The sequence below is a fragment of the Actinocatenispora thailandica genome, assembly GCF_016865425.1.
Taxonomy (GTDB): Bacteria; Actinomycetota; Actinomycetes; order Mycobacteriales; family Micromonosporaceae; genus Actinocatenispora; species Actinocatenispora thailandica.
Genome location: NZ_AP023355.1, coordinates 6,028,236 through 6,484,750, shown reverse-complemented (window position 1 = coordinate 6,484,750; position 456,515 = coordinate 6,028,236). Strand labels below are relative to the sequence as shown.

Here is a 456,515-nt window from a genome sequence, read left to right as displayed (position 1 = left end):
GCCAGCGACGTGCCATCGAGGGCGCATCGTACGCAGTACTGACGCTGCGCGACCTTCCTGCCACCCGACGCAGCCGACGTGCCGGCTGTCAAAGCTTGCGGCACGTCGGTCGCGTGCCGACGCGTTCTAACCTGACCCCGGGGATGGCTAACCGGGACGGGTGGGACAGATGCGTCATCGTTGGCGAATGGTGGTGGCGGCGCTGGGGCTGATGCTGCTGCCTGCGGGCTGTGGCAGTGCACCCGCGCGTGCGGGCGGGCCGGCCGCCGCCCGGCCGCGGGCGCATTCGCCCTCGCCGACCGCCAGCCCGTCACCGAGCGTGCAGGCGAAGCTGGTCGAGTCGACCACGCCACCGCGCGGCGGGGACGGCCCCAGCGGGTCGCTGCGGACTACCGGAACCTCCGCGGTCGCCCTCACCTTCGACGACGGACCCAGCCCGGTGTGGACGCCGAAGGTGCTGGCGTTGCTGAAGCACTACCACCTGCACGCGACGTTCTGCCTGATCGGCGAGCAGGTCAAGGAGTATCCGAAGCTGGTCGCGCGGATCGCCGCCGACGGCCACACGCTCTGCAACCACTCCTGGGACCACGACGAGTACATGTCCCAGCGGTCCACCAAGTACATCCGGTCCGAGCTGACCCGGACCACCGCGGCGATCCGGCACGCCGTACCCGGAGCTACGGTGCGTTACTACCGGCAGCCGGGCGGGAACTGGTCGAAGCGCATCGTCCGGATCTCCCGCACGCTCGGGATGGCACCGCTGGACTGGTCGGTGGACCCGTCCGACTGGCAGCGGCCACCGGCCCGGTCGATCATCGCGAACGTGAAATCGCACACCGGCCGTGGCTCCATCGTGCTGATGCACGACGGCGGTGGCGACCGGTCCCACACCTGCGCCGCGCTGCGCACCCTGCTGCCGTACCTTTCCCGCCGGTACGACCTGATTCGGCTCTAGGATCTGTCCCGGCGAGGCCCGGGCCCGCGCCTGCCGGGGATCGGATTTGGTCGGCGGGGCGGCGTCACGTATGCTTGCGTCGCTTCCAACGGCAGGCCGGCGGAGGTGCTGGGACCGGTTGCATGGTGCCAAGGTGGTTCTGCCATCATGGTTCAGCAACAGCCAAGCGCCCTCATCGTCTAGTGGCCCAGGACGCCGCCCTTTCAAGGCGGTAGCACGGGTTCGAATCCCGTTGGGGGCACGACCGGGTCTTCCGGACCAGGTCCCGTGGAGCAGTTGGAGTGCTCGCCGCCCTGTCAAGGCGGAGGTCGCGGGTTCAAGTCCCGTCGGGACCGCCGACCGGCCGGCGTGTGTTCGCAGAAATCGCGAGCACACGCCGGCTTCGTGTTTTCTGGGGCGCGGCACCCAGACCCGCGCGGCGGAGGGGTTTCGCTCGCCGGTACCCCTGGACCTCGCTCGCCGTTCGCCGGGCGTCCTCGTCCCCGACCTGCCGGGCCGCGCGCGGCCGGCGGCCCCGCGACCGGTGGCTGGGTCCGGCTGTCCGGCGTGGCGGGTATGGCGGTGGGAACCGGGTGTGAGAGGCGCGGGGTGGGCGGGTAGGATGTGGCGAGCACGCTGCGGTCAGGTAGCTCAGTTGGTACGAGCGTCCGCCTGAAAAGCGGAAGGTCGGCGGTTCGACCCCGCCCCTGACCACCACAGAGGACCAGGCATTTCGCCTGGTCCTTCTGTTTTTTCGGTGATCATCAAACTTCTCGCGACTGCCCGCGACTTCCCCTTGATCAGCTGCCCTTTGGGGCACGCGGGGGCACGCTCGTCAGCACCACCATCGGCGCGCCGGCCACCCAGTCCTCGACGGAGTACGGCTGTTCGGCGTACCAGGGCTGAAGGCGGAAGGCTTCGGCCGTGATCCGGCGACGCTTCGCCTGCTCGATCACTTCTGCGGCCGCGACTTCGACGTCACGATCGGGACTGCGGAGGTGCAGTACCGCCCGAGGACAGGCCCGCAGGTTCGCGAGCCAGTTGCGGGCGCCGGGTGTCCCGGTTATCACCGTCTCGCCGTCGACGGTCAGGTACCAGATCTCCACCCGGCGGCGCTGACCGCTTCGGCGGCCCACGGTGGTCAGGTCGCACGTGCCCGTTGGCGGAACCTCGCCTGCTCCCACGGCCGACAGACTACGTGACGAGAAGGATCGGACAGTGGTGTCACTGTCGAGAACGCCCTCACCGGCAACAGCCGGGCTCGCTGGCGCTGTCTACCGGAGGTATCGCCGGGCACTGGGCGTGGCGCCGTCATCGGGTACGTCAGTTGGGCGGGGTCGCGTCGAGGTGGGTGCGGAGCTTCTGTGCGTAGGGCCAGCGCTCCTCGGCCGATGCCATCCGCTCCTCGGGCGCCGAGCGGTACAGCTCGTCGCCGTGGTAGCGCGGGAACACGTGCCGGTGGAAGTGCCAGACGTCCTGGTTGCCGGCCGGTTCGTTGTGCTGCCGGGTCGAGATGCCGTCGCAGCCGTACGTGTGGCGCATCGCGATCGCGATCCGGCGAACCAGGTCGTGGATGGCGTGCCCGTACTCGTCGGGCAGGTCGTACAGGTTCTCGTGGTGCGCGGTCGGTATCACCAGCACGTGGCCGTGGTTGTTGGGCCACCACCGCGGTGAGATCAGCGCTGCCGCCTTGTCGGTGCGGCAGACGATGTCTCGTTGCGTGTTCCTCGGGTTGTCGACGCCGGCGAGCACGCCGCAGAACCGGCAGCGGTAGCCCTCGGGTGCGTGATTGAACACCGGTACTCCTCGTCGGTGGCCCGCTCCGATCGGTCCGCCCAGGCTAGGTGGCTCGGTTCGCGAGGATCAACCGCGGCTGTTCCGGCGGGTGGCCGGTTCAGGAGGCGACCAGGACCGCCTTGGCCCGGTCCAGAACGGTGCCCAGGACGCGGGCCGCGGCGGTGAGGTCCCCGGCCGGCAGGTCGCCCCACAGTTCCTGGGTGATCGGGCCGATCGCGGCCCGTACCGTCGCCCAGCGCGCCTGCCCCTCGTCGGTGACCTGGATCCGGCCGTCGCCGCCGTCGCGCAGGAAGCCCGCGGCGGTCAGCTCGGCGATGCGCTCGGCCACCGCCGCCGGCCTGTACTGGGTGGCACCGCCGACCCGGCGGACGAGTTCGGCCCGGTCGATGTCCCCGCCGCCAACGACCGCGAGGGTGAGAGTAACCCACTGGGGTTCGGTGATGCCGGTACCGGCGAGCTGCCGGTCCAGGATCGCGTTGAGCGCCTTCTCGGTCTGGCCGATGAGCGCGGTGCCGAAGGTGCGGTCGGTCGTCGTCATGACGGCTCCCTATCGTTCGCCGAACGAATGTTCGGGCGTCTAACGTTTACCTCTGCAGCGAACCTACATCGTTAGTACGACTAACGCAATCGTCGTGACCAGCGTCATGACCAGCAGATCCGCTGCCGAGTACAGGAACCGGACCCAGCACGGGCGGTGATCCGGCCGAGGCAGTGCCCGCGCCGTCACCCGTTCCGCCATCGAACGTGCGGGCCGAAGGCCCCGGGCGCCACCCCGGTTCGCGCCTCCGCCCGACCTCGCGGGGCGAGCCGCTACCGGCGCAGGAGCGGGGCGTGCGGGGTGACGCCGATCGTCGCGCCGGTGAAGTGCAGGGTCCACCAGCCGCCACGGTCGGGGAGGACCGCTGGCGGCGGCACTTCGTACGTCGCGCAGAGCGTCGACAGCAGAACGGGGATCAGGTCGCCGTGCGAGGTGGCCACCACGCGGCGGCCCGGGACGCGATGCGCGATGGTCAGCACCGCGCGGAGCCCCCGCCCCGCCGCCCAGGCGCCGGCTACCGGGCCGGAAACGGGGGCGAGGAAGCCGTCCTTCCAAGCTCGGGGCTCACCGAAGTCCTCCGTGTCACGCAACTCAGGCAGCCGTTCGATGGGCAGCCCGGTGGCGTCCGCCAGTGGCTGGACCGTCTGCAGGCACCGCAACATCGGACTCGAGAAGATCGCCGCGATGCCCGCCCCGATCCGAGACGCCAGTGCTACGGCCTGCTGGTGACCAGCCTCCGTCAGGGGGCGCTCGTCGTGGGCGCCAGGCCAGTCCGAAGGTTGTACCGAGGCGCAGTGTGGCACCAGGTCCAGGGTGAGGCCGTCCAGGGTCGGGATCACCCACGGAAGCGTATCCGCGCTGGGGGACGCTGGAGGCATGGATGTCGATGAGTTCTGGCAGCTGGTGCGGCGGGCGCGCGACGCGGCGGGATCGGCGGCGGACCGGGCCGTGGAGGCCGGCGTACCGGAATCGACCGCGGAGGCGCTGGTCGCCGAGCTGACGCGGCTCCCGCTGCCGGAGATCGTCGCCTTCGACCGGGTGCTCGGGCGGGTGTGCGAGCGGGCCGACACCTGGGATCTGTGCGCGGCCCGCTGGATCATCGAGTACGGGTTCCTGTCCGACGACGGCTTCGCCGAGTTCCGGGCCGGGCTCGTCGGGTTGGGCAGGGACGCGTTCGAGCGGGCGGTCGCCGACCCGGATTCGCTCGCCGCGCACCCCGCTGTACGGGGCGTGAGCGACGGCGCCGGCCGCGACCGGTGGATCGGGGACGAGCGGCTGCTGTTCGCGGCAGCCCGGGCGTACGAGCAGGTCACCGGCGATGCAGACGCCTTCTGGGCGGCGGTAGCGTCGGCCGGCGACGAGCCGCCGACCCGTACCGGCCGGCCGGCCGGCGAGCGGTGGGACCTTCGGGATCGGGCCGAGTGGCGTCGCCGCCCGCCGAACCTCGATGCGCTGTTCGCCTTCGGCCGCCACGATCAGGCATCGACGCGGCAACCACCTCGGTCCGGGCGGCACGATGCGGGGTGATGCGGTCTCGTTCCGGCCGCTGACCCGCGGCGACTTCGGGCGGTTCCGGCGCCGGCTGGCGACGCGGCACGTTCTCGGCGTCCTCTACGCCGAGCCCCGCGGCCGGATCCGGGTTGCATCTCGTACCTGGGTACGGGTTTACCGTCGAGGCATGGGGCAGACGAGGGACGAGGCGTCGCGGGTACCGGCGGCGTGCACCCTGCCGGCGGTGGACCGACCGCTGCGACTGGCGGCGTTCGACGAGGTGTTCGCCGAGTCCGGGCGGTCCGTCGAGCGGCCGACCGAGACGACGGTACGGATCGGGTTCGAGCCGGCGCCGGCCGCCGCGGCACGGGTCGCGGACCTGGCGATGCGGGAGGGTTCCTGCTGCACGTTCTTCGGTTTCACGCTGCGGATGTCGGACGGCGGGTTGACTTTGGACATCGAGGTGCCGGCCTCGCACAGCGCGGTGCTGACGGCGCTCGCCGCCCGCGCCGCGACGGCGATGGCGGGTGTGCGGTGATGACCGGCTCGCCGCGGTCCGGCCAGGTTCCCGCGGAGCACCAGGCGTTCGGGTCCGGCCAGGTCGCCGTCGAGCGGGAGCCGTTGCGGTCCGGCCAGATCGGCGTCGAGCGGGAGCCGTTGCGGTCCGGCCAGGTCGCCGCCGCGGCCGGCGTCAACCGGCAGACCCTGCGGTACTACGAGCGCCGCGGGCTGGTCGCCGAGCCGGCGCGCACGCCGGGAGGGCACCGGCAGTACCCGGCCGAGACCGTGCAGGTGCTGCGTACCATCAAGACCGCGCAGCGCCTGGGGTTCACCCTCGACGAGATCGCCGGCCTGCTCGCCACGGCCCGGCGGCACACCGGACCGCACCGGCTCGCCGTTGCGAAGCTGGCCGAGGTGGAGCGGCGCATCGCCGAGCTGACCGCGATCCGGGCCACCCTGCGAGAGGCAGTCGCCGCCGGCTGCGACGACCTCGCCACCTGCGCCGAGACGCCGCGTTGCCCCCTTCCACACGCCGGGCCTCGACGATCTGCCGACGCCGGCCGAGTCGGTATCGTTGGCGGGCATGGCGGTACCGCGGCTGAATGCGGAGCGACTGGTCGGACAGCTCAACGCCGAGAAGAGCATCGGACTCACCCTGCTCGGCCTGGCCGAGCAGGGTGAGTCCGGCGGCGCCGGGTACGTTCGCTGGCCGGACGGTCGGCCAGGAGTTCTTACGGTTGCGTCCGGAACGCCGGACCGGCTGCTGCAGACCGGGCGGATCCTCGACCTGATGCGATCCGTTGACATCCCGGTACCGCGATACCAACTCGTCACGGCTGTCGATGGGCACACCGTCGTCGTGCAGGAACGGCTCCCCGGTCAACCGGCGCGGCGCATCACCGGTGGCACCATCGAGGCGGTCGAGGACCTGACCCGGCGGTTCACGGGGTTGCTGGCCGAACATCCTGAGACGGCCAATCCAGACCTGCATCTCCGGATCGGTGGGCGGATCCTGTGCCGGCACGACAGCCTTGCTGGATACGACGATCGAAGCCGGCGGTTGCTCGCCCAGATCCGGGCGCTCGGCGAGATGCACGGTGACCGGATGACCGGCGACGATGTGGTGCACCTCGACCTCACGCCGGGAAACATCCTGGTCGACGCCTCGGGCGAGATCACCGGCGTCGTCGACTGGCACGGGTACAACGGGCTGGCACGTGGCGATCGACGGTTCGGGCTGGTCACCTTGCGGTTCGATCTTGCCTGGGGCATCGCGCTCGATCCGCAGTACCCGCGGGTCGATCCGGCCGCGATCCGAAGGCTCGACAGGGCGCTCGATGCCATCCCACCGTCCGCCCTGCACCGGTACTGGGCGCACATGGGCCTGCGCATGGTCGACTGGACGATCCGGCACCACGGGCCGGCGGACATCGACCACCAGCTGGCCTTCGCCGCCGCCCGATTGCCCTGACCGCGGGGACGGTTCCGGTGAGACGATGCTTGCCGGGCCGTACGGGGGTGTGGACGTGATGCGCGGGTTGTTGGGGAGCGGGCGGTTGCGGCTGGCGGCGGTGACCGAGGCCGACGCGATCCGGCTGTACGAGGCGTTGGCGGAGCCGGCGATGTCGGCCGGGTCGCGGAGCCCGTTCCGGTCGCTGGAGCGGACCGAGCGGTGGGTCGCGCACCGGATCGACGAGCAACGCACCGCCGGGCTCTGCTCGTACGTGCTGTGCGACCGGGAGACCGGAGATCTGGTCGGTACCTGCGGGGTTCGCCGCGGGCCGGCGGTGGCGGAGTCGGAGCTGGGCTACCGGATCGCCGGACGGTACCGGCGCCGTGGGCTGGCCACCGAGGCGGCGACGGCGGTCGTCGACGAGTGCCGTGCCGCGGGGTTGAGCCGGGTGTGGGCCACGATCCGGCCGGACAACGTCGGGTCCCGGCGGGTGGTGGAAGCGCTCGGGATGCGGCTCACCGTCACCGATCTGGACGACGCCGGCCCCCTCCACCGGTACGCGGTCGACCTCTGATGGATCGCACCGGCGCACCGGACGGGAAGGCCGTCGGCGACTACACGATCGAGGTGCCTGCCGTCGGCGACGCGGCGGCGGTCGCGCGGACGCACCTGCGGGCGTGGCACGAGACGTACGACGGGGTCGGCTCGGGGGTGGACGCCGGGTGGATCGCGGCGAATCTGGGGTATCTCGGTACCGAGGAGGGGACCGCCGGCTGGGCGGCCGAGATCGCGGCGGCGCGGCGGGAGCCCGACCGGGTGTTCTGCCGAATCGTCCGGCTGGACGCCCGCGTCGGCTCCCGGCCGGACTGCCGTGCCGGGAGCCGGCAGCACGACCTCGCCGGTGCTGGCTCGAACGCCGGGGTCGTTGGCTTCCTGTACGGGCATCGCACCGACGCCGTGACGCTCGGCCCGATGTACCTGCTCGCCGAGGCGCAAGGGACCGGAGTCGCGGACCGGCTGATGGCCGAGTTCCTGGGTTGGGCTGGCGCGGCGCCGATCCGGCTGTGGGTCAGCGCCTTCAACACCCGGGCGGTGCGCTTCTACGCCCGGTACGGCTTCGTCGCCACCGGCGAACGCGAACGCTGGCGGGACCGACTGCTCAACCTCCGGATGGTCCGCCCCAAGCCGTGACCGGCGGGCAGGAGTGTCGCCGGCTCCCGCCGCCCTCCCGGTCGTGCCCCGGACACCGACCGAGCACCGGTGTAGGGCTGCCCCCGCTGCCCCCGCTGCCCCCGCTGCCCCCGCTGCCCCGCTGCCCCCGCTGCGCGGCGACGCGGCGGCGGTCGCGCGGATGCGCCTGCGGGCGTGGCGCGCTGCGTGCCGACTGCCGGCGCGGCGTCAGGAGTGCGTTGGCCAGGTGGTGGCGTGCAGGTGGACGGGGAGGTCGTGCGAGGTCGCGGTGCGTTCGAAGGGGAGGCCGATCTTGGTGGCGACGCGCTGCGACGGGAGGTTGTCCGGGCGGATGATCGCCACCAGCCGGGTCGCGCCGAGGACGTCACGGGCGAAGTCGCGGCAGGCCGCCGCGGCCTCGGTGGCGAGGCCCCGGCCCTGCAGCGCGGTTCGCACGTGGTATCCGACCTCCAGTTCGGTGACGCCGTCGACCTGCTGCGGGGTGAGGCCGCAGTCCCCGACGAACTCGCCGGTCTCGCGCAGTTCGACCACCCACAGCCCGTACCCCTCGTCGCGGTAGAGCCGCTGGTTCCAGTCGATCCAGCCGCGCGCCTCGTCCCGGGTCTTGGGCCGCGGGTAGTACCGCATCACGGCCGGGTCGCCGAGCAGCGCGGCCAGGTCGTCGAGATCCTCGTCGGCCATCGGTCGGAACCCGAGCCGTTCGGTGGGTGGCGGGGTACGGGGTGCGCGGCTCACTGCTCTCCTCCCGGCGCCGGCGGGCTTCCCGGTGCGGCACGCCCGCAGGCCGGGCATGCCCCGGCAGCTTAGCCGCCGGCGGCCCGCTGCTCCTCCGCATTCCCGGCGGCTACCGTCGGTGCGGTGGAGGAGACGACGGAACGGTACCTGTCGGCGCTCGCCGCGGTGGCCGCGGCCACCCTGGGCGACGACCTGGTCGGCTGTTACCTGCACGGTTCGGCGGCACTGGGTGGGTTCGACGCCCGGCGCAGCGACGTCGACGTGCTCGTGGTCTCCGCCGGTACGACGGGTGCGGCGCAGCGGTCCGCGCTCGCCGCGGCGCTGGAGCAACTGCCGTGCCCGGCGGCCGGCCTGGACCCCGCTGCGGTGGCCGCGTTCGCCCGCCGGGTCGGGACGCACCTCGGCGCACGCTGATTCCGGGCGCTCGCGGCGTGCGGGGCATGAGCGGCACCGGGGCGCCGTCCGGCTCGTCACCGGGTACGGGCGGCACCGGGGCGCCGTCCGGCTCGTGGGTGGCGCTGCGACGCCGACCAGGTCGCCGCGTGGCCACCGGCGGCGGGCGCGGCCCGGTCACCGGGCCGAGGTCACTGCCAGGTTGCGGTGGCGGGATCGGTGCCGTGCGCGGCGGCGTTGGCGGCGATCGCGGCGCACAGCCAGCCGGCGAGGCCGGGCGCGAACCGCTCGTAGTACTCGACGTAGCCGGCGTCGGCGGCCATCATCCGGCCCAGGCACACGTGCATCGAGTGGGTGCAGTCGAAGTACGTCTCCATCATCGTGCGGTGCCGCTCGGCCAGCGCGTTCGCCTCGGCGGACCCGGCCGGGACACCGGCCCGGCAGGCGGCGGCCAGCTCGGCGGTCAGCGCCTCGATCGAACCCGCGACGGTCCGCCAGTCGTCGGCGGTCAGCGCGGCGGCCCGCTCGGTGTACTGCTGCCACTGCGCGGTGTCGCCCCAGCGCTGCTCCGCCTCGTCGACCCGGTCCGGCCGCCAGTCCGTACCGAAGATCTCGACCTGCTCCTCGGCGGTCAACCGGATGCCGCGCCGGGTGGCGTCGAGCATCCGGTCGACCGCGGCGATCATCTCCTCGATCCGGGAACGCCGGGACGCCAGCTCGGACCGCTGCCGGCGCAGCTGGTCGCGCGGGTCGGTACCGGGATCGTCGAGGATCGGGCCGATCTCGGCGAGCGGGAACCCGAGTTCGCGGTAGACCAGCACCCGGTGGATCCGGGCCACGTCGTCGGGCGAGTAGACCCGGTAGCCGCCGGGGGTCCGCCCGCTCGGCCGGACCAGCCCGATCGAGTCCCAGTGGTGCAGCGTCTTCACGCTGACGCCGACCAGCTTCGCGGCCGGCCCGACCGTGTACCCGCCCGCCTGTTCGTCGGAGCTCATCCGCCCAGTGTGGCGCGCCGCCCCGGCCCAGCCGGTGCCGATGGCCGGACCGCGGCCACGAACCGGACCGGCGAGCGGGCCGTGATGCACGGTCGTCACGGTTGCGGGATGTCGAAACCGCTGGCGCGCAGGTAGTCCGCCGTCGCGCTGGTCGGGTCGAGCGGGTGGGCGGCGGTGCACACCACCCGCTGCCGTTCCGGGGTGACGACGGTCAGTTCGACCGCGTTCCACGGCTTCTCGTCGGGGCCGCTGGTGCAGCCCGGCGCGAGCTGTTCGCAGCGGGCCCGGGTCGGCTCGATCTCGCCGAGCACGCAGGAGATGCCGAGGTGTGCCGCGGACGGCGTGGCGGCCGGCTCGCCCGGTACCAGCAGGACGTCCTGGAAGGCCCACCGGCGCAGGTGCACCACCCGGCCCGGTACGGCGAACAGCTCGACGAAGCCGAGCCCGCGTACCCAGAAGTCGGTCGAGGCGGCGAGGTCCGCGGTCGGGACGCTGAGATACGTTGCCATCCCGTAGATCTGGCGGCAGATCCCCGGCGGAACGGCGTCCTCGGCCGGCATCGGTACGGGGCTGAGGTAGTGCTGCTCGTCGGTGCGCTCGGACGCGTCGTTGTCGGTCATACCCCGATCGTCGAGCCTCCTGCGACGTCAGGGTCAAGCGCGGACCGCGGCAGCGGAAGCAACCCGGGGAACGCCCCGCGGCGATCGCTGCGGGGTGGAGCCGCAGGAGGTGGAGACGGCGGGGCACGGGACGCCGGCCGTCGAACGGTACGGGTGGGGACGAAACGCTCGGCTGGATCCCATGGCGGTGTCGATCCGGGTTAGCGTGCGGCATGGACAGCGTGACGGGGCCTTCGGCGATCGACCCGGCGGCGGTGACGGTCGTACCGGCGAACCGGGCGAGCCGGGCCGACCTGCGCGCGGTGTTCGGCACCGCGGACTATTCGGGCCGCTGCAACTGCCAGCGGTTCAAGGTGCGTGGCTGGGTGTGGACCGAGCTGACCGACCAGCAGCGGCGGGACCGGCTGTACGAGCAGACCCGGTGCGGCGAGCCGGATGCCGGGTCCACCAGCGGGCTGGTCGGCTACCTGGACGGCGAGCCGGTCGGCTGGGTGGCGGTGCAGCCGCGGACCGCCTATCCGAAGCTCGTCACCAGCCGCACCGTGTGGCGCGACCGCGCCGAGGACAAGCAGGACGACACCGTCTGGGCGGTGACCTGTTTCGTGGTACGCAAGGGATTCCGCAAGCGCGGCCTGACCTACCCGCTGGCTGCCGCGACCGTCGGGTACGCCCGTGACCAGGGCGCGCGGGCGGTGGAGGGCTACCCGATGCGCACCGAACCGGGCAGGGAGATCACCTGGGGCGAGCTGCACGTGGGCAGCGTCCAGGTGTTCGCCGAGGCCGGTTTCCGCGAGGTCAGCACGCCCAGCCTGCGCCGGGTCGTGATGCGCGTCGACTTCCCCTGACCGTCGCCCGCACGTCGTTCCGGCCCCTCGGCGGGCGCTGCCGGCCACCGCTGACGGTCCATTGTGGATGATCTGGTACCGGTACGTTCGGCCGAGGTCCGGAGGGTGGTTCGGTGTGCCGGACGATCCGGACGTGGTACGCCCGAACGGATGCCCCGGCGGTGTCGCCGCCGCTGCCCACGCCGTACGGTGAGGGCGCCTCCCGACCGGGAGGAGGTGCCGGGCATGTCCGGACGGCTCGCGCTGCGGCTGGTGTGCTGCCTGCTGCCTGCGCTGCTCCTGGCCGGCTGCATGATCGGGATTGACCGGGAGCCGCATCGGGGCGCCGCGTCCTCGCACTCGGCGAGCCCGACCACGGCCGCGCCGAAGTCGGACGGTACGACGCCGCCGCCCAGTCAGGCGCCGGTGGCGCCCAGCCCGTCCGTGGTGCCGGTACCGGTGCCGTCGACCGTTCCGGCCGCACCGGAGGATCCGGCGGCGGTCGTCTACGCGTACTTCGATGCGATCAACAACACGGACTACTGGTCCGCCTGGCAGCTGGGCGGCAAGAACCTGGACTCCTCGTACGACCACTTCGCGGCCGGGTTCGACACCACCGCGATGGACGTGGTGACCGTGCAGGGGGTGTCCGGGGACGTGGTATCGGTGTCGCTGTCGGCGTACCAGACCGACGGCTCGGTCAAGGAGTACGCCGGTACCTACACGGTGCGGGGTGGTGTGATCGTGGCGGCGGACGTCACCGAGCAGTAGCCGGAACGGGCCGGTGAACCCGAAAGTGGTATGGAGCACGGCGAAATTGCCGCGGGTAGGGGTGACAACGCGCTGCGTTTGGTGCCTACTGGGGATGAGCGTGGATTGCTCGACCCAAGGAGCCACGATGGCCAACACGATCCGCGACCTGGCCCACGAGGTGCGCACCAGCACCGACGGGGTGATGTCACTGGTCAATTCGCTCACCATGACCACCGAGCAGCTGGCGCCGCCCGCGGAGCCGCCTGCGGACCGGACGATCCGCGCCCTGTGGGCGCGCCGATTCTGGCACCCGACCCGCCGCTGAGCCGCGACGGCGGGACCACCAACAGCATTGCTCGCACTGCCACGCCGGCCGTGACTGCCCGCGGGTGGCCCGGTACCCACGCCGGGGCGTCCCCTTGCGGGCAGCGACCCGCCGACCGGCCGGCGTGGCCCGCCCGCCGGTGCCACAATTCCGTTGTGGCACCGGCGTTGGCGTCCGTGCCACCGGGGAGGAGCGATGCGCAGTACCCACCGGTGGCGGGACGACGAACCGGACGACGACGGCGAGCCGATGCCGCTGATCGAGCTGTCCGACGACCTCGACGACGAGGGCACCGTCGACCAGTTGACCGAGAACGACGCGGAGCCGCCGACCGGCCGCCGGTCGGCCTCGGTGTCGCTGCCCCGGCGTTACCTGGTCGCCGGTGCCGTCGGGCTGCTCGCCATCGGTTTCGCGGGCGGGATGGTGGTGCAGCGGGCGAGCGCGCCGGCGCCGGCCGACGAGACGGCGACGACGGCCAGTTCGACCCAGATCCCGGTCCGGGTGCCCGAGTTCGCGGTGCCGTCGCCGGACACCTCGACCTGCCGGTACGTCGACGGGTACGGCGCGGTCGGCATCACGACGGTGTGCACCGGCACGCTCTACTCGATCCACCCGATCGACCACGGCTGGCAGTTGACGCTGACCCTGGACAGCGGCGCGACCATCGGCGTCGAGGCCGACGACGGTACGACCGTGGACGGGTTCCCGTCGGTGGGCGCGATCAGCGTCGGGACGACCCTGGTGGTCAGCGGCCACGCCGGCAAGGACGGCACCCTGCACGCCACCGCCATCACCTTCGCGTAGCGAAGCATGGGCTCGGTGCGGGCCGCGGTCAGAAGTGTTCGCCGGCGGCGCGCTCCCAGGCGGCGTTGACCTCGGCCTCGGCGTGCAGCCGGCCCTGCCAGCCGCGGATCTCGGTGTCCTTGCCGGGCTCCAGCGCCTTGTACACGTCGAAGAAGTGGCCGATCTCGTCGCGCAGGTGGCGGGGCAGGTCGCCGATGTCCCGGATGTGGTCGAACCGGTGGTCGCCGGCCGGCACGCACATCACCTTGGCGTCCGGGCCGTGCTCGTCGCGCATCCAGAACACCGCGACCGGCCGGACCGCGATGACGCAGCCGGGGAAGGTCGGCTCGTCGAGCAGCAGCACCATCGCGTCGAGCGGATCGCCGTCCTCGCCGAGCGAGTCCGGCACGAACCCGTAGTCGGCCGGGTAGCGGGTCGCGGTGAACAGCGTGCGGTCGAGCCGGATGCGCTGGGTCTTGTGGTCCATCTCGTACTTGTTCCGCGACCCCGCGGGGATCTCCACCACCATGTCGAATTCCATGCGCCGACCTCCTCGCGCACCATCATCCCCGTCGCGGGGTGGCGCGGCCGGCGAATCTGCCGAGTGTGCCCGGGAACAGACCGGGAGCAGACATGGTTTGCCGATCCCTTTGCTCTGGTTACCTACCTGCACCACCGGGTGGTGCGCTCAGGTAGGCAGAGCAAAGGCTGCCGACCAGTTGTCCCGCCACCGTGGCTCGATGGCGGGACAGGTGCTGGTAGTCCGTGCGCCGGCGGCGCACGCCTGACAGGATGCCCGGTCCCCGCGACGGCGCCGCAACCGGGGCGCCGGTACCGATCAGGTCGAGGCGGGTGCCTTCTTGCGCAGCAGCGTCATGAACTCGCCGAACCAGGACGGGTGGTCCGGCCAGGCGCGGGCCGACACCATCTGCCCGTCGACCACCGCGGCGGCGTCCACGAACTCGGCGCCGGCCGCCTCGACGTCCGGCTTCAGCGCCGGGTAGGCGGCCGTCCGGCGGCCCTCCAGCACGCCGGACGCGGCCAGCCCCTGCGCGGCGTGGCACAGGTGCGCCACCGGCAGGTCGGCCTCGAAGAAGTGCCGCACGATGCGCTGGAAGTCCGGGTCGTTCCGGATGTACTCGGGTGCGCGACCGCCCGGCACCACCATCGCCACGTAGTCGTTCGGGTCGACGTCGGCGAACGCCACGTTCGCCGGCCAGGTGTAGCCGAGCTTCTCGGTGTACGTGTCGAAGCCGTCCACGAAGTCGTGCACCACGAACTGGAGCTTCTTCACCGCCGGAGCGGCGATGTCCACCTCGTACCCCTCCTCCTGGAGCCGCTGGTACGGGTACATCACCTCCAACGACTCGGCCGCGTCGCCGGTCAGGATGATCACCTTGGGCATCGTTGCCTCCCTTCCCACCCCACTATCGAGCCCGCACCTCGATCCTGCCGCCGGAACCCTCGGATCGGTAGGGCCCCGAGCCGACTGGCCGGGAAGCGGGACTGGCCGGGAAGCGACCCGGCTGCGCGGTCGGGCCGCACTCGGCGCCGGCGCCTCGTTGCCGGACGGGGGCTGCCGGGGCGGTCCGGCATGCTGGTCGGGGGCCGGTGCGGTGACCGGATCGGGTGGTGGCGGTGCCCGTTTGCCGGGTGTCGGCGATCCGGGGCGCCGGGTGGCGGTCGGCGGACGGGATGGCGGCTACGATCGGCAACCGTGTTCACGGTGATCGGCGAGGCCCTGGTGGATGTGGTGTGGCGGCCCGGGGCCGCCGAGCCGGTCGAGCACGTCGGCGGCTCGCCGGCGAACGTGGCGCTGGGCCTGGCCCGGCTCGGCGACCCGGTCGGGTTGATCACCCAGTACGGGCCGGACGAGCACGGCGCGCGGATCGCGGACCGGCTCGGCGCGGCGGGTGTCGCGCTGGACCGCAGCGATTCCGGCGCGGCCCGTACCGCGACCGCGACCGCCCGGTTGAGTGCCGACGGCGCCGCGTCGTACGAGTTCGACCTGAGCTGGGCGCCGAAGGACCTGACGCCGTATCCGGGTTCGGTGGCGGTGCACGCCGGGTCGCTCGCCACCCTGGCGCCGGGCGACGCGGTCCTGGCCGACATGCTGGCCGGGGTGCGCGGCGGGACCGTCGTCTCGTACGACCCGAACATCCGGCCGACGCTGCACGGCCCGGTCGAGTACGCCCGCGCCCAGGTCGCCCGGTTCGTGCCGCTGGCGCACCTGGTCAAGGCGTCCGCCGACGACCTGGCCTGGCTGTACCCGGGTGAGCCGGTCGAGGCGGTCGCGGCGCGCTGGCTTGCCGCCGGTTCGGACCTGGTCGTGGTGACGCTGGGCGCCGACGGTGGCTACCTGGCCACCGCCGGGTACCAGCTGCGGTGCGCGGCGCCGCCGGTCGACGTGGTGGACACCGTCGGTGCCGGCGACGCCTGCATGTCCGCGCTGCTGGACGGGCTGCTCCGGGCCGGCGCGCTGACCGTCGACACGCTGCCGGCGCTGCCCGCCGACGCCGCCCGGCAGGTGCTGCGCCGGGCGTTGACCGCCGCCGCGATCACCTGCGGCCGGCCGGGCGCCGACCCGCCCACCGCCGCCGAACTCGCCGCCCGCCTCGCCTGCTGAGTCCGCGGTCAGCGGCGGCCGCCCTCCAGGTGGATGGTCTCGCCGGTGAGAAAGTCGGCCTGCAACAGCCACAGCACCGCGTCGGTCACGTCGGCGACGGTGCCGGTACGGCCGACCAGGGTCCGCTGCGCGGCGGTGGCGAGGAAGCCCGGCTTCGCCTCGCCCTTGGCGTCCCAGGCGCCGGAGTCGACGATTCCCGGCGACAGCGCGTTGACCCGCACCGGCGCCAGTTCGACGGCCAGGTGCCGCGCGGCGAACGCGGCCGCCCCGTTCGTCACGCCCGTCACGACGCTGCCGGCGGCCGGGCGCCAGCCGACCTGGCCGGAGAACAGCAGCAGTGATCGCCGGATCGTGAAGTGCTTGGCGAGCAGCAGCGGCCCGAGCACCTTGGCGGTGAAGGCGTCGACCGTCTTGTCCCGGTCCAGTTCGCGGATCGGGACCGCGTGTGGCGACGCCGCCGTGTTGATCACGTGGTCGACCGCTCCGAGTTCCGCGGCGGCGGCGGCGATGGTCGCCTCGTCGCGCAGGTCGATGTGCAGCCCGCCGGGCCGGTGGGACGCGACGTGTACCCGCGCGCCCTCGGCGGTGGCGGCTGCCGCGATCGCCGTGCCCAGGTGTCGTGCGCCCAGCACGAGCACCGATTGACCGGCCAGTCCGTTACCCATGGTGCTTCTCCGCTCCGTCGGTGGTCCTCGCCGACGTACACTATGGAAAAGTAACCAGGTACTTCAACGTAACCGGAGGCGGAGGAGTCGCCGTGGGCTACAACGTCATGTCCGCCACCTGCCCGTCCCGGGTGGTGCTGCATCGCATCGGGGCGCGGTGGACGGTGTTCGTGGTGAACGCGCTGGAGGACGGCCCGCTGCGGTTCACCGCCCTGGTGGCGAGGATCCAGGGCGTCACCCCGAAGGTGCTGACCGAGACGCTGCGCACGATGCAGGAGGACGGGCTGCTCACCCGGGTCGACTACGCCGAGCAGCCGCCCCGCGTCGAGTACGGGCTCACCGACCTCGGCCGGTCCCTGCTGGTTCCGCTGCGGGCCGTCCGGGAGTGGGCGGAAGCCCACGTCCCGGACATCCTCGACGCCCGCGAGCGCGCCCGGAACCCGGTCAGCCGACCAGAGTCCGAACCGACGCGGTGAGCTCGGCCAGCGCGGTCCTGGCGTCGGCGAACAGCATGCCGGTGCCCGGCGCGGAGTACAGCTCGTTGTCGATCCCGGCGTACCCGTGGCCCATCGAGCGCTTGATCACGATGACGCTGCGGGCCGCGTCCACGTTCAGGATCGGCATCCCGGACACCGGGTTGCCGGGCCGGCGGGCGGCCGGGTTGGTCACGTCGTTCGCGCCGACCACCAGCGCCACGTCGGTCGCCGCGAACTCGTCGTTGACCTCGTCCATCTCCTTCAACATCGGGTACGGCACGTTCGCCTCGGCGAGCAGCACGTTCATGTGGCCGGGCATCCGGCCGGCGACCGGATGGATCGCGTAGCAGACGTCCACGCCACGCTCGATCAGCAGCTCCACCAGCCCGGACAGTTCGTGCTGCGCCTGCGCGGCGGCCAACCCGTAGCCGGGCACCACGATCACCTTCCGGGCGTACGCCAGCTGGATCGCGGCGTCCTCCGCGGTCACCGACCGTACCGAGGTGTCCGCGGCGCCGACCGCCGCCGGGCCGGTGTCACCGGTACCGAAGCCGCCGACCAGCACCGCCACCACCGAACGGTTCATCGCGTCGGCCATCAGCTTGGTCAGGATCGTGCCGGACGCACCGACCAGCGCACCGGCGATGATCAGTGCCACCGAGTGCAGCACGAACCCGGCCATCGCCACCGCGGTGCCGGTGAACGCGTTCAGCAGCGAGATCACCACCGGCATGTCGGCACCGCCGATCGGCAGCACCATCGCCACCCCGAACGCCGCGGCGGCCACGATCACCACGACCAGTACCGGCACGTTCGGGGTGACCAGCAACCAGACGGCGCCGGCGACCACGATCGCGACCAGCGCGGCGCTGACCACCCGCCGGCCCGGGAACAGCACCGGGTTGCCGGTCACCCAGCCCTGCAGCTTGCCGGCGGCGATCAGTGAACCGGTGAACGTGACGCCACCGATCACCACGTCCAGCAGCGCGCTGACCGTGATCTGCGCGCCCACCGCGGGCGACAGCCGGACGTACTCGGTGACCGCGACCAGCGCCGCCGCGCCGCCGCCCACCGCGTTGAACAGGCTGACCAGCTGCGGCATCCCGGTCATCGGTACCCGCCGGGCCAGCAACGCGCCGCCGGCCGCACCGACCGCCACCCCGGCGAGCAGGACCACCGGGCCGGTGAGCGTGTCGGTGTTGCGGGCCAGCCGTACCGCGGTGATCGCCAGCGCCACCGCCATCCCGGCGGCGGACAGCAGGTTGCCGCGGCGCGCGGTGGCCGGCGAGTTCATCAGGTGCAGGCCGAGCACGAACGCCACGGCGGCGGCCAGGTAGCCGAGCTGCGTCACCGCGTTCATCGACCCTCCCGGGTCCGGAACATCTCCAGCATCCGGTCGGTGACCAGGTAACCGCCGACCACGTTCGCGGTGGCGAAGGCCGCGGCGACGGCGACCAGCGCGTACTCCAGCGGGGTGCGGGCGGAGCCGGCGACGACGACCACGCCGAGCAGGATGATGCCGTGGATCGAGTTGGCGCCGGACATCAGCGGCGTGTGCAGGGTGGCCGGCACCTTGCTGATCACCTCGAACCCGACCAGCACCGCCAGCACGAACATCGTCACGTCGGTCAACAGGCCGGTCACGACATCGCCTCCTCGGGTCCGAGCGTGCCGACGCCGCGGTCCGGGCGCCGGGTGCCGCTGCGCGTCACGACGCGCCGGGTGCCGCTGCGCGTCACGACGCCGCCCCGGTGCGGTGGCCGGCGTGGGTGACCACGATGCCGGCCTGGATCTCGTCGGTCGGGTCGATGCGCAGCTCGCCGTCGGTGACCAGCACGGCCAGCACCGCACTGACGTTCCGGGCGTACGCGGTGGACGCGGCCGGCGCCATCTCCGAGGCGAGGTTGCCGGCGCCGATCACCGTGACGCCGTTGTCGGTACGGATCGTCGCGTCCGGGACGGAGTCCGCGACGTTCCCGCCGTACGGGCCGGCGGCTAGGTCGACGAGCACCGAGCCGGGCCGCATCGCCTTCACCGCCTCGGCGGTGACCAGCAGCGGCGGCCGGGCGCCGGGCACCTGCGCGGTCGTGATCACCACGTCGTGCCGGGCGACCTGCGCGGCGAGCCGCTCCTGCTGCACCCGCTGCTCGTCGTCGCTGAGCGCCCGCGCGTACCCGCCGGTGCCCTCGGCCGGGCCGACGTCGTCCAGGGTGACGAAGGTGCCGCCGACCGACTCGACCTGCTCCCGGGTGTCCGGCCGCACGTCGTAGGCCCGGACCTGGGCGCCGAGCCGGCGCGCGGTGCCGATCGCCTGCAACCCGGCGACACCCGCGCCGAGCACCAGCACCTCGGCCGGCCGTACCGTGCCGGCGGCGGTGACCAGCATCGGGAAGAACCGCGGGTACGCGGCGGCGGCCACCAGCGCCGCGCGGTAGCCGGCGACGTTCGCCTGCGAGGTCAGCGCGTCGGCGGCCTGCGCCCGGCTCAGCGTCCGGGGCAGCCGGTCCAGGCTGATCAGCGTGACCCCGGCGGCGGCGAGCCGGTCGACCAGCTCCGGGCAGCTGGCCGGCCGGTACAGCCCGATCAACGTCTGTCCACTATGGACTCGGTCGGCCAGGTCGTCGGGCGGTGGGCCGATGGACAGCAGCACGTCGGCCGTCCGGTACACGGTGTCGGGTTCGACCACCTGGGCGCCGACCTGGGTGTAGTCCGCGTCGGCGAACAGTGCCGCCGCGCCCGCACCGCTGGCCACCAGCACCTCGGCGGGCAGCCGCGCCAGCCGGGACACCACCTCCGGCACCATGGCCACCCGGCGCTCGCCGGCCGCCGTTTCCCGCACCACGCCGATGCGCACCCGCGCCTCCCGATCCGGGCCACGGGCGCGTTGCCGCCGGCGGGCCCTCGGTACCGCTCCGAGGCTGCCCGCGGGCTCGACGGGTCGCGTCGTCGCCGGCTCGGGCAACCTCCTGCCGTCTTTGCGTGACGCTTGTCACGCTAGCGCGTCGCGGGCCGTCCGCGCTACGGCCTCGATGAGGGCGCGCAGCTCGGCGCGCGGGGGGTCCGGGCGCACCGCGAGGTAGCTGGGCATCACCGGCTCCGGACCGGTCAGCGGCCGGAACACCACGCCCGGTGGGGCGATCCGGCCCGCCTGCGCCGCGTAGTACACCGTCCAGGACGGGGTGCCGAACCCGATCGCGGCCAGGGTGTCCTGGTCGGTGGTGAACTCCGGGCCCAGCGTCGGGGTGAAGCCGGCCTGGCGGCAGCAGTCCACGATCAGGTCGTACAGCGGGGCGTTGCGCTGCCGGCTCGCCAGCCGGAGCGGCAGCCCGGCCAGCGCGGCCATTTCGACCCGGGACCGCACCGCCAGATCGTGCCGGGCCGGCAGCGCCACCACCAGCGGGTCGCGCCAGGCGGCCAGCAGCTCCAGACCGGTGTCCGGATGCTCGCCGCGGACCAGTGTCGCGTCCAGCTCGCCGGACCGGACCCGCCGCAGCCTCTCCGCGGTCGGCGCGGTGACCAGGTCGAGCGTCGCCTCCGGGGCGAGTTCGTGGAACCGGCCCAGCAGCGCGTCCAGCCGGGCACCGAGCCCGGTGCTGGTGCCCAGCCGGACCGTACCGTCCTGCCGGCTGCGCAGGTCGTCGATCGCCGCCCGGGCCGCCTGGACGTCGGCGAGCACCCGCTCGGCGTACGGCAGCAGCCGGTGGCCGGCCTCGGTGAGCCGGACCGTTCGGGTACTCCGGTCGAACAGCTCGACGCCCAGCTCGCGTTCCAGCCGGCGCAGCTGCTGGCTGACCGCCGACTGCACGATGTGCAGCCGCTCGGCGGCGCGGCCGAAGTGCAGCTCCTCGGCCAGCGTCCGGAAGTAGCGCAGTTGCCGCAGTTCCACGAGCACCTCGATCGATCAGTTTTCGTGATCACTGTAGTCGCAGGTCAGCCGTTGATCGACGGCGTCGCCGGCGGTTGTCTGGGGTCATCGGGCGCGAAGCCACCGAGCACCAAGGCCCCGCAGCGCGAACGCCCGGCACGACGAGCACCCCGAGGAGTCGACGATGCCGTACCTGACCGTCCACGACACCCGCCTCTACTACGAGGACGCCGGAACCGGGAAGCCGGTCCTGTTCCTGCACGGCTGGGGTACCAGCGGCCGGGTGTGGGGTGCCCAGCTCCCCGAGTTCGCCGCCGAGCACCGGGTGGTGGTACCCGACTGGCGCGGCTGCGGCCGCTCCGACCACCCCGCCACCAGCAACGACGTCGACGGCGTCGTCACCGATCTGATCGCCCTGATCGGCGCGCTGGATCTGGACCGGCCGGTCGTCGTCGGCTCGTCGGTCGGCGGCGTGTTCGGCACCGAACTGGCGCTGCGCCGACCGGACCTGGTCGGCGGCGTCGTCGCCGTCGACAGCCCCGGGTACTGGCCGGCGCAGGGCATGGACCTGCCCGCGATCATGTCCGCCATCCGCGGCGACCGCGCCGGGTTCGCGACCGCCTGGGTCGCCAACTGGTACGCACCGGGCACCTCGCCGGCGCTCGTCGACTGGACGGTGCGGCAGATCCTCGACTCGTCCACGTTCGCCGACGACCAGTTCGCCCAGTTCCGCACGTACGACCCGCGGCCGTCGCTGCCCGGCCTGCGGGTACCGATCCACTACCTGCACGGCGAGCTGGACGCCGAGATCCCGGTCGCGGTCGCCGAGGACTGCGCCGCCCGTACCCCCGGGGCCACCGTCACGGTGATCCCCGGCTCCGGCCACCTGCCGCACCAGGAACGCCCGGCCGAGTTCAACGCCGCGCTGCGCGCCGTACTCGGCCGCCTGCGTACCACCGTCTGAGACCGACAGGAGAAGCACCATGCCGTTCGCCCCGACCACCATCGGCGGCCGACCCGCCCGCATCGGCTACGACGTCACCGGTACCGGGCCCGGCCTGGTCCTGGTGCACGGCACCGGCGCCGACCGGAGCCAGTGGCAGCCGCTGACCGAGCACCTCGCCGACCGGTTCACCATCGTGGCGCCGGACTACTCCGGCTCCGGCGACAGCACCGACCACGGCGGCCCGGTCACCCTCGCCGACCTGGCCGACGAGGTACTCGCCGCCGCCGAGCACGCCGGGCTGGCCGACTTCCACCTGGCCGGCCACTCGCTCGGCGCCGTCGTCGCCACCGAACTCGCCGCGACGCACCCGGACCGGGTCCGCTCGCTCGCGCTGCACGCCGGCTGGGTGCGCACCACCACCCGGATGGCGGTCGAGCTGCGGTACTGGCTGACGCTGCTGCGGCAGGACGCCGCGCAGGGCAGCACGCTGTTCTGCGAGCTGCTGCTGCTCACCGCGCTCGGTCCCCGGTTCTGGGGGTCGGTCACGGCCGAGGACCACGCGCTGCTGCTCGCCGAGTTCGCCGGCGGCCTGGCGCCCGGTACCGACCGGCAGACCGAGGTCGACCTGACCGTCGACCTCACCGACCGGCTGGCCGCGATCACCGCACCGACGCTGGTACTGGCCAGCGCGCACGACCGGATCATCCCGCCGGAACAGCAGCAGGCGCTGCTCGCCGGGATCGCGCACGCCCGGTACGCGGAGATAGACGCCGGGCACGGCGCCCCGGCCGAGGACCCGGCCGGCTTCGTCGCCAAGCTCGCCGGCTTCCTGCTGGACCAGCACCCCGTCCCCGTCGCCTGACCGGCGACGGTTCCCGTCGGCGGGTTCGACGCGGTTGCGCCGAACCCGCCGCGGTACGCGGTCAGCTCGAACCGCGCACCGCTCCGGTGGCGGACAGCGTGGTCCGGATGACCGTCGAACCGTGCTCCACGAACTCGGCGATCGGGCCGGCCAGGTCGGCCGGGATGACATCGGTGTGCCAGACGAACCGGGTCCTGCCGTCCGCCTCGGGTAGCGCCTGCATCCAGGCATGGTGATGGGACGGATGCAGGTTGCCGCCGACGACGGTGTACGCGACCCGGCGGCTCGTCGCGTCGAGGTCGACGAGTCGCTCGTGCACGATGGTCCCGTCGGCGAATGTGACGGTGCGGGTGTCGTCGTGCAACTGCGTGTCGACGACGAAGCCGGGCGCGAGCCGCCGATGCACCGCGCCGTAGTCGGCGAGGACGTCCCAGACGTCCTCGGGGCGGGCGTCGACGACGAACTCCTGGTGGATGGCTGCCATGTGTACTCCCTGATCAGGTGGCGGCGATGCAGAACGGGTGGCCCTCCGGGTCGGCGAGCACCGTCCACTGGTCGCCGCCGGGCTGGAACTCCGGCTTCGCGGCGCCGAGGGCGAGCAGTTCGGTGACCGCGGCGGCCACGTCGTCGACGGCGAAGTCCAGGTGCGCGTGCTTGCCGGCGTCCGGCCAGCCGGGCCCCCGGTAGCCGTCGACCCGCTGGAACGCGAGCTGCACCGGCCCGTCGCCCAGGTAGGCCGAATCGGCGTCGCTGTCGGTGATCCGCCATCCGGTCGCGTTCCGGTAGAACTCGGCCAACCCCTTCGGGTCGGCGCAGTCGAGGATGATGGCGGTGGGTGTTGCCTGGATTGGCATGGGTGACTCCCTCGGATGATCTCGTGCGTGTCCTCGTGACTCGCCGAGGACACGCCCCAGCATCCGGTCGACCGCCCGGCGCCGTCTTGAACATCCTTGCGGTGCACCGTTGTCGTACCCCCGGCGTACGGTTCGGCGGGTGCTGGCCACCGTGACCCTTGCCGCCCGCGCCGAGTTCGCCGTGACCGCGGTGACCTGCCGGGACGAGCAGGTGCTCTGGACGCGGCCGGCGGCCCGGGGCGACCACCGACTGGTGCTGGTGCGGCACGGCCGGTTCCGCCGGGCGACCGACGGCGCCGCCGCTGATCTCGACCGCACCGTCGGCTACCTGGGCACGCCGCACGAGGAGGAGCGGTTCGCCCATCCGGCCGGCGATGACGCGTGCACCTCGGTGTCGTTCGCGGCCGGGCTGTGGGACGGCCGCGCCGCCGCCCGGTCGGTGTACGTCGACGCCCGGATCGAGCTGGCGCATCGCCGGCTGCTGGCGGCGGCGCGCGGCGGCGATGTCGACTACGCGTTGGTCGAGGAGCTGCTGGGCCTCGTCGCGGCCGCCGCCGGGCACCCGGAGCCGCGGCCGGGCGTGCGAGACCAGGCGCTGGTGGCAGCGGCCCGCACGGCGGTCCTCGACGACGCGCCGGAGGCGGCGCGGCTGTGCTCGCTGTCCGCCCTGCTGGGGGTCTCGCCGTACCGGCTGAGCCGGGTGTTCTCGGTCCGAATGGGCGTGTCGCTGACCCGGTACCGGAACCGGGTTCGGGTCGGTCGGGCGCTGGACCGGCTCGGCGCGGGCGAGTCCGACCTGGCCGGCCTCGCCGCCCGGCTCGGCTTCGCCGACCAGGCGCACCTGACCAGGACGGTGCGGGCGCAGCTGGGGCACACCCCGACCGCGCTGCGCCGGCTGCTCACGCCGCAGACCGGAACGGACGAGCGCGGAGGGCCGGTGCCGCGTCCGACCGGAGCGGACGAGCGGGGTCAGGCGCGGGGCGCGGCGGGCGCCTCGACCGCGTCCGGGACCGGGGCCGGCGGCGTCGCGCGCCGGGTGCGGTAGAGGATGCCGCCGACCGCCGCGGCGGCGAGGGCGGCCACCCCGCCGCCGACGGTCAGGCCGATGCGCGCGCCGTACGTCTCGGTGATCCAGCCGATCAGCGGTCCGCCGATCGGGGTACCGCCGGTGAACACCAGCATGTACACGCCCATCACCCGGCCACGCATCTCCGGTGCCGCGGCAAGCTGCACGGTGGCGTTCGCGGTGGTGTTGAACGTCATCCCGACCAGCCCGATCACCAGCAGCAGCGGCCCGAAGACGAGGAACCACGGGGTGACCGCGGCGACGATCTCCAGCGCGCCGAATCCGACCGCGGCGAGGACCAGCAGCCGCAGCCGGGTGGTGGCGCGGCGCGCCGCGAGCAGCGCACCGACCAGCGAGCCGAGCGCCATCAACGTGTTGAACAGGCCGTAGGTGCCGGCGCCGTGATGGAACACGTTCTTCGCGAACGCGGACAGCACGATCGCCCAGTTGTACCCGAACGTGCCGACGAACCCGACCAGCACGATCGGCCAGATCAGCTCGCGGCGGCCGGCGATGTAGCGCAGCCCGTCCCGCAGCTGGCCCCTGGCGCGGGCGATGCGGGGCGCCGGGAACAGCTCGTGCGGTCGCATCAGGACCAGGCCGGTGAGCACTCCGCCGAAGCTGAGCGCGTTGAGCCCGAACGCCCAGCCGGCGCCGACCGCGTTGATCAGGATGCCGGCGACCGCCGGGCCGATCAGCCGGGCCGACTGGAAGATCGCCGAGTTGAGCGACACCGCGTTGCGCAGGTCCTTCTCGCCGACCATCTCGGTGACGAACGACTGCCGGGTCGGGTTGTCCACCACGGTGGCGAACCCGAGCAGCAGCGCGATCAGGTACACGTACCAGACGCGGACGGTGCCGGTGAGGGTGAGCACCGCGAGCGTCGCGGCGAGCAGACCCATCGCGGACTGGGTGCAGATCAGGGTGCGGCGCTTCGGGTAGCGGTCGGCGAGCACGCCGCCCCACAGCCCGAACAGCAGCATCGGCAGGAACTGCAGCGCGGTGGTGATGCCGACCGCGGTGGACGAGTTGGTCAGGCTCAGCACCAGCCAGTCCTGCGCGATGCGCTGCATCCAGGTGCCGGTGTTGGAGACGATCTGGCCGGTCGCGAACAGCCGGTAGTTGCGGACGCGCAGCGAACGGAACGTGCCACCGGCCCACGTGCCGAACCCCGCAACCACTCCTGCCGCACCCGCCCTTCCGCGCCAGCTGCCATTCTGGCGCAGAAGTCATTTACTTAGCTAACAAAACCAGTCTGGCTGTGGGCCAGCTCTCATGCCTGCGGTGGTGCGGTGGCCTCGACGACGATCTCGTACAGCCGCTCCAGCCGGACCGCCGACTCCGGGTCCGCCGGGGTGTAGGTGGTCACCAGCGTCTCGCTGCGCGGGCCGGACCAGAGGTTCGTGTACCGCAGCCGGATCAGGCCGACGTCGTCCGTCAGGTACTCCTTCGTCTGGTTCTCCGGCTCCCGCACGTCGTGCCGGTCCCACAGGTCGGCGAACTCCGGGGACTCCCGCCGAAGCGTGCGCAGCAACTGCTTCCAGGCCGGCTCGGCGACGTGCCGGGCCATCGCGGCCCGGAACTGCGCCACCACCATCGGTGCCTTCGACTCCCAGTCGACGATCCGGGTGCGGAACGTCGCATCGGTGAACAGCAGCAGCGTGGTGTTCCGCCGTTCCGGCGGGATCGCGGACAGCCCGCCGAGCATCCGGTCGTAGGTCCGGTTGTACGCCAGGATGTCGGTGCGGGCGTTCTTCACGCACGCCGGGAACGGCTCCAGCTGGGTGAGCATCAGCTGGATCTCCGGCGACACCGCGGCGCAGTCCTTCGTCACCTCCGGCGCCGGGACGTTCGCCAGCCGGAACAGATGCGACCGCTCGTGCGGGTCGAGCCGCAGGGTGCGTGCGACCGCCTCCAACACCTGCAGCGACGGTTGGATGTCGCGGCCCTGCTCCAACCACGTGTACCAGGTGACCCCGACGCCGGCCAGCTGCGCCACCTCCTCCCGGCGCAGCCCCGGGTGCGGCGGCGCCGGCCGGGCGGCAGCCCCACCTGGGCCGGGACCAGCCGCTCCCGCCGGGTACGCAGGAAGTCGGCCAGCTCGCGCCGACGCAGCGCCGCCTCGTCCCGCGTCCCGGAGGTGCCCAGCAGTTCGCTCATGCCCCTACGATGCCGCGGCCGTCAGCCCGTTACCAGGTAGTGCTGATACCCGGATAAACACACTCTGGTACCAGGTTGAGCGGCGACGGAGCGTGGTGCTCATGACCGATACCCTGCTCGCCACCCGGCCGACCCGCCAACGGCGCGCGACACCCGGCGGGCTGACCCCCGCCGGCCTGACCACCCTGCTGATCGGCGCCGCGCTGGCACCGATCGACTTCATGGTCGTCAACGTGGCACTGCCCACCATCGACCGCGACCTGCACGCCTCCACCGCCACGCTGGAACTGATCGTCGCCGGGTACGGCATCAGCTACGCGCTGCTGCTGGTGCTGGGCGGCCGGCTCGGCGACGCGTTCGGCCGCCGCCGGCTGTTCCTCACCGGCCTCGCCGCGTTCACCCTCACCTCGCTGGTCTGCGGCCTCGCCCCGAACGTGCAGACCCTGATCGCGGCGCGCATCGCGCAGGGCGCCGCCGGCGCCCTGATGCTGCCGCAGGTGCTCGCCACCATCCAGGCCACCACCACCGGCACCCGCCGGGCCCGGGCGATCGGCCGGTTCGGCGCCACCTCCGGGATCGCCAGCCTGATCGGCCAGGTCGGCGGCGGGCTGCTGCTCGCCGCGAACGTCGCGAACACCGGCTGGCGGCCGATCTTCCTGATCAACGTGCCGATCGGGCTCACCGCACTGCTGCTCGCGGTGCGTACCGTGCCGGCGACCCGGTCCGACCGGCCGGCCCGCGCCGACCTTGCCGGTACCGTGCTGCTGGCGGTCGGCGTCGCCGCACTGCTGGTACCGCTGACCGAGGGCCGCGCGCTCGGCTGGCCGGGCTGGCTGCTCGCCCTGTTCGCCGTGGCGCCGTTCGCGGCCGTCGCGTTCTTCCTGGTGGAACGGCGGATCGAGCGCTCCGGCCGGGTGCCGCTGCTGCCGCCCTCGCTGCTCCGGTTGGCGGGCGTCCGTGGCGGGCTGCTCGCCGCGGTCCCGTTCTTCGTCGGGTTCGGCGGCTTCATGTTCGTCTACGCCCTGGCCATGCAGCAGGGGCTCGGGCTCGGCCCGCTCGGCGCCGGACTCGCGATCAGCCCGCTCGCCGTCTCGTTCTTCGTCTTCTCCATGCTCAGCCCGCGGCTGATCGGCCGGTTCGGCCGGCGCTCGCTGCCGTTCGGGGTGGCCGTGCAGGGGCTCGGCATCGCGTTGATGATTCCGGTCGCCCTGTTCGGCTGGTCGCACCGTGCGCCGCTGTTGCTGATCGTGCCGCTGGTGATCGCCGGTGCCGGGCAGGCGGTCGGCGCGCTGACGATCTTCCGGGTCGTGCTCTCCGACGTACCCGCCGACCGGGCCGGCGCCGGCAGCGGCATCCTCACCACCACCCAGCAGACCGCCCTCGCCCTCGGTACCGCCCTGCTCGGCAGCCTGTACGCCACGGTCGCCGGTTCCGGTTCCGGTTCCGGTTCCGGGGCCGGGGCCGGTGGCGCTGCCGGCGATGGCGCGGCGCACGGGATGGCCGCCGTACTGGCCGTCCAGCTCGCCGCCTGCGTCCTCATCGCCGCCCTCGGGCGACGCCTCCCACAACCTCGCTGATGCGCCGCCCCGTGCACCGAGCGGGCAGTCGATGTGTGCCGCGCCGGGCCGCGCCGCGCTGTGCCGGGCCGGGCCGCGCCGCGCTGTGCCGGGCCGGGCCGCGCTGTGCCGGGCCGGGCCGCGCTGTGCCGGGCCGACGCCGCGCTGTGCCGGGCCGTGCCGGGCCGTGCGGGGGCGCCGCGCCAGGCGGGGCCGCGCCGGCCCGCGCCGGGCCGGCCCGGGTCAGCCGGCGTCGGCGGGGTGCCAGGCGCGGGCGGTGGTGAACACGGCGGTGGCGTCGTGCTTCGGCGCGAACACGCCGAGATCGATCCGGCCGGTGGTGATCTGGTCGTCGCGGACCGGGGCACCGAGCTTCCTGCCGTTCGCGTACACGGTGAAGTTGTCGTCGCGGGCCAGCACACCGATCCTGATCGAGCGACCGATCGCCGAACGGGACAGCGGCCAGGTGTGCAGCGCGGTCGTCTCCGACGGGTCCGTGTCGCTGATCGCGTGCAGCGCCACCGAGTCGGCGCAGATCGCGAGGAAGTAGCCGTGCACGTCGCCGGTGCGCAGCCAGATTCCGGCGCAGCCGGCCTGCACCCTGACCCTCGTGTCCAGCGCCACGTTCCGGTAGTGGGTCTGGCCACCGCCACAGCTGAACATGCCGGTGTCGGCGGTGCGGGTGCGGGTCGCGGTCAGCGTGCCGCCCTTCAACCGGCAGGAGCCGGCGGTGCCATCGTTGTCGTGCCAGCCGTTCTGCGCGTCCAGCGAGGGCACCGCCACCTGCCAGCCGGCCGGTACGAAGCCGGGCCGGCCGTCGCCCGCCGACGACCTGGTGCCATCGGCGGCGGTGGCCCGGCGGTAGCCGTACCAGGCGGCGAGGCCGCCGCCGGCCAGCAGCAGCACCAGAACCGCGGCCAGCACCGCCTGGCGGCTGCGGCCCCGCCTGCTCCGGTACGGCCGGCCGGCCCCGGCGGCGGTCGCCGACCGCCCGGTCGATCGCGGCGTGGCCGGCATCCGCCGGGTGGCCGTGGGTGCCGCGGCGCCGGCCCTCTCGCTGCTGGCCGAACCGCGGTGCGGCGCAGACGTGGCTGCCGAAACCGGGAGCTGCGGGGCCGGCGATCGCGGCACGGCCGGCTGCGGAGCGGGAACCGGCGACCGCGGTACCGGCGCCTGCGGCGTCGACCGCGGTACTGGCGCCTGCGGTGCCGACCGGGGCGCCGGCGCCTGCGGCGCGGACGCCTGCGGCGCGGCGGGGATCGGTTGCCCGGACGGAAGCCGCGCGCCGGCGGTGGGCGCGGCCGGCCACTGCCCGCCCGCCGCGCCGAAACCGGGCCCCGCGCCCGCGGCGGACCGGGCCCCGTTGGCCAGGGCGGGCAGGATCCGGGTCTCGGTGCCGCCACCGGCCTCCGGGGAACGCAGGCTGCCCTCGGCGACGACCAGCTCCGGCTGCTCGATCGCGGTGGATGCGATGCCGAGCCGACGGTGCAGCATCGAGGCCGCCAGCGGCAGCCGGCTGCCGCCACCGACCAGGAACACCCCGGCGATCTGCTTGGGGGTCAGCTTCGCGGCCCGGATCACGTCCGCGGTGGCGGTGATGGTCTGCTCCACCAGCGGCGACGCCAACCGTTCCAACTCGTCCCGGGTCAGGTGCGCGTCGACCTCCAGGACCGGGACGGCGAGCTGCGCCGACGACGACCGGGACAGCTGCTCCTTGCAGGCGCGGACATCCGTCCACAGCTGCTCGCGGGCCCGCCGGTCACCGGTGGCGCTCGGGGCGGTGAGCCGTTGCCAGCCGGCCGGGTCGGCCGCCCCGTACCGGGTGCCCAGCCAGCCGACGACCGCCTCGTCGATGTCCAGGCCGCCGATCTCCAGCCCGTCGACCACGGCGGCGTCGAAGCCGTGCGTACCGCTGAGCACGGCGCTGGCGTCGAAGGTGCCGGCGCCGAAGTCGTACACCACCACCGCGGAGCCGGTCGGGATCCGGTGCCCCAGCACCTCGGTGAAGTAGCTCGCCGCGGCGACCGGTTCGGCGACCAGCCGGGGCCGTGGCAGCCCCGCCCGGCGTGCGGCCTGGACCAGCGCGTCCCGCCGCGGGCCGGCCCAGGTCGCCGGGTGGGTGAGGGTCAGCTCGCGCACCGCGGTGCCGTTGACCCGGGTCGCCTCGACCGCGACCCGGCGCAGCACCGCGGCGGCCAACGCGATCGCGGTCACCTCGGTGCCGCCCAGCAGCACGGTGCCCTCGCCGATGTGCCGCTTCGGCGCCGGCTCGAACCGGGTCGGGTCGAGCCGTGCGGCGTGGATCGCGTCCCGGCCGGTCAGCAGCTGCCCGGACGGCTCCAGGTAGACCGCGGACGGCAGCAGCGGCGTGCCGTCGAACAGCAGCGGCCGCACCGAGCCGTCGGCCCGCCGCAACACGCCGACGGTGGAGGAAGTGCCGAAGTCGATACCCAGCGACGGACCGGAAGCCATGCACAGGAGTCTATGTACCGGGACAACTCCGGCCGACGGCGTCCCCTTGCCGCGGTCCGGCGCTGGCCGCGTGCGGCCGGGTCGACGCGGTCCGCGCGCCCGCGACCCGACACCGCCCCGCTCTGGCCCATGCCACAGACAACGTGCCGGCCACCGGGAGTTCCGGTGGCCGGCACAGGGTGGTACGGCGGGGCACGCCCGGGCGTGGCGACGTGCCTCGGGGATCCGGGCGGCACCGACGGCGCCGCCCGGTTCGGACGGTCAGCGCTTGCGCGGGGTGCGCTTCGCGGCCGACTTGGTGGCGGTCTTGCGGGCGGTGGTCTTCTTCGCCGCCGTGGTCTTCTTCGCCGCGCTGGCGGTGGTCTTCTTCGCCGCCGTGGTCTTCTTCGCGGTGGTCTTCTTCGCCGCGGCCTTGGCCGTGGTCTTGGCCGGCGCGGTCTTCTTCGCGGTGGTCTTCTTGGCCGCGGTGGTGGTCTTCTTGGCGGGCGCGGCCTTCGCGGTCTTGGTCGCCGCGGCGGCCTTCTTCGCGCCGGTCTTCTTCGCCGCGGCGATCTTCTTCTTGCCGGTCACCACGTCCTTGAAGCCCTGCCCGGCGCGGAACGCCGGCACCGAGGTCTTCTTCACCTTGACGGTCTCGCCGGTCCGCGGGTTGCGGGCGGTGCGCGCCGCGCGAGCCCGCTTCTCGAAGACACCGAAGCCGGCCAGCGAGATCTTGCCGCCCTTGGCGACGGTGCGCTGGATCTCGTCCAGCACGGCTTCCAGCGCCGTGGTGGCGGTCTTCTTGTCGCCGAGCCGGGCCGCCAGTGCCTCGATCAGCTCTGCCTTGTTCACAACAGTCTCCTCAAGTCTTCGCGCGGATGCGCTGTACTTTCGCGAGCAAGTATGCATGCCACTATCCCACTGACCAAACAGGACAGCGCGAATACCCGCCCGTTCCGCAGGAATCAGCCGTTCGGCGGGCGGCGCGCGCCCCGAAGGAGACCGCCGTGGAACGACAACTGGCACTGCTGCGCGGGGTCAATCTCGGTACCCGCAACCGAGTCGGCATGGCCGAGTTGCGTGCGATGTTGGCCGAGCTTGGCTATGCGCGAATCAGCACCCACCTGCAAAGCGGCAACGCGGTGTTTTCCGCGGCCACGCCCGCAGACCGTACCGCAGCGCTGATTCGGGCCGCGATCGAGTCCGAGTTCGGCCTCGACGTACCGGTGTTGGTGCGCACCGCCGCCCAGCTGCGCGCGGTGTTGGCGGCCGACCCGTTCGGCTCGATCGCCGCCGACGAGGCCCGCTATCTGGTGCAGTTCCTCGACGCCGAGCCGGATCCGGGCCGGCTCGCCGAGCTGGACGCGCAGCGGTACGAGCCGGAGCGGTTCCAGCTGCTGGGCCGCGAGCTGTACCTGTGGCTGCCCGGCGGGGTGCACAAGTCCCGGCTGGAACCGGCGTTGCGGCGCATCGTCGGCGTCGGTACCGCCCGGAACTGGCGGACGGTGCGCCGGTTGCTGGAGCTGATGGAAACCTGACCGCTGCATCGGCCGGGCTCAATTCGCGCCGGGGGTGGGCGCCGCACCGTATCGTGGGGCCATGCCCAGTCGACGGGAGATAGTGGACGTTGCGGGGCGGGACGTCCCGATCACCAACCCGGACAAGGTCTTCTTCCCCTCCTCCGGCCGCACCAAACTCGATCTGGTGCGCTACTACCTTTCCGTGTCCGAGGGCGTGCTGCGCGCGGTCGGTGGCCGGCCGATGGCGCTCAAGCGGTACGTCAACGGCGTCGACGGGGAGGCGTTCTACCAGAAGCGGGCGCCGCAGAACCGGCCGCCGTGGGTGGAGACCGTCGAGCTGAAGTTCCCGTCCGGCCGCAGCGCGCACGAGATCGTGCTGACCGACGCCGCCCAGCTCGCCTGGGTGGTCAACCTCGGCTGCGTCGACCTGCACCCGCATCCGGTGCGCGCCAGCGACCTCGGTCACCCCGACGAGTTACGGGTGGACCTCGACCCGGTGCCCGGTGTCGGCTGGCCGCAGATCCGCGAGGTGGCGCTGCTGATCCGCGCGGTGCTCGCCGACGTCGGCCTCACCGGCTGGCCCAAGACGTCCGGCTCGCGCGGATTCCATGTGTACTGCCGGATCGAACCGCGGTGGACCTTCACCGAGGTGCGCCGGGCGGCGGTGGCGCTGGCCCGCGAGGTGGAGCGGCGCGCCCCGGACCTTGCCACCAGCAAGTGGTGGAAGGAGGAGCGGCACGGCGTGTTCGTGGACTACAACCAGAACGCGAAGGACCGCACCACGGCAAGCGCCTGGTCGATCCGGCCCACCCCGGACGCCCGGGTCTCCACCCCGCTGCGCTGGGACGAGGTGCCCGACTGTGATCCGGCGGCGTTCACCATCGACACCGTGCCGGCCCGGTACGCGGAGTTCGGCGACCCGTGGCAGGGCATCGACGCGTCCGCCGGTTCGCTGACCGGGCTGCTGGAGCTGGCCGAGCGGGATGCCGAGGCGGGGCTGGGCGACGCGCCGTGGCCGCCGCACTTCGCCAAGCAGCGCGGCGAGCCGCGCCGGGTGCAGCCGTCCAAGCGCCGGCCCGGCCCGGACCAGCCGGGCGCGGGGGAGCCCGACGCGGATCAGCCGGACGGGCAGGCGGGTGACGCCGAGGTCGGTGCGGTGCCACCGCCGGCCCCCGGCAAGTCCAGCGGCCCGACCGGCCGGCGGCGCACCACCATGCCGCTGGTCGAGATCGCCCGGGCGCGCACCAAGGACGAGGCGATGGCCGCGCTGGAACGCTGGAAGCAGCGCCACCCGGAGGTCTGGCCGCACCTGGAGCCGGCCGACGTGCTGGTCGACTCGATGCGCGGTCGCAGCAGCACCTGGACCCGGATCCGGCTCAACCTGCAACACGTCCCGGCCGACGAGCGCCCCGAGCAGGAACCGCTGGACGCCGACTACGACCCGTTCGCCTGACCGGGTCCGGGCGGCACCACCGACCGGTCGACTGCGGATCGCCGCCCCCCGGCGAACGCCGGTCACAGCGGGCCGGCCAACGATGGGCCGTCGTCGACCGCTGGACGCCGGCTCGCGCCTGCCGCCGTCGACCCGCGGATGCCGGGTCGCCGTGGCGGACTGCCAGGTCGGATTGCCGCCAGCACCGGTGGCGGCGCGCTTTCTAGCGTTGCCGTATGACGCAGACCCTGACGGCCGAACGGGCGACCGTACGCACACCTGGGCTGGGCGCCGCGGGGCTCGGCGCGTCGACGCTGGCCGCCGCGGTGGCAACCGCCACGAGCTACGTCCTGCAACCCGAACTGTCCGACGTCGCGGCGGGCATCGGCACGTCGCTGTCGACCGTCGGCATGCTCGCCGGCGTACCGATTGCCGGCTACCTGGTGGGGCTGGTCCTGCTGGTCCCGCTGGCGGATCGCTGGCGTTCGAACCGGCTGATCGCGGGTCAGCTCGCGCTGCTCGGTGCCGGCCTGGCGGTGGCCGCCGCGGCGCCGAACCCGGTCCTGCTCGGGTTCGGGCTGCTCGTTGCGGGCGCCTGCGCGAGCACCGGCGCGCAGCTGAGCAGCCTGGCCGGCCGGTATTCCGGCGGCGCCCGCCGGGGCCGCACCGTCGGTACGGTCACCGCCGGCATCTCCGCCGGTATCGTGCTGGGCCGCATCCTCGGTGGGGTGCTGGCGGACCGGTTCGGCTGGCGCCTGATGCTGGCCGGCTTCGCCGCGGCCTGCGTCCTGCTCGGCCTCGCCGCCCTGCGCACCCTGCCGAACCGCCAGCTGTCCCCGACGCAGGGGTACCGCACGGTGCTGGTGGCGCTGCCCCGACTGGTCTGGGCCGATCGCTCGCTGCGGTTCGCCGCGCTGTCCGGCGCGCTGTGGTTCTTCGCGTTCAGCCTGGTGTGGGTGGGGCTGTCGCTCGCGCTGGCCCGGCCGCCGGTCTCGCTGCCGCCGGGCACCATCGGGCTCTACGCGCTGGCCGGGCTGCTCGGCATGGTCGTGACCCGCTTCGCCGGGCGGCTGGCGGACCGGTTCGGCTGGTCGCGGGTGGTGTGCTGCGGCCTGCTGGTCGCGGCCGGGTGCACGGCTCTGCTGGGCGCGAGCCTCGCCCATCCGGTGCCGCTGCTGCTGGCGCTGGCGCTGTTCGACGCTGGCCTGTTCGCCGCGCAGGTGGCGAACCAGTCCCGGGTGCTCGGCCTGGACCCGAGCCGGCCGGCGCAACTCAACAGCGCGTACATGACGGTGTACTTCGTCGGTGGTACCGCCGGCACCACGGTCGGCGGGCTGGTCCTCTCCGCGGCCGGCTGGCCAAGCGTGGCGGCCCTCGCCGCACTCGCCCTGGTACTCGCGCTGGCGCTGTTCCGCGCTGGTCTCCGCGGCCGCTGAGCGGACGCCGGCCCGTGGCCGGCCGTGGCCGGCGCTGGTCCGTGTCGGTGGCGGCGCGGGCGAGGGGACCGTCACGGCGCCGTGGGCCGGGGCTGGTCGCCGGCGGCCCCGGCCCACGGTGACCAGCCCCGGCCTACGGCGCGGCCGGTCGCCGGCGGCGTGCAGGGCGGTGCGCTCGGCGGAGAGAACCGGATGGGCGGTGCCGCCACGCCAGGGCGATCAGCCGGCGGCTCGGGACCGGCCGGCCACGCCGCCGGATAGTGTTCTGCCACACCGCCTGGCACGAGCGCTCGCGTTTGAGTTTGCCACCATGCGAAGGAGATCGGGTGTGCCGCTCTTTGTGTTGATGTTGATAATCGGCGGCCTCGCCTGCATCTTGATGTCTCTGGGGTTGGTCTACCTCACACTTTCCTATCGACAAAATAGGCGTGTGGGCAAGTTGATCGGCATTGCTCTCCTGATCCTATGTGACGCGACCGTGCTAGCGCTCTTGCTCTTCCTGTTTTATATCGTGGCGATCGCGCGTCCTATCTCGTGAAGCATCGAACGTTGATTAGCTTGAGCGGCCACGCCGCCCTCACTCCTGATCACTCTCTTGATAGTAGGCTTGCACGCGCGATGCCTTGGTGGCAGGATGGTCCATCGTGTCCGGATCAGTGATTGCGGGTAATGCGACGCGGCCAACGCTGCCGGTGTGGCGCGATCTGTCGACGGTCGCTCTGGCCTTCGCGATCGTGTTACTCGTGATGACTGCAGGATGCTCTTCTTGGTTCCGCTCGGCCAGGACAAGCGACGTCACAGGGTCCTGGTACGGGCGAGGCGCCACGCGATTGTTACTCGCGGAGGATGGAACTATGAAAGGCGTTCAACTTCCGCTGCAGCTACTGGACAGCGATACCTTCCGGCACCCTTGGACTGGTAAGGGAAGATGGTATTTTGACGGCCGGAACCAAATATCCTTCGATATTGGGACGTGGGCTGGCAACGACTGCGCTTTTGCGGATTTCGTGGATGGGAAGTGGACTATCAACTTCTCGATCGGGGACCCAGATGAAGGGAAGACCTTCACCTTTCGTCGCTCTTGATCCGTTTATGTTGGTTCGATCGGCCTGGCTCACCGGTGCGGCCGGCGGCGTTGCTCGCTCCACTATCGACGGGTTCGACCCATTCGAGCACATTGCGCCGACCGTATCGCCAAGAGGAGGGTGAATGGCCATTGATGACGCGATACGGCAGCTCAGGAAACGCCCTGAATGGTCGGTGTGCATCATTTCGGCCAGGTTCATGGTTCTTGGCATGCTGGTCTTCCTGATTGCCGTATTCGTGATCTCGTTCGGATGGCAGGACAAGCCGGTCGTCTATGTCGCGTTTGGCAGCGGATTCGTCATGGCGATCTCTGGGATTTCCTTCGGCGCGATCGTTGTTGGCGTGATCAACCCGTTCATGAACGCTGTCAATACGATCAGCAACTTCACGGACATGTCTGTTCAGGCGGATTTATTCTCGGCATTGCGAGAAGACATTCCGAGTCTGGGGAGATGGAAATCCTTCGATCCGGATGTTTCCCAACACTGAGGTCGCGCCGGCAGGCTACGGCTGTGTGTCTGTGTACACAGCAGGAGGCGTCGATCGTCGCAGCCGCTGGCGCACTGGTCGGATATTCCTCGACTGGCGGTTCGGGATTGGGCTGCGCCGACCATGTCAGCTTGGATGTCGGCAGGTTAGGACGGTTGGTCGCGGCCGAGGTCAGTGGCCCCGGGGCGAGTCGGGCCGGATCCGTCCGGGGATCGCGCGTTCGTTCTTGCTACAGCTTCGCGGACTTCACGGCCGCGGCGAACCGAATGGCGTTGCTTCGGCTCTTCCCAGCGTAGAGTGCGCCACGCGATACGAGCCCCAACCGGGGTCGGCCAGGGCTCGCATCAGATCTGTCTCGCTACAGGCTCGCGGACTTGACGGCCGCGGTGAACGCGGCGAACGATGCCGGGTCGACCACCAGCGCCGAGCCGTGCGGGTCCTTGCTGTCCCGGACGGCGACGATGCCCGCCAGGTTGGATGCCACTTCAACACAGTTGTTCGTGCCGTTGCTACGGGTGCTCTTGCACCAGCGGGCCTGGGCCAGGTCCATGGTCATCCCGCGCTCCTTTCATGTCTCGGAGAGGAGCTTGCGAATGAACCCTACCGAGTCGCCGACGCCGAACTGAGCGCGAAGACGATGTGGCCCTCGGCTGGAACAGCCGGGGGCCACATGGTCGCGTCTCGCTACAGGTTCGCGGACTTGACGGCCGCGGTGAACGCGGCGAACGATGCCGGGTCGACCACCAGCGCCGAGCCGTGCGGGTCCTTGCTGTCCCGGACGGCGACGATGCCCGCCAGGTTGGATGCCACTTCAACACAGTTGTTCGTGCCGTTGCTACGGGTGCTCTTGCACCAGCGGGCCTGGGCCAGGTCCATGGTCATCCCGCGCTCCTTTCATGTCTCGGAGAGGAGCTTGCGAATGAACCCTACCGAGTCGCCGACGCCGAACTGAGCGCGAAGACGATGTGGCCCTCGGCTGGAACAGCCGGGGGCCACATGGTCGCGTCTCGCTACAGGTTCGCGGACTTGACGGCCGCGGTGAACGCGGCGAACGATGCCGGGTCGACCACCAGCGCCGAGCCGTGCGGGTCCTTGCTGTCCCGGACGGCGACGATGCCCGCCAGGTTGGATGCCACTTCAACACAGTTGTTCGTGCCGTTGCTACGGGTGCTCTTGCACCAGCGGGCCTGGGCCAGGTCCATGGTCATCCCGCGCTCCTTTCATGTCTCGGAGAGGAGCTTGCGAATGAACCCTACCGAGTCGCCGACGCCGAACTGAGCGCGAAGACGATGTGGCCCTCGGCTGGAACAGCCGGGGGCCACATGGTCGCGTCTCGCTACAGGTTCGCGGACTTGACGGCCGCGGTGAACGCGGCGAACGACGCCGGTTCGACCACCAGCGCGGGGCCGTGCGGGTCCTTGCTGTCCCGGACGGCGACGATGCCCGGGACGTTGCCGGCAACCTCGACGCAGTTACCGGTGTTCCCGCTACGGGTGCTCTTGCGCCAGACAGCGCAGGTCAGGTCAGCCATCGTTGACCTCCTCAGCAGTTCGTTCCATGAAGCGGTCCGGACGTGGCCGCTTCCCAACAATGCTGATCGATGCCCGTTGGAAGCGGGGAGATGGCGGTTTTGCACCAGGCTTTCCGAGGTAGGGGTCCCGCTACACGACGCGAGCCCCGACCGGATTCGGCCGGGGCTCCCTGGTCGTTGCTCGCTACAGGTTCGCAGACTTGACGGCCGCGGCGAACGCGGCGAACGATGCCGGGTCGACCACCAGCGCCGGGCCGTGCGGCTCCTTGCTGTCCCGGACGGCGACGACGTTCGGCAGGTTGTCGGCCACTTCGACACAGTTGCCGCTGCCGCCGCTACGGGTGCTCTTGCGCCACAGGGCGCGGGTCAGGTCCACGGTCATCCCGCGCTCCTTTCATGTCTCGGAGAGGAGCTTGCGAATGAACCCTACCGAGTCGTCGGTGCCGAACTGAGCGCGAAGACGATGTGGCCCCCGGCTGGAACAGCCGGGGGCCACATGTTCGCGTCTCGCTACAGGTTCGCGGACTTGACGGCCGCGGCGAACGCGGCGAACGCGGCTGGCACGACCACCAGTGCCGGGCCGTGCGGGTCCTTGCTGTCCCGGACGGCGACGATGCCCGGGACGTTGCCAGCAACCTCGACGCAGTTACCGGAGTTACCGCTACGTGTGCTCTTGCGCCATCGGGCGCGGGAGAGGTCTGGTGAGGGCACCCCGCGCTCCTTTCTGTTAGTGAGCCGCTAGACGCTTCGCGATTCTACGCAGGAGTGCGTCGGACTCATCGGACGACAGAGCGTCGCCGCGAAGCTGCTCCCAGACCGCCTCGTAGGGCGCCACCTCGGCAGGGTTGTCGAAGTACTTCGCGCCGACCAGCAGGTCGACATACGCGATGCGGTCATCGATCGTGGGGAACGGCGTTGGCAGCGGCGGAAAGTCCATGACGACGAAACTGCCGTCCATACCGGCATGCGCACCGGCTGAGCTGGGCACCACCTGGATCTCGACGTTCGGGCGCTGGCCGACCTCCAACAGCCGCTCGATCTGCTCGATCATCACCTGCCGGCCGCCGACCTGCCGCCAGAGCAAGCCCTCGTCGAGCACGGCGCGAAACTGGACCGGGTCTTCGTCGTCGGTGATGCGTTGTTGCCGCTCGATCCGCAGTCGGGTGAACCGGTCGATCTCGGCGGAGGACTGCCGAGTCACGAGCGCCTGCACCATCGCTCGCGCGTACTCCTCCGTCTGCAGCAGGCCAGGAACGGCCAGACCATCGAACGCGCGGATGGTCGAGGCGTCCGATTCGAGCCCGAGGTACTGGCCGAACCAGTCCGGCAAGACGTCGTGGTACGGGTACCACCAACCGCGCTTGCGCGACTGCCGCGCAACTGCCTTCACCGCCTCGATGATCGGCTGCTCAACGTCGTACTGCATCAGCAGCGCCTGCACATCGTTCGGGTGCGGCCTGTTCTCCATGCCTTCGATGCGGGACAGCCAACTCGACTGGTGGTCGACGGCCGCCGCTGCCTCACCGACGCCCATCCCCTTCCGTTCGCGGTACATGCGCAGGGTGGATGCGACACGCCGCGTGGGCACCGTCGGACTTACCCGTCGTGTGGTCATGTGGAGCATCATCCGTCGAATCGGAACTATGGTCAACACGAACACGCCCAATCGGAATCTTGCGTGTTTGGCATGTTCGGGTCTACTGTCCTCCGTGTCGGACGTGACGCCATCGAGCCACAAGGTGACTGGGCGTGACGGATGACAGGGGCGCTGGCCGCTGCTGTCGGTTGGGACCTCGCAGTGTGCGGCGCCCGCAACGAGACCGGCCGGACCGCAAGCGAGCGCGTACTCCCCCGTAGCGCGGCGGTCCGGTCACAGACGGGCCGGTCGCCGCCGTACCCGGCGGCCGGCCCCACAGATGGTGGGGCGCGATGCCTGCCGGCAAGCCCGCATCGCGCCCCGCCCCATCGACCGATTGGAGAAAGCCGATGGAGCGGTACCAGGCTATCGTGCGCGCGCTCGGGCGAGTCGCCGCGCGGATCCGTACCTGGCGGGACGAGATCGCCGACCGCCCGATCGATCCGGACGGGTGGTGGCGGTGATGGACGCGGCAACCTACGCCGCGGCGATCTGCGCCGCGTTCCTGGTCGGCGTGCTGGCGCTCGGCGCGCTGGCCGTCTACCTGCTCGACCGGGCCACCAGCCGCCGGGGCCGGGCGACCAGCCGCAGGGGCCGGGAGAGCAGCCGCCGGGGCCGGGCGGTCGGGCGCCTCCGCGACCCGTACGCCGAGGCGCAGGCGCTCGCCGCGCGCCGGCGCGCCGGGCACGTCGGCCGCGCCCGGGTGCCGGTCGTCGCGGGCCGGGGCGGTTCGCCGTGGTCGTGATCCCGGGCGATCGGGCCCGCGCCACGGCGATCGGCTACCGGCCGCGGGTCGGTGACCTGGTCGGCCTGCCCGCCTACCTGTCCGACCGGCCGTACCGGGTGCTCGCCGTCTCCGACAGCCGCATCCCCGGCTGGGTGCACCTCGCCGGCTACCTCATCCACCCCGACCTGACCCAGTGGCACTGCGAGCAGGACGTCCCGACCAACCAGGTGCACAAGCTGCCCGACCCGGTCTGGCCCGACTGGTGACCCACCCTGGCCGATCAACGGATCCGGGCACGACATCGCGCACGAATCCGTTGATCGGCCCACCGGCCCCTCGGCCGACGTGGCCGGCGAGGGGCCCGCAGTCAGCGGCGGTGCGGGGTGAGGGTCTTCGACCAGACGGAGGCGCCGGTGTTGTTGTGCAGGTGCACGGTCAGCTCCCGGCTCGCCGCGTCGATCTGCACCCGGCCGAAGAACTGGTAGTCGGTGGCCGGCGACGCGTTCGCCGTCGGCGGGGACTGCACGAACACCTGGTTGCAGCCGAACGTCTGGTCGACCGGGCTGGCCGGGAACGCGCCGGCGTTGAGCGGCCCGGACACGAACTGCCAGAACGGGTTGAAGTCGGTGAACGCCGCCCGCGCCGGGTCGAAGTAGTGCGCCGCGGTGTAGTGCACGTCCGTGGTCAGCCACACCACGTTGCGGATGTCCTCGCGCTTGAGGAACGACAGCAGGTCCGCGATCTGCAGTTCCCGCCCGAGCGGCTTGCCGTCGTCGCCCTGGGACACCGCCTCGTAGTGCTGCTTGCCCTCCAGCGTGTCGGAGACGACGATGCCCAGCGGCATGTCGTTGGAGATGACCTTCCAGGTGGCCCTCGACCGGGCCAGCTCCCGCTTCAGCCACGCGGCCTGCTCGTAGCCGAGGATGCCGCCGTCGTTGTAGGTCTGCTTGTCGGCCGAGTTGGCGTCCCGGTACCAGCGCATGTCCAGCACGAACACGTCGAGCAGCGGCCCGTGGTGCAGCACCCGGTAGATCCGGTCCTCCCGGTCGTACCGCGGCGTGATCGGCGTGTACTCGTGCCACGCCTGCTGCGACCGGTACTTCAGCACGTCGACCCGCTTCTCGGTGTACGCGTCGTCGGTGAGGATCTCGCCCGGGTACCAGTTGTTGTGCGTCTCGTGGTCGTCCCACTGCTGGATCTGCGCGACCTGGGCGTAGAACCGCCGCAGCGGCTCGTCGGCCAGGTTGTACTTGTAGTTCCCGCGGTACTCGTCGAGCGTCTCGGCGACCTTCGACTTCTCCTCGGTGACCAGGTTGCGCCAGATCGACCCGTCCGGCAGCGTCACCCGCGCCTCGATCGGGTCGTCGGCGTAGATGTTGTCGCCGTTGCAGAGGTAGAAGTCCGGGTCCAGCGCGCGCATCGCGTCGAAGATCCGGTACCCGCCGCGCGACACGTCGATTCCCCAGCCCTGCCCGCCGAGGTCACCGGACCACAGGAACTGCACGTCCCGCGGCCGGTTCGGCACGGTACGGAACCGGCCGATCAGCGGCTCGGAGGCGAGCGTGTCGTCCCGGACGTCGACGGCGGTCACCCGGTAGTGGATGTCCCGGCCGGCGGGCAGCCCGTGCAGCACCGTCTTGCCGGTCAGGTCGCTGTCCGGGGTGAGCAGCGGCCCGCGCAGCCGGCGTACCCGGCGAAACCGCGGGTCGGCGGAGATCTCGACGACCATCCGGGACGGCCGGTCCGCGCGGGTCCAGACGGTGCCGGTGCCGTACTCGATATCGCCGACCTGGGTGCCGTGGGTCAGCGCCGGCCGGCCCGACCGCACCAGCGCGGGGGCGCCGAATCCCGGCCTGGCCAGCCCCGGCACCGCGAGCGTGCCGCCGGCCGCCAGCGCGCCGCCGAACAGCGCCCGCCGGCTGAGCTTCCTCGTACCGCTCCGGAGTTTCGTCATACCGCCGTCGTACCGGCCGAACCCGAACGCACGATGACCTGCCGGTGACAACGCCGAAACGGTGGCAGAATCCCCGTATGCCCGATCTGGTCATCCGCCCGTACCGGGCCGCCGACGCCGACGCGGTGCTCGCCCTGGCGCCACGGCTGACCGAGGGCGTCGCACCGTGGCGCGACCCGGCCGCGGTGCGCGAGGCGGTGCGCGGTTGGGTCGCCGACGCGATCGACGGTGCCGAACCGGTCTGGGTCGCGGTCCTCGCCGGGCGGGTGGTCGGGTTCGTGCATGCCGGCGAGCGCCGGCACTTCACCGGCGAGGCCGACGGGTACGTGGGAGAGCTGGTGGTCGCCGCGGACGCCGCGCGGTCCGGCATCGGGCGGGCGCTGATGGAGGCCGCGCACCGGTGGGCGGCCGGCCGCGGGCTGCGCCGGCTGACGCTGGAGACCGGCGCCGCCAACGCGACCGCCCGCGCCTTCTACCGTTCGCTCGGCTACCAGGAGGAGGACGTCCGGCTCAGCCGGCCGCTCGACTGACTGTGAGGCTTTTCTTCGCAGCCTGATGGTGCTGGGCTGCGGGTCGGCTCGCCGCCGCCTACACGGCCGCGGACCGGCCGCGCTGGGAGCTTTCCGACGGTGACGTGCTGATCGTGCACGGCGACGCCACCGAACTGCTGACCGCCTGACCGGCGGCACCCGGGTCGACCAGGTCCGGGCAACGGCGCGGGCCGATCGGGACCGGATCGCGGCGCGGGCCGACCAGGTCCGGGCTGCGGTGCGGCCCGGCCGGGTCCGGGTGGCGGTGCGGGCCGATCGGGACCGGACGGCGGTGTGGCCGGTGGAACAGCCGGCAGAGCGCGACGAGGGTCACGGCGAACACCGGCAGCCAGTACAACCGGTGCGCCACCCAGCCGGCGCTCGGCCGGTCGAGCAGGCCCGGCAGCCGCCCCAGCGGTACCGCGGCGAACGTCACCAGCAGCAGCGCGCTCTGGTGCCAGCAGTACACGGTCATCGCGGCCCGGTTGAGCCCGGCGATCGGCGCCCACGCCGCCGGCCGGCTCAGCAACCGGGCCAGCCACGGCCGTACCAGCAGGAACGCGCCGAGCTGGGCGGCGGCGAGCGCGAGGGCGAGCAGTGACGGCGGGTCCAGGTTCGACCAGTGGTCGCCGGGTACGCCGACCGCGCTGGCCGGGTAGCCGAGCCGCAGCAGCAGGGCGACGCCGGCGATGCCGCCGATGAGCAGCGCGCCGCCGGCCCGGCGGGGCAGCCGGCCCTGCGCGAGGGCGATGCCGAGCAGGTACGGCACCGACCAGGCGACCGGCGTCGCCACCGGCGCCAGCCAGGACGGCAGCCCGCCGCCGCGGGCGGCGTCGACGGTGGTGACGGCGAGCACCGCCGGCAGTACCGACCAGAGCCCGCAGCGTGACATCACGCGGCGCAGCAGCGGCGCGGCGGCGGCCAGGACCAGGTAGACGGCGAGGAACCACAGCGGGTGGCTGACCAGCGAGACGACCAGCCGCCGGGTTTCGGCCGGCGCCCCGACCAGGTCCAGCACCAGCAGCGCCGGCAGCCACACCGCCGCGAGCACCAGCACCGGTACCGCCAGCCGGACGACTCCCGGGCGCCTCAGCCGGCTTGCGGCGGTACGCCACGACGAGCGACCCGCTGGCACGCGGACCGCACCGTCGACCGGGGGTGGAGGTGGCCGGTGGAGCGCCGCGGGCGGGCGGCGGCGTAGCCGGCGGCGACGAAGAACAGCCCCAACGTCTCGAACAGCCAGCTCGCCGGCGCCAGCGCCGGCAGCGCCGACAGCGGGCTCGCGCCGTGCAGCGCGGCCGGCCGGTCCGGGTCGGCGACGATCGCGGAGACCAGCCAGTGCCCCAGCACCACGCCGGCGATCGCCACCGCCCGCAACGCATCGACGGTACGATCCCGCGCGCCCGGCGTCGCGGCGGCGACCTGCGCCGCCCAGACCCGGTACCGGGACGGCGCCCGGCCCGGGTCCGCACGGCGCCGCGTGGCGGTCATCGCAGCGACCCGCGGGTGGCGATGGCGGCGAGGTTCGCCAGCGACTCGGTACCGGGAGCGAAGTAGTGGTCGTGGTCGTCGACCCCGCCGGTGCCGAACACGCGCGCACCGAACGCTGGGTCGGTCGGAGCCCGACCGTGCCCGAGCCCGAACACCTGCTCCTTCGGTACCCACCGGATCCAGTCGCCGGGGCACCGGCCGGCCCAGACCCGCGCGGTGGTACCGAGGCGGGACACGTCGTCGACGCCCATGCCCGGGCTGCCGACCACGGCCAGGTCGGTGACCTGCGCCGGTAGCCGCCGCGCGGCCAGCCCGATCACGACCGATCCGTAGCTGTGCGCCAGCACCGCGACCGTCGCATGTGGACGGACGGCGCGCAGCCCGGCCACGAACCGGACCAGCGCGTCGGCGCCGGTGCGGGCCAGGTCCTCGCGTGCCTCGCTCAGCGACACCCCCTTCGGGGTGCGGTAGCCGAGCCAGGCGATCACCGCGAACCCGGAGCGTTGCGCCACGCCCTGCCGGTACAGCTGGCCGGCCTGGCGGGCCAGCGCTCGGTAGCCGCGGCCACCGGCGCCGGACCAGAAGTTCGCCGCGTCGTCCCCGGCTCCCGGTACCAGTACGGCGATCCGGTCGGCGTGTGCCAGGTCGCCGAACACCTCCGCGACCCGCCCGTCGCCGCGCGGATCGAACAGCAGGTACCGGCCGGTCCGGTCGGCGAAGCGTGGCCCGGCCGCGCGCATCGCGACCCGGTTCGCTGCGTACCGCAACGCGACCGGCGCCCCGTCCGAGCTGCCGACGACACCCGGGTACCGCCGCGCCAGCGCGCGTCGTGCCGCCGGCGACTCGGTGGCGTAGAACCGGTGTACCGCGGCGGGCTCGGCCGTCACCGGATCGGGCAGCGCACGCGGGTCGGCCCGCCACGCCGCGGTACCGATCGGGGCCGCCGGCCGGTTCGGCGCCGCTGGCGCCAGCACCGTCGCGGCCGTCGGCGACAGCGCGACCACGGCGGCCAGCACCCCGGTGCGGATCCGCTGGCGCTCGAACAGCACCCCCAGCCTGGCCACGCCGGTGACCGCGCGCGGCCCGCGCCGAACCATGAGCGCGCGCAGCCGCGTGGCGGCGGCCCGCAGGGCGGGCCGGGTCGGCATCGGGCGCATCACAGATCCCGCCGGCGCACCGCGAGGGCGGCGACGACGACGGCGGCGAGCGCCCAGATCCCGTACGTCAGGAAGCACCCGGCCGGGGTGGCCGGGAAGGGCGAGATGCCCGCCGGGCCGTGGATCTGGTGCAGCACCGACCAGGCGCCGTACGGCTGGGCGTGCAGGAGCGTCGCGGACAGGTGCCGCCGGCCGTCCAGCAGCGCCGGGAACAGCAGCAGCAGCGCGACCGCGGTCACCAGGCTGGCGGCGACGTGCCGGACCAGCGCGCCGAGCGCGAGCCCGGCCAGCCCGCACACCGGTGGCAGGAGCGCCACGGCCACCAGACCCTGCAGTACGCCGGGGTCGGCGAGCGTCACGTTGATCCCGCGGCCGGCCAGGATGCCCTGCGAGGCGGCGAACGAGCCGCCCGCGACCAGCACGCCGAACCCGAACAGCACCGCGGTGAGCACCGTCGCCTTCGCCAGCACCACCGAGCTGCGCGCCGGTACCGCGGCGAACGTGGTGCGGGCCAGCCCGCTCGCGTAGTCGCTGACGATCGCGAGCACCCCGATCGTGCCGGTGGCGAGGATCGTCACCATCGCCGCACCGGCCGTGAACGCGTCGTGCATCGCCCAGTACGGCACGAACTCGGCGCGGATCTGCGGGTTGTAGGTCGGCCAGTTGCGGTAGTCGGACAGCGCGGCGTAGGCGTTCATCCCGATCACCACGACGGCGCTGAACAGCACGCCCCACCGGGTCGACCGCAACGAGACGAACTTGAGCCATTCGGCCGCGATCAGGTCGGTGAACCGGGCGGCCGGTTCGGCGTCCAGGCGCGGTGCGGCGGTGGTCGTCATCGGTTCTCTCCTGCCAGGTAGTCGACCGCGTCCGCGGTCTGCGCCAGGAACGCCTCCTCCAGCGAGGCGTTGCGGGTGGTCAGCTGGCGCAACAGGATCCGGTGCTGGTAGGCCAGCTCGCCGACCCGCGCTGCGGTCAGGCCGGTGACGGTCAGCGTCCCGTCCGGTGCCGGTACCGCGCTGCCGCCGGCGACCTCGACCACCGCGGTCAGGGTGGCCGGATCCGGCGTGTCCACGGCGACCCGCAGCCCCTCGCCACGGGACGCGAACTCGGCCAGCGACTCGTCCGCGACCAGCCGGCCCCGGCCGATCACGATCAGATGGTCGGCGGTGTGCTCCATCTCCCGCATCAGGTGGCTGGAGACGAACACGGTGCGGCCCTCGGCCGCCAGCCGCCGGAACAGCCCGCGCACCCACAGCACGCCCTCCGGGTCCAGCCCGTTGAGCGGCTCGTCGAACAGCAGCACCGGCGGGTCGCCGAGCAGCGCCGCGGCGATACCGAGCCGCTGCCGCATCCCCAGCGAGTAGCCGCCGATCCGGCGCCGGGCGGCCGACTCCAGCCCCACCTCGGCCAGCACCTCGTCGATCCGGCGGCGCGGGATGCGGTTGCTCGCCGCCAGCGCGCGCAGGTGCGCGTACCCGCTCCGGCCGCCGTGCACGTCGGCCGCGTCGAGCAGCGCGCCGACGTGGCGCAGGCCGCGCGGCCGGTCGGCGAACGCCCGGCCGTCCACGGTGGCGGTACCGGAGGTCGGCCGGTGCAGGCCGAGCAGCAGCCGCAGCGTGGTCGATTTGCCGGCACCGTTGGGGCCGAGGAAACCGGTCACCTGCCCCGGCCGCACGGTGAACGTGAGCCGGTCCACCGCGGTGGCCTTCCCGTACCGTTTGGTCAGTTCGTTGACGTCGATCATGGGCACGACACTGCCGGTTCGGGCGGGTTGCGGGCATCGGCCCGCGGGCGCCACCCGGGGTGGCCCGCGGGCGTACGCCCGCGGATCGATGGCCGGGGCGGCGCCGGCCGCTAGGCTCGGCGCATGTCCAGCACCGCCACCCCACCCCGTCGACGACGGGTGACCGTCGCCGTCTGGTGCACCGCGGTCGGGTCGCCGTTCCTGCTCGCGGCCGTGCTGCTGCTGCGGCTGTCCGGCCCGGCCCGGTTCGTCCTGCCGGTGCTCGCGATGCTGCTGCCCTACCTGCTGCTGCGGCGCCGCCCGCTGGTCGGCCTCGGCTCGCTGCTGGCCGGGCTGCTGGTGCTGTGCACGGTGGTCACGCCGACACCGCCACGCGTCTCGCCGCTGCCCGGCCTGGTCTACCCGGTGCGCCCCGACCCCGGCGGGTACTCGCAGGGCAACCTGCTCGCGTTGCGGGAGCTGCACATCGCGGTGCTGACGCTGGCGATCGGCTACGTGGCGGCGAGCTGGCCGCGGCGGGTGTCCGTCCCGTTCGCGTCCGTGGCGCTGGCGATGCAGGTGCTCTGCCTGTACGCGTTCCGGGTCGCCAACGCCGACTACGGGAGCCTGGTCGTCGTGCTGCTCACCGTGGTGGCCTGGGTGATCGGGAACTCGGCCCGGCAGCGCCGGCAGTTCGCCGCGGCGCAACGCGAACAGCACACCGCCCAGGCGGTACAGGCGGAGCGGCTGCGGATCGCCCGCGAGCTGCACGACATGGTGGCGCACAACGTCGGCGTGATCGCGATCCAGGCCGGCGTCGGTGCCCGGGTGATCGACAGCCAGCCCGCCGAGGCCCGCAACTCGCTGACCGCGATCGAGGCCACCAGCCGGGACACCCTGGCCGGGCTGCGCCGGATGCTCGGCTCGCTGCGCCAGTCCGACCTGCAGGAGGGCGCCGCGCCGCTCGGGCCGGCACCGGGCCTCGCCGAGGTCGGTACCCTCGTCGACCGGGCCGAGCAGGCCGGCGTGCGGGTGGCCCTGGTCCGGACCGGCGACACCGACCTGCCGCCGGACGTCGACCTCGCCGCGTACCGGATCGTGCAGGAGGCGGTGACGAACGTCATCCGGCACGCCGGTACGGACCGGTGCCGGATCGAGCTTTCCGCAACGGACACGGAGGTACGCATCGTGGTCACCGACGACGGGACCGGCGGGCCGGTCGGCGCCGGGTACGGCATCGCCGGGATGCGGGAGCGGGTCGCGCTGCTGCACGGCGAGTTCGACGCCGGGCCACGCAGCGCCGGCGGGTTCCGGGTCGCCGCCACGATTCCGGTGCCGGCATGACGATCCGGGTGCTGCTGGCCGACGACCAGCCGCTGATCCGGTCCGGGCTGCGGGTGCTGATCGCCGACGCGCCCGACCTCACCGTGGTCGCGGAGGCCGGTACCGGCGTCGAGGCGGTGCGACTGGCCGCCGAGACCGCGCCGGACGTGGCGGTGATGGACATCCGGATGCCGGATCTGGACGGGATCGAGGCGACCCGCCGGATCACCGCCGCGGCCGATCCGCCGCGGGTGCTGATGCTGACCACGTTCGACGAGGACGAGTACGTCTACGGCGCGCTGCGCGCCGGGGCGAGCGGCTTCCTGGTCAAGGACATGGCGCTGGAGCAGATCCTGTCCGCGATCCGGGTGGTGGCCGCCGGCGACGCGCTGATCGCACCGAGCGTGACCCGGCGGCTGATCGCCGACTTCGTGGACCGGCCGGCCCCGACCCGGGCGGTACCGGCACTGGATGCGGTGACCGATCGGGAACGCGAGGTGCTGACGCTGGTCGGCCGCGGACTGTCCAACGCCGAGATCGCCGGCCAGCTCTACATCAGCGCCGCCACCGCCAAGGCGCACGTGGCCCGGCTGCTCACCAAGCTGGACGCGCGTGACCGGGTGCAGTTGGTGATCATCGCGCACCGCACCGGGCTGGTGTCCTGAATTGTCCACTGTGGACTGATTGGGGCTGGTGCCGTTCGCTGCGGCCCCGTCCGTCCCGGGTCCGATCGGCCGCGCCGGTCAGGTACGCCAGTGCTGGAAGATGTCCGGCAGCGCGGCGAGGCAGCGCTCCAGCTCCTGACCCATCCGTACCGGGTCGATGGCGGCGGCGTCGCACGAGCTGAGGGTGGCCACCCGCAGCGCGCCGTCGAACGTGGTGACCGCCAGCCGTGGCCGCGGGTCGTCGGTCAGGTCGACGCCCTCGCGCTCGGCGAGCAACCGGGCCAGCCGCTCGCCGCGGTCCACGGTCCGGCGCAGGTTCTCGGCCAGCAGTGCCGGGGTGCGGTTGACCAGATCGATGGTGGCGCCGAGGATCTGGCGGCGCTGCTCGGTCGCCTCCTCGTCACCGGCGAAGCCGCCGATCATCTCCCGGGCGGCGCGGCGCAGCGCCGTCATCGGCGGCTCGTCGGCCGGGCGCCGCCGTACCTCCTCGGTGAACCGGTCCTGCATCTCCGCCATCGGCGCGAGCGCCATCTCCTCCTTGCCGGCGAAGTACCGGAACAGGGTGCGCTGCGACACGTCGGCCGCGGCGGCGATCTCGTCCGTGGTGGTGCCGTCGAACCCCTGCTCGGCGAACAACCGCTGGGCGGCCGTGATCAGCGCCGCGCGCGTCTGCTGCTTCTTGCGCTCGCGCAGCCCCGCCGACTCCGTCATCGCACCCACCTCCTCCTCGATGGTCACCGGTCCTGGCCCCGCCGTCAGGGTCATGTGTCTCACATTGCCACTTGTCAGCGACTGACAATATGCTGTGTCGCGGGGGTTGAGTCGCGCGGGGGAGCGCGGCTCGGGCGTCGGCAGCGCGGCGCGGCACAGCCCGTTCAACGGGTGTCTTTGGGGGACAGCTCGCCGCGCGCCGACCGCCCACCATCAATCCATCTGCACGGGGGAGACCCAGCATGAGTACCACTGCGGCCGGTACGGCGATCTCGACCGCACGCAGCACCGGCCGCGGGGGCCCGTGGGCCACCCTCGTCGCCGTCGCCTTCGGCGTGATCATGGTGGCGCTGGACGGCACCATCGTCGCCATCGCCAACCCGGCCATCGGCAAGTCGCTGCACGCATCCCTGTCCGACCTGCAGTGGATCACGAACGGCTACCTGCTCGCGCTGGCCGTCTTCCTGGTCACCGCCGGCAAGCTCGGCGACCGGTTCGGGCACAAGAGCATGTTCCTGGTCGGCGTGGTCGGGTTCGCCGCCAGCTCCGGCATCATCGGGCTGTCGCACAGCATCGGCCTGATCATCGCGTTCCGGGTGCTGCAGGGCGTGTTCGGCGCGCTGCTGCAACCGGCGGCGCTCGGCCTGCTGCGCGAGGCGTTCCCGCGGGAGAAGCTGAACATCGCGATCGGCATCTGGGGTGCCGCGATCGGGCTGTCCACCGCGGCCGGGCCGATCGTCGGCGGTCTGCTCGTCGAGCACGTCAACTGGCAGTGGGTGTTCTTCGTGAACCTGCCGGTCGGCGCGCTGGCGCTGATCCTCGGCCTGGTCGTGCTGGGCCGCAACCACCGGGTCGACCGTGGCTCCCGGGCCGACATCCCGGGCATCGCGCTGCTGTCGGTGGCGATGTTCGCGCTGGTGTTCGGCGTGATCAAGGCGTCCGACTTCGGCTGGGGCAACTGGCGCACCATCGGCCTGTTCGTCGGTGCCGCGGTGTTCGCGGCGCTGTTCATCCTGCGCGAGCGCACCGCCAGGGACCCCCTGCTGCCGCTCGGACTGTTCCGCTCCCGCTCGCTGTCCGTCGGTACCGTGCTGATGGTCCTGATGGCGTTCGCGATGTTCGGTTCGCTGTTCTTCGTCACCTTCTACCTGCAGCTGGTGCACGGCCTGTCGCCGGTCCAGTCCGGCGTCCGGCTGCTGCCGATGACCGCCGGCATGGTGGTCGGCTCGCCCATCGCCGGGGCGCTGATCGGGCGGATCGGGCCACGCGGCCCGGTCGCCACCGGGATGGCCGCTGTCGCGATCGCCATGTTCGGGCTGTCCCGGCTGCCGATGGACGCCTCCGCCGGGCTCACCTCGCTGTGGTTCGTCATCCTCGGCCTCGGGCTGTCGGTCGTGATGGTCGGCGCCACCGAGGTGATCGTCGGCAACGCGCCGGTGCAGCTGTCCGGTGTCGCGTCCGGCGTCCAGCAGGCCGCCATGCAGGTCGGTGGCGCCCTCGGTACCGCCGTGCTCGGCGCGGTGATGACCGCCCGGGTCGGCAGCGTGCTCAACGGGCACTGGACCGACCAGCACCTGCCGGCGCTGACGCCGGCGCAGGTCGACGCGGCGAAGGGCGCGGTGGCCGGCGGGGTCGCGCCGGTGCCGCCGGGTACCAAGGCGGAGATCGCCATGTTGATCACCAAGGCCAGCAACCTGTCGTTCCTGGACGGGATGCACCTGGCGTTCACCGTGGCGGCCGTGGTCGCCGCGGTCGCGGTGGCGCTGTCGCTGCTGATCCGCCGGGGCAGCGAGTCTTCCGGCCCGGCCGTGCCGCACGTCTAGCGGGACCGGCCACCACGTTCGTCGCCGGCCGTTACCGCCGGCCGTTGCCGTCGCCGGTCCGCTCGACGTGGGCGATGCCCTCGGCGGCGAACTCGGCGTCACCGCGAAGCACGGGTGGCGGTCGCCCGGGCGGCGGCCAGGCCGAGGAGCAGACCGACGGCGCCGAGAACGGACGCCAGGGTCGCGCTCGCCGGTTGCATGCCCCACCTGCCGACGGCGTAGCCGGTGGCCACCGTGAGGATTGCGGCGGGCAGGTAGGCGCTGATGTTCAGTGCCGCGTTGGCCTCGGCCCGCCGGTCGGTCTCGACGTGCTGGGCGATCAGCCGCAGCCCGCCGAGCTGGCCGAGTCCCTGCCCGCTGCCCGCGAGAAGGGCGGCCGCGACGAACAGGACGGGGCTCCTGGTCGCGAGCGTCGCGAGCACGGCGACCATCGCCAGGACCGTGCTGGCGGCGCCGAGCCCGAACAGGCGCCGTACCTCCAGTCGACCGAGCACCAGCTGGGATCCGGTAGCGGCGAGGAACATCACGCACGCGGCGCCGCCGGCCAGCAGCGGCGACGTGTTCCCCACCGCCAGGACCAGCAGTGACGGCCCCAGCGACAGGACGAACGAGGTGGCCGTCAGCCCGGGTGCGAACACGGCCGCGCCGCGGAACAGGTGGACCCGGTTCGGGGCAGGTACGTGCGGAACGCGCGGCCACGGGAACCCCGGGGACCGCCGCCCGGTTGGGCGGTCCAGGGGCAGTCCCGCGTAACCGAGCAGGGCGACGACCAGCAGCACGATGTTGACGCTGAAGACCCACCCCACCGGCCGCGGAGTCGCCTGGTAGGCGACACCGCCGAGGAGCGGGCCGAGCCCGGCTCCGAAGACCATCGCGATGGAGGCGAGCATCGAGGTCAGCTGGCGGCGGTGCTCGCCACCCAGGTCGACCACCGCGGCCATGCCGGCCGACACCACGATGCCGACGGCGACGCCGACCAGCAGCCTGGCGACGATCAGTGCCGCGACGCCGTCGGCGGTGACGAACAGCATCGCCGAGACCAGCGCGACCCCGATCCCGGGCACGACGACCCGCTTCCGGCCGTACCGGTCGGCCGCGCGCCCGGCGACCAGCAGGGTCAGCGCCAGGCCCGCGATGTAGGCGGCGAACACCACCGTCAGGGTCCCCGCGGAGTATCCGAACTCGTGCTGCCAGTACACGTACAGCGGGGTCGGGGAGTTCGACAACGCGAACACCGCCGTCACCGCCCACGCCGCCCGGACCAGCTGCCAGGTCGTCCCGGCCCGCGTCGGGGCCTCGCTCACCACCGCCACGCCAGCCTCCTTGTACGAGAAAAGTCGTACTGCAACGTAGCAGTACGAGAATCTTCGTACAAGGCGCTAGGATGGGCTCGTGAGCGACGCTGCAACCGAGACCGAGCGGCCACCCCTCCTTCCGGAGCCGGCCGCCGCGGAACTGCGCCTGGAGACGGTGCTCGGTGCGCTGGCCGATCCGCTGCGCATGACCGTTGCGCGCAAACTTTTGCTGGAATCGGACGAGTTCGACCACCCCTGCGGCTGGTTCGGCTTCGACCGGCCGAAATCCAGCCTCACCCACCACTTCAAGGCGCTCCGCGAAGCCGGTCTGCTCCACCAACGGCAGTACGGGCTCGAACGGCGCAGCCGGCTTCGCACCGAGGACCTCAACCAGCGGTTCCCCGGTCTCCTCGACCTCATCGCCGCCACGGCCACCGACCAGGACTCGCCGCGTCCCGCCGGCACCGACCCGTCGGTTTAGTCCGACGGCGGGCCGGGACGGGCGGCGGGCGGGTCAGAGGCGGGTGGCGGTGTCGATGAGGGCGGCGATCGGGCGGGAACGGGTCTGCGGCGGCCAGGCGATGACCGTGGTGACCTCGGCGGCGTCCACCACCGGCACGGCGACCAGACCGTCGTGCAGGTGGGCGCCGACCGACTCGGGCAGCACCGCCGCCGTTCGGCCGAGCGCGACGAGCTGAAGCAGCTGGGTGTGGTCCCGGATCCGCGGCCCGGGGCCCTCCGGATAGCTGCCGTCGTCGGCCGGCCAGCGCGGCAGCGGCTGCTCGGGCAGCGCGGCGACCTCGGCCATCCGTACCTGCGCCCGGCCGGCCAGCGGATGCCCGGCCGGCAGCACCGCCACCTGCCCCTCGGTCCGCAGCACCTCGGTGTCCAGGCCGGCAATCCGGTCGAACGGGAGATGCAGCAGGCCGACGTCGGCGTGCCCGGTCCGCAGCAGCCGTTCCTGCTCGCCGGGGCCGCACAGCACCACGTCGACGTCGACCGCGCCCGGCTCGGCGGCGTACGCGTCGAGCAGCTTGGCGAGCAGTTCGCTGGCGGCGCCTGCCTTGGTGACGAGCACGATGCGGCCGGCGCCGGCCGGCGCGTGGGCGGCCCGGCGGGTGCGGCGATCGGCGGCGTCGACCGCGTCCAGCGCGGCCCGCCCCTCCCGCAGCAACGTGGCACCGGCCTCGGTGAGCGCGACCGCGCGGCTGGAGCGCTCCAGCAGGGTCGCGCCGAGCCGCCGTTCGAGCTGGCGGATCGCCCGGGACAGCGGCGGTTGCGCGATGCCGAGTCGCTGCGCCGCGCGGCCGAAGTGCAACTCCTCGGCGACCGCGACGAAGTACCGCAGCTCCCGCGTCTCCATGCCGCCACGGTATCCCGTGCCGACCGGGATCGATACCGGTGCGGTATCGCCGGGTACCCGATCGGTGTTGGAGCCGGGACCGGCAGCGACCGACGATCGAGCCATGAGCGAATCGACGATCGCGCTGGTGACCGGCGCGAACAAGGGCATCGGGTACGAGATCGCGGCCGGCCTCGGCGCCCTCGGCTGGCGGGTCGGGGTCGGCGGCCGGGACGACCGGCGCCGGGAGGAAGCCGTCGCGAAGCTGCGGGCCGCCGGCGCCGACGCGTTCGGCGTACCGCTGGACGTGACCGACGACGCCAGCGTGGCCGCCGCCGCCGACCTGATCGAGGCCCAGGCGGGCGGTCTCGACGTACTGGTCAACAATGCCGGCATCACCGGCGGGATGCCGCAGACCCCGACGACGGTGGCCGCCGAGACCATCCGGGCGGCGGTGGAGACCAACGTGATCGGCGTGCTGCGCGTCACCAACGCGATGCTGCCGATGCTGCGTCGCTCCGCGTCGCCGCGGATCGTGAACATGGGAAGCAGCGTCGGCTCGCTGACGCTGCAGACCACGCCGGGGGCGGAGGTCGGGCCGATCTCCGCCGCGTACGCGGCGTCGAAGACGTTCCTCAACGCGCTGACCGCGCAGTACGTCAAGGAACTGGCCGACACCGACATCCTGATCAACACCGGCTGCCCGGGGTTCTGCGCGACCGACCTGAACGGGTTCCGGGGCGTGCGGACGCCCGAGCAGGGGGCCCAGATCGCGATCCGGCTGGCCACGCTGCCGGACGACGGGCCGAACGGCGGCTTCTTCGACGACAACGGCGTCGTCCCCTGGTAACGGCCCGGCACGCACCTTCCGCCGGTGCGCGGCGGGTGCGGGCGGCCGGCCCGGTCACCGGCCGGCGCGCGGGCCGGCCCGCCGCGGCCGGGTTCAGGCGGGGGCGAGGGCCGGGCTGCCGGGCATCGGGTAGGGCGCGGTGCTTCGCGCCCTACGGAGGGCGGTCGACCACCAGGAGAGCTGGGTGAGCAGTTGGTCGGCGTAGCGCGCGGTGGCCGGGTCGTTCGGCCGGCCGTCCTGCCAGCTGGTGAAGTAGTTGGGGAACGACAGCCCGTCGTGGATGGTGACCGCGTGCAGTTCGGTCAGGACGTTCTCCAGGTGCAACACCGCGTGCCGGCCGCCGGCCGCGCCGCCGTAGCTGACGAACGCGACGGGCTTGGCCGTCCACTGGGTGAAGTGCCAGTCGATGAGCGCCTTCAACGATGCCGGATAGCTGTGGTTGTACTCCGGCGTGACGATGACGAACGCGTCGGCCGCGGCGAGCCGCGCACTGATCGGCCGGAGCCCGTCCGGCAACGGATAGTCGTCGCCCGCGACCTTCGGTGACACGGCGGGCAGCGTCAGCGGGAGATCGACGCCGGCCAGGTCGACGACGTCGACGTCGAACCCGCCGTGCTCCCGTGCCCGGTCGGCGATCCAGTCGCCGACGACCGGGCCGAACCGGCCCTCCCGGACGCTACCGATGATGACCGCAAGCGTGGTGTTCTCGTTCATGCCGTCGATGCTCGCCACCCGCCGGCGCCGCAACCAGGCCGGGATCAGGCTGGCCCTCGCAGGGCCACGCTGCGCCGGTCCCGGCTCGGTACGCTGCCGAGGGTGGGCACACCGTTGGGGGACTTCGTCCGGGCGAAGCGCGACAGCATCCGGCCGGCCGACCTCGGCCTGCCGGACCAGCCGCGTCGCCGGGCGCCCGGGTTGCGGCGCACGGAACTCGCCACCCGGGCCGGCGTCAGCGTCGAGTACCTCACCCGGATCGAGCAGGGTCGGGACCGGAACCCGTCGGTCGCGGTGCTCAACGCGATCGCGGACGGGTTGAGCCTGGACGCCGCCGAACGCGCCCACCTCCGTTACCTCGCCAAGATCACCGGTGGTGCCTGTGCCGCACACCAGCGCCCGGCGCCGCCGCCTCGCGAGGTACGGGCGACGGTGCTGGACACGTTGCGGCTGCTGGAGCCCGGTGTCGCGCTCGTCACCAACCGGCTCGGTGACGTACTCGCGCACACCAGCGGGTTCGCGCTGCTGATGGACGGCACCGGCCTGCTCGACCTGCCGGAACCGAACCTGACCCGGTACGTGTTCCTCGATCCCGCCGCGCGCACCGTGTTCGCCGACTGGGGGCAGGTGGCCGACGAGCAGGCGTTCGACCTGTGGCTCGGCCCGTCGGCCGGGACCGCCGAGTGGTTCCGGGCCGAGCTGGCGCCGCTGGCCGGTGCCGAGTTCACCCGTCGGGCCAACCGGCAGCTACCGCCACCGTCGACGCCGCTGCGGATCAACCACCCGTCCGGTACCGAGTTGCGCTGGCACCGCGAGGTTCTCGAACTGTCCAGTGCGGACGCGCAGCAGCTCGTCGTGCTGTTGCCGGCGGATGGCGAAACCGCGGCGGCGTTCGAACGCCTCCGTGCCGGCCGGCCCGGTCGGCTCCGCGCGCTCTGACCCCGGGTACGGCGGGACGCGGTCCGTGCAAGCATGGCGGGGCGAGGAGGTACCCATGTGGACGCAGCCGATGCCCGCCGGGTTGGCGGAGCAGGCCCGACGGTTCTACGCCGAGGGCGGTACCCCGGTGGTGCCGCGCCGGGCCGCGACCGTGGTGTTGTTGCGGGACGCGCCGGGTGGTCCGGAGGCCTTCCTGGTGCGGCGGCGCTCGACGATGCCCTTCGCCTCCGGGATGTACGCCTTCCCCGGCGGTGGCGTCGACCCCCGGGACGGCGTCGATCCGGGCAACGGTGCCGACCGGCGGGGGGACGCCGGCGCCGGGGACGGCACCGATCCGCGGGATGCTGCCGGTCCGCGGGATGGTGCCGGCCCGCGGGAAGGTGCCGGCCCGCGGGATGCTGCCGGCCCGCGGGATGCTGCCGGCCCGCGGGATGGTGCCGGCCCGCGGGGTGGCACCGCGGCGACCGGCTCGCCGTGGATCGGGCCGGACCCGCAGGCCTGGGCGCGCTTGCTCGGCCTGCCCGGCGAGGTGCGTACCGCCCGCGAGGTGGTGGCCGCGGCGGTGCGGGAGATGTTCGAGGAGACCGGCGTGCTGTTCGCCGGGGCGGACCGGCACTCGCTCGTCGGCGACGTCGACTCGGCGGACTGGGCCGCGGCCCGTCTGTCTCTTGTGGAGCGTCGGGTTTCGTTGTCCGAGTTGCTGTCCGGACGTCGGCTGTCGATGCGGGCCGACCTGTTGCATGCCTGGGCGCGGTGGATCACGCCGGAGTTCGAGCCGCGGCGCTACGACACGTTCTTCTTCCTGGCCGAGCTGCCCGCGGGGCAGACCGCGCGGGAGGTCGGCGGCGAGGCGGATCGGGTGGTGTGGGTGCGCCCGGCGGATGCGCTGGCCGGGCACGCGGCGGGTGAACTGGGGATGTTGCCGCCGACCGTGGCGGTGTTGCGGTCGTTGTCCGGGTTCGAGCGGGTGGCCGCGGCGCTGGCCGCGCCGGCGCCGTCGCTGGTGCCGGTGCAGCCGCGAGTGGAGTGGCACGGGGGCGGAGCCCGGCTGGTCCTGTGAGTTCTCGGATCGAGCCGAAATGATCTCTAAGTAGTCGTAGCCTCGCTCTGTGTAGCTCAGAATTCCACGGCATTCGGGGGAGATCGCCATGGACCGGACAATGACGCAGAACACGCATTCCACTCGCCAGTCGGCCGCCTCGCACGTGGTCGACCACGCGACGCGACCCGTTGGGGCGGAGCCGATCGCGGACCAGGAGCCGGCTCGGCGACGATCCGGACGGCGCCTGCTGCTGCTGGCCGGTACCGGCCTGTTCCTGGTCGGCGCGGCCTGGACGGTCGCGACCGTACGGACCGGCCTCGCGGCCACGTCGCGGCAGCGCAACCGCAGGAACCGCAGGCGGTTCCGCCGCCACTGAGCGGTACCCGACGGCCCGGCCCGGGCGCCCCGCACGGGGCTGCCGGACCGGGCCGTCGTCGTCTGTCCGCCGACTGCGCCATCGTCGCCGCTGCCCGGGAACGCCCGCCGCGCAACGCCGTACCGCGTTCACCAGGACGTGCGGCTCGGCCGGCGCGATCCGGTCGACAGCCGGATCAGCGAATCTGGTGGCGGATCCAGCGGGCGACGGTGTCGACCCGGGAGGTGGTCTCCGGGCCGGTGTGCGGGCAGTCCGGCCCGGTGCTCTCCACCGAGACCAGCCGCGGACCCGTTGCCGTCTCGGCGAAGTACGGCGCCCCCGAGTCGTACGGGCAGGCCGAGGTGTCGGCGGACGGCGCGGCACCGGAAACGTACACGTCGTGCTCGTCGAGGCCGGTGACGGTGAAGTCGCCCATCTGCAGGTGCGTCTCCGGGCTGCCGTCGGCGGTGGTGGCACCCCAGCCGACCAGCCGGAGCGGCTCGCCGGTGACCGGCGCGGTGCGGCTCAGCCGGAGCGGCCTGATGTCCCGCACCGGCGCGGACAGCTTGGCCAGTGCGATGTCGGTGTCCGGCGACTGCTCGACGTCCACGACGTCGAGCACGTGGCCGCCGTCGTCGGACAGGTCGGTGCGGCCGACCGTCGCGGTGGTCGACCCGTACTGCGGGGGCCGCCGACCGGATTGCGGTCCACGTCGTGGAAGCAGTGGCCGGCGGTGATCACCCAGCGCGGGGCGATCAGCGCGCCGGAGCAGGCGCTGTCGTACGTGCTGCCGTCCGGCTTCGGGATGTCGGTCATGGTGAACTTCACCGAGAACGGGTAGGCGCCGTCCGGTGCCGGGCTGCCGTGCGCGATCTCCGGGGTCACCGCGCCGCCGGCGGCGGCGTGCTGGGCGGCGGCGGGTGCGGCCCCGACCGCGAGCAACCCGATCAACCCGGCGGCCACGGCCGCGGCCCGGCGGGCGAGGGTGGTGGAACGCATCTGGCGAAGTCCTCTCCGAACCCGTTCGCGCGGGGCATGGCCGGCGGCACGGGTACTCATGCGGTGTGCTGCGCCCGGCTCCCGTCGGCCGGGCTGACGGTGTCGCGACGTGCCCGATGGTGCCCGACTCGCACCGAACCGAACACATCCAACAACCCGGACGAACATATCAAGCCGCTGCGAGTACGACGATCGCGGCAATCCACGCGGCACCGGCTGCGCCGCCTCGCTCACCGAGCGAGCCCACTGTCCACAGTGGAAGTGCCGAACTCGGGTCGGAACCGCGCACGGAACCGTCAGCGGCCCGCCGCTCGACGGTCGTACCTCGATGCGAGCGGTCGTACCTCGGTGCGAGTGCCTCGGTGCGAGTGTCTTGCCCGAGTGCCTCGGTGCGGGCGAGTGTCTCAGCGCGAGCGGTCGCGGCGCGTGGCGCGGCGCCAGATCAGCGCCATGCCGACGGCCAGCAGCAGCAGGCCGACGAACACGATGCCGACCTTGACGAGCTGGTCGAACAGCAGCTCCCGGACCACCTCGTCGCCCTTTGTTCCGGCGAGCAGGGGCACGTCACTCATCGAACGTTCTCCCTCGTCGGACCTACCTCGATGAGGAACCGCACGCGGCGTCTCCGATTCCCTCGCTCACCGAGCTTCCTCCTTGGGTGGAACCTCGGTGCGGCACTGCCCGCGGCGTTGTGGGTCGTTCGCTGGCGCTCGTTCATCGGCGGTCGCCGTCCCGGCCGCGGGTGTCGGCGAGGTAGCGGCCGGCTGCCCGCGCCGCGGCGCCGCCGAGTCCGACGCGCCGCCCGCGGGCGATGTCCCGCGCGGCGTCGGCCACCACCGGTGCCGCGTACCGCCGGGCGCGGTCGGCGTGTCGCCGCAGGGCGTCGCCGCGACCGCGGCGCCTGAGCGCGACCGCGACGGTGAACAGCGTCAGCGCGGCGAGCACCACCACTCCGACGATGATCCCGAACCGGATCAGCAGCAGGTCGAGCACTGTCTCCATCGTTGCCTCCAGCGTTCTATCACACCTGTGATAAATCCAAGGTAGCACAGGTGTGATAGAAACGAGTCGTGCCGAAGAAGGTGGACGCGGCGGCCCGCCGCCGCGACGTGGTGGACGCGCTGTTCCGGGTCGCCGAGCGGGACGGCCTGGCGCGCGTCTCGCTGCGTACGGTCGCCGACGAGGCCGGGCTCAACCTCGGCTCGTTGCGGCACTACTTCGCCAGCCAACAGGAGCTGATGCGGTTCGCGATGCAGGCGATGATCGATCAGGTCAGCGACCGGCTACAGGCGCACGTGGACCGGATCGGCTCGCTCGGTGAGCTGACCCGCCGCGGCCGGGTGGCGCCGGCCACCGAACTGCTCGCCGAGTTGCTGCCGCTGGACGACGAGCGGCGCGCCGAGTTCGCCGTCTTCCTCGACTTCACCGCGCACGCCCGCACCCATCCGGAACTCCGCGACCTCGCGGTACGGTCGGCGACCGGTTCGCGCACGCTGATCCGGCGGGTGGTCACCCGGCTGCTCGCCGACTCGGCGTGCACCGAGGAGATCGAGCTGGCGACCGAGCAGCTGGCGTCCCTGGTGGACGGCCTCGGCGTGAACGCCACCCTCTACCCGGAGGTGCTGACCGCGTCGCGGGCCCGCGAGGTGCTGCACGCGCACCTGGCCAGCCTGGCCTGCTGACCCACCTCGCGCCCCAGCCGATCCCGGGTGGACATCATCCCGAAGGGACGTCGACAAGCCTGGATCCGGCAAGGCGAAGGAGGCCGAGTGCGAACGCACTCGGCCCCGACGACGATGCCGGGCGACCCCTGGCCCCGGCGCGGCGACCCTTACCCGAACCGGCCGGTGATGTAGTCCTCGGTCCGCTTCTCGCCCGGGTTCTGGAAGATCTTCGTGGTGTCGTCGAACTCCACGAGCCGGCCCGGGTCGCCGGTCTTCTCGATCGAGAAGAACGCCGTCCGGTCCGAGACCCGCGCCGCCTGCTGCATGTTGTGCGTCACGATGACCACCGTGTAGCGGTCCTTCAGCTCGCCGATCAGGTCCTCGATCGCCAGCGTGGAGATCGGGTCCAGCGCCGAGCACGGCTCGTCCATCAGCAGCACCTGCGGCTCGACCGCGATCGCGCGGGCGATGCACAGCCGCTGCTGCTGGCCACCGGACAGCCCGCCACCCGGCCGCTTCAACCGGTCGGACACCTCGCTCCACAGGTGCGCGGCGCGCAGCGACGACTCGGCGGCATCGTCCAGTGTGGACTTCTTGCGCACCCCGTTGAGCCGCAGCCCGGCGACCACGTTGTCGTAGATGGACATCGTCGGGAACGGGTTGGGGCGCTGGAAGACCATGCCGATGGCACGGCGGACCGCGGTGACGTCGACCCGCGGGTGGTAGATGTCCTCCGCGTCGATCATCAGCTTGCCCTGCACCTTGGCGCCGGGCGTCACCTCGTGCATCCGGTTGATGGACCGCAGGAACGTCGACTTGCCGCAGCCGGACGGCCCGATCAGCGCGGTCACCGACTTCGGCTCGATCGTCATGGTGATCGAATCGATCGCCTTGAACGACCCGTAGTACGCGGTCACGTCGACCGCTTCGACGCGCTTTGCCATGTTCACAGTCACCTTCTACCGGCCGATGGTCGAGCGGCGGGCCAGCAGCTTCGCCGCGATGGTCAGGATCGCCACGATCGCGATCAGGGTCAGCGCCGCCGTCCAGGCCCGGCCCGGCGCGTACCGCGACGCGGCGCCGGCCTGCTCGTACACGAAGTACGACAGCGACTCCTGGTTGCCCGAGAACGGGTTGAAGTTGATCGCCGGCGTACCGCCGGCGACGAGCAGCACCGGGGCCGTCTCACCGGCGGCGCGGGCGATCGCGAGCATCACGCCGGTCACGATCCCGGGTGCGGCCGTCGGCAGCACCACCCGCATGATCGTCTTCCACTTCGGCACGCCCAGCGCGTACGAGCCCTCCCGCAGCGCCTGCGGCACCAGCCGCAGCATCTCCTCGGCGGAGCGCACGATCGTCGGCAGCATCAGCACGGTCAGGGCCAGCGCCGCGGCGAACCCGGAGTATCCGGGCCGGCCGTGGTTGAACACCGGCGTGACGATCAACACCCAGAACGCGAGGACGAACAGCCCGGCCACGATGGACGGGATGCCGGTCATCACGTCGACGAAGAACCGGATCGCGGCGGTGAGCCGCCCCCGGCCGTACTCGACGATGTAGACCGCGGCGGCCAGCCCGAGCGGGATCGCCAGCACGGTGGCGATGCCGACCTGCTCCAGGGTGCCGATGATCGCGTGGTAGGCACCGCCGCCGGAGTCCAGCGCGGTGATGTTGTTCATCGAGTGGTAGAAGAACTCGGCGTCGATCCGGCCGGTGCCCTTCGCCAGCAGCGTCGCGACCACCGACCCGAGCGGGATCAGCGCCAGGATGAACGCGCCGTACACGGCGATCGTCGCGACCCGGTCCCGGGCCCGCCGGCCACCCTCCACCGCCCACGCCACGACCAGGGTGGCGACGACGAACAGCAGCGCCGCCACCACCACGGTCAACACCCAGCCGCCGGCGCCGGTACCGAGGATGCCGGCCGCGGAGACACCCAACGCGGCGACGCCGAGCAGCGGCGGCAGCGCCTTCGGCAGCCGCCGGCTGCGCAGCGAACCTGCCGCCAGCGATCCGTTCTGCGACAAGGTGGTCATGACTGGCCCCCATGAACTCGCGGCGCCGGTAGATGATCGCGCGGGCCGCGACGTTGACGATCAGGGTGATCGCGAACAGCAGCAGGCCGGAGGCGATCAGCGCGCCGCGGCCGGTCGCGTTCGCCTCGCCGAAGCCGTTCGCGATGTTGGCGGCGATCGAGTTGCCGCCCACGTGGATCAGGTCGATCGACACGCCGAACGTCGCGCCGAGCGTCATCGCCAGCGCGATCGTCTCGCCGAGCGCGCGGCCCAGGCCGAGCATCACGGCCGCGACGATGCCGGGCCGGCCGTACGGCAGGACCGCGGTACGGATCATCTCCCACCGGGTCGCGCCGAGCGCCAGCGCCGCCTCCTCGTTCGCCTTCGGCGTCTGCACGAACACGTCCCGGCACAGCGCCGTGGTGATCGGCAGCACCATGATCGCCAGCACGATCGAGCCGAGCAGGATCGAGTTGCCGTACGGCCCGCCGCTGCCGAACAGCGGGATGAACCCGAGGTAGCGGTGCAGCCAGCCGGACAGGTCGGTGACCGGCCCGGACAGGTAGTCACGGCCCCACAACCCGAAGATGACGCTGGGCACCGCGGCCAGCAGGTCGATCACGAAGCCGAGCCCGGTGGCGATCCGCCGCGGTGCGTAGTGGGACAGGAACAGCGCGATCCCGAGCGCCACCGGAACCGCGATGATCAGCGCGATCGCGGCGCTCAGCACCGTACCGTAGGCGAGCGCGGCGATGCCGAACCGTGGATGCGCCACGTCGTTCGGCGACCACTTGGTGTACGTGAAGAAGTTGGCCTGGTTCGCCCTCAGCGCCGGGATCGCCTGCGTGATCAGGAATGCGGCGATCGCCACGATCACCACAAGTACCAGGATGCCGGCGCCGGTGGTGAACCACCGGAACAGCCTCTCCAGCCGCCGGCCGGCGCGGGGGAGGGCGGCGCCACCACCCAGTGTCGGTCCACCCCGGCTGGTGGGATCCGGCCCGACCTTCGTGGGCATCGGCGATTCGCTCATCTCGACCCGGTCCTCGTCTGCAAGAGGTCCTCATCCCTGAAAACGGACCGATGTGGTGCCGGTCGACGACCGGCACCACATCGAGGTCAGGCCAGTGCCTTGATGGCGCCCTGCACCTTGGCCTGCACCGACTTCGGCAGCGGCGCGTAGCCCTGCTGGGTCAGTGCGGCCTGGCCGTCATCGGACGAGATGTACGTGAGGAACGACTTGAGCAGGTCGAGCTTCGCCGAGTCGTTGCCCTTGCTGCACGCGATCTCGTACGTGACCAGCACGATCGGGTACGCCCCGTCGACCTTGGTGTTGTAGTCGATGTCCAGCTTCAGGTTGTTGCCCTGGCCGACGACCTTGGCGCCCTCGACCGTCTTGCCGGCCGCGTCCGCGGTCAGCTCGGTGTACTGCCCGGCGCCGTTGTAGATCTTCGCGATGTCCAGGCTGTTGGTCGTCGCGTACGACCACTCGTCGTAGGAGATGGTGCCCGCGGTCTGCTTCACCTTCGCCGACACGCCGTCGGAACCCTTGGCGCCCACCCCGCCCGGTGCCTTCCACTCCTTGGCGTGGTCGTACGTCCAGTCCGAGCCGGCGGTCTTCGACAGGTACTTCGTGAAGTTGTCCGAGGTGCCGGACGCCTCGGAGCGGTGCACCGCCTGGATCGGCGTCGAGGGCAGCTTCGCCTTCGGGTTGTCCGCCTTGATCGCCGGGTCGTTCCAGGTCTTGATCTTCCCGGAGAAGATCTTCGCCAGCGTGGCCGGCTTGAACTGCAGATCCTTGACGCCCTGGACGTTGTAGACCACGGCGATCGGGCCGGTCACCATCGGCAGGTCGAGCGCCTCACCGCCGGTGCAGCGCTTGTCCGCCGCCTTCTGCTCGGCACCGTCGGCGAGCGCCGAGTCGGAACCGGCGAAGTCCGCGGTGCTGTTGGTGAACGCCTGGATGCCGGCGCCCGAGCCCGTGCCGTCGTAGGTGATCTGCGCACCGGAGCACTTCGTCTGGTACGCCTTGATCCACTGGTCCATCGCGTTCTTCTGGGCCGTCGAGCCCTGCGAGGTCAGCGAACCCTTGGCGCAGTCGGTGCTCGGCGCCTTTGCGGTGCTCTTGCTGCCGCCGCCCGAGCCAGTGTTGTCCGAACCGCAGGCAGCCAACGCCAACGTGGCCGTGATGGCCAGCGCGGCGAGCGCGCCATGCCGCTGGAGCTTCACGCGAAGTTCCCTTCACTGTGCGTCTACGAGTCCCGGTCGCGGTGCAACCGGGGCCGCCGGAACTGGCGGTCTGGATCGGACGCTAGGAGCGTGAGGTTGCCGCGCTCCCGGAGCACGGTGAACGAGCCGTGAACAGCTCCCACCGCCACGGTGACATGACGCCGGAGTTGCGATGTACCCAACATGAACGCACCCGCCGCCCCACCCGTGGAGAGAGAGCTGTTCGCCCTCTCTCACACCCCTCTCTTCCACCCCACTCCTTTTCTCACCGGCGATCTGCGTTCATCTGTCGGGGATCGGGGCTGGCTTGGAAGCCTCCGGGGTTGGGGTGTGCAGGCCACCTCTGTTCGCCGCTGTACCCCCACATCCGGGGCGGCGCCGGTTCGGGGTTGGGGTGTGGAGGCCACCTCTGTTCGCGCTTTGACCCCGCGTGGGGGATGCGAGGAGAGGGCTTCGCCCCCTCCTCGCGCTCCTTCCCCGCCAAGGGGGAAACGCCCCCTTGGCGATCCCCCACCCAGCCCCCGGTGATGCTGCCCCTCGACGCCGAGCAACCGTCGAACAAGGACGGCTCCCGGCCCGGCCTTGCCCTCACGCCACCGCCCGCCACGCCAACCGCGCGCCGCGTCGAGCCGACCGCGGCGCCCAGGCCGCGCAGACCGACCACCAGCACCACACGAGCTTCCGACACGAGCCAGGCGGCGCCCGGCCCCGGGCACCGGCACCCCGGCCTTCCGAGGCGGGCCAGGCGGTGTCCCGACCCGGGCACCGGGCCCCGACCTTCCGAGGCGGGTCAGGCGGGGTCAGGATCTCGTCTCTGTTTGTCCGGCCGGGGGATCGCTAAGGGGGCGACGGCCCCCTTAGCGGGGGAGGGGTGTGGGGAGGGGGCGAAGTCCCCCTCCCACATTCCCCCACGCGGGGTCAAAGCGGCGCACAGAGGTGGCCTTCACACCCCGACCCGGAACGCACCCACCGGCACGGAAGCGGGCCGTACCCGGGCGGCCGGGCGTTACTGCCAGGCGGGGACGGCGCCGCCGGGATCGGCGATCCAGGCGCGGGTGCCGGTCAGCACGGCGGAGTGCACGGCCCGCGCCAACCGGGCACCCCACGGCGATCGAGGCCCGCCATAGGGCTCGGACCCCCCGTCCGTAGGGCAGTGCACGACGACGGCGTCCGAGGCGGTACCGGTGGCGCGGACGCCGGCCTCGTACAGCGCCTGGGTCTTCGCCTCCGTGGCGGTGACGACGGCGTTGACGAGCGCGGCGGGGGACAGCTTCACCGGCAGCGACACGACGACGTTGATGGTCCCCGGCCGGTAGGGCTCCGGCGGGCGGTACTCGACGGTCTGGTACTCGGCGAAGGCGACCGGCCGGGCGCCGGCCGGGACCTCCCGGCGGAAGTGGCCGTCCGGCGCGGCGGCCCAGGCCGGGCTGGACAGCCCGACCGTGCCGGTCGCGTGCACCCCGCCGTCGACGGCGACGTGGTGCCGGCTGACGTCGACGGCGGTGAGCAGCCCGGCGCCGGTGCCGGTGAGGCCGAGTCCGGTGCCGATCTCGGCGAGGTGCCGGTCCGGGTCGGTCCGGTCGTACCCCAGCGGTACGGTCGCGTTGACCAACCAGTCACGGACGGTGATTCCCCCGCCGAGCGGCCCGGACGAGATGCACAGCCGGGGCGCGTCGAACGTCCAGACGAGTAGCGGGATCGACCGGTTTCGTTCGGTGCGCGCGAGCAACCTGGGATCCATGGCGCCATCCTCACCTGCCGGCGCCGGCCGCGGGCTGCCGCCCCGCGTGCGCACTGAACTGGTGATACGGCAAGATCGGTGGTAGGCCGGGCCACGGGGCACAACTCCGCGCCCGGTTGACCAGGAAACTGACGGCTTATCGACGTTGTGCGTACATCTGCGGCGTTGGTACGCCTAGACTCAACCGCGCAGCGCCGGCTGCGGGGTGGAGGTGCGCGATGGATGATGTACTGGCACGGGCTGGCCTGTTCCAGGGTGTCGACCCTGAGGCAGCCGAAGCGCTCGCCAAGGACCTCGACATCATCGAGTTCCGCAAGGGCGACGTGGTCTTCACCGAGGGTGAGCCGGGCGACAGCCTGTACATCGTGCTCTCCGGCAAGGTGAAGCTCGGCCGCCGCGCCGCGGACGGGCGGCAGAACCTCATCGCGATCATGGGCCCGAGCGACATGGTCGGTGAGCTGTCCCTGTTCGACCCGGGGCCACGCACCGCGACCGGGACCGCGGTCACCGATCTGCGGCTGGCCCGGCTGCGCAAGGCCGCGATGCGGCCGTGGCTGACCAACCGGCCGGAGATCGCCGAGCAGTTGCTGCGGGTGCTGGCCCGCCGGCTGCGCCGCACCAACGACTCGCTGGCCGACCTGATCTTCACCGACGTGCCCGGCCGGGTGGCGAAGAACCTGCTGCAGATGGCCGGCCGGTTCGGCACCCGGGACGGCGGCGTCCTGCGGGTCACTCACGACCTGACCCAGGAGGAGCTGGCGCAGCTCGTCGGCGCCTCCCGGGAGACCGTCAACAAGGCGCTCGCCGACTTCGCCTCGCGCGGCTGGCTGCGGCTGGACGGCAAGAGCGTGATCATTCTCGACCCGGAGCGGCTGGCCCGGCGCGCCCGCTGACCGAACCTCATCATCGTCGCGACCCGGCCCGGGATCCCAGCTCAGGGACCCCGGGCCGGCGCGTGCGCTCACCCCGGCCGGATCGAGGCGGGTGCCTGGCGGGCACGTGAGCGGCACGGTCGGATCGAGGTGGGTGCCTGGCGGGCACGTGAGCGGCACGGCCGGATCGGGGCGGGTGCCTGGCGGGCACGTGAGCGGCACGGCCGGATCGACGCGTGGTGACCCGTGGCTGGCGCGGCGGGCCGACGTGGTCGTGGTGGGCAGGTGAGCGCGCGGTGGGTGCGCGGCGGGTGCGCGGCGGGACGGGGCAGCGGCGGTGCTCAGCCGACCGGTTCCGGCGGCGCGATCGCGGCACCGGCCAGCAACTGCTCGAACGCTGCCGCGCTCGGGCGCCGCTCCGGATCGGTGGACAGCGCCTGGCGGAGCACCGTGAGCAGCGCATCCGGTACGCCGGGTAGCCCGGGGACCGGCTGCTCGTACAGCTCCAGCAGCGCCGCGGTCGTCGGCACGCCGGGGCCGGGCAGCCGCGGCGGATGCCCGCCGAGCAGCGCGTACAGCGTGGCGGCCAGCGAATAGACGTCCCCGGACGGCAGCGCGACCGCATCGGCCACCGACTCGGGCGCCGCGTACGCCGGGGTGAGCGGGTCGAGCGCCTCCCTGCCGTCCCGCTGGTCCAGCAGGACGGCCAGACCGAAGTCGGCGAGCACCGGCGTGCCGAACCGGGTGTGCAGGATGTTGCCGGGCTTGACGTCCCGGTGCAGCACACCGGCCGCGTGCGCGGCGGCGAGGGCACTCGCGATCCGCACCCCGACGGCCCGGACCTGCGCCGGTGACAGCAGGCCCATGTCGTCGGTGTAGGAGCCGTTGCACAGCTCCATCACCAGGTAGGGGTGCCCGGCCGGGCTGACCGCGGCGTCGAACAGGTCGATCACGTGCGGGTGACCGGAGACCCGCCCGGTGGCGTTCGCCTCGTACCGGAACCGCCGCCGATCCCGCTCGGTGTCCAGCGTCCGGTTGTCGATCTTGACGGCGACCGGCCGGCCCACCGACGCCTGCAACGCCCGGTACACGGTGGCGGTGCTGCCCCGCGCGATCGGCACCAGCGCGGTGAGGCCCGGTCCGAGCACCGGCGGTGCGGCAGGAGTCGCGGGATGCATCGACGTCACGTCTCCTCCCCGACCGAACAAGTGCTTAGCCGCACGAGCCTACGGTCTCGACTGCCGGTTTGCCGACCCGCCGGGACGCATCTCGACAACGGGCCGCCGGTGCCGCGGGCCTCGCCCCCGGGCCGGCCGCGAGGCCAGCGGCGACCTCGCGTCGGGCCCAGGGTCTGCTTCGGAACCGTTCGCCCGAAACAGACCCTAGTCGTGTCCGAGGTCACCCGATGTCGTGAACCTGTCAGCCCGGCAGCTCGCCGAGCAACGCGTCGACCCGGGACCGGTCGGCAGTCTGCTCCGTCGCGTACGCCGCGTCGACGGCCAGCGCGGCCTCGCGCCGGGCGCAGTCGGTGTCGCCGGCCGCGGCCAGGCAGCGGGCCAACGCGGCATGCGCCAGGACCCCGCTGCGCACGTCCTCGGCCGGCGAGTCGAGCGCCGCCCGGGCCCGGTCGACCGCCTCGGCGGTGCGGCCGGCGCACAGCAGCGCCGTCGCGTGGATGGCCCCGGCCTGCCGCCGGGACAGCAGCAGCACCGGACGGTCCGGGTCGGCGTCGATCTCGTCCAGCAGCCGCAGCGCCGCCGGCAGGTCACCCTGCGCCCGCCGCGCCTCGGCCAGCAGCGCCATCGGGCCGACCCGCGCCGAGTCGACCACGTCGTACGGCTCGACCAGGTCGAGGGTGGCCCGCGCGTCCCGCTCCGCCGCGACCGGGTCGGACCGGTCCAGCTCGCAGAATCCCCGGATCGTCCGGGACATCCCGAGCAGCAGCGGGTGGCTGGTCTTCTCACCGAACCGTTCCGCCTCGGTCAGCAGCTCGACCGCCTGGTCGATCGCGCCCGCGCCGCGGGCCACCATCGCCCGCGCCACCAGCGCCAGGCCCCGACCCCAGTCGTCGCCCATCAGCTCGAAATCCTGGTACGCCCGCTGCGCGATCCGCTCCGCCTCGGCCAGCCGGCCCAGCTCCGCCGACGCGAACGCGGCGACGCTGCGCAACGTACCGACCGCCCAGGTGTCGCCGACCCGCTCGCCGAACGGCAGGAACGCGCGCGCCAGCTTGTCCGCCTCGGTCAGCCGGCCGGCCAGCATCCGCCCGAACGCCGTCGTACCGCGCACCCAGGTGCGGCCGGTGTCGTCGTCCAGCTCGGCGAACAGCTTCGCGGCCCGGCCCAGCGCCCCGTCCGCACCGGCGAAGTCGCCCCGGCTGGTCGTCACCCAGGCGAGGTACTGCAGCGCCCAGGCCTGGTTGCGCTTGTCCCCGGCCTCCTGCGAGACCTTGTACGCGTCGGAGATCTGCTCCTCCGCCTCGGCGAACCGGCCGGACAGGTAGTCGCTCATCGCCAGCTTGCACAGCGTGGTCGCCCGCTGCTGCGGCAGGTCGGCCGAGCCGGCCGCCTGCAACGCGGCCCGCCAGGACGCCCGCGCCTGCTCCCGGTTGCCCAGCGTGCGGTAGGCGTCGCCGGCGAGTAGCAGCGCGTCGATCCGCACCACGTCGCTGATCGCCCCCGCCGCGACCTGCTCCGCCTCCTCCCGCGCGTCGTTCGCGCGGCCCAGCTGAAGCAGCGCCTGCGCCCGCACCAGCCGGTCGGCGACCGGCAGGCTGCCCCCGCCGGTACCGCCCGCGACCCGGGCGGCGCGGCCGGCCAGCTCGACGGTACGGCCCGGTTCGCCGTCGTCGAGGGCGCGGCCGGCCATCCGGGACAGCGCCGCGGCGCCGAGCGGCGCCACCGACCGGGCGTCCGCGTCGTCGCGCAGCCCCACCTCGTCGGCCAGCAGTACCGCCTTCTCGGCGTGCTCGGCGACGAACGAGTCGTCACCCAGCGTCTCGCCGTCGGCCGGCGAGTAGGTGCCCTCCGAGTGCACCCGCTGCGCCGCCCAGCGGGCCAGCCGGGCGTGCCGGTCGGCGAGGTCCGCCTTGCCGATGCCGGCGTAGGCGGCCTCGCGCATCAGCGGCGTGGTGAAGGTGAACTCGTCCCGCCCGGTGCGGCGCAGCATGTTGCGGGCGACCAGGTCGTCCATCGCCTTGTCCTGGTCCGCGTCGGACAGCTCCGGTGACAGCGGCGACAGCGACGACACCGGTACCGTGTCGCCGACCACCGCCGCGTCCCGCAGCACGGTCCGGGCGGTCGGGGACAGCGCGTCGATGCGGGCGGCGAGCACCGCGGCCAGATCGCGGGACAGCAGCCGGCCGCCGAGCGAGCCGGCCGCGAGCGACCAGCCCACCCGGCCGTCCTCGCCCGGTTCGCCGTCGTCGACCAGCCGGCCCCGCTCCATCAGCAGTGTCACCAGCTCGGCCAGGTAGAACGGGTTGCCCTGCGCGGTGGCGAGCAGCCGGCCCTCGTCGGCGACCGACAGCGACCCGCCGGACAGGTACGCCCGCAGCAGCCGGCTCGCGTCCTCACCGCGCAGCGCCGGCAGCGGCGCCAGCTCGGCGTCCGGGATCCGGGACAGCAGCCCGGCGGTCCGGGTCAGCTCCGGCCGACCGAGCAGCAGCACCAGGACCGGCCCGGTCAGCCGGGAGATCATCGCGCCGAGCGCGGCCAGCGACTCGCTCGTCGCGTCGTGCACGTCGTCCACGATCAGGACCAGCGGCGACTCGGCGGCGAGCACGTTGAGCAGGTCGGCCACCGCGGCCGGGACCGCCTCGCCGGCGTCCCCGCCGGTACCGGCCGGGCGCTCCATCCGGTTCGGCAGGTCGCCGTGCCCGAGCAGCGCGAGCAGCAGGTCGATGGGCAGCCGCGGCGCGTCGCCGGGCTGCTTCGCCGCCAGCCGGTACAGCCGGGACTGCGCGGTGGAGCGGCTCGCGCCGCGCGGGCTGCCGTCCTCCCGGGACAGGCCGGCCGCCTGCCGGACCAGGTCGGCGAGCGGCGCGAGGCGGCGGCGCTCGCCGTACGCCTCGCAGCGCACCGACAGCACCCGGGCGCCGTGCTCGGCGGCCCGCCGCCCGGCCTCGGCCGCGAACCTGGACTTCCCGACGCCGGCCTCCGCGGTCATCACCAGGGTGCGCGGCTGGCCGCGGTCGATCACCTCGTTCAGCCGGCCGTCGAACCGGCCGGCCTCCGGCTCACGGCCGATGAACGGCGCCTCGTCGCCGAGGCCGGACCGGGTGCCCGGCGCGTCCCGCAGCCCGAGCAGCTCGTACGTCTCGACCGGCTCGCGCTTTCCCTTGAGCCGCAACGGCGGCAGCCGCCGCCACGCCGCCCGCTGCCGGGTCGCGTGGTAGGTCGTGGAGCCCGCGTACACGGTGCCGACCTGTGCGGCGTCCGCCAGCCGCGCGGCGGTGTTCACCGCGTCGCCGATCACCGTGTACTCGAGGTTGGCCTGCACCCCGGCGACCACCTGGCCGGTGTTGAGCCCGACCCGCAACCCGAGCGGCACGCCGCCGCCCTGCTCGGCGTCGAGCACCCGGCGCACCGCGCGCTGCATCGCCAGCGCGGCCCGGACCGCCCGGTCGGGGTCGTCCTCGTGCGCCACCGGCGCGCCGAACACCGCCATGATCCCGTCGCCGGTCAGCTTGTCGACATGACCGCCGAACGTGGTGACGGCGCCGGCGAACGCGGCGAGCACCCGGTCGGTCACCGAACTGACCCGCTCCGGATCGAGATCCTCCGACCACGCGGTGAAGTCGGACAGATCGCCGAACAGGATGGTCACCACGCGCCGCTCGGTCGCCGGCGCGGCCGCCACCGTCGGCAGCCGGCTCCCGCAGTGATGGCAGTAGCGAGCGCCGGGCACGGCGACGGTTCCACACACCGGGCAGGTCACGTGCGGTCCAACGGCTCGAAGGGTGGATTGTGTTCCCGCTCACGTGCCGGCTGGTGCGAAGCGGGACCGCCGGACCGCGGCCGGTCCGGCCACCCCACGCCCAGGTGCGCGAGCTGCGCGCGGACGGTCAGCTCGGCGGCCGGCCGTACGTCCGGCGCGATGTCCGGATAGACCCGCGCCAGCACCGCGTCGACGTCGCCCGCGCCGTCCGCGAGCGCCGCACGCACCTGGTCGAGCCGGGCCCGCCGGTGCGCCAGGTAGAAGCCCGCGGCCGCGGCGCAGTCGGCGAGCGCCGGCCCGTGCCCGGGCAGTACGGGCAGGCCGGCGCCGAGATCGCGGAGCCGCTCCAGGCTCGCCAGGTAAGCGCCGAGATCGCCGTCCGGCCACATCACCACGGTGGTGCCGGCGCCGAGCACGGTGTCACCGGTCAGGATCAACCGCTCGTCGCCGCAGCTCACCAGGTAGCAGGTCGATTCGGTGGTGTGGCCCGGCGTCGCGACGATCTCGACCGTCAGCCCGGCGGCCCGCAGGGTCTCGCCGTCCGCCGCGCCGGCCGAAGGTCGGTGCAGCCGGGTGGTCGGCGCCAGCTCGCGGAACCGGTCCAGCCCCTCGACGTGGTCCGGATGGTCGTGCGTGATCAGGGTCAGCTGCGGCTGCTGCGCGGCCAGTGCCGCCAGGTGGGCCTCGTCCGCCGGCCCGGGATCGACGACGACGCAGGTGTCGTGCCCCGGGGCCCGCAGCACCCAGGAATTGGTCCCGGTGAGCGTCATCGGGCCGGGATTCGGTGCCCGGAACAGCCGGACCCATCCGGGCAAGTCGGCCAGTGGGGTCGTCGCTGAACCGGTCAACCGAACCCCCGCCCGGGGGCCGGCGAGCTGATCGTCCGGCTCCGCGCTGCCCACGGCAGAGATCGTACGGCCTGCGAGCGCGATCACCCACCCTGCCGTCCGACATCCGTCATCGTCGGCCGAGAGTCGCCTTGCATTCTTTCCGAAATTCCGGAATGCACCGACGAATCCTCGCCGCCGGGGCGGCCGTCACGTTGATCATCGGCCGCCCGCGCGGGCGCCGGACGGGCTCACCACCGGTACCGGCCGGGTCACCATCCGGGCAGGTCAGGGCGCGATTCGGGCGATCACGTCGATCTCGACCGGGGCACCCTTCGGCAGCTCGGCCACCCCGACCGCGGCGCGGGCGTGCTGCCCGGCCGGCCCGAACACCGCGCCGAACAGTTCACTCGCCCCGTTCACGACCAGCGGCTGGTCGGTGAAGCCCGGCGCCGAGGCGACGTACCCGGTCACCTTGACGATCTGCCGGACCCGTTCCAGGTCGACCACCGACGCCAGCGCCGCGACGCAGTTCACCGCGCAGGTCCGGGCCAGCGCGGCGGCCGCGTCGGTGGACACCTCGGCGCCGACCTTGCCGGTGCCGGCCAGCTCGCCGGCGACCACCGGCAGCTGACCCGACACGTACACCAGGTCGCCGTCGACCAGCGCCGGTACGTACGCCGCCACCGGCGCGGCGACCTCCGGCACGGTGAGGCCCAGCTCGGCCAGCCGGTCCGCGACCGTGCCCATCAGGACTGCTCCACGGGCCGCTTGAGGTAGGCGACGAGGCTCTCCGGGTTCGGTCCCGGAATCACCGCGACGAGCTCCCAGCCGTCGGAGCCCCAGTTGTCCAGGATCTGCTTGGTGGCGTGCACCAACAGCGGCACCGTCTGGTATTCCCACTTCTGCATGCGGTCAGCTTAGGACGCCCTGGTCGGAGGCCCCGGCCGGCTCCACCGAATCGGCCGGCACCGCATCCCGGCGCAGCCGCGACCAGGCCAGCGGCGCCAGCTCGGCCACCCCGAACGCGACCTCCATCGCCAGGAACGGCCACAGCACCGGCGCGAACCCGTGCGCCAGCGCCGTCGCCTGCCACAGCGCGAACAGCGCCCGCGCCGCCCCGTCGTACCCGCCGTACCGGTGGCTCGGCCGGCGCAGCCGCAGCACCGCCCAGACCACGACGATCGACCCCAGCAGGTTCGCGTACAGCACCTGGGCCGGTTCGAGCGCGGGCAGCGTACCGAGCCCGAGCCGGTCACCCAGCCCGGACAGCGCGGCGTGCACCAGCGGATAGCTCCACGGCGTGCAGAAACCGGCGGTGACGACCAGGTCGTAGCCGGCACTCGCGCGCACCACGCGCAGGTACCTGCGTTCGGCCGGTCCGGTGACAGCGGGCATGGGGTACCTCCAACCAGTGGTGATGCCCGGCGCGCCGGGCCAGTTGGCCGGATGCGCCGGTGCGGGCGCATCCGGCGGCCGCAGGCGGACCGTAGGGGGCGGAGTACGGTCCAAGGTCAAGTCCGGCGGCAGGGGAGCGGCGTGCTGATCGGTGAGGTGGCCCGGCGGGTCGGGGTCAGCAAGGACACCGTCCGGCTCTACGAGCGGCTCGGGCTGGTGCGCGGCAGCCGGCTACCCAACGGGTACCGGGACTTCCCGGCCGAGGCGGTGACCTGGCTCGGTTACGTACGCACCGCGCAGGCGCTGGGGTTCACCCTGGCCGAGATTTCGCGGCACGCGGACACGCTGAGCCCGGCGCCTTCGGACGCACCGGCGGTGTCGGAGCTGGTCGCGGCGAAGCTCCGGCTGATCGACGCGCGGATCGCGGAGCTGGCCGCGCTGCGGGCCGAACTCGCCGGCCGGGTCGGTACCGACTGCCCGATGCGGCCGATACCTCGACCACCGGGCGGCTCGGCACGGTCGGGTGGACCGGCTTGCCCGACGGCTTAGGGTGACGGGCATGACCGCGCCGTACCCTGCCCCGACACCGCCGGCGCCGCCCGGACCGACCCGCACCAGGGCCGGCACGGTGACGGTGTTCGTCCTGATCGGTGTCGTGCTGATCTGCCTGGGCCTGGGTACCACGGGGTACCTGCTGGTCGTGAAGGTGGATCCGGGGGCCAAGCAGCCCACCGGGGCGGCGTCCGGGCTGCTCGACGCGATCTTCGTGCAGCAGGACGAGAAGGCCGCCGAGCGGTACGTGTGCGCCAAGCAGCGGGACGCCAAGTCGGTGCAGCAGCTGCTCGACCAGGCGGCCCAGTACCAGCAGGCCGGCAGCAAGGTGACCTGGAGCGACCTGACCCAGACCGCGCGGCACGGCGACCAGGCGACCGTGACGGCCGTCCTGCACCTGCGCCGGAACGTCGGCGGTCAGGACCGCACCGACCAGCAGAAGTGGCGGTTCGCGGTGACCGACGAGCGCGGCTGGCGGGTCTGCGACATCCGCACCGGTCGATGACCTGCCGCTCCCGGGTACGCTCGGGAGCGTGCCGCGACCAGCCGACAACGCCGGGCCGGCCGATCCGTCGGCCTGGCCCCGTGCCCGACTGCACGTCGTCACCGGCAAGGGCGGGACGGGCAAGACCACGGTCGCCGGGGCCCTCGCGCTGGCGCTCGCCGCCGACGGCCGCCGCACCCTGATCGTCGAGGTCGAGGGGCGCCAGGGCCTCGCCCAGCTGTTCGACACACCCCCGCTGCCCTACGCGGAGCGCCGCGTCGCGGTCGCGCCGGGCGGTGGCGAGGTGCGCGCGCTCGCGGTGGACGCCGAGGAGGCGCTGCTCGACTACCTCGACATGTTCTACCGGCTGGGCACCGCCGGCCGGGCGCTGAAGCGGCTCGGCGCCATCGACTTCGCCACCACCATCGCGCCGGGCCTGCGTGACGTGCTGCTCACCGGCAAGGTGAAGGAGGCGGTCACCCGCACCGAGCAGGGCCGCCGGGCGCGCGGCCGGACGTACGACGCGGTGGTGCTGGACGCCCCGCCCACCGGCCGGATCGCCCGGTTCCTCAACGTCACGGCGGAGACGGCGAAGCTCGCCAAGGTCGGCCCGATCAAGACGCAGAGCGAGGGCGTCGCGGCGATCCTGCGGTCCCCGCTGACCGCGGTGCACGTGGTCACCCTGCTGGAGGAGATGCCGGTCCAGGAGACCGCGGACGCCACCGCCGAGCTCGCCGAGCTGGGCATGTCGGTCGGCTCGGTCATCGTGAACGAGACCCGCCCGGCGCTGCTCGACGGCGCCAAGGTGACCCAGGCGGAGCTGCGCCGCGGGTTGACCACCGCGGGGCTGCCGGCGGACCGGGCCACGGTGGCCGGCCTGGCCGCCGAGGTCGCCGAGTACCGGTCGCGGCTCGATCTGGAGCGCCGGCTGCGCGACGAGCTGGCGAGGCTCGACCGGCTGATGCTGGAGCTGCCGCTGCTGCCCGACGGTATCGACGTCTCCGCGCTGTACTCGCTGGCCGAAACGCTGACCAAGCAGGGGGTGGTGGCGGCATGACCGCGGTCGACGACGTGCTGTCCGGCCGGCCGGCCGCCTCGCCCACCCTCGACGTGGACGCGATCATCGGCGACCCGTCGGTTCGGATCGTGGTGTGCTGCGGTTCCGGCGGGGTGGGCAAGACGACCACCGCCGCGGCGCTCGGGCTGCGCGCCGCCGAGCAGGGCCGCCGGACGGTCGTGTTGACGATCGACCCGGCCCGCCGGCTGGCGCAGTCGATGGGGCTGACCGAGCTGTCCAACACCCCGCGCGAGGTGGCCGGGGTCGACACCGGCAACGGCGGTGCGCTGTTCGCGATGATGCTGGACATGAAGCGCACCTTCGACGAGGTGGTGCTCGCGCACACCGACCCGGCGAAGGCGCAGGAGATCTTCGCGAACCCCTTCTACCAGGCCATGTCGTCGACCTTCGCCGGCACCCAGGAGTACATGGCGATGGAGAAGCTGGGGCAGCTGCGGGCCACCGACGAGTGGGACCTGATCGTGGTGGACACCCCGCCGTCCCGGTCCGCGCTGGACTTCCTGGACGCGCCGCAGCACCTGGCCAAGTTCCTGGACGGCCGGATGCTGCGGATGCTGCTGGTCCCGGCCCGAAACGGTGGCCGCTCCGTGCTGCGGCTGATGACCGCCTCGTTCTCGCTGGTCGGCCGGGCGTTCATGAAGGTGCTCGGCACCGAGCTGATCTCGGACGTGTCGACGTTCGTGTCCTCGCTCGACTCGACGTTCGGCGGGTTCCGCCAGCGCGCCGAGCGCACCTACCGGGTGCTGCAGCACCGTGAGACGGCGTTCCTGCTGGTCGCCGCGCCGGAGCCGGACGCGATCCGGGAGGCGACGTACTTCGCGGAGCGGTTGTCCGCCGACCGGATGCCGCTGTCCGGCCTGGTGCTGAACCGAGTGCACCAGGTGGCGGCGGCGCAGCTGTCCACCGACCGCAGCCTCGGCGCCGCCGAGTCGCTGACCGCCGCCGCCGAGTCGCCGCAGACCGCGGCCGCGCTGCGGATCCATGCCGGGCTGCGCCGCCGGGTGGCCCGGGAGCGGTCCGTCGCCGAACGCTTCGCGCTGGCGCATCCGCAGGTACCGCTGTCGGCGGTGCCGGCACAACCGGCGGACGTGCACGACCTGGACGGGCTGCGCGCGGTCGGCGCCGCCCTCGGCGACGCGCACTGACCCATCGCCGCGCCGGCCCCGCCTGCCCTGGGCACCGGGGCCCGCTGCCCTGGGCACCGGAAGGCGCCCGGCCGCGGCTGCCCGGGACACCGGAAACGCCCGGCCGCGGCTGCCCGGGACACCGGAAAGCGCCCGGCCGGTGTGGCCGGGCGCCTCCTGTTGGTCGTGTCGGATGCCGGGTGACAGCTCCGTGGCCCGTTCGTTTCCCCCCGTACGGGCCGATCATGTTCGCGTCCGGAACGACCTCCGGTTGTTCCCCCACCGATCCGATCCACGTCCGGGTCCCCCACCCGGTACGTCGATGCGGAGCGGTCGTGTCAGCCGGCCAATGCCGCGGTGACCGGCGTCCGCTGGTTCTTCAACGCCGTCTCGAAGACTGCCCGCCAGCTTCGGATCTGCGGGTGCCGACGCAGTAGCGCCCGGCGTTCCCGTTCCGTCATGCCGCCCCACACGCCGAACTCGATACGGTTGTCGAGCGCGTCTGCGAGACACTCGAACCGGACCGGGCACGACCGACAAACTCGCTTGGCGATGTTCTGTTCCGCTCCCTGTACGAACAGTGCGTCCGGGTCCCCATCCCGGCACGCGGCACTTGTTGCCCATTCGGCGTTCAGCCCCATAACCCAAGACCCCCCTCTTGGTCCCCCTGCCGAGCCACCGTCGTGGCCCGCTGGTGTGGGTTGGAGCTGCCCCCGTGCGCAGACTAGATACTGATCGCCCCAACCACAACAGCCTGTACGGGCTTCGTCGCTCTCAAGCGTGAGAGATCGGCCAACCCGTCGCCCCGTCATGATCCTCTGTAGTCGCTCGGTTACGCAACGTCGTCGGAGGATTTTTCTTCGCGAATCTCGGCTCGCCCGCGATGGTGACCTTCGCTACGCTCTCGGGCCGGCACGCAACCGTCCAACGCCGCACGCCGTCTGGTGTTACGGGGGTGCGTGCCGCGATGCCCGACATCGCAGCGGCCGCGCCCGCTGGGTCGATCGACCGGCGAACGGCCGGGTTCGGCCCTCCTGGGCGCTCAACCGACCGCGGTTGGGCCAGTAGACGTCACGTACCCTGGGACGGTGATCCGGATGCGCGAACACTCCCTGCTGTCCAACGCCGCGTCATTGCTGATCTGTGGTCTGCTTGCGGGCGTTGTGGTGGCCGCCGCGGCGTTTCCGGCGGTCGCCTTCGGCGGACTCACCGCCAAGGCCGGCTCCGACTCGTTCGAGAACCTGCCGAGCGATCTCAAGATCGCCCCGTCCCAGCAGATCTCGTACCTGTACGCGAAGGACGGCAAGACGCTCATCGCGCAGATGTACGACGAGAACCGCAAGGACGTGCCGCTCAGCCAGGTCTCCAAGAACATGCAGCGGGCCATCGTCGCGGCCGAGGACACCCGCTTCTACCACCACCACGGCGTCGACCTGAAGGGCGTGATGCGCGCCCTGGTCGCGAACGGGCAGAGCGGCCAGGTCCAGCAGGGTTCGTCCACGCTGACCATGCAGTACGTGCGGAACGTGCTCAAGAGCGACCCGAACCTGACGCCGGAGGAGCAGAAGGAGGCGCTCGCCGACACCCCGGCCCGCAAGCTCAAGGAGATGCGGTACGCGGTGGCGCTGGAGAAGAAGCTGACCAAGCAGCAGATCCTGGAGCGCTACCTCAACATCTCCTACTTCGGGCACGGCGCCTACGGGATCTACGCGGCCAGCAAGACCTACTTCTCCAAGCCGCCGAGCGAGCTGACGGTGCCCGAGGCGGCCATGATCGCCGGTCTGGTCCAGTCGCCCGACCAGTACGACCCGACCAAGGACATGAAGGACGCCACCGCGCGGCGCGACTACGTGCTCGGCGCGATGGCCAAGATGCACTACATCAGCACCGACACCGCCCGCAAGGACAAGAAGGAGCACATCAAGCTGCACGTCAGCCAGGAGGAGAACGGCTGCAGCAGTGTCCCGGACAACCACAACGACTGGGGCTTCTTCTGCGACTACCTGCAGAACTGGTGGTCGCACCAGAAGGCGTTCGGCGCCACCCCGGCCGAGCGGGTGAAGAACCTCAAGCAGGGCGGCTACAAGATCATCACGTCGCTGGACCCGAAGGTGCAGCAGACCGCGATGGAGCAGTCCACCAGCGTGTACTCCAAGGACAACCCGCTGGCCCTGCCGATCGCCGCGGTCCAGCCCGGGACCGGGCGGGTGCTCGCCCTCGCGGTGAACCGCAACTACAGCTACGCGAAGAACCCGCACGGCCAGAACGGCTACCCGAACACGGTGAACCCGCTGATCACCGGCACCGGTGACGCGGTGCACGACGGCGGCTACCAGACCGGCTCGACGTACAAGATGTTCACCATGCTCGCGGCGTTGGCCGACGGCAAGCCGCTGGACACCGGCTTCGACGCGCCGATCCAGTACAAGACGCACTACCCGGTGGGCCAGGGGCCAGCCGGCTGCCCGAACGGCAACGGCGGCTACGACTACTGCGTCAAGAACGACAGCGACAACAACTACTTCGCCGGCTACCGCAACATGTGGACCGGGTTCGCGCACTCGGTCAACACGTACTTCGTCTGGCTGGAGGAGCAGGTCGGGCCGCAGAAGGCGGTCGACATGGCGAAGAAGCTCGGGATCAAGTTCAAGGGTGACCCGAACCAGGGGTACACCCAGAACCACTCGGCGACCGACGCCTACCTGGCCAACCACGCCGACCAGTGGGGTGCGTTCACCCTCGGCGTCGCCAGCACCTACCCGCTGGAGCTGGCGAACGCGTACGCGACGGTCGCCGCGGACGGCAAGTACTGCGCCCCGCTGCCGGTCATGAAGATCATCAACAACGAGGGCAAGGAAGTCTCGGCCGGCAAGCCGAACTGCCACCAGGCGATCGACAAGGACGTGGCGCGGGCCGCCACCGACGCGACCCGGTGCACCGTCAACAACACGCCCTACTACGGCAGCTGCAACGGACCCGGCGGCAGCAACGGTACGGCGAACGCGGTGGCCGGCTGGCTCGGCGACCACCAGTTCGGCGGCAAGACCGGTAGCTCGGAGAACAACGCCACCGAGACGTTCGCCGGGATCACCACCCAAGTGGCCGCGGCCGGAACGGCGGTCGACCCCGCGAACCCGCACAACTACGTCGGCGGCGGCGTCTCCAACTCGGTCGACGAGGCGGTGACGAAGGTCATGCAGACGGCGCTGAAGGGCAAGAAGCCGATCGACTTCAAGAAGGAGTCGAAGAAGATCGCCTACGGCGACAAGGGCTACCTGCGCCAGCCGCCGCCGGAGAAGAAAAAGAAGAAGGACGACCCCAAGCACCCTGGCGGCGGCGCCAACCCCGGTGGCGGCACCGGGCACGGCCGCGGCGGTACCGGTGGCACCGGCGGGGCGCCTGGCCGTTCGGCGAGACCCCGCAGAGCACCACCACCTCCACCGGCCGCCGCAACTGACGGCTGGTCCCCGGGCCCCGGCCAGCCGGCCGGGGCCCGGGGACCGCGGTGCCTCCGATCAGCCGACCGGGGACCGCGGCGGTGCCTCCGATCAGCCGGCGGCGAGCTGCCGTTTCACCTCGGCGGCCACCCGCTTCCCGTCGGCCCGGCCGGCGACCTTCGGCTGGATCTGCTTCATCGCCTGCCCCATCTGGCGCGGCTCGGTGAAGCCTCCCGCGGCGAGCTCGGCGGCGACCAGCTCGGTCAGGTCGGCGTCGGACAGCTCCGCCGGCAGGTAGCGGGCCAGCACCTTCGCCTCGTCCCGCTCCCGCTGCGCCGACTCGGTCCGGCCGGCACCGTCGAACGCCTCCGCCGCCTCCCGGCGCTTCTTCGCCTCCTTGGTCAGCACCGCCAGCACCTCGTCGTCGGACAGCTCGGTCGCCGTCGTCCCGGACGTCTCGGCGGTGCGTACCGCGGTCAGCGCCATCCGCAGCGTGTCCCGGGTCAGCCCGTCCTTGGCCTTCATCGCCGCGGTCATGTCCGCGCGCAACCGTTCGTTCAGAGAACTCATCGGTCCATGATCCTCCCGCCCCCGGTACGGGCCGGTGCCGCATCGGAGGGGCCCGCCGCGCCGACCTCGGAGCTGTCGCCGGGCGCCAACGGTTCTCCCTGCCCAGACCTCTACAGTTGCGACATGCGGACCCGGACCAAGCTGCTCGCCGCCGGTGTGCTCACCGCGGGCGCGGCCACCCTCGCGTACGCCAGCCTGATCGAGCGCAACCGTTTCACGCTGCGCCGCTACGACGTGCCGGTGCTCGCGCCGGACGCCGAGCCGCTGCGGGTACTGCAGATCTCCGACCTGCACATGATGCCGGACCAGCGGCGCAAGCAGGACTGGACCGCCGGCCTCGCCGCGCTCGACCCCGACCTGGTCCTGCTCACCGGCGACAACATGGCCCACCCGGGCTCGCTGCCCGGCGTGCTGCGGGCGCTGCAGCCGCTGCTGACCACCGCACCGGGCGCGTTCGTCTTCGGCTCCAACGACTACCAGGGGCCGATCCTGAAGAACCCGTTCACCTATTTCAACCCGAATCGGGTGTACCGGCAGGGTGTGCACCTGCCCGTCGAGGACCTGCGCGACGTGCTCGCCGCGCACGGCTGGGTCGACCTGAACAACGCCCGCAGCGTACTCAAGGCCGGTGGCCGCACCGTCCAGCTCGTCGGCGTCGACGACCCGCACATCGAACGTGACGACTACGCCGCGGTCGCCGGCGACGCCGACCGGGTCGCCGACGTACATATCGGGCTGACCCACTCGCCGGAGCCGCGGGTGCTCGACCCGATGTCCGACGACGGCTTCGAACTCATCGTCGCCGGCCACACCCACGGCGGCCAGGTCCGGATGCCCGGCGTCGGCGCCCTCGTCACCAACTGCGGCCTGGACCGCCGGCGCGCCCGTGGCCTGCACCGGTACGGCGCCTCCTGGCTGCACGTGTCCGCCGGCCTGGGCACCAGCCCGTACGCCCCGGTGCGGTTCGCCTGCCCGCCGGAAGCGACACTGCTCACCCTGGTACCCCGGTCCTGACCGCCCTCGGTCCGCGGCGCGGAGCGGGTTCCGCCGAGGCCCGTCCGTTCATGGGACCCCCGCGTTCGCGCCGGGCCACGGCGGTCGGCTAGTATTGCCCCGCACCACCGGGGTGTGGCGCAGCTTGGCAGCGCGCTTCGTTCGGGACGAAGAGGCCGTGGGTTCAAATCCCGCCACCCCGACGCATGGTTGAGGCAGTTCAGCGGGCCTGACGGATCATCCGTCAGGCCCGCTCTGTGTGTCCGAGCGCCCGGTCACCACGACTCCGGCAGCAGGGGGGTCGACGGCGAAGTGGCCTCCTACTGCGTGACACCGGGCGGGTCGAGGACGATCATGCCAACGAGCCCGTGATGCCGTGCGGGGGTGGGTTCCGGTATCCGTTCCGAGCGAGGGGCGAGGTACCCCTGCCGCCCGGTCGAACGGCGGAAACGCCCCGGCCCGTACGGGGGCCGGGGCGTCCGGTGCTGCCCGCGTCAGCTCTGCTGCGGGAGCAGGGCGGTGAAGTGCTGCGCCACCTTGAGGATCTTGACGATGTCGATCGAGGCGAGCGTCCGGCCGAACTCGGCCAGTACGTGCAGGGCGGCCTCGGCCTCGGGGGCGCGCAGCTGGCTGGGCAGGGTGTGGAAGACCTTGGCGCCGTCGCTGCTGAGCGGGTCGATGACGTCGAGAAGATCGTTGAACTGCGGCAGGTTCGCGCTGGCCTGGTAGACGGTCAGCCCGGTGATCAGCAGGGCGAGTACTGCGGTGCCGGCGGCTCCGCCGCTGGTGAGCAGCTTCGCGATGGCGTCGGGTGACGGGCCCTGGCCGGTGGAGACCTCGCCCGCGATCTCGGTGACCGCCTCGGACAGCGGTCCGCTCTGCTCGACCAGCGTCGCGATTTCCTTGGTGTCCAGGGCCATGGCGACGTCCACCAGGTCGCCCAACGCCGCAGCCGCCTTGCGCGCCACGTCGGGCGCGATCGACGGATCGTTCTTGGTGATCATGTTGACCAGCAGGGTGGTGAGCTTCGCCTTCGGGATGTTGCTGCTGCCGGTCCCGAAGCCGGTGTTCGCGATCAGCTCGCGGAGCACCTGGTTGAGCTTGTCGGTCTCCGCTTCGAGCTGCGTCGCGTCGCTGCGGGAGTTGCCGACCTGCTGCACGCGTACGGAGGTTCCGGTGCCGTGCAGGTTCGCCGCTTCCCAGCGCATCACGGCGGCGCGGGCGTCAGCCGTGCGTGCCGTGCCCGGATGGGCGGCGGCGGGCGTACCGACCAGGGCGATAGCGCCCAGGCTCGCGGCGACCACGCCGGCCACGATCCTCGTTGCACCCTTCATTCGTGCCTCTCTCCTTCTGTCCGACGGCTCCCGGACGGGGAGCCGTACCCACACCTGCGAACCGCAGGTGAGCCTTGTCGTCCTCAGAGGCGGGTGACGGTGGCGCTGGCGCAGCGCACGCTGGCGGATCGCAGCGTCGCCAGGTCGGTGGAGGACCAGCTGCCGTCGTGGAAGGCCATCGGCGTGACCTGCAGCAGCACGTTGCCGCGGAGCACCTGGACGTAGAGGATCACGGTGCCGGACGAGCCGTCGCTCACGTCACTGCGGTACGAGCAGGCCCGGTCGCCGACGGTCGCGCTCCTCGTCGGCCCGCTCTTCTTCCCGCCACCGCCGCCGCAGAGGGCGTCGTACCGGCTGCGCGCCTGGCTCGCGCTGCCGAAGTACCGGGCGTCCGCGGTGACCGCTGCCAGCCCGGCCCGGTCGTAGGCGCCGAACGACCGGCTCGCCCGTACCTGGGTGACGCCGCCGTGGGCCGACGTGCTGCCGGCCGCGGGTTCGGTGGCGCTGCCGTACGCGTGCTCGAACGGCGACCAGTCGACCTTGTCGCGGATCTCGGCCGGCGGCCGGTGCGCGGGCGGCTCGCTCCGGTGCGTGCCGCGGTGGCTGGCCCGCGGTGAGGCGGAGGGCGGGCCGCTCCGGGCATCCGCGGTACGGGTCGGGGCCGGTGACGTGGTCGCCACGCTGCGGCTCGCGACCTGCCGGGCACCCTCGCTCCGGTCCGGCCGGGTCAGCACGACCGCGGTGACCGCGACGATCGCCACCAGCAGCAGCGCCCCGCCGCCGAGCACCCCGACCCGGCGGCGCCGGGTGGATCGGTCGCCGCTGCCGACCCTGGCCGGTTCGGCCGGGAGGTCGGCGCCCGGTGCGCCGGCGGGCTCGTACGGCGGGCGGGGGCGACCGGCGGAGTCGTCCGGCGGCTCGGGCCGGTCTGCGCGGCACGCTGCGTGGGGCCGGTCTGCGCGGCACGCTGCGTGGGTCCGATCGGCGCCGTCCGGCGGCTGAGTCCGGTCGGCGCCGTCCGGCGGCTGGGTCCGGTCGGGTCCGGCGCCGGCGGCACCGTCGCGGTACGGATGGTCGGGGGGCTGCGTCACGTCGACACCTTCAGCTCTCGGTCTGTGTCCTGGCACCGCCGGCCGGGCCGACCGGCGGGGTGCGGGCGGCCGGTGACCCGCCGGGTCACGTGTCCTGCTCGGTGACCTGGCCGCTGCGGTCCTCGGCCGTCTGGTGCGTCTCCTCCGGCGCCGCGCGGGTACCACCGGGGGCGCGGGGCGGGCCGTCGGCGCCCGGAACGAGGCCGGCGGGGAGCACGCCAGCAGCGCGCAGGAGCCGGCCAACGGGGATCTGCATGGCACCCACCACAGCCGTCCGGCATGGTGTCCGGCAACGGTTCGCGCCGTCCGGACGTGATCCGGACGGCGATCCGGACCCCGCCGGGGCCCTGTCCGGACGCGATCCGGCCAGCGCCGAACGCCTCCGGACGGATGATCTTGCCCGTTCTGGACTTGATGGGATACTCCTGGGCAATCCACATCGGTAAGGAGAGTCGCGCGATGGACGTCACCCCCGAGCGTCGTCCCGACCCGTCCGCGGCCACCACGGCCGCCGAGTTCCTGGCCGCGCTCCGCGGGCTCCGGGCCTGGGCCGGGCAGCCGTCGCTGCGGGCGATGACCGCACTGGCCGGCGTCGTCGAGGTGCCCAACCGGCCGCCGAACGACGTGCTGCCGGTGAGTACGTTGTCGGACAACCTCGCCGGGAAGCGGTTGCCGAACCTGTCCCGCGAGTCGTTCGTCGAGGCGTACGTGCGGGCCTGCCTGCGGGCGTCCGGCGCCGACGACGCGGCGACCGCGGCGGCGGTGGAGGAGTGGTGCGCCGCCCGCCGCGCCCTCGCGGCGCGGATCGCCGCGCCCGCGGTGCCCACCGCGGCGGCCGGATCCGACCTGGCCGCCGAGCCCGCCACGTCGAGCGCCACGAGTACGGACCGGTCCGACCTCGCCGGCCCGGCGCCCGAGGAAACGCCGGACGACCGGCCGACGGAGGCGGGATCGTACGCGGTGGGGCAAGGCGGCGCAGTGGGAGAGAGCAGCCCGGGTTCGGGCGCTGCGGGGGAAGTGGAGGGCGGCGGCTCGGGCGGCGTGGTGCGCGCGGGTGGCCCGGGTTCGGGCGCTGCGGGGGGAGTGGAGGGCGGCGGCTCGGGCGGCGTGGTGGGGTCCGGACGGCTCCGGCCGGTACGGCCGACCGAACGGCTGCCGCGGCAGGAGCGGTCGCGGGTCCGCCGGCTCGCGGTCGTCGGAATCGCCGCCGCGGTGGTCGCGGCCGGCGTCGCCGTCGCGCTGCCGATGTTGTCGGCACCGGAGCGCGGTGCGCCGGCTCCGCCACCTGCGGCGAAGCCACCGGTGTCGCGTTCTGCCGCGACGCCGTCGTCCCGGCATCCGACCGGCGCGGTGCCGAACCGGGGGGTCGGGAGACCGCCGTCGCCGTCCGGCACTGGCCGGGAGACCGCCTCACCGACGCGCCGGCCGACCGCGACGCGGCAGGCGTCCGCCTCGCCGTTCCCGTGGGAGTCCGGGTACCAGTGGTCGCCGAGCTGCCCGTGGTGTTCCGGCTATCCCAGCTCGTACCCGTCCGCCTACCCGACGGCGAACGCCGCCGCGGGGTCGTAGCGCCGCGACGGCCGGGCCGGGGACGTCAGCTGGCGCAGTCCTGGTTGTCCATCATGGAGATGGCGAGGACCGTGCCGCCGTCGAACGCGAACCGGTACTGCGCGGCCGGGTTCCCGGGCACCGGTGCGACCTTGGTGCCGTTGTGGGAGGGGGCCAGCTTCGGGTACGCGGCCTGCACCTGCGCCAGGGTCGACCCGGCGCCGATGTGCTGCGGGGTACGCACCGCGCGCGGCGCCGCGATCACCACCACCCCGCGGTCCGGCGAGACCATCGCGAACGCGTCCTGCACGGTGCCACCGGTCAGCGGGTACTCGGTGCACCGGTCGGCTTCCGGCGCGCGGGTGGCCGGGGTGGCCAGCATGCCGGTGGCGGTGGCCTGCCGGGTGGTCATCCCGAAGTGCAGCGGCCCCAGCCCGGTCGGCCCGAGCACCAGCCCCGCCGGCAGCGTGGCCTGCGACGATGCGCTCGGTGCGTGCGACGGGCCGCTGGAGGTGCTCGCAGGCGGGGCGCCGCTCGGCGTGCCCGCGTGGTGCGCGCTCGCGGTGCCGGGGCCGCAGGCCGTCATGGTCAGCAGTGGCACGACCAGCAGACCCACCAACGCATTTCGCCGCACCGTCACGCCTCCCGGCTTGCCGGGCGGGCGATCCCGCCAGGGACGATCACCCTATCGCGTACCGCCCGTCGAGTTCTGCCCGCGCGGCGGCACCCGGTCAGGCGGCCAGGCGGCGGGCGTACGTCAGGGCCGGCTTGCCGTTCAGCTCGGTCTCGCCGGTCGGAGTGAACGCGTTGCGGGTGAGGACGACGCGGGACGCGGCGTTGGCCACGGTGGCGCGGGCGCGCAGCCCGGACAGGCCGTACTCGGTGGCCGCGCGGACGCACACGTCGGCCACCGCGGCGGTGGCGAGGCCGCGGCCGGTGGCGTGCTCGGCCATCCGGTACCCCAGTTCGGCCTCGCCGTCGGCGATGTCGACCAGGTTGAACCGGCCGAGCACCGAGCCGTCGTCGTCGACGAGCAGATGGAAACGGCAGGTACCGGCGTCCTGTTCGGCAAGCCGTTCGGCGAGCAGGGCGTCGAAGTCGGTGAAGAAGGCGTCGCCGCGGTCCGGGATCGACGCGGCGAAGTACGCCCGGTTCTGGCGTTCGAACAGGAGCAGGGCCGCTGCGTGGTCGGCACGGAGCAGTTCCAGCGTGGGCATCTCGCGAAGGTATCGAACCTGCTCCGTCGCCGCGGCCGATTTATCTGCGAACAGAATGGTCGGCGGACGGTCGGTGGTGGCGGGTTCGGAGGTTGATGCTGTGACGGCGGTGCGGTGGGCGGCGGATGCGGTCGCGGACGGGGTGCTGGAGCGCGGGTTCGAGGTGGCGGGGGTGCCCGGGGTGGTGTGGCTGCCGGAACGGGCGGTGGCGCCGGTTCCGTTGGTACTGCTCGGGCACGGCGGCAGCGGGCACAAGCGGGCGCCGCGGCAGGTCCGGCTCGGCCGCTGGTTCGCCGGTACCGCGGGAGTCGCGGCGGCCGCGATCGACGGCCCGTATCACGGGGACCGGGCCGGCGGGCGGTTCGACGTGGCGCGGTACCAGGCGCGGATGGTGGCGGCCGGGATGGAGCGCGTCGTCGGCGGCATGGTCGCCGACTGGCAGGCGGCCCGGGAGGCGGTGACGGCGCTGGCCGCGGTCGATGCGGACCGGGTCGGTTACCTGGGGCTGTCGATGGGGACCCGGTTCGGACTGCCGTTCGTGGCCGCCGCCGGTGAGCTGGTGCGGTGCGCGGTACTCGGCAAGTTCGGGCTGCGCCACCCGGATCAGCTGCCGGCCGGGTTGGCCGCCGGTCCGCGGCTCGCCGCGGATGCGGCCCGGCTGCGGGTACCGGTGCTGTACCACGTGCAGTGGGACGACGAGCTGTTCGATCGCGCCGGGCAGTTCGAGCTGTTCGATCGGTTGGGATCGCCGGACAAGCAGCTGATCGCGTTCCCGGGCGGGCACGCGACGGCCAGCGAGGCGGCGATCGCCGCCTGGTGCGAGTTCCTGGTTCGGCACCTGCGCGAGCCGGCCTGACCGGCGGCCCAGCCCCACCGTCGGCCCACCCGGCCCGGCCTCATCGTCGGCCCAGCTGGCCTGATCGCCGGCCGGCCCGGCTGGGTCGGCACGGGCGCCGGGATCCGCGGGTCAGGTGGTGATGCGGTAGTTGTTGGTGGCGCGTTCGGTGAACCCGAGCCGGCGGTAGAGCCGGTTCGCGGCCTCCCGGGACGGTCGTGAGGTCAGGTCGACGGTACGGGCGCCGGCGGCGCGGGCCAGCGCCACCGCCTCGGTGACCAGCGCCGCGCCGACACCGTGCCCGCGGGCGGCGCCGTCCACCACCACGTCCTCGATCCAGGCCCGTATCCCGGTCGGGATCGGGAACGTGACGAGCGTCAGGGTGCCGAGGATCCGGCCGTCGACGCGCGCGACGAGCAGCTGGTTCGCCGGATGGTCGGCGAGCGCCTGCAGCGCGGCGGCGTCCGGCGGGGCGGCCGACCTGGACAGTTGCGGTAGCAGCCGGCGGAACGCCTCGGTGACCTCACCGGAGACGGTACCGACCACCTCGATCTCGACGCCCATGCCCGGCACTGTAGAGGCAGCGCGGTCCGGACTCACGGTCGCCGGGCGGCAACGACCCGGTTACACCCTTTGAGTGATCATGAATGTTCCGTCCGTGACCCGAGGATCGATCCGGCGTTGAACTCCGCAGAACTCCAAGCAAGTTGCAGCGAGGGAAAACCGTTGTGCGTTGCCGGTTTTCTGCCCGCCTGACCGAGCAGGGAGGAACGATGTTGGACCGGATCCGGCGCCGGCTGCTGTCCTGGCCGCACCGTGGCGGGAGCGCCGTGGCGTCGGTCGCCGACCCCTACGAGGGCGCCCAGCGGTTGGCCCAGCGACACCAAGCGATTCGCCGCACGCTGGCCGAGATCCGCGCGGAGCGGGTGCCAGGTCAGCGCTGATCGGTGCTGCGGGGCCGCCGGGGGCGTCGGACTTCGCAGCGGGTGAGCAGGCCGTCGGCGACGGTGGGGTCGCCGACGGTGTTCGAGGACGGCCGGCATCGATGCCGGCCGTTACTCGTGTTCGGACTCGTACGTCCAGGTTGGATAGTCCCATCAGGACGGTCGTACCGCTGCGCCGGGGACGCTGCCCGGCGCGCGGCGTCGAGGGGAACGAAAGCGCAGACATGCCGTGACACCGACCGGTGTCACGGCATGTCTGCGCGTGCTCCGCGGGGCCGCGCCGTACCCGCGGCTCACGGCTCGGCGTGCGACTGCCCGGCTGTGCCGGCGCAGCCGCACCGAGCCGTGGCGTCAGCGCCGGACCAGCAGGCCCGCCGCGTTCACCAACACCGTGCGCTCGGCGCGGTGTCGCCGGTTGTGATCGAGTTCCCAGCCGGTCAGGTAGAGCCAGCCGGCGCGGGCCGGCGACCGGCCCCGGCTGGCGTCCACACTGGACGGTTCGACCTTGACGACCTGCAACAGGATCGACTCGCGCGCGAACTGCGGTGACGCGCGTCCGGTCAGGTGAACGACCTCGCCAGCGGTCGGAACCTGACCGGTCGGAAGTGCCTCGTAACGGGGAAGTGACTGCGATAGCAGAGTGTGCGCGGCATTGGTCACCTCCGTCATCTTGCCGCCCGGGATGTGCGAGCGGGAGCCGGCCACCCCCCGAACGGGTGTGTCCGGTTTCACTGGCGCCGGGCAAGCGGACATCGGGTCCGCAACCGACGCAACGAGCGCGCCCGGCCATCGTGACGGCTACTCAACGTACACTTTAAAGCGACGGAGAGAGATCATCACGCCGGTCAACGACGTGCCCGGCGTTGCGGCTCGACAGGAAGGCTCGGCCCCGGCACGTGAGCATCGACGGCATCGACCAGGGACGGCTCGTCGACGCGCTGGCGACCACGGTGACCATCGCGCCGTCGGTACCGGACGCCTGCCAGGCGGCGGTGCGGGCACTGTCCGACCAACTGCCCGGCACCATCGCCGTGCTGCTCGACCTGCGCGGCCGGCTGCGCTGCTTCGGCGCCGCCGGCGCCTGGCAGGTCTTCGACGGGGTACCGTCCGACGCCGGCGTGATCGGCCGGGTCTTCCGCACCGGCAAGGCCGCCGAGGTCTGCGACGTGCGCGCCGACCCCGACTACATCCCCCTCGACCCGGACGTCCGTACCGAGGTGTGCACGCCGATCGTCGGCCCGCACGGCCCCGCCTTCGGCGTCGTCAACATCGAATCGGTCGACGGCCCGCCGCTCGATCAGGTACGCGCCGCGCTGGACCGGACCGCGCAGGTGCTCGGCGAGCGCATCGCCGGGCTCGGCGGGCTGCCGGCGGAGAGCGCCGGCCAGCGACTGCTGCGGCACGCCGTCGAACTGTCCGCCGCCGCCGACGAACCCGCCGTGCTGCAACGCTGCCTCGCCGCCGCGCAGGACATCGCCGGGCTGTCCTCGGCGGCCATCGCGGTCGGCGTCGGCAGCGACACCCGGGTACAGGCCGCCCGCGGACCGCTCGCCGGGCTGCTGGTCGTGGCCGACCGGCCGGCGCTCGCGCTGCTCGCCGCCCGCACCCGCCGGCACGGGTCCACCTACAGCCTCGGTGATCCGGAAAGCCTGGACGCACGCGGCTTCGAATCGCTCACCGAGGCCGGCATCCGGACCATGATCGCGGTACCGATCGGCGGCCGGCACGACGACGGCGGCGTCCTGATCGCGGTCGACCACCGGGTCGACGTGCCCGAGACCGGCACCGTGAGCCTGCTCGAACTGCTCGCCGCGCAGACCCTCGTCTGCCTGGAACGGGTCCGGCTGGTCGGCCAGCTGCGGCTGCGGGCCAGTTCCGATCCGCTCACCGGGCTGGGGCACCACGGCCGCTTCACCGAGCGGCTGGCCCGCGCCCAACCCGCCCGTACCGCCGTGCTCGCGGTCGACGTCGACCAGTTCAAGGCGGTCAACGACACCTACGGCCACCAGGAAGGCGACCGGCTGCTGGTCGAACTCGTCCGCGCGTTGCAGGCCACCCTCCGCGCCGAGGACGACCTGTACCGGATCGGCGGCGACGAGTTCGCCGCCGTCGTCGAGGTCGGCCACGAGACCGAGGCGCAGGCCGTCGCCGAGCGGCTCGTCTCCGCGGCGCGCCGGGTCGGCCGGACGATCAGCGTCGGGGTGGCGTTGCGGGAACCCGGCGAGACCGCCGAGAACACCCTGCGCCGGGCCGACGACGCGCTCTATGCCGTCAAGCGCAGCGGGCGGGACGGGGCGAAGCTGGCCGAGCCCGGGGCGGTGTCTCGGCCGCTGATGGTCCTTCCGCCGACGGTTACCGAGCCCTGACGTCCGGTCGTCGTGCCGGTACGGGGGTGCGCCTTCCTTCCGTGGGCCGGGGTTCGGGGTGCGGGGGTGAACGCCACCTCTGTGTGCGCTTTGACCCCGCGTGGGGGAGCGTGGGGAGGGGGACTTCGCCCCCTCCCCACACCCCTCCCCCGCTAAGGGGGCCTTCGCCCCTTAGCGATCCCCCGGCCGGACAAACAGAGACGAGATCCGGACCCCGCCTGACCCGCCTCGGAACCTCGGGGCCCGGTGCCCGTGGCCGGACCCCGCCTGACCCGCGTCGGAAGGTCGGGGCCCGGTGCCCGGGTCCGGACCCCGCCTGACCCGCGTCGGAAGGTCGGGGCCCGGTGCCCGGGTCCGGACCCCGCCTGGCTCGCTTCGGAAGGTCGGGGCCCGGTGCCCGGGTCCGGACGCCGCCTGGCTCGCTTCGGAAGGCCAGGGCGCCGGTGCCCGGGGCCGGGCGCCGCCTGGCTCGTGTCGGAAGCTCGTGTGGTGCTGGTGGTCGGTCTGCGCGGCCTGGGCGCCGCGGGCGGTTGGCGTGGCGGGCGGTGTCGTGGTGGGAAGGCCGGGCCGAGACCCGCCTCTTGTTCGACGGTTGCCCGGCGTCGAGGAGCAGCATCACCGGGGGCTGGGTGGGGGATCGCCAAGGGGGCTTTTCCCCCTTGGCGGGGAAGGAGCGCGAGGAGGGGGCGAAGCCCTCTCCTCGCATCCCCCCACGCGGGGTCCAGCGGCGAACAGAGGTGGCCTTCATGCCGCAACCCCGAAGCGGCGCCGCCCCGGATGTGGGGTACAGCGGCGAACAGAGGTGGCCTTCATGCCGCAACCCCGAAGCGGCGCCGCCCGCGGATGTCGAGTACAGCGGCGAGCAGAGGTGGCCTGCACACCGCAAACCCCGAAGCGGCGCCGCCCCGGATGTGGGGTCAGCGGCGGCCGGAGCTGATGCCGGCGGCGGTGATCCAGACGATGAGCAACGGCAGCGCGACGATCGCGGCCTGCGCGGGGAGCGGCAGCAGGAAGACGTAGCCCACGGCGCAGATCGCCATCGATCCGGCGACGGCCGCGCCGAGCCAGGCGACCCACCGGGGCAGGCCGCGTCCGGCGAGCGCGATCCCGATCGCGGCCATCGCGCCGAGCAGGGCCATTTTCACGCCGTCCACCCGGCTGATGGTGTCGAACAGGGTGCCGGCGGTGGCGGCGTCGCCGTGCGGGGCGTCCCAGAGGGTGAGGTGCAGGCCGAGCGCGCACATGACGAGGGAGAGCAGCGCGGCGACCAGGCCGGTACCGGCGAGGGCGCGGCCGGCGGTGGACCGGGCGCGGCGGGCGACGGCGACCGCGACGATCGCGATCCCGATGGCGGGCAGCCCCTCGGTCAGCAGGTACTGGGTGGTCTGCGCGGCGGTGTGGCCGGCGAGGTCGGCGATGACCTCGGCGCCGGTGGCGTGCGGGCTGGTGGAGACGGACGACACGGACAGCCCGATCACCCAGGAGAGCGCGAAGCCGATACCGGCGAGGGCGGGTGCGGTGCCGAGGGTGCGGTACCAGGTGCGGGTCGCGGGGAGGGCGGGGCTGGTCATGAGCACTCCTTAGCTAGCTTTGATAGCTGTAAAGCTAATAGCATTAGCCTAGGAATGCAAGTACCGGTCAGTGGATCAGGCGGGCGGCCACCCGGCGGGCCAGCGCCTCCGCGTCGTCGGGCTGGTCGGGCAGTGCGCCCGCGTTGTACAGCGAGGTGAACCCGTGCACGAGCGACCATCCCGCGAGTCCCGTGGTGCTGGCGTCCGCGTCGACGGTCGCCGCACCGGAGTAGAGCAGGTCGGAGGCTCGCTGCTGGGCCGCGACGAGATCGGGGTCGTCCGGCCGGTGCAGGTCGGGGCGGAACATCACCTGGAAGTGGGCGCGGTGCCGGGTGCCGAACCGCACGTAGGCGACGCCGCGCTCCAGGAAGTCCTCGCCGGCCTCGGTCAGCGCATCGGACAGCAGCCGGAAGCCGTCCGCGGCGAGCGCGGTGAGCAGGCCGGCCCGGTCGCCGAAGTGGTGCGCCGGTGCGGCGTGCGAGACGCCGGCCCGCCGGGCCAGGTCGCGAAGGCTCAGGGTGGCGAGGCCGCCGGCCTCGATCGTCTCGACGGCCGCGGCGAGGATCGCCTCCCGCAACTGCCCGTGGTGGTACGCCATGCCGCCCACTCTACCCGTGATCTAGCCATTGACAAGATTCGGTCGCCGAGGCAATCTAGGCAATGCCAAGATTCCCCAGGGAGGGCCCGATGACCGCCACCACCGAACGACCCCCGTCCCGCGCGTCCGGTACCGCCGCACGGAAAGCGCCGCCGCGGCTGCTCCGGCTGGTGCTCGGGAACATCACGCTGACCGCGCTGCTGGTCGGTGCGCTCGGTACCGCCGCGATCGGCCTGGCCGTGCCGGCACTCGACGGCTGGCGCACCCCGGTACGGGTGGGGCTCGCGTTGCTGTTCCTCGTCGCCGCGTCCGGTCGGCTCGGCCCGCCGAAGGCCCAGCTGGCGGCGATGGTGCCGCCGCGGCTGCCCCGGCCCGCCCTGCTGGTCGGGCTCACCGGCGCGCTGGAGGCGCTCGGCGCGGTCGGCCTGCTGGTACCGGTGACCGACCGGCTCGCCGCCGCCTGCCTCGGCCTGCTGCTGCTCGCGGTGTTCCCGGCCAACGTGTACGCCGCCCGGCACCGCGTCGGGCTGCACACCGCGCTGCTGCCCCGAACCCTCGAACAGCTGCTCTACCTGGCCTGCTGCGCCACCGTGGTGGCCACGCACTGAACTCTGGACTCAGTTTGTTTTTGCATCGAGTCTGATTTAAGCTCCCGGCATGACCGGGCTCCGGGAACGCAAGAAGGCGCAGACTCGCCACCGCATCACCGAGGTCGCGCTCCGGCTGTTCGCCGAGCGCGGCTTCGACGCCGTCACGATGACCGAGATCGCCAGCGCCGCCGACGTCTCCCGCGCCAGCCTGTTCGGCTACTTCCCGACCAAGGAGTCGCTGGTCGTGCAGGACGTCGGCGACGAGGACCTGGCCGGCGTCGTCGATGCCCGGCGCCCCGACGAGGACCCCGTCACCGCGCTCCGCGGCCACTACCGTGCGCTCGCGGCCGAGACGCCCACCGGCCCCGAGATCGCCGACCTGCTCACCCGCATCCGGGTGATCGTCGACAACCCGACGCTCGGCGCCGCGGCACACGCCCGGCGGCACCGGCAACAGGCGGCGCTCGCCGCCGCGCTGGCCCCGGCGTACGGGCAACGCGTCGCCGAGCTGGTCGCCGCCCAGCTCGCCGCGACCGCGCTGACGATCCAGCAGGCGTACTTCCGGCGCCTGGCCGGGAGCGTTCCGCCGGTCGACGCGGCCCGCGCCCTCGCCGCCGACGTCGAGCTCGCCTTCGACCTGCTGGCCCGCGGCATCCAGGGGCTCGACGAGACCGGCGCCGGGTCCACCGCCAGCGGGACCGCTGCCGGGACCACTTCGCCCGACGCGCTCGGCGAGACGCACGCCGAGACCACACCGCCCGACGCGCTCGGCGAGACCGGTGCCGGGGCCGCGTCACCCGGTGTCGCCCGGGGGTCGGTGCCCGCTGGCGGGACCGACACCGCGACGTCCGACGATCCCAGCAGAGACGAGTGATGCACGGTCGCGGGATCAACTACGACACCGGGTTCCTGCCCGGTTTGGCCAGCCGGCCCGGGTTCGACCCCGACACGGTGCGGCGCGACATGGGCACGATCGCCGCCGACCTGCACTGCGACACGGTACGCATCTCCGGCGGCGACCTGGATCGGCTCGACGTCGCGGCCGGGGCGGCGGCGAAGCGCGGCCTGCGAATCTGGTACTGCCCGTTCCCGGTCGACCTGCCGCCGGCCGGGATGACCGAGCTGTTCGTCAACGGTGCGGTCCGGGCCGAGCGGCTGCGCCGGCGCGGCGCCGACGTGGTCTACCTCACCGGCTGCGAGCTGAGCCTGTTCGGCGCCGGGTTCCTGCCCGGCGACACCTACCGGGACCGGCTGGCCGCGATCGCCACCGCGGACCTGGACTGGTGGCTGTCGCTGGGCCCGGTCGCGGAACGGGTGAACGAGTTCCTCGCGGCGACCGTCGCCCGGGTCCGGGCCGTCTTCGGCGGCGCGGTCAGCTACGCGTCCGGCGCGTGGGAGACGGTCGACTGGACGCCGTACGACCTCGTCGGAGTCGACGCCTACCGCACCGCGCACAACGCCGCGAGCTACCGCGAGCTGCTGCTGGAGCAGTTCGGGTATGGCAAGCCGGTGGCGGTCACCGAGTTCGGCACCTGCCCGTACCGGGGAGCCGCCGACCGTGGCGGCAACGCCTGGCAACCGCCCGACGGTGCGGTGCGCGACGAGCAGGAGCAGGTGCGGTACCTGACCGAACTGCTCGACGTGTTCGAGGCGGTGGGCGTGCACACCGCGCTCTGGTTCACCTTCGCCGACTTCCTGCGCACCGGCGACGCCGACCTCGGCTCGTACGGCGTGGTCGGCGTCGGCGCCGACGGGGCGCGGACCCGGCGGGCGGTGTTCACCGCGATGGCCGCCCGCTACCAGCGCTGACCAGCGCCGCGAACCGGCGCCGGATCGGCCCGGCAACCGGGCCGACTGCCCGGCGAACCGGCGCCGCGAACCGGCGCCGCGAACCGGCGCCGCGAACCGGCGCCGCGAACCGGCGCCGCGAACCGGCGCCGAGCTGGCCCCGCCAGTACCGAACCAGCGTCGACCCGGAACCTGCGTCAGTGGGGTTCGGCGGCGATCAGTTCGGCGATCTGCACGGTGTTGAGCGCGGCGCCCTTGCGCAGGTTGTCGCCGACCAGGAACAGGTCCAGCGCGCGCGGGTCGTCCAGCGCCCGGCGGACCCGGCCGGCCCAGGTCGGGTCGGTACCGACGGCGTCGGCCGGGGTCGGAAACTCTCCCTCGCCGGGGTCGTCGACCAGCACCACCCCGGGCGCCTGCTTGATGATCTCCTGCGCGTCCTCGGCGGTCACCTCGGCGCCGAACACGGCGTGCACGGACACCGAGTGCCCGGTCACCACCGGCACCCGGACGCAGGTGGCGGACACCTTCAGGTCGGGCAGGCCGAGGATCTTGCGGGACTCGTTGCGCAGCTTGAGCTCCTCCGACGACCAGCCGTGGTCGCGCAGCGAACCGGCCCACGGCACCACGTTGAGTGCCAGCGGCGCCGGGAACGGGCCGAGCTCGTCGCCGACGGTGCGCCGCACGTCGCCGGCCCGGGTCCCGACGGTGCGGTCCCCGGACACCTTCGTCACCTGGTCGTGCAGCGTGTCGATGCCGGACTGGCCGGCCCCGGACGCGGCCTGGTAGCTGGAGATGATCAGCTCGCGCAGCCCGTACTCCCGGTGCAGGGCACCGATCGCCACGATCATCGCCAGCGTGGTGCAGTTCGGGTTCGCGACGACGCCCTTGCCGCGGGCCCGGATCCGCTCCGGGTTGACCTCCGGCACGACCAGCGGCACGTCCGGATCCAGCCGGAACGCGGCGGAGTTGTCCACCACGGTCGCGCCGCGCTCGACGGCGACCGGCACCCACTCGGCGGCCACCTCGTCCGGGACGTCGAACAGCGCGACGTCGACGCCGTCGAACGCCGCCGGGGCGAGCTCTCGTACCGTCAGCTGCTCGCCGCGGACCGGCAGGGTGCGGCCGGCCGAGCGCGCGGAGGCGATCAGCCGGATCTCACCCCAGACGTCCCTGCGGGACGACAGCAGCTCGCACACCACCCGGCCCACCGCACCGGTGGCGCCGACGACGGCCAGGCACGGCGCCGGCGCGGCGGCTCTGGCCGGCTCGTTCGGGGCCACCGCGTCACCGACCGGTGCCGGCGTAGACCACCGCTTCCTCGTCGCCGCCGAGGTCGAACGCCTCGTGCAGCGCGCGGACCGCCTCGTCGAGGTCGGTGTCCCGGCACACCACGGAGACCCGGATCTCGGACGTGGAGATCATCTCGATGTTGACCCCGGCCTCGGACAGCGCCCGGAAGAACGTCGCCGCGACGCCCGGGTTCGATCGCATCCCGGCGCCGACCAGCGACACCTTGCCGATGTGGTCGTCGAACAGCAGGCCCTCGAAGCCGATCTCGTCGCGCGTCTTCTGCAGCGCGGTCATCGCGGCGGCGCCGTCGGTCTTCGGCAGCGTGAACGAGATGTCGGTGCGGCCGGTCGCCTTGGTCGACACGTTCTGCACGATCATGTCGATGTTGATCTCGGCGTCGGTGACGACCTGGAAGATCTTCGCCGCCCGGCCCGGCTCGTCCGGCACCGACAGGACGGTGATCTTGGCTTCGCTGCGGTCGTGCGCGACCCCTGAGATCAGTGCCTGTTCCACGGGAAGATCCTCCATCGAGCCGGCGACGATCGTGCCGGGCTTGGTCGAGTACGACGAGCGGACATGGATCGGCATGTTGAACCGGCGGGCGTACTCCACGGCGCGCAGGTGCAGCACCTTCGCGCCGGACGCGGCCAGTTCCAGCATCTCCTCGTACGTCACGGTATCGAGCTTGTGCGCGGTCGGCACGATGCGCGGGTCGGCGGTGAACACGCCGTCCACGTCGGTGTAGATCTCGCACTGGTCGGCGTGCATCGCGGCGGCCAGCGCCACCGCGGTGGTGTCCGAACCGCCCCGGCCGAGGGTGGTGATGTCCTTGGTGTCCTGCGCGATGCCCTGGAATCCGGCCAGGATCGCGACCGCGCCCTCGTCGATCGCGCTCTGCAGCCGGCCCGGCGTCACGTCGATGATCCGCGCCTTGCCGTGCGACGAGGTGGTGATCACGCCGGCCTGCGAGCCGGTGAAGGAGCGCGCCTCGTAGCCGAGGTTGTGGATCGCCATCGCCAGCAGCGCCATCGAGATGCGCTCACCGGAGGTGAGCAGCATGTCCATCTCCCGGCCGGGCGGCAGCGGGGACACCTGGTGGGCCAGGTCGAGCAGTTCGTCGGTGGTGTCGCCCATCGCGGAGACCACGACCGCCACGTCGTCGCCGGCTTTGCGGGCCGAGACGATGCGCTCGGCGACCCGCTTGATCCGCTCCGCGTCGGCGACCGATGAGCCGCCGTACTTCTGGACGACGAGTGTCACACCTACCCCTTCTGCGAGGGTGCCCGGATGGCCCTCAGGTCGATCTGGCGCTGCCAGGGTACCGGCCGGGCCGGTTCCGGCCACCCCACGTCCCAGCATGCGACGAATCGCTCACACGCGGTACGCCCAGGATGGTGTGGTATGCCGCGCGTGCCGGCCGAGGTCCCGGGGCGCGGCCCTGCGTGGCATCCCGGGGATCCGGGCCCGCGGCACCCACAATGATCGAGTGCGTACCCGGACCGCTGCCCTGACCTCCGCGTTGCTCGTCGCCGCAACACCGCTGCTGACCGGCTGTGGTGGCGGGGCGAAGGCACCGACGACCCCGACCGAGTCGCCGACGCCGGCCGCGCACGACGAGGGCAGCCCGGCCGACCGGCTCGCCGGCCTGGTCGCCGCGGCCGCGGACAAGCGGTACGTGGCGCGGTACGAGTACTCGCCCGGCGGCCGGAAGCCGACCTCGACGATCACCGTGACGCTGGCCACGGACGGCTCCTGGCGCTTCGACGTACCGAAGGGTGGCCTCGGCGGCGGCACCGACGTCGCGGTCGCCGGCAACGCCGCCGGGGTGTACCAGTGCGGGCTGGGCGACGCGAAGTCCTGCGCCAGGGTCGCCGGCAAGGGTGGCTCGGTGCCGGCGAAGTACGACCCGAAGATCGAGCGGCTGTGGCTGTCCTGGCTGGGCGTCCTGGGTGATCGCAGCGAGGCGCTGTCGATCGACACGGCGAAGAACCCGTCCGGGGTGCCGGGCTCCTGCTTCTCCGTCGAGCCGACCGCGGCGTCACTGTCCTCACCGGTCCCGTCCGGCACGTACTGCCTGGATCAGGACGGTGTGGTCACCGGTGCCCGGTTGAGCGTCGGTTCGCTGACCCTGGTCGGTGCGGCCACCGCGGCGCCGAAGTCGGTCAAGTTGCCCGGCCCGGTCGCGGCCGGCGGCGCGGTCCCGACGACCTCGCCGTCCCCGTCGCCGAGCGCCTCGGCGTCCGCCTCCGCCTCGGCGTCCCCGTCCACAGCCCGCTGATTCCGCTGATCCCCGCCCGCCGCCACCGCGACACCACCACTCGCCCCGGCCAGCCGCTGGTACCGTGCCGTTCCGCGTCGCGCCGGTAGCCCCACCGTCTCGCCGGTGGCCCCACCGTGCCGATCCGCTCCGTCTCGCCGGTCATACCGTGCGATCCCGCCGTCTCACCAGCGAACCCAGGCGCCGGCCCGCTGGACGCGGGCCGGCGCCGTTACGATGGGCCGCGGCAACGGGGCCGGCCGGCCCCTCACCAAGGCAGGGCCGAAGGAGTTTTCGTGAGCGTCGCACTCGTGACCGGCTCGGCCGGCCTGATCGGTTCGGAGTCGGTCCGGCACTTCGCCAGGCTGGGCCTGACCGTGGTCGGCATCGACAACGACATGCGCGGCTACTTCTTCGGCGCGGACGGCTCGACCGCCTGGCAGGTGGAGCAGCTCAAGTCCGAACTGGGCGCCTCCTACCAGCACCACAGCATCGACATCCGGGATCGGGACGCGGTCGCGGCGCTGTTCACGCGGTACGGCAAGGACATCTCGGTGGTGATCCACACCGCGGCGCAGCCGAGCCACGACTGGGCCGCGAAGGAGCCGTTCACCGACTTCGACGTGAACGCCGTCGGCACCCTGAACCTGCTGGAGAACACCCGGCTGCACGCGCCGGACGCGCCGTTCATCTTCACCTCCACCAACAAGGTGTACGGCGACACCCCGAACCGGCTGCCGCTGGTCGAGCAGGAGACGCGGTACGAGCTGGACCCCGCGCACACCTACTACGAGGGCATCCGCGAGGACATGTCCATCGACCACTCGCTGCACTCGATCTTCGGCGTCTCCAAGGTCGCCGCCGACGTGCTGGTGCAGGAGTACGGCCGCTACTTCGGGCTGAAGACCGCGGCGTTCCGCGGTGGCACGCTGACCGGCCCGGCGCACTCGGCCGCCGAACTGCACGGCTTCCTCGCATACCTGATGCGCTGCAACATGGAGCGCCGCGTCTACACCATCTACGGGTACAAGGGAAAGATGGTGCGGGACGCGATCCACAGCAACGACGTGGTGACCGCGTTCGAGGCGTTCTTCCGCGCGCCGCGGGTCGGCGAGGTGTACAACCTGGGCGGCGGCCGGCAGTCCAACTGCTCGCACCTGGAAGCCTTCCAGCTCGCCGAGGAGATCTCCGGCGTCGAGATGCGGCACGTGTACGACGAGCAGGCGCGCACCGGCGACCACCAGTGGTACGTCAGCGACATGGGCCGGTTCCGCGAGCACTACCCGGACTGGAAGCAGCAGTACGACGTGCCGGCGATCCTGCGCGAGATGTACGAGGCGAACGCCGAGCGCTGGACGCCGCAGGCGTGACCCGGCAGTACCGGTGAGGGGCGGCAGGTCGTGATCGATCGGGGCAAGGGCAACGTGCTCGGTGTCTGCGTGGACGCCGTCGACTACGAGGCCGCGACCGACAAGGTGCTCGCCGCGGCGCGCGAGCAGCGACCGCTGGCGCTGACCGCGCTGGCCGTGCACGGCGTGATGACCGGCGTGCAGGACCGGGCGCACGAGGCCCGGCTCAACTCGTTCGACGTGGTCACGCCGGACGGGCAGCCGGTGCGCTGGGCGCTGAACCTGCTGCACAAGGCGCAGCTGCCGGACCGCACGTACGGCCCGACGCTGACGCTGAAGGTGGTCGAGCGGTGCGCCGCCGAGGGGCTGCCGATCTACCTGTACGGGTCGACCCAGCCGGTGCTGGACAAGCTGTCCGCGGCGCTGACCGAGCAGTTCGGCGGGTTGAAGATCGCCGGCGCGGAGCCGTCGAAGTTCCGCTCCGCGCGGCCGGGCGAGCCGGCCGAGATCGCCCGCCGGATCAGCGACTCCGGCGCCCGGGTCGTCCTGGTCGGGCTGGGCTGCCCGCGCCAGGAGATCTTCGTGCACGCGATGCGGCCGCTGCTGTCGATGCCGCTGCTCGCGGTCGGTGCCGCGTTCGACTACCACGCGGGTGACCTGCGCAAGCCGCCGCCGTGGATGCAGCAGCGCGGGCTGGAATGGTTGTGGCGCCTCGGGCTGGAACCGAAGCGGCTCTGGCGCCGCTACCTGATCCTCAACCCCGCCTACCTGGCCCGGTTGGGCGCGCAGGCCAGCCACCTCTGGCGGGCCCGCCCCGCCGAACCCACCAGCGCCCCCGCCGACAGCTTCGCCGTCTGACCCGGCCCGGCCGGCTCAGCCGGACCACTGGGTTCGGGCCAGGTCGAGCAGCGCGGTGAGCGCCGGGGTGGGTGCGCGGCGCGCCAGGCGGACCGCCTGGGTGTGCAGCGCGGGCGCGTCGGTGCCGGGGTGCCAGGGGAGTACCACGAGGTCGCCGCGGCGCAGCTCGCCGGCCATCGCGACGGCGGGCAGCATCGCCACGCCGAGGCCCGCCACCGCGCACTGCTTGACCGCCTCCAGGCTGACGAACTCGGCCAGTACCGGTGGGGCGACGCCGGCCGCGCGCAGCTGCCGGTCGAACACCTCCCGGTGCGCGCAGCCCTCCTCGACCTGGATCAGCGGCTGGTCGGCGAGGTCGGCCGGGGACACCGAGGTCGCGCCGGCGAGCTTGTGGTCCGGGGCGGCGACGAGCCGCAGCGGCTCGACGGCGAGCGACTCGACGGCGAGCCCGGTGCCGGCGATCGGCTCCTCCAGCAGCAGCGCCGCGTCCAGCCGGGCCGCCGACAGGTCGGCGAGCAGCTCGGTCCGGGCGGCCGGGCGGAAGACCACCCGCAGCCGCGGGTGCCGGTCGGCGAGGGCCCGCAGCACGTGCGGCAGCCGGTACGCGCAGAGCGTCTCGGCGGCGCCGATCCGCAGCGTGCCGACGAGGTCGCCGTCGCCGGCGGAGAGGGCGTGCAGCTCGGCGCGGGCGTCGTCGGCGAGCCGGAGGATGCGGTCCGCGTACTCGACGAGGCGGCGGCCGGCGTCGGTGATCACGATCCGCCGGCCGAGCCGTTCGAACAGCGGTGCGCCGACCTCCCGTTCCAGCGACTTGATCTGCGCGGTGACGTTGGACTGCACGTACCCGAGGTCGGCGGCGGCGCGGGTGAAGCTGCCGGTGGTGGCCACGGCTCGGAACGTGCGCAGCAGGCGAAGCTCCATGCATCAACAGTAGCGATGGGTTGCATCAACAACATTCGTTTGACGTGATGGGTCCGTAGCCCTAGACAGGAACCGTGTCCGTTACCTGCGAGCCGGTCGCCGCGCCCACCCGGCACGGCTTCCCCGCCCTGCTGCTCGCCACCGTCGGTGCCTTCGCGAACTACGCCGTCCTGCTGCCGGTGGTCACCGGATGGGCCGCGCACGGCGGCGCCAGCCCGGCCGGCGCCGGCCTCACCACCAGCGTGTTCATGCTCACCACGGTGCTCACCCAGGCGCTGGTACCGCTGCTCGGCCGGCGCCTCGGATTCCGCGTCACGTTCGCCGCCGGGGTGGCGGTCATGGTGCCCCCGACCATCGGGTACGCACTGACCGACGCGCTGCCGCCGCTGATCGCGGTGTCCGCCCTGCGCGGCATCGGGTTCGGCCTGCTCAGCGTCTCCGGTAGCGCGCTCGTCGCCGAACTCGCGCCACCCCAGCGGCGCGGCCGGGCCGGCGGCGCGTACGGGCTGGCTGTCGCGCTGCCCAACGTGGCCCTGGTGCCGGTCGCGGTCGCCGGCGTCGACCTGGTCGGTTACCCGTGGCTGTTCGTCGCGATCACCCTCGCTCCGCTCGCCGCGGCGGCCGCGATCCTGGCCATTCGCCGCGCCCCGGCGCCGGCCCCGCCGGCCGACCTCGGCCGGCCGCCACTGTCCGCGATCGTCGGGCCGGTCGCGGTGATGCTGCCGATCGCCGTCGCGGCGACCGGCATCATCACGTTCGCACCGCTGGCGGTACCGGCCGCGTCCGCCGCGGTGCTCGCCGTCTTCGGCGCCGCCGCCCTCGCCGCCCGCTGGGGCGCCGGGCAGCTCGCCGACCGCGCCCCCGGCACCCGCGCGGTACGGGCGGTGCTGCCGGTCACGGTGCTGGTGGCCGCCGCTGGGCTGGCCCTCGTCGGCCTCGGCGGCCACCTCGGAACCGGTCTCGGCGTCGCCGTCGCGCTGCTCGGCGCGTTGCTGCTCGGCGTCGGGTTCGGCGCCGCCCAGAACCAGACCCTCGTCCTGCTCTTCGACCGGGCCGGCGCCGGCCGGCACGGCACCGCGAGCGCCGTCTGGAACATGTCCCTGGACGCCGGTACCGGCGTCGGTGGCGTCCTGCTCGGCACCCTCGCGACCCGCGCCGGCTTCCCGGTGGCCTTCGCCCTCACCGCCGCCGCCTCCTCGCCACCTGCCTCCCCCTCGCCCGGCACACCTCCCGCCCCTGACCCACCCAGCCTCCCGAAGCGGCCAGGCCCGTCACCCCCCGCTTCCGAAGCGAGCCAGGCGGCGTCGGGCCAGCATCACCGTGCCCCGAGGTTCCGATGCGAGCCAGGCGGCGTCCAAGCCGATCACCGGGCCCCGACGTTCCGAGGCGGCCAGGCGGCGTCAGGATCTCGTCTCCGCTTCCCCGGCGGGGGATGGTCAAGGGGGCGACTGCCCCCTTGGCGGGGAGGGGCGAAGCCCCGCCCCACGTTCCCCCACGCGGGGTCAGAGCAGCGGACAGAGGTGGCCTTCACCCCACCAGCCCGCGCACCGAAGTGACCGGAGCTGGCCCTGCACCTGGCACCCCGGCGCACAGAGCAGGACCCGACCCTTATTCACACCTCGAAGACCGCAGCGATGCCCTGACCGACCCCGATGCAGGCGGCCGCGACACCGAAGCCACCGCCCCGCCGCCGCACCTCGCGGCACACGTCGACCATGACCCGCGCCGCGGACGCGCCCAGCGGATGCCCCATCGCGATCGCGCCACCGTTCGGGTTGACCCGGTCGACCGGGATCCCCGGCATCTCGTGCAGGCAGCTGAGCACCATCGCGGCGAACGCCTCGTTCAGCTCCCAGGCCACGACGTCCGCAGTGGACAGCCCGGTACGGTCCAGCACGCGGCCGATCGCTGCGACCGGCGCGGTGGAGAACCGGTCCGGCTCGACCCCGACGACCGCGGTCGCCACCAGCCGGCCGAGCGGCTCGACGCCCAGCTCCGCAGCGAGCTCGGCGGTACCGACGATCGCGGCGAGCGCGCCGTCGTTGAGCGGCGAGGAGTTGCCGGCCGTGACCGGCCCGTCGGGGGTGAACGCCGGCTTCAACCGGGCCAGTTTCGCCGCCGAGGTGTCGTCCCGGATCGACTCGTCCCGCCGTACCCCCTCGACCGGCAGCACGTAGTCGTCGTGCCGGCCGCGCTGCCAGGCCGCGGCGGCCAGCTGGTGGCTGCGCAGCGCCCACTCGTCCTGCTGGGCCCGGCCGATGCCCAGCTCGACGGCGACCTGCTCGGCGCAGACGCCCAGCGAGGCGGTCCACCGGTCCGGGAAGGCCGGGTTGACCATCCGCCAGCCGAGCCGGCTCGGGTACAGCTGCATCGCCCGCGGCAGCGCCTCGTCCGGCGGGGGCAGCACGTACGGCGCGCGGCTCATGCTCTCCACCCCACCCGCGACGACCAGCCGGGCATCGCCGAGGGCGACCGCCCGGGCGGCCTGCACGATCGCCTCGCCACCGGAACCGCACAGCCGGTTGACCGTACTGCCGGGCACGGTCACCGGCAGTTCGGCGAGCAGGGCGGCCATCCGGGCCACGTTGCGGTTGTCCTCGCCGGCGCCGTTCGCGTCGCCGAGGATCACGTCGTCGATGGTCGCCGGGTCGAGGCCGTGGTGACGGCGGACGAGTTCGGCGATGGGCAGGGCGGCAAGGTCGTCGGTCCGGATCCCGGACAGGCCGCCGCGGTAGCGCCCGAACGGGGTGCGTACCGCGTCGATGAGGTAGGCATCCACGCCGGCGAATCTACCGGCACGCCGACCGCCCCGAAATGGTGCATGCAGCTGAGCAGAGCGGCTCTGCGCACCTCAGCGCACCAGTCGTGGTGCGTCCAGGTGCGCAGAGCAAAGGACCCCGCACACCTACCCGCTCCGTGCACCGCCCCGAACCGGCGGTCCGGCTGCGGTGAACCCCGGCTGGCCGGTGCTGGCAGAGTGGGTGGATGCGGAAGATCAGGTGGGGCATCCTCGCCACCGGTGGGATCGCGGCCACGTTCACCGAGGACCTGTCGACGATGCCGGACGCCGAGGTGGTGGCGGTCGGTTCGCGCAGCGCGGTGGCGGCCCGGCGGTTCGCCGACCGGTACGGCATCGCCCGGGCGTACGGCAGCTGGGCGGAGCTGGCCGCGGACGCCGAGGTGGACGTCGTGTACGTGGCGACCCCGCACAGTGCGCATCACGCCGCGGCGGCGGCCTGCCTGGACGCCGGCAAGGCGGTACTGGTGGAGAAGCCGGCGGCGCTGTCCGCGGCGCAGGGCGAGGACCTCGCGGCGCGCGCCCGGGCGGCCGGGGTGCTGTTCGTCGAGGCGATGTGGACCCGGGCCCTCCCGGCGGTACGGGAGCTGACCGCGCGGATCGCCGCCGGCGCCATCGGTGCCCCACGGGTGGTGTCCGCGGACTTCGGCCTCGCCGGGCCGTTCGCGCCGGCGCACCGGCTGCGCGACCCGGCGCTCGGCGGCGGCGCGCTGCTCGATCTCGGCGTCTACCCGGTGGCGTTCGCGCAGCTGGTGCTCGGCGAGCCGGCGACGGTGACGGCCACCGGCACCCGGACCGCGGAGGGTGTGGACGAGACGGTCGGGCTGCTGCTCGGCCACGCCTCCGGCGCGGTCGCCACGCTGTCCTGCTCGATCGCCGCAGACACCCCGCGGGTGGCGGCGGTGTCCGGCGACGAGGGCCGGATCGAGCTGGATCGCGGTTTCTTCGCCCCGCACGGCTTCCGGCTGTACCGGGGTGGGCGGGTCGAGCAGGTCACCGCGGCGCCGGCCGGGCGGGGGTACGTGCACGAGGCGGCCGAGGTGATGCGGTGCCTGCGTGCCGGCGAGACGGACAGCCCGCTGCTGCCGCTCGCCGACACCCTCGCCGTACTGCGCACCCTGGACGCCGCCCGTGCCCAGCTCGGCGTCCGCTACCCGGGTGAGTGACCGTCAGCCCAGGATCAGGTGCGCGAGGTAGTACACCACGAGCGCGAACAGGCCGGCCGCCGGCAGGGTGAGGACCCAGGCGACGACGATGTTGCCGGCCACCCCCAGCGCACCGCTGACAGCCGCTTCGTCGCGCCGACGCCCATGATCGCCGCCGTGATGGTGTGCGTGGTCGAGATCGGCACGCCGAAGCCGATCGAGGCGCCGAACAGCACCGCCGCGCCGCTCAGCTCGGCGGCGAAACCCTGCGGCGGATCGAGGTGGATGATCCGGCGACCGAGCGTGCGGATCACCCGCCAACCGCCGGAATAGGTGCCCGCGGCCATCACCCCGGCCGTCAACAGGTACACCCACCACGGGATGTGGTGGTCATGCTGGATGCCGCTGATGTTCAGCGCCAGCACCACGATGCCCATCGACTTGGCGGCGTCCTGCATGCCGTGGCCGAGCGCCATCAGGGCGGCCGACCCGGTCTGCGCGAACCGGAAACCGCGGTTCAGCCGGCCCGGCGCCGAGCGGCGGAACGTCCACATCACCGCGAGCATGACCAGGTAGCCGACCACCAGGCCGATCACCGGGGAGATGATCATCGGGACGATGACCTTGTCCAGGATGCCGGACCAGAGCACCTGACCGCTGAGCCCGAGGCTCAGCGCCGCCAGGGTGGCGCCGACCAGCCCGCCGATCAGCGAGTGCGACGACGACGCCGGCAGCCCGAAGTACCAGGTGATCAGGTTCCACACGACGGCGCCGACGAGGCCGGCGAACACCACGACCAGGCTCTTGGTACCGGGCGGCAGCGACACGATGCCCTCGCCGACGGTGCCGGCGACCTTGGCACCCAGGAAGGAGCCGACGAGGTTGCCGAGCGCCGCCATCAACAGTGCGACCCGGGGTGGCAGTGCGCGCGTCGACACCGAGGTGGCGATCGCGTTGGCGGCGTCGTGGAAACCGTTCGTGAAGGCGAACACCATCGTCATCACGATCACCACGATGGCGCCGATCAGCAGAGCGCTCACCGGGTCAGGACTCCTTGGCCGCGATCGTCTCGACCGTGTTGGCGACGTGCTCGAAAGCGTCGATCGCCTCTTCCAGGTCGTCCGCGACTTCCTTCATCTTCATCACGCTGAGCGGCTCGTACTCGCCGGAGAACAGCCGCACCAGCAGCATCCGGTACTGCCGGTCGCCCTCGTTCTCCAGCCGGTTGACCTCTATCCAGTACGGCTCGAGGCCCTTCATGCCCTTCAGCTTGGGCATCGCCTCGGCGGTGAGCCGGGCCAGCTGGTTGAGCGTCTCGATCTGCTCGGACATCTCCCGCGGCAGCGACGGGATGTCGGACAGCCCGTACAGGTAGACCAGGTTGCCGGCGGACTCCATCGCGTCCATCACGTCGTCCAGGCCGGATCCGAGCCGGTAGATGTCCTCCCGGTCGAACGGGGTGATGAACGTCGAGTTCACCTTGTTGTACAGCGCGTGGGTGACGTCGTCGTTGGCGTGTTCGACCTCCTGCAGCCCCTCCGAGATGGATTGGATCGTCTCGGCGCTGGCGCCGACGGTCAGGCCGGTCAGCAGCTCGGCGCCGCGGACCAGGTTCTGGGCCGCCTGGTTGAAGAAGTCGTAGAAGGCGTCCTCGGACGGACGGAGCTTGAATCGCACGGCAACCTCGTCGCGATCGCGGATGGTGTCACGGCGGATGCCGCGAGCCGGAGCGCCTGCCGCCGTCGAATGACGGCGCGACCCGGCGCCCGGCCGGTCCGATGCTAGGCATGCCTCGAGCTGGCAAAACACCCGACCACCCCTGGTCGAGACCGGTTCAGTCGGCGTTCACCTCCCGTTCATGTACGCCACGCTCGCCATGCACGATGCGCGCTGCCGAGGGCACGGTGAGTGCTCAGGGCTTCGCAATGGCATACTGCCGTACCCAAGCCGCGCAGTCTCGACATTCGGCCCACGCGAAGGGGCTTCCTCGCCGCGGCGTCAGGCCCGGAACACGGCGGCGCGACGCGGGTTGTGCGACCCGCGTCGCGCCTGGGCCGCCGCGAGGTCCGGCTGGATCGCGCGGCGGCCTTGGCAACTCAGTTCCGTGTCCGTCGGGGCTGGCCCAGCCCCGACGGCCCCTTCAGGATGACGTCGGAATCCGCACCGGGCGAACGGTTTTCCGCCGCGCTGGGCGACCCGACCGGGACGCCGCGCGATGCTCCTGGGACATCCTCGGGCCCGACCGGGACGCCGGGCGACGTGCCGGGGGCCTGCCGCGGCCGGGCCGCGCCGGTCTGTGATCCGCCCGGAGCGCCCCCGGCCGATTCCGGCCGGCCCGACGCGGGCCCGGCGTCGGCGCGGCGGCCCGCGACCAGCGTCAGTACCAGCACTCCGGCGACGGCGGCGAGCACGCCGGACACGACCAGGGTGCGGTTCAGTCCGACCGCGAACGCGCCGCGCAGCGCGTGCGCCACGGTGTCCCGGGCGGCGGCCGGTACGTGCGCCACGACCGCCTGGCCCTGTCCCGCCGCAAGCGCCGCCGCGGTACCGGCCGGGGCCCGCGCCGGCAGCCCCGCGGCCAGGCCACCGGCGAACACCGCACCCAGTACGGCGATGCCGAGCGCCTGGCCGAGCTGGCGGAACGTGTTCAGCGCGCCGCCGGCCATGCCGGCCCGGTGCGAAGGTACGGCGGCCATCACGGCACTCGACAGCGTCGGCAGCGCCAGGCCCATCCCGACGCCGGCCACCAGCAGCCCGGGGATCAGCCGGGTACCGGGCGCGTCGGCGGTCAGCCGGGCCTCCAGCAGGTCGCCGGCGGCGAGAACCAGCAGCCCGACACCGACGGGCAGCTTCGGCGACACGTCGTGCAGCAGCCGGCCACCGAGCGCGGACACCACGAACCCGGCCGCGGACAGTGCCATCCCGCCGACCAGGCCGGCCCGGACCGGCCCGTCGCCGAGCATCGACTGCAGCCACAGCGACGTGTACGGCAGGTAGCCGAACGCGCCGGCCTGCAGCAGCAGCGCCGCCACGAGCAGCGCGGTGACCGACCGGTTCCGGAACAGCGACAGGTCCAGCATCGGCTGCCGCCGCCGCGACTCGACGGCCAGGAACACCACCAGCGACACGGCCGCGAGCGCGAACGGGACCAGCGTGCCGGCCGAGGTCCAGCCGTTGGCGGCGCCCCGGATCAGCGCGTACGTCAGCGCGCCGCTCGCGATCGAGAAGCCGGCCATGCCGGGCAGATCCAGCCGGCCGGCGTGCGGGTTGCGCGACTCGGTGAGTACGCGCGCCGACAGGGCCACCGCGACCACGCACACCGGCACGTTGACCAGGAAGATCGACTGCCAGTTCAGGTACTCGGTGAGCAGCCCGCCGGCGATCGGCCCGGCCGCGGCGGACGCGCCGGACACCGCGCCCCACACGCCGAACGCGACCCCGCGATCCCGGCCCGAGTAGGTGGCCGTCAGCAGTGCCATCGAGGTGGCGAGCATCGCCGCGCCGCCGACGCCCTGGACCGCGCGGGCGGCGATCAGTACCGGCGCGTTCGGTGCGAGGGCGCTGGCCAGCGACGCGGCGGCGAACACCACCAGGCCGGCCAGGTAGGCGCGGCGCCGCCCGTACCGGTCGGCCAGCGAACCGGCCGTCAGCAGCACCGCCGCCAGTACCAGCGCGTACCCGTCGATGACCCACTGCAGTTCGCCGAACGAGGCGTGCAGGTGGGCACCCATCGTCGGCAGCGCGACGACCACGATCGTCACGTCGATCATCAGCATCAGGTTGCCCAGGCAGACCGCGAGCAACGGCCCCCATTTCCGCATGATCGTTCCTCCCGTTGCGGATTCGTCTCGCCGGCCAGCGTGCGGCGGTCGCGGCGCGATTCCCAATCACGCGGGTTTCCGTGGCGGAATCCGACGTCAGTTATGGTCGAACGATGGAATCCGTCGCGCTCGATCGGCTCGACCGGCGGCTCGTGCACGCGTTGAAGGTGGACGGCCGTGCCTCGTTCGCGCGGATCGGCGCCGTGCTCGGGGTGTCCGACCAGACCGTCGCCCGGCGGTACGCGCGGCTCCGGTCGTCCGGCGGGCTGCGCGTCGTCGGCGTCCCCGAGTGGTACGGGATGGAGCAGTGGTTCTTCCGGCTGCGCAGCACCCCGGACGCGGCGGCGCCGATCGCCGAGGCGCTCGCCCGCCGCACCGACACGTACTGGGTGCACCTGGTCTCCGGCGGCAGCGAGGTGCTGTGCTCCACCCGCCCGGACACCCGGGCCAGCCGGGACGCGCTGCTGCTCGGCAAGCTGCCGCGCACCCCGCGGATCACCGACTTCACCGCGTACCAGCTGCTCCGCGGCTACGAGCCGGACCCGGCGCTGTTCGTGCACCGGCTCGGCGGCGGTCTCGACCCCGACGAGGTGGACGCGCTGCGGCAGCCACCACCGGTCGACCCGCCGCACACGGCGCCGGACGCGGCCGACCGCGCGATCCTCGCGGTGCTCGGCCGCGACGGGCGGGCCGGCCACGCCGAACTCGCCGGCGCCGCCGGCTGCTCGGAGTCGACCGCCCGGCGCCGGCTCGACGCGCTGCGCGCGAGCGGCCAGGTCCGGTTCGACATCGACCTGGTCAACGACCTGATCGAGATCGACACCACCGCGATGATCTTCCTGTCGGTACTGCCCAACCAGCTGTTCGCGGCGGCCGACGAGCTGATCCGGCACCACCCGGTGAACTTCGCCGCCGCGGTGACCGGACCGACCAACCTGATCGCGAGCATCAGCTGCCCGGACGCCCGCGCGCTGTACGAGTACCTCGGCGGCCCGATCGGCCGGCTCCCCGGCGTCACCGGCTACGAAACCGCCCCGTCGGTACGGGTCCTCAAGCGGCACGGCCAGCTCGGCTGACCGCGAGGCCGGGCAACCGCCCGCAGCGTGGAGATCTCGATCACCGTGGCGACGTACCGGCGTCCACCCGGGTACCCAGATCGGCGGCGAGGTCGGCAAGTTCACGCAGGTGATCGCTGCCGAGATAGTCCACCCCGGCGGTGGCCAGCTCGCGCCAGAACCGGCGGCGCACCCCGGACCGCCAGGACGGGCCACCCCAGAACCGCAGCGCCCGCCCGTCCGCGTGCACCCGGTCGACCAGCCCGGCCAGCCGGCGTCGCTCCCGGGTCGGGAACCGACCGTTGCCCCGCCACCGGAACAGGTTCGTCCAGCGCTCGCTGACCAGCGGCACCAGCTGCGGCGGCAGCCGCTTGCCGGACACCTCGGCCAGCGTCCCGTCGCAGCCCAGCAGCCGGTCACGCTGGGCGGCGACGAACTCGTGCGGGGTCCCGGCGCCGGTCAGCACCACGCTGATCGGCCCCCGTGCACGGCGCCGTCCGCGTACCGGGTGAACAGGCCCGGATAGCGGGCCAGCTGCGCGGCCAGCAGCGTGCAGCACTCCTCCGGCCGGCGCTTCGCCTCCACCAGCAACTGCAGCCCGCCCGGTGCGCCCGGATACACGGCGCCGAGCCGGCCGACCCGCTCGGCCAGCGGGTCCAGGTACAGCCGGGTCAGGGTGCGCCCCGGCGACAGCTCCCGCCGGCCGTGCCCGACGAGCAGCTCGCCGCGCACCGGCCAGACGTCGGCCTCGATGCTCGCGTACCCGAAGTGCAGCGCGGCGAACAGCGGCAGCCGGTGCCGGTAGTCGTTGTGCGCGTGCCCGAACCGCAGGTACGGGTAGTCCGGCTCACCGGCCGTGACCCGCGCTGCGGCAGCCCGAAACATGGCTCCACGCTGGCACACCGGGCCGGTGTCCGGGGCCGGATCGGTACCCGTTCGTGGGCAGGGCGCAGAATCGGAGCATGGCTGACCAGGCTGCCGACGAGTTCCAGCGGCACCGGGACCATCTCACCGGGGTGGCATACCGCCTGCTCGGTGGCATCGCCGAGGCCGAGGACGCGGTTCAGGAGACGTGGCTGCGCTGGCGCGACGTGGACCAGGACGCGATCGAGCAACCGCGGGCCTGGCTGACCACCGTCACCGGCCGGATCTGCCTGGACGTGCTGCGCTCGGCGCGGGTGCGCCGCGAGTCGTACGTCGGGTCGTGGCTGCCCGAGCCGGTCGTGCGACCGCTGGCCGACACCGGCACGCTCGACCCGGGCGAGCACGCCGCCCGTACCGACGAGGTGAGCATCGCGCTGCTCGCCCTGCTGGAGCGGCTCACCCCGGAGCAGCGCGTCGCGTTCGTCCTGCACGACGTGTTCGACGTACCGTTCGACCAGATCGCCGACGCGCTCGGGATCCGCACCGAGGCGGCCCGCGCGCTCGCCTCCCGCGGCCGGCGCGCGGTGCGGGATTCCGGCGCGCCCCGGCACGACGCCGCGCTCGCCGAGCAGCGCCAGGTCGTCGCCGCCTTCCTGCGGGCGTGCCAGCAGGGTGACCTGGCCGGGCTGCTCGCCGTGCTGGCCCCGGACGTCACCCTGACCGGTGACGGTGGTGGCCTCGCCCCGTCGATCCGGGAGCCGGTCAGCGGCGCCGAGCGGGTCGGCCGCTTCCTGCTCAACCTCGGCCGGCGGGCCAACGACCCGGAGGTGGTGCTGCTGCCGGTGCTGGTCAACGGCGATCTCGGCCTGTACGGCGCGGGCGAGCTGGGCGGCAACCACACCGCGGTGGTGATGGCGTTCGGCATCGCGGACGGCCGCATCACCGCGGTCTTCAACCAGCTCAACCCGGAGAAACTGGGCCACCTCCCGCCGCTGGCGCCGAGCCGACGCGGCGACGGCTAGCCAGCCTGTTCGCGCAGCGTGAGCCGACCCGCCCGGGCCAGCCACGGGCGGTACTCGGTGGCGAACGGCTCGGCGCCGGCGCTGACGGCCTGGAACACCTCGTCGGCGGCCGCCTCGGCCGCGGCGACCACCTCGGCCGGGTAGCCGTACCGCAGCTGGTGCTCGGCGAACTCGTCCTCGTCCAGCCGTTCGATCCGGCCGTCGCGGCGGCGGACCACGTCGAGATCGAGGTCGACGGCGCGCAGCTCGTCGCCGTGCCAGCTGGGCACCGTGGTCATGTCGGAGTACATCTCGGTCGGGTGCGGCGCGGCGTTGAAGTTCGCCGTCCACCACTTGCCGCCCTCGGCGACCAGCAACACCTGCGCCACTTCCCAGGTCAGCGGCGGCTCCGAGCCGCGTTGCAGGGCGGTCCCGGCCGGCGCGCCCAGCCAGGTGCCGAACCGGTCGGCGCCGAGCCGAACGGCGTCGAAATGCCAGTGCAGCGACCCGTCGTACTTGAAATAGCGCACCCGCACCCAGTCATCGGCAACCATGCCGCGACGGTACCTCCGGGGCGCACGAGCCGGCCGCGGCCGGTGGACGAAGCCGGGGGCTGTGGACGACGCCGGGACGCCGGGACTCCGGTGGCCGACGCCGGGGGCTGTGGACGACGCCCGGGAGTTTGGTGTACATCGCCGGGGCTGTGGACGACGCCCGGGACTCCGGTGGACAACGCCGGGGGCTGTGGACGACGCGGGGGAGGCGCGGCCGGGTCGGGTAGCGTCGGGCGGCGTGACGAGCACCGTGCCGCAGACCCGGAGACCGTCCGCCCTCGACCTGCTGGGCGCGGCGGTCGCCGCGGTGCCCGGCGGGGCGAGCCGGCCCGGCCAGGTGCGGATGACCGAGGCCGTCGACGAGGCGATCCGCACCGGGGAACACCTGCTGGTCCAGGCCGGCACCGGCACCGGCAAGTCGCTCGCCTACCTGGTCGGCGCGCTGCGCGAGCGCGGCCCGGTGGTGGTGTCCACCGCCACCCTCGCGCTGCAGGCGCAGCTGATCGAGCACGACCTGCCACGCCTGGCCGAGGCGGTGACCCCGCTGCTCGGCCGGCCGCCCACGTTCGCGGTGTTGAAGGGCCGGCACCACTACGCCTGCCGGGCCCGGCTGGACGCCGGCGCCGAGGAGCCGGAGCCGGACCTGTTCGGCGAGTCCGGCGGCGGTTCGCAGTGGCTGGGTGCCGCCGGCCGGATCGGCAAGCAGGTGGTCCGGCTGCGCGAGTGGGCGTCGGACAGCGAGACCGGCGACCGGGACGAGCTGGACCCGGGCGTGGACGACATGGTCTGGCGCACGGTGTCGATGCCGGCCCGGGAATGCGTCGGCGCGCAACGCTGCCCGTTCGGCGACGAGTGCTTCGCGGAGGCGTCCCGGGTGCGCGCCCGGTCCGCCGACATCGTGGTCACCAACCACAGCCTGCTCGCCGTCGACATGATGTCCGGCCGGCACATCCTGCCCCCGCACGAGGTGCTGATCATCGACGAGGCGCACGAGCTCGCCGACCGGATGACCTCGGCGGCCCGGGCCGAGCTGTCCGCGGAGGCGATCGACCGGGCCACCCGGCGGGCCCGCACCCTGCTCGACGGCGGGGTGCTGGACCGGCTGACCGAGGCGTCCGACGCGCTGGCGCTGGCGCTGGCCGCGGCACCGCCGGGCCGGCTGGTGGAGTTGCCGGCCGCGGTGCGCGACGCGGTGAGCCTGGTGCAGGCCGCCGGCCGGGCCGCGGTGAACGCGTTCGGGGACGTGCGGGCCGACGACCCCGACCCGGTGCACAAGCAGCAGGCGAAGTCGACCGTGCAGACGATCGCCGAGGTGGCGGAGCGGCTGCTCGACTGCTCGCCGCAGGACGTGATCTGGGTCGAGGGCATCACCCAGGAGCATCCCGGGCTGCACGTGGCGCCGCTGTCGGTCGCCGGTCTGCTGCGCTCGTTGCTCTTCACCGACCGGACGGTGGTCGCCACCTCGGCCACCCTGGCACTCGGCGGTCGGTTCGACACCGTCGCGGCGGGCCTCGGGCTGCCGGCCGGCTACGGGCGGACGCCGGACACCGGTGACGTGCGGCCGGACCCACCGGCCGATGGTGCCGCCGCACCGTCACTGCGGCCGACCCGGTCCACCCAGCCGTTCCTGCTCGCCGGTGCGGACGAGGACGGCGACGAGGAGCCGCCGGCCTGGCGGGCGCTGGACGTCGGTTCCCCGTTCGACTACGCCAAGCAGGGCATTCTCTACGTCGCGGCGCGGCTGCCGCGGCCGACCCAGTCCGGGCTGTCCGACCCGGCGGCCGACGAGCTGGTCCGGCTGGTGCAGGCGCTCGGTGGCCGCACTCTCGGGCTGTTCTCGTCCCGCCGGGCCGCCGACCGGGCCGCCGAGGTGGTGCGCGCCGCCACCGGCGTCGAGGTCTACCTGCAGGGCGACGAGGCGTTGCCGATCCTGGTCCGCAAGTTCCGGCAGGAGCAGTCGAGCTGCCTGTTCGGGGTGATGTCGCTGTGGCAGGGGGTGGACGTGCCGGGCGACGCCTGCCAGCTGGTGGTGATCGACCGGTTGCCGTTCCCACGGCCGGACGAACCGCTGTCCGCCGCCCGCAGCGCCGCGGTCGACGCCGCCGGCGGGTCCGGCTTCGCCGCGGTCAGCGTCCCGGCCGCGGCGGTCCGGCTGGCCCAGGGGGTCGGCCGGCTGGTGCGCGCCGACACCGACCGGGGGGTGGTCGCAGTGCTCGACTCCCGCCTGCACACCGCCCGGTCGTACGGGACGTTCCTGCGCAACTCGCTGCCGCCCTTCTGGTACACCACGAGTCCGGATGTCGTGCTCGGTGCGCTGCAACGCCTCCGGGGCACCCCGGCAACCAGCTGACTCGGTGCCGGGGGCACCGGACCCGGTCGGGCCGGCCGACCGGTGCGGTCAGCCGGTGCCGTGCAGCAGGTCCTCGAACGCGGTGGCGGCGGCGAACGGGTCGGCCTCGGCGGCCGGTTCGCGGGCCGCGACCAGGGCGGCGAGTTCCCGGCCGGCTCGCCGGATCCGTTTCGCCAGGCCGGTTTCCGCGTCCGGCCCGCCCCATTCCTCGGTGGCCGCGTACACGCCGGTCGGCGCCACGACCGCGTGCAGGTAGCTGAACAGCGGGCGCAGCGCGTGGTCGAGCACCAGCGAGTGCCGGGCCGTCCCGCCGGTGGCGCCGATCAGCACCGGGCGGTCGGTGAGCGTGCCCTCGTCGAGTACGTCGAAGAACGACTTGAACAGCCCGCTGTACGAGGCGTTGAACGTCGGGGTCACCGCGATCAGCGCGTCCGCGCCGGCCACCGCGGACAGCACCGGGCGCAGCTTCGCGTTCGCGAAGCCGGTGACGAGGTTGTCCGCGATGTCGTGCGCGGCCTCGCGCAGTTCGACGGTCTCGACGTCGGCTTCGATGCCCAGCTCGGCCAGCCCGTGCACGGTCGCCTCGGTGAGCCGGTCGGCGAGCAGCCGGGTCGAGGACGGTGCCCCGAGCCCGGCGCTGATCGTCACTATGGTGCGCCGGCCGGCCGGTGTGGCCGCGGTCATCGCGTGCTCCCTCGCCTCGTCGTCTGGCTCATCGGTTCGTGTCGCCGATCGGCTGGCCGCTCGCGGCGAGCAGGCCGGCGTGCGTCGGCGCGTCCGGCACGTGCGCCGGCCGTACCGCGGCGAACTCCTTGCGCAGCACCGGCACCACCTCCTCGCCGAGCAGGTCGAGCTGCTCCAGGACGACCTTCTCCGGCAGCCCGGCGTGATCCATCAGGAACAGCTGCCGCTGGTAGTCACCCACGTAGTCGCGGAACCCGAGGGTACGGTCGATGACCTGCTGCGGGCTGCCCACGGTGAGCGGCGTCTCGGCGCTGAACTCCTCCAGCGACGGCCCGTGCCCGTACACCGGGGCGTTGTCGAAGTACGGCCGGAACTCGCGCACCGCGTCCTGTGAGTTCTTGCGCATGAACACCTGCCCGCCGAGCCCGACGATCGCCTGGTCCGCGGAGCCGTGCCCGTAGTGCTCGAACCGCTTGCGGTAGAACGCGACCATCTTCTGGGTGTGCTCGGCCGGCCAGAAGATGTGGTTCGCGAAGAACCCGTCACCGTAGTAGGCGGCCTGCTCGGCGATCTCCGGGCTGCGGATCGACCCGTGCCACACGAACGGCGGTACGCCGTCGAGCGGTCGCGGCGTGGCGGTGAAGCCGTGCAGCGGGGTGCGGTGCTTGCCCTCCCAGTCGACGACCTCCTCGGTCCACAGCCGGTGCAGCAGGTGGTAGTTCTCGATCGCGAGGTCGATGCCGTCCCGGATGTCCTTGCCGAACCACGGGTACACCGGGCCGGTGTTGCCGCGGCCCAGCGTCAGGTCGACCCGGCCGTCCGCGAGGTGTTGCAGCATCGCGTAGTCCTCGGCGATCTTCACCGGGTCGTTGGTGGTGATCAGCGTCGTCGCGGTGGACAGGATGAGCCGGCTGGTGCGGGCCGCCACGTAGCCGAGCATCGTCGTCGGGGACGACGGTACGAACGGCGGGTTGTGGTGTTCGCCGAACGCGGCGACGTCCAGACCGACCTCTTCGGCCTTCTGCGCGATCCGGACCATGCTCTTGATCCGTTCGCCCTCGGTGGGCGTGCGGCCGGTCGTCGGGTCCGGAGTCACGTCCCCCACGGTGAAGATCCCGAACTGCATTGCCCGCCACTCCTGTCAATAGTTGACTTCGCAAATACATCTGGGTCAACGACGGCGCGGCGCAGGTATTCCCGCGGGCCCGACGGCGTGCGATGCCTGGCGGCATGCACCGCCGAGGCATGCGCCGCCGGGGCACGTGATGTCGCGGTGGGTCGGATCACGCTTGCGTTCGCCCAAAAACTGTGTCTAAAGTAAACAGCATCCAACGGACACAATTAGGGAGTGACAGTGGTGGCGCAACTGAGCGACAGGACGGCACTGGTGACCGGTGGTTCGCGGGGCATCGGGCGGGCGATCGCCGAGCGGCTCGCCGCGGCCGGCGCGCTGGTCGCGGTGCACTACGGCAGCGACGACGCGGCGGCCAAGGACACCGTCGCCGCGATCGAGGCGGCCGGCGGGCAGGCCTTCGCGATCCGGGTCGAATTCGGTACCGACGGGGCGGTCGAGCGGCTCGCCGCCGCGCTGGCCGCCGGGTTGCGCGAGCGCACCGGCAGCGACCGGCTCGACATCCTGGTCAACAACGCGGCGATCAGCGAGTCGGACGGCGGTATCGAGACCGAGACGCCGGCCGGGTTCGACCGGCTGTTCACGGTGAACGTGCGGACGCCGTTCTTCCTGATCCAGCGGCTGCTGCCGACGATGGGCGCCGGTGGCCGGATCATCGACATCGGCTCCGCCGTCACCCGGATCGCGCTGCCGGGTGAACTCGCGTACGCGATGACCAAGGCGGCGATCGCCACCCTCGGACGCAACCTGGCCAACGAGGTCGGTGCCCGCGGCATCACCGTCAACACCGTCGAGCCGGGCCCGACCCGTACCGACCGGACCGCCTTCCTGTTCGACCGGCCGGAGGCGGCCGCGATGGTGTCCGCCGGGCAGGCGATCGAGCGGATCGGCCAGCCGGCCGACATCGCCGCCGTCGTGGCGTTCCTGGCCACCGACGACGCCGGCTGGATCACCGCGAACACCATCGACGCCACCGGCGGCAGCTACCTGGGGCCCAAGCGGCTACGGGGTTGAGCGGCCGTGCCGACCCGGTACGGACCCCCGGTGCGCCCGATGGCGCCGGCCGAACCTCGGCCGGCGCCGGGACACGCGGCGGCGCCGCGATCGAGAGGTGGCGCAGGTGCGGCTGGTGCCGGGGTCACGAGGCGGCGTCGAGGGCGCCCCGGGCGAGGGTACGGGCGTCGTCGACGAGATGCGTCAACGACGCCGGGGTGGGCCGGGCGACCGCGACCAGCTCGTCCAGCGCGGCCAGCCCGGCGCGGTCCAGCAGCGTCTTCTCGTTCGTGACCCACTCGCCGCGCGCGGCGAGGATCGCGTGCGCCGCCTGGCTCGCGGCGACCGCCACCAGCCCGGTGCACGCCGCGAGCCGGCCGTGCCGGGCGTGGTTGGCCCGGGCGTACTCGAACACCAGGTCGGCGTTGCCCCACCACACCGGCGGTGCGGACCGCCGCAGCGCCGGTGGGTAGTCCGGCCGGGGCAGGTCGCCGCGCAGCACCCGGGCGATGGCGAGTTCGCCGACCACCAGGTAGCTCGGGATGCCGGCGAGATGGAACAGCAGCGGTTCGATCCGGAACCGGCCGGCACGGGCCTCGGCCAGCTCGTGCTCGACCGCGTCGAGATCGCGGTAGTGCACGTCGACCGGCCGGCCGTCGATGTGCAGCCAGGCGCCGCCGTTGAACACGCCGCCGCCCCAGCCACCCAGCTCGGACACCTCGCCGGGCCAGCCGATCGCCCGCAGCGTCTCCGGGTCGAACCCGTCGCGGTAGTAGATCGCCAGATCCCAGTCGCTGTCGCTGCGGCAGGTGCCCTGCGCCCGGGACCCGCCGAGCGCCACCGCCGTGACGCCGGGCAGCCCGGCCAGCGCGTCGGCCACGTCGTCCAGGAACGTCGCGTCGTCCATCGGCTCCCCGCATCCGTATCGACGGTTACCGACAACGGTCTACCAGCACCGCCGCCCCGGCGCACCCGTTCGAGGCACCCGCACCCGCCTGATCGCGTTCGACCGTGCCCGCGGCGCGGGAACTGGCCGGGGCGTCGCGGGAACTGGCCGGGCGGCGCGGGACTGGCCGGGGGTGGCGCGGGAACTGGCCGGAGCGGCGCGGGAACTGGCCGGGGGCGGCGCGCGACGGTGCGGCGTCAGGTGACGAGATCGGCCGCCGGGTCGATGGCCCAGTGGTTGGTGCGCAGCGTCTGGCCGGCGTACTCCGTGTCGGTCGGCCCCAGCAGGCGGAACCCGACCGACCGGCAGACCCCGTTCGAGGCGGCGTTGCCGACGCCGGGGAACGCGTGCACCTCGCCCCACCGCCGCTCGTCGCGGGCGCGGGCCAGCAGCTGCCGCACCGCACGCTTCGCGTACCCCCGGCCCTGGTACTCGGGGAGCACCATCCAGCCGATCTCGCTGATCGGCGTGCCGGCCAGCTCGTGCGTCCAGATCACCACGTTGCCGGCGACCTGCGCCGGGTCGGCCGGGTCGGCTGGGCCGGCCGGGTCGGGCACGATCATCTGGATCCAGGCCAGGTCGGCCGCGGCCTCGGCGACGTCGCGGCGCACCTTGTCGGGCATCCGGTCGGCCGGCTGCGGCCCGCCCAGCTCGGCCATCATCACCGGATCGCACCGCATCCGAACATAGGCGTCGACGTCGTCCAGCCGCACATCCCGAAGTTCCATCCCTCCCGTCTACCACCCACCCCCGACGGTTCGGCCGCGGTGCCGCGGATGTCGCTCGGCTCGACGTCGAAGTGGTACTGGGCGCCGCCGCCTTCGGGTGCGTCGCGCACCATCGGGTCTCCTCAGGGTCAGTCGATGGGGGGCTGGTAGGCGAGCTGGACGAGCTGGGCGCCGTCCCGTCGGCGGACCAGCCAGCCGCGGCCCGGCGGGAGCGGCTCGGGGCGCCGGTTGCCGTACAGGATGCCCTCGTCGCGCGGGCCGGACAGCATCATCGCCGGCATGTTCAGCTCCCGCAGCGACTGCACGATCGGCTCGTACATGGCGCGGGACATGCCGCCGATGCGCCGGGTCAGGATCAGGTGCAGGCCGATGTCGCGGGACTGCGGGACGAGGTCGGCGAGCGCGGCGACCGGATTGCCGCTGCCGGTGACGACCAGGTCGTAGTCGTCGATCAGCAGGTACAGTTCCGGCCCACGCCACCAGGACCGGGTGCGCAGCTGCTCGGCGGTGACGTCCGGGCCGGGCAGCCGCTTGCGCATCGCGTCGGCGACCGAGGCGAGCGCGCTGCGCAGCGCGTCCGACGACGGCGCGTACTCCAACAGGTGCGACTCGGGCACCGCGCCGAGCAGGGTGCGCCGGTAGTCGCCGACGATGATCCGGGCCTGCTCCGGCCGGTACCGCCGGGTCAGCTGCCCGGCGAGCATCCGCAGGAACGCGGTCTTGCCCGACTCGGTGTCACCGACCAGCACCATGTGCGGCTCGGTGGCGAAGTCGAGCCGGACCGGCGCCAGGTCCTGCTCGGACAGCCCGATGGGGACGCCGGCCGGGTCGTCCGGTCGCGGCAGGTCGGCCGACTGGTACATCCGGGGCAGCAGCCGCACCGCCGGTGCCGGTGCGTGCTTCCACGCGCTGGCGACCGAGTCGACCAGGCCGGACACGCCGCCGGCCAGGTCCTCGGTGCTGCTGACGCCGTCGATGCGGGGCACCGCGACGAGGAACTGCTTGCCGTCCACGGCGAGGCCACGGCCGGGGGAACGTTCCGGTACCGAGGCGGCCAGCCGGCGGTCCACCTCGGACTCGGCCGGGTCGCCGAGCCGCAGCTCGTACCTGGTGCCGAGCAGGTCGCGCAGGTTGAGCCGGATCTCCGCCCAGCGGGCCGCGGTGATCACCACGTGGATGCCGTAGCCGAGGCCGCGGGCGGCGAGGTCGGTGATCCGTTCCTCCAGCTCGCCGAACTCCGACCGGACGGTGCCCCAGCCGTCGACCACCAGCAGCACGTCGCCGAATCGTTCGTCCGGCAGCGTGCCGGCGGCGAGGCGGCGGCGGAACGTCGGCATCCCGTCGATGCCCGCCTCGGCGAACCGCGCCTCCCGCTCCGCCAGCAGCCCGGTCAACTCCGCCACGGTACGGCGGAGCAGCTCCGGGTCGCGCCGGGTGGCGACCGAACCGACGTGTGGCAGGTCGCGCAGCGAGGAGAGCGCGCCGCCGCCGAGGTCCAGGCAGTACACCTGGACCTCGCGCGGGGTGTGGGTCAGTGCCAGGCCGCCGATCAGCGCGCGGGCCAGCGTGGACTTGCCGGACTGCGGGCCGCCGACCACGACGACGTGGCCGCCGGCGCCGTCGAGTTCGGCCCACAGCACGTCGCGGCGCTGCTCGTACGGCCGGTCCACGACGCCGAGCGGGATCCGCAGCTGGCCGCGCGGCGCCCAGTCGGTCGGGGTCAGGCCGAGCTGCGGATCGCTGGACAGCGGCGGCAGCAGCTCGGACAGCGCCGGCGGGTCGCCGAGCGGCGGCAGCCACACCTGGTGCGCCGGCCGGCCGTGCCCGCGCAGCCGGGACACCATCACGTCCAGCACCGTCGACTGGTCCTTGGGCGCCGGTAGCGGTGCCGGCTGCTCGGCCGGTGCCGGGGCCGGGGTCGGGCCGACCGGCAGCTCGGCCGGTGCGGTCAGGTCGATCCGGAACGCGGCGATGCTGCGCCCGGCCCGCTGCTGGGCCGCCTCGCCGGAACCCACCTGCCGGTACGGCCCGGACACGTAGGCGGCGCGGAACCGCAGCATCGTCGACGTGTCGGTCTTCAGGTAGCCGTGGCCGGGCGCGTTCGGCAGCTCGTGCGCGGCCGAGTTGCCGAGCACGATCCGGGACTCCATCGCGGAGAAGGTGCGCAACCCGATCCGGTACGACAGGTGGGTGTCCAGGCCGCGCAGCTTCCCCTCCTCCAGGCGTTGGGAGGCGAGGAGAAGGTGCACGCCGAGGGACCGGCCGAGCCGGCCGATCATCACGAACAGGTCGATGAAGTCGGGCTTGGCGGCCAGCAGCTCGCTGAACTCGTCACAGATGATCATCAAGGCGGGCAACGGTTCCAGCGGTTCGCCGGCCCGCCGGGCGCGCTCGTAGTCGCGCTGCGAGACGTAGTTGCCGGCCGCCCGCAGCACCTCCTGGCGGCGCACCAGCTCGCCGGACAACGCGTCCTTCATCCGGTCCACCAGCGGCAGCTCGTCGGACAGGTTGGTGATCACGGCGCTGGTGTGCGGCAACGCATCCAGCTTGGTGAACGTCGCACCACCCTTGAAGTCGACCAGGACGAAGTTGAGTTCCTCGGACGAGTGCGTCGCAGCCAGCCCGAGGACCAGGGTGCGCAGCAGTTCCGACTTGCCGGAGCCGGTGGCGCCGATGATCAGGCCGTGCGGCCCCATGCCGCCCTGCGCCGCCTCCTTGACGTCCAGCTCGACCGGCGCGCCGTCCGGGCCGACGCCGATCGGGATGCGCAGCCGTTCCCGTTCCGGCCTGGTCCGCCAGCTCAGCGTCGGGTCCAGCGCCGCGGCATCGCCCAACCCCAACAGATCCGAGAGCTCGAACGTGGTGGCGAGCGGCTCGTCCGACCCGCCGGACCCGCTCAACCGGTACGGGGCGAGCCCGCGGGCGAACGCCGCGGCCTGCGTGTCGGTGAGCAGATCCGGGGTACCGAGGGTCTCGTGTTGCAGGCCGGCCAGGTCGTCGTCGCTGGCCCGGTACGCGCTCTGCTCGCCCCGGAACAGCGTGACCGCCTGCGCCGACACGTCGAGTACCAGCAGCCAGCTGTCGGCGTCGCGGGGGATCTGGCCGGACAGGTCGAGCAGCGTGGCGCCCTGCACGCCCGCCCCGTACAGCTGGGCGTCGGCGCTGACCTCGCCGCCGTCCAGCACGACGAGCAGGTGCGGGCGTTCGGTGAGCGGCTCGGCGGACTTGGCGTGCCGCGGCCGGTTCGCCACCTCCTCGCCGAGGATGTTCTCCAGCTCGCGCAGCGAGCCGGCGACGAGCAGCTGGCCGCCGCCGGGCGTCTCGGCGTGCGGCAGCCACTTGACCCAGTCCCAGCGGGCCCGCCGGTCGGGGCTCGCGACCACGGCGACCCGGGCGTCCTCCGGGGCGTGGAACGCCGCGTACTGGCAGAGCATCGACCGGACCAGCGCGAGCACGGTGGGTTCGGCGCCGCGCAGGGCGATCCGGCTGAACGACCGGATCGCGATCGCGACCGGGACGTTGAGCGAGTTGGTGTGTGCGGTGGTGAACCGGCGCAGCGCGATCGCGCTGAGCGGTTCCAGGTCCTCCACCGGTTTGGTCTCCGGGGTGCCGAGGTGCACCGACATCCGTTGGGTGCCGACCGCGACCCGCAGCGCGCCGAAGTCGGCGTCGGTCTGCCGGCGTTCCCAGAGCCGGCCGCCGGCGACGATCGACCACAGCGCGTCGGGTGCCGGGTGGGTCCAGATCAGCGAGGCGCGTTGCTGCGCGGCGGCGCGCCGGGCCCGGCGCCGCATCTGCGCCAGGTAGCGCAGGTAGTCGCGGCGCTCGGCGTCCAGTTGCGCGGTCTTGTCCTGGCCCAGGCCGGACATCGAGCCGAAGAACATGCCGAGCATCGACACCCCGAACAGGCCACCGGCCACATAGGACAGTGTGCCGCCGCGACCGGTGTACAGCATGGCCATCGCGCCGGCGCCGGCGAGCATCGGCAGCAGCATCAACAACTGCCCGATGCCGCGTGGTAACTGTTCGGGTACTTCGGGTGGTGCCTCCAGGGTCAGTTCGCCGGAAGGGAGGGTCGGTCCGTGCCGTCGGGCCGGCCGGGACACCACGATCGTGCTCGTCACGCGCGATACCTTCCCACTTCTCCTACCGCCTGGTGTGCACCGGGATACCCAGCGTTGGCCATCGTAGGTACTCTGCACACCGCACGGAATGCCGTGGTGGTACGGGAAGGGACGGAAAGGTGACAGTAGCGACCGGGGCCGGGCTCACCCGGGTGACCGTGGTGGCGCCGAAGACGCGCGTCGATCTGTCCATCCCGGACGACCTGCCGCTCGCCGACCTGCTGCCCACCCTGCTGCGCTACGTCGGGGAGGACGTGGCGCGGGCCGGGGTGGTGCACGGCGGCTGGGCGCTCGCCCGGCTCGGTGGCAGCCCGCTCGCCACCGACCGCACCCCGGCCCAGCTCGCCATCAAGCACGGTGAGGAACTCCACTTCACCCCGCGCGAACAGCTCGCGCCCGAGGTCGTGTTCGACGACGTGGTGGACGCGATCGCGGCCGGCGTCGACGGGCACAGCCGGCGCTGGTCGCCCACCACCACCCGGCGCTTCGGGCTCGGCGTGCTCGCCGGTGCCATGCTGCTCGGCGCCGCCCTGCTGGCGCTGGCCGCACCGCCGATCCCGGGCGGTGTCGCCGGGCTCGCGGTGGCGGCGCTGCTGCTGGTGACCGCGACCGTGCTGGCCCGTGCCGTCGGCGACGCCCGGGCCGGGCTGCTCGCGGCGGCCCTCGCCGCCGGGTACGGGTTCGCCGGCGGCCTGCTGCTGCTTGCCCCGGCACCCGGTCGGTACGGCGCGGGTGCCGTGCTGCTCGGCGCGATGGTGACGCTGCTGTGCCTGGTGCTCGGGGCGATCGCGGTCGCCTACCAGGTGCCCGCGTTCGTCGGCGCCGCGCTCGCGGTCTTCGCGCTGTGCCTGGCCGCGTTCGCGGTGCTGGCGTTCGGGGTGCCCGCCGCGGCCACCGCGTCGGTCCTGGCGGCGGTCGTGCTCGGCGCGCTGCCGGTGCTGCCGATGTCGGCGTTCCGGCTGGCCCGGTTGCCGGTGCCGACGATCCCGGTCACCGTGGACGAGCTGAAGTCCGACGCGGTCGAGATCGCCGGTGCCGACGTGCTGGCGCGCACCGTCACCGCCGGGCACTACCTGACCGCGTTGCTCGCCGCGGCGTCGGCGGTGCTGGTCGGCTGTTTCCCGGTCCTGGTGGCCGGCGGCGGCTGGGCCGGCCCGGCGCTCGCGTTCGTGGCGAGCGTCGTGCTGCTCTGCCGGTGCCGGGTGTTTCCGGTGCTGACGCAGCGGTTGCCGCTGCTGTCGGCCGGGCTGCTCGGCCTGGCCGTGCTGCTCGCCGGGATGGTGCTGGTCGGCTCGTTCGGGCCGGTCGCGCTGTCCGCCGGAGTGCGGGTCGCCGTCGCGGTCGCCGCGCTGCTGGTCGTCGGTGCCGCCGGCGGCGGGTACGGGCTGGCCGCCGCCGGTCGCCGCGCCACCCCGGTCGGTGGCCGGGTGCTGGACATCGTCGAGGTGGTGCTCGGCCTCTCCGTGGTGCCGCTGGTGCTCGCGGTCTGCGGCCTCTACTCCGTCATCCGCGCCCTCAACGGCTGACCCCACCCCCGCTGCGGTTGATCGTGGCATTGTCCGGCTGGGCAAGCGCTTCCCGACGAGATGACACCGTGATCGACCGGGCCGACGGGTGGGGCGGGGCGTGGGTCAGCGGGGCGGGGCGCCGAGGGCCGGTTGGTGGCGGCGGGGTGGAGTGAGGATCTCGGCCTCCACCGCGGTCGGGGTCGGCCAGCAGAACCGGACGCTGCCGGGCTCGACGATCGCCACCATGTCGTCGTACATCCGGCTCAACAGGCCGAGCTGCTCGTCCGGCAGGCCGAACGCGGTACCGAGCAGGCGGGCATCGGCGGGCAGCAGCTTGCCGGTGAGGACCAGGTCGGCGCCGGACAGCAGCGCGGCCGATGGCCGGGTCGCGGTGGCGGCGACGGTCTGCCACGGCACCGGCGGCGGCGCGGCCGGGCCGGTCGGGTCGACCGCGACGAGCACCGGCGCGGCCGGATGCGCCGCCGGTACCGGCGCGCCCGCCGGCAGCACCCAGTGGTCTGCGCCCGTCGCCCAGCGGCCCAGCGACACCCAGTCCGGGGTACCCGCGGAGGCGCGCGCCCGGGCACCCACGGCGAGGCAACGCAGCAGTACCAGCCGGGTCGGCCAGATCGAGCCGATCAGCAGCACGCGTCGTGGCCGCTCACCGAACAGCGGTACCAGCACCGGCTGCCGGTCGGGGTCGCGGCCGAGCAGCAACCCGCCGGCCGGTACCGCCGGGGCGAGCCGGTCCAGCGCCGCCACCGGTGCGGCGTGCACCGCGGTACCCGGCGGTTCGGCGCCGGTGGGTGCCGTCGCGTACAGCGCGGTGTGCTGTTCCCCGTCCAGCCGGCGCAGCGTGACGCCGTGCAGCGCAGCCGCCTTGGCCAGCGCCTCGGTGGCCGGGCCGAACGCGTCCGGCGGCGCCGCGACGCGCAGGTATCCGCGCAGCGGCGGCGCATCGTGGCCGCTCGATCCGGTACCCGGGCCGAGTACCAGGGTCAGCGTCGTCCAGGCGGTGGGCCCGGTGGCGAGCAGCGCGTCCAGCCGGCCGGCCCGCGGCGGCCACCCGGTCACCTGGTACGACACCTGCCGGTAGCCGTCGACGTCGCAGCGGTCCCAGCCGGGCGCGATCCGCCGGCCGGGGGCGGGCACCGGCGCCAGCCCGACCGAGGTGGTCAGCGCGGCGAGCAGTTCGTCGGCGCGCAGCGTGCGGTGCCGGGCGCCGACGGCCGAGAGCACCCGCTCGGCGCGGCGCAGCGCGGCGGCGAGCGCCCGGGAGACCCCGGCGGTACCGCCGCCGCGGCTGTCCGCCGCGGTGACCGCGTCGGCGGTGTCCAGCCGCAGGCAGAGGTGGGTGGCCGCGTCGCCGGGCGGCACCCGGCCGGCCAGCTTCGCCGAACCGTCCTGATAGGACATCGCCGCCGGCGCCCAGGCGGTCAGCCGCGGGGTCGGCGCGGCCCGGTAGCGGTAGCTGACCGTCACCCGGGTGAGCCGCTCGTCCAGCAGCTCGGCCAGCGCGGACAGCGGCACCGCGGCGTCGCGTACCTCGATCACCGCGAACCAGCCGGTGCCGTCGTAGCCGAGACCGTAGGTGGCGTCGCGCTCGGTCACGTCGGTGGCGGACAACCGCGGTGCCAGCTCCCGCAACGCACCCCGGCGCGGGTCGAGCGTGCCGCGCGCGCCGCGCCGGGCCCGGCGGTACCGCAGCCGCAACGGAACCTGCTGGTACCACCAGCGTCCCCGCCAGCGCCCCAGCAACACCACCGTGACCAGCACCGCGAGCGTGACCACGACCGGCAGCAGCAGACCGCGGCCGATGACCAAGGCGACCGCGAACGCGGCGATCTCGACCGCGACGAGCTGCCCGACCGCCGGACCGGGCAGCCGTCGCCGGCCGGCCGGCAGCGCCCGTAGCGCAGGCAACTCGGTACCGGCCGGGCCGCTGCGACCGGCCAACCTGTCGTCCATGGTCGGTCGCGGTCCCGTGGCGGTGCCCCGGTTCGGGGTCTCGGTACCCCGCGGTGCCGCCGTCCTGCCGGTGCTCATGGAGCCGTGATCCTCCGCTGTGACTGACGGTTGGTGCACCATAGTCTGCCGGGCCGCGCCGGTCCGTTCGCCGGCCGGCACCGTCGATCGTGACCGCCCGCTTGCGCCCGGTTGCGGCGATCCGATACAACGCTCGTCGGTGCCTGTCGGCGTACGCCGGGGGCCACCGGAGGCTCCGCCCACCGCCGAGGTTCGGGCGGGCCTCATCGTATGTGCCGACGGGTTCGCGCACCGAGCGGGCACGCGGATCGAGTGGGAGGAGTGGCGATGCGGTCGCGTCGCGAGCAGATCCGGGCGTACCGGTTCGTCACCAGGCGGATCGTCTCGGCGCTGCTCGGCGGTGATCCGGAGGTCGCGGACCCGCCGCTGCGCCGCGCCGGTCTCACCACCTTCGCCAGCGTCATGGTCGGTGCCCTGGTGCTCGCCGGCTTCGGGGTGTACGGGCTGGTCCGCCCGGGTGGCAACACGTCCTGGCGCAGCGGTGACGTGCTGATCGTGGAGAAGGAGACCGGCACCCGGTTCGTCTACCGCGGTGGCCGGCTGCACCCGGTGCTCAACTACGCGTCCGCCCGGCTGGTGCTGAAGAACGCCGCGCCGACCACGACGACGGTGTCGGCGACCTCGCTGGCCGGGGTGGCCCGGGGCCGGCCGGTCGGCATCGCGGGCGCACCGGACGCCCTGCCGGCGGCCGATTCGCTGCACGCGCTGCCCTGGTCGGTCTGCTCCGCGAACGACACCGGTGACGTGACCACCGGTACGCCGCGGGTCACGGTGGCCGTGCACCGCAACTTCGGTGGTACCGATCTGGGTCGGCTCGGCGTGATCGTGCACGCGTCCGGCGAGAAGCCGGCCCTGTTGTGGCACGGCCAGCGGCTGCGCATCCCGAACCGGGAGTCGCTGGCCTCGCTGGGCTGGGGTACGGCGCCGCAGGTCGCGGTGGCTCCGGCGTTCCTGAACGCGATCCCGGCGGGACCCGACCTGGTGGCGCCGACGATCCCCGATCTCGGCAGGTCCGGGCCGACCGTCGGCGCGGGCCCGGCGAAGATCGGTACCGTGTACCGGCTGACCAGCGCCGCGAACAGCGAGCAGTTCTTCGTACTGCTCGACGACGGGCTGGCGCAGGTGTCGCAACCGGTCGAGGAACTGTTGCTGGGCAAGCAGGGTCTGCCCTCGCCGCAGCAGCTGAGCCCGGCGGACTACAAGAACGTCCCGTCGTCCAAGCGCGACCTGTCGGTACCCGGGTTGCCGGACCACCAGCCGGTGCTGGCGACCAGGGACAACGGCCAGGTGGCGGCGTTGTGCGTGTCGTGGCGTGGGCGTGGCGGCACCACCATCCAGCGGTACCGGAGCGCCCCGGACGCGCTGACCGGCACCGAGCAGGCCGCGGCCGGCGGCGTCGACGACACGGGCGCCCTCACCGCCGACGCGGTACTGGTCCCGGGCGGTGGCGGTGCGCTGGTGGCACCGGCCGCGGCCCGGGGCGTGTCGACCAGCACCACCTACGTCGTCACCGACCAGGGCATCCGGTACGCGGTGCCGGACGACGAGGCGCGCACCGCTCTCGGCTACGGCGACGTGACGCCGGTGTCGTTGCCGGAGAACCTGATCGACCTCGTCCCCGCCGGGCCGGTGCTGGACCAGAAGAAGGCGAGCCAGTACGTGTCGACGACGCCGACCTCGCCGTCCCCGTCGCCGAGCCGGAAGTAACGGCGGCAGTTCCCGTGACAGTTTGCGTCCTGGGCGCAGCGGAGTGTTGCATCGACCCGATAACGTATGCACCCGGTCGGGGCGTCACCTGTCGCCCGATTCACACCGCACCACCGTCTTCGGAGGATCGATGAGTCTTCATGTCGACACGACGTCGTTGCGGCAGAGCGTGCGCACCCTCGATGACCGGGTGTCCGATCTGGCCGACGCGATCGGTGGGCTGAGCGACCTCGGATCCCCGCCGCTCGGCACCTCCCCGCACGCCCAGGACGTGATCGCCTGGCACGCCCAGGCCAAGGAGCAGATGTTGGGTCGGTTGACCCAGCTGCAGAGCGCGCTGGTCGCGTTGCGGGACGGCAACGCCACCATCGCCGAGGCGTACGACGCGGTCGAGCGCGGCACGCACCACGACGTCGACCGGCACACGGTCTGAGGGGACGGCGATGGACCACGTGGGTGACCACAGCTACCAGCAGTACAGCCACGAGCAGTTGCGGGCCATGCTCGACTCCGCCCGGCCTAAGGACGTGGAGGACACCCATGTGGTGGCCTGGCACCGGGTGTCGCGCGCGCTGGCGGACCTGACCGCGGCGCTGGACGCGACGATCGGCCACGGCGACTGGTCCGGCCCGGCCGCGGACGAGTTCCACCGCCGGTTGTCCGCCACCAAGCGCTGCTCCAGCGACGCCGGTGACACCTCGGGCCGGCTGTCCCTCGGGTTGAACGCGGTGGCGCACCTGGTGGCGGACGCCCAGGCGCAGATGCCGGACGTGCCGACCAAGAACGTGCTGAACCCGAACGCGGTCGAGCCGGACGGCACGGTCGGCGCGAGCCAGGGCTACCTGAACCAGATCCCGGTGCGCAAGCAGGCATCGGACGCGGCGCAGGTGGTGATGGCCTCGCTGGGCAGCCAGATGCAGGTGACGACGGAGTCCACCTTCCCGGCGCAGGTGGCGCCGGCGCCGGCGGACCTGCCGGGCAGCGCCTCCACCAGCCAGGTGTCGCTGCGCCGGTCCACCGCCGGTGCCGGCCCGTCGGCGGTGCCGCCGACCGGACACGGCAACGGTGCCGGTTCGACCACCACCGCCGGGCAGGTGCCGACCGTGCAGATCACCGCGCCGCACCTGCACGGCACCGAGCTGGCCGGTTCCGGCGTCAGCCTGCCCGCCGGTGGTGCGGGCGGTGCCGGTCCGGCGGGCCTGGCACCGGGCGGTGTCGGTGCCGTGCCGGGTGCCGGTTCGGGCGCCCTGCCCACCACGCCGGGGGTGGCGGTCGGGTCCGGCCTCGCCGCCGCCAACGGTGCGCCCGGCAATCCGCGGCTGGCTCCCGGGGCCGCCGGGGAGGAGCCGCTGGCGGGCCGGGCCGGTAACCCGATGGTCGGCTCGTCGGCCGGTCGCCGCATCGACGATCCGGACGAGCACCACACCTGGCTGACCGAGGACGACATGGTCTGGCAGGCCCGGCAGGCGCCTCCCGGCCTGATCGAGTAACCGGGCGCCGTCGCGCAACCGGGCGCCGACACGCAACCGGGCGCCGAGACGCAACCGGGCCGTCGCGCAACCGCGCCGCATCGAGTGACCGCGCGGCGTCGCGCAACCGCCGGCCGAGGAACCGCGGGGCGGTCAGCTGGCGTCGCTGTCGACCGGGGTGTCGGCGGCACGCTGGGTGGGGCCGGTCGCCGGCGAGCCGGCGACCGAGATCCGGTTGCGGCCGGCGGCCTTCGCCGCGTACAGCGCGGTGTCGGCGACCCGCAGCAGCGAGTCGAGGGTGTCGGCGTGGTCCGGGTACACGGCGGCGCCGATGGAGACGCTCAGCCCGCGCACCGGCTCCGCGTCCGCCACCTCGATCCGGCTCGGCACCTGCAGCGTCGCGATCCGGCCGCGGAGCCGTTCGGCGACGGCGGCGGCCCGGTCCGCGTTGGTCTCCGGCAGCGCCAGTACGAACTCCTCGCCGCCGAAGCGGCCGGCGAGATCCTTGCCCCGGACCCCGGCGGCGAACGCGTCGCCGACGGCGCGCAGCACCTCGTCACCGACCAGGTGCCCGTACGCGTCGTTGATGCGCTTGAAGTGGTCGAGGTCGGCGACCAGGATCGCCAGACTGGTCCCGCGGGCGTGCGCGACGGCGAGTTCGGCGCTGGCGCGCTCGTGCCACCAGCCGGCGACCGACAGCCCGGTCTTGGTGTCGGTCCGGGCGTCGGCGGCGAGCTGGTCGACCAGCAGCACCCGTTGCAGCAGCACCACCCCGGGCAGCGCGAGCAGCATCGCCCACGGTTCGTACAGCGCGAGGATCGAGACCAGCCCGCCGAAGGTGAGGGCGGCCGCGTCGATCGACGCGGTGGTGCGGTCGCCGAACGCCTCGACTCGGCTGGTTCCGGGTGACAGCAGCAGGATCAGCGCGCCGCACAGCGCCACGTCGACGATCTCGTACGCCAGCGCCGCCGCGAGCACGCCGACCGTGCTGGACAGGCCGCCGATCGCGGGCACGTCCCGCAGCCCCGACTCGGTCAGGTGGTAGACGGTGCCGGCGGCGAGCACCGCGAGCAGCGTCATCGAGCAGCTGAACACCCAGGCGAACGGGCGGCACCGGCCGGCGCGGAACCGCCACCAGGCGTACATGGCGACCGCGGCGACGACCGCGACACCGGCCGGCAGCAGCAGCGCCGCCGCGAGCGACCAGGCGCTCTGCAGGTCCTTGTGCAGGGTGCCGGTGGATCGGCGGGCACGCTCCACCCGGCGGGCGCCCTCGATCGCGACCGCGGCGCAGATCAGCAGCGGGGCCAGCACGATCTGCGGCCGGTCGAGCCGGAACGCGATGGCGGCCACGCCGAGCACCAGAGCCACGGCGTCCACGGTGAGTGCCATCGCACGGGCGGGCGCCGGCGCGGACCAGATCGCCCAGCCGCGGATGCCGCGCTGCCGTACCTGCACCCGATTCGTCGCCGTCTGAACACACCCCTCCCGCCACCCGCGGGTGGCGATGCGCAGTTCGATGGTCCGGGCCCAGATCGTCGCACGCGAACGCCAGCGCGTCATGTCCCTTCCGGCGTGTGGCGTCCGATCGTTTGGCGTGCTCGTCGGCGGTATGGCCGCATCTCGCACGATGCAAGCTGTTGCCGGCCAGGTGCACGGTTCGCCACACCCGGGCATTGCGCGATCTCACCGTTGTTTGTCAGGCTTGACGAGGGGAGGCCGACGGGGCCGGGCACGCGGGGGAGTCCGGCCGATGCCCGGGTGGGCGTGGCGGGTCGGACACGACCGCCCGGACGGGGGCGAATACAGCCGGCGTGCGGGACCCCCGGGGGGTCCTAGAGTGGGATCGCGGTGACGGGTTGGGGAACTCGGCCCCGGCTGACTGTCGCTCCCCGACCGGTCGGCCTCCGATGACGGCTCGGGAGGTATGGCATGGGTGAAGGCCTGCAACGGCGCCCGGAGCTGGACGACGGTGTTCGGCCACTGGACGCCACGACCCGGCTGGAGCGGACGACGTTCCCGAGCGACATCGAGGCGTCGCCGGAGACCGACCGGCCGCCGGCCGGTACCGCGCTGCTGGTGACGGTGCGCGGCCCCGGCCTCGGGACCCGGTATCCGGTCGATGGCCCGATGGTGACGATCGGTCGGCATCCCGAGTCCGACATCCGGCTGGAGGACGTGACGGTGTCCCGGCGGCACGCCCAGGTGCGGGTCGCGGAGGGGACGTACACGGTTGCCGACCTCGGCAGCCTCAACGGCACGTACGTGAACCAGGAGCGGATCGAGTCGGTGGTGCTGGAGGACGGCGACGAGATCCAGATCGGCAAGTTCCGGCTGATGCTGCGCGTCGGCCGCTGACGGCGCATCGCGCAGCGGAAGGCCCCGCACCTGTCCAGGGCGGGGCCTTCCGCTGTGGCACGCTCAGCTGGCGAACGGGTTCGCCTCACCGCTGGTGTACTGCACGGTGTCGTAGTTGCCGTTGAAGTCGGAGTCGGTCGTCACCGTGTCGGTGGTGCCGTTGTAGTTGACATCCTTGGCGTCGTAGTCGTCGCTGCCGTCGAGGTTGCGGTCCAGCACGACCTCGTCGACCTTGCCGTCCTCGTTGTGGTCGTACACCCGCTCGTCGAAGTGGCCGTCCTGGTTGGTGTCCTGGCCGGCCTCGTCGACGGTGCCGTCCTTGTTGTTGTCGGACACCTCGGTGTTCTGCCAGCCGTCACCGTTGGTGTCGCCGGTGTGCTGCTCGAAGTAGCCGTCGTGGTTGTTGTCGTACTCGGCCGAGTCGATGGTGCCGTTGGAGTCGACATCATGGCCGACGAAGTCGGCTTGACCGTCGCCGTTCATGTCGGCGTACACGTAGTGCCCGCCGTGGCCGTCGGACTCGGTCCAGTGGTCGTCCCAGGTGCCGTTGCCGTCCACGTCGACCGAGGTGTCGTAGCCGTCGTCGCTCATGATCTCGTTCCCTCCCGAAGCATCCCCTGTGTTGCGCTCAGCTTATGGGCGGCGTGCGCGCCGACGTCTCCCCCATCCATGCCACGAACCTCCGGCCTTGCGGCGCCCGCTGGCCGGTTTGCGGCATATCTTCCGATCGGGTACTCATAGAAACCGGCCAGCCAGCGCCCATCGAACTGCTAGAACGGGACTCGACGATGAGGAAATGGTGGACGACGTGTGTGCCAGCCCGGTGACGCCGTGAGCGAACCGGAGCGAGGGGCGGCCGATCGGATCCTGGTCGTCGAGGACGAACGCGACATCCGCGAGCTGCTCGCCCGCAGCCTCGGTTTCTCCGGGTTCGAGGTCGCCACCGCCGATACCGGCGCCGAGGCGGTCCGGGCAGCGGGCCGGCTCCGACCGAACCTGATCGTGCTCGACGTGATGCTGCCCGACATGGACGGCTTCGACGTGCTCAAACAGCTCGGTACGGCGGGGCAGCGGCCGGCGGTGGTGTTCCTGACCGCGCGCGGCGAGACCGAGGACAAGCTGCGCGGCCTGGCCATGGGCGACGACTACCTGACCAAGCCGTTCAGCCTGGACGAGCTGGTCGCACGGATCCGGGCGGTGCTGCGCCGCGCGTCGCCGGACGCGCCGGCCACCTCGCGGCTGACCGTCGCCGACCTGGAGCTGGACGAGGACAGCCACGAGGTGTGGCGCGGCGGCACCGCGGTGCACCTGTCCGCGACCGAGTTCCGGCTGCTGCACTACCTGATGGTCAATGCCGGCCGGGTCGTCTCCAAGGCGCAGATCCGCAACCACGTCTGGCAGTACGACTACAGCGGCGAGACGAACGTCGTCGAGCTGTACGTGTCGTACGTGCGGCGCAAGGTGGACACCGTGCAGCCGAAACTGATCCACACCCTGCGCGGCATCGGGTACGTGCTCCGGGCCCCGCGCGGGTGACCGTGCCCGACCCGTCGGTACCCGCGGCGACGCCGTCGATCCTCGGCCGGCTGGACCGCCGGGTGCCGTTGTGGTTGCGGCTGGTGTGCGGCGTGCTGGTGCTGGTCGCGATCGCGCTCGGGGTCACCGGGTACGCCGGGACCACGCTGCTGCGCCGGCACCTCGTCGCGAAGACCGGTGACGAGTTGCGGCTCGCCGCGCCCCGCGCGGAGCGTGCCCTGATCGCCAACGGCCGCGGCGTGTCGCCGTCCGCGCACGGCGTGCCGTCCGCGTTCGGCGCGTACCTGATCGGGCCGGACGGGCGGGTGCTGGAACGCAGCGATCCGGCGCTGACCGGCGAGCGGCCCGAGCTGCCGGACCTGACCGGCTCCCGCCCGGTGCCGCTGCTGCGGCCGTTCTCGGCGCACGGCACCGGCCGTTCCCGGTGGCTGCTGCTGGTGCGCCCGGTCCGGCAGCCGGCGGGCGGTCACGTGGTGGTGGCGGAGAGCCTCGCCGAGGTGGACGCGACGGTCCGGCAGCTCGCGTTGATCAACCTGAGCGCCGGCCTGGCCGTACTCGCGGCGCTCGCGGTGGCCTGCTTCTGGCTGGTGCGGCTCAGCCTGCACCCGGTGCGCAGCATCCAGACCACGGCGCAGCGCATCGCCGCCGGTGAGCTGTCGGTTCGGGTGCCCGATCACGGCAACCGTACCGAGGTGGGCCGGCTGGCCGCCGCGGTGAACGGGATGCTGGCGCGGATCGCCACCGCGCTCGCCGACCGGGCCGCGTCCGAGGCAGCGGCCCGGCGGTCCGAGGCGCAGATGCGCCGGTTCGCCGCGGACGCCTCGCACGAGCTGCGCACCCCGATCACCACGATCCGCGGCTACGCCGAGCTGTACCGGCAGCAGCGCGGCACCATGCCGGCCGAGGAGGCGGACCGGATCGTCGGCCGGATCGAGGAGCAGGCCCGCCGGATGGGCGGGCTGGTCGACGACCTGCTGTTGCTCGCGCACCTGGACCAGCGGCGACCGCTGGCGGCCGACCCGGTCGACCTGACCAGCCTCGCCGCCGACATCGTGCTGGACACCGACACCCTCAACCCGGACCACCCGATCGAACTCGTCGCCCTGGGCTCCGGTGGTCGCGACGACGCCCGCGCCGAGGAGCCCGGACCGATCGAGGTGATCGGGGACGGCGAACGGCTCCGCCAGGTGGTCGCGAACCTGGTCGGGAACGCCGTCAAGCACACTCCGGCCGGTACCTCGATCCGGGTCGGGGTGGGCCGCGGCACCGGTGCCGCGGCGGGTACCGCGGTGCTGTCGGTGGCCGACGACGGGCCGGGGATGGCGCCGGAGCAGGCGGACCGCGCGTTCGAACGGTTCTTCCGGGCCGAACCGGCACGGGCCGCGTCCGGCGGCGGTGCCGGTCTCGGCCTCGCCATCGTCGGCGCGATCGTGGAGGCGCACCGCGGCACCGTCACGCTGGACACCGCACCGGGCCGGGGCGTCGAGATCCGCCTGACCCTCCCGGTCCGCCCGGCGAACCCGGCAACTCCCGGGCGTGGGCGGGGCTAGGCGCCGGGGGAGACGAGGCCCGACTCGTACGCGAAGACGATGGCCTGGGCGCGATCGCGCAGGTCGAGCTTGGCCAGGATCCGACCGACGTGCGTCTTGACCGTCTGCTCGGCGACGACCAGTGACTCGGCGATCTCGGTGTTCGACTGGCCGCGCGCGATCAACCGCAGCACGTCGGTCTCCCGCGGGGTCAGCGCGTTGAGTGCCGCCGGGGTCGGCCGGTCGCCGCGCGGCCGGGCCGCGAAGTCGGCGATCAACCGGCGCGTCACGGACGGGGCGAGCAGCGCGTCGCCGCCGGCGATCACCCGTACCGCTTGGATCAGGTCGGCCGCCGGCGCATCCTTGAGCAGGAAGCCGGACGCACCGGCCCGGAGCGCCTCGTACACGTAGTCGTCCAGGTCGAACGTGGTCAGCATCAGGATCCGCGGCACGTGGGCGCCCGGCGCGGCGCCGGACAGGATCCGGCGGGTCGCCTCCAGCCCGTCCAGCTCCGGCATCCGCACGTCCATCAGCACGACGTCCGGGTCGAGCTCGCGGACCTTGCGTACCGCCTCGGCGCCGTCGGCGGCGTCCCCGACGACGACCAGGTCGGGCTGGGCCGCGAGCAGCGCGCCGAAGCCCTGCCGCACCATCGCCTGATCGTCGACGATCATCACCTTCGTCGGCTGGTCCACGGGTCCTCCATCGGCTTCGTCCCCGGCGGGTCGGTCACGATCCTGCCCTGTCCGGATCGTCCGCCGCCGAGGTGCCCGGCCCCGCACCGTCCCCCGGTCCGGGGGCGTCGGGCGCGCTGACGTTCGGGGCGGCGTCGTCCGGATCGCACGGCAGTACCGCGGCGACCCGGAACCCGCCGTCCGGGGTCGGATTCGCGGACAGGGTGCCGCCCAGCATGGTGGCGCGCTCGCGCATGCCGAGCAGGCCGTGGCCCGGCTCGCCGGCCACCGGCGGGGCGTCCGGAGCGGCGTTGACCACCTCGATCGCCAGCGCGCCCGGCCGGTACTCCAGCCGCACCGTCACCGGTGCCCCGGGCGCGTGGCGCCGCGCGTTGGACAGCGCCTCCTGCACGATCCGGTACCCGGAGACGTCGACCGCGACCGGCACCGGACGCGGGGTCCCGCCGTTGCGCAGCTCGATCTCGGCGCCGGCCCGGCGTGCCTGGTGCAGCAGCGCGGGCAGTTCGGCCAGGCCGGGCTGCGGGGTCCGTTCGGCCGGTTGTTCGGCCCGCAGCACGCCGAGCATCCGGCGCATCTCACCCAGCGCCTGCCGGGCCGCGGTACCGATGGCGGCGAACTCGTCGTCCGCCGCGGTCGGCAGGCCGGGCAGCCGGTACGGGGCGGTCTCGGCCTGGACCGCGATCAGCGACATGTGGTGCGCGACCACGTCGTGCAGCTCGCGGGCGATCCGGGCCCGCTCGGTGAGGACCGCACTGCGCTGCTGTTCCGCCTCGGTTCGGCGGGTCTCCACGGCCAGCTGCCGGCGTGCCGAGAGCAGGCTCCCGATCGCGCCGACGGCGAGCAGCAGCAGGGTGCTCAGCACCGTGGCGGCGATCGCGTTGTCCGCGTTCACCGGGTAGAGCAGCAGCCAGACCAGCACCATCGTGACCGCCCAGACCCAGGCGAGGACGGCCCGGCTGTGCCGCAGGCCGACGGCGACGATCGCGGCGAGGTACAGGATGACCTGGAACGGTTGTACCGGCCAGTCGCGGCCGTGCCAGACCGGCAGCATCGCCAGGATGGTCAGTACGGTCAGCCGCCAGGCCATCAGCGGCCACCGCACCAGCAGCACGATCGGCAGCGCCAGCAGCAGCCCGCCGAGCGGCGCCAGCGGGGAGGTCGCGCCGAACTCCGCGCGCACCTGGTTGGTCGTGACCAGCGCGAACAGCACCGTGAGCACGGCGCCGACCAGCAACGGCCAGCCCCGCGGGCGGCGCTGGCCGGGTACCCGGTCGCCGCCGACGAGCATCGTGACGAGCCCGATCAGCGGTGTCGCGACCACCGCCGGCCACCGCCGGGCGATCCGCGCGGCGAGCCGGGCGGTGGGGCCTCCCGGTGCCCGGTCGGTGTGGCCGCCGGGTGCCGGGTCGGCGTCCCGGGGCGGCGGGTCAGGCATCGCCGCCGGCATCCGGCAGCGGCGCGGGGTTGCCGGGCGTGCCCGCCGCGGCCCCGGCCGTCTCGGGGTCGCCGGCCGTGATCCGGAAACGGCGGTGCCGCAGCGACGGCAGCCGGCGCCGTACCGCGGCGACCCGCTCGGCGTCGAGCGTGGTGACGGCGACCCCGGCGGCTTCGGCGACGCCGGCGACCGGTACGCCCATCGGGTCGACGATGACGCTGTTGCCGGCACCGGTGGGCGCGCACTGGTCGGCGGCGAGCAGGTAGGCGGTGTTCTCCACCGCGCGGGCCCGGGTCAGCAGCCGCCAGTGGTCCTCCTTCTGCGGGCCGGGCGCCCACTGCGCCGGCACCACCAGCGCCTCGGCGCCCGCGTCGGTCAGCCGCCGGGCGAGTTCCGGGAACCGCAGGTCGTAGCAGGTCATCGCGCCGAACCGGAGGCCGTCCAGGTCGAACGTGCACAGCTGGGTCGGCTCGCCGGGCGTCACCCAGTCGGACTCGGCGAAACCGAACGCGTCGAACAGGTGCACCTTGCGGTAGCGGGCGAGCGGTTCCCCGTCCGGCCCGAACGCGAGCAGCGTGTTCGCCACCCGGCGTTCGCCCGGCAGCGCCTCGTTCATCCCGTACAACACCCGGATCCGGTACCGGCGGGCCAGCTCGGCGACCTTCGTCGCGAACGGGCCGTCGATCGGCTCGGCCGAGTCGAGGATGCCGGTGTCGAGCGCGCGGGTCGCGTACATCGAGTACTCCGGGAACACGATCAGCCGCGCCCCGGACGCCGCGGCCCGCTCGGTCAGCGCGCCCAGCGCGGTGAGGTTCGCATCCTTGTCGGTACCGGCGGAGAACTGGCCGACCGCAACGCACACCATGCCTCGAACCCTAGTCGTTGTCCGGGCGGTGACCGGCCGTACCGCGTCGCCGCGGCCCGCCCGGCGTGGTGCGGGTGCCGCCGGTGCGGCGAGCGGCGCGCGGCGGTGCGGTGGCGCTGCAGGCCGACCCCGACCAGCCGGCCCCGGCGCTGCTCGTCGGTGTCCTGATCCGCACCTGCGCCGCGGCGGCCGGCACCGAGGTGCGCCTCGCACGGGTGGCCGACGACACGGCGACCCGAATGTTTCCGCTGGTCAGGCCGTCTTGACCGGGGCAGCAGCGGAGTTTCGCGGCGGCGGCCACGGCCGGCATGGCGGCCACCCTGCTGGCCACCGCCGCCGACACCCGGGCCGTCGATCTCGCGCTGGGCGAACCGACCCTGTCCTGGGACTACGGCTTCGACCCGGCTACCGAGACCGCTCTGATCCGGCGTTACTCCTGAGCAGCGATCAGGCCTTTCAGCTCCCCTTTGCTCTGCCTACCTCAGCGCACCAGCCCTGGTGCGCCGGCGTGCGCAGAGCCGGCTCTGCCTACCTCAGCGCACCAGGGGTGGTGCGTATTCGTGCGCAGAGCAAAGGGTCGCCGTAGGAGGGGGTCGGCCTCGGGGCTCAGGCCAGGCCGGTGGTGCGCAGGGTGATGTTGATCCGGCCGGCCGGCAGCGCCGGATCCGGTGAGCTGCCCGGCTCGATTCGCGGCACCCCGTGGTAGGCGAGCCGGGACGGCCCGCCGAACACGAACGCGTCGCCGGACGCCAGCGTCAGGTCGGTGTACGGCCGGGACCGGTTCTCGGGGTTGCCGAACCGGAACAGGCAGCTGTCGCCGAGGCTGAACGACACCACCGGCTCCCGGGCCCGCTCGTCCTTGTCCTGGTGCATGCCCATCCGGGCGTCCGGCCCGTAGAAGTTGATCAGCGCGGTGTCCGGCCGGTAGTCGAGGTCGGCCCGCCGGTACGCCGCGGCCAGCGCGGCGCGGCCCCATTCGGCGAGCCACCCGGGCAGCGGCGGCACCGGCTCGCCGTTCACGTCGTCGGCGGTCCGGCTGTACCGGTACGGCTGCCAGTGCCAGCCGAGGCACACGGTGCGGGCGGACATCCGGTGCCCGCCGGGCAGCAGCGTGTGCCGGGCCGGTACCGGCCCGCTCGCCCACCGCAGGCAGGCGTCGGCGAGCCGGCGCTGCCGGTCCGGCGGCAGCCAGCCGGGCAGGTGCACGGCGCCCGGCGCGACCTCGCGCCGGCCGATCCCGAACAGTGGCAGCGTCACCGGCCCATCCTCCCTCTGCTTCGGTCGCCGCCGGCCGGCCCGGCCGGCGGCGTTCCCGCAACCCGCAAATCCGCGGTGGTCCGGCCGCGGCCCCCAGGACCGCGGCACTCCCGCGGCTCGCAGGATCGCGGCGTTCCCGCGGCCTGCAGTACCGCGGGTCGCCGGGCGACCCGCCACGATCAGGTCGCGTCGTGGAAGACCAGCCCGAGGGTGTGCCGCCGGCCGGAGCGGACCGCGGACACCCCGTGCCGTACCGGCGCGGCCGACCAGCCGCGCGCCGACGCGACCGGCCGGTCCCGGGTGGTGAACACCAGCCCGTGACCCTGGCCGAGCAGCCTGGCGGTGCCCCGGGACTGGGCCCGGGGCCGCTGTTCGACCAGCAGGAACTCGCCGCCGGTGTGGTCCACCCCCGGATCGTTCAGGTTGATCACGACCTGCAGCGGGAACACCTTGTCGCCGTACAGGTCGCGGTGCAGCGCGTTCCAGTCTCCGGCGTCGTAGCGCAGCAGGATCGGGGTGGGGCGGCGCTGCCCGGCGTCGTGGCAGATCGCGAGCCACTCGTCCAGCGTGTCCGGCCACTCCGCGTCCCGCCCGAGCCGCCGGTACCAGTCTCGCGCGATCGGCAGCAGCCGCTCGTACAGTGCGTGCCGCAGCGCGTCGACCGGCTCCGGGAACGGCGCCGCGAAATAGCGGTAGCGGCCGGACCCGAACCGGTGCCGGGCCATGTCGATGGTGGCGCGGAAGTGCGCCGGCTCGTCGAACAGCGCGGCGAGCCGGCCGCACTCGGCCGGTGTGAGCAGTCGCGGCAGCGGCGCGCACCCGTACTCGTCGAGTTCGCCGGCCACCGCGTCCCAGTCGGCGGCGGCCACCCTCCGGGCGTACCGATCGGTGGTCATGATCTCTCCCGTGGTCGACGGCCCCTTCGGCGGCGCGGGCGGCTGTCGCGCCGCGCGCCGATGCGTCCAGCCTGCCGCCGGCTGCCGCGGCGGTGCTGGCGAGAAACGGACCTCGCGTGCCGGTTGGCACCGGGCCGGATGGTCTGCCGGCGCAGACGGCCGTCAGCCCCGTTTCCGGCGGCGCTTCCGGGGCGACCGGCGCTGCACCGGAACGTGGTTCGGCACCGGCAGCCGGACCCCGTACCGCAGGGACAGCAGCCGTTGCACGGCGAGGGTCGCGGTACCGGCGAGGAGCATCCCGGCGAGGTTCACGCCGAGTTGCACCGCGGACGCCCGCACCTCGCTCCAGTGCGCCAGCGGGATCGCCACCGCGATGTTGCCGGCCGCGGGCACCGTGGTGACCGAGATGAACACGCCGATCAGCGTCGACGACTTCGATGCGGTGATGGACAGGATCCCGGCGATGCCGGCGAGCACCGCGACGATGAACGACCACTTGTCCGGATGCACGATGAAGTCGGTGTTCGGCCGGTGCGACAGGTCGGCGGGGCTGATCCAGCCGAGCCACCGGCCGGCCGCCGCGCACCCGGTGGTGATCGCGATGGCGACCAGGAAACCGACCGCCAGGGTGCGGGTCGCCACCGCGATCCGGTGCGTGTTGCCGCGCACCAGGCCGAAGCAGATCGCGGCGACCGCACCGAACTCGGGGCCGAGCACCATCGCGCCGACGATCAGGATCGGCTGGTCGAGCACCGCGCCGATCGCCGCGATCTGGGTGGCGAGCGCCAGGAACGCGAGGAACGCCCAGCTCAGCCTGGCGTCGGCGGTGGTCCGGGCGTCGAGTTCGTCCCACAGGACCGCGTCGTCGTCGTACCCGGGTGCGGCCTGTTCGGCGACGGTCGCGCCGACCGAGATGGACACGTCGATGTTCTCCACCGCGATCGAACCGGACCGGTCCAGGCCGAGGTCACGGAGCCGGCTCAACATCGCGTCGGCGGCCTCCCGCGCCATGTCGAACTGGATCAGGTCGCCGGCCGGTTCCCGGCCGGCGCCGGGCAGAATGACCAGGTTCGTCACCGCGATGCTGGCTCCGCACAGATCGCTGATCTGCCCGGTCAGTCGCGGCGGTGCGATCACCCGGATGTGCAACATGTCGAGAATTCTGCCCGGTTCGTGCCCGCCGCGGTGCGAGGTGTCCCAGGTCACCCCCGCGGTGTGCATGAGCCGGCCGCCCGGCTGGTATTGAAAGGGAATGGGGCTGAGGCATCTGCCGGGACCGGTCGTGCAGGCACCGATGGCCGGCGGGGCGACCACGCCCGAGCTGGTCACCGCGGTCGGCAAGGCGGGCGGGTTGGGCATGCTCGCCGCCGGGTACCTGCCGGCCGCGCGGCTGGCCGAGCAGATCGCCGCGGTCCGCGACGTCGCGGTCCCGTTCGGGGTGAACGTGTTCGTTCCGACACCCGACACCGCCGACCCGGACGCGGTCGAGACGTACCGGCGGCGGCTGGCGCCCACCGCCGCGCGGCTCGGCGCCGAGCTGGGCGAACCGACCTGGGGCGACGACGAGTACGAGGCGAAGCTGGACCTGCTCGCCGCGATCGGTGTGCCGGTGGTGACGTTCACCTTCGGGCTGCCCACCGAGCAGGACGTGATCGCGTTGCGCCGGGCCGGGACGGAGGTCGGGGTCACCGTCACGACCCCGGCGGAGGCGGTCGCCGCCGACCGGGTCGGCGCGGATTTCGTCGTCGCGCAGGGCATCGAGGCCGGCGGGCATCGCGGTGGGTGGCTCGGCGGGGAGCAGTTCGGGCTGCTCGCCCTGATCCGGCTGATTCGCTCCACTGTGGACATCAAGGTGGTCGCGGCGGGTGGCATCGCCGACGCCGCCGGGGTTCGCGCGGTCCTTGCCGCCGGCGCGCTCGCCGGCTGCGCCGGTACCGCGTTCCTGCGCTGCCCGGAGGCCGGCACCCCGGCACCGTACCGGGACGCGCTGGTGGCGCCGGAGTTCGCCGAGACGCGGCTGACCCGCGCCTACACCGGCCGGTGGGCGCGCGGCCTGGTGAACCGCTTCGTCACCGAACAGCAGTCGTACGCGCCGACCGGGTACCCGCAGCTGCACCAGCTGACCCGGCCGCTGCGGGCCGCCGCGACCGCCATCGGTGACACCGATCTGATGGCGATGTGGGCCGGTCAGTCGCACGCTCTCGCGACCGACCAGCCGGCTGCCGAGGTGCTGCACACCCTGACCCCCTGACCGGTCGTCCACTGAGGACGGTTCCGCGGGTCAGGTGGAGGCGACCCGGCCCAGCCGGTTGCGGGCGGAGCCGCGGTGCCGCTCGTCGAGCTCGTCGGCGCGCAGCAGTTCGGGCAGCAGCGCCGGCTCCCGGGTCAACGCCCGGAACACCACCCCGGCGGTCACGCCGTGCGCCGGCCGGTCGGTGACCGCGACCTCGTCGCCGGCCCGGATCTCACCCGGCACCAGCACCCGCAGGTACGCGCCGGGGCGGGCCTGCTCGGTGAACGTCTTCATCCAGCCGTGCTCGTCGAGCCAGCCGGCGAAGGTGCGGCACGGGATGCGCATCGAACACACCTGCAGCACCGCGGTACCGATCCGCCAGCGCTCGCCGATCACCGCGTCGGTCACCGGGACGCCGCTGGTGGTCAGGTTGTCGCCGAAGGTGCCGTTCGCCAGCGGCCGGCCCAGCCGCCGCGACCACCAGTCCAGGTCCTCCCGGGCGTACGCGTACACCGCCTGCTCGTCGCCGCCGTGGAAGCGCAGGTCGCACACCGTGTCGCCGGCCAGGCCGCTGCCGCCCGCGCCGCGCGGCCCCGGCGCCCGTACCGGCACCGGGCCGGTCACCGGCCGCTTGTCGATCCCGGTCACCCCGACGTCGGAGTGCGCGGTCTCGCGCGCCCGCCCGACGTTCACCGACACCAGCACACCCATGCCGGCCAGCCTACGGGCCCCGGGAGCCGGTCAGGCGGCGCCCGCGGTGGGGTCGAGCACGCCGAAGAGGACCAGGGCGAGGACGACCAGGCCGGCGACGATGCGGTAGACGACGAAGACGGTGAACGTGTGCGTGACGACGTAGCGCATCAGCCAGGCGATCACCGCGTACCCGACGCCGAACGCCACCACCGTGGCGACCGCGGTCGGTGCGGCCGGCGCGGCGGTACCGTCGCCGATCTTGGTCAGTTCCAGCGCGCCGGAGGCCAGTACCGCCGGGATCGCCAGCAGGAACGAGTAGCGGGTGGCGGCCTCCCGGCGGAAGTCCATCAGCAGCCCGGCCGCGATCGTCCCGCCGGACCGGGAGACGCCGGGGATCAGCGCGAGCGACTGGGCCAGCCCGAAGGCGAGTGCGGTGCGCGGTCGCAGGTCGGCCAGCGACTTCTGGTTGGTGGCGGCGCGGTCGGCGAACGCCAGGATCAGGCCGAACCCGATGAGCATCGCCGCGGTCAGCCGCAGGTCCCGGAACACCGTCTCGATGGTGTCCTGGAACAGCAGGCCGAACACCGCGATCGGGATCGTGCCGAGGATGACGTACCAGCCGAGCCGCGCGTTGGGGTCCGACCGGTACTGCTTGCGAAACAGCGACACCGCCCAGGTCCCGACGATCCGGCCGATGTCGCGCCGGAAGTACAGCAGCACCGCGGACTCGGTACCCAGCTGGGTCACCGCGGTGAACGCGGCGCCGGGGTCGGGCCAGCCGGCCAGCGCCGCGACGATCCGGACGTGCGCGCTGGAGGAGACCGGGATGAACTCGGTCAGCCCCTGCACCAGGCCGAGCAGCACCGCCTCGAACCAGCCCACCCGGCAACCCTCCGTACCCGTCGTCGGTGGCCCGGTGATCCGCACCTCGATGCTGCCGATCGGTGGTCCGCGCCACGTTCCCGGTTCGCGCCGGCTCCCGGGCGGGGCCGGGCGCCGGGCCCGGCGGCAGCGAACCACGTCGACGTGGCCGATGGTTGAACGCCAGCGGGCTGCCCCGTGTCGGCCGGCCCGGCGGTCGGTTTCGCCGGCCGGTCAGCCGTAGACGGCCGCCAGCTCGCGGGCGGTGGCGGCGATCCGGTCCCGCAACGCGGCCGGGGCCAGCACCTCCACCTGCGCGCCGAGCCGGAGCAGCTCGCCCTCGGCGTGCGTCAGGCTCTCGATCGGGATGACGGCCCGCCGCCAGCCGGTCGCGTCGTCGGCGGTCCCGGCGGCCACGGCGTCGAGCACGGCCGGCACCGCGATCTCCCGCAGCCGGTCGACGCCGGCCGGGGAGATGCGGATCTCCGCCCGGCCCTGCCAGAGGCGTTCCTGGAGCTGATGGGTGTGCTGCCGCCAGTACCCGGCCAGGTCGAAGCCGGCCGGCGGCACGACGTGCTCGTCGAGCAGCCGCAGGTCGAGGATCTGGCTGATCCGGTACGTGCGTGGGGCGGCGCCGTCCGCCGCCGCCACCAGGTACCAGCGGCCGGCCTTGAGCACGATCCCGTACGGTTCGAGGCGCCGCTCGACCCGCGTCGGCTCCTGCCAGCGCCGGTACCGGACCTGGAGGGCCTGGCGCTGCCACACCGCCGCCGCCACCTCGGGCAGGTGCGGGACGCGCTCGGCGCGCTGGTACCAGCCGGGCGCGTCCAGGTGGAACCGCTCCCGGAGCCGCCGGGCCTGCTGGCGCAGGTCCGTGGGCAGCGCGGCCTCCAGTTTGAGTTCCGCCGCGGTGAGCAGCGAGCCGAGCCCCAGGTCGGCGGCCGGGCCGGGCAGCCCGGCCAGGAACAGTGCCTCGGCCTCGCCGGCGGTGAGGCCGGTCAGCCGGGTCCGGTAGCCGTCGACGAGCGCGTAGCCGCCGTCGTGGCCCGGTTCGCCGTAGATCGGGATGCCCGCCGCGAGCAGCGACTCGACGTCCCGGTAGACGGTGCGGGCGGAGACGTCGAGTTCGGCCGCCAGCTCGGCGGCGGTCATCCGGCCACGGTTCTGCAGCAGGAGCAGCAGGGAGACGAGACGGCTGGCGCGCACGCCGGGAAATCTACCCAGCTTCACTGACGGTTGTTGTCAGTGGACCCGTTCTAGCCTCCGGCCATGGACAACAGCAACGGCTTCGGCTTCTTCACCGGCACCTTCGACGTGGTCAACCGCTGGCGCACGGACTTCCTCGACCCCGGCGAGGGGGACGACCGGTGGGAGGAGTTCCCGGGCGTCACCCGCGCCGGCGTGCACTTCGACGGCGGCGCCAACTTCGACGAGATCGAGTTCCCGACCAAGGGCTTCGCCGGCCTGACCCTCCGGCTGTACGACCCCGCCGCCGACGCCTGGTCGCTCTACTGGGCGAGCAGGCGCACCGGCACGCTCGCCCCTCCGGTGGTCGGCCGGTTCGGCCCGGACGGTACCGGCGTCTTCCACGGCGACGACACCTACCAGGATCGTCCGGTGCGGTGCCGGTTCGTCTGGTCCGAGATCACCGCGACCACGGCACACTGGGCGCAGGCGTTCTCCGTCGACGACGGCCGGACCTGGCTGGACAACTGGCACATGTACTTCACCCGCCGCGCCGACTGAGGCCACCGGTCGGCGCACTGGGCCGCGACGCCGCCCGATCGCCGCGCCGACCGACGCCACCGGCCGGCGCACTGGCCGCTCGACGCCGCCCGAGCACCGCGACGCGCCGCGCCGCCGCCGGTCGGCGTATCGCGTCGCTCGACGCCGCCCGAGCAGCTTGCCGCGCCGCCCGGTCAGCTCGCCGCGTCGGCGATGGCGGTGGCCAGGTCGGCCGGGCGGCTCCACATCGGCCAGTGCCCGGTCGGCAGGTCGACCACGTCGAGATCGCGCAGGGTGGCGGTCTCGGCCATCATCGGGTTCCCTTCCCGGGCCAGCTTGAGCATCAGCTCGGACGGGTACGAGCAGGCGACGATCGTGGTCGGCACGTCGCGCCGGGCGTCGTTGCGCAGGTGCACCGGCTCACGCAGCACCGCGCCGGGCTCGGGTACCGCCCGCTCCCGGAAGGTGCGCAGGGTGCCCTCGTCCAGCCCGTCCAGGCTGGCCTGCAACTGGTCGAACGGCGGCAGCGGCAGCTCGGCGAGGTCCGCCGGTACGGACGGGTCGAAGCCGGCGCCGTCCGCGACCGGCCCGCTGTCGACGTAGATCACCCGCGCGACCGCGGCCGGATCCTGGTCCAGCAGTACCGAGGTCGGCAGGTTGGCGCCGCTGTGCGCGACGAGGGCGACCGGACCGTCGGCCTCGGCGATGACGCCGCGCAGGTACTCGGCCTGGTCGGGCACCGTCGCGGCGGCGCGCTGCGGGTCGTCGGGGTCGAGCCCGGGAAGCGTCACGGGGACGGCCCGGTGGCCGGCCGCACGCAGCGCGGCGGCAACCGCGTCCCAGGCCCAGGCGCCCAGCCAGAACCCCGGTACGAGAACGAACGTGGTGGAAGTCTGCATGCGGCCAGCATGGCGCCCCGGCTGGACCACCGCATGTCACTATTCCCGTCACTATTTCTGCGACACTGGTGCGATGAACCGGGTCGAACGACTGCACGCGCTCACCGAGTCGCTGCGCCGGGCCGGGCCCCGGGGCCGGACGGCGGCGCAACTCGCCGACGAGTTCGAGGTGACGGACCGGACGATCAAGCGGGACCTCGCCGCGCTGTCCGCGGCCGGCGTGCCGGTCTGGGGTCGCACCGGACCCGGCGGCGGGTACGGGCTGGCCGAGCGCGCCTCGCTGCCCCCGGTGAACTTCACCGCCGGGCAGGCGCTCGCGCTGACCGCGGCGGTGGCCGCGTCCACCCAGGCGCCGTTCGCGGACTCGGCGCGCGCCGCGACCCGCAAGGTGTTCGACGTGCTCGCCCCGGCCGACCGGGAGCGGGCTGCCGGGCTGTCCGAACGGATCTGGGTCGACGTCGGGCCGAGCGCGCCGCGCCGGGTGCTGTCCGTCCTGGAGCAGGCGCTGCTCGACCAGGTCACCCTCAACATCGGGTACACCGATGCCGGTGGTCGGCGCACCCGGCGCGAGGTGGAGCCGATGATCTTCGCGTTCACCCGCGGACGCTGGCTGCTGGTCGCCTGGTGCCGGCTGCGGGACGACGTCCGCTGGTTCGACCTGTCCCGGATCGGCCGCGCCACCGCGACCCGGCGCCGGTGCACCGGGCATCCGGTCAGCGCCATCGGTACCCCGCCGGAGCAGGCCCGCCCGGTCGGCGTCTGACCCGGTGCCGCCGGTGCGCGGTCAGCGCGGCGCCGGGACCGTGATCGAATCCGGTCCGGTGGTCGTGGCGGGAAGCGGCAGGGTGGCGGCGACGCGGAAGCCGCGGTCCGGCCGCGGCCCGGCGTCGAGCCGGCCGTCGAGCAGCGCGGCCCGCTCGCGCATCCCGATGATGCCGAACCCGTGCCCGGCGCCCGTCCGGAGCTCGTGCTCGCCGCCGCCCGTCCCGCTCGCGCCGCTCGTCCCGCTCGGACCGCTCTGCCCGCTCGGGCCGCTCGCGCCGCTCGGCCCGCTCGGCCCGCCCATCCCGCTCGGCCCGCTGCCGCTGACTGGCCGGCTCCCGCCTCCCGGGCCGCTGCTGCTACCTGGCCCGCTGCCGTTGCCGCGCCCGGCGTCGGATCCGGGTCCGCTGCCGGACCGGCCGGCGGCGCCGCGAGCGCGACCGTCGTCGACGATCTCGATGACCAGTTCGGCGGGCCGGTAGCCGACCTCGACGCGGCAGTGCCGGGCGGTCGAGTGCCGGATGACGTTGGTGAGCGACTCCTGCACGATCCGGTACCCGGCGAGGTCGACCTCGGCCGGCACCGGCCGTACCGTGCCGGTCCGGCGCACCGAGACCTCGATGCCGGCCTCGGCGGCGCTGGCGACGAGCCGATCCAGGTCCGCGAGCCCCGGCGTACCGGCCGGCTCCGGCCCGGTGGGATCGGCGCGGCGCAGCGCGACGAGGGTACGGCGCAGCCCGGACAGCGCCTCCCGGCTGCTGGTCTCGATGACCCGCAGCGCCTCCTGCGCGGCGTCCGGCTGGGTGTGGATGACCCGGTTGCCGACGCCGGCCTGGATGGCGATGATGCCGACGCTGTGCGCGACCATGTCGTGCAGTTCGCGGGCGAGGCGCAGCCGCTCCGCGGTCATCGCGCGCTCGGCGGTCTGCGCCCGGGACGCGCTGGCGAGCTGCCGGCTCTTCCGGATCGACTGTCCCACCAGCCAGCCGAACACCGCGACGTAGAGCACCGGCGCCTGGTACGCCCAGAGGCTCAGGTCCGCGGCGCGCACCAGCACCGGGACGTCGTACCCGGCGGGTACCAGCAGGCTGAGGCCCAGCGCGAGCAGCGCGGTACGCCGCGAGCGGGTCGACGAGACGTAGCACAACGCCAGGTACGCCGGGATCATCTCGGCGAAGCCCACCCGCATCGGGTCGGCCTGCATCGATCCCGGCATGGACAGCCGGCCGGCGATCACGCCGGCCGCGGCGACGGCGCCGGCCAGCAGCACCGTCAACCCGGCCAGCGGGTACCGGCGGAGCAGCGCGGCGGCCACCGCCACGGTGCCCGCCACGGCGGCCGGACCGACGTGCGCGTACCCGCCGCCGATGCCGAACGGCCGGGGCAGCGTGTTGACCGTGACCGCGGCCGTCAGCGCGGTGGCACCGACCCACATCAGGACGGGACCGAGGTGACGGTCGACCGCCGCGGGTAACCGGGGGAGGGCGGGCATGCGGTGACCCTAACCGGGTCGCCGGCCGGGATCGTCGGCCCGCAGACGTACGCCCCGGGGCCACCCACGGGCGCGCCGGCCTGCCCTGATCGACCGGGTCCGCCCGGTGATCGTGCAGGGGCTGCGATGGGTGTCGACACACGAGGCCTCGCCGGCGCCGGCCACGGTCACCCTGTCCCGGGCGATCCGGTCCGGCGATCGCGGCTGACCGGGATCAGGTCTCGTCGACGGGAAGGACGAAACTGCCCCGCCCGTGCACGGTCACGATCAGCCCCTCGTCGGCCAGCATCCGGTAGGACTTGCGGGTCGTCAGGCGGCTGACGCCGGTCTCCTGCTGGATCACCGTCTCGGAGGGTAGGCGGTCGCCCGGACCGTATTCTCCGGCGGAGATGGCGTCCCGGATCAGCTGGGCAACCTGGACGTAGACCGGGGTGTACGCACCCGGCTTGACCTTCGTCCAATCGACCATGATCACAACGTAGGACGAGGACTCCGAAGACCTCGGGCAGTCGCGGGACTTGCCTGTTGGTCCCGGGACTTTCCAGACCTTTCCAAGTTCGCTACCATGGACATGGTCGGAACAAGGCGACCCCGCGGCGCCGGGCAAGGGCGACCGCGGGGTCTGACCGCTCACGAAGGGAGCGGCTGTGGGACACGGTACGCATCCGGTCGTCCGGTATTCGACCCCGCACGCGGGGGATCAGGTCTTCATCAGCCCGGCGGCCGGGGTGCACGGCCACGGCAGCTTCTGGGCGATGGTCGTCACGGCGACGCCGGCGCTGGTCCAGGGCGCGATGTACCTGCGCGTCGTGCCGGTCGACGACATCGGCGGCGACCCGACGGTGCGGACCTTCTACGTGCGCCTCGCCGGCCTGCTGACCAGGTCCCTGTCGTGACCGCTTCGGCCGCGGTCGGCTGGGTGCTCTCGCTGTTCCTCGCGTTCGCGATCGGTGTGCTGGTCGGGCACGGGCCCCGCCGTCGGTGAGCGCGGAGTTGACGACTTCTACGCTTTACCCTACGGTAAACATTACCGAATGGTGAAACGTTGGGAGTGGTCATGCCGGAGATCGTGACGTCGATCGAGATCGCCGCCCCGCCGAGCCGGGTGTGGCGGTGGTTCGCGAGCCAACAGGCGCTGCGCCGCTGGCTGTCGCCCGAGCTGGAGATCGACCTCCAGCTCGCCGGTCGGTACCGGATGCCGGGCGCGGACGGCGAAACCTGGATCAGCGGCCAGGTCCTCGAACTCGTACCCGAAGGAAAGCTCATCCTGTCCTGGCTGGAGGAGGGCGCCGGCTGGGCGCACCCCGGCCGGCTGGTCATCGAGCTGGCCGCCGCCGCAGGTGGCACCCGGGTCACGCTCGCCCACGACGGCTTCGCCGGCATCGGCACACCGACCTGGCGCCGCACCGCCGATGCGTACCAGCGCGGGGTCGCCGAGCACCACGTACTGGACGACCTCGCCGCGGCCGTGGCGACCGGCGAGGTGCCCGCCGCCGTCACCGCCGATGCCTGACCGCGGTGATCCCACCGCCCACGCGCCGGCCGGTCGGCCGGCGGGCGACGGTGGCGACGAGGCGTTCCGGGCGCTCGCCGATCCGACCCGGCGGCGGATGCTCGACCTGCTCGCCGAGCGCGGCACGCTGTCCGTCGGTGAGCTCGCCGCCGAGTTCCCCGACCTGGTGTTCTCGGGCATCTCGAAACACCTGATGGCGCTGCGGGCGGCCGGCCTGGTCACCGCGACCAAGCAGGGCCGCAAGCAGCTGTACCGGATCGACGAGTCGGGCTTCACCGCCGCCCTCGGCCCCTGGGTGGCCCGTTACCAGGCCTACTGGTCCACCGCCCTCAGCGCCCTGCGCGACCTCGCCGAATCCCCCGAGGACCCGCCGAGTTGATCAAACGATCGGTACCCGTCGTCTAGCCGGCGGGCGTAGTCGCTCTGGAACTCGAAGGTGTGGGTGGACATCTGCGCCTCGAGGTAGCGGCGTGCCGCATCGGGCAGCGCCGCGAGCATGATTTCACTGTACGGATGGCAAGGTCGCGATCGATCGTGTCGAGCGCGGCAGGTGGTTGGCCTCGGCGGCATCGAGCCGGGCCTGGCGCCAGTCGGGCAGCTTGATGTGGAGCACCTCGCCAAGCAGCGTGGCGGCGAGCGATGGGTCTCGTGAACAGACGCGGCGCCGGCCCGGGATCGGGTCGGCGCCGCGTCCGGGACGAGCGGGTGCTACATGTTGATCATGTGGCCGGCGAGGCCGTGGACGGCTTCCTTGACCGCTTCGCCGAGGGTCGGGTGGGCGTGCACGTTGCGGGCCACCTCGTGCACGGTCAGGTCCCACTGCTGCGCCAGGGTCAGCTCCGGCAGCAACTCGGTGACGTCCGGGCCGATCAGGTGCGCGCCGAGGATCTCGCCGTACTTCGCATCGGAGAGGATCTTGACGAACCCGTTCGGGTCGGCGAGACCGTGCGCCTTGCCGTTCGCGGTGAACGGGAACTTCGCCACCTTCACGTCGTAGCCGGCGTCCCGCGCCTGCTCCTCGGTGTAACCGAAGCTCGCGATCTGCGGCTGGCAGTAGGTGGCGCGCGGGATCATCCGGAAGTCGACTTCCATCGTCTCCGCGTCGCCGATCGTCTCGGCCGCGATGATGCCCATCGCCTCGGCGGCGTGCGCCAGCATCAGCTTCGCGGTCACGTCACCGATCGCGTAGATCCCGGGGGTCGAGGTCCGGCAGCGGCCGTCGACGTCGATCGCGCCCCGGTCGGTGAGCTTGACGCCGGTGTTCTCCAGCCCGTACCCCTCGACGCGCGGCGCGAAGCCGATCGCCTGCAGCACCTTGTCTGCCGAAAGCACCTGCTGCTGGCCGTCCCGGGTCACCGTCACCTGCACCCCGGACCCGGTGTCCTCGATGCCGTCCACCCGGGTCGAGGTGAGCACGTCGATGCCGAGCCGCTTGTACCGCTTCGCCAGCTCGGCGGACACCTCGGCGTCCTCCAGCGGTACCAGCCGGTCCAGGAACTCGACGATGGTGACCTTGACGCCGTAGTTGCTCAGCACGTACGCGAACTCGACGCCGATCGCGCCGGCGCCGGCGATCACGATGCTCGACGGCAGCGCGTCCGAGAGGATCTGCTCCTCGTAGGTCACCACCCGCTCGGACAGCTCGGTGCCGGGCAGCAGCTTGGTGTTCGTGCCGGCGGCGATGATGCAGTTGTCGAACGTCAGCGTCTCCGAGCCGCCGTCGTTGAGCGCCACCGTCATGGTGTGCGCGTCGACGAAGGTCCCCTTGCCCTGGAACTCGGTGATCGAGTTCTTCTTCATCAGGAAGTGGACGCCCTTGACCCGGCCGTCCGCGACCTTGCGGCTGCGCTGGAACGCGGCGCCGTAGTCGAACGTCACCTGGCCGTCCACCTGGATCCCGAACGTCTTCTGCTCGGCGTTGAAGATGTGCGCCAGCTCCGCGTTGCGCAGCAGCGCCTTCGACGGGATGCAGCCGACGTTCAGGCAGACACCGCCCCAATACTTCGCCTCAACGACGGCGGTACGCAGGCCGAGCTGGGCGCTGCGCACGGCCGCGGTGTACCCGCCCGGGCCGGCGCCGAGGACCACGACATCAAAGTGTGTACTCACGAGCCGGATCATATTCCGCTACCTGGCGACCTGCCCGGCCACCGGTTTCGACGGTGACCCGGGGGCCAACGAGAGCGACCGCCGTCACAACCACGACGCCCCGCCCCTGTTGATCATGGCGTTGTCCGGTCGGCAAGCGCTTTCTGCTCTAGATGACACCATGATCGACAGGGCCGCGGAGCGAGGCGTCCAGCAGCTCGACGGTGTGCGCGGTGGGGAGCGGGGTACCGGCGCGGCGCAGGGCGGCGGTGATCTGGAGCAGGCAGCCCGGGTTGCCGGCGACCAGCAGATCGGCGCCGGTGGCCCGGATCCGTGCCGCCTTCCGGTCGCCGAGTTCCCGGGCCGGCTCCGGTTCGAGCAGGTTGTAGACCCCGGCGGAGCCGCAGCACAGCTCCGCCTCGGCCGGCTCCACCAGGGTCAGCTCCGGGATACCGCGCAGCAGCTGCCGCGGCGCCGACCTGATCTTCTGCGCATGCGCCAGGTGGCACGCGTCGTGGTACGCGACGGTGCGGCGCACCGGGTGCCGTTGCGCCACCGGCCCCAGCTCCACCAGCAGCTCGGTGACGTCCCGGGTACGGGCGGACAGCCGCTCGGCCCGCCCGGCGTACCGCGGGTCGTCGGCGAGCAGCTCGGCGTACTCCTTCATCGCCGAGCCGCAGCCGGCCGAGTCGGTCACCACGTAGTCCACCCCGGCCGCGTCGAACGCGTCGATGGTGGCGCGGGCGAACCGGGCCGCCTCGGCCCGCCGGCCGGTGTGCGCCGACAGCGCGCCGCAGCAGCCCTGCCGGCGCGGGACCAGCACCTCGCAGCCCTCCAGCGCGAGCACCCGGGCGGTCGCCGCCGACACCGAACCGAAGAACGCGGACTGCACGCAGCCGGTCAGCAGCCCGACGGTGGCCCGGCGCCGGCCCCGGGCGCGTACCCGGGGCGGCAGCCGCGGCGCCCGCCGGGCCGGCGGAGCCAGCTCCTCCATCGTGGCCAGCGCCGGCGGCAGGTGCCGCGCCAGCCGGTGACCGAGCCGGTCGGCCCCGGTGGCCCGGTACGCGGCGAGCGGGGCGCGCAGCAACCGCAGCCGCCGCGGGTACGGGAAGAGGCCGAAGACGAGAGCGCGCAGCAGCCGCTCGCCGCGGCTGCGCGGGTGCCGCCGCTCCACCTGGGCGCGCGTCGCGTTGAGCAGCTCGTCGTACCGGACGCCGGACGGGCAGGCGGTCACGCACGCCAGGCAGCCGAGGCAGGCGTCGATGTGGCCGGCCATCGCGTCGGTCAGCGGTTCCCCGTCCAGCCCCTGCTGGATCAGGTGGATCCGGCCGCGCGGCGAGTCCATCTCCTCGCCCCACAGCACGTAGGTCGGGCAGCTCGGCAGGCAGAACCCGCAGTGCACGCAGTCGTCGGCGAGCGACCGCGACGGCGGGTGGTCCTCGTCGAAGGCGCCCAGCACGTCCGGTTCGCCGGCCACGATCTCAGATCCCTCCGACGAAACGGCCCGGCGCGAGCCGGCCGGCCGGGTCGAACTCGTGCTTGACCGCCCGCATCAGCCCGATGCCCTCGACCGGGCCCCACAGATCGATCTCGGGCCGGACCTTCGGCGGCGCGGCCAGCACCGTGCAGTGGCCGCCGTGGCTCATCGCGACGGTACGGGCGGCGTTGACGATCTCGACCGCCCGGTCCGGATCGACGTCGCCGGGGACCGCCGCGTGCAGCACACCGGCGGCCGGCGAGCAGAAGATCCGGATGCCGGTACCGCGGGCCGCGTCGCGCATCGAGTACACCGGGCCGAACAGCTGCCCGACCGGGGTGACCACCTGCAGCGCGAGGTCGTCCGGGCCGAACGGGTAGCTGCCCCACCAGTCCGGCGGCTCGGCGTCGGCGCGGGCGTCGCCGCCGAGCACCTCGACCGCCTTCGCCGCGCGGGCCGCGACGCCGTCGGCGGGGCCCTCCAGCAGCAGGACCATCAGATCGGGATGGCCCGGCACCCGGGTCGCGGTGCGCCGCGCGCCGTCCGGCGCCGGGCACTCGACCTCCAGCGCGACCGGCGCCAACCGCTCCTGCTTGAGCCGCACCGACAGGTCGCGAACCTCGGCCGGGGTACGCACCGGCCGGCGCACGAACGCCCGCGCCGCCGGGATCGGGGTCAGCTTCACCGCGATCTCGGTCAGCACACCGAGCGTCCCGTACGACCCGGCGAGCAGCCGGCCCAGGTCGTAGCCGGCGACGTTCTTCACCACCTTGCCGCCGGAGTGCGCGACGACCCCGTCGGCCCGCACCACGGTCAGCCCGATCACCTGGTCGCGGGCGGTACCGTGGCGCAGCCGCAGCGGTCCGGCCGCGCCGGTGGCGACCACCCCGCCGAGCGTCGCGCCGGGCAGCATCTCGTCCAGCGGCAGCCGCTGCCCGGACCGGGCCAGCACCCGCTGCACCTCGGCGAGCGGGGTACCGGCGCGGATCACCGCGATCAGGTCGCCGGCCGCATGCTCCACCACCCCGGTCAGCTTGCCGGTGTCCAGGATCAGGTCCGCCGCGCTCGGCGGCCCGCCCCAGTGCAGCTTGGTACCACCGCCGCGGACCACCACGTGCAGCTGGTGTGCGGCGGCGGCGCGCAGCAGCCGGGACACCTCGTCGGTCGACGTCGGGTACGCGACGAAGCGCGGCTCGACGTCCGCCACCCGGTCGGTGGGTGTCGCCGCCCGTGCCTCGCACGCCGCGCGCAGGTCGTCCAGCGTCGTCATCAGAACGCCTCCGCGAGACCGGCAGCCTGCGCCGGATGCGGCGCCGCCCCGCGGCGGGGCACCTCGCCGCACAGCCGGGGGGTCGGGAACACCTTGCCCGGGTTGCAGCGCTGCGCCGGGTCGAACGCGCACCGCACCAGCTGCATGGTGTCCAGATCGTCGGCGGTGAACATCTTCGGCAGGTGCTTCGCCTTGTCCACGCCGACCCCGTGCTCGCCGGTGATCGAGCCGCCGTGGCCGATGCACAGGTCGAGGATCGCGCCGGACACCTCCTCGGCGGCGTCGCCCTGCCCCGGCACCGACTCGTCGTACAGCACCAGCGGGTGCAGGTTGCCGTCCCCGGCATGGAAGACGTTGGCCACCCGGATCCCGGTCCGCTCGGACAGCGCGGCGATGTCGGCCAGCACCTCCGGCAGCGCGGTACGCGGGATCACCCCGTCCTGCACGATGTAGTCCGGGCTGATCCGGCCGACCGCGGCGAACGCCGACTTGCGGCCCTTCCAGATCTCGCCCCGCTCGTACTCGTCGGCGGCGCGGCGCAGCTCGAACGCGCCGGACTGCTCGCACCGCGCGGTCACCGCGGCGAGTTCGGCGGCCACGTCGTCGGCCGGGCCGTCCAGTTCGACGATGAGCACCGCGCCGGCGCCGTCCGGGTACCGGCAGTCGACGGCCTGCTCGGCGGCCTCGATCGACAGTGCGTCCATCATCTCGATCGCGGCCGGGGTGATACCCGCGGCGATGATCGCGCTGACCGCCTCGCCGGCCGACGCCATGTCCTCGAACGCCGCGAGGACCGTTTCGACGCACTGCTGGGTCTGCACCAAGCGGACCACCACCTTCGTCGCGATGCCCAGGGTGCCCTCGGACCCGATGAACACCCCGAGCAGGTCGTAACCGGTGGATTGCCGGCATTTCCCGCCACCGAGCCACACGACGTCACCATCGGGGGTAACGATCTCCAAGCCGGTCACGTGGTGCGCGGTGAACCCATATTTCAGACAGTGCGCACCGCCCGAGTTCTCCGCGACGTTACCGCCGATGGAGCAGATCTGCTGGCTTGACGGGTCTGGTGCGTAGTGGTAGTGCGCGGGCGATACCTCCCGGCTGATCGCGAGGTTGATGACGCCGGGCTCGACGATGGCGCACTCCGCATCCAGATCGACCTCCAGGATGCGGCGCATCCGGCTGGTCACGATCAGCACACCGTCGGAGCGGGGCAGCGCCCCGCCGGACAGGCCGGTACCGGAGCCACGCGCCACGAACGGCAGGTCGGCGTCCCGGCACGCGCGGACCGTCTCGACGACCTGCTCGGTGGTCTCCGGCAGCACCACCAGCCCCGGGCTGACCGCGTAGCGGGCCAGCCCGTCGCACTCGTAGGTGCGCAGTTCGGCGGGGTCGGTCAGCACCGAGTGCGGGCCGAGCGAAGCGACGAGCCGTTCGGCCACTGCCGCCAGCCGGGCCGGCACTTCCATCCGCGCCTCCAGCGCTCGCCTTCGCCGCCGGTTACCGGCGGGTCGCTCCTGGTACGGCCAAACTACGGCGCCGGCCGAGCCGGGTCAACAAACCACAACGTAACGACCGGAGGCATGTCGTGACGCTACGTGGCCGGTGATTCAGGGGCCGTTGGGCTCCGGCCGGACGCCGTGCCCGGTACGCGCCACCGCCGCCACCGCCTGTGCGATCGAGGCGCCCCCGCCGACCAGTTCCAACGTCAGGCCCGCGGTGTCCGGCTCGTCCAGCAGGGCGGCCAGCACCCAGGCCACGTCGTCCCGGGTCACCTCACCGCGCTCGGCCTCGGGCGCCAGCCGCACCCGTCCGGTACCGGGGTCGTCGGTGAGCCGGCCCGGCCGCACGATGGTCAGCGCCAGGTCGGGCCGCTGCCGCAGCTCCTCCTCCGCCTCGCCCTTGGCCTGCTGGTAGGCGGCGAACACCGGGTCGGTGCCCGGCCGGGCCGGTGCGCCGGCACCCATCGAGGACACCAACAGGTAGCGCTGGACGCCGGCCAGCCGGGCCGCGTCGGCCAGCAGGATCGCGCCGTCCCGGTCCATCGTCCGCTTGCGCTCGATCCCGCTGCCCGGCCCGGCGCCGGCCGCGAACACCACCGCGTCGGCGTACTTGACCTGCTCGGCCACCTCCTCGGCCGTGGCCGACTCCAGATCCACCACGATCGGCTCGGCGCCCAGCTCGCGAAGCTCGTCGGCCTGATCCGGATTCCGGATCAGGCTCACCACGGCGTCGGAACGCGCCACCAGTTGGCGCGTCAGTCGGAGTGCGATCTTCCCGTGCCCGCCAGCCACAACCACCCGCATGCCCCCACCGTATTACTGTCCGCACCTTGCGTGGCATCGGCAAAACGAGTAATTAACGCAAATGCAAAGTGACGGTTTTCATGTCACCGAACCGGGCCGGTTCGACGCGCACTGCGTGCGGTGAGTCGCCGATGGCGGTACGCGGGTGACGACTGCGCACCGCGAGTCGGCGGCGGCGGTGCGTGCGGGTCTGCCCAAAGCGTACCGATCCGTGTTACACAACCAGGCATCTCGGCGAACCAACCACCAGGCACGTCGGCTGGTTCGCCGGGAACACCCCCCGAAAAGACGCACCGAGGAGGCGCGTTGTGACCGATCCGAACGGTGGCGGATTCAACTCCGGTGACGAGCCGGTGACCCATCGCCTGCCATTGCGCAACACCACCCAGACCGCGCCCCGGCCGGGCGGCGCCGAGCCGTGGCGCGCCGACGCGGCGGACGAGGACAACCCGTTCGCCGGTACCGCGCTCGGCGGGCTGCCGGACCGCGGCAGCCCGGCCAACCCGTTCGCCACCCCCGCCGCGGGCAGCCCGTCCGCGCTCGACCTGAACGACGACGAGCGGCGCAAGGCCCGGACCAGCTTCCCGATCACCATCGGCCTGATCTGCACCGTCGCCGGCGCCACCCTCGGCGTCACCGAGGTGCTGGCGCGAGTCGGTGCGGTCGTCGGCGCGTTCGGCATCCTGCTGTCGGTGATCGGCCTGTTCAGCGCGCGGCGGGCGCACGTCGGCGGCCGGCTGGTGGCCGTGCTGTCGATCGTGATCGGCCTGGCCGCCGTCGGCATCGCGGTGGTCGACCACTTCGGCACCTTCACCTGGCTCAACGCCGACCTGCCGAAGCACCTCGCGAACAAGATCGACGACTACGTCCCGTTCCTGTCCTGACTGTCCATAGTGGACATCTGCGGTGGCGCCGCGGCGGGCCCACCGGCTGCGGTGGGCCCGCCGGCGTCGCCGCCGTTTGGGGCGGCCCTCTAAGATCATTCGGGTGATTCGACGGCTACCCGCAGCTCTGGAGCCAGCGGATTCCCGGCAGGCCCGCCGGCCCGCTCGGCCGGGCGCGTGGCAGCGCGCCGTGGCCGTGGCGCAGCGCGCCGTGGCCGTGGTCATGACCTGCGGGGCGCTGCTCGGTTCGGCGCTGGTCGCGCCGGCCGCCGCCGGTGCCGCCCCACGGTGCTCGCACGGCCAGGGCGACACCCTCGACTACCGGCCCTGGGCGGTCAAGCGGGTCGCCGCCGACCAGGTCTGGCCGATCAGCCAGGGCAGCGGCGTGACGGTCGCGGTGCTCGACTCCGGCGTCAACGCGCAGCACCGGCAGCTCGCCGGCCGGGTCGAGGCCGGCACCGATCTGGTCCGCGGCAAGGGCACCGCCGACACCGACTGCAACGGCCACGGCTCGATGGTGGCCGGCATCATCGCCGCCAAGCGCGTCGACGGCTCCGGCTTCTACGGGGTGGCACCGCAGGCGACCATCCTGCCGATCCGGATCGCCGAGGACACCGAGAAGTTCCAGAACGGGTCGCCGCGCATCGCCGCCGCCATCCGGTACGCGGTCGACCACGGCGCGGGCGTCGTCAACATGTCGCTGACCACCGACGACACCCCGCAGCTGCGCTCCGCGGTGGCGTACGCGCACCAGCACCAGGTGGTGCTCGTCGCCGCGACCGGTAACGCCGGTAAGGACGAGCCCACCTACCCGGCCGCCTATCCGGACGTGATCGCCGTCGGCGGCGTCGACTCGTCCGGCGCCCACGACGGCGAGTCCGAGACCGGTGCTTGGGTCGACCTCGCCGCGCCGAGCAAGGACATCGTCGCGCCCGCCGGGACCGGCTCGGGTTACCTCCAAGAGAACGGTACGAGCTTCGCGGCGCCGGTGGTGGCCGGCACCGCGGCGCTGATCCGCGCGTACCGGCCGGAGCTGACCCCGGACCAGGTGCTGACCCGGCTGGAGGCGACCGCCGACCACCCGGCCGACGGGCGCGACGACAAGGTCGGCTACGGCGTCGTCAACCCGTACCGCGCGGTCACCGAGGTGCTTGGCGAACCGAACCCCACCCCCGACACCGCGGACGGGGCGCTGCCGGCCGCCGCCGGCAGCGCCGGCACCGACGACCCGGTGCGGACCGCAGCGCTGTGGGCGGCGGTCGGCCTGCTCGCCGTCGTACTGCTGCTGCTGGCCCTCGCCGTCGTCGTGCCGGCCGGCCGGCGCCGCGGCTGGCGGCCCGGACTGCGCGGCCGGCTGCCCGAGCCGCGGTCGGCCCGGCGCCGGCACCCCGAGTACGACCCGACCGCACCCCCGCCGATCGAACCGGAACCACCGGCCACCGCCGCGGCCCGGCTGCCCGGCGGCGACAGCGGTGCCGCCTTCACCGTCGACGTCCACCTCAACTGACCGCCGTGCCCATCGGGCCGCTCGTCGCGCCGCAGCCACCCGCCGGGCCGCTCGTCGCGCCGCAGCCGCCCGCCGGGCCGTTGCCGCCGCGGTCGCCGACCGGGGCTGCGCTCGCCGACCCCGGGCTGCCGTCGCCCGCCGGGCCGTCGCCCACCGGGCCACGGTCGGTCAGGGCGCCGCGGGTTCGTTCCGCAGGACCAGCACGGCGATGTCGTCGCGCGGCGGGTCGGCGGTGAACGACAGGACCGCGTCGGTGAGCTTGCCGGCGACGGTCGCCGCCGGCGCCCCGGCCAGGCCGCGCAGCTCGCGGCGCAGCCGCTGATGGCCGAACAGGGTGCTGCCACGGCGGCGCTCGGTCACCCCGTCGGTGAAGAACACCAGCGCATCGCCGGGCGCCAGCCGGAACTTCACCGGCGTGACCGTCACCTCCGGCAGCAACCCGACCGCGGTACCGCACTCGCCGACCTGCTCCGGGGCCGGTGCCCCGCCGCCGTCCGCGCCGGCACCGGGCCGGACCAGGAACGGCTTGTCGTGCCCGGACAGGCACAGCTCGATCTCCAGCGCGCCGTCCGCGGCGCGGGTCACCACCGCCATCGCGAGGGTGCAGTACCGGTAGCCGTCGTGCTGGTCGAGCAGCGTCTGGTTGAGCAGTTCGACGATCCGGCCGAGCGGCCGGCCGTCCCGGACCAGCACCCGGATCACGTCCCGGACCACCCCGGTCAGCGCCGCGGCCTGGGCGCCCTTGCCGCACACGTCGCCGATGCACATCAGCCACTGGTCGGCGCCGAGTTCCAGCACGTCGTAGAAGTCGCCGCCGACGTCGGTGCCGGTGCTCGCCGGCTCGTACTCGGCGGCGAACGTGACGCCGTCCGCCGTCGGCAGCGCCGACGGTAGCAGCGCCCGCTGGAACGCCTGCGAGACGTCGGCTCGTTCGGCGTGGATGCGGGCGTTCTCGATGGCCAGTGCGGCGCGGCGGGCGATGTCGGAGATGATCGTGACGTCGTCCGGCGCGTGCAGCCGGTCCGGCGGGCGGCCGACGGACAGCGTGCCGAGCACCCCGCCGCGGGCGATCAGCGGTACCGCGACGCCCTCCGCCGGCCGGGGCAGCGCGACGACACCGTCGCCGTGCGCCGCCTCGGCCAGCCGGTCGGAGATCTCCTCCTCGTCGTGGCCGGACAGCAGCCGGCGCAGCAGCGGCAGCGCGCCCTCGTCGGCGTGCGTGGACGCGGCGAGGCTCAGCTCGCCGTACTCGTCCAGCACGTGCAGCGCGCACCACTCGCCGAGCCGCGGTACGACCAGCTGCGGGACCAGCGCCAGGGTCAGCTCCACGTCGAGCGACTGGGCCAGCAGCTCGCTCGCCTCGGCCAGGTACGTCAGCCAACTGCGCCGGGCCCGGTCCATGTCGCGCAGCCGGTCGTTCTCGATCGCGATGGTCATCCGCTCGGCGGACAGCTGGGCGAGCGAGTGCCACGACTCGGTGAGCGCCGCGTCCGGGGCGGTGTGCAGTTCGATCCGGCCGGACAGCGGTCGCGGCAGCGGCAGCGCGACCGACTCGGCCGGGGCGGACCCGGCCGGTTCCGGCTCGGTTTCCGGGGCGGCGATGCCGTCCGGTGCCTCCACCACCGGCAACCCCGCGGTGCCCTGCCGGGCCACCATCCGCTGGCCGCGGCCGTCGGAGGCGTCCACGTACACCGCGCCACCGGCGGCGCCGATCACCTCGCAGAGCCGCAGCAGCAGCTCGGACAGCAGCTGCGGCAGGGTCAGCCGCTGTCGCAGGTCCTCCGGCACGTGCACCAGCCAGACCAGCGCGTCGGCCGGGCCGGTGGCGGCGGCCTCCGGTGATTCGGGGCGCGGCCGGGTGGGCTGGCCGTACCGGGTGCGGGCCGGTGGGCCGCCGCGCTCCAGCCGGAACCAGACGCCCTTGCCGGTCGGGTCGTGGGTGGTGCCCCAGGAGGTGGCGAACTGGTCGACCAGCAGCAGGCCGCGGCCGTGCTCGGCGGTCTCGTCCGGGGTGAGCAGGTTCGTCTCGATCGGCCCACCGCGGTAGTCGGTGACCGTGACGGTGACGCCCCGCTCGTCGGCGGCGATGTCCACGTCGAGGTCGGTACCGGCGTGCACGACGCCGTTGGTGGACAGCTCCGTGGTGAGCAGCAGGGCCTCGTCGAGCAGGTCGCTCTGGCCGGATTCGACGAGCACCTCGCGCACGGCGGCCCGGGCGGCCGCCGGTGACCGGTAGTCGGCGGGCAGCCGGAGCCGGCGATGCACCGCAGTGGTCACCCCACCCCCACTTCCCGGCCGGCGCCACCGGCGTCGGCGCCGCCGCTCCGGCGCCCACCCGGGCGCCGCACTTTCGGCACGACGTGCCGCCTGACGGGGCATCCGCCCTGCGCTGTCCGAATCCTCGCCGCGGTTGCGTCACACGATACCGAGCGCCGGCCGGCGCCGGTGACCGTCGGCGGCCGGCTCGTTGCGGTTGTGGCAGACTGCAAATTTCTGGGCGAAGAATGTACCTGTTTGCTGTTAGTGCCCCAAAGGTCGGCCGTCCCGTGCGGTTGACTGGGGGATGAAACCCTACCGCTGATCGTGTCGCTACGGCCTGTGCATGTGGGCACGTCCAGCCGTAGGGTTCGTACGACGTGGCCGACGTCCGCGAGGAGCAGTGAGCGAGCAATGACGACGGTGGACAGGACGGACTCACCGGCCGGCGGTCCGGTCGAGGGTACGGCCGCCGAGGCGGTCCTGGTGGAGTTGGCCGATGCGCTCAGCCGGTTCCGCCGGGGCGACTTCAACGTTCGGTTGACCCGCCGCGAAGGGCTGGCCGGTGACGTCGCCGACCGGTTCAACGAGGTGGTGGCCGTGCACCGGCGGTCGACCCGGGAGGTCCGCCGGATCTGCCGGGTGGTCGGTCGGGAGGGCCGGCTGGCCGAACGGCTCGACCAGGAGGCGCTGGAGGGCGGCTGGCAGGAGACCGCCGGCTCGATCAACGAGGTCATCGACGACCTGGTACGGCCGAACCGCGAGTTCGCCCGGGTGATCGAGGCGGTCGCCGCCGGCGACCTGTCGCAGCGGTCCGAGCTGACCATCGACGACCGGCCGTTGAAGGGGGAGTTCGCCCGCATCGGGCAGACCGTCAACGCGATGGTCGACCAGCTGTCGTCGTTCACCGCCGAGGTCACCCGGGTGGCCCGGGAGGTCGGTACCGAGGGGAAGCTGGGCGGCCAGGCCGACGTGCGCGGCGCGTCCGGCACCTGGCGGGACCTGACCGACTCGGTGAACCTGATGGCGTCGAACCTGACCAACCAGGTCCGGTCGATCTCCCAGGCGGCCACCGCGATCGCGCAGGGCGACCTGTCCCGCAAGATCACCGTCGGGGCGAAGGGCGAGGTCGCCGAGCTGGCCGACACGATCAACTCGCTCACCGACACGCTCCGGGTGTTCGCCGAAGAGGTGACCCGGGTGGCCCGGGAGGTCGGTACCGAGGGGAAGCTGGGCGGCCAGGCCGACGTGCGCGGCGCGTCCGGCACCTGGCGGGACCTGACCGACAACGTCAACTCGATGGCGGCCAACCTCACCGCGCAGGTCCGCAACATCGCGTCGGTGTCCACCGCCGTCGCCCGCGGCGACCTGTCGCAGAAGATCACCGTCAACGCGCAGGGCGAGATCCTGGAACTGAAGTCGACCGTGAACACGATGGTCGACCAGCTGTCGTCGTTCGCCGACGAAGTCACCCGGGTGGCGCGCGAGGTCGGTACCGAAGGGAAGCTGGGCGGCCAGGCCCGGGTGTCCGGCGTGTCCGGCACCTGGCGGGACCTGACCGACAACGTGAACTCGATGGCCGGCAACCTGACCTCGCAGGTGCGCAACATCGCGCAAGTGTCCACCGCGGTGGCCAAGGGTGACCTGTCGCAGAAGATCACCGTCGACGCGCAGGGCGAGATCCTCGAACTGAAGAACACCGTGAACACCATGGTCGACCAGCTGTCGTCGTTCGCCGACGAGGTGACCCGGGTGGCCCGGGAGGTCGGCACCGAGGGGAACCTGGGCGGCCAGGCCGACGTGCACGGCGTCTCGGGCACCTGGAAGGACCTGACCGACAACGTCAACTCGATGGCGTCGAACCTGACCTCGCAGGTGCGCAACATCGCGCAGGTGTCCACCGCGGTCGCCGAAGGTGACCTGTCGCAGAAGATCACGGTCGATGCGCAGGGCGAGATCCTGCAGCTGAAGAACACCGTGAACACCATGGTGGACCAGCTGTCGAGCTTCGCCGATGAGGTCACCCGGGTCGCGCGCGAGGTCGGCACCGAGGGCAAGCTCGGCGGCCAGGCCCGGGTGTCCGGCGTGTCCGGCACCTGGCGCCACTTGACCGACAACGTCAACTCGATGGCCGGCAACCTGACCTCGCAGGTGCGCAACATCGCCCAGGTGTCCACCGCCGTCGCCCGCGGTGACCTGTCGCAGAAGATCACCGTGGACGCGCAGGGCGAGATCCTGGAACTGAAGTCGACCGTGAACACGATGGTGGACCAGCTGTCGAGCTTCGCCGACGAGGTCACCCGGGTCGCCCGGGAGGTCGGTACCGAGGGGAACCTGGGCGGCCAGGCCCGGGTCGCCGGTGTCTCCGGCACCTGGCAGGACCTGACGAACAACGTCAACTCGATGGCGTCGAACCTGACCTCCCAGGTGCGCAACATCGCCTCGGTGACCACCGCGGTGGCCAAGGGCGACCTGTCGCAGAAGATCACGGTCGACGCGCAGGGCGAGATCCTGCAGCTGAAGAACACCGTGAACACCATGGTGGACCAGCTGTCGAGCTTCGCCGACGAGGTCACCCGGGTGGCCCGCGAGGTCGGTACCGAGGGCAAGCTCGGCGGTCAGGCGCACGTCAAGGGCGTGTCCGGTACCTGGCAGGACCTGACCGAGAACGTCAACCAGCTGGCGTCGACGCTGACCACGCAGCTGCGCGCGATCGCCGAGGTGTCCACCGCGGTGACCCGCGGCGACCTGACCCGGACCGTCGCGGTCGCCGCGATGGGCGAGGTCGCGGAGCTGAAGGACAACATCAACCAGATGATCGTCACGCTCCGGGACACCACCAAGAAGAACGCCGAGCAGGACTGGATGAACTCCAACCTGGCCCGGGTGTCCGCCCTGTTGCAGGGCCAGCGGGACATTGGTGAGGTCTGCCGGATGATCATGAACGAGGTGACCCCGCTGGTCAACGCGCAGGTCGGCGCGTTCTTCATGTACGACCGGGAAGAGGCCGGGGTGCCCCGGCTGCGGCTGGTCTCCTCGTACGGCTACGTCTCGCCCGGCACCGAGGTGGTGTTCGCGCCCGGTGAGGGGCTGGTCGGCCAGGCGGTGCTGTCCCGCCGCACCATCCGGATCACCGGTACCCCGGAGGGCTACCTCACGGTGCGCTCCGGGCTGGGCACCGCGCCGCCGTCCGACGTGGTGGTACTCCCGGTGATCTTCGAGGGCGAGCCGCTCGGCGTCATCGAGTTCGCCTCCTTCGGTACGTTCTCCGGGCTGCACCTGACGTTCCTCGACCGGCTGGTCACCACGATCGCGATCGCGTTGAACACGATCCTGGCGAACCGGCGCACCGAGGAGCTGCTGACCCAGTCGCAGCGGCTGGCCCGGGAGATGCAGGACCAGTCCAACGAGCTGCAGCGCACCAACCTCGAACTGGAGGAGAAGGCGACCGCGCTCGCCGAGCAGAAGCAGAACATCGAGGTCAAGAACCGCGAGATCGAGATGGCCCGGCTGGGCCTGGAGGAGAAGGCACAGCAGCTCGCGCGGGCCTCGCAGTACAAGTCGGAGTTTCTGGCGAACATGAGCCACGAGCTGCGCACCCCGCTGAACAGCCTGCTGCTGCTGGCCCGGATGCTCGCCGACAACCCCGAGCGCAACCTGTCGGACAAGCAGATCGACTTCGCCCGCACCATCCACAGCTCCGGCTCGGAGCTGCTGGTGCTGATCAACGACATCCTCGACCTGTCCAAGGTCGAGGCCGGCCGGATGGACGTGCAGCCGGCCGAGGTCCCCGTCGACGAGATCACCGGGTACGTGCGGCAGGCGTTCCAACCGCAGGTCAACGAGAAGAAGCTGAAGCTGTCGGTGTCGGTCGAGGAGGGGGTCCCGGACCGGCTGATCACCGACGCCCAGCGGCTGCAGCAGATCCTGCGCAACCTGTTCTCCAACGCGGTGAAGTTCACCGAGCCGGGCGGCCAGGTGTCGCTGCGGGTCGAGCCGACGCCCGCCGACACCCGGTTCGGGGTCGCCTCGCTCGACGACGCCGAGCAGACCGTGTCGTTCGCGGTGTCCGACACCGGGATCGGCATCCCGGAGGACAAGCTGCAGCTCATCTTCGACGCGTTCCAGCAGGCCGACGGCACCACCAGCCGCAAGTACGGCGGTACCGGGCTCGGCCTGTCGATCAGCCGGGAGGCGGCGAAGCTGCTCGGCGGCATGATCACGGTGCGCAGCGAACCGGGCCACGGCAGCACGTTCACCCTGACGATCCCGGCGGTACTGCCGGCCGAGACGGCCGCGGCGCTGTCGTCCCGGCCGTCCGAGCCGTGGAAGCCGGTGTCGGTGCAGGAGGCGGCGAAGGCGCTGGTACCGATCGTGGCACCGCCGCCGGAGCGACCCGCCGAGGTCGAGCGCGACGCCGCCGCCGGCACCGAGACCGAGCGGGGCGCGGCACCGGACCTGTCCGGCATCCGGGTGCTCATCGTCGACGACGACATCCGCAACGTGTACGCGCTGTCCAGCGCGCTGGAGATGCACGGCATGACGGTGCTGTACTCCGACAACGGCAGCGACGGGGTGCGCAAGCTGGCCGACGACGCGCCGGTCGACATCGTCCTGATGGACGCGATGATGCCGGAGATGGACGGGTACGAGACGACGCAGCTGATCCGGCAGAAGCCCGAGTTCGCCGACCTGCCGATCGTCTTCCTGACCGCGAAGGCGATGCCCGGTGACCGGGACAAGAGCCTGGAGGCCGGCGCGTCGGACTACATCGCGAAGCCGGTCGACCTGGACGAGCTGCTGGACCTGATGGCGTCCTGGCTGCCCAACCGGGGCAGCGGAGAATGACGCACCGGCCCGTTGGCTCCGCCGACGGGGAGGGCCCAGAATGGTGGCGGGGGAGACCGGCTCGGATCGGCCGTGCGATGGGGAAGGAAACGCATACATGACAGCACCGCGACGCGCCCGGGTACTGATGGTCGACGACCGGCGGGAGAACCTGGTCGCGCTGGAGGCGATCCTGCAGGGGATGCCGGTCGATCCGATCGCCGTGGGCAGCGGCGAGGAGGCGTTGAAACGCCTGCTCAGCGAGGACTTCGCGGTGATCCTGCTGGACGCGCAGATGCCCGGAATGGACGGCTTCGAGACCGCCGGGCACATCAAGCAGCGGGAGCGCACCCGGCACGTGCCGATCATCTTCCTCACCGCGGTCGACCGGGACGCGCACCTGGCGTTCCGCGGCTATGCCGCCGGTGCGGTCGACTACATCACCAAGCCGTTCGACCCGTGGGTGCTGCGGGCCAAGGTGTCGGTGTTCGTCGAGCTGTGGCTGAAGAACCAGCAGCTGGCCGAGCAGACCGCGACCGCGAAGGCGCGGGAGGCCGAGCAGCGGTCCCTGGTGTCCATCATGGACAGAGCGGCGGACGTGCTGCGCGGCACCGACGGCGCGGCGGTTTCCCAGGCGCTGTCGATCCTCGGCGAGGCCGACGAGGTCCTGGACCGCTGACCGGACCGCTGACACGCCCTAGGGGCGTGTCTTCTTGGCTCCGCCTGGGCGAGCCGGAGTCCCTTTGTTCGCTCGCAAGGCGCAGGTGCGGGTGCATACCGGTGTCGTATGCGCTCGTGCCGACAACGCCGCGAGCGGGCGAACGGGCCCGGCGCAGCCGGGTGGCTGGCCATGAAGACACGCCCTAGGGGTGCGGATCCGGGGGCGACCCGGATCCGCCCGGCCGCGCCGACCCGTAGCGTCGGGACGACTTCACAGAACACGGGAGGCGTCCGGTGCGGGTACGAAACGGGTTGGCCCTGGTCGCGTTGCTGCTCGCGGGCGGTGCGCTGACCGGCTGCAGCATGGATGTCGGCCTGTCCGGGAAGACCACCCACAGCGTCAGGTCGTTCGACCTGTCCGCGGACTCGCTGACGGTACTGGCCGACAACGACGTGACGGTGGTGCCGGGCAAGGCCGGCGCGGTGACGGTGGACCGCTGGCTGACCGGCAAGGCGGCGAACCGGGCCAGCTGGCAGCTGCACGGCGACGAGCTGCGGGTGACCGCACCGTGCGTCGGGGTGAACCTGAACTGCGGCGCCCGGTACCGGGTGACGGTGCCGGCGGATCTCGCGGTGTCGCTGTCCACCGACTACGGCGAGGTTTCGGCGGAGGGGCTGACCGGCGGGCTGAACGTGGCGGCCGAGCACGGCGACGTGCGGTTGTCCCGGATGTCCGGCCCGATCCGCGTCTCCACCGACTACGGCCAGGTGTCGGCCGACCAGTTGCGCTCGGACGACGTGATGGCCCGCAGCGACAATGGCGACATTTCACTCAAGTTTCGCACCGCGCCGACCCGGGCGACCGCCCGCTCGACGTACGGCGAGATCTCGCTGACGGTGCCGGACTCGTCGTATCACGTGGTGACCCAGACGAAGTACGGGGACGTGGTGTCGCAGCTGACCGACGAGCCGGACGCGAAGCGGGCGCTCACCGCCGAAACCGACAACGGCGACGTCGCCATCCACACCACCGGCTGAGCCGTCGAACCGCGGACCGGGTGGCCGAACGGCGCTACATCCCGGCGTCGGCCAACGTTCGCCCGGCCGCAGGTTAAGGTTCATCCGATGAGCGCTGGACGGGTACGGGTGCCGGTACGCACCCGAGAGACCGAATTCGCCGCAGGCACCTACGGGCCCTCCGCGGCGCTCGGCGCCCGGCTGATCTGCGCCGGCGTCGGCCTCGGCGTCGTGCTGCTGCTGCTCGGCCTGTTCGTCAAGACCGGCCCGATGACCACCGCCGGCACCGACACCGACTGGCTCGTCTCGTCGGCGCGCAACGGGCTGTTCACCCCGATCGCGAAGCTGTTCACGCTGGTCGCGACGCCGGAGCTGTGGGGGGTGCTCGGCCTGGTCATCCCGATCGTGCTGGTGCTGGCCCGGCGCCGGGGCCAGGCGTTGCGGGTGTTCGGCGTGCTGGTCGGCTCCGCCGGTGTCACCTTCGTGGCGAAGGCGCTGATCGACGAGCACCGGCCGACCAAGAAGCTGTGGCTGGAGCCGGCCAGCAGCGGCAGCTTCCCCAGCGGCCACTCCGCCGCGGCCTGGGCGATCGTGGTCACCGCCGTCATCCTGGTACCGCCGGCGGCGAAGCGCGGCGTGGCGATCGGCGGCGCGATCTTCGCCGTGCTCGTGATGGGCTCCCGGGTCTATCTGGGCGTGCACTACCCGGGCGACACCGTCGGCGGGGCGCTCGCGACCGCCGCCGTGGTCGTCTTCCTCGCCGGCCTGTCCCGAATGCCGCCGCTGCGCCGCTGGCTGCCCGCCCTGGACCGGTCCGGCCGGGACGACCGGCCGCCGTACCCGGCGCGCGTCGGCACCGGCCGCTGAACTGTTCCGCCCCGCCGGCACCACTAGCGGCGCCGTCACCGGCAGCGGCGTCGTCACCGGCTAGCTGCGTCGTCACCGGAATGCGGCGCCTTCACCGGCGGCGGCGCAGGCAGCGGCGCCGTCAGGCGATCCGGCAGGTGCTGCCGTCGAGGGCGAACCCGGTGCCCGGGCCATCCCGGTCGCCGACCGTCGCGGTGAAGCCGACCTGGGCACCCTGGTCGGTGAGATCGTCGTTCCAGCCTGCGGACCGCACCGAGACGGTCGTGCCGTCCTGGCTGAAGTGACCGTTCCACCCGGCGGTGACACGCTGGCCGGCCGGCAGCCGGAAGGTCAGCGTCCAGCCGTGCACCTGCCTGCGGCTGCGCACCAGCACGGTCGCGGTGTACCCGTTGCCCTGCCGGCTCTGGTACGACCAGGCGACGGTGCAGTCGCCGGCGACCGCGCCCTCGGGTGACGCCGACCGCCGCGTCGAGCCGGACGGCCGGGGCGAGGCCGCCGCACCGGTACTGGCACTCGCCCGCGCCGAGCGCGACGGGCTGGCGCTGGCGGAGCCGGTACCGCTGCGCGCGGACGGCGTGGCCGGGCCGGTACTGGCCGCCGGGACCGGGAGCGCGACGTCCGGCGACGTCCGGCCGCCGTGCTGGTCCTTCGGCCAGACGGCCACCGACGCGCCGACCGCGACCGCCAGGACCAGCACCACCGCCGCCGCCAGCGCCACCCGGCGACCCGCCGTGCCGAGCCCGCGGCGCGGCTCGTACCGGGCGCCCGCGGCGGGTGCCCGGTCCACGCCCGGCGGATCGTCCTCCCCTGCGGCGGCCCGACCGGCGGGCGCCACCGACGCGGCCCCGGCGTGCCCCTCGACGGTCGCGTCCGCGTCGACGACGTCGGTGGCGGGCCCGCCCGGCGCCATCCCAGGATCGAGGACACCGGCGGCACGGGGATCAGCGGTGGCCGCCAGTGCGACAACCTCGGCGGCACGCGGCTCGGCGGTGGCGGCCGGGGCGCGGAGGTCCGTGGCGCTTCCCTCGGCGACCGGGGCCAGCGCGTGCAACTCGGCGGCGAGGTGCGCGGCGGTCGGCCGGTCCTTGGCGCGCTTGGCCAGGCAGCGGCGCCGGAGCCGGTCCACCTCGGCCGGCAGGCCGGCGATCGGCGGCAACGCCGCGGGCGGCCCGTACCAGTGGGCCTGGGTGGCGTCGGTCGTGGTGTCGCCGCCGAACGGGGTCTCGCCGGTCAGCAACACGTGCAGCAGCACGCCCAGCGAGTACACGTCGGAGGACGGCTCGACGGGCAGCCCGGCCAGCCGCTCCGGCGACAGGTACGCGGGCGTGCCGAGGATGCTGTTCTCCCCGGGCGGGGCGTCCCGGTCGCCGATCGCCGCCGAGATGCCGAAGTCGACGACCTTCGCGCCGGCCTCGGCGAGCAGCACGTTCGCCGCGGTGACGTCGCGGTGCACGATGCCCCGCGCGTGCGCCGCGGCCAGCGCGTCGGCCACCTCGGCGGCCACCGTCACCGCCGCCGGCCAGGGCAGCGGGCCGTCGTCCAGCCGGGCCGCGAGGGACCGTCCCGGCACGTACTCCATCACCACGAACGGCAGCACCGTGCCGTCCGGGCCGGTCGCCTCGGCGCAGTCGAACACGTTGACGATGTGCGGGTGGGTCAGCCGGGCGACGGCGCGGGCCTCGGCCCGCACCCGCTCGGTGTCCGGCGTGGCGCCGGTCAGCAGCTTGATCGCGACCGGCCGCTCGAGCACCCGGTCGTACGCCTGCCACACCACGGACATGCCGCCGGCGCCGAGCCGTCGGCGCAACCGGTACCGGCCGTTGAGTACGGTGTCCGCCCGCACGCTCTGCACCTGCCAGAGTCTGCCGGAAGCGGCCCGGCTGACCGGTTCCCCGGCCCCCGAACCGGGAGTGTGCCGGGTCACACCGGAGCCTGGGCCGGCTCGCTCCATGACCGGCGCCGGCTCACTCCGCGGGCCAGCCGGCGCACTCCGCGGCCAGCGGGCTCACCTCGCGGGCCAGGCGGCGCACTCCGCGGCCAGCGGGCGCACGTCGCGGGCCAGGCGGCGCACTGGGCGGTCGGGGGGCTCACCTCGCGGGGCAGGGGGCGCACTGGGTGGTCGAGGGGCTCACTTCGCGACCCGGCCGGCGCACTCCGCGGTCGGGGCGGCTCACTCCGCGGTGGGGGCGGCGACGACGACGCACAGGTCGTCGTCCGGCGCCGAGCCCAACGTCGCGGTGACGTGGTCCACCAGCGCCGCCGGGTCGCCCAGGTCCACGTGCTCGCCGACGTGCAGCAGCGCCTCCAGGCCGCTCGCCAGCGTGCGGTCCCGCCGGACCACCAGGCCGTCGGTGTAGAGCAGCAGCCGCTCGCCGGGCGGCAGGTCGACGGCCGCCTGCTGGTACGCGATGTCCGGCGCGGCGCCGACCGGCAGGCCCAGCGGGCCGGTCAGCACGCTCGCCGAACCGTCCGGCGCGTACCGCAGCGGCGCCGCCTGGCCGGCCGCGGCCCACTGCATCCGGTGCTCGGCCGGCTGGTACCGGGCCACCACCAGGGTGGCCAGCTGGCCGGCGCCGAGTTCGCCGATCATCCGGTTCAGCGCCGAGAGCAGCTCGCCCGGGTCCATGCCGAGCACCGCGTACGCCCGTACCGCGTTGCGCAGCCGCGCCGCCGCCACCGTCGCCGCCAGCCCGGCACCGGCCACGTCGCCGACCACCAGGTAGGTCGAGGCGCCCGCCGGACCCGACCGCAGCGCGAACACGTCGTACCAGTCGCCGGCGACCCGGCCGGTCGCCTCGGACGACCGGCACAACCCGGTCACCGAGATCCCCGGCGTCGCGGTCAGCTCCGGATCGGTCGGCAGCAGCGCGTCCCGCATCGACTCCGCCGCCCGCGACTCGGCCCGCAGCCGCTGCTTCTGCGCGGCCAGCGCCTCCTGGGCGCGGCGCAGCTGCGACTCGACCGCCCGCTCCTCGGTGACGTCCTGCGCGGTACCGCGGATCGCCCACACCGCACCGTCGGAGTCGAACTCCGGCTCGCCGCTGAGCCGCAGCCGGCGGCCCGGCGCGTCCGCCAGCCGGTGCTCGACGGTGAACGCCCGGCCGGCCAGCAGCGCGCCGCGGATCGCCTCCTGCACCGCGTACCAGTCGTCGGCGTGCACGTACTCGCCGCTGTCCGACAGCGGCAACGCGCCCTGCTCCTCGGTACGGCCGAGCAGCCGGTACATCTCCGGCGACCAGCGCGCCGCGCCGGTGCGCAGGTCCCACCGGAACGAACCGAGCCGGCCGATCCGCTCCGCCTGCAACAGCTGGTCGTGCAGCGCCTCGGCGGTCGAGCGGCGCTGCCACAGGCACAGCACCCCGTCCCCGAGACGGGTCGCGTCGAACCGCGCCACCAGCGACCTCTCGGTACCGTCCGCGGCGGCGTCGATGGTCACGTCGCCGAGCCGGGCCGGCTCACCGTCCGCGAGCACCCGGGCGAACTCACCGAGCAGCAGCCGGCTGCCGGTGTCCGGCAGCACCGCGAGCAGCGTCCGGTCCGTCGCGTCCGGCCCGGCCAGCGCGGTCAGCTGCGCGGCCGCCGCGGCGTTCGCGTACTCGAAGCGGAAGTCGACGACCCGGCCCTCGTCGTCGCGCACCGGCCCGAGCAGCACCCCCGGCGTGGGTACCGCGTCCAGCACCGCCCGGGTCGGATCGGCCTCGGTGGCGGGCAGCTCGGCGGTCGTCAGCCGGCCCACCCGGCCACCGATCGGCGCCGCCAGCGCCACCAGGTAGCGGTGCGCCTGCGCGGTCAGCTCGGTCGGCTCCCGCCACCCGACCGCCAGCACCCCGACCACCTCGGTACCGGCGGACAGCGGTACGGCCAGCACCGAGCGCATCGTCGCGTCGCCGGTGTCGGCGACCCAGACGGTGTCGCTGTCGCTGAAGGCGGTACCGGCGGCGGCGGCGAGCGGCGCCGCGGCGTCGTCGCCGTACCCGCCGACCGGCTGCAACTGGTCGGCCGGGTCGCGCAGCAGGATCGACACCGCGGCCGGCGCCGGCCAGCCCACGGTGGCCTCCGCGACGGTCTCGGCGAGCTGCGGGTACTCCCGGGCGGTCGTGATGCGCGCGGACAGCAGCTGGTGCTGCGCCTGCAACGCCTCGACCTCCGGCTGCCGGGCCCGCGGCTGTTCCGGGACCGGACGGCCGGCGGCGCGGCGGCGGGCGTGCGCGAGGTACTGGTCGAGTTCGTCGTCCAGGAACGCGGCCGGCTGGTCGGTCTCCGGCGCCGGTGCGGTCGCGCCGACGAGCGCAGCGGCCACCTCGGCCAGTTTGATGTTGGTGCGCTGGGACAGCCGAACCAGATGGTCGAACGCCTCGTCCGGGCCCACCCCGAGCCGCTCCACCAGCATGCCCTTGGCCTGTTCGATGACCGCCCGGTTGCGCATCGCGCGGCGCATCCCGGCCAGCTCGTCGCGCAGCCGGGCGACGACCCCGGCGAGCGCCTCCTGCGGCTCGGCCGGGTCCGCACCGGCGTCGGGCGCCGCGCCCGCACCGGCCGACGCGCCCTCGCCGCTCCCCGCCTGGTTCTTCACGGTAGGCCGGCCTCCTGGGTACGACGGGTCGCGGTGGAGCGTACCGCCCGGCGGGCCCCGGCCGCGTTCCGCACCGTGCCGCGGTCGGGAACGCCGGGACCGTCCCGAGTCGCTATGGTGGGCCGGAATCCGTCAAAACGGGAGGACACTGTGCGCAGAACATCGGCATTCCGGGCGGGTGCCGTCGGCGCCCTGGCCGGCGCGCTGCTCGCCGCCGCCCTGCCCGGTGCGGTGTCGGCCGCCCCCGACCTGAAGTCCGCCAACTGGTACCCGGACGCGATGCACCTGGCGCAGGCGCAGCAGATCGGTACCGGTCGGGGCGTCACGGTCGCGGTCCTCGACAGCGGCGTCAACCAGATCCCGCAGCTGTCCGGCCGGGTGCTGCCCGGATTCGACCCGGGCGGCGGCGACGGCCGCCGGGACCGGGACGGCCACGGTACGAGCATGGCCGCGCTGATCGCCGGTTCCGGCGGGATGCCCGGTGTCGCGCCGCAGGCGAAGATCCTCCCGGTGTACGCGATCAAGGGCGAGCAGGCATCGCTGATGCCACCGAACACGATCACCCGGCTCGTGCACTACGCGATCGACCACGGGGCGCGGGTGGTCAACATGTCGTTCGGCGTCGACGATCAGGCCGATCCGTCCGACGCGCCGTGGAAGAAGAACCTCGTCGCGTACGCGACCCGGCACCGCGCGGTGCTCGTCGCCAGCACCGGCAACGACCCGAAGGCCCCGCTGGGTCGGCCCGCCGACGTGCCCGGCGTGGTCGCCGTCTCCGGCCTCGGCCGGAACGGCTCGACCTGGACCGGCTCCAGCACCGGCAACGGCACCGTCCTCGCCGCGCCCGCCGAGAAGATCACCTTCCCCACCGGCGTCCCCGGCAAGGAGTACGAGACGTCCAGCGGCACCAGCGGCGCGAGCGCCCTGGTCGCCGGCGTGCTCGCGCTGATCATGTCCAAGTACCCGGACATCTCCTCGGCCGACGCGGTCAACCGGCTCATCGCCACCGCGCAGGACCTCGGCGCGAAGGGCCGCGACCCGGTGTACGGGTTCGGTGCGGTCGACGCGGCCGCCGCACTGGCCCCGCAGGTACCGAAGGCGGACGGCAACCCGCTGGTCGCCGGCGGCGGCGCCACCACCTCCGCCAGCGGTTCGAAGGGCGCGGATTCCGGCCTGTCCACCGCGGTGCTGATCGCGGTGATCGTGGTCGCCGCGTTGTTGATCCTGGTGCTGATCGTGGTGATCGTGACGCTGCGCTCCCGCCGTCGCGGCGGTGGCGGGAACAACGGCGGTGGTGGCGGTGGCGGTGGCGGTCCGGGCGGCCCGCCCGGCGGGCCCGGCGGCGGCCCGGTCGGGTACGGCGAGCCGCAGCAGGCGCCGCCGCAGTGGCAGCGCACGCCCAACGAGCCGGTACCGGCGGGCCAGTGGGGCCCACCGCCGCCCGGCCGCTGACGACAGCATCGGGGCCCGGGAGCGCCGCTCCCGGGCCCCGATGTCGTCCGGTCGTTCCCTGGCACCGATGTCGTTTCTCGCTCGGCCCGGCCCGGTCACGCTCTCGGCGCTGCTCGGCCCGGTGCCGCTCCGGTCGGGCTCAGCGCCAGTCGTCGGCGTGCGGTCGGCCGCCGAGCAGGCCGGTGGCGGCCTCCTCGTCGCCGCCCCAGACCTCCTCGTCCTCGGTCAGCCAGGTGCTGTACTCCTCGCCTTCGCCCTCGCCGGAGCCGCGCCCGCCGGCTGCGCCGCGGGGCCGCACCGCGCCGCGGCCTCCGGTGGCCCCCGCCGTACCGCCGCCGGCGTTGGCGAACACCCCGCCGGGGACGCCGCCGCCCGATGCGCCACTCGGCGACGAGGCAGCGCCGGCGCCGGTGCCGCCACCCAGCCCGGCACCGAAACCGGCACCGGTGGGGCCGGCGCCCGCACCGGTCAGCACCGATCCGCCGGCACCGGGCCCGTTCACGTCGCCGATGTCCCGCGACGGGTCGTGCGTCGTCGACGGTGGCGTGTCGTGCGAGTGGTCGTCCAGCCGGTGGTACCTGTCGTCGACCTTGTGGTCCTTGTCGTGCTGCGTGTCGTCGTGCGTGCCGGGTGGGGCGGTGGTGCCGCTGCCCGGGTCGGCCGACCCCGGATGCTTGCTGCGGTCGTGCAGGTCGTGGCCCGGCAGATCCTTGTCCGGGTTGGTGACGTGCCACTGCCCGGCGGCCCCCTGGTAGGTGCCGGCCAGCTGCGCGATCAGCTGCACCATCCGGTTCTTGGCCGCCTTCTTCTGCTCCTCGTCCTTGTTGTGGCCCATGATTCCGCCGATGACGCCACCCGCGAGGGTGCCGACCGGCCCGGCCACCGAACCGATCGCGGCACCCTTCGCGGCGCCGCCCATCGCCTGACCGTTGTCGTCGGTGTCTTCCGGGTCCTCGTTGTGTTTCTTCGCCTCGCGGAGCTGACCGTTCGCGTCCTGCAGGGTGTCGTGGAACTCGCCGATGTCGGTGGCGAGGTCACCCGCGAACCGTGCGATCAGGCCCATCCGTCGGTGGAACTCGTCGCCGGAGCTGCTGGACCACTCCTTCGCGAGGTTCTTCAGCTCGCCGCTGAGGTTGGTGTTCATGTCGTGCACGCCGCTGACGATCTTCTTCCAGTCGGCGAGCAGGCCGTCCACCTGGTTCGGGTCGCCGGCCTTGAGCCCCTCGTACAGCGTCTCGTGGCTGAACTTCTCGTACTTGGCGACGAGGTCCTCGCAGTCCTTCGGCGGGTAGGTGCCCATCAGGCCTTCTCCTTCAGTGCGTGACCGACCGGGGCGAGCGTGCGCTCGATGTCCTTCGAGTTGGCGTCGTTGCGCGCCTCTGCGGTCCGGTACGTCGCGAGGATCGTCTTGGTGGCGTGTTGCGCCGCCTCGATCGCGCTCTTCAACCGCTGCACCCGGTCGTGGTAGTCCTTCGCCGTCGACGAGTAGAAGCTCGCCGCTTCGTTGCCGTCGCTGAAGGTGCCCAGCTTCGGGCTGGCGTGCCAGAGCCTGGCCTCGATGGTCTCGAGCATCGAGACAGCTGCGCTGTGATGGTTGGCCAACGCCGTCTGGAAGTCCTCCAGCGAGTGGACGTCGACAACGGTCTTGCCGTACTCGGTGGTCATCGAGAAGCCCCGTTTCACCCGGTCACTGCGAGTCGGCGGCAGGCCGAGCCCCGGCCCGACTGCCGTGTAGCCAGCGTAAAGGATGGGTACCAACCGAACCGAGATCATTGTGCCGGTCTGCGCGGGCCGTGCCGGGCGGTGAGGTTCGTCCGATGTCGGACAGTCGCCAGCCCCGGTGGCCGGTGCCCGCCGGACCGGTCAGTCCGTCTGCTTCTGCGGGCTCGCGGTCGGCGACGGTGCGTTGACGATGTTGAACCGGGTGGCCTGGTCCGGGTCGAGCGCCGGCCCGGTCGGCACCAGGTCGAGCAGTGCGACCGGCACCGGCACCGGCTTCCGGCCGCCGAAGCCGAGCAGCTCGCTCGCGTTCTTCTTCCCGGATGTGACCAGCGCGTACTTGAAACCCTCGTCGGTCACCAGAAAGACGGTGGTGCCGGCCGTGACACCGGGCTGCGGCTGCTCCCGGACCAGCGCACCGTGCCCACCGGGCAGCACGATGCGGTCCGCGACCGGGCCGGTGTCCGCCGGCCCGCTGGTGGTGTTGCCGGCATTCGGATCCGGCCGCAGCGCCTTCGGCGCCTGCTCGTACAGCCGGAGCGTGACCGACTCGGTCACGCTGCCCTTCTTCGCGCCCCGGTAGCCGGCGCACACCGCGGGCTGGCTCCCGGACAGCGACTCGATCTCCGGCACCTTGGCCGGGAAGTGCTTCGGCTCCAGGGTGGTGCGCGCGTTCAGGTCGCCGGCCACCGCGTTCGCCGGCACCTGCGTCGGCTGCGCGCCCGCCAGCAGCAGTTTCGCCGTCACCTCGTGGATCGAGACCAGCCCGTCGCGCATCAGCACGTAGTAGACGTCGCCGCTGCGGAACACGTCACCGACCTTGTGCTGAGTACCGTCGACGGTCTTGCCCGCCTCGCCCTTGCCCGGGATCCGCGGCACCGCGAGGTCGCGGCCCTGCGGCACCGCGGAGATCATCGCGGTACCGACCACCGACCGGTCGGCGCCGGTCAGACCGAGCGAGGTGAGGCTGGTGTCGTCCGGGATCTTGTATCGCTCGTCGTGCCAGAGCAGGTACATGGTGCCGTCGGTGCTGCCCTCGGTCACCAGCAATCCCTTGTCGCCCATGCCATGACCGCCGGGCAGCGCCCGGCCCACCATCAGCTCGGTGGCGAGGCTGGTGGTGGAGCTGGCGAACCGCGGCGAGCTGCACACGATCCACGGCAGGCCGACCAGCGCGTCCGCGGACGGCACCGAGTCCGGCGCGCCGACGATGCCGATGGCCGCGCCGCGCGGCACGTCCCGCAGCGAGTTCGCCGAGACCTGCTGTGGCGCGGTCGCACCGACGATCAGCCGGGCGGACGCGTAGTTGAGCACCGGATGCAGGGTGCCGCCCTGGTAGATGTAGCGCGCCCCGGACTCGCGCTCGATCACCAGCGTGTTGTCCTTCTTCCAGGCGCTCTTGCCGCCCGGCCGGAGGATGCCGTACACCCCGACGCCGGCGAAGACGATGGTCGCGATCATGAAGCTGGCGAAGGCGGCGAGGCCGAGTCGACGCATCGGCAGCACAGTGCTCTCCGGCTCGCCGGACAGCATCGCCGAGACGATCCTCCTGGTGACGAACCGATAGCCCTGCAACTGTTCGCGCCGCGTGGGCATGCACCCTCCCGTGCCGTCCGGTACGTCTTGACACGACCGGAGGCCGATCGTACGGGATGCGTGCACGCGCGAGAGTTGACGGTTTTGCGGCCTCCCTACGATAGATTCCCGCCGGTACCGTGTGCATGCGCGTCGAGCCGAATCGTGTTGGTCTGCGGCCAGCCGGGCAGTGCCGACCGAGGTGCCGGCCGCCGCACCGGGCGACCGGTGCGGCGACGACGGGTAGCCGGACCGGGGAAAGGATGCCAGCCATGGTGATGACGCAGGCACCACCGCCCGCCCGGGGCGCCGTCCGACTGGACGACGCGAACCTCGGCGAGGTGACGTTCGCGCCGCGCGGCGGCCGGCGTCGGTTCGGCGGCGTCCGGGTCGGCCAGTTCGTCCTGGTCGAGGTCGCGCTGGCCGCGTTGATCATCGCCGCCAACCTGCACTCCGCCTACTGGCTCGGCGGCACCGGCGTGCTCGCGCTGGTGCTGCTGTTCCTGGCGTTCGGCCGGGCCGGCGGGCACTGGTGGACCGAATGGCTGCTGCTGCGCCGCCGCTACCAGCGGCGCAAGGACGGCCGCGGCGCGAGTACCGACGACGCCCGGCTCGCCGCGCTGCGCCGGCTGGTGCCCGAGCTGTCCATCCGCACCGTCGAGGACCGCGGCAACCGGATCGGCATCGGCCAGGACGAAGCCGGATGGTTCGCGGTGGTCGCCGTCGCGCCACGCACCGGGCTGCGCGGCGACCCGACCGAGTCGCTGCCGCTGGAGGCGATGGCGCGGGTGCTCGACGAGGGTGGCCTGCGCGTCTCGGTGCTGCAGATCGTCGTGCACACCATCCCCGGCCCGGCGGCGATGCTGGACGACACCGCGCCGGCCGCCCGGTCGTACCGGCAGCTCGCCTCCGACGACATGGGCGTGGAACCGATCGACCAGCGATGCTGGGTCGCGGTCCGGCTCGACCCGACGACCGCGTCGCAGGCCGCCGCCACCCGCGGCGGCGGCGTGGACGGTGTGCACCGGGCGCTGTCCACCGCGATCGGCCGGCTCGGCAAGGCGATCAGCGGCGCCGGCCTGGAGTACGAGCTGCTCGACGCCGAGGGTGTCCGCGACGCGCTGGCCCAGTCCTGCGGGGTCACCGGATACGTCGACCCCGGTTCGGTCGGCCAGATCGGCGAGGAGTGGTCCAGCTGGCGGGCCGGCGGCTTGGCGCACGCCTGCTTCTGGGTGCGGGACTGGCCCCGGCTGCGCGACGTCGGCGGCGTGATCGGCCGGCTGGCCCGCACCCCCGCGGTGCTGACCAGCGTCGCGGTCACGATGTCACCCGGCGACGACGGCATCGACTTCCGCACCCTGGTCCGGGTCGGCGGCCAGCCCGAGCAGCTGAGCGGCAACTGCCGTGCGCTGCAGCACTTGGCGCGGGTGTCCCGGGCCAAGCTGTTCCGGCTCAACGGAGAGCAGGCGCCGTCGGTGTACGCGACCGCGCCGAGTGGAGGTGGCGCCCAGTGAGCGTCTACGGGTCCCCGCGCCGGCCGGACGAGCCGGAGCCGCCCCGCGGCCGGCACTCCCGCGACGACGACGAGAACGAGCCCGACCCGCAGCCGACCGGGTACGGCGCCCGGGGCGGCGGCTACCGGCGCCCGGTCGACGAGCCGGGCACCGGGCAGGCCGAGCCACCGCCCGCCGCTGGACCGCCGGCCCAGCCCACCACGTACGGCCGGGCCACCCCGCCGGGCGCGGACCGGCCGGGCGTGCCGCCGTCCGGGGAGCCGACCGGCCGGGCTCCCTCGGGTACGACGTACGGCTCGGCCCGGCCGCCGCGGGCACCGTCCCAGCCCGGCCACCCGCCGGAGCCCGGTCACCCGCCTCAGCCCGGCAATCCGTCCCGGCCCGGCCCCCCCGGCCCGCCCCGGGCGGTGACCGGCCCAGCGGCGACGCCACGGCACGAGCCTCCGCAAGGTGGGGCGGCGGCCGGCGCGCGACCGCAGCCGTCGGCCGCGGCCGCGCCGGCTGCCGCCGTACCGCCGGCTGCCGCCGTACCGCCGGCTGCCGCCGTACCGCCGGCTGCCGCCGTACCGCCGGCCCCGCCCGGTGCGCCGGGGCCCGGCGCCGCGACCCACCCGGTGCCGCCCTCGGCCGCCCAGTCCGGTCGGCCGGTTGAGCCTGGTCGGCCGGTTCAGCCCGGTCGGCCGGTTCAGCCTGGTCGGCCGGTCCAGCCCGGGCATCCGGTGTCCGGCCCGCCGGTCGGTGGGACTCCGGTGGCCGGATCTCCGGTCAGTGGGATCCCTGTCTCCGGGTCGCCGGTCAGCAGGATCCCGGTGTCCGGCCCGCCGGTCGGTGGGGCCCCGGTGTCCGGCCCGCCGGTCGGTGGGGCCTCGGTGTCCGGCCCGCCGGTCGGTGGCCCGCCGGTCAGTGGGATCCCGGTCTCCGGCGGCGCACTCGTACCGATGGGCGGCGATCCGGCCGCGCGGATCCGCCCGGTGCCGAACGGGCCGGCGGGGCCGCTCAACGCTGGCGGAGCGCCCAAGATGAGCCCGGTGTCGGGCCTGCCGATGTCCGGCGCGCCGGTGTCGGGTGCCTCGATGCCGGGCCTGGTCCGGCCGGGGCAGCAGCAGCCACCGCTCGGCTCCGGCACCGTGTACGGCGGGGTCGAGCCGGCGCAGCCGCAACGCCCGGCGGCCCGGCCGCGCCGGCTCCGCCCGTTCCAGCGGTTGCGCGCCGGGATGCACGGGGTGTCCCGCGGTGCGCTGCAACAGATCGAGGTCCCGGGGACCAGCAGCGGGCTGCTGCTCGGCCGGGACGGCAGCAAGGCGCCGGTGCTGGTGCGCATGTTCCGGGACGAGCCGACCCGGTTGTCGCTGATCGGCGGGTTGTGGGCGGCCCGGGTGACGGTGTTCCGGGCGCTCGCGATGGGCGCGCGGGTGGTCGTGTTCACGAACCAGCCGAGCGAGTGGCAGGGCTTCGGGCGCTGGGCGACCGGCCGGGACGACCGGGTCGCGGTGATGTCGGGCGAACGTCCGGTCACCGTGGGCGCGACGGCGACCTCACCCGCCCTGATGCTCTACGACGTGGGCCTGCACGGCGCCCAGCAACCGCCGGCGCTCGGCCCCTGGCAGACCCAGTTGACGGTGCTGCGGCAGCTCACCGCGTACGGCTTCCCGTCGGTGCAGGCGTCGAACATGATCTTCCTGCAGCGGCTGGCGTCGACCGAGGCGTTCGCGGCGGCGTCGGTGCTGCAGCTGACCTCGGAGACGGTGAACCTGCTCCAGGTGATGCGGGACGACATGATGGCGGTGCTCGGCGGCCAGGCCGACCGGTACCTGTGGCTCAACCCGACCGACGTGGAGAGCCAGCAGTTCGGCGCCGCCCGACGCTGACCGGGTTCGCATCGCGCCGGGCGGGCCGGAGCGATGCGAACCGCCGCGGGTCAGCCCTTGATGGAGCGGATGAACGCGTACGCCCCGCAGATCCACAGCACCAGCGGGATCACCGCGACGATCAGCAGCACCTCGACGATGTCGACGACCTTGGTCCACACCGGCATCACCCGGGCCTGCGGCAGGGTGAGACCGCAGATCAGGCTGATCACCGCGACGACGAGCACCCCGGGAACGACCGCGACCAACCGCAGTAGTGGCCCCGCGGCGGCGAACCCGGCCACCGCGGTCAGACCGAGCCCGAGCATCCCGGCGATCATCAGCGGCAACCGCTGCCAGCCGCCGGCGAACGAACGCGACCTCGCCAACAGCACCAGCGCCAGCACGGCCAGCAGGATCAGCCGCGGCCAGCCGGATCCGCCGAAGGCGACGGCGAACTCGGCGCCGAGCCCGAGCAGCGCGGTCGCACCGAGCAGGCCGGTCAGGTGCCGGTCGGCGGCGTCGCTCTGCGACAGCACCCGCTCCCCGTCCACCGTCTCCGTGTCGGTGCGCAGCTCCTCCGGCCCGGACGGGATGGTCGGCATCGGCAGCCGGCCGAGCCGGAACGACAGCGTCGGCAGCGCGGAGGTGAACACCAGCGCGAGCGCGCCGACGATGCCGCCCGAGCCGGCCGCGCTGATCCCGGCGACCAGGCTCAGCGCCGCCCCGACGACCAGGCCGAACGTGCAGATCGCGGCGGCCAGGAAGAGGTGCGCATAGTCGGCGACCGCCACCGCGGCGAGGACGGCGAACAGCACCGCCACACCGCCGCCGATCAGCAGGTGCGCGGCTCGCAGATCGCCGGCGCCGTGGTCGCCGGCGGCGACGAGCAGCCCGCCGACCGTCGCGTACGCGACGGCGAGCAGCGCCAGCATCGACCCGGTCTGGCTGTTGGCCATCGCCCGCGCCGAGATCGCCGCGGTCACCAGCAACGCGACCGCGATGCCGAGCCCGCCCAGCGCCGGTGGCAGCTGCGGCGGGCCGGCGGTGAGCAGCAGGCCGAGCCCGAGCACCAGCGCGCCGATCGCGGCGCCCAGGCCGAACCGGCGGGTGAACGACGGGCCCCACCGCCCGCCGCGTTCCTGGGTGGCGGTGGCGATCGCGTCGACGACGTCGTCGAACACCGCGTCCGGTGCCGACGTGCTGCGCGGGGTGAAGTAGAGCTGCTCGCCGTCGCGGATGCCGAGCTGCCCGGCGCTGCGGGTGCTGTCCAGCACCATGCCGCCAAGCCGGGCCAGCACCCAGCCGCCCTTGGTGGTGCCGTCGTCGGCGAGGTCTTCGCCGGCGTAGCGCAGCAGTGTCGGGAGCAGGTCGGCGAGCGGGACGTCTTCGGGCAGTGCCAGGTCGATCCGGGTCTTCGGCGCGACGATCGTGACCCGGCACAACCCGCTGCCGACGGCGTTGGCCACATTGGCTCCTTCGACTTCGAGGGACACCGCGAACCCGTCCATCATCGCGGACCGGTCAAGTGCGCCGAAACGACGAAGTTGTAGGGATCTTCCTAGGAGACCGGGCCAAGCAGGGGCACGGTGTGCGTCGCCGGGCAGGGTGGCGCCGATCCGACAAGATAGGCAGCGGCACACAAAGCACCTTGGGCGCAGCCTGCACCCGGCACCTTGGGCGCAGCCTGCACCCGGCACCTTGGGCGCAATCTGCACCCGGCACCGTGGGCGCGGCCTGCGCCCGGCACCGTGGGCGCGACCAGCGCCCGGCACCTCGGGCGCGCTCGGCCGCGCCCCCGACACGTACCTCCCCGGAGGCGGCATGACGACGGTGGTGTTCCGACGCCCGGCCCGACGGCCCGGCCCGCAGTTGCCGCGTGGTGAACTCCTGCTGGAGTCGCCGCCGGAGGTGCCGGAGCAGCTGCCCCGCAGCATCGGCCAGATCCTGATGATCCTGCCGATGCTGGCCGGCGCCGGCGCGATGGCCTTCATGTACGCGGGCCGCGGCGGCGGCATGATGACCTACCTGGCCGGGGGCATGTTCGGGGTGTCGATGCTGGGCATGGCGGTCGGCCAGATCGGTGGCGGCAGCGGCGACAAGAAGGCCGAGCTGAACGCCGAGCGGCGCGACTACATGCGCTACCTCGCGCAGGTACGCAAACGGGTGCGGCGGGCGGCGGAGGCGCAGCGTTCGGCGCTGACCTGGAAGCACCCGGAGCCGGACGCGTTGTGGTCGATCGCCGCGTCGCGGCGGATGTGGGAGCGGCGGGTCAACGACGACGACTTCGGTGAGGTCCGGGTCGCGGTGGGCCCGCAGAAACTCGCCGTCAAGATCGTCACGCCGGAGACGAAACCGGTCGAGGACCTGGAGCCGATGAGCGCGATCGCGCTGCGCCGCTTCGTCCGTACCTTCAACACGGTGCCGAACCTGCCGACCGCGGTGTCGTTCCGCGCGTTCAGCCGGATCGTGCTGCGCGGCGACCGGGAGGCGGACCTCGGTGCCGCCCGTTCCCTGCTCTGCCAGGCCGCGGTGCTGCACGCACCGGACGACCTGCGGATTGCCGTGGTGACCCCGACGGAGAACTTCGCCACCTGGGACTGGGTCAAGTGGCTGCCGCACAACCAGTACTCGCGGCGCAGCGACGCGGCCGGCGCGTCCCGGCTGGTGTTCGAGACGATGCGGGAGCTGGAGGAGCTGCTCGGCGACGAGATCGCCGCGCGCCCGCGGCACTCGCCGGACGCCAAACCGATCACGGAGGTGCCGCACCTGCTGGTGATTCTGGACGGCGGCGAGGTCGCGCCGGACTGCCAGCTGGCCGGCGCCGGCCTGATGGGTACCACGGTGCTCGACCTGAACGGCATCGTGCCGCGCGACGCCGGCCGCTGGCTGCTCTGCCTGGACCTGTGGCCGGACCGCGCCGAGGTTTATCGCGGCGATCGGAGCACCCCGATCGGCCGGCCGGATCACGTCAGCCGGGAGCAGGCCGAGGCGATCGGCCGGCAGCTGGCGCCGCACCGGATGTCCGCGCAGACCGGGCCGGAGGACGCGCTGGCCACCGCGTACGAGCTGACCGACCTGCTGGGCGTCGGTGACGCCGGCACCCTGGACCCGCACCGCACCTGGCGGCCGAACAAGCCGAACCGGGAGCGGCTGCGCATCCCGCTCGGCCGCGGCCCGGACGGCAACGTGGTCGAGCTGGACTTCAAGGAGGCCGCGCAGGAGGGCATGGGGCCACACGGGCTGATCATCGGCGCGACCGGTTCCGGCAAGTCCGAGCTGCTGCGCACGATCGTCTCGGCGCTGGCGATCAACCACTCCTCCGAGGAACTCAACCTGGTGCTGGTCGACTTCAAGGGTGGCGCGACGTTCGCCTCGCTGGACGTGCTGCCGCACACCAGCGCGGTGATCACCAACCTGGAGGACGAGATCGAGCTGGTCGACCGGATGAAGGACGCGCTGGCCGGCGAGATGGTGCGCCGCCAGGAGCTGCTCCGGGCGGCCGGCAACTACGTCTCGCAGTACGAGTACGAGAAGGCCCGGCGGGCCGGAGAGCCGCTGGAACCGTTGCCGGCGCTGCTGATCATCTGCGACGAGTTCTCCGAGCTGCTGGCCGCGAAGCCCGACTTCATCGAGCTGTTCGTGATGATCGGCCGGCTCGGCCGGTCGCTCGCGGTGCACCTGCTGCTCGCGTCCCAGCGGTTGGAGGAGGGCAAGCTGCGGGGCCTGGACACCCACCTGTCCTACCGGATCGGCCTGCGTACCTTCTCCGCGGTCGAGTCGCGCATCGTGCTGGGCGTGCCCGACGCGTACGAGCTGCCGAACGCGCCCGGGCACGGCTATCTCAAGGCCGACACGTCCACGATGCTGCGGTTCCGCGGCGCGTACGTCTCCGGCCCGTACCAGCAGGGCGCGGCGAAGGAACGCGCGAAGGCGTTGGTGTCCAACAAGGTGGTGCGCTACAGCGTCGACCACACCCCCGAGCTGGAGCTGCCGGAGGAGCCGGCGGCGCAACCGGAACCGGCGGAGCAGGGCGGCAAGCAGACCGCCACGCTGGAGGTGATCGCGGAGCGGCTGACCGGCCAGGGCAAGCCGGCGCACCAGGTCTGGCTGCCGCCGCTGGCCGCGCCGCCGCCGCTGTCCGAGCTGCTGCCGGAGCTGACGGTGGACCCGAACCGGGGCCTGTGCCCGGCGGGTTCGGCGCTGCTCGGCACGCTGACCACCCCGGTCGGTGTCGTCGACAAGCCGTACGAGCAGAAGCGTGACCTGTTCTGGGCCGAGCTGGGCGGCGCCGGCGGCAACGTGATCATCGTGGGCAGCCCGCAGTCCGGCAAGAGCACCATGCTGCGCTCGCTGATCGCGTCGATGTCGCTCACCCACACGCCGCGCGAGGTGCAGTTCTTCTGCCTGGACTTCGGTGGCGGTTCACTCACCGGGCTGCGCGACCTGCCGCACGTCGCCGGGGTGGCGACCCGGCGCGAGGCGGAGGCGGTCCGGCGGACCGTCGCCGAGGTGATCGGGCTGCTGGACGAGCGGGAGGGACGGTTCACCGAGCTGGGCGTCGAGTCGATCGCCACGTACCGGCGACGGCGGGCCGACGGCGAGTTCGCCGACGACCCGTTCGGCGACGTGTTCATGGTGGTGGACGGCTGGGGGACGCTGCGCGAGGACTTCGACGAGTACGAGCAGCGGCTGACCAGCCTGGCCCAGCGCGGCCTGGGGTTCGGAGTGCACCTGGTGATCACGGCGGCCCGCTGGGCCGAGGTCCGGATCAACATGCGCGACCTGCTGGGGACCAGGTTCGAGCTGAAGCTGGGCGACCCGGCCGAGTCGGAGATCGACCGCCGGGCGGCGGCGAACGTGCCGGCCCGCACGCCGGGGCGCGGCCTGTCCCCGCAGAAGCTGCACTTCCTGTCCGGGGTGCCGCGCATCGACGGGCAGGCCACCGACGAGAACCTCGGCGACGGCGTGGCCGACCTGGTCCGCCGGGTCGACGAGGGTTGGACCAGGGACCCGGCGCCGAAGGTGCGGTTGCTGCCCCGGGAGTTCGCGGCGGCGGAGTTCATCGAGCGCGCACCGCAGACACCGGCCGGCGTCGTCACGATCGGCTTGGACGAGAGCCGGCTGGCCCCGGTGGCGCTCAACTTCGCGACCGAGCCGCACTTCTACGCGCTCGGTGATTCCGAGTGCGGCAAGTCGTCGATGCTGCGGATGATCGCGAAGCAGATCGTCGCGAAGACGACACCGCAGCAGGCGCGCATCATCATGGCCGACTACCGGAGGTCGATGCTGGGCACGATCGAGGGCGACCACCTGCTCGGGTACGCCGCGTCCGGGCAGGCGTTCGGCGAGATGATGGGTTCGGTGGTGGGCGCGATGAAGGAGCGCCTGCCCGGCCCGAACGTCACGCCCGAGCAGCTGCGCGACCGTAGCTGGTGGAAGGGCCCCGATCTGTACGTCATCGTCGACGACTACGACCTGGTCGCGAGCCCGTCCGGCAACCCGCTGCAACCGATCGCCGAGTTCCTCCCGCAGGCCAGGGACATCGGCCTGCACGTGATCCTCACCCGGCGTTGCGGTGGCGCCGCCCGGGCCATGTACGACCAGGTGTTGCAGCGGTTGAAGGAACTCGACAGTCCGGCGCTGTTGATGTCCGGCAACCGCGAGGAGGGCGCCCTGTTCGGCAACCTGCGGCCGAGTCCGCAGCCGCCCGGCCGTGGCACGCTGATCCGGCGGCGGGAGGGCAACGAACTCATCCAGGTGGCCTTCGATCCGCCGGCCTGACCGGGCGCCCACCGGCGCCGACCCGGCGGTGCCGGTGGGTCGCGAGCGCGGCGCGGGGCGGCCGAGCCGGGGCTGATCCAGTGATTCAGGCCAGTTGCGGGAATCCGATAGAACTGTCACGGAAGACGAGACCCGCGGTGTTCTGTGCGGGCTGCGCATGATCTGGGTGGGGCTGCCCACCACTCGCCCCTCCCGGAGCATTGCGCACGTCCGATACCGTACTACCTACGTTGGGTAGGCCGCCTACGCCGGTTTTGTGGTCGGCGGTGTCGGTCGGGACACGGGGTCCTCCAATAGTTCGGGAGGTGGATCATGGGCAACGGGCCCATGCAGGTTGACCACGCGACGCTGCACACCGCAGCCAACGACGTCCGGTCGACCCGGGACGACATCCAGGGCGATCTGACCAAGCTCGAAACGCTCGTCCAGCAGGATCTGGCCAGCGCCTGGCAGGGTTCCGCGGCGGGCTCGTTCCAGCAGCTGATGCAGCGGTGGAGCGAGGACAGCAAGACGCTGCTCAAGGCGATGGACGACATCGCAGACCTGCTCGACAAGTCTGGCCGGCAGCACCAGCACAACGACGAGGAACAGCAGCAGATGCTGGACAAGATCCACTCGGCGCTGAACGGCTGACGGGGAAGGGCTGACGAACAATGTCGATGATCAAGGTCGATCCGCACGTCCTGCAGGAAGCGCACTCGCAGATGAAGTCCATCGCGCAGGGCATGGACCAGAAGCTGGACACGCTCCGCTCGGGTCTGCAGCGGATGGAGTGGGAAGGTAGCGACCGGCAGGCCTACCAGGAGCACCAGCAGAAGTGGGACAAGGCCGTCACCGACCTGAACCAGGTGCTCAACCAGATCGGCGGTGCGGTCGGCATCGCCAGCGAGAACTACGTCAACACCGAGATGAGCAACTCCAAGCTGTGGGGCTGACGCTCGTTCGGTGATGCGGTGACGATGTGGGCGGGCCTTCAGCTTTGCGGCGAAGGCCCGCCTTTCTTCGGGAGGTCGGCGCGTGACCTGCCGGTCCGCGGAAAGGTTTGATGATGGGCACGGACTACAGCTTCCACCCGGGTGCAGCCGAGAAGGCAGAGGTCGACACCGACCACCTGAAGAACGTGGTGCCGATCCTGGAGGACCTCAAGAAGTACGTGCAGGACCGGCTGACCCAGGAAATCCTCGACATCAAGGGCAAGGACTGCCTGGGCGCGGACCACACCGTCCCGTTCGGCAAGTTCCAGAACGCGGTGAAGTCCGCAGGGACGCACCAGCAGTACCTGAAGACGATCTACAACGACTACGGCAACGTCGCGAAGAATCTCGATGTCGCGATCAAGGCGACGAAGGAGATCATCAAGAAGTACGACGACGCCGAAGAGCTCAACGACGCCAACTCGAAGAACATCATGAAGGCGTTCGCCGATGCCGGCGGCTCGAACGGTTCGCCGAGCACGACGACGTCCACGGCGACCGGATCGGGGTACTGAGATGGGCAATCTCGCCGCCGATCCGGGCGACATGAGCTGGGACGACATCGTCACGGCGTCCTGCGTGAACGGCAGCCCGGCTACCTTGTCCGCGGCCTCCGACCGGTGGAAGGGCGTGTTCCGCAACGCCGACTCGGTCAAGGAGGAGCTGGACACCCTGATCAAGGATCTGAAGGACTGGAAGGGCAGCGCCGGCGACGCCTACCGGGACAACATCAAGAAGATCTCGGACCAGATCCACCAGATCGAGACCGACAACAAGTCCAAGGTCGTCAACCTGCTCGACAGCTGCTCCAGCCAGTTGCAGAGCCTGCAGGACCAGATGCCGATCCCGGCGGAGATGTACGACGACGTCAGCTGGATGCACCAGCAGGCGATCGACCGCAACGCCATCGCCACCAACGGACTCATCACGCTGGCCCTTCCCGGCGACTGGAAGGACAAGCTCTACGACAACTGGGTGAGCGGCGTCGCCGGCGACGTCCTCGGGTGGGTGAGCGACCAGTTCACCAAGTGGTTCACCGACACCGAGGACCAGGCCCGGGACATCCTCGCCGGTACGAACAACGAGTACGACAACGCGAACATCAAGGCGGGCAGCCCGTCGCCGAACAACACCCAGCTGAGCCTGAACAACGACGACCGGACCGACACCGGCACCGGCACCGGCCCGGGTGCCGGCAGCATGCCGGACACCGGCTCGGGCACGATGCCGGACACGAAGACGCCCGACACCCGGCATCCGAAGCCCGACCTGCCGAACACCGAACACAAGGTGCCCAGCCACGACTCGCTCGACGACCATCCCTACCCGAACACCGACCACGGCGGGCTCGGCTCGCACGGTGGCGGCGGCGGAGGCGCCGGTTCCGGGCTCGCCGGTGCCGGCGGCGGCGCCCCGACCGGCGCCGGCGTGGGTGGCGGCGGGCTCGGTGCCGGGACCGGCGCCGGTGGCAGCCCGGTGGGCAAGCCGGTGTCCCCGGACGGCTTCGTCGGCGCCGGCGGTGCCGGCGCGGGCCGGGGCGCACTCGGCCGCGGCGTGCTGGGCGGCGGCCACGGTGGACACGGCGGCGGTGCCGGCGACGGCCGGGACACCTGGCTGACCGAGGACGAGGACCCGTGGGGCGGCAACGACGACAGCGCGCCGTCGGTGCTGGGCGGTTGACGCGATGCGAGTCGATCGGAGGACGGGTGGCTGGGCTCGCCGGGCCCGGTGGGCGCTGACCGGCGCGACGGCCGCCGGGCTGGCCCTGCTCATGCCGGCCACGGCGAGCGCGACGCCGATCCGCCAGCAGCAGTGGTACGTGGATGCGCTGCAGATCCCCAAGGCGCAGAACATCACCCGGGGTGGCGGTGTGGTGGTGGCTGTCATCGACGGCAAGATCGACGGCAGCAACCCGGATCTGTCCGGCCAGCTCGTCTCGGGTACGGCCATCGGCGGGGGATCGACCTCCAGCACGCACGGCACCGGTGTCGCGGGTGTCATCGCCGCCCGCGGCGGCGGGCTGCACCACGTGGTGGGGGTGGCTCCGGGCGCGAAGATCATGCCGGTCGAGTTGCCGGACAAGTTCTCCGACAAGGAGATCGCGACGGGCATCCGTTACGCCGTCGACCATGGCGCTCAGGTGATCAACATTTCCTCCGGCGGCGTGTACGACACGCCGCCGTCCGACGAGGTCTCGGCCGTCGACTACGCGCTGTCCAAGAACGTGGTCGTGGTGGCGGCCGCCGGGAACACCGGCGAGGGCATGTCCGCCGTCGCGTCACCGGCCGCGATCCCGGGCGTCGTCGCGGTCTCGGGCGCCGACAAGGCATCGAACTTCTGGTCCGGATCGGTGTCCGGCAAGCAGGTCGTGATCGCCGCACCGGCCGTGGACATCGTGTCCACCGGGTCGACGGACGGGAACTCCGAGTACCAGTCCGCCGACGGGACGAGCATGGCGGCGCCGATCGTGGCCGGCACGGTGGCGCTGATCCGGGCCAAGTACCCGAAGCTCGACGCGGCCAACGTGATCAACCGGCTGGTCGAGACGGCGAAGGACCAGGGTGATCCGGGCCGGGACAACTACTTCGGCTACGGCACGGTGCGGCCGGTGGACGCGCTGACCAAGGACGTGCCCACGGTGACGAAGAACCCGCTCGGCGGCGGTACCGGCGGCGGCGCCAGCGCGGGTTCGACCGCGACCCATCCGGTGCGCACCGCGGGCGCGTTCCACGCGCACATCAGTACCCGGGGTTGGATCACGTTCGCGGTCGTCGGGTTGTTGGTGGTCGTTGGCATCATCGTGCTGATCGTGGTGCTCGCCGGCCGTCGGCGCCGTCGCGGCAACGGATCGGGGCGCGGCGGCGGTCCGCCCGTGGGCGCGGCGGGGCCCGGCGGATATCCGGGCCTGCCCGGGGCGTACGGGGCGGCGCAGCCGGGCGGATACCAGCAGCCGACCGTGCCGGGCGGGATGCCGCCAGCCGGGTCCAGCCCGACGCCGACCGGCATCGCCGGATCTCCGGCGCCGCCGCCCGGGGCGCCGGGGCCTCCATCGGGGTCGCCGCCCGGGGCGCCGCCGGTCGGTGGTTCGGTTCCGGGACCACCGGGGCCCGGTGGTCCCACACCGGCGCAGCCGTTGTGGCCGCAGCCGCCCGGAGCGCAGGCCGGCGGCCCGCCGCCGCGCCCGCCGGGTCGCTGACCGTCCCGGGCCCCGCCTGCCGTTACCGGCGCGGTGGGGCTCGGGCGCGCCAGCGCCCGGCCGCCGCCAGCCGTGCGAAGCTGAGACGCCAGGTCGGGCGATCCGGGGGTGCTGGTGACCGAGGTGTGGCCGCGGGTGGCGATGGTGTTCGGCCCGCGGTTCTGGGTGCCGCGGGCGGATCGGCTCCGCCGCCTCGCCCCGGCCGATCGGCGCCGGGTGTCGGACTACCTGGCGGCGGGTGCCGTGGTGCTCGACTCGTCGGTACGCGATGTCGACCAGCTGGACGCCGCCCGCGGCGCGGTGCTGCGGCCGGTGGTGCGCACCGACGGTACCTGGGTCTGGTCGGACCGGCTGACGTACTACGCGACCGAGCACGCGGTGGCGCCGGAGCCGGCTTTCCTGCGGTGGATCGCGCGCCCGCACGGCGATCCGACGGCAGATTCCGGGACGGTGGCGCGGGTCCGCGCGGCGCTGGCCGCGACGCCGCCCGATCCGGCGCCGGTCGGGGCCGGCCTGACGTACTCGCGGGCGGTGTTCCGTGGCCGGGTGTGCCGGTCGGCGAGCTGGGCGGCCGAACCGACGACCGCGTACACCAGGAATGCCACCGCGCTCGCGGACGGCTTCGACCCGACCGGCCTGCCCGGCGGCGAGTACGCCCGGCTGATCCCGCGCGCCGAGCTGGACGACCTGTACGGCCGGGTGACGTACGTGCTGGTGCGCGGGCACCGGATCGCGGTGGTCGGCCAGCGGGACGGGCGCTACCTCGTCCGGGCCGGGAACGACGCGTACCCGGGTGTGGTGGCGATGCGCATGGTCGACCGGGGCGACTGGACCGGCGAGGTGCCGGAGTCCGCGGTGACCGAGGTGATCGCCGAGCACCGGCACTACCCGGTCGGTCCGGGATGGCGTGATCGACCGTCCCCGCAACGGATCGAGCGCATCGCGATCGACTGATTCGAACGCCGCGTCACGCTTGCGCACTTCTGTCATGATCGGTGCGTCGATCGTCCGAGCTGCGTGCCGTGGCGGCTGCCGCGTGCTTCGCCCGCCGCCGCGGCTCGCGATCCGATGCCGGTCGGGAGCGGACGGGAGGGCCTCTGTCGTGGGGATGGAGCTGCCGTCCGAACTGAAGTGGCTGGAGTGGGTGGTCGGGTCCGACTGGCCCGAGGGCGACGAAGACGGCATGTGGCGAATGGCCGAGGCCTACAACACCGCCGCCGGCGAGCTCCGCGAGCTGATCGACCAGGGCGACAGCGCCTACTACCACGTGCTGGCCGGCATGCAGGGGCAGGCCGCGGACAACCTCGGGCAGTACTGGTCGAAGTACACCTCGGGCACCGGCGGCGAGGACGGCTACATCGAGAAGCTGGCGAAGCTGCTGGAGGGCCTCGGGCAGCACTGCGACAGCACCGGTACCGAGATCGAGTACGCGAAGTACCAGTTCATCGCGGCACTGATCATCCTCGCCATCCAGATCGCCATCATGCTGGCGAACGCGATCGAGACGTTCGGCGCCTCGACCGCCGGCATCCCGGTCGCCGAGGTCGCCACCCAGATCACCGTCCGCACGATCGCCCAGCAGGTGCTGAAGGCGATCGTCATGAACATCATCCAGAACGTCCTGACCGACGTCGCGATCCAGCTGGTGCAGATCGGTGAGGGGCACCGCACCTCGCTCGACTGGAGCAAGGTCCAGGGCGACGTCATCGACGGCGCGATCACCGGCGCCGCAGGCGGTCTGGCCGGCGTCGGGTTCGGGAAGGCCGCCGGTGGCTTCGCGCACACCCTCGGCGGCGAGGTGGTCAACGGCGCCCTCGGTGGTGTGGCCGGCGGGATCGCCGACGCCGCGGCGCACGGCCAGTCGCTCGACCCGGAAAGCCTGCTCAAGGCCGGTACCTCCGGCGCGGCCGGTGGCCTCGCCGGGCACCGCGGCGAGGAGGGCGGTGGGTCGGAGCACGAGCCGGGCGGCCCGCCCGGTGAGCGCGGCGGGCCGGAGAGCGGCGGTCGCGGCGGCGACGAGGTGCCGCCGCCACCCGGCTTCGGCGACGAACCCGGCGGTACCGGCGGCGGTGAGCCGGGCAGTACCGGCAGCGGCGACGAGCCCGGCGGTTCGGGTGGGGCGGAGTCCGGCGGCTATCGCGGTGGCGAGGCGGGCGGTTCGGGCGGGGGCGAGCCGAGTGGTTCCGGCGGGGGCGAGCCCGGCGGTCACCGCGGCGCCGAGCCGGGTGGTTCGGGTACCGGGGAAGCGCGCGGCGACCCGTCCGGTGGCTCGGAAGGGCCGGGTCGGGAGCCGTCGGGCGGGTCGGAGGAGCCGGCCCGGGAACCGTCCGATGGGTCGGAGGGGGCGCAGCGGACCGAGGAGCCCCGCTCGGGCACCTCGTCCGAGGAGGCGCCGACCCGGAACGAGCAGCCGGTGGAGCGCACCGACACCGCGCCGCACGACCCGATCCACAGCGCGCTGAACGGCTCCGCCGAGCCAGCCCGGACCGAGCCCACCGCGTACTCGGAGCCGACCCGGGCCGAGCCGGCCCACCCCGAGCCGGCCCACACCGAGCCGGCCCACACCGAGCCGGTTCACGCCGAGCCGGTTCACGCCGAGTCCGCGCAGCATGAACCGGCGCACGCCGAGGCGGCGTACCACGAGTCGTCCGGCTCCGGCTCGGGCCGCGAGTCGTCGCACGGCGACGCCGGCGGATCGGTCGACTCGGGCTCCGGTGTGGGGGCCGGCGGTGGCCCGACCGGCCTGGGCGGTGGCCACGGCGGCGGGTCGGGCGGCCCGAGCGGCGGTACGGCGCGGCCCGGCACCGGTGGTTCCGCGCTGGCGGACGCCGGCGGGGCTGGCGAACCGACCGTACTGGCACCGACGCCCACCCCCGCGCCGCAACAGGCACCGCGGGCGGCCGATCCGGCCGCCAGCACCGGTGCCGGCGGCGGACCGGTGGCCGGTGGCCTGCCGGGCGTCGGCCTCGGTGGGGTGGGCGGTTCCGGCGGCGGGCCGGGTGGCGCTCGGGGCGGTACGGGCGGCTCGGCGCCACGATCCGGCGGTGGCGGCGACGGGGGGCACGGGTACCGCGGTGGGCCGGCGGAGGCGGCGCGCGAGCCCGGCTCGTCCGGCCGCCCGGACGGTGCGCCGCTGCCGGGCGAGCCCGGCAGCGGTCGACCACCGGCGCCGCGGTCGGCCGGCTCGGGCGAGCAGAGCCACCCGGTCGAGCGGCGGCCCGGGGTGCCGGGCCAGCGCACCGCGGAGCCGGCGGCCCGCCCGGGACCGACGCCCACCGAACCGACTTCGCGGTCCGAGTCGGGTCCTGTTTCGGGGTCGCGACCCGAGCCGGGGCCTGCTTCGATCACGCGGCCCGAGTCGGGTTCTGTTGCGGGGTCGCGGCCCGAGGCGGGCCCCGCTTCGACGTCGCGGCCGGAGCTGGACGCGGGCCCGGCTTCGACCGCGCGACCGCCCGCCGCGGAACCGACCGCCCGGCCGGATGGTTCCGGCCCGGCGGGACCACGGCCCGAGTCCGCCGGACGGCCGGAGCAGGGCTCCGGGGCGCCGCCGGAGCCGGGCCCGGGGCTCGGGGCCACACGGCCCGGAGCGGAGCCACGGCCGGAACCGGTGCCGGAGCAGCGCACCGGCACCACCGATCCGGCCGGTACCACCGGGCCGCCGGCCGAGGATCGCCGCCCGGCGCGGCCCGGTGACGAGCCAGGCGGCGACCGCTCGACCCGCGAGGGCCCACACCACCAGCCCGGAAGCGAGGATCCCCAGCACCGGCCCGGAAGCGAGGATCCCCGGCACCGGCCCGGAAGCGAGGATCCCCGGACCCGGCCCGGAAGTGAGGATCCCCGGACCCGGCCTGGAAGCGAGGACCTCCGGCACCGGCCCGGCGACGAGAGTGTTCGGCCGGCGGGGCGCGCGCCCGGCGAGGAACCCGCCGGAGGGGAGCCGGACGAGTGGCGGCCCCGGTCCGCCGACCACGAGGCCGGCCCGCCCGGCGAAGACGAGCCGCCCGGTGCGGCGGACCAGCCACCGCCCGCCGAGGGCACCGACGAGCCCGCCGGGCCGGGCCCGAGCGACCGGGACCACCGCATCGAGCTGCCGGACGGCACCGAGTACGAAGGGAAGTACGGCGACGACAGCGCGCCGGATGTGCCGGCGCACCACGACCAACTCGACCAGATCCTGGAACGCCACGGGGTCCCCGGCGACACTCCACAGGAGCGCCGGCAGCGCTTCGACGAGGACCGGCGCCGGCACCCGAACACGTACGACCAGGCGACCAAGGACCGGATGGCCGCGATCCGCAACGAGGCGGCGATCCAGCAGGGCGACATCGTGCAGAAGGTGCTCAACCCCGGCGCCGCGGAGTCGATGCTCAACAACGGGGACTACCACGACTCGGTGCGCGGGTTCGGTGCGCGGCACGACGACGTCCGCGAGTTGAACACGCCGGAGCGCAACTACGACGGGTACGCGCTGACGTTCGACGGCACCACCTTCGGCCCGGAGCAGCACCACAACTTCGCGCTGCGGTTCCCGGCCGATGATCCGGAGCACTTCGTCCCGGCGTTCTCGGACGACATGCAGGGCACGCCGGGTGTCGACGATGACCGGACGACCGGGCCGGACGAGCTGGAGTACGGGCCGTTCATGGGCGCCGGCTACACCGACAGCGACGGGATCTACGACCCGCAGCACCGGAACAGCTCGATGGACGGGTACGCGGTGCCCGAGGTGAAGATCGGCGACCCGAACGCGCCCGGCGGCGCGATCCCGATCCCCGAGGGTGCCGAGATCTGGCAGCAGAACGCCGACGGCAGCGAGCGGATCGTCGCCCGGTTCGACGGCAGCGACTGGCAGGCCGACCGCCGCTTCGACGCATCGAGGGCCGGCGACTACGACGCGGATCCGTGGCACGACAGCGGGCCCGGACGCGGCCCGGACACCCCGACCGATCCCACTGCCGGCCCGGGTGACGACCTGCGCTCCCGCTCCGACGACGACCCCCCGAACTCGGAGGAACCGACCGGCGCCGACGACCGACCGGGCGCCGACGACGATCCCCTGAACTTCGAGGAACCGGCCGGCGCCGACGACCGACCGGGCGCCGACGACGAGCCCGGCGGCGGGGCCGTGGCGAGAGTGGGCCGGGCGGCGAGGACCGCGGCGACGACGGGTCGAATGCCGAGGACCGCGGTGCGGGCGAGCCGAGCGACGGGGACGGCGACGAGCGAGCGGATGCCGGGGAAAGTGGCGACGAGGGGGACGGTGCCGACCGGGACGACGTGGGCTGGCGGGGCGAGGGTCGTAGCCTGACCGAGGCGGAGAACGCCTACGCCGACGGCATCCTGGCCGACGCGCAGAGCAACGAGCCGGGCATCACCCGGGACCTGCGGGACACGGCGGCGTCCGTACCCGGTGGCCGGTTGGTCGGCGAGGAGCACTCGCGCAAGAGCGAGGAGTCGTTCAAGCGCAAGTTCGCCGACGAGATCGCGCAGAGTCCGGACAGCACGCTGCCCGAGATCGCGCACGGCATGAAGGACACCGTCCGCTACACCGTCGAGATGCCCGCCGAGTCGTACGGCGCGGGCGCGCAGCAGGTCTTCGACCACCTGGCGGAGCAGGGCTACGAGCCGTGGGTCGAGCCGAAGAACACCTGGGGCGGCGAGAAGTACAAGGGAATCAACAGCTTCTGGCACGACCCGCGCACCGGGCAGGTCTTCGAGGTGCAGGTGCACACCCCGGAGAGTTTCGCCGCGAAGATGGACACCCACGAGATCTACGAGCGGCAGCGCACCACCGGGGATCCGGCCGAGGCGGCCCGGCTGCAGGAGCAGCAGAACGAGATCTTCCGGCAGGTCCCGGTACCGGAGGGCGCGGCCGGCGTCGGCCTACCGCCCGGCGTCGAACCGGTCGGCGGCCGGCACGCGCCGCCGGAGCGCGACGAGCAGCGCGGCCAGGGGAGCCGGCAGGACGGCGACGACCAGCGCGACCAGCGCGATCAGGGAAGCGGGCAGGACGGCGACGAGCGGCGTCCCCGCCAGCGCGACGAGGACGGCCAGCGCGGCGGCGACGGCAGCGAGCGGCGCCACGGCGACGAGCTGCGCGACGAGGACGGCCAGCGCGGCGGCGATGGCAGCGAGCGGCGCCACGGCGACGAGCTGCCCGACGAGGACGGGCGTGACGAGGCCGCGGAGGCCGACGACGGGCCGGACGAGCTGCCGCAGCAGGTGTCCGACGACGAGGCGCACGCGGCGATGGCGGAGCACGCCCGCGAGACACCGGCCGGGTACGAGTTCACCGGCGACCCGGAGATGCGGCCGTACACCGACGCGGCGCGGCCGGAGGACGGCTACGTCAACCTCGACTCGCATGCCACCCGGGACGGCTACCTCAGGGTCGGCGACAAGCTGCTGACCCCGAGCAGTACGCCCGGGGCATCCAGCGGCTGGCCGACGAGGGCCGGATCACCCTGGGGGACAACAGGATCAAACTGTCCGCCTGCGACGCCGGGCACGGTGAACACCCGCCGGCGCGGCGCATCGCCGAGGCGCTCGGCCGCGAGGTCAAGGCACCGACCGAGAAGCTCTGGACCGACCGGCACGGCAACGAGGTCGTCGCCTCCTCCGACCCGAACAACGGCCGCCGCCCCACCATCCCGCCGGACGGTCGCTGGCGCTCGTTCGACTCCGACGGCCACGAGACCGGCAGCCAGCTGGCCAGTGACGAGCACCCGACCGGTACGCCGAGCGAACCGCGCGGTTCTGGCGGCGTGGTGGAGACGGATGCGCGGGCACGTTCGGCGCGCCCTCCGGCCGGTGACGGATGGCCAACGGAACGCTTCTCCGACAATGACCGGCAGAACCCGAATGCGCTGCCCCGGGCGAACAAGTACCTGAGCCAGAAGCTGCCGAAGGTCTCGGATCGTAAGGTCAGTTTCTACGACGCGGCCCGGCATCACGCCGCGGGCGGAACGGAGCGTCGCGGCGAGTACCGGCTGACACCCGAGCGGGTGCAGGAGGTTCTGGACTGGGCTGACCGCGATCCGGCAACCTTGTCGGCATGGCAGCGCCGGATGCTCGCCGACTACCAGACTCATCTGGCCGACACCGACGGCCGTTCGCTGCCGGGCGCGGATCAGCGGCCGGCGCTTGGCTCACCGCGGGAGCCCGGCTCGAACGAACCATCCGCTGAGCAGGGGGAGGACGACCAGTCGCGGCAGAGCCAGGGCAGGAACCTGGACGAGCAGGTGCAGCATCTGCGTGAGCAAGGCGCCGAGGCCGTTGGTCTCGACGAAACCAAGGTCAGGAGGATCAGCAACGGTCAGTACGCCGGCCAGCTCGTCACGGTCCGCGGCGACCTGGTGGACAGGATCGCGGCGGACGGGAAGCCGCAGCTGGCCGCCGAGATGCAGGACAAGGGTGTGTACGTCAATCTGCATGGCTTCCCTGACTTCACGCCGTACGCACGAGTGTTGGTCGAACTCCCGCCGGACCTTCCGGTTGGCGCGGACGGTGTTGCGCTGCGCGGTGACGCCCTGCGGGAGAAGGACATCGCCGCCTGCGACAATCTGCTGAAGGAGATGTACAAGAACGATCCGGAGCTGTTCGCCGCGCTACAGGATTCGCATACCTGGCACCACCTGGAAGGCGCCCGGCATCTCATCCTGATCCCTACCGAGGTGCACGAGGCCGTGCGGCACTATGGCGGAGTTGCCACTGCGAACAGCGCCGGTACCGGGACCGTTGCGTCACCCGCGGACAGTCGTGGTGAGCCGCCGGCGCCGGCTGGATCGGACGCCGAGTCGGAACCACCGACGCCACCCAGCTCCGTCGAATCGTTGACACGGACGCCGCGGCCCGGTGAGTGGTCGCCGAGCAAACTCAAGGACAATCACCAGCAGGGCGACGCGACATACACCGGTCCGATTCACGGCACGCCGATCGCGGTTCCGCCGGACTTCGTCCGGACGGCGGGGGACACCGATGGCATCTGAGGCACGTCGGTCCAGCTGTGCCGTGGTGACTACGATGAGCATTGACCTCGACCCGGGCACGTTGTGGGGAATCATGTCTCAGCCTCGTGAAGAATTCCCGGTGAGTTCGCTGGCTGGGCAGATGTTTCAGCCCACGAACCCAGAGCTGCGCGCGCTGTATCCGGATGGCGTGTACATCGACCTGCGTGGTTTTCCGGACTGGATTCCGTACGCGCGTGCCGTGGTGGAAATGCCGCCGCCGCCACCGGGCCTTGCCGTCGACGAGGTCAGGGTCACCGACGTGCTCGCGGCCAACGAATTGCTGCTGCTCGCCGCTGATCCGCTGGCCGAGCGGCGTGGCCCCGTCCCGCACACGCCGGAGGGTTGGGTTTGGGCGCACCTCGCGGGATCGCGCAGGCTCGCGCTGGTGCCCAGCTCGCTGCATGATTCGTTTCGACACGGTGGTGGGGTCGCCACCCTCGAGGTGAACCGGCATCGGACGGGGCTGGAACTGCCGACGGGTTCGGCCGACGAATACGTTCCGCTGGTACCGCTGCAAGAGGTGTCCGAAGCGGCCGTCCACAAGGTGGAGGAGCACCTGAACGTCCGCTTGCCCGGCTCGTATCGCGGGTTCGTCATGGCCACCAACGGTGGGTTCCCGAGGCATCCGGGCGTGCATCCGGAGCATGGTTTCATCGTCGACCAGCCGTTCTTCGGGATCGCTCGGAACAGCTGGTTCGAGGAGCTTTCGTTTGTCAACATGTGGGTCTCGGATCGTTTCACCCACGATTTCCTGGCGGTTGGGCCGGTCCAAGGCGGCATGATTGCCGTGAAGGTGCACGGCGATGATTCCGGATCGGTCTGGTACTGGGACGACGACGATCGGAACGATGCGGAGCGCTACGACGCCGAGTACATCTGCGGCCACTTGCTGCATCGCTGTGGAGACGACTTCGAGGACTTCTGGGCCTCGCTCCGATTGGTGCCAGAGCCTTTGCTGGGAGTGGTCCGGAGTGCGGTGGACAACGGCCACGCCCAGCTCGTCGACGATCCGGACGCGGGCGCGAGCCTTCCGCCGGCGGAACAGCCGTGACGGTGCTGATGGCGACGGGGGTGGCGGAACATGCCTGAGGTGACGTACTTCGCGCGGCTCGACGCCGGTGACACGGTGGAGCGGCCGCGGAGCCTGGTGCGGCGCACCGCGACCGAACCGCTGCCGACCGACGAGGTGTACCAGCGGGACGGGCGCTGGCATCCGACCGGCCTGCTGGCCGCCGACGACATCGGTGACCTCGACGAGCAACTGGTGCCGATCTCGGCGCAGCAGGCGCAGGCGGTGATCGACCGCTGGCAACGGTCCTGGCGGGCGGCGGACGAGCGGGGTGCCGCGGCGGCCCGGGGTGACACCGGGTTGCGGCTGGCGCAGGTGTTCGACCGGCCCGGACCAGACGGCCGGCCGGTCGCCGATCCCGCCCGCCCCGCGCTGTCCCGGGCCGAGCGTGGCGCGGTCGCCGCGTACCTCCGGCGGGCGCCGGTCGTGTTGCGGGCCAACGGATCCGACCCCGACCCGTTCGACGCCGAGCGGGGTGCTGCGGTGCCGCTGCACGTGCGTACCGACGGGGTGTGGGTGTGGTCGGAGGCGCTGGCCTACTTCGCCGCCGAGTACGGCATCGCGCCGGAGCCGGACCTGTTGGCGCACATCCGATCGGCGAACTACGCGGCACCGCGGGAGGTGGCCGGCGCCGTGCTGGACCGCGCGGCGGATCTGGTGCTGGGTCGCTGAGCTGGTGCCGCTCACCGGCGTCGCCGGCGGCCGGCGGTGCGGGCCGGCCCGGCTGCTTCGGCACCGCGGGACGGTGGCCCGGGCCGGTTAGATTTGCGGTAGGGCCGAGGAGGTTGGGTGGTCAGGTACGAACCGGTCGACGAGACCGAGTCCGCGATGCTCGCCGCGCTGCAACACGACGACCCGGCGAGCTACCTGCGGCTGCTCGCCGACCTCGACCTGGTCCTGCCGATGGCGCCCGGCTCGGTGGTGAACGGGCAGGTCGCGTTCGCCACCGTCGAGCTGGGTGAGCGGACCCACGTCGCGGCATACTCCTCGGCGCGGGCGATGGCCGCCGGGACCGGCGGCGGGTTCGAGTCGTACCGCAAGGTGCGGTTGGCCGCGCTGGCGGAGCAGTGGCCGAACGAGCGGTGGTGGCTCGCGGTCGACGCGGGGCTGCCGCTGGCGATGAACCTGGCGCCGCGGCTGGTGCGGCAGGTCGCCTCGGGTGACTTCACGGTGCCGGCCCGGCGGCCGACCCCGGCCGCGATGCAGAAGGTGGTGCCGCCGCCGATGCTGCCGGCCTACCTCGACGCGGGCTACGGCTTCGTGGCCGGGTACGTGCATCGCTGGCAGGACACCCGGTCGCTGCGCACGCCGGCCGACCTGGTGGCGAATCTGGGCCTGGCGTTTCCCGGTTCGCCGTTTCCGGCGGAGCCGGCCGAGCTGCACGTGATCCGGTGGCCGGGCTACTGCGCCGACCTCTACCGGGTGCCGTACGGGGGGACCGACGAGGCGACGGTGCACGCGATGCCGGACGGCTGGGTGATCGAGCATCCGCCGTTCCTGGGCAACGGGTATGTCGCGGACTCCCGGCTGGCCGTCCCGGAGTACAAGGTGGACAGTGTCCGGTTGCCGCACCATGCGGAGATGTGGCGGATCGCCGCCGACGGCGCGCAGTCGCTCGCCGCGGTGTACGACGCGGATCTCCGGACGTGGCACCGCAAGGCCGGCGGGGAGGGCTGACGTGCGGGACGGCTACTACGCGACGTTCGACGGCACCGACTTCGAGGCGTCGCCGGACGGCGCGGCCCTGCACCTCTACGCCGACGCCGTGCGCGACGGGTTCGACGAGGTGGCGCCCGGCCGGTTCCGGCGGGTGGTGGCGTTCGGTGCGGTGACCCGGTTCGGTTACCTGACCACCCGCTGCGTCTGGCGCGGCGAGCCGTTCAAGGTGCTCGGTGACCGCGGTGACTGGCTGCGGGTGGAGTACACGGGTGGCCGCGCACCGGTCGCCGAGGCTCTCGGGCTGGAGCGGTTCGACCGCGGCGTCTACCAGGCCTGGGCGCCGGCGGCGGAGGTCACCGAGCTGCGTGAGGAAAGGATCTGATGGTCTCGGCGTCCGTTGCAGAGCCCGGCGCGCCGGCGGTGGCGGCGCCGCGGGAGGAGAGGGTGTCCGGTGCGGGCTGACTGGCAGGCGCACATCGACTCGCTGATGGCGCAGTACCGCACGATGCGCGACAACCTCGGCGTGATGCAGCAACGGATGGCCGAGGTCGTCGGTACCGCCGAGTCCGAGGACGGGCTGATCCGGGCCAGCGTCACGTTCCGCGGTGAGCTGTCCGAGCTGCAGATCGACCCCAGGGTGCTCCGGTCGTACGACTCGGTCACGCTGGCGGAGACGATCCTCGCGGTGGCGCAGGCGGCCACCGGCGATCTGCGCGAGCAGCTGACGGAGACGGCGCGTCCGTTCATGCCGGAGGGCGGTGTCGGCTCGCTCGGCGGCATGGAGAAGCAGCTCGACCTGAAGAACCTGCTCCCGGAGGATCCGACCGATCTGGGTCGGCTCGGTCCACCACGCTGACGGAGGTCACCATGACGAGCGCTTTCTGGGTCGACCCGCCGCACCTGAAGAAGACGGCTCCGGAGTTCGAGGATGTCGGCAAGGCCGTCGCGGACATCAGGAAGCGGCTGCAGGGCAGGTTGGACGCCGAGGGCAAGTGCTGGGGTGGCGACGACTACGGCAAGGGCTTCGAGGAGAAGTACGACGATCCGAAGAAGCAGGCCGACGACTACTTCAAGAGCCTGGCCAAGGAGATCACCCAGATCGGTACCGGCCTGGCGGAGATGGCCGACACCTACGGCAAGGGTGACGAGGCCTCGAACAAGTTCTGATCCCGGCGGGCGCGTGCCGTCTGCCCGCCGATCCCCGGCCGGCGCCGATGGCCGGCGCCCCTGGATCGGCACCGATGGCCGGCGGGCCCGACCGACGCCGACTGTCGGCGGACGCCCCTGATCAGCGACGCGGTCCCCGGTCATCGGTGCCGGCCCCGGTCGGAGGTGCCGGCCCCGGTCGGAGGTGCCGGCCCCGGTCGGAGGTGCCGGCCCCGGTCAGCGGCGACCGCCGCCGGGGAGCGCCCGGCCGGAGCCGGGAACGGCCCGGCCGGAGCCGGGAACGGCCCGGCCGGAGCCGGGAACGGCCCGGCCGGAGCCGGGGAGGGACCGACCGCCGCCTGGAGCGGCCCGGCCGGGGATCGCGCGCGGCGGGCCGCCGAAGCCCGCCGGCGGGCCGCCGGAGTTGCCGCCCGGGCCGCTCGGCGGGTGTGCGCGGGAACTCGGTGCGGTGATCGAGAGGGCCTTCTCGTCGCTGGCGCTGCTTGCCCTGGCCGGCCGGGCTGGTTCCGGGTCGGACGCGAACGTGGCCCGGCCGGACCGCCAGGCCCGGCGCCGACCGCGCGGGACGACCCGGGAGCCGATCAGCACCAGCAAAGCGGCGACCAGCAGCACCGGCGTGAGGATGCCGGCGACGACCTCCACCGTACGCATCGGGTCGCGAAGATCCTGCGGGTTGTCGATGGCCTGCCTGCCGTGCCTGGCCGGCGCGGCGGCGGGCTTCGGCACCGCGGTGAGCGCCCGGTACGGGTTGACGACGCCGTAGCCGACCGTCTCGTTCCAGCCCTGCGGCGGGTGGTCGGCGGTCTCGATGATGCGCTTGCGCACCTGCTCGGCGGTGAGGGACGGGTCGTACGCCCGGAGCAGCGCCGCGGTGCCGGCCACGAACGGGGTGGCGAAGCTGGTGCCGCCGTCGGCGAACTCCTCGAAGCCCTTGCCGGCCGGCGCCGGCCCGTCGATCATCTTGCCGGGTGCCGCGACGTCCAGGAAGTTCGCCGTGTTGGAGCTGCCGACGTGCGCGCCCTTGTCGTCGATGCCGCCGACCGCGAGCACGTTCGGCAGCGCCGCGGGGTAGGACGCCGAGCCCTCGGCGGTGGTCCCGCCCTCGTTGCCGGCCGCCGCGACGAGCACCACGTCGTGCTCGATCGCGTACCTGACGGCCGACTTCATCGCCTCGGTGTCCTGGGTGGTCAGGGACAGGTTGATCACCTTGGCGCCGGCGTCGGTGGCGCGGTGGATCGCGTCCGCGATGTTGGTCGGCACCGAGTCGCTGCCGCTGTGCTGCTCGTCCCGCAGCACCCGGAACGGCAGGATCTCCGCGTCCGGCGCCACCCCGTAGAACGGGGCGCCGGTGCCGTCCCGGCCGGCGATGATGCCGGCGATGACCGTGCCGTGCCCGAACTGGTCGCAGGTGCCGTTGCCGTCGGCCAGGTAGTCGTGGCCGCCGGCGACCACGGCGTTCTTCAGCGACGCGGGCGTGGTGGACACGCCGGAGTCGATGACCGCGACCTTGACCCCCTGGCCGCGGCTGAGCGGCCAGGCCCGCTGCGGTTGGATGCGCTGGAGCGTCCACGGCGTGTCCGACAGCGGGTTGTCCAGGGTGTAGCGGGCGGGCACGTCGCAGGGCTGCTGCTTGGCCGGCGCGTCGCCGGCCGCGCCGGAACCGCCGGACCTGCCGCCGTGCTTCGATGGTGCGGCGGTGACCGCCGGGCCGGCGAGCACGGCCAGGGCGGTGGCGAGGGCGGCGGCGAGGCAACCCCGGACCAGTCGCGCGCCGGCCCGGTGGGGCGGCGGCACGCGGCGGGGCCCCGGCGGCACCGGGTGAACCGGGACGAAGCGGGAACCGTACCCCTTCAACACAAGAAGGAGCGTAGCCGGCGGGTGCACGCACCGGTACCGGGCGAAACGGGACGCAATCGACCGGCGCCGATCTTGGCGTCCTCTTGTAGGTTGGACCCCGCCGCGCACGACGTCGGACGAGGAGGTGTGTGGTGCGGGACGGGTACTACGCGCGATGGCGTGACCAGGAGTTCGACGCCAGTCCGGACGGTGACCGGGTTCGGCTGTACACCAAGGAGCCGACCGCCGGGTTCGAGCAGATCGGCGCCCAGCGGTACCTGCGGGTGGTGCCGCGCGGCGACGTCGCCGAACTCGGGTACCTGACCGTCCGGTGCCGCTGGCGGGACCAGCCGTTCCAGGTCATCGGGGAGCACGGCTCCTGGTACCGGGTGGAATACCTCGGCGAGCTGCCGCCGCCGGACGGGTTGAACCTGACCGAGTTCGATCGCGGCGTCCACCAGGCATGGGCCAAGCGTGACGAGGTCAGTGAGCTGAGTGAGGAACGCAGTTGACGCTGTCGGCCCGTTGAGCCGGGTCGGTACGTTGTCTGCTGGCCGATTCCGGGCAACGACGACCGGCCCCGGCCCCGGCGCACTCGGCGCAGGCAGGCAGCTCGACGACGGCAGGGAGGCGTGATGGCCGACGAATGGCAGCCGGCGAACGACGTCGAGCGGGCACTGCTCGATGCCATGCAGCGGGGGGAACAGGACCGCTACTTCGAGGTGCTCGGCGCCGCCGACCTGATCCTGCCGTTCGCCGCGGACGCCACCGGTGCCGCGCAGCCGGGCACCTGGGCGACCTGGGGGTACGAGGGCCGCACGTACATCCTCGCGTTCAGCTCCCAGCAGGCGCTGGCGTCGATCATGGGCCGGCCGACCGACCAGTTCCGTACCGGCCGGCTCGCCGAGGTCTGCGCCTGGTGGCCGGACGAGTCCTGGTGGCTCGCCGTCGACTTCGGGCTGCCGATCGCCGGCTACCTGCCCGGTACGTTCGTCAGCCAGCTCACCGGTGTCCAGCTCGGTGCGCAGCTCGCCGTCGGCGGCACCGCACCCGCCGACCCCACCGTCGCGTACCGGCCGGACGGTGCCGCCCAGCCGGACGGTGCCGGCCAGCCGGACGGTGCCGGCCAGCAACCGGCCGACCCGCTGCAGACCCAGCAGGCGCCGGCCCGACCGACCGACCCGGCGCAACCGGCGGACCCGGGGCAGACCGTGGCCGCTGCTCCCGCCGATGGCCAGGCCGGTGCGGCGCCGGGCGCCGACCAGGCAGCTACGGCGCCGGGTGGCGGCCAGGCAGCTACGGCGCCGGAGGGCGGCCAGGCGGGTGCGGCGCCGGGCGCCGACCCGTACCGGCCGGCCTCCGCGCCCCCGTACCCGCAGCCGGCCTCCGCCCAGCCGTACCAGCAGCCGGCCTCCGCGCCGCCGTACCAGCAGGGTGGGGCACAGCCGGCCGAGCACGGCCAGGAGCAGGCGTACCCGCCGGGCGACGCGGCAGCCCGGTACCAGCAGCAGGCCGGGGCGGCGCAGCACGCCGAGCCGGCGGCCGGTCAGTCCCGGCCGGCGGCCGCGGGAGACCAACCGGGCACCATGCCGGTGCTCTCGAACGGCGCCGCCGGCGCGGCCGGGTTCCAGCCGGCGAGCCCGCTGGAGCAGACCCTGTTGGACGCGTCCCGCACCGGGGACCGGAAGACGTTCATGGACGCGCTGCTCGGCGCGTACCTGCTGGTGCCGGTGCCGGAGGGGGCCAACCCGGGGCCGACCGCGGTCACCAAACCCGACTTCCCCTGGCCGAGCATCGAACGTAACGGCACGCCGCAGGTTCCGGTGTTCACCTCGCAGGAACGGATGCGCGAGCGGATCGGCGCCGCGCCGTACGCGGTGGTGCCGTTCGTGCTGCTCGTCGAGCACTGGCCGCACCGCGAGTGGTTCCTCGCGCTCAACCCGGACAGCCCGGTGAGCGCCACCGTCGACGGTGACCAGATCGCCGAACTCGCCGAGTGGGCCCGCCGCACCCACCTGGCCGAGCGCCTCGGCGTCCTGCCGCCCCAGCGGTCCGAGGGCCCGCCGCTGGTACCGGCGCAGCCGGTGCCGGTGTCGGGGCAACCTGCGTCGGAGGACCGTCCCGACGCGTCCCCGTGGTCGGCGCCCACCGGTCCGGACGCCACCGGGTACCCGCCGGCCGAACGGCAGGCCGGCCGGCACGAGGCCGCCGACGATGCGGCTGGCCCGCTGGCCGCCGGCGGGTCAGCCCCAGCGGCGCCGAGCGCGGCGGTGCCGAGCGCGGCGAGCGCATCGGAGGAGCCGGCCACGGTGCAGCCGGACGGGGCCGGGCCCGACGACCGGATCCCGCCGGGGGCGACGGCCGATGCCGCGCCGAGCGGCCCTGCGGACGGCGCCGCGACGGGACCCGGCGACCAGCCCGCGGACGCGGCCCCGGCTCCCGCCGGGCCGGAGGTGGCCGGCGCCGACGCCGGCCACGGTCATCACGCCGGTGCGAGCGATGCGGGGGTGGCCGGGACGGGTTCGTCCGCGACCGCCGCCGATTCGGGCGCGGCCGGAGCCGGGACCGGCGCCGCGCCGGCAGCCCCGGGCACGGTCGAGGTGCCGGCCGACCCTGGTCCGGGTGACGCGGACCCGGTCGGCGCCGGCCGGTTTGGCCCCGCGCCGAGTGATGCGGACCCAGACGGCGCTGGCCGGGTCGGCGCCGCGCCGGGTGACGTGGACCCGGTCGACGCTGGGCTGGTTCGTGCCGCGCCGAGTGATGCGGACCCGGTCGGCGCTGGCTCGGGTGGCACCGTGCCGGACGGCGCTGGCTCGGCCGATGGGGAGCGGGCCGGCGCCGGCTCGGACGGTGCAGCACCGGACGGGGCCGGTTCCGGCGGTGCAGCGTGGAACGGCGCTGGTGCCGGTGGCCCGCGGCCGGCCGAGGCCGGTTCCGATGGTGCGGAGCCGGACGGCGCCGGGTCGGATGGTGCCGCGCCGGTCGAGGCCGGTTCGGACGGTGCAGTGCCGGACGGTGCTCGCTTCGATGGCGCGCCGCCGGACGGTGCCGGTTCGGCCGGCAGCGCGCCCGGTGACGGCGAGCCGGGCGACGAGGGCGACACCGGCGCGGCCGGCGCCGGCGCCCAGGATGCGTCCGCCGCACCCGGGCCCGGTGCCGGCACCGCGGCCACCGCCGTGCCGGCTGCCCCCGCCCCGACCGATGCGTCCGCCGCACCCGGGCCCGGTGCCGGCACCGCGGTCACCGCCGTGCAGGCTGCTGCTGCCCCGACCGATGCGCCGGCCGGACCCGCCGAGAACGCGCCGGACGACGGCGAACCGGCGCCGGAGTGGCCGCCCGTACCGCCGGCGATCGAGGACGAGCCGGCACTCGCCGAGCCGGTAGCGGCACTGTCCTTCCCGGCGCTGCTGCAGAAGGTGCTGCCCGACGCGCAGGTGCCGTTCTACCTGGAGCGACACTTCGATCGGGTCGGCGGCTGGATCCATCCGGCCGCCGACGCCCCGGTACGCGCCGGGGACCTGCGGGTGGCCACCGGCCTGTCCGGCGAGGTCGTGCCCGAGCCGGTGCACGCGATCCGCTGGCACGTCGAGTCCGCGCAGGTGTTGCCGGTGCTGGCGGCGGTGCGGTCGGCCGCCGATCCGGAACTCGTGGAGTACCGGGTCCCGACGGCGCGGCTTCCGCACGGGGCCGAGTTGTACCGGATCGATCCGGACGGTGAGACGACGGTGCTCGCCGTCTTCAACGCCGACCACCATCGGTGGCATCCGCTGATCTGACCGGTTCGTATCGCTGGGCGCCGGGGTACGCCGGCGCCTGGCGCGCGGCTGCCTGGGGTTGGGGTGCGAAGGCCCGCCAACACCGAGCGAACCCGGCGCCGCGGGTGCGCCTGGGCGTGTGGAGGTGCCCGGCTAGTCCTTGATCCAGCGCAGGATCTCCGCGTTGACCAGGTCGGGGACCTCCTGCTGGATGAGGTGGCCGACACCGTCGAGCAGCCGCCACTCGTACCGGGCGGCGACGTACCGGCCGGAGCCCTGCGCGGTGCGCGGTAGCACGCCGGTGTCCTCGGCGCCGTGCAGGTGCAGGGTGGGGCTGGTGATCGGCTGCTGCATCAGCTTGACGAAGCGCCGGCCGCTCGGCCGCAGCGCGCCGCGGAACACCCAGCGGTACGCCTCCAGCGCGCAGAACGCGGCCTGCGGGATCTGGATCGCTTGCCGGCAGTGCGCGAGGTAGTCGGCGAACTCGGCGCTGGCCCGCCACGGGCCGGCCCAGTCGGTCATCAGTTGCGCGGCGATCGCGGCGTCGTCGCGGGTCAGCACGTGCTCGTACCGGGGCACCTGGAACTTCAGCAGGTGCCGGCTGGCGGACAGCTGGCCGCGCGGGTCGGCGAACAGCCCGGTGCGCAGCCGCAGCGGATGGGCGGCGGCGCACACGACCAGCCGCCGCACCCGCTGCGGGTGGAACGCGGCGGCCATCCAGGCGACGAGGCCGCCGAGGTCGTGGCCGACCAGCACCGCGTCGCGCTCGCCGAGCGCCCGGATCAGGCCGTCCACGTCGGCGGACATCGTGTACCCGTCGTAGCCGCGGGGCGGTTTGTCGCTCGCGCCGTACCCGCGCAGGTCGACGGCGACGGCGCGGTAGCCGGCGTCGGCGAGGGCGGTCAGCTGGTGCCGCCAGCCGTACCAGGTCTCCGGGAAGCCGTGCAGGAACAGGACGAGCGGCCCGGAACCGGACTCGGCGACGTGGAACCGGCTGCCGTTGGCGCCGACGAACCGGTGCGTCCACGGCCCGTCGACGAGCACGCAGCTCTCGTCCGGCGGGGGCGTCACGCGCGCCCCGCCGGCGCGGTACGCGAAGCACGGCCGGACCGTCCAGACATGGCCCCAGCGTAGGCGCCGGCACCCACCGGACGGTGCCAGCCCCGCCGCGGCGGCCGGTGGTCACCCATGGTGGGCGCGGACCCGGCGGCGGAGCAGGAAGGTGGCGAGCACCGCGGCGATGATCGAGCCGGCCAGTACGGCGGTCTTGAGCCGGTCGCCTTCCTCGCCGACGCCGAAGGCCAGCTCGGCGATGAGCAGGCTGACGGTGAAACCGCAGCCGGCGAGGACGCTCACCGCGGCCAGGTCACGCCAGTGCATGGTGGACGGCAGCCGGGCCAGCCGCAGCCCGATGGCGAGCAGCGCCCCGCCGAACACGCCGATCGCCTTGCCGACGACGAGACCGGCCACGATGGCCCAGGCGAGCCGGTCGGTGACCAGCGCCGGCAGGGCGCCGCCGGAGAGCGACACCCCGGCGGCGAAGAACGCGAAGATCGGCACGCAGACGCCGGCGCTGATCGGCTGCAGCCGGTGCTCGGCGTACTCCGCGGGGGCGTGCGCCTCGCCGGGGTCGCGGCGGACCCGGGTGGCGAGGCCGATCGCGACCCCGGCCAGCGTGGCGTGGATGCCGCTGGTGTGCAGCAGCACCCAGGCCAGCACACCGAGCGCCAGGTACACCGGCCAGCCGCGGAACCGCAGCCGTTGCAGCAGCAGGTACCCGCCGATGCTGGCGGCGGCGCCGATCAGCGGCAGGACCGCCAGGTGCGCGGTGAACAGCACCGCGATCAGCAGGATCGCGCCGAGGTCGTCGACCACGGCGAGGGTGAGCAGGAAGACCCGGACGGAGGCGGGGAGGGTCCGGGCGGTCACCGCGAGCACGGCCAGCGCGAAGGCGATGTCGGTGGCGACCGGTACCGCCCACGCCTGGTCGATGCCGGCGGTGCCGTGCCCGACGATCAGGGCGACCAGCGCCGGCACCACCATCCCGCCGATCGCGCCGAACACCGGCAGCATCGCGGTACGCGGGTTGCGTAGCTCACCCACGGCCAGCTCGCGTTTGAGCTCCAGCCCGGCGATCACGAAGAACAGCGTGAGCAGCCCGTCGGCGGCCCACTCGCCGGTGGTCAGCGACAGGTGCAGCGCCTCGGGGCCGAACCGGGCGTCCCGGACATGCTGGTACAGCCCGGCGGCGGGGCTGTTCGCGACGGCCAGCGCGGCGATGGCGGCGGCCAGCATCACGATGCCGCCGATCGTCTCGGTGCGCAGGTAGCCGGCGAGGGTGATCGCGGCGTCCGCGGTGCGGCGCTGCACCCGGCGGCGGCGTTGCCGGATCCGCCGGGCGCGCTCGATCAACCGGGAGACGGGTAGGCGCTCGGGCATCGGCTGGCTCCTGATCCGGGTAGCACGGTGAGGCGTGCCGACCAGGCTTCCCGGCGCTCCGCCGCCAACCCTACCTGCCCACCACCGGGCCCGACGTCAACCGCGCAGGTAGCGCCCGGTCCGCCGCGCGGGTGCGGGTCAGCTGCGCAGGTAGCTCAGCACCGCCATGACCCGGCGGTGGTCGGAGTCGGACGGGGCCAGCGCCAGCTTGCCGAAGATGTTCGAGATGTGCTTCTCCACCGCGCCCTCGGTGACCACCAGGGCGCGGGCGATGGCGGTGTTGGTCCGTCCCTCGGCCATCAGTTGCAGCACGTCGCGCTCGCGCGGGGTGAGGGTACGGATCGGGTCCTTGCGGGACACGAACAGCTGGGAGACCACCTCGGGGTCGAGCACGGTACCGCCGCCGGCGACGCGGACCAGCCCGTCGAGGAACTCGTCGACGTCCGCGACCCGGTCCTTCAGCAGGTAGCCCACCGCACCGACGCGGTCGGCGAGCAGGTCGTCGGCGTACGACACCTCGACGTACTGGGAGAGCACCAGGATCGGGGTGCCCGGCACGTTCTTGCGCGCCTCGATGGCGGCGCGGAGCCCCTCGTCGGTGTGGCTGGGTGGCATCCGCACGTCGACGATGGACACGTCGGGGCGGTGCTCGGTGATCGCCTCGACCAGTGCCGGGCCGTCGCCGACGGCCGCCACCACCTCGTGCCCGGCCTCGGTGACCAGCCGGACGATGCCCTCGCGCAGCAGCACCGAGTCGTCGGCGACTACGACGCGCATGGCAGCTCCGCGGTCAGTACGGTCGGGCCGCCGGCGGGGCTGTCCACGTGGAACCGGCCGTCGGCGGCGCGGACCCGGTCGGCCAGGCCGGACAGGCCGTGGCCCTTGGCGGTGTGCGCACCGCCCCTGCCGTTGTCGGAGATCGTCACGTACAACAGACTGCCATCCCCGGTCACCTTCACCTCGCACCACGTCGCGCCGCTGTGCTTCGCGACGTTCGTCAGCGCCTCGGCGACCAGGAAGTATGCGGTGTTCTCGGCGCTTTCCGGCAACCGCTCGTGGTCCGGCAGCGACACCGACAGCTCGGTGGGTACCGTGCAGCGCCCGGTCACCGCGGCCAGCGCGGCGGCGAGCCCGCGGTCGGCGAGGATCGGCGGCGCGATCCCCCGGGACAGCGCGCGCAGCTCGTCCAGCGTCTCCCGGGTCTGCTGGATCGCCTCGGCGAGCAGCGGCTCGGCATGCTCCGGATCGGTCCGCAGCCGCCGCTGTGCCAGGCTCAGGTCCATGGTCAGCCGGACCAGCCGCTGCTGCGGGCCGTCGTGGATGTCGCGCTCCAGCCGGCGCAGCGCGGACGCCTCGGCCGAGCGGGCCGCCTCCCGGCTCTCGGTCAGCTCCTCGACCCGCTCCTGCAGCGCGTCGACCCGGTGCCGGGTGAGCAGCCCGCTGGCCAGGCCGGCGTTCATCAGCGCCATCCCGCGCACCACGAACGGGGCGCTGATCAGGAACAGCAGCCCGATGCCGGTGTCCACCGCCACCACGTAGCCGTACTTGTGCGGCATGCCGAGCAGATCCGAGATGCCGTTCAGGTAGGGCAGCACCGGGTAGGCCCAGAGGAAGCTCAGCGTGTAGCCGACCGCGACCGCCCACCAGGTGATCGTCACCACGAACCCGGTCACTCCGGTGACGAACCGGGTGATACCGAACAGCAGGTCGCGCCAGCACTGCGGGTCGACCAGCGGGACCAGCTGCCGGCGCAGCCCGGTGTGCTTGGTGTGGTCCTTGCGGTACCGCGGGGCGGTGACCGGCGCGCGCAGCACGCTGGGCAGCCGCCGACGCTCCAGCCCGGCGAACGCCCGCGCCACGTGCATCCCGGCGAGCAGGACGAACGCCCCACCGACGGCGACGAACGTGCCCATGCCGGCGCAGAACAGGGTCAGCAGCACGACGAAGCTCGCCACCGACAGCGGGAAGTCCGCGAGGCAGTACCCGGTGTCGACGAAGAGCTGGGACACGGTGGAACGCCGGTGGTGCTCGGTGGCGACGGGCGCTGCGGTGCTCACGAACCTTCCCCCTTCGTCGGAACGTGCGTGCGACACCACGGTGCGCGGTGCCCGTGGTTAGCTCCCGGACGCTCCCTCATGGCTATGACGGTAGAGAGGCGGCGGCGGGATTCCCATCGGGTGGCCCGGCGAGCCGGCCCTGGGGCCAGCCCTACCGGCGTCGGACGTCGAGGTTGCCGAGCGTGCGCTACCGGCGTCGGGTGTCGAGGTTGCCGAGCGTGGCCCACGACACTCGGACCCGGCTGGGGCGGTTTGGTGGCGTGCGTCGCAAACCGGGCCGATCGCGGCGCCAAGATACGCCGACAAGTGTTCGTGTGGTGACGAACCGTCAAGATCGCGATTTGTGCGTGCGTTCACAAACGCATACGCTGGCGGCAACGGCGCGAGACCTACCACACCGTGACCGCGGTGCGTCAGCGGGTCCGCACGATCAGCTCGACATGCCCGTCACCGTCGGCGCCGCTGTATCACCGCGACTGATTCGGCCGAATGCCGTGTCGGTCGTACGCTGGGACCGCCGAGGATCGCAACCGAGAGTCAGATGAGTCAGCAGCGCACCGACAGTTCAGCGAGCCCCGTGTTCCCGGATCTGCCCGAGGCCACCGTGGCCCGCCTGCCCGAATACCTGCGCGCCCTGCACAGCCTCGCGCAGGAGGGGCACGACACGGTGTCCAGCGAGGGGCTGGCCACCGCCGCCGGGGTGAACTCGGCGAAGCTGCGCAAGGACCTCTCCCATCTCGGGTCGTACGGGACGCGCGGCGTCGGCTACGACGTCGCGCTGCTGATCACCCAGATCGAGGCCGTCCTCGGGCTGACCAAACACCGCAAGGTGGCCCTGGTCGGCATCGGTAACCTCGGTCACGCCCTCGCCGGGTACGGCGGGTTCGCCAGCCGGGGGTTCTCCATCGCGGCGCTGTTCGACGCCGAGCGGGCCCAGGTCGGCGAGCGGATCGGTGCCCTGGTGGTCCGGCACGTCGACGAGCTGGCCGAGGTGGTGGCCGCCGAGGACATCTCGATCGGCGTGATCGCCACCCCGGCGCGGGCCGCCCAACAGGTGGCCGACCAGTTGGTCCGTGCCGGCGTGACCAGCATCCTGAACTTCGCGCCCTGCGTGCTCAACGTGCCGAGCGGGGTGGACGTGCGGAAGGTGGACCTGGCCGTGGAGATGCAGATCCTGTCGTTCCACGAGCACCGGAAGGCGCTCACCGCGCTACCGGCGACGCCCGCTGCCGGGGAGGCGACCGGGTCGTGAACCTGCTCGTCGTCGGACTGTCGCACCGCACCGCACCGGTCGAACTGCTGGAGAAGCTGTCGGTACCGGGGGGCGAGCTGCCGGAGCTGCTGCGCCGGCTGCTGGCCCGGCCCTACGTCGCCGAGGCCGTCGTGCTGTCCACCTGCAACCGGGTGGAGGTGTACGCGGCGGTGTCCGCGTTCCACGGCGCGCTCGCCGACATCGGCGCCGAGCTGGCCGGCCGCGCCGGCTGCGACGTCGCCGCGCTCGCCAGCCACCTGTACGTGCACTACGACGACGAGGCGGTCCGGCACGCGTTCCGGGTCGCCGGCGGGCTGGACTCGATGGTGGTCGGTGAGGCGCAGGCGCTCGGCCAGCTGCGCGACGCGTACGCGGTGGCCCGGGACGTCGAGGCGCCCGGCCGGCTGCTGCACGAGCTGCTGCAGCAGGCGCTGCGGGTCGGCAAGCGGGTGCACTCCGAGACCGGCATCGACCGGGCCGGCCAGAACGTGCTGACCGCGGCGCTGTCGCTCGGCGTCGACCGGGCCGTCGGTGCCGGCGCCGAGCAGTGGCTCGCCGGCCGCCGCGCGCTGGTCGTCGGTGCCGGTGCGATGGGCGCGCTGTCGGCCGCCACCCTCGCCCGGTACGGCGTGGGCGAGCTGGTGGTCGCCAACCGCGGTGTGCGCCAGGCCCGCCGGCTCGCCGAGCGGTACGGCGGCCGGTCGGTCGGCCTGACCGACCTGGCCGACGAGCTCGCCGCGGCCGACCTGGTGGTGTCCGCGACCGCGTCCACCGGTCACGTTCTCGGCGTCGATCTGGTCGCCGGGGCGATCGGCCGCCGGGCCGGGGATCCGTTGCTGCTGCTGGACCTCGCGATACCGCGGGACGTCGAAGCCGGGGTGGCCGGGCTGCCCGGCGTGGTCGTGGTGGACATCGAACGGCTCGGTTCGTCGTTGGACAGCGCAGGCGACGAACAGACGGCGCCGGACGCCGCGGCGACCGGTGCCGCCACGTTCGCGGCGGAGGGCTCGGTGCCGGCCGCGGAACGCATCGTCGCCGACGAGTTGGACGCCTTCCTCGGCTTCCTGCGCAGCGCGAACGTGGCTCCCACGGTCGCCGCGCTGCGGGGCCGGGCGGACGACGTGGTCGCCGCCGAACTGCGCCGGCTGGCCCAGCGCCGGCCGGAGCTGACCGACGCGCAGCGCGCCGAAATGGCCCGCACCGTGCATCGGGTGGTACAACGCCTGTTGCACCAGCCGACGGTCCGGGTTCGGCAGCTGGCCGCGGAGCCCGGCGGGGACCGGTACGCCGAGGTCCTGCGCGAGCTGTTCGACCTGGACGTGGCGGACGGCGCGGCGGCCGAGGCGATCCGGGTGGCGCCCACCGAGAGCAGGCCGATCAGCGGCACCGAGGTTCGTGAGGACGGAGAGATCGGGTGACGGGCAGTTCAGCGGCCCGGCCGATACGGCTGGGTACCCGCGGCAGCGCGCTCGCCGTGGCGCAGTCCGGCCAGGTGGCGGAGGCGCTGCGGGCGGCGAGCGGTCGCCCGGTGGAGCTGGTCGAGGTGGTCACCACCGGCGACCGGTCCGCCGCGCCGGTGCAGCGGCTCGGCGTCGGGGTCTTCGTGTCCGCGCTGCGCGACGCGCTGGCCGGCGGGGAGATCGACGTCGCCGTCCACTCGTACAAGGACCTGCCGACGGAGCCGGCCCCCGGGCTGGTGATCGCCGCGGTGCCGGAGCGCGCCGACCCGCGCGACGTGCTGGTCGCCGCCGACGGTGTCGGCCTCGCGAAGCTGCCGGCCGGCGCCCGCGTCGGTACCGGTGCGCCGCGCCGGATGGCCCAGCTCAACGCCCTCGGCGCCGGGCTGACCTGCGTACCGATCCGCGGCAACGTGGACACCCGGATCCGCAAGGTGGAGTCCGGTGAGCTGGATGCCGTGGTGGTGGCCGCGGCCGGCCTGCAACGCCTCGGCCGACTCACCGAGGTGACCGAGTTTCTCGACCCCGACCTGGTACTGCCCGCGCCGGCGCAGGGTGCGCTGGCGGTGGAGTGCCGGGTCACCGACACCGAACTGGCCGCGACGGTGGGTGCGCTGGACGATCCGGACACCCGGGCCGCGGTGCTCGCCGAGCGCACCCTGCTCGCGACCCTGGAGGCGGGTTGCACCGCCCCGGTCGGTGGGTACGCCACGGTGACGGACGGGGTCCTTTCCCTGCGCGGTGCCGTGGTGGCGCTCGACGGAAGTGCGTCGATCCGCCGCCTCGGTACCGGAACGCCCGCCGACGCCGAGTCGGTCGGCCGGCGGCTTGCCGCCGAGCTGCTCGACGCTGGCGCTGATTCCCTGTTGGAGAGTGCACGATGACCCGCGCGCGTAAGTCCGTCGGCCGCATCACCGTGGTGGGCGCCGGTCCCGGTGACCCGGGCCTGCTCACCCGGCGTGCGGCGGAGGCGGTGGCCGCAGCCGACCACGTGGTGTACGACCGGTCGGTGCCCGAAGTCCTGCTGTCCGCCGTGCTGTCCGAGGGGGCGGAGCGCAGCCCCGCCGAGGGGGCGCCCGGCGACATCGCCAAGGTGCTGCTGTCCGCGGCCCGGTCCGGGCTGTCCGCGGTCCGGCTGGTGGCCGGCGACCCGTACGGGCACGACTCGGTGGTGAAGGAGATCCAGGCGGTGTCGCGCAGCGCGGTGCCGTTCGAGGTGGTGCCGGGGATCAGTCACGCCTCCGCGGTCGCCTCGTACGCGGGCATGCCGCCCGGCCCGGTGCGGACCGAGGTGGACGCGGACGACGTGGTCAACCTCGACTTCGACGCGGTGGCGGCGGCGCTCGGCGGGGCCGGCGACCAGTCCTCGCTCGCGCTGACCGTGGACGCCGGCAGCCTCGCGCAGGTACGCGACGGGCTGCTCGCCGCGGGCGTCGACGGCGGTGTTCCGGTGGCGGTGACCGGTGACGGCACCGGCGAGACGCAGTACACCACGTCGTCCACTGTGGACAGTTTTGTGGAGGCGGCGCTCGGCTTCGGCGGCCCGGTGGTGCTGACCCTGGGCGGCGGCGTACCGCAGCGCGACAAGCTCGGCTGGTGGGAGAACCGCCCGCTGTACGGCTGGAAGGTCCTGGTGCCGCGCACCAAGGAGCAGGCCGGCGCGATGTCCGCCCGGCTCCGGGTGTACGGCGCGATCCCGTCCGAGGTACCCACCATCGCCGTCGAACCGCCGCGTACCCCGGCGCAGATGGAGCGGGCGATCAAGGGCCTGGTCGACGGCCGGTACGCGTGGATCGTCTTCACCTCCACCAACGCGGTGCGCGCGGTGTGGGAGAAGTTCGCCGAGCACGGCCTGGACGCCCGGCACTTCGGCGGCGTCAAGATCGCCTGCATCGGCGACGCGACCGCCGAGGCGGTCCGCAGCTTCGGCATCCAGCCCGAGCTGGTGCCGGACGGCGAGCAGTCCTCCGACGGCCTGCTCGCCGAGTTCCCGCCGTTCGACGACGTGCTCGACCCGGTGGGCCGGGTGCTGCTGCCGCGCGCCGACATCGCCACCGAGACGCTCGCCGCCGGCCTGGTCGAGCGCGGCTGGGAGGTCGACGACGTCACCGCCTACCGCACGGTGCGGGCGGCGCCGCCGCCGGCCGACATCCGGGACGCGATCAAGTCCGGCGGGTTCGACGCGGTCCTGTTCACCTCGTCCTCCACGGTGCGCAACCTGGTCGGCATCGCCGGCAAGCCGCACGCCCGTACGGTCGTCGCCTGCATCGGGCCGAAGACCGCGGAGACCGCCGTCGAGTTCGGGCTGCGGGTCGACGTGCAGCCGGAGCACGCGTCGATCACCGACGAGGTCGAGGCGCTCGCCGAGTACGCGGTCGAGCTGAAGGAGAAGCTCGCCCAGATGCCGCCCAAGCAGCGCCGCGGCTCGAAGGTGCAGGGCCCGTCGGCGCTGCGGTTCCGCTGATCGTCGGCCCCCGGCCGGCGGTACCAGCACCGACCGACGGGTCGCCTTCCGACCTCTAGGAGAAGCTGATGTACCCGGACGTAAGGCCGCGCCGGTTGCGGACCACCCCGGCGATGCGCCGGTTGGTGGCCGAGACGGTGGTGCGGCCGGCCGACCTGATCCTGCCGCTGTTCGTCCGGGAGGGGATCGCCGAGCCGAAGCCGGTGGCGTCGATGCCCGGCGTGCTCCAGCACACCCGCGACTCGCTGCGCAAGACGGTCGTCGAGGCGGTCGAGGCCGGGGTCGGCGGCATCATGCTGTACGGCGTGCCGCTGACCCGGGACGAAGTGGGCTCCGCCGGGACCGACCCGAACGGCGTGCTCAACGTGGCGATCCGGGACGTGGCCGCCGAGGTCGGCGACGCCACCGTGGTGATGTCCGACCTGTGCCTGGACGAGTTCACCTCGCACGGGCACTGCGGGGTACTCGACGCCCAGGGCCGGGTGGACAACGACGCGACGCTCGCCCGGTACGCGGACATGGCGGTCTGCCAGGCCGAGGCCGGGGTGCACCTGGTCGGGACCAGCGGCATGATGGATGGCCAGGTCGGGGTGGCGCGCGAGGCGCTGGACGCGGCCGGGCACACCGACGTCGGCATCCTGGCCTACGCGGCGAAGTACGCGTCGGCGTTCTTCGGCCCGTTCCGGGAGGCGGTGGAGTCGGCCCTGCAGGGCGACCGCCGCGCCTACCAGCAGGACCCGGGCAACGGCCGGGAGGCGCTGCGCGAGGTCGCGCTGGACGTCGCCGAGGGCGCCGACCTGGTGATGGTCAAGCCGGCGCTGCCCTACCTGGACGTGGTGGCCGCGGTGCGCGCCGCCGTCGACGTACCCGTCGCCGCCTACCAGGTTTCCGGCGAGTACGCGATGGCCGAGGCGGCGTTCGCGAACGGCTGGCTCGACCGGGATCGCACCATCCTGGAGATGCTGACCTCGATCCGCCGGGCCGGGGCCCAGCAGATCCTCACGTACTGGGCGGTCGAGGCCGCCGGCCTGCTCCGCGCCGGGTACTGACCCTCCCGCCGCGTCGCGCCGGGCTCCGACGCTCGTGCCGGGTTCCGGCGCGTCGCGCTGGGCTCCGACGCTCGCGCTGGGCTCCGACGCGCGCGGGGACGCGGCGCGTTCCGGCGGGTCGGGCCGCGCCGGGCACCGTTCGCGGGCGCCCGGCTCGCCGTCGGGGCCGGCCGGTCGCGGCGGTCACCCGCAGCGGCGGATCAGCAGGCCCTCGGTGCGCGCGTAGAACTCGCGTACCCGGGCGTCACCGTCCACGTCGTCGAGCGGCACCACCCGCAGGTAGACGGCGCCCTTGATGAGCGCTGGCGTGGTCGACACGACCAGCGCCCACCAGGAGCCCTGGCCGTGGATTCCGGCGGCCGGGGAGATCCAGACCTGGTCGCCGGCGTGCGGGGTGCCGTAGTGGATCGCGGAGTGGCTCATGCTCGATCACCTTCCGGGCCGGGGGGCTGACATCTGGTTCGACGTCGACACCCCGGGTTCATGACGGAACTGTCACGAACCAGATGCACTCCGCAGGCGGTGCTCGCCGCCGGCGCCGCCCCGGGCCGGCGGGGCCGCTCGGGTCGTGCTGCGGCTGGGCCGCTCGGGTCGTGCTGTGGCGGGGCCGGTCAGTGCGCCGCGGCGACGAGCGTCTCGATCGTGGTCCGGCCGGTGGGGGTGGTGAAGTCGCGGACCATGTCGCTGGCCAGGCTGGGTACCGAGGTGATCCGGCCGCCGGCCGCCTCGATCTGCCGGTACGCGGCCTGCTCGGTGCGGTCCGACAGCCCGCCGCAGACGTCGGCGACGACCTGCACGTCGAAACCGGCGGCGAGCGCGTCCAGTGCGGTGTGCAGAACGACGATCTCGCTGGTCACTCCGCCGAGGACGAGGGTCCGGCGGTGCTGGTCGGTGATCGCCGCGCGGGTGGCCGGGTCGTCCCAGCAGGCCGGGCCGGTGCGGACGAGCGGAGCGCCGAAGCGGTCGAGTTCGGCGATGACGTCCGGGCCGGGCGCGGTGGACAGCGTGACCGGGAGGTCGAGCAGTTCGCAGATCGTCGCCAGGCTGCCGGCGGCCCGGCGCAGCGCGGTCGGTTCGTTCGTCCGGCCGAGCGGGACGATGTGTGTCTGCAGGTCGGCGAGCAGGACCTGCACGGTGGTCGGGTCGAGCATCTGTTGCCTCCGTGAATCGTTCACGATGTGAATGATTTCGCCACGCTAGCATGCAGGCCATGACCGACGTCAAGGCCGCGCCCCTGCTCGGTACCTCCGCGTTCCGGCTCGGTGTCGTCGGCGCCGTGGTGACCGAGCGATTCGCCGCCGAGATCGCCGCCCACGACCTCAAGCCGAAGCACGTCGGCGTGCTGGCCCTGCTCGGCTCCGCGCCGGCCACCTCGCAGCTCGACCTGGCCCGGGTGATGGGCGTCGCGCCGAGCCTGATCGTCCGGATCGCCGACCACCTCGAACGGCTCGGTGCGGTCGAGCGCGTCCGCGACCCCGTCGACCGTCGGCGGCAGGCGCTCCGGCTCACCGCGCACGGCAGCGCGCTGCTCGCCGAATGCACCCGGGCGTCCCGGGAGATGGAGGACGAACTGCTCGCCGGGCTGAGCGCGCCGGACCGCGCCGCCTTCCGTACCGCGCTCGCCCAGGTCGCCACCAACCTCGGCCTCCCCAGCTGACCCTCGCGGCCGGCCCGGCCGGTCCGCGCCACGGCCACGGGCGCAACCGCGCCCGGCCGGCGGGCTGGGCGGTACGCCGGCGTCAGCCTGCCAGGACCGCCAGCGCTGCCCGGCATCCTTGCCCGGTCGCGATGACCCCGCCCCGAACATCCGACCTGGCACCCGTTCCCCGGCCACCCCTCCCTTCCAACACCCTTTGCTCTGCACACCTGAGCGCACCAACAACGGTGCATTTGGGTGTCCAGAGCCGGCTCTGGACACCCAGGTGCACCGCTGGTGGTGCATCTGGGTATGCAGAGCAAAGGCCGCTCGGAAGGGGTGCACACCTCGGCGGACGTGGGCGAGATCGGCTCGCGGCCGATGCGGAACCTGTCGGTGCCGGGCCCGCGCGGGGAGGGCTGTCCACAGGTTGTCCACATGCATGGCCGCCGAGCCTGGCGTGCGGAACCATCGACGCATGAGTGAATCCGTCCCCGACACCGCCGTCGACGTGGTCAGCGCACCGCGACGGCGGCGCGTACTCGACGCGCTGAGACGCCGCCCATCCCGGCTCGAGGCGGGCAAGGTCGTACGGCGGGTACGGCGCATTCTCGGTGCCAGCCAACGCGATCTCGCTGCAGCTGGTGGGGACCAGCCACTCGCTGATCAGCCGGATCGAGACCGGTGCCAGCCAGCCGAGTCTCGACGTGCTCGACCGGATTCTCCGCGCAGCGGGGCTGCAGCTGACTGTGATCGACCCCTACGGACGGATGGTGCTGCCCATGCAGGACTGGGACGACACCCGCGACGGCGCGGGCCGCCGCTACCCGGCTCATCTCGACACGATCCTCGACCCGCTGCCGGGCGAATGGTGGGGCGACGTTTACGGGCTGGCGCGCCCACCGGAGACGTTCCACCGCGACCCGGAGCGACGAGCGGCGCAGCGGCGGCGGAGCCAGTGGGAGGTGCGGGTCGCGCAGCATCGGCGGGACCCGCCGCCGCCCGATCCGCTGCACGACCCGGACTGGCGACGCCGGTCGGCCTGGCGGCGCACCGCGTGACCAGCGACCGGTCAGGCGGTGCGGCGGGACTCGATGACGGCGGAGACCGGGGCCTCGTAGTCGTACCACCGGCGGTGCGGCCGGAAGCCGAGTTCGGCGTTGACCCGCAGCATCTGCTCGTCGCCCACCGGCTGCCAGGTCTGCACCGTCTCGACCTGCGGTTCGGCGGTGCGCAGCGCGAGCAGCAGCCGTGCCTTCATGGTCAGCCCGAGGCCGTAGCCGCGGTGCTCCGGGACCACGATCGTGTCGTACTGGTCGGCGCGGTCCGGGCGGTGCGCCGGCACGACGAGTTCGGTGAGCCCGGCGACCTCGCCGCTGGCGGTGTGGATGGCGACGGTGACGTAGGGCCGCAGTCCGCGGGCCCGCAGGGTACGCAGGCTGTCCCGGATCCGGCTGGCCTCGAAGCCGGCGTGCCATTCCACGTCGGCGACGGGGGTGTGCCGGAGGATCAGCTTGGCGTCCGCGTACGACGCGAGCAGCGTTTCGGGTGGCCCGTCCGGGAAGTGCTCGATGTGGTAACCCGCGCCGATCCGGTTCGACTTCGCCGCCACCTGCTCCCAGTCCACTGTGGACAGCGAGAGCAGGCTGCTCTCCTCGACCACGGTCGGCCGGAACCCGTGCGCGGCGTAGAAGTCGACGGTCGGGGTGCCCTCGACGATCTCGGTACTGATCAGGTCGCGGTCGTGTGCCGCGGCGTGCCGGGCCGCGGCGACGAGCAGCTCGCCGCCGACGCCGCGGCGGCGGTGGGCCGGTTCGGTGAACAGCTCGATGACGGCGGTGCCGGCCATGTCGTAGCCGAGCAGGTTCTCGCCGACGTAGCCGATCAGCTCGCCGTGGTCCTCGGCGATCCAGGCGGCGCGCCGTTCGATCGGCATCGCGGCGGACAGGTAGTCGCGTAGCCGGTCGCGCCGCCACGGCGGTTCGCCGGGCACGTCGGCCGCGATGGCCGCGTTGTAGACCCGCAGCCAGGCGTCGATCTCCGCGTCCGACGCGGTGGCTGGCTCCCACTCTCTGATCCGCACCACTCCTGCCTACCCGATGGGGGAGTCCGTGCGCGAGTGTGTGCGGCGGGTTATTTTCCGATCATCGAAGTCAATCATTCGGACATAGTACGCGAAATGCGTGTTTGGTGGTCGGATCACAGCCGGCCGGACTCGATGATCCGCTGCAGGAACTGCCGGGTACGCGGCTGCCGCGGGTCACCGAGCACCTCGGCCGGCGTGCCCTGCTCCAGGATCCGCCCCTCGGACAGGAAGCACACCCGATCGGCCACCTGCTTCGCGAACCCCATCTCGTGCGTGGCCAGCAGCATCGTCATCCCGTCCGACTTCAGATCGCGCACCATCGCGAGCACCTCGCCGACCAGTTCCGGGTCGAGCGCCGAGGTCACCTCGTCGAGCAGCAGCAACCGCGGCGAGTTGACCAGCGCCCGGACGATCGCCACCCGCTGCTGCTGCCCGCCGGACAACCGGTCCGGGTACTCCTTCGCCTTGTCCGCGAGCCCGACCCGGGACAGCCAGGTCAGCGCCCGCTCCTCGGCCCGCGCCCGGGCCACCCGGTGCACCCGCCGCGGCGCCAGCGTCACGTTGTCCAGCACGCTCAGGTGCGGGAACAGGTTGTACGACTGGAAGACCAGGCCGATCCGCTGGCGCACCCGGTCCGGATCGACCCGCGGGTCGGTGATGTGGTCGCCGTCCAGGTGGATGGTGCCGTCGTCCACCTCCTCCAGCAGGTTGACGCAGCGCAGCAGCGTCGACTTGCCCGATCCGGACGCGCCGATCAGCACCACCACCTCGTGCTCGGTGACGTCGAGGTCGAGCCCGGCCAGCACGTCGGCGGTCCCGAACCGCTTCCGTACGTTCACGCAGGAGAGCACCGCGTCGGTCATGCCGCACCGTCCGCGTTCTGCCGCCGCGCGGAGCGCAGCGTCACCCAGTCGGTCACCGCGATCAGCGGTATCGCCAGCAGCACGAACAGCGCCCCGGCCACGATGTACGGGGTGAAGTTGTAGTGCTCGGCGACGCCGATCTGGGCGGCCCGGATCGCGTCGATCGGCCCGGCCAGCGAGATCAGCCCGACGTCCTTCTGCATCGACACCACGTCGTTGAGCAGCGGCGGCATCACCCGCCGGACCGCCTGCGGCAGCACCACGAACCGCATCGTCTGCCGGTACGAGAGCCCGAGCGACCGGGCCGCCGCGCGCTGCGACGGGTGTACCGACTCGATGCCGGCCCGGAACACCTCCGCCATGTAGGCGCCGTAGGTGATCACCAGCGCCACGCCGCCCAGCACGACGACCGAGGGCGTACCGGCGAGGCGCAGCCCCGGCACGCCGAGCGTCAGCACGTACAGCACGATGATCAGCGGCGCGCCACGGAACGAGTAGGTGTAGCCGATCGCGAGCGCCCGGAACGGGAAGAACACCGGCCCGCGCAGGGTACGCAGCACCGCGATCGCGAGGCCCAGCAGCAGTGCCCCGATCGTGCAGCAGACCAGCAGCCGGATGTTGAGCCACAGGCCGACCAGGATGTCCGGCAGCGTCTGCCACGCCACCTTCGGGTCGAGGAACGACTCCCGCACCCGGTCGAAACCCGGCGCACCGGTGATCGCGACGACCAGGACCAGCCCGAGTGCCACCGTGGATCCGGCCGCGACCAGCACCGATCGGACGGTCTGCCGCCGCCGGTACGCGATCCGGCCCAGCTGGACCTCGCTCGGCGCCGGCGCGGCCGCGGTGGCCGTCACTGCAGCTCCGGCGCGCCCGCGGTGTCGGCCAGCCACTTCTGCTGCAGCGCGGCGAGCGTCCCGTCGGACTGCAACCCGTCGACCGCCTTCGACACGCACGCGGTCAGCGGGGAGCCCTTGTCCAGCACGATGCCGAACTGCTCGGCCTTGCCGGACAGTTTCGGCAGCTGGCCGACGATCGTGCTGCCCTTGATCTCCGAGGTGACCTCGAACGCGGTGGGCAGGTCGACGACCAGGCCGTCGATCTGGCCGTTCTGCAGCGCCTTCTTCGCGTCGTCGTTGTTGTTGAACACCTGCGGCTGGACGCTGGGCCGGACCGAGTCGGTGATCGCCTGGTAGCTGGTGGTCCCGACCTGTGCACCGAGCTTGGCGCGCTTCAGCGCCGCCACCGAGGTCGCCTTGGCGATCGTGGACGAGGACAGCGCGACGACCGTCTGCCGCACGTCGTAGTACGGCGAGGAGAAGTCGACCGCCTTGCGCCGTTCCGGCGAGATGGAGAACTCGTTCACGTCGATGTCGTACTGCTTGGGGCCCGGCGCGATCGCCGTGTTGAACGACACCACCGTCCACTTCACCTGGTCCTTGGCGTAACCGAGCTTGTCGGCCACCGCGTACGCGACGGCCGACTCGTAGCCCTTGCCGTTGGCCGGCTTGTTGTCGACGAACCACGGCGGGTACGCCGGGCTGTCGGTGGCGACGGTCAGCGTGCCCTTGGTCCGGGTGGCCAGCTTGCCGGGCGCGCAGGACGCCGCCTTGGCCGTGGACGTCGACGAACCGGCGTCCGAACTCTGCGGTGCGCAGCCGGCGCCGGCGGCGACCAGCGTGACGGCACCGGCGACGAGGAGGGCACGGCGCGAGCGTGAAGACATGCCGGAAGCATAAGTGAGCTGCATCGATGGCCGGTACCGCCGGTGCCCGGTACCGCCAGGTGGGCCGCGGCCCCGGGGGCGGCGGCTCAGCCCTGCTGGCTGGCCACTCCGTAGGCGTCGGCCGCCGCGTAGACGTCCGAGGCGTACTTGTCGAGGTTGTTGTAGGAGTGGATGGCCTGCCACCAACCGGACCCGGTGGCCAGGTCGTGACCGTCCGCACACAGGTAGCGGGCTGCGGACAGGGCCGCGTCGTTGATGTCCTGCGGGTCGGCGTCGCCGTCGCCGTCCGCGTCGGTGCCCCACTTGGTCCAGGTGCCCGGCAGGAACTGCATCGGCCCGACGGCCCGGTCGTACACCGTGTCGTGGTCGAGCAGGCCGTGGTCGGTGTCCCGGATCAGCTTGTCGCCGCGGGCGCCGTTCAACGGCGGGCCGTAGATCCCCGGCTCCGCCTTGCCGTCCGGCTGCAGCTGGGAGTTGCCGTGCGTACCGTGGTTCGATTCGATCTTGCCGATGCCGGCCAGCGTGGTCCAGCTCAGGTGGCAGCCCGGGGTGGTCTGCTGGGTGACCACCTGGGCGTACCCGTAGGCCTGCAGCGCGACCTGCGAGATGCCCAGCCGGGTCAGGTTGTGCGCCCAGGACGACACGGTGGCCGGCCCGGTGGACGGCGCGGCGCTGCCGGACGGCGAGGGCGAACCGCTGGGCTGCCCGAGCGGACCCCCGCCGGGCAGCCCGCCGGCGGGCGCCGGGCTGGTCGAGGTGGCGGGGCCGGCGACCTTCTTGGCCGGCCCGTCGTGCGCGGTCAGGGTGGGCACGACGTACCCGCCCACGGTGCCGACGGCGCCGACGACGGCGACGGCGGCCAGGCCGGTGAGGCCGAGTCGTACCGCCGGCCGGCGCCAGCCGGACCAGCGCAGGATGTGCAGCGAGGGGAGTGCAAGCCGTACCACGACGTCGAGTATGTCGGGTCCTTCCGGCACGCTCAACCGGTACAGTCGATTGTTTGCCTGAGAAGTCGGGTCAGAATGGACCGACCTCTGGTGGCCCGGAAGGATGTGCCCGCCATGCCTCGGTACGAGTACCGCTGTCGCGCCTGTACGCGCACGTTCGAGCTGGACCGCCCGATGGCCGCCTCGGCGGATCCGGCGGTGTGCCCGGAGGGGCACACCGACACGGTGAAACTGCTGTCCACGGTGGCTTTGGGCGGTGTCGGTGGGTCGGCGCCGGCAGCCGGCGGCTGCTGCGGCGGGGCCTGCGGTTGCGCCAACTGATCGGCCGCGCGGCCCGGCGCCGGCACGCCCGACGTGCCGGGCTCGACGGCCACACCCGTTGCGGGTGTGGCCGTTTTGTTGTCTTTGGGTGGTGAACGTCTCGGGGCTGGGCCACCGGCGTGGATCGCCGGTGGCCCGGGTTCGTCGCGTTCGGGACTGATCACCCGTTAGGGCACGATGCCCGAAATCGGCGATTGACGGGGTAGGGCGAATACATTAAGGTCCGAAAACTATAAGGAAAGTTTCCTAAAAGGTCGGCATCGAAGGTTCATCCCGTTGCGACAGATCCGCGCGGCTACCCCCGGCCGCGTGGCCCACTCCCCGAGGAGGATCTGTGCACAGACCGATCAGCAAGGTGCTCTGCGCCGTCTCGGTGGGCGTGCTCTTCGCCGGCGCCGCCGCGACCGCCGGAGCCGCCGCACCCGCAACGAGACAGGTGGCGCCGAGCGCCGCGCTGTCGACGAACTGGTACGCGGCGGCGCCGTACCTGATGCCGGCGGACAACAACCCGCCGGACCCGGCCGAGATCATGGACGCGACCGGGCAGAAGGCGTTCCAGCTCGCGTTCATCCTCTCCGACGGCGGCTGCAACCCGGCCTGGGACGGCAAGACGCCGATCGGCTCGGCGCCGGACATCACCGCGGCCATCGACACCATTCGCGGCAAGGGCGGCGACGTGTCCGTCTCGGTCGGCGGTTACAACGGCACCAAGCTCGGCCAGGCCTGCTCGGACGTGGCGTCGACCGCCGCCGCGTACCAGAAGGTCATCGACGCGTACGGCCTGCACGCGATCGACTTCGACCTGGAGGAGCCGGAGTACGAGAACACCGCCGCGATCGGGCGTGAACTCGGCGCCGCGAAGCAGCTCCAGGCGGACAACCCCGGGCTGTACGTGTCGGTCACCATGCCGGGCACCAGCGCCGGCACCGGCTGGTTCGGCACCCAACTGCTGGACCAGGCGAAGTCGATCGGCTTCATCCCGTCCAACTACTCCATCATGCCGTTCGACAACGGCTTCAGCGGCGGCGGCGCGAGCCAGACCGCGGCGCTGGAGGCGTTCCACGGGCTGCTGACGAGCCACCTCGGCTGGGACTCCGACTTCGCCTACCAGCACGAGGGCGTCTCCGGGATGAACGGCCGCACCGACGCGGCCGAGTACTTCCGGCAGGCCGACTTCCAGACCGTGCTGAACTACGCGCTGTCGCACAAGCTCGGGCGGTACACGTTCTGGTCGGCCAACCGGGACCGGGAATGCGACCCGCCGGAGAACCAGAAGCTGTCCGGTGAGTGCTCCAGCGTGACGCAGCAGAAGTGGGAGTTCACCACCTACACCACCGCGTTCGCCAACCAGACCACGGTCGTCGACCCGCCGACCACCCCGCCGGGCGGTGGCGGTACCGACCCGGGTACCTGCACCGCGGCGGCGTGGGACGCGAACACCGCGTACACCGGTGGGTCCGAGGTGACCTACGACGGCCACACCTGGAAGGCCAAGTGGTGGACGCAGAACGAGCAGCCCGGCGCGAGCGAGTGGGGGCCATGGGTCGACGAGGGCGCCTGCACCGCCGCGTCCGCGGCGAGCGGCAGCACGGCGTCCGCGGCGAGCGGCACGGCGACGCCGTCGCTGGCGTACCAGCAGGTGTCCCGCAAGGACGTGTCCCCGGCCGACGCGTGCCCGGACCCGTGGGACTCGACCGCCGTGTACGTCGGCGGCGACAAGGCCAGCTACGACGGGCACGCCTGGACCGCGAAGTGGTGGACGCAGGGTGAGACGCCCGGTGCCGCCGAGTGGGGACCCTGGCAGGACGACGGCGCCTGCGGCGGTGGCGGCGGCAGCACCGTACCGGCGGCGCCGACCGGGCTCTCCGCGATGGCCACCGGCGCCAGCACCGTGGCGCTGGCCTGGACCGCACCCTCCGGGACGGTGGACAGCTACAACGTCTACCAGGACGGGACGAAGGTCTCCTCGGCGAGCGGCACCAGCGCCACCGTGTCCGGCCTGACCGCGCAGACCACCTACCAGTTCCAGGTCACCGCGGTGAACACGGCCGGGGAGAGCCCGAAGACCGACGCGGTGTCGGTGAGCACCCCGGCAGCGGGCGGTGGTGGCGGCGACGGCGGGAAGTCCGGCTACATCAACGGATCCGGCGCCGGCGACAAGAACATCATCTACTTCGACCAGTGGTCGATCTACCAGAACGCGTACTACCTCAAGGACCTGGACCGGTACGCGGACGACATCGACGTGATCAACTACGACTTCGCGAACATCGACCCGAACAGCAAGACCTGCTTCGAGGCGACGAAGGCGTCGACCCCCGACCCGGGCGGCGAGACCGACCCGAACGCCGGCGACGGGGCCGGTGACGCGTTCGCGGACTACCAGAAGTCGTTCGGCGCGGACATCAGCGTCGACGGTACGGCCGACACGTACAACCAGCCGATCGTCGGCAACTTCAACCAGTTGAAGGAGCTGAAGGCGCGGCACCCCAACCTGAAGGTCGTCATGTCGATCGGCGGCTGGACCTACTCGAAGTACTTCTCCGACGCGGCGGCGACGAGCGCGTCCCGGCAGAAGTTCGTCAGCTCCTGCATCGACATGTTCATCAAGGGCAACATCCCGTCCGCCGGTGGCTACGGCGGTCCGGGCACGGCGGCCGGCATCTTCGACGGCTTCGACATCGACTGGGAGTACCCGGCGTCGGACGCCGGCCACGTCGGCAACCACTACAGCCCGGACGACACCGCGAACTACACCGCGCTGCTGGCCGAGTTCCGGTCCCAGCTGGACGCGCTTGGCGGCCAGCACTACCTGCTGACCGCGGCGCTGCCGGGCGGCCAGGACAAGATCGACAAGGTGCAGACCGACAAGATCGGTCAGTACCTGGACTACGGCAACGTGATGACCTACGACATGCACGGTGCCTGGGACGCCACCGGCCCGACCAACCTGCAGGACCCGCTGTTCCCGTCCGCGGACGACCCGTCGCCGCAGGTGCCGGGCGGTACCCAGCAGTACGACTCGGACACGGTGCTGAAGGCGTACACGGTCGGCGACCCGATGTACTCCATCCCCGGCGGGTTCCCGGCCGACAAGCTGACGATCGGGCTCCCGATGTACTACCGGGGCTGGACCGGCGTGCCGGCCGGCGGCAGCAACGGCGAGTACGGCACGGCGACCGGTCCGAGCGCGCCGCATCCGCTGTCCGGCAACGTACCCGGGGTCGCGTTGCAGAAGGAGATCTCCGGCACCGCGTACTACGACCCGGTGCGGATGGCCGGCTGGTACTACGACGGCAGCACGTTCTACGCCGGTAGCACGCCACAGTCCATCGTGGACCATGTCGCGTACGCGAAGTGCAACGGGCTCGGCGGCATGATGATCTTCTCGGCGTACGACGAGACGGCCACCAGCCAGCCGCTGCTGGAGAAGATCCTGTCCGAGTCCGCGAAGGGCAAGCCGGCCGACTGCTCGAAGTACGCCACCGACACCTGGGGCGTGTTCGGGCCGCCGTCGAGCGCCGCCACCACGAACTCGGTCCAGGCGTCGCCGGCGCCCGGCGACCGGACCGGTGCCGCGCCGTACGCGCCGCCGGCCGCGATCACCCCACGCAAGCACTGACGGCCGCGCGGCGTGCCGGTGACCGCCGGTGCGCCGCGCCGACCGACCCGCCGACGTCGGGCACCGGGACCCGGTGGTGCCCGACATCGCGGGCACCAGGACCCGGTGGCGCCCGACATCGCGGGCACCAGGACCCGGTGGTGCCCGACATCGCGGGCACCAGGACCCGGTGGTGCCGGGCCGGGCATGGCGGCCCGGCACCACCGACCCACGTTGCGCACGCTCCCCCCACGGCGTCCCGCCCTCGTCCCCCCTCCGGGGCGGGACGCCGCCGCACCGCCGGTGCGGACGAGAAGACCCGAGGCCACGATGAGACGAACCAGAATCCTCCCGACCGGGGGTGCGGCCGTCCGGCCCACCGCGGTCGCGCGCCGAGTTCTCGCCGTCGCGGCGGGCGCGGTGCTCGCCGCCGGCCTGCTCGGCGCCGCATCCCCGGCAGCCGCCGCACCCGCGGTCACCTGCACCGCGGACGCCTGGAGCAGCACCGCCGTCTACGTCGGCGGCGACCAGGTCAGCTACCAGAACCACGAGTGGACCGCGAAGTGGTGGACCCAGGGCGAGACGCCCGGAGCCGCCGAATGGGGCCCGTGGCAGGACGACGGCGCGTGCGACGGCGGCGGCAGCCCCACCGCGCCGGCCGCACCGACCGGCCTGTCCGCCGGTAGCGTCACCGATTCCACCGTGACGCTGTCCTGGACCGCGCCGGGCGGGGACGTCCAGGGCTACCACGTCTACCGGGACGGCACCTCGGTCGCCACCGTGACCGGCACCTCGGTGACGGTCACCGGCCTCGCCCCGAGCACCGCGTACGGCTTCACGGTCAGCGCGTACAACGCGGCCGGCGAGTCGCCGCGGTCGGCCGCGGTGTCGGTGACCACCACGTCCGGCGGGGGTACCCCACCGGCCGGCGAGCTGCCCGCGCACGTGCTCACCGGGTACTGGCAGGACTTCTACAACGGTGCCACGGCGTTGCGGCTGTCCGACGTACCGACCAGCTACGACCTGATCGCGGTGGCGTTCGCGAACGCCGACCCGAGCACGCCGGGTGCGGTCACCTTCTCCGTCGACTCGGGGCTGTCCGGCCAGCTGGGCGGCTACACCGACGAGGACTTCAAGGCGGACGTGGCGACCGTGCACGCCCGCGGCCAGAAGGTGATCCTGTCGGTCGGCGGGCAGAACGGCACGATCAGCGTCGCCGACTCCACCGCCGCGAACAACTTCGCCAGCAGCATCACCGCGCTGATGCAGCAGTACGGCTTCGACGGTGTGGACATCGACCTGGAGAACGGCGTCGACGCCACGTACATGTCGCAGGCACTGCACCGGATCGCGTCCGCCGGCGGCAGCGACACCATCATCACGATGGCACCGCAGACCATCGACATGCAGTCCACCGGGATGGCGTACTTCAAGCTCGCGCTCGCCGCGAAGGACGTGCTGACCATCGACAACATGCAGTACTACAACTCCGGCACCATGCTCGGCTGCGACGGCAAGGTGTACGGCCAGGGCACCGAGGACTTCCTCACCGCGCTGGCCTGCATCCAGTTGCAGGGCGGCCTGGCACCCGGCCAGGTCGGGCTCGGGCTGCCGGCGTCCGGCTCCGCCGCCGGCGGCGGCTATCTGCCACCGTCCACAGTGAACGATGCGCTGGACTGCCTGGCCACCGGCACCAACTGCGGCTCGTACGTGCCGGACACGCACTGGTCCGTGCGCGGCGCGATGACCTGGTCGATCAACTGGGACGCGAGCAACGGGTACGCGTTCGCGAACACCGTCGGCCCGCACCTGGACACGCTGCCATGACCCCCTCGGCGGTACGGCGGCGCATCGTCGGCGTGCTCGCGGCGACGCTGCTGGCGGTGGCCAGTTCGGTTGCGGGGCAACCGAACCAGGCATCGGCGCACGGTCGTACGGCCGCGACGACGGCGGGGCTGCCGGCGCATGCGCCGGTCGGCTACCTGCATGCCAGCTTCGCCAACGGCTCCGGGTACGTCCCGATCAGCCAGGTGTCCGGCTCCCGGGACGTGCTCGACCTCGCGTTCGGCGAGGCGAGTTCGCCGACGTCCGGGCAGATCTCGTTCACCACCACACGATGGGCGGCGCCGACTTCCACCTCGTGCGACGGTACGGGGCCACCCGGTCCGGTGCCCGCGAGCGGCCACGGCACTCGCCGCCGGCCCAGCCGGTGCCCGGACGAGCTTCCTGCGCGACGTCGGTGCGAAACGTTCCCTGTCACATAGGCTGGGGCGACGTTCGGGTGTGGCGCCGCCGCACCGGGGGCGCGAACCGAACGAGGAGCACGACATGCGATACCTGATGACCACCGGGCCGTCCGACACCGCGCCGGACGAGAAGCTGTTCGCCGAGATGGGCGAGTTCGTCCGGGAACTGACCGCGTCCGGCGTGCTGCTCGCCACCGGCGGCCTGGAGCCGGGCGGTACCCGGATCAGTTCGGACGGCGCCGAGATCACCGTCACCGACGGCCCGTTCACCGAGGCCAAGGAGGCGATCGCCAGCTTCGCGCTGGTCGAGGTGAGCTCCAAGGAGGAAGCGATCGAGCTGAGCCGCCGGTTCCGCCGGATCGTGGGCGACGGCGAGAGCACCCTCCGGCAGGTCTACTCGGCATGAGCCGGTACTTCCGGCGCCGTGCGGAGGACTCCGGTGGAGCTGGTCCCGGGCCGGGCGTGCCGGGTGGCGCGGCTCGATGAGGGACGTCGAGGCCACGCTCGACGCGGTGTGGAAGCTGGAGTCGGCGCGGATCATCGCCGCGCTGACCCGGCTGGTTCACGACGTCGGGCTGGCCGAGGAGCTGGCCCAGGACGCGCTCGTCGCCGCGCTGGAACAATGGCGCGCAGACGGCGTACCGGACAATCCGGCCGGCTGGCTGACCACGGTGGCGAAGCGGCGGGCCGTCGACCAGCTGCGCCGCTCGGCCCGCGCCGATCGGGCGACCGAGCGCGCCGGGCGCGAGCAGGCGCGCCGGTCGAGCGACGAGCCGCCGGACGACGTGCTGCGGCTGATGCTTCTGACCTGCCACCCGGTGCTGCCCCCGCCGTACCGGGTGGCGTTGACCTTGCGGCTGGTCGGCGGGCTGACCGCGGCCGAGATCGGGCGCGCGTTCCTGCTCGACGAGCGCACCGTGGTGCGCCGGGTCGCGGCGGCCCGGCAGGCCCTCGCCGAGGCGGGGGTGCGGTTCGAACTGCCGCCGGCGGGCGAGCTGGCCGACCGGATCGCCGCCGTCCTCGACGTGCTGTACCTGATCTTCAACGAGGGGTACACGGCCAGCGCCGGCGACGACCTGATCCGGCCCGGACTGTGCCTGGAGGCGCTGCGGCTGGCCCGGCTGCTCGCCGGGCTCGCACCCGGCACCGCCGAGGTGCACGGGCTGGTCGCGCTGCTGGAGATCCAGGCGTCCCGGTCCGCCACGCGCGCCGCCGCCGACGGCACCCCGGTACCGCTGGCCGAGCAGGACCGCGGTCGCTGGGACCCGCTGCTGATCCGCCGCGGGTTCACCGCCCTGCTGCGCGCCCGGGACACCGGCGAGCCGCCCGGGCGGTACGTGCTGCAGGCCGCGATCGCCGCCTGCCACGCCCGCGCCCGCCGCGCCGAGGAGACCGACTGGGCCGAGATCGCCGCGCTGTACGACGCGCTGATCCGGCTGCTGCCGACGCCGGTGGTGCGGCTCAACCGGGCGGTCGCCGTCGGCGCGGCGCGCGGCCCGGCCGCCGGCCTCGCCGCGGTCGACGAGCTGGCCGGCGACCCCGCGCTGCGCGACTACCACCTGCTGCCCGGGGTGCGGGCCGACCTGCTGGCCCGGGTCGGCCGCACCGGCGAGGCCCGCCGCGAGTACGACCGGGCGGCGGCGCTGGCCGGCACCGCCGCCGAACGGACCTTCCTGCGCCGCCGGGCCGCCGCACTGCCCGCCGCGCCGCCGTCCGCCCGCACCCTGGACGCCGCGGTACGCGAGTTCCTCGACCGGGACCGGCACCGGGCCGGCACGCTCCGCTCGTACCGGCAGACGCTGCGCCGGCTCTGCCTCGACCTCGGCCCGAGCATCCCGCTCGCCGACGTCACCGCGGACGCCGTCGCCCGGGTCTTCGACTCGGCCTGGGGCGGCGCCGCCTCCCGTACCTGGAACCGGCACCGCGCGGCGGTCCGGTCGTTCGGCGGCTGGGCCGGCCGCGCCGGACTCGACGCCGGGCTGGCACGGCGGGCCGAGCCGGCCGGCCGTACCGCGCCGATGCCGGCGGCCGAGCTCGCCGCGCTCTGCGCCCGGCCCGGCGTCGCGGTGCGGGAGCGGGCGCTGTGGCTGCTGCTTGCCGAGTCCGGCGCCGCGGTCAGCGCGGCGCTCGCCCTCGACGTGGCCGACCTGGACCTGCCGCGCCGCCGGGCGCGGGTCGGCACCGGCTGGCTGACCTGGGGTACCGGCACCGCCGAGGTGCTGCCGGAGCTGGTCGCCGGCCGGCGCTGCGGGCCGCTGTTCCGCAGCGACCGCCGGCCGGCACCGGCCCGCCGGACCGCCGCCGCCGACCTGTGCCCGGAGACCGGCCGGCGCCGGCTGTCCTACGAGCGCGCCGAGTACCTGTTCAAGCGCGCCAGCGGCGGCCGGACCCTGCGCCAGCTCCGTACCCGCGGGTGACGGGCGGGTGGCGGCCGGCGCCGGCAGCGGCGGCGCCGGCGGCCGTCACTGCTCGCCGAGCTTGACCTTGATCTGCTGCTGGTTGCCGTCCCGGTCGACGGTCACCTCGACGGTGTCGCCCGGCTGGTGCCCGGCGAGGATCGTGGTCAGCTGCCCGACATCGGTCACCTGGGTACCGTCGACCGCGGTGATCACGTCGCCGGCCCGGATGCCCGCCTTGTCCGCCGGCCCGTTCTTCGTCACCGACACCACCGCGGCACCCGCCGGCTGGTAGTCCTGGTTCAGCACCGGCCGGACCGTCACCCCGAGCGCGGCACGCCCCGACTTGCCGACCGAGCCGTTCTTGATGATCTGGTCGGCGATCCGGGTGACCGTGTTGCTGGACAGCGCGAACCCGATCCCGGGCGCCGCGCCGCCCTCCTGCTGATCGGTCGCGGCCAGCGTCGGTACCCCGACGACCTGCGAGTTCAGGTCGACCAGGGCGCCACCGCTGTTGCCCGGGTTGATCGCGGCGGAGGTCTGCACCATGTCGCTGATCGTGGTCGCCGGGGCGTCCTGGCTGCGCGGCTCCTGCACGGTACGGCCGACCGCGGAGACGATGCCGTTGGTCACCGAACCGGACAGCCCCAGCGGGCTGCCCATCGCCAGTACCTGCTGGCCGACCTTCAGCTTGCCGGAGTCGCCGAACTTGGCCGCCGGTACGTTCAGGTCGCCGGACACCCTGATCACCGCGATGTCGTTCGGCGGGTAGCTCGCCACCAGCGTCGCCGACAGCGGCTTCTGACTGGTCGCCGTGGTGACCTGGAAGCTCGTGGCGCTGCCGACGACGTGCGCGTTGGTCACGATGTCGCCCTTGTCGTCGTAGACGACACCCGAGCCGAGGCCCTGCGAGGTGTTGATCTGCACCACCGAGCGCAGCACGTTCGACACGACCTTCTCGTACGAGCTGCTCTGGCTGTCCGAGCCCGCCGCGGTCGTGCTGCTCGGGGTGCCGGAGCCGCCCTTCTTGCCGCCGTTGGTGCATCCGGCGAGGACCGCGGCGGTCAGCAGCACCGGTACGACCACGAGCACGGATCGTTTGCTGAACATGACATGTGGTTACCAGCCGGTGCGGCGGCCTGCGGCGCTTTCCGGGAAACCGCGCGCCGATATGACCGCCGCTGCGGCGAGTGCGCCGGCCCGGGTCGCCTACTCGGGGCGGCGCCACTCCGCCGCGTTCGCCGCCTCGGCCGCGATGGTGGTCCGCGACCCGTGCCCGGTGTGCACCGTCGTCGAACCCGGCAGCGTCAGCAGCCGGTCGGTGATCGACGCGACGATCGTGTCGTAGTCCGAGTACGACCGGCCGGTCGCGCCCGGCCCGCCCTCGAACAGCGTGTCGCCGGTGAACACGGCGCCCAGCGCCGGCGCGTGGAAGCAGCACGAGCCCGGCGAGTGCCCCGGCGTGTGCAGCACCCGCAGGTCGACGCCGGCCACCGTGAGCGTCTCGCCGTCCGCCAGTTCGGCGTGCGGGGCCCGGTCCGGGTGCACCAGATCCCACAGCACCCGGTCGTCGGGATGCAGCAGTACCGGCGCGTCGACCAGCTCGGACAGCGCCAGCGCGGCGTCCACATGATCGGAATGCGCGTGCGTGCAGGCGATCGCCACGACGTCCCGGCCGGCGGCCAGCTCGGCGATCGCCGCCGCATCGTGCGGCGCGTCGATCAGCAGGCACTCGCGTGCGTCACCCACCAGCCAGACGTTGTTCTGCACGTCCCAGCGGCCACCGTCCAGCTCGAACACGCCGGCGGTGACGATCTGCTCGATCCTCGTCGTCATCGCCGCGCTCACAGCACCACGACGCTGCGCAGCACCTCGCCGCGCTGCATCGCACCGAACGCCGCCTCCACGTCGTCGATGCCGATCGTCTCGGACACGAACGAATCCAGTGGCAGCCGGCCCTGCCGGTACAGCTCGATCAGCGTCGGGAAGTCCCGGCTCGGCAGGCAGTCGCCGTACCAGGAGGACTTGAGCGCGCCGCCGCGGCTGAACACGTCCAGCAGCGGCAGCTGCAGCGTCATCTCCGGGGTCGGCACCCCGACGAGCACCACCGTGCCGGCGAGATCACGGGCGTAGAACGCCTGCCGGTACGTCTCCGGCCGGCCCACCGCCTCGATCGCGACATCCACGCCGTTGCCGCCGGTCAGCGCCCTGATCTCGGCCACCGGGTCGGCGCTGCGCGAGTTCACCGTGTGGGTGGCGCCGAATCCGCGGGCCCAGTCGAGCTTGCGGTCGTCCACGTCCACCGCCACCACCGTGGTCGCGCCGGCCAGCGCCGCGCCCGCGATCGCCGCGTCCCCGACCCCGCCGCAGCCGAACACCGCGACCGAGTCGCCGCGGCCGACCTGGCCGGTGTTGATCGCCGCACCCAGCCCGGCCATCACCCCGCAGCCGAGCAGCCCGGCCACCGTCGCGGGCGTCTCCGCCGACACCTTCGTACACTGGCCGGCCGCGACCAGGGTCAGCTCGGCGAACGCGCCGATGCCGAGCGCGGCGGTCAGCGGCGTACCGTCCGCGCGGGTCATCCGCTGCGTCGCGTTGCGGGTGTCGAAACACAGCCACGGCCGGCCCCGCCGGCACGCCCGGCAGACGCCGCACACCGCCCGCCAGTTGAGGATGACGAAGTCGCCCGGCGCCACCTCGGTGACGTCCGGGCCGACCGCCTCGACCGTGCCGGCCGCCTCGTGCCCGAGCAGGTAGGGGAACTCGTCCCCGATCCCGCCGTCGCGATAGTGCAGGTCGGTGTGGCAGACCCCGCAGGCGGCCACCCGTACCAGGGCCTCGCCCGGGCCCGGGTCGGGCACCGTGATCGTCTCGACGCTGACCGGTGTGTCCCGGGCGGTGGCCAGGACTGCGCGTACCTCGTGCGGCATGACTGCGATCGTGGCCCGTCCGGCCGCTCCGCGCAACGACCCCCGCCGGTACTTGCGGGGGCGAACGGCACCGGTGCCGGGATGGCGCGCGGTGGCGCCGCGACTCCGGCAGGCTGTGCCGCAGCAGGCCGGTGGAGGAGGATGGCCGCCCGGGAACGGGTACGCAACCGGTGTTGGGGGCCCTCGTTGCGTACACCGAGCCGCCGTGAGATCAACTGTTGGGCAGGAGGTACCGCGCTTGCCGGTGAGCCGAGTGCCGGTGGCCGTGCCGGCGATCGTCGCGCCGCGGGCGCCGTACCTTCGTGGCGGATCCGACGACGGCGCCGGCCATCGGGCGGCCCCCGACCAGCACGGCCATTGCCGAGCAGCGGAGAAGACGATGAGGCACGACAGCCTGCCCAGCGGTCTGGTCACCTTCCTGTTCACCGACATCGAAGGCTCCACCAGACTCGCACACGCGTTGGGGCCCGGCTACCGGGCGGTACTCGGCGAGCATCGGCTGCTGCTGCGGCGGTGCCTCGGCGAGTTCGGCGGGGCCGAACTGCTCACCGAAGGCGACTCGTTCTTCGCCGCCTTCGCCGACGCCGCCGACGCGGTACGCGCCTGCATCCGGGCCCAGCGCGCCCTCGCCGCGCACCCGTGGCCGGCCCCGGACCTGCGCCCCCGGGTACGGATGGGGCTGCACACCGGGTACGCCGTCGCCGCGAACGGCGAGTACGCGAGCCTGGAGGTGCACCGGGCCGCCCGGGTCGCCGCGGCCGCCGCCGGCGACCAGGTGCTGTGCACCGCCGCGACCGCGGCGCGGGCCGGCGACGTAGCGCTGACCGACCTGGGCCTGCACCGGCTGCGCGGCTTCGACGACCGGACCAGGCTGTACCAGATCGTCGCGCCGGGGCTGGCCCGTGACTTCCCCCGCCCGAAGACCGTGGACGGCCGCTGCCACAACCTGCCGGAACCGTTGACCCGGTTCGTCGGCCGCGCCCGGGACCGAGCTGAGCTGGCCGGGCACCTCCGCCGGCACCGGCTCGTCACCATCTGGGGCCCTGGCGGCGTCGGCAAGACCCGGCTGGCCGTCGAGGTGGCCCGGGATCTGCTCCGGCCGGTACAGCCGGTGCCGCCGCGCGGGGACGCCGACCCGGCTGCGGACCGCCTCGCCGACGGTGCCTGGCTGGTCGACCTGGCCGAACTCGCGGACGGGACGCGGCGCGGCGGCGACCGGTCGGTCGCCGGGCTGCTGGCGGCGGCGCTGGGGTTGCGGCCGGGCCCGGGCCAGCGCGCCGTGGACGTGCTCGTCGAGCACCTCCAGCCGCGCCGGTGCCTGCTGCTGCTGGACACCTGCGAGGTGGCCCGCGGCGCGGTCCGCGCGCTGGTGACCCGGCTGATCGCCAGCTGCCCGACCCTGCGGGTACTGGCGACCGGCCGCACGCCGCTCGGGGTGCCCGGCGAGACGGTCTGGCACCTCGACCCGCTCGGCCGGGTCGAGGCGACCGAGCTGCTGGCCGACCGCCTGGGCGCCGCCCGGGACGGAGGTGACGGCCGGGCGGGCATCGCGGGGGACGGTCGGGCGGGCCCGCCCGGCGATGGGCGGTCCGGCGGCCTGGCCCGGCTGGCCGGGCGGCTGGCCGGGCTGCCCGCGGCGCTGGAACTCGCGGTGCCCCGGCTGCGGGCGCTGCCGGCCGCGGTGATCACCGACCTGCTGAGCGGCCCGGATGTCGATCCGGACGCCGTGTTGAACGCTCCGGGCCCGTTCGATCCGGACCGGCCGCGCGATCCCGGCCCGGACGGCGGGTCGAGCGCTCCGGCTCCGTTCGATCCGGACCGGTCGCGCGATCTCGACTCGAACGCTCCGGGCCCGTTCGATCCGGGCTGGCCGCGCGATCTCGGCCAGGCCGGCGCCGGGTGGTCGGTCGGGTTCGAACCGGCCGTCGGCGAGCGACCGGCCGGCCCGGGGGCGGCCCTGGCCGAGCGGGCGGCGGGTTCCCGGCCGGCGGTGCCGGAACGGGCGGGGGCACCCGACTGGCCGCTGGATGCCGGATGGTCGGCGGGCGGTGAGCCGCCGGCGCACCGGCAACCCGCCGAGCAGCACGGTGTGGCGCCGGCCCGGCAGGCCAGCCTGGACGCCAACCTCGCCTGGTCGTACCGGCTGCTGTCGCCGCCGGCGGCCCGGCTGCTGCGGTGGCTCGCGGCGTGGCCCGGCGCGGTGGACCTCGCCGCGGTGGAGTGGCTGACCGCAGACTGGCTGGATCGCAGCACGGCCTGCATCGCGATCGCCGACCTGGTGGACGCGGCGTTGGTCGAGGTGGACCTGGGCGCGACCAGCGCGACCTACCGGCTGCTCGACCCGGTGCGGTGGCCGGCCCGCCGGCTGGCGGTGGCGCACGGCGAAGCCGGCCGGGCCAGGGCGCGCTACCAGCTGTGGCAGCGTCAGGTTGCCTGGGTGCCGACGTTGCAGCCGCTCGGCGAGCCGGTCGCCGGCTGACCGTGGGCTCCACCCCGTCGCCGGCAGACCCGGTCGCCGGCTGAGTCAGGCTCGGCTGTCCCAGGTGGTGGCCGACGCGGGCTCCGCCCCCTCGCCGACGCGGGTTCCGCCCCGCTCGCAGGCCCGGGCTCCGCCCCTCGCCCGATGCGGGTTCCGCCCCGATCGCCGGTCCGGCGACCGCCGGATCGCCGGCCGCGGTCAGCTCCGCAGCAGGCTGGCCGGGTGGAGGGTGACCGGGAACGGATGCTCGACGGTGAGCCGCTCGTCCCCGGTGACCTCGCCGACCTGCTCGTACGCCCCGTCGGTCAGTTCCAGGACCCGGATCGACTCCTTGTCCGGATCCACGATCCAGTAGGCGGCGACGCCGGTGCGGGCGTAGGTCTCCCGCTTGACGGTCAGATCCTTGCGCCTCGTCGACGGCGACAGCACCTCGACGGCGAGTTGCAGCGGCCGTCGGACGTCGTGCTCCTCGCCGTGCTCGCGCTGCGCCACGAGCAGATCGGGTTGCGCCGAGGTGAACCGGTCGGGCTGGTAGTTCAGCGGCGCCACGAAGACCTGCAGGTCCGGCGGGCATCCCGCGTGCAGGAGAACGTGCAGCTCGCTCACCGCGCTCTGGTGCGCCGGCAGCGGCGCCGGGCTCACCACGAGCATCCCGTCGAACAGTTCGTACTGCAGGCCGTCGTCGGGCAGCCTGGCGAGGTCGTCGACGGTCCACGGGCCGGTCGTCGGCAGCACCAGGCCAGCTGCCTTGAGGTCGCCTTCGTCGCGCGGCACCGGCATGGCCATCATGATCCTCCGTTTCGGGTCGGTCGGCAGGTGGTCATGCGGCAATGATGACGGCTTGACCCGGCGACCACCTGGTTGTCCACAGCCCCGGCCGGGTTGTCCACAGGTACGGCGGGGCGGGTTGCGGCGCCGACCGATGTGAGGTAGCGGTCCGGATCCGGGGGTCTCCGACAGCGCGTAGAAGGACCTGCCACAATGGCGGAGTTGTGACCTCAGCTGATTCGACGGCCGGCGCCGGGTACCCGAGCGACGCCCCCGTTTCCCAGGACCTGTTCGATCGCGCCCGCACCGTGGTGCCGGGCGGGGTCAACTCACCCGTCCGCGCGTTCCAGGCGGTCGGCGGCACGCCCCGGTTCATGGTGCGCGGCAGCGGCCCGTACCTGTTCGACGCGGACGGTCGCCGCTACGTCGACCTGGTCTGTTCGTGGGGGCCGCTGATCCTCGGGCACGCGCACCCGGGCGTGATCGAGGCGGTGACCGCTGCCGCGACCGCCGGTACCAGCTTCGGCACCCCGACGCCCGGCGAGGTGACGCTGGCCGAGGAGATCGTCGCCCGGACCCCGGTCGAGCAGGTGCGGCTGGTCAACTCCGGTACCGAGGCGACGATGAGTGCGATCCGGCTGGCCCGGGGCGCGACCGGCCGGACCAAGGTGATCAAGTTCGCCGGCTGCTACCACGGGCACGTGGACGCGCTGCTCGCCGCGGCCGGTTCCGGCGTCGCCACGCTGGCCGAGGCGGCCGAGCGGGCCGGGTCCGCGGTGCCCGATTCGCCCGGGGTGACCGGGGCCGAGACCGCCGACACGATCGTGCTCCCGTACAACGACCTCGCGGCGGTCGAGGCCGCGTTCGCGGCGAACCCGGACACGGTCGCGGCGGTGATCACCGAGGCGGCGGCCGGCAACATGGGTGTCGTCGCGCCGCGCGACGGCTTCAACGGCAGGCTCGCCGAGCTGGCCCACCGGCACGGCGCGCTGCTGATCGTCGACGAGGTGATGACCGGGTTCCGGGCCGCCCGCGGTGGCTGGAGCGAGCTGGATCCCGCCGACGCCGACCTGTACACGTTCGGCAAGGTGATGGGCGGCGGGCTGCCGGCGGCGGCGTTCGGCGGCCGGCGCGACATCATGGCCCAGCTGGCCCCGAACGGCCCGGTCTACCAGGCCGGCACCCTGTCCGGTAACCCGCTGGCCTGCGCCGCCGGGCTGGCCACCCTGCGCGGCTGCACCCCCGAGCTGTACGCCCAGCTCGACGCCACCGCGCACACCATCGCCGAGCTGGCCGACAAGGCGCTGACCGAGGCGGGCGTGCCGCACCGGGTGTCGTTCGCCGGCACCATGTTCTCGGTGTTCTTCACCGACGCCGAGGTGCGCGACTTCGCCGGCGCGAAGCGCCAGCACACCGCCGCGTACGCGGCGTTCTTCCACGCGATGCTGAACCGCGGCGTCTACCTGCCGCCGAGCGCGTTCGAGGTGTGGTTCGTCTCGGGCGCGCACGACGCCGCCGCGGTGGAGCAGATCGCCGCCGCACTGCCGGACGCGGCCCGCGCCGCGGCGGCCGCCCTGGACACCCCGTGACCACCGGACCGGAGCCGACGATGCCGCTGACCACCACCGTGCACCTGCTGCGGCACGGCGAGGTGCACAACCCGGAGAAGATCCTCTACGGTCGGCTGCCCGGCTACCGGCTGTCCGAGCGCGGCGAGCGGATGGCCGAGGCCGCCGCCGCGGTGCTGGCCGGCCGGGACGTGACCTACCTGGTGGCGAGCCCGCTGGAGCGGGCGCAGCAGACCGCGGCACCGATCGCGGCGGCGCTGGAACTGTCGATCGACACCGACCCGCGGTTGATCGAGTCCGGCAACTGGTTCGAGGGCAAGCGGTTCGGGGTCGGCGACGGCGCGCTGAAGAACCCGTCGGTGTGGCCGAAGCTGCGCAACCCGTTCCGGCCGTCCTGGGGCGAACCGTACGTCGAGATCGCCCGCCGGATGACCGCTGCACTGCACGACGCGCGGGACCGGGCGGCCGGCCACGAGGCGGTGTGCGTCTCGCACCAGTCGCCGATCTGGCTGCTCCGCCGGTACGCGGAGGGCCGCAAGCTGTGGCACGACCCGCGGAAGCGGCAGTGCGGCCTGGCCAGCCTCACCTCCTTCCACTTCGAGGGTGACCGGCTGACCGGCATCTCCTACTCGGAGCCCGCCGCCGACCTGGTGGCGTCCTCGCCGGTCGCCGCCGAGCACGGGGCCTGAGCCATGCGGTCACTGCGTCGACGGAGCAGGCGGCTGGGCGTCGTGACGGCCGTACTGGCGGCCTGCGCGCTGCTCGCGGCCGGCTGCTCGACCGGCAGCGGTGCGGTGAACCAGCAGAACGGCGGGGACAACCGGTACGTCGCGGGCGACGGGAAGTCGCAGCAGTTCGCCCCGGGCGACCGGAAGCAGGCGCCGGCCGTTTCCGGCACCCTGCTGGGCAGCGGCAAGACGCTGTCGCTGGGTTCGCTGCGCGGTCACGTGGTCGTGATCAACTACTGGGCGTCCTGGTGCAACCCGTGCGCGGCCGAGGCACCCGACCTGGAGCAGGTGTACCGGGCGACGAAGGGGCAGGGTGTCCGTTTCGTCGGGGTCAACATCCGCGACCAGCACGACGCCGCGGCGGCGTTCGTGCAGGGCCGCGGGATGACCTACCCGACCTACTTCGACCCGGCGGGCAAGGTCGCGCTGGCCTTCCGGGTGGTGCCGCCGAACACGATCCCGGCCACCATCATCGTGGACGCCAAGGGCCGGATCGCCGCCGTACAGCGGGGCGCGATCCTCGCCGACAAGCTTCGGCCGATGGTCGAGAAGGTCGCACGGGGCGACTAGATGGGTGCCAGCTTCGCGCACGTCGCCGCGTCCGGGCCGCTGCTGCTGGCCCTGGCGGTGAGCCTGGTCGCCGGCCTGGTCAGCTTCCTGTCGCCGTGCGTGCTGCCGCTGGTCCCGGGCTACCTCTCCTACGTGACCGGCCTGGCCGGCGCGGACCTGGACGCGGCACTGGGTACCGACCCGCACGGCCGGGCGGTGTCCGCGGCCGACGGTGACGCGGCCCCGGCCGGTGGCGTCGCGGTGACCACCCGCACCCAGGCGCGCACCCGGGCTCGGGTGCGCGGCCGGATCCTGGCCGGCGGGCTGCTGTTCGTCGCCGGCTTCACCGTCGTGTTCGTGCTGTCCGGCGTGGTGGTGGCCAGCCTCGGCGGCGCGCTGCTGGAACACCGGGTCGCGGTGGAACGGGTGATCGGCGCGCTGGTGATCGTGCTCGGGCTGGCGTTTCTCGGCGTGATTCCGGGTATGCAGCGGGAGGCCCGGGTGCACCGGGTACCGGCGGCGGGCCTGGTCGGTGCGCCGGTGCTGGGCGCGGTGTTCGCGCTCGGCTGGACGCCGTGCGTCGGCCCGACGCTCGGCGCGGTGCTCAGCCTGGCCGCCGTGCAGGGTTCGGTGGGCCGCGGCGTGTTGCTGGCGGTGGCGTACTGCCTGGGGCTGGGCATCCCGTTCCTGGCGTTCGGGCTGGGGTTCCGTCGGTTGTTGCAGGTGTTCGGGGTGATCCGGCGGCACAGCGTCTGGGTGACCCGGATCGGCGGGGTGCTGCTGATCCTGGTCGGCGTGGCGTTGCTGACCGGCGCCTGGGACGCCTTCACGATCTGGCTGCAGGCCGAGGTCGGCGCCGGAAAGGTGAACGTGTAGATGGCCACGACCGAGGAGAAGAACCGCGCGCCGGAGCTGGCGGAGGCCGGCCGCGAGGACGAGAACGCGCTGTCCAGCCGGCCCGCGGCCGACTCGGCGCGGCGGGTCGCCGGCCACGGCGTGCTGGCCACCGCGCGGCGCTGGTGGCGCCAGCTGACCAGCATGCGTACCGCGCTGCTGCTGCTGTTCCTGCTCGCGGTGGCGGCGGCGCCCGGCTCGCTGCTGCCGCAGTACAGCCTGAACTCCGACAAGGTCGACACCTACTACACGCAGCATCCGACGCTGGCGCCGATCCTGGACAAGGCCGGGATGTTCGACGTGTTCTCGTCGCCCTGGTTCGCCGCGATCTACCTGCTGCTGTTCGTGTCGCTGGTCGGCTGCCTCACGCCGCGGATCCGGGTACACGTCCGGGCACTGCGGCGCACCCCGCCGGACGCGCCGCGGCAGCTGTCCCGGCTGCGGGTGCACCGGGAGTACCGCGCCGAGTCGGAGCCGGTGCAGGCGGCCCGGCAGGCGCAGAAGAAGCTGCGCGGCGCCCGGTTCCGCTCGGCGCTGCGCCGGCACGACGACGGCAGCGTGACGGTCAGCGCGGAGAAGGGCTTCCTGCGCGAGACCGGTAACCTGCTGTTCCACTTCTCGCTGGTGGCGGTGCTGGTCGGGGTCGCGTACGGCGCCGGTTACGGCTGGCACGGCGGCCGGCTGATCATGCAGGGCGCCGACAACGGCTTCTGCAACACCCTGCAGCAGTACGACGAGTACAGCCTCGGGTCCCGGATCAAGGGCGGCGACCTGCCGCCGTTCTGCCTGACGATGACCGACTTCCACGCCAGCTTCCTGCCCAACGGGCAGCCGCTGCACTACTCCGCCGACATGACCTACGACGTGCCGGGGCAGGGCGGCAGCCACAAGTACGACCTGTCGGTGAACCATCCGCTGCGGATCAACGGTGCCTCGGTCTACCTGGTCGGCAACGGCTACTCGCCGGTCATCCGCTACACCGACCGGTACGGCCGGACGCAGACGACGACCGCCCCGTTCATCCCGCAGGACGGCAACTTCACCAGCAACGGGGTGGCGCTGTTCCCGGACGCCAACGTCGACCCGAAGACCGGCAAGCGCAACGTCGACCTGCAGATGGCATTCCAGGGGGTCTTCTTCCCGACCACCGCGAAGCGGGGTGGCCAGGCGTCCACCTACCCGGGGCTGCGTGATCCGGGGCTGCTGCTGTTCGCCTACCGCGGCAACACCGGCACCGACGCCGGCATCCCGCACTCGGTGTACACCCTGGACCACAGCCAGATCGCCAACGGCCAGCTGAAGCAGATCGGCAAGAACCCGAAGCTGCTGCGGCCGGGGCAGAGCTGGACGCTGGACGACGGGACGAAGGTCGAGTTCGTCGGCGTGAAACGGTGGGCGACGCTGCAGATCCGGCGCGATCCGGCGTCCCGGATCATGCTGATCGCCGGCATCGCGATGCTCGCCGGCCTGCTCGGCTCGCTGACCATCCGGCGTCGCCGGGTGTGGTTCCGGTTCGCCCCGGACGGTGCCGGCAGCGCGGTCAGCGCCGGCGGGCTGGCCCGCAACGAGTACGCCGGCTTCTCCGACGAGTTCGACAGGCTGGTGGCCGCCGCCGGCGGGCCGCCCCGAACACCGCCGGACGCCGACGGCGCGACTCCGGAACAGGCCGGCGCCGAGGGCGGCGCGCGGGCACAGACAGGCGCCGAAGGCGGCGCGCGGGCACAGACAGGCGCCGAAGGCGGCGCGCGGGCACGAGGAAAGGACTGACGGTCGTGTACTCCTCGATCTCCGATGGCCTGATGGTGGCGGCGGTCCTCGGCTACATCGTGGCCATGGTCGGCTACGCCATCGAGTACGCCTTCGGCCGGCAGGGCGTGGTCGCCCGCATCGCCGCCCGCAAGCCGCGCCAGGCGACGAAGGTACTGGTCGCCACGGACGGCACCGAGATACCGGTGGTCGACGACGGCGAGGACGTCGAGTCGACGCACCGGCCGCCGGTGGACGCCGGGCGGGCCGCGACGATCGGCAGGATCGCGCTGGGCGTACAGACGGTCGCGGCCGCGACGCACGCCGCCTGCCTGGTGTTCCGTTCGCTCGCGGCGCACCGGGTGCCGTGGGGCAACATGTACGAGTACGTGCTCACCGCGTGCTTCATCGCGACGGTGGCCTGGCTGGTCGTGGCGTACAAGCGGCCGTCGGTGCGGCACCTGGGGCTGTTCGTGTCGCTGGTGGTGGCGATCCTGCTCTGCCTGGACGCCGCGAAGCTGTACGCCACTGCCGGGCCGCTGGTGCCGGCGCTCAACTCGTACTGGCTGGTCATCCACGTCAGCGCGATGACCGTGGCGTCCGGACTGTTCATGGTCGGATTCGTGACGATGTCGCTCTACCTGATCCAGGAGCGCCGGGAGCACGCGCTCGCCGTGGAGGCCGGGGCGCAGCGGATCGAGGGCGACGACTACGTGGAGCGGCCGCTGCGGTTCCCGCTGACGCTCGGCGAACGGCTGCCGTCCGCGGAGAGCATCGAACGGCTCGGCTTCCGGTTGCACGCGCTCGCGTTCCCGATCTGGACGTTCGCCATCATGTGCGGCGCGATCTGGGCCGAGCACGCCTGGGGTACCTACTGGAACTGGGACCCGAAGGAGACCTGGTCGTTCATCGCCTGGGTGGTGTACGCGGCGTTCCTGCACGCCCGCGCCACCCCGAGCCTGCGCGGCCGGTGGTCCGGCTGGATCGCGATCGTCGGCTGGGCGACCATGATGGTCAACCTGTTCGGGGTCAACTTCGTCGTCACCGGCCTGCACTCCTACGCCGGCGTCGGCTGACCCGGGACGACTCCGAAGGCCCGGCCCCGAGGGCCGGGCCTTCGTCGTCATCCGGGACCGGGCCCAGCAGTTGCGCCGGGTTGGATGGTGAGTCCGTCGACGCGAACCGTGCGCCAGGTCTCGCCCTCGTAGCCGGGTCGGCCATGCCGATCGGCGTCCCAGCCGAGGAGGCGGCAGCAGCCGGGTCGGTCCGGGTCGAGTTCGACGGCGATCACCCGCCAGTGCCGTACCGGTTGGTCGCCGGGGCGTAGCAGGGCCCGTTCGGTGATCCAGACCAGATCGCCGACGGCCGGCAGCCGGCCGGTCACCGCGGCCATGACGGGGCTCCGGTCGGCGCGCGGTGGCTGGCCAGCCGGAGCGCCTGTCGATACGGGTCGGCCTGACGTTCCGGCGGTGGCACGTTCGTGTGCGCCGGCCGGTACGGATCGGTCGGGCGCACCGCGGGCAGCGCGGCGATGCGTGCTCGCCGGCGGCGCAGCGCGCGGGACAGCGCCTCGACGGCGGTCACGACTGCGGCCGCGGCGGCGAGCAGCACGAGCAGTACGGCGAGGGTGGCCACGGCCGCGGCGGTCAGCGGGCTCATCGCCACCACCCGGCTGGGTCGTAGTCGTTGCGGCGCAACCGTTCCAGTGCGGTGCGGTATCGGTCGGCTACCGTTCGCAACGCGCAAACGGTACGGTGAACGAACTCCATCACGGTCTCTCCGATCGGCTCGATGGGGTCCGGGGCGTGGTGGATGCTTGGCGGCTCACCGCGCCCCGCCGGGCCGGTCCCTCTCCGGGTACGACGGAGAGGGACCGGCTACCGGCCGGACGTCGCGACGGGGGAGTCACCGGGTCCGGCCGGGTCGAGTGTCGTCACGCTTCGCAGTGGATGCTCCGGCGCAACGTCACGTCCGACGAGCGGACATTAGCGTGCCCGCTGGGCTTGTACAACGTTTTACGTTGTTCATTGTCAGGAATTCTTTGTGTCAGATTCTGTCGCATGTTGCGTAATCCAGAGTCGGTGTTGCATGGTGTGACTCCTGGGTTCCGTATGCGACACTTCATCCTTGCGGAGGTTGCGATGACGGATGTGGGCTCGGCGATTCCCCGGCGGCAGTTGGGCCGGCAGTTGCGTGCGCTGCGTGACGGCGCCGGAGTGACCGCCGACGAGTTGGCCGCCGAACTCGGCTGGCACCGGTCCAAGGTGTGGCGGATCGAGACCGGCCAGTCGCCGGTGGTCCGCTCCGACGTGCTGTCCCTGACCCAGGTGCTCAGGGCGTCCGACGAGATGCGCGAGGTGCTGCTCGCGCTGTCGGCGGAGTCGCGCAACAAAGGCTGGTGGCACAGCCGCGGCGACGTGATCCCCGACTGGTTCGAAATGTACGTCAGCTTCGAGCAGGCCGCCGATCGGATTCGGACCTACGCGTCCGACGCACTGCCCGGACTGCTGCAGACAGCCGACTATGCGCGGGCTGTCTACCGAGCCGCGTCAGATGATTCGGACGACGAAATCGAGCGTCGGGTACAGCTACGAATTGATCGGCAGTCGCTCCTGACGCGGGAGTCGCCGAGCGTTCCAAGATTCGATGTGATCATCAACGAGTCGTTGCTGCGGTCAGCATTTGGCGGCGCAGCGGTGATGCGTCGGCAGTTGGCGCAACTGATCCGGTGGACCGATCTGCCCAACGTGACGATCAGGGTGCTGCCATTCGCGGCAGGTGCGCACGCGGGTACCGAAGGTACTTTCGTCCTGTTGGGCTTCCCGGAGGCGTTCGCGGAGCCTGACCTCGTCTACGTCGAAGGCGCCACTGGTGCGCTGTACCTGGACAAGTCGAAGGAACTGGCGCGCTACGAGTTCATCATGCGCGATCTCAACACGCGCTCCCTCGACCCGGAGCGGTCGCGGGACTTCATCGAAGCGACGGCGAAGGAGTGGTAGCGGATGGAGCTGCGAGACGCCCGGTGGCGGAAGTCGAGCCGATCCGGCGGCAGCGGCGGTAACTGTGTCGAGGTGGCCGGGAACCTGCCCGGTGTGGTGGCGGTACGCGACAGCAAGGACCCGTCCGGCCCGGCGTTGCTGGTGACCCCGACGGCCTGGTCCGCTTTCACCAGCGCGCTCAAAACGGCCCGGTGACGAGAGCGGCCCCGGTCGATGACCGGGGCCGCTCTGCCGTCGTTCTCAGTCGAAGACCTCGTCCAGGGACGTCGCGTTGGCCGCTCGCACCAGCCAGCGGTTGAGCTGGTCTGAGTCCGTACACCCGTCGACGCGCCGCCGAAGATCGCCGGTGACCTGCCACTCCCGTGCGCCGAGGATCAGCAACAACGCCTTGGCCTCGCCTCTGGCCTCGCCCTGGGCTTCGCCTTCGGCGCGGAGGCGGCGCGCGTACTCGCTCTGGTACTCGAAGGTGTGCGTGGACATCAGTTCCTCCAGATACCGGCAGGCGCCGTCGTCGGGTAGATGGAGGGCATGAACGTGACGCTAGCGACGGGGTGTGATGAACGGGACGGCAAAGTGCGACAGCGGCCGAGCTGATCCGTATGGCTTCGATCACTCTTCGAGGTTGTCGGCTCCTCCGGCCTGCGCAGCGAGCGGGCCGGCGCCCCGGCTGGTCGGCCGGGGCGCCGGGTGCTGCGGTCGGGGTCAGCGGTGGACGCGCACCTGCACGGTGACGGTGCGGGTGGGTACCGTCCAGGTTGAACTGTCCACTTTGGACATGTCGATGGCGAGGTACTCGCCGGTGTCCTGAACGCCGGTGGGCAGCGACTTGACGCGCAACGCGTACGGCGGGGTGTCGTTGGTCAGGCCGTCCAGGCCGAAGTCGTTGTCGTTGCTGAGGGCCAGCGTTCGGCCACCGTTCGTGGTGGCGACGCCCTCGACCTTGTCGTGGCCGAAGAACTGCCCGTTCGGGCCGAGCGAGGTGGTCAGCGCGCCGACGTCGAGGCGCAGCGTGCTGGCCACCGAGGTGATGCCGTGGGCAGTGAGGATGGCGGCGGTCTCGGCGGTGCCGTGCCGGCCGGCCAGCTGCTCCAGCGACTGCCCGTCGACGGTGAGGCCGAGATCGGGGTCGTAGCGGGCACCCGGCACTGTCGCATGTGGACCGACATCGGTCGCCCCGGACAGGTCCACCTGGTACAGCTTCTTGTTCGCGCCCGGCTCGACCGCACCGTCCCGCTCGTCGACCAGGAAGCGGGTCGCCGACAGGGCGGTGATCTCGCTGACCGCGGTGTCGTTCTGGTCCGGATCGTGCAGCAGGTAGGGGTACTCGTGGCTGACGCCGGTGCGCAGGTCGTAGGTGACGATGCGGGTCAGCGCGACGTTCTTCACCTTCTCGGTGAGGTCGGGCACCTGCAACGGCGACTGCAGCACGCCGACCAGGGTGTGCCCGTCCGGCGTGATCGTCAGCCCCTCCATGCCCTTGTTGGGCTTGCGGTGCCTCAGCTCCGCCGGCAGGCTCCCGTCGTACGGGGAGAGCCGTTCGAGCTGCCGCCCCCGCGCGTCGAAGTGCGTGACGAACGGTCCGTACTCGTCGGAGACCCAGAACGTGCCGTCGGCCGCGGCGACGAGACCCTCCGGGTCGTACCCGTACGGCGAGGGAGCGAGCGGGTGACCGGCCAGGTCGGTGATGGTCTCGCCGGTGTCGGCCACGGTGTTCACCCGGCCGTTGTACGGGGTGCCGTCCGGGGCGCGCAGCGTGATCGTGCGCAGCCGTACCGCCTTGCCGCCACGCAGCTTGAACAGCCCGATGCTCGGCGCGAAGTCGGGCAGCGGCTCGACCTTGCTGTCGTCCGGCCCGTCCACGTTCGGCCCGCGGTCGGTCAGTCCGTAGAACTCGTCCCGGTGCCGCGGCGCCGGGGCGAGCGCCGACCCGTACGCCTCGCCGCTGATCGACACGCCGCCGACGGTGCCGAGCGGCGGGACCTGCTGCCGGTAGAGCGAGACCGCGTCGCTCGCGGTGTACGTGAAGCTGTCCGTCCCGGTGTACCCGGCCGCCGCGTGGTAGCGCAGCCGGCCGTCCGCGCCGATGTCCACGGTGCCGTGCGCCGGCTGGGTGTAGCGCACCGGCTGGCCGTGCGTCGCCACCCGCACCGCGTGCCCGGCCCGCACCTGGTACGCCGTCCGGCCGGCAGCGGGGCCGGCCCAGGCGCTGGTACCCACGCCGAGCACGGCCACCGCCGCGGCGACCCCGGCCATCGTCTTCCGCACGCGTCCTCCTTGGTTCGGGCCCGGCGGAGGGCTCCGCCGGCAACCGAGAAACATCCTGTGCCGGCACCGATGTACCGCGGATGACATCGGGGCGAAGCTCCGCCGAACACGCTCGCCGAAGCGACCACCCGGATATGGGTCGTCCCGCCGGGCCGTCCCGGCTACGGTGACCGGTCGTGGACGTGATCTTCCTGAACGGCGGGTCCAGCTCCGGCAAGTCGAGCATCGCCCGGGCGCTGCAGGCCGCGCTGAGTGAACCGTGGCTGACGTTCGGGGTGGACACGTTCGTCGCGGCGTTGCCGGCCACCGGGGGCGGCATCGAGTTCGACCCGTCCGGTGCGGTCGTGGTCGGCCCGGTGTTCCGCCGGCTGGAGGAGACCTGGATGGCCGGCCTGGCCGCGATGGCGAAGGCCGGCGCGCACCTGATCGTCGACGAGGTGCTGCTGTCCGGGGCGGTCGGGCAGCAGCGGTGGCGGTCGGCCCTGGCCGGCCTCGACGTGCTGTGGGTGGGCGTGCGCTGCGATCCGGTGGTCGCGGCGGCCCGGGAGGCCGCGCGCGGTGACCGGATCGCCGGGATGGCCGCGGACCAGGCCGTCCGGGTGCACGAGGGGATGGCCTACGACCTGGTCGTCGACGCCACGGCCACCGACCCGGACGCCTGCGCCCGCCAGATCGTCGCCGCCCTCCCGCCGGGTGCCGGCTAGCCGGCGGGAGGGCCCGGCCGAATGCCCGTACCCGGGCTGTGGCGAGTGTCCCGGGCCCGGCCGGTCGGGGACTTCGAGACAGCCCCTAGAAGTCGCGCGTCGTCTCCGGTGAGAGCCGCGGGTGCAGCCGTTGCAGGTGGATCCGGCGGGCGAGCCGGATCAGCGGGCGGATCAACATCTCGATGCTGCCGATCACGAACAGCCAGATCGCCAGGTTGTTGCGCGCCGGAAAGAAGAACAGCACGCTGCCGACGAGGAACCAGCCGCCGACGAGGATGTCGTTGAGGATGCTGACCACCTCGTACCGCTGCCGGATGATCAGCTCCTCGCGGCCGACGTGGAGCACCAGCGGCGATGTGTTGCCGTGGTGGTCCGCACTGTCGGTGGACACGGCCTTACCTGCCTCTCTGTCGGGTGTCGGATGCTGCTGCCGGAGCGACCGCGGGCCAGCCGACGGTGAGCTCGCCGCGGCGCCAGCGGTCCGGTTCCGGGTCGATCGGCCAGCCGGCGGCCCGGGTCGCCCGTACCGCCGTCGCGAACCGTTGCCGCGCCCCGAAGGCGGCGTACGGCGCGGCGTCCCGCCAGCATGCGTCCAGTGTGGACAGGAAGTCGTGGACCGGCTCGCCGGGCACGTTGCGGTGGATCAGCGCCTTCGGCAGCCGTTCCGCGAACATCGCCGGATGGTCCAAAGTAGACAGCCGGGCGGCGAGGGTGAGGGCGACCGGTCCGGCGGCGGTCAGCGTCACCCAGCAGGCGAGCCGGCCCAGTTCGTCGCAGGTACCGTCGATCGCGGCGCCGCCGGCCGCCAGCCCCTGCCGCAGTGCCGTCCAGGCCGCCGGCACCTCGGCCTCGTCGTACTGCCGGAGCACGTTCAACGCGCGCACCAGCACCGGTCGCAGCCCGGCCAGCTCGAACCCGCCGCGGCGGAACTCTACCCGCGGCGGATCGGCCGCCTCGGCGGCCACCGCGACCCGGGCCGGGTCGATCTCCAACCCGACCACCCGTACCGCCGGTGCCGCGGCGCGCAGCCGGGCGGCGAGTTCGAGGGTGGTCACCGGCGACGCCCCGTAGCCGAGGTCGACCACCAGCGGGTCGGCGGCGCCGCGCAGCAGCCGGCCGTACCGGTGCGCGAGGTACCGGTCGACCCGGCGCAGCCGGTTCGGGTTGGTGGTGCCCCGGGTGATCGCACCCAACGGCCGCGCCGGCACGTCAGCCGCCGTGCCGGCGGTTCGGGAGCCGTCCCGGCAGCATCTCAGCCGATCTTGCCCTTGACGACCTTGTGCTGGCCGGCCTGGGCGAGCGGGCGCACCACCAGCCGGTCGATGTTGACGTGCTGCGGCAGCTCGACCGACCAGCGGACGCATTCGGCGACGTCGTCGGCGGTCAGCGGCTCGGCGACCCCCTCGTACACCTTCGCGGCGCGGTCGGCGTCGCCGTGGAACCGGGTCAGCGAGAACTCCTCGGTCGCCACCATGCCCGGGGCGATCTCGACCACCCGGACCGGCCGGCCGGCGAGCTCCAGCCGCAGTGTCTCGGCCACCGCCTGCTCGGCGTGCTTCGCCGCGGTGTAGCCGGCGCCACCCTCGTACACCCCGTACGCGGCGGTCGAGGTGATCATGACGATGGTGCCGCGGTGGCTGGCCACCAGCTGCGGCAGCAGTGCCGCGGTGACCCGCTGGGTGCCGATCACGTTCACCCGCCACATGGTGTCCCAGTCGGCCAGGTCGGCGGACTCGACCGGCTCCAGCCCGTACGCCCCGCCCGCGTTGTTGACCAGCACCCGCAGCTCGCCGGGCAGGCCGGCGACCGTGTCGGCGAGCGAGGCCACCTGCTCGGCGTCGGTGATGTCGCAGGTCACCGCCGTACCGTCGAGGTCGGCGGCCAGCGCGCTGAGCCGGTCGGCGCGCCGGGCCGCCGCGACCACGTGGTAGCCGGCGGCGGCCAGTTGCCGGGCGCTCGCCGCACCGATCCCGCTGGAGGCACCGGTGACCACGGCCACCGGTCGTTTCGTGTCGGCCATGATCCCGATCCTGCCATGCGAGATCCGTCACTGACGGGCCCGGGTAGTTCGGTGATTGTCGTATCACCAGGCAAAGATGGGTACGGGGGATCGAAGGAGGACTGATGGTCTTGCGCGGCACCCCGAACGTGCATCTGTGCCCCGGGCCGGGCCGGCCGGACGCCGACCGCCCGCACCGGATCGCGCTGCTGTCCATGCACACCTCACCGCTGCACCAACCGGGCACCGGCGACTCCGGCGGGATGAACGTGTACATCGTGCAGGCGGCGAAGCGGCTCGCCGCCCGCGGCGTCGCGGTCGATATCTTCACCCGGGCCACCACGAGCAGCGAGCCGCCGGTCGCCCAGCTCGCCGACGGGGTGCGGGTGCGGCACGTGCCGGCCGGGCCGTACGAGGGGCTGACCAAGACCGACCTGCCGGCCCAGCTGTGCGCGTTCACCGCCGGCATCCTGCGCGCCGAGGCGGCCCGCCCGGCCGGTTGGTACGACCTGGTCCACTCGCACTACTGGCTGTCCGGCCAGGCCGGCTACCTGGTGGCGGACCGGTGGGGGGTGCCGATGGTGCACACCGCGCACACCCTTGGCCGGGTCAAGAACGCGCAGCTCGCCGACGGCGACCGGGCCGAGCCGGCGACCCGGATCATCGGCGAGGACCAGGTGGTCGCCGAGTCCGACCGGCTGGTCGCCAACACCGCCGCGGAGGCCGACGACCTGATCCGGCAGTACGGCGCGGAGCCGGGCCGGGTGTCGGTCGTGCTGCCCGGCGTCGACCTGGAGTGCTTCACGCCGGGCGACCGGTTCACCGCGGCCGGTCCGAACACCACCGCCGACCTGCGCCGGCGGCACGACCTGCCGACCGACGCGCTGATCGTGCTGTTCGTCGGGCGGATCCAGCCGCTGAAGGCGCCGGACGTGCTGCTGCGCGCGCTGGCCCGGCTGCGCGACCGGGAGGCGGCGCTGGGCCGGCCGGTCGTCGCCGTGGTCGCCGGTGGCGCCAGCGGCACCGCCACCGCACGACCCGACTACCTGCGCGGGCTCGCCGCCGAGCTGGGCGTCACCGACCGGGTCCGGTTCCTGCCGGCGCAGCCCGGTGCCCGGCTCGCCGAGCTGTACCGGTGCGCCGACCTGGTCTGCGTGCCGAGCCACAACGAGTCGTTCGGGCTGGTCGCGCTGGAGGCGCAGGCCTGCGGTACCCCGGTGGTGGCCGCCGCGGTCGGCGGGCTGACCACGGCGGTGCGGCACGACGAGACCGGCGTGCTGGTCGACGGGCACGACCCGCAGCGGTGGGCGACGGTGCTCGGTGAGCTGCTCGCCGCACCGGACCGCCGCGCCGCGCTGGCCGCCGCCGGCGTCGATCACGCCAGGCGGTTCTCCTGGGACCGCACCGCGGACGGCCTGCTCGACGTCTACACCGACGCGATCGGGGAGAACCGCCGCCGCACCAGGGCCTGCGCCTGACCGCCGGCCGCGCCGTGTTGTGATGGCGAGATGACGCATGCCGAGATCACCGAGCTGATCGAGCAGAGCCTGGCCGGTGCGGAGCTGGCCTGGGAGCGTACCGGCGAAGCCAGCTTCGCGGTGACGCTGCCGGGCACGCACAAGCTGAAGACCACCTGCAACCTGATCGTCGGCCAGCACACCCTGCGGGTCGAGGCGTTCGTGATGCGTCAGCCGGACGAGAACCGGGAGCAGCTCTGGGCGTACCTGCTGCGCCGCAACGCGCGGATGTACGCGGTGTCGTTCGCCATCGACACCGTCGGCGACGTGTACCTGATGGGCCGGGTGCCGCTGGCCGCGGTCACCGCCGAGGAGCTGGACCGGTTGCTCGGTTCGGTGCTGACCTACGCGGACGAGAGCTTCGACGAGATGCTGGAGATCGGCTTCGGCTCGGCGATCCGCCGGGAGTGGGCATGGCGGGTCAAGCGTGGTGAGTCGCTCGCCAACCTGCGCGCCTTCGCCCACTTCGCCGACCCCACCCGCGCCGACCCCCGCCCCCCGCAGCAAAGTTGATCATGGTGTTGTCCTGGCGGGCAAGCGCTTGCTGGCAGGACAACACCATGATCGACCTGCTGGTGTCAGTCCGGGAGCGGGTCGTGGTGGATCTGCGGGGGCGGGACCCGGAGGCGGGCCAGCACCCGGTCCAGGGCGTGCACCAGGCCGGGCGGGCCGGACAGGTACACCTCGTGCCGGTGCCACGGGCCGGACGAGGCGACCAGCTCCGGCAGCGCGCCGCGCGGGCCGGGGAAGTCCGGGTCGTCGGTCGCCACCGGCACCAGCGTCAGCGCCGGGTACCGGTCGGCCAGCTGCGCCAGGATCGGCAGGTTGTACAGCTCCTGGGTGTGCCGGGCGCCGAAGATCAGCTGCACCGGCCGACCCGGCTGGGTGGTCAGCACCTGCTCGACGATCGCCCGGCACGGCGCGAGCCCGGTACCGCCGGCCACCACCAGCAACGGGCGCTCGCCGGTCGTCTCGATCACCGCGGAACCCATCGGCGGGCCGAGCCGCAACGTCGACCCGACCCCCATGTCGTGCACCAGCGCGGTCGACACCGGGCCGAGATCGATCGCCCGGACGTGGAACTCCAGCACGCCGTCCGGGCGGGGCGCGGTGGCCATCGAGTACGGTCGCCAGGCGCGCGGGACCGCCGGCACCTCGATCGTCGTGTACTGCCCGGCGCGGTACCGGTAGGCCACGTCGGTGCGCACCTTCATCACCGCGATGTCCAGGTACGGCCGGTGGTGCGCGACGATCGTGCCCTGCCAGTACGGCGGGTCGGTGGACGCCGCCTCCGCCGACTGCATCACCGCCGCGGCGAAGTCGTAGGCCCGCAGCCAGGCCTGCTCGTACTCCGGCCGCCAGCCGGCGCCGGCGTGCTCGCGCAGGGCGCCCACCAGCGCCTGCCGCACCGCGTCGTAGTGCGCCGGCCGGATCCCGTACTTGCGGTGGTCGCGGCCGAGCTGCTCCAGCGACTCGACCAGCCGGGGCAGGTCGGACAGCGCCTCGGCCAGCCCGATCAGTGCGTTGAACAGCCGGTCACCGTCGGCGCGCAGCCCGGCCGGGAACAGCCCCCGCAGGTACGGCCGGCCGAGGAACAGCTGCGCGTAGAACGAGCGCACCACCTCGTCGGCGGACGAACCGATCGTCTCCAGGCTCGTCACCAGCAGTTCCTGGTCGGCTGCCCGCTCCGGGTACCGGGTCGGCCGGCGGACGGCGACCGGCGCGGCACGGCCGTCCTCGCGCAGGGACCGACGCAGCTGCATGGCGTGGTGCAGCGCGAGCAGCTGCTCGTAGTCGGAGCTCGCGTCGGTCATGACGTCCTTCGGTGGCAGTTGTCCGAATCCGGATAGTGTCAGGAAACCCGCCGTGATGTAAGGCCGGACGGTTCGTGACGGGTCTCCGGGGGCGGTTTCGCCGGTGACTACATTGCTCCACGTCGATGCCGTCCGCCAGTTCGGGTGGCTGCCGGTAGCTTTCCAGATCACGCTGGGACCCGGCTGGTTGGCCGGATGCGACATACTGCGATCCGTCCCGATCCGGCAACGGCGTGCGAAGGTGCCCATGTACTCGCAGACCAACCCCGTCCACCAGGAGCGCTGGTTACCGGTGGAGGCGCTGGAGCAGAACCCGCAACTGCTCGGCGACTACCCGCACCGGTACGTCTTCGTGGTGACGAACAGCGCGCACGAGATGACCGACCCGACCAGCCGCAGTCGAATGGTGGCGGCCCGGCTGTTCTGGGCGGTGGAGGCGCTGGAGGCGCAGGGCTGGGAGCCGGCCGCGTGGGACCTGGACGGCGCCACCGTCGGGGTGGTGATGCGCCGGGTCGGCGGCAGCGGCACCTCGTACCAGCTGGACGGCGCGAGCCAGTGGACCTGACCGGACGCCGAAACGGCCGGCGGAGCTGCCCGGCCGAACCGGCCCCGCGGACCTGACCGGCCGGTACCGCACGGTGTCCGGTGGCGGAGTCACCCAGTGGACCCTGCCGGGCCCCACTGCGGTCGCCCCGATCCGGCGCGCAAAGATGGGACACCGAGCGATCGGGAAGCGAGGAGGGGCGCATGAGCGTGGGCAGGCTGGTCCTGGTTCGGCACGGCGAGAGCGAGTGGAACGCGAAGAACCTGTTCTCCGGCTGGGTCGACGTCGACCTGAACGACAAGGGCCGGGCCGAGGCCACCCGGGCCGGCGAACTGCTGCGCGAGCACGGCATCGCCCCCGACCTGGCGCACACGTCGGTGCTGCGCCGTGCCATCCGTACCGCCGAGATCACGCTGCATGGCGTCGGCCGGCACTGGATCCCGGTCCGCCGGTCCTGGCGGCTCAACGAGCGGCACTACGGCGCGCTGCAGGGCAAGAACAAGAAGGAGACGCTCGCCGAGTTCGGCGAGGAGCAGTTCATGATCTGGCGCCGGTCGTACGACACGCCGCCGCCGCCGATCGCCGACGACGCCGAGTACTCGCAGGCCGGCGACCCGCGCTACGCGGCGCTGCCGCCGGAGCTGATGCCGCGCACCGAGTGCCTCAAGGACGTGCTGGAGCGCTTCCTGCCCTACTGGTACGACGCCATCGTGCCGGACCTGCGCACCGGCGCCACGGTGCTCGTCGCCGCGCACGGCAACTCGCTGCGCGCGCTGGTCAAGCACCTCGACCAGATCTCCGACGAGGACATCGCCGCGCTCAACATCCCCACCGGCATCCCGCTCGCGTACGAGCTGGACGACCAGCTGCGCAAGGTCAAGTCGGAGTACCTCGACCCGGAGGCCGCCGCCGCCGGCGCCGCCGCGGTCGCCAACCAGGGCCGCTGACCCGCTCCCGGCGCGGCCCGCACGGGCCGCGCCGGCCGCCGCGATGTCGGCCAACCGTGGAGGATGCACGCCGCCCGACGCTACCGACCCCCGCGCGAGTTACCCGATGTCGCCCTGGGCTGCGTGGCCCGACGGCCCGTGTTCCAATCGCACCCGAGCCCGAGTCGCACCCGCAACGCGAGCGCGTCCGCCCGCCACTGGCGTTCCGGCAAGGGCAGATCGGGTCCGTCGGGTAGCGGCGATCCTGGGGCGGGATCGGGCCGGCTCGCTGCTGACCCGGCTGGCGGGTGGCGCGATCGCCGACCGGTACTCGCGCCGGACCGTCCTGATCACCGCACCATTGGTGCAGGCGGTACTGATGGGCGTGGTCACGGTGCTGGCGAGATTCGGGCGATTCCTTGCCGAGCAGGATATCTGATTTTCAGATATCATCGACGCATGCGCACGATGACAGCCACCGAAGCGTCGCGCAGGTTCTCCGACCTGCTCGACGCGATCGAGCGTGGTGAGACGGTGACGATCACCCGGGGGCACCGGCCGATCGCCGAGATCTCCCCGGCGCACCGGCGCACCGGCGCCGACCTGCGCGCTGCCCTCGCCGCTACCGAGCCGCCGGACGAGCGATTCTGCGACGACATCGCCGAGGCGCTCGCCTTGGTCGACAACGAGGGAAACGACCCGTGGGCCGGACACTGATCCTCGACACGAACGTTCTCATCGGCTACGAACGGGGCACGATCGACCGCGCCGCGCTCGACGACGACGAACTCTCGGTCGCGGCGGTGACGATCGCGGAGTACCGAGTCGGCATCGAACTCGCGGACACCGCCGAGCGCGCCGCGGCCCGGGCCCGGGCGCTCGCCGCGATCACCTCCGCCGTCGAGGTGCTCGACTACACCGATGCAACGGCGGTGCAGCACGCCCGCCTCATCGCGCACGCACGTCGAACCGGACGCCCGCGAGGTGCGCACGATCTCATCATCGCCGCGCATGCCGCGGAAACCGGCCGGCCCGTCTTCAGCCGGGATGCGAAGGCTCGTTTCGGCGAGTTGCCCGGGGTGCTCGCCATCCCGGCCGAGTGAGTTCGCCGCCGCCTCACGTCGCTTCGAGGCTGTGGGGACCTTCGAGCGAGCTACGAGGTTGCCAACTGCCGCTCAGGCGAGGGTGCGGGTGAAGAAGTCGACGGCGGCCGTGGCGACCATGGCGCGGGCCGGGGCTCCGGCCTCGTTCTCGGCGAGGAAGGCGTAGTGCTCGACCGAGTCGCCGGCGCTCTGGTGCGTCGCGCCGGGGATGAGCGAGGCGTACCGGAGGGCGTACTCGGGCGCGGGGGTCTGGTCGTCGGCGCCGGCCGACCAGATCGACACCGGTTCCTCGATGTGCCGCAGGCTTTCCGTGTCCAGGGCCGGAGCCATCCCCGGGCAGATCAGGAACCCGGCCCGGGCCCGCGCGTCCCGGTAGTTGCGCCCACAGTGGTCGATCCACTGGTCCAGGTCGGCCTCGGTGAGCCGGGATTTCAGCTCCTCGACGATGTTCGGGTACTCCGGGTTCGGTGCCGAGGGGATCCGCTCGTGCACGACGTCGCTGTAGATGCCGCGGTCGATCCGGGCGCCGAGCAGCGCCGCCGCGGTGTACCCGCCGGCCGAGTACCCGGCGACGCCGACCGGGCCGGTCTCCTCCCGCGCGGCCACCTCGGACAGCGCGACGGTCAGGTCGAGCGGCCGGTCCCACCAGCACGCGAACGCCTCCGCGACGTACCCGGTCGGGTAGCTGTTGCCGTGGTGATCCACGCCGACGGCGAGGAACCCGGCCGCGGCCAGCGCCTCCGCCAGCCAGGACAGCGTCACGGCGGCGCCGCCGCTGCCGTGCGAGAGCAGCACCGTGCCGCGCGGTGTGCTGGCGGGGCGCCACAGGTAGGTACGCACCGGGCGCGGCGCGTCGTCCAGCCAGGCCGGGCGTACCGGGTCGGTGAGGTCGAGGACGTCGGGCGTGGTGGCCGGGGGGATCGCCATGTGGCGGATCATACGGCCTTCCCCGGACCCGGTTGCCGTCCGTCGCGGCCGGTCAGCGCCCCACGGCGGGGAGTTCACCGGCCGCCCGACCTCGGTTCGGTGCCGCGGTGCCGCGGCGGCCGGCCGCCGACCCCGCGCGCCGCCGCCCGCGCCCCGGATCACCGCGGCGAACCGGGCCGCCCGGCACGGCGTGCGCCCGGCACGGCGCGCTCCCGGGTAAGGCATGCTCCCGGGACGGCGTGCGCCCGGGTACGGCGTGCGTCCGGAGCGGGGTGGTCAGCCGGCGTGTTCGCCGGTGACGAGGTAGATGACCTGGGTGGCCGCGTTGACGGCGTGGTCGGCGTACCGCTCGTAGTAGCGGCCGAGCAGCGCCGCATCGACCGCCGCCTCGGCACCGTGCGCCCAGTCGGCGGCGAACATGATGCCGAACATCCGGCGGTGCAGCTCGTCGAGCTCGTCGTCGTCCCGGTCCAGCTGGGCGGCGAGTTCCGCGTCGTGGTCGGCGACGACGGCGCGCATCTTGTCGGCCATCCGTACCGCGGTGTCGGCCATCGAGGCGAACACGCCGGCGAGCTCGTCCACGACCGCCCGTTCCGGGTACCGGCGGAGTGCGGCGCGGGCCACGTGCCGGGCCAGGTTGCCCATTCGCTCCAGGTCGCTCGCCACCCGCGGCGCGGTGAGCAGGGTGCGCAGGTCCGCGGCCACCGGCGCCTGCAACGCGACCAGTTCGTAGGTGCGCTGCTCGACCTGGTCGCGCTCGGCGACCAGGTTCGGGTGGTCGGCGAGTACCGACTCGGCCGCCGCCCGGTCGGCGCCGAGCAGGCCGCTCGTCGCGCGGCGCATGGCGGTACCGACCTCCTCGGCCATCGCCGACAGCAGCTCGCCGACCAGCGCCAGCTGCACCTGATACTCGTCTCGCATCGTTCCCCCTGGCGAGGCTGCGGGCGGCCCTGGCGATCGGTTCGCGCGAGCGGGCGTCCTCGACGGCCTCTGACGGTGTGTGCGGCTCCGACGGTAGGCAGCCGCGGCGTACCGTCGGTGAACGCCGGTGAACGCCCGCTTCCTGGGGTGTGAACATTCCCCGAACCGCGCCGGGTTTGTGGCGAAATGTGCCTTCACCTCGACGTAACCCGGCCTACGATCGCCGCGTGGACTGGGCAGCACTCGGCGTCGGGGGCTCGCCGGGCTGCTGGTCGGCGGCCTCGGCATGATCGCGACCCTGCGTGGTCGTCGCGGTTGGCCGAGCGCCGCCGAACCGGGGCAGGCCCCGTCGAGGGAGCCGGCACCGCCGGAGCAGGAGGCCGCCACCGTGCCGGAACCAGTCGTTCGATCCGCGCGGGCCGCGTTGATCGAGGAGAGCGTCGCCGCACTGCGGGTCGGCCTGGTGGTCCTCGGCTGCGACGGCGAGGTCGTGCTGGCCAACCCGGCCGCGCGGCGACTCGGGCTGGTCCGGGCCGAAGCCGGCGGGCTGACCCCGCACTCGGTGCTGCATACCCTCGGCTGCCGGGTCACCCAGCCCGGCCAGCAGCGCGACGTCGACCTGGAGCTGAACCGCCGCGACCTGCCGGACGCCGCCGCCGACGGCCCGGACCGGCTCGGCGTCCGGGTGCACCTGGTCGGCCTGGCCGGTGGGTACGTGGCGATGGAGGCCGAGGACGTCACCGAGGCGCACCGCGTCGCCCGGGTGCGTCGCGACTTCGTCGCGAACGTCAGCCACGAGTTGAAGACCCCCGTCGGTGCGCTGCAACTGCTCGGCGAGGCGCTGGTGGACGCGCTCGACGACCCGGAGGCGTCGCGCCGGTTCGCCGAGCGCATCGCGCACGAGTCGTCCCGGCTCGGCCGGCTGGTCACCGAACTGCTGGAACTGTCCCGGCTGCAGGGCGCCGAGCCGCTGCCCGACCCGGTACCCGTCGCCGCCGACCGGCTGGTCGCCGAGGTCCTGGACCGGACCCGGACCACCGCCCAGGCCAAGCAGATCACCGTGGTCGCCGAGGGCGAGCACGGGCACACCGTGTACGGCAACGAGACGCAGCTCGCCACCGCGCTGGCGAACCTGGTCGAGAACGCCCTCGCGTACTCCTCCGAGCACACCACCGTCACGGTGCGCACCGACCACCGGGCCGACACCGTGCTGATGTCGGTGATCGACCAGGGGATCGGCATCGAACCGCGCGACCTGGACCGCATCTTCGAACGGTTCTACCGGGCCGACAAGGCGCGGTCCCGGGCCACCGGTGGCACCGGGCTGGGGCTCGCGATCGTCAAGCACATCGCCACCAACCACGGCGGCCGCGTCGACGTGACCAGCACCGTCGGAGTCGGCTCGACGTTCACACTGCGGCTACCCGGCCGCCCGCCGGCCGACATCGCGGTGGAGCACAACCCGGGTGAGATCGCCGAAGACATCGGACAAGCAGAGGTACAACCCGGGGCGCCCGCCCCGCGCCCGTAAGAAAGGACCGCCGTGACCCGCGTACTGGTCGTGGAAGACGAGGAGTCGTTCTCCGACGCCCTGTCGTACATGCTGCGCAAGGAGGGCTTCGAGGTCTCCGTCGCGGCCACCGGCACCGAGGCGCTCACCTCGTTCGAGCGCACCGGCGCCGACATCGTGCTGCTCGACCTGATGCTGCCGGAGATGTCCGGCAGCGAGGTGTGCCGGCAGATCCGGCAGCGCTCCAACGTGCCGATCATCATGGTCACCGCCCGCGATGCGGAGATCGACAAGGTGGTCGGGCTGGAGATCGGCGCCGACGACTACGTGACCAAGCCGTACTCGCCGCGCGAGCTCGTCGCCCGGATCCGCGCCGTGCTGCGGCGCCGGTCCGAACCCACCGAGGCCGAGTCGCCGACGCTCGCCGCCGGCCCGGTCCGGATGGACGTCGACCGGCACGTGGTCACCGTCGGCGGCGACGGGGTCTCCCTGCCGCTCAAGGAGTTCGAGCTGCTGGAGATGTTCCTGCGCAACGCCGGCCGGGTGCTCACCCGGGGCCAGCTGATCGACCGGATCTGGGGCGCCGACTACGTCGGCGACACCAAGACGCTGGACGTGCACGTGAAGCGGCTGCGCGGCAAGATCGAACCCGAGCCGTCCAGCCCGCGCTACATCGTCACCGTCCGCGGCCTCGGCTACAAGTTCGAGTCGTGAGGGTTGGTGGCGCTGCGGCGAACCGATTCGCCCGCTCGCGGTGCCGATCCCGGGCTTGAGTGCTGACGCACACGGCGCCCGGGCTCGGCTTGCGAGCGAACGAATCGGACTCGCCTCGCTCACGTCGTCACACATCACCGTCAGGGCAATGAGGTGGGGGGCCTCGCTTCGCTTCGGTCTGCGGGGACTGGGCGGGGCCGGGGTCAGCGGCGGCGGCGCTTGGGGGCGGCGGCGGTGGCGGGGTGCTCGGCGACGAGGCCGCGCTTCTCCCGGGCGGCGCACAGCTCGGCGAGCCGCCCGTACGCCTCCTTGCCGATCAGCTCGGTCAGCTCCGGCTCGTACGACCGGTAGACGGCCTCACCGCCGGTGTGCGCCTCCGGCGACGACGTGCACCACCAGTGCAGGTCGTGGCCGCCCTCGCCCCAGCCGCGCCGGTCGTACTCGCCGAGCGTGTCGACCAGCACCCGGGTGCCGTCCGGCCGGTCCTCCCATTCCTGCAGCCGGCGGATCGGCAGCTGCCAGCACACGTCCGGCTTGTACTCCAGCGGGTGCACGCCGTCGCGGAGCGCCTGGGCGTGCAGCGCGCAGCCGTACCCGCCGGAGAAGCCGGCCCGGTTGTGGAAGATGCAGGCGCCGTCGACGACACGGGTCTTGCGGCCGTCCGCCTCGCCGTCGGTGCTGTCCACCTCGGTCCAATTCTTGAACCCGGTGGTGTAGTGCTGCCAGGTCTCCGGGGTGAGTTTCTTGACCGCGGCGCGGACCCGCTTCTCGTCGTCGCCGTCGGTGAAGAACGCGCCGTGCGAGCAGCAGCCGTTCTCGGCCAGCCCGGCGATGATCCCGTGGCAGCCGGCGCCGAAGATGCACTGCCAGCGCGACAGCAGCCAGGTCAGGTCGGCGCGCACCACGTGCTCGTCGTCGGTCGGATCGGTGAACTCGATCCACTCGCGCGGAAAGTCGAGCGGCACCTCACGAGACCTCGGCTCGTCCGGGTCCTCGACCGTCACCTGCACCTGTACCCGCTTCGTCGCCACCCGACCAGCGTACGCAGTGGTCCGGGCGTCGGGCGACGTCCCCGGCAACGAATGCCGGCCGCCGGGTGCAAGGCGGTCGGCGAGCGGGACTCGGCCGTAACCGCGCGGTGCTGCCGCCCGAGCCCGGGGCACCGGGGCCGCGGGCGCGGCTCGTGATACTTCGCCCTGTTTCAACCCCGTTCGCACCCAGTACCGCGCGGCGGGCGCACGCCCTCGCCCGAACGGTCCGGGCGTCGAATGGCGCCGCGATGTGCCGGCCGCGCCGGGCGCCCCGGTGCCCGGCGAACCGCTAGGGTTCGGATTCGTGCGGCTCGGAGTGATCGACGTCGGGTCCAACACCGTGCATCTGCTGGTGCTGGACGCGCATCCGGGTGCCCACCCGTGGCCGGTGACCTCGATGAAGTGGACGCTGCGGCTGGCCGAGCAGATCGGCCCGGACGGCACGCTCACCAGGACCGGCGCGGACACCCTGGTCGCCGCGGTACGCGAAGCGCACGCCGAGGCCGACCGGATCGGCGCCGACGACCTGCTCGCGTTCGCCACCTCCGCGGTCCGGGACGCGACGAACTCGGCGGCGGTGCTCGACCGGGTCCGTACCGAGGCGGGGGTCGATCTGCAGGTGCTGTCCGGCGTGGACGAGGCGCGGCTGACGTTCTTCGCGGTGCGGCGCTGGTTCGGCTGGTCGGCCGGGACACTGCTGGTGCTGGACATCGGCGGTGGCTCGCTGGAGGTCGCCTGCGGCATCGACGAGTCGCCGGACGTCGCCCTGTCGGTTCCGCTCGGCGCCGGCCGGCTGACCCGCGAGTGGCTGTCCGCCGACCCGCCGTGCGCGGCCGAGCTGACCGCGTTGACCGATCACGTCGGCGGCCTGCTCGACGGCGTGGTCGCCGAACTCGGGTCGCTGCGGCCGGACCGCGCGGTCGCCACCTCCAAGACGTTTCGCAGCCTGGCCCGGCTGGCCGGCGCGGCGCCGTCGGCCGCGGGCATCCGGGTGCCGCGCAGCCTCACCCGGACCGGGCTGCACCAGGTCCTCGGCTTCGTCCGCCGGATCCCGTCGGCGGGGCTGGCCGAGCTGGACGGGGTGAGCGCGGCGCGGGCGCACCAGCTGCTGGCCGGCGGCGTGGTGGCCGAGCAGGCGCTCGGCCGGCTGGAACTGCCGTCGGTCGACCTGTGCCCGTGGGCGCTGCGGGAGGGCGTGATCCTGCGGCGGCTGGACTGGCTCCGCGGCACCTGACCCACGCCCGCGACGATTCCGCAGGTCAGCGGGGCGGCAGGCGCCGTGTCCGGGTGGTCTACGGAGGGTGATGATGCCGGCGGCTGCGTTGGCTATTAGGCTGTACCGGTGACATCCGACGCAAAGCACAGTCGGCACCCGGTCCCGGTTCTGCTGTCCACCTCGGCGGTGTATCCGGAGCCGACGGCGGTGGCCTTCGAGCTGGCTGTGAAACTCGGGTACGACGGCGTCGAGATCATGGTGTGGACCGACGCGGTGAGCCAGGACATCGGCGCGCTGCGCGGCCTGGCCGAGCACTACAACATCCCGATCGGCACCGTGCACGCGCCGTGCCTGCTGATGACCCAGCGGGTGTGGAGTCCGGACCCGTGGGAGCGGCTGCGCCGCGCCGCGGTGATGGCCGAGGAGCTCAACGCCGGCACCGTCGTGGTGCACCCGCCGTTCTTCTGGCAGCGGGAGTACGCCCGCACGTTCTCCGCCGGGCTGGACAAGTTGCGCGCCGCGCACCGCAGTGTCCGGTTCGCCGTGGAGAACATGTACTGGGTGAAGATGGCCGGCCGCCGCTTCGTGCCGTACTCGCCCGACTGGGACCCGACGGTGGTCGGCTACCACGACTACACGCTGGACATCTCGCACTGCGCGGCGGCCGGCGCCGACCCGCTGGCGCTCGCCGACCGGATGGGTTCCGCGCTGACCCATCTGCATCTCGGTGACGGCAACTCGCCGGGCCGGGATGCGCACCTGGTGCCCGGCCGCGGCACCATGCCGTGCGCCGACGTGCTGCGCAAGCTCGCCACCGACGGCCACGTGCAGTCGGTCGGCGTCGAGATCGCCACCCGCAAGATGGACCGGGCCGGCCGGGAGGCGGCGCTGGCCGAGACCCTCGCGTTCGCCCGGACCCATCTGACTCTTCCCTCCACTGCCGACGTCTAGAGGCTTCCCCCATGGCGGTTACCGGACGAGCCAGGCCGCGTCGCGACCTGGTGATGCAGGGCAGTCCAGCGTGGCCGGAGATCTCGGCCATGCTGTCCGACGGCGCGGTCTCGGTGGAGGTGTTACCGGTCGACCCGGCGGCGGGCGAGCGGTGCCTGCGCCAGATCGGTGCCACCGCGGACAGCTGGCTCGGCGCGATGGCGATGCACACCGGCGGCGTGCTGGTGGACAACGGCTGGCTCCGGGTGTACGGCGGGGGTTGCCCGCAGCGTCGGCTGCCCGACCTGGCGGCCGTCAACCCCGACCCGGAGGCTGCGGGTCACCTGCTCGTCGGTGCCGACGTGCTGGGCGGTCGGTACGTGATCCGGGGTCGCCACCCGGACACCGATGAGTCCACTGTGGACAATGTCGTGCTGCCCGGCGAGCCCGGCGAGATCTGTTACCTGGGGCCGGACACGCTGCGCTGGGAACCGCTGTCCTGGGCCTACCGCGACTGGCTGTCGCTGTTGGTCGGCGGCGCCATCGTCGACTTCTACCACGACCTGCGCTGGCCCGGCTGGGAGGCGGAGGTGTCCGCGGTGCCGCCGGACCGGCTGCTGTCGCTCTACCCGCCGGTGTACACGAAGGAGGGGCGGGCGCAGATCGCCGGCTCCGAACGCGAGGCCGTCGGCACCGACGAGCTGTACGGCCTGCTCGACGAGCTGACCGCGGAGCGCGCCAAGCGCGCCTGACCGCCCGCACGGCCCGCGCGGGTCCGTGTCGATCATGGCGTTGTCTGCTGCGGCAAGCGCTTACCCACCAGATAACGCCATGATCAACGAGGCCCGGCCGGGGCGGGGCGGGGCGGGATCAGACGGCGGCGGCGCGCTTGCGGGCGCGGTGGGCGGCGACGTGCGAGCGGGTGGCGCAGCGCTCCGAGCAGAACCGGCGGCAGTTGTTCGACGAGGTGTCCAGGTAGACGTTGCCGCAGTGCTCGTCGGCGCACACGCCGAACCGGTCGCTGCCGTGCTCGCACAGCCACACCGACAGCCCCCAGACCGCGCCGGCGATGTGTTCGGCGCTGGCGGTGGAGCCGCGGCCGGTGACGTGCACGTGCCAGGACTTGCCGTCGTGGCCGGAGATGTGCGGCTGCACCGGATAGGCGACCAGCAGCGCGTTCAGCTCGTCGACGGCGTCGCTGTCGCGACCGCTGGCGCCGAGCTCGAACACCCGCCGCAGCCGCCTGCCGGCGCGTCGCACGGTGGCCAGATCGCGCTCCCCGGCCTCCTGCGCGGCCCGGGTGTCCGGGCCGAAGACGACCGCCGGGTCGATCGGGTCGTCGGCCGGGAGGTTCGCCAGTGTGACCGCCGTCTGCGCGTACGCGTCGAAGTCCACGGACCTACGGTAGACAAAATCGTGGTCGGTAACCAACCGGCGGGGCACCGTGCGGTCACAACTCATGCCTGTTCGTGATGATCGCATCGGGTAACGGGTGAAACGGGCACCGGTCACCGTCGCTCGCGCCGGTGGTCCGGTGAGCGGGCAGCAGGATCGGACAAAAGCACGGCAACACCGGCCATGTCCCTGCCCGGGGCCGGATCCTAGCCTCGATCCCGAACAACGTCCCTGGACAACCGGGTGATCCGGGCCCGCGGCGGTCGCTTCCCGTGGCGCCACGCCGGATCGCTCGGCAGCGTCCGCATGCATGCGTACCGGAGCGGAGGTGTCGGCGATGTCAGGGCCCGCGGCAACGTCTCGCGCGCCGAGCGGCGCCTCGTCACCCCCGGGTACCGCCGCCCGCCGGGATCCCGCGGTACCGGCCGGGCCGGCGCGACCGACCCGCCGGGGCGCCGGCGCCCGCCGGCTGCGCGAAGCGGCGACCGCGTACGCGTTCCTCGGGCCGAGCCTGTTCGGGGTGCTGGCGTTCCTGCTGGCGCCGGTGGTGATCGTGGCGGTCGTCAGCCTGTTCAAGTGGAGCATGCTGGCGCCGCCGGAGTTCGTCGGGCTGGCGAACTACCGGCGGATGGCGGGCGACGGCACGGTCTGGCACTCGGTCGCGGTGACCGCACTGTACGTGCTGATCGCGATCCCGGCCCAGACGATCCTGGCGCTGCTGCTCGCGATCCTGCTGAACACCAGGCTGCGCGGGATCCGCTTCCTGCGGGCGTTCTTCGTGATCCCCTGGATGGCCACGCCGGTGGTGATGGGTGAGGTCTGGAAGTGGATCTTCTCCACCCAGAACGGGGCGCTGGACGGCTTCCTCGGCCTGTTCGGCGTCGACCCGGTCGCCTGGCTCGCCTCGCCGGCCCTGGCGCTGCCCGCGGTGGCGGCGGTCGGGGTGTGGGGCGGCACAGGTTACACGATGCTGTTCTTCCTGGCCGGGTTGCAGGGCATCCCGGAGCACCTGTACGAGGCGTCCCGGCTGGACGGCGCCGGCCGGGTGCAGCAGTTCTTCGCGATCACCCTGCCGCTGCTGCGCCCGACCATGTTCTTCGTCCTGGTCACCAGCATCATCGGGTCGTTCCAGGTGTTCGACACGGTGTTCGCGATGACCAAGGGCGGGCCGGACGACGCGACCACGGTGCTCAACTTCAAGATCTACGCCACCGCGTTCCAGAACTTCGACGACGGGTACGCGTCGGCCCTGGCGATGCTGCTGTTCGGCCTGTTGCTGCTGCTCACGCTCGCCCAGGTGCTCTACTTCCGCAAGCGCACCACGTACGACTACAGCTAGGGGATCGACGATGAAGCGCGGCGCAAAGCTTGCCGTGTACGCGGTGCTGGTGGTCGGCGCGTTCGTGTCGGTCTTCCCGTACCTGATGGTGGTGTTCACGTCGCTGAAGACGGCGCCGCAGCTGAACTCGACGGCGCCGTGGCTGCCGGCGGTGCCGGGCACCCTGGCGAACTTCGTCTCGCTGTTCGACGGCTCGATCGCGAACGTGTCGTTCCTGGCCTACCTGTGGCACACCGTGCTGCTGACCGTCGTACTCACGATCGGGCAGCTGGTGTTCACCACCTTCGCCGCGTACGCGTTCGCCCGGATGCGGTTCCCCGGACGGCAACTGCTGTTCTGGGCGTACGTGGCGACGCTGATGGTGCCGAACGTGGTCACGATGATCCCGCTGTACCTGATCATGCGGCAGATCGGCTGGGTGGACACCTGGCTGGGGCTGGTCGCGCCGTACCTGCTCGGCTCGCCGTACGGCATCTTCCTGATGCGGCAGTTCTTCCAGACGCTGCCGGCCGACCTGGAGGACGCGGCGCGCATCGACGGCGCCGGCACCATGTCGATCCTGCTGCGGGTAATCCTGCCGCTGAGCAAGCCGATCCTCGGCACCCTGACGATCCTGACCATCGTCTTCTCCTGGCACAACTTCCTGTGGCCGCTGATCATCAGCTCGTCCGACTCGACCCGGGTGGTGACCGTGGGGATCGCCTCCCTGCAGGGGAACCTCGGCGCCGACTACAACCTGATGATGGCCGGCAGCTTCGTCGCGCTGGTGCCGCTGATCGTGGTTTTCCTGCTGTTCCAACGTTCCATCGTGCGTTCGGTCGCGCTCACCGGCCTGAAGTGACCGCGCACCACCAACTTCCGTCAGAGGCGCCGACACCCTTCGGGTCGGGCCTCCTGGTACGACCCGAGGAGACTGCACCATGCACGGATGGCAGAGGCGCTCGGTGCTCACCGCGATGACCGGCGGCGCCGCCGCACTCGGACTCGCCGCCTGCGGCGGCACCAGCGGCGGCGGCCAGGGCAGCGGCAAAGGCACGGTCGTGTTCCGGATCTGGGACGAGACCCAGCAGCCGGGCTACGAGAAGTCCGCGGCGGCGTTCCACAAGAAGAACCCCGACATCACCGTCAAGGTCGAGCAGCTGCCCTACCCGCAGTACTGGTCGAAGCTGACCACCGAGGTCGCCGCCGGCAAGGGGCCGGACATCTTCTGGAACACCGTCTCCTACTTCCCGGAGCTGGTGACCCAGGGTGTGCTGGTCGACCTGACCGACCTGGTCAAGCGGGACTCGGTGGACACGTCCGCCTTCTACCCGCAGGTCGTCGAGTCGTACAAGTACCGGTCGAAGCTGTACGGGATGCCGGCGGACTTCGGCGTCACCGGGATGGTGTACAACGCCGACCTGTTCAAGGCGGCCGGACTGCCGCACCCGGGTCAGCTGACGTGGGCGCCGGACGGTTCGGGCACGCTGCTCGCGCTGGCCCGGAAGCTGACCGTGGACCGGCACGGCAAGCACCCGGACGAGGCCGGGTTCGACCCGAAGCACGTCGAGCAGTGGGGTTTCTGCGCCGAGAACCACAACCAGACGCAGTACCTGAACTGGATCCCGCAGAACGGCGGGACCTTCATGGACAAGCCGTTCGGCAAGTTCACCTTCGACGAGTCCAAGGCGGTCCAGGCGCTGCAGTGGCAGTCGGACCTGATCAACAAGTGGCACGTCGCGTTCCCGCCGTCGGCCGGCGCCGCGCTGGACCTGTTCAACCGCGGGCAGGTCGCGATGTACCCGTGTGTCAACGCGATCCTGCCGTTCATCGTGCCGAAGGTGAAGTTCACCGTCGGGGTCACCAACCTGCCGTCCGGGCCGAAGGGCGCGGCCAACAACGTCAACGGACTGTCGTTCGCGATGGCCAAGACCGGCAAGAACCAGAAGGCGGCCTGGGAGGTCGTGAAGTGGTTCGCGTCGGCGGAGTCCCAGCACATCATGGGATCGGGCGGCTACGTGTGGCCGGCGCTGAAGTCCGAGGGCCAGTCCTACCTCGACTACTGGAAGGGCAAGGGGCAGGACTTCGCTCCGTTCCAGCAGGCCGCGACCGGGCCCACCACGCTGCTGCCGGAAACGCCGGTGTGGAACGCCTGCGAGACCACCATCGACAACACGTTCCAGCCGATGTTCCAGGGCAGCAAGCCGGTCCCGCCGACCGCCCGCAGCCTCGTCAGCAAGCTCAACCAGCAGATCGCCACCAAGTAAAGGTAGTCGCGCATGCCGACCGACCCGGTGACCCTCACCACCGCGCCGCCGCCCGCGGATTCGCTTGACGTACAAGGAATCCGACTGCACCTCGAAGCCGACTCCGGCAAGCCGGAGGGGAAGGTCGTCCCGGCCGCGCCGGACGTGCTGGAGATACACGTGACCGCGCCGCCGGGCGCCGGGACGCTGGACATCGACTGGGACGTACCGGTGGGCGACGCCACGGTGTACTGGCAGCCCGACTACGCGCAGCGCCGGCACCTGCCGGCCGAGTGGGCGTCGCGGCGTTCGGTGAGCCTGCTGCGGTCCGCGCCGGTCGGCGCGCTGGTCGACGCGGCGGACCGCAACGTGGCCTGCTGGTCGCTGTCCGAGACCTCGCACCGGATCCAGGTACGGCGCGAGGGGATCCGGGAGGAGTCGGCCCGGTTCCGGTGCACGGTACGGATCTCCCTGTCCGGGGACGAGGAGCCGGTGGTGCTGCGCATCGACCGCCGCCGGCTGCCGTACTGGACGGCGCTGGCCGACGTGGCGGCCTGGTGGGACGGTCTGCTGCCGGAACCGCCGATGCCGGCCCCGCCCGCCGGTCGCGCACCGACCTACTGCACCTGGTACTCGATGCATCAGGAACTGACCGCGGACCGGATCGAGCGGGCCGCCGCGGACGCCGGTGCGCTCGGGTTCGGTGCGGTGATCGTGGACGACGGCTGGCAGACCGACGACACCTCCCGCGGCTACTGGTACTGCGGTGACTGGGAGGTGGCCGCCGGCAAGATGGGCGACCTGGCCGGGCACGTGGCGCGGGTGCGGGCGGCCGGGTTGAGCTACCTGCTGTGGCTGGCGCCGCCGCTGCTCGGCCGGCGCAGCCCGGCCCGGGCCCGGTTCGCCGACCGCACCCTGGGCTCGCTGTCCGCCCAGGACGCCGACATCCTCGACCCGCGCTACCCGGAGGTACGGGCGCACCTGACGGACGTGTGCGCCCGGCTGCTGGACAGTACCGACGTGGACGGCTTCAAGCTCGACTTCCTGGACGCCTGGCTGGTCGCCGACCCGCCGCCGGCCGGTACCGGCACCGACGTACCGGACGTGGAGAGCGCGGTGGCCCGCTGGCTCACCGAGCTGCGCGCCGAGCTGACCCGGCGCCGGTCGACGGTGCTGCTGGAGTTCCGGCAGAACTACACCGGGCCGGCGATGCAGCGGTTCGGCAACCTGTTCCGGGCCGCGGACTGCCCGATGGACATCGTCGACAACCGGACCCGGACACTCGACGTCCGGCTGCTGCTGCCCGGACGTACCGTGCACTCGGACCCGATCCTGTGGAATCCGGCGGGATCGGCCACGTACGCGGCGGAGCAGTTGCTGTGCGCGCTGTTCAGCGTGCCGCAGGTGTCGGTGCAGCTGACCGAGCTGCCGGCCGAGCACCGGCGGATGCTGACGCACTGGCTGGGCTTCCACACCGAGCACTCGGACACCCTGGTCGGCGGGGCGATCGAACCGTCCCGGCCGGACCTGGCGTACCCGGTGGTGCGAGCCCGGGGCGACGGCGAGACGATCGCCGCCGCGTACGCGGAGCTGCCGGTCACCGTTGACGACACCGACGGTCCGGCGGTGATACTGGTCAACGCCACCGGGTCGGACGGCCTGGTGGCCGACATCGCCACGGCGAGTGGTGTCCGGGTGACCGCGGTGCGGGACCACTGCGGCGATCCGGTACCGGTGCCCGCGGCGACGTTGTCGCCCGGCCTGGCGCGGATCGCGGTGCCCCGGGCGGGGTGGGTGCAGCTCGCGGTCGGCTGACCAGCGGTGGCGTCGGCGCCGAGCGGGCTGGCGCCGCGGCCGACGGCCGCGGATGCCGTGCGGTGATGGCGTGTCCGCGGCGTGCGGCGGTGGCGGGAGGGAGCGGCGGTGTACACGGAGGTTCCGGCGCCGGATCTGCTGTGCGCCGGCCGGTTCGACGAGACCCCCGGTTTCACCGTGTACCGGGAGAACGGCGCCCGCAACTGGATGGTGAGCCTCACCGTCGCCAACCGCGCCGACTACTGGGCCGACGGCCGGCACCTGACGATCGAGCCGGGTGACCTGGTGGTGATCGCACCCGGCGCGGTGCAGCACTACCGGGCCGCACCGGACGGCCCGCCGTGGGGCTACTGGTGGGCGCACTTCCAGCCGCGTACCGCGTGGTTCTCCTGGCTGCGGCTGCCGGAGCTGGCACCGGGGTTCAGCCTCACCAGACTGGGCACCGGCGACCGGCTGAGCGAGGCGGTCGCCGCGTTCGAGCGGGTGCACCGCAACGCGACGCAGGCCACGGTGCACGCGCCGGAGGGCCGGGTGGTGGAGACGCCGCGCAGTCGGACCGGCATCTTCGCCACCGAGCTGGCGCTCAACGCGATCGAGGAGATCCTGCTGCTCGCCGCGGTGGTGCACGAACAGCGCCGGACGCAGCTGCTGGATCCGCGCATCCAGCAGGTGCTGGACCGGATCGTGGCCGACCCGGCGCGGCCGGTCACGGTGGCGGAGCTGGCCCGGGACGTGTCGCTGTCCGCCTCCCGGCTGTCCCACCTGTTCCGCCGCGAGGTCGGCGACTCGATCGTGAACGTGGTGCTCGCGGTGCGGTTGCGCAAGGCCGCCTCGTTGCTGGAGTTCTCCGACCGGGCGGTCGGTCGGATCGCCGCCGACGCCGGCTTCTGCTCGCCCTACTACTTCAGCCGCCAGTTCCACGCCCGGTACGGCCTGTCGCCGACCGCGTATCGCAGCCGGGTGCGCAGCCACCAGCCGATGTGACCCGGCGCGGCAGTATCGGGCAAAACCGTAGCGCGACACGGTATGGGGCTGGCTGCGGCGCGCTCGTAGGGTCGTGGCGTGTGCCGCCCCGGCACACCACCCCCGACCCGGCCCCTCGATGTCCATAGTGGACTCTCATGCGGATCGCGGGTGCCCCGGGACGACGGGAGAGCCATGCACACCCCGATCAGTCGCCGTACCGTTCTCGCCGCGAGCGGTGGCCTCGCCGCCGGTGTCGCGGTCGGCCCCACCGCACTGTCCACGGCCGCCGCCGCGGATCCCGCCAGTACCAACGGGTACATCGATGTCCAGCTGGTGAACATCACCGATCTGCACGGGTACCTGCAGCCGCCGGCCGACAACGACGGCGGCATCATCACCGGCGCCGGCGGCGTCAAGCTGCAGGTCGGTGGCGTCGGATACCTTGCCACCCACCTGAAGCGGATCCGGGAGGGCCACGCCAACTCGATCCTCTGCTCGTCCGGGGACAACTTCTCCGGCTGGCCCTACTACGTCGACTCGCAGAACAACGAACCCACCATCGAGGTGCTCAACGCGCTGGGTCTGCGCTTCTCCTCGGTCGGCAACCACGAGCTGGACAAGGGCACCGACTTCCTGTTCCAGCACATGCAGGACGGCCACCGCTACCCGTACGACGAGCCGTTCGTCGACTTCGTCGACTCCACCGGCCGGCGCTTCCACGGCGCCGACTGGAAGTACTACACCGGGAACGTGGTGTACCGGGACGGCAACCGGCTCATCGCCCCGGCGTACAACATCGAGTACGTGGACGCCGGGCACGGTCGGCGGATCCCGGTCGGGTTCATCCACCTGACCGTCGAGGGCTGCGTGGAGGGCCCCGGCTTCAACTGCTCGTACCAGCCGACGCTCGCCACCACCGACCTGATCGCGGCGGCGAACCGGTCCGCCGCCGCGTTGCAGCGACGGGGCGTCAGAGCGCTGGTCGTGGTGATGCACCAGGGCGGCTACGCCGGCCCCGACTTCAATTCCGGTACCAATCCGACCGGGCCGGCGTTCGACCTGGCCGCGGTCGCCGACCCGGACATCGCCGCGATCGTCACCGGGCACTGGCACTGCCGGTTCAACATGATGGTGCCCGGACCCGACGGCGTGCCGCGACCGGTGACCGAGGCCGGCTGCTACGGCCAGGTCATCACCGAGGTGGGCCTCAAGCTCGACCCGACGACCGGCCGGTTCGTGCGGGAGCTGACCACCGCGACCAACCACGCGGTCACCCGCGACGTGCCGGCCGACCCGCAGGTGCAGGACATCGCCGACTACTGGTCGGCCGCCTCGGACCGGCTGGCCGCGACCCGGATCGCCCGGCAGACCGGCGATCTGGTGCGCACCCCGAACGACGACGGGGAGAGCACGTTCGGCAACTTCGTCGCCGACTTCATCGTGTGGGATGCGAGGCAGGACGGCCCGCGCGCCACCGCCGAGTTCGGCTTCCTGCCGGTCCTGCCGCCGAAGGGACGCAGCGCGCTGGCCGGGGATCTCCGGTACGCCAAGGGAACCGGTGCGGGCGACGACGACGGCGTGATCTGCTACGGCGAGGCGTGGAAGTCGTACGGGTTCGACTCCCCGATCGTGACGGTGACGATGACCGGCGACGCGTTCCACCGCGGCCTGGAACAGCAGTGGCAGACCCAGGCCGACGGTACCGTGCAGTACGCCCCGGTCGCGGTGTCGCAGCAGGTCCGCTACGTCTACGACGTGACGAAGCCGGTCGGGCAGCGGGTCGATCCGGCGACCGTGACGATCGACGGGCAGCCGCTGGACCTCGGCCGCAGCTACCGGGTGGCGACCAACGCGTACACGGTGCTGGCCTACGACGGCTATCCGGCGTTCACCGAGTACACCGACGCGGTGCGGCACAGCCTCGACCACGAGGGCTTCATCCGTTACCTGCGGCTGCGCACGGTGGTCACGCCGCCGGCACTCGGCCGGGCCCGGTCCGCCACCACCCAGCACGCCCCGTCCTACACCCCGCCGCCGCAGCCGGGCCCGCACGCGCGCCCCGAACCCCCGGCGTCCGCACCCCCCACTGAACCCCGCCTCGCCGCCCGCCCCGGTTACCGAGGAGTTGATCATGGTGTCGTCTGGACGGAATGCGCTTGCCCCACCGGACAACACCATGATCAACCGGGGATGGCGAGGGTCGGCAGGCCGATACCGGCGGCATGGAGCAGCCAGTCGTGGCCGCCCAGGCCGGTCGGGTCGGTCACCTCGGCGGCGTGCGTGGCCGCGGCCAGCGCCCGCAGATACCCGGCCGGGTCGGCCGCCGCGTCCGCGAGCGGCGGCCGCTCCCCGGTGACACCCAGCGCGCGCAACGCCTCCCGTTGCCGTACCAGCGCGTCGCCCGGCACGAGCAACGAGTCCCAGGCCACGTGGGCGGTCAGGTCGGTCGAACCGTCCGGTACCGGCGGGACCTGCCGCCCGTGCCGGTAGCCGGTGAGCGTGCCCGGGTACGGGCGGGCGCCGGCGCGGTGCCCGTAGTCGACGGCGACCGCGACGCCGCGGACCAGCCGGGCGGTGGCGTCGGCCCAGGCGTCGTCGCGCGGATGGCCGATCTCGGCGCGCGCGCCCGGCTCGGTCAACGGCCAGTACCGGTCGAGCCAGCCGGCGTCGCGCCCGGTCACCGCCGGGCCGAGCGTCTCCGCGCCGGTCGACGGGTCGACCAGCACCAGCCGCGGCACCCCGTCCGCGTCGACCTCGGCCACGTCCACCGGCACGTTGTCCAGCCACTCGGTGGCCAGCAGCAGCCCGGTCACCCGGTCCGGCAGCTCTGTCCGCCATTCGACGGTCGACGGCAGCAGCCGGGGACGCCCGGCGAGTTCGACCCCGGTGTAGCGAACCCTGCCGGCCAGCTGCGCCGGAGTCCCGGCCGCCAGCGCGGTCAGCAGCTCGCCGCCGCCGGCGCCGAGATCCACCACGTCCAGCGGGTCCGGCCGGCCCAGCGCGGCATCCAGCCGTACCAGCAGGGTCCCGATCGCCCGGGCCATCGGTACCGTCTGCGCGCTGGTCCGGAAGTGCCCCGCCGGCCCGGCGCCCGCGGTGAAGAACCCGCCGTCGCCGTACAGCGCCGCGCGCATCGCCGTCCGCCACCGCACCCGGTCGTTCGTCTCCGCCATCCCGCCATCCTGCCGCCCGCGCCGCCCCGGGTGCTTCGTTCCGCGCCGTGCCGTCCCGGGTGCCGCGCGCCGTGCCGTCCCGGGCGCCGCGCGCCGCGCCGCCCCGGGTGCCGCGTTCGGCGCCGGGCCGTGCCGCGCGCTGGGCCGTTGCCGCCGGGGCGGCGACTCGGCCGGGGTCGTGGCGGGACGGTCGCGGTACCGGCACGTACCGTGGCAGTGGTGTTGGGGTGGATCAGGCGGGCATTTCGGCTGCCGCTGCGGTCGGTGGCGTTCGACGCGTTCGCCGCCGCGATCGTGGCCGCGCTCGCCGCGGTGGCCCTGCTCACCCACCACTGGTGGAGCGGGCTGATCGGCCTGGGTATGGCGGTCACGCTGCTGCCGCGCCGTCGCTGGTCGGTCCCGGTGTTCGCGGTGACCTGCGTGTTCGGGCTGCTCCAACTGATCGTCGCGGGCCGGCTCCAGGCGTACGACCTCGCCGTGCTGCTCGCGATGTACTCGGTGGTGAAGTACGCCGACCGGATGGGGTGGGCCTGGCTCGCCGCGGCGACGGTCGTGGTGGGCTGCGCGGTCTACGGGCTGACCGGCCAGGACGGCCCACCGGAGGCCTGGTACCGGCGCGGCGGGATGCTGCTGATCTTGGCGATTCCGGTCTGGCTCAGTGGCCTGGTGATGCGCACCCGCCGGCTCTACGTGCACAGCCTGGAGGAACGCGCCCGCACCGCCGAGCAGGAGCGCGACCAGCGGGCCCGGTTGGCCGTCGCCGACGAGCGCAGCCGCATCGCCCGCGAACTGCACGACGTGGTGGCGCACAGCCTCGCCGTGATGATCGCCCAGGCCGACGGCGCCTCGTACGCGCTCGCCGGCGACCCGGCCACCGCCCGGGACGCGGTGCGTACCGTCGCCGACACCGGTCGCGGTGCCCTCGCCGAGATGCGCCGGCTGGTCGCGGTGCTGCGCGAGCACGGCGTGGGGGATCCGGCCGCCGACCGCCGGACCGAACGGCTCGCCGACCTGTCCGGGCTGCTCGACGGGTTCCAGCGGGCCGGGCTGCGGGTCGCGGTGACCACCTCGGGGCAGCCCCGGCCGTTGCCGCACGGCATCGAACTCGCCGGGTACCGGATCGTCCAGGAGGCGCTGACGAACGTGCTCAAGCACGCCGGGGCGGGCACCGACACCGGCGTGGAGATCTCGTACCGGACGGAGTCGGTCACCGTCACCGTGGTCGACGGTGGCTCGCTCGACTCGGCGGTACCGGGCCCGGTACCCGGTGGCCACGGCCTGCTCGGTATGCGGGAACGCGTCGGGGTCTACGGCGGCACGTTCTCCGCCGGTCCGCGTCGCGGTGCACCCGGCTGGCGGGTCGCCGCCACCCTCCCCGTCCCGCCCGACGTCCCGGCGCCGGCCGGCACCGAGGACGCCGGTACCGAGGACGCCGATGCCGATGCCGATGCCGACGACGCCGGTACCGCGGCCGGCGGGGCGGACCGGCACGGTACGGTCGGCGCACGACCGGCGGCGGAAGGGCACGGGCACCGATGACGATCCGGGTGGTGTTGGTCGACGACCAGGAACTGGTCCGGGCCGGGTTCCGGATGGTGCTCGGCGCCCAGTCGGACATCGAGGTCGTCGGCGAGGCCGGCGACGGTGCGGCGGCGCTGGAGCTGCTCGACCGGGTCGCCGCCGACGTCGTGGTGATGGATCTGCGGATGCCGCTGCTGGACGGCGTCGAGACCACCCGCCGGCTGCTCGCCGACCCGCGTCGGGACCGTCCGCGGGTGCTCGCCCTCACCACGTTCGACACCGACGAGGACGCGTTCGCCGCGCTGCACGCCGGGGCGAGCGGGTTCCTGCTGAAGAACGTGCCGCCGGAGGACCTGCTCAGCGCGATCCGGGTGGTCGCCGCCGGCGACTCGGTGGTCGCGCCCCGGGTCACCCGCCGGCTGCTGGACCGGTTCGCCGGCGAGCTGACCACACCGCCGCGGCCCGACGCCCGGCTCGGCACCCTGACCGAGCGGGAACGCGAGGTGCTGCTGCTCGTCGCCGAGGGGCTCTCCAACGCCGAGATCGCCGAACGGTTGGTGGTCGCCGAGGCGACCGTCAAGACGCACGTCGGCCGCATCCTCACCAAGCTCGACCTGCGCGACCGCGTCCAGGCCGTCGTCCTCGCCTACGAAAGCGGCCTGGTCCGCCCCGGCACCTGAGCTGGCAGACCCTAGCGTCCGGACGCGAGCACCGCGTCGAGCAGGGCAGCGGGGCCGGAGCGGAACACGTCGACCGCCGGCAGGCCGGTCTCCTCGGACGCCTCGGCGAGCGCGTCGGCCGCCGCGGACTCGGACAGGTGGCCGGTGGCCAGCGCGATGGCGACCACCCGGGCGGCGGGGCCACCACCCCACCTCGTCGCCGCCTCGTTCATCGCCACCACCTCCGGCAGTGGCGGGATCGGCAGCGGCAGGTGGCCCAGTTCGCGGGCGCCCGCCCAGTGGCAGAGGACCAGCGCGTCCGGCGCGGCGCCGTGCAGCAGGCCGAGGCTGACCCCGGAGTACCAGGGGTGGTTGAGTGCGGCCTGCCCCTCGACGAAGACGAGGTCGTGCTCGTCGGTCGCCGCGCACACGTGCTGGTGCAGCAGGGTCGGCAGGAAGTCGGCCACCACGTGATCGGCGGGTACGCCGTCGCCGGCGATCAGGATGCCGGTCTGCCCGGTCGCGACGAACCGCGACGACAGGCCGCGGCGGGCCGCCTCGCGGTCGAGTTCGACCATCGTCGTCATCTTGCCCGCGTTGCAGTCGGACCCGACGGCGAGCACGGTACGGCTGCCCGGCCGGTGGGTGCGCCCGCCGGTACCGACCTGGACGTCCTGCTGCGGCGGTCGGCGCAGGTCCCAGATCCGCCGGCCGGCCCGGTCGGCGGCGGCGGCCAGCTCCGGATCGTCGCCGAGCTGGTGGTGCAGCCCGCAGACCACGTCGAGCTTCGCCTCGAACGCGGCGAGGATCCGGCCGCGCAGGCCGGCCGGGAGCGTCGACTGCATCGGTGAGATGCCCACCACGAAGGTGTCCGGCCGGTACCGCAGGGCCGCGTCCAGGCCGTCGACGACCGGGACCGGTGGCACCCGTGGATCGGCGGTGCGGTCCCGGGCGGTCCGCCCGCTGTGCGCACTGTCGATGACCGCCACCACGTCGTCGGACCGGTACCGCAGCACGCCGAGCGCGAGCTTGGGGCCCGTGCCGTCGAAGACGCCCTCGGCGTCGATCACCATCCGCATCGGTCGCCCCTTCCGGCACCAGCCTGCGCCGCCCGACACCCTATGGGGTGTCCTCGGCGCCAGCCACCCGCCCGGCCTGTCCGTACCCCTGGGCCGGGCCGGGTCTTCGCGCCGTGCCCCTTGGGTCGGGCCTTCGCGCCGTCCCCCTGGGCCAGGCTGGGTCTTCGTGCCGCGTCACCGGGCCGCCGGGCCGGGTCTTCGTGCCGCGCCACCGGGCGGCCGGGCCCGGCGGCGGAACGGCGCAGAACGCCCAGCATCGTGGAAACTCACCCACGGGTTCGGTTCTCGGGCCCGTGAACGATGCCACAAGCGGTGTCGGGCCCGTACCGGGGCGGGCAATACTTGCCCTGACCGGTACCCGTAGGAGGACTGGATCTTCGATGAACGTGGCACTACCAACCGGCCGAGGCCGGCGATGAGCCCGGGCGGCCCGAGCCCGCAGGACCGGCCGGGGCGGCTCGCGGTCGGCGTGATCGGCGCCGGGCGGGTCGGCTCGGTGCTGGCGGCGGCGCTGCTGCGGGCCGGCCATTCGGTGTCCGGCGCCACGGCGGTGTCCGCGGAGTCGGTGGCGCGGGTCGAGCGGCTGCTCCCCGGCACCCCGATCCTGCCGGCCGACGAGGTGGCGGCGTCCGCCGACCTGCTGCTGCTGGGGGTGCCGGACGACGCGCTGCGGGGGCTGGTCGACGGGCTGGCGGTGACCGACGCGTTCCGCACCGGCCAGCTGGTCGTGCACCCGAGCGGGGCGTACGGGATCGACGTGCTGGAGCCGGTGCTGGCGCACGGCGGGCTGCCGATGGCGCTGCACCCGGCGATGACCTTCACCGGGCGGCCGGAGGACCTGGACCGGCTGGCCGGCGTCTCGTTCGGGGTGACCGCGCCGGAGCCGTTGCGGCCGGCGGCGGAGGTCCTCGTGCTGGAGATGGGCGGCGAGCCGCAGTGGGTGGCCGAGGAGCACCGCCCGCTGTACCACGCGGCGCTGACGCACGGCGCGAACCACCTGGTGACCCTGGTGAACGAGGCGGTCGACCTGCTGCGGCAGGCCGGCGTGGTGCACCCAGAGCGGATGATCGCGCCGCTGCTGTCCGCCGCGCTGGACAACACGCTGCGGTTGGGCGACGCCGCGCTGACCGGTCCCGTCTCCCGCGGCGACGCCGGTACGGTGCGGCGGCACGTCGCCGCGGTCGGCGCGTCGGCACCGGATTCGGTGGCTGCCTACCTGGCCCTGGCCCGGCGCACGGCGGACCGGGCCATCGCGGCCGGCCGGCTGCGGCCGACCGACGCGGAGGCGTTGCTCGGCGTGCTGGCCGAGCGTGCCGATCGGGCCGGCTCATGATCGTGGCACGGGACAAGGACACCCTGCACAAGGTGCGCGACGGGCTGTCCGGCGTGGTCGGCGTGGTGATGACGATGGGCGCGCTGCACGACGGGCACCGGGCGCTGATCGAGGCGGCCCGCGCGCGGTGCGACGCGGTGCTGGTGACGATCTTCGTCAACCCGCTGCAGTTCGGCCCGAACGAGGACCTGGACCGCTACCCGCGGCCGCTGGACGACGACCTCGCGCTGTGCGAGCGGGCCGGCGTGGACGCGGTCTTCGCGCCGACCGAGGCGGAGATGTACCCGAGCTGGCCGCCGGCGGTGCGGGTGGATCCCGGCTCGCTCGGGCGCGAGCTGGAGGGCGCGAGCCGGCCAGGGTTCTTCGACGGGGTGCTGACCGTCGTGCTCAAGCTGCTGCACCTGACCGTGCCGCACGCGGTGTTCTTCGGCGAGAAGGACTACCAGCAGCTGGCGCTGGTTCGCCGGATGGTGCGCGACCTGGACGTGCGTACCGACGGGGTGCCGGTGCGGGTCGTCGGGGTGCCGACGATCCGGGAGCCGAACGGGTTGGCCCGCTCCAGCCGCAACTCGTACCTGTCCGGCCCCGACCGGGCCGCCGCGCTCGCGCTGTCCGCGGCGCTGCGGGCCGGCGCCGAGGCCGCGATCGACGGGCCGGAGCCGGCCCTGGCCGCGGCTCGGGCGGTGCTCGCCGCCGCGCCGGTCGAGGTGGACTACCTGGCGTTGACCGACCCCGACCTGGGGCCGGCACCCGAGGCCGGGCCGGGGCGGCTGCTCGTCGCTGCCCGGGTCGGTGGCACTCGGCTCATCGACAACCTGCACGTCGAACTACGGCCCGGTCACAAGCCGGCCGCGGCGCAGGAGTAGGGGAGACCATGTTCCGAACGATGCTCAAGTCGAAGATCCACCGGGCCACGGTGACGCAGGCGGACCTGCACTACGTGGGCTCGGTGACGATCGACGCCGACCTGATGGCCGCGGCGGACCTGCTCGAGGGCGAGCAGGTGTCCATTGTGGACATCACGAACGGCGCCCGGCTGGAGACGTACGTGATTCCCGGTGCGGCCGGGTCCGGCGTGATCGGCATCAACGGCGCGGCGGCGCACCTGGTGCACCCGGACGATCTGGTCATCATCATGGCCTACGCGGCGATGGACGAGACGCAGTCCCGGGAGTACGAGCCGCACATCGTGCACGTGGACCGGGACAACCGGATCATCGAGCTGGGCAGCGACCCGGCCGCCGCGCCGGCCGGCATCGTCGGCGATCCGATGCCCGGCAACCTGGCCACCGCGTCCACCGCGGACGTCCGGTGACCGCCCCGGCCGCAGCGCTGCGGCAGCTTGCGGTGCCGCACCGGCTCGCGGCGAGCGACCCGGGCTGGACCGACGAGACCGACGTCTGCGTGATCGGTTCCGGCGTCGCCGGCCTGACCGCGGCGCTGCACGCCCGGCAGGCCGGCCTGCGGGTCACCGTGGTGACCAAGGAACGCATCGACGACGGTTCGACGAGGTGGGCGCAGGGCGGCATCGCCGCCGTGCTGGACCCGCACGACACGCCGGCCGCGCACGCCGAGGACACCCACATCGCCGGTGTCGGGCTGTGCGATCCGGCGGCGGTCGACGTTCTGGTGACCGAGGGGCCGGCGCGGGTCCGCGAGCTGATCCGGTTCGGTGCCGAGTTCGACCGCAACGACGACGGGTCGCTGGCCCTGACCCGGGAGGGCGGCCACCACGCGAACCGGATCGTGCACGCCGGCGGTGACGCCAGCGGCGCCGAGGTGCAGCGCGCGCTGCACGCCGCGGTACGCCGGGATCCGTGGATCAAGATGGTGGAGCACGCGCTGGTGCTCGACCTGCTGACCGATCGGACCGGCCGGGCCGCCGGGGTGACCCTGCACGTGCTGGACGAGGGCAGTCCGGACGGCGTCGGCGCGATCCTGGCCCGCGCCGTGGTGCTCGCCACCGGCGGCATGGGCCAGGTGTTCGCGGCCACCACGAACCCGGTGGTGTCCACCGGGGACGGGGTGGGTCTGGCGCTGCGCGCCGGTGCCGCGGTCACCGACCTGGAGTTCCTGCAGTTCCACCCGACCGCGCTGTACCTCGGGGGCCGGGATGCGCTGGCGCAGCAGCCGCTGGTGTCCGAGGCGCTGCGCGGTGAGGGCGGGCACCTGGTCGACGCGGCCGGCAACCGTTTCATGGTGGGCCGGCACGAGCTGGCGGAGCTGGCGCCGCGGGACGTGGTGGCGAAGAACATCGTCCGCACCATGCTGGCGCAGAACGTCGAGCACGTGTTCCTGGACGCCCGGCATCTGGGCCGGGAGATGCTGGAGCGTCGGTTCCCGACGATCACCGCGCGCTGCCGGCAGGCCGGCATCGACCCGGTGACCGACCCGATCCCGGTGGCACCGGCGGCGCACTACGCGCCGGGTGGGGTGCGCACCGACCTGTCCGGCCGCACCAGCGTGCCCGGCCTGTACGCGTGCGGCGAGGTGGCGTGCACCGGCGTGCACGGCGCGAACCGGCTCGCGTCCAACTCGCTGCTGGAGGCGCTGGTGTTCTCCGCCCGGATCTGCGCGGACCTGACCCGCGACCTGCCACCGCAGGCGGATCCGGTGCCGGGCGAGGGTGCCGCGTGGGCGGTCGACCCGTCGGTACGGGAACGGTTGCAGAAGACGATGTCCCGGGGTGCCGGCGTGCTGCGCAGCGGCGAGTCGCTGGCCGCGACGGCGGCCGAGCTGGCCGAGCTGGCCGAGTCCCGGGCGCCGGCGTCGGCGCCGGCCTGGGAGGCGACGAACCTGGTGACCGTCGCCGGCACGTTGCTGGCCGCCGCGTCCAGCCGCCGGGAGACCCGCGGCTGCCACTGGCGGGAGGACTTCGCCGACGCGGACCCGGCATGGTTGGGCCACCTGGTCGCCACCATCGGTCCGGGCGGCCGGATCGCCCAGACCTTCGAGGAGTCGCGGTGACCACCGTCGTACTGGGACAGTCCATCGTGGACTACGTCGCCGCGGCCGGGCTGGATCCCGATCTGGTGTCGGACACGGTGCGGCGCGCGCTGGCCGAGGATCTCGGGCCGGACGGGCTGGATGTGACCAGCGTGGCGACGATCCCGGCCGAGCAGCTGGACGTCGCCGACGTGGTGGCCCGGGCGGACGGGGTGGTGGCCGGGCTGCCGGTCGCCGCCGCAGTGTTCGACCTGGCCTCGGCCGGCGCGACGAGCTTCCAGGCGAAGGTGGCGGAGGGCGCGGCGGTGCGCCGCGGCGACGTGCTGGCCGAGGTGGTGGGCCCGGCTCGGGCGCTGCTGACCGCCGAACGTACCGCGCTCAACCTGCTGTGCCGGGCGAGCGGGGTGGCCACCCACACCCGGCGCTGGGCGGACGCGCTGGCCGGTACCGGCGCGACCGTGCTGGACACCCGCAAGACCACACCCGGCCTGCGGTTCCTGGAGAAGTACGCGGTGCGGGCCGGTGGCGGCACGAACAAGCGGATGGGCCTGTACGACGTCGCGATGATCAAGGACAACCACGTGGTCGCGGCCGGCGGCATCACCGCCGCGTACCGGCGGGTGCGGGAGCGGTTCCCGGACGTGCCGGTGCAGGTCGAGGTGACCACGGTCGACGAGGCACTGGAGGCGGTCGAGGCCGGCGCCGGCTTCCTGCTGTGCGACAACATGTCCACCGACCTGCTGCGCGAGGTGGTGGCCGCGGTCGACGGCCGGGCCGAGCTGGAGGCGACCGGCGGACTGACCCTGGACGTGGCGGCGGACTACGGCGCGACCGGCGTCGACTACCTGTCGGTGGGCGCGCTGACGCACTCCTCGCCGATCCTGGACATCGCCCTGGATCTGCGCCCCCGTACGGCCGACGCCGGGGTCCGCTGATGCTGCTCGCCATCGATGTCGGGAACACCAACACCGTGCTCGCCACGTTCGACGGGGAGGTGCTGACCCGGTCGTGGCGGATCAAGACCGACAGCCGCAACACCGCGGACGAGCTGGCGCTGACCATCCGGGGCCTGCTGGACGGGGCGAAGATCACCGGCATCGCGGCCTGCTCGACGGTGCCGGCGGTGCTGCACGAGCTGCGGCTGATGTTCGCGGGCTACTACCCCCAGGTGCCGGTGGTGGTGGTCGAGCCCGGCGTGCGGACCGGCGTGCAGCTGACCTACAACAACCCGCGCGAGGTCGGTACCGACCGGGTGATGAACACGCTCGCCGCGCACACCCTGTACGGCGGTCCGACGGTGGTGGTCGACTTCGGCACCTCGACCAGCTTCGACGTGGTGAGCGCGCGCGGCGAGTTCCTCGGTGGGGCGCTGGCGCCGGGCGTGGAGATCTCCGCGGACGCGCTCGCCGCGCGGGCCGCGCAGCTGGTCAAGGTGGAGCTGACCCGGCCGCCGCGGGCGGTCGGCAAGAACACCGTCGAGGCGCTGCAGTCCGGCATCCTGTACGGCTTCGCCGGGCAGGTGGACGGCATCGTCGGCCGGATCGCGGCCGAGGTGGGTGAGTTGCGCGCGGTGGTGGCGACCGGCGGGCTGGCGCCGCTGATCGTCGGCGAGTGCCGCACCGTCACCCACCACGAGCCGCACCTGACCCTCATCGGCCTGCGCCTGGTGCACGCCAAGAACGCCTGACCCCGCGCGGCGACCGGGACCGCGGCGGCGGCGACCGGGACCGGGGCGGCGGCGACCGGGACCGGGGCGGCGACGGGGGCCGCGGCGCGATGTCCCCTCCCGTACCCATCGACGTCCATGCATTGATTTCGGCGGTTTGTCGTCCTTACCATCATCCGGACGTGTTCCACCAGTTGCGGACCTTCCGCCCGCCCGGCGGGTCCCCACTCTGAAGGAGTCTGGATGGACGACACCACCCCTCGCCCGCGCCGCCTGGCGCTCGTACTGGCCGCCGCCGGCGCACTCGTCGCCGGCGTGCTGGCCGCCACCCCGGCCACGGCCGCAGCCGCGCAGCCGGCCACCGGTACCACCACCATCGGAGCCCGCGCGTTCGGCTGCGCCACCGCGCAACCAGGCCGGATGTCCTGCCTCGGCAGGTTCGCGCCGCGCCGGGTACGCACCCGCGGCGGCCGGCCGGTCGCGCCGGCGACCACCGGCAGCCCCAGCACCGTCGGGCTCACCCCGGCACAGCTGGTCGACGCGTACGGCCTGGGCGGCGCCGACGCCGCCGGCCGCACCGTGGCCATCGTCGACGCGTACGACGCGCCCACCGCCGAGGCGGACCTCGCCAGCTACCGCTCCGCGTACGGGCTGCCGGCCTGCACGACCGCGAACGGCTGCTTCCGCAAGGTGAACCAGAGCGGCGCGGCGAGCCCGCTGCCGGCCGGCGACTACGGCTGGGCCGAGGAGATCTCGCTGGACCTGGACATGGTCTCCGCGGTCTGCCCGTCCTGCCACATCCTGCTGGTGGAGGCGAACTCGGCGGACACCGACTCGCTCGGCGCCGCCGAGGACACCGCGGCCACCGCGAGCGGCGTCGTCGCCGTCTCGAACAGCTGGGGTGGCACCGAGGACGCCACCGAACTCGACGCGGACGGCCACTTCCGGCACCCCGGGGTGGCGATCACCGCCAGCTCCGGCGACTCCGGGTACGGCGTCTCCTGGCCGGCCGCCTCGCCCTACGTGACGGCCGTCGGCGGTACCAGCCTGAGCACCGCCAGCAACGCCCGGGGCTGGAGCGAGACCGCCTGGTCCGGCGCCGGTTCCGGTTGCTCGACGCAGGAGGCGAAGCCGTCCTGGCAGCACGACAGCGGCTGCGCGAAGCGCAGCGTCGCCGACGTGTCCGCGGTCGCCGACCCGAACACCGGTGTCGCCGTGTACGACACGTACAACAGCTGCGGCACCAGCTCGTGGTGCGACCTGCTGCTGTCGCTGGGGCTGGCGCAGGGCGCGGACGGTTGGGTGCAGGTCGGCGGTACCAGCGCCTCGTCGCCGATCATCGCGTCGGTGTTCGCGCTGGCCGGGAACACCGGCTCGATCGACCAGTCGTACCCGTACGCGCACGCGTCGGCGCTGAACGACGTGACCAGCGGCAGCAACGGCAGTTGCGGTGGCAGCTACCTGTGCACCGCGGGCGCCGGGTACGACGGCCCGACCGGTCTCGGCACCCCGAACGGCACCGGCGCCTTCTGACCGGTACCGCCTCCGCGGGGCGCGCCAGCCACCGGCGCGCCCCGCCCGGCCCGATCGCCGTGGTGCCCGCGGCCGACGGGCGCCGTTCCGCCTGTTGCCGGGCCGGGCTCGGTCCGACTGCCGGCGCCTGCCGCCGGTGCGGCCGGACCCCGCCCGATCGCCGGGCGCCCGCGGCCGACGTGCGGGCTGCCGTTCCCGCGAACCCGAGGTGCCCGTCGCGTGTGTCAGGCTCGGGCGGCGCGGTAGGCGGCGGCGTCGGCCCGGTACCGCTGGTGTTCGGCGCGGTGGTCCGGGATCTGGTCGGCGGCACCGGCGAAGCGCGCCAGGCCCTCGCCCGCGGCCACGGCGAGCGGCGCGGACCGCGCCCACATCCGCCGTTCGTAGCCGGCGAGTGCGGTCTCGGCAGGCCGGGTGGCGATCGCGGTGGCCAACTCGGCCGCGTCGAGCAGGGCGAGGTTCGCGCCCCAGCCGCCGAGCGGCGGCATCACGTGTGCGGCATCGCCGACCAGCGTGACGCCGGGCCGGTGTGGCCAGGTCAGCCCCGCTGGCAGGGCGTGGATCGGTCGGTGCAGGTATCCGGCGTCGGTGTCGGTCAGCAGCGGTCGGAAGCGGGCGTCCCACCCGTCGTACGCGTCGAGCAGGTACCGCCGGACCGCCGCCTCGTCGTCCGCGGCGATCCCGGCGCGCCGCGGCCAGTCCGCCTCGATCCGCATGCTGAGGTAGCAGCGGATCTGCCCGCCGCTGTTGCGTTGCGCGACGATGGCCCGCCCGGCGCCGTCGTGGGCGAACAGGTGACCGGCGCCGACCAGCGCCGCGATCGCCGGATGCCGGGCCGTCACGTCGTCGAACCGCACCTCGACGAACGACACCCCGCTGTACGCCGGGGTCGCCCCGGTGACCAGCGGCCGGACCCGGGACCAGGCGCCGTCGGCGCCGACCACGAGATCGGCGTCCGCGTGGCCGCCGTCGGTGAACCGCAGCCGGTACCCGTCGCCCGCCGGATCGACCCGGGCCAGCCGGTGTCCGAAGTGGACGGTGTCGGCGGGCAGGCTGTCGGCGAGCAGCCGGCGCAGCTGGCCGCGGTCGATCTCCGGCGCGGCGTCGTCGTCGGCGTCCGGCACGAACGCGGCGAGTTCGGTGCCGTGCTGGTCGACCCGCCGCTTCGCCTGGTCCTCGTACCGGGCGAGCGCGGTGAACGCGTCCAGCAGGCCCGCGTCGGCGAGCGCGATCTGGCCGGTGTCGGCGTGCATGTCGAGGCTGCCGCCGGCGTCCCGGGAGGACAGCGACGGGTCCGCGTCGTACACGGTGGCGGGGATGCCGTACCGGTACAGCATGCGGGCGCACATCAGGCCGGCCGGCCCGGCGCCGACGATCGCGAGGCGGGGTCCGGCGGTCCTGCGGGGTCCGGCAGTGTTGCGGGGTTCGGTGGTGTTGCGGGGTTCGGTGCTCATGGCGGCCCTCCTTCGGTGGCGACGATTGACTTGCCGCTCGGTAAGTAGGACGCTAGCTGAACGGTCGCTCGGTAAGCAACTATGCTGGACCCGGTGCGAGGAGGGTCATGACCGGACGCGACCGGCGCAGCGGCGCCGACACCCGCGCGCGGATCCAGCGCGTCGCGCGGCAACTGTTCACCGAGAAGGGGTACGAGGCGACCTCGACCCGTGACCTGACCGAGGCGCTGGGCCTGACCAGGTCGTCGCTCTACTACCACTTCCGGAACAAGGAGGAGATCCTCGCCAGCCTGGTCGAGGAGCGCCGCCGCGACCTCGACGAGCTGATCGCCTGGGTCCGCGAACAGCCGCCCGGCCCCGACCTGGCGCGCCGGACGGCGCTGCGCTGGCTCGCCGGTACCACCCCCGAGCACCTGGCGACGATGCGGCTCGCGCACGCCAACCAGCCGGTGATGCGGCGGATCACCGGGCACGGTACCGACGTGGTGGGCGGCTTCGATGAGCTGATCGACCTGCTCGCCGGCGAGCACGCCGACCCGCAGGGCCGGATCCTGCTGCGGATGACGTTCGACACGGTCCGGGCGGCGCTGCTCGCCGCCCCGGCCGGCGTCGACCCGGCCGATGTGCTCGCCGCCGCCCGCCGCGCCAGCCTCGCCCTCGGCGCCGCCGTCGCCGACCCGCCGCCGGACGCCGACCAGAGCCGTTGATCATGGCGTTGTCCGGGCGGGGAAGCGCTTACCGATCGGATGACGCCATGATCAACATGGCGGAGCGGGGCAGCGAAGTCGGCCGCGGGGCCGAGGCTCAGCGGCGGGCGGCGCGGAAGGCGGAGGTCAGGTACGGCATCGGGAACCGGTCCCGACCGCGCAGGTCGGGATGCGTCGCGCACAGCTGCCGGACCTCGCGTTCCAGCCGGTCGCGCTCGGCCGGCGCCGCGGTCAGGTAGTGCGAGCGGGAGCTGATCAGCGCGACCAGCAGGTCCGGTGAGGACGGCACCTCGTGCCGGAAGTCGGCCCGCTGCACCGGCCCGAACAGCTCGTCCGGCAGCTCCGGCGGGATCACGTCCTCGCCGCCGACGATCCCGGACAGTTGCGCCACCCAGTCGACGCCGGTGTCCCGGTGGTTCCAGATCGGCGCGAACACCCCGCCCGGCACCAGTACCCGGGCGATCTCCGGGTGCGCCACCGCCGGGTCGAACCAGTGGTACGACTGCGCCGCGACCACGGCGTCGACGCTCGCGTCCGGCACCGGTACCGACTCGGCGGAGCCGGCCGGCGTCGCCGCCCCGGGCACCCGCGACGCGAGTCTGGCGCGCATCCCCGGATCCGGCTCGACCGCGATCACCTGGTGTCCGGCGGCGACCAGTTGGCGGGTGAAGATGCCCGTACCGGCGCCGAGATCGACCACCCGTCGCGGCGCCGGGCCGACCATCCAGCCGATCGCCGCGGCCGGGTACGTCGGGCGCACCTCGTCGTACAGGTCGGCGGCGGGGCCGAAGGACAACCGGTGGCTGTCCCGGATCTCGGGTTCCATGGCGGCAACGCTACCGGCGTGGTGCACCACCATCGAGCCGCTGCCGGAGGCCCTCGCGGGTTCTTCACCAGGTCTGCACGCCGGCCGCTTGCCGGCGTGGCCGGGACGACTCGTTACGCTGAGCGTTGCGTGTCACCGACCCACCGAACAGAGAGTTGCCGTGAGTACCGACGAGCCGCGCAGCGCAGACGAGCAGGACGAGCTTCCCGAGCAGATGCGGGTCCGTCGGGAGAAGCGGGCCAAGATGCTCTCCGACGGGGTCGAGCCGTATCTGCTGGGTTTTCCCCGCACCGCGACCCTCGCCGAGGTGCGCGACAAGTACGGCGATCTGCCGCCGGACACCACGACCGGGGACAAGGTGGCGGTGGCCGGCCGGGTGATCTTCATCCGCAACACCGGCAAGCTGTGCTTCGCCACCCTCCGCGCCGGTGACGGGACGGAACTGCAGGCGATGCTGTCCGCCGCCGAGGTGGGCAAGGAGTCGCTGGACGAGTGGAAGCGGCTGGTGGATCTGGGCGACCACGTCGGCGTCGAGGGCGAGGTGATCACCAGCCGGCGCGGCGAGCTGTCCGTTTTCGCGAGTCGCTGGCAGATCACCTCGAAGGCGTTGCGGCCGTTGCCGGTCGCGCACAAGCCGATGTCGGAGGAGGCGCGGGTCCGGCAGCGCTACGTCGACCTGATCATGCGCCCGCAGGCCCGGGAGACGGTGCGCACCCGGGCGAACGTGGTCCGCAGCCTGCGCGAAACGCTGCACGAGCGCGGTTTCGTCGAGGTCGAGACGCCGATGCTGCAGCCGTTGCACGGTGGAGCGACCGCGCGACCGTTTGTCACCCATTCGAATGCGCTCGATATCGATCTGTATCTACGGATCGCGCCGGAGCTCTATCTCAAGCGCGCGGCGGTCGGCGGAATCGAGAAGGTCTTCGAGATCAACCGCAACTTCCGGAACGAAGGCGTGGACTCCTCGCACTCGCCGGAGTTCGCCATGCTGGAGTTCTATGAGGCTTATGGGAACTATGACACGGTGGCCGATCTGACCCAGGAGCTGGTGGTGCGCGCCGCGCTTGCGGTGCACGGCACCACGATGGTCACCCATCACGACGGCACCGAGTTCGACCTCGGTGGGGAATGGCGTCGGGTCAGCATGTACGGGGCGCTGTCCGACGCGCTGGGTGAAGAGGTGACGCCGGCCACCGGGCACGCCCAGCTGGTGACGTACGCACAGGCGCACGAAATTGCCGTGGATCCGGCCTGGGGGCCGGGAAGCTCGCCGAGGAGCTGTTCGACGAGTTGGTCGCCGATCGTCTCGTCGAACCGACCTTCGTCCGCGACTATCCGGTCGAGACCTCGCCGTTGGTGCGTCCGCACCGCGACCTCCCGGGCGTGGTGGAGAAGTGGGATCTCTACGTGCAGGGATTCGAGCTCGGGACCGGTTACTCGGAGCTGGTCGACCCGGTCGTGCAGCGGGAACGGCTGACCGCGCAGTCACTGCTCGCGGCCGGCGGCGACCCCGAGGCGATGCAGCTGGACGAGGACTTCCTGCGCGCTCTCGAATACGGTATGCCGCCGACCGGTGGGGTCGGAATGGGGATTGACCGGCTGCTGATGGCGCTCACCGGTCTCGGCATCCGAGAAACCATCCTGTTCCCACTCGTCCGCCCGGAGTAGCGGGCCGGCTACCGTGCCGGACGGCGAACCGGTCATTGCGTGCGGCACGGGGTAAAGCAGCATGGTCGGCGTCCGGGTAATCTCTTCGGTTTTTGCCCGATGACGTATTCGTCGGGTCGATGAGTTATTGTTTTCTCCGAGCTCGGCAATCAACCACCAGAAGGGATCGCGCTGTGGCGCAGAAGGTACAGGTCCTCCTCGTCGACGACCTGGACGGCGGGGAAGCCGCGGAGACCGTGAAGTTCGGCCTGGACGGCATGAACTACGAGATCGACCTTTCCGATTCCAACGCCCAGGGCCTGCGTGACGCGCTCGCGACGTACGTCGGGAAGGCTCGCAAGCTCGGCCGTGGTGGGGTGGCTCGCAGCGGCGCCGCGCCGCGAAATCGTGGCACCTCCTCGGCGGCCAGCGACCGCGAGCAGAATCGCGCCATCCGCGAGTGGGCAAAGCGTAAAGGCTTGGATATCTCCGATCGCGGACGCATTTCCGCCGACATCGTGGAGCGTTACCATGCGGAGGCCGGTCGCTGAGTCGACCGCACCGCAGCCCGACCGCGGCCCGGACACCGATCGGTGTCCGGGCCGCGTGGCTGTCCGGGCGAGGTGGTGTTCGGGCCGGGCCGCGTGGCTGTCCGGGCCGCGTGGCTGTTCGGGCGAGGTGGTGTTCGGGCCGCGTCGCCGCTCCCGGCGGGTGGCGGTGCCCGGCGCAATGATCACTCGACGTTCTGAGACGAGTTCGAACGGTGACCTTGACCACCGTGGCCGGTCCGCCCGGCCGGTGGCCCGGCCGGCCGCGACCGGGTGAACGGGTCGCGCCGGGCAGGTTCCCGGCGCCGTCGGCGGCGCGCCGATTTCGCTCTTGGCGTACAGCCGCGTCGGGCCGGAACAGCCCGGCCCTGCGCCTGGTTGACTCAAAGGTCCTGTACACCGGCACAGTCACGACCGACCGGCCGTGTCCCGTGGTTGGTTTGGCGGGGGGTTGGGCGCCCGCCGCCGTCAGGAGAAGGTCAGCCGCCAGCGATAGAGTGATGACACGGACACCACCAGGTGCTCGTGGCTTGGCCGGAGCCCGTCCCGCGGGCTCGCCGGCAAGGCTCACAACCGGGTGACCGAGGACCGCAACCGGGACACGAGCACGTGAGGAGCACGAAGGAATGTTCGAGAGGTTCACCGACCGCGCCCGTCGCGTTGTCGTCCTGGCCCAAGAAGAGGCCCGGATGCTCAACCACAACTACATCGGTACCGAGCACATCCTGCTCGGGCTCATCCACGAGGGTGAGGGCGTTGCGGCCAAGGCGCTGGAGAGCCTCGGCATCTCCCTCGAAGGCGTCCGCCAGCAGGTCGAGGAGATCATCGGCCAGGGCCAGCAGGCGCCGAGCGGGCACATCCCGTTCACCCCGCGCGCCAAGAAGGTGCTGGAGCTGTCGCTGCGGGAGGCGCTGCAGCTCGGCCACAACTACATCGGCACCGAGCACATCCTGCTCGGCCTGATCCGCGAGGGCGAGGGTGTCGCGGCCCAGGTGCTGGTCAAGCTCGGCGCCGACCTCAACCGGGTGCGGCAGCAGGTCATCCAGCTGCTGTCCGGCTACCAGGGCGGCAAGGAGACCGCCGGTGCCGGCGCCACCGGTGAGGCCACCCCGTCCACCTCGCTGGTGCTCGACCAGTTCGGCCGCAACCTGACCCAGGCCGCCCGGGAGGCGAAGCTCGACCCGGTCATCGGCCGGGAGAAGGAAATCGAGCGGATCATGCAGGTCCTCTCCCGCCGCACCAAGAACAACCCGGTGCTGATCGGCGAGCCCGGCGTCGGCAAGACCGCCGTGGTCGAGGGGCTGGCCCAGAAGGTCGTCAAGGGCGAGGTGCCCGAGACCCTGAAGGACAAGCAGCTCTACACGCTCGACCTGGGCGCCCTGGTGGCCGGCTCGCGCTACCGCGGTGACTTCGAGGAGCGGCTGCGCAAGGTCCTGAAGGAGATCCGTTCCCGCGGCGACATCATCCTGTTCATCGACGAGATCCACACCCTGGTGGGTGCGGGCGCCGCCGAGGGTGCGATCGACGCCGCCAGCATCCTCAAGCCGATGCTGGCCCGCGGTGAGCTGCAGACCATCGGTGCGACCACGCTCGACGAATACCGGAAGTACCTGGAGAAGGACGCGGCGCTGGAGCGCCGGTTCCAGCCGATCCAGGTGGACGAGCCGTCGCTGGCGCACACCATCGAGATGCTCAAGGGGCTGCGCGACAAGTACGAGGCGCACCACCGCATCTCGATCACCGACAAGGCGCTGGTGGCCGCCGCGACCCTCGCCGACCGGTACATCTCGGACCGCTACCTGCCGGACAAGGCGATCGACCTGATCGACGAGGCCGGCGCCCGGATGCGGATCCGCCGGATGACCGCGCCGCCGGACCTGCGCGAGTTCGACGAGAAGATCGCCCAGGTCCGCAAGGACAAGGAATCCGCGATCGACGCGCAGGACTTCGAGCGGGCCGCGCAGCTGCGCGACTCGGAGAAGCAGCTGCTGAACCAGAAGTCGCAGCGCGAGAAGGAGTGGAAGTCCGGCGACCTGGACGTGGTCAGCGAGGTCGACGACGAGCAGATCGCCGACGTGCTGGCCAACTGGACGGGCATCCCGGTCTACAAGCTCACCGAGGAGGAGACCTCCCGGCTGCTGCGGATGGAGGACGAGCTGCACAAGCGGGTCGTCGGCCAGGAGGACGCGGTCAAGTCGGTCTCGCAGGCGATCCGGCGCACCCGGTCCGGCCTGAAGGACCCGAAGCGGCCGTCCGGTTCGTTCATCTTCGCCGGCCCGTCCGGCGTCGGGAAGAGCGAGCTGTCCAAGGCGCTGGCCGAGTTCCTGTTCGGCTCGGAAGACTCGATCATCCAGCTGGACATGAGCGAGTTCCACGACCGGTACACGGTGTCCCGGCTGGTCGGCGCGCCTCCCGGCTACGTCGGGTACGACGAGGGCGGCCAGCTGACCGAGAAGGTGCGGCGCAAGCCGTTCTCGGTGGTGCTGTTCGACGAGATCGAGAAGGCACACCCGGACGTGTTCAACACGCTGCTGCAGATCCTGGAGGACGGTCGGCTGACCGACGGCCAGGGCCGCATCGTGGACTTCAAGAACACGGTGATCATCCTGACCACCAACCTGGGCACCAGGGACGTGGCCAAGGCGGTCTCGCTGGGCTTCTCGCAGTCCAACGACTCGGACAGCAACTACGAGCGGATGAAGCTGAAGGTCCAGGACGAGCTGAAGAAGCACTTCCGGCCGGAGTTCCTGAACCGGATCGACGACACCGTCGTGTTCCACCAGCTGTCCGAGGAGAACATCCTGGAGATCGTGGACATCATGATCGCCCGGATCGAGACCCAGCTGCGCAACAAGGACATGGGCATGGAGCTCACCGACGGGGCCAAGCGGTTCCTGGCGAAGAAGGGCTTCGACCCGGTCCTCGGTGCCCGGCCGCTGCGCCGCACGATCCAGCGGGAGATCGAGGACGCGCTGTCCGAGCGCATCCTGTTCAACGAGATCACGCCCGGCCAGATCGTGCTGGTGGACGTCGAGGGTGACCCGGCCGACATCGACAAGTCGCACCTGGTCTTCCGCGGCACCACCAAGCCGGTCGAGGTGCCGGACGCGGTGCCCGCCGACCTGAGCGCCGGCGAGGCCACCGAGTAACGAGCAACGCCCTGCGGGCCCCGAACCAGCCGGTTCGGGGCCCGCAGCGTTTCCGGAGCCCTCCAGCGCGGCCAGTGCCGGCCGGTCAGGTCGGGAGGGCGTAGCGGTCGCCGGCGAGGCGGTGCACCAGCCCGTCGTCGAGCAGCCCGGCCAGCGCCCGGTCGCGCTGGGTGCCGTCCTGCCACACCGCGTCGAGCGCGGCGCGGGGCACCGGCGCGGTCGCCTCCCGCAGCACGGCCATCAACAGCCCGCGCACCTGCCGGTCGGTACCGGCGAACTTCTGCACCTTGCGGGCCGGGCCGGTCGCCGCCGGCCGCCCGGCGCGCTGCCAGCCGCACTCGGCATACACCGGGCAGTCCGCGCAGCGCGGCGCGCGGGCGGTGCAGATCAGCGCGCCGAGTTCCATGAACGCGATCGAGGCGCGGGCCGCGTCGGCCGCGTCGGCCGGCAGCAGCTCCTCGACCGCGGCGAGGTCGGCCACCGTACGGGGCGGGCCGGCGTCGCCGAGCGCGGTCACCGCGCGGGCGACGAACCGCCGCACGTTGGTGTCCACCACCGGATGCCGGTCCCCGTAGGCGAAGACGGCGACGGCTCGGGCCGTGTACGAGCCGATCCCGGGCAGCGCGAGCAGCGCGTCGACCTCTCGCGGCACCTCGCCGGCGTGCCGGTCGACGAGCGCCTTCGCGCACTCGTGCAGCCGCAGCGCGCGGCGCGGGTAGCCGAGCCGGCCCCAGGCGCGGATCACCTCGGCCGCCGGTTCGACGGCCAGGTCCTGCGGGGTGGGCCAGCGGGCCAGCCACTCCCGCCACACCGGCAGCACCCGGTGCACCGGCGTCTGCTGCAGCATGATCTCGCTGACCAGCACCGCCCAGGCGGACACGCCCGGGGCCCGCCAGGGCAGCTCCCGGGCGTGTTCGGCGTACCAGTCGCTGACGAGCGCGGCCAACCGCCGCTCCGGTACCGAGCTGTCCATCGCCGTCCGATCCTGCCACACCGCCTCGACACCCCCGTACCGCCGGGACGGCAGAGCCGCGCCGTCTCGGCCTCGGTGCACCGGGACGTCGAGGCGAAGCCCTAATCGCGGTAGTTCTTGCCGATCGGGGTGCCGGGGATCGGCTGGGCGATCAGCGCGACCGGGATGAACAGGCAGATCTGGCCGATCACCAGGGTCAGCGTCCACAGCGCCCGCTCGTCGTAGTGCGCGGCGGCCCGCGCGTACAGCTCGTCGTCCACCCGGCGGCCCGCCGGGTTCGGCACCAGTACCGCCTCCACCAGCTCCAGCGCGACTCGCTCGGCGTCGGTGAAGTACGGTGCGTCGCGCCACGACGAGACGGCGGTGATGCGCTCCTCCGCCTCGCCCGCCCTGCGCAACTGCTCGGTCTGCCGGACCGTGTGGTACGTGCTGCCGACGAGCTGGCCGGCCCGCAGCTGCACCAGACCGATGGTGGCCCGCGGGACGGCGCCGTTGCGGGTGATCTTCGCCAGCGCGTTCGACACGGTGCCCAGCTCCGGGAAGTACCGGCCCGGGTTGGGCAGCCGGGAGGTGACGTCGTCGGGTTCGGTGCTCGTGGTCATCTCTGGTGATCCTCTCCGTCCGGGCCGGCGCCGGTGGTCCCGGCGCCCCGATGCTTCGACGAAACAGCCCGCGCGAATGTGAGCCGCCGGACATCGTGGTGGTGCCGCGTCGCCGGTGCGGCATCGTTCGTCACGACCGGGCACGTCGCCTCGCCCGCCGGCGGGCGGCTCGGTCCGCGGGGAGGGACGGTGGGCCGATGGACACCGAGCCGGTGAGCGGGCGGTACGACCCGGGCCCGGCGGCGGTGCTCGGCGAGCGCCGCGCGCTGACGAGCCTCGCGTACCGGTTGCTCGGTTCGCTCGCCGACGCCGAGGACGTGGTGCAGGAGGCGTACCTGCGCTGGTACCGGCTGTCCGGCCGGGAGCGGGAGCAGATCGCGTCGCCGGGCGGGTGGCTGACCACCGTCGCCAGCCGGATCTGCCTCGACCTGCTCGGTTCGGCCCGCGCCCGGCGGGAGCGGTACGTCGGTGAGTGGATCCCGGAGCCGGTGCCCGGGGACGGCACGCCGCCCGGCGGCCCGCTGCCGAACCCGCCGCCGGACCCGGCCGACCGGGTCACCCTGGACGAGTCCGTCACGATGGCGTTCCTGGTCGTGCTGGACTCGATGACGCCGGCCGAGCGGGTCGCGCTGATCCTGCACGACGTCTACGGGTACCGGTTCACCGACGTGGCGGTGATCGTCGGCCGCACCGCGGCGGCGTGCCGCCAGTTGGCCACCTCCGCCCGCCGCCGGATCCGGGCCGCGCAGCCGGCGGCGAAGCCGGACGACGCGCTCCGTCAGCGGGTGGTCCGCGACTTTCGCCGGGCCTGGGAGGCGCAGGACATCGACGCGCTGCTCGGCCTGCTCGACCCCGATGCCACCGTGGTCGTGGACGGCGGCGGCCTGGTCAGCGCCGCCCGGCAGCCGATCCACGGCGGCCGGCAGATCGTCCGGTACCTGATGGGTTTCGTGGGCCGGGGCCAGCCGCCGGCGCTGCAGGAACGTACCGTCAACGGCCAGCCCGGGCTGGTCGCCCGGCGCGGCGACGACCTCGTCGTGGTGGCTGCGGTCGAGGTCGTCGGCGACCGGATCGCCCGCATATGGGCGGTTCGTAACCCGGAGAAGTTGCGCACCGGCTGGGCCTGAGGGGCGTCCTGGACGCTTCGCCCGGCTCCGGGACGCGGTCGGGGAAACCGGATGCCCCCCGCAGCCGACCCGAACCGGGTCGATCCGGCGCCCGCTCGCCGCGCCTGGGGCCGACCTGACCCGCCACGTTCGCCGTGCCTGGCGCCGAACGTGGCGTGTCACGTTCCGGGCCCGCGTACCGTCTGATGGTCATGACACGGGTATTGGTGACGGGCGGTACCGGCGTGCTCGGCCGGGCGCTGGTCGAACGGCTCAAGGACCGCGCCGAGGTACGGGTGCTCAGCCGGCGGGAAGGGCTGCCGACGGGTTCGGTCCGCGGCGATCTGGAAACGGGCATCGGACTGGCGCAGGCGCTGGACGGCGTGGACGCCATCGCGCACTGCGCGACCAGCGCCGACTACCGGCACCCCGAGCGGGATGTCGCGCAGACCCGGCGGCTGCTCGACGAGCGCGGTGACCGGCCGCTGACCTACATCTCGATCGTCGGCGTGGACCGGATCCCGTTCGGTTACTACCGGGCCAAGCTCAACTCGGAGCTGGCGATCGCGCAGTCCGGCGCGCCGTGGACGGTGCTGCGCACCACCCAGTTCCACGACCTGGTCCTGCGCTTCCTGCGACCACTCACCCGCCCGCCGGTGGCGGTGGTACCCAAGCTGACGGTGCAGCCGGTCGACGTCGGTGAGGTCGCCGGCCGGATGGCCGACCTGGTGCTCGGCGAGCCGGCCGGCCGGGTGCCCGACATGGGCGGCCCGGAGGTGACGTCGCTGCCCGAACTGATGCGTACCTACCTGTCGGTCACCGGCCTGCAACGACGGATGCTCCAGGTGCCGGTACGGCTGCCGGGGCGCGTCATGGCAGCCTTCCGGGACGGCGCGCACCTGGCGCCGGACCACCCGGACGGTCGCGTCACCTTCGCCGAGTACCTGGAGAGCCGGCGCCAAGCCGACGGCACGGTCACCAACCCGTACTGACCGGTCCGCGCTCGCACACCAGGTGCGGCGGTGGTGATCGGCGGCCGTCGATCCGGCGCGCCTACCGGCATTCGCGGACGTCGTCGCTAACGTGTTCGACCATGCGGATGACGGTTGGCCCGCTCCCACCCGCCGTCTACTGGCGACGGCGGGTCATCGTGCTGGCCGGCGTGGCGCTGGTGGTCGTGCTCGCGGTGTGGGCGTGCAGCCCCGCGGCGCCGGAGCCCGGCTCGCACCAGGCGGCCGGCACCAAGCAGCATTCGGCCAGCCGCGGGTCCGGGTCCGGCTCGTCGACCGGGCCGACGACCGGCTCCCCGTCGCCCACCGGCAGCCCGTCGGCGAGCCCCACCCCGACCGCCGGCAGCGGCGACGGTGCGCCGGTGGACTCCGCCGCGGTGCCGCCCCCGGCCGACGCCGGCGAGCCGGCCGCGCGCTGCGGCGACGATGCGCTGACCGTGTCGGTCGGGGTGGATCCCCGGCGGATGCCGGCCGGCTCGACGCCGGCGCTCTACCTGACCATCGGCAACGGTTCGACCAAGCCCTGCACCCGGGATATCGGCGCCGACCAGCAGGAGCTGTACGTCAAGCACGGCGACACCACGGTCTGGTCGTCGGACTACTGCGACCCCAACCACGGCTCCGACGTCCGCCGGTTCGACCCGGGCGTGCACGTCACGTACCGGCTGGTGTGGGACGGCCGCACGGCGAGCAAGGGCTGCAAGACGGCCCGGCACGCGCTGTCCCGCGGCTCCTACTCGCTGGACGGCCGGGTCGGCACCAAACACGCCAAGCCCTACCCGCTGACCGTCACCTGACCGGTCACTCGGCCCAGTCGAGCTGCGGTTCCGGCACCCTGGCGCCCCGCCGGCCAAGCCGCGACCTGGGCCACCCGGGGCAACCGCGGCGGCCGGCCGGTCGGTCGCCGCCGAACCGGAGGCTCGCGCCGATCCGTACGCCCTCGATCATCGCCACTCCCGGAAGTCGGCGCCAACGCCCCGACGGCAGCTACGCGGGCCGACGGGGTGGGTCAGACGTAGCGCTCCAGGATGGAGGCCTCGGCGAGGCGGGACAGGCCCTCCCGGACGGTGCGGGCCCGGCTGTCGCCGACGCCGTCCACCGCCTGCAGGTCCTCGACCGTGGCGCCGAGCAGCCGCTGCAGCCCGCCGAAGTGCCCGACCAGCCGGTCGACCACCGCGGACGGCAACCGCGGCACCTTCGCCAGCAGCCGGAAGCCGAGCGGGCTGATCGCCGCCTCCAGCGCCTCGGTGGTCGCCGGGTAGCTGAGCGCCTTCGCGACCGCGGTCAGGTCGAGCAGTTCGGTCGCGGACAGCTCGTCGAGCTGCGCCAGCACCTCGTGCACCTGCGGCGGGATGCGCCCGGGCGGGAAGTAGTCGCGGATGACCAGGGCGCGGTCCTCGTCCACCCCGGCCATCAGCTCGTCGAGTTGCAGCGCGAGCAGCCGGCCGTCGGTGCCGAGCTCGATCACGTACCCCTCGATCTCGTCGGCGATCCGGCGCACCATCTCCAGCCGCTGCACCACGGCCATCGCGTCCCGCACCGTGACCAGGTCCTCGATCTCCAGCGCGGACAGCGTGCCGGACACCTCGTCCAGCCGCGCCTTGTACCGCTCCAGGGTGGCGAGCGCCTGGTTGGCCCGGGACAGGATCGCCGCCGAGTCGTCCAGGACGTGCCGCTGGCCGGTCACGTACAGGCTGATGATGTGCATCGACTGGCTCACCGAGATGACCGGGTACCCGGTCTGCCGGGCCACCCGCTCGGCGGTGCGGTGCCGGGTGCCGGACTCCTCGGTCGGTATCGACGGGTCCGGCATCAGATGCACCGCGGCCTGCACGATGCGGGAGCAGTCGTTGGTGAGGATCACCGCACCGTCCATCTTGCACAGCTCGCGCAGCCGGGTCGCGGAGAACTCGACGTCCAGCGGGAAGCCACCGGTGCACAGCACGTCGACGGCCCGGTCGTACCCGAGCACGATCAGCGCACCGGTGTTGCCGCGCAGGATCCGCTCCAGGCCTTCCCGCAGCGCGGTGCCCGGCGCCATCAGCGCGAGCGTCGCGCGCAGCGGATCATCCCGGTCGATTGGCACCTCGCCGCTCCTTCGATCTCCGCCGGAGAACCGGGGCAGCCCGCCCCGAGCGCGGACCACCCCGCCCGGCACAGTGTAGGGAATGCGGGCCTTGCCAACAGCGCCCCAACAACCAGTCGATCACGCTTCGTGTCCGAAGCGATGTGCGCGCCCCCGGCCGGGCGGCGGCCCGGGACCCCAGCGGCGCCGTTCACGGACAAAACCGGGCGTTTTCAGTCGCGCGATCCCCGAGCGGCGTCGGCCACCGCCCGTAGCGCCGCACCCAGGTCCGGCACCTCGGTGACCGACAGCCCGGCCGGTGCGTCGACCCCGGTGGCGGCCGGGCCGCAGCCGACCGGGACCAGCGCCCGGGTGAAGCCGAGCCGCGCCGCCTCGGACAGTCGGCGCGGCACCGCGGACACCGGCCGCACCTCGCCGGCCAGGCCCACCTCGCCGATGGCCACCAGGTCGGCCGGCAGCGGGAAGTCGCGGGACGCCGACGCCACCGCGAGACTCACCGCCAGGTCGGCCGACGGCTCGTTCACCCGCACCCCGCCGACCGTCGCGGCGAACACCTCCCGGTCGTGCAGCCGCACCTTGCAGCGCCGTTCCAGCACCGCCAGCGCCATCGCCACCCGGGCCGAGTCGAGCCCGGACACCGCGCGCCGCGGCGACGGCAGCACCGACGGCGCCACCAACGCCTGCACCTCGGTCAGCAGCGGTCGGCGGCCCTCCACGGTCACCGTCACGCAGGTGCCGGGCACCGGGTCGGCATGCCGGGACAGGAAGAGGCCGGACGGGTCGGCAAGGCCACGGATGCCGCCGTCGTGCATCTCGAAGCAGCCCACCTCGTCCGCCGCGCCGAACCGGTTCTTCACCGCGCGCACCAGCCGCAACGTCGAGTGCCGATCGCCCTCGAAGTGCAGCACCACGTCGACCAGGTGTTCCAGCACCCGGGGGCCGGCGATCGCACCGTCCTTCGTGACGTGACCGACCAGCACGGTGGCGATGCCGCGCTCCTTGGCGACCGCGACCAGCGCCGCGGTGACGGCCCGGACCTGGGTGACGCCGCCGGCCGAACCGTCCACCTCGGGCGAGGCGATCGTCTGCACCGAGTCGAGGATGAGCAGGCCGGGCTTGACCGTGTCGATGTGCCCGAGCACGTTGGCCAGGTCGGTCTCGGTGGCGAGGAACAGGCTGTCGTGCACGGCTCCGGTGCGCTCCGCCCGCAGCCGCACCTGCGCCGCCGACTCCTCGCCGCTGACCACCAGCGACGGGCTGGCCGCGACCGGCCGCGGGGCGCTGGCACACCAGCGGTAGGCCACCTCCAGCAGCAGCGTCGACTTGCCCACGCCGGGCTCGCCGGCGAGCAGCACCACCGAACCGGGCACCAGCCCGCCGCCGAGCACCCGGTCGAGCTCGCCGACACCGGTCGGCCGGTGCGCCGCCTCCTCCAGGTCGACCGCGCCGATCGGACTGGCCGGCACGGACGGCGCGCGCGCGGCCAGCGCCGGCGCCGCCGCCGGTGCGGCCGCGGCCGGCGCGGCCTCGACGATCGAACCCCAGCTGCCGCAGTCCGGACAGCGACCCACCCATTTCGGCACCGCGAACCCGCACGCGTCGCAGTGGTAGGCGGGGCGGACGGTGCGCACTGCCGGGCCGCGCGAGGCGGAACCCTGCCGAGTGCCGGAGCTTCGGGAAGTCACGGCCGAAACGCTATGCCCCGGGTACGACAGTGCCGCGACGCCGCGCCCGGATCGGCGCGATGCCGCGGCACCGTGTTGCGGGTCCCGGCTGCGACCTCAGCCCTCCTTGGGGTGCTCGACGCCCGCCGGCGAGCGCGTGGTGACCTGCTGCGGCGGCGCCATCGGCACGTCGACCTGGACGTCGCCAGCCTTCTCGAAGTGGAACACCAGCCGCACCGTCTGGCCCGGCCGCAGGTCCCGGCGCACCTTGTACAGCTCGAGGTATTTGCCCTGGTCCGGCAGCAGGGTCAGCAGGTCCTGGGTGGCCACGGTGAGGTGGAACCGGTCCGAGCCGGGCGGCTGGTCGTTCGGCGTCGGGGAGGCGCTGCCGGACGGCGAGGCGCTGCCCGACGGGGAGGCGCTGCCGGACGGGGAGGCGCTGCCGGACGGCGACGCGGCGGCCGACGCGGTGTTGTCGACATAGACGACGGACTCGGCCGCGTCGGTGCTCACCGAGGTCAGCGCGTCGTCGGCGGCGCCGGAGTTGGCGATCCGCACCACCAGCGGCGCGTCCTGCCCGCGGTGTACGTCGCGTCGCCGCCACCGGGGAACAGCACCGTCAGGTCGCGCAGGGCGATGGTGCCGGAGTCGGACTGGGCGTTCGCGCCCTGCACGGCGGGCTGGATCTTGGCGGTCTCCGAGATCTGGCCGGCACCGCAGCCGGCCAGCACCGCGGCGGCACCCACGCCGGCAACCAGCGCGAGCGCGCCACGTCGGGTGAACCGACGCAGCCGAGGCGATCGAGACGACACAACACTGCGGCTCACGGTGCGGATCCTCCTTGCAGCAATGCCCAGGTAGGCCACCGGACAGCCTAATCCCGGCCGTGTCGGTGCGTGCGGAGAGGTACCGATCGGCTCCCCCGGGCCCGCCCGTTCGGCGGCGCAGCCGATCGCCGGGCTCTCAGCCGGCGGCAGCGCCAGCGAGCACCAGCAGCGCGACGTCGACCAGGGCGACCACCAGGACCACCCGGAAGCTGGCGCGGGAGCCCGGTCGGCGGCCGGCCACGGCGCCGACCACCAGCGCCGCGAGCGCCACCGCGAACCCGGCCGGCCCGTACCAGCCCGGTACCCCGTAGGCGAGCAGGCCGGAGGCGACGAGCAGCAGCGCCGCGCCGACCCACCAGGAGGTACGGGCGCCGAGCCGGTGCGGCAGCCCCGCGATCCCGGCGGCCCGGTCGGCGTCCAGGTCGGGCAGCGTGTTGAAGAAGTGCGCCCCGCCGCCGAGGGCGGCACCCGCCGCGCACAACCACCACGGCACCGGTACGCCGGCGCCGAGCAGTACGAACGCCGGCAGCAGGCCGAACGAGGCGAGGTAGGGGAGTACCGAGGCGGGGGTCGCCTTCAGCGGCCGGTCGTACAGCCAGGCGCTGCCGACCGCGACGAGGTGCGCGCCGCCTGCCAGCCAACCGGACAGCAACGACAGCGGTACCGTCGCGGCCGCGGCGGCGAGCGCCGCCCGGCGCAGCGTCGCCGGCGTGACCAGCCCGGCCACCACCGGCTTGTCCCGCCGGCCGGCGGCGAGGTCGCGCGCCGCGTCCAGCCAGTCGTTGGCCCAGCCGACGGACAACTGGCCGGTGCACACCGCGGCCGCCACCGACAGGGTGCCGGCGGCGCCGCGGCCGACGGCGACCGACAGCACCGTGGCCACCACGGTGACCGCCGCCACCGGCTCCGGGTGGCAGCCGCGGACCAGCCCCATCGCCGCACGTCGCACGCCCACCGGCGCACCGCCGTCCGCCGCCCGCGCACCGGCCCGGCCCCTGGACACCATGTCGCCAGTCTGCCGCCCGCATCGCGATCCGGCGTTGACGCCGCCAGGGTGGACCGGCGCACCGTCGGGGATGCGACGCTGCCCGGTCCGCGATGAACCTCCCGGTCATCCGGTTCGTGTGACAGGGTCGAGGGGTGATCGCGATGGTGCACACCGTCGATTCGGCGCCCGGCCGGCACCGGGGCCGGAACGAGCTGTCCCAGTACGAGCGGCTGCGCGACGAGTGGTGGCGTCCGGGCAGCGTGTTCACCCCGCTACGGTGGCTGGCCGAGGCGCGGGCCCGGCTGGTCCCGCCGGCCGGCCGGCCCGGCGCGGTGCTCGTCGACCTGGGCTGCGGCGGCGGGTTGCTCGCGCCGTGGCTGGCCGGGCGCGGGTACCGGCACGTCGGCGTGGACCCGGTGAGCATCTCGCTCGCGCTGGCCCGCGAGCACGGGGTGACCCCGCTGCGCGGCGATGCCTACCGGGTGCCGCTCGCGTCCGGCTGCGCCGACGTGGTGGTGGCCGGTGAGCTGCTGGAACACGTCGCCGACCCGGCCCGGGTGATCGCCGAGGCGGCCCGGCTGCTGCGGCCCGGCGGGCTGCTGGTGGGCGACACGATCAACGCGACGGCGCTGGCCCGGCTGCTGCTGGTCACGCTCGGCGAACGGGTGCCGGCGGTGGCGCCGCGCCCGGACGGGCCGGGCGATCGGTCCCGGTTCCGGCCGGTGATGGCGGCCGGCATCCACGACCCGGACCTGTTCGTACCGCCCGCGTTGCTGCGCACCGCGGCCCGCGCGCACGGCATGGACCTGCAGGTACGTGGCCTGCGGCCGGGCCTGCCGGGGCTGCTGCGGTTCCTGACCACCGGGCGCGGGCCGGTGCCGATGCTTGCCGGCGGTTCGCCGGCGCTGCTCTACCAGTTCCGCGCGACGCGACGTGCCGCCCCGGCGCGTGGGACGCGACGTGCCGACCCGCCGCGCGGGACGCGACGTGCCGACCCGCCGCGCGGGCCGTCGTGACCCGGCCGTGGCGCGCGAGGCGGCCCGGCCGGCCGTTCGGGGGAGGCCGTGGGCTGAGTCGTTTCGTGCCGGGCCGCGTGCCGAGCCGTTTGGTGGGAAGCAGGGTGACGAGCCGTTTCGCGAGCGCGGTTCCGCCGCGCGGCGGAACCGGCAGGATCCAGGGAGGCGACGTTGACCAGCACGCGTGAGGTGACCGAGGAGCAGCCGCTCACCCCGGAGCGGGCGGTGGCGGCGGCCGCCGCGCTGGTACCGGACCTCGCGGCGCGGGCCGCGGAGTACGACGTGGACGGGGCGCTGCCGGCCGCGGACCTCGCCGCGCTGCGCGACGCCGGGCTGCTCGGCCTGATGGTGCCGCCGCGGCTGGGCGGTGCCGGAGCCGGGTTCGCCGACTACGCCCGGGTGGCGATGGAACTGGGCCGCGGCAACGGTGCCACCGCGCTGATCTACAACATGCACGCCTCGGTCACCGGGGCGCTGGCCCAGACGCCGGACGAGCTGGCCCGCGCGCTCGGCGCGACCGACGCGTACTTCGCCGCCCGGGACAGGATCCTCACCGCCGCGGTGCGCGACGGCGCTCGGTACGCGGTGGCGATGAGCGAACCGGGCGCCGGTTCCCGGCTGTCCGAGCTGGTCAGCAGCTACCGGGCGGACGGCGACGGGTTCCTGGTGGAGGGCCACAAATGCTTCGTGTCCGGCGCCGAGGGGGCCGCCGGCTACCTGGTCGCGGCGCGCTCGGCGGCCGAGCCGGACAAGGTCTCCCAGTTCCTGGTACCGGCCGGGGACGGTGTCCGGATCGCGCCGAACTGGGACGTGCTCGGCATGCGCGCCACCGCCAGCCACGACCTGCACCTGTCGGCACGGGTACCGGCCGATGCCCTGCTCGGCGGCGTCGAGGGGCTGGCGCTGCTGGTCGCCGCGGTGATGCCGCAGTGGCTGGTGGCCAGCTACGCCGCGGTGTACGTGGGGGTCGCGCAGGCCGCCGTGGACGCCGCGGTGGCCTATGTGGGGGGCCGGAAGCTGGCCACGCTGCCCGCGGTGCGGGCCCGGATCGGCCGCGCCGAGGCGAGCGTGGCCGCGACCCGCCTCGCGGTGCTGGAGGCGGCCCGCCGGGTCGACGACGATCCGGGTTCCCCGGAGACCAACCGCTGGGTGTGGCGGGCCAAGCTGCTCGCCGGGGACACGGCGGCCCGGGTGGCGAGCGACCTGCTGGAGGCGGCCGGGGCCGGCGCCTCCCGGCGGGGTCAGCCGCTGGAACGGCTGTACCGGGACGCCCGCTGCGGCGCGCTGCAACCGGCGACCAGCGACGTGTGCGCCGACTGGCTCGGCGTCGCCGCCCTCGGCGGCGACCCGAACGCCGCGGGGACGGCCCCTCGATGGTGACCACCCCCGGCGCGCCGCCGGTGCCGAGCCTGCCCGCGGTGGCACCACTGCCCACACCGGCGGCGACCACGCGGGCCGGCGGCGACGGCCCGGCGGTGACGCCGGTACTGGCGGGGTTGGCCGCGGCGTTCCCGCCGGCGGTGGACCAGTCGACGCTGTGGACGGACTTCTTCGCCACGCACTACCGGGACGTGCGCAGCGCCGGCCGGATCTTCGCGCACGCCGGCGTGCGGCAGCGGCACCCGGCGATCAACCCGCTGGTCGAGGACATCTCGACGGCCGGCACCGGGGACCGGATGCGCCGGTACCTGACCGAGGCGCTGCCGCTGGGCCGGTCCGCGGTGACCGCTGCGCTCGCCGACGCCGGCCTGTCGGTACGCGATCCGGGCCTGCTCGTGGTGGCCTCCTGCACCGGCTACGTGACGCCCGGGGTGGACATCCGGCTGGCCGCCGAACTCGGGCTGCGCGACGACGTGCAGCGGCTGCTGATCGGCCACATGGGCTGCTACGCGGCGTTGCCGGGGCTGGCCGCGGTCGCCGACTTCGTCACCGTGCACCGGCGGCCCGCCGTACTGCTGTGCGTCGAGCTGACTTCGCTGCACCTGCAGCCGGCCAGCCGGGACCTGTCCCAGGTGGTGGCGCACTCGTTGTTCTCCGACGCGGCGGTGGCGGCGGTGCTGCGGCCGGCGGAGGCGGCGCACCCGGTGCCGGGGCTGGCGGTGGTGGACGTGGCGGCGACCACCGACGTGTCCACCGCCGAGCAGATGACCTGGGACGTCACCGACCACGGGTTCCGGATGGGGCTGTCCGCCCAGGTGCCGGACACGCTGGCCGGCCAGCTGCCGGGCACGGTGGCGGCGCTGCTGCGCCGGCACGGCCTGGCCGTCGCCGACGTCGCGCACTGGGCGGTGCATCCGGGCGGCCCGCGCATCCTGGACGTGGTGCAGGAGCGCCTCGGGCTGTCGGACGCGGCGCTGGAGCCGTCCCGCGCGACGCTGCGCAGGCACGGCAACTGCTCGTCCGGCACCGTGCTCGCGGTGCTGCAGGATCTGCCGGTACGCCCCGGTGAGCGCACCGTGGCGCTCGCGTTCGGTCCCGGCCTGACCCTCTACGCGGTGCTGTTGCGCGCGGTGTGACGGCGCCGCTCAGCCGGCGAGGGCGGGTACCCGTTCGGCGAAGTCGGTCGGATCGACGGTGGTGGCGACGGTGGCGGTCAGCGCGCCGTGCTGGTCGACCAGCAGCGCGGTCGCGGTCTTGTCGGCGAGCTTCGTCCTGTGCTGTCCGGCGGCGACCGCCTCGGCGAGCTGACCCCCGCTGTCTCGGACCGCGGTGACCCGGCTGCCGGCCGGCAGGGCCGGCAGCGTGGGCGGGGTGGTGGCGCCGACCACGAGCACCCGGACGTGGCTGCCGGCCGCCTGGGCGGTCCCGCTGATCAGGCTGCCGCAGGCGCAGTGCCGCAGCACCAGGACCACGGCGGGGTGCACTCCGCGCAGCGACACGGACCGGCCGGACGCGGCGGCGAGGGTCAGATCGGGCAGCGGTGCGCCGGTCTGCACCGCGGTGGCCTTGCTGCTGGGGGTGGTGCCACCGCGCCGCCCCTGCGGGAACAGGGCGGCGAACAGGCTGGTGGTGGCGACCAGCACGGCCATCGTGAGCAGCACCAGGGGCAGCATCAGGTGCTGCATCCGGCGCCCGGGGCGCAGCCCGTGGCGGTGCAGCAGCGCTTCGCGGCGCAGCTCGCGCCGCACCTTCGTCGCCTCGCGGTCGAGTTCGGCGGCGTCGTCGGGAATGACGATGCGTCCCCACTCGGGCGGGAAGCCGGGCAGTCCGTCGGGGTCGGGCGACCTGCGGCCGCCGTCGTCGTCACCAAGTTGACCGCTCACCGCTGCCTCCTCGGCTGCTTGGTTCCACTCTCTCTCACGTTCCCGGAGAGCACCAGGGATGGCACCGGACGAGATCGGATCCGGGCTGTACCCACGTGCGTTTCAGGACGAAGCGGACAGCTGACTTTTCGTGCCCATTAGATCACCAGTAGTCGCGATCGGCTCGCGTGTGCCGGGTGAATCGGCGTTTGTCAAGTCGAGTAGGCCTCCTCACACGCCGCTGACCAGCGGTTATGGCGGCATCCGGAGTCCCGGTCCGGGGCAACGGCGTGTTACCCTTAACACAGCGAAAGGGGTTTCGAACCTATGGCTTTCAGTGTCGGCGAGACCGTTGTTTACCCCCACCACGGGGCCGCACTCATCGAGGCAATCGAGACCCGGACCATCCGGGGCGAGGAAAAGCAGTACCTCGTGCTCAAGGTTGCGCAGGGCGATCTGACGGTGCGGGTTCCAGCTGAAAACGCCGAGATCGTCGGTGTCCGGGAAGTGGTTGGCGAAGAGGGCCTGAACAAGGTCTTCGATGTGCTGCGCGCTCCGCACACCGAGGAGCCGACCAACTGGTCGCGGCGGTACAAGGCAAATCTGGAGAAGCTGGCGTCCGGCAACCCGCTCAAGGTTGCCGAGGTCGTGCGGGACCTGTGGCGTCGGGAACGGGAGCGTGGGCTGTCGGCTGGCGAGAAGCGCATGCTCGCCAAGGCCCGCGACATCCTGGTCGGCGAGGTGGCCCTCGCCGAGAAGAGCACCAAGGACGAGGCGGAATCGCTGCTCGATCGCGTTCTGTCCGAGGCCTGAGCAAGTCACAACGCAACATCGCATGAACGAGGACCGCGACGTGACCGCGTCGACAGCAAGACGCGGCGACGTCGCGGTCCTCGTGCCTGCTGCGGGCCGGGGTGAGCGGCTCGGCCCCGGGCTGCCGAAGGCGCTGCGCGAGCTGGCCGGTTCGCCGTTGCTGGTGCACGCGGTGCGCCGGCTGGCGCAGGCCCGTTGCGTCGGTCACGTCGTGGTCGCGGTGCCGGCCGGCGCGGTCGAGTCGGTGTCCGCGCTGCTCACGCCCGTCCTTGCGGGGTCCGGGGTGGGCTTGGATCTGGTCGTCGGTGGCGCCGAGCGGCAGCAGTCGGTGGCGGCGGCGCTGGCCGCCGTGCCGGGTGGTTACCCGATCATCCTGGTGCACGACGCGGCGCGGGCGTTCGCGCCGCCGGAGCTGGTCGACCGGGTGGCCGCCGCGGTGCGCGCCGGCAGCGACGCGGTGATCCCGGTGCTGCCGGTGGTCGACACCATCAAGCGGGTCGACCGGGACGGCGCGGTGACCGGTACGGTCGACCGCACGGTGCTGCGCGCGGTGCAGACCCCGCAGGGCTTCCGGCGGCCGGTGCTCGCCGCGGCGCACGCCGCCGACGCGGACGGCGGCGCGACCGACGACGCCGGGCTGGTGGAGCGGATGGGCGGCCGGGTGACCACGGTGCCCGGCGCCGAGGCCGCGCTCAAGATCACCAGGCCTTTCGACCTCGAGGTCGCGGCTCTCCTGATCGACCTGTAGCCGCCGCTGCGGCGGTCTGGTCCGGTTCGGCCGCTGGTGCGGCGCCCGCCGCGCCGTTCGTTAGGCTCGCGGCGTGATCATCCCGCTGGTCGGCGTCGGCACCGACATCCACGCGTACCAGGCGGACCGCGACTGCTGGGTGGCCGGCCTGCACTGGCCGGGGCAGCCCGGGTTGGCCGGCCACTCGGACGGCGACGTGGCCGCGCACGCCGCCTGTGACGCGCTGCTGTCCGCGGCCGGCCTGGGCGACCTGGGCGCCAACTTCGGCACCGCGGAGCCGGAGTGGGCGGGCGCGGCCGGTACCGCGCTGCTCGCCGAGACGGCCCGCCGGGTCGGCGCCGCCGGGTACGCGGTGGGCAACGTCGCGGTGCAGCTGATCGGCCGGTCCCCGAAGATCGGGCCGCGCCGAGCCGAGGCGCAGGACGCGTTGTCGGCGGCGCTGGGCGGCGCCCCGGTCCGGGTGTCCGCGACCACCAGCGACGGGCTGGGGTTCGCCGGGCGGGGCGAGGGGCTCGCCGCGATCGCCACCGCCCTGGTGTATCGGCCGTGACGGGTGAGTGGCGGTCGGCGGGGGCGTCGGGTCGTTAGGCTCGGGGCGTGACGGGGGAGCCGGACGAGACGGGGCGGGACACCGCCGCCGAGGTGCGCACGTTCATCCAGCGCGCCGACCTGCTCGACGACCTGGGCCACTTCGCGGAGGCGGCCGAGGAGCTGCGTGATGCGCTGCGGCTGGCGCCGGACAACCCGGAGGCGTTGGCCACCCTGGGCATGGTGGAGCTGCGCGCCGGTCGCGCCGAGCAGGCGCTCCCGCCGGCCCGCGCCGCGCTCGCCGCCGACCCGGAGCATCTGCTCGGCCAGGTCGTCTGCGGGTATGCGCTGGTCGCGCTGGAGCGCAAGCAGGATGCGATCGACGCCGCGGAGCGCCTGGTCGAGGTCGATCCGGAGTCCTGGCTGCGGCAGCTGCACTTCGCGGCGATCGTGCGCCGGGTGCGCAACGGGCAGGCGACCCTGGACGCGGCCTGGCAGGCGGTGCGGCTGGCGCCGGACGAGCCGGAGACGCATCTGGTGCTGTCCGCGGTGGCGGCCGATCTGGGGCTGGTCGACCTGGCCCGGCGCGCGCACACCGAGGCGATCAGGTTGGACCCGCGGGCGGCGGACGACGAGCAGCCGTCGGTCCTGCGGCTGCGCCCGTCCCGGAGCGGGGGAAGCCGGCGCCGGACGAGCGGACCGAGCCGGTCGGTCCGGCGGCGCACGGGGTGCGGAGCGGGATGTCCCGGTTCCTCGCCGTCGGCGCGCTGTACGCGTGGGGCGGGCCGCTGGTGGTGGCGCTGACCACGCTGGCGGGCGGCGGTGCGGCCCGGGTGGTGGCCGCCGCGGTCGGGCTGCTCGGGGTGCTGCTGTTCGGGGTGTTCCGGGTGCATCCACCGGCCGGTCCGCAGCCGGCGTTGCGGGCGCTGCCGTCGCTGGATCGTTGGCTCGCGCTGGGTGCCTGCTGCGTGTTGGCGTGCCCGCCGATGATGCTGGTGTTCGCGCTGGTGACCTCGCCGTGGCCGCTGGGCGTGCTGATCCTGCTGGGCGCGTTCGCGTTCGCCGCGCTGGTGCTGCGCGCCGACGACCTGCACCGCGCCGGTCGGGGCCGCTGAGCCGCCACCGGCCGCGGGCCGGCCGGCGCCGGTGGCTCGCCGGTGCCGCACACCGTCGGTGCCCGGCGGGCGAGGTGCCGTGCCGCACCCCGGTGCCGGTGGCTCGCGGCCACCGGCACCGGGCCCGGTCAGGCCTTGCGGTTCCAGGTCCAGGCGTAGCCGGTGTCCTCGACGGACAGCCCGGGGTCGCACAGGTCGAGCGGGCGGAACGTGTCGACCATGACGGCGAGCTCGTCGAAGAACTCGACGCCGAGCGCGCGCTCGACGGCGCCCGGCTGGGGGCCGTGGGTGAAGCCGGACGGGTGCAGCGAGATCGAGCCCTGCTCGATGCCGGAGCCGCGCCGGGCCTCGTAGTTCCCGCCGGTGTAGAACATCAGCTCGTCGGAGTCGACGTTGTGATGGTTGTACGGGATCGGGATGGCGAGCTCGTGGTAGTCGACCTTGCGCGGCACGAACGAGCAGAGCACGAAGTTCGGCCCCTCGAAGGTCTGGTGCACCGGCGGCGGCTGGTGCACCCGCCCGGTGATCGGCTCGAAGTCGAAGATCGAGAAGGCCCACGGGTACAGGCAGCCGTCCCAGCCGACCGCGTCGAACGGGTGGTGCGCGTACACGAACTTCGTCCAGCCGCCGCGCTGCTGCACGATGACCTCGACCTCGGTCTCGTCCACCAGCAGCGGCTCGCTCGGGCCGCGCACGTCGCGCTCGCAGTACGGCGAGTGCTCCAGGAACTGTCCGCGGACCGAGAGGTACTTCTTCGGCGGGCCGATGTGGCCGGTGGACTCGACGGACAGCATCCGCAGCGGCTCGTCGCCGGTGGGCAGCACCCGGTAGATGACCGACATCGGGATGATCACGTAGTCGCCGAGGTGCACGTCGAGCGCGCCGAACTGGGTCTCGATCGTCGCGGTGCCGGCCTCGACGTAGAGGCACTCGTCGCCGATGGCGTTGCGGTACAGCGGGCTCGGCGCGTCGGCGGTGACGTACGAGACGCGGACGTCGTCGTTGGCGACCAGGTGCTGCCGGCCGGTGATGGCGTCCGCGCCGGTCGTGTCGAGCTTGTGGGTCTGCAGGTGCCGCGGCTTGAGCGGGTGGTTCGGGGTGCGGGTGACGCGGGGCGCGTCGTACGCGTCGGCCGCGAGGATGGCGGTCGGCGGGTAGCGGTGGTAGAGCAGGGAGGAGTCGCTGGAGAACCCCTCCTGGCCCATCAGCTCCTCCTTGTAGAGGGAGCCGTCGGGCTGCCGGAACTGGGTGTGGCGCTTCGGTGGGATCTCGCCCACCCGCCGGTAGTACGGCATCGGCCCTCCCGGGTACGGGCGCCGTCGGCGGTTCGCGTCGACCAGCGCCAAGCGTTCGTCCGATAATCGGACACTATTGTCCTATACACGTAGCGTCGACTACGGTCAGCGGTATGTCAACCGAGTCGCCGATCCCGGCGCTGTTTCGTGCGCTCGTCGACGACGCCGCCCTCTTCCCGCCGGGCAATGCGCCCATGTCGGTCGCGGTGGCCGAACACCGACACCACCGCTCGGCACCGTACACCGATCTGGTCGGGCCGCTGCTGCTTCCCGCCGCCCGGTGGAGCGAACTGGTCGACTGCCTGGACGCCGCGCCGGGCGGCATCGAGACGCCGGACGCGCAACGGCTCGGCCACCGTCCGGTGCGGCTGGACATCGGTCTGATCGGACCGATCGACCAGCTCGACGCGGTCGTTCCGGCAGCGCGCGCCGAACCCCGGGTGGCGCTGCGGCAGCTCGAATGCCCGGTCGGCGCCGAACCGGACCCGGTCGGCGCGGTCCGGGACGTCGCCGCCCGGCTCGACGCGGCGGTGGACCGGACGGTGCGCCGGTTCGTCGAGCTGCCCCGCGGGCCACGGCTGCTCGACGCGGTCGACGCGATCGCCACCGCTCGCGGGGACGGCGCCGCCGGGGCGAAGCTGCGTACCGGTGGGCTCACCGCCGACGCGTTCCCGACCGAGCCGGAACTGGCCCGCTTCGTCGACCGGTGCCGCGGGCACGGCCAGCCGTTCAAGCTCACCGCTGGGCTGCACCATGCGGTCCGGCACACCGCCGCGTCGACCGGGTTCGAGCACCACGGTTACCTCAACGTGCTCGCCGCGGTGTGCCTGGACTGGTTGCCCGACCCGCCGTTCGCCGGCACCGAGCAGGCGCTGGCCTGCCGCGAGGCCGGCCCGCTGGCCGAGGTGGCGCGGGCGATGCTGGCCCGCCCCGGCGAGGCCGGCCGGTCCCGGGCCTGGTTCGCGTCGTACGGGTCGTGCAGCGTCGCCGAGCCGCTGACCGATCTGGTGGAGCTCGGCCTGCTCGACCGCACCCTGCTGTCCCACCTGCCCGCGCCCAGAAAGGCCGACGCGTGACCAGCTGGATCGAGGTACCGGAGAGTTCGCCGTTCCCGGCGACCAACCTGCCGTACGGGATCGTCAGCAGGGGAGGCGGTCGGCGACACGTCGCGGTGGCGGTCGGCGACCAGGTGCTGTCGCTCGCCGCGACGGCGAACACCGGGCTGCTGGACGACGCGCTGCGCGACGAGTTCGGCGTGGTGGACCGCGCCGTGTTCGACGCGCCGAGCCTCAACCCGTTCCTGGCCAAGGGGTTCGACGTCTGGCACGCGGTGCGGGCCCGGCTGCTGGAGCTGGTCACCGACGCCGGGTACCAGCCGGCGCTGCGGTCCGCGCTGGTACCGCGGGACGAGGTCGCCGTGCACCTGCCGGTCGAGGTGGCCGACTACGTCGACTTCTACTGCTTCGAGGAGCACGCCGGCAACGTGGGCCGGCTGTTCCGGCCCAACCAGCCGCCGCTGCTGCCGAACTGGCACCGGCTGCCGGTCGGCTACCACGGGCGGGCCGGCACCGTCGTGGTCTCCGGCACCGACGTGGTCCGCCCGTCCGGGCAGCGGCTGGTCGACGGCGAGCCGGTGTACGGGCCGAGCATCCGGCTCGACATCGAGGCCGAGGTCGGCTTCGTGGTCGGCACCCCGAGCCCGCAGGGCAGCTCGGTGTCCACCGTGGACTTCGAGCGGACGGTGTTCGGCGCGGTGTTGGTCAACGACTGGTCCGCGCGCGACATCCAGGCGTTCGAGTACGTGCCGCTCGGACCGTTCCTGGGCAAGTCGTTCGCCACCAGCATCTCGCCCTGGGTGGTACCGCTGGAGGCGCTCGCCGCCGCGCGGGTGCCGGCCCCGGCGCAGGATCCGGTGCCGGCCGACTACCTGCTGCCCGCCGGCAGCGGCTACGACCTATCGCTCGCGGTCGACTGGAACGGCACCGTCGTGTCCCGCCCGCCGTTCGCCGGGATGTACTGGACCGCCGCGCAGCAGCTCGCGCACCTCACCGTCAACGGCGCCAGCCTGCGCACCGGCGACCTCTACGCCTCCGGGACGGTGTCCGGTCCGCGGCCGGCCGGCAGCGGCTGCTTCCTGGAGTTGACCTGGGGCGGCGCCGAGCCGGTGATGCTGGACGACGGGTCGCAGCGGGTGTTCCTGAACGATGGCGACACCGTCACGATCACCGCCACCGCACCGGGCGCCGACGGTACGACGATCGGGTTCGGCGAGGTCACCGGCACCGTCCTGCCAGCGCGCGACTGAGACCCGCGCGCCGCGATCCGGCCGCCACCACCCACCTGTTCGCTGTCCTTTGCTCTGCGCACACCAGCGCACCACCGGTGGTGCATATGCGTGCGCAGAGCAAAGGAGGCTGCGAAGGGGTGGTGGGGTCGGGGCGTCGCCGCGCGGTCATCGAACTCTGCGCGTCGCTCCGATCACACGAAGTATCGTGCGGCTCGGGGTGGTCGGATGGGGAGGCACCGCGCCGCGGAACCGGACGAGCCGGTCGCCGTCGAGGTCCCGGGCGTGGGCTCCCGCTGGGTGGTCCTCGCGCTGCTGTCGGCGTCGCTGCTGATCATCGCGATGGACGCGACGATCCTCAACGTCGCACTGCCGGCGCTGGTCGAGGACCTGCACGCGAACTCGGTCGAGCAGCTCTGGATCGTCGACGGGTACGCGCTGGCGCTGTCCGGGCTGCTCGTCACCGCCGGCGCGATGGGCGACCGCACGGGGCGGCGGCGGGTGCTGCTGATCGGGTACGGCATCTTCGGTGTCGCCTCGCTCGGCGCGGTGATGTCGACCAACCCGGCCGAGCTGATCGCGAGCCGGGTCGGGCTCGGTGTCGGCGGCGCCGCGATCATGCCGGCGACGCTGTCGATGCTGCGCCAGGTGTTCACCGAGGCGCGCGAGCGCACGTTCGCTTTCGGTGTCTGGTCGGCGGTGTTCGGCGCCGGGATGGCGCTCGGTCCGCTGCTCGGCGGCTGGCTGCTGGAGCACTTCAGCTGGCACGCCGTCTTCCTGATCAACGTGCCGATCGCGATGGCGGCGATGGTGCTGGGCCGCTGGCTGCTGCCGGACTACCACCGGCCGGTACCGTCCCGGTGGGACTGGGCCGGCGTGGTGCTGTCGATCCTGGCCATCGTCGGCATCGCCAACGCGATCAAGCTCGCCGGCAAGAACGGGCTGCGCGACCCGGTCGTCTGGGTCTCGCTGATCGTCGCCGTGGTCTGCGGGTACGCGTTCGTCCGCAACTCGCTGCGCCGCCGGCATCCGCTGCTGGACGTGCGGCTGTTCGCCCGGCGCGGCTTCACCGGCGCCGTGGCGGCCATCGCGCTCGCGATGTTCGGCCTGGTCGGACTGCTGTTCCTGACCAGCCAGTGGTTCCAGTACGCGGACGGCGACACCCCGCTGGAGGCCGGGGTGCGGCTGCTGCCGCTGCCGCTCGCGCTGATCGTCGGCACGCTCGGCGCGCCGGCACTGATCACCCGCTTCGCCCCGCGGTACGTGCTGGCGCTCGCGCTGCTGCTCGTTGCGGTGGGGATGGCGGTGCCGTGGTTCGCTGCCGGTACCGGCGAGCCGTCGTACCCGCCGGTCGGTGCGTTCCTGGCGCTGACCGGTCTCGGCGCCGGCGCGTCGTCGACGATCGCCTCGGTACTGCTGATGGCGTCGTCGCCGGCCGACCAGGCCGGCAGCGCGGCCGCGGTCGACGAGGTCAGCTACGAGCTGGGCGGCGCGTTCGGGGTCGCCGCGCTCGGCAGCCTGGCGGTCCGGCTCTATCGCGCGCACCTGCCGGCGCTGCCGGCCGAGCACGCCGGCCCGGCCGCCGAGTCGGTCGGTACCGCGGCGCAGGTCTCCACCGACCTGGGCCACCCGCCCGGCACCGGGGGGCCGCTGGCCGGCGCCTTCACCGCGTTCGGCCACGCGTTCGTCGACACGGCGCTGGTCTCCGCGGTGATCCTGCTGCTCGCGGCGCTGGTCAGCCTGGCACTGATCCCGTCCGACCTGCGTCCGGCCGGCGGCGGCCACTGAGCCCGGACCGCTCGTCGGCCGGACCGGCCCGTTCGGCCGGGCGGCGGAGGATCGATCGGCGCCGATCGGACGGGGCGAGAAGTTTCGCGGCCCGGGGATGCGCTGTTAACCGATTTATTCGTACTATCCGGACATGAAACTACATGCCCTGACACTCCGCCGAGCGCTGGTGACCACCGTCGCCGGGCTCGCCGGGGTCTTCGCCCTCGGTACCGGGGTCGCGCAGGCCCAACCGGCCGGCCCGGTACCAGTCAGCTCCGCGCCGACCAGCTCCGCGCCGAGGTCCGCGCCCACCAGCCACGTCGCGGCGGCCTCCGTCGTCGCGCCGGCCGACATCTCCGACTGCTCGCTGAGCGGCCTGCCCACCCAGGCCACCGACACGGTCGACCTGATCCACTCGGGCGGACCGTTCCCGTACCCGGACAACGACGGGGTGGTGTTCGACAACCGGGAGGGCATCCTGCCCGCCGAGTCGTCCGGCTACTACCACGAGTACACCGTCATCACGCCCGGCTCGTCGAACCGCGGCACCCGGCGGATCGTCACCGGCGGGTCGCCGCTGACCGACCCGGCGCACTACTACTACACCGGCGACCACTACGCCTCGTTCTGCGAGATCACCGACGCGAACGGCGGCGGCGGTGGCGGCGTACCGGCGTGCACCGACCTGCCGTCGCAGGTGCCGGACACCATCGACCTGGTCGAGGCCGGCGGCCCGTTCCCGTACGAGCAGGACGGCACCGTGTACCAGAACCGCGAGGGTGTGCTGCCCGTCGAGTCGGCCGACTACTACCACCTGTACGTGGTGCCCACGCCCGGCGACTCCACCGCCGGTGACCGGCGGCTGATCAGCGGCTCCGGCGGCGAGTACTACTACACCCCGGACGACTACGGCAGCTTCTGCCAGGTCCAGTCCTGACCGGTCCGCACCGAACGGCTGCCGGCCGGGCCGGCCGCAGCCGGTCACGCGGCGCTCCTACTGGCGTCGCGACCCCGACGAGCGCGGGCGGGCACCACCGGTGCCCGCCCGCTTCGTGCCGCCGTCAGTTCAGGTCGCGCTGCCGGCGTACCGGGCCGAGGGCCAGTACCAGCGGGGCGGCGAAGGTGACCGCGCAGGTCAGGGCGAGCGCGCCGCGGTTGCCGACGGCGCTGGCGACGAGCCCGGCGACCAGTGCGCCGAGCGGGATCGCGCCCCAGGAGACGAACCGTACCGTCGCCATCACCCGGGACAGCAGTTCCGGCGGTGTCACCGTCTGCCGGTGGGTACGGGTCAGCACGCTCAGCACCACCACGCCGGCGGCGAACCCCGCGTTGCCGGCGGCGAACACGAGCAGCCCCCAGCCGCTCCGGGCCAGCGGCATCAGCAGCGCCAGCACGGCGCCGACGGTACCGGCGAGCAGCAGCGCCCGGGCCGAGCCGAGCCGGCGCGCGAGCCGCGGTGTCAGCGCCGCGCCCAGCAGGCTGCCCACCCCCTCGGTCGCCATCAGCACGCCGACCAGACCCGGCGCCGCGCCGAGGGTACGGAGCAGGAAGACCGGGACGAGAGTGAGCAGCGCGCCGCAGACGAAGTTCACCAGCGTCGCGGCGGCGACGCAGGAGCGCATCAGCCGGTGCCCGGCCACGTACCGCAGGCCGTCGGCGATCATCCGCAGCGGCGCGCCGGCCGGCGCGTCCCCGGTACGGCGGGGGCGCGGCAGGCCGGCCAGCAGCACCGCGGAGATCAGGTAGCTGAGCACGTCGAACAGCAGGCTGGCCACCGCGCCGACCACCTGGACGAGCACCCCGCCGAGCGACGGGCCGGACAGCTGGGTCGCCGCGTGGGTACCGGAGGTGAGGCTGTTGCGGCCGGTCAGTTGGTCGGCCGGCACGATCGCGGGCAGCAGCGTCGAGTTGCCGACGAAGAAGACGACGCTGGCCAGCCCGACCACGAGCGCGACGACCACCAGTTGCGGCAGGTGCAGGATGCCGAGTGCGGCGGCGGCCGGGATCGACAGCAGCGCGACGGCGCGCAGCAGGTCCATCGCCACCTGGGTACCGCGCAGCGGCAGCCGGGCGACGAGTACCCCGGCGGGCAGGCCGATCAGCAGCCAGGACACGTACGACGCGGCGGCGATGAGGCTGACCTGGAACGTCGAGGCGTGCAGGGTGGCCACCGCGAGCAGCGGCAGTGCGACCGCGGTGACGGCGTCGCCGACGTTGCTGATCGTGGAGGCGGTCCAGTACCGCCAGAACGCGCCGGTCGCGGCCCGCCGGTCGAGTGTCGTCACACGTCCCCCTGAGCAGATCTGTTCTGGAACGGACCGGCTGCCGAGCGGACCGGTTCCCGGCCGGTGTTCCCGGGCGGTCGGTTCCCGGGCGGTCGGGTTCTCGGCAAGTCAGTTCCCAATGGGAACTGACTATAATGGCGGGGGCGGGGCGGCGAAAGCAGGGGAGAGATGCGATACACGGACCTGGCCGACGCCGACTGCGCCATCGCGCAGGCGCTCGCCGTGGTCGGCGACTGGTGGACGCTGCTGGTGGTGCGCGACGTGGCCGGCGGGCTGCACCGCTTCGACGCGCTGCAGGCCGAACTCGGTGTCAGTCGCAAGGTGCTGGCGCAGCGGCTCGCCAGCCTGGTCGAGCACCGGGTGCTCGACCGCCGCCGCTATCAGGACCACCCGCCGCGGTACGAGTACCACCTCAGCGACGCCGGCCGCGGCCTGCTGCCGGTGCTGATCGCGTTGCAGGACTGGGGATCGCGGTACGTCAGCGGGGACGGCACGCTGACCGCCACCGGCGTCGAGGGCTCCGCCGAGGTCCGCGCCGCGCACGCCCTGGTCGGTACCCGGATCCCGCCGGTACTGCTCGGGCACGGCGACGGCACCGTCGATCCGGTCGCGGACACCCCGCGTACGGTGCTGTTCTGCTTCCCCGGGGCGTACCGGCCGGGCGTGCAGGGCTACCCGCCCGGCTGGGGCGACATCCCCGGCGCGCCCGGCTGCACCCTGGAATCACGTACCTACCAGGCGCGGGCGGCCGACTTCGCCGAACGGGGCGCGAGCGTCCGCGGGATCAGCACCCAGCGGCCGGACCAGCTCGACGCGTTCGCCGAGCACGAGGGGATCCGGTTCCCCCTGCTGTCCGACGCCGAACTGACGCTGACCGCCGCACTCCGGCTGCCCACCTTTCGGGCCGCCGGCGTCGACCGGCTCAAGCGGCTGACCCTGGTGGTGGACGCCGACCGGGTGGTGCGCGCGGTGGACTACCCGATCACCGACCCGGCCGGCTCGGTCGACGACGCCCTCCGCCTCGTCACCAACGCCGCCTGACCCGTCCCAGCCTGTTGATCATGGTGTTGTCTTCCCGGTAACCGCTTGCTCGCCGAGACAACACCATGATCAACAGAGGCTGGCCGGGTCAGCGGGTGGAGTCGCGGGCGGCGGCGAGGAACGCGTCGTTCTCCTCCGCGGTACCGATCGTGACGCGGACACCCTCCGGGAACGGGCGGACGATCACGCCGTGGCTCTCGCACTGCTTGCCGAACCCGACCGGGTCCGCCACCGGCAGCCAGAAGAAGTTCGCCTGCGACGCCGGCACGTCCGGGACCAGCGCGCGCAGCTGCGGCAGCAGCCGATCCCGCTCGGCCAGTACCAGATCGACCCGGCGGCGCATCTCGTCGGCGGCGTGCAGCGCCGCGATCGCGGCCGCCTGCGCGAGCAGGTTCGTCGCGAACGGGGTGAGCACGGTGCGCAGCGTGTTCGCCACCTCCGGCGAGGCGACCAGCCAGCCGCAGCGCAGCCCGGCCAGCCCCCACGCCTTGGACATCGTCCGCAGCACCACCACGTTCGGCCGGTCGGCGTACTCGACCAACCCGTCCGGCACCTCCTCGTCGGTGATGAACTCGCGGTACGCCTCGTCCAGCACCACCAGCACGTCGTCCGGCACCGCGTCCAGGAACCGGGTCAGCTCGGCCCGGTGCAGCGCCGTCCCGGTCGGGTTGTTCGGGTTGCACACCAGCACCAGCCGGGTCGCCGGGGTGATCGCCGCGAGCATCGCGTCCAGATCGTGCCCGTGGCCCGGCTTGTTCGGTACCCGGACCGAGCGGGCGCCGGCGCCGAGCGCGACCAGCGGGTACGCCTCGAACGAGCGCCACGAGTAGACGATCTCGTCGCCCGGCTGGCAGGTCGACTTGCACAGCAGGTCCAGCAGCCCGACCGAGCCGCAGCCGGTGACGATCCGGTCCGGCGTCACCTCGTACCGCTCCGCCAGCGCGTCGCGCAGCTCCAGCACCGCGGCGTCCGGGTACCGGTTGACCTCCGCCATCGCGGAGGTGATCGCCTCCGGGACGCCGGGCAGCGGGCCGTACGGCACCTCGTTGGAGGCGAGCTTGATCGCCGCCGGGATGCCCAGCTCGCGGGCGAGGTCGGCCGGACTGCGCCCCGGCACGTACGGCGGGAGCGCGGCCAGGTCCGGCCGGGTCAGGGGACGACGATCGCTCTCAGTCATGAGACGTCCTTCCGTCGTCGACCGGCCGGTCCGCGGGCGGCGGCAGGTCGGTCGGGCGGGCCGACACCACGATGGTGCGGGCCGACTTGTCGTGGATGCACTGCGCGAGCGGCTTGTCCCAGGTGCACCAGAGCACGTCGATGAGCTGCACCGGCGCGCAGCACGGGAAGAACAGGTTCGGGATCGCCATCACGGCCCAGCGGCGGAACGACGAGCCGAAGTCGGCCGGCGCCCCGTCCAACCGGACCACCTTGATGCCCACCAGCCGCTTGCCGAACGTCTGCCCGTTGCGCGCGGTACCGATCACCTCGTAGGCGAACCAGAGCACCAGCGAGATCGCGATCATCGCGTAGAGCAGGGTGGTCAGCTGCGGATCGTTCGGCACCTCGGTCTGCGGGTTGACCATCGCCTCCCGCACGTACGGCATCAGGGCCGCGACGTACTTGTAGCCGAGCCACGCGTTCGCCACGATGCTGAGCGCCCCGACGATGGCGACGTCGATCAGCCGGGCACCGAGCCGGCGCTCCAGCGACGCGGACACGAAACCCGCCGGCATCGTCGGTTTCGGCAACGTGGGCAGCACCGTACCGGGACGCAGCAGCTCCGGCGGCACCTGCTGATCGGGCCGCGCCGCACCGTGGCCGGGCACCTCGGCACCGGTCCAACCCGGATGTACCTGCGGGATCTGCGGGACGGGCGGCGGTGGGGGCGGCGGCTCCGGCGGGGTGGCGGGGGTGTGGCATCGACCGGCAGCGGCTCGCCGAGCCACTGCTCGCCATCCCAGTAACGCTGCGTCTCCGGCGCCGCCGGGTCCTTGTACCACCCGGACGCGATCGATTTGCTCATGCCCGTTCTCCGCCGCGTTCCGAACGGGCACGCGGCACGACGGCGCGACACCTGGGATTCGCTCGCTGCTCGCTCATGAACCTTCCTCGACACCACCGCGCCGACCCGGGCTCCCGAGGGGCCGGTGCCGGTGGGCGCGACCACGCACGCACGGTGGAGGGCCCGGCGAAAGCTGACAGAGCAAGGTTACGGGTAGCGGCAACCGCGATGCCCGCCCCCGCCCCCGGGGCCGACCGGCGCGGGCCGCGACGTCGTTGGCGCGACCCGCGCCGGAAGTACGGGGCGCGAGGCTAGAGGTTGCCGCGGCGTTCCTGCTCGCGCTCGATCGCCTCGAACAGCGCCTTGAAGTTGCCCTTGCCGAACCCCATCGAGCCGTGCCGCTCGATCAGCTCGAAGAACACCGTCGGCCGGTCCTGCAGCGGTGCGGTGAAGATCTGCAGCAGGTAGCCGTCCTCGTCCCGGTCGACCAGGATGCCCCGGTCCTGCAGCTCGGAGATCGGCACCCGGACGGTGCCGATCCGGGCGCGCAGCTCGGGGTCCTCGTAGTACGAGTCGGGTGTCTTCAGGAACTCCACGCCGGCGGCGCGCATCGCGTCGTAGCTGGCGAGGATGTCGTTGGTGGCGATCGCGATGTGCTGCGCACCCGCCCCGCCGTAGAACTCGAGATACTCGTCGATCTGCGACTTGCGCTTGGACACCGCCGGCTCGTTGAGCGGGAACTTCACCTTCCGGGTGCCGGAGGCGACCACCTTGCTCATCAGCGCCGAGTACTCGGTGGCGATGTCGTCGCCGACGAACTCCTGCATGTTGGTGAAGCCCATGACCTTCTTGTACCAGTCGACCCAGTAGTCCATCTTGCCCAGTTCGACGTTCCCGACGACGTGGTCGATGGCCTGGAAGAACCGCTTCGGCTGGAGGCCGGCGTCGATCAGCTGCTGCCGGTTCACCATCGGCTCACGCGCGACGAACCCGGGCAGGAACGGGCCGTCGTAGCGCGACCGGTCGATCAGCGTGTGCCGGGTCTCGCCGTAGGTGGCGATCGCCGCGACGCGCACCGTGCCGTGCTCGTCGCCGACGTCGTGCGGCTCCTCGATCCCGACCGCGCCCTGCGCCACCGCGTGCGCGTAGTTCCGGTCCACGTCCGGTACTTCCAGCGCCAGGTCGACGATGCCGTCGCCGTGCTTGGCCCAGGACTCGCCGACGGCGGTACCGGCGTGCACCTCACCGGTGATCACGAACCGCGCCGAACCGGACGTCAACACGTACTCGGCCAGGTCCCGCTGGCCCTGCTCCGGGCCGCGGTAGGCGACCACGGTCATGCCCATCGCGGAGGAGTAGTAGTGCGCCGCCTGCTTGGCGTTGCCGACGTAGAACCGGACGTGGTCGAGCCCCTTGACCGGGAACGGGTCCGCGCTGATGTCGTGCTCGACGGCCCCGATCAGGGTGGCCTCGTCGATGTTGTCGGCCGGACGGTCCATGGCGGTGGTCATGGTGCGCCTCCCAGGCTGTCGTACCGGTTGGATGCGGGCAGCATCGTGCAGCCGGCCACCATTGGGCAATAGTGCGAGAGAATGCTGGTCAGGTTGCTCCACAAGCCGGTCACGGGCGGTGAGACAGTGCGCAATGTGTACAGCGAATCCGGGCATTCACTGGACAGCCTGGATGTCCGGTTGCTCTCCCTGCTGACCGCCGAACCGCGGATCGGCGTGCTGGAGTGCTCCCGCCGGCTCGGCGTCGCCCGCGGCACCGTGCAGGCCCGCCTCGATCGGCTGACCAGCCGTGGGGTGATCCGTGGGTACGGGCCGAGCATCGACCCGGTGGCGCTCGGCTATCCGGTGACCGGTTTCCTGACGCTGGAGATCCGGCAGGACCGGGGGCACCGGGAGGTGGCCCGGCACCTCGGCACGATCCCGGAGGTGCTGGAGGCGCACACGATCACCGGCGCCGGCGACATGATGTGCCGGGTGGTGGCGCGTTCCAACGCCGACCTGCAGCGCGTCATCGACCTGATCCTCGGCTACGACGGGGTGGTCCGCTGCTCCACGATCATCGCCCTGGACGAGCAGATCGCCTACCGCGTCCTCCCGCTGGTCACCGAAGCCGGGACCATCAATCGGTGAATGTGCGAAGCCCGTCGGCGATCGCGGCGAGATCAAGCTGCGATTGAGCCGCGGCAAGGGTCAGCTTCACCATGGCATCGATGTCAACCGGCTTGCTCAACGGATGACCATTGATGTCGAGGAACACGATCGCGGAGTTGAGCGCGGTGCGCTTGTTCCCGTCCACGAAGGCATGGTTGGCGGCCAGTGAATGCAGCAGCGCGGCGGCCTTCACGTGTAGGTCGGGATAGGCATCCTGCCCGAACATGCTCGCTTGCGGCCGGGCCACTGCCGAGGCGAGCAGGCCGAGGTCACGTGGCGCGATTCGCTCGCCGGCGATCGTGCTCGCGATGGCGACAATGTCCTCGATGTCGAGATATTCGACCGATTCGGTCACAGCTCGGCCAGCCGCTTGTTCACCTCGGCCAGCGCGTCGACCGTACGTTTCGTCGCCGTCTGCACCCTGCGCTCGTGCAGAGAATGAATCGTCGCCTTGTGCACCAGGGCCTTCATGCTGACGCCCTCTGCTTCGGCGACTCGGCGCAGCTCGTCCATCTCATCATCGTCGAAAGCCACGTTGAGTGCTGCCATGCCGCGATGGTACCTGATCCAGTACCAGAATCGGTACTGACTCACTCCGGGGTGAGGTCGGTGGGGTTGCGGGGGGCGAACTCGGGGCGCCGGGGCGCGTAGTCGCCGTGGAACAGCGGTGACGAGATCAGGAAGTCGGCGGTGGCGACGTTCGTCGCGACCGGGATGTTCCACACCGTGGCCAGCCGGAGCAGCGCCTTGACGTCCGGGTCGTGCGGCTGGGCCTCCAGCGGGTCCCAGAAGAAGACCAGCATGTCGATCTCGCCCTCGGCGATCTTGGCGCCGATCTGCTGGTCGCCGCCGACCGGCCCGGACAGGTACTGGGTGACCGGCAGCCCCAACTCGTACTGCAGCATCGAACCGGTGGTGCCGGTGGCGTAGAGCCGGTGGCCGCGCAGGGTGGTCCGGTTGAAGTCGGCCCAGCGCAACAGTTCGACCTTCTTGTTGTCGTGCGCGACCATCGCGATGGTCCGTACCGTCCGCGGCTGCTGCGGCATGATGTCGCGTTCCCCTTGCTGCATCGGGTTTTGCGGGCTCTCCCAGTGTCCTCGCCGACGGTGTCGGGCGGGTGACGTCGGACGTGCCCGCGCGGTAACCGGCACACCGTGGCGTCAACCAAGGTTGACACGGGCCCGATGTCAACGTAGGTTGACGGCATGGCTACTGGAGTGCAGCTGGCCGAGGCGGCCGGCAGCAAGGATCCGGCGATCGGCCTCCGGGCGGTGCGGGCGTTGCGCGAGCTCGCCGAGCGGCTGGAGGCGTTGCAGGTGACCGCGGCGCGCGACCAGGGCTGGTCCTGGGAGGCCATCGCGGTGCTGCTCGGGGTCAGCCGGCAGGCCGTCCACAAGAAACATGCCAAAGGGCGAAAGGATCGCTGACGATGTTCGATCGGTTCACCAAGGGTGCCCGCGCGGCCGTGGTCATGGCCCAGGAAGAGGCCCGGGCGCTGCGGCACGACCACGTCGGTACCGAGCACGTGCTGCTCGGCATTCTCGCCATCGACCGGGGGCCGGGCGCGGCGGCGCTCGCCTCGCTCGGGGTCGGGTTCGAGCCGGCCCGGGCGTACGTGGCGGGGCTGGGGCACCAGCACGACGACGCGCTGGACGCCGACGCGCTCGCCACCGTCGGCATCGACCTGGCCGAGGTGAAGCGCGCCGCCGAGGAGTCGTTCGGGCCGGGCGCGCTGGACCGGTCACCGAAGCCGTTCCAGGCCGGGCACATCCCGTTCGACCCGGCCGCGAAGAAATCGCTGGAGCTGGCCGTGCGGGAGGTGGTGCACCGGCAGGACACCGAGATCAACGACGGGCACATCCTGCTCGGGGTCGTCGGCGCCGAGCCGAACCCGGCGACCGCGACACTTCGGGCGCTCGGCGTCGAGCCGGACGCGGTACGCGAGGCGGTCGAGCGGGAACTGCCGCACCAGGCCGCGTGATCCTGCCGACGCTGCGGTGGGTGCCGGAACCGGGGCCCACCGCGCGGTACCGTCGCCGGGTGGAACAACTCGACCGGGGCAACGCCGCCCGCGGCTGGGTGGCGGACGCGGTGCGCAAGGTCGCCGCGGACGCCAACCGCAGCGCCGACACCCATCTGCTCGCCTTCCCGCTGCCGTTCGACTGGGGCATCGACCTCTACCTGAAGGACGAGTCGGTGCACCCGACCGGCTCGCTCAAGCACCGGCTGGCCCGGTCGCTGTTCCTCTACGGGCTGTGCAACGGCTGGATCACCGAGGGCACCACGATCGTCGAGGCGTCGTCCGGCTCCACCGCCGTCAGCGAGGCGTACTTCGCGCGCATGCTCGGGTTGCCGTTCGTCGCGGTGATCCCGGCGTCCACCAGCCCGGAGAAGATCGAGCTGATCGAGTTCGCCGGCGGCCGGTGCCACCTGGTCGACGACGCGTCCCGGGTGTACGCCGAGGCGCGCACCCTGGCCGGCAAGCTCGGCGGGCACTTCATGGACCAGTTCACCTACGCCGAGCGCGCCACCGACTGGCGCGGCAACAACAACATCGCCGAGTCGATCTTCGAGCAGCTGGCGCTGGAACGGCACCCGATCCCGGAGTGGATCGTGGTCGGCGCCGGTACCGGCGGCACGTCCGCGACCATCGGCCGGTTCCTGCGGTACCGGCAGCATCCGACCCGGCTCGCCGTCGTCGACGTGGAGAACTCGGCGTTCTACCAGGGCTGGGTCGACGACGACGCGGAGCACACGGTGAACGCCGGATCCCGGATCGAGGGCATCGGCCGGCCGCGGGTCGAACCCTCGTTCCTGCCCGGCGTGGTGGACCGGATGATGCGGGTACCGGACGCGGCGTCGATCGCCGCGATGCGGGCCGCGGCGACGCTGCTCGGGCGGCGCGTCGGCGGCTCCACCGGTACCAACCTGTGCGGGGCGTTCGCGCTGATCGCGGAGCTGCGCGCGGCCGGCCGGACCGGCAGCGTGGTGACGCTGCTGTGCGACTCCGGCGACCGCTACGCCTGCACGTACTACGACGACGACTGGCTCGCCGCGCAGCACCTGGACCCGGCGCCGTACCTGGCCACCGTGGAGCGGTTCCTCGCCACCGGCCACTGGCGCGAACCCTGACCCGCCGCGCCCGGGACGCTGTCGATCATGGCGTTGTCCGAGAAGACATCGATGTCCAAGCCGGACAACACCATGATCAACGGCGCGGGGGAGGTCAGCCGACGCGGTCGGCGAGGCCGGGATAGTGCCGGACCAGCCCGTCCGGGTCGACGGTGAGTTCGGCCGCGAACGACCCCGACTGGTAGCGCACCTTGTCGTCGCCGACCGCCCGATAGGTCTGCTCGCTCGGCAGCACCGTCAGCTCCGGTAGCAACACCCAGGCGGCGGTGATCGTGTGCGGCACGCTGTCCGGCTCGTGCAGCAGCCCGCGCCGGCGCAGCGGCAGCATCGCCGTCAGCGGCGAGAACTGCAGGTCGACGTCGGTGGCCGGGGTCAACTCCTCGGGCAGCTCGGCACCGGGCAGCGCCGCACCGGGGCGCCCCGCCCGGGCGAGCAGCTGGTCGAGCCGACCCGCCTCGTTCGCGGTGACCCGCCACCGGCCCGCGGCCCGCTCCAGCCGCACCCGGCGCCGCCAGCCGGCACCCTCCGCCTCGACCTCGAACATCCGGGTCGCCCACGTCTCATCGGTGAGCAGCTGGTACTGGCACACGTACGGCACCGGGTCGGCGCTGACGACGGTGCCGCGAGCGCGCAGGCCCTGGCTGTCGTCGTACAGCACGTGCTCGGTGCCGGTGGTGTCCAGCCGACGCCACAGCGCCGACCTGCCCAGCGTCGCCATCTCCGCCTCCCGGGTCCGCGATCCACCGCCGTCGGAGCGGCCGGTCGGCTCCCGCCTCCCGGTCGTCGCGGCGGACCCGACCAGCCTGCCACGCCGACGGCCGGATCAGCGGGACCGACGGTGCTTTCCGCCCGCACCGCTCAGGACAGGAACACCCACAGCCCCACCCCGATCAGTACCAGGAACACCACGCCGACCAGCAGTACCAGCAGGGTGCGCCGGGTCGACGTCTGCTGCCGCAGGTCGCCGGTGGCGTCCGGCGGCGCGTTTCGCGGCCCGAGGATGCTGCCGGCCAGCGACCCGGTCGTCTCCAGCGGGTTCAGCGCCGGATAGCCGGCCGGCGCGGATGCCCCACTGCCCGGCCCGGGTCGGCCTCCGCCCGGCGCGCCCGGCGTGGGCGTACCGCCGGGGCCGGCTCCCGCGGCGTTCGGGCCCGGCTGGCCCGGCGCGGTGGATGACCAGCCGGTGCCGTCGGCGGCGCTCCGGGCCGGGCCGGCGGCACCGTCCTGGGCCCACGGCGGTGCGCCGGCCGGGTTCGGCCGGGCGGCGGCCCGGTCCGCGTCGGTCCACGGCCGGGGCGGCGGATCCGTCGCGTACCGTGGCTCGCCCGCGTCGCCGGATCGGGCTCCGGCGTCGCCACCCGGACCGGCATCGTGCCGGGCCGGATCGGCGTCGGGTCGGGCCGGGGCGGTCCTGTTCGGACCGGCGTCGGGTCGGGTGTGCGCGTCGCCACCCGGCCCGGCGGTCCTGTTCGGGTCGGCGTCGCCGGGGTGGCCCCGGGCCTCGTCGTTCGCTCCAGCGCCGTGCCGCCGGGGGAGTCCGGCTCCGCCGGGCGTCGAGCCCGGCGCACCGCCCGGCTGGTACCGAGCGGCACCGGCGGGGTTGTCCTGCTGCTGCTCGTGCCGGCCCGGGGCGGCGGACCGGTACTCGTTCCGGTCCGGTGCCTGCGGGCGGTCCGCATCGGCCGCGGTGCGGTCGTGCTCGGCGGCGAGCTGGGCAGCGAAGCGTTGCGCGGGTGGCAGGGAGCCGGGCGGAGCCTCGGCCCCGTCACCCAGGAACGCGGGATTCTGCTGTCCGTGGTGGATGCCCGGGCCCCCTGGACCGCCCCCACCGGTACCGCCGCCCTCGCCGCCGTCCCGCCGGGCCTGCTCGCCGCCGGCCCGGTCCGAACCGCTCTGCCACCACGAACCGGCGTCCGGCGCGGCGCCGTTCGGCTCCGGCGGGGCCGGGAACGGCGGCGCGGAGTTCGGATAGCGCGGATCCGCCGGCGCCCCGTACGTGCCGGGCTGGCCACCGGCCGGCTGCTGGCCGGGCGCGCCGTACTGCTGCTGCGGCGCGCCGTACTGCCCGGGCGGGTACGCCTGGTCCTGCGCCGGCTCGCCGTACTGCGACCCACCGTACTGCTGACCGCCCGGCTGCTGCCCCGACCCGTACTGGCCGTCCGGTGAACCGGCCGGCTGCCGGTACGCCTGGCTCGGCGGCGCACCCGCCTGGCTCGCCGACCGGTACGGGCCGTCGCCCTGCGGCCCGCCGTACGGACTGTCGCCCTGCGGCCCGCCGTACTGCCCGTTGCTCTGCGGTGCGCCGAACGGGCCGTCGCTTCGTGGTGCGCCGTACTGCCCGTTGCCCTGCGGTGCGCCGAACGGGCCGTCGCCCTGCGGCGTGGCCGCCGCGCCGTACGTGCCCGGGCCGGCGTCCGGCGGCGCGGCGCGGTAGGACCCCGCGTCCTGCCCGCCGTACGCGTCGGGCTGCTGGGCCCGGTAGGGGTCGCTGGTGTCGCGCTGCGGCAGCCCGCCGGGCTGGCCGGCGCCGTGCGCTTCGCCCGACGGCGGCCACCCGGGCCGGCCGGGCTCGGCGTTGCCGGCCGCGGCCGGGTCGCCCGGCGCACCGTGCTCCCACCAGGCGTTCGCCCCGCGCGCGGCGTCGGCCTCGGCGTTCGCCGGGGCCGGATCCGGGGACGGCGCCGCGGCCGGCGGCTGCGCCGGGTGCACGGGCTGCGCCGGGCTCGGCTCGCCGCCGGTGCCCTGGTCCAGCAGCGAGGCGAGTTCCTCGGCACTGATCCGGTTCGCGGCGGGCACCGTCGCCCGGCCACGCGCCGCAACCACCGGCGGCACGTCGTCGCCCGGCCACGGCGCCGCGGCCGGTGGCCACGCGGCCGGCGGCCCGTCGTCCGCTGGCCGTGGCGCGTCATCGCCGCGCGAGTGCCGGGCCGGGTCGCCACCCCTGCCGTACTCGACCGGTTCGGGCCGGGCCTGATCGTGCCCGACCGGCGCGGCCGGCCCGGCATCCTGCTCCTGCCGTGACTGCGCATGACCAGGCTGCTCGGAGCGGGCCTGCCCGTATCCGGACGGTGCCGAGCGGTCCGCGTCGTACCCGGACGGTGCCGGGCGGTCCGCGTCGTACCCGGACGGTGCCGGCTGGGCGTACCCGGCCGCCGGCTCAGGCTGCGCGTGGCTGGGGCCCGCCGAGTGATCGGCCTGCTGGGGCCGGGCAGACTCGGGGCGGACCGGCTCGTGGCCGGGTTGCGTGGCCCCGCCGGCCGGCGGCGCCGACTGGTCGACCGGTTCCTGCCAGGCGTCGGCGAACGCCGCCCACGGCGACCCGCCGTCCACCGCCCCCGACGGCTGCGCCGCGACGTCCGCCGGCGCGTACCGATCGACCGGATCCTGGCCGGGCACCGCGAAGCCGCCCGGCGCCGCACCGTGTCCGGCACCGGCCGAGTCGTCCTGCGCGGCGTGCGCTCCCGAGCCACCGTCGGCCGGCGCGTAACGATCGACGGGCGCCTGGTCGGGTACCGCGAAGCCACCGGCACCGTCCGCGGGCGTGTACCGGTCGGCTGGCGGCTGCTCGGAGCTGCCGGAACCGCCGTCCGGCGCGTAGCGGTCGACCGGCGCCTGGTCGGGCACCGCGAAGCCGCTGTCCGCCGGTGCGTAGCGGTCGACGGGTGCCTGGTCGGGCACCGCGAAGCCACCGGCACCGTCCGCGGGTGCGTAGCGGTCCACCGGTTCCTGGTTTGGTACCGCGAAGCCGGCCTGCTCGGCCGGGGCGTAGCGGTCCGCGGGTGCCTGGTCGGGCACCGCGAAGCCGCCGTCCGCGGGTGCGTAGCGATCCACGGGCTGCTGGTCGGGCACCGCGAAGCCGCCGGCGCCGGCGTCGCCCGGCTGCGCGTGCTGCCCGCCGTCCGGCTGCTCCAGCGGGGCGGGGTCGGACCAGGGTGCCGGCCGGTCGGTGCCCGACGGCGAATCGCCCGCCGGTTCGCCGTCGCCCGCCGGTGCGGCCGTCGCCCACGGGTCCGGCGGCAGCTCGTCCGAGTCGTAGCCGCCCAGGTCGGCGGGGGCATCCGTGCTGTCGGCCGGCGCCGGGTTCGGGGGCTCCTCCGGGCCGGGCGCGGCACCGCCGGCCCAGACCGGCCCGTCCACCGGCGGCGGAGGTGGCTGGTACGGCTCGGGTAGTGCCGCGGCCTCGTCCACCTGCGGCTCGCCCCAGCCGGGCGGCGGTTCCGGCGGTTCGGCCGGCGAGACCGGGTCGTCGGCCTGGTCGGGCCTGTCCCGCAGTCCGGCGTCGGGCGAAGTCGGCTCCGGCCGGCCGCCCCAGCCGGGTGCGCCCGACGCCTCGGCGGCCGGCGGCTCGCCCCACGGATTCCCGCCCCCGGCGGGCCGGCCGTCGGGTTGCGCCGGCTCGCCCCAGGCGTCGGGCCGGTTGTCGGGTTGCACGGGTTCGCCCCAGGCGTCGGGTCGGCCGTCGGGTTGCGCGGGTTCGCCCCAGGCGTCGGGTCGGCCGTCGGGTTGCGCGGGCTCGCCCCAGGCGTCGGGCTGGCCGTGCTGTGCGGGGGCCGCCCCGTGCTGTGCCGGCGGCTCGCCCCAGGCGTTCGCCGGTGCGGCCGGCGGCGCGCCCCACGGGGTGGACTCCGGCGGCACGCTCTCGTGGCCGGCCGACCGCTGCGGTCCGTCCCACCCGCCGCCGGCGGGCTGGGCGGGCGACTCCCACGGGTTGCCGCCGGCAGCGCCCGCCGGCGGGGCGCCCCAGGGGCCGGCTTGGCCTGCCGGAGAGCCCGGCTGGTCGGCGGGCGGCCAGGACGGCGGTTGCGCCGAGCCGCCGGGCGCCCGGTACTGGCCGGCAGCCGGTGGCTGGTCGACCGGCGTGCCGCAGCGCGGGCAGATGCCCACGGCTGGTGGCACGCGCTCACCGCACGTCGAACACGTCCGGTCTTCCATCGAGCCCTCCCAAGGCTTCCGGCAAACGCTCCGTTCACGGTGCCATATCGCCGCGATCAGGCCCACGCTGCGCATGGGCCATCGAAGGGAACGTCACGCTGCCCGGTCAGGATCGACCCGGCCACGTGAGCCTACGAGGCATCGGCGGCGTTCATTTGACAGGGATCACTTGGTTTGCCCACATCATGAGACCCACTGGAGTCGACGCCACGGACCGTACCGGCGGGGTACCGGCATGCAGTGTCCAGCTCGTTCGACAGTGGCTGATTCAGCAGGTCGGCGACGGGCTCGCCGACCCCGACGGGCTGGCCGACGCCGACGGGCTCGGGCTCGGCGACGCGGAGTCGGACGGCGACGGGCTCGCCGAGCAACTCGGCGACGAACCGGACGGCGAGGTGGACGGTGACGTGCTCGGCGAGGTCGACGGGCCGCCCGGGGTGGTCCCGCCGGAAGCGGACGGCGACGGGCTCGGCGAGGTGCCGGACGGCGACGGGCTCGGTGAGGTGCCGGACGGTGACGGGCTGGGCGACGTCGGCGGCGTGGGCTTCGTCGGCTTCTTCCTCACCGCCGGCACCACCCGGGTGGCGCCGTAGAACCCGCCCAGCGACAGCGGCACCACCTGCACCGGGATACCGAACGTCGGCGCCTGCACGACCTTGCCGTGCCCGACGTACATCGCGACGTGGTAGATCGAGGTGGAGACCCCGGGCGTGGTGCCGTAGAAGATGAGGTCGCCGGGCAGCAGCTTGGACAGCGGCACCGGTGAGCCGGCGGTCGCGCGGTACTGCTGGTCGGCGATGCGCGGCAGTGCCACCCCGGCATGCTGGTACGAGTCGAGCACCAGGCCGGAGCAGTCGTACGCGTTCGGCCCCTCGGCACCCCACACGTACGGCTTGCCGAGCTGGCGCAGCGCGAACTTCACCGCGGCGAGCGCCTTCGGGTTCGCCTGCATGCCGTCGACCGCGCCACCGACCGTGCCGAGGTACTGCCGGGTGGCCTGCTGTTGCTGTTGCTGCAGGGCCGACACCGAGGTCTTGTTCTGGTCCTGCAGCTTCTTCAGGTCGGACTGGGCCTGCTTGAGCTGCTTGCGCAGCGAGGCGTAGTGGTCTTGCGCCGTGCGCTGGTCCTTCAGCGCCTTCTGGTAGGCGGAGTCCGCCGCCGCGTACAGCTTCTTGGCCTGCTGGTAGGAGGCGCCGGCCGAGCTGCCCTGCACGGTGCCGGGCTCGGCGAGCCACGGCGCGAGCTTCGCGAGCTGGCGGTACTCCCGGGCGGACGGGTCCAGCCGGCGCGGGATCTTCGCCGCGCTGCGGTACGCCTTGCCGCCGTTGTCGCCGGCCCGGTTCTGGAAGTAGTGCATCTCCTGCTTGGCCAGGTCGAGGTTGCGCTTCGCGGCGTCCACGTTCGACTTGGTGGTGTCGATCTGGTCCTGCGCCTGCTTGGCCTGCTCGGCGAGCGTCTGCACCTTGACGGTCTGGGTGGCGATCCGGCTGCTCAACGGCCCGGTCGGATCGGTACCGGCGGCGGGCAGGTCGGTGCTGCCGGGCGTACTGCCGGTGCTCGGTGGAACCACCGGGCCGCCGGTCTGCGGGCTGGCGCCGGCGTCCGGCGGTGCGGCCGGTGCGCCGCTGCCCTGGCCGTCGACGGCGGAGGCGCCGGTCGCGTTCGGTGCGGCGGTGGCGGGGGCGCCGCCGGCCGAGGCCGCGGCGCCGCCGGCGACGAGGATGACCGCGGCCAGGCCGGCGGCCGCCAACCACGGTCGACGTCGCATCCTGCGGTCTGTCCGCCGTGCCGCTTTCCGCATCTCACCATCCCGCATCACCGTCGCCGGGCCCGATCGCCGCGGCCAAGTTGCGCGCCGCGACCGCCGTCGCCGGCATTGGCCGCAGACCCTGATGAACCTCGCCAAGGCGGTCACCACGGTACGGCACACGCCGCGAACCTTCTACCGATCGCCGGTCACAAAAGCCTGGGAACAGGGGCGGTGCCGGACCCGGCGAAGCCGGGCTCGTAGGCTCGACGGGACGAGTCGCAGACGGTGCCGGCGCAGGTCGGTGGCGGGGAGAGGAGTTGCGCCATGGCGGCACCAGAACTGTCGGTACGCGCCGACATCGAGGCCAGGCTGGCCGCCGGTTCCCGGCTGACCGCCGACGACGCCGTCGCCCTGTTCGGCAGCGACGACCTGGCCTGGCTCGGCGGCCTCGCGCACGCCCGCCGGGTCGCCGCCGCCGGCGCGGTCACCAGCTACCTGCCGGTCGCCGACCCGGCCGCCACGCCGCAGGTGCTGACCTGGCAGTACACCCCGGGCCAGCCGGCCGCCGACCGGGTCACCGAACTGCTCGCGCTGCGCGACCAGCCGACCCGGGTGTTCGCGCCGGTACGCGCGGCGGCCGGGCCGGACGGCCACGAGGTGTCACCGGCGGAGATGCTCAAGCTGTTCGCGGTGTGCCGGCTGCTGTTCGACGAGGCCGTCACCATCGGCTGCGACCTGGCCAGCCACCCGGAGTCGACCGCGCAGCTGCTGCTCGACTTCGGCGTCGCCGACCTGCTGGTACCGGCCGACGGGTTCGACCCGCAGCACGTCGCCGAGCTGATCTGGGACGCCGGCGGCACCCCGGTGCACCGGGACGCCGACTTCGGCACGGTCCGTGACTACGGCCCGGCCACCCCCGCCGCGGACCGCCGCGCCGAACCCCAGTCCGTCTTCACCTGATCCACGCCCCGCACACCCCGCCGCCCCGCCCTCCCGAAACGGCCAGGCAGCGTCCGGATCCGATCCCCGACGCTCCGAGGCGGGCCCGGCGGCATCCCGCCCGCCCACAATCCCCGTCGTCCGAAGCGGGCCCGGCGGCGTCAGGATCTCGCCACCGCTTCCCCGGCGGGGGATCGTCAAGGGGGCGACTGCCCCCTTGACGGGGAGGGGTGTGGGGAGGGGCGAAGCCCCTCCCCACGTTCCCCCACGCGGGGTGAAGACGGCGGACAGAGGTGGGCTTTACACCGCCGGCACGAACACCATCCAGGCGAAGCGCGCCGCACCGCCCCCCCGATCGGCAAACGCCGATCAGTGGTGCAGGTTGGCGAACTCCTGGCGAACGATGCCCCCGAGGATCGCGCACCAGGTGGTGGTGTCGGCGAGCCCGTTCGGGGGCAGGCCGTGCAGCCGCTGCATCTGGCGTACCGCCTGGCGGGTGGCGCCGTCGTAGTTGCCGTCGACGGTCACGTCGTAGCCCTTGTGCGCGAGGATGCTCTGCGCCGCCTTCACCGCGTCGCCGCTGGCGTGCGGCAGCAGCCGCGGCGCGAGCGCCTCCCAGGTCGGCTGCGTGACGGTGCCGTCGCTGGCCACCTCGAAACCGTGCTTGGCCTGGAAGTCCTGCACCGCGGCCTTGGTGGCGGCGTCGAACGCGGCGTTCGGCGTCACGGTGTCGTACCCGTTCGCGACCAGCAGGTACTGCAGGGTGGTGACGGTGGAGCCGGCGGACGAGGTGAAGATGTCCGGCCAGGTGCGGGCCGGTACGTCGGCCAGCCGCTCGCCGCACGCCGCCGCCACCTCGCGGCGCAGCGTCGGGAACTCGCGGTAGAACGCGATGCCGGGGCAGTCGGTGTTGTTCCAGTCCCAGTGGCCGAAGATGTTCCAGGCGTGGATCCCGTACTGCTGGCAGATGGTGGTGCAGAGCCGGACCAGCGCGGTGAACTGCGGCACCGTCGGGGTCTCGGTGACGTAGGTGCCCTCGTTCTCGATGCCGATCGACTGGGTGTTCTCGCCGATGCAGTGCGCGCCCTGCACCTGCTGGGTGCCCAGTTCCAGGGACGGCAGCGACTCGTGCCGGCCCTCCAGGACGTACCCGCCGCGGCTGACCGTGAAGTGCTGGCCGGTGTCGGCCCAGCCGTTGTGGTCCATGTGCAGGTCCTGGCAGTCGCGCGCCAGTTGCTTGGCGTGCTCCTCGGAGTAGTCGGTGACGTTCGGGAACGCCATGTGGTGCACCACGATCTTGCGGGTGGTGCCGTACCGGATGGTCAGGTCGCTGTCCGGGACGAACCGGGCGTTCCAGCCGGCGCAGTCGATGATCCACGGGATCTTCGTGGCGGGTGCGGCGGCGTCCGCCGCGGTGGCGCCGGAGTCGGCGAGCGCCGCGTCGGCGCCGGCGAGCAGCCCGAGGCCGGCGGCGCCGGCGACGGCTGCGCCGCCGACACCGGTACGGACGACGGTGCGGCGGCTGATCCCGTGCTGGGGTGGGGTCATGGGGGTCCCTTCCGGCTATGGCAGAGATATGCGGGAAGTGGTGCCGACATCGGAGGATATTGACAAACGCGGTGCCGGTGACCCCCACCTGCACACCGAGCCCCGAATCGTGATCTGTGGACGCCGAGTCCCCGTTGCCGGTTGTTCGTAATGTGCGGCTATGGCCGGTTGGGCGCTGGCTCGGCGTCCCTGCCCGACCGCCGCACCGGCGGTCACCGTCGCGCTGGTTGGGCGGCGTGCCAGGCGGTCTGCTGGGCGCCGGCGCGGCGCCACAGCGCGGCCAGCTCGTCCGGCGGCAGCGCGGGGAGGCCGAACTCGTCGACCAGCACCGCCGCGAACTCGTCGATCTCGGTCAGCTCGCGGGTCTCCCGGCCGGCCAGCGCGGAGCGGGTCAGCGACCGGGCCCGCAGGCTCAGCGAGTGGTCGGCCCGCGGCTGCTGCACGAGCAGCGTCCGCAGGTACGGCGAGGCCGGGTCGGTGGCGAGCGCGGTGCAGCGCGGCGCGAACTCGGCCAGCTCCAGCGCGTCGGTACGGAACTCGAAGCCCGGCGCGGCCCCGGCCTGGTGGTGCACCAGGTGCCAGACCCCGGCCAGGTCACGGCGCAGCTGGAACTCGAACGGCGGCTGCCGGTGGCTGCCGATCGCGAGCGGCAGCGGCGCCAGGAACCCGTCACCGAACCCGACGTCGGCGAGCATCGGCCCGCGCTCGGTGCCGACCAGCAGCGCGAGGTGGTTGCCCCAGGCGGACTCGCCGTCCCGGAGCCGGTTGACCGCGGCGGACACGAACCGCACCGGGAACCCCAGCTCGGTCAGCAGCAGGCCGAACGCTCCGTTCAGCTCGAAACAGAAACCGCCGCGGCGCTCGCCGACGATCCGCCGGTAGAGCGCGTCGCGGGTCAGCGCCGGCACCCGGCCCAGCTGGATGCCGAGGTTCTCGTACGGCACGGTGGCGAGGTGCGCGCGGTGCAGCGCGGCGAGAGTGCCGGAATCGGGCCGCACCGGGCCGGCGTGCCCGATCCGCGCCAGGTACTCGGTCGCTTCGATCACGCCGCGATGATGCCCGAGCGGTACGACACCCCGGCGGCGGGCGGCGGTGCCGGGCGCCCCGCGTACTCTCGGTGAACGAGGTGTCGGTGAGGGCAGGGGTGCGATGGAGCGCGCGAGGTTTCCGCGCCGTGATCCGGACGGCCGGGTGGCGCGGTTCGGCGACCTGATCGCCGCCGCGGTGGTCTGGCTGGTGGTGGCGTTCCTGGCGCTGACCGTGATCGACGTGCTCAGCTCGCTGGTCGGGGTGGGCGAGGTGGGTTCGTCCCGCGGCTGGTTGATCGCGATCCTCGCGCTCTGGCTCTACGTCGAGGACTTCCGGGCCTGGCGCGGGGTGCGCTCGCGGCTCGGCATCATGCTGATCGCGCTGCTGCTCGCGGTGCTCGTCGGTGGCGCCGCCGGGTACGGGCTGGCCTACCTGGCGTCCGGGCTGCCGGCGCTGGTGACCGGCTCGGTCGGCGCCGCGGTCGGCGTGCTGGTGTACGCGCCGGTCTGGTTCTACGGGATCCGCTTCGTTGAGTGAGGCGAGTGAGGAGACACGACGGTGAGCCCTGCGGTGAAGTACACGCTCGGGCGGATCGGGTTGTTCGTCGTCATCGGTGCCGCGGTGTATCCGTTCGGGCTCAACCTGTTCGTCACGCTGATGATCGCCCTGGTGGTGTCGATGCCGCTGTCCTACTTCGTGCTGCGCAGGTGGCGGGAGCAGATGGCCGAGCGGATCGACGGCTCGGTGCGGCGGCGCAAGGAGGAGAAGCAGCGGCTGCGGGCCGCGCTCTCCGGTGAGGACGACAACGCCAAGTAGCGATCGGCCCGCCGGTCGCCGCGTGGGGGAACGCGACGCCGGCGGGTCGAGGGGCGCCCGGACGAGCGCCCGGGACGCCGGGGCCGCTCGCGGCGTCCCGGCCCGGACGCCGCGAGCCGCCCCGGCTGCCGATCAGCCCCAGTTGGGGTTGCGGCGGTCGGTGACCTGCGGCCAGGGCAGGTGCGACGCCTTGTACAGGTAGGCGACGCCGCCGGAGCCGCTGCCGGTCCCGCCGCTGGTCAGGTGGCGCTTGGTGCGCAGCCAGATGGTCTCGAACTGGTGCCGCTCGTACACGTGCCGCACCTTGCTGTCGTCGGCCGACGCCGGGTCGTTGACGATCACGTCGCCGTCGGCGGTGAAGCCGACGATCACCAGCAGGTGGCCGGAGGTGTTGTAGCCGGCGCCGTCCAGCTCGCTGGCGTAGAACGACACCGAGCAGACCACCGGGATGCCGTGCGCGACGAGCCGTTCCGCCTCGTTCAGCGAGCGGATCTGGGTGACGATGCAGTCCAGCCCGCCGTAGGTGGCGGCGTACGCGGCGTTGAACGGCCAGTTGCCGCAGCCCTCGTACTGGTAGTCGTAGGTGTACCGGGCCGAGTAGTCGACCTGCGGGTCGGCGTAGCTCGGGTCCACCCACGCCAGCTGCCGCGCGGTCGGGTGCTTGCCCCAGCGGTACAGGACCATGGTGGTCGAGGTCGGGCTGCACCAGGCCTCGCCGCCGTTGTCGTACTCCGGGTACTGGCCGGCGTGGATGTCCTGGGAGAACGTCGGGACGTCGATCTCGACGTGGCCGCGCAGCCCGTACGTGGAGACCGGCACGTCGAACCGCGCCGGGATGGTGGAGGCGAACGCGCCCAGCCGGTACACCAGCGGGGTCGCGTGGCTGCCCTTCGGCCGGTACAGGGTGAGTCGCAGCTGGTAGTCGGTGAGCAGCACGCCGTTCGCGGCGTCGTCGGAGTCGACCGCGAACGTGTCGGTGTACACCCCGGACCACTCGTCGCCCTGCCCGTCCAGGGAGGTGCGGCGGATGTCGGCGTCGCTGTCGCCGGCCGTCCAGCGGCCCATCACGTACCACGGCGTCTTGTTGCCCGTGGTGTAGCTGCCCTGCATCTCGACCTGGATCCAGGTGCCTTCGGGGGTGTCGGCGTTCCACGACGAGACCAGCTCGGTGGCGCCGAAGTCGAGCTTGTACACCGGCGAGGTCCACGTCGCGTACTCGTACTCGCGGGTGGTGCTGGTGTGCGGGTCGGTGTAGCTGGTGGTACCGACGGGACGGGCGATCACGACGCCGGGCTTGCGGCCGGGCCACACCACGGTGCCGTCGTTGTGGCCGCGCCACCAGTCGGCGAGCTTGGTGTACCCGTGGTAGTTGATCGGGACGTCGTCGGTCGCGGGTTTGCCGCGGCCCGGCGCGGCGAGGGCGCTACCGGGCACCGCCAGTGCCCCGGTGACCGCGGCCGCGCCACCGAGGAGGGTGCGTCGGCTGACCGAGAGGGAACGTGTCATTGCAGCTCCATATGCGCAAAGGTTCCACGACGCCCGTCACTATTCTCCAGGTCGAGAACTTTCGCCAGAGCTTCGGTTGGATGGAAGATTTCTCGTTACCGGCAAAGCGGTACGGACCAGTGCCGCACCGGGAACAGCCCAGCCTGACCGGCCCGTAGCGGCAGGAAACCGGTCGAATCACCGTTTACCACCCGCCGGCGGGCGGGTGGTCAACGCCACCTATGGGCTGCGCTTGCGCCGGGTCGCCCGATACGGTGACGCGATGCGCGGGGCACGCCGATCGGCACGATCCGAAGAGACACCGCAGATCCGCCGCACCCTGCGCGACTTCGGCTGGACGCCACCCGGCGAGGCCGGCGCGCCGCGGCCGGGCAGCCCGTCGCCCGGTCCCGGCCGGCACCGCACCCGCCGGCACCGCGGCCGCCGCATCGCGGTACTGGTCGCGGTCACGCTCGCGATCGCCGTGCCGGCCGCCGGCGGGTACGGCTGGCACTGGGTGCACCAGCACCCGGACGGTGTCGTCGGTACCGCGCTGGGGGTGAACGACGGCCGGGGTGCGCCGGACCGCGCCAGCCGTGGCGGTGCCCGTACCACCCCGTCCGGGTCGCCGAGCGGGTCCCGGTCCGCCTCGGCCTCCGCGTCGGCCAGCCCGTCGAAGCGCGCCTCGGCGTCCGCGACGCCGAGGCACTCCGGTGGCGGCTCGGCGTCGCACTCGACCGGCTCCGGTTCGTCCGCCGAGTCGACCGGCACCAGCCTCGCCAGCCGGTACGAGCAGCAGGTGTTGACGGAGATCAACGCGGCCCGGTCGTCGGCCGGCTGCGGCGCCCTGCGGTACGACGCGCGGCTGGCGAAGGCCGCCCGCGGGCACAGCGCGGACATGGCCGCGCACAACTACTTCGACCACACCGCGCCGAACGGCAGCACCCCGTGGGACCGGGCCAAGGCCGCCGGCTACGACCAGCCATCGGCGGAGAACATCGCCGCCGGCCAGCGCACCCCGCACGATGCGGTGCAGGCGTGGCTGCACAGCTCCGGGCACCGCGCCAACATCATGAACTGCGACTCGCACGCCACCGGCATCGGCTTCGCCCGCGGCGGGTCCTACGGCTACTACTGGACCGAGCTGTTCGGCTACGTGTGATCGGCTGCCGGCCGCCGGGACGGATCCGGCGTCCGGTACCGCACCCGTCCGGTCCACCTGGCGGCAGGTTGCCGGCGCGGTCGCGGAACCCGTTCACGCGTTCCGCCGTCGACCCGAAACCCGCTCAACTACAGTCGAATCGGCAAGTCGAACGTACTGCGACAGGTGGTCTCTTGTTGTTCGCCGGTGGTGCCGGAACCGTGGAGAGATCTGCAGGGCACAGCTTTTCGTAGCGATCTCTCGAGCTGCCATGCCCCGGCGAGATTCGTCACGGGGAGAGCGAAGTGGCCAAGCAGTTCAACGGCGTGATCAACGTCGACATCCGCGATTCCGAGCCGGACTGGGAGCCGTACGGGCAGCCGACCGCACCGGAGGGCGCGCCCAACGTCCTCTACATCGTCCTCGACGACATGGGGTTCTCGGCCGCCCAGCCGTGGGGCGGGCTGATCGACACGCCCAACATCAACCGGCTGGCCGAGTCCGGGCTGACCTACACCAACTGGCACACCACCGCGCTGTGCTCGCCGACCCGGTCCAGCCTGCTCACCGGGCGCAACCACACCACGAACGGGATGGCCTGCATTGCCGAGGCCACCACCGGATTCCCCAACGGCAACGGGCACATCCCGTTCGAGTGCGCGACGATCGCCGAGGTGCTCGGCGAGCGCGGCTGGAACACGTACATGCTGGGCAAGTGGCACCTGTGCGCGTCCGACGAGATGAACATGGCGTCCACCAAGCGGAACTGGCCGATCGGCCGCGGATTCGAGCGCTACTACGGCTTCCTCGGTGGCGAAACCAACCAGTGGTACCCGGATCTGGTGTACGACAACCACCCGGTCGAGCAGCCCGCGACGCCGCAGGAGGGCTACCACCTCACCACCGATCTCACCGACAAGGCGATCGAGTTCGTCAAGGACGCCAAGGTGATCGCGCCGGACAAGCCGTTCTTCATGTACTTCTGTCCCGGCGCCACGCACGCCCCGCACCACGCGCCGGCCGAGTGGATCGAGAAGTACGCCGGCAAGTTCGACATGGGCTACGAGCGGTACCGGGAGCTGGTTTTCGAGCGGCAGAAGCAGCTCGGCGTGCTGCCGGACAACGCCGAACTGACGCCGATCAACCCGTACGTCGAGGAGACGAGCGCGGACGGCAAGAAGTGGCCGGACCTGGACGTGGTGCGGCCCTGGGATTCGCTGTCGGCCGACGAACAGCGGCTGTTCTGCCGGATGGCGGAGGTGTACGCGGGTTTCCTGTCGCACACCGATCACGAGATCGGCCGGCTGCTGGACTTCCTGGAGTCCTCCGGCGAGCTGGACAACACCCTCGTGGTGTTCGTGTCCGACAACGGCGCCAGCGCCGAGGGCGGGCCGAACGGGTCGGTCAACGAGAACAAGTTCTTCAACTCGATCCCGGACGACATGGCGGAGAACCTCCGCTACCTCGACCGGATCGGCTCGCCGGCGACGTACAACCACTACCCGTCGGGCTGGGCGTGGGCGTTCAACACGCCGTTCAAGCTGTGGAAGCGCTACAACTTCGAGGGCGGCGTCGCGGACCCGCTGATCATCTCCTGGCGGCGCGGCATCTCCGCGCACGGCGAGCTGCGCCACCAGTACTGCCATGCCACCGACATCGTCTCCACGGTGTACGACTGCCTGGGCATCGAACTGCCCGCGGAGGTCAAGGGGTTCCAGCAGATCCCGCTGGAGGGCGTCAGCCTGCGCGCCACGTTCGAGGACGCGAACGCGCCGACCCCCAAGCAGACCGCGTTCTACTCGATGCTCGGCTCCCGGGCGATCTGGCACCGCGGCTGGAAGGCGGTCTCGGTGCACCCGACGATCGCCGGGTGGAGCAACTTCGAGCACGACCGCTGGGAGCTGTACGACACCAGCCAGGACCCGACCGAGATGCACGACCTGGCGGCCGAGCACCCGGCCAAGCTGCACGAGATGATCAACATCTGGTTCAACGAGGCCGGCAAGTACCAGGGCCTGCCGCTGGACGACCGTACCGCGGTGGAGGTGCTGGCCGACCCGACCCGGCCGCAGATCTCGCCGCCCCGGGACCGGTACGTCTACTACCCGGACGCCGCCGAGGTGCCCGAATCCGCCGCGGTCAACATCCGCAACCGCAGCTACCAGATCGCGGTGTCTCTCGACGTCGACTCGCCCGACGCCAACGGGGTGCTGTTCTCGCAGGGCGCCCGGTTCGGCGGGCACAGCCTCTACGTCAGGGACCGCCGGCTGAAGTACGTGTACAACTTCGTCGGCAGCAACCTGCAGGTCGTCGAGGCGGACACCGACCTGCCGACCGGCGAGGTGGTCGCGGCGGCGGTGTTCGAACGCGAGGGGGACGCGATGCCGGCCACCGGCACGCTGACGCTCTACCTCAACGACCGGAAGGTCGGCGAGGGCCGGATCACCACCCAGCCCGGCAACTTCTCGCTGGTCGGCGAGGGGCTCAACGTCGGCCGGGACCCGGCCGAGCCGGTGACCGACGACTACCCGGGCGTCTCGCCGTACGAGTTCGTCGGCGGCACCATCCACCAGGCGATCGTCGACGTGTCCGGCGAGCCGTTCGTCGACCTGGAGAAGGAAGCGGTCGCGATGGCCAGCCGCGAATGACGCCACGGTCGCGGTGGGTGCGCCGGGCACCCACCGCGAGCCGCGGGTGCCCGGATCTCGCGCGGCGTGGGGACAGGGTGCGCGGGGTTCGCGCACGGTAGGGACCGGAGCGCCGGGCCGTCAGCGGCGGCCGTGGGCGGCGCCCAGCACGAACGCGAGCACCAGGGTGAACAGCCAGCCGAGCGCGAGCGGCACGGTCACGGCATCCGCCGCACCAGCAGGCCGGACAGCCGCGCGTAGAACACGGTGACCGCCGGGTCGGCGTCGAGCTGATCGACCGGTACGACGCGCAGGTAGACCGCGCCGTCGACCAGCGCCGGCATCCGGGACACCACCATCGCCCACCAGCAGCCGTGCCCGTGCACGCCGGCGGCCGGCGAGATGAACACCTGGTCGCCGGCCCGGATGTCGTCCGCGGAGAGCACGTATGTCGCGGTTGGCCTGGACTTCGCCACAGCCGGTACCTCCACTACCGGTCGTGCTCCCGGGCGTCTTGCCCGACTCCCGGAGAGCCGCCTGATGCTGTGCTGGCTACGCTACGTCATTCGGTCTATCCTGTCTAGCCAGTCTTAGGTATCTAAGGCGTCGTAGACGGTATAGACGTCTTGACCTGCTCATACGCTGGCGGCGTGGAGATCACGGTCGATATCAAGGACCCGACTCCGGTCTACCGGCAGATCGCGGATCAGCTGGAGATGCTCATCCGCTCGGGCCATCTCAAACCGGGGGAGAAGCTGCCCAGCGAGTCGACGCTCGTGCAGCAGACCGGGGCCGCACGGATGACCGTGCGGCATGCCCTGGAAACGTTGCGGGACAAGGGGCTGATCGTGACCGCTCCCGCCCGGGGCTCCTGGGTCAAGGAGTAGTGGCGCCGGTCCCGAGCCCAATGACGACACCGAGTCCCGGCGGCAAGGGATACGGCGTTCCGGCGGGGGTGGGCCAGGGTGCGTATCCCCGTCGCGGCGGCGCATCGTCCCGTGGGCGGCAACTTGGGTCGGGTTGTCCGCCCGTCGCCGGAACCACCGAAGCTGGACGAGCCATGCTGTTTGCGAAGCGTGTCAGTGTTCAGCAAATAGGTGCTCTCCGTCCGCGGCGGAACTGCGTTATTATCTGAACATGACTGACAGGGCATCGCTGCCCACGGATCGTGAGCTGGTCACGACGGCTACCCGGGCGCTGCAGGAGCGGTTGCCGTCGACCTGGGCATTGTCTCTCGGCGAGGCGCCGCAGCCGTGGGCCCCGGATGCCGACTCGGTGCTGTCGCTCCGCTCGCCCGACGGCGCTGAGGTAGCCGTGATCGTCGAGGTCAAGAGTGTCGTCGAGCCGCGGGATGTTGCCGCAATGCAGGACCGGCTCGTCAGGCTGCTCTCCCGGCACCCGGGAAGCATCGGCTTGGTCGTGTCGCGGTACCTGTCGACCTCCGCTCGCGCGCGCCTTGCCGAGGCGGGCCTGTCCTATGCGGACGCCTCCGGGAACATGCTGGTGCGCGCCGACGAGCCGGGCCTGTTCCTCTCGGACCGTGGCGCGGACCGGGATCCGTGGCGCGGCCCGGGGCGTCCTCGACAAACCTTGGCCGGAGAGCCCGCGGCCAAGGTGGTCCGAGCGTTGGCCGATCTCGCCGGGCCATGGAAGATTCGTGAGCTGGTGCGTGCCGCTGCCGTGTCGACCGGCTCGGCGTACCGGGTGCTCGCGTTCCTGGAGTCCGAAGATCTGGTTCGACGTGACGGTGCAGGGCTCATCAGCGTTCCGGACTGGCGGGCGCTGTTACGACGTTGGAGCGAGGACTACCGGTTTCTGGGCACGAATGCCGTCCTGCGTTGCATCGCGCCGCGTGGCCTGCCCGCGTTTCTCGATCAGATCCGGGGTGCCGGAGTGGACAACTACGCGTTGACCGGTTCCGTGGCCGCCGCGGCGTGGCAGCCGTACGCGCCGGTCCGTTCCGTCATGGTGTATGCCGGTGACCCCGAGCAAGCGGCGGACGCATGGGGCGCGCGCGCGACGGACGCCGGGACCAACGTACTGATCGCCCGGCCGGCCTATCCGGTCGTTCTCGATCGCACGACCGAAGCGCTTGACGGGCTCGTCGTGGCCGCGCCAACCCAGGTTGCCGTGGATCTGATGACGGGACCGGGGCGGGCGCCTTCCGAAGCTGCCGAACTTTTGGATTGGATGGAACGTCATGAGGACGCCTGGCGATGAGCAGGCCGACCTGCTGGTGCGTGCGCGAGCCGCACTGCTCGATTCGCTCGAAGCACTCGCCGAGCAACGAGCAGCCGTCATCGTCATTGGCGCCCAGGCCGTCTACCTGAGAACGGGCGGCATCGACGTGGCTCTGGCGGAGGCAACCAAGGACAGCGATGTCGCGCTCGACCCGCGTCTTCTCGTCGACGTGCCCAGGGTGGAAGCGGCGATGCAGGACGCGGGGTTCGCTCCCGATGTGAACGGGCAGCCGGGCGCCTGGGTGAATCCGGACGGTATTCCTGTCGATCTCATGGTCCCGGAACAACTCGCTGGAGCTGGCGGACGACGTGGCGCGCGGATTCCGCCACATGGCAGTCGAGCAACACGGCGCGCCCGAGGCATCGAGGCAGTGCTGGTCGATCATGACCCGCTGGTCGTGCGTTCTCTCGATTCCGTCGACCAGCGTGCCGTAACCGTGAACGTCGCCGGCGCAGCGGCGCTGCTCGTCGCGAAACTGCACAAGATCGCGGAGCGTGTCGGCAGTCCCACCAGGCTCAACGACAAGGATGCGCACGACTCCTACCGGTTGCTCCGAGCCAGCGATACATCAACTCTCCGGACGTCCTTCGAGTGCCTGCTCGAACACGAGCTGTGCGGGGATGTCACCCGGCAAGCCCTGGAGTATCTCGATTCCCTGTTCGCGGCGGGCCCGGATGCCCTCGGGTGCACAATGGCCGGCCGCGCCGAGGAAGGGGTCGGGGAGCCGGAGCAGGTTGCCGTCGCGGTGTCCCTGCTGGCCGGCGACCTGCTGGCGAGCCTGCGCTGACGGCGGCATCCGACTGTGCCCGCTGGTCAGCGGTCGGTGAAGGCGCCGTGCCGGGCGGCGAGCGCGGCGGTGCGGGCGGCCTGGTCGGGCAGTGCCGGGTCCGGCGGTAGCCGCAGCAGCACCAGGTGGTGGTAGACCGGCGCGGTCGAGGCGACCAGCAGCGGTCGGGCCCGGGTACCGGCGGGCAGCTCACCGTGGCCGATCGCGCGGTCCACGATGACCTCGCAGCGCGCGTACCGGTCGGCCCAGAGGCGTCGCTGGGCCGCGTCGGCCTGCGCGGACCGGAACGACGCGGCGATCAGCGCCGCCATCACCGGTGGTTCGGCGGTCATCGCCGCCTGGATCTCGTGGTTCAGCGCCGCCAGGTCGCCGGCCAGCGAGCCGGTGTCCGGCGGCTGCCAGCCGTCGTCGCCGGCCGCGTCGAGGACGTCGGCGAGCAGCCCACCGACGTCGCCCCAGCGCCGGTAGACGGTGGCCCGGTGCACGCCGGACCGGGCCGCGACCGCGTCGACGGTGAGCCCGTCGTAGCCGTGCTCGCCCAGCTCGGCGCGGACGGCGTCGAGCACCTGGGCCCGCACCCGGGCGGTCCGGCCACCGGGGCGCCGGCGGGGTGCACCGCCGCCCCGGCCGGGCGGCACGTCCGCCGGGTGTGGCGAACGGCCTGGGTCGGGCACATCCGCCGGGTGCCGCGAACCGTCCGAGCGCGGTGCAGGGGCGAGGGACGTCACGGTGTTTCCGATTGCTCGGCGGGCGCGGTCATGGCAGCATCTTAACGCGCCAGTTGTCGCAATACTGGCCTGTCCGGTGACGGTCGTCGACGGGCAGGCTCCATCCGTCGTCGAAGGGACCGACCGTGCCGATGGCCCCGCCCGACCCGACCGTGCTGCACCCGATGCCCGAAGCGCCGCGGGTGGTGCTGCTGAAACCGCTGGTCACGTCGCCGCTGATCGAGGTCGGCGAGTTCAGCTACTACGACGATCCGGACGACCCGACCGCGTTCCAGACCCGCAACGTGCTCTACCACTACGGGCCGGAACGGCTGGTGATCGGGAAGTTCTGCGCGCTCGGCGAGGGGGTGCGGTTCGTCATGAACGGCGCCAACCACCGGATGGACGGCCCGTCCACCTTCCCGTTCCCGATCATGGGCGGCGCCTGGCGCGAGCACTTCGACCTGATCACCGGGCTGCCCGGCCGCGGCGACACCGTGATCGGCAACGACGTGTGGCTCGGGTACCAGGCGATGGTCATGCCGGGCGTGCGCATCGGGCACGGCGCGATCGTCGCATCCGGTTCGGTCGTCGTCGCCGACGTGCCCGACTACGGCATCGTCGGCGGCAACCCGGCCCGGCTGATCCGGAGGCGGTACGACGACGCCGACATCGCCCGACTGCTCGAGATCGCCTGGTGGGACTGGCCACTGGAACACCTGACCCGGCAGCTGGCCACGATCATGTCCGGCACCGTCGACGACCTGGTCCGCGCCGCACCCGGACCTCGCTGACCGGCGCACCGCAGCATCCGCCGGCCGGCACCGATGCGCCGCGCGGTACCGAGAAACGGAAGACACATGCCCACTGCACCATCCGAACCGTTCGTCGACTGGCTGCGCGAGCACGCCACGCCGCTCGGCCACCTCGACCCCGCCGCGCCGCTGGACGACCTGGCGCCGCTGAAAGCCGCCATCGGTACCGCCCGGGTCGTCGCGATCGGGGAGAACGCGCACTTCATCCGGGAGTTCGCGACGCTGCGCGAGCGCCTCCTGCGGTACCTGGTCGAGGAATGCGGCTTCACCGCGCTGGCCTTCGAGTACGGGTTCAGCGAGGGGTTCGGGCTCGACGCCTGGGCGCGCGGCGACGGCGCGGACGGCGACCTCGACGACCTGCTGGCCGGCACCGTCCCGATCGGGGTGGACGGGCCGCTGCGCTGGCTCCGCCGGTACAACCGGGACGCGGCGCGGCCGGTGCGGTTCGCCGGGCTCGACGTGCCGTCGGCCGGCGGGTCGCTGCTGCCCGCGCTGGAACCGGTCGCCGACTACCTGCGCCGGGTGGATCCGGAGATCGCCCCGACGCTGGCGGAAGCGGTGCGGATCGCCGGCTCGTTCGCCGGTGGATCGGCCGCGGACGCGGCGCCGCGCTGGGCCCGGCTGCCCGCTGCGGAGCAGAACGCGCTCACCGCGATCCTGTCCCGGCTGCTGGTCCGGATGCGCGCGATGGAACCGCGGTACGTCTCGCGCAGCGACCGGGACGACTACCACGTCGCGGTACGGCGGCTGGAGGGTGCGCGGGCCGGCGACTACGGCTTCCGCGCGATGGCGGAGCTGTTCGCCGGTACCGGGCTGACCGCGGACACCTCGGCGCGTGACGCGTACCTGGCGGGCTCGGTGCGCTGGCACCTGGACCGTCTCGGGCCGGACGCCAGGATCGTGCTCGCCGCGCACAACGCGCACATCCAGACCGAGCCGATCGCCTTCGACGGCCGGCTCACCGGCCTGCCGATGGGGCACTACCTGCGCCGCGAGCTCGGCGACGGGTACTACAGCCTCGGCCTGACCGGCAGCGCCGGGCACACCGCCGAGATGGTCCGGGACGAGAGCGTGCCGTTCGGCTTCACCATCGAGGAGACCGCGCTGGACGACCCCGAGCCGGGCAGCATCGAGGCGGCGTTCACCGGCGCCGGACTCGGACGCAGCCTCGCCGACCTCCGCGGCGGACCGCCGGACGCGCCTGCCCCCGATCGGATCCGGTTGCAGGGCGGCTACCTGCACACCCCGGTGACCCGGGCGTTCGACGGCATGCTGCACGTCCCGACCACCACGGTGACCCCGCACTGACCGCGCGGGCCGGCCCGGATCGGTCCGGCACGACACCCGGTTCGACGGCCGCCCGACCGGCGGCTCAAGCGACCGCGGGCAGTTGGTGCGCCAGCCAACCGGTGAGGCTGCGCACGTAGGTGGCGGTCAGGTGCGCGTCGTTGCGGTAGACGATGACGTTGCCGATCACCGCCGGGCAGGTACCGTCCCGGCACAGCATCGGCGCCACGTCGATCGACCGCACGCCCGGTACCTCGTCGGCGGCCTCCCCGTTGACCGGCTGGAAGTCGAGCGCCTTGCTCTCCGGGAAGGCGCAGTCGGTCAGGTCCCGCATCGACTTCGACACGCAGGACGGGATGTCGGTCGGTGGGCGCGGGTTGTCCTGCATCACGGCGATCTTCGCGCCGGTGCCGCGCAGCCGGTCCAGCGTCTTGACGTACCCGTCGCGCAGCGCGTCGGCGCTGGCGTCACCGGTGAGCCGGTCGCCGCCCTCGATCACCGACTCGGTGGCCAGGTTGCCGGTCACCACCAGCGCCGGATGCTCGTCGGCGATCCGCTTCAACGCCGCGTCCCGGAAGTCGTCGCACTCGCTGTACTCCCGCTTGAACTGGTAGTTGTACGTGCGGACCTGCGCCGGGGTGCACGCCGCCTTGCCCAGCGCCACCAGCCGCCAGCCGCGGTCCTTCGCGATCGTGTCCATCGCCGCGAAGTACTGCAGGGCATGGGAATCGCCGTACAGCACCACGGTGGTGTCGCCGTTCGGGTCGCCGTACACGCAGTCGCCCGGGGTGCGGGTCTCCTTCTGCCGCACCAGGCAGTGGTCGTCCTGTGCCTGCCCGTCGTCCTGCACCGCCTTCGCCGGTACCGGCGCGAGGGCGCGGGCGGTGCGCTGCATGCCGTCGCCGTCCTTCAGCGCCTTCGCCCCGATCGCCTGCCGCGGCGAGGCCTGCGGCACCGTCGGTACCGCCACCAGCGCACCGACCCCGACCAGCACCGAGACCGCGGTGCAGGCGAGGCCCAGCGGCAGCGCGCGGCGCGGCCGGGCGAGCGCCCTGGCGTGCCGGAGCCGGTCCTCCACCAGATGGTGGCTGATCGCGGCGGGGATGCCGGACAGCAGCACCACGATCGCGAGCTGGGACGCCGGCAGGTCGCCCAACCAGGCGGTGACCAGCGCGATCGCCGGCCAGTGCCAGAGGTACCAGGAGTACGAGATGCGGCCCACGTAGCGCACCGGCGGCAGCGACAGCAGCCGGCCGGGGGCGGTGTCGACCACGGCGGTGCCGGCCGCGATGACCGCGACGGTGCCGAGTACCGGCAGCAGTGCGGTGGCGCCGGGGAACGGCGTGTCGTCGCGGTAGCCGACGATGGAGATCGCGATCGCGACCAGCCCGAGCGCGGCGGCCGGCGTCGCGAACCGCCGCAGCCGGCCGAACGCGGCGGCCGGGACCAGGGCGAGCAGCCCGCCGGCGGCGAGTTCCCAGCCGCGGGTCAGCGTGGAGAAGTACGCGGCGCCGGCGGCATCGGCGACCTCGACCACCGCGTAGCCGAACGAGGCGGCGGCGAGCACCCCGAGCGCCACCGCCAGGCGGGGCCGCAGGGCGACGTGCCGGTACCGGCACCACAGCACGACGGCGATCACCACGATCGGCCAGACCAGGTAGAACTGCTCCTCGACGGCGAGCGACCAGAAGTGCTGCACCGGGCTGGCATCGGCGCCGAGCGCCGAGTAGTCGACCGACTGGCCGGCCAGCCGCCAGTTGATGACGTACAGCCCGGCGGCGATCACGTCGGCGAACACCGACTTGCCGCCGACCGGCGACAGCACCCACCAGGACGCCACCACGACCGCGACCAGCACCGGAACGGTCAGCGGCAGCAGCCGCTTGGCCCGGCGGGCGTAGAACGCCGCCGCCGACACGGTGCCGCGCCGTTCCGCCTCCCGTACCAGCATGCCGGTGATCAGGAAGCCGGAGATGACGAAGAACACGTCGACACCGACGTACCCGCCGCCCAGCCAGGCGATGCCCGCGTGGTACCCGAGCACGGCCAGCACGGCGACCGCGCGCAGTCCCTCGACGTCCGGCCGGAACCGGTGCGGTGGCGGCGAATCCGTCCGCGTCGAGGGTTCGGTGCGGGGCGCCACCGCGGCGGATCGATCGGCACTGGTCGATGTCTGCTGGACGTCCATGCCTCTCCGGTATCAACGCTGGATGTGTGCCGGCTGGGTGCTGGCTGGCAAGCGGACCCGGGTGCCCAACGCCATTCGGTCTGGCGGGCGAATCGTGATCCCGATCGCACGCCGGGTGCGCCCGGCGCCGGTCACCGACAGGCCACCTGTGCGCCACCCTTTGCTCTGGACACTTCCATGCACCACCTGTGGTGCGCTCAGGTGTCCAGAGCAAAGGTGGTGCGCTCAGGTGCGCAGAGCAAAGGAACGTCGACGGGGTGGGGCGGGTGGGGCGCAGTAGGCGGCATGTGTCGGGGCATACCCGCGCCGCGGTGTTCGCATGCATCTGGCCCGGCGGCACCGACCAGATCGGCCGGTTGCGGACAGAAACGGTTCGGCGGTGGCGCACCGGATCCGTCGGCGACCGGTTCGCGGCCGGCCCAGCGGTGCAAACCGAACGGGTCCCGCCGCGCGTGGCGGACGAGACCCGTCGCTGGGGCGGGCCGTGCCTCAGCGGCCGACGGCGTAGCCCTGGGCGCCGCGCGGGTTGGCGGCCGCCCGCAGGAAGCCGGTACCGGGCCAGTCGGCGTCCCGGGCGACCGCGGACAGCCGGCCGAGCGACCACGGCGGCTGCGTCTCGACCTGGTGCCCGCGGCGGCGCAGCTCGGCGATCGTCGCGGCGTCCATCCGGTCCTCGACCAGCAACACGTTGGCGCGGCTGCCCCGCGGGTAGAACGACGACGGGAAGTGCATCGAGTGGAACATCGGCGCGTCGATCGCCTCCTGCAGGTTCAGTCCACTGTGGACGAGCGAGAGGAAGAAGTTGACGCTCCACTGGTCCTGCTGGTCGCCGCCCGGGGTGCCGAACGCCAGCCACGGCCGGCCGTCGCGCGTCGCGAACGACGGCGTCAGCGTGGTGCGCGGCCGGGCGCCGGGCCGCAGGCTGCCCGGCAGGCCGTCCTGCAACCAGAACATCTGCCCGCGGGTGCCGAGGCAGAAACCGAGCGACGGGATCGTCGGGGAGGACTGCAACCAGCCGCCGCTGGGCGTCGCCGACACCATGTTGCCCCACCGGTCCACCACGTCCAGGTGGCAGGTGTCGCCGTTGACCCGGCCGTTCGCTCCGGTCCGCGCCTCGCCCGGCTCCGCGGAGTCGGGGGCGGGCATCGAGACCGTCGGCTCGCCCACGCCGCCCACCACGCCGGCGGCGGCGGTCGCCGTGATCGGCCCCGGGTACTCCGGCAGCCGCGGGGTGCGGCCGGCCGGGCTGCCGGGCCGCAGCTCGGCGTTGGCCGCCGCGCCGATCAAGCCGCGCCGCGCCTCGTTGTACTCCTTGCTCAGCAGCGCGGTCAGCGGCACGTCGGCGTACCGCGGGTCGCCGTACCAGGCCTCCCGGTCGGCGAAGGCGAGCTTGGCCGACTCGGTGACCGTGTGCACGAACTCGGCCGGTGCGGCGGCGTCCAGGTCGAACCCGGACAGCAGCGCCAGCTGCTGCAGGAACACCGGCCCCTGACCCCAGCTGTCCGTCTTGTACACCGTGTGATCGCGGTAGTCCAGGTGCACCGGCTCCTCGACGGTCGCCCGCCAGCCGGCCAGGTCGTCGCCGGTGAGCAGCCCGGTGTGCTCGGCGCCGGAGGTGTCCCGCCAGCCGCGGCCGGCGCAGAACTCGGCGATCGCCTCGGCCACGAACCCGGAGTACCAGGCCGATCGGGCCGCCTCGATCTCGCTCTCCCGGCTGGAACCCCGGCCGGCCCCGCCGTGCGCCTCGGCCTCGGCGACCACCCGCCGGAACGTGGCGGCCAGCACCGGGTTGGCGAACCGGCCACCGGTGACCGGTACCGCGCCGGCGGGCAGCCAGGTGACCGCCGAGGTCGGCCAGTCGGCCCGGAACATGTCCGCGACCGTACCGATCGTGTTCGCGATCCGCTCCAGCACCGGGATGCCGTGCTCGGCGTACCAGATCGCCGGCTCCAGCACGTCCCGCAGCCGCCAGGTGCCCCAGCGCTCCAGCATCAGCAGCCAGCCACCGAACGCGCCGGGCACCGTCGCCGGCAGCAGCCCGGTGCCGGGCATCAGGTCGACGCCCAGCCCGCGGACCGCGGCGACGGTGGCCGCCGCGGGCGCCACGCCCTGCCCGCACACCACCGACACCCGCTGCTCGGCCTCCGGCCACACCAGCGCCGGCACCTCGCCGCCCGGGCCGTTCAGGTGCGGCTCGACGACCTGCAGCAGGAAGCCGGCGGTGACCGCCGCGTCGAACGCGTTGCCGCCGCGCTCCAGCACGCTCATCCCGGCGGCCGACGCCAACCAGTGCGTACTGGCCACCATGCCGTGATCGCCGGACAACTCGGGCCGGGTGGTGAACATGGGCATCCCTTCTACTGCGCGAGGCTCGGTACCGAGTCCTCGGTCACCAGGTGGCAGGCAACCGGATGGTCGGGGGAGCGGACCGGCGTCAGGCTCGGTACCACCGTGGCACACCGGTCGATCGCGACCGGGCAGCGGGTGTGGAACCGGCAGCCGGACGGCGGCGCCAGCGGCGACGGTACGTCGCCGGACAGCACCACCCGGCGCCGATCGCGCTGCGCCGCCGGATCCGGTACCGGCGCCGCCGACAGCAGCGCCCTCGTGTACGGGTGCTGCGGGTCGGTGAAGATCTGCTCGCGCGGGCCGGACTCGACCACGCTGCCCAGGTACATCACCGCGATGCGGTCGGCGAGGAACTCGACCACCGACAGGTCGTGCGTGATGAACAGGCACGAGAAGCCCATGTCCCGTTGCAGGTCGGTGAGCAGGTTGAGCACCGACGCCTGCACCGAGACGTCCAGTGCGCTGACCGGTTCGTCGGCCACCACCAGCTTCGGCCCGCACACCAGCGCGCGGGCCAGGCCGACCCGCTGCCGCTGGCCGCCGGACAGCTCGTGCGGGTACCGGTGCCGCATCTGGGCGCGCAACCCGACCCGTTCCAGCATCTCGCAGACCTTGTCGGTGGCGGCACGACCGGACGCGATCCGGTGCTGCCGCAGCGGTTCCGCGACGATCTGGCCGATGGAGAACCGCGGGTTGAGCGACGAGTACGGGTCCTGGAAGACGATGTGCACGTCCCGCCGCAGCGGCCGCATGCCCCGGCGGGACAGGTGGGTCACGTCGGTACCGTCGAACACGATCCGGCCCGAGGTGGGCTCGGTCAGCCGCAGGATGCACTTGCCGATCGTCGACTTGCCGGAGCCGGACTCGCCGACCAGCCCCAGCACCTCGCCGGCGCCGATCGACAGCGAGACACCGTCCACCGCGTGCACCACCCGGCCGCGCCCGGACGGGTAGTGCTTGACCAGGTCGGTGATGGTGAGCAGATCAGGCATCGACAGCCTCCACAGTGGACACGCCGGGATGGAAGCAGGCCGCGAAGTGGCCGTCGCCCTGCGGGTCGAGGGCCGGCCGGGCCGCGGTGCAGTCGTCGGCGGCGATCGGGCAGCGCGGCGCGAACGGGCACTCGTCCGGATCGGCGTACGGCGCGGGCACCATGCCGGGGATCTCCCGCAGCCGGCGCCGGTCCGTACCGTCCCGCTGCGCAGCGCTGGGCAGCGCGCCGAGCAGCCCGCGGGTGTAGGGGTGCAGCGGCCGGGCGAACAGCTCGGTCACCGTCGCCTGCTCGACGATCCGGCCCGCGTACATCACCGCGACCCGGTCGGCGATGTCCGCCACCACCCCGAGATCGTGCGTGATCAGGACGATCGCGGTACCGAGCCGGTCCCGCAGCGAACGGAACACGTCCAGCACGCCGGCCTGGATCGTCACGTCCAGCGCCGTGGTCGGCTCGTCCGCGATCAGGATCCGCGGTTCGCAGGCGACCGCGATCGCGATCATCACCCGCTGCCGCATCCCGCCGGACAGCTGGTGTGGGTACTCCCGCAGCCGGCCCGCCGGGTCCGGGATGCCCACCAGGTCCAGCAGCTCGACCGCACGGGCCCGCGCGGCGCGCCGGGACAGCTTCTGGTGCCGGTGCAGCACCTCGGTGATCTGGAAGCCGACGGTGAACGACGGGTTCAGCGACGTCATCGGCTCCTGGAACACCACCGAGACGTCCGACCCGCGCAGCGCGCGCAGCTCGCGGCCGTCGAGCCGCAGCAGGTCCCGCCCGTCGAGCCGGACCTCGCCGGACACCCGCGCGGTCGGCGGCAGCAGCCGCGGTACCGACATCGCGGTCACCGACTTGCCCGAGCCGGACTCGCCGCACAGGGCCAGGATCTCGCCCGGCGCCAGGGTCAGCGAGACACCCTTGACCGCCTGCACCAGGCCGTCCTCGGTACCGAACGAGACGTGCAGGTCCGCCACCGACAGCAGCGCGGTGTCGGCCGCACCGCGCGCGCGGTTCACTCGCTCGCTCATCGACGTTCCTCCTTGACCGCAGTGCCGACGCGGCACGCTCGTCCGGTGCTCGTCATCGGGCGCTCCTGGGGTCGATCACGTCGCGCAGGCCGTCGCCGAGCAGGTTGAACCCGAGCGTGGTCACCGCGATCATCACGCCGGGCCACACCGCGAGCCACGGCGCCTGGGAGAGGAACTGCTGGGCGGTGGTCAGCATGACGCCCCAGGACGGGGTCGGCGGCTGTACCCCGAGCCCCAGGAAGGACAGCGTCGCCTCGCCGATGATCGCCGCCGGGATCGCCACCGTCGCCTGCACGATCAGCGCGTTCGCCGCGTTCGGCAGCACGTACCGGAACAGGATCGTGGCGTCGTTGGCGCCGTCGGCGATCGCACCGGCGACGAAGTCCTGCTCGCGCACCGACAGCACCTCGCCGCGGGTGATCCGGACGATCGCCGGGATCTGCGCGACGCCCAGCGCGAACACCACGTTGCGCAGCGACGGGCCGAGGATCGCCGCCAGCCCGACCGCGAACACCAGGAACGGGAAGGAGAGTACGACGTCCACGGTGCGCATCACGACCGAGTCGAGGTAGCGCCGGTAGAACCCGGCGACCAGGCCGACCGGGATGCCGATCACCATCGCCAGCGCCGTCGACAGCACCCCCGCCTGCAGCGAGACCCGGGCACCGGACGCGATCCGGGCCAGCTGGTCGCGGCCGAGGTCGTCGGTGCCGAGCAGGTGCGCGCCGGACGGCGCACCCAGCACGTCGTCGAAGTGCACCGCGGTCGGGTCACCGAACAACGCCGGCCCCAGCAGCGCCAGCAGCAGGAACAGTACGACCAGGACCAGTCCGGTGAGGGACATCGGCTTGCGGTAGAACCGGCGCCACATCCGCCGCCAGCGGTCCGACCGGCCGGTGGCCGCGACGGCCGTGGGCGCCGGGGTGGTGAGCACGTCAGCCATGGGTCGCTCCCGTGGGGGTGTCTGATGGATCTTGGCCGAGCGAGCCCGGCGCAGCCGGCTGAAGATCCATCAGATGCCCCCTAGCCGGATCCGCGGATTCAGTGCGGCGTAGGCGACGTCGACGAGCAGGTTGACCACGATGTACCCGACGACGGTCACCAGCACGACCGCCTCGATCACCGGGTAGTTGCGGGTCAGTACCGCGTCGACGGTCAGCTTGCCGAAGCCGGGGATGACGAAGATCTGCTCGGTCACCACCGCGCCGGAGATCAGCGCGCCCAGTTGCAGGCCCAGTACGGTGACGACGGTGGTGAGGCTGTTGCGCAGCGCGTGCACGCCGACCACCCGCGGGGCGGACAGCCCCTTGGACCGCGCGGTACGCACGTAGTCGGCGGACAGCGCGCCGAGCATCGCCGAGCGGGTCTGGCGCATCAGTACCGCGGCGAAGCCGGTGCCGAGTACCAGCGCCGGCAGGATCATCCGTTCCAGGTTCTGCCCCGGGTCCTCGGTGAACGGGACGTACCCCGACGCCGGCAGCCAGCGCAGCTTCACCGCGAACAGCAGGATCGCCAGCAGCCCCAGCCAGAAGTGCGGCACCGACAGCCCGAGCAGCCCGAAGCCGGTCGCGGTGTAGTCGGCGAACTTGCCGCGCCGGGCCGCCGCGATCGTGCCGAACAGCACGCCGACGACGATCGCGACGAGCATCGCGAGTACCGCGAGTTCCAGCGTCACCGGGATCCGGTTCGCCAGGATCTGGCTCACCGGCAGCTTGTCCTGGGTGGAGGTGCCGAGGTCGCCGGTGACCAGGTGCTTCAGATAGTCCAGGTACTGCACCGGCAGCGGCTTGTCCAGCCCGTACTCCGCCCGGATCGACGCGATCACCTGCGGTGTCGGGTTCTCCCCGGCCAGCACCACGGCCGGGTCACCGGGCAGCGCGCGGACGCCGAGGAACACCACGACGCTCGCGATCAGTACCACGATCACGGCCGCGCCGAGGCGGCGCAGCAGATACCAACCCATCGTCCTGCCACCTACTTCGCAAAGCCCGCGGTGGCGAACCGCGGGATGCCGTCGGAGTAGTACCGGATGCCTGCCACGTTCGCCGCGGTACCGAGGAAGTACCGCTCGTGGTACAGGTAGATGATTCCGTTGAGTTCGTGCTCGCGCGCGATCACCTTGCTGTACAACGCGCGTCGTTGCGCGGTGTCGGTGGTCGCGGCGGCGTGCACGCCGTTGTCGATCACCGGGTCGTGCAGGCCGCTGTAGTTGTTCGAGCCGCCCGAGGTGACCAGGTCGTTGATGTCGCCGTCCGGGTCCACCCGGCCCGACCAGCCGACCTGGATGGTGTCGAACTTGCCGGCCCGGGCCTGGTTGAGCGTGGTGACGAACTCGCCCGGTACCACCTTGACCGCGAAGCCGGCCTCCTTGGCCATCGCCTGGATGACCTGGCCGAGCCGCTCCGAGACCGGGTCGGCGGTCAGCGACAGCGTCACCGGTACCGGCGTCTCGACCCCGGCCTTCTTGACCAGCCGGCGTGCCTTGGCCAGGTCCCGCTTCGGGCAGGTGGCCTTCGGGTCGCGGTACGGGGAGTTCTTCGGCAGCGGTGAGCAGTCCGGGTCGTACAGGCCGTTGAAGACCACCCGGTTGATCACGTCCCGGTCCAGTGACAGCGCGAACGCCTCGCGCAGCTCGGGATGTTGGGCGAGCGGGGTGTCGACCTTGCCGGGCTTCTTGTCGGTGCCGTGCACGTTGGCGGTGTTGATCGTGATGCCCTGGTAGCTGATGCCGCCGCCGGGCAGGATCTTCAGGCTCTTGTCCGCCGACAGGGTGCCGACGTCGGAGGTCGCGAGCCGCTCCGCCACCTGGATGTCACCGGACTGCAGGTTCGCCGACCGGACGTTCGCGTCGGTGACGATCTTGTAGACCAGCCGGTCCAGCTTCACCTTGGCCTTGTCGTAGTAGTACGGCGACCTCTTCAGCACGATCTGGCTGCCGGAGGTGCGGCTGACGAACGAGAACGGGCCGACGCACTGCGGGTGCGCGCCGAAGTTCTTGCCGTACTTGCGCAGCGCGGCCGGCGACATGATCATCCCGGCCCGGTCGGCGAGCTGCGCGGCGAGCGGGGCGAACGGGCGGCTCAGGTGCAGCCGTACCGTGTGGTCGTCGACCACCTCGACCGAGGTCACCGCGCCCAGCTCGCTCTTGCGCGACGACGTCGGCAGGGTGAGGTCCCGGACCAGGGTGGTGCGCACCGCCTGCGCGTCCATCGTGGTGCCGTCGTTGAACTTCAGCCCCTGCCGCACCGCGATCGTCGCGGTGCGGCCGTGGTCGGAGAGCTTGGGCAGCGCCGCGGCGAGCTGCGGGACGATCTTCAGGTTCTCGTCGACGTCGTACAGCTTCTCGCACATGTTGGCGAACACCTCGCGGGCCACGAAGGTGTTCGCGGTGGTGGGGTCGAGCGCGTCGGGATCCTGGGACAGCCCGACGGTGAGTGTGCCGCCGTCTCGTACCGGTCGGGCGTCGAACGGTGCCGACCCGGTGAGCTGCTTGCCGACGCTGGTCTCGGTGCCCGAGCAGGCCGCTGCCGTCAACAGCAGCGGGACGACCGCCAGCGCGGCCACCAGCCGACGGGTACGCATGGGGGACTCCTCGAACCTTGGGGGTGTGCTGCGCCACTCGGGTCGCCGCCAACGGCTTCTGTATACAGGATCCAAGTACCGGCACCAGGATCTTCCTACTATGTGAACATCGCCGTGACACCAGGGCACTTCAGCATCACCCACAGCAACACCTGGCCTCGTTGATCATGGTGTTGTCTCGGCGAGAGCGCATGCGCCAGCGGACAACGCCATGATCAACAAAGCCGGAGGGAGCGCCGGGGGAGCGCGGGGTGGGGTGGGTCAGGGGGTGGGGTCGGTGTGCGTGGCCGCGTGCGCGAGATAGGAGCGGCGCGCGGCGGCCACGTGCGCGATCGCCAGCGCCTGCGCGGACTCCTCGTCGCCGGCCACGATCGCCGCGTAGATCCGCTCGTGCTCGGTCAGCGACTCGCCCGCCCGGGTGTACGCGGTCTGCAGGAACACCCACTGCGCCCGCCGCAACAGCGGCCCCACCAGCTGGTGCAGGTGCTCGTTGCCGGAGGCGGCGGCCACCTCGGTGTGGAACCGCGTGTTCAGATCCGCGACCGCCCCGACCTGGTCGGCGTCCCGCTGCTCGTCCAGCACGCTGCGCAGCCGGGCGAGCGCCGCGCCGTCCCGCCGCCGGGCGGCGAGCCGGGCGGCCAGCCCCTCCAGCGCCATCCGGATGTCGAACAGTTCCTCCGCGTGCGCCGGCCGGGGCCGCGCGACCGCCGCGCCGCGCCGCGGCGCGACCTCGACCAGGCCCTCGGTGGCGAGCACCCGGATCGCCTCCCGGACCGGGTTGCGGGACACGCCGAGATCCTCCGCCAGCCGGTCCTCGACCAGCCGCTCGCCGGGCGGCAGCAGCCCGGTCAGGATCCGCTGCCGGATCTCGTCGGTGACCAGATCGCGCAGCGGGACATGGGACGAACCCAGCGTGTGCTCGGACATGATCTGCATACGGTATGCAATCCGCGCCAGCATTGCTCGCGCGGCCCGCCATCTGGACACCCGGCCGGCCGGCACCGGCAGCGGCCCCGCCGCCGCTGTGGCGGGAAGCACGGTGCGGCGATGCGGCCCGCCCGCGGGCGTAGCGCGGGGAAGCACGGTACCGGGAATGCGCTACGGTCTTGGCGGACCGTGTCGAAGCGAAGCCGGTGTGAACCCGGCGCTGTCCCGCAACTGTGATGACCGGCCCCGATCCGGGGGCGGTACGAGCCAGGTCGCCTCCGGCACGGATCGCGTACTGCGCTTGCGAGGAACGGGCGCCCCGCAGACAGCATCCCCTGTCGGCGACAGCCGTTCTTCGACCGACAGGAGGACACCATGAGAACGTCACTGCGCCGGCTCGCCCCGGCGCTCGTCGCGCTGACCGCCGCGGCCGTCGCGCTGGCCGGCTGCGGTTCGTCCGGTTCCGCCGGTACCGACGCCGGGGCCAGCGCGTCCGCCGGCACCGGCTCGTTCCCGGCCACGGTCAAGGGCTCGGCCGGCAGCGTCACCGTCGACCGCCGGCCCACGCACATCGTCTCGCTGTCGCCGACGACGACCGAAATGTTGCACTACATCGGAGCCGACGGCCAGGTCAAGGCGGTCGACGACCAGTCGAACTACCCGGCGAGCGCGCCGCGCACCAAGCTGTCCGGCTTCAAGCCGAACGTGGAGGCCATCGCCGGGTACGACCCGGACCTGGTGGTCCTGTCGTACGACACCGGCGGCGTGGTCAAGGGCCTGCGGAAACTCAAGATCCCGGTGTACGTGGCGAGCGCGGCGACCACCATCGACGACAGCTACCGGGAGATCACCGACCTCGGCACGCTGACCGGGCACGCCGACGGCGCGAAGCGCACCGTCCAGAAGATGAAGTCCGGCATCGCCAAGGCGGAGCAGGGGCTGCCGAAGCGCACCGCCAAGCTCAGCTACTACTACGAGCTGGACCCGCAGCTGCACACCGCGACCAGCAAGACGTTCGTCGGATCGCTGTTGCGCCAGCTCGGCCTGACCAACATCGCCGACAAGGCGGACAAGGGCGGCACCGGCTACCCGCAGCTGTCCAAGGAGTACCTGGTCGAGGCGAACCCCGACCTGGTCTTCCTGGCCGACACGAAGTGCTGCGCGGCGTCGGCCGCGACGGTCGGCAAGCGGCCCGGCTGGAACACCCTCACCGCGGTCAAGGACAAGCACGTGTACGGGCTGAACGACGACATCGCGTCCCGCTGGGGCCCGCGCGTCGTCCAGCTGGTGCAGGCCGCCGCCAACGCCGTCCAGGCGGTACCGGCGACGTGACCAGCCGGCTGCGGCTGCGTTGGGTGCTCGCCGGGCTCGTCGCGGTGGCGGTGGCGCTCGTCGCCGGCCTCGCGTTCGGGCCGGTGTCGCTGTCGCCGGTCGACGTGGTCACCGACCTGGTGCACCACCTGACCGGCGGCGCGGTACCGACCGGGCTGTCCGCCCGCGACGACGCCATCCTGACCCAGCTGCGGCTGCCCAGGGTCGTACTCGGGCTGCTGGTCGGCGCCATGCTGGCGCTGTCCGGCGGCTGCTACCAGGGGGTGTTCCGCAACCCGCTGGCCGACCCGTACCTGCTCGGGGTGGCGGCCGGGGCCGGTCTCGGCGCCACCACGGTCATCGTGCTGCGGCCCGGCTCCTCGGTGACCGCGCCGCTGCTGGTCCCGCTCGCCGCGTTCGTCGGCGCGCTCGCCGCGGTCGCGGGTACCTACCTGCTCGGCGCGGCCGGCTCCCGGTTCCGCTCGACGGTGACGCTGATCCTCGCCGGGGTGGCGATCGCCGCGTTCTGCACCGCCATCCAGACCTACCTGCTGCAGGCGCACAGCGACACCATCCAGGAGGTGTACTCCTGGCTGCTCGGGCAGCTCACCACCTCCGGCTGGCACGAGGTGCTGATGCTGCTGCCGTACGTGGCGGTCACCTCGGTGGTGGTGCTCGCCCAGCGCCGGGCCCTGGACGTGCTCAGCGTCGGCGACGAGGAGGCGGCCAGCCTCGGCCTGCACCCGCAGCGGATCCGGGTGGTGCTCATCCTCGCCGCCACCCTCGGTACCGCCGCGGCGGTCGCGGTGTCCGGCCTGATCGGGTTCGTCGGCATCATCGTGCCGCACGCGGTGCGGCTGCTCGCCGGTTCCAGCTACCGGATCATCCTGCCGCTGTCGCTGCTGTTCGGCGCCGCGTTCCTGGCGCTCGCCGACCTGCTCGCGCGTACCGTGCAGGCCCCGGCGGAGATCCCGATCGGCGTGGTGACCGCGTTCTTCGGCGCGCCGTTCTTCGTCGTGGTGCTGCGGACCACGAAGCGGGTCGCGCCGTGACCGGGCGTGCGCGGGCGACCGGCCGGGACCGTGCGGTGTCGCCTGCTGTCCGGGCGGGCCGCAGCGAGGGCCGGGCATGAGCATCGACGAGGCGATGGTGTCCGCCCGGGGCGTCGGCGTCCGGATCGGCGCCGCGGCGTTGCTGTCCGATGTGGACATCGACGTGGCGCCCGGTGAGTGGCTGACCGTCATCGGGCCCAACGGAGCCGGGAAGTCCACCCTGCTGCGGGTGCTGGCCGGGCTGCTGCCGGCGGCCGGCGAGGTGCGGATCGGCGGCACCCCGGTGACCGCGCTGCGCCGCCGGGACCGGGCCCGGCAGATCGCCCTGGTGGCGCAGGACCCGGTGGTACCCGCCGGCATGTCGGTGTTCGACTACGCGCTGCTCGGCCGCACCCCGTACATTCCGCCGCTGGGTGTCGAGAGCGCCGCAGACCTGGCCGCGGTGCGCGACGTGCTGGCCCGGCTGGACCTCACCGCGCTCACCGACCGGGAACTGTCCACCCTGTCCGGCGGGGAGCGCCAGCGGGTCTTCCTGGCCCGCGCGCTCGCCCAGGGCGCCCGGCTGCTGCTGCTCGACGAACCGACCAGCGCGCTGGACATCGGCCACCAGCAGGACGTGCTGGAACTCGTCGACGAACTGCGGACCAGCGGGCCGGCGGACGAGCCGCTCACCGTCGTCGCGACCATGCACGACCTGTCCGTCGCCGGCGAGTACGCCGACCGCATCCTGCTGCTGGCCGACGGCCGCCGGGTCGCGCTCGGTACGCCCGACGAGGTGCTCACCGAGGAGTTGCTCGCCACCCACTACCGGGCCCGGGTCCGGGTCGTGGCCGGCGATCACGGCCCGCTGGTGGTTCCGGTACGCCGCCGGTGATACGGGGGCGCCGTCCGGGCCGCCGGCACCCGCCGCTGCCGGCGGGGCTGAGCTGCGGGTACGTGCGCGGCATCACGGCGGGCGGGGAAAACCGGGCGCTGGCACGAAACGTGGATTCGCGCAGGCCGCCGCCGTCCCACCCTGGGGGCATACCGGATGAACGATGAGCGAGGTGCACGATGACCGCCACGATGACCAACGCCACGAACCGGGCCCGTACCGCGCGACTCGCGCCAGCGGTGCCGCGACAGCGTGGCGGCGGCCGCATCGAGCCCAACCCGTTCATGTCCCGCCGGCGCATCGAGTTCTCCGCCGGCGGTTTCCTCTGGCGCTGAGCCACCCGCGCCGGTGGGTTCCGGCCGGCGCTGAGGCCACCCGCGCCGGTGGTGTCCGGCCGGCACTGAAGCCGGCGACGCCGGCCGCGTCACGTTTCCGCCGACCGTCTCGTCCGAGGAGGGAAGCCTTCTTCGACGAGGTGACGAGGGGGAACGATGTCAACTCAGGTGGCCATTGTCGGCGCCGGGTATTCCGGGCTCGCCGCCGCGAGCCGGCTGGCCCGCCGCACCCACGGCCGGGACGTGCGGATCCAGCTGATCAACGCCGGCCCCGACTTCGTGGAGCGGATCCGGCTGCACCAGGTGGCCGCCGGCACCGGTGCCGCGTCCCGCCCGCTCGCCGAACTGCTGTCCGGTACCGACGTATCCCTTCGGGTCGGCACCGTCGAGGCGATCGACCTGGCCGCCGGCACGCTGCGGCTCTCCGACGGCGGCCCGGTCGGCTACGACACCCTGCTGTACGCGGTGGGCAGCCACACCCGCACCGACGCGGTGCCGGGCGTCGCCGAGCACGCGTACCGGCTGGACGGGCCGGTCGCCGGCCGGCTCGCGGCGGCGCTGCGGGCGGCGGTCGGCCGCGCCGGCACCGTGGTGGTGTGCGGCGGCGGCCTCACCGGGATCGAGGCGGCGACCGAGATCGCCGAGGCGTACCCGCGGCTGGCGGTGACGCTGGCGACCCGCGGGCGGATCGCGGAGACGGTCTCGGCGCGGACCCGCCGGCACCTTGCCGCCGCGCTGCGCCGGCTCGGCGTGACGGTGCGGGAGAACACGACGGTCGCCGCGGTCGAGCCGGGTGCCGTGACGCTGGCCGGCGGCGGCACGCTGCCCGCGGACGTGGCGGTCTGGTGCGGGTCGTTCGTCGCGCCGTCGCTCGCCGCCGACGCCGGGCTGCGCACCGACGAGATGGGCCGGATCCCGGTCGAGGCGACGATGCGGGTGCCGGGCCACCCCGAGGTGTACGCGATCGGCGATGCCGCGGCGATCGAGATGCCGTGGGGGGTGCCCCGGATGTCCTGCCAGGCCGGCCTGCCGACCGGGTTGTACGCGGCCGACGCGGTCGCCGCGCGCCTCGCCGGCCGGGACCCGAAGCCGTACCGGTACCGGTTCATGGACCTGTGCATCAGCCTCGGCCGCCGGGACGGCGTGGTGCAGGTGGTGCGGGCGGACGACCGGGCCACCGGGCTGCTCGTTGCCGGTCGGGCCGGCGCGGCCGGCAAGGACCTGGTCTGCCGCGCCGCCGCCTGGGCGGCCGGCAGCGGCGCGCTGTCCACCGGGATGCTCTACCCCCTGGCACGGTCGCCGCGGCCGGAGCCGGTCGCCGCCGCGACCGGGTCGCCGGCCGCGCTGCCGAACTGATCCCGCTGGTGCCGGGCCGCCGTGGGCCGCGGCCCGGCACCAGCGTCCCGGCCGCCTCGCTCCGGCCCACGGTCAGCCGACCAGTTCCGCGGGCAGGTCGGTCGAGTAGAGCACCACCAGGCGGGACACCGCGCGGGTGAGCACCACGTACAGCCGGTGCAGGCCGCGCGGCTCGGCGGCGACGATGTCGGCCGGCTCCAGCACGATGACGTGGTCGTACTCCAGGCCCTTGGCGAGGGTGGCGGGCACCAGCACCACCCGCTCCGCGGCCGCCAGATCGTCCACCGTGGAATGCGGGATCGCGGCGGCGGCCAGTGCGACGCCACATGCCTCGATCGCCGCGTCCGGCGCGATGACCCCGATCGAGCCCTCCTCGGCCAGCGCGGACCGTACCGCGTCGGGCAGCTCTTCATCCACTGTGGACATCCGGCGCAGCCGGAGCGACCCGTCCGCGCGCAGCGAGGTCGCCGCCGGTACCGCCACGTCGAGCGCCGGCACCAGCCGGTTGGCGAGGTCCAGTACCGCGCCGGGCACCCGGAACCCGGTGGTCAGCGCCGCCACCGCGGCGTCCGGCTTGCCCAGGTGGGCAAGGGAGTCCGGCCAGCGGCGGGCCGCCCACGGCGTGGTGCCCTGGGCCAGGTCACCGAGCACGGTGATGGAGCCGTGCTCGCTGCGCCGCGCCACCGCCCGGCACTGCATCGGCGACAGGTCCTGCGCCTCGTCCACCACCACGTGCCCGTAGCTGCCGACCCGGTCGATCAGCCCGGCCGCCTCGTCGATCAGCACGTTGTCCGCCGCGGTCAGCTTCGCCGCCTTCGGCGCCCGGTCCAGCCGGGCGTTGCGCAGCGGTCGCGGCCAGGCGATCGAGTCCTGCTCGGCGTCGGTCAGGATGCCGTCCGCCGCGCCCGCGAGCAGCTCCCGGTCGCCGAGCAGCGCCACGACCAGCCCGGTCGGGTCGACCGCCGGCCAGCACGTGTCCAGGAACTCGCGGACCGGCCCGGACCGGCCGACCTTGCGCACCCAGGCGTCGCCGGGCGACTCGCCGCGCGCCTCGGCCTGCCGGCGCAGCCCGCTCGCCACCCGGGCGCGCACCCGCTCCCGGCCCGTCGCGTACGGCAGGCCCTCCCGGCGGGCGTCGTCGACGATGCGGCGCAGCGCCTCCGCGGACAGCCGCCAGCGGGCCGAACCGTCCGACACCACCAGCGACTCGGCCGGTTTCACCAGGCGCCCGTACAGGGCGCGGCGCAGCACCCGCGCCATCCGCACGTCGTGCTTGACCGCGGCGGCTGCCGGCGGATCGACCGCCCGCACCGGTGCGTGCGCGACCAGCGCGTCCACCGTGTACTGGTCGACGCCGACCTCGCCGAGCGCCGGCAGCACCGCGGCGATGTAGCCGAGGAACGCCGCGTTCGGCCCGACCACCAGCACTCCGGACCGGCGCAGCTGCTCGCGGTGGTGGTACAGCAGGAACGCGGCACGGTGCAGGCCGACGGCGGTCTTCCCGGTACCCGGGGCGCCCTGCACGCACAGCGAGGTGGCCAGCTCGGCCCGGACCAGGTCGTCCTGCTCGGGCTGGATGGTCGACACGATGTCGCGCATCGGCCCGACACGCGGCCGCTCGATCTCGCTGGTCAGGATGCGGCTCGCGGTGCCGAGCTCCTCGCCCGCGGTCAGGTGCTCGTCCTCGAAGCCGGTCAGCGCGCCGGCCGCGAAGCCATACCGCCGGCGGCGCGCCACGCCCATCGGCTGCCGCGCGCTGGCCTGGTAGTACGCCCGGGAGACCGGGGCCCGCCAGTCGATCACCAGCGGCTCGCCGGAGTCGTCCACCACGTGCCGGCGGCCGATGTGGAAGCGCGTCCCGGCGTTGTCGGCGTGCTCGGTGTCGTCGGCGTGATCCAGCCGGCCGAAGAACAGCGGGGTGTCCGGATCGTCCGCGAGTTCGGCGATCCGCTGGGCCAGCGCCCGGCCCAGCGACTCGGCGGCGAACGGGTCACCGCCGACGCCGTCGCCGGTGCGGTAGAGCCCCTCGGCACGCTCGCGCATCCGGCGCAGCGCGGCCCGGGAGGAGGTCAGGTGGTGCCGCTCGGCGGCGAGTTCCGCGTCGAGGGCAGGGTCGGTCTTCTGCACGGTCATGTCGCCCCATCTGACGTCACGTCGACGATCGTCCGGTCGGCGGCGGCGCACTGCTCGCCGCGATCCCTGGCGAAGGCAACCGAGCCGGGTGTCGGCTCGTCCTCCGCCGCCCGGCGCTCCGAGGCGTGTCCTGGGTCGGCTGTCGCCGCCCGGCGCGGGCGCCGCTGCTGTTCGCGGCGCGGTCGGTGCCGTTCAACGGGGCGCGCCACCACGGCGCGCGAGTCCGAAAGCTTATCGCGCCGGCGCCCGCCCGTCACCTGCCTATTCGGCGGGCGCCGGCGCGCCCCTGTCTTTCCCGCCTCCTTTGCTCTGCGCACTCAGCTGCACCAGTTCCGGTGCATCTGGGTGTCCAGAGCCGGCTCTGCGCACCTGCGGGCACCACCCGGCGGTGCATCACGGTGCGCAGAGCAAAGGTGGCACGGTGCGGGGTCGAGTCGCCGGCGGTACGCGGCCCGTACCGGCTCGGTCCGTTCGACGCGCAATGATGGGACGGTGAGCGGTGACAGCGGCGGCGACGATCCCACCAATACCGGGGCAGGACCCGACAAACCGAACCTGACCGATCCGCGGGCGATCCGGGCCCTGGCGCACCCGGCGCGGTTGGCGATCCTGGACTATCTCGGCGATCGTGAGTCGGCGACCGCGACCGAGTGCGCCGACATCGTCGGCCTGTCACCCAGCGCGACCAGCTACCACCTGCGCGAACTCGCCAAGTACGGCCTGGTCCAGGAGGCGCCGGGCACCGACCGCCGGGAGCGCCGGTGGCGTTCCTCGGGCGGCTGGCGGGTCGGCGACGACGCCGGCACCGACCCGGCCGCGCGCGCCGCGACGCAGCTGCTCGCCCCGCTGGTGCTGGCCCGCGGGGACGAACAGGCCCGGAGGTTCTTCGCCGCCACCCCGCACGCCGACCCGGAATGGTGGGACGCGGCGAACTTCAGCGAGTCGCGGATGCGGCTGACCTTGGACGAGCTTCGCGAGCTGACCGCCGCGTGCGTGGAGCTGGTCGAGTCGTTCGCCAAGCGGTACCCGCGCAAGGCGCGCGCCGGCCGGCCCGACGCCCGCGACGTGCTGCTGGAGATCCGCGCGTTCCCCGTGCCGGGACCGGACGAGCAGCCTACGGATACCTGATCCGCACCGCGTCGAGCGGCTCGCCCGGCGGGACGAACCACGGCGCGCCCTCGCGCAGCGCGGTGTCGATCCGCAGCTGGGTGAACGGGTGGATCGCCGGCAGCGCGTCCGGGTCGAACCACCGCACGTCGAGCGTCTCGTCCTCGTCGCGGCGGGCGGTACCGCCGATCGCCCGGCACCGGAACCAGACGTTGAGGTACTCGCACCGGTCGCCGTTCGGATACTGGACCGGGTGCATCGCCACCCCGGCCAGCCGCTCGATCTCGGCGAGCACCCCGGTCTCCTCCTCGACCTCGCGCAGCGCCGCGGCGGCCGGCTGCTCGCCCGGGTCGATCCCGCCGGCCGGCAGCGCCCAGCTGCCGGTGTCGCTGCGCTGTTCCAGCAGGATCCGGCCGGCGTCGTCGTGCACCACCGCCGCCGCGCTCGGCACCAGCAGCAGGTCGTGACCGACCACCGCCCGCAACCCGCCCAGGTATTCGGATATCGCCATCCGGGCATCCTATGGGCCCACCGGAGCGCGGCGGGTGCGGTCAGTAGGTGACGGTGATGCGGCGGGCGGGGCCGTCGACCCGGGCCTGGCCGCCGATCGGGATCACCTGCTGCGGATCGGTGTGGCCCAGATCGACGTCGAACACGATCATGGTGTCCGGTGCGTACTCGCCGAACGCACGCAGCACCGCCTCCCGCTGGTCGGCCCGGTACCGGACCCGCCCCTCGGCGTCCAGCGGCTGCTCGAACGACCACGCCTTCGGCCGCGCCATCAGCAGCGCCGGGAACTGCTGGAGCAGCCCGCGCTCGCCCATGCTGCGCAGGATCCGGTAGACCTCGGTGGCGGCCGGCATCTCCTCGGAGGTCTCCAGGAACAGCACGCTGCCGGCGTAGCTGTCGGCCGGCTCGATCTCCCGGCCGGCCATCAGCAGCCAGGACAGGATCTCCAGGCTGCCGCCCCAGACCGGGCCCTCGACCACCCGGTCGCCCTGGTGCCAGTACCAGCCGGTGGCCGGGTCGGTGGCGGGCTCGGAGTCGAACGTACGCGGGTCCTCCCACCGCGAGTTGACCTCGGTGAAGGTGCTCGTCTCGGTCAGCTCGTACGCGCCGGTGTCGAACAGCGCGGCCCGCAGGCTGGCGGCGGTGATCGGGTGCATGGCGCCCGGCCGGCCGAGTTCGACCATCACCGAGCCGCCGTGGTAGCTGACCATGCCGAGGTTGCGCAGCGTCAGCAGCAGGTTGGTGTTGTCGCTGTAGCCGAAGAACGGCTTCGGGTTGGCCGCGAGCAGTGCCCGGTCCAGGTGTCGCAGGACGGTGAGCTGGTCGTCGCCGCCGATGCTGGCGAACACCGCGGCGATCTGCGGGTCGGCGAACGCGGCGTGCAGGTCCGCGGCCCGCTCCTGCGGGGTGGAGCCCATCTTCCGGCTCGCCGGGTACTCGACGACCCGCAGGCCGAAGTCGTCCTGGAGCCGCCGCAGCCCCAGCTCGTACGGGGCGGGGAAGAGTCCGGGCAACCCGGACGACGGGGAGAGCACCGCGACGGCGTCGCCGGGTCGGGGCTTCGGGGGAGTGCTGCGCTGAGCCATGTCGGGACAGTATCTGGCGCCCGCGCCGGTACCGGAATCCGGGAGGAGCTTGCGCCCGAAGTTGTGAAGGATTATTTTCGAAATATGTCCTTCACGAGTTCGGAGCGCCGCGAGCTGACGATCGTCGCCGGCTGCACCGCCGTCACCTTCGCCGGCGACTTCATGGCCGACACCTCCCTGGTGCTGACCCTGCAACAGCACGGCGCCGCCGGGTACGCCGTCGCCGCGCTGCTGATCGCCGGCGTCGCCCCGGCCGTCCTGCTGGCGCCGCTCGCCGGGCGGCTGGTGGACCGGTTCCGCACCCGTACCCTGCTGGTCACGGTCGGCGCGATCCAGGCGCTCCTGTGCGTCGGCCTCGCGTACGCGCGGCAGCCGGCGCTGATCATCCCGCTGATGGCGCTGGTCGCGAGCGGCCTCGCGATCACCGGTCCGGCGCTCGGCGCGATCGTCCCGCGGGCCGTCGACCGGGACCGCCTCCCGCAGGCCCAGGCCGCCGTGCAGACCGTCCGCGGGCTCGGCATCCTCGCCGGCCCGGCCCTCGCCGGCATCCTCGTCGGCCGGTTCGGCCAGACCGTGCCGCTGCTCGTCGACGCCGTCAGCTTCCTCGCGGTGATCGCCGCCGGCCTGCTGCTGCGCACCGCGCACGGCGGCGGGCCGCTGCGCCGGGACGCGAGTACCGGCCGGGTCCGCGGCGGGCTGTCGCTGGTGCGCGCCGACCGGCTGCTGACCATCGCGCTGGTCCTCATCGCCGTCGGTATCACCGCCGTGACCTGCGACAACGTCGGGGAGGTCTACCTGGTCCGGGAGACCCTGCACGGCAGCTCCAGCGCGTACGGGTTGCTCAGCGCGCTGTGGTCCGCCGCCGCGATCGCCGGCGGCTGGCTGCTCGGCAGGCGCGCTCCCGACGACCGCGGCGTGGTGCGGCTGCTGCTGGTGCTGCTCGGGGTGTTCGGGCTGGTCATGCTCGGTCTCGCGACCGCGCCCACGGTGTCCTGGCTGATCCCGGTCTACCTCGTCGGCGGGCTCGCCAACGGCGGCCTCAACCTGGCCATCGGCGTACTGCTCGGGCGCCGGGTCCGGCCCGACGAGCGCGGCCGGGTCGGTGCCACCTTCAACGCCTTCATCAACAGCGGCACCCTGATCGGCTACGCGGTCGGCGGCGGCCTGCTCTCGGTGGTCAGCCCCCGCGTGCTGTTCACCGGCAGCGGGCTGCTCGCCCTCACCGTGATCGCCGCCCTCGCGGTACCGGTGCTGCGCGGCCTGCGCCGCGCCCCGGCGACGATCACCGCCGACGACCCGGTACCGGCCGCTGCCGCCTCGTGACCGGGGCCCGGGCGCAGCCGCCCGGTCGACCCGCCCCGTGGCCGGGACCCGAGGTGCGACCGCGCCGTCGACCCGTCCGGCGAACGGGGCGCGGAGTGCGGCCGGCCGGCCGGGTCCGGCGACGCTGCCCCACGGGTCGCCCCGGGGGGATCCTTGCAAGGACCGGCGGTGAAGCGGGTGACGTCTCGGCCACCCTGGGCCGGGAGACGGTGGTCACGAGGCTAGGGTTCGGGCCGTGAGCGTGTTGCGGCGGCCCCGGGTGGGGCACATCGAGTTCCTCAACTGCCTGCCCATCTACTGGGGGCTGATGCGCTCCGGCACGCTGGCCGACGTCGACCTGACGAAGGCGCCGCCGGACGTGCTGAACGACAAGCTGGTCGCCGGCGAGCTGGACGTCGCGCCGATCAGCCTGGTCGAGTTCCTCCGGCACGCCGACGAACTGCTGGTGCTGAAGGACATCGCGGTGACCAGCGACGGACCGGTGCTGTCGGTCAACCTCGTACACAAGCGCCCGCTCGCGGAGCTTTCCGGGTGCCGGGTCGCGCTCGGCTCGACCAGCCGCACCGGCGTGCTGCTCGCCCAACTGCTGCTGGCCGAGCGGTACGGGGTGCGTCCCGAGTACGTGCGCGGCGAGCCGGACCTCGACGTACTGCTGGCGGACGCGGACGCCGCCGTGGTGATCGGCGACGTGGCGCTGCGCGCGATGTACGAGGGCGACCACGACGGGCTGACCGTCACCGACCTCGGCTCGGCCTGGAAGGACTGGACCGGCCTGCCGATGGTGTTCGCGGTGTGGGCGGCCCGGCGTGACTACGCCACCGCGAACCCGGGCCTGGTCAAGGACGTGCACCAGGCGTTCCTGCGGTCCACCGCGCTGGCCCGCACCGAACTGGACGCGGTCGTCGAGTCGGCGGTCCGCTGGGAGCCGTTCGACAAGGCGATCCTGGCCCGCTACTACCAGGCGCTGGAGTTCGACCTGAGCGACCGGAAGGTGGCCGGGCTGCGCGAGTTCGCCCGCCGCGCCGCCGCCGCCGGCGCCGTGCCGGCCCTGCCCGCAGGTGGCCCCACCTTCTTCGCCGACGCCTGACCCGCTCGGTGCGGTGACCCAGCGCACGCCCGGTCGGTCCGGGTTCGCTGCCGTTCACGTATTTCGCGCATCCACCTTTCGGACGACTCCCAGCCGTCTGTCGGCTCCGATAGAGTGCTCGGGCCCTTCAAACCGGAAGGTTTCCTAAGGATCTCCCCGGGAAGGCCGTCGTCCCCATCGGCGTGCGGAAGGGGCCTTCCCGTGCGGACCTCCCCAACTCGCGCGAAGGACCTGCATGCACCTGCCTCGCTTGTTACGCCGCGGTCTCGCCGTCGTCGGCGCCGTCCTCGTCGCCGGCGCCCTCGCCACCCCGGCCGCCGCCGACGACGACCCCCCGCAGGTCGGCGTCGACCTGGACGAAATCTCGATCGCACAGAATGTCGGCCCCGACTCGGCCGGCAAGGTCACCGCCCTGTCGATTCGCAACACCGGTGACGAGGCCGCGCACGACGTCGTCGTCACGATCGACACCACCGAGACCGCCAAGCTGCTGCAGATCGAGGTGGCCAAGCCGGCTTCCGGCTGCGCCACCGAGCAGGGCGTCATCACCTGCAAGTTGGACGACGTGCCGGCGGACACCTGGTCGTACGACCTGATGTCGGTTCGGCTCCGGGTCCAGCCCGGGGTGAAGGTCGGCACCGTGGTCACCCCGTCGATCTCGATCAGTTCGTCCAACCTTGGCTCGGACGTCAGCTACGGCAGCGTCAAGGTCGTGGGTTCGGCACCGGACCTGATGGCGATCAAGCCCGCACCGGTCGACGCGAAGGCCGGCGAGCAGATCCGCACCTCGGTGGCGTTCACCAACCAGGGCGACGAGGCGGCCGACGGGGTCAGCGTCAACTTCTACAACATGTCCCCGGGATACCTGGAGATCGTCAAGAAGATCCAGGGCTGCAAGTACGCGCCGCTGCCCCAGAACTATGCGATGAGCTGCGTGTTCGACGGGCAGTTCGAACCAGGCCGGACCTACGTGATGACCGTCGGCGGGAAGGCCGGCCTGCCGGTGGACGTCGCGGCGGCCACCCCGGGTCCACTCTCGTACAACCTGTGGTTCAAGGTCTCACCCGGCAAGTCGGGCGAGAACAGCGACGCCACGCGCCGGGCGGGCGCCGGCGAGGGCAGCCTGCATGCGTCGTTCGTTGCGACCTCACCGCGCCAGCCGCGGGTGAAGGACGCCGACTCCGGTGACAACCAGACCATGATGCCGGTTCGGGTCGGCGAGAACCCGGCGGACCTCGCCGCCGTCGGCGGCAAGACCAGCGGCCACGTCGGCCAGTCGGTGAAGCTCCGGGTCGGCGTCAAGAACGACGGGCCCGCGGACACCGGCCATCTCGACGGCGGCGACCCGGGCCACGCGTACGTCACGCTCCCGTCCGGCACCGTCGCCACCTCGGTCCCGGACGGCGACTACGCCTGGTGCGCCAACTCCGACACGGACTGGCACCGGACCCCGGGCCGGCGCAGCTACTACTGCAGCTGGCGCAACATCCTGAAGCCGGGCAAGACGCAGTACCTGACGTTCACGGTGAAGATCGAGAAGTCGGCGGTCGGGTCGGACGGGACGCTGGTCACCGCGGCGGGCAACATTCCGGACCGGAACCCGAAGAACGACCACGGGGCGATCACGGTGACGGTGCTGAGCGGCAGCGCGACGCCGTCGCCCAGCGCGAGCGGGTCCACCGGTACCGGCGGGCAGGGTGGCAGTGCCGGCGGGTCGCTGCCGGTGACCGGTGCCCGGCTCGGGCTGTACGGCGGGGTCGGGCTGGGCGTGCTGCTGGCCGGTCTCGGCCTGGTGGTGGCAGCCCGGCGGCGCCGGGTGCGCGACTGACCAAACCGCTCGACCAGATCGGGTTCCGGCCTGCTCGAACCGGATGTCGGGCGGTCTGCTCGAACTCGACGGCCGGACAGTGGGCTCGAACCGGACCGTCGGGCGGTTCGCTCGAACCGGACGTCGGGCAGTCCGCTCGAACCGGACCGTCGGGCGGTTCGCTCGAACGGGACCGTCGGGCGGTGTGCTCGAACCGCATCGTCGGGCGGTCCGGTCGGTACCGCGCCGACCAGCGGGTTCACGGTGGCCGCGACGCACGCGTCGCGGCCACCGGCGTGTCCGGCGCCGGTGTCCGGCCGGATTGTCCGGCATCGCGTGTTACAGATTATTGCCGTGGTGACGCAGTGCTGTAACACTGGGGGCATGGAGCGGCAGGAGGTGCCCGGCGCGTCCGGGCTGTTGTCCGAAGTGGCGGCGGCCGAGGCGGAGCTGCGCGCCGCCGCCGACCGGGACCGCGGCGCGGTCGCCGGCGGCGAACCGGGCCGCGCCGGGACCGTGGCCGGCGACGAGCGGGCGGCCGGCGACGAGCTGGCGGCGTACTTCGAGGCGGTGATCGGCGCGGACCAGAAGATCGAGCCGCGCGACTGGATGCCCGAGGCGTACCGGAAGGGGCTGGTGCGGCAGATCGCGCAGCACGCCCACTCGGAGATCATCGGGATGCAGCCGGAGGGCAACTGGCTGAGCCGGGCGCCGTCGCTGTCCCGCAAGGCGATCCTGCTCGCCAAGGTGCAGGACGAGGCGGGCCACGGCCTCTACCTGTACGCGGCGGCCGAGACGCTCGGGACCTCCCGGGCGGAGCTGTTCGACAAGCTGCTCGCCGGCCGGCAGAAGTACAGCTCGATCTTCAACTACCCGACGCTGACCTGGGCGGATGTCGGTGCGATCGGCTGGCTGGTGGACGGTGCGGCGATCGTCAACCAGGTGCCGCTGTGCCGCTGCTCGTACGGGCCGTACGCGCGGGCGATGATCCGGATCTGCAAGGAGGAGTCGTTCCACCAGCGGCAGGGGTTCGACCTGCTGTACACGCTGGCCCGGGGCACCGACGAGCAGCGCGCGATGGCGCAGGACGCGATCGACCGCTGGTGGTACCCGTCGCTCGCGATGTTCGGGCCGCCGGACGCCGACTCGACGCACTCCGCGCAGTCGATGGCCTGGAAGATCAAGCGGTTCAGCAACGACGAGCTGCGGCAGAAGTTCGTCGACATGACCGCCCAGCAGGCCGGCGTGCTCGGCCTGCGGCTGCCGGACGAGGCGCTGCGCTACGACGAGCAGACCGGGCACTGGCGGTACACCCAGCCCGACTTCGCCGAGCTGACGCGGGTCATCGCGGGCGACGGGCCGTGCAACCGGCAGCGGATCGAGCACCGGCGCCGGGCGCACGACGACGGCACCTGGGTACGGGAGTCGGCCGCCGCGTACGCGGCGAAGCAGCGCGCGAGGAAGGTCGCGGCATGACCGTCGAGAACACGCAGCCTGGAACGAACGGCCAGGGTTGGCCGCTGTGGGAGGTGTTCGTCCGGCCGCGGCGCGGGCTGGCGCACTCGCACGTCGGTAGCCTGCACGCGCCGGACGCGGAGCTGGCGGTGCGCAACGCGCGCGACCTGTACACCCGACGGCAGGAGGGGGTGTCGATCTGGGTGGTGCCGGCGGCGGCGATCACCGCGTCCAGCCCGGACGAGAAGGACGCGTTCTTCGAGCCGGCCGCCGACAAGGTCTACCGGCATCCGACGTTCTACCCGGTACCGGAGGGGGTCGAGCACCTGTGAGATCCGACTACGTGCTGGCGCTGGCCGACGACGGCCTGATCGCCGCGCAACGGCTCGCCGAGTGGACGTCCCGCGCTCCGGAGCTGGAGGAGGACGTCGCGCTGGCCAACATCGCCCTGGACACCCTGGGGCAGGCGCGGTTGCTGCTGAGCTATGCGGGCGAGCTGGAGGGTGCCGGCCGGGACGAGGACGACCTCGCCTTCCTCCGCGACGAGCAGGACTTCCGCAACTGCCAGCTGGTCGAGCTGGACAACGGCGACTTCGCGGTGACCATCGCCAAGCTGCTGTGCTTCGCCGCCTACCAGCACGAGCTGTACTCCGCACTGCGCCGCAGCAGCGACGAGCGGCTCGCCGCGATCGCCGCCAAGGCGGTCACCGAGACCGAGTACCACGTGGATCACGCCCGGCTGTGGACGCTGCGGCTCGGGGACGGTACCCCCGAGGCGCACCAGCGGATGGCGGCCGCGCTCGACCGGGTCTGGCCGTACTCGCACGAGCTGTTCCAGGCCGACTGGATCGATGCGGCGCTGCTGGCCGAGGGCGTCGCGGTCGATCCGGCCACCCTGCGCGAGCCCTGGCTGTCCACGGTGGACAAGGTGCTGACCGAGGCGACGCTGGCGGTACCGGACGACGACTGGGCGCCGACCGGCGGCCGGCACGGCGTGCACACCGAGGCGATGGGCTACCTGCTCGCCGAGATGCAGTACCTGCACCGGGCCCACCCGGGTGCGACATGGTGACCGAGGCTGCGGCCCGCGCCGCGGTCGCCGCCGTCGCCGACCCCGAGCTGCCGGTGGTGACGATCGACGACCTGGGCATCCTCCGTACCGTGTCGGTGGTGGACGGCCGGGTGCTGGTCGCGATCACGCCGACGTACTCGGGGTGCCCGGCGATGGACGTGATCCGCGCCGACATCCGGTCCCGGCTGGCCGAGATCGGCGTGTCCGACGTGGCGGTCGAGACCCAGCTGTCGCCGCCCTGGACGACCGAGCAGATCAGCGCGGCCGGCCGGGCGAAGCTCGACGCCGCCGGCATCGCCCCACCCGGACCGCGCGGCGACGGCACGGTCCCGCTACGGCTGTCGGTGCGCTGCCCGAACTGCGCGTCGCCGGACACCGAGGAGCTGTCCCGCTACTCGTCGACCGCCTGTACCGCGCTGTGGCGGTGCCGAGCCTGCGGCGAGCCGTTCGACCGGATCAAGGAGCACTGATGGCGGTCACGCTGCGCCGGCCGACGCGCCGCCGCCCGGAGTTCCACAAGCTGGCCGTCGCCCGGCTGGAGCGGCTGACCGACGACGCCTACCTGCTCGGGTTCGCGGTACCGCCGGAGCTGCGCGACACGTTCGCGTTCCGGCCGGGCCAGCACCTGACGGTGCGGCACCTCGTGGCCGGCACCGACGCGCGCCGCTCGTACTCGATCTGTTCCACGCCGGCGCTGCTTGCCGCCGACGGCGAGCTGCAGGTGGGGGTGAAGTTGATCCCGGACGGGGTCTTCTCCCGGTACGTGGCCGAGGAACTCGCCGTCGGCGACCGGGTCGAGGTGCTGCCCCCGCTGGGCCACTTCACCACCGAGCTGACCCCGAACCGGTCCCGGCACTACGCCGCGATCGTCGCCGGCAGCGGGATCACGCCGGTACTGTCGCTGGTCGCCACCGCGCTGGCGGTCGAGCCGGCGAGCCGGTTCACCGTGCTGTACGGCAACCGGTTCGTGCGCTCGGTGATGTTCGTCGACGAGCTGGCCGACCTGAAGGACCGGTACCCGGACCGGCTGCACCTGGTGCACGTGCTGTCCCGGGAGCCGGGTGGCTCGGAGTTGCTGTCCGGCCGGCTGGACACCGACCGGATCGGCCGGCTGCTGGCCACCCTGCTCGATCCGTCCACAGTGGACGAATGGTTCCTGTGCGGCCCGTACGGGATGGTCGTCGGCGCGCAGCAACTGCTCGCGGACTCCGGGATCGACGACCGGGCGGTGCACAGCGAGCTGTTCCACGTCAGCGCCGAGCCGCCCGCCGCACCGTCGGACACCCCGGTACCGGCGGGGGAGGCGCAGGTGACCATCACGCTGGACGGCCGGGCCAGCACGTTCGGGATGGCCTACCACGAGCGGATCCTGGACCGGGCGCTCGACGTGCGCGGTGAGCTGCCGTACTCGTGCCGCGGTGGGGTCTGCTCCACCTGCCGGGCGAAGGTGACCAGCGGCGAGGTCCGGATGGCCCGCAACTTCGCCCTGGAACCCGACGAGCTGGCCGCCGGCTACGTGCTGACCTGCCAGTCGAGCCCGGTCAGCGAGCACGTCGAGGTCGACTACGACGGCTGATCGCTCGCGGCCGTGACGGCGGCCCGGCAGGTGCCCGCGCAGCCTCGCCGGGCGAAACCGGAGCTGCGCGAACACGATCCGGGGCAGCGGTGCGGACGTCGCCGGCCGGCGGCCCGGTTCGCCCTCAGCGCGGCTCCGACTCGTCCGACTGGTACCGGTCGCCGACCCGAGCCCGTTGCAGGCCCCGGTGATAGGACGACAACGTGCCGCGAACCGCCTCGGCCGACCGCTGCCGGCTGGCCGGTGCCGGTCGCCCGGTCACGCTGCCGGGCACCAGCTGCGCCTGCGGGTCGCGCCGCGGTAGGCCGCCGGACGTGCGCCGGTCGCCGAGCTGCGGGGCCGTCGCGGCCAGCCGCCACCCGTCGTCGGCGGGCGACTGCCAGCGCCCGGTCGCCGCCGCCCGTGGCTGCCGCTCGGGCCCGCCACGCGGCATTTCGGGTACCTCGGGGGCCTGCTCGTGCCTGGGCGCCGGCGACGCGGTCTGGAACCATGCCGACTCGGCCGGCCGCAACTGCGGCAGCTCCGAGGTCTGGTCGACCGCCTCGGCGGTGCCCGCCCAGCGGTCGGCACCCACCGGCGCCGGCTCCCGCACCGGTGCCTCGGCGACCGCGGCGCGCGGTGGCAGCCCGATGGACGGCCGCGCCGGCACCGGCTGCGCCGCCCGCGCGGCCCGCGGCGGCTCGACCGGTTGGCGTGCCGCCGCCGGGTCCGTGAACGTCCGGTGCCCCGGCGACTCCAGGATCTCCTGCGGGATGACCACCTCGGCCAGCGTGCCGCGTTGCGCCGGGGAGCGCAGCTCGACGGTGGCACCGATGTGCTTGGCCAGCCGGCCCACCACGGCGAGGCCCATGTTCCGGGACAGCGACGCGTCCACGGACGGCGGGTCGGCCAGCCGCCGGTTGAGCTCGCGCAGCCGGTCGGCGCGGATGCCGGTGCCGTAGTCGGTGATCGTGACGTAGGCCCGGTTGCCGATCCAACACGCCTCCGCCGTCACGACGGTGTCCGGCGGCGAGAACGACGTCGCGTTGTCCAGCAGCTCCGCGATCAGATGGACCAGGTCGTTCACCGCGCTGCCGACGACGTCCACACCCATGTCCACGACGCCCAGCTCGACCCGGGTGTACTGCTCCACCTGGGACTGCGCGGCGCGCAGCACGTCACCCAGCGCCGCCGGCTCCCGGCGCGCCCGGCTCACGTCCACCCCGACCAGTACCAGCAGGTTCTCGTCGTTGCGGCGCATCTGGGTGGCCAGGTGGTCGAGATGGAACAGCTGGCCGAGCCGGTCCGGGTTCTGCTCGCCCTGTTCCATCTGGTCGATGCGCCGGATCAGCCGGTCGACCATCAGCTGGGACCGGCGCGCCAGGTTGACGAACATCGTCGACACGCTGTTGCGGAGCGTGGCCTGCTCGGCGGCGATCCGGACCGTCTCCCGGTGCACCACGTTGAACGCCTCGGACACCTGGCCGATCTCGTCCTGGCTGGGCCGCGCCACCGCGTCCTCCACGCCGGCGGCGATGTCGTCCGCGGTGAGCGCGCCGAGGGTGCCCGGGTCCCGGAGCCGGCTCACGGTGGCCGGCAGCTCCTGGTACGCCACGGACAGCGCACCGGCCCGCAGCCGGTGCAGCGACCGGGCCATGGAGCGGGCGGTCAGCAGCGCGATCGCGATCGCCACCAGCACCATCAGCGACACCGCCGCGGACTCGGCGATGAGCTGGCGGAGCAGATCGTTCTCCTGTCGCTGGACGAGGGCGCGGAACTGCGCCCGGAGCCGGCTGTCCACCAGGCCACTGAGCGCGACCCGGGTGCCCATCGTCTCCGTCCACTGCGCGGCACCGGCCTTGTCCGGGAACGTGACGGCGTCGCCGGCGCTGGCCCGGCTCAGATCACCCTCGTACCGCTGGGCGGCGATGATGTCGCTCTGGGCCTGGGCGTTGGTCATCGTGCGCCGGTCGCCCGGCAGCGGGGTACCGGCGTTCGCTCCGACACCCCGGCCGGCGATCGTCCGTTCCATGGCGGTGACGTGGTCGGCGTCGACGGCGTCCCGGAACGCGCGCAGCGCCTCGGCCTGGCCTTCCAGGTTGGCCTGGAACGACTCGTGCTGGGCGGAGGTCACGTCGGCGCCGCCGGCCAGCATGACGATGCCGACCTCCTGCTCCTGCGAGGTCATCTCGGTGTGCGAGGCCATCGCGCTCGCGCCGCGGGCCAGGTTGGCCGCCTCGTCGGACCCGGCGACGTTGGCCAGCGTCTGCCGGTAGGCGAGCAGGTCCGCGATCAGGCTGCGGTAGCTGAACACCGCGGTGGACAGCGGGATGATGTCGCGCTTCTCGATCGACCGGCGCAGCGGGTCGAGCTCGTCGAGCTGGGTGTCGATGCGCCCCAGCAGGTCCGTCAGGCTGCTCTCCGAGCTGTCCAGGTCGGCGCGCGCCGCCCGGTACGCCCGGACCTGCTTGTCGGCCCGGGCGATCTGCGCCCGGTACGCCCGGGCGGCGGGGCCCTGCTTCTGCTTCGGCGTCGTGAGCAGGGTCGCGGCGAGCGTTCGTTCGGTCTGCAGGTCGGTCGTCAGCGCGCTGGCGCGGTCGGCGAGCCGGGCGTGCTGGATCGCCTGCCGGGCCTGCAGCACGTCCTGGCCGGTGCCGACCAGCTGGACGGCGGCGACCCCGATCAGCGCGGTGATCGGCACGATCAGGATCAGCCCGAGCTTGGTACGGATCCGGGCGTCACGCAGCCGGGCCACCGGGCCCCGCCGTCGCCCCGAGGTGGTCGGCCGCTCTGCGGTGCCTGATCGCTCTGCGGTGCCGGGTCGTTCCGGGGTGCCGGGTCGCTCCGGGGTGCCGGACCGTTCCGTGGTGCTCTGCCGCTCGCTCAACCGGCCACCCCTCCGAGACGGGCATACAACGCAGTCATCGATGAATACGGTTATGCATTACCAACAGCGCAAGGAGTTATGAACCGCTGGATTGCATCATGAATGTCCGCCGGAGGAAAGACCGTTGTCGATGTCTTCAGGTGTTGTCCGGTGCATCGTTACGAATCCGGCAGGTACATCGCGTCGATCTCGGCCCGGTAGCGGGAGGCGACCGTCTCGCGGCGGATCTTCAGCGAGGCGGTGAGCTCGCCGCCGGCGACGGTCAGCTCGCCGTCCAGGATGCGGAACGCGCGGATCGACTCGGCGCGCGACACCGCCTGGTTGGCTGCCGTCACCGCCGCCTGGATCTCGGCCCGCAGCAGCGGATCCCGATCGAGCGGCCCACCGGGGTGACCGCGCTCGCGCAGCGCCACCCGGTCCAGCGTGACCAGGCAGGACACGAACGGCCGGCGGTCGCCGACCACCACCGCCTGGCTGATCAGCGGGTGCGCCCGCAGCCGGCTCTCCAGCGTCGTCACGTCGACGTTCTTGCCGCCGGCGGTGATGACCAGGTCCTTCTTGCGCCCGGTGATCGACAGGAAGCCGTCGTCGTCCAGCGCCCCGATGTCACCGGTGTGCAACCAGCCGTCCACCAGCGCGCCGGCGGTCGCCGCCGGATTGCGGTGGTAGCCGCCGAACACGCAGTCGCCGCGCACCAGGACCTCACCGTCGGCGGCGATGCGTACCGAAACTGCGGGCAGCGGCTGGCCCACCGTACCCAGCCGGGTCGCGTCCGGTCCGTTGATGGTGGCCGGGCCGGCCACCTCGGTCAACCCGTACCCCTCGTAGACGGCGATCCCGGCGGACCGGTAGAACTGGCCGATCCGCTCGTCGTGCGGGGCGCCGCCGACCACGATCGCGCCGCACCGGCCGCCGAGTACCGCCCGGGCATCGCCGTTCGGCGCCGCGTCCCGCAGCTTCTCCATGAACCGGGGGACCAGCGGCAGCACCGTCGGCCGGGCCGCGGCCAGGCCGGCCGCCAGCTCCGCGGTACGGGAGAGGTGGGTGATGCGGACCCGGCGCAGCACCGAAGCGCACTGCATCGTCCGGGTGAAGATGTGCGCGAGCGGCAGGAACAGCACGATCGCACCGCCCGGCGCGAACACCGGGTCGAGCCGGTGCAGGAACCCGTCCAGGTTCGACAGGAAGTTGTCGTGGCTGATCGTCACGCCCTTGGCCGGCCCGGTCGTCCCGCTGGTGTAGATGATGGTCGCGACCGACTCCGGTGGCACCTTCCGGCGCTGCCCGAACACCTCGTCGTCGACCTCCGGGGCCCGCGCGGCGAGCGCCGCCAGTGCACCGTCGTCCAGCCGCAGCAGCTGCGGCGGGGGGCCGTCGATCGTGCCGGCCGCCGTCTCGACGACGCCGGCCTCGGCGGCTCCGCCGACGAGGCACCAACCGGCGCCGGAGTCCCGCAGGATCCAGCCGACCTGCTCGACGCTCGCGGTGTCGTACATCGGCACGCTGACGGCGCCGATCGACCAGAGCGCGTAGTCGCAGACGGTCCACTCGTAGCAGGTCGCGGACAGCAGGGCGACCCGGTCGCCGGTGCGGACTCCCACCGCGATCAGGCCCTTGGCCACGGCGGTCACCAGCGCGGCGAACTCGGCCGCGCGGATCGGGGCGGCGCCCACCGACGGGACGAAGGCGACCGCGTCGGGATGCTCCGCGGCGTTCCGGAACACCGGGTCGGCCATGCTGGACAGCCCGCTCGCGGTCGGCACCGGTGGGCTGCGGTACCCGTCGCGCATCAGGACCCGCCCTGCCGCCGCCCGGCCGGTACCACCGGCCCGGGACGCCGCCCCACCGTGGTGTGCATCAGCCAGGCGGAGAGTACGAACCCGGGATCGTCGAGCAGCCGGTGCAGCTCCGCGATCTGCTCGTCGGTCATCCCGCCGGCGCGCAGCACCGGCTCGATCTGGTACGCCAACGCCTGGTACAGGCCGCATCCGGCGCTGCCGCCGGCCCAGGACCGGCCGAACACCACGGTCCGGTCCGGCAGCAGCCCGGCGGCGCGCATCGCGGAGTAGGTGTACCTGGTCCAGCCGAGGTCCGCGCCGTTGCGCCAGCCGAGGTCCCGGATGAGGTCGTTGAACAGCTCGAACGTCTTCGCCGCCGCGGGGTCGGGAGCGGCCAGGATGGGGTCGCGTTCCCGGCAGTCGCAGTCCGACACGACGATCAGGCCACCCGGGCGCAGCGCGGAGACCAGCCGGGCGAGTACCTCCTGCCGGTTCGGCAGGTGGACGAACACCATCCGGGCGTGGATCAGGTCGTACTCGCCGGCCGGTACCGGATCGCTGCCGATGTCGTGGGTGAGCACCGTCAGGTTGTCCCGCTCGGTGAGGTACTGCGGCTTCACGTCGGTGGCGGTGACGTGCCCCTGCGGCCCGACCCGGTCGGCGAGCCAGCCGGCGATGGAGCCGGCCCCGGCCCCGATGTCCAGGCACCGCCAGCCGCGGCCCACCCCGTACTCGGTGAGGACGGACGTGGTGTGCCCGTCGAACGCCTCGCTGAGCTGATCGAGCTGTCTCGCGCCGGCCGCGCCGGCGTTGTCGAAGCTGTATCCGGTGGGCATCTGGGCGGCTCCAGTCCGAACGTTCCCTTCGGGAAGTGGATACGCTTGCATGCCACCTAGCGCGCTATGCGATCGATGCGCTCGGGGCCGTGATTTGCAATGTTTGACCAGCGGTACCCGGTCCGCAACCCTCGCCGGCGGCCGTTACCGCGCCGAGATCTCGCCGCCTCCGGGGCCGCCGGCCGCGCTGTCCAGGTCCCGGATCAGGCAGGTCAGCCGGGCGGTGCAGACCGTCCGGCCGGCGTCGTCGGTGAGCACGATCCGGTACGTGGCAAGGGTGTCGCCGCGATGCAGCGGGGTGGCGGTCCCGGTGATGGTGCCGGCCACGGCGGGCCGGTGGTGGGTGGCGTTGATCTCGACGCCGACGGCGCGCCGTCGCGGCCCGGCATGCAGCGCCGCGGCCATGGTGCCGAGCGTCTCGGCCAGCACGCAGGACACGCCGCCGTGCAGCATCCCGTACGACTGGGTGTTGCCGGCGACGGGCATCGTGCCGACCACCCGGTCGGCGCTGGCCTGCCGGATCTCGACCCCGGTCCGATCGACCGCCGGACCGAGCGGGCCGACTCCGGCGATGGCGTTCTGATCGAACGGTTCCACGGGCTGCTCTCCTCCGAAACTGTCCGACCGTGATCGCGCGGATGCGTGACGTAGTTTCGCTGGGGGTCTTTCGGTGACGACCCGGCGTAGGCAAAATAGGCGCTCGCCAGGAACCGTGCAAAAGCATCGTCTGGGATCCCTGACGTGACAGCGGTTCGTATTTCGCAACCGGCACGAGGACGTACGGAAGGCGAACAGCATGACAACAAACGACAACCCGACGGTGGTCCTGGTGCACGGCGCCTGGCACAGCCCATGGTGCTGGACCCCGGTGATCGCCGAACTCGACCAGTACGGCATCCACAGCGTCACGGTCGACCTGCCGAGCTGCCGCACCGTCGACGGTGCGCCGGCCGGTGACATGCACGCCGACGCCGCCGAGATCCGGCGCACCCTGGACCGGTACCAGGACGTGGTGCTGGTGGCCCACTCGTACGGGGGAATTCCGGCGACCGAGGGAGCGGCCGGCCATCCGGCCGTGCGGCACCTGGTCTACGTCGCCGCCTACAACGCCGACGAGGGCGAGGCGCTGGGCGGCTACGCCGTGCCGAACCCGGGTCCGGACGTGCTCAACCCGCCGCTCGACCTGACGATGGGCGAGAACGGGATGATGGGCGTCAAGACCGAGCGGGCGGCGACGCTGTTCTACAACGGCATGCCGCCGGAGGCCGCCGAGGCGGCGGTGGCGCAGCTGCGGCCGATGTCCGCCGCCGTGCTGGAGCAGTCGCCGACCGCGATCGCCTGGCGCGACATCCCGTCGACCTACGTGTTGACCGGTCAGGACAACGCGACGCCGACCGTGGTGCAGCGGGAGCTGTGCAAGCGGGCGGGTTCGGTGGTCGAGCTGGCCGACTCCTGCCACTCCCCGATGCTCGCCGCACCGAAGCGGGTCGCCGACATCATCGGCTCGGTCGTCGCCGGCCGCTGACGATCCACAGTGGATAGACGGGGTCGGCCGGGACGGGCCGGCCCCGGGCAACGTCGTGCCTGTCGGAAGGAATCGTCTTGGGCGTCAGGAGAGTGCTGGCCGGGCTCGCGGCACCAGGTGTGCTGCTGCTCCTGGCGGCCGGGTGTACCAGCGACGGCGGCAAGGGCGTGTCGTCCGCCCCGATCAAGATCGGCTTCATCGCGGACATGTCCGGGATCCAGAAGGGCATCGGCCGGTCCATGCGGGACGGGCTCGACCTCTATCTCAAGCTGCACAACGGCCGGCTCGGTGGGCGGCGGGTCCGGGTCGTGCAGCGCGACGCCGGCGACGACCCGACCAGTACGAAGGCGACGAAGGCGGAGAAGAGCCTGCTGGACCAGCGGGATCTGCTCGCCATCACCGGAATCAGCGACGTGCGTACCGTCCTCGCGATGCAGGCGCCGGTCACCAAGCGGAAGCTCCCGCTGGTCAGCACGCTGGCCTGCACCGACCAGGTGCCCGACCTGACCTACCTCTGGTGTGCCTCGAACCTCACCTCCGATCCGCCGGAGGCGCTCGGCGCCTACGTCGCCAAGAACGCCGGCGGCAAGGTCTACGTGCTGGGCACCGATCTCGGGCCCGCCAAGGGAGACACCACCCAGACCTTCGTCCGCACCTTCAAGGCGGCCGGCGGGAAGCTGGCCAACCCCAACGGGCAGCCCACCTACGCGCCGTACAGCAACAAGACCAGCTACCGGTCGTACCTGACCGAGGCGCAGCAGAACGGCGCCAAGGCCATCTACGTCTGGGCGACCGGGCTGCAGGCGGTCCAGTTCGTCAAGGACTACCAGCAGCTCGGGCTGAAGTCACAGGGCATCCGGGTGTACGCCTCGGGGCCGCTGACCTGCTGCGACCTGCTCCAGGTCGAAGGCCCGGCGGCGCTGGGAATCTACAGCTCGCTGGACTACACGCCGACCCTGGACAACGACGCGAACCGGGAGTTCGTCGTCGCCTACCAGCACGCGTACGGCACCGCGCCGAACGAGCCCGCGGCGTACGGCTACAGCGCGGCGTCCATCCTCGACCAGGCGATCTCGTCGCTGACCGCGGACGGCCGGAAGCTGACCGGGCAGGCGGTGAACACCGCCATCGCCAACCTCGGCATCCAGAACGACCCCCGGGGCAGCTGGCAGTTCAGCAAGAAACACGCCCCGGTACAGAAGTTCTACCTGCGTCAGGTGCGGATGGACGGCTCCGTACTGTCCAACGTTCTCGTCAACGAGCTACCCACGATCGGGGAGTGACGTCGTGACGTCCGGGCCGGGCAACCATCGCGACAGCAGGCTGGTCCGCGCGCTCGATCCGCTCGACGCCGACGAGACGTACCGCAGGCTGCCCGAGATGAACGCCGCCGCGGACCTCGACGCGCTGGTCGTCGCGTTGCGCCGGCTGGCCGGCAACGCGGCGGCGGTGCCCGACGGCACCCCGTACGAGTGTCGCGCGGCCATGCGGGATCTCGGCCTGCTGCTCGGGTCGGTCAAGCGGCACGGCGTCGAGCCGGTGACGGCGGTACCGGAGGTCGAGCCGGTGCTGCTGCGGCTGGCCGCGCGCGGCGACGTGGTGCCCCGGGACACCGTGCACCACTACAGCGTCTGGAACCCGTACGGCGAGCGGCAACGAAGCTACACCGGATCGTCGCAGGAGGCCGCGCTCATCGACTCGGTCCGGCTCAGCCTGCCGCGGTTGTCCCAGGCGGTCGAGCTGGCCGGCCCGCTGACCGGGGCCGCGCTGACCGACCCGGAGTTCCTGACCGCGATGGGCAGCTTCCGCGCCCTGCTGGCCTCCCTGGACGAGGCGATCGAGCTGGTGATCGGCCGGGTGAACCCGGCGTTCTTCGCCAACGAGCTGCGGCCGTACTTCGACGAGGTGCTCGTCGACGGCCGGTTGTGGCGCGGCGGGGCCGGCGCCGGGCTGCCGGTACCGCTGCTCGACCTGATGCTGTGGGCCGCCGACCACGACCAGACCGATCAGGACTCCGTCGACTACGCCGAGTTCTGGGCCGAGGGGGTCCCGTACGCCCTGCCGGAGTGGCGGCGCCGCTACGCCGAACTGGCCGGGGTGCCGTCGCTCGTCGCGCGGGTCACCGCCGCGCTGGACGAGGCGGGCGACGGCCCGCTGGACGAGCGGCTGCGGGCCGCCGCGACCGCGGTGGAGCAGTCGCTGCGCGCCCTGCTGTCGTTTCGCGCCAAGCATCTCGGCGTCGCGCGCAAGTCCTACCAGGAGGATGTCCGGCTGTTCCCGGTGGGCAGCAGCGGCGGCAGCGTCGAACTGCTGTCCAGCATCGTCCGGCTCACCCGGGACAACGCGCGGTTGATCCGGCCGCGGCCGGCGGCGCCCACCGCGAACGCCGAGCCGGAGCCGTTGTCTCGTGCCTGACGTGGTCGTGGTCGGCGCCGGCTGCGCCGGTGCGCCGACGGCGATGCTGCTGGCGCGCGCCGGGTACCGGGTCACGCTGGTCGACCGGGCCCGGTTCCCGCGCGACACGCTCTCCACGCACTACCTCCAGCAGCCGGCGGTCGCGCTGCTGCGCGACTGGGGACTGCTGGATGCCGTGCACGGCACCGGATGCCCGCACATCGCGCGCCTGCGGTACCGCGCGGGCGGCGTCTCCATCGACGGTCCGTTGTGGACGTTCGACGGCATCGGATACGCGCTCGGGCCCCGCCGGTACCTGCTCGATCAGCTGCTGGTGGAGGCCGCGGTGGCCGCCGGGGTGGACTTCCGCCCCGGCCGGCGAGTCACCGACCTGATCGTCGAGGACGACCGGGTCGCGGGGGTACTGCTGCGGGCCGGCACCGGGGCGCCGGAGCGGCTCCGCGCGCCGCTGGTGGTGGGCGCCGACGGGATGCGGTCGGTGGTGGCGGCCCGGGCCGGTGCCGCCGTCCGGGTCACCGACCCGCCGCGTACCTGCGTCTACTACAGCTACTGGCCCGGTGTCTCGGACCGGTTCGAGATCCACGAGGCACCCGGCCGGTGGATCGGTGTGGTGCCGACCAACGACGGCCTGACCCTCGTCGCGGCTTACTTCCCGCAGTCCGAGTACCCAGGCGTGCGGCGCGACGCGGGCGCCGCCTACCTGGCCGCGGTTCGCGACACGGCACCGGACGTGCAGGCCCGGATGATGGCGGTGCAGCGCGCCGAACGGCTCTACGGCACCGGCGCCCAGCTCAACTTCTTCCGGCAGCCGGTGGGTGCCGGTTGGGCCCTGGTCGGCGATGCCGGCCACCACAAGGATTCGCTGACCGCACGCGGCATCACCGACGCGTTCCACCAGGCCCGGCTGCTCGCCGACAGCATCGGCACCGGCCTGGACCTGGGCAGCCCGGACCGGCTCCGGCCGGCGCTGCGGCGCTTCGCGGACCGGCGCGACGAGCTGCTGCGCGACGAGTACCAGCACACCCTGACGCTCGCCCGGTTGGAGCTGCCGCCGCGCCGGCTGGCGTCGCTGCGAGCCGTGTCCGAGGATCCGGTCCGGGCCGGCGGGTTCTTCCGGTCGCTGTGCGGCCACCCGTTCCAGGACCGGATGCGACCGCCGTGACGCCGCGCCGCGCCGGTCAGCCGGCGCGGCGTCGCCGTCGCTTCTCGGCGTAGGCGAGCGCGGACTCCCGAACCCAGGCGCCCTCGTCGTGGGTGCGGCGGCGGCGCTCCATCCGTTGCCGGTTGCACGGGCCGTACCCCTTGAGCACGGTGCTCAACTCGTCGAAGTCGGGCAGCGTGAAGTCCCAGTGGCCGCGCTCGTCGTTCCAGCGCAGCGCCTGGTCCGGGAGCGTCAGGCCGAGCGAACCGACCTGCTCGGCGATCGTGTCGACGAACTTCTGCCGCACCTCGTCGTTGGTCAGCCGCTTGATCTTCCACGCCATCGAGCGCGACGTGTTGCGGGACGCCCGGTCCGGCAGGCCGAACAGCGCGAGCGCCCGGTACCACCAGCGATCGACGGCCTGCTGCGCCATCCGGTGCTGCGCCGGGGTGCCGCCGGCCAGCGTGTGCAGGATCGAGTAGCCCTGCCGCTGGTGGAACGACTCCTCCTTGCAGATCCGGACCATCGCCCGCGCGTACGGCCCGTACGAGCAGCGGCACAGCGGCACCTGGTTGGCGATCGCCGCGCCGTCCAGCAGCCAGCCGATCGCGCCGATGTCCGCCCAGCTGGCGGCCGGGAAGTTGAACACGACGCTGTAGTGCTGCCGGCCGTCGTGCAACTGGTCGAGCAGCTCGTCGCGGGTGACGCCGAGCGTCTCGGCCGCCGCGTACAGGTACATCGCGTGGCCGGCCTCGTCCTGCACCTTGGCCAGCAGCGCCGTCTTGCGCCGCAGGCTCGGCGCCCGGGACAGCCAGTTCGACTCCGGTTGCATGCCCATCAGCTCGGAGTGCGCGTGCTGGCCGATCTGGCGGACCATCATCGACCGGTACGCCTCGGGCATCCAGTCCCGCGGCTCGATCTTCGCATCGGCCGCGACCATGTCCTCGAAGTACCGCTGCAGCGCGGCCTCGTCGGGGCCGGGGTCGTCGATCAGCCGAAGCTGTTCACCGCCCGCCTCCTGGCGTCCGTGTCGCATGACATCTCTCCCCGGGCGGCAATGCGGGAACAACGTGGTCGACGTGATGTTTCTAGCCGAACCACCCATCCGTGTCAACGAACGGACAGACGCGGTCAGCCGGCTCACCGCCCGGCGCTCGGGACCCGGACGGCCGCCCGCGCCCCAGGCCGCCATGGTCCGTGCGGCCGACCACGGTACGGGTGGCCCCGGTCCGACCTCCGTTACTTCCGATCACGACGCTTGAGCCGGGCGATCAAACCGATCAGCACTCCCGAACCGGCCGCGCTGCCGGCGGCGCCGAGCGCTCCGCCACCCCACTGGTCGGCCACGGCGGCGAACCCGAACAGCGCGGCGAAGGCAAGCGCCAGTACCAGCAGCAACACCAGCGGTCGAAGCTGTCCGCGCCGATCGGGTTCCTGGTCGGGGGCTGGTGCCGCCGGCTCGGCTGGTTGTGGGATCTCCCGCGGGTCGCGGGCCGGCAGCGGCACCAGCAGTTGCGCGGGTACGGCGGCGAGCGAGTCGAGTGCCGCGGCGTCGAGATCGAACAGGGTCGGTTCGACGGCGATCTCGAATCCGTCGTCGCCGACCAGGACCCGGCCGCCGTCCGGCCACACCACGACCGCGGCGCAGGACGCGTACTCGACCGTACGGGCGCGGCCGGATGCGCCGCACGCCGTGACTCCGGTGGGCCCGACCACGAGTTCGGTACCGGTGCCGGAACGGCTGGCGTACCGGGTACCGACGACGCAGTGCGTCGACCCGCTGGGCACCGGTGCGAAGCCGGCCCAGTCCGCCTGCCGGCGCACCGGCAGGGACAGCAGCGCCGAGCCGGCGAATTCGCGGGCGACCCCGGCGAGATCCTCGATCGTGGTGCCCAGCACCCCCTCGGCCGTGCCGGAGGTCTGTCCGAGCAGCAGGTCGAGAGCCCGGGCGGGCAACGACTCGGCGGCCCAGTTCGGGTGCGACACCTGCCGCCGTGCGTCGTCCAACGCCGCGGTGACGTCGCCGGCCGGAACGCGACCGCGCCGCAGCGCGGCCATGACGTCGAGGAACTGGCCGACCGCGGCGTCCTGTCGGTCCGGCACCGTGTCCGCGGCCACCGTCACGGTGCTGTACCCGTCGCCGCGCGGCTCGGCGGCGACTTCCACCGCATACGAGTAACCGCCGTTCTCGCGCAGTTCCCGGTACAGCAATCGCTCCAGTGCCCGGCGAAAGACCGGCACCGCGGGGCTCCGGGGCACGACCGCGGTGCACAGGATGCGATCGTGGTCCTCGTGGAAGTACGCCGGCGTCTCGACGAGCAGGTCGACGGCGGGCGGTGCCGGCATCCGACGCCCGTCCGGCAGGGCGAGCCGCAGCTTGTCCGGTACCGCGTCACCCATCAGCCAGAGCACCGCGTTCTGCCTGGTGAACCACTGGGCCGCCCACTCCCGCAGCGCGTCGGCGTCGACGGTGTGCAGCCCGAGTTCCTGGTACGCGGGGAGTCCGTGGCGCTGCGCGCCGTACCGTTCGCGCAGCATCGGCCCCACGGTGAGGCCGCCCCGGCTGCGTCGCTCCGCCCGCAACAACTGCCGCTCGGTGTCCAGCCGGTCCACCGGCAGGTCGGACAGCGTGCCGCAGAGGGTGTCGAAGAACGTGACCACCTCGTCCTCGCTGCCGGTGACCGCGAACTGGGTGTCGAGCATGGAGGTGAACCCGTTGGAGCGGCGATCGGCGAGGTCTGTCCCGTGCAGCGCGAGATGCTCGACCAGATGGGTGATGCCGCTTTGCGTCAGGGTCTCGTCGGCGTAACCGACTCGGAACATCAGCCCGGCCCGGCAGACCCCGTCCGGTGCGGGAGCCCGCAGTACGGGTACGCCGTCGATCTCGACCTCGGTGTCGTCGCGTGTCACTGGCCCGCTCCCGTCACGCGCGCGCGGTGTCGGGCCGCCTGCCGTGCGGCATCGCCCAGGTATGCCCAGGGCAGTTCGCTGATGGCGCCGCCGCAGGCGGCGAAGTGCCGCGCGGCGGCCGCCCGGTCGTCGACGAGGCTGAAGTACATCGCGAACGTGCTGTGCGCGGTCAACCCATAGAAGCCGGTGTCCGCGCCCCGATACCAGACCGAGTGTTCCGCCGCCTGGACGACCTCGTCGTGCACCGACTGCTGCCGGAGGTGTGCGCCGCCCGCGTCACCGAGTTCCAGCCACCGTTCCAGATGGCCGATGGCGACGAGGAAGCCGTTGGGGCTGCCCGGCGGCGAGGCGAGCCAGCACTGCCGGGCGAACTCGTGCACCTCGTCGAAGGTACCCGTCCACTTGGGACACAGCTGTTGCAGGAACTGCTGCTGCGCCGGCAGGTTGTGCGGCTGCGCGGCGACCGACCGATCGTAGCGACGGCGGCACTCGTTCGCACCGAGTTCCAGGCCTCGGGCGGTGATCAGGCGCAGTACCCAGGCAGTGGCGTCGTCGGGATCGGCAGCGGTGCGGTCGATGAGGATCTGCTCGGCGCGGCGCAGGTGGTCGTGGAGTCCGTGGAACTGCTCGGTGGACACCTCGCGCGCGCGTCGGCCGGAGCGGATCTGCCAGCCGGCCTCGATCAGTGTCGCGGCGTAGAGCGCCGCAGCGGTCGGATCGTCCGGCCGTCGCGCGTGCTGTTCCGCGGCGACGGGGAGCGCTCCGTCGAGCCCGGCCGCGTACCGCAGCACGAAGGTTCGGCCGGTCGGGTCGGGTTCCGCGTCGATGAAGGCGATCGCGGCACCGCCGTTGCTGTCGGCGATGGCTCGCCGCAGCGTACGGAGTTTCGGATAGGCGACGGCGGCGTCGGTCGAAGGGAGGGGATCAGGCACGGGCGGGAGCGTAGCGGCACTCGGGGACATGGATGTGCCTCGATGCGAAGTTGAAACCACGGGCGGCGGTGAGCCCGTGCGATAGCGAGGGATCCGTCCGGCTTGTTGCGATGTGGCGGCCGTCCCGGAATCCCAGGCTGAGCGCGGTGCCCCGTACGAGCGGGCCTGCCACGGCCGGCATGCGTCCACGGTGTGTTTCGAACAGTGCACTGTGGACAGAGTCGTCGCCGGGTCACCGCGATCGGCGCGGTTGGCCGGGGCGCGTCAGCGGCGGGCGATGGTGACGATCTCGCGGCTGCTCGGGGTGACCCGGCCGTGCTCCCAGTCGCCGTACTGTGCCTCGATGGTGAAACCGGCGGTGACCAGGAATCCGTTGAGCGCCGGTACGTCGAGGAACCGGAGCCGGGACCGGTCGACCCGCAGCACGGTGCCGTCCGGGTCGGCGGTCGTCCCGGTGAACGTGACCACGTCGGCGTCGACCGACTCGACGTCGTGCCAGGTCCGCAGCGTCCGGCCGGTCGGGTCGACCACGTCCGCGGCGTTCGCCGGGATCCAGTCGAGCCAGGCCCGCGCCTGCGGATGCCGGGTCTCGAAGGCGAACCGGCCGCCCGGTGCGAGCGACGCGTGGATCGCGGCCAGCGAGCGACGCAGCTCCTCGTCGGTGACCAGCACCTGGAAGGCGTGTCCGGTCATCACGGCGAGTTCGAACCCACCGCCGGTACGGGTGTCGGCCTCGGCGGCGGTGGCCTCGAACCACTCGACGTCGGTACGGCGGCGGGCCCGGTCCAGTGCGGCGCGGTCGGGGTCTATGCCGACGAGCCGCCCGGTGTGCCCGTGGTCGCGGGCGTAGCCGAGCATCGTGCCGGTGCCGCAGCCGACGTCGAGTACCGAGCCGGCCGCCAGCACTAGCCGGTGGTGGAACGCGTCGCTGGGGTAGGTCTCGGGGTTCCAGGGGTTCAGCACGTCGTAGAGGGCGGCGGCGGCCGCGTCGGAGTACACGCGGTGCAGTGTCGGCCGCCGGTCCGGATTCGGCAACCGCTTTCCGACGGAAACCGGGGATTGACATGTTTTGTCCGATGCGTCTTACTGGGTGACACCGTTGTCACCACAAGCCTCGAAGGGTGATCGACATGAGACGGATCCCCCGCCTGCTGCTCGGTGTCGGCGTCGCCGCCACCACGTTCGCCGCCGCGCTCACGTCCACCGCGGCCGCCGCGCAGTCGACCGCGGCGGCTGCACAGTCCGCCGCCCCCACCGTGCGGTCCGCCGCCTCCGCCGGGCACCAGGAGTCGGCGCGGTTCAGCGCGGCCCAGCAGCGGGCCGCACGGGCTTTCTGGACGCCGGCCCGGCTCGCCGCGGCCGTCGACCTCGACGCCCTGCCCACCTCCGGCCGCCCTGCCGGTACCGGCGCCCGGCCGGGGACGGCGAGCGCTCCACCGGAGGCGACCACCGCCCCGACCGCGGTACCGCCGGCACTGCCGGCCAGCGGCGCGCCCGCCACCGGTGGGGTACGCCCGCAGACCACGTCGCCGCAGCGCTGGACCGGCGGCGGGCTGATCTCCAGTACCGCCGGGAAGGTGTTCTTCTCCAACTCGTCCGGCACCTACGCGTGCTCCGGCGACGCGGTCAACAGCGGCAACAAGTCGATCGTGGCGACCGCGGGACACTGCGTCGTCGACGCGAACACCGGCGAGGTCTACCAGAACTGGGTGTTCATCCCCGGCTACGACCACGGTAACCGTCCACATGGGACTTTCACGGCCAGCTCGCTGCACTGGATGTCGCAGCGGATCGGCGATCCCGACCCGACCTGGGACGCCGCGTTCGCCACGATGAGTCCGTTGAACGGAACCAAGCTGGTGGACGCGGTCGGCGGCGAGGGCATCGGCTTCGACCAGACCCCCGGCCAGTACGTCTACTCGTTCGGCTACGGCGGCTCCGACGCCGAGGGCAACGGCGAGCAGCTGAACTGGTGCGCCGGTACCGAGTTCTTCGAGAGCGGCCACCCCGGCGGCGGCATCTGGGGCATCGACTGCGTGCAGACCGGCGGCTCGTCCGGCGGCCCGTTCCTGCAGAACTTCGACACCTCGACCGGCATCGGTACCCAGATCGGCAACATCAGCGTCAGCAGCGGCAGCAACGAGTGGCACCCGTACTACGGGTCCGAGGCGCACGACGCCTACAACGCGGCCGACGCGGCCTGACCGACGCGGCCGACCGCGGCCTGACCGACGCGGCCGACCGCGGCGCGCCGGCGCCGCAGTGCCGCCGGTCCCGATGGGTGGGGCCGGCGGCAGTGCCGTGGGATGCGAACCTGGCGGGTTGCCGCCAGCCAATGACAATTAAGAATCTTTACTGTTAATCTCACGGCCTGTCCACTCTGTACCGGTTGGAGAAGCCATGAGAGCTCGACGTTCGGCGATCGTCGTGGTGCTCGGCGCGGCCCTGGTGCTTGCCGCGGCGTTGCTGGTGGGATCGGCCGGCGGGCCGGCCATGGCCGGCACCCCGCAGGTGGCCTGCCCGGCGGCCTGGTCGGAGGGCACCGCCTACGCGGTGGGTGACCAGGTCGGCTACCACGGCCGCCGGTATCAGGCACTGGTCGCGCACACCGCGCCGGCCGGCGCCGGGTGGAACCCCGCCGCAACCCCCTCGCTGTGGACCGACCTCGGTCCCTGCGACGCCACCACCAGCCCCTCGCCGACCGGCACCGCGTCCCCGTCGCCGACCGGGACCGCGTCCCCCACCGCGTCGCCGACGCCGACGTCACCCACCCCGACGCCCACCACCGGTACCGAGAGCTGCCCGGTCAAGTCGCGGCCGGCCGGCCGGGTGCTCCAGGGGTACTGGGAGAACTGGGACGGTGCGGCGAACGGGGTGCACCCGCCGCTGGGCTGGATCCCGATCACCGACGAGCGGATCGGCGCGCACGGCTACAACGTCATCGACGCGGCGTTCCCGGTCATCCGCTCCGACGGCACGGTGCTGTGGCAGGACGGGATGGACTCCACCGTCAAGGTGCCCACCCCGGCGGAGATGTGCGCGGCGAAGGCGTCCGGCGCCACGATCCTGATGTCGATCGGCGGCGCGGCGGCCGGCATCGACCTCGGCTCCGCGCAGGTGGCGGACCGGTTCGTCGAGACGATCGTGCCGATCCTCAAGGAGTACAACTTCGACGGCGTCGACATCGACATCGAGACCGGCCTGACCGGCAGCGGCGACATCGGCACGCTGTCGGACTCGCAGGCCAACCTGGAACGCATCATCGACGGGATCCTGGCGCGGATGCCGGCCAACTTCGGGCTCACCATGGCGCCGGAGACCGCGTACGTCACCGGCGGCAGCGTCACCTACGGCTCGATCTGGGGCGCCTACCTGCCGATCATCAAGAAGTACCTGGACAGCGGCCGGCTGTGGTGGCTCAACATGCAGTACTACAACGGCAGCATGTACGGCTGCTCCGGCGACTCCTACCAGGCCGGTACGGTCGAAGGGTTCACCCAGCAGACCGACTGCCTGAACGCCGGGCTGACCGTGCAGGGCACCACGATCCGCGTCCCGTACGACAAGCAGGTGCCGGGGCTGCCCGCGCAGCCGGGCGCCGGCGGCGGGTACCTGTCACCGGCGCTGGTCTCCGCGGCGTGGCAGGCGGACAGCTCGCTGAAGGGCCTGATGACCTGGTCGATCAACTGGGACGGCTCGAAGGGCTGGACGTTCGGCGACAACGTCGCGGCCCTCGAAGGCCGCTGACCCGGCGACAGCGTCGCGGCCCGCGAAGGCCGCTGACCCGGCGACAGCATCGCGGCCCGCGAAGGCCGCTGACCCGGCGACAGTGTCGCGGCGCCGGCCGTTGCCCCGGCCCGGTGACAACGTCGCGGCGCGCGAGGGCCGCTGACCCGGCCCGGGGCGGGTCGCTCGACGGGTCCGGACCGGGCGGGGCCGGCACGCCGGGCGGCCGACCCGCACCCGCCGGCCGTGGCGAGTGTGGTGAGCTGGGCACATGGCGAAGGTGGAAACGCTCGGACTGGTGCTGCACCCCACCCGGGACGTGACGTCGGCGGTGTCCGCGGTGCTCGACTGGTCGGCCGCGCACGACGTCGCGGTACGGATCGGTGCCGCGGACGCCGCCCGCGCGCCGGACGCCCATCCGGTGCCGGACGACGAGCTGGCGACGAGCGACGCGGTCCTCAGCATCGGCGGCGACGGGACGATGCTGGGTGCACTGCGGCTGGTCGCGGAGGATCCACGGCCGGTACTCGGGGTCAACATGGGCCGGCTCGGCTTCCTCGTCGAGATCGAACCGGCCGAACTCGTCACCGCGTTGGACCGGCTCGCCACCGGCGACGTGACGCTGGAGCGGCACAGCTGCCTGCGGATCACGTCCGGCGGCGACGGCCGCGTCGCGTTCAACGACCTGGCGCTGTCCCGCCGCCCGGGCGACGGCACCGTCAACGCGATCCTCACCATCGACGGCCAGCAGTACGGGTACTTCCGGGCCGACGCGGTGATCATGGCCACCGCGACCGGCTCCACCGCGCACAGCTACTCGGCCGGCGGGCCGCTGCTGTCGCCGGTGACCGACGCCATGGTCATCACGCCGGTCGCACCCATGTCCGGGATCAGCCGCCCGCTGGTCCTCGGCGCCGGCGAGCGCGTCGAGTTCTCCCTGCTGTCCGACGCCGGACGGCCGGCGATCGAGGCGGACGGCCTGCTGCTGGGCGATCTCGAACCGGGCCGGACGGTACGGGCCGAGCTGCGCCGCGACGCCGGTCTGGTGGTGCGGCTGGACGTGCGCCGGCACCGGCAGCGCAGCCAGGCGAAGCTGAGCCTGCTCGACCTGCCGCTGCTGCCCGACCAGCTGCGCGAACTGCTGCCCCCGCAGGTCCGCGACCAGCTGGCCCGGCGGGAGTCGCCGTGACCGATCCCGTCGCCGTCCGCCGGGCCTGGCGAGCGTGATCCGTGCCCCGGTGCGGCGGTGCCGGGTGCGGCGACGCGTACCCTCGGGGTCGTGACTGAGCACCGGGAGATCGACGAGATTCTGCAGCGTGCGGCGGACGGCGGGCGGATCACGCCCGAGGAGGCGCTGCTGCTCTACACCGACGCGCCGTTCCACGCGCTGGGCTCGGCGGCCGACGCGGTGCGGCGCCGGCGCTACCCGGACGGCATCGTCACGTACATCATCGAGCGCAACATCAACTACACGAACGTCTGCCTCACCGCGTGCAAGTTCTGCGCGTTCTACCGGGCGCCGAAGCACGCCGAGGGTTGGGTGCGCAGCCTCGACGACATCCTGGCCCGCTGCGCGGAGACGGTGGAGCTGGGCGGCACCCAGATCATGTTCCAGGGCGGCCACCACCCGGACTTCGGCGTGGAGTACTACGAGGAGCACTTCGCCGCGATCAAGAAGCACTACCCGCAGCTGGTGATCCACTCGCTCGGGGCCAGCGAGATCGTGCACATGGCGAAGATCTCCGGGGTGTCCACCGAGGAGGCGCTGCGGCGCATCCACGCCGCCGGGCTCGACTCGCTCGCCGGTGCCGGGGCGGAGATCCTGCCGGCCCGGCCGCGTACCGCGATCGCGCCGCTCAAGGAGTCCGGCGAGCGGTGGCTGGAGGTGATGGAGCAGGCGCACCGGCAGGGCATCGAGTCGACCGTGACGATGCTGATGGGCACCGGCGAGACGAACGCCGAGCGGATCGAACACCTCCGGATGATCCGTGAGGTACAGGACCGAACCGGTGGTTTCCGGTCGTTCATCCCATACACGTACCAGCCGGAGAACAACCATCTGAAGGGCCGCACCCAGGCGACGAACGTCGAGTACCTGCGGCTGCTCGCGGTGGCCCGGCTGTTCCTGGACAACGTCCCGCACCTGCAGTCGTCCTGGCTGACCACCGGCAAGGACGTCGGCCAGCTGTCCCTGCACATGGGTGTCGACGACCTCGGCTCGATCATGCTGGAGGAGAACGTGATCTCCTCGGCCGGCGCCCGGCACCGTTCCAACCTGCTGCAACTGGTGTGGATGATCCGCGACGCGGATCGCGTCCCGGCCCAGCGCGACACGCTGTACCGGCACCTGCGGGTGCACCACACCCCGGCGGACGACCCGACCGACGAGCGGGTGCACTCGCACGTCTCGTCGATCGCGCTGGACCCCGGCGGCCGCACCAGCCTCGACCTCGCCGACGCCACCTGACCCACCGCCCACCGGGTCGTCCACAGCCGTTGTCCACAGGTTGGGCCACGTCCTTCCCAGATCCGTGCCCTACGGCTAGGTTTCGTCCTGCCCGTGCTGTCTGTCCACGGAAGGGTGAGACGTCATGGCCGGTCGGTGGCGGCGCCGCGGAGTCGCGGCGGGGCTCGTGGTGGCACTGCTCGCGGTCGCGCCGACCGTGGCGCACGCGTCCGAGGCGCACGACCGGCAGCCGGCGCACGACGCCGCGCTCTACCTGGTCGACGCGCCCGGCCACGGCGGCGCGCAGGAGTTCGACACCGACGCCGGCCAGCTGACCTCGGTCAGCGTCTTCCTGGTCAGCCACGCCTCGGTGGGCACCGTCGACGTCTCGGTGCGCACCGCGGTGGACGACCCGGACAGTGCGGTGGGCAGCGGCCACGTCGACCTCGCGGCGCTCGGCGGGACGGGCAGCGGCTGGGTCCGGGTGCCGCTGTCGGCCACCGTGCCGGCCGGGCAGACCGACTACCTGACCCTCTCGGTGTCCGGTGCCGACGACACCGTGGTCTGGCAGGGCACCCGATCCGCGGCCGGCGGTGCGCTGCCGAGCTGGAACTACGACCGGGCGTACTGGGGCGGCTGGCACCGGGAGACCGGCCGGCACCTGGCCTTCGGCGTGAACGACGGGATCGACTGCGCCGCCGACAACACCTGCTACCGGCACCTGCCGCCGAGCGAGCTGTCGGTGACCACCGCCGGCCTGCTCGGCAACGCCGACCACGTCGTCGCCCTCAGCCCGCTGGAGGCGGCCGGCGCGTCGTACCTGCCGGGCAGTTCGGTGCTGCGGCTGCCGGACGGGCGGCTGCGCTACCTGCCGTCCGGCGCCACGACACCGGTGACGGTGCCGGCGAACGATCCCGGTGCCGCCGCGGCGGTCCGGGAGAGCCGAGCCTGGCTCGCCGCTGGTACGGTGCCGGGCCGCACCGCGCGGCAACGGGAGATGTCCGCCCGCGCGCTGCTCGACATGCGGCTGCTGACCCAGCGCAACGGCGCCGTCGCCGCCGCGTGGTACGGCGCCTGGACCTACTCCTGGCCGCGCGACTCCAGCTTCGTCGCCGCGGCACTGATGCGCACCGGCCATCTCGCCGAGGCGTACCGGATCCTGGCGTTCGACGCGTCCACCCAGCGGGCCGACGGCACCTGGGAGGCGCGTACCACGCTGGACGGGGCGGGGCCGCCGGACGGCCGGCACTGGCAACTGGACGCCAACGGTTGGGTGCCGTGGGCGGTCTGGCAGTGGCTGCGCGCCAGCGGCGACGCGGCCCACACGAAGGTGCTCTACCCGACCGTGCGCAGGGCCGCCGACTACGCGGCGGCCAGCCTGGACGCGTCCGGCCTGCCCCCGGCGAGCCCCGACTACTGGGAGGTCGATACCGACGCGCCCAACCTCGGCACCGCGGCGCCGCTGCTCGCCGGGCTGCGCGCGGCGACCGACCTGGCCCGCCGGTTCGGCCGGGCCGACGACGCCCGCCGCTGGCAGCACGCCGCCAACCGGCTCGCGGCCGGTATCGCGGACACCTTCGGCCGCAACGGCTACCAGCGCACCGTCACCGATGGCAGCGGCGTCGACTCGGCGATCGCGTTCCTCGCGCCACCGTTCTCGATCGCACCGGCCGGCCTGCGCCCCGCCCTGCAGCACACGTTCGACGTGCTGCGCCGCCCGAACGGCGGGGTCGTCCCGGGCGAGTCCTGGACGCACCCCACCACCTGGACGCCGGAGACGATGTTCTTCGCGCTGGCCTGGGCGAGCACCGGGGAACGCGGCAGGGCCACCGAGCTGGTCGGCTGGCTCGCCGACCACCGGACCACGCTCGGCGCGTTCCCCGAGCAACTCACTCCGGAGGGCTATCCGGCCTCGGTCGCCCCGCTGGCCTGGACCGACTCCCTCGCCGTGCTCACGCTGTCCCAGCTGGACGGCCACCGGATGCCGGTGCCGCCACACCGCTGACGGGATCCGGGGGCGCCCGGCCAGCGCTCCTGCCGGGCGCCTCGGGCGGTCGGATACGTTGTGGTCATGATGACCGGGATGGCGTCACGCCGCGCACGGATCGGTGACCCGGTGCCGTTCTGAGTGCCGGTCGGGCCGGCGCCGGCCCGCCGTTCGATCCGGGAGCCCACGCCGCCGCGCGGGCTCCACCTCCGTCGTGTGGATAGCAGGTTCACCTCGACCACGACAGGAGATCTCGTGCCTTTCAAGACCTTGCAGATTCCCACCGAGGACGGCCAGGCCGACGCGTTCGCCGCCCTCCCGGACCGTCCCGGGCCGCACCCCGGGGTGCTGATGTACCCGGACGGTTTCGGCATCCGGCCGGTGCTGCACGAGCTGGCCGCCGAACTGGCCGGCCACGGCTACTACGTGCTCGTCCCCAACTTCCTCTACCGGCACGGCCCGACCCCGGTGATCGAGATTCCCGAACACCTCGGTACCGACGACCGGGATCGGGTCGTGGCGCGGCTACTGCCGCTGCTCGCGACGCACAGCGCCGAACGCTCGCACCGGGACGCCGCCGGCTACCTCGCCTTCCTCACCGCCCAACCCGAGGTCAGCGCTGGCCCGGTCGCGGTGACCGGCTACTGCATCGGCGGCCTGCTGGCGGTGCGTACCGCGGCGGCGCACCCGGACCGGGTCGCCGCCGTGGCCGCCTTCCACGGCCCGGTGGGCGCCGACGGCCCGGACCTCTTCACCGGGCTCACGGCCCCGGTTCTCCTCGGCCACGCCGAGAGCGACCTGACACCCGAGAGCCTCGGCGAGCTGAACCAGGCGCTGGACGCCGCGGGGGTCAGCCACACCTCCGAGATCTACCCCGGCACGGTGCACGGCTTCACCATGTCCGACACCGATGCATTCAGCGCGGCCGGGCTGCGCCGCCACTGGGACCGGCTGCTGCCGTTCCTGGAGCGGGCGCTGGCGAGGACCTGAGCTTCGGCGCCGAAGCGCCCCAGCCCAGGGCCGCCGGGTGCCGGCCGCGAGCCGCCGGGTGCCACCCCGAGCCGCCCGGTGCCGGCCGCGGCGCATCCCTCGCTACGGGCGGGCACCCGGCGGCGCGGCGGCGACCGTCGGGAGGCCCGGCCGGCGGGCGCCGGCTCGGCGGGACAGCAGGCTGGACAGCAGCTCCAGGCCACGGTTGACCCCGAGCCCGACGATGATCGCGACCCCCGCGACGGTCAGCTCACCGCCCGGCTCGCTGACCCCCTGCAGCGCGAACGTGGTCACGATCCCGGCGAGGATCAGGGAGGCGAGCACGGTGCCGGTGAGCCCGGCCCGCCGACCGAACACGCTGGCGCCGCCGAGCAGCGCCGCGGCCATCGCGATCGTCAGTACCGTGATGCCGTCGTTGAGGGACATCGCCCGGTACTGGTAGGCCTGGAGGGCGCCGGCAAGCCCGCACAACAGCCCGGAGAGCGTCAACCCGGCGAGCGCGCCGAACGCGCCGGGTGCGTTCCACGCGCTCGGGTCCCCGGGGTGGCGGACCGCGCTCAGGGTGCGGCGTACCGGAGGCACCAGCCACAGCCCGGCCCCGCCCAGCGAGACGACCGCGAACAGCACGAACCACAGGACGCCGCTGGGGGCGCCGGTGCCGCCGTCGAGAGCCACGGCCCGGGCGCCGGTCGCGAGGAACGCGATCCCGACCAGGAGAACCATGCCGCCGGCCGTCACCGCCCAGCCCGGCACCGACAGCAGGCCGGTGATGCCGCCGAGGACGAGTCCGATGACGGTGACCACCAGCACCGCCGCGGCACCGGCGGTCAGCTCGCCCCAGTGCTGCGCGGCGACCAGATGGATGGTGAGCAGCCCGGCGACGGTCGTCATCGCACCGGCCGCCAGGTTGGGCGTTCCGGTACGGAACGACACCGCCACGGCGCTCGCCACCAGACCGATCGAGGCGGTGTTGCGCAGCAACTGTTCGGCCACCGGCCCGCCGGGCGCGGCCACGACGGTGACGATCACGCTGAGCACCGCGAGGACGAGCAGCACCGCCTCCCACGCCAGGTGGGGCAGGAGCGGGTCGTCGCCCCGCAGCAGGCCGAGCGCCGGCCGCGCGCCACCGGGCGTGACGACCGCCGGCCCGGCGGGGCCGCCGTTCGCCGGCCGCGCGTCACCGGGTGCCCCGGCTACTGCCGCTCCCGGCGGCCCGGCGGGGTCCGCCGGGTACGGTGCGGCGCCTGGCGGCGGTGGCCCGACAATCCCGGGGCCGGTGGACGCGGTGGTGCCGGGCACGGGGTCGTGCGGCGGCTCCGGTGACTCCTGCTGGCTCATGGCGGCCGACCTCTCCGAAAAGGACGGACCGCAGCATAACCGCCCGATGCCCGCCGCAGACGCCTGCACGGGCCTGGCCACGCCAGGCCACCCCGGTCCTGGTCACGCCACGCCACCCCGGGCCTGGTCACGCCGCGCCACCCCGGGGCGGGGCGGTGGTTGGGGACCTTGTCGGGGCGGGCGGGGTGGTCTGCAAGAGTGGTGACCGTGATCGAGTCTCCCGCGGGCCGGGCTGGCCTGGACAAACAGCCGCACGAGGTGGCGGCGATGTTCGACGGCGTCGCCGACCGGTACGACCTGACCAACACCGTGCTGACCTTCGGCATGGATCGGTGGTGGCGGCAGGCGACCCGGCGGGCGTTGCGGCTCGGGCCGGGGGACAGATGCCTCGATCTCGCCGCGGGTACCGGGGTGTCGACCGAGGAGCTGGCCCGGTCCGGCGCGACGGTGGTGGCGGCGGACTTCTCCCAGGGCATGCTGCGCACCGGCCGGCAGCGGGGCCGGTCGGTACCGATGGTGGCCGGTGACGCGATGGCGTTGCCGTTCGCCGACCACAGCTTCGACGCGGTGACCATCTCGTACGGGCTGCGCAACGTCGCGGACGTCGACGCGGCGCTGGCCGAGATGGCGCGGGTGACCCGGCCGGGTGGCCGACTGGTGGTGGCGGAGTTCAGCCACCCGACGTTCGCTCCGTTCCGGATGGTGTACGAGGAGTACCTGATGGCGGCGTTGCCCCGGGTCGCCCGGCGGGTCTCGTCCAACCCGGATGCGTACGTCTATCTCGCCGAGTCGATCCAGGAATGGCCGGAGCAGGCCGAGCTGGCCCGCCGGATCGGTACCGCGGGTTGGGGGCAGGTCGCGTGGCGCAACCTTTTCGACGGGATCGTGGCGTTGCATCGTGCGGTGCGCCGCTGAGGTCCGTACCCGTGTGCGGGGCGGCGTCCCGGTGATGACATGGTGAGGGGGAGCCGCAGGTCGCATCGACGGGGATGCCCGGTCTGCGGTTCGTGGGAGAGGGCGGCCACCAGCCGCTCGGGATGGAAGTTAGGTCGGCCTAACCAGCCATGCTCCCGCTGCCCGTCCTACACTCGGCATCGGTGCTCGTGAAAGTCTTCACAAGCGACCCGATCGCCCCCATCGATCGTTCGTCTGAGAGGTCATCGTGACCGACGCCGGCAGTGCCCGGGACGAGGCGGCACCGGCCGTGACCGCGGCCGACGCGGCACCCGCCGCAACCGCGACCGACGCGGCACCCGCCGCAGCCGCGACCGGCATCGACCCCGAGCCGCTCGGCTCCGTCGAGGAGTCCGGTGGCTCCGCCGACGTGATCGTCGTCGGCGCCGGCCCGGGTGGCTCGGCCGCCGCGTACTACCTGGCGCAGCACGGTCTCGACGTGCTCCAGCTGGAGAAGAGCGAGTTCCCGCGGGAGAAGGTCTGCGGCGACGGGATGACGCCGCGCTCGGTCAAGCAGCTGGTCAAGATGGGCGTCGACATCGACGCGCCGGGCTGGGTGCGCAACCGGGGGCTGCGGGTGATCGGCGGCGGCATCAAGCTGCAGCTCGACTGGCCGGACCTGGCCAGCTACCCCGAGTTCGGGCTGACCCGGACCCGGCTGGACTTCGACGAGATCCTCTCCGCCCGCGCCGTCGGCGCCGGCGTGCGGCTGCGCACCTCGACCACGGTCACCGGCCCGATCACCAACACCGCCGGCCGGGTCGTCGGCGTCACAGCGACGGTCGGCAGGGACAAGCGGCCGGTCGAGTTCCGCGCCCCGCTGGTGATCGCGGCGGACGGCGTGTCCGGCCGGTTCGCGCTGTCGCTGGGCATCGCGAAACGCGACGACCGACCGATCGGGGTCGCGGTGCGGCGCTACTACGACAGCCCGTCCCGCACCAACGACGACTACCTGGAGTCCTGGCTGGAGCTGCGGGACGGCCGGGACGCGAACCGGGACACCCTGCTGCCCGGGTACGGGTGGATCTTCGGTCTCGGTGACGGCCGGGTCAACGTCGGTCTCGGCGTGCTCAACTCCTCGGCCAGCTTCGGCCAGGCGAACTACCGCACCATGCTGACCGACTGGCTCGCCGGCACCCCGGACGAGTGGCAGCTCAACGACGAGCAGTACGCGACGGGGCCGGTGCGCGGCGCGGCGCTGCCGATGGGGTTCAACCGGGTGCCGCACTACACCCGCGGCGTCATGCTGATCGGCGACACCGCCGGGATGGTCAACCCGTTCAACGGCGAGGGCATCGCGTACGCGATGGAGTCCGGCGAACTGGCCGCCGAGGTCGCCGCGCAGGCGCTGTCGGCGCGGTCCGGTCCGGCCCGGGAACGGATGCTGCGGTGGTACCCGCGCGAGCTGTCCCACCGGTACGGCGGCTACTACCGGCTGGGCGGCTGGTTCGTGAAGCTGATCGGCAACCCGGACGTGATGAAGCTCTGCACCCGGCACGGCATGCCGCACCCGATGCTGATGCGGTTCGTGCTCAAACTGCTGGCAAATCTCACCGACCCCCGTGGGGGTGACGCGATGGACCGGATCATCAACACGCTGACCCGCGTCGCGCCCGCCGTGTAGCGGGCCGGCTGGCGAGCCGGCGCCACCCCCGCTAGCAGCGCGGACGCCGACCCGCAATAGGGTGAATCGGTTTTGGCAATAGGCGGCAGACGTGCGCGCCATCGGGTGCGCCGGGAACTGGAGACAAGGCGATGTCGATCGCGCCGTACGTGCCGATTGCGGGGCTGTTCGTCCTCGGCGGCCTGTTCGCGCTCTTCTCCTGCACGATCGCGCCGTTCGTCGGCCCGAAGCGGTACAACCGGGCGAAGATGGAGGCCTACGAGTGCGGGATCGAGCCGGCTCCCGCGCCGAGCGGCCGGTTCCCGGTCAAGTACTACCTCACGGCGATGCTGTTCATCGTCTTCGACATCGAGATCATCTTCCTGTACCCGTGGGCCGTGTCGTACGACATGCTCGGCTTCTTCGGCTTCGTGGAGATGGTGCTGTTCATCGTCACGGTGTTCATCGCGTACGCCTACGTGTGGCGTCGCGGTGGGCTGGACTGGGACTAAGGGGAGGCGTGACGACATGGGCCTAGAGGAAAACCTGCCCGGCATCCTGCTGGTCTCGGTCGAGAAGCTGGTGAACGTCGTTCGCCGGTCGTCGATGTGGCCGGCACAGTTCGGCCTGGCCTGCTGCGCGATCGAGATGATGACCACCGGCGCGGCCCGCTACGACACCGGCCGCTGGGGCATGGAGGTCTTCCGCGCCTCGCCGCGGCAGGCCGACCTGATGATCGTCGCCGGCCGGGTGAGCCAGAAGATGGCCCCGGTGCTGCGCCGCATCTACGACCAGATGGCCGACCCGAAGTGGGTGCTGTCGATGGGCGTCTGCGCCAGCTCCGGCGGCATGTTCAACAACTACGCGATCGTGCAGGGCGTCGACCACGTCGTCCCGGTGGACATGTACCTGCCGGGCTGCCCGCCGCGGCCGGAGATGCTGCTCGACGCGATCCTCAAGCTGCACGAGAAGATCATGCACGAGCCGCTGGGCGAGAAGCGCCGGCTGGAGCTGGCCGAGAAGGCGCTGACCGAGCCGGCCCCGGCGGTACGGCCGGGCACCATGCCGTCGAGCTACCGCTACAACAAGGCGAAGCGTCGGCAGTGGACGGCCGCCGCGGCCGAGGGTCGGCAGGAGCAGCTGCGGATCGAGAACTGGATGCACGAGAACGACGACAAGGCGCCGGTGGCGCGCGACCGGTGGAAGGGATAGTCGTGGCCGACGAGAAACTTCCGCATCCCGCGGAGGACAGGCCGTCCGCCGACGCGAAGCCCGCCGGCGAGCGAATGCCGCAGAGCAAGGACGTGTCCGAGGGGCCGGCCAACGAGAAGGTCTACCCGGGGCACGCGGCGGCCGGCGAGCCGGACCCGCTGCCGGTCAAGCACCCGACCGACAGCATCGACGCGTTGCAGGCCACCGACGACCTGGACGAGATGGTCTCCGGCGGCGGCGCGCCGACCAGCAACCCGGTGCAGCAGGGCATGTTCGGCGTGATCGGCTCCGGTGACACCTCCGGGATGGGCGGGCTGGTGCGTCGCCGTCCGACCGTGGCGCCCGCCGAACGGCCGTACGGGTCGTACTTCGACGAGACGGTCGATGCGCTGGCCGCGGCGTTCCCGCAGTTCGACGAGGCCATCGAGATGGTCAGTGTCGATCGCGACGAGCTGACCATCCACATCCGGCCGCGGTTCATCGCGCAGGTCTGCCAGACGATGCGGGACGACCCGGCGCTGCGGTACGAGTTCTGCTCCGACGTCTCCGGCACCGACTACCTGGGCGAGGCGCGGCGGCTGCACGTCACGTACCACCTGCTCTCGATGACCTTCCGGCGCCGGGTGCGGCTGGAGGTCGCGGTGAGCGTCGAGGACCCGCACGTGCCGTCGGTGACCAAGGTCTACCCGACCGCCGACTGGCAGGAGCGGGAGACCTACGACATGTACGGGGTCGTCTTCGACGGCCACCCCAACCTGACCCGGATCCTCATGCCGGACGACTGGGAGGGGTACCCGCAGCGCAAGGACTACCCGCTGGGCGGGGTTCCGGTGGAGTACAAGGGCGCCGAGATCCCACCGCCGGACGAGCGGAGGCAGTACAAGTGACCGAGCATTCAACGTCGAGCCGGGCTTCGGCCAAGGACCCGTTCGCGGCGACCGCCCGGGACACCACCGAGGGCAAGGTCTACACCGTCACCGGTGGCGACTGGGACACCATCGTCGGCTCCGACGACCCGCTGCACCACGAGAAGCTGGTCATCAACATGGGCCCGCAGCACCCGTCGACGCACGGCGTGCTGCGGCTGGTGCTGGAGATGGAGGGGGAGACGGTCACCGACGTGCGTCCGGTGATCGGCTACCTGCACACCGGCATCGAGAAGAACATGGAGTACCGCACCTGGACGCAGGGCTCCACGTTCGTCACCCGCGCCGACTACCTGTCGCCGATCGCCAACGAGACGGTGTACTGCCTGGCGGTGGAGAAGCTGCTCGGCATCGACGTCACCGAACGGGCCCGGCTGATCCGGGTGCTGATGCTGGAGCTGAACCGGATCGCCTCGCACCTGGTCTGGTTCGCCACCACCGGCATGGAACTCGGCGCCACCACGATGATGATCATCGGGTTCCGTGAGCGCGAGATGATCCTGGAGATCTTCGAGCTGATCACCGGCCTGCGGATGAACATGGCGTACGTGCGGCCCGGCGGTGTCGCGCAGGACGTCACCCAGGACGCGCTCGACGCGATCAACGAGTTCCTCAAGGTGATGCCGCAGCGGCTCAAGCAGTACGAGAACCTGATGAACGGCCAGCCGGTGCTGCACGCCCGGACCAAGGGCGTGGCCTACCTGGACGTGTCGGGGTGCCTCGCGCTCGGCGTCACCGGCCCGGTACTGCGCTCCGCCGGCCTGCCGTGGGACCTGCGCAAGACCATGCCCTACCTGGGCTACGACGAGTTCGACTTCGAGGTGCCGACCGAGACCACCTGCGACGTGTACGGCCGCTGGATGGTCCGGTTCCACGAGTGCCAGGAGTCGCTGAAGATCGTCCGGCAGGTGCTGGACCGGCTGGAGCCGGGCCCGGTGATGGTCGAGGACAAGAAGATCGCGTGGCCGGCACAGCTCGCGATCGGTACCGACGGGATGGGCAACTCGCTGTCCCACGTCGCGAACATCATGGGCCAGTCGATGGAGGCCCTGATTCACCACTTCAAGCTGGTGACCGAGGGTTTCCGGGTACCGGCCGGCCAGGTGTACACGTCGATCGAGTCGCCGCGCGGCGAGATCGGCTGCCACGCCGTGTCCGACGGCGGCACCCGGCCCTACCGCGTACACGTGCGCGAACCCAGCTTCGTGAACCTGCAGGCGCTGCCCGCGATCTCCGAGGGCGGCCTGCTCGCCGACGTGGTCGCCGGTGGCGCATCACTGGACCCGGTCATGGGTGGGGTTGATCGCTGATGTCGTACGAAGAGCTGGACACCGAACAGAACCGGGAGCGCGCGGCCGAGATCAGGGCGCGCTTCCCGGAGGGGCGGGAGCGGTCCGCGCTGCTGCCGCTGCTGCACCTGGTGCAGTCGGTGGAAGGCAAGGTCACGCCGGACGGCATCCGGTTCTGCGCCGAGCAGCTCGGCATCACCCGGGCCCAGGTCGGCGCGGTGGCCACCTTCTACACCATGTACAAGCGTGGTCGGACCGGCAACCACCTGGTCAGCGTCTGTACCAACACGCTGTGCGGGATGATGGGCGGCGACAAGACCTACCAGGCCCTGTCGAAGCACCTCGGGGTCGGCCACGAGGAGACCACCGAGGACGGCACGATCACGCTGGAGCACGCCGAGTGCCTGGCGGCCTGCGACTACGCGCCGGTGCTGACCGTCGACTACGAGTTCTACAACAACGTCGACGAGGCCAAGGGCATGGAGATCGTGCAGCGGCTGCAGGCCGGCGAGGTGCCGCACCCGGACCGCGGGGCGGAGCCGGCCGGGCTGTCCGGCATCGGCGAGCAGCTCGCCGGGTACGGCGACGGCCGGCCCGGCGCGGTCGCCGACAACGCGACCGGCGAGCCGACGTTGCGGGGCATCCGGCTGGCCGCCGACCACAACATCTCGGTGCCGGGCTTCGACCCGAACACGCCGATCCCGTCCAAGGAGGGCAGGTAAGGATGAGCGCTCCCTCTGCTGAGGTGCTGCAGAAGCTCACCCCGGTGCTCACCAAGCGCTGGCTGTCGCCGGACGCGTGGCGGATCAACACGTACGAGAAGCTCGACGGCTACCAGGGCCTGAAGAAGGCGCTGAAGTCGCACCCGGACGACCTGATCCAGCTGGTGAAGGACTCGGGCCTGCGCGGCCGCGGCGGCGCCGGCTTCCCGACCGGGCTGAAGTGGTCGTTCATCCCGCAGAACGACGGCAAGCCGCACTACCTGGTGGTCAACGCCGACGAGGGCGAGCCGGGTACCTGCAAGGACCTGCCGATGATGATGAACGATCCGCACGCGCTGATCGAGGGCATCGTCATCACCTGCTACGCGATCCGCGCGGAGCGGGCCTACATCTACATCCGCGGTGAGGCGGTGCACGCCGCGCGGCGGCTGCGGCACGCGGTCGCCGAGGCGTACGCCCGGGGCTACCTGGGCCGCAACATCCTCGGTACCGGTCTCAACGTGGAGCTGGTCGTGCACAGCGGCGCCGGCGCGTACATCTGCGGCGAGGAGACGGCGCTGCTGGACTCGCTGGAGGGCTTCCGCGGCCAGCCGCGACTGAAGCCGCCGTTCCCGGCGACGCACGGGCTCTACTCCTCGCCGACCGTGGTGAACAACGTCGGCACCATCGCCTCGGTGCCGTACATCGTGCTCGGCGGCGTCGACTGGTGGCGCACGATGGGTACCGAGAAGTCGTCCGGCCCGATGATCTACTCGCTGTCCGGACGGATCGTGAACCCCGGCCAGTACGAGTGCACGATGGGCATCACGCTGCGCGAGCTGCTGGGGCTGTGCGGCGGCATGCAGCCCGGCCACGAGTTGAAGTTCTGGACGCCGGGCGGTTCGTCGACGCCGCTGTTCACCGCCGAGCACCTGGACGTCCCGCTGGACTTCGACTCGGTGGCCGCGCAGGGCTCGATGCTCGGCACCACGGCGACGCAGATCTTCTCCGACCAGGACTGCCCGGTCTACGCCACCTACCGGTGGATCGAGTTCTACGCGCACGAGTCGTGCGGCAAGTGCACCCCGTGCCGCGAGGGCAACTACTGGATGGTGCGCATCCTGCGCCGCATCCTGTCCGGCGAGGGCAGCTACGACGACCTCGACACCCTGCTGGACGCGTGCGACAACCTGCTCGGCCGGTCGTTCTGCGCGCTGGGCGACGGCGCCACCTCCCCGGTGACCTCGTCGATCAAGTACTTCAAGCAGGACTACCTGGACTACATCGAGGGGCGTAAGAAGCCGCTGCTCGACGCTCGCGAACTCGTGGGAGCGCACTGACATGACCGTCACGCAGCAGAAGGACGGCGAGATCGTCGAGACGGTCACGCTCACCATCGACGGCATCGAGACCACCGTGCCCAAGGGCACCCTGGTCATCCGCGCCGCCGAGCAGCTGGGCATCGCGATCCCGCGGTTCTGCGACCACCCCCTGCTCGAACCGGCCGGCGCCTGCCGACAGTGCCTGGTCGAGGTGGAGGGCCAGCGCAAGCCGATGACCTCCTGCACCACCACCTGCACCGACGGCATGGTGGTGAAGACGCAGTTGACCTCTCCGGTGGCCAAGAAGGGCCAGGAGGGGATCATGGAGTTCCTGCTGATCAACCACCCGCTGGACTGCCCGATCTGCGACAAGGGCGGCGAGTGCCCGCTGCAGAACCAGGCGATGGCGAACGGTCGGCCGGACTCGCGGTTCGTGGAGGAGAAGCGGAAGTACCCGACGCCGCTCGCGATCTCCACCCAGGTACTGCTCGATCGGGAACGCTGCGTGCTCTGCCAGCGCTGCACCCGGTTCTCCGAGGAGATCGCCGGCGACGCGTTCATCGACCTGATGGAGCGCGGTGCCGCCGAGCAGATCGGCGTCTTCTCCGACACGCCCTACCTGGACGGCGACCACGCGGCGACGAACACCTCCGGCGACCCGTTCAACTCGTACTACTCCGGCAACACCATCCAGATCTGCCCGGTCGGCGCGCTCACCGGCTCGGACTACCGGTTCCACTCGCGTCCGTTCGACCTGGTGAGTACGCCGTCGATCAACGAGCACGACGCCGGCGGCGACGCGATCCGGGTCGACCACCGGCGCGGCAGCGTGATGCGCCGGCTGTCCGGCGAGGACAGCGCGGTCAACGAGGAGTGGATCAGCGACAAGACCCGGTTCGCCTTCCGGTACGCCAACGGCGCGGACCGGCTCGTCTACCCGCGGGTCCGCGACGAGGACGGGACGCTGCGGGAGACCAGCTGGTCGGAGGCGCTGCGGGTGGCGGCCGAGGGGCTCGCCGCCGCCCGGGACAACGGCGGGGTCGGGGTGCTCACCGGCGGCCGGGTCACCGTCGAGGACGCCTACGCGTACGCGAAGTTCGCCCGGGTGGCGCTCGCCACCAACGACGTGGACTTCCGGGTGCGGCCGCACTCGGCCGAGGAGACCGCGTTCCTGGCCGACTACGCGGCCGGGGTCAGCCCGAACAACGGTGGCGTGACGTTCACCGACGTCGAGCGGGCGCCCGCGGTGCTGCTGGTCGGCCTGGAGGCCGAGGAGGAGGCGCCATCGCTGTTCCTGCGGCTGCGCAAGGGACACCGCAAGCACGGCCTGCGGCTGTTCTCGGCCCAGCCGTTCGCGAGCCCCGGTGTGACGAAGGCGGGTGGCACCCTGCTGCCGGTGGTCCCCGGTGCCGAGGCGGAGCTGCTGACCGCGCTGGCCGGCGACGCGATCGGTTCGTCGCCCGAGGCCGAGCAGGCCCGGTCCGCGGTGCGTACCGACGGGGCGATCATCCTGGTCGGCGAGCGGCTGGCGGCGGTGCCCGGCGGGCTGTCCGCGGCGGCGCTGCTGGCCGACACCACCGGCGCCCGGCTGGCCTGGGTGCCGCGCCGGGCCGGTGACCGCGGCGCGGTGGACGCCGGCTGCCTGCCGACCCTGCTGCCGGGCGCGCGTCCGGTGTCGGACCTGACCGGCCGGGTCGAGCTCGCCTCGTACTGGGGTGTCGACTCGCTGCCGTCCGCGCCCGGCCGGGACACCGCGGAGATGCTGGTCGCGGCGGCCAGCGGGCAGCTGGCCGGGCTGCTCGTCGGCGGTGTGGACCCGGGTGACCTGCCCGATCCGGCCGCCGCCGAGCAGGCGATGGACGCGGTCGGTTTCCTGGTCTCGCTGGAACTGCGGGACGGCTGGGTGCCGCAGCACGCCGACGTGGTGCTGCCGGTCGCGCCGGTCGTCGAGAAGGCCGGTTCCTTCCTGAACTGGGAGGGCCGGCTGCGGATCTTCGACACGGTGCTGTCCACCGGCGCGATGACCGATGCGCGGGTGCTGAACTCGATCGCCGACGAGATGGGCATCGCCCTCGGCACCGGCGACCCGCGCCGGATCCGCGCCGAGCTGGCCGGCCTGCCGGCGCACGAGGTGCGGCCGACGCCGCCGAGCCACCCGGCCGCCGAACTGCCGACGCCGGATGCCGGGCAGGCCGTGCTGGCCAGCTGGCACCACCTGCTCGACCTGGGCAGCCTGCAGGACAACGCGGAGTTCCTGGCCGGTACGGCCCGGCCCGCGGTGGTGCGGCTGTCCGCCGCGACCGCGGCGGAGATCGGCGCCGAGGACGGCGCGCAGGTCACCGTCTCGACCGAGCGCGGCGCGATCACGCTGCCGCTGCGGATCAGCGTGATGCCGGACCGGGTGGTCTGGCTGCCGACGAACTCGGCGGGCAGCACCGTCCGCCGCACCCTCGGTACCGACGCCGGCGCGCTGGTGTCGATCCGTACCGACGGCGCGGCGCCGGGGGCCGGCGCAGGGCGCAGTACCGGCGACGGCGCGGGGCACCGGGCCCGGCACGCGCAGTCCACAGAGGAGGACCAGTGAACACCTCCGGCCTCGTACGGCTGGCCGAGGCGGGGCAGCCCGCTGGGTTCGGGCACGACGTCTGGTGGATCGTCCTGATCAAGGTCGTCGCCGCGTTCGTGCTGCTGTTGCTGCTGACCCTGTTCGCGGTCGTGTTCGAGCGCAAGGTGATCGGCGCGTTCCAGGTGCGTCCCGGGCCGAACCGGAAGGCGCGCGGCTTCGGCTGGCTGCAGTCGCTGTTCGACGGCCTGAAGCTGGCGTTCAAGGAAGAGATCATCCCGGCGCTGGCCGACAAGCCGGTCTACTTCATCGCGCCGGTCATCTCCGGTGCGGTCGCGTTCATCTCGTTCGCGGTGATCCCGATCGGTGCGCGGGTCAGCCTGTTCGGGCACCAGACGATGCTGCAGGTCGGCGACGTGCCGGTGGCGGTGCTGGTGGTGCTCGCCGCCTCGTCGATGGCGGTGTACGGCACGGTGCTCGCCGGCTGGGCCTCCGGCACCAGCTGGCCGCTGCTCGGCGGGATGCGCGCCGCGGCGCAGATGATCTCGTACGAGGTCGCGATGGGGCTGTCGATGGTCGCGGTGTTCATGACCGCGCACTCGATGTCGACCTCGCAGATCGTCAACGGCCAGATCAAGACCTGGTACTTCATCCCGCTGCTGCCGAGCTTCATCATCTACTTCATCTCGGCACTCGGGGAGAGCAACAGGACCCCGTTCGACCTGCCGGAGGGCGAGTCCGAGCTGACCGGCGGCTACCTCACCGAGTACTCGTCGTTCAAGTTCGCGATGTTCTACCTGGCGGAGTACATCGCGATGGTCACGATCTCCGCGCTGTGCGTGACGCTGTTCTTCGGCGGCTGGCGCGCACCGTGGCCGATCTCGCTGTGGGACGGCGCCAACTCCGGCTGGATCACCATCGTCTGGTTCCTGGCCAAGACGATCATCTTCATGGGCGTGCTGGTGTGGATCCGGGCGACGCTGCCCCGGGTGCGCTACGACCAGCTGATGGCGCTGGGCTGGAAGGTCCTGATGCCGGTCAACCTGGTGTGGATCCTGATCCTCGCCGGGCTGCGGCTGACCGCCCGCAACTACGACCAGACCAAGTGGCTGGTGCTCGCCGGGATCGTGGTCACGTTGCTGCTGCTGGTGCTGCTCTGGCCGGAGAAGGAGAAGGACGACCGGACCCAGGCCAAACGCAAGGTCGACACCGGCGCCGGTGGCTATCCGACGCCACCGGTCGACCTGGTGGTGCCGCCCAACCCGCACCTCAAGCGCATCGAGGCGCAGCGCGAGGCGGCCACCGTCGGCGCCCGCGGCGGTACCACGGAGTCGCCCGGCGAGGGCGACCCGGCCGGCGGTACTGGCACGTCCGGCAGCACCGGTTCAGCCGCCTCCGGCGGCAAGGAGGAATGAGTCGTGTTCGAACCCATCAAGGGTTTCGGGGTCTCCCTCGCGAACATGTTCAAGCCGCATGTGACCGAGAAGTACCCGGAGAAGATGCGGCCGACGGCACCCCGCTACCACGGCCGGCACATCCTGAACCGGCACCCGGACGGGCTGGAGAAGTGCGTCGGCTGCGAGCTGTGCGCGTGGGCCTGCCCGGCCGACGCGATCTACGTCGAGGGTGCCGACAACACCGACGAGGAGCGCTTCTCGCCCGGTGAGCGGTACGCCGGCACGTACCAGATCAACTACCTGCGCTGCATCTTCTGCGGCCTGTGCATCGAGGCGTGCCCGACCCGTTCGCTGACCATGAGCAACGAGTACGAGCTGGCCAACGACAGCCGGCAGGACCTGATCTTCACCAAGGAGCAGCTGCTCGCGCCGCTGCTGCCGGGCATGGAGCAGCCGCCGCACCCGCTGCGGCTGGGCGACGACGAGCAGGACTACTACGTCGGCGCGATGCAGAACCCGGGCGCCTCGGCCGGTGCGGAGTACTCGCCGCAGCAGGAGAGCGCCCGGCGGAGCGCCGCGACCGAGCAGACCGGTGGCAAGGGAGGTGCGGCATGAGCGAGTCTCAGCGAGCGAATCATGGGTATCGCGTGGCCTCGTGCCTCATGCGGGTTCCGACGAAGGAGGAAGCCGCATGAGTGCGCAGCTGCTCGCGCACCCGCTGGCCGGCCACCTGCTCGCGGTCGCCAGCCCCGGCGCCATGGGTACCGGCGAGAAGGTGGCGTTCTGGGTTCTCGGGATCATCGCGCTGGGCTGCGCGATCGGCATGGTCGCCGCCCGCAACGCGATGCACTCGGCGCTGTTCCTCGTGGTGACGATGTTCAGCCTGGGGATCTTCTACATCATCCAGGCCGGACCGTTCATCGGCATGGCGCAGATCATCGTGTACACCGGCGCGATCATGATGCTGTTCCTGTTCGTGCTGATGCTGATCGGACGGGACGTCTCCGACTCGCTGATCGAGACGCTGCGCGGGCAACGGACCGCCGGCATCCTGATCGGTCTCGGCCTCGCGTTGCTGCTCGGCTCCGGCCTGGCCCGCGGCCTCGGCGCCGTCGACGCCCGTGGCCTGGAGGCCGCCAACAACGCGCACGGCGGTAACGTGCCGGGCCTCGCGGCGTTGGTGTTCACCCGGTACGTGTTCGCGTTCGAGGTCACCTCCGCGCTGCTGATCACCGCCGCGGTCGGCGCGATGGTGCTCGCGCACGTGCAGCGCAAGGGTGAGAAGAAGACGCAGAAGGAACTGTCCCGGGAGCGGTTCGCCGAGGGCAACTACCCGGCGCCGAAGACCGGCCCCGGCGTGTTCGCGCACAGCAACTCGGTGGCCACCCCGGCGATCCTGCCGGACGGTACGAAGTCGGCGCGCAGCATCTCGCCGCTGGTGCCGCCGCGCGAGCTGACCGCCGAGGACACCCGGCCGAAGGACACCCTCACGGGAGGTGACCAGCAGTGACCGTGCCACCCGGTGATCTCCTGCGCTCCGCTCCTCGCTCCGCTGCGATGCTCACTTCGGAGGCCACCTCATGACGCCGACCTACTACCTGGTGCTGTCCGCGGCGCTGTTCTGCATCGGCGCGATCGGTGTGCTGATCCGGCGCAACGCCATCGTGGTGTTCATGTGCATCGAGCTGATGCTGAACGCCGGCAACCTGTCGCTGGTCACGTTCGCCCGGATCAACGGCAGCCTGGACGGTCAGATCATGGCGTTCTTCGTGATGGTGGTGGCCGCCGCGGAAGTCGTGGTCGGTCTTGCGATCATCATGTCGATCTTCCGGACCAGGCGCTCCGCCTCCGTCGACGACGCCAACTTGCTGAAGTACTGAGGACATTTCGATGACTGAGCCGGCACTGGCTGAACAGGTGCATTACACGGCGGCGAGCGGTGCGCTGTCGAGCGTGTGGCTGCTGATCGCCATCCCGTTGGCGAGCGCCGTGGTGTTGCTGCTGGCCGGACGCAGGTCCGACCGGTGGGGGCACATCCTCGGCTGCGCCAGCATCGGCGCCTCGTTCGTCCTCGCACTGTGGTACTTCTTCGCGCTACGCGGGCTGGGACACAAGGCGGTCTCCGAGCACCTCGGCAGCTTCATCCAGGTCGGCGGCTACAAGGTCGACTGGGGCATCCTGTACGACCCGCTGTCCGCGACCTTCGCGCTGCTGATCACCGGCGTGGGATTCCTGATCCACGTGTACGCGGTCGGCTACATGTCCGACGACCCCGGCCGGCGCCGCTTCTTCGGGTACTTCAACCTGTTCGCGGCGTCGATGCTGCTGCTGGTGCTGGGCAACAACTTCCTGATGACCTTCATCGGCTGGGAGGGCGTCGGTGTCGCGTCCTACCTGCTGATCTCCTGGTACCAGGATCGGCCGAGCGCGGCGACCGCCGGCAAGAAGGCGTTCCTGATGAACCGGGTCGGTGACGCCGCCTTCCTGGTCGCGATGTTCCTGATGTTCGGCTACCTGGGCAGCACCGACTTCGCCACCGTGTTCAACGGCGTCGGCGCGCTGCCGCACGGGGTGACGCTGGCGATCGCGCTCTGCCTGCTCGGCGGTGCCTGCGGCAAGTCCGGCCAGTTCCCGCTGCAGGCCTGGCTGCCGGACGCGATGGAGGGCCCGACCCCGGTGTCGGCGCTGATCCACGCCGCGACGATGGTGACCGCCGGCGTCTACCTGATCGCCCGGGCGAACCCCATCTTCGACGCCACCACGATCGGCTCCACCATCGTGGTCGCGGTCGGCGCGTTCACCCTGCTGCTCGGGTCGATCATCGGCTGCGCCAAGGACGACATCAAGCGCGTCCTGGCGTACTCGACGGTCAGCCAGATCGGCTACATGTTCCTCGCCGTCGGGCTCGGCGGCGGCGCGTACGCGCTGGGCATCCTGCACCTGCTGGCACACGGCTTCTTCAAGGCCGGGCTGTTCCTCGGCGCCGGCTCGGTGATGCACGGGATGAAGGACCAGACCGACATGCGCCGCTTCGGCGGCCTGTGGCGGTACATGCCGGTCACCTGGGTGACCGTGGGCCTCGGCTTCCTGGCCATCATCGGCATCCCGCCGCTGTCCGGCTTCTTCTCCAAGGACCCGATCATCGACGCGGCGTTCGCCCGCGGCGGCTGGCAGGGCTGGGTGTTCGGGCTCGCCGCGCTGCTCGGCGCCGGACTGACCGCGTTCTACATGACCCGGCTGTTCGTGCTGACCTTCCACGGGAAGAAGCGCTGGACCGAGGACATCGAGCACCCGCACGAGTCCCCGGCGGTCATGAAGGTACCGATGATCCTGCTCGCGATCGGCTCGGTCGCGGCCGGTGGCCTGCTGGTGTACGGCGGGTTCACCGGATGGCTGGAGCCGGTGTTCGGTACCACCGAGGTGCCGGGCCACGAGTACAACAAGGGGCTGATGATCGGAATCAGCCTCGTCGTGGTGCTGCTCGGGGTCGCGATCGCCTGGCTGCTGTTCCGCCGCGGTACCGCGGAGACCGAGCAGCCGGCGCGGACCGCGATCGTCCGCGCCGCCCGGGAGAACCTGTACGGGGACGTCGTCAACGAGACGCTCTTCGAACTGCCCGGCAAGCTGCTGACCCGGGCGGCGGTCTTCATCGACGGCAAGGGCGTCGACGGCATCGTCACCGGCCTGGCCGCGATCGTGGGTGGCAGCTCCAGCCGGCTGCGCCGACTCCAGACCGGTTTCGTCCGGTCGTACGCATTGACGATCCTCGGAGGTGCGCTCGTCGTGGTGGCAGCGCTGATGGCGGTGAAGCTCGGGTGATCGAGCAGAAGAACCTTTCGAGCCCCGGGACCCATCCGAGCGAAGCGAGGCGCGGTCGTGAGTAACTTTCCCTTCCTGTCGGTGCTGACCGTGGCGCCGGCGGTGGGCGCGTTGGTGGTGGCGTTGCTGCCACGCAACAACCCGCGGCTGGCCAAGGTGGTCTCCCTGGTCTGGTCGCTGGCGCTGCTGGTGCTCACGGCGATCATGTGCGTGACGTTCAAGGCGAACGGCGCGCGGTTCCAGTTCCGCGAGTCGTACCCGTGGATCCCGGCCTGGGGCATCCGGCTCACCGTGCAGGCGGACGGCATCGCGCTGGTGATGCTGGGCCTGGTCGCGGTGCTGGTGCCGATCGTGATCGCGGCCAGCTGGAACGACGCGGACCGGACCAAGCGCTCGGTGCACAACTACTTCGCCCTGCTGCTGGCGCTGGACGCGACCATGGTCGGCGTGTTCGCCGCCGCGGACGTGTTCCTGTTCTACGTGTTCTTCGAGGTCATGCTCATCCCGATGTACTTCCTCATCGGGTCGTTCGGTGGTGCGCGACGGCAGTACGCGGCGGTCAAGTTCTTCCTGTACTCGCTGTTCGGCGGGCTGTTCATGCTGGCCGCGGTGATCGGCCTGTGGGTCGTCGGCGGGCACACGCTGGACTGGAACTCGCTGAGCCACCTCAGCATGTCGACCACGACCGGACGCTGGCTGTTCCTCGGGTTCTTCCTGGCGTTCGCGATCAAGGCGCCGTTCTTCCCGTTCCACACCTGGCTACCGGATGCCGGTGGTGCCGCCCCTGCCGGGGCCGCCGCCCTGCTGGTCGGCGTGCTGGACAAGGTCGGCACGTACGGGATCCTGCGGTTCTGCTTCTCGCTGTTCCCGGAGGCGACCCGGTTCTTCGCGCCGCTGGCGCTGGCGCTGTCGGTCATCGGCATCATCTACGGCGCGCTGCTCGCGGTGGGGCAGAACGACCTGAAGCGGCTCGTCGCGTACACCTCGATCGCGCACTTCGGGTTCATCGGCATCGGGATCTTCGCGTTCACCAGCCAGGCCGGTACCGGCGCGGTGCTCTACATGCTCAACCACGGCCTGTCGACCGGCGCGCTGTTCCTGATCGTCGGGATGCTGGTGCAGCGGCGCGGATCGGCGAACATCCGGGACTTCGGCGGCGCGGCGAAGCTGGTGCCGATGCTCGCCGGCGTCTTCCTGATCGCCGGCCTTTCCTCGCTGGCGCTGCCCGGCACCTCGCCGTTCGTCAGCGAGTTCCTGGTGCTGCTCGGTACGTTCAGCACGCACAAGGCGCTGGCCATCGTGGCGACCTCGGGCGTGATCCTGGCCGCCGGCTACATCCTCTGGATGTACCAGCGGACCATGCAGGGCAACCTCAACCCCGAGTTGTCCACCTCGGCCGGCTTCAAGCACGACCTGACCGGCCGGGAGAAGTGGGTGGTGGCGCCGCTGATCGCGCTGATCTTCATCCTCGGCGTCTACCCGAAGCCGGTCATCGACGTGATCAGCCCGGCGGTCGCCGCGACCATGCACGACGTCGGCAAGAGCGACCCGGTGCCGGCGACCCGCGCCGTGGACAACGGGTCCGGCGGCTCTAGCGCGGTAGGAGACAACAAGTGAGCACCGGCGACGTGCTGGCGGCGCAGATCTCGGCGCCGCATATCAACTACGGTGCGATCGCACCGATGCTGATCGTGCTGGGTGTCGGCGCGGTCGGCATCCTCGCCGAGGCGGCGCTGCCGCGCGCCTACCGCTACCTGGTACAGGTGCTGCTGACGCTGGCGGCGCAGGTTGCGGCGCTGGTCATCGTGATCGTCGAGGGCGTCCGGCACTACGCGTCGTCCCCGACGCTGACCGCCAACGACGCGCTCGCGGTGGACGGCCCGGCGCTGTTCCTGCAGGGGTCGATCCTGATCCTGGGCATCCTCGCCACGCTGCTGATCGCCGACCGGCGGGTCGAGCGCGGCGGTAGCTTCGTCGCCGAGGCGGCCGTCGTCGCCGGGACCGAGGCGGACGCGAAGCAGGCCCGGCACCAGCCGAGCCAGACCGAGATCTTCCCGCTGACGCTGTTCGCGCTCGGCGGCATGATGCTGTTCTGCTCGGCGAACGATCTGCTCACCATGTTCGTCGCCCTGGAGGTGCTGTCCCTCCCGCTGTACCTGGCCTGCGCGCTGGCTCGCCGCCGGCGGCTGCTGTCCCAGGAGGCGGCGGTCAAGTACTTCCTGCTCGGCGCGTTCGCGTCGGCCTTCTTCGTGTACGGCATGGCGATGCTCTACGGCTTCGCCGGCACGGTGGAACTGCACGGCATCGCGACCGCCGCGCTGTCGTCGAACAAGAGCGACCTGCTGATGTTCGTCGGCCTGGCGATGCTGGCGATCGGCCTGCTGTTCAAGGCGGCGGCGGTGCCGTTCCACGTGTGGACCCCGGACGTGTACCAGGGTGCGCCGACCCCGATCACCGCGCTGATGGCGTCCTGCACCAAGATCGCCGCGTTCGGCGGGATCCTGCGGGTGCTGTACGTGGCGTTCCTGGACAGCCGGTGGGACTGGCGTCCGGTGATCGGCGTGATCGCGGTCCTGACGATGCTCATCGGCGCGGTGCTGGCGGTGACCCAGACCGACATCAAGCGGCTGCTGGCGTACTCGTCGATCGCGAACGCCGGGTACGTGCTGACCGGCGTGCTGTCGATGCAGAAGTCCGGCATCACCAGCTCGCTGTTCTACCTGGTGGCCTACGGCTTCACCGTGGTCGCCGCGTTCGGCCTGCTCACCCTGGTCCGGGACGCGGACGGGGAGGCGACCCACCTGTCCCGGTGGGCCGGGCTGGGCCGCAAGTCGCCGCTGCTCGCCGGGGTCTTCGCGTTCCTCATGCTGTCCTTCGCCGGTATCCCGCTGACCAGCGGGTTCACCACGAAGTTCGCGGTGTTCGGCGCGGCTCTGGACGGCGGCCAGACCACCCTGGTGATCTTCGGTGTGATCTCCAGCGTGCTGCTCGCCTTCCCGTACCTGCGGGTCATCGTGCTGATGTACCTGCAGGAGCCGGCCGAGGACGCGCCGACGGTGGCGATGCCGGGCGCGCTCACCGCGACCGCGTTGGCCCTCGGTACCGTCGCGACCCTGGTGTTCGGCCTGGCGCCGAGCCTGGTGCTGCACGTGGCGCAGGGCGCGGCCACCTTCGTCGGTTGACCGCCGCGGCCACCGGCGCGACGCGCACCGGTGGCCGCCCGGCCTGGGTACGCGTCCGGGCCGCGCCGGATGCCGGCACGGACCCGGCGTGACCGGGGCGCGCCGGATCCTGGCGCGGACCGGGCGGCGGCCCGACCAGGCGCCTCGTTCGATGCGGGGCGCCTTCGTCGGGTGTGTGCTGGACGGCTTCCGGCGGGCTCCACCGTTCGGGCAGTGAGGCGGTGTGGCATCGTGGGTGCCGTGGCGAGGACGACGCAGGCAGACCGTGTGGTCGCCGGTACGGAGGCGACGATGGCCGCTGCCGGGCTGGACTTCGACGATGCGGGGCTGAGCTCCGCGTTGACCACCGGGCTGGCCGAGGTGGAGCAGGCGGTGCTGGCCGCGGTGTCCGGCGCCGACCCGTACGTCACGGAGATGGCCCGGCACCTCACCTACGCCGGCGGCAAGCGCACCCGGCCGCTGCTGGTGCTGCTCGCGGCCCACTTCGGCAAGCCGGACGTGCCGGAGGTGGTCCAGGCCGCGGTCGTCGTCGAGCTGACCCACCTGGCCACGCTCTACCACGACGACGTGATGGACGAGGCGTCGGTGCGCCGCGGCGCGCAGAGCGCGAACGCCCGGTTCGGCAACAGCGTGGCCATCCTGACCGGCGACTACCTCTTCGCCCGCGCCTCCGACATCGTCGCCGAGCTGGGGCCGGAGGCGGTGCGGATCCAGGCCCGTACCTTCGCCCGGCTGGTGCAGGGGCAGATCCGCGAGACGGCCGGCCCGCGCGGCGCCGACCCGGTGCAGCACTACCTCGACGTGCTGGCGGAGAAGACCGGTGCGCTGATCGCCACCTCGGCCCGGTTCGGCGCCATGTTCGGCGGCGCGGACCCGGCGATGGTGGCGGCGATGGCCGAGTTCGGTGAGACGTTCGGGCTGGCGTTCCAGCTGTCCGACGACCTGCTCGACATCGCCTCGGACACCGACCAGTCCGGCAAGACCCCCGGGACCGACCTGCGGGAGGGCGTGCTGACCCTCCCGGTGCTGTACGCGCTGGGCGCCGACGACCCGGACAGCCGGCGGCTCGCCGAGATCGTCCAGGGCCCGGTCACCGACGACGACCTGCACGCCGAGGCGCTGACCCTGCTGCGCGACTCGGTCGGCATGGAGCGCGCCCGTGCGACCGTCCGCGACTACGCCGACCGTGCCCGCGCCCAGCTGGAGGTCCTGCCCGACGTGCCGGCCCGCGCCGCCCTCGACCACCTCTGCAACTACGTGGCCGCCCGCACCCGCTGAGGCCCGCCGCCCGCCGTCCACGGCGTTGTCCGCCGCGAGTCGCCCGCCGCGTTGATCATGGTGTGGTGTAGCGGGGAAAGCGCTTGCTGCCTTCATAGAGCCATGATCAACCGAGACTGGGCGGAGTTGGCCTGTGGACAGACGTGTGGCCTGTGGACAACTCCGGGATTCCCGCGGCGGTTGGTGAAGTCTGGTACCTGTGGCGATCGAATGGGTAGCGAGGGCGCACGAGCTGGCCAGCACGCAGGACGGTGTCCTCACGTTGCAACAGGCCAAACGGTTGGGGGCGACCACGCATGAGATCAACGTTCTGGTCCAGCGCCATCGGTGGGCGAGACCAATCCCTCGGGTGTACGAACCTTCGCCGACAGCGGCGTTGACTCGACGCGGTCGGATACGCGCCGCCGTCCTCTCGTGCGGTGACTCGGCAGTTGCGGCGCTGCACTCCGCCGCGGAGTTGCACGGCCTTGCCGTTCCGGCCGATCCGCTCGTGCATGTTGCGGTGGCGCCCACGGCGAGCCGAGTCCGGGCACGCCAGCCATGGCTGCGCATCCACCAGTACGAGCTGCGTTCCGATGAGCGGGCCTGCATCGACGGTGTTCCGACGACCTCGATCGACCGCACCCTGATCGATCTGATCTGCTGCCTCCCGCGCTTCGACGCGGTGGCGCTGCTCGACTCGGCTCTCCAGCCGGGCCCAGCCGAGCACGCGGCTCTTCTCCACCGACTGTCCCCAGCGTTGCGCAGGAGACGCGGTGCGCTGGCCGCGCGACGCTGTCTCACCGAGTGTGACGGCCGGGCCGAGTCCCCGCTGGAAACACGCGTCCGGCTGCGCTGCGTGGACGGGGGAACACCGCCGGAAGCACTGCAGTACCCGGTGACGAACGCGCAGGGTGACGTGCTCGGATATGCGGATCTGGCCTGGCCGAGCCGGCGCCTGGCGGTCGAGGCCGACGGTCGGGGCCCGCACGCGAACCCCGAGGCGTTGTTTGTGGATCGGCGGCGGCAGAACGACTTCCACCGTGCCGGGTGGCGCGTCTTCCGCTTCACCTGGGACGACTGCGCTCATCCCGCCTACATCCCCAACATGCTCCACGCCCTACTCCGCAACCCACGGCACGCGGCCTGACGCCAACACCACGTCCCCCCGCCGCCTACGCCTCCGCCTGAGTTGATCATGGTGCTGTGTAGGGCAGCAATCGATTGCAATCCGTACAGGCTCATGATCAACGCGGCAGGGGTCCATGATCAACGCGGCGCGGTGGGGTTGAGCCAGATGCGGAGGGTGGTGAGGGGGGTGCAGCCGGCGCGGACGGCGGCGGCGAGGTCGTCGCCGTGCTCGTACCCGACGACGGGGCGCGGCTCGAAGACCGCGTAGGCGGTGGCGACGGCGCCGCGCCAGGCGTCGGCCGGGTCGCCGGTCGACGCGTACAGGTTGCTGACGCCGAGGCAGCCCGGGGAACGGTTCACGACCGCGCCGCCGGTCACCGCCTCGCCGTCGTAGCGGGCGAGTACCGCGACGTCCGGGTCGGCGAGCAACTCGGGCCGGAAGATCCCGGCGCCACCGTCCCACCCGGCGATCCAGGCGTCCAGCGCGTCGGCGTCGTCGACGCGCCGCCACTCGGCCCGGCGCGCCGCCGCCCCGCCGCCGGCCGCCGCGGTCCCGGCCTGCGCGGTCCCGGCCTGCGCGGTCCCGGCCTGCGCGGCCCCGGCCCTTGCGGCCCCGGTCTGTGCGGCTCCGGGCCCTGTGGTCCCGACCTGCCGGTACAGCCAGGTCGCCTCGATGATCGGCACGAAGCCGGCAGGGGACAGGTCGAGCGTGCCGAAGCTGTCCTTGACCGAGCAGCCGGGCCCGGCGTCGACACCCGCCAGTACCTCGTCGGCGGTGACATCGGGCCGCAACGTCACGGCGTCCGGATAGTACGGCGGGGTGCGCTCCGGACAGCTCCACACCGCGCCGGTGGTACGGCTGTGCAACCCGTGCGCCCGGCACATCGCCCGGCACCAGTCGGCGTTGTTGCGCGCCGCGAGCAGCGTTCTCGTCACGGCGCTCATGCTGCCAGCCGCACCGGCTGCGCTCACCGCGATTCCCGCCGCCGAGCGGATACAGTTGCCCAGCCCATCGGAGCCCGGCGACCCGTCGTCCCGATGGCTGGTCGGCTGGCGGCTGGTCGGACGGGACGCTCGTCGTCCCGGTGACCAGTGGCCGGTCGGTCCGGTGGCTGGTTGGTCCAGTCGCGGTGGCGGTCGGTTCGCTGGTCGTTCCGGTGGCCAGTCGGTTCGGTGACGGTGGGTCGGTCGGCACCGTGGCCGGTCGGCACTGTGGCCGGTTGGTCCGTCGGGGCCAGGTGGTGCCGGCCGGGCTTCGAGCACGTTCCCGGAATGAGGTTTGCGCATGCGAGTGATCGATGTCGACGGAACGCGGCTGGCGCTGTCGGTGTGGGGCGAGCCGGCGGACCCGCCGGTGGTACTGCTGCACGGCAGCGGGCCCACCCGGTCTGCATGGGACGCGACCGCACCGGGGCTCGCTCGGTCGCATCGCGTGTACGCGATGGACATGCGCGGCTATGGCGACAGCGACCGGCCCGGGGCGCACTCCCTCGAGCGGCTGCGCGACGACGTGACCGGGGTGATGGCCGAGCTGACCCCGGGCCGGTACTCGGTGGTGGGGCACTCGCTGGGCGGCACCGTGGCGTGGCTGGTCGCCCAGCGCTGCCCGGACCGCGTCTCGCACCTGGTTGCCGTGGACAGCGCGCCGCCCCGGGACCCGTTCGTCGCCGAGCTCGGGCCACGCCCCGACCCCGAGCCCCCGTACGACTGGGATGCCATGGTGGCGCTGGTGTCCCAGCTGGCCCAGCCCGACCCGGCCTGGTGGGCGGGACTGACCGCGGTCACCGCGAAGACGCTGATCCTGGCCGGTGGCCCGAGCAGCCATGTGCCGCAACAGATCCTGGCCGACGCGCACGCCGCCGTGCCCGGATCCCGGCTGGTCGAGATTCCCGTCGGGCACGACATCCACCGCGACGCCCCGGACCGTTTCCTCGCCGAGGTCGTCCCCTGGCTGACGTCCTGAGCCCGCGAGACCTCGCGTCCGGCGGGACCACCCGCGCAGAACACACCACCCACGCAGCCGGCACTACTGACATCGCCAGTCGTGCTCGCGGACTGCTTTGGCGGATCTCGTCGACGGTCCCGCTGGCGGGGTGGAATCGTCCGGGGTGGTACGTGAGTGGCGCGGGGTGTTCGACGGCGGCGCATATTGTGCCGGCATGGACTGGAACCTGCGTGCCTGCGCCCGGCGCGGGCACGTCACGTACGCGCCGGCCGAGGCGGAACTGCGCGACCGGCTGTGCGCCACGACACCGCAGGGCGAGGCGTGGCGGTGCCTGCGCTGCGGCACGTACGCGGTCGGGGCACCCGCCGGCGGCGGCCCGGCCGACCATGCCCCGCTGATCCCGCGCGGTGCTGCGATCCGGGACCGGCTGATCATCCGGATCCTCGCCGTCGAACGGTTCCTGCGCGGCCTGCTCATCGCCGCCGCCGCGCTGGCGGTCTGGTGGTTCCGCGACTCGCAGGTCGACCTGAGCCGGGTGTTCGAGTCGGACCTGCCGCTGGTGCGGCCGCTCGCCGACAAGTTCGGGTACGACCTGACCGACTCGCCGATCGTCGACGAGATCCGGAAGAGCTTCACGCTCAGCCACACCGTGCTCCTGGTCATCGCCGCGGCGCTGCTGGGGTACGCGCTGATCGAACTCGTCGAGGGCGTCGGGCTGTGGCTGGTCAAGCGCTGGGCCGAGTACTTCACCGTGGTGGCGACCGCGGCGTTCCTGCCGCTGGAGATCTACGAACTGTCCGAGAAGTTCACCTGGCTGCGGATCGGTGCGCTGCTGTTCAACGTCGTCGCGGTGATCTACCTGCTGGTCACGAAGCGGCTGTTCGGCCTGCGCGGCGGCGCGGATGCGGCACACGCCGCACTGCTCGGCGAATCCCTGCTCGAGGTCGAGCGCGCCGCCGTCTGAGGGGCCCCGGTGGCCCGTGCGCGGCGGGCACCGGGCTCGTTTCGCGGTCCTCGTGCCGGGGCGGTACCGCGGTGCCCGGTGAATTGCGCGGTATCGGGGTCGGATCGGCGTTTGGCACCCCTGCAGACGGTTGGATAGGCCTCGGTAAAAACTCTTCTGGTACGTAGGGGTTCCGGGTGATATGTGACACCCTCCGTCCAGGGCGTGCCGTGTCGGTGAACGCCCTGCCGTGCTCGCGGTATCCGACGTGTGAGGAGGTCCCCCGTGCGGACAGCGAGACGAATCGGAACACTGGCCGTATGTGCCGCATTGACCACCGTGGTGGTGAGCGGGTCCGCCGCCGCGACGTCCGGGGGCGCCGCGTCGCCCGGTGAAGAACACGAGGCGTTGCGGCCCAACGCGGCTGCGCAGGCAAGCAGCTGCGGTGTCGAGCGCTGGTCGGTCAAGACCGGCACCGACGCGGACGCCGGCCAGATCGACCTGAACTCGACGACGCCGACCACCATCTCGCACCTGCGCTCGCTGGCGAAGCCGCCGAGCCTGCCCAGCGACAGCCGGATCCAGCCGACCGAGACGACGGTGTTCCAGGTGTCCGCGACCCTCACCGAGTACAAGCTGGAGGGCGACTCGGACTATCACCTGGTCATCCAGGACAGCTCCGGGAACACGATGATCGTCGAGATCCCCGACCCGGCGTGCGTCGGCTCGACCAGCCCGCTCAAGAGCGACATCACCACGGCCCGGAACGAGCTGGACGCGAAGTACACCCCCACCGGCAGCTTCCAGACCGCCGACGTGCCGGTCACGGTGACCGGCGTCGGGTTCTTCGACTTCCTCCACGGGCAGACCGGCGTCGCGCCGAACGGCATCGAGCTGCACGCCGTCCTGGGCATCACCTTCGGCACCAGCAGCGGCGGGGGTGGCTGCGGCACCGGTCAGCTGCTCGGCAACCCCGGATTCGAGACCGGTACCGCGGCACCGTGGTCGGCCAGCAGCGGCGTGGTCAGCAACTCCAGCACCGAGCCGGCACGTTCGGGCAGCTGGGACGCCTGGCTGGACGGCTACGGCAGCACGCACACCGACACCCTGTCGCAGTCCGTCACCCTGCCGAGCGGCTGCAGCAGCTACACCCTCTCGTACTGGCTGCACGTCGACACCACCGAGACGACCACCAGCACCAAGTACGACAAGCTCGCGGTGCAGGTCCTCGACGCGTCCGGATCGGTACTGACCAGCCCGGCAAGCTACTCGAACCTCGATGCGGCCAGCGGGTACGGCCAGCACACCGTCTCGCTCGCCAACTACGCCGGCAACACGATCACCATCCGGTTCACCGGTACCGAGGACTCGGTCGACGCGACCTCGTTCGTACTGGACGACACGGCGGTCACCGTCGCCTGACCGGCTCGGCCGCCGTCAGCGGTCGGATGTGGTGGACAGCCGCGGCGCCTCGCGTGGCGCCGCGGCCACCGTCCGGCGCGTCCGGTGCACCAGGTCGGCGGTGAAGACCACGAGGGCGATCCAGACGAGGACGAAGCCGGCCAGCTCCGCCGGCGGCATCGGCTCGCCGTACAGGATCAGCCCGCAACAGAGCTGCATCGTGGGCGTCAGGTACTGCAGCACGCCGATCGAGGTCAGCGGCAGCCGGTTCGCCGCGGACGCGAACGACAGCAGCGGCACCATCGTCACCAGCCCGCCGCCGACCAGCAGCATGGTGTGCCCCACCGAGACGGTGCCGAACGTGCCGGTACCGGTCGCGGACAGGTAGCCGAGGTAACCGGCCGCGGGCAGCGCCAGCACGGCCGACTCGGCGAACAGGCCGCGCGCCGCCGGCAGCCGCAGCGTCTTCTTCGTCAGCCCGTACAGCCCGAACGACGCCGCCAGCGTCAGCGCGATCCACGGCGGCCGGCCGTAGTCGACGGTGATCACCACGACCGCGGCGACACCGAACGCGATCGCCACCCACTGCAGCCGGCGCAGCCGCTCCCGCAGGATCACCACGCCGAGCAGGATCGACACCAGCGGATTGATGAAGTACCCGAGTGCGGTCTCCACCACGTGCCCCGAGTTGACGCCGTAGATGTAGGTGCCCCAGTTGACCGCGATCAGCCCGGCCGCCGTGACCAGCTTCGCCACCGTACGCGGCCGGCGCAGCACCCCGGCGATCCACCGCCACTGCCGCAGGATCACCAGCAGCAGCGCGCAACAGACCGCCGACCAGAGGATCCGGTTCGCCAGGATCTCGACCGCGCCGGCCGGCCGCAGCAGCTTCCAGTAGATCGGGAACAGCCCCACAGCCCGTACGCGACAAGCCCGTACACGTATCCGCGCCGTGTCTCGTCCACCCGCACACCGTAAGCACCGCAACGCTTCCCGGTCGTGACGCTGTGCCAGACCTCACCCGCCCCGTACCACCCCTCGGGACGCGCCGGCTGGTCCGAGCCTCCGGACCGGGCCACCGCCACCCGCTCAGGCGGACAGCGCGGTGGCCAGGTCGTCGAGCCGCCCGAACGCCCGAGCCATGCCCAAGTGATCGACGTAGTCGCGCGACTCGACGATGACTCCGTCCCGCACCCGGACCACAAAGATGCACGGCACCGCGAAGTCCCGACCGTCCCGCGAGCCGACGTAGCTGAACTCGTAGATGACCACCTCGGGATCGGCGGTCTCGTGGATCCGGCCCACCGGCTCGAACCTGTCGACCTGCCAGGCCGGCCCGTCGGAGAAGTGGTGCCGCACCTCGGCGCGGGTGTGCAGGGGAGTGTCACCCAGCGGTGCGAACGGATGCCGGACGTCGGTCTCCGCCGCGTACAGGCTCGCGAGACGGTCGAACTCCGCCTCCTTCTCCTGCTCGCTCAGGCCACCGGCTATCACCCGGCCGACCCCTTCGGCGACGGCGCGGACGACATCGGCTGGTGAAGATGGCACAGCACGTCCTCCAGGACTAAACGAAGTCGAGACTTCGGTAAGTTTACCGAAGTCTCGACTTCGTTTAAAGTCCTCCAACAGAGCTGGGGAAGGGACCCGATGCGCCAAGATGCCCGAGAGAACCGAGAGCGGATCCTCGCCGCGGCCGAAGAGGTCTTCGGTACCCGGGGCGGCGCGGCCGGATCGACCGAGGAGGTCGCCCGCCGAGCCGGCGTCGGCCACGCCACCGTCTTCCGCCACTTCCCCACCAAGGAGGAGCTGATCGAGGCGACCCTCCTGCGGCACTTCGACCGCCTCACCGACCAAGCCCTCGCCATCGCCGCAACCCCAGACCCCGCGACAGGATGGCGCACCCTGCTTCGCACGATGATCGAAACGGGGGGCACCAAACTCACCCTGGGCACGTTGCTGCCCGCGAAGCCGTCCCCCGCCGCCATCGACGCCTCGAACCGCCTGAAGGCGGCCGTCAGCGAGGTACTCCGCCAGGCACAAAACAGCGGAGCCGTCCGACCCTCTGTCACCGTCGACGAGGTCTATCTCCTCCTCCGCGGCCTGGCCCAGGCGTCCGCGACCATGCCGCCCCACCCCGAAACACTGTCCCGGGTCATCGACATCGTCCTGTCCGGCCTCTCCCAGCCGACCATCTAACCGGGTACGCCCGTACTCTCCGTCATCGTCGCGGCCTCCCGGGACCCAGACTGCCGGGATCCCGGGAGGGCTGGGTACTTGGTTGCCAGCCGTCCGCCGTTACGGGGGCCCTGCGGCGGCGGGAACGGGCCGCGAGCACGACGATCAGGACGACGATGATCACCAGTACGGTGGCGCCGACCGCGATCCACACCCCGACATTGCTCCCGCCGCCGTTACCGGTCTTGCCGGGTGCGGCAACCGCCTTCGACGAGCTGCCGCCGGTGCCCCGCGCGTCGAGCTGCCCGAGCGGGTTGCTGTCTACCGGATCGACGTGCGCGGTGAGCGCCTTGACCGGATCGACGATCCCGTACCCGTACTGCGGGTTCCGGCCCGGGACCCCCTTGTGGTCGGCCGTCTTGATGAGCCTGTTGATCACGTTGGCCGCATCCAACTTCGGATACTTCGCTCGCACCAACGCCGCCGCCCCCGCCACCAACGCCGTAGCAGCGCTGGTCCCGCTGGCGATCTGGTATCCGGTGGAATCGACCGGCTTACCATCCTTGAACTTGTTGGTCGTGTCGGTGCTCAAAATGTGCTCGGCGGGAGCGGCGAGCGCCACCTGTTCTCCCGTCACGGAGTCGTTCCAGAGTTTTCCGTTCGTGCCGATCCCGGAGACCGCGACGACACCGGAAAGCCGTGCGGGGCTGAGAACACCCTCGTTGCCTTGACCCTTGTTGCCAACGCCCGCGACCAGCACTACATTGTGCGCTTCGGCATACGCGATACCGTTGTGTAGCTTTGCGACGGTGCTGTCCAGGGCATGGTTCTCGTACGCTCCGAGCGACATGCTGATCACCGTCGCGCCGTGATCAACCGCATACCGAATCGCCGGAGTGATACTGCTTAGCAAAGCATCCTGCGTCGTGTCGTCCCCGCTCACGCACAACGGCATGAGTTGGGCTCCCGGAGCCATCCCGAGGATCTGTCGACTATCTTTGCCGTTGCCGCCGACTAATCCCGCCATGCCTGTGCCGTGGCCGTTGAAATCCAGCGTCGGATCAGCACCCTTGGCGCTGCCGAAGCACTTTCCCGGGACCAGTCGGCCGGAGAGAGCGGGCCGTGTCTTGTCGATGCCGGAGTCGATGACCGCGACGGTGACGCCTCTGCCAGTGCTGATCTTCTGCGCTTGGCGCACGTGCAGTGCGTCGAGGTACCACTGGCCGTCGGACGACGCCGCGACCGGCGCGCTGATGGCCAGTGCGGTGAGTCCGCCGGCCACGATCGCCGCCAACGCGGCGGTCCGGTGCCGGGTCTCGTTTCGGGGAGTGCGTGCAAACACGTCGGTCACCCTATTCGATCAGGCCTGGGGTGGCCGGTTTCGCCCGGAAGACGTCCTTGTCGTCCTCGGTCAGCCAGGTCTGGCGCTCCTCACGCTGCTTGCTGGCCGAGCCGCCGCCGTGCGGCATCATTCCGACGCCGCTGCTGCCGGCTGCCGACGTGCCGCCACGGGCGGCGGCGAGCTGCGCTGCCGGGCTGCTGGCGGCCGGACCGACCGGACCGGACCGGGGCCGGTTCCACCAACCTTCGCCCGGCGTCGATGTGCCCGGCACGCCCACGCTGCCGAAGCCGCCGCCGATGCCTCCGGCGCCGACGGCGCCGAAACTGCCCGCGCCACCGGCCCCGCCTGCAGGTGCGGTGGACCACGACAACGGCAACCGAGAGTTGCCGCCGGACAGCGCCGTGCCGCCTGCCGTACCGACGGCGGAGGGATCCGGATCGCCAGCAAGCCGGATGCCATCAGCGATCGACGATGGCGGCGAGGGCAGAGCTGCGTGTCTGGTCATCGGCAGCGATGCGTGTACGGCACCAGCGCCGAGCCCTGCGCCGCCGACCGCACCGAAGGACCCAGCGCCGTAGGCGGCTCCGGACCCGTCGCCACCGCCCGGAAGGTAGCGGCCGCCGGGGTCCTTCTTCTTTTCCTCGGAATCGTCTGCGTAGATGAACCCCCCATACGGTTTGGGGAGGCTGCTCTTGCTGTGCGCATAGTCGGTGAGGAGGTTGTCGCGAGCCACGTTTGCCGTCGACTGATGAGTGTGGTACCACTCCTGGACTGCCTGTTCGCGGACCTGCTTTTCCTTGCTTGTCAGAGCCGGCTTTTCATATGCCTCGACCGTCCCGTTGACGCCGTAACCAGACTTGGTATGCGCACGGACTCCGACCGGAGTCTCGCCATCGCTCAATTCGCGCTTCGCATGATGTAGGAACGCGAAGTCGGCGTAGGACTCCGATGACTCCTGATAATCGGAGTAGAGGTCACCGCCACTGACCTTCAGGTCCGCCGCCGATCCAACTCCGGCATCAATGTTTCCCGGCAGCCGGCCGCCATTGAATACCGGGACCGGGATAGTTTCACGTGCCTCGATCACCGCCTTCTCTGCGTTCTTCAGCGCGCCATCGACGGATGCATAATTCTTGGCAAAGTTGGTGATCTCAACATAGAGGTGTTGCCACTCAACGTAGCATGCGTGAGCGGCTTCGCCCCTCCAATGCTTTTCCAGGTAGTCCGTCCAGATTGCGCTGAACTGCTTGGCGCAGTCATTGATGGCGGAGAGGTACTTGCTCCACGGATCCCGCATCTCATCGATCACGTCGGAGCGTGCGGCCAGGGTGATCTCCCGTACCGGGCGCTCCCAGGGGAGGCCGTCGCTGCTGCTTCCGCCGTCGGTCGGTACGGCTGCTTCCACGTCTGCCCCTATGCCTCGTAACTTGTCGCCGAGCCGGTCATCAACCGCCGCATGACCTCCTTCGAGACCGCGGAGTTCTTGTCCTCGTTCTGGTCGTACAGGTCGGCGGCGGCTTTGAGCGCCCCGGCCATCCGTACCAGCGCGGCCATGAGGTCTCGTCCGTCCTCGACCGCTGCCTGGTGCACGTCGTCGACGTGCGCCAACAGGTGGTCGGCCTCGCCGAAGTGCCCGAACGGGTTGACCCAGCTGGCGTTCGCGCCGACGGACTGGAAGTCCTTCGACTTGCTGCTCTGGTCGGCCGCAACCTTGTCCAGTGTCTTGACGGAGTAGTTCCGCATGCTGGCCTGGAACGCCGAGAGGGCCTTGCCGAAGCCTTCCTTGCCGGCCAGCTCTTTCACCTTGGTCGCCGCGTCGATCAGGTTGTATGTGTCGACCTGCTGCGCGCCGCTGGACTTGCCGTCGCCCACTGGGAACCTCCCGAACCCGTCAGATCAAGCCGGAAGGCAACGTATCGTACCCACACAACCACGCGCGGCCGACGGTTTGATACGGCAGTGACCGGACGCTCAGGCGAGGGTTTCCTGGTTGAGCGCACTCATGAAGGCGGTCCAGGCGTCGTGGGTGACAGTGAGTACTGGTCCGGCCGGGTTCTTCGAGTCCCGGATCGCGATGACGCCAGGGGAATCTGCGATCTCGACGCAGTTGCCTCCGGTGTTCGAGCGACTGCTCTTGCGCCAGCGAGTAGCGCTCGGATTCGGGGTCATCGCGGCTCCTTCGAGTCACTCCAGGTGCCGGGCGATGTCTTTGATGAGGGCGACCGACTTGGGTCGACTGAGGGCGGCACCCAGCAAATGATCGAAGGCCAGGCTACACCGACGGATGTCGATGCCCTTCTCCATGTACAGGTTGCCCGCTTGGCTCTCGACGTAGACCACCGGGCTGTGCAGGTCTTCGGGGAAATCGAAGACAACGAACCGTCCGGCAATACCCGGATAGCCACCATGCTCGAAGGGGACGACCTGGAGGTGGACCGTCTTGGCGAGGTCGACGAGGTGGGCGAGTTGGTCGCGCATCACCTTCGGGCCACCGATCTGGCGGCGTAGGGCTGCCTCGTCGAGCACCAGCAGGATCTGGGGCGGGTCATCGGAGAGGATCTGCTTCTGCCGGTCCATGCGCAGGCCGACCTCGCGTTCGAGCCATTCCGGGGTCATCCCAACGGTGTCGGACTCGGTGAGGGCGCGGGCGTAGGGCTCGGTTTGGAAGAGGCCGGGGACTACGGCGAGTTCGAAGGTGCGGATGGTCTCGGCGGCCATCTCCAGACCGAGGAACTCGGTGAACGGCAACGGAAGTCGGCCGAACTTGGACCACCAGCCGCGGGTGGCGCCGAGTCGCTGCAGTTCGAGCAGGGGTGGCCATTCGTCCTCGGGTACGCCGTACTCGGCGAGCATCGTCTCCAGTTCGGCGAGCTTGGCGCGGACCTGGCCGCCCTCCACCTTCTCGATCTTGCTGACCGAGCAGCGGAGCCGTTGGGCAGTCTGCTGCCGGCTGTAGCCGGCGGCGATGCGCAGTCGTTGCAGCTGCTCACCGAGCTGCCAGCGCGGAATCGTGGGGCCGATCGGCTTGGCCATGCGGGTCCTCCGAACCGGGCGAGAGCGACGCAAAACGACGACAGGAAAATTACGACGCAAGATTGACATTAGACATAGCTCTGCGTCAAGCTGTCCAGCACGGACGGCAGTGTTCGTAGCGGTCCGTGCCAACGGGGACGCGGTGATGGAGTTGGTAGCCCGGGCCGTGCCTCCGCCGTACCTAACTTGGAGGCAGTCATGTCGTCCGGAAAACCATGCGTCGCAACAGAAGGGGAGGCCGTACCTGCTGAGCGGCCCGTCGAGGAGCGGATCGCCGAGGTGCTGCGGGTGGCACCGCCGGCGCCGCGTCAGTTCGCGTTGCTGTTCGATCCCGAAGAGGACGAGTACGCGGAGTTCCTGGCAGCGGCGCGTCCCGCCGGCCCGGTGCTGTGGTGGGGCGTGCAGTTGCCGGATCGCGTACTGCTCTACCGGACCGATCGTGCCGGCCGGCTGGACACCGCGCGGCACGCGAGCGCCGAGGCCGCGTTGGACCGCTGGTCGATGCTCTGTCCGTTGCGCCTCGCCTGGCTGTGAGCGCGAGGCCGTCCGTGAGCGCGCGCCGGCACCGGCGAAGCCGGTCGCCGGAGTTGCGCCGGGGGTGAAGCGGGGCGCGGCGATGGAGTTGGTAGCCCGTGCCGCGCCCCGCGGTACCGCCCGGCCTTGGAGATACCGGGCGGCGCCGCGACCGAGGCTACCTGGCGCACCGGCCCGCGAAGTTGATCATGGTTTTAGCTGCTGGGTAAGCGATTGCCGTGCCAGCTAACGCCATGATCGACCGTGCCGGGCAACGCCGTGATCAACCGGGCAGGGCGCGATGATCCACGGGCGGGGGGCCGGGCGGGTGGAGCGGTCAGGGGTTGTGGAGGAATGCTGCGGTGCGGTCGTCGGCGGGGTAGAAGGACTCGATGGCGAGTTCGGCGACGGTCACGTCCAGCGGGGTGCCGAACACTGCGGTGGTGGAGAAGAAGGACAGCTCGGCGCCGCGGTACCGGTAGCGCAGCGGTACGACGACGCTGCCCGGCCCGGCCATGTCGATCTCCGGTTCCGGGTCGGCGCACGGGTAGCCGGCGAGTTCCCGGTACAGCTCGGCGAGGGCCACGTCCGCGGTGGTCTCGGCCTGGTGCCGGAGCCGGCCGAGCAGGTGGGCGCGCCACTGGCCGAGGTTCGCGATCCGGGGGGCCATCCCGTCCGGGTGCAGCGTCAGGCGCAGCGCGTTGACCGGCGGTTCCAGCAGGTGCGCGGCGACGCCGTCGGTGAAGATGTCGATCGCCGGGTTGGCGTCGATCAGCGTCCAGGTCCGGTCGACGACCACCGCCGGGTACGGCCGGTGTCCCGCCAGCACCTGCCGCAGCGCCGCGCACACCGAGCCGAGGTCCGGCGAGTCCAGGTCGTGTTCCGGGTACGCGGGTGCGTACCCGCCGGCGAGCAGCAGCGCGTTGCGCTCCCGCAGCGGTATCTCCAGCCGTTCGGCGAGTTTCAGGATCATCTGGCTGGTCGGCCGGGAACGTCCGGTCTCCAGGCAGCTCAGGTGGCGGGTCGAGACGTCGGCGGCGAGCGACAGCTCCAGCTGGCTGAGTCGCCGGCGCTGCCGCCACTCGCGCAGCAGGCTACCGACCGGCGCGGGCCGGTCCAGCACGTTGGTGGTCATGGCCGCCACGGTAGGCGAGAGGTCATCGCGCCGGCCATGACCTCGGAGGTCATCGACGTCATGCGCCGGTACCGGCATCGTGGTGGTCAGCACCGCGCCGGACCACCGGCCGGTGGCCGAACACCGCGCCGGTCCCGCCGGCCGGTGGCCGTCACCGCGCCGCACCACCGGCTGGTGGTCGAACGCCGCGCCGGGCGCACCGCCCGGTGGGCACCGCACCGCGCCGGAGCAGCCGGCCGAACCGAGGAGTACGAGATGCCTTTCGTCACCGCCACCGACGGCACCCGCCTCGCCTACGAGGAGTACGGCGTGGGCGCGCCGCTGGTGTTCATCGCCGGCTGGGCGCTGTCGGCCGACATGTGGGAGCACCAGGTCCCGCGGTTCGTCGCCGAGGGGTACCGCTGCGTCATGCTGGACCGCCGCGGCCATGCCCGGTCCGAGCGCCCGTCCGGCGGGTACGACCTGGACTCGCTCAGCGACGACATCCACACCCTGCTCACCGCGCTGGACCTGCGGGACGTGACGATCGTGGGCCACTCGTTCGGCGGTGTCGAGGTGGCGCACTACCTGGCCCGGCACGGTTCGGGCCGGATCGCCCGCGCGGTGTTGCTCGCGGCCTGCCTGCCGTCGCTGAAGCGCAGCGCGGCCAACCCGGACGGGGTGCCGCCGGAGGCGGTGGCGCTCACCATGGCCGAGCTGCGCGCCGACCGGCCGAAGTGGCTGACCAAGAGCGCACAGGCGTACTTCGCGACGCACCTGTTCAACGACGTGTCCCCGGCACTGATCGACGACACGGTCCGGCAGTGCCTGAACGTGGCGCCGATGGCGGCGTTCGCGGTCCAGGAGGAGTGCCTGAACGCGGCGCACGAGGACACCCTGCCGGACATCGACGTGCCGGTACTGGTGCTGCACGGTGCGGCGGACACCTCGGCGCCGGTGCACTTCACCGGCCGGCGTACCGCGGCGGCGATCCCGGGCTGCGTCTACCGCGAGTACCCGACCGCCGGCCACGGGCTGTACGTGACGCACGCGGACGCCGTCAACACCGACATCCTCGACTTCGTCAAGGCCTCCTGAGCGGGTACCCGGATCGAAGGGAGACGACCATGACCGGCTACGTACTGGCCCGGCTCAACACACCGGGGAAGGTGCAGCCCGAGGTCTTCGAGTACATGGAACGGATCCAGGGCACGATGGATCCGTACGGCGGGCGGTTCCTGATTCACGGCGGCGCCGTCGAGGTGAAGGAGGGCGGCTGGTCCGGGGACCTGGTCCTGCTCGGCTTCCCGACTCCGCAGCACGCCCGCGACTGGTACGACTCCCCGGCGTACCAGCAGATCAAGCACCTGCGCGCGGATCACGTCGGCGGCGACATCCTGATCATCGAGGGCGAGCCGGCGGACCACGACTCCGCCGCCATGGCCGCCGCGCTGCGCGCCGCGCAGTCCTGACCGCCCGCGGCCGGCGCGTTGATCATGGTGTTGTCTCGCTGGAAATCGCTTGCCGGACCAGCTGACACCATGATCAACAGCGGCGGGTGGGCGGTCAGTCCTTGCCTTCGAGGCGGTCCGGGATGAGCAGGCTGAGCAGGAAGCTGACGATGGCGACGATCAGCGCGCCCCAGAATCCGGCCCAGAAGCCGGCGACGTGGAAGGTGAGCCCCAGCTTGTCCGACAGGTAGCCGGCGAGCAGGAACAGCAGCGCGTTGACCACGAGCGAGATCAGGCCGAGGGTCAGGATGTACAGCCCGCAGCCGATCACCTTGATGATGGGCTTGAGCACCGCGTTGATGATCCCGAAGATCACCGCAACGGCCAGCAGGGAGCCGACCCTGTGCCAGGTCGACCCGGTCAGCGAGATGCCCGGCAGCAGCGTCGACACCCACAGCGCCACGGCGTTGATGATGATCCTGATCAGTATGCGCACGTCCTGATCGTCGCATGCCGCGCCCAGTGCCGCCGGACAACCCTGTGGCGTCCGTCATACCGGGCCGCGGAATCATCGGCCGGGCCGGGCCGTTGTGATGAGCGGTCGGTGTGATTCGAGTCCCCGGGCCTCACCTATTGCCTTCGCGGAATACCGCACCTTCGGGTGGCTGGAGCCCCGTTGTGCCACTCGCCGAGAGGCGACCGCCATGCCGACCACCCAGGCCGCCCCGGTCCAGCAGGACCGGGGCGGCCTCGTGCATTCGTGATCTCGGTTGTCCGCGCGGCGCCGCGTTGGCACGATGAGCCGGTGCTGGACGTACGGGTACTGACCGGGAACGACTGGGCGCTGTGGCGGGAGGTTCGGCTCGACGCGCTGCGCGAGGCGCCGTACGCGTACGGCTCCACCTACGCCGACTGGGTCGATGCGGACGAGCAGCGGTGGCGCGACCGGCTCGACGGGCCCGGCTTCCACAACGTGCTGGTCCTGCTGGACGGCGCGCCGGCGGGCATCGCCACCGGTGTCCCGACCGACGATCCCGACGTCGCCGAACTGATCTCGATGTACGTCCGCCCCGCCGCCCGCGGCCACGGAGTCGGTGACCGGTTGATCGACGAGGTCGCCGCGGCCGCCGCGGCGACCGGCGCGCACACCCTGCGGCTCAACGTGACCCAGGGCAACGCGCACGCCGGTAACCTCTACGCGCGCAACGGCTTCCACGACGTCGCCCCGAACCCCGAACCAGGCCGCAACGGCGTCCGGTACGAGCGCACGATGATCCGCCGGCTCGACCGCGCTCCCCGTTCGACCCCGGCCTGACCGGCCGCGCGCCGCAGCTGCGCCGGCCGGATCGGCTCAGCCGGCCGGGTGCAGGGCGCGGAGGGCGGCGGTCACCAGGGCGGTGCGGCTCGTCGCGGGCAGCTCCGTCGTACCGAGGTCGGCGACGGCGGCGAGGGTGCCGTGCTTGGCGGCGGCGTACGCGGCGTGGGCCCGCAGCCGCGCGTCCGCGTCGCCCGGCGGTGCGACCAGCGCCGCGGTGAGCGCCTGGTTGATGTCCCGGGACCGGTCGAGCAGCTGCGCACGCTGCGCCGCCTGTACCGACGGGTCGCCGTCGAGCACGCCGGCGACCGCGAACAGTTCGGCGGTCAGGTCGACGACCCGGCCCAGCAGCTGCTCGTCGGTCAGCTCGGATGCCTGCGCCACCAGCTCGTCGAAGCGCCGGGTCGGCGCCTCGAGCAGCGCCGCGAGGATCTCGTTCTTGGACCGGAAGTGGTGGTAGAGGGCGGCCTTGCTGGTGCCGAGCCGGCCGGCGAGGTCGGCCACCGAGGTGCCGGCGAAACCGCGCTCGGTGAACAGTTCCAGCGCGATGTCGAGGATGCGCTGCCGGGTCTGCGCCGCGTCCGCCATGCCACCGAGCCTACTTGACGACCGTTCGGTAAGTGGTCCACAGTAGGTGACCTACCGAACGGTCGGTAGGTGAGAGGTGGACGACATGGACCGGGACGAGATGATCGCGCTGGCCCGCCGGATGTACGCGGCGGCGAACCAGCACGACCTGGCGGCAGTGGACGAGATCTTCGCGGCGGACTTCCGCGGGGTCGGTATCACCGGGCCCGACCAGGTGAAACGCGCCTGGTCGGCGATGATCGAGCGGTGCCCGGACTTCCACGTCGAGCTGGTGGACGCGATGGTCGACGGCGATCGGATGGCGTTGCGTGCCACCGTCACCGGCGTCGAAACCGCCGCCGGTGACGACGGCTACCTGACCGAGTGGGTCCGGGTCGCCGACGGCCGGATCGCCGACGTCTGGGGCGTCACCAACGTCGCCCTCCGCTGACCCGCCGGGTCCGCGGCGACGAATGGCCCGCCTTCGTGCGTGGCGACGAATGGCCTGCGCAGCGGCCACGAAAACGGGCCGGCACCGTTGCGCGAGCCGGTGGCGAGCGCGGAGACGGAACGGGCCGGTCACCGTGGCGGTGACCGGCCCGTCGCGGGTCCGTCGGGTCAGACGATGGCCCAGGTGTCGCCGGAGTACAGCAGCGAGTCGAGCTCGTCGTCCAGGCTCCGGCCGGTACGGGCCGCGTCCAGCTGGCCGCGCACGATCTCGTCGTACGACGGGCGCGGCACGTCCCGCAGCACGCCCATCGGGGTGTGCAGCAGGTCCTCGCCGGGCAGCCGGGACAGCGCGAACGCGTACGACGGGTCCGGCTCGTGCGCGTCGTGCACCACGATGTCGGCCGGATCGACCTCCGCGGTCTTCGCCACCGCCAGGCCGAAGCCGCGGCGCACCACGCAGTGCACGCCGTCCGGGCCGAACGTGATCGGCTGGCCGTGCTCGACCCGTACCACCGCCTCGTCCCGGGTCTCCGGGTTCTTCAGCACCTCGAACGCGTCGTCGTTGAAGATCGGGCAGTTCTGGTAGATCTCGATGAACGCGCTGCCGTTGTGCTCGGCCGCCGCGCTCAGCACCGAGGTCAGGTGCTTGCGGTCGGAGTCGAGCGTGCGGGCGACGAACGAGGCCTCGGCGCCGAGCGCCAGCGACACCGGGTTGAACGGCGCGTCGGCCGAGCCGGCCGGCGTCGACTTGGTGACCTTGCCCAGCTCCGAGGTCGGCGAGTACTGGCCCTTGGTCAGACCGTAGATCCGGTTGTTGAACAGCAGGATCTTGATGTTGACGTTGCGCCGCAGGGCGTGGATCAGGTGGTTGCCGCCGATCGACAGCGCGTCGCCGTCACCGGTGATCATCCACACCGACAGGTCCGGGCGGGTGGTCGCGAGGCCGCTCGCGATCGCCGGCGCGCGCCCGTGGATGGAGTGCATGCCGTAGGTGTTCATGTAGTACGGGAAGCGCGACGAGCAGCCGATGCCGGAGACGACGACGGTGTTCTCCTGCTTGATGCCGAGCGTCGGCAGGAAGCTCTGGAACGCGGCCAGGATCGCGTAGTCACCGCACCCCGGGCACCAGCGCACCTCCTGGTCGCTCTTGAACTGCTTCATGGTCTGCTTGCCCTCGGCCTTGGGCACCAGGTCCAGGGCGCGGCGGCCGTTCGGGGACACGGGCTCAGACATTCTTCACGATCTCCTCAAGCGCCGACTCCAGCTCACCCGCGGTGAACGGCAGCCCGCGCACCTTGTCGTAGCCGATCACGTCGATCAGGAACTTGGCCCGCAGCAGCTGTGCCAGCTGGCCCAGGTTCATCTCCGGCACCACGACCTTGTCGTAGCTGCGCAGCAGCGCCTCGGTGTTCGCCGGCAACGGGTTCAGGTGCCGCAGGTGCGCCTGCGCGATGGGGTGGCCGTTGTCCCGGATGCGGCGCACCGCGGCGCCGATCGGCCCGTACGTGGAGCCCCAGCCCAGCACCAGCACCCGGGCCTCACCCGACGGGTCGTCGGCGACCAGGTCCGGGATGTCCCGGGCGATCGCGTCGACCTTCGCCTGCCGCAGCCGCACCATCGTGTCGTGGTTGGCCGGGTCGTACGAGATGTTGCCGGTGCCGTCGGCCTTCTCGATGCCGCCGATGCGGTGCTCCAGCCCGGGTGTACCGGGGATCGCCCACGGTCGGGCGAGCGTCTCGGGATCCCGCAGGTACGGCCAGAACTCGGTACTGCCGTCCGGGTTCTCGTGGTTGTGCGCGGTGGCGAAGTCGACGGTGATCTCCGGCAGCTCGGCCACCTTCGGCAGCCGCCACGGCTCCGACCCGTTCGCCAGGTAGCCGTCGGACAGCAGCAGCACCGGCACCCGGTAGGTGACCGCGATGCGGACCGCTTCGAGCGCCGCGTAGAAGCAGTCGGACGGGGAACTCGCCGCGATCACCGCGGCCGGCGACTCGCCGTGCCGACCGTACAGCGCCATGTTCAGGTCGGCCTGCTCGGTCTTGGTCGGCATCCCGGTGGACGGGCCGGCGCGCTGGATGTCGCAGATCACCAGCGGCAGCTCCTGCATCACAGCGAGGCCGATCGTCTCGCCCTTGAGCGCGACGCCGGGGCCGGAGGTCGAGGTGACGCCCAGCGCCCCGCCGTACGACGCGCCGAGCGCGGCGGCGACGGCGGCGATCTCGTCCTCGGCCTGGAACGTCAGCACGCCGAACTTCTTGTGCTTGCTCAGCTCGTGCAGCACGTCGGAGGCCGGCGTGATCGGGTACGCGCCGAGGAACAGCGGCAGGCCGGCCCGCACGCTGGCGGCGATCAGGCCGTACGCCAGGGCGGTGTTGCCGGTGATGTTGCGGTAGGTGCCGGCCGGCAGCTTCGCCGGCTTCACCTCGTACCGCACCGCGAAGTCCTCGGTGGTCTCGCCGTAGTTCCAGCCGGCCTTCAACGCGGTCACGTTCGCCTCGACCAGCTCCGGCCGGTCCGCGAACTTCTTCCGCAGGAACGTCTCGGTGCCCTCGACCGACCGGTTGTACATCCAGGACAGCAGGCCGAGCGCGAACATGTTCTTGGACCGCTCGGCGTCCTTCTTGGAGATGTCGAAGGCCTCCAGCGCCTTCACGGTCAGCGAGGTGAGCGGCACCTCGTGCACCGCGTACGCGTCGAGGGTGCCGTCCTCCAGCGGGTTCACGTCGTAGCCGACCTTGGCCAGGTTGCGCTTGGTGAACTCGTCGGTGTTGACGATGATCTCCGCCGCCCGCGGCACGTCCGGCAGGTTCGCCTTGAGGGCGGCCGGGTTCATCGCCACCAGCACGTTCGGCGCGTCGCCGGGGGTGAGGATGTCGTAGTCGGCGAAATGCAGCTGGAAGCTGGACACACCGGGCAGGGTGCCGGCGGGGGCGCGGATCTCGGCGGGGAAGTTGGGCAACGTGGAGAGGTCGTTGCCCAGCTGCGCGGACTCGGCGGTGAACCGGTCCCCGGTCAGCTGCATACCGTCGCCGGAGTCGCCGGCGAACCGGATGACCACCCGATCCAGTTGTCGGACCTGCTTGGCCACGGGCGGGTTACCTCCATCTCGGCCGGGCCGGGGATCCGCGTTTCGGTGGGAGGACGGCCCGTTCCTCTTCCTGAGACCCTCACGGCGCCTCTACCGCTGATGCTACGTCGGAGCGGTAAGGGTGTCCTATCGCGGTGGTCACGTACTGGATATCCCACTAACCCCGGTGCGACGGGGCGGTACGTCAGCGAATCGTCATCTTCTCGGGCCGTCCGGCCGGCGCGGACGGGGCAATGCTGGAGGCATGACGCATCGGTACGTCCGGGGGGCCGGCGCCGGGATCGCCGCCGCGGCGGCGGCGGTCGGCGTCGCCGAACTCGCGGCCGCATTCGTCCGCCCCGAGTCGGCGCCGGTCGCCGCGATCGGTGCCGCCGCGATCCAGCTCACCCCGGCCGCGGTGAAGGACTTCGCGATCGGCACCTTCGGCACCAGCGACAAGACCGCGCTGCTGGTCGGCATCTACCTGGTACTCGCGCTGGCCGCGGCCGGTGTCGGCGTGCTCGCCGGCCGGTACCGCCGGGTCGGCGCACTGTGCGTCGCCGGGTTCGGCGCGCTCGGCGTCGTCGCCGCGATGACCAGGCCGGATGCCGGGATGCTGGATCCGTTGCCGTCGGTGCTGGCCGGCGCGGTCGGCGTCGGGGTGCTGCTGCTCCTGCTCCGGCCACCGGCGCCGATGAGCCCGGCCGGGTACGAGCGGCGCCGGTTCCTGTGGCTCGCCGGCGGGTCGGTGGCCGCGGCGGCCGGCCTGGGCTACGTCGGACGTGCGTTGCAGCACAGCCGGTTCGCGGCGGCCCGGTCCCGGGCGGACGTCACGATCCCGCGGCCGGCGAGCCCGGCCCCGCCGGTACCGGCCGGCGCCGAGCTGGACGTGCCGGGGCTGGCGCGCTGGCGTACCAGCAACGCGACGTTCTACCGGATCGACACCGCGCTGACGATCCCGCAGCTGACCGCGGAGGACTGGCGGCTGCGCATCCACGGCCGGGTGGCGCATCCGCTGACCCTGACGTACCGGCAGCTGCTGGAGAGGCCACTCATCGAGCGGGACATCACGCTGTGCTGCGTGTCCAACCCGGTCGGCGGCGGGTACATCGGCAACGCCCGCTGGGTCGGTGTCCGGCTCGCCGACCTGCTGCGGGAGGCGGGCGTCGACGACGGCGCCGACCAGGTGGTGAGCCGCTCGGTGGACGGCATGACGATCGGTACCCCGACCGCCACGGTGCTGGACGGCCGGGACGCGCTGCTCGCGGTCGCGATGAACGGCGAGCCGCTGCCGGTCAAGCACGGGTTCCCGGTGCGGATGGTGGTGCCCGGCCTGTACGGGTACGTGTCGGCCTGCAAGTGGCTGGTCGACCTGGAGCTGACCACGTTCGCCGACTACGACGCCTACTGGGTGCCGCGCGGCTACTCCGCCCGCGCACCGGTCAAGACCGAGTCGCGCATCGACACCCCGCGCGACGGTACGAGCAGGTCGGCCGGCCGGGTGCAGGTGGCCGGCGTCGCCTGGGCCCAGCACACCGGCATCGCCCGGGTCGAGGTGCAGGTCGACGACGGCGGCTGGCACGACGCGACGCTCGGCGCCGAACCGACCGCGGACACCTGGCGGCAGTGGGTGTACGGGTGGGACGCGTCGCCGGGCCGGCACGTGCTGCGGGTCCGCGCCACCGACCGGTCCGGCTACCGGCAGACCGCCGACGTGCTCGGCGAGGCGCCGAACGGCGCCACCGGCTGGCACCAGGTCGGGGTCACCATCCACTGAACCGGCCCGCTCGAACCGGCCCGCTCGAACCGGCCCGCTCGAACCGGCGCCGGGTGGTCGATCCGGCGCATCGACGGCGGGCTGGCCAGCTGGGTGCGCACCGGGGGCGAATCGTCCGGGACGACTGATCGCGGGCGGCGAGGGTCAGTGCGTGCCGGGGATCTTGCTCGGAGCGCCCAGAAACCCCTGGATGAGGGCAAAAACGATGATTGCTAGGATCGCCAGGATCGCGCCGATCATCTGCCGGCGGCGCACCCGGCGGTGCCGCTCGTCGTCCATCCCACCGGGCTCGCCGGTGCGGTCGCGGTCCGGGTTCTCGAACCGTGGACCGTCGTCGGTGGCCGGGACCTTGCCGGGCATCCCCGTGTCGTCTGGCCTTGTGGTCATCATCAGCTCCGGTGCGCGGCGGGACTGCTCCTGGGCGGCCGGGGCGCGAGTGGTGCTGGGGCGGGCCACGTGCTGGTGCCGACCCACGCCGGGTCGGCGGGGGCCGCAAGAGCGGGGAACGGGGCCGTCAGCACGGCCCCATGGTGCCACTCGCCGGCCACCGAACCCGGCGCGGAGTCGCCCGAAACGGTGATCTGCCCGTACCCTCTGTGGCGTGTCTGGCTATCTCGGCTCGTACCTGACGCTCGGGATCGTGCTGCTGCTCGCGGTGGTGCTGTTCGGCGCGGCGTTCGTGGTGAACCGGACGCTGCGGCCACACCGGCCGAACCCGGGCAAACTCGCCACGTACGAGTCGGGCGTCGATCCGGTCGGCGGCAACTGGGCGCAGGCCGAGATCCGCTACTACGTCTACGCCTACCTCTACGTGCTGTTCGCGGTGGAGAGCGTTTTCCTGTTCCCCTGGGCGGTGGTGTTCGCCCGGCCCGGGTTCGGGCGCAACACGCTGATCGAGATGGCGGTGTTCGTCGCGGTCCTGCTGCTCGGCCTGCTGTACGCGGCGCGCAAGGGCGTGCTGCGATGGACCTGACCCGGTGCGCCGGCGGCCGGCCGGGCGCGGCGGTGCCGGCCCACCGGGCCGGGCGTGCCGGCGCCGGCTTGCGAGACTGGTGCTGAGGGGGTGCCCGCGATGACCGGACCTGTCGCGTTGCCGGAGCCGCGGCCGCGAGAGCGCGGCGGGCTGCCCGCGGTGCTCGGTGCGCCGATCCGGTTCGTGCTCAACTGGGGCCGGCGCTACTCGCTCTGGGTCTTCAACTTCGGCCTCGCCTGCTGCGCGATCGAGTTCATCGCCGCGTCGATGGGCCGGCACGACTTCATCCGGCTCGGCGTCATCCCGTTCGCGCACGGCCCGCGGCAGGCCGATCTGATGGTCGTCTCCGGCACCGTCACCGACAAGATGGCGCCGGCGATCAAGCGGCTGTACGACCAGATGGCCGAACCGAAGTACGTCATCTCGTTCGGCGCCTGCAGCAACTCCGGCGGGCCGTACTGGGACTCCTACTCGGTCACCAAGGGCGTCGACCAGATCATCCCCGTCGACGTGTACGTGCCGGGCTGCCCGCCGCGGCCCGAGGCGCTGCTGCACGGCATCCTGCGGCTGCAGGACAAGATCGCCCGGGAGCAGGCCGGTCTCGGCGGGGTCCGACGGGACGACCCGCTGGGTGCTGCCGCCCTCCGCGCCGGTGGCACCGGCGCCACGGCGCTGACCGCGGCCCCGGTCCGCCCGCGCTGACCTGCCCGCGCTGACCCGGCTGCGCCGTCCCGGGCACCGGCGCCGGGCCGGCGCCTCGTCCGACGTTGCGTTCGGCGGTGGCGGGCTCGGCGGGCCAGGTGTGCGGCGCACTACGATCCGGGCATGGGTGGTGAAGGGGCCGAGACCGGTGCGATGCTGGCCGGCCGGTTCGGCGCCGACGCGGTCGGTACCGACTCCGGCGGCGGCGAGTGGGCCCGGCCGACCGTGGACGTCCCGGCGGACCGCTGGGTGGCGGCCCTGTCCACCGCCCGGGACGAACTCGGCTACGACTTCTTCGACTGGCTGTCCGCGGTCGACGAGGGCGCCGACGGGTTCCGCGTCGTCGCGCACGTCTGGTCGGTCGCCGGCCGGCGCGGGCTGCTGCTGCGCACCCTGGTGCCGGCCGACGCTCCGGTGCTGGCCAGCGTCGTCGACGTGTACCCGGGTGCCGGCTGGCACGAGCGGGAGACGCACGAGATGTTCGGTGTCGGCTTCGCCGGCAACCCGGACCTCGCGCCGCTGCTGCTGCCGGACGGGTTCGAGGGCCACCCGTTGCGCAAGGACTTCGTCCTGGCCGCGCGCGTGGTGAAGGCGTGGCCGGGTGCCAAGGAACCGGGCGGTGAGCACGGCAAGCGCGCGCCGATGCGGCCGCCCGGCGTACCGGCGCCCGACGAGTGGCCGGCCCCCGTCCCGGCACCGAGCCCGATTCGACCGGCACGCTGCCCCCGGGAGCCTCGGGGCGGCGCGGCCGGGAGCTTCCGGTGCGGCGGAGCCGCCGAGCGGGGAGGGCGAGTAGATGCCGCTGTGGGCCGAGCTGGTGCTGCGCCTCGCCGGCGTGGTCGTCGCGTTCCTGGTGTTGCCGCTGGTCGTCGGGCAGATCGAGCACAAGGTGATGGCGCACATGCAGGGCCGGCTCGGTCCGATGTACGCCGGCGGTTTCCACGGTTGGGCCCAGCTCGTCGCCGACGGCGTCAAGTTCGTGCAGAAGGAAGAGGTGGTACCCGCCGCGGCCGACCGCCCGGTGTTCCGGGCGGCGCCGATCGTCGCGCTGCTGCCGTACCTGGTGGTCGTGCTGGTGTTGCCACTCGGGCCGGGGCTGGTCGGCCAGGCGCTCGACATCGGGCTGTTCCTGGTGCTCGCGGTGGTCGGGGTCGGCGTCGTCGCGGTGCTGATGGCGGCCTGGT

425 protein-coding genes, 4 tRNA genes, 11 pseudogenes and 1 riboswitch (1 of these 441 only partly in view) are annotated in these 456,515 nt (G+C 72.8%); of the genes and pseudogenes, 242 read left to right on the top strand and 198 right to left on the bottom strand.

Annotated elements, in window-relative coordinates; genetic code table 11:
* Positions 1-187: 187 nt before the first annotated feature.
* The 4 genes from Athai_RS29150 to Athai_RS29135 all read left to right on the top strand — a co-directional run bounded on the left by Athai_RS29150 (position 188) and on the right by Athai_RS29135 (position 1,651).
* Positions 188-955: a polysaccharide deacetylase family protein gene (locus Athai_RS29150; protein ID WP_239157237.1), complete on the top strand. Its 768-nt coding sequence runs from the start codon at positions 188-190 to the stop codon at positions 953-955.
* A 168-nt stretch (positions 956-1,123) separates the two neighbouring features.
* Positions 1,124-1,196: transfer RNA gene (locus tag Athai_RS29145), tRNA-Glu, on the top strand.
* 20 nt (positions 1,197-1,216) lie between these two features.
* Positions 1,217-1,290: transfer RNA gene (locus Athai_RS29140), tRNA-Asp, on the top strand.
* 284 nt (positions 1,291-1,574) lie between these two features.
* Positions 1,575-1,651, top strand: a tRNA-Phe gene (locus Athai_RS29135).
* A gap of 83 nt (positions 1,652-1,734) precedes the next feature.
* Here Athai_RS29135 and Athai_RS29130 read toward each other — a convergent pair.
* The 4 genes from Athai_RS29130 to Athai_RS29115 all read right to left on the bottom strand — a co-directional run bounded on the left by Athai_RS29130 (position 1,735) and on the right by Athai_RS29115 (position 4,108).
* Positions 1,735-2,118 (bottom strand): nitroreductase family deazaflavin-dependent oxidoreductase, encoded by a 384-nt coding sequence (locus Athai_RS29130; protein WP_203964444.1) that lies wholly within the window; start codon positions 2,116-2,118, stop codon positions 1,735-1,737.
* Between the two features lie 139 nt (positions 2,119-2,257).
* Entirely contained in the window at positions 2,258-2,731 is a 474-nt protein-coding gene (locus Athai_RS29125; RefSeq protein WP_239157236.1) for an HIT family protein, read from the bottom strand.
* Between the two features lie 97 nt (positions 2,732-2,828).
* Positions 2,829-3,269, bottom strand: coding sequence for a MarR family winged helix-turn-helix transcriptional regulator (locus Athai_RS29120; protein ID WP_203964443.1), 441 nt, complete (start codon positions 3,267-3,269; stop codon positions 2,829-2,831).
* 272 nt (positions 3,270-3,541) lie between these two features.
* Positions 3,542-4,108, bottom strand: coding sequence for a histidine phosphatase family protein (locus Athai_RS29115; protein ID WP_203964442.1), 567 nt, complete (start codon positions 4,106-4,108; stop codon positions 3,542-3,544).
* A 37-nt stretch (positions 4,109-4,145) separates the two neighbouring features.
* On the opposite strand from Athai_RS29115, the gene Athai_RS29110 reads away from it, so the two are divergent.
* The 6 genes from Athai_RS29110 to Athai_RS29085 all read left to right on the top strand — a co-directional run bounded on the left by Athai_RS29110 (position 4,146) and on the right by Athai_RS29085 (position 7,905).
* Positions 4,146-4,796, top strand: coding sequence for a DUF4240 domain-containing protein (locus tag Athai_RS29110; RefSeq protein ID WP_203964441.1), 651 nt, complete (start codon positions 4,146-4,148; stop codon positions 4,794-4,796).
* Between the two features lie 151 nt (positions 4,797-4,947).
* The gene (locus Athai_RS29105; protein ID WP_203964440.1) at positions 4,948-5,298 is read left to right on the top strand and encodes a hypothetical protein; all 351 of its coding nucleotides are present in this window, start codon (positions 4,948-4,950) and stop codon (positions 5,296-5,298) included.
* Positions 5,298-5,942 (top strand): MerR family transcriptional regulator, encoded by a 645-nt coding sequence (locus Athai_RS29100; protein WP_203964439.1) that lies wholly within the window; start codon positions 5,298-5,300, stop codon positions 5,940-5,942. The genes Athai_RS29105 and Athai_RS29100 overlap by 1 nt, the downstream gene beginning before the upstream one ends.
* Positions 5,845-6,732 (top strand): phosphotransferase, encoded by an 888-nt coding sequence (locus Athai_RS29095; RefSeq protein WP_203964438.1) that lies wholly within the window; start codon positions 5,845-5,847, stop codon positions 6,730-6,732. The genes Athai_RS29100 and Athai_RS29095 overlap by 98 nt, the downstream gene beginning before the upstream one ends.
* Before the next feature lie 25 nt (positions 6,733-6,757).
* Positions 6,758-7,288 (top strand): GNAT family N-acetyltransferase, encoded by a 531-nt coding sequence (locus Athai_RS29090; RefSeq protein ID WP_203964437.1) that lies wholly within the window; start codon positions 6,758-6,760, stop codon positions 7,286-7,288.
* Positions 7,288-7,905 carry a GNAT family N-acetyltransferase gene (locus Athai_RS29085; protein WP_203964436.1) on the top strand — a complete coding sequence of 206 codons (618 nt, stop codon included), beginning with the start codon at positions 7,288-7,290 and terminating at the stop codon, positions 7,903-7,905. The genes Athai_RS29090 and Athai_RS29085 overlap by 1 nt, the downstream gene beginning before the upstream one ends.
* 207 nt (positions 7,906-8,112) lie before the next feature.
* Here Athai_RS29085 and Athai_RS29080 read toward each other — a convergent pair whose 3' ends face one another.
* Positions 8,113-8,640, bottom strand: coding sequence for a GNAT family N-acetyltransferase (locus Athai_RS29080; protein WP_239157235.1), 528 nt, complete (start codon positions 8,638-8,640; stop codon positions 8,113-8,115).
* 123 nt (positions 8,641-8,763) lie between these two features.
* Here Athai_RS29080 and Athai_RS29075 point away from each other — a divergent pair, with 123 nt between their 5' ends.
* Positions 8,764-9,054 carry a nucleotidyltransferase family protein gene (locus Athai_RS29075; protein ID WP_203964434.1) on the top strand — a complete coding sequence of 97 codons (291 nt, stop codon included), beginning with the start codon at positions 8,764-8,766 and terminating at the stop codon, positions 9,052-9,054.
* 170 nt (positions 9,055-9,224) lie between these two features.
* Here the strand turns inward: Athai_RS29075 and Athai_RS29070 are convergent, their stop codons facing one another.
* Entirely contained in the window at positions 9,225-10,028 is an 804-nt protein-coding gene (locus tag Athai_RS29070) for a MerR family transcriptional regulator (protein ID WP_203964433.1), read from the bottom strand.
* Positions 10,029-10,123: 95 nt separating this feature from the next.
* The gene (locus Athai_RS29065) at positions 10,124-10,648 is read right to left on the bottom strand and encodes a VOC family protein (protein WP_203964432.1); all 525 of its coding nucleotides are present in this window, start codon (positions 10,646-10,648) and stop codon (positions 10,124-10,126) included.
* Positions 10,649-10,860: 212 nt separating this feature from the next.
* Between Athai_RS29065 and Athai_RS29060 the strand changes: the two genes are divergently transcribed.
* The 4 genes from Athai_RS29060 (at position 10,861) to Athai_RS29045 (ending at position 13,354) form a co-directional block, all read left to right on the top strand.
* Positions 10,861-11,493: a GNAT family N-acetyltransferase gene (locus tag Athai_RS29060; RefSeq protein ID WP_203964431.1), complete on the top strand. Its 633-nt coding sequence runs from the start codon at positions 10,861-10,863 to the stop codon at positions 11,491-11,493.
* Between the two features lie 225 nt (positions 11,494-11,718).
* The gene (locus Athai_RS29055; protein ID WP_203964430.1) at positions 11,719-12,243 is read left to right on the top strand and encodes a hypothetical protein; all 525 of its coding nucleotides are present in this window, start codon (positions 11,719-11,721) and stop codon (positions 12,241-12,243) included.
* 127 nt (positions 12,244-12,370) lie between these two features.
* Positions 12,371-12,550: a hypothetical protein gene (locus tag Athai_RS29050; protein WP_203964429.1), complete on the top strand. Its 180-nt coding sequence runs from the start codon at positions 12,371-12,373 to the stop codon at positions 12,548-12,550.
* A 195-nt stretch (positions 12,551-12,745) separates the two neighbouring features.
* Positions 12,746-13,354: a hypothetical protein gene (locus Athai_RS29045; RefSeq protein WP_203964428.1), complete on the top strand. Its 609-nt coding sequence runs from the start codon at positions 12,746-12,748 to the stop codon at positions 13,352-13,354.
* A gap of 28 nt (positions 13,355-13,382) precedes the next feature.
* Here the strand turns inward: Athai_RS29045 and Athai_RS29040 are convergent, their stop codons facing one another.
* Together Athai_RS29040 and Athai_RS29035 are read right to left on the bottom strand one after the other, a co-directional pair.
* On the bottom strand, positions 13,383-13,874 hold the full coding sequence (locus Athai_RS29040; RefSeq protein ID WP_203964427.1) for an inorganic diphosphatase: 492 nt from the start codon (positions 13,872-13,874) through the stop codon (positions 13,383-13,385).
* A 297-nt stretch (positions 13,875-14,171) separates the two neighbouring features.
* Positions 14,172-14,738, bottom strand: coding sequence for a DJ-1/PfpI family protein (locus Athai_RS29035; RefSeq protein ID WP_203964426.1), 567 nt, complete (start codon positions 14,736-14,738; stop codon positions 14,172-14,174).
* Positions 14,739-15,050: 312 nt separating this feature from the next.
* Between Athai_RS29035 and Athai_RS29030 the strand changes: the two genes are divergently transcribed.
* Entirely contained in the window at positions 15,051-15,959 is a 909-nt protein-coding gene (locus tag Athai_RS29030) for a carbohydrate kinase family protein (RefSeq protein WP_203964425.1), read from the top strand.
* A gap of 8 nt (positions 15,960-15,967) precedes the next feature.
* Here Athai_RS29030 and Athai_RS29025 read toward each other — a convergent pair whose 3' ends face one another.
* A complete protein-coding gene (locus Athai_RS29025; protein ID WP_203964424.1) occupies positions 15,968-16,624 on the bottom strand; it encodes an SDR family oxidoreductase in 657 nt (218 codons plus the stop codon).
* Between the two features lie 92 nt (positions 16,625-16,716).
* Between Athai_RS29025 and Athai_RS29020 the strand changes: the two genes are divergently transcribed.
* Positions 16,717-17,100, top strand: coding sequence for a winged helix-turn-helix transcriptional regulator (locus tag Athai_RS29020; RefSeq protein ID WP_239157234.1), 384 nt, complete (start codon positions 16,717-16,719; stop codon positions 17,098-17,100).
* Here Athai_RS29020 and Athai_RS29015 read toward each other — a convergent pair.
* The 4 genes from Athai_RS29015 to Athai_RS29000 all read right to left on the bottom strand — a co-directional run bounded on the left by Athai_RS29015 (position 17,069) and on the right by Athai_RS29000 (position 20,986).
* Positions 17,069-18,460 (bottom strand): NAD(P)(+) transhydrogenase (Re/Si-specific) subunit beta, encoded by a 1,392-nt coding sequence (locus Athai_RS29015; RefSeq protein ID WP_203964423.1) that lies wholly within the window; start codon positions 18,458-18,460, stop codon positions 17,069-17,071. The genes Athai_RS29020 and Athai_RS29015 overlap by 32 nt on opposite strands.
* Entirely contained in the window at positions 18,457-18,744 is a 288-nt protein-coding gene (locus tag Athai_RS29010; RefSeq protein WP_239157233.1) for an NAD(P) transhydrogenase subunit alpha part 2, read from the bottom strand. Before Athai_RS29010 ends, Athai_RS29015 begins: the two co-directional genes overlap by 4 nt.
* Positions 18,745-18,835: 91 nt before the next feature.
* Positions 18,836-19,954, bottom strand: a complete 1,119-nt coding sequence (locus Athai_RS29005; protein ID WP_239157232.1) for a Re/Si-specific NAD(P)(+) transhydrogenase subunit alpha — start codon at positions 19,952-19,954, stop codon at positions 18,836-18,838.
* Between the two features lie 135 nt (positions 19,955-20,089).
* The gene (locus Athai_RS29000; protein ID WP_203964422.1) at positions 20,090-20,986 is read right to left on the bottom strand and encodes a LysR family transcriptional regulator; all 897 of its coding nucleotides are present in this window, start codon (positions 20,984-20,986) and stop codon (positions 20,090-20,092) included.
* Between the two features lie 163 nt (positions 20,987-21,149).
* Between Athai_RS29000 and Athai_RS28995 the strand changes: the two genes are divergently transcribed.
* Together Athai_RS28995 and Athai_RS28990 are read left to right on the top strand one after the other, a co-directional pair.
* A complete protein-coding gene (locus Athai_RS28995) occupies positions 21,150-21,929 on the top strand; it encodes an alpha/beta fold hydrolase (RefSeq protein WP_203964421.1) in 780 nt (259 codons plus the stop codon).
* A gap of 19 nt (positions 21,930-21,948) precedes the next feature.
* The gene (locus tag Athai_RS28990; protein ID WP_203964420.1) at positions 21,949-22,773 is read left to right on the top strand and encodes an alpha/beta fold hydrolase; all 825 of its coding nucleotides are present in this window, start codon (positions 21,949-21,951) and stop codon (positions 22,771-22,773) included.
* A 61-nt stretch (positions 22,774-22,834) separates the two neighbouring features.
* Here the strand turns inward: Athai_RS28990 and Athai_RS28985 are convergent, their stop codons facing one another.
* Entirely contained in the window at positions 22,835-23,257 is a 423-nt protein-coding gene (locus tag Athai_RS28985) for an SRPBCC family protein (RefSeq protein ID WP_203964419.1), read from the bottom strand.
* 13 nt (positions 23,258-23,270) lie between these two features.
* Positions 23,271-23,627 carry a VOC family protein gene (locus tag Athai_RS28980; protein WP_203964418.1) on the bottom strand — a complete coding sequence of 119 codons (357 nt, stop codon included), beginning with the start codon at positions 23,625-23,627 and terminating at the stop codon, positions 23,271-23,273.
* 139 nt (positions 23,628-23,766) lie between these two features.
* On the opposite strand from Athai_RS28980, the gene Athai_RS28975 reads away from it, so the two are divergent.
* Positions 23,767-24,672, top strand: coding sequence for a helix-turn-helix domain-containing protein (locus tag Athai_RS28975; protein ID WP_203964417.1), 906 nt, complete (start codon positions 23,767-23,769; stop codon positions 24,670-24,672).
* Here Athai_RS28975 and Athai_RS28970 read toward each other — a convergent pair.
* Together Athai_RS28970 and Athai_RS28965 are read right to left on the bottom strand one after the other, a co-directional pair.
* The gene (locus tag Athai_RS28970) at positions 24,597-25,874 is read right to left on the bottom strand and encodes an MFS transporter (protein WP_203964416.1); all 1,278 of its coding nucleotides are present in this window, start codon (positions 25,872-25,874) and stop codon (positions 24,597-24,599) included. The two genes, Athai_RS28975 and Athai_RS28970, sit on opposite strands and share 76 nt — an antisense overlap.
* 92 nt (positions 25,875-25,966) lie before the next feature.
* Complete coding sequence (locus tag Athai_RS28965; protein WP_239157231.1) at positions 25,967-26,692, bottom strand: helix-turn-helix transcriptional regulator; 726 nt, start codon at positions 26,690-26,692, stop codon at positions 25,967-25,969.
* Positions 26,693-26,954: 262 nt separating this feature from the next.
* On the opposite strand from Athai_RS28965, the gene Athai_RS28955 reads away from it, so the two are divergent.
* Positions 26,955-28,430, top strand: coding sequence for an MFS transporter (locus Athai_RS28955; protein ID WP_203964415.1), 1,476 nt, complete (start codon positions 26,955-26,957; stop codon positions 28,428-28,430).
* A 222-nt stretch (positions 28,431-28,652) separates the two neighbouring features.
* On the opposite strand, the gene Athai_RS28950 is transcribed toward Athai_RS28955, so the two are convergent.
* On the bottom strand, positions 28,653-30,881 hold the full coding sequence (locus tag Athai_RS28950) for an Hsp70 family protein (protein ID WP_203964414.1): 2,229 nt from the start codon (positions 30,879-30,881) through the stop codon (positions 28,653-28,655).
* 261 nt (positions 30,882-31,142) lie between these two features.
* Positions 31,143-31,712: an HU family DNA-binding protein gene (locus Athai_RS28945; protein ID WP_203964413.1), complete on the bottom strand. Its 570-nt coding sequence runs from the start codon at positions 31,710-31,712 to the stop codon at positions 31,143-31,145.
* Between the two features lie 155 nt (positions 31,713-31,867).
* Here Athai_RS28945 and Athai_RS28940 point away from each other — a divergent pair, with 155 nt between their 5' ends.
* The 4 genes and pseudogenes from Athai_RS28940 (at position 31,868) to Athai_RS28925 (ending at position 35,786) form a co-directional block, all read left to right on the top strand.
* A complete protein-coding gene (locus Athai_RS28940) occupies positions 31,868-32,398 on the top strand; it encodes a DUF1697 domain-containing protein (RefSeq protein ID WP_203964412.1) in 531 nt (176 codons plus the stop codon).
* 61 nt (positions 32,399-32,459) lie between these two features.
* Positions 32,460-33,464: pseudogene (gene ligD / locus Athai_RS28935) on the top strand (non-homologous end-joining DNA ligase); the annotation flags it as partial.
* Positions 33,465-34,048: 584 nt separating this feature from the next.
* On the top strand, positions 34,049-35,248 hold the full coding sequence (locus Athai_RS28930; protein WP_203964411.1) for an MFS transporter: 1,200 nt from the start codon (positions 34,049-34,051) through the stop codon (positions 35,246-35,248).
* A gap of 328 nt (positions 35,249-35,576) precedes the next feature.
* The gene (locus Athai_RS28925) at positions 35,577-35,786 is read left to right on the top strand and encodes a hypothetical protein (RefSeq protein WP_203964410.1); all 210 of its coding nucleotides are present in this window, start codon (positions 35,577-35,579) and stop codon (positions 35,784-35,786) included.
* Between the two features lie 39 nt (positions 35,787-35,825).
* Here Athai_RS28925 and Athai_RS28920 read toward each other — a convergent pair whose 3' ends face one another.
* Positions 35,826-36,047 (bottom strand): hypothetical protein, encoded by a 222-nt coding sequence (locus Athai_RS28920; RefSeq protein WP_203964409.1) that lies wholly within the window; start codon positions 36,045-36,047, stop codon positions 35,826-35,828.
* Positions 36,048-36,457: 410 nt separating this feature from the next.
* Here Athai_RS28920 and Athai_RS28915 point away from each other — a divergent pair, with 410 nt between their 5' ends.
* On the top strand, positions 36,458-36,823 hold the full coding sequence (locus Athai_RS28915; protein ID WP_203964408.1) for a hypothetical protein: 366 nt from the start codon (positions 36,458-36,460) through the stop codon (positions 36,821-36,823).
* Between the two features lie 358 nt (positions 36,824-37,181).
* Here the strand turns inward: Athai_RS28915 and Athai_RS28910 are convergent, their stop codons facing one another.
* The 7 genes from Athai_RS28910 to Athai_RS28880 form a co-directional block, all read right to left on the bottom strand.
* Complete coding sequence (locus Athai_RS28910; protein WP_203966398.1) at positions 37,182-37,373, bottom strand: DUF397 domain-containing protein; 192 nt, start codon at positions 37,371-37,373, stop codon at positions 37,182-37,184.
* Between the two features lie 134 nt (positions 37,374-37,507).
* Positions 37,508-37,699 (bottom strand): DUF397 domain-containing protein, encoded by a 192-nt coding sequence (locus Athai_RS28905; RefSeq protein ID WP_203966396.1) that lies wholly within the window; start codon positions 37,697-37,699, stop codon positions 37,508-37,510.
* Positions 37,700-37,833: 134 nt separating this feature from the next.
* Complete coding sequence (locus Athai_RS28900) at positions 37,834-38,025, bottom strand: DUF397 domain-containing protein (RefSeq protein WP_203966396.1); 192 nt, start codon at positions 38,023-38,025, stop codon at positions 37,834-37,836.
* Between the two features lie 134 nt (positions 38,026-38,159).
* Positions 38,160-38,354, bottom strand: coding sequence for a DUF397 domain-containing protein (locus Athai_RS28895; protein ID WP_203964407.1), 195 nt, complete (start codon positions 38,352-38,354; stop codon positions 38,160-38,162).
* 184 nt (positions 38,355-38,538) lie between these two features.
* The gene (locus tag Athai_RS28890; protein WP_420829851.1) at positions 38,539-38,730 is read right to left on the bottom strand and encodes a DUF397 domain-containing protein; all 192 of its coding nucleotides are present in this window, start codon (positions 38,728-38,730) and stop codon (positions 38,539-38,541) included.
* Between the two features lie 134 nt (positions 38,731-38,864).
* Positions 38,865-39,065 carry a DUF397 domain-containing protein gene (locus Athai_RS28885; protein WP_203964405.1) on the bottom strand — a complete coding sequence of 67 codons (201 nt, stop codon included), beginning with the start codon at positions 39,063-39,065 and terminating at the stop codon, positions 38,865-38,867.
* 16 nt (positions 39,066-39,081) lie between these two features.
* On the bottom strand, positions 39,082-39,969 hold the full coding sequence (locus Athai_RS28880; RefSeq protein WP_203964404.1) for a helix-turn-helix domain-containing protein: 888 nt from the start codon (positions 39,967-39,969) through the stop codon (positions 39,082-39,084).
* 484 nt (positions 39,970-40,453) lie between these two features.
* On the opposite strand from Athai_RS28880, the gene Athai_RS28875 reads away from it, so the two are divergent.
* Both Athai_RS28875 and Athai_RS28870 read left to right on the top strand, forming a co-directional pair.
* Complete coding sequence (locus Athai_RS28875; protein ID WP_203964403.1) at positions 40,454-40,735, top strand: hypothetical protein; 282 nt, start codon at positions 40,454-40,456, stop codon at positions 40,733-40,735.
* On the top strand, positions 40,726-40,983 hold the full coding sequence (locus Athai_RS28870; protein ID WP_203964402.1) for a hypothetical protein: 258 nt from the start codon (positions 40,726-40,728) through the stop codon (positions 40,981-40,983). Before Athai_RS28875 ends, Athai_RS28870 begins: the two co-directional genes overlap by 10 nt.
* A gap of 101 nt (positions 40,984-41,084) precedes the next feature.
* Here the strand turns inward: Athai_RS28870 and Athai_RS28865 are convergent, their stop codons facing one another.
* A complete protein-coding gene (locus Athai_RS28865; protein WP_203964401.1) occupies positions 41,085-42,671 on the bottom strand; it encodes an alkaline phosphatase D family protein in 1,587 nt (528 codons plus the stop codon).
* Between the two features lie 77 nt (positions 42,672-42,748).
* Between Athai_RS28865 and Athai_RS28860 the strand changes: the two genes are divergently transcribed.
* Entirely contained in the window at positions 42,749-43,201 is a 453-nt protein-coding gene (locus Athai_RS28860; RefSeq protein WP_203964400.1) for a GNAT family N-acetyltransferase, read from the top strand.
* A 58-nt stretch (positions 43,202-43,259) separates the two neighbouring features.
* Here the strand turns inward: Athai_RS28860 and Athai_RS34950 are convergent, their stop codons facing one another.
* The 5 genes from Athai_RS34950 to Athai_RS28840 are packed head-to-tail and all read right to left on the bottom strand — an operon-like array spanning position 43,260 to position 47,596.
* Entirely contained in the window at positions 43,260-44,336 is a 1,077-nt protein-coding gene (locus Athai_RS34950) for an acyltransferase family protein (RefSeq protein WP_275422591.1), read from the bottom strand.
* Positions 44,291-44,692 (bottom strand): acyltransferase, encoded by a 402-nt coding sequence (locus tag Athai_RS34545; RefSeq protein ID WP_239157230.1) that lies wholly within the window; start codon positions 44,690-44,692, stop codon positions 44,291-44,293. Before Athai_RS34545 ends, Athai_RS34950 begins: the two co-directional genes overlap by 46 nt.
* On the bottom strand, positions 44,689-45,840 hold the full coding sequence (locus Athai_RS28850) for an alpha/beta hydrolase (RefSeq protein WP_203964399.1): 1,152 nt from the start codon (positions 45,838-45,840) through the stop codon (positions 44,689-44,691). Before Athai_RS28850 ends, Athai_RS34545 begins: the two co-directional genes overlap by 4 nt.
* Before the next feature lie 8 nt (positions 45,841-45,848).
* Positions 45,849-46,688, bottom strand: a complete 840-nt coding sequence (locus tag Athai_RS28845; protein ID WP_203964398.1) for an ABC transporter permease — start codon at positions 46,686-46,688, stop codon at positions 45,849-45,851.
* A complete protein-coding gene (locus Athai_RS28840) occupies positions 46,685-47,596 on the bottom strand; it encodes an ABC transporter ATP-binding protein (protein WP_203964397.1) in 912 nt (303 codons plus the stop codon). The genes Athai_RS28845 and Athai_RS28840 overlap by 4 nt, the downstream gene beginning before the upstream one ends.
* A 123-nt stretch (positions 47,597-47,719) precedes the next feature.
* On the opposite strand from Athai_RS28840, the gene Athai_RS28835 reads away from it, so the two are divergent.
* Entirely contained in the window at positions 47,720-48,919 is a 1,200-nt protein-coding gene (locus Athai_RS28835; RefSeq protein ID WP_203964396.1) for a sensor histidine kinase, read from the top strand.
* Positions 48,916-49,563: a response regulator gene (locus Athai_RS28830; protein ID WP_203964395.1), complete on the top strand. Its 648-nt coding sequence runs from the start codon at positions 48,916-48,918 to the stop codon at positions 49,561-49,563. Before Athai_RS28835 ends, Athai_RS28830 begins: the two co-directional genes overlap by 4 nt.
* A 78-nt stretch (positions 49,564-49,641) precedes the next feature.
* On the opposite strand, the gene Athai_RS28825 is transcribed toward Athai_RS28830, so the two are convergent.
* Positions 49,642-50,328 carry a TetR/AcrR family transcriptional regulator gene (locus Athai_RS28825; RefSeq protein WP_203964394.1) on the bottom strand — a complete coding sequence of 229 codons (687 nt, stop codon included), beginning with the start codon at positions 50,326-50,328 and terminating at the stop codon, positions 49,642-49,644.
* A gap of 188 nt (positions 50,329-50,516) precedes the next feature.
* Here Athai_RS28825 and Athai_RS28820 point away from each other — a divergent pair, with 188 nt between their 5' ends.
* Positions 50,517-52,097 carry an MFS transporter gene (locus tag Athai_RS28820; RefSeq protein ID WP_203964393.1) on the top strand — a complete coding sequence of 527 codons (1,581 nt, stop codon included), beginning with the start codon at positions 50,517-50,519 and terminating at the stop codon, positions 52,095-52,097.
* A 98-nt stretch (positions 52,098-52,195) separates the two neighbouring features.
* Here Athai_RS28820 and Athai_RS28815 read toward each other — a convergent pair whose 3' ends face one another.
* Positions 52,196-53,410 carry an MFS transporter gene (locus tag Athai_RS28815; RefSeq protein WP_203964392.1) on the bottom strand — a complete coding sequence of 405 codons (1,215 nt, stop codon included), beginning with the start codon at positions 53,408-53,410 and terminating at the stop codon, positions 52,196-52,198.
* A gap of 79 nt (positions 53,411-53,489) precedes the next feature.
* Between Athai_RS28815 and Athai_RS28810 the strand changes: the two genes are divergently transcribed.
* On the top strand, positions 53,490-53,873 hold the full coding sequence (locus Athai_RS28810) for an ArsR/SmtB family transcription factor (RefSeq protein ID WP_203964391.1): 384 nt from the start codon (positions 53,490-53,492) through the stop codon (positions 53,871-53,873).
* A 33-nt stretch (positions 53,874-53,906) separates the two neighbouring features.
* Here the strand turns inward: Athai_RS28810 and Athai_RS28805 are convergent, their stop codons facing one another.
* Positions 53,907-54,755, bottom strand: coding sequence for a LysR family transcriptional regulator (locus Athai_RS28805; protein WP_203964390.1), 849 nt, complete (start codon positions 54,753-54,755; stop codon positions 53,907-53,909).
* A 103-nt stretch (positions 54,756-54,858) separates the two neighbouring features.
* Between Athai_RS28805 and Athai_RS28800 the strand changes: the two genes are divergently transcribed.
* Positions 54,859-55,584 carry an SDR family NAD(P)-dependent oxidoreductase gene (locus Athai_RS28800; protein ID WP_203964389.1) on the top strand — a complete coding sequence of 242 codons (726 nt, stop codon included), beginning with the start codon at positions 54,859-54,861 and terminating at the stop codon, positions 55,582-55,584.
* A 93-nt stretch (positions 55,585-55,677) separates the two neighbouring features.
* On the opposite strand, the gene Athai_RS28795 is transcribed toward Athai_RS28800, so the two are convergent.
* Positions 55,678-56,298, bottom strand: a complete 621-nt coding sequence (locus tag Athai_RS28795) for an NADPH-dependent FMN reductase (protein ID WP_203964388.1) — start codon at positions 56,296-56,298, stop codon at positions 55,678-55,680.
* 102 nt (positions 56,299-56,400) lie between these two features.
* Between Athai_RS28795 and Athai_RS28790 the strand changes: the two genes are divergently transcribed.
* The 3 genes from Athai_RS28790 (at position 56,401) to Athai_RS28780 (ending at position 58,655) form a co-directional block, all read left to right on the top strand.
* On the top strand, positions 56,401-57,237 hold the full coding sequence (locus Athai_RS28790) for a helix-turn-helix domain-containing protein (RefSeq protein WP_203964387.1): 837 nt from the start codon (positions 56,401-56,403) through the stop codon (positions 57,235-57,237).
* Positions 57,238-57,292: 55 nt separating this feature from the next.
* Positions 57,293-58,297: an NUDIX hydrolase gene (locus Athai_RS28785; protein WP_203964386.1), complete on the top strand. Its 1,005-nt coding sequence runs from the start codon at positions 57,293-57,295 to the stop codon at positions 58,295-58,297.
* Positions 58,298-58,385: 88 nt separating this feature from the next.
* Positions 58,386-58,655 (top strand): hypothetical protein, encoded by a 270-nt coding sequence (locus tag Athai_RS28780; RefSeq protein WP_203964385.1) that lies wholly within the window; start codon positions 58,386-58,388, stop codon positions 58,653-58,655.
* Positions 58,656-58,830: 175 nt separating this feature from the next.
* On the opposite strand, the gene Athai_RS28775 is transcribed toward Athai_RS28780, so the two are convergent.
* From Athai_RS28775 to Athai_RS28765, 4 genes are all read right to left on the bottom strand, one after another.
* Complete coding sequence (locus Athai_RS28775; protein WP_275422590.1) at positions 58,831-59,256, bottom strand: trypsin-like serine protease; 426 nt, start codon at positions 59,254-59,256, stop codon at positions 58,831-58,833.
* Positions 59,160-59,450: a trypsin-like serine protease gene (locus Athai_RS34945; protein ID WP_275422674.1), complete on the bottom strand. Its 291-nt coding sequence runs from the start codon at positions 59,448-59,450 to the stop codon at positions 59,160-59,162. The genes Athai_RS28775 and Athai_RS34945 overlap by 97 nt, the downstream gene beginning before the upstream one ends.
* 587 nt (positions 59,451-60,037) lie before the next feature.
* On the bottom strand, positions 60,038-60,205 hold the full coding sequence (locus Athai_RS28770; RefSeq protein ID WP_203964384.1) for a hypothetical protein: 168 nt from the start codon (positions 60,203-60,205) through the stop codon (positions 60,038-60,040).
* Positions 60,206-60,347: 142 nt separating this feature from the next.
* The gene (locus Athai_RS28765) at positions 60,348-60,635 is read right to left on the bottom strand and encodes a hypothetical protein (protein ID WP_203964383.1); all 288 of its coding nucleotides are present in this window, start codon (positions 60,633-60,635) and stop codon (positions 60,348-60,350) included.
* A 68-nt stretch (positions 60,636-60,703) separates the two neighbouring features.
* Here Athai_RS28765 and Athai_RS28760 point away from each other — a divergent pair, with 68 nt between their 5' ends.
* Positions 60,704-61,315: a TetR/AcrR family transcriptional regulator gene (locus tag Athai_RS28760; protein WP_203964382.1), complete on the top strand. Its 612-nt coding sequence runs from the start codon at positions 60,704-60,706 to the stop codon at positions 61,313-61,315.
* Between the two features lie 149 nt (positions 61,316-61,464).
* Here the strand turns inward: Athai_RS28760 and pstB are convergent, their stop codons facing one another.
* The 5 genes and pseudogenes from pstB to Athai_RS28735 form a co-directional block, all read right to left on the bottom strand.
* Entirely contained in the window at positions 61,465-62,241 is a 777-nt protein-coding gene (gene pstB, locus Athai_RS28755; RefSeq protein WP_203964381.1) for a phosphate ABC transporter ATP-binding protein PstB, read from the bottom strand.
* Between the two features lie 15 nt (positions 62,242-62,256).
* A complete protein-coding gene (gene pstA, locus Athai_RS28750; RefSeq protein ID WP_203964380.1) occupies positions 62,257-63,333 on the bottom strand; it encodes a phosphate ABC transporter permease PstA in 1,077 nt (358 codons plus the stop codon).
* An 82-nt stretch (positions 63,334-63,415) separates the two neighbouring features.
* Positions 63,416-64,330 (bottom strand): annotated as a pseudogene (gene pstC / locus Athai_RS28745) (phosphate ABC transporter permease subunit PstC); the annotation flags it as partial.
* 101 nt (positions 64,331-64,431) lie between these two features.
* Positions 64,432-65,541 carry a phosphate ABC transporter substrate-binding protein PstS gene (gene pstS, locus Athai_RS28740; protein ID WP_203964379.1) on the bottom strand — a complete coding sequence of 370 codons (1,110 nt, stop codon included), beginning with the start codon at positions 65,539-65,541 and terminating at the stop codon, positions 64,432-64,434.
* A 1,006-nt stretch (positions 65,542-66,547) separates the two neighbouring features.
* A complete protein-coding gene (locus Athai_RS28735; RefSeq protein WP_203964378.1) occupies positions 66,548-67,282 on the bottom strand; it encodes an adenosylcobinamide amidohydrolase in 735 nt (244 codons plus the stop codon).
* 218 nt (positions 67,283-67,500) lie between these two features.
* On the opposite strand from Athai_RS28735, the gene Athai_RS28730 reads away from it, so the two are divergent.
* Complete coding sequence (locus Athai_RS28730) at positions 67,501-68,175, top strand: Crp/Fnr family transcriptional regulator (RefSeq protein ID WP_203964377.1); 675 nt, start codon at positions 67,501-67,503, stop codon at positions 68,173-68,175.
* Positions 68,176-68,495: 320 nt separating this feature from the next.
* On the opposite strand, the gene Athai_RS28725 is transcribed toward Athai_RS28730, so the two are convergent.
* The 6 genes from Athai_RS28725 to Athai_RS28700 form a co-directional block, all read right to left on the bottom strand.
* Positions 68,496-69,332, bottom strand: coding sequence for a serine/threonine-protein kinase (locus Athai_RS28725; protein WP_239157486.1), 837 nt, complete (start codon positions 69,330-69,332; stop codon positions 68,496-68,498).
* Positions 69,333-69,573: 241 nt separating this feature from the next.
* On the bottom strand, positions 69,574-73,092 hold the full coding sequence (locus Athai_RS28720) for an adenylate/guanylate cyclase domain-containing protein (protein WP_203964375.1): 3,519 nt from the start codon (positions 73,090-73,092) through the stop codon (positions 69,574-69,576).
* The gene (locus tag Athai_RS28715) at positions 73,089-73,940 is read right to left on the bottom strand and encodes an MBL fold metallo-hydrolase (protein WP_338028190.1); all 852 of its coding nucleotides are present in this window, start codon (positions 73,938-73,940) and stop codon (positions 73,089-73,091) included. The genes Athai_RS28720 and Athai_RS28715 overlap by 4 nt, the downstream gene beginning before the upstream one ends.
* 267 nt (positions 73,941-74,207) lie before the next feature.
* Positions 74,208-74,672 carry a RidA family protein gene (locus Athai_RS28710; protein WP_203966394.1) on the bottom strand — a complete coding sequence of 155 codons (465 nt, stop codon included), beginning with the start codon at positions 74,670-74,672 and terminating at the stop codon, positions 74,208-74,210.
* Complete coding sequence (locus tag Athai_RS28705) at positions 74,669-74,830, bottom strand: Sp36 family protein (RefSeq protein ID WP_157035221.1); 162 nt, start codon at positions 74,828-74,830, stop codon at positions 74,669-74,671. The genes Athai_RS28710 and Athai_RS28705 overlap by 4 nt, the downstream gene beginning before the upstream one ends.
* A 4-nt stretch (positions 74,831-74,834) precedes the next feature.
* Complete coding sequence (locus tag Athai_RS28700) at positions 74,835-75,317, bottom strand: hypothetical protein (RefSeq protein ID WP_203964373.1); 483 nt, start codon at positions 75,315-75,317, stop codon at positions 74,835-74,837.
* A gap of 141 nt (positions 75,318-75,458) precedes the next feature.
* On the opposite strand from Athai_RS28700, the gene Athai_RS28695 reads away from it, so the two are divergent.
* The 4 genes from Athai_RS28695 to bagB are packed head-to-tail and all read left to right on the top strand — an operon-like array spanning position 75,459 to position 78,576.
* Positions 75,459-75,866 (top strand): MerR family transcriptional regulator, encoded by a 408-nt coding sequence (locus Athai_RS28695; protein ID WP_203964372.1) that lies wholly within the window; start codon positions 75,459-75,461, stop codon positions 75,864-75,866.
* A gap of 10 nt (positions 75,867-75,876) precedes the next feature.
* Positions 75,877-76,374, top strand: coding sequence for an Rv0361 family membrane protein (locus Athai_RS28690; RefSeq protein WP_203964371.1), 498 nt, complete (start codon positions 75,877-75,879; stop codon positions 76,372-76,374).
* A 28-nt stretch (positions 76,375-76,402) separates the two neighbouring features.
* Positions 76,403-77,410: an ATPase BagA gene (gene bagA, locus Athai_RS28685; RefSeq protein WP_239157229.1), complete on the top strand. Its 1,008-nt coding sequence runs from the start codon at positions 76,403-76,405 to the stop codon at positions 77,408-77,410.
* Positions 77,407-78,576, top strand: a complete 1,170-nt coding sequence (gene bagB / locus Athai_RS28680) for an ArsA family ATPase (protein WP_203964370.1) — start codon at positions 77,407-77,409, stop codon at positions 78,574-78,576. Before bagA ends, bagB begins: the two co-directional genes overlap by 4 nt.
* A gap of 317 nt (positions 78,577-78,893) precedes the next feature.
* Here bagB and Athai_RS28675 read toward each other — a convergent pair whose 3' ends face one another.
* Entirely contained in the window at positions 78,894-79,196 is a 303-nt protein-coding gene (locus Athai_RS28675) for a WhiB family transcriptional regulator (RefSeq protein WP_203964369.1), read from the bottom strand.
* Between the two features lie 456 nt (positions 79,197-79,652).
* On the opposite strand from Athai_RS28675, the pseudogene Athai_RS34540 reads away from it, so the two are divergent.
* Positions 79,653-81,638 (top strand): annotated as a pseudogene (locus tag Athai_RS34540) (transglycosylase domain-containing protein); the annotation flags it as partial.
* A gap of 465 nt (positions 81,639-82,103) precedes the next feature.
* On the opposite strand, the gene Athai_RS34535 reads toward Athai_RS34540, so the two are convergent.
* On the bottom strand, positions 82,104-82,562 hold the full coding sequence (locus Athai_RS34535; protein ID WP_239157485.1) for a GatB/YqeY domain-containing protein: 459 nt from the start codon (positions 82,560-82,562) through the stop codon (positions 82,104-82,106).
* A gap of 6 nt (positions 82,563-82,568) precedes the next feature.
* Between Athai_RS34535 and Athai_RS34530 the strand changes: the two genes are divergently transcribed.
* Together Athai_RS34530 and Athai_RS28665 are read left to right on the top strand one after the other, a co-directional pair.
* Positions 82,569-83,576, top strand: coding sequence for a metallophosphoesterase (locus Athai_RS34530; protein WP_338028189.1), 1,008 nt, complete (start codon positions 82,569-82,571; stop codon positions 83,574-83,576).
* Between the two features lie 108 nt (positions 83,577-83,684).
* Positions 83,685-83,758 (top strand) — tRNA-Pro (locus Athai_RS28665).
* 291 nt (positions 83,759-84,049) lie between these two features.
* On the opposite strand, the gene Athai_RS28660 is transcribed toward Athai_RS28665, so the two are convergent.
* The 3 genes from Athai_RS28660 to Athai_RS28650 form a co-directional block, all read right to left on the bottom strand.
* Entirely contained in the window at positions 84,050-84,889 is an 840-nt protein-coding gene (locus Athai_RS28660; RefSeq protein ID WP_203964367.1) for a hypothetical protein, read from the bottom strand.
* Between the two features lie 83 nt (positions 84,890-84,972).
* Positions 84,973-85,980, bottom strand: a complete 1,008-nt coding sequence (locus Athai_RS28655) for a hypothetical protein (RefSeq protein WP_203964366.1) — start codon at positions 85,978-85,980, stop codon at positions 84,973-84,975.
* An 85-nt stretch (positions 85,981-86,065) separates the two neighbouring features.
* Entirely contained in the window at positions 86,066-86,236 is a 171-nt protein-coding gene (locus Athai_RS28650; protein WP_203964365.1) for a hypothetical protein, read from the bottom strand.
* A gap of 203 nt (positions 86,237-86,439) precedes the next feature.
* Here Athai_RS28650 and Athai_RS28645 point away from each other — a divergent pair, with 203 nt between their 5' ends.
* A complete protein-coding gene (locus Athai_RS28645; protein ID WP_203964364.1) occupies positions 86,440-87,549 on the top strand; it encodes a hypothetical protein in 1,110 nt (369 codons plus the stop codon).
* Positions 87,550-87,574: 25 nt separating this feature from the next.
* Here the strand turns inward: Athai_RS28645 and Athai_RS28640 are convergent, their stop codons facing one another.
* Entirely contained in the window at positions 87,575-88,144 is a 570-nt protein-coding gene (locus Athai_RS28640) for an RAD23 family protein (RefSeq protein WP_203964363.1), read from the bottom strand.
* Between the two features lie 115 nt (positions 88,145-88,259).
* A complete protein-coding gene (locus Athai_RS28635) occupies positions 88,260-88,745 on the bottom strand; it encodes a GNAT family N-acetyltransferase (RefSeq protein WP_203964362.1) in 486 nt (161 codons plus the stop codon).
* A gap of 100 nt (positions 88,746-88,845) precedes the next feature.
* Here Athai_RS28635 and Athai_RS28630 point away from each other — a divergent pair, with 100 nt between their 5' ends.
* Entirely contained in the window at positions 88,846-89,601 is a 756-nt protein-coding gene (locus tag Athai_RS28630; protein WP_203964361.1) for an alpha/beta hydrolase, read from the top strand.
* 111 nt (positions 89,602-89,712) lie between these two features.
* Here Athai_RS28630 and Athai_RS28625 read toward each other — a convergent pair whose 3' ends face one another.
* Positions 89,713-90,144: a GNAT family N-acetyltransferase gene (locus Athai_RS28625; RefSeq protein WP_203964360.1), complete on the bottom strand. Its 432-nt coding sequence runs from the start codon at positions 90,142-90,144 to the stop codon at positions 89,713-89,715.
* 209 nt (positions 90,145-90,353) lie between these two features.
* On the opposite strand from Athai_RS28625, the gene Athai_RS28620 reads away from it, so the two are divergent.
* Positions 90,354-90,524: a hypothetical protein gene (locus tag Athai_RS28620; protein WP_203964359.1), complete on the top strand. Its 171-nt coding sequence runs from the start codon at positions 90,354-90,356 to the stop codon at positions 90,522-90,524.
* 351 nt (positions 90,525-90,875) lie between these two features.
* Here Athai_RS28620 and Athai_RS28615 read toward each other — a convergent pair whose 3' ends face one another.
* Entirely contained in the window at positions 90,876-91,184 is a 309-nt protein-coding gene (locus Athai_RS28615) for a hypothetical protein (RefSeq protein ID WP_203964358.1), read from the bottom strand.
* Positions 91,185-91,420: 236 nt separating this feature from the next.
* Here Athai_RS28615 and Athai_RS28610 point away from each other — a divergent pair, with 236 nt between their 5' ends.
* Complete coding sequence (locus Athai_RS28610; protein ID WP_239157228.1) at positions 91,421-92,890, top strand: diguanylate cyclase domain-containing protein; 1,470 nt, start codon at positions 91,421-91,423, stop codon at positions 92,888-92,890.
* A gap of 917 nt (positions 92,891-93,807) precedes the next feature.
* Here the strand turns inward: Athai_RS28610 and Athai_RS28605 are convergent.
* Positions 93,808-94,461, bottom strand: coding sequence for a hypothetical protein (locus Athai_RS28605; protein ID WP_203964357.1), 654 nt, complete (start codon positions 94,459-94,461; stop codon positions 93,808-93,810).
* A gap of 67 nt (positions 94,462-94,528) precedes the next feature.
* Complete coding sequence (locus tag Athai_RS28600; RefSeq protein WP_203964356.1) at positions 94,529-95,059, bottom strand: TetR/AcrR family transcriptional regulator; 531 nt, start codon at positions 95,057-95,059, stop codon at positions 94,529-94,531.
* Positions 95,060-95,148: 89 nt separating this feature from the next.
* On the opposite strand from Athai_RS28600, the gene Athai_RS28595 reads away from it, so the two are divergent.
* From Athai_RS28595 to Athai_RS28585, 3 genes are read left to right on the top strand one after another with little or no spacing between them, the layout of a single operon-like run.
* Entirely contained in the window at positions 95,149-95,667 is a 519-nt protein-coding gene (locus Athai_RS28595; RefSeq protein WP_203964355.1) for a DoxX family protein, read from the top strand.
* A gap of 49 nt (positions 95,668-95,716) precedes the next feature.
* Positions 95,717-96,523: a TetR/AcrR family transcriptional regulator gene (locus tag Athai_RS28590; protein WP_203964354.1), complete on the top strand. Its 807-nt coding sequence runs from the start codon at positions 95,717-95,719 to the stop codon at positions 96,521-96,523.
* On the top strand, positions 96,523-97,458 hold the full coding sequence (locus Athai_RS28585) for a hypothetical protein (RefSeq protein WP_203964353.1): 936 nt from the start codon (positions 96,523-96,525) through the stop codon (positions 97,456-97,458). Before Athai_RS28590 ends, Athai_RS28585 begins: the two co-directional genes overlap by 1 nt.
* 176 nt (positions 97,459-97,634) lie before the next feature.
* Here Athai_RS28585 and Athai_RS28580 read toward each other — a convergent pair whose 3' ends face one another.
* Positions 97,635-98,717, bottom strand: a complete 1,083-nt coding sequence (locus Athai_RS28580) for an aspartate-semialdehyde dehydrogenase (RefSeq protein ID WP_203964352.1) — start codon at positions 98,715-98,717, stop codon at positions 97,635-97,637.
* Between the two features lie 4 nt (positions 98,718-98,721).
* Positions 98,722-99,987 carry an aspartate kinase gene (locus Athai_RS28575; protein ID WP_203964351.1) on the bottom strand — a complete coding sequence of 422 codons (1,266 nt, stop codon included), beginning with the start codon at positions 99,985-99,987 and terminating at the stop codon, positions 98,722-98,724.
* A 226-nt stretch (positions 99,988-100,213) separates the two neighbouring features.
* Between Athai_RS28575 and Athai_RS28570 the strand changes: the two genes are divergently transcribed.
* The 3 genes from Athai_RS28570 (at position 100,214) to Athai_RS28560 (ending at position 103,191) form a co-directional block, all read left to right on the top strand.
* Complete coding sequence (locus tag Athai_RS28570; protein ID WP_203964350.1) at positions 100,214-101,005, top strand: hypothetical protein; 792 nt, start codon at positions 100,214-100,216, stop codon at positions 101,003-101,005.
* Between the two features lie 275 nt (positions 101,006-101,280).
* A complete protein-coding gene (locus Athai_RS28565; RefSeq protein WP_203964349.1) occupies positions 101,281-102,354 on the top strand; it encodes an NAD-dependent epimerase/dehydratase family protein in 1,074 nt (357 codons plus the stop codon).
* A gap of 30 nt (positions 102,355-102,384) precedes the next feature.
* Complete coding sequence (locus Athai_RS28560; RefSeq protein WP_203964348.1) at positions 102,385-103,191, top strand: WecB/TagA/CpsF family glycosyltransferase; 807 nt, start codon at positions 102,385-102,387, stop codon at positions 103,189-103,191.
* 15 nt (positions 103,192-103,206) lie between these two features.
* Here the strand turns inward: Athai_RS28560 and Athai_RS28555 are convergent, their stop codons facing one another.
* Positions 103,207-104,112 (bottom strand): LysR family transcriptional regulator, encoded by a 906-nt coding sequence (locus Athai_RS28555; RefSeq protein ID WP_203964347.1) that lies wholly within the window; start codon positions 104,110-104,112, stop codon positions 103,207-103,209.
* A 74-nt stretch (positions 104,113-104,186) separates the two neighbouring features.
* Here Athai_RS28555 and Athai_RS28550 point away from each other — a divergent pair, with 74 nt between their 5' ends.
* Positions 104,187-105,668, top strand: a complete 1,482-nt coding sequence (locus Athai_RS28550) for an MFS transporter (RefSeq protein ID WP_203964346.1) — start codon at positions 104,187-104,189, stop codon at positions 105,666-105,668.
* A 56-nt stretch (positions 105,669-105,724) separates the two neighbouring features.
* Here the strand turns inward: Athai_RS28550 and Athai_RS28545 are convergent, their stop codons facing one another.
* Positions 105,725-106,891 (bottom strand): thiolase family protein, encoded by a 1,167-nt coding sequence (locus Athai_RS28545; protein WP_203964345.1) that lies wholly within the window; start codon positions 106,889-106,891, stop codon positions 105,725-105,727.
* A 206-nt stretch (positions 106,892-107,097) separates the two neighbouring features.
* Here Athai_RS28545 and Athai_RS28540 point away from each other — a divergent pair, with 206 nt between their 5' ends.
* Positions 107,098-108,075, top strand: coding sequence for a Gfo/Idh/MocA family protein (locus tag Athai_RS28540; RefSeq protein WP_203964344.1), 978 nt, complete (start codon positions 107,098-107,100; stop codon positions 108,073-108,075).
* A 3-nt stretch (positions 108,076-108,078) separates the two neighbouring features.
* Here Athai_RS28540 and Athai_RS28535 read toward each other — a convergent pair.
* From Athai_RS28535 to Athai_RS28525, 3 genes and pseudogenes are all read right to left on the bottom strand, one after another.
* Positions 108,079-109,094: pseudogene (locus tag Athai_RS28535) on the bottom strand (inorganic phosphate transporter).
* Between the two features lie 4 nt (positions 109,095-109,098).
* Entirely contained in the window at positions 109,099-109,731 is a 633-nt protein-coding gene (locus Athai_RS28530; RefSeq protein ID WP_203964343.1) for a DUF47 domain-containing protein, read from the bottom strand.
* Between the two features lie 419 nt (positions 109,732-110,150).
* Positions 110,151-111,875, bottom strand: a complete 1,725-nt coding sequence (locus Athai_RS28525; protein ID WP_203964342.1) for an MFS transporter — start codon at positions 111,873-111,875, stop codon at positions 110,151-110,153.
* Positions 111,876-111,988: 113 nt separating this feature from the next.
* Between Athai_RS28525 and Athai_RS28520 the strand changes: the two genes are divergently transcribed.
* Positions 111,989-112,951, top strand: coding sequence for an Lrp/AsnC family transcriptional regulator (locus Athai_RS28520; RefSeq protein ID WP_203964341.1), 963 nt, complete (start codon positions 111,989-111,991; stop codon positions 112,949-112,951).
* A 40-nt stretch (positions 112,952-112,991) separates the two neighbouring features.
* Here the strand turns inward: Athai_RS28520 and Athai_RS28515 are convergent, their stop codons facing one another.
* Both Athai_RS28515 and Athai_RS28510 read right to left on the bottom strand, forming a co-directional pair.
* Positions 112,992-113,399, bottom strand: coding sequence for a PI-PLC domain-containing protein (locus tag Athai_RS28515; RefSeq protein ID WP_203964340.1), 408 nt, complete (start codon positions 113,397-113,399; stop codon positions 112,992-112,994).
* Positions 113,390-113,815: a PI-PLC domain-containing protein gene (locus tag Athai_RS28510; RefSeq protein WP_203964339.1), complete on the bottom strand. Its 426-nt coding sequence runs from the start codon at positions 113,813-113,815 to the stop codon at positions 113,390-113,392. Before Athai_RS28510 ends, Athai_RS28515 begins: the two co-directional genes overlap by 10 nt.
* A gap of 77 nt (positions 113,816-113,892) precedes the next feature.
* Between Athai_RS28510 and sigJ (Athai_RS28505) the strand changes: the two genes are divergently transcribed.
* Positions 113,893-114,816: an RNA polymerase sigma factor SigJ gene (sigJ, locus tag Athai_RS28505; protein ID WP_203964338.1), complete on the top strand. Its 924-nt coding sequence runs from the start codon at positions 113,893-113,895 to the stop codon at positions 114,814-114,816.
* Here sigJ (Athai_RS28505) and Athai_RS28500 read toward each other — a convergent pair.
* The gene (locus tag Athai_RS28500; protein ID WP_203964337.1) at positions 114,813-115,349 is read right to left on the bottom strand and encodes a DUF402 domain-containing protein; all 537 of its coding nucleotides are present in this window, start codon (positions 115,347-115,349) and stop codon (positions 114,813-114,815) included. The genes sigJ (Athai_RS28505) and Athai_RS28500 overlap by 4 nt on opposite strands.
* A gap of 190 nt (positions 115,350-115,539) precedes the next feature.
* On the opposite strand from Athai_RS28500, the gene Athai_RS28495 reads away from it, so the two are divergent.
* A complete protein-coding gene (locus Athai_RS28495; protein ID WP_420829806.1) occupies positions 115,540-117,699 on the top strand; it encodes an ATP-dependent DNA helicase in 2,160 nt (719 codons plus the stop codon).
* 48 nt (positions 117,700-117,747) lie between these two features.
* Here Athai_RS28495 and Athai_RS28490 read toward each other — a convergent pair whose 3' ends face one another.
* Positions 117,748-118,383 (bottom strand): FMN reductase, encoded by a 636-nt coding sequence (locus tag Athai_RS28490; RefSeq protein ID WP_203964336.1) that lies wholly within the window; start codon positions 118,381-118,383, stop codon positions 117,748-117,750.
* Positions 118,384-118,411: 28 nt separating this feature from the next.
* Positions 118,412-119,509, bottom strand: a complete 1,098-nt coding sequence (locus tag Athai_RS28485) for an LLM class flavin-dependent oxidoreductase (RefSeq protein WP_203964335.1) — start codon at positions 119,507-119,509, stop codon at positions 118,412-118,414.
* Between the two features lie 222 nt (positions 119,510-119,731).
* Between Athai_RS28485 and Athai_RS28480 the strand changes: the two genes are divergently transcribed.
* A complete protein-coding gene (locus Athai_RS28480) occupies positions 119,732-120,529 on the top strand; it encodes an SDR family oxidoreductase (RefSeq protein WP_239157227.1) in 798 nt (265 codons plus the stop codon).
* Between the two features lie 124 nt (positions 120,530-120,653).
* Here the strand turns inward: Athai_RS28480 and Athai_RS28475 are convergent, their stop codons facing one another.
* The 3 genes from Athai_RS28475 to eccCa (Athai_RS28465) form a co-directional block, all read right to left on the bottom strand.
* On the bottom strand, positions 120,654-121,415 hold the full coding sequence (locus tag Athai_RS28475; RefSeq protein ID WP_203964334.1) for a nucleotidyltransferase family protein: 762 nt from the start codon (positions 121,413-121,415) through the stop codon (positions 120,654-120,656).
* 236 nt (positions 121,416-121,651) lie between these two features.
* Positions 121,652-122,182 carry a GNAT family N-acetyltransferase gene (locus tag Athai_RS28470; protein ID WP_203964333.1) on the bottom strand — a complete coding sequence of 177 codons (531 nt, stop codon included), beginning with the start codon at positions 122,180-122,182 and terminating at the stop codon, positions 121,652-121,654.
* A gap of 128 nt (positions 122,183-122,310) precedes the next feature.
* On the bottom strand, positions 122,311-126,306 hold the full coding sequence (gene eccCa / locus Athai_RS28465; protein WP_203964332.1) for a type VII secretion protein EccCa: 3,996 nt from the start codon (positions 126,304-126,306) through the stop codon (positions 122,311-122,313).
* Positions 126,307-126,425: 119 nt separating this feature from the next.
* On the opposite strand from eccCa (Athai_RS28465), the gene eccD (Athai_RS28460) reads away from it, so the two are divergent.
* Entirely contained in the window at positions 126,426-127,832 is a 1,407-nt protein-coding gene (eccD, locus tag Athai_RS28460; protein WP_203964331.1) for a type VII secretion integral membrane protein EccD, read from the top strand.
* A 105-nt stretch (positions 127,833-127,937) separates the two neighbouring features.
* Here the strand turns inward: eccD (Athai_RS28460) and Athai_RS28455 are convergent, their stop codons facing one another.
* On the bottom strand, positions 127,938-129,782 hold the full coding sequence (locus Athai_RS28455) for a type VII secretion protein EccE (protein ID WP_203964330.1): 1,845 nt from the start codon (positions 129,780-129,782) through the stop codon (positions 127,938-127,940).
* Between the two features lie 345 nt (positions 129,783-130,127).
* On the opposite strand from Athai_RS28455, the gene eccB (Athai_RS28450) reads away from it, so the two are divergent.
* The 3 genes from eccB (Athai_RS28450) to Athai_RS28440 all read left to right on the top strand — a co-directional run bounded on the left by eccB (Athai_RS28450) (position 130,128) and on the right by Athai_RS28440 (position 133,057).
* Entirely contained in the window at positions 130,128-131,567 is a 1,440-nt protein-coding gene (gene eccB, locus Athai_RS28450) for a type VII secretion protein EccB (RefSeq protein ID WP_203964329.1), read from the top strand.
* A gap of 130 nt (positions 131,568-131,697) precedes the next feature.
* The gene (locus tag Athai_RS28445; protein WP_203964328.1) at positions 131,698-132,000 is read left to right on the top strand and encodes a hypothetical protein; all 303 of its coding nucleotides are present in this window, start codon (positions 131,698-131,700) and stop codon (positions 131,998-132,000) included.
* A gap of 10 nt (positions 132,001-132,010) precedes the next feature.
* Positions 132,011-133,057 carry a hypothetical protein gene (locus Athai_RS28440; RefSeq protein ID WP_203964327.1) on the top strand — a complete coding sequence of 349 codons (1,047 nt, stop codon included), beginning with the start codon at positions 132,011-132,013 and terminating at the stop codon, positions 133,055-133,057.
* 132 nt (positions 133,058-133,189) lie between these two features.
* On the opposite strand, the gene Athai_RS28435 is transcribed toward Athai_RS28440, so the two are convergent.
* The gene (locus Athai_RS28435; protein ID WP_203964326.1) at positions 133,190-134,599 is read right to left on the bottom strand and encodes a GGDEF domain-containing protein; all 1,410 of its coding nucleotides are present in this window, start codon (positions 134,597-134,599) and stop codon (positions 133,190-133,192) included.
* A 369-nt stretch (positions 134,600-134,968) separates the two neighbouring features.
* Here Athai_RS28435 and Athai_RS28430 point away from each other — a divergent pair, with 369 nt between their 5' ends.
* Positions 134,969-135,394, top strand: coding sequence for an FHA domain-containing protein (locus Athai_RS28430; protein ID WP_203964325.1), 426 nt, complete (start codon positions 134,969-134,971; stop codon positions 135,392-135,394).
* A gap of 63 nt (positions 135,395-135,457) precedes the next feature.
* On the opposite strand, the gene Athai_RS28425 is transcribed toward Athai_RS28430, so the two are convergent.
* Positions 135,458-135,985: a hypothetical protein gene (locus Athai_RS28425; protein ID WP_203964324.1), complete on the bottom strand. Its 528-nt coding sequence runs from the start codon at positions 135,983-135,985 to the stop codon at positions 135,458-135,460.
* A gap of 240 nt (positions 135,986-136,225) precedes the next feature.
* Between Athai_RS28425 and Athai_RS28420 the strand changes: the two genes are divergently transcribed.
* Both Athai_RS28420 and Athai_RS28415 read left to right on the top strand, forming a co-directional pair.
* Positions 136,226-136,930 carry a response regulator transcription factor gene (locus Athai_RS28420; protein WP_203964323.1) on the top strand — a complete coding sequence of 235 codons (705 nt, stop codon included), beginning with the start codon at positions 136,226-136,228 and terminating at the stop codon, positions 136,928-136,930.
* Between the two features lie 2 nt (positions 136,931-136,932).
* The gene (locus Athai_RS28415; RefSeq protein ID WP_203964322.1) at positions 136,933-138,480 is read left to right on the top strand and encodes a sensor histidine kinase; all 1,548 of its coding nucleotides are present in this window, start codon (positions 136,933-136,935) and stop codon (positions 138,478-138,480) included.
* Here Athai_RS28415 and Athai_RS28410 read toward each other — a convergent pair.
* Genes Athai_RS28410 through Athai_RS28400 form a run of 3 tightly spaced genes read right to left on the bottom strand, consistent with a single transcriptional unit; the run spans position 138,477 to position 141,454 of the window.
* On the bottom strand, positions 138,477-139,133 hold the full coding sequence (locus Athai_RS28410) for a response regulator (RefSeq protein ID WP_203966375.1): 657 nt from the start codon (positions 139,131-139,133) through the stop codon (positions 138,477-138,479). The genes Athai_RS28415 and Athai_RS28410 overlap by 4 nt on opposite strands.
* Before the next feature lie 55 nt (positions 139,134-139,188).
* A complete protein-coding gene (locus Athai_RS28405) occupies positions 139,189-140,589 on the bottom strand; it encodes a sensor histidine kinase (RefSeq protein WP_203964321.1) in 1,401 nt (466 codons plus the stop codon).
* Positions 140,582-141,454, bottom strand: a complete 873-nt coding sequence (locus tag Athai_RS28400) for a carbon-nitrogen hydrolase family protein (protein WP_203964320.1) — start codon at positions 141,452-141,454, stop codon at positions 140,582-140,584. The genes Athai_RS28405 and Athai_RS28400 overlap by 8 nt, the downstream gene beginning before the upstream one ends.
* 83 nt (positions 141,455-141,537) lie before the next feature.
* Between Athai_RS28400 and Athai_RS28395 the strand changes: the two genes are divergently transcribed.
* Both Athai_RS28395 and Athai_RS34940 read left to right on the top strand, forming a co-directional pair.
* Positions 141,538-141,720: a hypothetical protein gene (locus Athai_RS28395; protein WP_203964319.1), complete on the top strand. Its 183-nt coding sequence runs from the start codon at positions 141,538-141,540 to the stop codon at positions 141,718-141,720.
* 42 nt (positions 141,721-141,762) lie between these two features.
* Positions 141,763-141,894, top strand: coding sequence for a hypothetical protein (locus Athai_RS34940; RefSeq protein WP_275422589.1), 132 nt, complete (start codon positions 141,763-141,765; stop codon positions 141,892-141,894).
* 166 nt (positions 141,895-142,060) lie between these two features.
* On the opposite strand, the gene Athai_RS28390 is transcribed toward Athai_RS34940, so the two are convergent.
* The 3 genes from Athai_RS28390 to Athai_RS28380 all read right to left on the bottom strand — a co-directional run bounded on the left by Athai_RS28390 (position 142,061) and on the right by Athai_RS28380 (position 144,759).
* Complete coding sequence (locus tag Athai_RS28390; RefSeq protein WP_203964318.1) at positions 142,061-142,711, bottom strand: alpha-ketoglutarate-dependent dioxygenase AlkB family protein; 651 nt, start codon at positions 142,709-142,711, stop codon at positions 142,061-142,063.
* 179 nt (positions 142,712-142,890) lie between these two features.
* A complete protein-coding gene (locus Athai_RS28385) occupies positions 142,891-143,607 on the bottom strand; it encodes a 2OG-Fe(II) oxygenase (RefSeq protein ID WP_203964317.1) in 717 nt (238 codons plus the stop codon).
* Between the two features lie 162 nt (positions 143,608-143,769).
* On the bottom strand, positions 143,770-144,759 hold the full coding sequence (locus Athai_RS28380; RefSeq protein WP_203964316.1) for a DUF389 domain-containing protein: 990 nt from the start codon (positions 144,757-144,759) through the stop codon (positions 143,770-143,772).
* Positions 144,760-144,859: 100 nt separating this feature from the next.
* On the opposite strand from Athai_RS28380, the gene Athai_RS28375 reads away from it, so the two are divergent.
* The gene (locus Athai_RS28375) at positions 144,860-145,858 is read left to right on the top strand and encodes a nitronate monooxygenase (RefSeq protein ID WP_203964315.1); all 999 of its coding nucleotides are present in this window, start codon (positions 144,860-144,862) and stop codon (positions 145,856-145,858) included.
* Between the two features lie 30 nt (positions 145,859-145,888).
* On the opposite strand, the gene Athai_RS28370 is transcribed toward Athai_RS28375, so the two are convergent.
* From Athai_RS28370 to Athai_RS28360, 3 genes are all read right to left on the bottom strand, one after another.
* On the bottom strand, positions 145,889-146,551 hold the full coding sequence (locus tag Athai_RS28370; RefSeq protein WP_203964314.1) for an MOSC domain-containing protein: 663 nt from the start codon (positions 146,549-146,551) through the stop codon (positions 145,889-145,891).
* 30 nt (positions 146,552-146,581) lie between these two features.
* Positions 146,582-147,415 (bottom strand): undecaprenyl-diphosphate phosphatase, encoded by an 834-nt coding sequence (locus tag Athai_RS28365; protein WP_203964313.1) that lies wholly within the window; start codon positions 147,413-147,415, stop codon positions 146,582-146,584.
* 213 nt (positions 147,416-147,628) lie between these two features.
* A complete protein-coding gene (locus Athai_RS28360; protein ID WP_203964312.1) occupies positions 147,629-148,600 on the bottom strand; it encodes a helix-turn-helix transcriptional regulator in 972 nt (323 codons plus the stop codon).
* A gap of 63 nt (positions 148,601-148,663) precedes the next feature.
* Between Athai_RS28360 and Athai_RS28355 the strand changes: the two genes are divergently transcribed.
* On the top strand, positions 148,664-149,140 hold the full coding sequence (locus tag Athai_RS28355; protein WP_203964311.1) for a hypothetical protein: 477 nt from the start codon (positions 148,664-148,666) through the stop codon (positions 149,138-149,140).
* A 173-nt stretch (positions 149,141-149,313) separates the two neighbouring features.
* Here Athai_RS28355 and Athai_RS28350 read toward each other — a convergent pair whose 3' ends face one another.
* Positions 149,314-150,018 carry an alpha/beta fold hydrolase gene (locus Athai_RS28350; protein WP_203964310.1) on the bottom strand — a complete coding sequence of 235 codons (705 nt, stop codon included), beginning with the start codon at positions 150,016-150,018 and terminating at the stop codon, positions 149,314-149,316.
* 73 nt (positions 150,019-150,091) lie between these two features.
* Here Athai_RS28350 and Athai_RS28345 point away from each other — a divergent pair, with 73 nt between their 5' ends.
* Complete coding sequence (locus Athai_RS28345; protein WP_203964309.1) at positions 150,092-150,781, top strand: helix-turn-helix transcriptional regulator; 690 nt, start codon at positions 150,092-150,094, stop codon at positions 150,779-150,781.
* A 21-nt stretch (positions 150,782-150,802) separates the two neighbouring features.
* On the opposite strand, the gene Athai_RS28340 is transcribed toward Athai_RS28345, so the two are convergent.
* Both Athai_RS28340 and Athai_RS28335 read right to left on the bottom strand, forming a co-directional pair.
* Complete coding sequence (locus Athai_RS28340) at positions 150,803-152,272, bottom strand: sensor histidine kinase (protein WP_203964308.1); 1,470 nt, start codon at positions 152,270-152,272, stop codon at positions 150,803-150,805.
* A gap of 214 nt (positions 152,273-152,486) precedes the next feature.
* Positions 152,487-152,741: a winged helix-turn-helix domain-containing protein gene (locus tag Athai_RS28335; protein WP_203964307.1), complete on the bottom strand. Its 255-nt coding sequence runs from the start codon at positions 152,739-152,741 to the stop codon at positions 152,487-152,489.
* Positions 152,742-152,919: 178 nt separating this feature from the next.
* On the opposite strand from Athai_RS28335, the gene Athai_RS28330 reads away from it, so the two are divergent.
* From Athai_RS28330 to Athai_RS28320, 3 genes are all read left to right on the top strand, one after another.
* Complete coding sequence (locus tag Athai_RS28330; protein WP_203964306.1) at positions 152,920-153,168, top strand: hypothetical protein; 249 nt, start codon at positions 152,920-152,922, stop codon at positions 153,166-153,168.
* Positions 153,169-153,329: 161 nt separating this feature from the next.
* Complete coding sequence (locus Athai_RS28325; RefSeq protein WP_203964305.1) at positions 153,330-153,785, top strand: SRPBCC family protein; 456 nt, start codon at positions 153,330-153,332, stop codon at positions 153,783-153,785.
* Positions 153,778-154,164 carry an ArsR/SmtB family transcription factor gene (locus tag Athai_RS28320; RefSeq protein WP_203964304.1) on the top strand — a complete coding sequence of 129 codons (387 nt, stop codon included), beginning with the start codon at positions 153,778-153,780 and terminating at the stop codon, positions 154,162-154,164. Before Athai_RS28325 ends, Athai_RS28320 begins: the two co-directional genes overlap by 8 nt.
* Before the next feature lie 329 nt (positions 154,165-154,493).
* Here Athai_RS28320 and lpdA read toward each other — a convergent pair whose 3' ends face one another.
* The 5 genes from lpdA to Athai_RS28295 all read right to left on the bottom strand — a co-directional run bounded on the left by lpdA (position 154,494) and on the right by Athai_RS28295 (position 160,929).
* Positions 154,494-155,894 carry a dihydrolipoyl dehydrogenase gene (lpdA, locus tag Athai_RS28315; RefSeq protein WP_203964303.1) on the bottom strand — a complete coding sequence of 467 codons (1,401 nt, stop codon included), beginning with the start codon at positions 155,892-155,894 and terminating at the stop codon, positions 154,494-154,496.
* Positions 155,895-156,042: 148 nt separating this feature from the next.
* Complete coding sequence (locus Athai_RS28310) at positions 156,043-157,350, bottom strand: (Fe-S)-binding protein (protein WP_239157226.1); 1,308 nt, start codon at positions 157,348-157,350, stop codon at positions 156,043-156,045.
* A gap of 4 nt (positions 157,351-157,354) precedes the next feature.
* Entirely contained in the window at positions 157,355-158,620 is a 1,266-nt protein-coding gene (locus tag Athai_RS28305; protein ID WP_203964302.1) for an FAD-binding oxidoreductase, read from the bottom strand.
* Entirely contained in the window at positions 158,620-160,092 is a 1,473-nt protein-coding gene (locus tag Athai_RS28300) for an FAD-linked oxidase C-terminal domain-containing protein (protein ID WP_203964301.1), read from the bottom strand. The genes Athai_RS28305 and Athai_RS28300 overlap by 1 nt, the downstream gene beginning before the upstream one ends.
* A gap of 141 nt (positions 160,093-160,233) precedes the next feature.
* A complete protein-coding gene (locus Athai_RS28295) occupies positions 160,234-160,929 on the bottom strand; it encodes an SDR family oxidoreductase (protein ID WP_203964300.1) in 696 nt (231 codons plus the stop codon).
* 308 nt (positions 160,930-161,237) lie between these two features.
* Here Athai_RS28295 and Athai_RS28290 point away from each other — a divergent pair, with 308 nt between their 5' ends.
* Complete coding sequence (locus tag Athai_RS28290; RefSeq protein WP_203964299.1) at positions 161,238-161,813, top strand: hypothetical protein; 576 nt, start codon at positions 161,238-161,240, stop codon at positions 161,811-161,813.
* A gap of 190 nt (positions 161,814-162,003) precedes the next feature.
* Positions 162,004-163,320 (top strand): type VII secretion-associated serine protease mycosin, encoded by a 1,317-nt coding sequence (gene mycP / locus Athai_RS28285; RefSeq protein ID WP_239157225.1) that lies wholly within the window; start codon positions 162,004-162,006, stop codon positions 163,318-163,320.
* 168 nt (positions 163,321-163,488) lie between these two features.
* Here mycP (Athai_RS28285) and Athai_RS28280 read toward each other — a convergent pair whose 3' ends face one another.
* Positions 163,489-165,597 carry a SpoIIE family protein phosphatase gene (locus Athai_RS28280; RefSeq protein ID WP_239157224.1) on the bottom strand — a complete coding sequence of 703 codons (2,109 nt, stop codon included), beginning with the start codon at positions 165,595-165,597 and terminating at the stop codon, positions 163,489-163,491.
* Between the two features lie 393 nt (positions 165,598-165,990).
* On the opposite strand from Athai_RS28280, the gene Athai_RS28275 reads away from it, so the two are divergent.
* From Athai_RS28275 to Athai_RS28260, 4 genes are all read left to right on the top strand, one after another.
* Positions 165,991-170,424 (top strand): HAMP domain-containing protein, encoded by a 4,434-nt coding sequence (locus Athai_RS28275; protein ID WP_203964297.1) that lies wholly within the window; start codon positions 165,991-165,993, stop codon positions 170,422-170,424.
* 97 nt (positions 170,425-170,521) lie between these two features.
* Positions 170,522-171,082, top strand: a complete 561-nt coding sequence (locus tag Athai_RS28270) for a response regulator (RefSeq protein ID WP_203964296.1) — start codon at positions 170,522-170,524, stop codon at positions 171,080-171,082.
* Between the two features lie 275 nt (positions 171,083-171,357).
* Positions 171,358-172,101 (top strand): DUF4097 family beta strand repeat-containing protein, encoded by a 744-nt coding sequence (locus Athai_RS28265; RefSeq protein WP_203964295.1) that lies wholly within the window; start codon positions 171,358-171,360, stop codon positions 172,099-172,101.
* Positions 172,102-172,188: 87 nt separating this feature from the next.
* On the top strand, positions 172,189-172,947 hold the full coding sequence (locus Athai_RS28260; protein WP_203964294.1) for a phosphatase PAP2 family protein: 759 nt from the start codon (positions 172,189-172,191) through the stop codon (positions 172,945-172,947).
* 121 nt (positions 172,948-173,068) lie between these two features.
* Here Athai_RS28260 and Athai_RS28255 read toward each other — a convergent pair whose 3' ends face one another.
* Positions 173,069-174,799, bottom strand: coding sequence for a serine/threonine-protein kinase (locus Athai_RS28255; RefSeq protein ID WP_203964293.1), 1,731 nt, complete (start codon positions 174,797-174,799; stop codon positions 173,069-173,071).
* 318 nt (positions 174,800-175,117) lie between these two features.
* A complete protein-coding gene (locus tag Athai_RS28250) occupies positions 175,118-177,520 on the bottom strand; it encodes a SpoIIE family protein phosphatase (protein WP_203964292.1) in 2,403 nt (800 codons plus the stop codon).
* Positions 177,521-177,670: 150 nt separating this feature from the next.
* Here Athai_RS28250 and Athai_RS28245 point away from each other — a divergent pair, with 150 nt between their 5' ends.
* Positions 177,671-178,972, top strand: coding sequence for a S8 family serine peptidase (locus tag Athai_RS28245; protein WP_203964291.1), 1,302 nt, complete (start codon positions 177,671-177,673; stop codon positions 178,970-178,972).
* A gap of 139 nt (positions 178,973-179,111) precedes the next feature.
* On the opposite strand, the gene Athai_RS28240 is transcribed toward Athai_RS28245, so the two are convergent.
* From Athai_RS28240 to eccB (Athai_RS28230), 3 genes are all read right to left on the bottom strand, one after another.
* The gene (locus Athai_RS28240) at positions 179,112-180,272 is read right to left on the bottom strand and encodes a WXG100 family type VII secretion target (RefSeq protein WP_203964290.1); all 1,161 of its coding nucleotides are present in this window, start codon (positions 180,270-180,272) and stop codon (positions 179,112-179,114) included.
* On the bottom strand, positions 180,272-180,637 hold the full coding sequence (locus tag Athai_RS28235) for a hypothetical protein (protein ID WP_203964289.1): 366 nt from the start codon (positions 180,635-180,637) through the stop codon (positions 180,272-180,274). The genes Athai_RS28240 and Athai_RS28235 overlap by 1 nt, the downstream gene beginning before the upstream one ends.
* A 198-nt stretch (positions 180,638-180,835) precedes the next feature.
* Positions 180,836-182,287 carry a type VII secretion protein EccB gene (eccB, locus tag Athai_RS28230; protein WP_203964288.1) on the bottom strand — a complete coding sequence of 484 codons (1,452 nt, stop codon included), beginning with the start codon at positions 182,285-182,287 and terminating at the stop codon, positions 180,836-180,838.
* Between the two features lie 251 nt (positions 182,288-182,538).
* Here eccB (Athai_RS28230) and eccE point away from each other — a divergent pair, with 251 nt between their 5' ends.
* Positions 182,539-183,780, top strand: a complete 1,242-nt coding sequence (eccE, locus tag Athai_RS28225) for a type VII secretion protein EccE (RefSeq protein ID WP_203964287.1) — start codon at positions 182,539-182,541, stop codon at positions 183,778-183,780.
* 1,019 nt (positions 183,781-184,799) lie between these two features.
* On the top strand, positions 184,800-185,648 hold the full coding sequence (locus tag Athai_RS28220; protein ID WP_203964286.1) for a hypothetical protein: 849 nt from the start codon (positions 184,800-184,802) through the stop codon (positions 185,646-185,648).
* Between the two features lie 50 nt (positions 185,649-185,698).
* Here Athai_RS28220 and eccD (Athai_RS28215) read toward each other — a convergent pair whose 3' ends face one another.
* On the bottom strand, positions 185,699-187,096 hold the full coding sequence (eccD, locus tag Athai_RS28215) for a type VII secretion integral membrane protein EccD (RefSeq protein WP_239157223.1): 1,398 nt from the start codon (positions 187,094-187,096) through the stop codon (positions 185,699-185,701).
* 355 nt (positions 187,097-187,451) lie between these two features.
* Here eccD (Athai_RS28215) and eccCa (Athai_RS28210) point away from each other — a divergent pair, with 355 nt between their 5' ends.
* From eccCa (Athai_RS28210) to Athai_RS28140, 16 genes are all read left to right on the top strand, one after another.
* Positions 187,452-191,411, top strand: coding sequence for a type VII secretion protein EccCa (gene eccCa / locus Athai_RS28210; protein WP_203964285.1), 3,960 nt, complete (start codon positions 187,452-187,454; stop codon positions 191,409-191,411).
* Between the two features lie 327 nt (positions 191,412-191,738).
* Positions 191,739-192,044, top strand: a complete 306-nt coding sequence (locus Athai_RS28205) for a WXG100 family type VII secretion target (RefSeq protein ID WP_203964284.1) — start codon at positions 191,739-191,741, stop codon at positions 192,042-192,044.
* A 20-nt stretch (positions 192,045-192,064) separates the two neighbouring features.
* Positions 192,065-192,346 carry a WXG100 family type VII secretion target gene (locus Athai_RS28200; protein ID WP_239157222.1) on the top strand — a complete coding sequence of 94 codons (282 nt, stop codon included), beginning with the start codon at positions 192,065-192,067 and terminating at the stop codon, positions 192,344-192,346.
* A gap of 113 nt (positions 192,347-192,459) precedes the next feature.
* The gene (locus tag Athai_RS28195) at positions 192,460-192,900 is read left to right on the top strand and encodes a hypothetical protein (protein WP_203964283.1); all 441 of its coding nucleotides are present in this window, start codon (positions 192,460-192,462) and stop codon (positions 192,898-192,900) included.
* Position 192,901: 1 nt separating this feature from the next.
* A complete protein-coding gene (locus Athai_RS28190; protein ID WP_203964282.1) occupies positions 192,902-194,065 on the top strand; it encodes a WXG100 family type VII secretion target in 1,164 nt (387 codons plus the stop codon).
* Positions 194,066-194,069: 4 nt separating this feature from the next.
* Positions 194,070-195,581, top strand: a complete 1,512-nt coding sequence (locus tag Athai_RS34935; RefSeq protein WP_203964281.1) for a S8 family serine peptidase — start codon at positions 194,070-194,072, stop codon at positions 195,579-195,581.
* Between the two features lie 114 nt (positions 195,582-195,695).
* Positions 195,696-196,535 (top strand): hypothetical protein, encoded by an 840-nt coding sequence (locus tag Athai_RS28180; protein ID WP_203964280.1) that lies wholly within the window; start codon positions 195,696-195,698, stop codon positions 196,533-196,535.
* A gap of 154 nt (positions 196,536-196,689) precedes the next feature.
* On the top strand, positions 196,690-200,889 hold the full coding sequence (locus tag Athai_RS28175) for a WXG100-like domain-containing protein (protein WP_239157482.1): 4,200 nt from the start codon (positions 196,690-196,692) through the stop codon (positions 200,887-200,889).
* Positions 200,859-202,472: a hypothetical protein gene (locus Athai_RS34515; protein ID WP_239157221.1), complete on the top strand. Its 1,614-nt coding sequence runs from the start codon at positions 200,859-200,861 to the stop codon at positions 202,470-202,472. The genes Athai_RS28175 and Athai_RS34515 overlap by 31 nt, the downstream gene beginning before the upstream one ends.
* Before the next feature lie 176 nt (positions 202,473-202,648).
* Positions 202,649-203,569: an HNH endonuclease gene (locus tag Athai_RS35140; protein WP_338028188.1), complete on the top strand. Its 921-nt coding sequence runs from the start codon at positions 202,649-202,651 to the stop codon at positions 203,567-203,569.
* Between the two features lie 34 nt (positions 203,570-203,603).
* The gene (locus Athai_RS28165) at positions 203,604-204,641 is read left to right on the top strand and encodes an HNH endonuclease (RefSeq protein ID WP_203964278.1); all 1,038 of its coding nucleotides are present in this window, start codon (positions 203,604-203,606) and stop codon (positions 204,639-204,641) included.
* Between the two features lie 30 nt (positions 204,642-204,671).
* On the top strand, positions 204,672-205,331 hold the full coding sequence (locus tag Athai_RS28160) for a hypothetical protein (protein ID WP_203964277.1): 660 nt from the start codon (positions 204,672-204,674) through the stop codon (positions 205,329-205,331).
* Between the two features lie 117 nt (positions 205,332-205,448).
* Positions 205,449-206,336: an SseB family protein gene (locus tag Athai_RS28155; RefSeq protein ID WP_203964276.1), complete on the top strand. Its 888-nt coding sequence runs from the start codon at positions 205,449-205,451 to the stop codon at positions 206,334-206,336.
* Position 206,337: 1 nt separating this feature from the next.
* Positions 206,338-206,700, top strand: a complete 363-nt coding sequence (locus Athai_RS28150; RefSeq protein WP_203964275.1) for a hypothetical protein — start codon at positions 206,338-206,340, stop codon at positions 206,698-206,700.
* Positions 206,701-206,769: 69 nt separating this feature from the next.
* Positions 206,770-207,174, top strand: coding sequence for a YbaB/EbfC family nucleoid-associated protein (locus Athai_RS28145; protein WP_203964274.1), 405 nt, complete (start codon positions 206,770-206,772; stop codon positions 207,172-207,174).
* 11 nt (positions 207,175-207,185) lie between these two features.
* Positions 207,186-207,485, top strand: a complete 300-nt coding sequence (locus Athai_RS28140) for a WXG100 family type VII secretion target (RefSeq protein ID WP_203964273.1) — start codon at positions 207,186-207,188, stop codon at positions 207,483-207,485.
* Between the two features lie 216 nt (positions 207,486-207,701).
* Here the strand turns inward: Athai_RS28140 and mycP (Athai_RS28135) are convergent, their stop codons facing one another.
* Positions 207,702-209,279 carry a type VII secretion-associated serine protease mycosin gene (gene mycP / locus Athai_RS28135; protein ID WP_239157220.1) on the bottom strand — a complete coding sequence of 526 codons (1,578 nt, stop codon included), beginning with the start codon at positions 209,277-209,279 and terminating at the stop codon, positions 207,702-207,704.
* Between the two features lie 191 nt (positions 209,280-209,470).
* On the opposite strand from mycP (Athai_RS28135), the gene Athai_RS28130 reads away from it, so the two are divergent.
* Both Athai_RS28130 and Athai_RS28125 read left to right on the top strand, forming a co-directional pair.
* On the top strand, positions 209,471-209,833 hold the full coding sequence (locus tag Athai_RS28130) for a hypothetical protein (protein ID WP_203964272.1): 363 nt from the start codon (positions 209,471-209,473) through the stop codon (positions 209,831-209,833).
* Between the two features lie 123 nt (positions 209,834-209,956).
* On the top strand, positions 209,957-213,097 hold the full coding sequence (locus tag Athai_RS28125; protein WP_203964271.1) for an SseB family protein: 3,141 nt from the start codon (positions 209,957-209,959) through the stop codon (positions 213,095-213,097).
* 132 nt (positions 213,098-213,229) lie between these two features.
* Here the strand turns inward: Athai_RS28125 and Athai_RS28120 are convergent, their stop codons facing one another.
* From Athai_RS28120 to Athai_RS28105, 4 genes are all read right to left on the bottom strand, one after another.
* Entirely contained in the window at positions 213,230-214,147 is a 918-nt protein-coding gene (locus tag Athai_RS28120) for an alpha/beta fold hydrolase (protein WP_239157219.1), read from the bottom strand.
* A 111-nt stretch (positions 214,148-214,258) separates the two neighbouring features.
* Positions 214,259-215,515 (bottom strand): Na+/H+ antiporter NhaA, encoded by a 1,257-nt coding sequence (gene nhaA / locus Athai_RS28115; RefSeq protein WP_203964270.1) that lies wholly within the window; start codon positions 215,513-215,515, stop codon positions 214,259-214,261.
* Between the two features lie 138 nt (positions 215,516-215,653).
* Complete coding sequence (locus tag Athai_RS28110) at positions 215,654-216,292, bottom strand: response regulator (RefSeq protein WP_203964269.1); 639 nt, start codon at positions 216,290-216,292, stop codon at positions 215,654-215,656.
* Entirely contained in the window at positions 216,280-217,572 is a 1,293-nt protein-coding gene (locus Athai_RS28105) for a sensor histidine kinase (RefSeq protein WP_203964268.1), read from the bottom strand. Before Athai_RS28105 ends, Athai_RS28110 begins: the two co-directional genes overlap by 13 nt.
* A gap of 541 nt (positions 217,573-218,113) precedes the next feature.
* Here Athai_RS28105 and Athai_RS28100 point away from each other — a divergent pair.
* The 5 genes from Athai_RS28100 (at position 218,114) to hemB (ending at position 223,794) form a co-directional block, all read left to right on the top strand.
* Positions 218,114-218,824 (top strand): redox-sensing transcriptional repressor Rex, encoded by a 711-nt coding sequence (locus tag Athai_RS28100; RefSeq protein WP_203964267.1) that lies wholly within the window; start codon positions 218,114-218,116, stop codon positions 218,822-218,824.
* Complete coding sequence (locus Athai_RS28095; RefSeq protein ID WP_203964266.1) at positions 218,821-220,242, top strand: glutamyl-tRNA reductase; 1,422 nt, start codon at positions 218,821-218,823, stop codon at positions 220,240-220,242. The genes Athai_RS28100 and Athai_RS28095 overlap by 4 nt, the downstream gene beginning before the upstream one ends.
* A complete protein-coding gene (gene hemC / locus Athai_RS28090; protein ID WP_203964265.1) occupies positions 220,239-221,165 on the top strand; it encodes a hydroxymethylbilane synthase in 927 nt (308 codons plus the stop codon). The genes Athai_RS28095 and hemC overlap by 4 nt, the downstream gene beginning before the upstream one ends.
* Positions 221,162-222,745 (top strand): bifunctional uroporphyrinogen-III C-methyltransferase/uroporphyrinogen-III synthase, encoded by a 1,584-nt coding sequence (locus tag Athai_RS28085; RefSeq protein ID WP_203964264.1) that lies wholly within the window; start codon positions 221,162-221,164, stop codon positions 222,743-222,745. The genes hemC and Athai_RS28085 overlap by 4 nt, the downstream gene beginning before the upstream one ends.
* A 65-nt stretch (positions 222,746-222,810) precedes the next feature.
* On the top strand, positions 222,811-223,794 hold the full coding sequence (hemB, locus tag Athai_RS28080; protein ID WP_203966347.1) for a porphobilinogen synthase: 984 nt from the start codon (positions 222,811-222,813) through the stop codon (positions 223,792-223,794).
* Between the two features lie 183 nt (positions 223,795-223,977).
* Here the strand turns inward: hemB and Athai_RS28075 are convergent, their stop codons facing one another.
* Both Athai_RS28075 and Athai_RS28070 read right to left on the bottom strand, forming a co-directional pair.
* Positions 223,978-224,217 (bottom strand): hypothetical protein, encoded by a 240-nt coding sequence (locus Athai_RS28075; protein ID WP_203964263.1) that lies wholly within the window; start codon positions 224,215-224,217, stop codon positions 223,978-223,980.
* A 188-nt stretch (positions 224,218-224,405) separates the two neighbouring features.
* Complete coding sequence (locus tag Athai_RS28070) at positions 224,406-224,969, bottom strand: isochorismatase family protein (protein ID WP_203964262.1); 564 nt, start codon at positions 224,967-224,969, stop codon at positions 224,406-224,408.
* Positions 224,970-225,004: 35 nt separating this feature from the next.
* On the opposite strand from Athai_RS28070, the gene Athai_RS28065 reads away from it, so the two are divergent.
* Positions 225,005-225,451, top strand: a complete 447-nt coding sequence (locus Athai_RS28065; RefSeq protein WP_203964261.1) for a MarR family winged helix-turn-helix transcriptional regulator — start codon at positions 225,005-225,007, stop codon at positions 225,449-225,451.
* A gap of 593 nt (positions 225,452-226,044) precedes the next feature.
* Positions 226,045-226,491, top strand: a complete 447-nt coding sequence (locus tag Athai_RS28060) for a helix-turn-helix domain-containing protein (protein ID WP_239157218.1) — start codon at positions 226,045-226,047, stop codon at positions 226,489-226,491.
* Positions 226,492-226,502: 11 nt separating this feature from the next.
* On the opposite strand, the gene Athai_RS28055 is transcribed toward Athai_RS28060, so the two are convergent.
* From Athai_RS28055 to Athai_RS28035, 5 genes are all read right to left on the bottom strand, one after another.
* Entirely contained in the window at positions 226,503-227,513 is a 1,011-nt protein-coding gene (locus Athai_RS28055) for a GNAT family N-acetyltransferase (protein WP_239157217.1), read from the bottom strand.
* Positions 227,514-227,629: 116 nt separating this feature from the next.
* Positions 227,630-228,379 carry an amino acid ABC transporter ATP-binding protein gene (locus tag Athai_RS28050; RefSeq protein ID WP_203964259.1) on the bottom strand — a complete coding sequence of 250 codons (750 nt, stop codon included), beginning with the start codon at positions 228,377-228,379 and terminating at the stop codon, positions 227,630-227,632.
* On the bottom strand, positions 228,376-229,236 hold the full coding sequence (locus tag Athai_RS28045; protein WP_239157216.1) for an amino acid ABC transporter permease: 861 nt from the start codon (positions 229,234-229,236) through the stop codon (positions 228,376-228,378). Before Athai_RS28045 ends, Athai_RS28050 begins: the two co-directional genes overlap by 4 nt.
* On the bottom strand, positions 229,233-230,105 hold the full coding sequence (locus Athai_RS28040; RefSeq protein ID WP_203964257.1) for an ABC transporter substrate-binding protein: 873 nt from the start codon (positions 230,103-230,105) through the stop codon (positions 229,233-229,235). The genes Athai_RS28045 and Athai_RS28040 overlap by 4 nt, the downstream gene beginning before the upstream one ends.
* Before the next feature lie 86 nt (positions 230,106-230,191).
* Complete coding sequence (locus Athai_RS28035) at positions 230,192-231,082, bottom strand: lytic murein transglycosylase (protein ID WP_203964256.1); 891 nt, start codon at positions 231,080-231,082, stop codon at positions 230,192-230,194.
* Between the two features lie 84 nt (positions 231,083-231,166).
* Between Athai_RS28035 and Athai_RS28030 the strand changes: the two genes are divergently transcribed.
* The 3 genes from Athai_RS28030 (at position 231,167) to Athai_RS28010 (ending at position 236,801) form a co-directional block, all read left to right on the top strand.
* On the top strand, positions 231,167-231,373 hold the full coding sequence (locus Athai_RS28030) for an FmdB family zinc ribbon protein (RefSeq protein WP_203964255.1): 207 nt from the start codon (positions 231,167-231,169) through the stop codon (positions 231,371-231,373).
* A gap of 334 nt (positions 231,374-231,707) precedes the next feature.
* Positions 231,708-234,995 carry a glycosyl hydrolase family 18 protein gene (locus Athai_RS34505; protein ID WP_239157215.1) on the top strand — a complete coding sequence of 1,096 codons (3,288 nt, stop codon included), beginning with the start codon at positions 231,708-231,710 and terminating at the stop codon, positions 234,993-234,995.
* Positions 234,996-235,304: 309 nt separating this feature from the next.
* Positions 235,305-236,801 (top strand): chitinase, encoded by a 1,497-nt coding sequence (locus Athai_RS28010; protein WP_203964254.1) that lies wholly within the window; start codon positions 235,305-235,307, stop codon positions 236,799-236,801.
* A gap of 151 nt (positions 236,802-236,952) precedes the next feature.
* Here the strand turns inward: Athai_RS28010 and Athai_RS34930 are convergent, their stop codons facing one another.
* A complete protein-coding gene (locus tag Athai_RS34930) occupies positions 236,953-237,081 on the bottom strand; it encodes a hypothetical protein (RefSeq protein WP_275422587.1) in 129 nt (42 codons plus the stop codon).
* A 221-nt stretch (positions 237,082-237,302) separates the two neighbouring features.
* Here Athai_RS34930 and Athai_RS28005 point away from each other — a divergent pair, with 221 nt between their 5' ends.
* Positions 237,303-237,626: a YciI family protein gene (locus tag Athai_RS28005; RefSeq protein ID WP_203964253.1), complete on the top strand. Its 324-nt coding sequence runs from the start codon at positions 237,303-237,305 to the stop codon at positions 237,624-237,626.
* Between the two features lie 76 nt (positions 237,627-237,702).
* Positions 237,703-239,637 carry a DUF6596 domain-containing protein gene (locus tag Athai_RS28000; protein ID WP_203964252.1) on the top strand — a complete coding sequence of 645 codons (1,935 nt, stop codon included), beginning with the start codon at positions 237,703-237,705 and terminating at the stop codon, positions 239,635-239,637.
* Positions 239,638-239,682: 45 nt separating this feature from the next.
* Here Athai_RS28000 and Athai_RS27995 read toward each other — a convergent pair whose 3' ends face one another.
* The 3 genes from Athai_RS27995 to Athai_RS27985 all read right to left on the bottom strand — a co-directional run bounded on the left by Athai_RS27995 (position 239,683) and on the right by Athai_RS27985 (position 242,546).
* Entirely contained in the window at positions 239,683-240,726 is a 1,044-nt protein-coding gene (locus Athai_RS27995; protein WP_203964251.1) for a S1C family serine protease, read from the bottom strand.
* Between the two features lie 99 nt (positions 240,727-240,825).
* On the bottom strand, positions 240,826-241,452 hold the full coding sequence (locus Athai_RS27990) for an MBL fold metallo-hydrolase (protein ID WP_203964250.1): 627 nt from the start codon (positions 241,450-241,452) through the stop codon (positions 240,826-240,828).
* Positions 241,453-241,460: 8 nt separating this feature from the next.
* Complete coding sequence (locus tag Athai_RS27985) at positions 241,461-242,546, bottom strand: S-(hydroxymethyl)mycothiol dehydrogenase (protein ID WP_203964249.1); 1,086 nt, start codon at positions 242,544-242,546, stop codon at positions 241,461-241,463.
* A gap of 379 nt (positions 242,547-242,925) precedes the next feature.
* Between Athai_RS27985 and Athai_RS35410 the strand changes: the two are divergent.
* Positions 242,926-244,074, top strand: a pseudogene (locus Athai_RS35410) (AAA family ATPase); the annotation flags it as partial.
* Positions 244,075-245,223: 1,149 nt separating this feature from the next.
* On the opposite strand, the gene Athai_RS27975 reads toward Athai_RS35410, so the two are convergent.
* Positions 245,224-245,805 (bottom strand): Uma2 family endonuclease, encoded by a 582-nt coding sequence (locus Athai_RS27975; protein WP_203964248.1) that lies wholly within the window; start codon positions 245,803-245,805, stop codon positions 245,224-245,226.
* A 212-nt stretch (positions 245,806-246,017) separates the two neighbouring features.
* Here Athai_RS27975 and hemL point away from each other — a divergent pair, with 212 nt between their 5' ends.
* Genes hemL through ccsB form a run of 6 tightly spaced genes read left to right on the top strand, consistent with a single transcriptional unit; the run spans position 246,018 to position 252,354 of the window.
* A complete protein-coding gene (gene hemL, locus Athai_RS27970; RefSeq protein WP_203964247.1) occupies positions 246,018-247,382 on the top strand; it encodes a glutamate-1-semialdehyde 2,1-aminomutase in 1,365 nt (454 codons plus the stop codon).
* A 20-nt stretch (positions 247,383-247,402) separates the two neighbouring features.
* Positions 247,403-248,050, top strand: coding sequence for a histidine phosphatase family protein (locus tag Athai_RS27965; protein WP_203966343.1), 648 nt, complete (start codon positions 247,403-247,405; stop codon positions 248,048-248,050).
* Positions 248,051-248,092: 42 nt separating this feature from the next.
* Entirely contained in the window at positions 248,093-248,659 is a 567-nt protein-coding gene (locus Athai_RS27960) for a TlpA family protein disulfide reductase (protein ID WP_239157213.1), read from the top strand.
* Positions 248,660-249,514: a cytochrome c biogenesis CcdA family protein gene (locus Athai_RS27955; protein ID WP_203964245.1), complete on the top strand. Its 855-nt coding sequence runs from the start codon at positions 248,660-248,662 to the stop codon at positions 249,512-249,514.
* Positions 249,515-251,299: a cytochrome c biogenesis protein ResB gene (gene resB / locus Athai_RS27950; protein ID WP_203964244.1), complete on the top strand. Its 1,785-nt coding sequence runs from the start codon at positions 249,515-249,517 to the stop codon at positions 251,297-251,299.
* A gap of 5 nt (positions 251,300-251,304) precedes the next feature.
* Complete coding sequence (gene ccsB / locus Athai_RS27945) at positions 251,305-252,354, top strand: c-type cytochrome biogenesis protein CcsB (protein ID WP_239157212.1); 1,050 nt, start codon at positions 251,305-251,307, stop codon at positions 252,352-252,354.
* A gap of 47 nt (positions 252,355-252,401) precedes the next feature.
* Here the strand turns inward: ccsB and Athai_RS27940 are convergent, their stop codons facing one another.
* Entirely contained in the window at positions 252,402-252,671 is a 270-nt protein-coding gene (locus Athai_RS27940) for a hypothetical protein (RefSeq protein WP_203964243.1), read from the bottom strand.
* Positions 252,659-252,937, bottom strand: coding sequence for a hypothetical protein (locus Athai_RS27935; RefSeq protein ID WP_203964242.1), 279 nt, complete (start codon positions 252,935-252,937; stop codon positions 252,659-252,661). The genes Athai_RS27940 and Athai_RS27935 overlap by 13 nt, the downstream gene beginning before the upstream one ends.
* A gap of 482 nt (positions 252,938-253,419) precedes the next feature.
* On the opposite strand from Athai_RS27935, the gene Athai_RS27930 reads away from it, so the two are divergent.
* Together Athai_RS27930 and Athai_RS27925 are read left to right on the top strand one after the other, a co-directional pair.
* On the top strand, positions 253,420-254,277 hold the full coding sequence (locus tag Athai_RS27930; protein ID WP_203964241.1) for a helix-turn-helix domain-containing protein: 858 nt from the start codon (positions 253,420-253,422) through the stop codon (positions 254,275-254,277).
* A 3-nt stretch (positions 254,278-254,280) separates the two neighbouring features.
* Positions 254,281-254,472, top strand: coding sequence for a DUF397 domain-containing protein (locus Athai_RS27925; RefSeq protein ID WP_203964240.1), 192 nt, complete (start codon positions 254,281-254,283; stop codon positions 254,470-254,472).
* 45 nt (positions 254,473-254,517) lie between these two features.
* Here Athai_RS27925 and Athai_RS27920 read toward each other — a convergent pair whose 3' ends face one another.
* Together Athai_RS27920 and Athai_RS27915 are read right to left on the bottom strand one after the other, a co-directional pair.
* On the bottom strand, positions 254,518-254,757 hold the full coding sequence (locus Athai_RS27920; protein WP_203964239.1) for a hypothetical protein: 240 nt from the start codon (positions 254,755-254,757) through the stop codon (positions 254,518-254,520).
* 222 nt (positions 254,758-254,979) lie between these two features.
* Positions 254,980-256,542, bottom strand: coding sequence for an esterase-like activity of phytase family protein (locus tag Athai_RS27915; protein WP_203964238.1), 1,563 nt, complete (start codon positions 256,540-256,542; stop codon positions 254,980-254,982).
* A gap of 176 nt (positions 256,543-256,718) precedes the next feature.
* Between Athai_RS27915 and Athai_RS27910 the strand changes: the two genes are divergently transcribed.
* On the top strand, positions 256,719-257,246 hold the full coding sequence (locus tag Athai_RS27910) for a chloramphenicol phosphotransferase CPT family protein (RefSeq protein ID WP_203964237.1): 528 nt from the start codon (positions 256,719-256,721) through the stop codon (positions 257,244-257,246).
* Positions 257,247-257,331: 85 nt separating this feature from the next.
* Here the strand turns inward: Athai_RS27910 and Athai_RS27905 are convergent, their stop codons facing one another.
* The 3 genes from Athai_RS27905 to Athai_RS27895 are packed head-to-tail and all read right to left on the bottom strand — an operon-like array spanning position 257,332 to position 259,266.
* Complete coding sequence (locus Athai_RS27905; protein WP_203964236.1) at positions 257,332-257,637, bottom strand: YrhK family protein; 306 nt, start codon at positions 257,635-257,637, stop codon at positions 257,332-257,334.
* A gap of 4 nt (positions 257,638-257,641) precedes the next feature.
* Positions 257,642-258,454, bottom strand: coding sequence for a class I SAM-dependent methyltransferase (locus Athai_RS27900; protein ID WP_203964235.1), 813 nt, complete (start codon positions 258,452-258,454; stop codon positions 257,642-257,644).
* A 44-nt stretch (positions 258,455-258,498) separates the two neighbouring features.
* On the bottom strand, positions 258,499-259,266 hold the full coding sequence (locus tag Athai_RS27895; RefSeq protein WP_203964234.1) for an SDR family oxidoreductase: 768 nt from the start codon (positions 259,264-259,266) through the stop codon (positions 258,499-258,501).
* Between the two features lie 104 nt (positions 259,267-259,370).
* Between Athai_RS27895 and mshA the strand changes: the two genes are divergently transcribed.
* The gene (gene mshA, locus Athai_RS27890) at positions 259,371-260,723 is read left to right on the top strand and encodes a D-inositol-3-phosphate glycosyltransferase (protein WP_203964233.1); all 1,353 of its coding nucleotides are present in this window, start codon (positions 259,371-259,373) and stop codon (positions 260,721-260,723) included.
* Positions 260,724-260,753: 30 nt separating this feature from the next.
* On the top strand, positions 260,754-261,275 hold the full coding sequence (locus Athai_RS27885) for a type III secretion system chaperone family protein (protein WP_203964232.1): 522 nt from the start codon (positions 260,754-260,756) through the stop codon (positions 261,273-261,275).
* 65 nt (positions 261,276-261,340) lie between these two features.
* On the opposite strand, the gene Athai_RS27880 is transcribed toward Athai_RS27885, so the two are convergent.
* The gene (locus Athai_RS27880) at positions 261,341-262,576 is read right to left on the bottom strand and encodes a globin domain-containing protein (protein ID WP_203964231.1); all 1,236 of its coding nucleotides are present in this window, start codon (positions 262,574-262,576) and stop codon (positions 261,341-261,343) included.
* 247 nt (positions 262,577-262,823) lie between these two features.
* Here Athai_RS27880 and Athai_RS27875 point away from each other — a divergent pair, with 247 nt between their 5' ends.
* From Athai_RS27875 to Athai_RS27860, 4 genes are all read left to right on the top strand, one after another.
* A complete protein-coding gene (locus tag Athai_RS27875) occupies positions 262,824-263,141 on the top strand; it encodes a hypothetical protein (protein WP_203964230.1) in 318 nt (105 codons plus the stop codon).
* 182 nt (positions 263,142-263,323) lie between these two features.
* Positions 263,324-264,067, top strand: coding sequence for a phosphoglyceromutase (locus Athai_RS27870; protein ID WP_203964229.1), 744 nt, complete (start codon positions 263,324-263,326; stop codon positions 264,065-264,067).
* 438 nt (positions 264,068-264,505) lie between these two features.
* A complete protein-coding gene (locus Athai_RS27865; protein ID WP_203964228.1) occupies positions 264,506-264,763 on the top strand; it encodes a type II toxin-antitoxin system Phd/YefM family antitoxin in 258 nt (85 codons plus the stop codon).
* The gene (locus tag Athai_RS27860; protein WP_203964227.1) at positions 264,748-265,149 is read left to right on the top strand and encodes a type II toxin-antitoxin system VapC family toxin; all 402 of its coding nucleotides are present in this window, start codon (positions 264,748-264,750) and stop codon (positions 265,147-265,149) included. The genes Athai_RS27865 and Athai_RS27860 overlap by 16 nt, the downstream gene beginning before the upstream one ends.
* A 72-nt stretch (positions 265,150-265,221) precedes the next feature.
* Here Athai_RS27860 and Athai_RS27855 read toward each other — a convergent pair whose 3' ends face one another.
* Together Athai_RS27855 and phoU are read right to left on the bottom strand one after the other, a co-directional pair.
* Positions 265,222-266,076 (bottom strand): alpha/beta hydrolase family protein, encoded by an 855-nt coding sequence (locus Athai_RS27855; RefSeq protein ID WP_203964226.1) that lies wholly within the window; start codon positions 266,074-266,076, stop codon positions 265,222-265,224.
* A gap of 276 nt (positions 266,077-266,352) precedes the next feature.
* Positions 266,353-266,997: a phosphate signaling complex protein PhoU gene (gene phoU / locus Athai_RS27850; RefSeq protein WP_203964225.1), complete on the bottom strand. Its 645-nt coding sequence runs from the start codon at positions 266,995-266,997 to the stop codon at positions 266,353-266,355.
* A gap of 286 nt (positions 266,998-267,283) precedes the next feature.
* Between phoU and Athai_RS27845 the strand changes: the two genes are divergently transcribed.
* On the top strand, positions 267,284-268,528 hold the full coding sequence (locus Athai_RS27845) for a sensor histidine kinase (protein ID WP_203964224.1): 1,245 nt from the start codon (positions 267,284-267,286) through the stop codon (positions 268,526-268,528).
* 12 nt (positions 268,529-268,540) lie between these two features.
* A complete protein-coding gene (locus tag Athai_RS27840) occupies positions 268,541-269,221 on the top strand; it encodes a response regulator transcription factor (protein ID WP_203964223.1) in 681 nt (226 codons plus the stop codon).
* A gap of 203 nt (positions 269,222-269,424) precedes the next feature.
* Here the strand turns inward: Athai_RS27840 and Athai_RS27835 are convergent, their stop codons facing one another.
* The gene (locus Athai_RS27835; protein WP_203966339.1) at positions 269,425-270,225 is read right to left on the bottom strand and encodes a DUF3109 family protein; all 801 of its coding nucleotides are present in this window, start codon (positions 270,223-270,225) and stop codon (positions 269,425-269,427) included.
* Between the two features lie 331 nt (positions 270,226-270,556).
* Between Athai_RS27835 and Athai_RS27830 the strand changes: the two genes are divergently transcribed.
* The 3 genes from Athai_RS27830 (at position 270,557) to Athai_RS27820 (ending at position 273,150) form a co-directional block, all read left to right on the top strand.
* Positions 270,557-271,486, top strand: a complete 930-nt coding sequence (locus tag Athai_RS27830) for a Ppx/GppA family phosphatase (protein WP_203964222.1) — start codon at positions 270,557-270,559, stop codon at positions 271,484-271,486.
* Between the two features lie 108 nt (positions 271,487-271,594).
* Positions 271,595-272,419, top strand: a complete 825-nt coding sequence (locus tag Athai_RS27825; protein WP_203964221.1) for a sugar phosphate isomerase/epimerase family protein — start codon at positions 271,595-271,597, stop codon at positions 272,417-272,419.
* A gap of 11 nt (positions 272,420-272,430) precedes the next feature.
* Positions 272,431-273,150 carry a DUF2625 family protein gene (locus Athai_RS27820; protein WP_203964220.1) on the top strand — a complete coding sequence of 240 codons (720 nt, stop codon included), beginning with the start codon at positions 272,431-272,433 and terminating at the stop codon, positions 273,148-273,150.
* Positions 273,151-273,268: 118 nt separating this feature from the next.
* Here Athai_RS27820 and Athai_RS27815 read toward each other — a convergent pair whose 3' ends face one another.
* Complete coding sequence (locus Athai_RS27815) at positions 273,269-273,793, bottom strand: CGNR zinc finger domain-containing protein (RefSeq protein ID WP_203964219.1); 525 nt, start codon at positions 273,791-273,793, stop codon at positions 273,269-273,271.
* Positions 273,794-274,130: 337 nt separating this feature from the next.
* Here Athai_RS27815 and Athai_RS27810 point away from each other — a divergent pair, with 337 nt between their 5' ends.
* The 6 genes and pseudogenes from Athai_RS27810 to Athai_RS27785 form a co-directional block, all read left to right on the top strand.
* Positions 274,131-275,132 carry a carbohydrate ABC transporter permease gene (locus Athai_RS27810; RefSeq protein ID WP_203964218.1) on the top strand — a complete coding sequence of 334 codons (1,002 nt, stop codon included), beginning with the start codon at positions 274,131-274,133 and terminating at the stop codon, positions 275,130-275,132.
* Positions 275,133-275,142: 10 nt separating this feature from the next.
* A complete protein-coding gene (locus Athai_RS27805; protein ID WP_203964217.1) occupies positions 275,143-275,973 on the top strand; it encodes a carbohydrate ABC transporter permease in 831 nt (276 codons plus the stop codon).
* A 79-nt stretch (positions 275,974-276,052) separates the two neighbouring features.
* Positions 276,053-277,378: an ABC transporter substrate-binding protein gene (locus Athai_RS27800; RefSeq protein ID WP_203964216.1), complete on the top strand. Its 1,326-nt coding sequence runs from the start codon at positions 276,053-276,055 to the stop codon at positions 277,376-277,378.
* 12 nt (positions 277,379-277,390) lie between these two features.
* Positions 277,391-279,172 carry a glycoside hydrolase family 36 protein gene (locus Athai_RS27795; protein WP_203964215.1) on the top strand — a complete coding sequence of 594 codons (1,782 nt, stop codon included), beginning with the start codon at positions 277,391-277,393 and terminating at the stop codon, positions 279,170-279,172.
* Positions 279,173-279,280: 108 nt separating this feature from the next.
* Positions 279,281-280,156, top strand: coding sequence for a helix-turn-helix domain-containing protein (locus Athai_RS27790; protein WP_203964214.1), 876 nt, complete (start codon positions 279,281-279,283; stop codon positions 280,154-280,156).
* Positions 280,157-280,330: 174 nt separating this feature from the next.
* Positions 280,331-282,022, top strand: a pseudogene (locus Athai_RS27785) (bifunctional metallophosphatase/5'-nucleotidase); the annotation flags it as partial.
* Between the two features lie 296 nt (positions 282,023-282,318).
* On the opposite strand, the gene Athai_RS34495 reads toward Athai_RS27785, so the two are convergent.
* Positions 282,319-283,311, bottom strand: a complete 993-nt coding sequence (locus Athai_RS34495; protein ID WP_239157211.1) for an SAM-dependent methyltransferase — start codon at positions 283,309-283,311, stop codon at positions 282,319-282,321.
* Between the two features lie 264 nt (positions 283,312-283,575).
* Between Athai_RS34495 and Athai_RS27780 the strand changes: the two genes are divergently transcribed.
* Positions 283,576-284,850, top strand: coding sequence for a sensor histidine kinase (locus tag Athai_RS27780; RefSeq protein WP_239157210.1), 1,275 nt, complete (start codon positions 283,576-283,578; stop codon positions 284,848-284,850).
* Entirely contained in the window at positions 284,847-285,512 is a 666-nt protein-coding gene (locus Athai_RS27775) for a response regulator (RefSeq protein WP_203964212.1), read from the top strand. The genes Athai_RS27780 and Athai_RS27775 overlap by 4 nt, the downstream gene beginning before the upstream one ends.
* 11 nt (positions 285,513-285,523) lie before the next feature.
* On the opposite strand, the gene Athai_RS27770 is transcribed toward Athai_RS27775, so the two are convergent.
* On the bottom strand, positions 285,524-286,570 hold the full coding sequence (locus Athai_RS27770) for a DUF1611 domain-containing protein (protein WP_203964211.1): 1,047 nt from the start codon (positions 286,568-286,570) through the stop codon (positions 285,524-285,526).
* Between the two features lie 415 nt (positions 286,571-286,985).
* On the opposite strand from Athai_RS27770, the gene Athai_RS27765 reads away from it, so the two are divergent.
* The 7 genes from Athai_RS27765 to Athai_RS27735 all read left to right on the top strand — a co-directional run bounded on the left by Athai_RS27765 (position 286,986) and on the right by Athai_RS27735 (position 294,048).
* Positions 286,986-287,903, top strand: a complete 918-nt coding sequence (locus tag Athai_RS27765; protein ID WP_203964210.1) for a Rossmann-like and DUF2520 domain-containing protein — start codon at positions 286,986-286,988, stop codon at positions 287,901-287,903.
* Positions 287,900-288,769, top strand: a complete 870-nt coding sequence (panC, locus tag Athai_RS27760) for a pantoate--beta-alanine ligase (RefSeq protein WP_203964209.1) — start codon at positions 287,900-287,902, stop codon at positions 288,767-288,769. The genes Athai_RS27765 and panC overlap by 4 nt, the downstream gene beginning before the upstream one ends.
* Before the next feature lie 8 nt (positions 288,770-288,777).
* Entirely contained in the window at positions 288,778-289,218 is a 441-nt protein-coding gene (panD, locus tag Athai_RS27755) for an aspartate 1-decarboxylase (RefSeq protein WP_203964208.1), read from the top strand.
* The gene (locus Athai_RS27750; RefSeq protein WP_239157209.1) at positions 289,215-290,870 is read left to right on the top strand and encodes an L-aspartate oxidase; all 1,656 of its coding nucleotides are present in this window, start codon (positions 289,215-289,217) and stop codon (positions 290,868-290,870) included. The genes panD and Athai_RS27750 overlap by 4 nt, the downstream gene beginning before the upstream one ends.
* Positions 290,871-290,881: 11 nt before the next feature.
* Complete coding sequence (gene nadC, locus Athai_RS27745) at positions 290,882-291,784, top strand: carboxylating nicotinate-nucleotide diphosphorylase (RefSeq protein WP_420829850.1); 903 nt, start codon at positions 290,882-290,884, stop codon at positions 291,782-291,784.
* Positions 291,784-292,536: a type III pantothenate kinase gene (locus tag Athai_RS27740; protein WP_203964206.1), complete on the top strand. Its 753-nt coding sequence runs from the start codon at positions 291,784-291,786 to the stop codon at positions 292,534-292,536. Before nadC ends, Athai_RS27740 begins: the two co-directional genes overlap by 1 nt.
* Before the next feature lie 222 nt (positions 292,537-292,758).
* Entirely contained in the window at positions 292,759-294,048 is a 1,290-nt protein-coding gene (locus Athai_RS27735; RefSeq protein ID WP_203964205.1) for a S53 family peptidase, read from the top strand.
* 224 nt (positions 294,049-294,272) lie between these two features.
* Here the strand turns inward: Athai_RS27735 and Athai_RS27730 are convergent, their stop codons facing one another.
* Positions 294,273-295,499 (bottom strand): FAD-dependent oxidoreductase, encoded by a 1,227-nt coding sequence (locus Athai_RS27730; RefSeq protein ID WP_203964204.1) that lies wholly within the window; start codon positions 295,497-295,499, stop codon positions 294,273-294,275.
* A gap of 107 nt (positions 295,500-295,606) precedes the next feature.
* On the opposite strand from Athai_RS27730, the gene Athai_RS34490 reads away from it, so the two are divergent.
* Positions 295,607-296,206, top strand: a complete 600-nt coding sequence (locus Athai_RS34490; RefSeq protein ID WP_239157208.1) for a TetR/AcrR family transcriptional regulator — start codon at positions 295,607-295,609, stop codon at positions 296,204-296,206.
* A gap of 97 nt (positions 296,207-296,303) precedes the next feature.
* Here Athai_RS34490 and Athai_RS27720 read toward each other — a convergent pair whose 3' ends face one another.
* A complete protein-coding gene (locus Athai_RS27720; RefSeq protein WP_203964203.1) occupies positions 296,304-297,032 on the bottom strand; it encodes a class I SAM-dependent methyltransferase in 729 nt (242 codons plus the stop codon).
* Between the two features lie 214 nt (positions 297,033-297,246).
* Here Athai_RS27720 and lysS point away from each other — a divergent pair.
* From lysS to Athai_RS27705, 3 genes and pseudogenes are all read left to right on the top strand, one after another.
* Positions 297,247-298,700: pseudogene (lysS, locus tag Athai_RS27715) on the top strand (lysine--tRNA ligase).
* Positions 298,701-298,873: 173 nt separating this feature from the next.
* A complete protein-coding gene (locus Athai_RS27710) occupies positions 298,874-299,230 on the top strand; it encodes a histone-like nucleoid-structuring protein Lsr2 (RefSeq protein WP_203964202.1) in 357 nt (118 codons plus the stop codon).
* Between the two features lie 623 nt (positions 299,231-299,853).
* Entirely contained in the window at positions 299,854-302,376 is a 2,523-nt protein-coding gene (locus tag Athai_RS27705; protein WP_203964201.1) for an ATP-dependent Clp protease ATP-binding subunit, read from the top strand.
* Between the two features lie 85 nt (positions 302,377-302,461).
* Here Athai_RS27705 and Athai_RS27700 read toward each other — a convergent pair whose 3' ends face one another.
* The gene (locus tag Athai_RS27700; RefSeq protein WP_203964200.1) at positions 302,462-303,349 is read right to left on the bottom strand and encodes an A/G-specific adenine glycosylase; all 888 of its coding nucleotides are present in this window, start codon (positions 303,347-303,349) and stop codon (positions 302,462-302,464) included.
* Positions 303,350-303,450: 101 nt separating this feature from the next.
* A complete protein-coding gene (locus tag Athai_RS27695) occupies positions 303,451-303,951 on the bottom strand; it encodes a carboxymuconolactone decarboxylase family protein (protein ID WP_203964199.1) in 501 nt (166 codons plus the stop codon).
* A gap of 197 nt (positions 303,952-304,148) precedes the next feature.
* Here Athai_RS27695 and sigJ (Athai_RS27690) point away from each other — a divergent pair, with 197 nt between their 5' ends.
* The 3 genes from sigJ (Athai_RS27690) (at position 304,149) to Athai_RS27680 (ending at position 306,864) form a co-directional block, all read left to right on the top strand.
* On the top strand, positions 304,149-305,078 hold the full coding sequence (sigJ, locus tag Athai_RS27690) for an RNA polymerase sigma factor SigJ (RefSeq protein ID WP_203964198.1): 930 nt from the start codon (positions 304,149-304,151) through the stop codon (positions 305,076-305,078).
* Positions 305,079-305,269: 191 nt separating this feature from the next.
* Complete coding sequence (locus tag Athai_RS27685; RefSeq protein ID WP_239157207.1) at positions 305,270-306,049, top strand: SDR family oxidoreductase; 780 nt, start codon at positions 305,270-305,272, stop codon at positions 306,047-306,049.
* A 101-nt stretch (positions 306,050-306,150) separates the two neighbouring features.
* The gene (locus Athai_RS27680) at positions 306,151-306,864 is read left to right on the top strand and encodes a hypothetical protein (RefSeq protein ID WP_203964196.1); all 714 of its coding nucleotides are present in this window, start codon (positions 306,151-306,153) and stop codon (positions 306,862-306,864) included.
* Between the two features lie 212 nt (positions 306,865-307,076).
* Here the strand turns inward: Athai_RS27680 and disA are convergent, their stop codons facing one another.
* From disA to Athai_RS27655, 5 genes are all read right to left on the bottom strand, one after another.
* A complete protein-coding gene (gene disA / locus Athai_RS27675) occupies positions 307,077-308,108 on the bottom strand; it encodes a DNA integrity scanning diadenylate cyclase DisA (protein ID WP_239157478.1) in 1,032 nt (343 codons plus the stop codon).
* A 257-nt stretch (positions 308,109-308,365) separates the two neighbouring features.
* Positions 308,366-309,838: a DNA repair protein RadA gene (gene radA / locus Athai_RS27670; RefSeq protein ID WP_203964194.1), complete on the bottom strand. Its 1,473-nt coding sequence runs from the start codon at positions 309,836-309,838 to the stop codon at positions 308,366-308,368.
* 96 nt (positions 309,839-309,934) lie between these two features.
* Positions 309,935-310,378, bottom strand: coding sequence for a copper chaperone PCu(A)C domain-containing protein (locus tag Athai_RS27665; protein ID WP_203964193.1), 444 nt, complete (start codon positions 310,376-310,378; stop codon positions 309,935-309,937).
* Positions 310,336-310,644 (bottom strand): hypothetical protein, encoded by a 309-nt coding sequence (locus Athai_RS27660; protein WP_203964192.1) that lies wholly within the window; start codon positions 310,642-310,644, stop codon positions 310,336-310,338. The genes Athai_RS27665 and Athai_RS27660 overlap by 43 nt, the downstream gene beginning before the upstream one ends.
* Positions 310,645-310,780: 136 nt before the next feature.
* Positions 310,781-311,650, bottom strand: a complete 870-nt coding sequence (locus tag Athai_RS27655; RefSeq protein ID WP_239157206.1) for a UbiA family prenyltransferase — start codon at positions 311,648-311,650, stop codon at positions 310,781-310,783.
* Positions 311,651-311,793: 143 nt separating this feature from the next.
* On the opposite strand from Athai_RS27655, the gene Athai_RS27650 reads away from it, so the two are divergent.
* From Athai_RS27650 to Athai_RS27640, 3 genes are all read left to right on the top strand, one after another.
* Entirely contained in the window at positions 311,794-312,648 is an 855-nt protein-coding gene (locus Athai_RS27650; protein ID WP_203966331.1) for a class I SAM-dependent methyltransferase, read from the top strand.
* A gap of 189 nt (positions 312,649-312,837) precedes the next feature.
* On the top strand, positions 312,838-314,028 hold the full coding sequence (locus Athai_RS27645; protein ID WP_203966330.1) for an acyl-CoA dehydrogenase family protein: 1,191 nt from the start codon (positions 312,838-312,840) through the stop codon (positions 314,026-314,028).
* Positions 314,022-315,164 (top strand): type III polyketide synthase, encoded by a 1,143-nt coding sequence (locus Athai_RS27640; RefSeq protein WP_203964191.1) that lies wholly within the window; start codon positions 314,022-314,024, stop codon positions 315,162-315,164. Before Athai_RS27645 ends, Athai_RS27640 begins: the two co-directional genes overlap by 7 nt.
* Before the next feature lie 9 nt (positions 315,165-315,173).
* Here Athai_RS27640 and Athai_RS27635 read toward each other — a convergent pair whose 3' ends face one another.
* Complete coding sequence (locus Athai_RS27635; protein ID WP_203964190.1) at positions 315,174-315,911, bottom strand: hypothetical protein; 738 nt, start codon at positions 315,909-315,911, stop codon at positions 315,174-315,176.
* Between the two features lie 306 nt (positions 315,912-316,217).
* Here Athai_RS27635 and Athai_RS27630 point away from each other — a divergent pair, with 306 nt between their 5' ends.
* The 5 genes from Athai_RS27630 to Athai_RS27610 all read left to right on the top strand — a co-directional run bounded on the left by Athai_RS27630 (position 316,218) and on the right by Athai_RS27610 (position 319,094).
* Positions 316,218-316,703, top strand: a complete 486-nt coding sequence (locus tag Athai_RS27630; protein WP_030446561.1) for a CarD family transcriptional regulator — start codon at positions 316,218-316,220, stop codon at positions 316,701-316,703.
* 40 nt (positions 316,704-316,743) lie between these two features.
* On the top strand, positions 316,744-317,451 hold the full coding sequence (ispD, locus tag Athai_RS27625; protein ID WP_420829849.1) for a 2-C-methyl-D-erythritol 4-phosphate cytidylyltransferase: 708 nt from the start codon (positions 316,744-316,746) through the stop codon (positions 317,449-317,451).
* A 73-nt stretch (positions 317,452-317,524) separates the two neighbouring features.
* Positions 317,525-318,001: a 2-C-methyl-D-erythritol 2,4-cyclodiphosphate synthase gene (gene ispF / locus Athai_RS27620; RefSeq protein WP_203964188.1), complete on the top strand. Its 477-nt coding sequence runs from the start codon at positions 317,525-317,527 to the stop codon at positions 317,999-318,001.
* Positions 318,002-318,048: 47 nt separating this feature from the next.
* A complete protein-coding gene (locus tag Athai_RS27615) occupies positions 318,049-318,783 on the top strand; it encodes a tetratricopeptide repeat protein (protein WP_203964187.1) in 735 nt (244 codons plus the stop codon).
* Positions 318,720-319,094: a hypothetical protein gene (locus Athai_RS27610; RefSeq protein ID WP_203964186.1), complete on the top strand. Its 375-nt coding sequence runs from the start codon at positions 318,720-318,722 to the stop codon at positions 319,092-319,094. Before Athai_RS27615 ends, Athai_RS27610 begins: the two co-directional genes overlap by 64 nt.
* 128 nt (positions 319,095-319,222) lie before the next feature.
* On the opposite strand, the gene Athai_RS27605 is transcribed toward Athai_RS27610, so the two are convergent.
* Positions 319,223-320,389, bottom strand: coding sequence for a homogentisate 1,2-dioxygenase (locus Athai_RS27605; RefSeq protein ID WP_203964185.1), 1,167 nt, complete (start codon positions 320,387-320,389; stop codon positions 319,223-319,225).
* Positions 320,390-320,502: 113 nt separating this feature from the next.
* Here Athai_RS27605 and Athai_RS27600 point away from each other — a divergent pair, with 113 nt between their 5' ends.
* The 4 genes from Athai_RS27600 (at position 320,503) to Athai_RS27585 (ending at position 325,380) form a co-directional block, all read left to right on the top strand.
* The gene (locus tag Athai_RS27600; protein ID WP_203964184.1) at positions 320,503-321,465 is read left to right on the top strand and encodes a hypothetical protein; all 963 of its coding nucleotides are present in this window, start codon (positions 320,503-320,505) and stop codon (positions 321,463-321,465) included.
* On the top strand, positions 321,462-322,694 hold the full coding sequence (gene fahA / locus Athai_RS27595; protein WP_203964183.1) for a fumarylacetoacetase: 1,233 nt from the start codon (positions 321,462-321,464) through the stop codon (positions 322,692-322,694). The genes Athai_RS27600 and fahA overlap by 4 nt, the downstream gene beginning before the upstream one ends.
* 207 nt (positions 322,695-322,901) lie before the next feature.
* Positions 322,902-324,461, top strand: coding sequence for an MFS transporter (locus tag Athai_RS27590; RefSeq protein WP_203964182.1), 1,560 nt, complete (start codon positions 322,902-322,904; stop codon positions 324,459-324,461).
* A gap of 133 nt (positions 324,462-324,594) precedes the next feature.
* Complete coding sequence (locus Athai_RS27585) at positions 324,595-325,380, top strand: guanyl-specific ribonuclease (RefSeq protein WP_203964181.1); 786 nt, start codon at positions 324,595-324,597, stop codon at positions 325,378-325,380.
* 124 nt (positions 325,381-325,504) lie between these two features.
* On the opposite strand, the gene Athai_RS27580 is transcribed toward Athai_RS27585, so the two are convergent.
* Positions 325,505-326,728 (bottom strand): MFS transporter, encoded by a 1,224-nt coding sequence (locus Athai_RS27580; RefSeq protein WP_203964180.1) that lies wholly within the window; start codon positions 326,726-326,728, stop codon positions 325,505-325,507.
* A 168-nt stretch (positions 326,729-326,896) separates the two neighbouring features.
* Between Athai_RS27580 and Athai_RS27575 the strand changes: the two genes are divergently transcribed.
* Positions 326,897-327,769 (top strand): winged helix-turn-helix transcriptional regulator, encoded by an 873-nt coding sequence (locus tag Athai_RS27575; protein ID WP_203964179.1) that lies wholly within the window; start codon positions 326,897-326,899, stop codon positions 327,767-327,769.
* Positions 327,770-327,857: 88 nt separating this feature from the next.
* Here Athai_RS27575 and hisC read toward each other — a convergent pair whose 3' ends face one another.
* The 4 genes and pseudogenes from hisC to hppD form a co-directional block, all read right to left on the bottom strand.
* Positions 327,858-328,946 (bottom strand): histidinol-phosphate transaminase, encoded by a 1,089-nt coding sequence (gene hisC, locus Athai_RS27570; protein WP_203964178.1) that lies wholly within the window; start codon positions 328,944-328,946, stop codon positions 327,858-327,860.
* Complete coding sequence (locus Athai_RS27565) at positions 328,939-329,595, bottom strand: RDD family protein (RefSeq protein WP_239157205.1); 657 nt, start codon at positions 329,593-329,595, stop codon at positions 328,939-328,941. The genes hisC and Athai_RS27565 overlap by 8 nt, the downstream gene beginning before the upstream one ends.
* A gap of 92 nt (positions 329,596-329,687) precedes the next feature.
* Positions 329,688-329,792: pseudogene (locus Athai_RS35405) on the bottom strand (DUF2510 domain-containing protein); the annotation flags it as partial.
* A gap of 290 nt (positions 329,793-330,082) precedes the next feature.
* A complete protein-coding gene (gene hppD / locus Athai_RS27555) occupies positions 330,083-331,282 on the bottom strand; it encodes a 4-hydroxyphenylpyruvate dioxygenase (RefSeq protein WP_203964175.1) in 1,200 nt (399 codons plus the stop codon).
* 135 nt (positions 331,283-331,417) lie between these two features.
* On the opposite strand from hppD, the gene Athai_RS27550 reads away from it, so the two are divergent.
* Entirely contained in the window at positions 331,418-331,912 is a 495-nt protein-coding gene (locus tag Athai_RS27550) for an Lrp/AsnC family transcriptional regulator (protein WP_239157204.1), read from the top strand.
* On the opposite strand, the gene Athai_RS27545 is transcribed toward Athai_RS27550, so the two are convergent.
* From Athai_RS27545 to Athai_RS27535, 3 genes are read right to left on the bottom strand one after another with little or no spacing between them, the layout of a single operon-like run.
* Positions 331,902-332,288 (bottom strand): type II toxin-antitoxin system death-on-curing family toxin, encoded by a 387-nt coding sequence (locus tag Athai_RS27545; protein ID WP_239157203.1) that lies wholly within the window; start codon positions 332,286-332,288, stop codon positions 331,902-331,904. The two genes, Athai_RS27550 and Athai_RS27545, sit on opposite strands and share 11 nt — an antisense overlap.
* Positions 332,285-332,482 carry a hypothetical protein gene (locus Athai_RS27540; RefSeq protein WP_203964173.1) on the bottom strand — a complete coding sequence of 66 codons (198 nt, stop codon included), beginning with the start codon at positions 332,480-332,482 and terminating at the stop codon, positions 332,285-332,287. The genes Athai_RS27545 and Athai_RS27540 overlap by 4 nt, the downstream gene beginning before the upstream one ends.
* Positions 332,483-332,523: 41 nt before the next feature.
* Positions 332,524-333,003 carry a methylglyoxal synthase gene (locus Athai_RS27535; RefSeq protein WP_239157202.1) on the bottom strand — a complete coding sequence of 160 codons (480 nt, stop codon included), beginning with the start codon at positions 333,001-333,003 and terminating at the stop codon, positions 332,524-332,526.
* Between the two features lie 135 nt (positions 333,004-333,138).
* Here Athai_RS27535 and Athai_RS27530 point away from each other — a divergent pair, with 135 nt between their 5' ends.
* From Athai_RS27530 to cds1, 3 genes are read left to right on the top strand one after another with little or no spacing between them, the layout of a single operon-like run.
* The gene (locus tag Athai_RS27530) at positions 333,139-333,360 is read left to right on the top strand and encodes a helix-turn-helix domain-containing protein (RefSeq protein WP_203964172.1); all 222 of its coding nucleotides are present in this window, start codon (positions 333,139-333,141) and stop codon (positions 333,358-333,360) included.
* 2 nt (positions 333,361-333,362) lie between these two features.
* A complete protein-coding gene (locus Athai_RS27525) occupies positions 333,363-333,914 on the top strand; it encodes a Clp protease N-terminal domain-containing protein (protein WP_203964171.1) in 552 nt (183 codons plus the stop codon).
* Positions 333,915-333,973: 59 nt separating this feature from the next.
* Positions 333,974-335,065: an L-cysteine desulfhydrase Cds1 gene (gene cds1, locus Athai_RS27520; RefSeq protein ID WP_203964170.1), complete on the top strand. Its 1,092-nt coding sequence runs from the start codon at positions 333,974-333,976 to the stop codon at positions 335,063-335,065.
* A gap of 94 nt (positions 335,066-335,159) precedes the next feature.
* Here cds1 and Athai_RS27515 read toward each other — a convergent pair whose 3' ends face one another.
* The 3 genes from Athai_RS27515 to Athai_RS27505 form a co-directional block, all read right to left on the bottom strand.
* Entirely contained in the window at positions 335,160-335,783 is a 624-nt protein-coding gene (locus Athai_RS27515) for a putative glycolipid-binding domain-containing protein (protein ID WP_203964169.1), read from the bottom strand.
* 140 nt (positions 335,784-335,923) lie between these two features.
* On the bottom strand, positions 335,924-339,961 hold the full coding sequence (locus Athai_RS27510) for a hypothetical protein (RefSeq protein ID WP_203964168.1): 4,038 nt from the start codon (positions 339,959-339,961) through the stop codon (positions 335,924-335,926).
* 304 nt (positions 339,962-340,265) lie between these two features.
* Positions 340,266-341,765, bottom strand: a complete 1,500-nt coding sequence (locus tag Athai_RS27505; protein ID WP_203964167.1) for an NlpC/P60 family protein — start codon at positions 341,763-341,765, stop codon at positions 340,266-340,268.
* A 306-nt stretch (positions 341,766-342,071) separates the two neighbouring features.
* On the opposite strand from Athai_RS27505, the gene Athai_RS27500 reads away from it, so the two are divergent.
* Positions 342,072-342,707 (top strand): hypothetical protein, encoded by a 636-nt coding sequence (locus Athai_RS27500; RefSeq protein ID WP_203964166.1) that lies wholly within the window; start codon positions 342,072-342,074, stop codon positions 342,705-342,707.
* Between the two features lie 348 nt (positions 342,708-343,055).
* Here Athai_RS27500 and Athai_RS27495 read toward each other — a convergent pair whose 3' ends face one another.
* Positions 343,056-344,234: a peptidoglycan recognition protein family protein gene (locus tag Athai_RS27495; RefSeq protein ID WP_203964165.1), complete on the bottom strand. Its 1,179-nt coding sequence runs from the start codon at positions 344,232-344,234 to the stop codon at positions 343,056-343,058.
* 212 nt (positions 344,235-344,446) lie between these two features.
* The gene (locus Athai_RS27490; RefSeq protein WP_203964164.1) at positions 344,447-345,280 is read right to left on the bottom strand and encodes an arylamine N-acetyltransferase family protein; all 834 of its coding nucleotides are present in this window, start codon (positions 345,278-345,280) and stop codon (positions 344,447-344,449) included.
* Positions 345,281-345,383: 103 nt separating this feature from the next.
* Between Athai_RS27490 and Athai_RS27485 the strand changes: the two genes are divergently transcribed.
* Positions 345,384-345,800 (top strand): hypothetical protein, encoded by a 417-nt coding sequence (locus Athai_RS27485; protein WP_203964163.1) that lies wholly within the window; start codon positions 345,384-345,386, stop codon positions 345,798-345,800.
* Positions 345,801-345,821: 21 nt separating this feature from the next.
* Complete coding sequence (locus Athai_RS27480; RefSeq protein ID WP_203964162.1) at positions 345,822-346,079, top strand: DUF4229 domain-containing protein; 258 nt, start codon at positions 345,822-345,824, stop codon at positions 346,077-346,079.
* 132 nt (positions 346,080-346,211) lie between these two features.
* On the opposite strand, the gene Athai_RS27475 is transcribed toward Athai_RS27480, so the two are convergent.
* Entirely contained in the window at positions 346,212-347,585 is a 1,374-nt protein-coding gene (locus Athai_RS27475) for a C39 family peptidase (RefSeq protein ID WP_203964161.1), read from the bottom strand.
* A 262-nt stretch (positions 347,586-347,847) separates the two neighbouring features.
* On the opposite strand from Athai_RS27475, the gene Athai_RS27470 reads away from it, so the two are divergent.
* Positions 347,848-348,726 carry a CAP domain-containing protein gene (locus Athai_RS27470; RefSeq protein WP_203964160.1) on the top strand — a complete coding sequence of 293 codons (879 nt, stop codon included), beginning with the start codon at positions 347,848-347,850 and terminating at the stop codon, positions 348,724-348,726.
* A 284-nt stretch (positions 348,727-349,010) separates the two neighbouring features.
* Positions 349,011-351,353 carry an arylsulfatase gene (locus Athai_RS27465; protein ID WP_203964159.1) on the top strand — a complete coding sequence of 781 codons (2,343 nt, stop codon included), beginning with the start codon at positions 349,011-349,013 and terminating at the stop codon, positions 351,351-351,353.
* Between the two features lie 197 nt (positions 351,354-351,550).
* Here the strand turns inward: Athai_RS27465 and Athai_RS27460 are convergent, their stop codons facing one another.
* The gene (locus tag Athai_RS27460; RefSeq protein WP_203964158.1) at positions 351,551-351,808 is read right to left on the bottom strand and encodes a hypothetical protein; all 258 of its coding nucleotides are present in this window, start codon (positions 351,806-351,808) and stop codon (positions 351,551-351,553) included.
* A 174-nt stretch (positions 351,809-351,982) separates the two neighbouring features.
* Here Athai_RS27460 and Athai_RS27455 point away from each other — a divergent pair, with 174 nt between their 5' ends.
* The 3 genes from Athai_RS27455 (at position 351,983) to Athai_RS27445 (ending at position 354,360) form a co-directional block, all read left to right on the top strand.
* On the top strand, positions 351,983-352,219 hold the full coding sequence (locus Athai_RS27455) for a GntR family transcriptional regulator (RefSeq protein WP_239157201.1): 237 nt from the start codon (positions 351,983-351,985) through the stop codon (positions 352,217-352,219).
* 250 nt (positions 352,220-352,469) lie between these two features.
* Positions 352,470-353,552 (top strand): helix-turn-helix domain-containing protein, encoded by a 1,083-nt coding sequence (locus tag Athai_RS27450; RefSeq protein ID WP_203964157.1) that lies wholly within the window; start codon positions 352,470-352,472, stop codon positions 353,550-353,552.
* A complete protein-coding gene (locus tag Athai_RS27445) occupies positions 353,533-354,360 on the top strand; it encodes a hypothetical protein (protein WP_203964156.1) in 828 nt (275 codons plus the stop codon). The genes Athai_RS27450 and Athai_RS27445 overlap by 20 nt, the downstream gene beginning before the upstream one ends.
* A gap of 26 nt (positions 354,361-354,386) precedes the next feature.
* On the opposite strand, the gene Athai_RS27440 is transcribed toward Athai_RS27445, so the two are convergent.
* The gene (locus Athai_RS27440; RefSeq protein ID WP_203966321.1) at positions 354,387-354,926 is read right to left on the bottom strand and encodes a TetR/AcrR family transcriptional regulator; all 540 of its coding nucleotides are present in this window, start codon (positions 354,924-354,926) and stop codon (positions 354,387-354,389) included.
* Positions 354,927-355,219: 293 nt separating this feature from the next.
* Between Athai_RS27440 and Athai_RS27435 the strand changes: the two genes are divergently transcribed.
* A complete protein-coding gene (locus Athai_RS27435) occupies positions 355,220-355,861 on the top strand; it encodes a CatB-related O-acetyltransferase (protein ID WP_420829848.1) in 642 nt (213 codons plus the stop codon).
* Positions 355,862-355,927: 66 nt separating this feature from the next.
* Positions 355,928-357,190, top strand: a complete 1,263-nt coding sequence (locus Athai_RS27430) for an erythromycin esterase family protein (RefSeq protein ID WP_203964155.1) — start codon at positions 355,928-355,930, stop codon at positions 357,188-357,190.
* A gap of 64 nt (positions 357,191-357,254) precedes the next feature.
* Here Athai_RS27430 and Athai_RS27425 read toward each other — a convergent pair whose 3' ends face one another.
* The 8 genes from Athai_RS27425 to Athai_RS27390 all read right to left on the bottom strand — a co-directional run bounded on the left by Athai_RS27425 (position 357,255) and on the right by Athai_RS27390 (position 368,234).
* Positions 357,255-359,357: an acyltransferase family protein gene (locus Athai_RS27425; RefSeq protein ID WP_203964154.1), complete on the bottom strand. Its 2,103-nt coding sequence runs from the start codon at positions 359,355-359,357 to the stop codon at positions 357,255-357,257.
* Positions 359,358-359,846: 489 nt separating this feature from the next.
* Entirely contained in the window at positions 359,847-361,703 is a 1,857-nt protein-coding gene (locus Athai_RS27420; RefSeq protein WP_203964153.1) for a gamma-glutamyltransferase family protein, read from the bottom strand.
* A gap of 11 nt (positions 361,704-361,714) precedes the next feature.
* Positions 361,715-362,698, bottom strand: a complete 984-nt coding sequence (locus Athai_RS27415; RefSeq protein ID WP_203964152.1) for an ABC transporter ATP-binding protein — start codon at positions 362,696-362,698, stop codon at positions 361,715-361,717.
* Positions 362,691-363,725 (bottom strand): ABC transporter ATP-binding protein, encoded by a 1,035-nt coding sequence (locus Athai_RS27410; RefSeq protein ID WP_203964151.1) that lies wholly within the window; start codon positions 363,723-363,725, stop codon positions 362,691-362,693. Before Athai_RS27410 ends, Athai_RS27415 begins: the two co-directional genes overlap by 8 nt.
* A 52-nt stretch (positions 363,726-363,777) precedes the next feature.
* Positions 363,778-364,668 (bottom strand): ABC transporter permease, encoded by an 891-nt coding sequence (locus tag Athai_RS27405; RefSeq protein ID WP_239157200.1) that lies wholly within the window; start codon positions 364,666-364,668, stop codon positions 363,778-363,780.
* A 69-nt stretch (positions 364,669-364,737) separates the two neighbouring features.
* Positions 364,738-365,688 (bottom strand): ABC transporter permease, encoded by a 951-nt coding sequence (locus tag Athai_RS27400; RefSeq protein ID WP_203964150.1) that lies wholly within the window; start codon positions 365,686-365,688, stop codon positions 364,738-364,740.
* Between the two features lie 11 nt (positions 365,689-365,699).
* Entirely contained in the window at positions 365,700-367,307 is a 1,608-nt protein-coding gene (locus tag Athai_RS27395; protein ID WP_203964149.1) for an ABC transporter substrate-binding protein, read from the bottom strand.
* Positions 367,308-367,568: 261 nt separating this feature from the next.
* Positions 367,569-368,234: a GntR family transcriptional regulator gene (locus tag Athai_RS27390; RefSeq protein ID WP_203964148.1), complete on the bottom strand. Its 666-nt coding sequence runs from the start codon at positions 368,232-368,234 to the stop codon at positions 367,569-367,571.
* A 166-nt stretch (positions 368,235-368,400) separates the two neighbouring features.
* A riboswitch (cobalamin riboswitch) is annotated at positions 368,401-368,528 on the top strand.
* An 81-nt stretch (positions 368,529-368,609) separates the two neighbouring features.
* On the opposite strand from Athai_RS27390, the gene Athai_RS27385 reads away from it, so the two are divergent.
* The 5 genes from Athai_RS27385 to Athai_RS27365 all read left to right on the top strand — a co-directional run bounded on the left by Athai_RS27385 (position 368,610) and on the right by Athai_RS27365 (position 373,162).
* On the top strand, positions 368,610-369,566 hold the full coding sequence (locus tag Athai_RS27385) for an ABC transporter substrate-binding protein (RefSeq protein WP_420829805.1): 957 nt from the start codon (positions 368,610-368,612) through the stop codon (positions 369,564-369,566).
* Positions 369,497-370,597, top strand: coding sequence for a FecCD family ABC transporter permease (locus Athai_RS27380; RefSeq protein ID WP_420829847.1), 1,101 nt, complete (start codon positions 369,497-369,499; stop codon positions 370,595-370,597). Before Athai_RS27385 ends, Athai_RS27380 begins: the two co-directional genes overlap by 70 nt.
* Positions 370,598-370,691: 94 nt before the next feature.
* Positions 370,692-371,471: an ABC transporter ATP-binding protein gene (locus Athai_RS27375; protein ID WP_203966305.1), complete on the top strand. Its 780-nt coding sequence runs from the start codon at positions 370,692-370,694 to the stop codon at positions 371,469-371,471.
* Positions 371,472-371,650: 179 nt separating this feature from the next.
* On the top strand, positions 371,651-371,806 hold the full coding sequence (locus Athai_RS27370; protein WP_203964147.1) for a hypothetical protein: 156 nt from the start codon (positions 371,651-371,653) through the stop codon (positions 371,804-371,806).
* Positions 371,807-371,962: 156 nt separating this feature from the next.
* Entirely contained in the window at positions 371,963-373,162 is a 1,200-nt protein-coding gene (locus Athai_RS27365) for an NAD(P)/FAD-dependent oxidoreductase (RefSeq protein ID WP_203964146.1), read from the top strand.
* 72 nt (positions 373,163-373,234) lie between these two features.
* Here the strand turns inward: Athai_RS27365 and Athai_RS27360 are convergent, their stop codons facing one another.
* The gene (locus Athai_RS27360; RefSeq protein ID WP_203964145.1) at positions 373,235-375,295 is read right to left on the bottom strand and encodes a HelD family protein; all 2,061 of its coding nucleotides are present in this window, start codon (positions 375,293-375,295) and stop codon (positions 373,235-373,237) included.
* A gap of 492 nt (positions 375,296-375,787) precedes the next feature.
* Here Athai_RS27360 and Athai_RS27355 point away from each other — a divergent pair, with 492 nt between their 5' ends.
* Entirely contained in the window at positions 375,788-376,423 is a 636-nt protein-coding gene (locus Athai_RS27355; protein WP_239157198.1) for an ArsR/SmtB family transcription factor, read from the top strand.
* On the opposite strand, the gene Athai_RS27350 is transcribed toward Athai_RS27355, so the two are convergent.
* Complete coding sequence (locus Athai_RS27350) at positions 376,410-376,913, bottom strand: NUDIX hydrolase (RefSeq protein ID WP_203964144.1); 504 nt, start codon at positions 376,911-376,913, stop codon at positions 376,410-376,412. The genes Athai_RS27355 and Athai_RS27350 overlap by 14 nt on opposite strands.
* A gap of 40 nt (positions 376,914-376,953) precedes the next feature.
* Entirely contained in the window at positions 376,954-377,997 is a 1,044-nt protein-coding gene (locus Athai_RS27345) for a S66 family peptidase (RefSeq protein ID WP_203964143.1), read from the bottom strand.
* Positions 377,998-378,081: 84 nt separating this feature from the next.
* Between Athai_RS27345 and Athai_RS27340 the strand changes: the two genes are divergently transcribed.
* From Athai_RS27340 to paaE, 8 genes are all read left to right on the top strand, one after another.
* Positions 378,082-379,320 (top strand): MFS transporter, encoded by a 1,239-nt coding sequence (locus Athai_RS27340; protein WP_203964142.1) that lies wholly within the window; start codon positions 378,082-378,084, stop codon positions 379,318-379,320.
* A gap of 235 nt (positions 379,321-379,555) precedes the next feature.
* Positions 379,556-380,407 (top strand): menaquinone biosynthetic enzyme MqnA/MqnD family protein, encoded by an 852-nt coding sequence (locus tag Athai_RS27335; RefSeq protein WP_203964141.1) that lies wholly within the window; start codon positions 379,556-379,558, stop codon positions 380,405-380,407.
* A gap of 235 nt (positions 380,408-380,642) precedes the next feature.
* On the top strand, positions 380,643-382,235 hold the full coding sequence (locus Athai_RS27330) for a COG1361 family protein (protein WP_203964140.1): 1,593 nt from the start codon (positions 380,643-380,645) through the stop codon (positions 382,233-382,235).
* A 363-nt stretch (positions 382,236-382,598) separates the two neighbouring features.
* Complete coding sequence (gene paaA, locus Athai_RS27325) at positions 382,599-383,690, top strand: 1,2-phenylacetyl-CoA epoxidase subunit PaaA (protein WP_203964139.1); 1,092 nt, start codon at positions 382,599-382,601, stop codon at positions 383,688-383,690.
* Positions 383,687-384,001 carry a 1,2-phenylacetyl-CoA epoxidase subunit PaaB gene (gene paaB / locus Athai_RS27320; protein WP_203964138.1) on the top strand — a complete coding sequence of 105 codons (315 nt, stop codon included), beginning with the start codon at positions 383,687-383,689 and terminating at the stop codon, positions 383,999-384,001. The genes paaA (Athai_RS27325) and paaB overlap by 4 nt, the downstream gene beginning before the upstream one ends.
* Positions 383,998-384,741 (top strand): 1,2-phenylacetyl-CoA epoxidase subunit PaaC, encoded by a 744-nt coding sequence (gene paaC / locus Athai_RS27315; RefSeq protein ID WP_203964137.1) that lies wholly within the window; start codon positions 383,998-384,000, stop codon positions 384,739-384,741. Before paaB ends, paaC begins: the two co-directional genes overlap by 4 nt.
* The gene (gene paaD, locus Athai_RS27310; protein WP_203964136.1) at positions 384,735-385,211 is read left to right on the top strand and encodes a 1,2-phenylacetyl-CoA epoxidase subunit PaaD; all 477 of its coding nucleotides are present in this window, start codon (positions 384,735-384,737) and stop codon (positions 385,209-385,211) included. The genes paaC and paaD overlap by 7 nt, the downstream gene beginning before the upstream one ends.
* A complete protein-coding gene (gene paaE / locus Athai_RS27305) occupies positions 385,211-386,317 on the top strand; it encodes a 1,2-phenylacetyl-CoA epoxidase subunit PaaE (RefSeq protein WP_203964135.1) in 1,107 nt (368 codons plus the stop codon). The genes paaD and paaE overlap by 1 nt, the downstream gene beginning before the upstream one ends.
* 124 nt (positions 386,318-386,441) lie before the next feature.
* Here paaE and Athai_RS27300 read toward each other — a convergent pair whose 3' ends face one another.
* The 4 genes from Athai_RS27300 to Athai_RS27285 all read right to left on the bottom strand — a co-directional run bounded on the left by Athai_RS27300 (position 386,442) and on the right by Athai_RS27285 (position 392,394).
* A complete protein-coding gene (locus Athai_RS27300) occupies positions 386,442-389,183 on the bottom strand; it encodes a sensor histidine kinase (protein WP_203964134.1) in 2,742 nt (913 codons plus the stop codon).
* Positions 389,184-389,341: 158 nt separating this feature from the next.
* A complete protein-coding gene (locus tag Athai_RS27295) occupies positions 389,342-390,973 on the bottom strand; it encodes an AMP-dependent synthetase/ligase (RefSeq protein WP_203964133.1) in 1,632 nt (543 codons plus the stop codon).
* Positions 390,973-391,797, bottom strand: a complete 825-nt coding sequence (locus Athai_RS27290) for a class I SAM-dependent methyltransferase (RefSeq protein ID WP_203964132.1) — start codon at positions 391,795-391,797, stop codon at positions 390,973-390,975. Before Athai_RS27290 ends, Athai_RS27295 begins: the two co-directional genes overlap by 1 nt.
* Positions 391,798-391,941: 144 nt before the next feature.
* Positions 391,942-392,394 (bottom strand): PaaI family thioesterase, encoded by a 453-nt coding sequence (locus tag Athai_RS27285; RefSeq protein ID WP_239157197.1) that lies wholly within the window; start codon positions 392,392-392,394, stop codon positions 391,942-391,944.
* A gap of 199 nt (positions 392,395-392,593) precedes the next feature.
* On the opposite strand from Athai_RS27285, the gene Athai_RS27280 reads away from it, so the two are divergent.
* The 4 genes from Athai_RS27280 (at position 392,594) to Athai_RS27265 (ending at position 396,899) form a co-directional block, all read left to right on the top strand.
* A complete protein-coding gene (locus tag Athai_RS27280; RefSeq protein WP_203964130.1) occupies positions 392,594-393,322 on the top strand; it encodes an alpha/beta hydrolase in 729 nt (242 codons plus the stop codon).
* A 77-nt stretch (positions 393,323-393,399) separates the two neighbouring features.
* On the top strand, positions 393,400-394,605 hold the full coding sequence (locus Athai_RS27275) for an ABC transporter substrate-binding protein (RefSeq protein ID WP_203964129.1): 1,206 nt from the start codon (positions 393,400-393,402) through the stop codon (positions 394,603-394,605).
* Between the two features lie 4 nt (positions 394,606-394,609).
* Positions 394,610-395,737 (top strand): monodechloroaminopyrrolnitrin synthase PrnB family protein, encoded by a 1,128-nt coding sequence (locus Athai_RS27270; protein ID WP_203964128.1) that lies wholly within the window; start codon positions 394,610-394,612, stop codon positions 395,735-395,737.
* Positions 395,730-396,899 (top strand): NAD(P)/FAD-dependent oxidoreductase, encoded by a 1,170-nt coding sequence (locus Athai_RS27265; RefSeq protein WP_203964127.1) that lies wholly within the window; start codon positions 395,730-395,732, stop codon positions 396,897-396,899. The genes Athai_RS27270 and Athai_RS27265 overlap by 8 nt, the downstream gene beginning before the upstream one ends.
* A gap of 16 nt (positions 396,900-396,915) precedes the next feature.
* On the opposite strand, the gene paaA (Athai_RS27260) is transcribed toward Athai_RS27265, so the two are convergent.
* The 4 genes from paaA (Athai_RS27260) to Athai_RS27245 form a co-directional block, all read right to left on the bottom strand.
* On the bottom strand, positions 396,916-397,914 hold the full coding sequence (gene paaA, locus Athai_RS27260; protein WP_203964126.1) for a 1,2-phenylacetyl-CoA epoxidase subunit PaaA: 999 nt from the start codon (positions 397,912-397,914) through the stop codon (positions 396,916-396,918).
* A 203-nt stretch (positions 397,915-398,117) separates the two neighbouring features.
* A complete protein-coding gene (locus Athai_RS27255) occupies positions 398,118-399,788 on the bottom strand; it encodes a M16 family metallopeptidase (RefSeq protein ID WP_203964125.1) in 1,671 nt (556 codons plus the stop codon).
* Entirely contained in the window at positions 399,785-400,720 is a 936-nt protein-coding gene (locus tag Athai_RS27250) for a hypothetical protein (RefSeq protein WP_203964124.1), read from the bottom strand. Before Athai_RS27250 ends, Athai_RS27255 begins: the two co-directional genes overlap by 4 nt.
* 264 nt (positions 400,721-400,984) lie before the next feature.
* Positions 400,985-401,719: a methyltransferase domain-containing protein gene (locus Athai_RS27245; protein WP_203964123.1), complete on the bottom strand. Its 735-nt coding sequence runs from the start codon at positions 401,717-401,719 to the stop codon at positions 400,985-400,987.
* A 131-nt stretch (positions 401,720-401,850) separates the two neighbouring features.
* Between Athai_RS27245 and Athai_RS27240 the strand changes: the two genes are divergently transcribed.
* The 6 genes from Athai_RS27240 to Athai_RS27215 all read left to right on the top strand — a co-directional run bounded on the left by Athai_RS27240 (position 401,851) and on the right by Athai_RS27215 (position 409,869).
* On the top strand, positions 401,851-402,924 hold the full coding sequence (locus tag Athai_RS27240) for a hypothetical protein (RefSeq protein WP_203964122.1): 1,074 nt from the start codon (positions 401,851-401,853) through the stop codon (positions 402,922-402,924).
* A gap of 196 nt (positions 402,925-403,120) precedes the next feature.
* Positions 403,121-404,467, top strand: a complete 1,347-nt coding sequence (locus Athai_RS27235) for a carbohydrate-binding protein (protein ID WP_203964121.1) — start codon at positions 403,121-403,123, stop codon at positions 404,465-404,467.
* Between the two features lie 250 nt (positions 404,468-404,717).
* Positions 404,718-405,635, top strand: coding sequence for an NAD(+)/NADH kinase (locus tag Athai_RS27230; protein ID WP_203964120.1), 918 nt, complete (start codon positions 404,718-404,720; stop codon positions 405,633-405,635).
* Between the two features lie 90 nt (positions 405,636-405,725).
* Positions 405,726-406,913 carry a cyclic dehypoxanthinyl futalosine synthase gene (mqnC, locus tag Athai_RS27225; RefSeq protein ID WP_203964119.1) on the top strand — a complete coding sequence of 396 codons (1,188 nt, stop codon included), beginning with the start codon at positions 405,726-405,728 and terminating at the stop codon, positions 406,911-406,913.
* A gap of 124 nt (positions 406,914-407,037) precedes the next feature.
* Positions 407,038-408,897, top strand: coding sequence for a glycoside hydrolase family 15 protein (locus tag Athai_RS27220; RefSeq protein ID WP_203964118.1), 1,860 nt, complete (start codon positions 407,038-407,040; stop codon positions 408,895-408,897).
* Positions 408,898-409,134: 237 nt separating this feature from the next.
* On the top strand, positions 409,135-409,869 hold the full coding sequence (locus Athai_RS27215; RefSeq protein WP_203964117.1) for a dienelactone hydrolase family protein: 735 nt from the start codon (positions 409,135-409,137) through the stop codon (positions 409,867-409,869).
* Positions 409,870-409,971: 102 nt separating this feature from the next.
* Here Athai_RS27215 and Athai_RS27210 read toward each other — a convergent pair whose 3' ends face one another.
* The gene (locus tag Athai_RS27210; RefSeq protein WP_203964116.1) at positions 409,972-411,207 is read right to left on the bottom strand and encodes an ABC transporter permease; all 1,236 of its coding nucleotides are present in this window, start codon (positions 411,205-411,207) and stop codon (positions 409,972-409,974) included.
* A gap of 207 nt (positions 411,208-411,414) precedes the next feature.
* Between Athai_RS27210 and Athai_RS27205 the strand changes: the two genes are divergently transcribed.
* From Athai_RS27205 to Athai_RS27120, 18 genes and pseudogenes are all read left to right on the top strand, one after another.
* Positions 411,415-412,122 (top strand): demethylmenaquinone methyltransferase, encoded by a 708-nt coding sequence (locus Athai_RS27205; protein WP_420829804.1) that lies wholly within the window; start codon positions 411,415-411,417, stop codon positions 412,120-412,122.
* 358 nt (positions 412,123-412,480) lie between these two features.
* Complete coding sequence (locus Athai_RS27200) at positions 412,481-413,785, top strand: geranylgeranyl reductase family protein (RefSeq protein ID WP_203966292.1); 1,305 nt, start codon at positions 412,481-412,483, stop codon at positions 413,783-413,785.
* Positions 413,786-413,916: 131 nt separating this feature from the next.
* On the top strand, positions 413,917-414,276 hold the full coding sequence (locus Athai_RS27195; protein ID WP_203964115.1) for an NADH-quinone oxidoreductase subunit A: 360 nt from the start codon (positions 413,917-413,919) through the stop codon (positions 414,274-414,276).
* A gap of 16 nt (positions 414,277-414,292) precedes the next feature.
* Complete coding sequence (locus tag Athai_RS27190) at positions 414,293-414,976, top strand: NuoB/complex I 20 kDa subunit family protein (protein WP_203964114.1); 684 nt, start codon at positions 414,293-414,295, stop codon at positions 414,974-414,976.
* A 221-nt stretch (positions 414,977-415,197) separates the two neighbouring features.
* A complete protein-coding gene (locus Athai_RS27185) occupies positions 415,198-415,863 on the top strand; it encodes an NADH-quinone oxidoreductase subunit C (RefSeq protein ID WP_203966289.1) in 666 nt (221 codons plus the stop codon).
* Positions 415,860-417,212 (top strand): NADH-quinone oxidoreductase subunit D, encoded by a 1,353-nt coding sequence (locus tag Athai_RS27180; protein WP_203964113.1) that lies wholly within the window; start codon positions 415,860-415,862, stop codon positions 417,210-417,212. The genes Athai_RS27185 and Athai_RS27180 overlap by 4 nt, the downstream gene beginning before the upstream one ends.
* A pseudogene (gene nuoE, locus Athai_RS27175) lies at positions 417,212-417,901 on the top strand (NADH-quinone oxidoreductase subunit NuoE); the annotation flags it as partial. The gene Athai_RS27180 and the pseudogene nuoE, both read left to right, overlap by 1 nt.
* A gap of 14 nt (positions 417,902-417,915) precedes the next feature.
* Positions 417,916-419,232: an NADH-quinone oxidoreductase subunit NuoF gene (nuoF, locus tag Athai_RS27170; RefSeq protein ID WP_203964111.1), complete on the top strand. Its 1,317-nt coding sequence runs from the start codon at positions 417,916-417,918 to the stop codon at positions 419,230-419,232.
* Between the two features lies 1 nt (position 419,233).
* A complete protein-coding gene (locus Athai_RS27165; protein ID WP_203964110.1) occupies positions 419,234-421,798 on the top strand; it encodes an NADH-quinone oxidoreductase subunit G in 2,565 nt (854 codons plus the stop codon).
* Positions 421,795-423,192: an NADH-quinone oxidoreductase subunit NuoH gene (nuoH, locus tag Athai_RS27160; RefSeq protein ID WP_239157196.1), complete on the top strand. Its 1,398-nt coding sequence runs from the start codon at positions 421,795-421,797 to the stop codon at positions 423,190-423,192. The genes Athai_RS27165 and nuoH overlap by 4 nt, the downstream gene beginning before the upstream one ends.
* 3 nt (positions 423,193-423,195) lie before the next feature.
* The gene (nuoI, locus tag Athai_RS27155) at positions 423,196-423,789 is read left to right on the top strand and encodes an NADH-quinone oxidoreductase subunit NuoI (RefSeq protein WP_275422586.1); all 594 of its coding nucleotides are present in this window, start codon (positions 423,196-423,198) and stop codon (positions 423,787-423,789) included.
* A gap of 76 nt (positions 423,790-423,865) precedes the next feature.
* Positions 423,866-424,684: an NADH-quinone oxidoreductase subunit J gene (locus Athai_RS27150; protein ID WP_203964109.1), complete on the top strand. Its 819-nt coding sequence runs from the start codon at positions 423,866-423,868 to the stop codon at positions 424,682-424,684.
* Positions 424,685-424,754: 70 nt separating this feature from the next.
* Entirely contained in the window at positions 424,755-425,054 is a 300-nt protein-coding gene (gene nuoK, locus Athai_RS27145; protein ID WP_203964108.1) for an NADH-quinone oxidoreductase subunit NuoK, read from the top strand.
* A 10-nt stretch (positions 425,055-425,064) separates the two neighbouring features.
* Complete coding sequence (gene nuoL / locus Athai_RS27140) at positions 425,065-426,993, top strand: NADH-quinone oxidoreductase subunit L (RefSeq protein ID WP_203964107.1); 1,929 nt, start codon at positions 425,065-425,067, stop codon at positions 426,991-426,993.
* Positions 426,994-427,050: 57 nt separating this feature from the next.
* A complete protein-coding gene (locus Athai_RS27135) occupies positions 427,051-428,610 on the top strand; it encodes an NADH-quinone oxidoreductase subunit M (RefSeq protein ID WP_203964106.1) in 1,560 nt (519 codons plus the stop codon).
* Positions 428,607-430,175, top strand: coding sequence for an NADH-quinone oxidoreductase subunit NuoN (gene nuoN, locus Athai_RS27130; protein WP_275422585.1), 1,569 nt, complete (start codon positions 428,607-428,609; stop codon positions 430,173-430,175). Before Athai_RS27135 ends, nuoN begins: the two co-directional genes overlap by 4 nt.
* Positions 430,176-430,466: 291 nt before the next feature.
* A complete protein-coding gene (locus Athai_RS27125) occupies positions 430,467-431,453 on the top strand; it encodes a polyprenyl synthetase family protein (RefSeq protein ID WP_203966257.1) in 987 nt (328 codons plus the stop codon).
* Between the two features lie 199 nt (positions 431,454-431,652).
* Complete coding sequence (locus tag Athai_RS27120; protein ID WP_239157195.1) at positions 431,653-432,582, top strand: endonuclease domain-containing protein; 930 nt, start codon at positions 431,653-431,655, stop codon at positions 432,580-432,582.
* A 119-nt stretch (positions 432,583-432,701) separates the two neighbouring features.
* On the opposite strand, the gene Athai_RS27115 is transcribed toward Athai_RS27120, so the two are convergent.
* A complete protein-coding gene (locus Athai_RS27115; protein WP_203964105.1) occupies positions 432,702-433,499 on the bottom strand; it encodes a hypothetical protein in 798 nt (265 codons plus the stop codon).
* Between the two features lie 349 nt (positions 433,500-433,848).
* On the opposite strand from Athai_RS27115, the gene Athai_RS27110 reads away from it, so the two are divergent.
* From Athai_RS27110 to Athai_RS27100, 3 genes are all read left to right on the top strand, one after another.
* Complete coding sequence (locus tag Athai_RS27110) at positions 433,849-434,526, top strand: alpha/beta fold hydrolase (protein ID WP_203964104.1); 678 nt, start codon at positions 433,849-433,851, stop codon at positions 434,524-434,526.
* Between the two features lie 196 nt (positions 434,527-434,722).
* Positions 434,723-435,472: a DUF2127 domain-containing protein gene (locus Athai_RS27105; RefSeq protein WP_203964103.1), complete on the top strand. Its 750-nt coding sequence runs from the start codon at positions 434,723-434,725 to the stop codon at positions 435,470-435,472.
* A gap of 309 nt (positions 435,473-435,781) precedes the next feature.
* On the top strand, positions 435,782-436,873 hold the full coding sequence (locus Athai_RS27100; protein ID WP_203964102.1) for a hypothetical protein: 1,092 nt from the start codon (positions 435,782-435,784) through the stop codon (positions 436,871-436,873).
* A gap of 15 nt (positions 436,874-436,888) precedes the next feature.
* Here the strand turns inward: Athai_RS27100 and rarD are convergent.
* Together rarD and Athai_RS27090 are read right to left on the bottom strand one after the other, a co-directional pair.
* Positions 436,889-437,817 (bottom strand): annotated as a pseudogene (gene rarD / locus Athai_RS27095) (EamA family transporter RarD).
* Between the two features lie 124 nt (positions 437,818-437,941).
* Complete coding sequence (locus tag Athai_RS27090; protein ID WP_203964101.1) at positions 437,942-438,400, bottom strand: nuclear transport factor 2 family protein; 459 nt, start codon at positions 438,398-438,400, stop codon at positions 437,942-437,944.
* A gap of 99 nt (positions 438,401-438,499) precedes the next feature.
* Here Athai_RS27090 and Athai_RS27085 point away from each other — a divergent pair, with 99 nt between their 5' ends.
* The gene (locus tag Athai_RS27085; RefSeq protein ID WP_203964100.1) at positions 438,500-439,048 is read left to right on the top strand and encodes a TetR/AcrR family transcriptional regulator; all 549 of its coding nucleotides are present in this window, start codon (positions 438,500-438,502) and stop codon (positions 439,046-439,048) included.
* Between the two features lie 22 nt (positions 439,049-439,070).
* On the opposite strand, the gene Athai_RS27080 is transcribed toward Athai_RS27085, so the two are convergent.
* From Athai_RS27080 to Athai_RS27060, 5 genes are all read right to left on the bottom strand, one after another.
* Positions 439,071-440,378, bottom strand: a complete 1,308-nt coding sequence (locus Athai_RS27080; RefSeq protein WP_203964099.1) for a S8 family serine peptidase — start codon at positions 440,376-440,378, stop codon at positions 439,071-439,073.
* A gap of 1 nt (position 440,379) precedes the next feature.
* The gene (locus Athai_RS27075) at positions 440,380-441,774 is read right to left on the bottom strand and encodes a hypothetical protein (RefSeq protein ID WP_203964098.1); all 1,395 of its coding nucleotides are present in this window, start codon (positions 441,772-441,774) and stop codon (positions 440,380-440,382) included.
* Positions 441,775-441,782: 8 nt separating this feature from the next.
* A complete protein-coding gene (locus Athai_RS27070; RefSeq protein ID WP_203964097.1) occupies positions 441,783-442,241 on the bottom strand; it encodes a hypothetical protein in 459 nt (152 codons plus the stop codon).
* A gap of 99 nt (positions 442,242-442,340) precedes the next feature.
* Positions 442,341-442,538, bottom strand: coding sequence for a DUF397 domain-containing protein (locus tag Athai_RS27065; RefSeq protein ID WP_203964096.1), 198 nt, complete (start codon positions 442,536-442,538; stop codon positions 442,341-442,343).
* A 15-nt stretch (positions 442,539-442,553) separates the two neighbouring features.
* The gene (locus Athai_RS27060; RefSeq protein WP_203964095.1) at positions 442,554-443,402 is read right to left on the bottom strand and encodes a helix-turn-helix domain-containing protein; all 849 of its coding nucleotides are present in this window, start codon (positions 443,400-443,402) and stop codon (positions 442,554-442,556) included.
* A gap of 288 nt (positions 443,403-443,690) precedes the next feature.
* On the opposite strand from Athai_RS27060, the gene Athai_RS27055 reads away from it, so the two are divergent.
* The gene (locus tag Athai_RS27055; RefSeq protein WP_203964094.1) at positions 443,691-443,936 is read left to right on the top strand and encodes a hypothetical protein; all 246 of its coding nucleotides are present in this window, start codon (positions 443,691-443,693) and stop codon (positions 443,934-443,936) included.
* A 316-nt stretch (positions 443,937-444,252) separates the two neighbouring features.
* Here the strand turns inward: Athai_RS27055 and Athai_RS27050 are convergent, their stop codons facing one another.
* On the bottom strand, positions 444,253-445,050 hold the full coding sequence (locus Athai_RS27050) for a helix-turn-helix domain-containing protein (RefSeq protein ID WP_203964093.1): 798 nt from the start codon (positions 445,048-445,050) through the stop codon (positions 444,253-444,255).
* A gap of 255 nt (positions 445,051-445,305) precedes the next feature.
* On the opposite strand from Athai_RS27050, the gene Athai_RS27045 reads away from it, so the two are divergent.
* A complete protein-coding gene (locus tag Athai_RS27045) occupies positions 445,306-446,127 on the top strand; it encodes an alpha/beta fold hydrolase (RefSeq protein WP_203964092.1) in 822 nt (273 codons plus the stop codon).
* Positions 446,128-446,156: 29 nt separating this feature from the next.
* Positions 446,157-446,501 carry a DUF1330 domain-containing protein gene (locus tag Athai_RS27040; RefSeq protein WP_203964091.1) on the top strand — a complete coding sequence of 115 codons (345 nt, stop codon included), beginning with the start codon at positions 446,157-446,159 and terminating at the stop codon, positions 446,499-446,501.
* Between the two features lie 94 nt (positions 446,502-446,595).
* Here Athai_RS27040 and Athai_RS27035 read toward each other — a convergent pair whose 3' ends face one another.
* A complete protein-coding gene (locus Athai_RS27035; protein ID WP_203964090.1) occupies positions 446,596-446,976 on the bottom strand; it encodes a phage holin family protein in 381 nt (126 codons plus the stop codon).
* 309 nt (positions 446,977-447,285) lie between these two features.
* Between Athai_RS27035 and Athai_RS27030 the strand changes: the two genes are divergently transcribed.
* Positions 447,286-447,795, top strand: a complete 510-nt coding sequence (locus tag Athai_RS27030; protein ID WP_203964089.1) for a GNAT family N-acetyltransferase — start codon at positions 447,286-447,288, stop codon at positions 447,793-447,795.
* A 36-nt stretch (positions 447,796-447,831) separates the two neighbouring features.
* Here Athai_RS27030 and Athai_RS27025 read toward each other — a convergent pair whose 3' ends face one another.
* Positions 447,832-448,383 carry a helix-turn-helix domain-containing protein gene (locus tag Athai_RS27025; protein ID WP_203964088.1) on the bottom strand — a complete coding sequence of 184 codons (552 nt, stop codon included), beginning with the start codon at positions 448,381-448,383 and terminating at the stop codon, positions 447,832-447,834.
* 85 nt (positions 448,384-448,468) lie between these two features.
* Between Athai_RS27025 and Athai_RS27020 the strand changes: the two genes are divergently transcribed.
* The gene (locus tag Athai_RS27020) at positions 448,469-448,813 is read left to right on the top strand and encodes an ester cyclase (RefSeq protein WP_203964087.1); all 345 of its coding nucleotides are present in this window, start codon (positions 448,469-448,471) and stop codon (positions 448,811-448,813) included.
* Between the two features lie 167 nt (positions 448,814-448,980).
* On the opposite strand, the gene Athai_RS27015 is transcribed toward Athai_RS27020, so the two are convergent.
* Positions 448,981-449,973, bottom strand: a complete 993-nt coding sequence (locus Athai_RS27015; protein ID WP_239157475.1) for a 2-oxoacid:ferredoxin oxidoreductase subunit beta — start codon at positions 449,971-449,973, stop codon at positions 448,981-448,983.
* A gap of 64 nt (positions 449,974-450,037) precedes the next feature.
* Positions 450,038-451,900 carry a 2-oxoacid:acceptor oxidoreductase subunit alpha gene (locus tag Athai_RS27010; RefSeq protein ID WP_203964085.1) on the bottom strand — a complete coding sequence of 621 codons (1,863 nt, stop codon included), beginning with the start codon at positions 451,898-451,900 and terminating at the stop codon, positions 450,038-450,040.
* Positions 451,901-452,144: 244 nt separating this feature from the next.
* Here Athai_RS27010 and Athai_RS27005 point away from each other — a divergent pair, with 244 nt between their 5' ends.
* Entirely contained in the window at positions 452,145-453,656 is a 1,512-nt protein-coding gene (locus Athai_RS27005; RefSeq protein ID WP_203964084.1) for a molybdopterin-dependent oxidoreductase, read from the top strand.
* 144 nt (positions 453,657-453,800) lie between these two features.
* Here Athai_RS27005 and Athai_RS27000 read toward each other — a convergent pair whose 3' ends face one another.
* A complete protein-coding gene (locus tag Athai_RS27000) occupies positions 453,801-454,043 on the bottom strand; it encodes a hypothetical protein (RefSeq protein WP_203964083.1) in 243 nt (80 codons plus the stop codon).
* A gap of 214 nt (positions 454,044-454,257) precedes the next feature.
* On the opposite strand from Athai_RS27000, the gene Athai_RS26995 reads away from it, so the two are divergent.
* From Athai_RS26995 to Athai_RS26980, 4 genes and pseudogenes are all read left to right on the top strand, one after another.
* Positions 454,258-454,629, top strand: a complete 372-nt coding sequence (locus Athai_RS26995; protein ID WP_203964082.1) for an NADH-quinone oxidoreductase subunit A — start codon at positions 454,258-454,260, stop codon at positions 454,627-454,629.
* Between the two features lie 99 nt (positions 454,630-454,728).
* Positions 454,729-455,331, top strand: a complete 603-nt coding sequence (locus Athai_RS26990; protein WP_203964081.1) for an NADH-quinone oxidoreductase subunit B — start codon at positions 454,729-454,731, stop codon at positions 455,329-455,331.
* Between the two features lie 123 nt (positions 455,332-455,454).
* Positions 455,455-456,126 (top strand): annotated as a pseudogene (locus Athai_RS26985) (NADH-quinone oxidoreductase subunit C); the annotation flags it as partial.
* A 1-nt stretch (position 456,127) separates the two neighbouring features.
* Positions 456,128-456,515, top strand: the beginning of a protein-coding gene (locus Athai_RS26980) for a complex I subunit 1/NuoH family protein (protein WP_203964080.1). It continues 572 nt past the right edge of the window; 388 of the gene's 960 nt are visible here — the first part of the coding sequence; it begins with the start codon at positions 456,128-456,130; its stop codon lies off the right edge, out of view.

Coding starts and splice junctions, on each gene's coding strand:
- Athai_RS29150 (WP_239157237.1), top strand. CDS start 188: ATGGTGGTGGCGGCGCTGGGGCTGATGCTGCTGCCTGCGGGCTGTGGC.
- Athai_RS29120 (WP_203964443.1), bottom strand. CDS start 3,269: ATGACGACGACCGACCGCACCTTCGGCACCGCGCTCATCGGCCAGACC.
- Athai_RS29110 (WP_203964441.1), top strand. CDS start 4,146: ATGGATGTCGATGAGTTCTGGCAGCTGGTGCGGCGGGCGCGCGACGCG.
- Athai_RS29105 (WP_203964440.1), top strand. CDS start 4,948: ATGGGGCAGACGAGGGACGAGGCGTCGCGGGTACCGGCGGCGTGCACC.
- Athai_RS29100 (WP_203964439.1), top strand. CDS start 5,298: ATGACCGGCTCGCCGCGGTCCGGCCAGGTTCCCGCGGAGCACCAGGCG.
- Athai_RS29095 (WP_203964438.1), top strand. CDS start 5,845: ATGGCGGTACCGCGGCTGAATGCGGAGCGACTGGTCGGACAGCTCAAC.
- Athai_RS29090 (WP_203964437.1), top strand. CDS start 6,758: ATGCTTGCCGGGCCGTACGGGGGTGTGGACGTGATGCGCGGGTTGTTG.
- Athai_RS29085 (WP_203964436.1), top strand. CDS start 7,288: ATGGATCGCACCGGCGCACCGGACGGGAAGGCCGTCGGCGACTACACG.
- Athai_RS29070 (WP_203964433.1), bottom strand. CDS start 10,028: ATGAGCTCCGACGAACAGGCGGGCGGGTACACGGTCGGGCCGGCCGCG.
- Athai_RS29065 (WP_203964432.1), bottom strand. CDS start 10,648: ATGACCGACAACGACGCGTCCGAGCGCACCGACGAGCAGCACTACCTC.
- Athai_RS29060 (WP_203964431.1), top strand. CDS start 10,861: ATGGACAGCGTGACGGGGCCTTCGGCGATCGACCCGGCGGCGGTGACG.
- Athai_RS29055 (WP_203964430.1), top strand. CDS start 11,719: ATGTCCGGACGGCTCGCGCTGCGGCTGGTGTGCTGCCTGCTGCCTGCG.
- Athai_RS29050 (WP_203964429.1), top strand. CDS start 12,371: ATGGCCAACACGATCCGCGACCTGGCCCACGAGGTGCGCACCAGCACC.
- Athai_RS29045 (WP_203964428.1), top strand. CDS start 12,746: ATGCGCAGTACCCACCGGTGGCGGGACGACGAACCGGACGACGACGGC.
- Athai_RS29040 (WP_203964427.1), bottom strand. CDS start 13,874: ATGGAATTCGACATGGTGGTGGAGATCCCCGCGGGGTCGCGGAACAAG.
- Athai_RS29035 (WP_203964426.1), bottom strand. CDS start 14,738: ATGCCCAAGGTGATCATCCTGACCGGCGACGCGGCCGAGTCGTTGGAG.
- Athai_RS29025 (WP_203964424.1), bottom strand. CDS start 16,624: ATGGGTAACGGACTGGCCGGTCAATCGGTGCTCGTGCTGGGCGCACGA.
- Athai_RS29015 (WP_203964423.1), bottom strand. CDS start 18,460: ATGAACGCGGTGACGCAGCTCGGCTACCTGGCCGCCGCCGTGGCGTTC.
- Athai_RS28995 (WP_203964421.1), top strand. CDS start 21,150: ATGCCGTACCTGACCGTCCACGACACCCGCCTCTACTACGAGGACGCC.
- Athai_RS28990 (WP_203964420.1), top strand. CDS start 21,949: ATGCCGTTCGCCCCGACCACCATCGGCGGCCGACCCGCCCGCATCGGC.
- Athai_RS28985 (WP_203964419.1), bottom strand. CDS start 23,257: ATGGCAGCCATCCACCAGGAGTTCGTCGTCGACGCCCGCCCCGAGGAC.
- Athai_RS28980 (WP_203964418.1), bottom strand. CDS start 23,627: ATGCCAATCCAGGCAACACCCACCGCCATCATCCTCGACTGCGCCGAC.
- Athai_RS28955 (WP_203964415.1), top strand. CDS start 26,955: ATGACCGATACCCTGCTCGCCACCCGGCCGACCCGCCAACGGCGCGCG.
- Athai_RS28950 (WP_203964414.1), bottom strand. CDS start 30,881: ATGGCTTCCGGTCCGTCGCTGGGTATCGACTTCGGCACTTCCTCCACC.
- Athai_RS28930 (WP_203964411.1), top strand. CDS start 34,049: ATGACGCAGACCCTGACGGCCGAACGGGCGACCGTACGCACACCTGGG.
- Athai_RS28915 (WP_203964408.1), top strand. CDS start 36,458: ATGGCCATTGATGACGCGATACGGCAGCTCAGGAAACGCCCTGAATGG.
- Athai_RS28910 (WP_203966398.1), bottom strand. CDS start 37,373: ATGGACCTGGCCCAGGCCCGCTGGTGCAAGAGCACCCGTAGCAACGGC.
- Athai_RS28905 (WP_203966396.1), bottom strand. CDS start 37,699: ATGGACCTGGCCCAGGCCCGCTGGTGCAAGAGCACCCGTAGCAACGGC.
- Athai_RS28900 (WP_203966396.1), bottom strand. CDS start 38,025: ATGGACCTGGCCCAGGCCCGCTGGTGCAAGAGCACCCGTAGCAACGGC.
- Athai_RS28895 (WP_203964407.1), bottom strand. CDS start 38,354: ATGGCTGACCTGACCTGCGCTGTCTGGCGCAAGAGCACCCGTAGCGGG.
- Athai_RS28880 (WP_203964404.1), bottom strand. CDS start 39,969: ATGACCACACGACGGGTAAGTCCGACGGTGCCCACGCGGCGTGTCGCA.
- Athai_RS28875 (WP_203964403.1), top strand. CDS start 40,454: ATGGACGCGGCAACCTACGCCGCGGCGATCTGCGCCGCGTTCCTGGTC.
- Athai_RS28865 (WP_203964401.1), bottom strand. CDS start 42,671: ATGACGAAACTCCGGAGCGGTACGAGGAAGCTCAGCCGGCGGGCGCTG.
- Athai_RS28860 (WP_203964400.1), top strand. CDS start 42,749: ATGCCCGATCTGGTCATCCGCCCGTACCGGGCCGCCGACGCCGACGCG.
- Athai_RS34545 (WP_239157230.1), bottom strand. CDS start 44,692: ATGACCGCCACGCGGCGCCGTGCGGACCCGGGCCGGGCGCCGTCCCGG.
- Athai_RS28850 (WP_203964399.1), bottom strand. CDS start 45,840: ATGCCGACCCGGCCCGCCCTGCGGGCCGCCGCCACGCGGCTGCGCGCG.
- Athai_RS28845 (WP_203964398.1), bottom strand. CDS start 46,688: ATGACGACCACCGCCGCACCGCGCCTGGACGCCGAACCGGCCGCCCGG.
- Athai_RS28840 (WP_203964397.1), bottom strand. CDS start 47,596: ATGATCGACGTCAACGAACTGACCAAACGGTACGGGAAGGCCACCGCG.
- Athai_RS28835 (WP_203964396.1), top strand. CDS start 47,720: ATGTCCAGCACCGCCACCCCACCCCGTCGACGACGGGTGACCGTCGCC.
- Athai_RS28830 (WP_203964395.1), top strand. CDS start 48,916: ATGACGATCCGGGTGCTGCTGGCCGACGACCAGCCGCTGATCCGGTCC.
- Athai_RS28825 (WP_203964394.1), bottom strand. CDS start 50,328: ATGACCCTGACGGCGGGGCCAGGACCGGTGACCATCGAGGAGGAGGTG.
- Athai_RS28820 (WP_203964393.1), top strand. CDS start 50,517: ATGAGTACCACTGCGGCCGGTACGGCGATCTCGACCGCACGCAGCACC.
- Athai_RS28805 (WP_203964390.1), bottom strand. CDS start 54,755: ATGGAGACGCGGGAGCTGCGGTACTTCGTCGCGGTCGCCGAGGAGTTG.
- Athai_RS28800 (WP_203964389.1), top strand. CDS start 54,859: ATGAGCGAATCGACGATCGCGCTGGTGACCGGCGCGAACAAGGGCATC.
- Athai_RS28795 (WP_203964388.1), bottom strand. CDS start 56,298: ATGAACGAGAACACCACGCTTGCGGTCATCATCGGTAGCGTCCGGGAG.
- Athai_RS28785 (WP_203964386.1), top strand. CDS start 57,293: ATGTGGACGCAGCCGATGCCCGCCGGGTTGGCGGAGCAGGCCCGACGG.
- Athai_RS28780 (WP_203964385.1), top strand. CDS start 58,386: ATGGACCGGACAATGACGCAGAACACGCATTCCACTCGCCAGTCGGCC.
- Athai_RS34945 (WP_275422674.1), bottom strand. CDS start 59,450: ATGACCGACATCCCGAAGCCGGACGGCAGCACGTACGACAGCGCCTGC.
- Athai_RS28770 (WP_203964384.1), bottom strand. CDS start 60,205: ATGAGTGACGTGCCCCTGCTCGCCGGAACAAAGGGCGACGAGGTGGTC.
- Athai_RS28765 (WP_203964383.1), bottom strand. CDS start 60,635: ATGGAGACAGTGCTCGACCTGCTGCTGATCCGGTTCGGGATCATCGTC.
- pstB (WP_203964381.1), bottom strand. CDS start 62,241: ATGGCAAAGCGCGTCGAAGCGGTCGACGTGACCGCGTACTACGGGTCG.
- pstA (WP_203964380.1), bottom strand. CDS start 63,333: ATGACCACCTTGTCGCAGAACGGATCGCTGGCGGCAGGTTCGCTGCGC.
- Athai_RS28735 (WP_203964378.1), bottom strand. CDS start 67,282: ATGGATCCCAGGTTGCTCGCGCGCACCGAACGAAACCGGTCGATCCCG.
- Athai_RS28730 (WP_203964377.1), top strand. CDS start 67,501: ATGGATGATGTACTGGCACGGGCTGGCCTGTTCCAGGGTGTCGACCCT.
- Athai_RS28725 (WP_239157486.1), bottom strand. CDS start 69,332: ATGCATCCCGCGACTCCTGCCGCACCGCCGGTGCTCGGACCGGGCCTC.
- Athai_RS28705 (WP_157035221.1), bottom strand. CDS start 74,830: ATGCAGAAGTGGGAATACCAGACGGTGCCGCTGTTGGTGCACGCCACC.
- Athai_RS28700 (WP_203964373.1), bottom strand. CDS start 75,317: ATGCCCGCTGTCACCGGACCGGCCGAACGCAGGTACCTGCGCGTGGTG.
- Athai_RS28690 (WP_203964371.1), top strand. CDS start 75,877: ATGACCGCGCCGTACCCTGCCCCGACACCGCCGGCGCCGCCCGGACCG.
- bagB (WP_203964370.1), top strand. CDS start 77,407: ATGACCGCGGTCGACGACGTGCTGTCCGGCCGGCCGGCCGCCTCGCCC.
- Athai_RS28675 (WP_203964369.1), bottom strand. CDS start 79,196: ATGGGGCTGAACGCCGAATGGGCAACAAGTGCCGCGTGCCGGGATGGG.
- Athai_RS34535 (WP_239157485.1), bottom strand. CDS start 82,562: ATGAGTTCTCTGAACGAACGGTTGCGCGCGGACATGACCGCGGCGATG.
- Athai_RS34530 (WP_338028189.1), top strand. CDS start 82,569: ATGATCCTCCCGCCCCCGGTACGGGCCGGTGCCGCATCGGAGGGGCCC.
- Athai_RS28660 (WP_203964367.1), bottom strand. CDS start 84,889: ATGAAGGGTGCAACGAGGATCGTGGCCGGCGTGGTCGCCGCGAGCCTG.
- Athai_RS28650 (WP_203964365.1), bottom strand. CDS start 86,236: ATGCAGATCCCCGTTGGCCGGCTCCTGCGCGCTGCTGGCGTGCTCCCC.
- Athai_RS28645 (WP_203964364.1), top strand. CDS start 86,440: ATGGACGTCACCCCCGAGCGTCGTCCCGACCCGTCCGCGGCCACCACG.
- Athai_RS28635 (WP_203964362.1), bottom strand. CDS start 88,745: ATGCCCACGCTGGAACTGCTCCGTGCCGACCACGCAGCGGCCCTGCTC.
- Athai_RS28625 (WP_203964360.1), bottom strand. CDS start 90,144: ATGGGCGTCGAGATCGAGGTGGTCGGTACCGTCTCCGGTGAGGTCACC.
- Athai_RS28620 (WP_203964359.1), top strand. CDS start 90,354: ATGTTGGACCGGATCCGGCGCCGGCTGCTGTCCTGGCCGCACCGTGGC.
- Athai_RS28605 (WP_203964357.1), bottom strand. CDS start 94,461: ATGACCAGCCCCGCCCTCCCCGCGACCCGCACCTGGTACCGCACCCTC.
- Athai_RS28600 (WP_203964356.1), bottom strand. CDS start 95,059: ATGGCGTACCACCACGGGCAGTTGCGGGAGGCGATCCTCGCCGCGGCC.
- Athai_RS28595 (WP_203964355.1), top strand. CDS start 95,149: ATGACCGCCACCACCGAACGACCCCCGTCCCGCGCGTCCGGTACCGCC.
- Athai_RS28590 (WP_203964354.1), top strand. CDS start 95,717: ATGACCGGGCTCCGGGAACGCAAGAAGGCGCAGACTCGCCACCGCATC.
- Athai_RS28585 (WP_203964353.1), top strand. CDS start 96,523: ATGCACGGTCGCGGGATCAACTACGACACCGGGTTCCTGCCCGGTTTG.
- Athai_RS28555 (WP_203964347.1), bottom strand. CDS start 104,112: ATGGAGCTTCGCCTGCTGCGCACGTTCCGAGCCGTGGCCACCACCGGC.
- Athai_RS28540 (WP_203964344.1), top strand. CDS start 107,098: ATGCGGAAGATCAGGTGGGGCATCCTCGCCACCGGTGGGATCGCGGCC.
- Athai_RS28525 (WP_203964342.1), bottom strand. CDS start 111,875: ATGCGGAAATGGGGGCCGTTGCTCGCGGTCTGCCTGGGCAACCTGATG.
- Athai_RS28520 (WP_203964341.1), top strand. CDS start 111,989: ATGGAATCCGTCGCGCTCGATCGGCTCGACCGGCGGCTCGTGCACGCG.
- Athai_RS28510 (WP_203964339.1), bottom strand. CDS start 113,815: ATGTTTCGGGCTGCCGCAGCGCGGGTCACGGCCGGTGAGCCGGACTAC.
- sigJ (WP_203964338.1), top strand. CDS start 113,893: ATGGCTGACCAGGCTGCCGACGAGTTCCAGCGGCACCGGGACCATCTC.
- Athai_RS28500 (WP_203964337.1), bottom strand. CDS start 115,349: ATGGTTGCCGATGACTGGGTGCGGGTGCGCTATTTCAAGTACGACGGG.
- Athai_RS28490 (WP_203964336.1), bottom strand. CDS start 118,383: ATGACCGCGGCCACACCGGCCGGCCGGCGCACCATAGTGACGATCAGC.
- Athai_RS28485 (WP_203964335.1), bottom strand. CDS start 119,509: ATGCAGTTCGGGATCTTCACCGTGGGGGACGTGACTCCGGACCCGACG.
- Athai_RS28475 (WP_203964334.1), bottom strand. CDS start 121,415: ATGGACGACGCGACGTTCCTGGACGACGTGGCCGACGCGCTGGCCGGG.
- Athai_RS28470 (WP_203964333.1), bottom strand. CDS start 122,182: ATGGAACTTCGGGATGTGCGGCTGGACGACGTCGACGCCTATGTTCGG.
- Athai_RS28455 (WP_203964330.1), bottom strand. CDS start 129,782: ATGGACGACAGGTTGGCCGGTCGCAGCGGCCCGGCCGGTACCGAGTTG.
- eccB (WP_203964329.1), top strand. CDS start 130,128: ATGCGGTCGCGTCGCGAGCAGATCCGGGCGTACCGGTTCGTCACCAGG.
- Athai_RS28445 (WP_203964328.1), top strand. CDS start 131,698: ATGAGTCTTCATGTCGACACGACGTCGTTGCGGCAGAGCGTGCGCACC.
- Athai_RS28440 (WP_203964327.1), top strand. CDS start 132,011: ATGGACCACGTGGGTGACCACAGCTACCAGCAGTACAGCCACGAGCAG.
- Athai_RS28435 (WP_203964326.1), bottom strand. CDS start 134,599: ATGACGCGCTGGCGTTCGCGTGCGACGATCTGGGCCCGGACCATCGAA.
- Athai_RS28430 (WP_203964325.1), top strand. CDS start 134,969: ATGGGTGAAGGCCTGCAACGGCGCCCGGAGCTGGACGACGGTGTTCGG.
- Athai_RS28425 (WP_203964324.1), bottom strand. CDS start 135,985: ATGAGCGACGACGGCTACGACACCTCGGTCGACGTGGACGGCAACGGC.
- Athai_RS28410 (WP_203966375.1), bottom strand. CDS start 139,133: ATGATCGTCGACGATCAGGCGATGGTGCGGCAGGGCTTCGGCGCGCTG.
- Athai_RS28405 (WP_203964321.1), bottom strand. CDS start 140,589: ATGCCTGACCCGCCGCCCCGGGACGCCGACCCGGCACCCGGCGGCCAC.
- Athai_RS28400 (WP_203964320.1), bottom strand. CDS start 141,454: ATGGTGTGCGTTGCGGTCGGCCAGTTCTCCGCCGGTACCGACAAGGAT.
- Athai_RS34940 (WP_275422589.1), top strand. CDS start 141,763: ATGGCGGCCACCCTGCTGGCCACCGCCGCCGACACCCGGGCCGTCGAT.
- Athai_RS28385 (WP_203964317.1), bottom strand. CDS start 143,607: ATGACCACCGATCGGTACGCCCGGAGGGTGGCCGCCGCCGACTGGGAC.
- Athai_RS28380 (WP_203964316.1), bottom strand. CDS start 144,759: ATGTTGCACATCCGGGTGATCGCACCGCCGCGACTGACCGGGCAGATC.
- Athai_RS28375 (WP_203964315.1), top strand. CDS start 144,860: ATGGGGCTGAGGCATCTGCCGGGACCGGTCGTGCAGGCACCGATGGCC.
- Athai_RS28370 (WP_203964314.1), bottom strand. CDS start 146,551: ATGGGTGTGCTGGTGTCGGTGAACGTCGGGCGGGCGCGCGAGACCGCG.
- Athai_RS28355 (WP_203964311.1), top strand. CDS start 148,664: ATGGACAACAGCAACGGCTTCGGCTTCTTCACCGGCACCTTCGACGTG.
- Athai_RS28350 (WP_203964310.1), bottom strand. CDS start 150,018: ATGCAGACTTCCACCACGTTCGTTCTCGTACCGGGGTTCTGGCTGGGC.
- Athai_RS28345 (WP_203964309.1), top strand. CDS start 150,092: ATGAACCGGGTCGAACGACTGCACGCGCTCACCGAGTCGCTGCGCCGG.
- Athai_RS28340 (WP_203964308.1), bottom strand. CDS start 152,272: ATGCCCGCCCTCCCCCGGTTACCCGCGGCGGTCGACCGTCACCTCGGT.
- Athai_RS28335 (WP_203964307.1), bottom strand. CDS start 152,741: ATGGTCGATTGGACGAAGGTCAAGCCGGGTGCGTACACCCCGGTCTAC.
- Athai_RS28325 (WP_203964305.1), top strand. CDS start 153,330: ATGCCGGAGATCGTGACGTCGATCGAGATCGCCGCCCCGCCGAGCCGG.
- Athai_RS28320 (WP_203964304.1), top strand. CDS start 153,778: ATGCCTGACCGCGGTGATCCCACCGCCCACGCGCCGGCCGGTCGGCCG.
- Athai_RS28305 (WP_203964302.1), bottom strand. CDS start 158,620: ATGACGACGCTGGACGACCTGCGCGCGGCGTGCGAGGCACGGGCGGCG.
- Athai_RS28300 (WP_203964301.1), bottom strand. CDS start 160,092: ATGGAAGTGCCGGCCCGGCTGGCGGCAGTGGCCGAACGGCTCGTCGCT.
- Athai_RS28295 (WP_203964300.1), bottom strand. CDS start 160,929: ATGCGGGTGGTTGTGGCTGGCGGGCACGGGAAGATCGCACTCCGACTG.
- Athai_RS28275 (WP_203964297.1), top strand. CDS start 165,991: ATGACGACGGTGGACAGGACGGACTCACCGGCCGGCGGTCCGGTCGAG.
- Athai_RS28270 (WP_203964296.1), top strand. CDS start 170,522: ATGACAGCACCGCGACGCGCCCGGGTACTGATGGTCGACGACCGGCGG.
- Athai_RS28260 (WP_203964294.1), top strand. CDS start 172,189: ATGAGCGCTGGACGGGTACGGGTGCCGGTACGCACCCGAGAGACCGAA.
- Athai_RS28240 (WP_203964290.1), bottom strand. CDS start 180,272: ATGGGCACCTACCCGCCGAAGGACTGCGAGGACCTCGTCGCCAAGTAC.
- Athai_RS28235 (WP_203964289.1), bottom strand. CDS start 180,637: ATGACCACCGAGTACGGCAAGACCGTTGTCGACGTCCACTCGCTGGAG.
- eccB (WP_203964288.1), bottom strand. CDS start 182,287: ATGCCCACGCGGCGCGAACAGTTGCAGGGCTATCGGTTCGTCACCAGG.
- eccE (WP_203964287.1), top strand. CDS start 182,539: ATGGTGATGACGCAGGCACCACCGCCCGCCCGGGGCGCCGTCCGACTG.
- Athai_RS28220 (WP_203964286.1), top strand. CDS start 184,800: ATGAGCCCGGTGTCGGGCCTGCCGATGTCCGGCGCGCCGGTGTCGGGT.
- eccCa (WP_203964285.1), top strand. CDS start 187,452: ATGACGACGGTGGTGTTCCGACGCCCGGCCCGACGGCCCGGCCCGCAG.
- Athai_RS28205 (WP_203964284.1), top strand. CDS start 191,739: ATGCAGGTTGACCACGCGACGCTGCACACCGCAGCCAACGACGTCCGG.
- Athai_RS28200 (WP_239157222.1), top strand. CDS start 192,065: ATGTCGATGATCAAGGTCGATCCGCACGTCCTGCAGGAAGCGCACTCG.
- Athai_RS28195 (WP_203964283.1), top strand. CDS start 192,460: ATGGGCACGGACTACAGCTTCCACCCGGGTGCAGCCGAGAAGGCAGAG.
- Athai_RS28190 (WP_203964282.1), top strand. CDS start 192,902: ATGGGCAATCTCGCCGCCGATCCGGGCGACATGAGCTGGGACGACATC.
- Athai_RS34935 (WP_203964281.1), top strand. CDS start 194,070: ATGCGAGTCGATCGGAGGACGGGTGGCTGGGCTCGCCGGGCCCGGTGG.
- Athai_RS28175 (WP_239157482.1), top strand. CDS start 196,690: ATGGAGCTGCCGTCCGAACTGAAGTGGCTGGAGTGGGTGGTCGGGTCC.
- Athai_RS35140 (WP_338028188.1), top strand. CDS start 202,649: ATGCTCGCCGACTACCAGACTCATCTGGCCGACACCGACGGCCGTTCG.
- Athai_RS28165 (WP_203964278.1), top strand. CDS start 203,604: ATGAGCATTGACCTCGACCCGGGCACGTTGTGGGGAATCATGTCTCAG.
- Athai_RS28160 (WP_203964277.1), top strand. CDS start 204,672: ATGCCTGAGGTGACGTACTTCGCGCGGCTCGACGCCGGTGACACGGTG.
- Athai_RS28140 (WP_203964273.1), top strand. CDS start 207,186: ATGACGAGCGCTTTCTGGGTCGACCCGCCGCACCTGAAGAAGACGGCT.
- Athai_RS28125 (WP_203964271.1), top strand. CDS start 209,957: ATGGCCGACGAATGGCAGCCGGCGAACGACGTCGAGCGGGCACTGCTC.
- nhaA (WP_203964270.1), bottom strand. CDS start 215,515: ATGCCCGAGCGCCTACCCGTCTCCCGGTTGATCGAGCGCGCCCGGCGG.
- Athai_RS28110 (WP_203964269.1), bottom strand. CDS start 216,292: ATGCGCGTCGTAGTCGCCGACGACTCGGTGCTGCTGCGCGAGGGCATC.
- Athai_RS28100 (WP_203964267.1), top strand. CDS start 218,114: ATGAGTCAGCAGCGCACCGACAGTTCAGCGAGCCCCGTGTTCCCGGAT.
- Athai_RS28085 (WP_203964264.1), top strand. CDS start 221,162: ATGACCCGCGCGCGTAAGTCCGTCGGCCGCATCACCGTGGTGGGCGCC.
- Athai_RS28075 (WP_203964263.1), bottom strand. CDS start 224,217: ATGAGCCACTCCGCGATCCACTACGGCACCCCGCACGCCGGCGACCAG.
- Athai_RS28065 (WP_203964261.1), top strand. CDS start 225,005: ATGACCGACGTCAAGGCCGCGCCCCTGCTCGGTACCTCCGCGTTCCGG.
- Athai_RS28050 (WP_203964259.1), bottom strand. CDS start 228,379: ATGACCGACGCGGTGCTCTCCTGCGTGAACGTACGGAAGCGGTTCGGG.
- Athai_RS28040 (WP_203964257.1), bottom strand. CDS start 230,105: ATGTCTTCACGCTCGCGCCGTGCCCTCCTCGTCGCCGGTGCCGTCACG.
- Athai_RS28030 (WP_203964255.1), top strand. CDS start 231,167: ATGCCTCGGTACGAGTACCGCTGTCGCGCCTGTACGCGCACGTTCGAG.
- Athai_RS28010 (WP_203964254.1), top strand. CDS start 235,305: ATGAGACGAACCAGAATCCTCCCGACCGGGGGTGCGGCCGTCCGGCCC.
- Athai_RS28005 (WP_203964253.1), top strand. CDS start 237,303: ATGCGATACCTGATGACCACCGGGCCGTCCGACACCGCGCCGGACGAG.
- Athai_RS28000 (WP_203964252.1), top strand. CDS start 237,703: ATGAGGGACGTCGAGGCCACGCTCGACGCGGTGTGGAAGCTGGAGTCG.
- Athai_RS27995 (WP_203964251.1), bottom strand. CDS start 240,726: ATGTTCAGCAAACGATCCGTGCTCGTGGTCGTACCGGTGCTGCTGACC.
- Athai_RS27990 (WP_203964250.1), bottom strand. CDS start 241,452: ATGACGACGAGGATCGAGCAGATCGTCACCGCCGGCGTGTTCGAGCTG.
- Athai_RS27985 (WP_203964249.1), bottom strand. CDS start 242,546: ATGCCGCACGAGGTACGCGCAGTCCTGGCCACCGCCCGGGACACACCG.
- Athai_RS27975 (WP_203964248.1), bottom strand. CDS start 245,805: ATGCCGGTGCCGCGCGACGAAGGCGACCTCAAGGCAGCTGGCCTGGTG.
- Athai_RS27965 (WP_203966343.1), top strand. CDS start 247,403: ATGCCGCTGACCACCACCGTGCACCTGCTGCGGCACGGCGAGGTGCAC.
- Athai_RS27955 (WP_203964245.1), top strand. CDS start 248,660: ATGGGTGCCAGCTTCGCGCACGTCGCCGCGTCCGGGCCGCTGCTGCTG.
- resB (WP_203964244.1), top strand. CDS start 249,515: ATGGCCACGACCGAGGAGAAGAACCGCGCGCCGGAGCTGGCGGAGGCC.
- Athai_RS27940 (WP_203964243.1), bottom strand. CDS start 252,671: ATGGCCGCGGTGACCGGCCGGCTGCCGGCCGTCGGCGATCTGGTCTGG.
- Athai_RS27935 (WP_203964242.1), bottom strand. CDS start 252,937: ATGAGCCCGCTGACCGCCGCGGCCGTGGCCACCCTCGCCGTACTGCTC.
- Athai_RS27930 (WP_203964241.1), top strand. CDS start 253,420: ATGACGGATGTGGGCTCGGCGATTCCCCGGCGGCAGTTGGGCCGGCAG.
- Athai_RS27925 (WP_203964240.1), top strand. CDS start 254,281: ATGGAGCTGCGAGACGCCCGGTGGCGGAAGTCGAGCCGATCCGGCGGC.
- Athai_RS27920 (WP_203964239.1), bottom strand. CDS start 254,757: ATGTCCACGCACACCTTCGAGTACCAGAGCGAGTACGCGCGCCGCCTC.
- Athai_RS27895 (WP_203964234.1), bottom strand. CDS start 259,266: ATGGCCGACACGAAACGACCGGTGGCCGTGGTCACCGGTGCCTCCAGC.
- mshA (WP_203964233.1), top strand. CDS start 259,371: ATGGTCTTGCGCGGCACCCCGAACGTGCATCTGTGCCCCGGGCCGGGC.
- Athai_RS27885 (WP_203964232.1), top strand. CDS start 260,754: ATGACGCATGCCGAGATCACCGAGCTGATCGAGCAGAGCCTGGCCGGT.
- Athai_RS27880 (WP_203964231.1), bottom strand. CDS start 262,576: ATGACCGACGCGAGCTCCGACTACGAGCAGCTGCTCGCGCTGCACCAC.
- Athai_RS27875 (WP_203964230.1), top strand. CDS start 262,824: ATGTACTCGCAGACCAACCCCGTCCACCAGGAGCGCTGGTTACCGGTG.
- Athai_RS27870 (WP_203964229.1), top strand. CDS start 263,324: ATGAGCGTGGGCAGGCTGGTCCTGGTTCGGCACGGCGAGAGCGAGTGG.
- Athai_RS27865 (WP_203964228.1), top strand. CDS start 264,506: ATGCGCACGATGACAGCCACCGAAGCGTCGCGCAGGTTCTCCGACCTG.
- Athai_RS27855 (WP_203964226.1), bottom strand. CDS start 266,076: ATGGCGATCCCCCCGGCCACCACGCCCGACGTCCTCGACCTCACCGAC.
- phoU (WP_203964225.1), bottom strand. CDS start 266,997: ATGCGAGACGAGTATCAGGTGCAGCTGGCGCTGGTCGGCGAGCTGCTG.
- Athai_RS27845 (WP_203964224.1), top strand. CDS start 267,284: ATGATCGCGACCCTGCGTGGTCGTCGCGGTTGGCCGAGCGCCGCCGAA.
- Athai_RS27820 (WP_203964220.1), top strand. CDS start 272,431: ATGGCGGTTACCGGACGAGCCAGGCCGCGTCGCGACCTGGTGATGCAG.
- Athai_RS27810 (WP_203964218.1), top strand. CDS start 274,131: ATGTCAGGGCCCGCGGCAACGTCTCGCGCGCCGAGCGGCGCCTCGTCA.
- Athai_RS27805 (WP_203964217.1), top strand. CDS start 275,143: ATGAAGCGCGGCGCAAAGCTTGCCGTGTACGCGGTGCTGGTGGTCGGC.
- Athai_RS27800 (WP_203964216.1), top strand. CDS start 276,053: ATGCACGGATGGCAGAGGCGCTCGGTGCTCACCGCGATGACCGGCGGC.
- Athai_RS27795 (WP_203964215.1), top strand. CDS start 277,391: ATGCCGACCGACCCGGTGACCCTCACCACCGCGCCGCCGCCCGCGGAT.
- Athai_RS34495 (WP_239157211.1), bottom strand. CDS start 283,311: ATGGCGGAGACGAACGACCGGGTGCGGTGGCGGACGGCGATGCGCGCG.
- Athai_RS27775 (WP_203964212.1), top strand. CDS start 284,847: ATGACGATCCGGGTGGTGTTGGTCGACGACCAGGAACTGGTCCGGGCC.
- Athai_RS27770 (WP_203964211.1), bottom strand. CDS start 286,570: ATGCGGATGGTGATCGACGCCGAGGGCGTCTTCGACGGCACGGGCCCC.
- Athai_RS27765 (WP_203964210.1), top strand. CDS start 286,986: ATGAGCCCGGGCGGCCCGAGCCCGCAGGACCGGCCGGGGCGGCTCGCG.
- panC (WP_203964209.1), top strand. CDS start 287,900: ATGATCGTGGCACGGGACAAGGACACCCTGCACAAGGTGCGCGACGGG.
- panD (WP_203964208.1), top strand. CDS start 288,778: ATGTTCCGAACGATGCTCAAGTCGAAGATCCACCGGGCCACGGTGACG.
- Athai_RS27740 (WP_203964206.1), top strand. CDS start 291,784: ATGCTGCTCGCCATCGATGTCGGGAACACCAACACCGTGCTCGCCACG.
- Athai_RS27735 (WP_203964205.1), top strand. CDS start 292,759: ATGGACGACACCACCCCTCGCCCGCGCCGCCTGGCGCTCGTACTGGCC.
- Athai_RS27730 (WP_203964204.1), bottom strand. CDS start 295,499: ATGAGCACCGAACCCCGCAACACCACCGAACCCCGCAACACTGCCGGA.
- Athai_RS34490 (WP_239157208.1), top strand. CDS start 295,607: ATGACCGGACGCGACCGGCGCAGCGGCGCCGACACCCGCGCGCGGATC.
- Athai_RS27720 (WP_203964203.1), bottom strand. CDS start 297,032: ATGGAACCCGAGATCCGGGACAGCCACCGGTTGTCCTTCGGCCCCGCC.
- Athai_RS27705 (WP_203964201.1), top strand. CDS start 299,854: ATGTTCGAGAGGTTCACCGACCGCGCCCGTCGCGTTGTCGTCCTGGCC.
- Athai_RS27700 (WP_203964200.1), bottom strand. CDS start 303,349: ATGGACAGCTCGGTACCGGAGCGGCGGTTGGCCGCGCTCGTCAGCGAC.
- Athai_RS27695 (WP_203964199.1), bottom strand. CDS start 303,951: ATGACCACGAGCACCGAACCCGACGACGTCACCTCCCGGCTGCCCAAC.
- sigJ (WP_203964198.1), top strand. CDS start 304,149: ATGGACACCGAGCCGGTGAGCGGGCGGTACGACCCGGGCCCGGCGGCG.
- Athai_RS27685 (WP_239157207.1), top strand. CDS start 305,270: ATGACACGGGTATTGGTGACGGGCGGTACCGGCGTGCTCGGCCGGGCG.
- Athai_RS27680 (WP_203964196.1), top strand. CDS start 306,151: ATGCGGATGACGGTTGGCCCGCTCCCACCCGCCGTCTACTGGCGACGG.
- disA (WP_239157478.1), bottom strand. CDS start 308,108: ATGGCGCCGGGCACCGCGCTGCGGGAAGGCCTGGAGCGGATCCTGCGC.
- Athai_RS27655 (WP_239157206.1), bottom strand. CDS start 311,650: ATGGTGTCCAGGGGCCGGGCCGGTGCGCGGGCGGCGGACGGCGGTGCG.
- Athai_RS27650 (WP_203966331.1), top strand. CDS start 311,794: ATGGTGCACACCGTCGATTCGGCGCCCGGCCGGCACCGGGGCCGGAAC.
- Athai_RS27640 (WP_203964191.1), top strand. CDS start 314,022: ATGGTGACCACCCCCGGCGCGCCGCCGGTGCCGAGCCTGCCCGCGGTG.
- Athai_RS27630 (WP_030446561.1), top strand. CDS start 316,218: ATGGCTTTCAGTGTCGGCGAGACCGTTGTTTACCCCCACCACGGGGCC.
- Athai_RS27610 (WP_203964186.1), top strand. CDS start 318,720: ATGTCCCGGTTCCTCGCCGTCGGCGCGCTGTACGCGTGGGGCGGGCCG.
- Athai_RS27605 (WP_203964185.1), bottom strand. CDS start 320,389: ATGCCGTACTACCGGCGGGTGGGCGAGATCCCACCGAAGCGCCACACC.
- Athai_RS27600 (WP_203964184.1), top strand. CDS start 320,503: ATGTCAACCGAGTCGCCGATCCCGGCGCTGTTTCGTGCGCTCGTCGAC.
- Athai_RS27590 (WP_203964182.1), top strand. CDS start 322,902: ATGGGGAGGCACCGCGCCGCGGAACCGGACGAGCCGGTCGCCGTCGAG.
- Athai_RS27585 (WP_203964181.1), top strand. CDS start 324,595: ATGAAACTACATGCCCTGACACTCCGCCGAGCGCTGGTGACCACCGTC.
- Athai_RS27575 (WP_203964179.1), top strand. CDS start 326,897: ATGCGATACACGGACCTGGCCGACGCCGACTGCGCCATCGCGCAGGCG.
- hisC (WP_203964178.1), bottom strand. CDS start 328,946: ATGACTGAGAGCGATCGTCGTCCCCTGACCCGGCCGGACCTGGCCGCG.
- hppD (WP_203964175.1), bottom strand. CDS start 331,282: ATGACCACCGCCATGGACCGTCCGGCCGACAACATCGACGAGGCCACC.
- Athai_RS27540 (WP_203964173.1), bottom strand. CDS start 332,482: ATGGCAGCACTCAACGTGGCTTTCGACGATGATGAGATGGACGAGCTG.
- Athai_RS27535 (WP_239157202.1), bottom strand. CDS start 333,003: ATGCAGCAAGGGGAACGCGACATCATGCCGCAGCAGCCGCGGACGGTA.
- Athai_RS27530 (WP_203964172.1), top strand. CDS start 333,139: ATGGCTACTGGAGTGCAGCTGGCCGAGGCGGCCGGCAGCAAGGATCCG.
- Athai_RS27525 (WP_203964171.1), top strand. CDS start 333,363: ATGTTCGATCGGTTCACCAAGGGTGCCCGCGCGGCCGTGGTCATGGCC.
- Athai_RS27515 (WP_203964169.1), bottom strand. CDS start 335,783: ATGGCGACGCTGGGCAGGTCGGCGCTGTGGCGTCGGCTGGACACCACC.
- Athai_RS27505 (WP_203964167.1), bottom strand. CDS start 341,765: ATGCGACGTCGACCGTGGTTGGCGGCCGCCGGCCTGGCCGCGGTCATC.
- Athai_RS27500 (WP_203964166.1), top strand. CDS start 342,072: ATGGCGGCACCAGAACTGTCGGTACGCGCCGACATCGAGGCCAGGCTG.
- Athai_RS27495 (WP_203964165.1), bottom strand. CDS start 344,234: ATGACCCCACCCCAGCACGGGATCAGCCGCCGCACCGTCGTCCGTACC.
- Athai_RS27485 (WP_203964163.1), top strand. CDS start 345,384: ATGGAGCGCGCGAGGTTTCCGCGCCGTGATCCGGACGGCCGGGTGGCG.
- Athai_RS27475 (WP_203964161.1), bottom strand. CDS start 347,585: ATGACACGTTCCCTCTCGGTCAGCCGACGCACCCTCCTCGGTGGCGCG.
- Athai_RS27470 (WP_203964160.1), top strand. CDS start 347,848: ATGCGCGGGGCACGCCGATCGGCACGATCCGAAGAGACACCGCAGATC.
- Athai_RS27450 (WP_203964157.1), top strand. CDS start 352,470: ATGACTGACAGGGCATCGCTGCCCACGGATCGTGAGCTGGTCACGACG.
- Athai_RS27445 (WP_203964156.1), top strand. CDS start 353,533: ATGAGGACGCCTGGCGATGAGCAGGCCGACCTGCTGGTGCGTGCGCGA.
- Athai_RS27435 (WP_420829848.1), top strand. CDS start 355,220: ATGGCCCCGCCCGACCCGACCGTGCTGCACCCGATGCCCGAAGCGCCG.
- Athai_RS27430 (WP_203964155.1), top strand. CDS start 355,928: ATGCCCACTGCACCATCCGAACCGTTCGTCGACTGGCTGCGCGAGCAC.
- Athai_RS27425 (WP_203964154.1), bottom strand. CDS start 359,357: ATGGACGTCCAGCAGACATCGACCAGTGCCGATCGATCCGCCGCGGTG.
- Athai_RS27420 (WP_203964153.1), bottom strand. CDS start 361,703: ATGTTCACCACCCGGCCCGAGTTGTCCGGCGATCACGGCATGGTGGCC.
- Athai_RS27415 (WP_203964152.1), bottom strand. CDS start 362,698: ATGCCTGATCTGCTCACCATCACCGACCTGGTCAAGCACTACCCGTCC.
- Athai_RS27410 (WP_203964151.1), bottom strand. CDS start 363,725: ATGAGCGAGCGAGTGAACCGCGCGCGCGGTGCGGCCGACACCGCGCTG.
- Athai_RS27405 (WP_239157200.1), bottom strand. CDS start 364,668: ATGGCTGACGTGCTCACCACCCCGGCGCCCACGGCCGTCGCGGCCACC.
- Athai_RS27400 (WP_203964150.1), bottom strand. CDS start 365,688: ATGGGTTGGTATCTGCTGCGCCGCCTCGGCGCGGCCGTGATCGTGGTA.
- Athai_RS27395 (WP_203964149.1), bottom strand. CDS start 367,307: ATGCGTACCCGTCGGCTGGTGGCCGCGCTGGCGGTCGTCCCGCTGCTG.
- Athai_RS27390 (WP_203964148.1), bottom strand. CDS start 368,234: ATGTCCGAGCACACGCTGGGTTCGTCCCATGTCCCGCTGCGCGATCTG.
- Athai_RS27385 (WP_420829805.1), top strand. CDS start 368,610: ATGAGAACGTCACTGCGCCGGCTCGCCCCGGCGCTCGTCGCGCTGACC.
- Athai_RS27375 (WP_203966305.1), top strand. CDS start 370,692: ATGGTGTCCGCCCGGGGCGTCGGCGTCCGGATCGGCGCCGCGGCGTTG.
- Athai_RS27370 (WP_203964147.1), top strand. CDS start 371,651: ATGACCGCCACGATGACCAACGCCACGAACCGGGCCCGTACCGCGCGA.
- Athai_RS27365 (WP_203964146.1), top strand. CDS start 371,963: ATGTCAACTCAGGTGGCCATTGTCGGCGCCGGGTATTCCGGGCTCGCC.
- Athai_RS27360 (WP_203964145.1), bottom strand. CDS start 375,295: ATGACCGTGCAGAAGACCGACCCTGCCCTCGACGCGGAACTCGCCGCC.
- Athai_RS27350 (WP_203964144.1), bottom strand. CDS start 376,913: ATGGCGATATCCGAATACCTGGGCGGGTTGCGGGCGGTGGTCGGTCAC.
- Athai_RS27345 (WP_203964143.1), bottom strand. CDS start 377,997: ATGGCTCAGCGCAGCACTCCCCCGAAGCCCCGACCCGGCGACGCCGTC.
- Athai_RS27340 (WP_203964142.1), top strand. CDS start 378,082: ATGTCCTTCACGAGTTCGGAGCGCCGCGAGCTGACGATCGTCGCCGGC.
- Athai_RS27330 (WP_203964140.1), top strand. CDS start 380,643: ATGCACCTGCCTCGCTTGTTACGCCGCGGTCTCGCCGTCGTCGGCGCC.
- paaA (WP_203964139.1), top strand. CDS start 382,599: ATGGAGCGGCAGGAGGTGCCCGGCGCGTCCGGGCTGTTGTCCGAAGTG.
- paaB (WP_203964138.1), top strand. CDS start 383,687: ATGACCGTCGAGAACACGCAGCCTGGAACGAACGGCCAGGGTTGGCCG.
- paaD (WP_203964136.1), top strand. CDS start 384,735: ATGGTGACCGAGGCTGCGGCCCGCGCCGCGGTCGCCGCCGTCGCCGAC.
- paaE (WP_203964135.1), top strand. CDS start 385,211: ATGGCGGTCACGCTGCGCCGGCCGACGCGCCGCCGCCCGGAGTTCCAC.
- Athai_RS27295 (WP_203964133.1), bottom strand. CDS start 390,973: ATGCGCGACGGGTACCGCAGCCCACCGGTGCCGACCGCGAGCGGGCTG.
- Athai_RS27290 (WP_203964132.1), bottom strand. CDS start 391,797: ATGCCCACCGGATACAGCTTCGACAACGCCGGCGCGGCCGGCGCGAGA.
- Athai_RS27280 (WP_203964130.1), top strand. CDS start 392,594: ATGACAACAAACGACAACCCGACGGTGGTCCTGGTGCACGGCGCCTGG.
- paaA (WP_203964126.1), bottom strand. CDS start 397,914: ATGCGACACGGACGCCAGGAGGCGGGCGGTGAACAGCTTCGGCTGATC.
- Athai_RS27240 (WP_203964122.1), top strand. CDS start 401,851: ATGAGACGGATCCCCCGCCTGCTGCTCGGTGTCGGCGTCGCCGCCACC.
- Athai_RS27235 (WP_203964121.1), top strand. CDS start 403,121: ATGAGAGCTCGACGTTCGGCGATCGTCGTGGTGCTCGGCGCGGCCCTG.
- Athai_RS27230 (WP_203964120.1), top strand. CDS start 404,718: ATGGCGAAGGTGGAAACGCTCGGACTGGTGCTGCACCCCACCCGGGAC.
- Athai_RS27220 (WP_203964118.1), top strand. CDS start 407,038: ATGGCCGGTCGGTGGCGGCGCCGCGGAGTCGCGGCGGGGCTCGTGGTG.
- Athai_RS27210 (WP_203964116.1), bottom strand. CDS start 411,207: ATGAGCCAGCAGGAGTCACCGGAGCCGCCGCACGACCCCGTGCCCGGC.
- Athai_RS27195 (WP_203964115.1), top strand. CDS start 413,917: ATGTCGATCGCGCCGTACGTGCCGATTGCGGGGCTGTTCGTCCTCGGC.
- Athai_RS27190 (WP_203964114.1), top strand. CDS start 414,293: ATGGGCCTAGAGGAAAACCTGCCCGGCATCCTGCTGGTCTCGGTCGAG.
- Athai_RS27185 (WP_203966289.1), top strand. CDS start 415,198: ATGGTCTCCGGCGGCGGCGCGCCGACCAGCAACCCGGTGCAGCAGGGC.
- nuoF (WP_203964111.1), top strand. CDS start 417,916: ATGAGCGCTCCCTCTGCTGAGGTGCTGCAGAAGCTCACCCCGGTGCTC.
- Athai_RS27165 (WP_203964110.1), top strand. CDS start 419,234: ATGACCGTCACGCAGCAGAAGGACGGCGAGATCGTCGAGACGGTCACG.
- Athai_RS27150 (WP_203964109.1), top strand. CDS start 423,866: ATGAGTGCGCAGCTGCTCGCGCACCCGCTGGCCGGCCACCTGCTCGCG.
- nuoK (WP_203964108.1), top strand. CDS start 424,755: ATGACGCCGACCTACTACCTGGTGCTGTCCGCGGCGCTGTTCTGCATC.
- nuoL (WP_203964107.1), top strand. CDS start 425,065: ATGACTGAGCCGGCACTGGCTGAACAGGTGCATTACACGGCGGCGAGC.
- Athai_RS27125 (WP_203966257.1), top strand. CDS start 430,467: ATGGCCGCTGCCGGGCTGGACTTCGACGATGCGGGGCTGAGCTCCGCG.
- Athai_RS27110 (WP_203964104.1), top strand. CDS start 433,849: ATGCGAGTGATCGATGTCGACGGAACGCGGCTGGCGCTGTCGGTGTGG.
- Athai_RS27105 (WP_203964103.1), top strand. CDS start 434,723: ATGGACTGGAACCTGCGTGCCTGCGCCCGGCGCGGGCACGTCACGTAC.
- Athai_RS27085 (WP_203964100.1), top strand. CDS start 438,500: ATGCGCCAAGATGCCCGAGAGAACCGAGAGCGGATCCTCGCCGCGGCC.
- Athai_RS27065 (WP_203964096.1), bottom strand. CDS start 442,538: ATGACCCCGAATCCGAGCGCTACTCGCTGGCGCAAGAGCAGTCGCTCG.
- Athai_RS27060 (WP_203964095.1), bottom strand. CDS start 443,402: ATGGCCAAGCCGATCGGCCCCACGATTCCGCGCTGGCAGCTCGGTGAG.
- Athai_RS27050 (WP_203964093.1), bottom strand. CDS start 445,050: ATGACCACCAACGTGCTGGACCGGCCCGCGCCGGTCGGTAGCCTGCTG.
- Athai_RS27045 (WP_203964092.1), top strand. CDS start 445,306: ATGCCTTTCGTCACCGCCACCGACGGCACCCGCCTCGCCTACGAGGAG.
- Athai_RS27040 (WP_203964091.1), top strand. CDS start 446,157: ATGACCGGCTACGTACTGGCCCGGCTCAACACACCGGGGAAGGTGCAG.
- Athai_RS27025 (WP_203964088.1), bottom strand. CDS start 448,383: ATGGCGGACGCGGCGCAGACCCGGCAGCGCATCCTCGACATCGCGCTG.
- Athai_RS27020 (WP_203964087.1), top strand. CDS start 448,469: ATGGACCGGGACGAGATGATCGCGCTGGCCCGCCGGATGTACGCGGCG.
- Athai_RS27015 (WP_239157475.1), bottom strand. CDS start 449,973: ATGAAGCAGTTCAAGAGCGACCAGGAGGTGCGCTGGTGCCCGGGGTGC.
- Athai_RS27005 (WP_203964084.1), top strand. CDS start 452,145: ATGACGCATCGGTACGTCCGGGGGGCCGGCGCCGGGATCGCCGCCGCG.
- Athai_RS27000 (WP_203964083.1), bottom strand. CDS start 454,043: ATGACCACAAGGCCAGACGACACGGGGATGCCCGGCAAGGTCCCGGCC.
- Athai_RS26990 (WP_203964081.1), top strand. CDS start 454,729: ATGACCGGACCTGTCGCGTTGCCGGAGCCGCGGCCGCGAGAGCGCGGC.